At 56.2% G+C, this 454,218-nt stretch carries 447 protein-coding genes, 4 tRNA genes, 3 pseudogenes and 2 riboswitches (2 of these 456 running past the window's edge); of the genes and pseudogenes, 225 read left to right on the top strand and 229 right to left on the bottom strand.

The genetic code is table 11. The features are described from left to right. The 3 genes in view from ACN0TS_RS05035 to ACN0TS_RS05045 are tightly spaced (at most 23 nt apart) and all read left to right on the top strand, a layout consistent with a single transcriptional unit that may run on beyond the window. A protein-coding gene (locus ACN0TS_RS05035) for a LysE family translocator (RefSeq protein ID WP_417258243.1) crosses the window boundary here: on the top strand, positions 1-154 show its 3' end. Its footprint begins 458 nt before the window's first position; only the last 154 of its 612 coding nucleotides appear in the window; the start codon falls outside the window, past its left edge; the stop codon is at positions 152-154. A 23-nt stretch (positions 155-177) separates the two neighbouring features. After that, on the top strand, positions 178-639 hold the full coding sequence (gene rnhA, locus ACN0TS_RS05040) for a ribonuclease HI (RefSeq protein WP_417258244.1): 462 nt from the start codon (positions 178-180) through the stop codon (positions 637-639). Next, the gene (locus tag ACN0TS_RS05045) at positions 636-1,259 is read left to right on the top strand and encodes a trimeric intracellular cation channel family protein (protein WP_417258245.1); all 624 of its coding nucleotides are present in this window, start codon (positions 636-638) and stop codon (positions 1,257-1,259) included. Before rnhA ends, ACN0TS_RS05045 begins: the two co-directional genes overlap by 4 nt. A 5-nt stretch (positions 1,260-1,264) precedes the next feature. Here ACN0TS_RS05045 and ACN0TS_RS05050 read toward each other — a convergent pair whose 3' ends face one another. From ACN0TS_RS05050 to def (ACN0TS_RS05075), 6 genes are read right to left on the bottom strand one after another with little or no spacing between them, the layout of a single operon-like run. After that, positions 1,265-1,408, bottom strand: a complete 144-nt coding sequence (locus tag ACN0TS_RS05050; RefSeq protein ID WP_417258246.1) for a hypothetical protein — start codon at positions 1,406-1,408, stop codon at positions 1,265-1,267. Then, positions 1,409-1,648, bottom strand: a complete 240-nt coding sequence (locus tag ACN0TS_RS05055) for a GlsB/YeaQ/YmgE family stress response membrane protein (RefSeq protein ID WP_417258247.1) — start codon at positions 1,646-1,648, stop codon at positions 1,409-1,411. A 3-nt stretch (positions 1,649-1,651) separates the two neighbouring features. Then, complete coding sequence (locus ACN0TS_RS05060; RefSeq protein ID WP_417258248.1) at positions 1,652-1,891, bottom strand: hypothetical protein; 240 nt, start codon at positions 1,889-1,891, stop codon at positions 1,652-1,654. A 10-nt stretch (positions 1,892-1,901) separates the two neighbouring features. Further along, complete coding sequence (gene fmt, locus ACN0TS_RS05065; RefSeq protein WP_417258249.1) at positions 1,902-2,807, bottom strand: methionyl-tRNA formyltransferase; 906 nt, start codon at positions 2,805-2,807, stop codon at positions 1,902-1,904. Continuing rightward, positions 2,804-3,307, bottom strand: coding sequence for a peptide deformylase (def, locus tag ACN0TS_RS05070; RefSeq protein ID WP_417258250.1), 504 nt, complete (start codon positions 3,305-3,307; stop codon positions 2,804-2,806). Before def (ACN0TS_RS05070) ends, fmt begins: the two co-directional genes overlap by 4 nt. A gap of 58 nt (positions 3,308-3,365) precedes the next feature. Next, positions 3,366-3,887 carry a peptide deformylase gene (gene def / locus ACN0TS_RS05075; protein ID WP_417258251.1) on the bottom strand — a complete coding sequence of 174 codons (522 nt, stop codon included), beginning with the start codon at positions 3,885-3,887 and terminating at the stop codon, positions 3,366-3,368. 137 nt (positions 3,888-4,024) lie between these two features. Here def (ACN0TS_RS05075) and ACN0TS_RS05080 point away from each other — a divergent pair, with 137 nt between their 5' ends. Then, positions 4,025-5,203, top strand: a complete 1,179-nt coding sequence (locus tag ACN0TS_RS05080) for a MalY/PatB family protein (protein WP_417258252.1) — start codon at positions 4,025-4,027, stop codon at positions 5,201-5,203. A 7-nt stretch (positions 5,204-5,210) separates the two neighbouring features. Here the strand turns inward: ACN0TS_RS05080 and ACN0TS_RS05085 are convergent, their stop codons facing one another. The 8 genes from ACN0TS_RS05085 to ACN0TS_RS05120 form a co-directional block, all read right to left on the bottom strand. Then, positions 5,211-5,558 (bottom strand): hypothetical protein, encoded by a 348-nt coding sequence (locus tag ACN0TS_RS05085; RefSeq protein ID WP_417258253.1) that lies wholly within the window; start codon positions 5,556-5,558, stop codon positions 5,211-5,213. Between the two features lie 113 nt (positions 5,559-5,671). Then, positions 5,672-6,439, bottom strand: a complete 768-nt coding sequence (gene cobM, locus ACN0TS_RS05090) for a precorrin-4 C(11)-methyltransferase (RefSeq protein ID WP_417258254.1) — start codon at positions 6,437-6,439, stop codon at positions 5,672-5,674. Beyond that, positions 6,436-8,262: a precorrin-3B C(17)-methyltransferase gene (gene cobJ / locus ACN0TS_RS05095; protein ID WP_417258255.1), complete on the bottom strand. Its 1,827-nt coding sequence runs from the start codon at positions 8,260-8,262 to the stop codon at positions 6,436-6,438. Before cobJ ends, cobM begins: the two co-directional genes overlap by 4 nt. Next, the gene (gene cobI, locus ACN0TS_RS05100) at positions 8,253-8,978 is read right to left on the bottom strand and encodes a precorrin-2 C(20)-methyltransferase (RefSeq protein WP_417258256.1); all 726 of its coding nucleotides are present in this window, start codon (positions 8,976-8,978) and stop codon (positions 8,253-8,255) included. The genes cobJ and cobI overlap by 10 nt, the downstream gene beginning before the upstream one ends. Then, positions 8,975-10,183, bottom strand: a complete 1,209-nt coding sequence (gene cbiE / locus ACN0TS_RS05105; RefSeq protein WP_417258257.1) for a precorrin-6y C5,15-methyltransferase (decarboxylating) subunit CbiE — start codon at positions 10,181-10,183, stop codon at positions 8,975-8,977. The genes cobI and cbiE overlap by 4 nt, the downstream gene beginning before the upstream one ends. Further along, positions 10,180-10,824, bottom strand: a complete 645-nt coding sequence (locus ACN0TS_RS05110) for a precorrin-8X methylmutase (RefSeq protein WP_417258258.1) — start codon at positions 10,822-10,824, stop codon at positions 10,180-10,182. Before ACN0TS_RS05110 ends, cbiE begins: the two co-directional genes overlap by 4 nt. Before the next feature lie 3 nt (positions 10,825-10,827). Further along, entirely contained in the window at positions 10,828-12,081 is a 1,254-nt protein-coding gene (locus tag ACN0TS_RS05115; protein WP_417258259.1) for a sirohydrochlorin chelatase, read from the bottom strand. A gap of 7 nt (positions 12,082-12,088) precedes the next feature. After that, the gene (locus ACN0TS_RS05120) at positions 12,089-12,322 is read right to left on the bottom strand and encodes a DUF6732 family protein (RefSeq protein ID WP_417258260.1); all 234 of its coding nucleotides are present in this window, start codon (positions 12,320-12,322) and stop codon (positions 12,089-12,091) included. A gap of 338 nt (positions 12,323-12,660) precedes the next feature. Here ACN0TS_RS05120 and ACN0TS_RS05125 point away from each other — a divergent pair, with 338 nt between their 5' ends. Genes ACN0TS_RS05125 through ACN0TS_RS05145 form a run of 5 tightly spaced genes read left to right on the top strand, consistent with a single transcriptional unit; the run spans position 12,661 to position 17,145 of the window. Continuing rightward, on the top strand, positions 12,661-13,641 hold the full coding sequence (locus ACN0TS_RS05125; protein WP_417258261.1) for a glutathione S-transferase family protein: 981 nt from the start codon (positions 12,661-12,663) through the stop codon (positions 13,639-13,641). 37 nt (positions 13,642-13,678) lie between these two features. After that, positions 13,679-14,071, top strand: coding sequence for a DUF1636 family protein (locus ACN0TS_RS05130; protein ID WP_417258262.1), 393 nt, complete (start codon positions 13,679-13,681; stop codon positions 14,069-14,071). After that, positions 14,068-15,015, top strand: a complete 948-nt coding sequence (gene cobD, locus ACN0TS_RS05135; RefSeq protein ID WP_417258263.1) for a threonine-phosphate decarboxylase CobD — start codon at positions 14,068-14,070, stop codon at positions 15,013-15,015. Before ACN0TS_RS05130 ends, cobD begins: the two co-directional genes overlap by 4 nt. Continuing rightward, positions 15,012-15,914 carry an adenosylcobinamide-phosphate synthase CbiB gene (gene cbiB, locus ACN0TS_RS05140; protein ID WP_417258264.1) on the top strand — a complete coding sequence of 301 codons (903 nt, stop codon included), beginning with the start codon at positions 15,012-15,014 and terminating at the stop codon, positions 15,912-15,914. The genes cobD and cbiB overlap by 4 nt, the downstream gene beginning before the upstream one ends. Before the next feature lie 52 nt (positions 15,915-15,966). Continuing rightward, positions 15,967-17,145, top strand: a complete 1,179-nt coding sequence (locus ACN0TS_RS05145; protein WP_417258265.1) for a lytic murein transglycosylase — start codon at positions 15,967-15,969, stop codon at positions 17,143-17,145. A 14-nt stretch (positions 17,146-17,159) separates the two neighbouring features. Here the strand turns inward: ACN0TS_RS05145 and smc are convergent, their stop codons facing one another. Beyond that, positions 17,160-20,615, bottom strand: coding sequence for a chromosome segregation protein SMC (gene smc / locus ACN0TS_RS05150; protein WP_417258266.1), 3,456 nt, complete (start codon positions 20,613-20,615; stop codon positions 17,160-17,162). A gap of 190 nt (positions 20,616-20,805) precedes the next feature. Then, positions 20,806-21,029: riboswitch (cobalamin riboswitch) on the top strand. A 32-nt stretch (positions 21,030-21,061) separates the two neighbouring features. Here smc and ACN0TS_RS05155 point away from each other — a divergent pair. The 3 genes from ACN0TS_RS05155 to ACN0TS_RS05165 all read left to right on the top strand — a co-directional run bounded on the left by ACN0TS_RS05155 (position 21,062) and on the right by ACN0TS_RS05165 (position 23,336). Beyond that, positions 21,062-21,733 carry an energy-coupling factor ABC transporter permease gene (locus tag ACN0TS_RS05155; protein WP_417258267.1) on the top strand — a complete coding sequence of 224 codons (672 nt, stop codon included), beginning with the start codon at positions 21,062-21,064 and terminating at the stop codon, positions 21,731-21,733. Between the two features lie 69 nt (positions 21,734-21,802). Next, complete coding sequence (cobW, locus tag ACN0TS_RS05160; RefSeq protein ID WP_417258268.1) at positions 21,803-22,882, top strand: cobalamin biosynthesis protein CobW; 1,080 nt, start codon at positions 21,803-21,805, stop codon at positions 22,880-22,882. A gap of 4 nt (positions 22,883-22,886) precedes the next feature. Next, positions 22,887-23,336, top strand: a complete 450-nt coding sequence (locus ACN0TS_RS05165; RefSeq protein ID WP_417258269.1) for a GNAT family N-acetyltransferase — start codon at positions 22,887-22,889, stop codon at positions 23,334-23,336. On the opposite strand, the gene ACN0TS_RS05170 is transcribed toward ACN0TS_RS05165, so the two are convergent. Beyond that, positions 23,333-23,494 carry a hypothetical protein gene (locus tag ACN0TS_RS05170; RefSeq protein WP_417258270.1) on the bottom strand — a complete coding sequence of 54 codons (162 nt, stop codon included), beginning with the start codon at positions 23,492-23,494 and terminating at the stop codon, positions 23,333-23,335. The two genes, ACN0TS_RS05165 and ACN0TS_RS05170, sit on opposite strands and share 4 nt — an antisense overlap. 64 nt (positions 23,495-23,558) lie before the next feature. Between ACN0TS_RS05170 and cobN the strand changes: the two genes are divergently transcribed. Beyond that, positions 23,559-27,233 (top strand): cobaltochelatase subunit CobN, encoded by a 3,675-nt coding sequence (cobN, locus tag ACN0TS_RS05175; RefSeq protein WP_417258271.1) that lies wholly within the window; start codon positions 23,559-23,561, stop codon positions 27,231-27,233. A gap of 6 nt (positions 27,234-27,239) precedes the next feature. Here the strand turns inward: cobN and ACN0TS_RS05180 are convergent, their stop codons facing one another. Then, complete coding sequence (locus ACN0TS_RS05180) at positions 27,240-27,590, bottom strand: hypothetical protein (RefSeq protein WP_417258272.1); 351 nt, start codon at positions 27,588-27,590, stop codon at positions 27,240-27,242. Positions 27,591-27,655: 65 nt separating this feature from the next. Next, positions 27,656-28,492 carry an MOSC domain-containing protein gene (locus tag ACN0TS_RS05185; protein WP_417258273.1) on the bottom strand — a complete coding sequence of 279 codons (837 nt, stop codon included), beginning with the start codon at positions 28,490-28,492 and terminating at the stop codon, positions 27,656-27,658. A 188-nt stretch (positions 28,493-28,680) separates the two neighbouring features. On the opposite strand from ACN0TS_RS05185, the gene ACN0TS_RS05190 reads away from it, so the two are divergent. The 4 genes from ACN0TS_RS05190 to cobO all read left to right on the top strand — a co-directional run bounded on the left by ACN0TS_RS05190 (position 28,681) and on the right by cobO (position 31,711). Then, complete coding sequence (locus ACN0TS_RS05190) at positions 28,681-29,886, top strand: TsoY family (seleno)protein (RefSeq protein WP_417258274.1); 1,206 nt, start codon at positions 28,681-28,683, stop codon at positions 29,884-29,886. 122 nt (positions 29,887-30,008) lie between these two features. After that, on the top strand, positions 30,009-30,371 hold the full coding sequence (locus ACN0TS_RS05195; protein WP_417258275.1) for a CidA/LrgA family protein: 363 nt from the start codon (positions 30,009-30,011) through the stop codon (positions 30,369-30,371). Continuing rightward, positions 30,368-31,084 (top strand): LrgB family protein, encoded by a 717-nt coding sequence (locus tag ACN0TS_RS05200; RefSeq protein ID WP_417258276.1) that lies wholly within the window; start codon positions 30,368-30,370, stop codon positions 31,082-31,084. Before ACN0TS_RS05195 ends, ACN0TS_RS05200 begins: the two co-directional genes overlap by 4 nt. 12 nt (positions 31,085-31,096) lie before the next feature. Continuing rightward, entirely contained in the window at positions 31,097-31,711 is a 615-nt protein-coding gene (gene cobO / locus ACN0TS_RS05205) for a cob(I)yrinic acid a,c-diamide adenosyltransferase (protein ID WP_417258277.1), read from the top strand. Positions 31,712-31,726: 15 nt separating this feature from the next. Here the strand turns inward: cobO and ACN0TS_RS05210 are convergent, their stop codons facing one another. Continuing rightward, positions 31,727-32,779, bottom strand: coding sequence for an NAD(P)/FAD-dependent oxidoreductase (locus ACN0TS_RS05210; protein ID WP_417258278.1), 1,053 nt, complete (start codon positions 32,777-32,779; stop codon positions 31,727-31,729). Positions 32,780-32,856: 77 nt separating this feature from the next. On the opposite strand from ACN0TS_RS05210, the gene mnmD reads away from it, so the two are divergent. Continuing rightward, the gene (gene mnmD, locus ACN0TS_RS05215; RefSeq protein WP_417258279.1) at positions 32,857-33,522 is read left to right on the top strand and encodes a tRNA (5-methylaminomethyl-2-thiouridine)(34)-methyltransferase MnmD; all 666 of its coding nucleotides are present in this window, start codon (positions 32,857-32,859) and stop codon (positions 33,520-33,522) included. After that, positions 33,519-34,421: a DMT family transporter gene (locus ACN0TS_RS05220; RefSeq protein ID WP_417258280.1), complete on the top strand. Its 903-nt coding sequence runs from the start codon at positions 33,519-33,521 to the stop codon at positions 34,419-34,421. Before mnmD ends, ACN0TS_RS05220 begins: the two co-directional genes overlap by 4 nt. Here the strand turns inward: ACN0TS_RS05220 and ACN0TS_RS05225 are convergent. After that, positions 34,408-36,348: a lytic transglycosylase domain-containing protein gene (locus ACN0TS_RS05225; protein WP_417258281.1), complete on the bottom strand. Its 1,941-nt coding sequence runs from the start codon at positions 36,346-36,348 to the stop codon at positions 34,408-34,410. The two genes, ACN0TS_RS05220 and ACN0TS_RS05225, sit on opposite strands and share 14 nt — an antisense overlap. A gap of 179 nt (positions 36,349-36,527) precedes the next feature. Between ACN0TS_RS05225 and dapA the strand changes: the two genes are divergently transcribed. From dapA to ACN0TS_RS05245, 4 genes are all read left to right on the top strand, one after another. Further along, positions 36,528-37,400 carry a 4-hydroxy-tetrahydrodipicolinate synthase gene (gene dapA / locus ACN0TS_RS05230; RefSeq protein WP_417258282.1) on the top strand — a complete coding sequence of 291 codons (873 nt, stop codon included), beginning with the start codon at positions 36,528-36,530 and terminating at the stop codon, positions 37,398-37,400. A gap of 221 nt (positions 37,401-37,621) precedes the next feature. Next, a complete protein-coding gene (gene smpB, locus ACN0TS_RS05235; RefSeq protein ID WP_417258283.1) occupies positions 37,622-38,101 on the top strand; it encodes an SsrA-binding protein SmpB in 480 nt (159 codons plus the stop codon). An 85-nt stretch (positions 38,102-38,186) separates the two neighbouring features. Beyond that, positions 38,187-39,041, top strand: a complete 855-nt coding sequence (gene sseA / locus ACN0TS_RS05240) for a 3-mercaptopyruvate sulfurtransferase (RefSeq protein WP_417258284.1) — start codon at positions 38,187-38,189, stop codon at positions 39,039-39,041. Then, positions 39,041-40,225: an aromatic amino acid transaminase gene (locus tag ACN0TS_RS05245; RefSeq protein ID WP_417258729.1), complete on the top strand. Its 1,185-nt coding sequence runs from the start codon at positions 39,041-39,043 to the stop codon at positions 40,223-40,225. Before sseA ends, ACN0TS_RS05245 begins: the two co-directional genes overlap by 1 nt. 63 nt (positions 40,226-40,288) lie before the next feature. Here the strand turns inward: ACN0TS_RS05245 and ACN0TS_RS05250 are convergent, their stop codons facing one another. The 3 genes from ACN0TS_RS05250 to ACN0TS_RS05260 form a co-directional block, all read right to left on the bottom strand. Then, on the bottom strand, positions 40,289-41,086 hold the full coding sequence (locus tag ACN0TS_RS05250; protein ID WP_417258285.1) for a hypothetical protein: 798 nt from the start codon (positions 41,084-41,086) through the stop codon (positions 40,289-40,291). Positions 41,087-41,232: 146 nt separating this feature from the next. Next, a complete protein-coding gene (locus ACN0TS_RS05255; protein ID WP_417258286.1) occupies positions 41,233-42,561 on the bottom strand; it encodes an ammonium transporter in 1,329 nt (442 codons plus the stop codon). Positions 42,562-42,598: 37 nt separating this feature from the next. Then, on the bottom strand, positions 42,599-42,937 hold the full coding sequence (locus ACN0TS_RS05260) for a P-II family nitrogen regulator (protein ID WP_417258287.1): 339 nt from the start codon (positions 42,935-42,937) through the stop codon (positions 42,599-42,601). A gap of 278 nt (positions 42,938-43,215) precedes the next feature. Here ACN0TS_RS05260 and ACN0TS_RS05265 point away from each other — a divergent pair, with 278 nt between their 5' ends. Continuing rightward, complete coding sequence (locus ACN0TS_RS05265; RefSeq protein ID WP_417258288.1) at positions 43,216-45,393, top strand: transglycosylase domain-containing protein; 2,178 nt, start codon at positions 43,216-43,218, stop codon at positions 45,391-45,393. Positions 45,394-45,488: 95 nt separating this feature from the next. Here ACN0TS_RS05265 and ACN0TS_RS05270 read toward each other — a convergent pair whose 3' ends face one another. Together ACN0TS_RS05270 and ACN0TS_RS05275 are read right to left on the bottom strand one after the other, a co-directional pair. Then, positions 45,489-46,082 carry an MlaC/ttg2D family ABC transporter substrate-binding protein gene (locus ACN0TS_RS05270; RefSeq protein ID WP_417258289.1) on the bottom strand — a complete coding sequence of 198 codons (594 nt, stop codon included), beginning with the start codon at positions 46,080-46,082 and terminating at the stop codon, positions 45,489-45,491. After that, positions 46,075-46,833 (bottom strand): VacJ family lipoprotein, encoded by a 759-nt coding sequence (locus ACN0TS_RS05275; protein ID WP_417258290.1) that lies wholly within the window; start codon positions 46,831-46,833, stop codon positions 46,075-46,077. Before ACN0TS_RS05275 ends, ACN0TS_RS05270 begins: the two co-directional genes overlap by 8 nt. Before the next feature lie 207 nt (positions 46,834-47,040). Between ACN0TS_RS05275 and ACN0TS_RS05280 the strand changes: the two genes are divergently transcribed. Genes ACN0TS_RS05280 through ACN0TS_RS05310 form a run of 7 tightly spaced genes read left to right on the top strand, consistent with a single transcriptional unit; the run spans position 47,041 to position 53,733 of the window. Continuing rightward, the gene (locus ACN0TS_RS05280; RefSeq protein WP_417258291.1) at positions 47,041-48,783 is read left to right on the top strand and encodes a type I secretion system permease/ATPase; all 1,743 of its coding nucleotides are present in this window, start codon (positions 47,041-47,043) and stop codon (positions 48,781-48,783) included. Continuing rightward, a complete protein-coding gene (locus tag ACN0TS_RS05285; RefSeq protein WP_417258292.1) occupies positions 48,780-50,123 on the top strand; it encodes an HlyD family type I secretion periplasmic adaptor subunit in 1,344 nt (447 codons plus the stop codon). Before ACN0TS_RS05280 ends, ACN0TS_RS05285 begins: the two co-directional genes overlap by 4 nt. Before the next feature lie 12 nt (positions 50,124-50,135). Next, on the top strand, positions 50,136-50,594 hold the full coding sequence (locus ACN0TS_RS05290) for a RidA family protein (protein ID WP_417258293.1): 459 nt from the start codon (positions 50,136-50,138) through the stop codon (positions 50,592-50,594). A gap of 3 nt (positions 50,595-50,597) precedes the next feature. After that, a complete protein-coding gene (locus ACN0TS_RS05295) occupies positions 50,598-51,362 on the top strand; it encodes a glycerophosphodiester phosphodiesterase family protein (protein WP_417258294.1) in 765 nt (254 codons plus the stop codon). Positions 51,363-51,414: 52 nt separating this feature from the next. Further along, on the top strand, positions 51,415-52,596 hold the full coding sequence (locus ACN0TS_RS05300; RefSeq protein ID WP_417258295.1) for a GNAT family N-acetyltransferase: 1,182 nt from the start codon (positions 51,415-51,417) through the stop codon (positions 52,594-52,596). Beyond that, complete coding sequence (locus ACN0TS_RS05305; protein ID WP_417258296.1) at positions 52,589-52,888, top strand: 4a-hydroxytetrahydrobiopterin dehydratase; 300 nt, start codon at positions 52,589-52,591, stop codon at positions 52,886-52,888. Before ACN0TS_RS05300 ends, ACN0TS_RS05305 begins: the two co-directional genes overlap by 8 nt. Continuing rightward, complete coding sequence (locus ACN0TS_RS05310; RefSeq protein ID WP_417258297.1) at positions 52,885-53,733, top strand: mechanosensitive ion channel family protein; 849 nt, start codon at positions 52,885-52,887, stop codon at positions 53,731-53,733. The genes ACN0TS_RS05305 and ACN0TS_RS05310 overlap by 4 nt, the downstream gene beginning before the upstream one ends. A 55-nt stretch (positions 53,734-53,788) precedes the next feature. On the opposite strand, the gene ACN0TS_RS05315 is transcribed toward ACN0TS_RS05310, so the two are convergent. Next, the gene (locus tag ACN0TS_RS05315; protein WP_417258298.1) at positions 53,789-54,277 is read right to left on the bottom strand and encodes a peroxiredoxin; all 489 of its coding nucleotides are present in this window, start codon (positions 54,275-54,277) and stop codon (positions 53,789-53,791) included. Positions 54,278-54,354: 77 nt separating this feature from the next. On the opposite strand from ACN0TS_RS05315, the gene ACN0TS_RS05320 reads away from it, so the two are divergent. The 3 genes from ACN0TS_RS05320 to ACN0TS_RS05330 are packed head-to-tail and all read left to right on the top strand — an operon-like array spanning position 54,355 to position 56,767. Then, positions 54,355-55,560: an NAD(P)/FAD-dependent oxidoreductase gene (locus ACN0TS_RS05320; protein ID WP_417258299.1), complete on the top strand. Its 1,206-nt coding sequence runs from the start codon at positions 54,355-54,357 to the stop codon at positions 55,558-55,560. Next, entirely contained in the window at positions 55,560-56,120 is a 561-nt protein-coding gene (gene rsmD, locus ACN0TS_RS05325; protein WP_417258300.1) for a 16S rRNA (guanine(966)-N(2))-methyltransferase RsmD, read from the top strand. The genes ACN0TS_RS05320 and rsmD overlap by 1 nt, the downstream gene beginning before the upstream one ends. Then, positions 56,117-56,767, top strand: a complete 651-nt coding sequence (locus tag ACN0TS_RS05330) for an HAD family hydrolase (RefSeq protein WP_417258301.1) — start codon at positions 56,117-56,119, stop codon at positions 56,765-56,767. The genes rsmD and ACN0TS_RS05330 overlap by 4 nt, the downstream gene beginning before the upstream one ends. Here ACN0TS_RS05330 and ACN0TS_RS05335 read toward each other — a convergent pair. The 3 genes from ACN0TS_RS05335 to ACN0TS_RS05345 all read right to left on the bottom strand — a co-directional run bounded on the left by ACN0TS_RS05335 (position 56,764) and on the right by ACN0TS_RS05345 (position 59,970). Continuing rightward, positions 56,764-58,002: a bifunctional folylpolyglutamate synthase/dihydrofolate synthase gene (locus ACN0TS_RS05335; RefSeq protein WP_417258730.1), complete on the bottom strand. Its 1,239-nt coding sequence runs from the start codon at positions 58,000-58,002 to the stop codon at positions 56,764-56,766. The genes ACN0TS_RS05330 and ACN0TS_RS05335 overlap by 4 nt on opposite strands. 35 nt (positions 58,003-58,037) lie before the next feature. Continuing rightward, on the bottom strand, positions 58,038-59,009 hold the full coding sequence (gene accD / locus ACN0TS_RS05340; RefSeq protein WP_417258302.1) for an acetyl-CoA carboxylase, carboxyltransferase subunit beta: 972 nt from the start codon (positions 59,007-59,009) through the stop codon (positions 58,038-58,040). A gap of 64 nt (positions 59,010-59,073) precedes the next feature. Then, the gene (locus ACN0TS_RS05345) at positions 59,074-59,970 is read right to left on the bottom strand and encodes a CPBP family intramembrane glutamic endopeptidase (protein ID WP_417258303.1); all 897 of its coding nucleotides are present in this window, start codon (positions 59,968-59,970) and stop codon (positions 59,074-59,076) included. A gap of 153 nt (positions 59,971-60,123) precedes the next feature. Here ACN0TS_RS05345 and ACN0TS_RS05350 point away from each other — a divergent pair, with 153 nt between their 5' ends. From ACN0TS_RS05350 to ACN0TS_RS05370, 5 genes are all read left to right on the top strand, one after another. Further along, on the top strand, positions 60,124-60,780 hold the full coding sequence (locus ACN0TS_RS05350) for a hypothetical protein (RefSeq protein WP_417258304.1): 657 nt from the start codon (positions 60,124-60,126) through the stop codon (positions 60,778-60,780). 93 nt (positions 60,781-60,873) lie between these two features. Beyond that, positions 60,874-61,647: a DUF6478 family protein gene (locus ACN0TS_RS05355; RefSeq protein ID WP_417258305.1), complete on the top strand. Its 774-nt coding sequence runs from the start codon at positions 60,874-60,876 to the stop codon at positions 61,645-61,647. A 10-nt stretch (positions 61,648-61,657) separates the two neighbouring features. Further along, entirely contained in the window at positions 61,658-62,044 is a 387-nt protein-coding gene (locus ACN0TS_RS05360; protein WP_417258306.1) for a hypothetical protein, read from the top strand. Positions 62,045-62,133: 89 nt separating this feature from the next. Beyond that, positions 62,134-64,161, top strand: a complete 2,028-nt coding sequence (locus ACN0TS_RS05365; protein WP_417258307.1) for an FAD-dependent oxidoreductase — start codon at positions 62,134-62,136, stop codon at positions 64,159-64,161. Positions 64,162-64,318: 157 nt separating this feature from the next. Next, on the top strand, positions 64,319-65,224 hold the full coding sequence (locus ACN0TS_RS05370) for a LysR family transcriptional regulator (protein ID WP_417258308.1): 906 nt from the start codon (positions 64,319-64,321) through the stop codon (positions 65,222-65,224). 39 nt (positions 65,225-65,263) lie between these two features. On the opposite strand, the gene ACN0TS_RS05375 is transcribed toward ACN0TS_RS05370, so the two are convergent. The 3 genes from ACN0TS_RS05375 to ACN0TS_RS05385 are packed head-to-tail and all read right to left on the bottom strand — an operon-like array spanning position 65,264 to position 67,651. Then, complete coding sequence (locus tag ACN0TS_RS05375) at positions 65,264-66,199, bottom strand: OmpA family protein (RefSeq protein WP_417258309.1); 936 nt, start codon at positions 66,197-66,199, stop codon at positions 65,264-65,266. Continuing rightward, on the bottom strand, positions 66,189-66,917 hold the full coding sequence (locus ACN0TS_RS05380; RefSeq protein WP_417258310.1) for a GNAT family N-acetyltransferase: 729 nt from the start codon (positions 66,915-66,917) through the stop codon (positions 66,189-66,191). The genes ACN0TS_RS05375 and ACN0TS_RS05380 overlap by 11 nt, the downstream gene beginning before the upstream one ends. Further along, positions 66,914-67,651, bottom strand: a complete 738-nt coding sequence (locus ACN0TS_RS05385; protein WP_417258311.1) for a competence/damage-inducible protein A — start codon at positions 67,649-67,651, stop codon at positions 66,914-66,916. Before ACN0TS_RS05385 ends, ACN0TS_RS05380 begins: the two co-directional genes overlap by 4 nt. A gap of 47 nt (positions 67,652-67,698) precedes the next feature. Between ACN0TS_RS05385 and sfsA the strand changes: the two genes are divergently transcribed. The 3 genes from sfsA (at position 67,699) to ACN0TS_RS05400 (ending at position 70,536) form a co-directional block, all read left to right on the top strand. Further along, the gene (gene sfsA / locus ACN0TS_RS05390; RefSeq protein ID WP_417258312.1) at positions 67,699-68,391 is read left to right on the top strand and encodes a DNA/RNA nuclease SfsA; all 693 of its coding nucleotides are present in this window, start codon (positions 67,699-67,701) and stop codon (positions 68,389-68,391) included. A 66-nt stretch (positions 68,392-68,457) separates the two neighbouring features. Further along, positions 68,458-69,273, top strand: a complete 816-nt coding sequence (map, locus tag ACN0TS_RS05395) for a type I methionyl aminopeptidase (protein ID WP_417258313.1) — start codon at positions 68,458-68,460, stop codon at positions 69,271-69,273. Between the two features lie 177 nt (positions 69,274-69,450). Further along, positions 69,451-70,536: a TRAP transporter substrate-binding protein gene (locus ACN0TS_RS05400; RefSeq protein ID WP_417258314.1), complete on the top strand. Its 1,086-nt coding sequence runs from the start codon at positions 69,451-69,453 to the stop codon at positions 70,534-70,536. An 84-nt stretch (positions 70,537-70,620) separates the two neighbouring features. On the opposite strand, the gene zapE is transcribed toward ACN0TS_RS05400, so the two are convergent. After that, a complete protein-coding gene (gene zapE, locus ACN0TS_RS05405) occupies positions 70,621-71,700 on the bottom strand; it encodes a cell division protein ZapE (protein ID WP_417258315.1) in 1,080 nt (359 codons plus the stop codon). 110 nt (positions 71,701-71,810) lie between these two features. Here zapE and ACN0TS_RS05410 point away from each other — a divergent pair, with 110 nt between their 5' ends. Next, positions 71,811-73,064 (top strand): MFS transporter, encoded by a 1,254-nt coding sequence (locus tag ACN0TS_RS05410; protein ID WP_417258316.1) that lies wholly within the window; start codon positions 71,811-71,813, stop codon positions 73,062-73,064. Here ACN0TS_RS05410 and ACN0TS_RS05415 read toward each other — a convergent pair. The 3 genes from ACN0TS_RS05415 to mbfA are packed head-to-tail and all read right to left on the bottom strand — an operon-like array spanning position 73,061 to position 75,153. Beyond that, positions 73,061-73,684 carry an HAD family hydrolase gene (locus tag ACN0TS_RS05415; protein ID WP_417258317.1) on the bottom strand — a complete coding sequence of 208 codons (624 nt, stop codon included), beginning with the start codon at positions 73,682-73,684 and terminating at the stop codon, positions 73,061-73,063. The two genes, ACN0TS_RS05410 and ACN0TS_RS05415, sit on opposite strands and share 4 nt — an antisense overlap. Next, a complete protein-coding gene (locus tag ACN0TS_RS05420; protein ID WP_417258318.1) occupies positions 73,681-74,139 on the bottom strand; it encodes a YaiI/YqxD family protein in 459 nt (152 codons plus the stop codon). The genes ACN0TS_RS05415 and ACN0TS_RS05420 overlap by 4 nt, the downstream gene beginning before the upstream one ends. 36 nt (positions 74,140-74,175) lie before the next feature. Then, positions 74,176-75,153, bottom strand: a complete 978-nt coding sequence (gene mbfA, locus ACN0TS_RS05425) for an iron exporter MbfA (RefSeq protein ID WP_417258319.1) — start codon at positions 75,151-75,153, stop codon at positions 74,176-74,178. A gap of 278 nt (positions 75,154-75,431) precedes the next feature. Between mbfA and ACN0TS_RS05430 the strand changes: the two genes are divergently transcribed. The 3 genes from ACN0TS_RS05430 to ACN0TS_RS05440 all read left to right on the top strand — a co-directional run bounded on the left by ACN0TS_RS05430 (position 75,432) and on the right by ACN0TS_RS05440 (position 77,005). Further along, complete coding sequence (locus ACN0TS_RS05430) at positions 75,432-76,049, top strand: TetR/AcrR family transcriptional regulator (protein ID WP_417258320.1); 618 nt, start codon at positions 75,432-75,434, stop codon at positions 76,047-76,049. Continuing rightward, positions 76,046-76,339, top strand: a complete 294-nt coding sequence (locus ACN0TS_RS05435) for an I78 family peptidase inhibitor (RefSeq protein ID WP_417258321.1) — start codon at positions 76,046-76,048, stop codon at positions 76,337-76,339. The genes ACN0TS_RS05430 and ACN0TS_RS05435 overlap by 4 nt, the downstream gene beginning before the upstream one ends. A 321-nt stretch (positions 76,340-76,660) precedes the next feature. Continuing rightward, positions 76,661-77,005 (top strand): DUF2794 domain-containing protein, encoded by a 345-nt coding sequence (locus tag ACN0TS_RS05440; RefSeq protein WP_417258322.1) that lies wholly within the window; start codon positions 76,661-76,663, stop codon positions 77,003-77,005. Positions 77,006-77,011: 6 nt separating this feature from the next. Here the strand turns inward: ACN0TS_RS05440 and ACN0TS_RS05445 are convergent, their stop codons facing one another. The 3 genes from ACN0TS_RS05445 to ACN0TS_RS05455 all read right to left on the bottom strand — a co-directional run bounded on the left by ACN0TS_RS05445 (position 77,012) and on the right by ACN0TS_RS05455 (position 79,716). Continuing rightward, entirely contained in the window at positions 77,012-77,824 is an 813-nt protein-coding gene (locus ACN0TS_RS05445) for an NlpC/P60 family protein (RefSeq protein WP_417258323.1), read from the bottom strand. Beyond that, the gene (locus ACN0TS_RS05450) at positions 77,821-79,203 is read right to left on the bottom strand and encodes a leucyl aminopeptidase family protein (RefSeq protein WP_417258324.1); all 1,383 of its coding nucleotides are present in this window, start codon (positions 79,201-79,203) and stop codon (positions 77,821-77,823) included. Before ACN0TS_RS05450 ends, ACN0TS_RS05445 begins: the two co-directional genes overlap by 4 nt. Before the next feature lie 135 nt (positions 79,204-79,338). Then, the gene (locus ACN0TS_RS05455; RefSeq protein ID WP_417258325.1) at positions 79,339-79,716 is read right to left on the bottom strand and encodes a hypothetical protein; all 378 of its coding nucleotides are present in this window, start codon (positions 79,714-79,716) and stop codon (positions 79,339-79,341) included. A gap of 159 nt (positions 79,717-79,875) precedes the next feature. Here ACN0TS_RS05455 and ACN0TS_RS05460 point away from each other — a divergent pair, with 159 nt between their 5' ends. Then, the gene (locus ACN0TS_RS05460; RefSeq protein ID WP_417258326.1) at positions 79,876-80,523 is read left to right on the top strand and encodes a carbonic anhydrase; all 648 of its coding nucleotides are present in this window, start codon (positions 79,876-79,878) and stop codon (positions 80,521-80,523) included. 24 nt (positions 80,524-80,547) lie between these two features. Here ACN0TS_RS05460 and ACN0TS_RS05465 read toward each other — a convergent pair whose 3' ends face one another. From ACN0TS_RS05465 to ACN0TS_RS05490, 6 genes are all read right to left on the bottom strand, one after another. Then, positions 80,548-80,835, bottom strand: a complete 288-nt coding sequence (locus tag ACN0TS_RS05465; RefSeq protein WP_417258327.1) for a hypothetical protein — start codon at positions 80,833-80,835, stop codon at positions 80,548-80,550. 35 nt (positions 80,836-80,870) lie between these two features. Then, positions 80,871-81,086 carry a hypothetical protein gene (locus ACN0TS_RS05470; RefSeq protein ID WP_417258328.1) on the bottom strand — a complete coding sequence of 72 codons (216 nt, stop codon included), beginning with the start codon at positions 81,084-81,086 and terminating at the stop codon, positions 80,871-80,873. A 399-nt stretch (positions 81,087-81,485) separates the two neighbouring features. After that, complete coding sequence (locus ACN0TS_RS05475) at positions 81,486-83,138, bottom strand: DUF4139 domain-containing protein (protein WP_417258329.1); 1,653 nt, start codon at positions 83,136-83,138, stop codon at positions 81,486-81,488. 126 nt (positions 83,139-83,264) lie between these two features. Then, positions 83,265-83,465 carry a hypothetical protein gene (locus ACN0TS_RS05480; protein ID WP_417258330.1) on the bottom strand — a complete coding sequence of 67 codons (201 nt, stop codon included), beginning with the start codon at positions 83,463-83,465 and terminating at the stop codon, positions 83,265-83,267. Positions 83,466-83,778: 313 nt separating this feature from the next. Then, positions 83,779-84,801, bottom strand: coding sequence for an aspartate-semialdehyde dehydrogenase (locus ACN0TS_RS05485; RefSeq protein ID WP_417258331.1), 1,023 nt, complete (start codon positions 84,799-84,801; stop codon positions 83,779-83,781). Positions 84,802-84,955: 154 nt separating this feature from the next. Then, positions 84,956-86,137: an MFS transporter gene (locus ACN0TS_RS05490; RefSeq protein WP_417258332.1), complete on the bottom strand. Its 1,182-nt coding sequence runs from the start codon at positions 86,135-86,137 to the stop codon at positions 84,956-84,958. Between the two features lie 333 nt (positions 86,138-86,470). On the opposite strand from ACN0TS_RS05490, the gene ACN0TS_RS05495 reads away from it, so the two are divergent. Continuing rightward, a complete protein-coding gene (locus ACN0TS_RS05495) occupies positions 86,471-86,659 on the top strand; it encodes a hypothetical protein (protein WP_417258333.1) in 189 nt (62 codons plus the stop codon). Between the two features lie 391 nt (positions 86,660-87,050). After that, a complete protein-coding gene (locus tag ACN0TS_RS05500) occupies positions 87,051-87,842 on the top strand; it encodes a WecB/TagA/CpsF family glycosyltransferase (protein ID WP_417258334.1) in 792 nt (263 codons plus the stop codon). A 21-nt stretch (positions 87,843-87,863) separates the two neighbouring features. Here ACN0TS_RS05500 and xrtD read toward each other — a convergent pair whose 3' ends face one another. The 4 genes from xrtD to ACN0TS_RS05520 all read right to left on the bottom strand — a co-directional run bounded on the left by xrtD (position 87,864) and on the right by ACN0TS_RS05520 (position 94,148). After that, on the bottom strand, positions 87,864-89,480 hold the full coding sequence (xrtD, locus tag ACN0TS_RS05505; protein WP_417258335.1) for a VPLPA-CTERM-specific exosortase XrtD: 1,617 nt from the start codon (positions 89,478-89,480) through the stop codon (positions 87,864-87,866). A 40-nt stretch (positions 89,481-89,520) separates the two neighbouring features. Further along, positions 89,521-90,885: a hypothetical protein gene (locus ACN0TS_RS05510; RefSeq protein ID WP_417258336.1), complete on the bottom strand. Its 1,365-nt coding sequence runs from the start codon at positions 90,883-90,885 to the stop codon at positions 89,521-89,523. Positions 90,886-90,919: 34 nt separating this feature from the next. Further along, on the bottom strand, positions 90,920-91,516 hold the full coding sequence (locus ACN0TS_RS05515; protein ID WP_417258337.1) for a polysaccharide biosynthesis/export family protein: 597 nt from the start codon (positions 91,514-91,516) through the stop codon (positions 90,920-90,922). Between the two features lie 163 nt (positions 91,517-91,679). After that, the gene (locus ACN0TS_RS05520) at positions 91,680-94,148 is read right to left on the bottom strand and encodes a tetratricopeptide repeat protein (protein WP_417258338.1); all 2,469 of its coding nucleotides are present in this window, start codon (positions 94,146-94,148) and stop codon (positions 91,680-91,682) included. 176 nt (positions 94,149-94,324) lie between these two features. Here ACN0TS_RS05520 and ACN0TS_RS05525 point away from each other — a divergent pair, with 176 nt between their 5' ends. From ACN0TS_RS05525 to ACN0TS_RS05535, 3 genes are read left to right on the top strand one after another with little or no spacing between them, the layout of a single operon-like run. Continuing rightward, positions 94,325-95,266: an ExeA family protein gene (locus ACN0TS_RS05525; protein WP_417258339.1), complete on the top strand. Its 942-nt coding sequence runs from the start codon at positions 94,325-94,327 to the stop codon at positions 95,264-95,266. Beyond that, the gene (locus ACN0TS_RS05530; protein ID WP_417258340.1) at positions 95,263-96,810 is read left to right on the top strand and encodes a GumC family protein; all 1,548 of its coding nucleotides are present in this window, start codon (positions 95,263-95,265) and stop codon (positions 96,808-96,810) included. The genes ACN0TS_RS05525 and ACN0TS_RS05530 overlap by 4 nt, the downstream gene beginning before the upstream one ends. A 12-nt stretch (positions 96,811-96,822) precedes the next feature. Next, complete coding sequence (locus ACN0TS_RS05535; protein ID WP_417258341.1) at positions 96,823-97,632, top strand: CpsD/CapB family tyrosine-protein kinase; 810 nt, start codon at positions 96,823-96,825, stop codon at positions 97,630-97,632. Between the two features lie 12 nt (positions 97,633-97,644). Here the strand turns inward: ACN0TS_RS05535 and ACN0TS_RS05540 are convergent, their stop codons facing one another. From ACN0TS_RS05540 to ACN0TS_RS05550, 3 genes are read right to left on the bottom strand one after another with little or no spacing between them, the layout of a single operon-like run. Further along, complete coding sequence (locus tag ACN0TS_RS05540; protein ID WP_417258342.1) at positions 97,645-98,610, bottom strand: glycosyltransferase; 966 nt, start codon at positions 98,608-98,610, stop codon at positions 97,645-97,647. After that, positions 98,607-99,449 (bottom strand): sulfotransferase family protein, encoded by an 843-nt coding sequence (locus ACN0TS_RS05545; RefSeq protein ID WP_417258343.1) that lies wholly within the window; start codon positions 99,447-99,449, stop codon positions 98,607-98,609. Before ACN0TS_RS05545 ends, ACN0TS_RS05540 begins: the two co-directional genes overlap by 4 nt. After that, positions 99,446-100,435, bottom strand: a complete 990-nt coding sequence (locus tag ACN0TS_RS05550; RefSeq protein ID WP_417258344.1) for a glycosyltransferase family 2 protein — start codon at positions 100,433-100,435, stop codon at positions 99,446-99,448. Before ACN0TS_RS05550 ends, ACN0TS_RS05545 begins: the two co-directional genes overlap by 4 nt. 213 nt (positions 100,436-100,648) lie before the next feature. Between ACN0TS_RS05550 and ACN0TS_RS05555 the strand changes: the two genes are divergently transcribed. After that, positions 100,649-102,172, top strand: a complete 1,524-nt coding sequence (locus tag ACN0TS_RS05555) for an O-antigen ligase family protein (RefSeq protein WP_417258345.1) — start codon at positions 100,649-100,651, stop codon at positions 102,170-102,172. A 33-nt stretch (positions 102,173-102,205) separates the two neighbouring features. Here the strand turns inward: ACN0TS_RS05555 and ACN0TS_RS05560 are convergent, their stop codons facing one another. Then, positions 102,206-104,203, bottom strand: a complete 1,998-nt coding sequence (locus ACN0TS_RS05560; RefSeq protein ID WP_417258346.1) for a hypothetical protein — start codon at positions 104,201-104,203, stop codon at positions 102,206-102,208. Between the two features lie 282 nt (positions 104,204-104,485). Between ACN0TS_RS05560 and ACN0TS_RS05565 the strand changes: the two genes are divergently transcribed. After that, on the top strand, positions 104,486-105,829 hold the full coding sequence (locus tag ACN0TS_RS05565) for an oligosaccharide flippase family protein (RefSeq protein WP_417258347.1): 1,344 nt from the start codon (positions 104,486-104,488) through the stop codon (positions 105,827-105,829). On the opposite strand, the gene ACN0TS_RS05570 is transcribed toward ACN0TS_RS05565, so the two are convergent. Further along, positions 105,826-107,070, bottom strand: coding sequence for a glycosyltransferase family 4 protein (locus ACN0TS_RS05570; RefSeq protein ID WP_417258348.1), 1,245 nt, complete (start codon positions 107,068-107,070; stop codon positions 105,826-105,828). The genes ACN0TS_RS05565 and ACN0TS_RS05570 overlap by 4 nt on opposite strands. Positions 107,071-107,095: 25 nt before the next feature. Beyond that, positions 107,096-107,953, bottom strand: a complete 858-nt coding sequence (locus ACN0TS_RS05575; RefSeq protein WP_417258349.1) for a glycosyltransferase — start codon at positions 107,951-107,953, stop codon at positions 107,096-107,098. A 197-nt stretch (positions 107,954-108,150) separates the two neighbouring features. Between ACN0TS_RS05575 and ACN0TS_RS05580 the strand changes: the two genes are divergently transcribed. Both ACN0TS_RS05580 and ACN0TS_RS05585 read left to right on the top strand, forming a co-directional pair. Beyond that, complete coding sequence (locus ACN0TS_RS05580; RefSeq protein WP_417258350.1) at positions 108,151-109,113, top strand: sulfotransferase family protein; 963 nt, start codon at positions 108,151-108,153, stop codon at positions 109,111-109,113. A gap of 81 nt (positions 109,114-109,194) precedes the next feature. Further along, complete coding sequence (locus ACN0TS_RS05585) at positions 109,195-110,223, top strand: glycosyltransferase (RefSeq protein ID WP_417258351.1); 1,029 nt, start codon at positions 109,195-109,197, stop codon at positions 110,221-110,223. Here ACN0TS_RS05585 and ACN0TS_RS05590 read toward each other — a convergent pair. Next, a complete protein-coding gene (locus ACN0TS_RS05590) occupies positions 110,220-110,948 on the bottom strand; it encodes an ABC transporter permease (protein ID WP_417258352.1) in 729 nt (242 codons plus the stop codon). The two genes, ACN0TS_RS05585 and ACN0TS_RS05590, sit on opposite strands and share 4 nt — an antisense overlap. A gap of 211 nt (positions 110,949-111,159) precedes the next feature. Here ACN0TS_RS05590 and ACN0TS_RS05595 point away from each other — a divergent pair, with 211 nt between their 5' ends. From ACN0TS_RS05595 to ACN0TS_RS05610, 4 genes are all read left to right on the top strand, one after another. Then, positions 111,160-112,533, top strand: a complete 1,374-nt coding sequence (locus tag ACN0TS_RS05595) for a sugar transporter (RefSeq protein ID WP_417258353.1) — start codon at positions 111,160-111,162, stop codon at positions 112,531-112,533. A gap of 10 nt (positions 112,534-112,543) precedes the next feature. Then, positions 112,544-113,197, top strand: coding sequence for an ABC transporter ATP-binding protein (locus ACN0TS_RS05600; RefSeq protein WP_417258354.1), 654 nt, complete (start codon positions 112,544-112,546; stop codon positions 113,195-113,197). A 52-nt stretch (positions 113,198-113,249) separates the two neighbouring features. Continuing rightward, positions 113,250-113,495, top strand: a complete 246-nt coding sequence (locus ACN0TS_RS05605; RefSeq protein WP_417258355.1) for a hypothetical protein — start codon at positions 113,250-113,252, stop codon at positions 113,493-113,495. 217 nt (positions 113,496-113,712) lie between these two features. Then, positions 113,713-117,003, top strand: coding sequence for a hypothetical protein (locus tag ACN0TS_RS05610; RefSeq protein WP_417258356.1), 3,291 nt, complete (start codon positions 113,713-113,715; stop codon positions 117,001-117,003). 39 nt (positions 117,004-117,042) lie between these two features. Here the strand turns inward: ACN0TS_RS05610 and ACN0TS_RS05615 are convergent, their stop codons facing one another. Together ACN0TS_RS05615 and ACN0TS_RS05620 are read right to left on the bottom strand one after the other, a co-directional pair. Next, the gene (locus ACN0TS_RS05615; protein ID WP_417258357.1) at positions 117,043-117,951 is read right to left on the bottom strand and encodes a rhodanese-related sulfurtransferase; all 909 of its coding nucleotides are present in this window, start codon (positions 117,949-117,951) and stop codon (positions 117,043-117,045) included. Between the two features lie 32 nt (positions 117,952-117,983). Next, positions 117,984-119,216: an Hsp70 family protein gene (locus ACN0TS_RS05620; RefSeq protein ID WP_417258358.1), complete on the bottom strand. Its 1,233-nt coding sequence runs from the start codon at positions 119,214-119,216 to the stop codon at positions 117,984-117,986. Positions 119,217-119,363: 147 nt separating this feature from the next. Between ACN0TS_RS05620 and pncA the strand changes: the two genes are divergently transcribed. The 3 genes from pncA to ACN0TS_RS05635 all read left to right on the top strand — a co-directional run bounded on the left by pncA (position 119,364) and on the right by ACN0TS_RS05635 (position 123,131). Further along, complete coding sequence (pncA, locus tag ACN0TS_RS05625; protein ID WP_417258359.1) at positions 119,364-119,954, top strand: bifunctional nicotinamidase/pyrazinamidase; 591 nt, start codon at positions 119,364-119,366, stop codon at positions 119,952-119,954. Between the two features lie 138 nt (positions 119,955-120,092). Continuing rightward, positions 120,093-121,385: a nicotinate phosphoribosyltransferase gene (pncB, locus tag ACN0TS_RS05630; RefSeq protein WP_417258360.1), complete on the top strand. Its 1,293-nt coding sequence runs from the start codon at positions 120,093-120,095 to the stop codon at positions 121,383-121,385. Positions 121,386-121,397: 12 nt separating this feature from the next. After that, complete coding sequence (locus ACN0TS_RS05635) at positions 121,398-123,131, top strand: AIPR family protein (protein WP_417258361.1); 1,734 nt, start codon at positions 121,398-121,400, stop codon at positions 123,129-123,131. Here ACN0TS_RS05635 and arfB read toward each other — a convergent pair. From arfB to ACN0TS_RS05665, 6 genes are all read right to left on the bottom strand, one after another. Next, the gene (gene arfB, locus ACN0TS_RS05640; protein WP_417258362.1) at positions 123,076-123,492 is read right to left on the bottom strand and encodes an alternative ribosome rescue aminoacyl-tRNA hydrolase ArfB; all 417 of its coding nucleotides are present in this window, start codon (positions 123,490-123,492) and stop codon (positions 123,076-123,078) included. The two genes, ACN0TS_RS05635 and arfB, sit on opposite strands and share 56 nt — an antisense overlap. Positions 123,493-123,834: 342 nt before the next feature. Continuing rightward, entirely contained in the window at positions 123,835-124,476 is a 642-nt protein-coding gene (locus ACN0TS_RS05645; RefSeq protein ID WP_417258363.1) for a queuosine precursor transporter, read from the bottom strand. Positions 124,477-124,596: 120 nt separating this feature from the next. Beyond that, positions 124,597-125,463 carry an esterase-like activity of phytase family protein gene (locus ACN0TS_RS05650; RefSeq protein WP_417258364.1) on the bottom strand — a complete coding sequence of 289 codons (867 nt, stop codon included), beginning with the start codon at positions 125,461-125,463 and terminating at the stop codon, positions 124,597-124,599. Then, positions 125,436-126,350, bottom strand: a complete 915-nt coding sequence (mepA, locus tag ACN0TS_RS05655) for a penicillin-insensitive murein endopeptidase (RefSeq protein ID WP_417258365.1) — start codon at positions 126,348-126,350, stop codon at positions 125,436-125,438. The genes ACN0TS_RS05650 and mepA overlap by 28 nt, the downstream gene beginning before the upstream one ends. Next, positions 126,350-127,723 (bottom strand): MFS transporter, encoded by a 1,374-nt coding sequence (locus ACN0TS_RS05660; RefSeq protein WP_417258366.1) that lies wholly within the window; start codon positions 127,721-127,723, stop codon positions 126,350-126,352. Before ACN0TS_RS05660 ends, mepA begins: the two co-directional genes overlap by 1 nt. 70 nt (positions 127,724-127,793) lie before the next feature. Further along, positions 127,794-128,330 carry an acyl-CoA thioesterase gene (locus ACN0TS_RS05665; RefSeq protein WP_417258367.1) on the bottom strand — a complete coding sequence of 179 codons (537 nt, stop codon included), beginning with the start codon at positions 128,328-128,330 and terminating at the stop codon, positions 127,794-127,796. A 134-nt stretch (positions 128,331-128,464) separates the two neighbouring features. Between ACN0TS_RS05665 and ACN0TS_RS05670 the strand changes: the two genes are divergently transcribed. Then, positions 128,465-128,752, top strand: coding sequence for a YggT family protein (locus ACN0TS_RS05670; RefSeq protein WP_417258368.1), 288 nt, complete (start codon positions 128,465-128,467; stop codon positions 128,750-128,752). Between the two features lie 94 nt (positions 128,753-128,846). Then, the gene (gene recQ / locus ACN0TS_RS05675) at positions 128,847-130,898 is read left to right on the top strand and encodes a DNA helicase RecQ (RefSeq protein WP_417258369.1); all 2,052 of its coding nucleotides are present in this window, start codon (positions 128,847-128,849) and stop codon (positions 130,896-130,898) included. Between the two features lies 1 nt (position 130,899). On the opposite strand, the gene ACN0TS_RS05680 is transcribed toward recQ, so the two are convergent. After that, entirely contained in the window at positions 130,900-133,149 is a 2,250-nt protein-coding gene (locus tag ACN0TS_RS05680; RefSeq protein ID WP_417258370.1) for an ATP-binding protein, read from the bottom strand. Between the two features lie 126 nt (positions 133,150-133,275). After that, entirely contained in the window at positions 133,276-134,016 is a 741-nt protein-coding gene (locus ACN0TS_RS05685) for a metallophosphoesterase family protein (RefSeq protein WP_417258371.1), read from the bottom strand. Positions 134,017-134,166: 150 nt separating this feature from the next. On the opposite strand from ACN0TS_RS05685, the gene ACN0TS_RS05690 reads away from it, so the two are divergent. Together ACN0TS_RS05690 and ACN0TS_RS05695 are read left to right on the top strand one after the other, a co-directional pair. Beyond that, positions 134,167-134,556, top strand: coding sequence for a hypothetical protein (locus ACN0TS_RS05690; RefSeq protein ID WP_417258372.1), 390 nt, complete (start codon positions 134,167-134,169; stop codon positions 134,554-134,556). Next, positions 134,553-134,969 carry a gamma-glutamylcyclotransferase family protein gene (locus ACN0TS_RS05695; protein WP_417258373.1) on the top strand — a complete coding sequence of 139 codons (417 nt, stop codon included), beginning with the start codon at positions 134,553-134,555 and terminating at the stop codon, positions 134,967-134,969. The genes ACN0TS_RS05690 and ACN0TS_RS05695 overlap by 4 nt, the downstream gene beginning before the upstream one ends. A gap of 71 nt (positions 134,970-135,040) precedes the next feature. Here the strand turns inward: ACN0TS_RS05695 and serA are convergent, their stop codons facing one another. Together serA and ACN0TS_RS05705 are read right to left on the bottom strand one after the other, a co-directional pair. Then, positions 135,041-136,633, bottom strand: a complete 1,593-nt coding sequence (gene serA / locus ACN0TS_RS05700; protein WP_417258374.1) for a phosphoglycerate dehydrogenase — start codon at positions 136,631-136,633, stop codon at positions 135,041-135,043. 127 nt (positions 136,634-136,760) lie between these two features. Further along, complete coding sequence (locus ACN0TS_RS05705; protein WP_417258375.1) at positions 136,761-137,903, bottom strand: phosphoserine transaminase; 1,143 nt, start codon at positions 137,901-137,903, stop codon at positions 136,761-136,763. A gap of 195 nt (positions 137,904-138,098) precedes the next feature. On the opposite strand from ACN0TS_RS05705, the gene serB reads away from it, so the two are divergent. Next, positions 138,099-138,983 (top strand): phosphoserine phosphatase SerB, encoded by an 885-nt coding sequence (serB, locus tag ACN0TS_RS05710; RefSeq protein WP_417258376.1) that lies wholly within the window; start codon positions 138,099-138,101, stop codon positions 138,981-138,983. Next, positions 138,983-139,741 (top strand): TSUP family transporter, encoded by a 759-nt coding sequence (locus tag ACN0TS_RS05715; RefSeq protein ID WP_417258731.1) that lies wholly within the window; start codon positions 138,983-138,985, stop codon positions 139,739-139,741. The genes serB and ACN0TS_RS05715 overlap by 1 nt, the downstream gene beginning before the upstream one ends. A 2-nt stretch (positions 139,742-139,743) precedes the next feature. Here the strand turns inward: ACN0TS_RS05715 and ACN0TS_RS05720 are convergent, their stop codons facing one another. Then, a complete protein-coding gene (locus ACN0TS_RS05720; protein ID WP_417258377.1) occupies positions 139,744-140,745 on the bottom strand; it encodes an asparaginase in 1,002 nt (333 codons plus the stop codon). Positions 140,746-140,925: 180 nt separating this feature from the next. Between ACN0TS_RS05720 and ACN0TS_RS05725 the strand changes: the two genes are divergently transcribed. The 4 genes from ACN0TS_RS05725 (at position 140,926) to ACN0TS_RS05740 (ending at position 143,409) form a co-directional block, all read left to right on the top strand. Beyond that, positions 140,926-141,450 carry an invasion associated locus B family protein gene (locus ACN0TS_RS05725; protein ID WP_417258378.1) on the top strand — a complete coding sequence of 175 codons (525 nt, stop codon included), beginning with the start codon at positions 140,926-140,928 and terminating at the stop codon, positions 141,448-141,450. A gap of 126 nt (positions 141,451-141,576) precedes the next feature. Further along, on the top strand, positions 141,577-142,764 hold the full coding sequence (gene rlmN, locus ACN0TS_RS05730; protein ID WP_417258379.1) for a 23S rRNA (adenine(2503)-C(2))-methyltransferase RlmN: 1,188 nt from the start codon (positions 141,577-141,579) through the stop codon (positions 142,762-142,764). A gap of 35 nt (positions 142,765-142,799) precedes the next feature. Continuing rightward, positions 142,800-143,210, top strand: a complete 411-nt coding sequence (locus ACN0TS_RS05735; protein ID WP_417258380.1) for a hypothetical protein — start codon at positions 142,800-142,802, stop codon at positions 143,208-143,210. A gap of 7 nt (positions 143,211-143,217) precedes the next feature. Beyond that, positions 143,218-143,409, top strand: a complete 192-nt coding sequence (locus ACN0TS_RS05740) for a hypothetical protein (protein ID WP_417258381.1) — start codon at positions 143,218-143,220, stop codon at positions 143,407-143,409. A 25-nt stretch (positions 143,410-143,434) separates the two neighbouring features. Here the strand turns inward: ACN0TS_RS05740 and ACN0TS_RS05745 are convergent, their stop codons facing one another. Then, positions 143,435-144,295 (bottom strand): TIGR00730 family Rossman fold protein, encoded by an 861-nt coding sequence (locus ACN0TS_RS05745; RefSeq protein ID WP_417258382.1) that lies wholly within the window; start codon positions 144,293-144,295, stop codon positions 143,435-143,437. A 123-nt stretch (positions 144,296-144,418) separates the two neighbouring features. On the opposite strand from ACN0TS_RS05745, the gene dapD reads away from it, so the two are divergent. The 7 genes from dapD to ACN0TS_RS05780 all read left to right on the top strand — a co-directional run bounded on the left by dapD (position 144,419) and on the right by ACN0TS_RS05780 (position 151,552). Further along, entirely contained in the window at positions 144,419-145,246 is an 828-nt protein-coding gene (gene dapD / locus ACN0TS_RS05750; protein WP_417258383.1) for a 2,3,4,5-tetrahydropyridine-2,6-dicarboxylate N-succinyltransferase, read from the top strand. Then, positions 145,239-145,583, top strand: coding sequence for a hypothetical protein (locus ACN0TS_RS05755; protein WP_417258384.1), 345 nt, complete (start codon positions 145,239-145,241; stop codon positions 145,581-145,583). Before dapD ends, ACN0TS_RS05755 begins: the two co-directional genes overlap by 8 nt. Positions 145,584-145,701: 118 nt before the next feature. Beyond that, positions 145,702-146,844 (top strand): succinyl-diaminopimelate desuccinylase, encoded by a 1,143-nt coding sequence (gene dapE / locus ACN0TS_RS05760; protein WP_417258385.1) that lies wholly within the window; start codon positions 145,702-145,704, stop codon positions 146,842-146,844. Beyond that, the gene (locus ACN0TS_RS05765; protein ID WP_417258386.1) at positions 146,841-147,266 is read left to right on the top strand and encodes a GNAT family N-acetyltransferase; all 426 of its coding nucleotides are present in this window, start codon (positions 146,841-146,843) and stop codon (positions 147,264-147,266) included. The genes dapE and ACN0TS_RS05765 overlap by 4 nt, the downstream gene beginning before the upstream one ends. A gap of 17 nt (positions 147,267-147,283) precedes the next feature. After that, positions 147,284-147,862, top strand: coding sequence for a TIGR04282 family arsenosugar biosynthesis glycosyltransferase (locus tag ACN0TS_RS05770; protein WP_417258387.1), 579 nt, complete (start codon positions 147,284-147,286; stop codon positions 147,860-147,862). A 47-nt stretch (positions 147,863-147,909) separates the two neighbouring features. Further along, positions 147,910-150,165, top strand: a complete 2,256-nt coding sequence (gene rnr, locus ACN0TS_RS05775) for a ribonuclease R (RefSeq protein WP_417258388.1) — start codon at positions 147,910-147,912, stop codon at positions 150,163-150,165. Between the two features lie 127 nt (positions 150,166-150,292). Further along, complete coding sequence (locus ACN0TS_RS05780) at positions 150,293-151,552, top strand: lytic murein transglycosylase (protein WP_417258389.1); 1,260 nt, start codon at positions 150,293-150,295, stop codon at positions 151,550-151,552. A gap of 21 nt (positions 151,553-151,573) precedes the next feature. On the opposite strand, the gene ACN0TS_RS05785 is transcribed toward ACN0TS_RS05780, so the two are convergent. The 4 genes from ACN0TS_RS05785 to ACN0TS_RS05800 form a co-directional block, all read right to left on the bottom strand. Continuing rightward, the gene (locus tag ACN0TS_RS05785; RefSeq protein WP_417258390.1) at positions 151,574-152,518 is read right to left on the bottom strand and encodes a DMT family transporter; all 945 of its coding nucleotides are present in this window, start codon (positions 152,516-152,518) and stop codon (positions 151,574-151,576) included. 168 nt (positions 152,519-152,686) lie between these two features. Next, a complete protein-coding gene (gene leuB, locus ACN0TS_RS05790; RefSeq protein WP_417258391.1) occupies positions 152,687-153,790 on the bottom strand; it encodes a 3-isopropylmalate dehydrogenase in 1,104 nt (367 codons plus the stop codon). Between the two features lie 58 nt (positions 153,791-153,848). Continuing rightward, complete coding sequence (locus tag ACN0TS_RS05795) at positions 153,849-154,820, bottom strand: endonuclease/exonuclease/phosphatase family protein (RefSeq protein ID WP_417258732.1); 972 nt, start codon at positions 154,818-154,820, stop codon at positions 153,849-153,851. 65 nt (positions 154,821-154,885) lie between these two features. After that, positions 154,886-155,722: a hypothetical protein gene (locus ACN0TS_RS05800; RefSeq protein WP_417258392.1), complete on the bottom strand. Its 837-nt coding sequence runs from the start codon at positions 155,720-155,722 to the stop codon at positions 154,886-154,888. 375 nt (positions 155,723-156,097) lie between these two features. Here ACN0TS_RS05800 and ACN0TS_RS05805 point away from each other — a divergent pair, with 375 nt between their 5' ends. From ACN0TS_RS05805 to ACN0TS_RS05820, 4 genes are all read left to right on the top strand, one after another. Beyond that, the gene (locus ACN0TS_RS05805) at positions 156,098-156,751 is read left to right on the top strand and encodes a CoA transferase subunit A (protein ID WP_417258393.1); all 654 of its coding nucleotides are present in this window, start codon (positions 156,098-156,100) and stop codon (positions 156,749-156,751) included. An 11-nt stretch (positions 156,752-156,762) separates the two neighbouring features. After that, a complete protein-coding gene (locus ACN0TS_RS05810) occupies positions 156,763-157,416 on the top strand; it encodes a 3-oxoacid CoA-transferase subunit B (protein WP_417258394.1) in 654 nt (217 codons plus the stop codon). A 66-nt stretch (positions 157,417-157,482) separates the two neighbouring features. Then, positions 157,483-157,683 carry a hypothetical protein gene (locus ACN0TS_RS05815; protein WP_417258395.1) on the top strand — a complete coding sequence of 67 codons (201 nt, stop codon included), beginning with the start codon at positions 157,483-157,485 and terminating at the stop codon, positions 157,681-157,683. Between the two features lie 113 nt (positions 157,684-157,796). Continuing rightward, entirely contained in the window at positions 157,797-158,036 is a 240-nt protein-coding gene (locus ACN0TS_RS05820; RefSeq protein WP_417258396.1) for an EF-hand domain-containing protein, read from the top strand. A 57-nt stretch (positions 158,037-158,093) separates the two neighbouring features. Here the strand turns inward: ACN0TS_RS05820 and ACN0TS_RS05825 are convergent, their stop codons facing one another. The 3 genes from ACN0TS_RS05825 to leuC form a co-directional block, all read right to left on the bottom strand. Continuing rightward, complete coding sequence (locus tag ACN0TS_RS05825) at positions 158,094-158,612, bottom strand: HdeD family acid-resistance protein (protein WP_417258397.1); 519 nt, start codon at positions 158,610-158,612, stop codon at positions 158,094-158,096. Positions 158,613-158,717: 105 nt separating this feature from the next. Next, positions 158,718-159,323: a 3-isopropylmalate dehydratase small subunit gene (gene leuD / locus ACN0TS_RS05830; RefSeq protein ID WP_417258398.1), complete on the bottom strand. Its 606-nt coding sequence runs from the start codon at positions 159,321-159,323 to the stop codon at positions 158,718-158,720. A gap of 11 nt (positions 159,324-159,334) precedes the next feature. Continuing rightward, entirely contained in the window at positions 159,335-160,744 is a 1,410-nt protein-coding gene (gene leuC / locus ACN0TS_RS05835) for a 3-isopropylmalate dehydratase large subunit (protein WP_417258399.1), read from the bottom strand. A gap of 409 nt (positions 160,745-161,153) precedes the next feature. On the opposite strand from leuC, the gene ACN0TS_RS05840 reads away from it, so the two are divergent. The 7 genes from ACN0TS_RS05840 to ACN0TS_RS05870 all read left to right on the top strand — a co-directional run bounded on the left by ACN0TS_RS05840 (position 161,154) and on the right by ACN0TS_RS05870 (position 168,046). After that, positions 161,154-162,365 (top strand): mechanosensitive ion channel family protein, encoded by a 1,212-nt coding sequence (locus ACN0TS_RS05840; protein ID WP_417258733.1) that lies wholly within the window; start codon positions 161,154-161,156, stop codon positions 162,363-162,365. 166 nt (positions 162,366-162,531) lie between these two features. Further along, the gene (gene rsfS / locus ACN0TS_RS05845) at positions 162,532-162,909 is read left to right on the top strand and encodes a ribosome silencing factor (protein WP_417258400.1); all 378 of its coding nucleotides are present in this window, start codon (positions 162,532-162,534) and stop codon (positions 162,907-162,909) included. After that, complete coding sequence (rlmH, locus tag ACN0TS_RS05850) at positions 162,909-163,379, top strand: 23S rRNA (pseudouridine(1915)-N(3))-methyltransferase RlmH (RefSeq protein ID WP_417258401.1); 471 nt, start codon at positions 162,909-162,911, stop codon at positions 163,377-163,379. The genes rsfS and rlmH overlap by 1 nt, the downstream gene beginning before the upstream one ends. 93 nt (positions 163,380-163,472) lie before the next feature. Continuing rightward, positions 163,473-164,999 (top strand): 2,3-bisphosphoglycerate-independent phosphoglycerate mutase, encoded by a 1,527-nt coding sequence (gpmI, locus tag ACN0TS_RS05855; RefSeq protein ID WP_417258402.1) that lies wholly within the window; start codon positions 163,473-163,475, stop codon positions 164,997-164,999. Then, complete coding sequence (locus ACN0TS_RS05860; RefSeq protein ID WP_417258403.1) at positions 164,996-166,123, top strand: murein hydrolase activator EnvC family protein; 1,128 nt, start codon at positions 164,996-164,998, stop codon at positions 166,121-166,123. Before gpmI ends, ACN0TS_RS05860 begins: the two co-directional genes overlap by 4 nt. Positions 166,124-166,181: 58 nt before the next feature. After that, positions 166,182-167,513 (top strand): S41 family peptidase, encoded by a 1,332-nt coding sequence (locus tag ACN0TS_RS05865; RefSeq protein ID WP_417258404.1) that lies wholly within the window; start codon positions 166,182-166,184, stop codon positions 167,511-167,513. 50 nt (positions 167,514-167,563) lie between these two features. Beyond that, on the top strand, positions 167,564-168,046 hold the full coding sequence (locus ACN0TS_RS05870) for an RNA pyrophosphohydrolase (RefSeq protein ID WP_417258405.1): 483 nt from the start codon (positions 167,564-167,566) through the stop codon (positions 168,044-168,046). A gap of 49 nt (positions 168,047-168,095) precedes the next feature. On the opposite strand, the gene ACN0TS_RS05875 is transcribed toward ACN0TS_RS05870, so the two are convergent. Then, positions 168,096-168,878 (bottom strand): DeoR/GlpR family DNA-binding transcription regulator, encoded by a 783-nt coding sequence (locus ACN0TS_RS05875; protein ID WP_417258406.1) that lies wholly within the window; start codon positions 168,876-168,878, stop codon positions 168,096-168,098. A gap of 131 nt (positions 168,879-169,009) precedes the next feature. Further along, a complete protein-coding gene (locus ACN0TS_RS05880) occupies positions 169,010-170,041 on the bottom strand; it encodes a LacI family DNA-binding transcriptional regulator (protein ID WP_417258407.1) in 1,032 nt (343 codons plus the stop codon). A 143-nt stretch (positions 170,042-170,184) separates the two neighbouring features. On the opposite strand from ACN0TS_RS05880, the gene ltnD reads away from it, so the two are divergent. Genes ltnD through ACN0TS_RS05900 form a run of 4 tightly spaced genes read left to right on the top strand, consistent with a single transcriptional unit; the run spans position 170,185 to position 173,730 of the window. Next, positions 170,185-171,087 (top strand): L-threonate dehydrogenase, encoded by a 903-nt coding sequence (gene ltnD, locus ACN0TS_RS05885; protein WP_417258408.1) that lies wholly within the window; start codon positions 170,185-170,187, stop codon positions 171,085-171,087. After that, positions 171,087-172,325: a 3-oxo-tetronate kinase gene (gene otnK, locus ACN0TS_RS05890; protein ID WP_417258409.1), complete on the top strand. Its 1,239-nt coding sequence runs from the start codon at positions 171,087-171,089 to the stop codon at positions 172,323-172,325. The genes ltnD and otnK overlap by 1 nt, the downstream gene beginning before the upstream one ends. Continuing rightward, the gene (locus tag ACN0TS_RS05895) at positions 172,322-172,969 is read left to right on the top strand and encodes an aldolase (RefSeq protein ID WP_417258410.1); all 648 of its coding nucleotides are present in this window, start codon (positions 172,322-172,324) and stop codon (positions 172,967-172,969) included. Before otnK ends, ACN0TS_RS05895 begins: the two co-directional genes overlap by 4 nt. After that, positions 172,966-173,730, top strand: coding sequence for a hydroxypyruvate isomerase family protein (locus ACN0TS_RS05900; protein WP_417258411.1), 765 nt, complete (start codon positions 172,966-172,968; stop codon positions 173,728-173,730). The genes ACN0TS_RS05895 and ACN0TS_RS05900 overlap by 4 nt, the downstream gene beginning before the upstream one ends. Before the next feature lie 62 nt (positions 173,731-173,792). On the opposite strand, the gene gyrB is transcribed toward ACN0TS_RS05900, so the two are convergent. The 8 genes from gyrB to mutM all read right to left on the bottom strand — a co-directional run bounded on the left by gyrB (position 173,793) and on the right by mutM (position 183,618). Next, entirely contained in the window at positions 173,793-176,228 is a 2,436-nt protein-coding gene (gyrB, locus tag ACN0TS_RS05905) for a DNA topoisomerase (ATP-hydrolyzing) subunit B (protein WP_417258412.1), read from the bottom strand. 90 nt (positions 176,229-176,318) lie between these two features. Next, positions 176,319-176,939 carry a LysE family translocator gene (locus tag ACN0TS_RS05910; protein ID WP_417258413.1) on the bottom strand — a complete coding sequence of 207 codons (621 nt, stop codon included), beginning with the start codon at positions 176,937-176,939 and terminating at the stop codon, positions 176,319-176,321. Further along, complete coding sequence (gene recF, locus ACN0TS_RS05915) at positions 176,936-178,045, bottom strand: DNA replication/repair protein RecF (RefSeq protein WP_417258414.1); 1,110 nt, start codon at positions 178,043-178,045, stop codon at positions 176,936-176,938. Before recF ends, ACN0TS_RS05910 begins: the two co-directional genes overlap by 4 nt. Before the next feature lie 34 nt (positions 178,046-178,079). After that, the gene (dnaN, locus tag ACN0TS_RS05920; protein WP_417258415.1) at positions 178,080-179,198 is read right to left on the bottom strand and encodes a DNA polymerase III subunit beta; all 1,119 of its coding nucleotides are present in this window, start codon (positions 179,196-179,198) and stop codon (positions 178,080-178,082) included. A 173-nt stretch (positions 179,199-179,371) separates the two neighbouring features. Then, on the bottom strand, positions 179,372-180,805 hold the full coding sequence (dnaA, locus tag ACN0TS_RS05925) for a chromosomal replication initiator protein DnaA (RefSeq protein ID WP_417258734.1): 1,434 nt from the start codon (positions 180,803-180,805) through the stop codon (positions 179,372-179,374). A gap of 678 nt (positions 180,806-181,483) precedes the next feature. Then, entirely contained in the window at positions 181,484-181,747 is a 264-nt protein-coding gene (gene rpsT, locus ACN0TS_RS05930) for a 30S ribosomal protein S20 (protein ID WP_417258416.1), read from the bottom strand. Positions 181,748-181,929: 182 nt separating this feature from the next. Then, positions 181,930-182,706, bottom strand: a complete 777-nt coding sequence (locus tag ACN0TS_RS05935) for an enoyl-CoA hydratase (protein ID WP_417258417.1) — start codon at positions 182,704-182,706, stop codon at positions 181,930-181,932. 60 nt (positions 182,707-182,766) lie between these two features. Then, positions 182,767-183,618, bottom strand: a complete 852-nt coding sequence (mutM, locus tag ACN0TS_RS05940; RefSeq protein ID WP_417258418.1) for a bifunctional DNA-formamidopyrimidine glycosylase/DNA-(apurinic or apyrimidinic site) lyase — start codon at positions 183,616-183,618, stop codon at positions 182,767-182,769. Positions 183,619-183,704: 86 nt separating this feature from the next. Between mutM and ubiE the strand changes: the two genes are divergently transcribed. Then, entirely contained in the window at positions 183,705-184,457 is a 753-nt protein-coding gene (gene ubiE, locus ACN0TS_RS05945) for a bifunctional demethylmenaquinone methyltransferase/2-methoxy-6-polyprenyl-1,4-benzoquinol methylase UbiE (RefSeq protein WP_417258419.1), read from the top strand. Continuing rightward, positions 184,457-185,992 (top strand): 2-polyprenylphenol 6-hydroxylase, encoded by a 1,536-nt coding sequence (ubiB, locus tag ACN0TS_RS05950; RefSeq protein ID WP_417258420.1) that lies wholly within the window; start codon positions 184,457-184,459, stop codon positions 185,990-185,992. The genes ubiE and ubiB overlap by 1 nt, the downstream gene beginning before the upstream one ends. Here the strand turns inward: ubiB and ACN0TS_RS05955 are convergent. The 3 genes from ACN0TS_RS05955 to ACN0TS_RS05965 all read right to left on the bottom strand — a co-directional run bounded on the left by ACN0TS_RS05955 (position 185,979) and on the right by ACN0TS_RS05965 (position 189,190). Next, on the bottom strand, positions 185,979-186,830 hold the full coding sequence (locus ACN0TS_RS05955) for a phosphotransferase (RefSeq protein ID WP_417258421.1): 852 nt from the start codon (positions 186,828-186,830) through the stop codon (positions 185,979-185,981). The genes ubiB and ACN0TS_RS05955 overlap by 14 nt on opposite strands. 69 nt (positions 186,831-186,899) lie before the next feature. Next, on the bottom strand, positions 186,900-187,571 hold the full coding sequence (locus ACN0TS_RS05960; protein WP_417258422.1) for a flagellar hook capping FlgD N-terminal domain-containing protein: 672 nt from the start codon (positions 187,569-187,571) through the stop codon (positions 186,900-186,902). Between the two features lie 11 nt (positions 187,572-187,582). Continuing rightward, a complete protein-coding gene (locus tag ACN0TS_RS05965; RefSeq protein WP_417258423.1) occupies positions 187,583-189,190 on the bottom strand; it encodes a flagellar hook-length control protein FliK in 1,608 nt (535 codons plus the stop codon). Between the two features lie 113 nt (positions 189,191-189,303). On the opposite strand from ACN0TS_RS05965, the gene ACN0TS_RS05970 reads away from it, so the two are divergent. From ACN0TS_RS05970 to ACN0TS_RS05995, 6 genes are all read left to right on the top strand, one after another. Continuing rightward, complete coding sequence (locus tag ACN0TS_RS05970; protein ID WP_417258424.1) at positions 189,304-189,585, top strand: rod-binding protein; 282 nt, start codon at positions 189,304-189,306, stop codon at positions 189,583-189,585. After that, complete coding sequence (locus ACN0TS_RS05975) at positions 189,585-189,938, top strand: hypothetical protein (RefSeq protein ID WP_417258425.1); 354 nt, start codon at positions 189,585-189,587, stop codon at positions 189,936-189,938. The genes ACN0TS_RS05970 and ACN0TS_RS05975 overlap by 1 nt, the downstream gene beginning before the upstream one ends. 223 nt (positions 189,939-190,161) lie before the next feature. Next, positions 190,162-191,703 carry a flagellin gene (locus tag ACN0TS_RS05980; protein WP_417258426.1) on the top strand — a complete coding sequence of 514 codons (1,542 nt, stop codon included), beginning with the start codon at positions 190,162-190,164 and terminating at the stop codon, positions 191,701-191,703. 89 nt (positions 191,704-191,792) lie between these two features. After that, positions 191,793-192,170 (top strand): flagellar biosynthesis regulator FlaF, encoded by a 378-nt coding sequence (gene flaF / locus ACN0TS_RS05985; protein ID WP_417258427.1) that lies wholly within the window; start codon positions 191,793-191,795, stop codon positions 192,168-192,170. Further along, complete coding sequence (flbT, locus tag ACN0TS_RS05990) at positions 192,167-192,574, top strand: flagellar biosynthesis repressor FlbT (protein ID WP_417258428.1); 408 nt, start codon at positions 192,167-192,169, stop codon at positions 192,572-192,574. Before flaF ends, flbT begins: the two co-directional genes overlap by 4 nt. Then, the gene (locus tag ACN0TS_RS05995; RefSeq protein ID WP_417258429.1) at positions 192,571-193,365 is read left to right on the top strand and encodes a DUF1217 domain-containing protein; all 795 of its coding nucleotides are present in this window, start codon (positions 192,571-192,573) and stop codon (positions 193,363-193,365) included. Before flbT ends, ACN0TS_RS05995 begins: the two co-directional genes overlap by 4 nt. Here ACN0TS_RS05995 and ACN0TS_RS06000 read toward each other — a convergent pair. Further along, on the bottom strand, positions 193,359-194,705 hold the full coding sequence (locus ACN0TS_RS06000) for a FliI/YscN family ATPase (protein WP_417258430.1): 1,347 nt from the start codon (positions 194,703-194,705) through the stop codon (positions 193,359-193,361). The two genes, ACN0TS_RS05995 and ACN0TS_RS06000, sit on opposite strands and share 7 nt — an antisense overlap. Positions 194,706-194,774: 69 nt before the next feature. Here ACN0TS_RS06000 and ACN0TS_RS06005 point away from each other — a divergent pair, with 69 nt between their 5' ends. Genes ACN0TS_RS06005 through ACN0TS_RS06045 form a run of 9 tightly spaced genes read left to right on the top strand, consistent with a single transcriptional unit; the run spans position 194,775 to position 199,355 of the window. Beyond that, a complete protein-coding gene (locus tag ACN0TS_RS06005) occupies positions 194,775-195,164 on the top strand; it encodes a FlgB family protein (RefSeq protein ID WP_417258431.1) in 390 nt (129 codons plus the stop codon). 10 nt (positions 195,165-195,174) lie between these two features. Further along, positions 195,175-195,567, top strand: coding sequence for a flagellar basal body rod protein FlgC (gene flgC, locus ACN0TS_RS06010; RefSeq protein ID WP_417258432.1), 393 nt, complete (start codon positions 195,175-195,177; stop codon positions 195,565-195,567). Positions 195,568-195,587: 20 nt separating this feature from the next. Then, positions 195,588-195,884 (top strand): flagellar hook-basal body complex protein FliE, encoded by a 297-nt coding sequence (fliE, locus tag ACN0TS_RS06015; RefSeq protein ID WP_417258433.1) that lies wholly within the window; start codon positions 195,588-195,590, stop codon positions 195,882-195,884. Continuing rightward, positions 195,885-196,154, top strand: coding sequence for a flagellar biosynthetic protein FliQ (locus tag ACN0TS_RS06020; protein ID WP_417258735.1), 270 nt, complete (start codon positions 195,885-195,887; stop codon positions 196,152-196,154). Continuing rightward, positions 196,154-196,870 (top strand): flagellar hook-basal body complex protein, encoded by a 717-nt coding sequence (locus ACN0TS_RS06025; RefSeq protein WP_417258434.1) that lies wholly within the window; start codon positions 196,154-196,156, stop codon positions 196,868-196,870. Before ACN0TS_RS06020 ends, ACN0TS_RS06025 begins: the two co-directional genes overlap by 1 nt. A gap of 12 nt (positions 196,871-196,882) precedes the next feature. Then, on the top strand, positions 196,883-197,668 hold the full coding sequence (gene flgG / locus ACN0TS_RS06030; protein ID WP_417258435.1) for a flagellar basal-body rod protein FlgG: 786 nt from the start codon (positions 196,883-196,885) through the stop codon (positions 197,666-197,668). Then, entirely contained in the window at positions 197,665-198,105 is a 441-nt protein-coding gene (gene flgA / locus ACN0TS_RS06035; protein ID WP_417258436.1) for a flagellar basal body P-ring formation chaperone FlgA, read from the top strand. Before flgG ends, flgA begins: the two co-directional genes overlap by 4 nt. 8 nt (positions 198,106-198,113) lie before the next feature. Further along, positions 198,114-198,839 carry a flagellar basal body L-ring protein FlgH gene (flgH, locus tag ACN0TS_RS06040; RefSeq protein WP_417258437.1) on the top strand — a complete coding sequence of 242 codons (726 nt, stop codon included), beginning with the start codon at positions 198,114-198,116 and terminating at the stop codon, positions 198,837-198,839. Positions 198,840-198,851: 12 nt separating this feature from the next. Next, positions 198,852-199,355, top strand: a complete 504-nt coding sequence (locus ACN0TS_RS06045; protein WP_417258438.1) for a flagellar basal body-associated FliL family protein — start codon at positions 198,852-198,854, stop codon at positions 199,353-199,355. 1 nt (position 199,356) lies between these two features. Here ACN0TS_RS06045 and ACN0TS_RS06050 read toward each other — a convergent pair whose 3' ends face one another. From ACN0TS_RS06050 to ACN0TS_RS06090, 9 genes are all read right to left on the bottom strand, one after another. Further along, complete coding sequence (locus ACN0TS_RS06050; RefSeq protein ID WP_417258439.1) at positions 199,357-199,725, bottom strand: hypothetical protein; 369 nt, start codon at positions 199,723-199,725, stop codon at positions 199,357-199,359. After that, a complete protein-coding gene (locus ACN0TS_RS06055) occupies positions 199,722-200,816 on the bottom strand; it encodes an EscU/YscU/HrcU family type III secretion system export apparatus switch protein (protein ID WP_417258440.1) in 1,095 nt (364 codons plus the stop codon). Before ACN0TS_RS06055 ends, ACN0TS_RS06050 begins: the two co-directional genes overlap by 4 nt. Continuing rightward, on the bottom strand, positions 200,816-201,592 hold the full coding sequence (locus ACN0TS_RS06060) for a flagellar biosynthetic protein FliR (RefSeq protein WP_417258441.1): 777 nt from the start codon (positions 201,590-201,592) through the stop codon (positions 200,816-200,818). Before ACN0TS_RS06060 ends, ACN0TS_RS06055 begins: the two co-directional genes overlap by 1 nt. Next, on the bottom strand, positions 201,589-203,673 hold the full coding sequence (flhA, locus tag ACN0TS_RS06065; RefSeq protein ID WP_417258442.1) for a flagellar biosynthesis protein FlhA: 2,085 nt from the start codon (positions 203,671-203,673) through the stop codon (positions 201,589-201,591). The genes ACN0TS_RS06060 and flhA overlap by 4 nt, the downstream gene beginning before the upstream one ends. A 191-nt stretch (positions 203,674-203,864) precedes the next feature. Further along, complete coding sequence (locus tag ACN0TS_RS06070) at positions 203,865-205,523, bottom strand: hypothetical protein (protein WP_417258443.1); 1,659 nt, start codon at positions 205,521-205,523, stop codon at positions 203,865-203,867. A gap of 536 nt (positions 205,524-206,059) precedes the next feature. After that, positions 206,060-206,929, bottom strand: coding sequence for a flagellar motor stator protein MotA (motA, locus tag ACN0TS_RS06075; RefSeq protein WP_417258444.1), 870 nt, complete (start codon positions 206,927-206,929; stop codon positions 206,060-206,062). Positions 206,930-206,999: 70 nt separating this feature from the next. After that, positions 207,000-207,560: a MotE family protein gene (locus ACN0TS_RS06080; RefSeq protein ID WP_417258445.1), complete on the bottom strand. Its 561-nt coding sequence runs from the start codon at positions 207,558-207,560 to the stop codon at positions 207,000-207,002. Further along, positions 207,557-207,982 carry a hypothetical protein gene (locus ACN0TS_RS06085; protein WP_417258446.1) on the bottom strand — a complete coding sequence of 142 codons (426 nt, stop codon included), beginning with the start codon at positions 207,980-207,982 and terminating at the stop codon, positions 207,557-207,559. Before ACN0TS_RS06085 ends, ACN0TS_RS06080 begins: the two co-directional genes overlap by 4 nt. Positions 207,983-207,992: 10 nt before the next feature. Continuing rightward, positions 207,993-208,493, bottom strand: coding sequence for a flagellar basal body-associated FliL family protein (locus tag ACN0TS_RS06090; protein ID WP_417258447.1), 501 nt, complete (start codon positions 208,491-208,493; stop codon positions 207,993-207,995). A 123-nt stretch (positions 208,494-208,616) separates the two neighbouring features. On the opposite strand from ACN0TS_RS06090, the gene fliF reads away from it, so the two are divergent. From fliF to fliP, 4 genes are read left to right on the top strand one after another with little or no spacing between them, the layout of a single operon-like run. After that, positions 208,617-210,248 carry a flagellar basal-body MS-ring/collar protein FliF gene (gene fliF, locus ACN0TS_RS06095; protein WP_417258448.1) on the top strand — a complete coding sequence of 544 codons (1,632 nt, stop codon included), beginning with the start codon at positions 208,617-208,619 and terminating at the stop codon, positions 210,246-210,248. Next, positions 210,248-210,871 (top strand): flagellar biosynthesis protein, encoded by a 624-nt coding sequence (locus tag ACN0TS_RS06100; protein WP_417258449.1) that lies wholly within the window; start codon positions 210,248-210,250, stop codon positions 210,869-210,871. The genes fliF and ACN0TS_RS06100 overlap by 1 nt, the downstream gene beginning before the upstream one ends. Next, complete coding sequence (locus ACN0TS_RS06105) at positions 210,864-211,142, top strand: FliM/FliN family flagellar motor switch protein (RefSeq protein ID WP_417258450.1); 279 nt, start codon at positions 210,864-210,866, stop codon at positions 211,140-211,142. The genes ACN0TS_RS06100 and ACN0TS_RS06105 overlap by 8 nt, the downstream gene beginning before the upstream one ends. A gap of 5 nt (positions 211,143-211,147) precedes the next feature. Next, a complete protein-coding gene (fliP, locus tag ACN0TS_RS06110; RefSeq protein ID WP_417258451.1) occupies positions 211,148-211,891 on the top strand; it encodes a flagellar type III secretion system pore protein FliP in 744 nt (247 codons plus the stop codon). Between the two features lie 22 nt (positions 211,892-211,913). Here the strand turns inward: fliP and ACN0TS_RS06115 are convergent, their stop codons facing one another. The 7 genes from ACN0TS_RS06115 to ubiT all read right to left on the bottom strand — a co-directional run bounded on the left by ACN0TS_RS06115 (position 211,914) and on the right by ubiT (position 217,326). Beyond that, positions 211,914-212,162 (bottom strand): FeoC-like transcriptional regulator, encoded by a 249-nt coding sequence (locus tag ACN0TS_RS06115; protein ID WP_417258452.1) that lies wholly within the window; start codon positions 212,160-212,162, stop codon positions 211,914-211,916. Position 212,163: 1 nt separating this feature from the next. Then, positions 212,164-213,855 (bottom strand): ferrous iron transport protein B, encoded by a 1,692-nt coding sequence (feoB, locus tag ACN0TS_RS06120; RefSeq protein ID WP_417258736.1) that lies wholly within the window; start codon positions 213,853-213,855, stop codon positions 212,164-212,166. Beyond that, the gene (locus ACN0TS_RS06125) at positions 213,761-214,483 is read right to left on the bottom strand and encodes a FeoB small GTPase domain-containing protein (protein WP_417258453.1); all 723 of its coding nucleotides are present in this window, start codon (positions 214,481-214,483) and stop codon (positions 213,761-213,763) included. The genes feoB and ACN0TS_RS06125 overlap by 95 nt, the downstream gene beginning before the upstream one ends. Next, positions 214,480-214,716: a FeoA family protein gene (locus tag ACN0TS_RS06130; protein ID WP_417258454.1), complete on the bottom strand. Its 237-nt coding sequence runs from the start codon at positions 214,714-214,716 to the stop codon at positions 214,480-214,482. Before ACN0TS_RS06130 ends, ACN0TS_RS06125 begins: the two co-directional genes overlap by 4 nt. A 191-nt stretch (positions 214,717-214,907) precedes the next feature. After that, complete coding sequence (gene ubiV, locus ACN0TS_RS06135) at positions 214,908-215,801, bottom strand: ubiquinone anaerobic biosynthesis protein UbiV (protein ID WP_417258455.1); 894 nt, start codon at positions 215,799-215,801, stop codon at positions 214,908-214,910. 5 nt (positions 215,802-215,806) lie between these two features. Continuing rightward, positions 215,807-216,784 (bottom strand): ubiquinone anaerobic biosynthesis protein UbiU, encoded by a 978-nt coding sequence (ubiU, locus tag ACN0TS_RS06140; protein ID WP_417258456.1) that lies wholly within the window; start codon positions 216,782-216,784, stop codon positions 215,807-215,809. Next, on the bottom strand, positions 216,784-217,326 hold the full coding sequence (gene ubiT / locus ACN0TS_RS06145) for a ubiquinone anaerobic biosynthesis accessory factor UbiT (protein ID WP_417258457.1): 543 nt from the start codon (positions 217,324-217,326) through the stop codon (positions 216,784-216,786). Before ubiT ends, ubiU begins: the two co-directional genes overlap by 1 nt. 184 nt (positions 217,327-217,510) lie before the next feature. Here ubiT and ACN0TS_RS06150 point away from each other — a divergent pair, with 184 nt between their 5' ends. The 3 genes from ACN0TS_RS06150 (at position 217,511) to ACN0TS_RS06160 (ending at position 220,716) form a co-directional block, all read left to right on the top strand. Next, entirely contained in the window at positions 217,511-219,007 is a 1,497-nt protein-coding gene (locus tag ACN0TS_RS06150) for a UbiD family decarboxylase (protein ID WP_417258458.1), read from the top strand. After that, a complete protein-coding gene (locus tag ACN0TS_RS06155; RefSeq protein WP_417258459.1) occupies positions 219,004-219,564 on the top strand; it encodes a UbiX family flavin prenyltransferase in 561 nt (186 codons plus the stop codon). The genes ACN0TS_RS06150 and ACN0TS_RS06155 overlap by 4 nt, the downstream gene beginning before the upstream one ends. 156 nt (positions 219,565-219,720) lie before the next feature. Next, the gene (locus ACN0TS_RS06160; RefSeq protein ID WP_417258460.1) at positions 219,721-220,716 is read left to right on the top strand and encodes an NAD-dependent epimerase/dehydratase family protein; all 996 of its coding nucleotides are present in this window, start codon (positions 219,721-219,723) and stop codon (positions 220,714-220,716) included. Between the two features lie 89 nt (positions 220,717-220,805). Here the strand turns inward: ACN0TS_RS06160 and ACN0TS_RS06165 are convergent, their stop codons facing one another. From ACN0TS_RS06165 to ACN0TS_RS06175, 3 genes are all read right to left on the bottom strand, one after another. After that, positions 220,806-221,876 carry an MraY family glycosyltransferase gene (locus ACN0TS_RS06165; RefSeq protein ID WP_417258461.1) on the bottom strand — a complete coding sequence of 357 codons (1,071 nt, stop codon included), beginning with the start codon at positions 221,874-221,876 and terminating at the stop codon, positions 220,806-220,808. 287 nt (positions 221,877-222,163) lie between these two features. After that, on the bottom strand, positions 222,164-223,438 hold the full coding sequence (rhaI, locus tag ACN0TS_RS06170) for an L-rhamnose catabolism isomerase (protein WP_417258462.1): 1,275 nt from the start codon (positions 223,436-223,438) through the stop codon (positions 222,164-222,166). 12 nt (positions 223,439-223,450) lie between these two features. Beyond that, positions 223,451-225,553, bottom strand: a complete 2,103-nt coding sequence (locus tag ACN0TS_RS06175; RefSeq protein WP_417258463.1) for a bifunctional rhamnulose-1-phosphate aldolase/short-chain dehydrogenase — start codon at positions 225,551-225,553, stop codon at positions 223,451-223,453. A gap of 186 nt (positions 225,554-225,739) precedes the next feature. On the opposite strand from ACN0TS_RS06175, the gene ACN0TS_RS06180 reads away from it, so the two are divergent. The 7 genes from ACN0TS_RS06180 to ACN0TS_RS06210 all read left to right on the top strand — a co-directional run bounded on the left by ACN0TS_RS06180 (position 225,740) and on the right by ACN0TS_RS06210 (position 232,886). Next, positions 225,740-226,543, top strand: coding sequence for a DeoR/GlpR family DNA-binding transcription regulator (locus ACN0TS_RS06180; protein ID WP_417258464.1), 804 nt, complete (start codon positions 225,740-225,742; stop codon positions 226,541-226,543). 34 nt (positions 226,544-226,577) lie between these two features. Continuing rightward, on the top strand, positions 226,578-227,573 hold the full coding sequence (gene rhaS / locus ACN0TS_RS06185) for a rhamnose ABC transporter substrate-binding protein (RefSeq protein WP_417258465.1): 996 nt from the start codon (positions 226,578-226,580) through the stop codon (positions 227,571-227,573). Positions 227,574-227,656: 83 nt separating this feature from the next. After that, positions 227,657-229,192 (top strand): sugar ABC transporter ATP-binding protein, encoded by a 1,536-nt coding sequence (locus ACN0TS_RS06190; RefSeq protein ID WP_417258466.1) that lies wholly within the window; start codon positions 227,657-227,659, stop codon positions 229,190-229,192. Position 229,193: 1 nt separating this feature from the next. After that, a complete protein-coding gene (locus tag ACN0TS_RS06195; protein ID WP_417258467.1) occupies positions 229,194-230,186 on the top strand; it encodes an ABC transporter permease in 993 nt (330 codons plus the stop codon). Then, positions 230,183-231,184, top strand: a complete 1,002-nt coding sequence (locus tag ACN0TS_RS06200) for an ABC transporter permease (RefSeq protein WP_417258468.1) — start codon at positions 230,183-230,185, stop codon at positions 231,182-231,184. The genes ACN0TS_RS06195 and ACN0TS_RS06200 overlap by 4 nt, the downstream gene beginning before the upstream one ends. Then, on the top strand, positions 231,181-231,498 hold the full coding sequence (gene rhaM, locus ACN0TS_RS06205) for an L-rhamnose mutarotase (protein ID WP_417258469.1): 318 nt from the start codon (positions 231,181-231,183) through the stop codon (positions 231,496-231,498). The genes ACN0TS_RS06200 and rhaM overlap by 4 nt, the downstream gene beginning before the upstream one ends. Continuing rightward, positions 231,495-232,886 carry an FGGY-family carbohydrate kinase gene (locus tag ACN0TS_RS06210; RefSeq protein ID WP_417258470.1) on the top strand — a complete coding sequence of 464 codons (1,392 nt, stop codon included), beginning with the start codon at positions 231,495-231,497 and terminating at the stop codon, positions 232,884-232,886. The genes rhaM and ACN0TS_RS06210 overlap by 4 nt, the downstream gene beginning before the upstream one ends. 7 nt (positions 232,887-232,893) lie before the next feature. Here ACN0TS_RS06210 and ACN0TS_RS06215 read toward each other — a convergent pair whose 3' ends face one another. The 6 genes and pseudogenes from ACN0TS_RS06215 to ACN0TS_RS06240 all read right to left on the bottom strand — a co-directional run bounded on the left by ACN0TS_RS06215 (position 232,894) and on the right by ACN0TS_RS06240 (position 237,514). Beyond that, a complete protein-coding gene (locus ACN0TS_RS06215) occupies positions 232,894-233,349 on the bottom strand; it encodes an RpiB/LacA/LacB family sugar-phosphate isomerase (protein WP_417258471.1) in 456 nt (151 codons plus the stop codon). A gap of 11 nt (positions 233,350-233,360) precedes the next feature. Further along, a complete protein-coding gene (locus ACN0TS_RS06220) occupies positions 233,361-234,134 on the bottom strand; it encodes a triose-phosphate isomerase (protein ID WP_417258472.1) in 774 nt (257 codons plus the stop codon). Between the two features lie 180 nt (positions 234,135-234,314). Beyond that, positions 234,315-235,068 (bottom strand): annotated as a pseudogene (iolB, locus tag ACN0TS_RS06225) (5-deoxy-glucuronate isomerase). 108 nt (positions 235,069-235,176) lie between these two features. Beyond that, positions 235,177-235,296 carry a Gfo/Idh/MocA family oxidoreductase gene (locus ACN0TS_RS06230; protein ID WP_417258473.1) on the bottom strand — a complete coding sequence of 40 codons (120 nt, stop codon included), beginning with the start codon at positions 235,294-235,296 and terminating at the stop codon, positions 235,177-235,179. Continuing rightward, on the bottom strand, positions 235,293-235,472 hold the full coding sequence (locus ACN0TS_RS06235; RefSeq protein ID WP_417258474.1) for a hypothetical protein: 180 nt from the start codon (positions 235,470-235,472) through the stop codon (positions 235,293-235,295). The genes ACN0TS_RS06230 and ACN0TS_RS06235 overlap by 4 nt, the downstream gene beginning before the upstream one ends. After that, positions 235,466-237,514, bottom strand: coding sequence for a TonB-dependent receptor (locus ACN0TS_RS06240; protein ID WP_417258475.1), 2,049 nt, complete (start codon positions 237,512-237,514; stop codon positions 235,466-235,468). The genes ACN0TS_RS06235 and ACN0TS_RS06240 overlap by 7 nt, the downstream gene beginning before the upstream one ends. A 185-nt stretch (positions 237,515-237,699) precedes the next feature. Here ACN0TS_RS06240 and ACN0TS_RS06245 point away from each other — a divergent pair, with 185 nt between their 5' ends. Further along, complete coding sequence (locus ACN0TS_RS06245; RefSeq protein ID WP_417258476.1) at positions 237,700-238,398, top strand: Crp/Fnr family transcriptional regulator; 699 nt, start codon at positions 237,700-237,702, stop codon at positions 238,396-238,398. Here ACN0TS_RS06245 and ACN0TS_RS06250 read toward each other — a convergent pair. The 7 genes from ACN0TS_RS06250 to ACN0TS_RS06280 form a co-directional block, all read right to left on the bottom strand. Further along, positions 238,395-238,643, bottom strand: coding sequence for a nitric oxide reductase F protein (locus ACN0TS_RS06250; protein WP_417258477.1), 249 nt, complete (start codon positions 238,641-238,643; stop codon positions 238,395-238,397). The genes ACN0TS_RS06245 and ACN0TS_RS06250 overlap by 4 nt on opposite strands. Continuing rightward, the gene (locus ACN0TS_RS06255; protein WP_417258478.1) at positions 238,640-239,197 is read right to left on the bottom strand and encodes a cytochrome c oxidase subunit 3; all 558 of its coding nucleotides are present in this window, start codon (positions 239,195-239,197) and stop codon (positions 238,640-238,642) included. Before ACN0TS_RS06255 ends, ACN0TS_RS06250 begins: the two co-directional genes overlap by 4 nt. After that, positions 239,198-241,156: a nitric oxide reductase activation protein NorD gene (locus ACN0TS_RS06260; RefSeq protein WP_417258479.1), complete on the bottom strand. Its 1,959-nt coding sequence runs from the start codon at positions 241,154-241,156 to the stop codon at positions 239,198-239,200. An 8-nt stretch (positions 241,157-241,164) separates the two neighbouring features. Then, on the bottom strand, positions 241,165-241,974 hold the full coding sequence (locus ACN0TS_RS06265; RefSeq protein WP_417258480.1) for a CbbQ/NirQ/NorQ/GpvN family protein: 810 nt from the start codon (positions 241,972-241,974) through the stop codon (positions 241,165-241,167). Positions 241,975-241,979: 5 nt separating this feature from the next. Continuing rightward, positions 241,980-243,350 carry a cbb3-type cytochrome c oxidase subunit I gene (locus ACN0TS_RS06270; RefSeq protein WP_417258481.1) on the bottom strand — a complete coding sequence of 457 codons (1,371 nt, stop codon included), beginning with the start codon at positions 243,348-243,350 and terminating at the stop codon, positions 241,980-241,982. Between the two features lie 12 nt (positions 243,351-243,362). After that, positions 243,363-243,815 (bottom strand): c-type cytochrome, encoded by a 453-nt coding sequence (locus ACN0TS_RS06275; RefSeq protein ID WP_417258482.1) that lies wholly within the window; start codon positions 243,813-243,815, stop codon positions 243,363-243,365. Between the two features lie 109 nt (positions 243,816-243,924). After that, on the bottom strand, positions 243,925-245,139 hold the full coding sequence (locus ACN0TS_RS06280) for an NnrS family protein (RefSeq protein ID WP_417258483.1): 1,215 nt from the start codon (positions 245,137-245,139) through the stop codon (positions 243,925-243,927). A 137-nt stretch (positions 245,140-245,276) separates the two neighbouring features. Here ACN0TS_RS06280 and ACN0TS_RS06285 point away from each other — a divergent pair, with 137 nt between their 5' ends. Further along, positions 245,277-247,034, top strand: coding sequence for a cytochrome D1 domain-containing protein (locus tag ACN0TS_RS06285; protein WP_417258484.1), 1,758 nt, complete (start codon positions 245,277-245,279; stop codon positions 247,032-247,034). A gap of 411 nt (positions 247,035-247,445) precedes the next feature. Next, positions 247,446-247,688, top strand: coding sequence for a hypothetical protein (locus ACN0TS_RS06290; protein WP_417258485.1), 243 nt, complete (start codon positions 247,446-247,448; stop codon positions 247,686-247,688). A gap of 105 nt (positions 247,689-247,793) precedes the next feature. On the opposite strand, the gene ACN0TS_RS06295 is transcribed toward ACN0TS_RS06290, so the two are convergent. From ACN0TS_RS06295 to ACN0TS_RS06350, 12 genes are all read right to left on the bottom strand, one after another. After that, positions 247,794-248,204: a c-type cytochrome gene (locus tag ACN0TS_RS06295; protein ID WP_417258486.1), complete on the bottom strand. Its 411-nt coding sequence runs from the start codon at positions 248,202-248,204 to the stop codon at positions 247,794-247,796. Between the two features lie 31 nt (positions 248,205-248,235). Further along, positions 248,236-249,144, bottom strand: coding sequence for an FAD:protein FMN transferase (locus tag ACN0TS_RS06300; protein WP_417258487.1), 909 nt, complete (start codon positions 249,142-249,144; stop codon positions 248,236-248,238). 3 nt (positions 249,145-249,147) lie between these two features. Beyond that, positions 249,148-249,708: a nitrous oxide reductase accessory protein NosL gene (locus ACN0TS_RS06305; RefSeq protein WP_417258488.1), complete on the bottom strand. Its 561-nt coding sequence runs from the start codon at positions 249,706-249,708 to the stop codon at positions 249,148-249,150. After that, the gene (locus tag ACN0TS_RS06310; RefSeq protein WP_417258737.1) at positions 249,705-250,532 is read right to left on the bottom strand and encodes an ABC transporter permease; all 828 of its coding nucleotides are present in this window, start codon (positions 250,530-250,532) and stop codon (positions 249,705-249,707) included. The genes ACN0TS_RS06305 and ACN0TS_RS06310 overlap by 4 nt, the downstream gene beginning before the upstream one ends. Next, complete coding sequence (locus tag ACN0TS_RS06315; RefSeq protein WP_417258489.1) at positions 250,532-251,422, bottom strand: ABC transporter ATP-binding protein; 891 nt, start codon at positions 251,420-251,422, stop codon at positions 250,532-250,534. Before ACN0TS_RS06315 ends, ACN0TS_RS06310 begins: the two co-directional genes overlap by 1 nt. Then, positions 251,391-252,719, bottom strand: coding sequence for a nitrous oxide reductase family maturation protein NosD (locus ACN0TS_RS06320; protein WP_417258490.1), 1,329 nt, complete (start codon positions 252,717-252,719; stop codon positions 251,391-251,393). Before ACN0TS_RS06320 ends, ACN0TS_RS06315 begins: the two co-directional genes overlap by 32 nt. Then, positions 252,719-254,671 carry a TAT-dependent nitrous-oxide reductase gene (nosZ, locus tag ACN0TS_RS06325; RefSeq protein ID WP_417258491.1) on the bottom strand — a complete coding sequence of 651 codons (1,953 nt, stop codon included), beginning with the start codon at positions 254,669-254,671 and terminating at the stop codon, positions 252,719-252,721. The genes ACN0TS_RS06320 and nosZ overlap by 1 nt, the downstream gene beginning before the upstream one ends. Positions 254,672-254,685: 14 nt before the next feature. Further along, positions 254,686-256,902 carry a 4Fe-4S binding protein gene (locus ACN0TS_RS06330; protein ID WP_417258492.1) on the bottom strand — a complete coding sequence of 739 codons (2,217 nt, stop codon included), beginning with the start codon at positions 256,900-256,902 and terminating at the stop codon, positions 254,686-254,688. Between the two features lie 493 nt (positions 256,903-257,395). Beyond that, on the bottom strand, positions 257,396-258,310 hold the full coding sequence (locus ACN0TS_RS06335) for a TonB family protein (RefSeq protein ID WP_417258493.1): 915 nt from the start codon (positions 258,308-258,310) through the stop codon (positions 257,396-257,398). Continuing rightward, positions 258,307-258,699, bottom strand: coding sequence for an ExbD/TolR family protein (locus ACN0TS_RS06340; protein WP_417258494.1), 393 nt, complete (start codon positions 258,697-258,699; stop codon positions 258,307-258,309). The genes ACN0TS_RS06335 and ACN0TS_RS06340 overlap by 4 nt, the downstream gene beginning before the upstream one ends. Continuing rightward, positions 258,699-259,061: an ExbD/TolR family protein gene (locus ACN0TS_RS06345; RefSeq protein ID WP_417258495.1), complete on the bottom strand. Its 363-nt coding sequence runs from the start codon at positions 259,059-259,061 to the stop codon at positions 258,699-258,701. Before ACN0TS_RS06345 ends, ACN0TS_RS06340 begins: the two co-directional genes overlap by 1 nt. A 39-nt stretch (positions 259,062-259,100) precedes the next feature. Beyond that, on the bottom strand, positions 259,101-259,670 hold the full coding sequence (locus tag ACN0TS_RS06350) for a MotA/TolQ/ExbB proton channel family protein (protein ID WP_417258496.1): 570 nt from the start codon (positions 259,668-259,670) through the stop codon (positions 259,101-259,103). Between the two features lie 213 nt (positions 259,671-259,883). On the opposite strand from ACN0TS_RS06350, the gene ACN0TS_RS06355 reads away from it, so the two are divergent. From ACN0TS_RS06355 to ACN0TS_RS06375, 5 genes are all read left to right on the top strand, one after another. Then, complete coding sequence (locus tag ACN0TS_RS06355) at positions 259,884-260,699, top strand: flagellar motor protein MotB (RefSeq protein WP_417258497.1); 816 nt, start codon at positions 259,884-259,886, stop codon at positions 260,697-260,699. Positions 260,700-260,791: 92 nt separating this feature from the next. Then, complete coding sequence (locus ACN0TS_RS06360) at positions 260,792-262,084, top strand: flagellar hook protein FlgE (RefSeq protein WP_417258498.1); 1,293 nt, start codon at positions 260,792-260,794, stop codon at positions 262,082-262,084. 34 nt (positions 262,085-262,118) lie between these two features. Next, entirely contained in the window at positions 262,119-263,576 is a 1,458-nt protein-coding gene (flgK, locus tag ACN0TS_RS06365) for a flagellar hook-associated protein FlgK (protein WP_417258499.1), read from the top strand. A gap of 2 nt (positions 263,577-263,578) precedes the next feature. Next, on the top strand, positions 263,579-264,586 hold the full coding sequence (locus ACN0TS_RS06370; protein ID WP_417258500.1) for a flagellin: 1,008 nt from the start codon (positions 263,579-263,581) through the stop codon (positions 264,584-264,586). Further along, positions 264,586-265,692, top strand: coding sequence for a flagellar basal body P-ring protein FlgI (locus ACN0TS_RS06375; protein WP_417258501.1), 1,107 nt, complete (start codon positions 264,586-264,588; stop codon positions 265,690-265,692). Before ACN0TS_RS06370 ends, ACN0TS_RS06375 begins: the two co-directional genes overlap by 1 nt. Before the next feature lie 122 nt (positions 265,693-265,814). Here the strand turns inward: ACN0TS_RS06375 and ACN0TS_RS06380 are convergent. From ACN0TS_RS06380 to ACN0TS_RS06395, 4 genes are all read right to left on the bottom strand, one after another. Continuing rightward, positions 265,815-265,890 (bottom strand) — tRNA-Thr (locus tag ACN0TS_RS06380). A 74-nt stretch (positions 265,891-265,964) separates the two neighbouring features. After that, a complete protein-coding gene (locus ACN0TS_RS06385; protein WP_417258502.1) occupies positions 265,965-267,458 on the bottom strand; it encodes a heme biosynthesis protein HemY in 1,494 nt (497 codons plus the stop codon). A 13-nt stretch (positions 267,459-267,471) separates the two neighbouring features. Further along, positions 267,472-268,656 (bottom strand): COG4223 family protein, encoded by a 1,185-nt coding sequence (locus ACN0TS_RS06390; RefSeq protein ID WP_417258503.1) that lies wholly within the window; start codon positions 268,654-268,656, stop codon positions 267,472-267,474. A gap of 84 nt (positions 268,657-268,740) precedes the next feature. Further along, positions 268,741-269,427 (bottom strand): uroporphyrinogen-III synthase, encoded by a 687-nt coding sequence (locus ACN0TS_RS06395; protein WP_417258504.1) that lies wholly within the window; start codon positions 269,425-269,427, stop codon positions 268,741-268,743. An 87-nt stretch (positions 269,428-269,514) separates the two neighbouring features. Here ACN0TS_RS06395 and ACN0TS_RS06400 point away from each other — a divergent pair, with 87 nt between their 5' ends. The 4 genes from ACN0TS_RS06400 to ACN0TS_RS06415 all read left to right on the top strand — a co-directional run bounded on the left by ACN0TS_RS06400 (position 269,515) and on the right by ACN0TS_RS06415 (position 271,654). Further along, entirely contained in the window at positions 269,515-270,480 is a 966-nt protein-coding gene (locus ACN0TS_RS06400) for an NAD(P)H-dependent glycerol-3-phosphate dehydrogenase (protein ID WP_417258505.1), read from the top strand. A gap of 3 nt (positions 270,481-270,483) precedes the next feature. After that, positions 270,484-270,759 (top strand): YciI family protein, encoded by a 276-nt coding sequence (locus tag ACN0TS_RS06405; protein WP_417258506.1) that lies wholly within the window; start codon positions 270,484-270,486, stop codon positions 270,757-270,759. Then, positions 270,756-271,175, top strand: coding sequence for an EVE domain-containing protein (locus tag ACN0TS_RS06410; RefSeq protein WP_417258507.1), 420 nt, complete (start codon positions 270,756-270,758; stop codon positions 271,173-271,175). The genes ACN0TS_RS06405 and ACN0TS_RS06410 overlap by 4 nt, the downstream gene beginning before the upstream one ends. An 83-nt stretch (positions 271,176-271,258) precedes the next feature. Beyond that, positions 271,259-271,654 carry a DUF1761 domain-containing protein gene (locus ACN0TS_RS06415; protein ID WP_417258508.1) on the top strand — a complete coding sequence of 132 codons (396 nt, stop codon included), beginning with the start codon at positions 271,259-271,261 and terminating at the stop codon, positions 271,652-271,654. Positions 271,655-271,944: 290 nt separating this feature from the next. On the opposite strand, the gene ACN0TS_RS06420 is transcribed toward ACN0TS_RS06415, so the two are convergent. Together ACN0TS_RS06420 and ahcY are read right to left on the bottom strand one after the other, a co-directional pair. Next, positions 271,945-272,286 carry a DUF2853 family protein gene (locus tag ACN0TS_RS06420; RefSeq protein WP_417258509.1) on the bottom strand — a complete coding sequence of 114 codons (342 nt, stop codon included), beginning with the start codon at positions 272,284-272,286 and terminating at the stop codon, positions 271,945-271,947. Positions 272,287-272,452: 166 nt separating this feature from the next. After that, positions 272,453-273,844 (bottom strand): adenosylhomocysteinase, encoded by a 1,392-nt coding sequence (gene ahcY / locus ACN0TS_RS06425; RefSeq protein ID WP_417258510.1) that lies wholly within the window; start codon positions 273,842-273,844, stop codon positions 272,453-272,455. A gap of 148 nt (positions 273,845-273,992) precedes the next feature. On the opposite strand from ahcY, the gene ACN0TS_RS06430 reads away from it, so the two are divergent. Continuing rightward, positions 273,993-274,583 (top strand): HD domain-containing protein, encoded by a 591-nt coding sequence (locus ACN0TS_RS06430; protein ID WP_417258511.1) that lies wholly within the window; start codon positions 273,993-273,995, stop codon positions 274,581-274,583. Positions 274,584-274,699: 116 nt separating this feature from the next. Here the strand turns inward: ACN0TS_RS06430 and ACN0TS_RS06435 are convergent, their stop codons facing one another. Further along, positions 274,700-275,254 carry an ActR/PrrA/RegA family redox response regulator transcription factor gene (locus ACN0TS_RS06435; protein WP_417258512.1) on the bottom strand — a complete coding sequence of 185 codons (555 nt, stop codon included), beginning with the start codon at positions 275,252-275,254 and terminating at the stop codon, positions 274,700-274,702. Between the two features lie 110 nt (positions 275,255-275,364). Further along, positions 275,365-276,000 (bottom strand): SCO family protein, encoded by a 636-nt coding sequence (locus ACN0TS_RS06440; protein ID WP_417258513.1) that lies wholly within the window; start codon positions 275,998-276,000, stop codon positions 275,365-275,367. Between the two features lie 91 nt (positions 276,001-276,091). Here ACN0TS_RS06440 and regB point away from each other — a divergent pair, with 91 nt between their 5' ends. From regB to ACN0TS_RS06490, 10 genes are all read left to right on the top strand, one after another. Beyond that, the gene (regB, locus tag ACN0TS_RS06445; protein WP_417258514.1) at positions 276,092-277,477 is read left to right on the top strand and encodes a sensor histidine kinase RegB; all 1,386 of its coding nucleotides are present in this window, start codon (positions 276,092-276,094) and stop codon (positions 277,475-277,477) included. A 98-nt stretch (positions 277,478-277,575) separates the two neighbouring features. Then, on the top strand, positions 277,576-279,186 hold the full coding sequence (locus ACN0TS_RS06450; protein ID WP_417258515.1) for a PAS-domain containing protein: 1,611 nt from the start codon (positions 277,576-277,578) through the stop codon (positions 279,184-279,186). A gap of 40 nt (positions 279,187-279,226) precedes the next feature. Next, entirely contained in the window at positions 279,227-280,249 is a 1,023-nt protein-coding gene (locus tag ACN0TS_RS06455; protein WP_417258516.1) for an aminoglycoside phosphotransferase family protein, read from the top strand. Beyond that, positions 280,225-280,911 carry a nucleotidyltransferase family protein gene (locus tag ACN0TS_RS06460; protein ID WP_417258517.1) on the top strand — a complete coding sequence of 229 codons (687 nt, stop codon included), beginning with the start codon at positions 280,225-280,227 and terminating at the stop codon, positions 280,909-280,911. Before ACN0TS_RS06455 ends, ACN0TS_RS06460 begins: the two co-directional genes overlap by 25 nt. Beyond that, positions 280,904-283,894, top strand: a complete 2,991-nt coding sequence (addB, locus tag ACN0TS_RS06465) for a double-strand break repair protein AddB (protein WP_417258518.1) — start codon at positions 280,904-280,906, stop codon at positions 283,892-283,894. Before ACN0TS_RS06460 ends, addB begins: the two co-directional genes overlap by 8 nt. Next, on the top strand, positions 283,891-287,280 hold the full coding sequence (gene addA, locus ACN0TS_RS06470; RefSeq protein WP_417258519.1) for a double-strand break repair helicase AddA: 3,390 nt from the start codon (positions 283,891-283,893) through the stop codon (positions 287,278-287,280). Before addB ends, addA begins: the two co-directional genes overlap by 4 nt. Positions 287,281-287,347: 67 nt before the next feature. Then, positions 287,348-287,668, top strand: coding sequence for a thioredoxin (trxA, locus tag ACN0TS_RS06475; protein ID WP_417258520.1), 321 nt, complete (start codon positions 287,348-287,350; stop codon positions 287,666-287,668). A 111-nt stretch (positions 287,669-287,779) separates the two neighbouring features. Beyond that, entirely contained in the window at positions 287,780-288,337 is a 558-nt protein-coding gene (hslV, locus tag ACN0TS_RS06480; RefSeq protein ID WP_417258521.1) for an ATP-dependent protease subunit HslV, read from the top strand. Then, positions 288,334-289,638, top strand: a complete 1,305-nt coding sequence (gene hslU, locus ACN0TS_RS06485; RefSeq protein WP_417258522.1) for an ATP-dependent protease ATPase subunit HslU — start codon at positions 288,334-288,336, stop codon at positions 289,636-289,638. Before hslV ends, hslU begins: the two co-directional genes overlap by 4 nt. Positions 289,639-289,766: 128 nt before the next feature. Then, positions 289,767-290,951 carry an MFS transporter gene (locus tag ACN0TS_RS06490; protein ID WP_417258523.1) on the top strand — a complete coding sequence of 395 codons (1,185 nt, stop codon included), beginning with the start codon at positions 289,767-289,769 and terminating at the stop codon, positions 290,949-290,951. On the opposite strand, the gene ACN0TS_RS06495 is transcribed toward ACN0TS_RS06490, so the two are convergent. From ACN0TS_RS06495 to ACN0TS_RS06505, 3 genes are read right to left on the bottom strand one after another with little or no spacing between them, the layout of a single operon-like run. Further along, positions 290,934-291,536: a Smr/MutS family protein gene (locus tag ACN0TS_RS06495; RefSeq protein ID WP_417258524.1), complete on the bottom strand. Its 603-nt coding sequence runs from the start codon at positions 291,534-291,536 to the stop codon at positions 290,934-290,936. The two genes, ACN0TS_RS06490 and ACN0TS_RS06495, sit on opposite strands and share 18 nt — an antisense overlap. Then, positions 291,533-292,576: a murein transglycosylase A gene (locus tag ACN0TS_RS06500; protein ID WP_417258525.1), complete on the bottom strand. Its 1,044-nt coding sequence runs from the start codon at positions 292,574-292,576 to the stop codon at positions 291,533-291,535. Before ACN0TS_RS06500 ends, ACN0TS_RS06495 begins: the two co-directional genes overlap by 4 nt. Then, positions 292,573-293,238, bottom strand: coding sequence for a Tim44/TimA family putative adaptor protein (locus ACN0TS_RS06505; RefSeq protein ID WP_417258526.1), 666 nt, complete (start codon positions 293,236-293,238; stop codon positions 292,573-292,575). The genes ACN0TS_RS06500 and ACN0TS_RS06505 overlap by 4 nt, the downstream gene beginning before the upstream one ends. Before the next feature lie 108 nt (positions 293,239-293,346). Between ACN0TS_RS06505 and ACN0TS_RS06510 the strand changes: the two genes are divergently transcribed. Both ACN0TS_RS06510 and secB read left to right on the top strand, forming a co-directional pair. Further along, on the top strand, positions 293,347-293,856 hold the full coding sequence (locus tag ACN0TS_RS06510) for an FxsA family protein (protein ID WP_417258527.1): 510 nt from the start codon (positions 293,347-293,349) through the stop codon (positions 293,854-293,856). 57 nt (positions 293,857-293,913) lie between these two features. Further along, positions 293,914-294,417 (top strand): protein-export chaperone SecB, encoded by a 504-nt coding sequence (secB, locus tag ACN0TS_RS06515; protein WP_417258528.1) that lies wholly within the window; start codon positions 293,914-293,916, stop codon positions 294,415-294,417. A 7-nt stretch (positions 294,418-294,424) separates the two neighbouring features. On the opposite strand, the gene dnaQ is transcribed toward secB, so the two are convergent. The 4 genes from dnaQ to ACN0TS_RS06535 are packed head-to-tail and all read right to left on the bottom strand — an operon-like array spanning position 294,425 to position 297,192. Continuing rightward, positions 294,425-295,165 carry a DNA polymerase III subunit epsilon gene (gene dnaQ, locus ACN0TS_RS06520; protein WP_417258529.1) on the bottom strand — a complete coding sequence of 247 codons (741 nt, stop codon included), beginning with the start codon at positions 295,163-295,165 and terminating at the stop codon, positions 294,425-294,427. Further along, positions 295,158-295,760, bottom strand: coding sequence for a dephospho-CoA kinase (gene coaE / locus ACN0TS_RS06525; protein ID WP_417258530.1), 603 nt, complete (start codon positions 295,758-295,760; stop codon positions 295,158-295,160). The genes dnaQ and coaE overlap by 8 nt, the downstream gene beginning before the upstream one ends. Beyond that, complete coding sequence (locus ACN0TS_RS06530) at positions 295,757-296,587, bottom strand: shikimate dehydrogenase (protein WP_417258531.1); 831 nt, start codon at positions 296,585-296,587, stop codon at positions 295,757-295,759. Before ACN0TS_RS06530 ends, coaE begins: the two co-directional genes overlap by 4 nt. Continuing rightward, positions 296,584-297,192: a Maf family protein gene (locus ACN0TS_RS06535; protein ID WP_417258532.1), complete on the bottom strand. Its 609-nt coding sequence runs from the start codon at positions 297,190-297,192 to the stop codon at positions 296,584-296,586. The genes ACN0TS_RS06530 and ACN0TS_RS06535 overlap by 4 nt, the downstream gene beginning before the upstream one ends. A 394-nt stretch (positions 297,193-297,586) precedes the next feature. Here ACN0TS_RS06535 and hemJ point away from each other — a divergent pair, with 394 nt between their 5' ends. The 7 genes from hemJ (at position 297,587) to ACN0TS_RS06570 (ending at position 304,986) form a co-directional block, all read left to right on the top strand. After that, positions 297,587-298,039 carry a protoporphyrinogen oxidase HemJ gene (gene hemJ, locus ACN0TS_RS06540; RefSeq protein ID WP_417258533.1) on the top strand — a complete coding sequence of 151 codons (453 nt, stop codon included), beginning with the start codon at positions 297,587-297,589 and terminating at the stop codon, positions 298,037-298,039. A 139-nt stretch (positions 298,040-298,178) separates the two neighbouring features. After that, positions 298,179-299,450 (top strand): transcription termination factor Rho, encoded by a 1,272-nt coding sequence (rho, locus tag ACN0TS_RS06545; protein ID WP_417258534.1) that lies wholly within the window; start codon positions 298,179-298,181, stop codon positions 299,448-299,450. A 26-nt stretch (positions 299,451-299,476) separates the two neighbouring features. Next, positions 299,477-300,766: a tRNA uridine-5-carboxymethylaminomethyl(34) synthesis GTPase MnmE gene (gene mnmE, locus ACN0TS_RS06550; protein ID WP_417258535.1), complete on the top strand. Its 1,290-nt coding sequence runs from the start codon at positions 299,477-299,479 to the stop codon at positions 300,764-300,766. Between the two features lie 14 nt (positions 300,767-300,780). Continuing rightward, entirely contained in the window at positions 300,781-302,655 is a 1,875-nt protein-coding gene (gene mnmG / locus ACN0TS_RS06555; protein ID WP_417258536.1) for a tRNA uridine-5-carboxymethylaminomethyl(34) synthesis enzyme MnmG, read from the top strand. Beyond that, the gene (gene rsmG, locus ACN0TS_RS06560; RefSeq protein ID WP_417258537.1) at positions 302,656-303,273 is read left to right on the top strand and encodes a 16S rRNA (guanine(527)-N(7))-methyltransferase RsmG; all 618 of its coding nucleotides are present in this window, start codon (positions 302,656-302,658) and stop codon (positions 303,271-303,273) included. Then, entirely contained in the window at positions 303,266-304,063 is a 798-nt protein-coding gene (locus ACN0TS_RS06565; protein WP_417258538.1) for a ParA family protein, read from the top strand. The genes rsmG and ACN0TS_RS06565 overlap by 8 nt, the downstream gene beginning before the upstream one ends. Before the next feature lie 2 nt (positions 304,064-304,065). Continuing rightward, positions 304,066-304,986 (top strand): ParB/RepB/Spo0J family partition protein, encoded by a 921-nt coding sequence (locus tag ACN0TS_RS06570; protein WP_417258539.1) that lies wholly within the window; start codon positions 304,066-304,068, stop codon positions 304,984-304,986. A 3-nt stretch (positions 304,987-304,989) separates the two neighbouring features. Here ACN0TS_RS06570 and hemW read toward each other — a convergent pair whose 3' ends face one another. The 3 genes from hemW to rph are packed head-to-tail and all read right to left on the bottom strand — an operon-like array spanning position 304,990 to position 307,478. Then, on the bottom strand, positions 304,990-306,141 hold the full coding sequence (hemW, locus tag ACN0TS_RS06575; RefSeq protein ID WP_417258540.1) for a radical SAM family heme chaperone HemW: 1,152 nt from the start codon (positions 306,139-306,141) through the stop codon (positions 304,990-304,992). 6 nt (positions 306,142-306,147) lie between these two features. Beyond that, on the bottom strand, positions 306,148-306,765 hold the full coding sequence (gene rdgB / locus ACN0TS_RS06580; protein WP_417258541.1) for an RdgB/HAM1 family non-canonical purine NTP pyrophosphatase: 618 nt from the start codon (positions 306,763-306,765) through the stop codon (positions 306,148-306,150). Next, positions 306,765-307,478 carry a ribonuclease PH gene (rph, locus tag ACN0TS_RS06585; RefSeq protein WP_417258542.1) on the bottom strand — a complete coding sequence of 238 codons (714 nt, stop codon included), beginning with the start codon at positions 307,476-307,478 and terminating at the stop codon, positions 306,765-306,767. The genes rdgB and rph overlap by 1 nt, the downstream gene beginning before the upstream one ends. Positions 307,479-307,595: 117 nt before the next feature. Between rph and hrcA the strand changes: the two genes are divergently transcribed. Both hrcA and ACN0TS_RS06595 read left to right on the top strand, forming a co-directional pair. Next, positions 307,596-308,660, top strand: a complete 1,065-nt coding sequence (hrcA, locus tag ACN0TS_RS06590; RefSeq protein ID WP_417258543.1) for a heat-inducible transcriptional repressor HrcA — start codon at positions 307,596-307,598, stop codon at positions 308,658-308,660. A gap of 83 nt (positions 308,661-308,743) precedes the next feature. Next, complete coding sequence (locus ACN0TS_RS06595; protein ID WP_417258738.1) at positions 308,744-309,238, top strand: nucleotide exchange factor GrpE; 495 nt, start codon at positions 308,744-308,746, stop codon at positions 309,236-309,238. On the opposite strand, the gene mutS is transcribed toward ACN0TS_RS06595, so the two are convergent. Continuing rightward, entirely contained in the window at positions 309,235-311,862 is a 2,628-nt protein-coding gene (gene mutS, locus ACN0TS_RS06600) for a DNA mismatch repair protein MutS (RefSeq protein ID WP_417258739.1), read from the bottom strand. The genes ACN0TS_RS06595 and mutS overlap by 4 nt on opposite strands. A 164-nt stretch (positions 311,863-312,026) precedes the next feature. Here mutS and ACN0TS_RS06605 point away from each other — a divergent pair, with 164 nt between their 5' ends. After that, a complete protein-coding gene (locus tag ACN0TS_RS06605) occupies positions 312,027-314,288 on the top strand; it encodes an NADP-dependent malic enzyme (protein WP_417258544.1) in 2,262 nt (753 codons plus the stop codon). 16 nt (positions 314,289-314,304) lie between these two features. Beyond that, on the top strand, positions 314,305-315,177 hold the full coding sequence (locus ACN0TS_RS06610; protein ID WP_417258545.1) for a ribokinase: 873 nt from the start codon (positions 314,305-314,307) through the stop codon (positions 315,175-315,177). Positions 315,178-315,283: 106 nt separating this feature from the next. Here the strand turns inward: ACN0TS_RS06610 and ACN0TS_RS06615 are convergent, their stop codons facing one another. Beyond that, positions 315,284-316,507, bottom strand: coding sequence for an argininosuccinate synthase (locus ACN0TS_RS06615; protein WP_417258546.1), 1,224 nt, complete (start codon positions 316,505-316,507; stop codon positions 315,284-315,286). A gap of 135 nt (positions 316,508-316,642) precedes the next feature. On the opposite strand from ACN0TS_RS06615, the gene ACN0TS_RS06620 reads away from it, so the two are divergent. Beyond that, positions 316,643-317,392, top strand: coding sequence for a hypothetical protein (locus tag ACN0TS_RS06620; RefSeq protein ID WP_417258547.1), 750 nt, complete (start codon positions 316,643-316,645; stop codon positions 317,390-317,392). After that, positions 317,389-318,642, top strand: a complete 1,254-nt coding sequence (gene ilvA, locus ACN0TS_RS06625) for a threonine ammonia-lyase IlvA (protein ID WP_417258548.1) — start codon at positions 317,389-317,391, stop codon at positions 318,640-318,642. The genes ACN0TS_RS06620 and ilvA overlap by 4 nt, the downstream gene beginning before the upstream one ends. Before the next feature lie 6 nt (positions 318,643-318,648). Here the strand turns inward: ilvA and ACN0TS_RS06630 are convergent, their stop codons facing one another. Continuing rightward, on the bottom strand, positions 318,649-318,984 hold the full coding sequence (locus ACN0TS_RS06630) for an Hpt domain-containing protein (protein ID WP_417258549.1): 336 nt from the start codon (positions 318,982-318,984) through the stop codon (positions 318,649-318,651). 196 nt (positions 318,985-319,180) lie between these two features. Here ACN0TS_RS06630 and ACN0TS_RS06635 point away from each other — a divergent pair, with 196 nt between their 5' ends. Beyond that, positions 319,181-320,395, top strand: a complete 1,215-nt coding sequence (locus ACN0TS_RS06635) for a PP2C family protein-serine/threonine phosphatase (RefSeq protein ID WP_417258550.1) — start codon at positions 319,181-319,183, stop codon at positions 320,393-320,395. Here the strand turns inward: ACN0TS_RS06635 and ACN0TS_RS06640 are convergent. Beyond that, positions 320,388-320,819 (bottom strand): NUDIX hydrolase, encoded by a 432-nt coding sequence (locus tag ACN0TS_RS06640; RefSeq protein ID WP_417258551.1) that lies wholly within the window; start codon positions 320,817-320,819, stop codon positions 320,388-320,390. The two genes, ACN0TS_RS06635 and ACN0TS_RS06640, sit on opposite strands and share 8 nt — an antisense overlap. Before the next feature lie 81 nt (positions 320,820-320,900). On the opposite strand from ACN0TS_RS06640, the gene ACN0TS_RS06645 reads away from it, so the two are divergent. The 5 genes from ACN0TS_RS06645 to ACN0TS_RS06665 are packed head-to-tail and all read left to right on the top strand — an operon-like array spanning position 320,901 to position 325,426. Then, a complete protein-coding gene (locus ACN0TS_RS06645) occupies positions 320,901-321,899 on the top strand; it encodes an Hsp33 family molecular chaperone HslO (protein WP_417258552.1) in 999 nt (332 codons plus the stop codon). Then, the gene (locus ACN0TS_RS06650; protein ID WP_417258553.1) at positions 321,883-322,485 is read left to right on the top strand and encodes a CoA pyrophosphatase; all 603 of its coding nucleotides are present in this window, start codon (positions 321,883-321,885) and stop codon (positions 322,483-322,485) included. Before ACN0TS_RS06645 ends, ACN0TS_RS06650 begins: the two co-directional genes overlap by 17 nt. Further along, positions 322,482-323,639 (top strand): CCA tRNA nucleotidyltransferase, encoded by a 1,158-nt coding sequence (locus ACN0TS_RS06655; RefSeq protein WP_417258554.1) that lies wholly within the window; start codon positions 322,482-322,484, stop codon positions 323,637-323,639. The genes ACN0TS_RS06650 and ACN0TS_RS06655 overlap by 4 nt, the downstream gene beginning before the upstream one ends. 1 nt (position 323,640) lies before the next feature. Then, positions 323,641-324,858, top strand: a complete 1,218-nt coding sequence (locus tag ACN0TS_RS06660; RefSeq protein WP_417258555.1) for a class I SAM-dependent RNA methyltransferase — start codon at positions 323,641-323,643, stop codon at positions 324,856-324,858. Between the two features lie 31 nt (positions 324,859-324,889). After that, positions 324,890-325,426, top strand: a complete 537-nt coding sequence (locus ACN0TS_RS06665; RefSeq protein ID WP_417258556.1) for a L,D-transpeptidase family protein — start codon at positions 324,890-324,892, stop codon at positions 325,424-325,426. Between the two features lie 3 nt (positions 325,427-325,429). On the opposite strand, the gene ACN0TS_RS06670 is transcribed toward ACN0TS_RS06665, so the two are convergent. Continuing rightward, entirely contained in the window at positions 325,430-325,999 is a 570-nt protein-coding gene (locus ACN0TS_RS06670; RefSeq protein ID WP_417258557.1) for a CAP domain-containing protein, read from the bottom strand. A gap of 162 nt (positions 326,000-326,161) precedes the next feature. Here ACN0TS_RS06670 and ACN0TS_RS06675 point away from each other — a divergent pair, with 162 nt between their 5' ends. Beyond that, positions 326,162-326,755 carry a L,D-transpeptidase gene (locus tag ACN0TS_RS06675; protein WP_417258558.1) on the top strand — a complete coding sequence of 198 codons (594 nt, stop codon included), beginning with the start codon at positions 326,162-326,164 and terminating at the stop codon, positions 326,753-326,755. A gap of 78 nt (positions 326,756-326,833) precedes the next feature. Here ACN0TS_RS06675 and hemH read toward each other — a convergent pair whose 3' ends face one another. Beyond that, positions 326,834-327,919, bottom strand: coding sequence for a ferrochelatase (gene hemH / locus ACN0TS_RS06680; protein WP_417258559.1), 1,086 nt, complete (start codon positions 327,917-327,919; stop codon positions 326,834-326,836). A 58-nt stretch (positions 327,920-327,977) separates the two neighbouring features. Next, entirely contained in the window at positions 327,978-328,811 is an 834-nt protein-coding gene (locus ACN0TS_RS06685; protein ID WP_417258560.1) for a methyltransferase domain-containing protein, read from the bottom strand. 47 nt (positions 328,812-328,858) lie between these two features. On the opposite strand from ACN0TS_RS06685, the gene ACN0TS_RS06690 reads away from it, so the two are divergent. Genes ACN0TS_RS06690 through ACN0TS_RS06705 form a run of 4 tightly spaced genes read left to right on the top strand, consistent with a single transcriptional unit; the run spans position 328,859 to position 331,153 of the window. Continuing rightward, positions 328,859-329,572 carry a ComF family protein gene (locus tag ACN0TS_RS06690; protein ID WP_417258561.1) on the top strand — a complete coding sequence of 238 codons (714 nt, stop codon included), beginning with the start codon at positions 328,859-328,861 and terminating at the stop codon, positions 329,570-329,572. Between the two features lie 37 nt (positions 329,573-329,609). Continuing rightward, the gene (gene grxC, locus ACN0TS_RS06695; protein WP_417258562.1) at positions 329,610-329,867 is read left to right on the top strand and encodes a glutaredoxin 3; all 258 of its coding nucleotides are present in this window, start codon (positions 329,610-329,612) and stop codon (positions 329,865-329,867) included. A gap of 3 nt (positions 329,868-329,870) precedes the next feature. After that, on the top strand, positions 329,871-330,707 hold the full coding sequence (locus ACN0TS_RS06700) for a carbon-nitrogen hydrolase family protein (protein ID WP_417258563.1): 837 nt from the start codon (positions 329,871-329,873) through the stop codon (positions 330,705-330,707). A gap of 53 nt (positions 330,708-330,760) precedes the next feature. Next, on the top strand, positions 330,761-331,153 hold the full coding sequence (locus ACN0TS_RS06705) for a MarR family winged helix-turn-helix transcriptional regulator (RefSeq protein WP_417258740.1): 393 nt from the start codon (positions 330,761-330,763) through the stop codon (positions 331,151-331,153). Positions 331,154-331,156: 3 nt separating this feature from the next. On the opposite strand, the gene ubiG is transcribed toward ACN0TS_RS06705, so the two are convergent. Beyond that, on the bottom strand, positions 331,157-331,903 hold the full coding sequence (gene ubiG / locus ACN0TS_RS06710) for a bifunctional 2-polyprenyl-6-hydroxyphenol methylase/3-demethylubiquinol 3-O-methyltransferase UbiG (RefSeq protein ID WP_417258564.1): 747 nt from the start codon (positions 331,901-331,903) through the stop codon (positions 331,157-331,159). A 67-nt stretch (positions 331,904-331,970) separates the two neighbouring features. Between ubiG and pip the strand changes: the two genes are divergently transcribed. The 5 genes from pip (at position 331,971) to infB (ending at position 338,507) form a co-directional block, all read left to right on the top strand. After that, positions 331,971-332,948: a prolyl aminopeptidase gene (gene pip, locus ACN0TS_RS06715; protein ID WP_417258565.1), complete on the top strand. Its 978-nt coding sequence runs from the start codon at positions 331,971-331,973 to the stop codon at positions 332,946-332,948. 167 nt (positions 332,949-333,115) lie between these two features. Then, positions 333,116-333,706, top strand: coding sequence for a ribosome maturation factor RimP (rimP, locus tag ACN0TS_RS06720; protein WP_417258566.1), 591 nt, complete (start codon positions 333,116-333,118; stop codon positions 333,704-333,706). Between the two features lie 6 nt (positions 333,707-333,712). Beyond that, complete coding sequence (nusA, locus tag ACN0TS_RS06725) at positions 333,713-335,329, top strand: transcription termination factor NusA (RefSeq protein ID WP_417258567.1); 1,617 nt, start codon at positions 333,713-333,715, stop codon at positions 335,327-335,329. Between the two features lie 26 nt (positions 335,330-335,355). Next, positions 335,356-335,991 (top strand): RNA-binding protein, encoded by a 636-nt coding sequence (locus tag ACN0TS_RS06730; protein ID WP_417258568.1) that lies wholly within the window; start codon positions 335,356-335,358, stop codon positions 335,989-335,991. Then, positions 335,988-338,507: a translation initiation factor IF-2 gene (gene infB, locus ACN0TS_RS06735; RefSeq protein ID WP_417258569.1), complete on the top strand. Its 2,520-nt coding sequence runs from the start codon at positions 335,988-335,990 to the stop codon at positions 338,505-338,507. The genes ACN0TS_RS06730 and infB overlap by 4 nt, the downstream gene beginning before the upstream one ends. 75 nt (positions 338,508-338,582) lie before the next feature. On the opposite strand, the gene ACN0TS_RS06740 is transcribed toward infB, so the two are convergent. The 4 genes from ACN0TS_RS06740 to ACN0TS_RS06755 form a co-directional block, all read right to left on the bottom strand. Beyond that, positions 338,583-338,723 (bottom strand): hypothetical protein, encoded by a 141-nt coding sequence (locus tag ACN0TS_RS06740; RefSeq protein WP_417258570.1) that lies wholly within the window; start codon positions 338,721-338,723, stop codon positions 338,583-338,585. A 146-nt stretch (positions 338,724-338,869) separates the two neighbouring features. After that, a complete protein-coding gene (gene mutT / locus ACN0TS_RS06745; protein ID WP_417258571.1) occupies positions 338,870-339,268 on the bottom strand; it encodes an 8-oxo-dGTP diphosphatase MutT in 399 nt (132 codons plus the stop codon). Then, complete coding sequence (gene argJ, locus ACN0TS_RS06750; protein ID WP_417258572.1) at positions 339,268-340,515, bottom strand: bifunctional glutamate N-acetyltransferase/amino-acid acetyltransferase ArgJ; 1,248 nt, start codon at positions 340,513-340,515, stop codon at positions 339,268-339,270. Before argJ ends, mutT begins: the two co-directional genes overlap by 1 nt. Positions 340,516-340,542: 27 nt before the next feature. Continuing rightward, positions 340,543-341,385 (bottom strand): foldase protein PrsA, encoded by an 843-nt coding sequence (locus ACN0TS_RS06755; protein WP_417258573.1) that lies wholly within the window; start codon positions 341,383-341,385, stop codon positions 340,543-340,545. 180 nt (positions 341,386-341,565) lie between these two features. On the opposite strand from ACN0TS_RS06755, the gene secA reads away from it, so the two are divergent. The 3 genes from secA to ACN0TS_RS06770 all read left to right on the top strand — a co-directional run bounded on the left by secA (position 341,566) and on the right by ACN0TS_RS06770 (position 346,953). After that, a complete protein-coding gene (secA, locus tag ACN0TS_RS06760; RefSeq protein WP_417258574.1) occupies positions 341,566-344,256 on the top strand; it encodes a preprotein translocase subunit SecA in 2,691 nt (896 codons plus the stop codon). Between the two features lie 128 nt (positions 344,257-344,384). Continuing rightward, positions 344,385-345,362: a hypothetical protein gene (locus ACN0TS_RS06765; RefSeq protein ID WP_417258575.1), complete on the top strand. Its 978-nt coding sequence runs from the start codon at positions 344,385-344,387 to the stop codon at positions 345,360-345,362. 34 nt (positions 345,363-345,396) lie between these two features. After that, on the top strand, positions 345,397-346,953 hold the full coding sequence (locus tag ACN0TS_RS06770) for a phosphate ABC transporter substrate-binding/OmpA family protein (RefSeq protein ID WP_417258576.1): 1,557 nt from the start codon (positions 345,397-345,399) through the stop codon (positions 346,951-346,953). Positions 346,954-346,968: 15 nt separating this feature from the next. On the opposite strand, the gene radC is transcribed toward ACN0TS_RS06770, so the two are convergent. The 3 genes from radC to dnaK all read right to left on the bottom strand — a co-directional run bounded on the left by radC (position 346,969) and on the right by dnaK (position 351,006). Then, complete coding sequence (gene radC / locus ACN0TS_RS06775) at positions 346,969-347,727, bottom strand: RadC family protein (RefSeq protein ID WP_417258741.1); 759 nt, start codon at positions 347,725-347,727, stop codon at positions 346,969-346,971. Positions 347,728-347,861: 134 nt separating this feature from the next. Beyond that, entirely contained in the window at positions 347,862-349,016 is a 1,155-nt protein-coding gene (dnaJ, locus tag ACN0TS_RS06780; protein ID WP_417258577.1) for a molecular chaperone DnaJ, read from the bottom strand. Positions 349,017-349,086: 70 nt separating this feature from the next. Then, on the bottom strand, positions 349,087-351,006 hold the full coding sequence (gene dnaK / locus ACN0TS_RS06785) for a molecular chaperone DnaK (RefSeq protein ID WP_417258578.1): 1,920 nt from the start codon (positions 351,004-351,006) through the stop codon (positions 349,087-349,089). Positions 351,007-351,209: 203 nt separating this feature from the next. Between dnaK and ACN0TS_RS06790 the strand changes: the two genes are divergently transcribed. Next, a complete protein-coding gene (locus ACN0TS_RS06790; protein ID WP_417258579.1) occupies positions 351,210-351,830 on the top strand; it encodes an alpha-ketoglutarate-dependent dioxygenase AlkB family protein in 621 nt (206 codons plus the stop codon). A gap of 1 nt (position 351,831) precedes the next feature. On the opposite strand, the gene ACN0TS_RS06795 is transcribed toward ACN0TS_RS06790, so the two are convergent. Continuing rightward, complete coding sequence (locus ACN0TS_RS06795; RefSeq protein ID WP_417258580.1) at positions 351,832-352,653, bottom strand: ABC transporter permease; 822 nt, start codon at positions 352,651-352,653, stop codon at positions 351,832-351,834. Between the two features lie 145 nt (positions 352,654-352,798). Here ACN0TS_RS06795 and cysQ point away from each other — a divergent pair, with 145 nt between their 5' ends. The 8 genes from cysQ to ACN0TS_RS06835 all read left to right on the top strand — a co-directional run bounded on the left by cysQ (position 352,799) and on the right by ACN0TS_RS06835 (position 361,799). Then, entirely contained in the window at positions 352,799-353,599 is an 801-nt protein-coding gene (cysQ, locus tag ACN0TS_RS06800) for a 3'(2'),5'-bisphosphate nucleotidase CysQ (RefSeq protein WP_417258581.1), read from the top strand. After that, positions 353,596-354,396, top strand: a complete 801-nt coding sequence (kdsB, locus tag ACN0TS_RS06805; protein WP_417258582.1) for a 3-deoxy-manno-octulosonate cytidylyltransferase — start codon at positions 353,596-353,598, stop codon at positions 354,394-354,396. The genes cysQ and kdsB overlap by 4 nt, the downstream gene beginning before the upstream one ends. A 185-nt stretch (positions 354,397-354,581) precedes the next feature. Then, positions 354,582-355,478, top strand: a complete 897-nt coding sequence (locus ACN0TS_RS06810) for a UTP--glucose-1-phosphate uridylyltransferase (RefSeq protein ID WP_417258583.1) — start codon at positions 354,582-354,584, stop codon at positions 355,476-355,478. 9 nt (positions 355,479-355,487) lie between these two features. After that, positions 355,488-356,474 carry a UDP-glucose 4-epimerase GalE gene (galE, locus tag ACN0TS_RS06815; RefSeq protein ID WP_417258584.1) on the top strand — a complete coding sequence of 329 codons (987 nt, stop codon included), beginning with the start codon at positions 355,488-355,490 and terminating at the stop codon, positions 356,472-356,474. Positions 356,475-356,593: 119 nt separating this feature from the next. Then, positions 356,594-357,529 carry a glycosyltransferase family 2 protein gene (locus tag ACN0TS_RS06820; RefSeq protein WP_417258585.1) on the top strand — a complete coding sequence of 312 codons (936 nt, stop codon included), beginning with the start codon at positions 356,594-356,596 and terminating at the stop codon, positions 357,527-357,529. A gap of 154 nt (positions 357,530-357,683) precedes the next feature. After that, positions 357,684-358,670, top strand: a complete 987-nt coding sequence (locus ACN0TS_RS06825) for a glycosyltransferase family 2 protein (protein ID WP_417258586.1) — start codon at positions 357,684-357,686, stop codon at positions 358,668-358,670. Continuing rightward, positions 358,667-360,364: a beta-1,6-N-acetylglucosaminyltransferase gene (locus ACN0TS_RS06830; RefSeq protein WP_417258587.1), complete on the top strand. Its 1,698-nt coding sequence runs from the start codon at positions 358,667-358,669 to the stop codon at positions 360,362-360,364. Before ACN0TS_RS06825 ends, ACN0TS_RS06830 begins: the two co-directional genes overlap by 4 nt. Before the next feature lie 7 nt (positions 360,365-360,371). Continuing rightward, positions 360,372-361,799: a sulfotransferase family 2 domain-containing protein gene (locus tag ACN0TS_RS06835; RefSeq protein ID WP_417258588.1), complete on the top strand. Its 1,428-nt coding sequence runs from the start codon at positions 360,372-360,374 to the stop codon at positions 361,797-361,799. Between the two features lie 6 nt (positions 361,800-361,805). On the opposite strand, the gene ACN0TS_RS06840 is transcribed toward ACN0TS_RS06835, so the two are convergent. From ACN0TS_RS06840 to ACN0TS_RS06875, 8 genes are all read right to left on the bottom strand, one after another. Beyond that, a complete protein-coding gene (locus ACN0TS_RS06840) occupies positions 361,806-362,273 on the bottom strand; it encodes a PTS sugar transporter subunit IIA (RefSeq protein ID WP_417258589.1) in 468 nt (155 codons plus the stop codon). A 46-nt stretch (positions 362,274-362,319) separates the two neighbouring features. After that, positions 362,320-362,895, bottom strand: coding sequence for a ribosome hibernation-promoting factor, HPF/YfiA family (gene hpf, locus ACN0TS_RS06845; RefSeq protein ID WP_417258590.1), 576 nt, complete (start codon positions 362,893-362,895; stop codon positions 362,320-362,322). Between the two features lie 248 nt (positions 362,896-363,143). Further along, positions 363,144-363,875 (bottom strand): LPS export ABC transporter ATP-binding protein, encoded by a 732-nt coding sequence (gene lptB / locus ACN0TS_RS06850; RefSeq protein WP_417258591.1) that lies wholly within the window; start codon positions 363,873-363,875, stop codon positions 363,144-363,146. Then, entirely contained in the window at positions 363,872-364,372 is a 501-nt protein-coding gene (lptA, locus tag ACN0TS_RS06855) for a lipopolysaccharide transport periplasmic protein LptA (protein ID WP_417258592.1), read from the bottom strand. Before lptA ends, lptB begins: the two co-directional genes overlap by 4 nt. Beyond that, positions 364,369-364,989: an LPS export ABC transporter periplasmic protein LptC gene (gene lptC, locus ACN0TS_RS06860; RefSeq protein WP_417258593.1), complete on the bottom strand. Its 621-nt coding sequence runs from the start codon at positions 364,987-364,989 to the stop codon at positions 364,369-364,371. Before lptC ends, lptA begins: the two co-directional genes overlap by 4 nt. Before the next feature lie 9 nt (positions 364,990-364,998). Next, positions 364,999-365,961 carry a KpsF/GutQ family sugar-phosphate isomerase gene (locus ACN0TS_RS06865; RefSeq protein ID WP_417258594.1) on the bottom strand — a complete coding sequence of 321 codons (963 nt, stop codon included), beginning with the start codon at positions 365,959-365,961 and terminating at the stop codon, positions 364,999-365,001. 34 nt (positions 365,962-365,995) lie between these two features. Beyond that, positions 365,996-366,607, bottom strand: a complete 612-nt coding sequence (locus ACN0TS_RS06870; RefSeq protein ID WP_417258595.1) for a ribonuclease D — start codon at positions 366,605-366,607, stop codon at positions 365,996-365,998. Between the two features lie 93 nt (positions 366,608-366,700). Next, positions 366,701-366,787, bottom strand: a tRNA-Leu gene (locus tag ACN0TS_RS06875). Positions 366,788-366,931: 144 nt separating this feature from the next. On the opposite strand from ACN0TS_RS06875, the gene ACN0TS_RS06880 reads away from it, so the two are divergent. After that, positions 366,932-367,921: a complex I NDUFA9 subunit family protein gene (locus ACN0TS_RS06880; protein ID WP_417258596.1), complete on the top strand. Its 990-nt coding sequence runs from the start codon at positions 366,932-366,934 to the stop codon at positions 367,919-367,921. A 58-nt stretch (positions 367,922-367,979) separates the two neighbouring features. Here ACN0TS_RS06880 and ACN0TS_RS06885 read toward each other — a convergent pair whose 3' ends face one another. After that, positions 367,980-368,783, bottom strand: a complete 804-nt coding sequence (locus tag ACN0TS_RS06885; RefSeq protein ID WP_417258597.1) for an undecaprenyl-diphosphate phosphatase — start codon at positions 368,781-368,783, stop codon at positions 367,980-367,982. A 226-nt stretch (positions 368,784-369,009) separates the two neighbouring features. Between ACN0TS_RS06885 and ACN0TS_RS06890 the strand changes: the two genes are divergently transcribed. The 6 genes from ACN0TS_RS06890 (at position 369,010) to ACN0TS_RS06915 (ending at position 378,803) form a co-directional block, all read left to right on the top strand. Next, entirely contained in the window at positions 369,010-370,443 is a 1,434-nt protein-coding gene (locus tag ACN0TS_RS06890) for an NAD(P)-dependent oxidoreductase (protein ID WP_417258598.1), read from the top strand. Between the two features lie 162 nt (positions 370,444-370,605). Then, positions 370,606-375,141, top strand: a complete 4,536-nt coding sequence (gltB, locus tag ACN0TS_RS06895; protein WP_417258599.1) for a glutamate synthase large subunit — start codon at positions 370,606-370,608, stop codon at positions 375,139-375,141. Positions 375,142-375,276: 135 nt separating this feature from the next. Then, positions 375,277-376,035, top strand: a complete 759-nt coding sequence (gene mtgA / locus ACN0TS_RS06900; protein ID WP_417258600.1) for a monofunctional biosynthetic peptidoglycan transglycosylase — start codon at positions 375,277-375,279, stop codon at positions 376,033-376,035. Positions 376,036-376,084: 49 nt separating this feature from the next. Continuing rightward, on the top strand, positions 376,085-376,750 hold the full coding sequence (locus ACN0TS_RS06905) for a glutathione S-transferase family protein (RefSeq protein WP_417258601.1): 666 nt from the start codon (positions 376,085-376,087) through the stop codon (positions 376,748-376,750). 27 nt (positions 376,751-376,777) lie between these two features. Beyond that, a complete protein-coding gene (gene queG / locus ACN0TS_RS06910) occupies positions 376,778-377,818 on the top strand; it encodes a tRNA epoxyqueuosine(34) reductase QueG (protein WP_417258602.1) in 1,041 nt (346 codons plus the stop codon). A gap of 76 nt (positions 377,819-377,894) precedes the next feature. Then, positions 377,895-378,803, top strand: a complete 909-nt coding sequence (locus ACN0TS_RS06915; RefSeq protein ID WP_417258742.1) for a DMT family transporter — start codon at positions 377,895-377,897, stop codon at positions 378,801-378,803. 17 nt (positions 378,804-378,820) lie between these two features. On the opposite strand, the gene ACN0TS_RS06920 is transcribed toward ACN0TS_RS06915, so the two are convergent. After that, positions 378,821-379,315 carry a hypothetical protein gene (locus tag ACN0TS_RS06920; RefSeq protein WP_417258603.1) on the bottom strand — a complete coding sequence of 165 codons (495 nt, stop codon included), beginning with the start codon at positions 379,313-379,315 and terminating at the stop codon, positions 378,821-378,823. 67 nt (positions 379,316-379,382) lie between these two features. Then, on the bottom strand, positions 379,383-380,252 hold the full coding sequence (locus ACN0TS_RS06925) for a branched-chain amino acid aminotransferase (RefSeq protein ID WP_417258604.1): 870 nt from the start codon (positions 380,250-380,252) through the stop codon (positions 379,383-379,385). Between the two features lie 162 nt (positions 380,253-380,414). Here ACN0TS_RS06925 and ACN0TS_RS06930 point away from each other — a divergent pair, with 162 nt between their 5' ends. From ACN0TS_RS06930 to dxs, 5 genes are all read left to right on the top strand, one after another. Beyond that, positions 380,415-380,927, top strand: coding sequence for a MarR family winged helix-turn-helix transcriptional regulator (locus tag ACN0TS_RS06930; protein WP_417258605.1), 513 nt, complete (start codon positions 380,415-380,417; stop codon positions 380,925-380,927). Further along, positions 380,924-381,622 (top strand): response regulator, encoded by a 699-nt coding sequence (locus ACN0TS_RS06935; protein ID WP_417258606.1) that lies wholly within the window; start codon positions 380,924-380,926, stop codon positions 381,620-381,622. Before ACN0TS_RS06930 ends, ACN0TS_RS06935 begins: the two co-directional genes overlap by 4 nt. Positions 381,623-381,718: 96 nt before the next feature. After that, positions 381,719-381,961, top strand: coding sequence for an exodeoxyribonuclease VII small subunit (locus ACN0TS_RS06940; protein ID WP_417258607.1), 243 nt, complete (start codon positions 381,719-381,721; stop codon positions 381,959-381,961). Next, positions 381,961-382,827: a polyprenyl synthetase family protein gene (locus tag ACN0TS_RS06945; RefSeq protein ID WP_417258608.1), complete on the top strand. Its 867-nt coding sequence runs from the start codon at positions 381,961-381,963 to the stop codon at positions 382,825-382,827. The genes ACN0TS_RS06940 and ACN0TS_RS06945 overlap by 1 nt, the downstream gene beginning before the upstream one ends. Before the next feature lie 16 nt (positions 382,828-382,843). Beyond that, the gene (gene dxs / locus ACN0TS_RS06950; RefSeq protein ID WP_417258609.1) at positions 382,844-384,772 is read left to right on the top strand and encodes a 1-deoxy-D-xylulose-5-phosphate synthase; all 1,929 of its coding nucleotides are present in this window, start codon (positions 382,844-382,846) and stop codon (positions 384,770-384,772) included. Here dxs and ACN0TS_RS06955 read toward each other — a convergent pair. Continuing rightward, positions 384,769-385,641 (bottom strand): SDR family oxidoreductase, encoded by an 873-nt coding sequence (locus ACN0TS_RS06955; protein ID WP_417258610.1) that lies wholly within the window; start codon positions 385,639-385,641, stop codon positions 384,769-384,771. The genes dxs and ACN0TS_RS06955 overlap by 4 nt on opposite strands. A gap of 137 nt (positions 385,642-385,778) precedes the next feature. On the opposite strand from ACN0TS_RS06955, the gene ACN0TS_RS06960 reads away from it, so the two are divergent. The 3 genes from ACN0TS_RS06960 to ACN0TS_RS06970 all read left to right on the top strand — a co-directional run bounded on the left by ACN0TS_RS06960 (position 385,779) and on the right by ACN0TS_RS06970 (position 388,644). After that, a complete protein-coding gene (locus tag ACN0TS_RS06960) occupies positions 385,779-387,260 on the top strand; it encodes an AMP nucleosidase (RefSeq protein WP_417258743.1) in 1,482 nt (493 codons plus the stop codon). Positions 387,261-387,392: 132 nt separating this feature from the next. Further along, on the top strand, positions 387,393-387,683 hold the full coding sequence (locus ACN0TS_RS06965; protein WP_417258611.1) for an HU family DNA-binding protein: 291 nt from the start codon (positions 387,393-387,395) through the stop codon (positions 387,681-387,683). A gap of 100 nt (positions 387,684-387,783) precedes the next feature. Continuing rightward, positions 387,784-388,644: a DMT family transporter gene (locus ACN0TS_RS06970; RefSeq protein ID WP_417258612.1), complete on the top strand. Its 861-nt coding sequence runs from the start codon at positions 387,784-387,786 to the stop codon at positions 388,642-388,644. Between the two features lie 10 nt (positions 388,645-388,654). On the opposite strand, the gene aroC is transcribed toward ACN0TS_RS06970, so the two are convergent. Continuing rightward, positions 388,655-389,758, bottom strand: a complete 1,104-nt coding sequence (aroC, locus tag ACN0TS_RS06975) for a chorismate synthase (protein WP_417258613.1) — start codon at positions 389,756-389,758, stop codon at positions 388,655-388,657. 108 nt (positions 389,759-389,866) lie between these two features. Further along, positions 389,867-389,970: riboswitch (TPP riboswitch) on the top strand. 39 nt (positions 389,971-390,009) lie between these two features. On the opposite strand from aroC, the gene thiB reads away from it, so the two are divergent. The 3 genes from thiB to ACN0TS_RS06990 are packed head-to-tail and all read left to right on the top strand — an operon-like array spanning position 390,010 to position 393,195. Continuing rightward, positions 390,010-390,987 carry a thiamine ABC transporter substrate binding subunit gene (gene thiB / locus ACN0TS_RS06980; RefSeq protein ID WP_417258614.1) on the top strand — a complete coding sequence of 326 codons (978 nt, stop codon included), beginning with the start codon at positions 390,010-390,012 and terminating at the stop codon, positions 390,985-390,987. Next, on the top strand, positions 390,963-392,513 hold the full coding sequence (locus ACN0TS_RS06985) for a thiamine/thiamine pyrophosphate ABC transporter permease ThiP (RefSeq protein WP_417258615.1): 1,551 nt from the start codon (positions 390,963-390,965) through the stop codon (positions 392,511-392,513). The genes thiB and ACN0TS_RS06985 overlap by 25 nt, the downstream gene beginning before the upstream one ends. Further along, positions 392,500-393,195 carry an ATP-binding cassette domain-containing protein gene (locus ACN0TS_RS06990; protein WP_417258616.1) on the top strand — a complete coding sequence of 232 codons (696 nt, stop codon included), beginning with the start codon at positions 392,500-392,502 and terminating at the stop codon, positions 393,193-393,195. The genes ACN0TS_RS06985 and ACN0TS_RS06990 overlap by 14 nt, the downstream gene beginning before the upstream one ends. A 79-nt stretch (positions 393,196-393,274) precedes the next feature. Here ACN0TS_RS06990 and ACN0TS_RS06995 read toward each other — a convergent pair whose 3' ends face one another. From ACN0TS_RS06995 to dapF, 6 genes are all read right to left on the bottom strand, one after another. Beyond that, complete coding sequence (locus ACN0TS_RS06995; RefSeq protein ID WP_417258617.1) at positions 393,275-394,093, bottom strand: cytochrome c1; 819 nt, start codon at positions 394,091-394,093, stop codon at positions 393,275-393,277. A 16-nt stretch (positions 394,094-394,109) separates the two neighbouring features. Then, positions 394,110-395,435, bottom strand: a complete 1,326-nt coding sequence (petB, locus tag ACN0TS_RS07000) for a cytochrome b (protein ID WP_417258618.1) — start codon at positions 395,433-395,435, stop codon at positions 394,110-394,112. An 11-nt stretch (positions 395,436-395,446) separates the two neighbouring features. After that, the gene (petA, locus tag ACN0TS_RS07005; RefSeq protein ID WP_417258619.1) at positions 395,447-396,010 is read right to left on the bottom strand and encodes a ubiquinol-cytochrome c reductase iron-sulfur subunit; all 564 of its coding nucleotides are present in this window, start codon (positions 396,008-396,010) and stop codon (positions 395,447-395,449) included. 231 nt (positions 396,011-396,241) lie between these two features. Continuing rightward, on the bottom strand, positions 396,242-396,871 hold the full coding sequence (locus tag ACN0TS_RS07010; RefSeq protein ID WP_417258620.1) for a glutathione S-transferase: 630 nt from the start codon (positions 396,869-396,871) through the stop codon (positions 396,242-396,244). 4 nt (positions 396,872-396,875) lie between these two features. Beyond that, positions 396,876-398,138, bottom strand: coding sequence for a tRNA (N(6)-L-threonylcarbamoyladenosine(37)-C(2))-methylthiotransferase MtaB (gene mtaB, locus ACN0TS_RS07015; protein ID WP_417258621.1), 1,263 nt, complete (start codon positions 398,136-398,138; stop codon positions 396,876-396,878). Further along, positions 398,138-398,971: a diaminopimelate epimerase gene (gene dapF, locus ACN0TS_RS07020; RefSeq protein ID WP_417258622.1), complete on the bottom strand. Its 834-nt coding sequence runs from the start codon at positions 398,969-398,971 to the stop codon at positions 398,138-398,140. The genes mtaB and dapF overlap by 1 nt, the downstream gene beginning before the upstream one ends. Positions 398,972-399,073: 102 nt before the next feature. On the opposite strand from dapF, the gene ACN0TS_RS07025 reads away from it, so the two are divergent. Next, positions 399,074-399,149 (top strand) — tRNA-Lys (locus tag ACN0TS_RS07025). A gap of 139 nt (positions 399,150-399,288) precedes the next feature. Here ACN0TS_RS07025 and ilvD read toward each other — a convergent pair. After that, a complete protein-coding gene (gene ilvD / locus ACN0TS_RS07030) occupies positions 399,289-401,133 on the bottom strand; it encodes a dihydroxy-acid dehydratase (protein ID WP_417258623.1) in 1,845 nt (614 codons plus the stop codon). 127 nt (positions 401,134-401,260) lie between these two features. Next, positions 401,261-402,319 (bottom strand): LacI family DNA-binding transcriptional regulator, encoded by a 1,059-nt coding sequence (locus ACN0TS_RS07035; RefSeq protein WP_417258624.1) that lies wholly within the window; start codon positions 402,317-402,319, stop codon positions 401,261-401,263. 332 nt (positions 402,320-402,651) lie between these two features. Between ACN0TS_RS07035 and ACN0TS_RS07040 the strand changes: the two genes are divergently transcribed. Continuing rightward, positions 402,652-402,728, top strand: a tRNA-Arg gene (locus ACN0TS_RS07040). A gap of 155 nt (positions 402,729-402,883) precedes the next feature. Further along, positions 402,884-403,738: a hypothetical protein gene (locus ACN0TS_RS07045; RefSeq protein WP_417258625.1), complete on the top strand. Its 855-nt coding sequence runs from the start codon at positions 402,884-402,886 to the stop codon at positions 403,736-403,738. 309 nt (positions 403,739-404,047) lie between these two features. On the opposite strand, the gene ACN0TS_RS07050 is transcribed toward ACN0TS_RS07045, so the two are convergent. The 6 genes from ACN0TS_RS07050 to ACN0TS_RS07075 form a co-directional block, all read right to left on the bottom strand. Further along, a complete protein-coding gene (locus ACN0TS_RS07050) occupies positions 404,048-405,238 on the bottom strand; it encodes an enolase C-terminal domain-like protein (RefSeq protein ID WP_417258626.1) in 1,191 nt (396 codons plus the stop codon). 84 nt (positions 405,239-405,322) lie between these two features. Further along, complete coding sequence (locus tag ACN0TS_RS07055; RefSeq protein ID WP_417258627.1) at positions 405,323-406,081, bottom strand: SDR family NAD(P)-dependent oxidoreductase; 759 nt, start codon at positions 406,079-406,081, stop codon at positions 405,323-405,325. Between the two features lie 125 nt (positions 406,082-406,206). Beyond that, on the bottom strand, positions 406,207-407,187 hold the full coding sequence (locus tag ACN0TS_RS07060; RefSeq protein WP_417258628.1) for a mannonate dehydratase: 981 nt from the start codon (positions 407,185-407,187) through the stop codon (positions 406,207-406,209). A 61-nt stretch (positions 407,188-407,248) separates the two neighbouring features. Next, a complete protein-coding gene (locus ACN0TS_RS07065; protein WP_417258629.1) occupies positions 407,249-408,901 on the bottom strand; it encodes an ABC transporter ATP-binding protein in 1,653 nt (550 codons plus the stop codon). A 145-nt stretch (positions 408,902-409,046) separates the two neighbouring features. Beyond that, positions 409,047-409,802, bottom strand: a complete 756-nt coding sequence (locus tag ACN0TS_RS07070; RefSeq protein ID WP_417258630.1) for a ribonuclease activity regulator RraA — start codon at positions 409,800-409,802, stop codon at positions 409,047-409,049. A 270-nt stretch (positions 409,803-410,072) separates the two neighbouring features. Further along, positions 410,073-411,590, bottom strand: coding sequence for an ABC transporter substrate-binding protein (locus tag ACN0TS_RS07075; RefSeq protein WP_417258631.1), 1,518 nt, complete (start codon positions 411,588-411,590; stop codon positions 410,073-410,075). Positions 411,591-411,694: 104 nt separating this feature from the next. Between ACN0TS_RS07075 and ACN0TS_RS07080 the strand changes: the two genes are divergently transcribed. The 3 genes from ACN0TS_RS07080 to ACN0TS_RS07090 are packed head-to-tail and all read left to right on the top strand — an operon-like array spanning position 411,695 to position 414,273. Further along, positions 411,695-412,453 carry a FadR/GntR family transcriptional regulator gene (locus ACN0TS_RS07080; protein ID WP_417258632.1) on the top strand — a complete coding sequence of 253 codons (759 nt, stop codon included), beginning with the start codon at positions 411,695-411,697 and terminating at the stop codon, positions 412,451-412,453. Then, positions 412,453-413,391, top strand: a complete 939-nt coding sequence (locus ACN0TS_RS07085) for an ABC transporter permease (protein WP_417258633.1) — start codon at positions 412,453-412,455, stop codon at positions 413,389-413,391. The genes ACN0TS_RS07080 and ACN0TS_RS07085 overlap by 1 nt, the downstream gene beginning before the upstream one ends. A gap of 9 nt (positions 413,392-413,400) precedes the next feature. Then, the gene (locus tag ACN0TS_RS07090) at positions 413,401-414,273 is read left to right on the top strand and encodes an ABC transporter permease (RefSeq protein ID WP_417258634.1); all 873 of its coding nucleotides are present in this window, start codon (positions 413,401-413,403) and stop codon (positions 414,271-414,273) included. A gap of 180 nt (positions 414,274-414,453) precedes the next feature. Here the strand turns inward: ACN0TS_RS07090 and ACN0TS_RS07095 are convergent. Next, positions 414,454-414,940, bottom strand: a pseudogene (locus ACN0TS_RS07095) (DDE-type integrase/transposase/recombinase); the annotation flags it as partial. Positions 414,941-415,701: 761 nt separating this feature from the next. On the opposite strand from ACN0TS_RS07095, the gene ACN0TS_RS07100 reads away from it, so the two are divergent. The 4 genes from ACN0TS_RS07100 (at position 415,702) to ACN0TS_RS07115 (ending at position 421,255) form a co-directional block, all read left to right on the top strand. Next, on the top strand, positions 415,702-416,580 hold the full coding sequence (locus ACN0TS_RS07100) for an ArdC family protein (protein ID WP_417258635.1): 879 nt from the start codon (positions 415,702-415,704) through the stop codon (positions 416,578-416,580). Between the two features lie 407 nt (positions 416,581-416,987). Then, a complete protein-coding gene (locus ACN0TS_RS07105) occupies positions 416,988-417,578 on the top strand; it encodes a hypothetical protein (RefSeq protein WP_417258636.1) in 591 nt (196 codons plus the stop codon). After that, positions 417,565-419,373 carry a relaxase/mobilization nuclease domain-containing protein gene (locus ACN0TS_RS07110; RefSeq protein WP_417258637.1) on the top strand — a complete coding sequence of 603 codons (1,809 nt, stop codon included), beginning with the start codon at positions 417,565-417,567 and terminating at the stop codon, positions 419,371-419,373. The genes ACN0TS_RS07105 and ACN0TS_RS07110 overlap by 14 nt, the downstream gene beginning before the upstream one ends. Beyond that, the gene (locus tag ACN0TS_RS07115) at positions 419,366-421,255 is read left to right on the top strand and encodes a type IV secretory system conjugative DNA transfer family protein (RefSeq protein WP_417258638.1); all 1,890 of its coding nucleotides are present in this window, start codon (positions 419,366-419,368) and stop codon (positions 421,253-421,255) included. The genes ACN0TS_RS07110 and ACN0TS_RS07115 overlap by 8 nt, the downstream gene beginning before the upstream one ends. Before the next feature lie 97 nt (positions 421,256-421,352). Here the strand turns inward: ACN0TS_RS07115 and ACN0TS_RS07120 are convergent, their stop codons facing one another. The 17 genes from ACN0TS_RS07120 to ACN0TS_RS07200 all read right to left on the bottom strand — a co-directional run bounded on the left by ACN0TS_RS07120 (position 421,353) and on the right by ACN0TS_RS07200 (position 437,499). Next, complete coding sequence (locus tag ACN0TS_RS07120) at positions 421,353-424,616, bottom strand: error-prone DNA polymerase (protein WP_417258639.1); 3,264 nt, start codon at positions 424,614-424,616, stop codon at positions 421,353-421,355. Beyond that, entirely contained in the window at positions 424,613-426,055 is a 1,443-nt protein-coding gene (locus ACN0TS_RS07125) for a Y-family DNA polymerase (protein WP_417258640.1), read from the bottom strand. Before ACN0TS_RS07125 ends, ACN0TS_RS07120 begins: the two co-directional genes overlap by 4 nt. Continuing rightward, a complete protein-coding gene (locus ACN0TS_RS07130; protein WP_417258641.1) occupies positions 426,027-426,590 on the bottom strand; it encodes an ImuA family protein in 564 nt (187 codons plus the stop codon). The genes ACN0TS_RS07125 and ACN0TS_RS07130 overlap by 29 nt, the downstream gene beginning before the upstream one ends. 78 nt (positions 426,591-426,668) lie before the next feature. Then, on the bottom strand, positions 426,669-427,667 hold the full coding sequence (locus tag ACN0TS_RS07135) for a type IV secretion system protein (protein WP_417258642.1): 999 nt from the start codon (positions 427,665-427,667) through the stop codon (positions 426,669-426,671). Between the two features lie 20 nt (positions 427,668-427,687). After that, positions 427,688-427,864, bottom strand: a complete 177-nt coding sequence (locus ACN0TS_RS07140) for a DUF4177 domain-containing protein (RefSeq protein WP_417258643.1) — start codon at positions 427,862-427,864, stop codon at positions 427,688-427,690. Beyond that, positions 427,857-428,867, bottom strand: a complete 1,011-nt coding sequence (locus ACN0TS_RS07145; RefSeq protein ID WP_417258644.1) for an ATPase, T2SS/T4P/T4SS family — start codon at positions 428,865-428,867, stop codon at positions 427,857-427,859. Before ACN0TS_RS07145 ends, ACN0TS_RS07140 begins: the two co-directional genes overlap by 8 nt. Positions 428,868-428,869: 2 nt before the next feature. After that, positions 428,870-430,183 (bottom strand): TrbI/VirB10 family protein, encoded by a 1,314-nt coding sequence (locus ACN0TS_RS07150; RefSeq protein ID WP_417258645.1) that lies wholly within the window; start codon positions 430,181-430,183, stop codon positions 428,870-428,872. Further along, a complete protein-coding gene (locus ACN0TS_RS07155) occupies positions 430,176-430,871 on the bottom strand; it encodes a TrbG/VirB9 family P-type conjugative transfer protein (RefSeq protein WP_417258646.1) in 696 nt (231 codons plus the stop codon). Before ACN0TS_RS07155 ends, ACN0TS_RS07150 begins: the two co-directional genes overlap by 8 nt. Before the next feature lie 3 nt (positions 430,872-430,874). Next, positions 430,875-431,525, bottom strand: coding sequence for a virB8 family protein (locus tag ACN0TS_RS07160; protein ID WP_417258647.1), 651 nt, complete (start codon positions 431,523-431,525; stop codon positions 430,875-430,877). A gap of 4 nt (positions 431,526-431,529) precedes the next feature. Next, positions 431,530-432,309, bottom strand: coding sequence for a type IV secretion system protein (locus tag ACN0TS_RS07165; RefSeq protein WP_417258648.1), 780 nt, complete (start codon positions 432,307-432,309; stop codon positions 431,530-431,532). Next, entirely contained in the window at positions 432,306-433,400 is a 1,095-nt protein-coding gene (locus tag ACN0TS_RS07170) for a lytic transglycosylase domain-containing protein (protein WP_417258744.1), read from the bottom strand. Before ACN0TS_RS07170 ends, ACN0TS_RS07165 begins: the two co-directional genes overlap by 4 nt. Positions 433,401-433,446: 46 nt before the next feature. Continuing rightward, a complete protein-coding gene (locus ACN0TS_RS07175) occupies positions 433,447-433,605 on the bottom strand; it encodes a hypothetical protein (protein ID WP_417258649.1) in 159 nt (52 codons plus the stop codon). Next, positions 433,598-435,964 (bottom strand): type IV secretion system protein B4, encoded by a 2,367-nt coding sequence (locus ACN0TS_RS07180; protein WP_417258650.1) that lies wholly within the window; start codon positions 435,962-435,964, stop codon positions 433,598-433,600. Before ACN0TS_RS07180 ends, ACN0TS_RS07175 begins: the two co-directional genes overlap by 8 nt. After that, the gene (locus ACN0TS_RS07185) at positions 435,954-436,232 is read right to left on the bottom strand and encodes a type IV secretion system protein VirB3 (RefSeq protein WP_417258651.1); all 279 of its coding nucleotides are present in this window, start codon (positions 436,230-436,232) and stop codon (positions 435,954-435,956) included. The genes ACN0TS_RS07180 and ACN0TS_RS07185 overlap by 11 nt, the downstream gene beginning before the upstream one ends. A gap of 7 nt (positions 436,233-436,239) precedes the next feature. After that, a complete protein-coding gene (locus tag ACN0TS_RS07190; RefSeq protein WP_417258652.1) occupies positions 436,240-436,530 on the bottom strand; it encodes a TrbC/VirB2 family protein in 291 nt (96 codons plus the stop codon). Further along, the gene (locus tag ACN0TS_RS07195) at positions 436,530-437,108 is read right to left on the bottom strand and encodes a lytic transglycosylase domain-containing protein (RefSeq protein ID WP_417258653.1); all 579 of its coding nucleotides are present in this window, start codon (positions 437,106-437,108) and stop codon (positions 436,530-436,532) included. The genes ACN0TS_RS07190 and ACN0TS_RS07195 overlap by 1 nt, the downstream gene beginning before the upstream one ends. A 64-nt stretch (positions 437,109-437,172) precedes the next feature. Further along, positions 437,173-437,499 (bottom strand): hypothetical protein, encoded by a 327-nt coding sequence (locus ACN0TS_RS07200; protein WP_417258654.1) that lies wholly within the window; start codon positions 437,497-437,499, stop codon positions 437,173-437,175. 148 nt (positions 437,500-437,647) lie between these two features. Here ACN0TS_RS07200 and ACN0TS_RS07205 point away from each other — a divergent pair, with 148 nt between their 5' ends. Continuing rightward, entirely contained in the window at positions 437,648-437,950 is a 303-nt protein-coding gene (locus ACN0TS_RS07205) for a hypothetical protein (protein WP_417258655.1), read from the top strand. 279 nt (positions 437,951-438,229) lie between these two features. On the opposite strand, the gene ACN0TS_RS07210 is transcribed toward ACN0TS_RS07205, so the two are convergent. The 3 genes from ACN0TS_RS07210 to ACN0TS_RS07220 all read right to left on the bottom strand — a co-directional run bounded on the left by ACN0TS_RS07210 (position 438,230) and on the right by ACN0TS_RS07220 (position 439,394). Beyond that, on the bottom strand, positions 438,230-438,736 hold the full coding sequence (locus tag ACN0TS_RS07210) for a hypothetical protein (protein ID WP_417258656.1): 507 nt from the start codon (positions 438,734-438,736) through the stop codon (positions 438,230-438,232). A gap of 242 nt (positions 438,737-438,978) precedes the next feature. Continuing rightward, positions 438,979-439,179 (bottom strand): hypothetical protein, encoded by a 201-nt coding sequence (locus tag ACN0TS_RS07215; protein WP_417258657.1) that lies wholly within the window; start codon positions 439,177-439,179, stop codon positions 438,979-438,981. Between the two features lie 2 nt (positions 439,180-439,181). Beyond that, positions 439,182-439,394 (bottom strand): helix-turn-helix domain-containing protein, encoded by a 213-nt coding sequence (locus tag ACN0TS_RS07220; protein ID WP_417258658.1) that lies wholly within the window; start codon positions 439,392-439,394, stop codon positions 439,182-439,184. Between the two features lie 395 nt (positions 439,395-439,789). Here ACN0TS_RS07220 and ACN0TS_RS07225 point away from each other — a divergent pair, with 395 nt between their 5' ends. Further along, the gene (locus tag ACN0TS_RS07225; protein WP_417258659.1) at positions 439,790-440,194 is read left to right on the top strand and encodes a hypothetical protein; all 405 of its coding nucleotides are present in this window, start codon (positions 439,790-439,792) and stop codon (positions 440,192-440,194) included. 615 nt (positions 440,195-440,809) lie between these two features. Then, positions 440,810-441,575, top strand: a pseudogene (locus tag ACN0TS_RS07230) (IS5 family transposase); the annotation flags it as partial. A 114-nt stretch (positions 441,576-441,689) separates the two neighbouring features. Here ACN0TS_RS07230 and ACN0TS_RS07235 read toward each other — a convergent pair. The 10 genes from ACN0TS_RS07235 to ACN0TS_RS07280 all read right to left on the bottom strand — a co-directional run bounded on the left by ACN0TS_RS07235 (position 441,690) and on the right by ACN0TS_RS07280 (position 452,122). Then, entirely contained in the window at positions 441,690-442,556 is an 867-nt protein-coding gene (locus tag ACN0TS_RS07235) for a sulfotransferase family protein (RefSeq protein WP_417258660.1), read from the bottom strand. 2 nt (positions 442,557-442,558) lie between these two features. Continuing rightward, positions 442,559-443,692 (bottom strand): glycosyltransferase, encoded by a 1,134-nt coding sequence (locus ACN0TS_RS07240; protein ID WP_417258661.1) that lies wholly within the window; start codon positions 443,690-443,692, stop codon positions 442,559-442,561. 117 nt (positions 443,693-443,809) lie between these two features. Continuing rightward, positions 443,810-444,826: an O-antigen ligase family protein gene (locus ACN0TS_RS07245; protein WP_417258662.1), complete on the bottom strand. Its 1,017-nt coding sequence runs from the start codon at positions 444,824-444,826 to the stop codon at positions 443,810-443,812. Between the two features lie 101 nt (positions 444,827-444,927). After that, entirely contained in the window at positions 444,928-445,746 is an 819-nt protein-coding gene (locus ACN0TS_RS07250; RefSeq protein ID WP_417258663.1) for a glycosyltransferase family 2 protein, read from the bottom strand. Then, positions 445,743-446,609: a sulfotransferase domain-containing protein gene (locus ACN0TS_RS07255; protein ID WP_417258664.1), complete on the bottom strand. Its 867-nt coding sequence runs from the start codon at positions 446,607-446,609 to the stop codon at positions 445,743-445,745. Before ACN0TS_RS07255 ends, ACN0TS_RS07250 begins: the two co-directional genes overlap by 4 nt. Positions 446,610-446,611: 2 nt before the next feature. Further along, the gene (locus ACN0TS_RS07260; RefSeq protein WP_417258665.1) at positions 446,612-447,874 is read right to left on the bottom strand and encodes a hypothetical protein; all 1,263 of its coding nucleotides are present in this window, start codon (positions 447,872-447,874) and stop codon (positions 446,612-446,614) included. Positions 447,875-448,092: 218 nt separating this feature from the next. Further along, positions 448,093-448,707 carry a sugar transferase gene (locus ACN0TS_RS07265; protein WP_417258666.1) on the bottom strand — a complete coding sequence of 205 codons (615 nt, stop codon included), beginning with the start codon at positions 448,705-448,707 and terminating at the stop codon, positions 448,093-448,095. Between the two features lie 3 nt (positions 448,708-448,710). After that, entirely contained in the window at positions 448,711-449,865 is a 1,155-nt protein-coding gene (locus ACN0TS_RS07270; protein WP_417258667.1) for a DegT/DnrJ/EryC1/StrS family aminotransferase, read from the bottom strand. 479 nt (positions 449,866-450,344) lie between these two features. Continuing rightward, entirely contained in the window at positions 450,345-451,649 is a 1,305-nt protein-coding gene (locus ACN0TS_RS07275) for a UDP-glucose dehydrogenase family protein (RefSeq protein WP_417258668.1), read from the bottom strand. Between the two features lie 110 nt (positions 451,650-451,759). Next, a complete protein-coding gene (locus ACN0TS_RS07280; protein ID WP_417258669.1) occupies positions 451,760-452,122 on the bottom strand; it encodes a MarR family EPS-associated transcriptional regulator in 363 nt (120 codons plus the stop codon). Positions 452,123-452,353: 231 nt separating this feature from the next. Here ACN0TS_RS07280 and nusG point away from each other — a divergent pair, with 231 nt between their 5' ends. Further along, positions 452,354-452,872: a transcription termination/antitermination protein NusG gene (gene nusG, locus ACN0TS_RS07285; RefSeq protein ID WP_417258670.1), complete on the top strand. Its 519-nt coding sequence runs from the start codon at positions 452,354-452,356 to the stop codon at positions 452,870-452,872. On the opposite strand, the gene ACN0TS_RS07290 is transcribed toward nusG, so the two are convergent. Beyond that, positions 452,869-453,105: a hypothetical protein gene (locus ACN0TS_RS07290; protein ID WP_417258671.1), complete on the bottom strand. Its 237-nt coding sequence runs from the start codon at positions 453,103-453,105 to the stop codon at positions 452,869-452,871. The two genes, nusG and ACN0TS_RS07290, sit on opposite strands and share 4 nt — an antisense overlap. Positions 453,106-453,187: 82 nt before the next feature. Further along, positions 453,188-453,610, bottom strand: a complete 423-nt coding sequence (locus ACN0TS_RS07295) for a helix-turn-helix domain-containing protein (RefSeq protein ID WP_417258672.1) — start codon at positions 453,608-453,610, stop codon at positions 453,188-453,190. A 367-nt stretch (positions 453,611-453,977) separates the two neighbouring features. On the opposite strand from ACN0TS_RS07295, the gene ACN0TS_RS07300 reads away from it, so the two are divergent. After that, a protein-coding gene (locus ACN0TS_RS07300) for a tyrosine-type recombinase/integrase (RefSeq protein ID WP_417258673.1) crosses the window boundary here: on the top strand, positions 453,978-454,218 show its 5' end (the start). The gene runs 818 nt beyond the window's last position; only the first 241 of its 1,059 coding nucleotides appear in the window; its start codon is at positions 453,978-453,980; its stop codon lies beyond the right edge, outside the window.

Raw genomic sequence — 454,218 nt, forward strand, 5'->3', positions numbered from 1 at the left:
CATGACCTTTGCCGTGTTTGCTTTTTACGCTCTCGCCGCGGGATGGCTTCGCTTGCGCGTTGTCGAAAGCGACCGCGCGATGGCATGGATGCGACGCGTATTTGCGGCGTCGTTCGCGGCACTCGGCGCAAAGCTGGCGCTAGAACGCGCGTAATGCCCACATTGAGAGGTCAATAAATGCCCGAAATTCACGCATGGACCGATGGGGCCTGCTCTGGAAATCCCGGCCCTGGTGGCTGGGGCGTTTTGATGCGGGCCATGAATGGTTCCGAGATCATCAAAGAGCGCGAACTGAGTGGCGGCGAAGCGGACACAACCAACAACCGAATGGAGCTTTTGGCCGCGATCAACGCGCTTGAAACTCTCACCCGTCCAACAGACATCACCATCACCACCGATAGCGCCTATGTCAAAAACGGTGTGACGGGGTGGATTCACGGTTGGAAACGCAACGGGTGGAAAACCTCGAACAAAAAGCCCGTCAAGAACGTCGACCTATGGCAACGCATTGACGCGGCCCAAGAGACCCATAATGTCACGTGGAAATGGATCAAGGGGCACGCAGGACACGCGGAGAACGAGCGGGCCGACGAGCTTGCCCGCGCGGGCATGGCCCCTTTCAAGAAGGCGGCAAAATGACCCTGATTGAATTCCTCGATTATGCCGCCGTGGTGGTGTTCGCGATTACGGGCGCTCTTGCCGCGTCCCGCGCCCAACTCGATATTGTCGGCTTTGCCTTTGTCGCCTCGTTGACGGCGGTTGGGGGAGGCACGATCCGTGACCTTTTGCTCAAACGCGAAGCCGTTTTCTGGGTCGAAAATACCGACTACATCTTCTACGCCGTAGTCGCCGCTTTCGCAGTTTTCTTTGCCGCACACCTGTTTGAAAGCCGCCTCAAAGCGCTGATGTGGCTGGATGCCGTTGCCCTCGCTGTGGCTGTGTCGGCAGGAACGAGCGTGGCGATGGAGATGGATCAACTACCGCAAGTCGTGGTGATCATGGGAATTGCAACGGGATGCTTTGGTGGCCTGATGCGTGACGTGGTGTGTAACGAAGTGCCACTTGTTCTCAAGCAGGGCGAGCTTTACGCCTCCGCCGCTTTTGCTGGTGCCTTGGCCGCTGTCATCGCTTCGTTTGTCACGCCGTCGCCATTGGTGATCAGTTTGGCCTGCGCAGGAACGACCTTCATTTTGCGTGCGGGAAGTCTGAAGTTCGGATGGTCCCTCCCCGTCTATAAATCCCGCCCGCCACGCGCCTGAGGCGTTTAGAAAAAATCTGCGTAATACTCGGTGGCGATTAAGGCGAGGATACAGGCAACCGCCCATCCCCCTGGTCGAAACATCAGCCAGATGCAGGTGCCCACAACAATGCGCATCGCCAATCGTGGGATCGCCAAGATCGCGAACATTTAGCCGCGCTCCGAGATTTTCTTCCAGATCCAGATCAGCGCCATCGCGCCAAGGATGGCCCCGACAAACCCTGCGGCCATTCCGAACAAGGCCCCGATCAGGCGCAGGATGAGCGTTCCAAACAACGCTCCTGCGATGCCGATTGCGATAGTGACGGGCACCGACGAGCGCAAATCTAGCAATCGCGTGGCAATGAAACCTGCGGCCGCGCCGACAATCACGAGAAACAAAATGGGCATGCTCTACCTCCGCCGCCAATGGGTTGGGATAATGATCAACGCCCCGAGTGACGAGACAATCGCGTTCAACCCCGCAGGGCGCAGACCGATCCCGAACATCAGTTTGACGAAATAGGCGAGAAACGCACCGCCGACACAGATGATGATGGATTGAAGGTAGCCATTACGGGTGAAGCCGGTTTTCTCGGAGGCGTAGCCTACGATACCTGCAATCACCACTGTGCCGATCATGACGGGAAACATTTACGATCCTTTACGCGAACTGGGTGCCCTTAGGCATATCCAATCCTTTCAGAATTTCAGTCACAGGCATAGCCCGTTTCCCCTCACGTTGCGCAGTTGTGATCTCAACAGCACCCTCACCGCAGGCGATGGTAAACGCGCCGATGACTTCTCCAGCGGCACCCTGACCGTCTACGACGCGTGACATGTGGAACTTGATCCGCTCGCCATTCAACTCCGCCCATGCGCCCGGAAACGGGGTAAGGCCACGGATTTGACGATCAATGGCCGAGGCAGGACGCGACCAGTCAATCCTGGCCTCTGCTTTGTCGATCTTCTTGGCGTAGGTGACGCCCGCCTCGGATTGGACCTCGGGGATCAAATGCGGGAGGGCATCAAGCGCCGTCACAATGGCCTCTGCACCCATTTCGGACAGGCGGTCATGCAGGGTCGCGGTAGTGTCGTCGTCCGCGATCTCGGTCTCTTGGCGCAACAAAACTGGCCCCGTATCGAGACCTGCTTCCATTTGCATGATGCACACACCCGTTGCCGCATCTCCCTCAATCACCGCGCGGTGGATCGGAGCGGCCCCGCGCCAACGTGGCAGCAAAGACGCGTGAATATTGAGGCAGCCGTTCGTGGGCGCATCAAGCAGGGTTTGCGGCAGGATAAGTCCGTAGGCCACGACCACCGCGACATCCGCCTCAAGCGCTTCAAAGGCGGCGACATCAGCGGGATCTTTGAAATTGAGCGGGTGGCGGACAGGTAGGCCAAGCTCTTCGGCACGAGCCTGAACAGGGGTTGGACGGTCTTTCTTGCCGCGCCCAGCGGGGCGGGGTGGCTGGCAATAGACACAGGCAATCTCGTGACCAGCCTCAACCAGAGCGTCAAGCACAGGCACGGAAAACGCGGGCGATCCCATGAAAACCACTCTCATTTCATCGCTCCCGTTTTCTTCGCCTTTTTAAGAAACATCTGACGCTTCACCGGTTTGAGGTTGTCGAAATACATTTTGCCGTTCAGGTGATCGATCTGGTGCTGCACGGACGTGGCCCAGAGGCCCACAAAATCGCGTTCTTCCTGCTCGCCGCTCTCGTTCAAAAACGCGACAGTCACCGCGCGAGGGCGGGAGATCACAGCCGACATTCCCGGCAAATTCGGTGAGGCTTCCTCATGCTCGCGCAGCTGCACTGAGGAATGAAGGACGCGCGGGTTGGCCATGCGCACCGCCTTGCCGCGCTCATCTGAACAATCGACGACAGCCAGTTGCATCATCACGCCAATCTGAGGCCCTGCGAGCCCATAGCCCGGCATCGCGTCCATCGTTTCCACCATGTCGTCCCAAATGCCGCACACCTCATCGGTGACCGTCTCGACAGGGGGAACCGCCGTTTTCAATCGCTTGTCAGGATAGGGAATAAAAGGTCGGGCAGCCATTGTCGTCACCTTTGAAACTTTGGCGGATACCGCCCGTGAACCTGTGCCACACACGGCACTAGTCGCGCATTTGCTCGCGCTTGAGCTTTTGCATTTTCCGCGTAATCATCTGGCGCTTCATCGGCTTGAGGTAGTCAATGAATAGCTTGCCGTTGAGATGGTCGATCTCATGTTGCACACAGGTTGCCCAAAGCTCGTCGAACTCTTGCTCGTGGTCGCGGCCCTCGACATCCTGCCATGTCACGCGCACCATCTTCGGGCGCTCGACTTCGGCGTACTGACCGGGAATCGACAAACACCCCTCTTCATAGACATTGCGCTCATCGCTTTCCCACACTACTTGCGGGTTCACGAGCGCCATGGGTTCAGGCGTTCCGCCTTCTTCCTTGACGCAATCCATCACCAAAAGGCGGTTCATCACGCCGATTTGCGGCGCGGCCAAACCGATGCCCGGCGCGTCATACATCGTCTCAAGCATATCATCCGCCAAAGCAGCCAGTGCTTTGTCAAATTCGGTGACGGGATCACATGCTTTTTTAAGGCGCGGGTCGGGGTGTATCAGAATGGGCTTCAGGGTCATAAGTCTGCATGTAATCAATGCGCCGCAGCTTCGCAACTGTGCGTCATGGTGTGACGCGACGCCTCAGGTCAAAAAAGTGGTTTTCTATATGGTAACGCGCGCACTATCGTACCTCGAAACCTACAGAAGGAAAGAACATGACCCAATCCCCGTTTGACAAAGTCGTCGACCGCCACGGCACCCACTGTGCGAAGTGGGACAGTATGGAAAGCCTGTATGGTGTTCCTGCCTCGGACGGGATTGCGATGTGGGTTGCCGATATGGATTTTCACCCGCCCGCCTGTGTGCAAAAGGCGGTTGAGGATATGGCCGCGCATGGCGTCTATGGCTATTTCGGCGATGAGAGCGACTATAAGGCCGCGATTGCGTGGTGGATGCAAAACCGCCACGGATGGACCATCGAACCCGATTGGATTTTCACAACGCACGGTTTGGTCAACGGCACGGGGCTGTGCCTTGATACCTTTACCAAAGAGGGCGACGGGGTGGTCCTGACCACTCCCGTTTACCATGCGTTTGCCCGCACCATCAAAGCCGCAGGGCGCACTGTTGTCGAATGCGAACTGGCACTCAATGACGGGTACTATGAAATGGATTTCGAGGCCTGGGATGCGCAGATGACAGGCAAAGAGACCATGTTCATCCTCTGCTCTCCCCATAACCCTGGGGGACGCGTCTGGACCCGCGACGAGCTGCAAGGGGTCGCCGATTTCTGTATCCGTCACGACCTGATTCTGGTGTCCGACGAGATTCACCATGACCTCGTATTTGCGGGACATACACATATCCCAATGGCGCAGTTTCGCGACATTACGGATCGTTTGGTGATGATGACTGCGACCACAAAAACCTTCAACATCGCGGGCACCCATTCAGGCAACGTCATCATTGAAGACCCGAACCTACGCGGAAAATTCGCTACCCGTCTTGCGGCCTTGGGCATCTCGCCCAACTCCTTTGGCCTCAACATGGCGACAGCAGCCTATTCCCCAGAAGGCGCGGCATGGGTTGACGATTTGATCGCCTACCTTGACGGCAACCGCAAACTCTTTGACGACACGATCAATGCCATTCCCGGCCTCAAATCAATGCCGCTTGAGGCCACCTATCTGGCGTGGGTCGACTTCTCGGGGACAGGAATGACACGACAAGAGTTTACCGACCGTGTTCAAAAGGACGCCCACATTGCGCCGAACCACGGACCGACGTTTGGCAAAGGCGGCGAAAGCTATCTGCGCTTCAACCTTGCCACGCCGCGCTCGATTGTCGAGGAAGCCTGCACACGACTGCGCAACACGTTCAGCGACCTTCAGTAAATCGGGGTCAGCGCGTCAGCAAAGCGATCGGCGCGTCATCGGGCCGATCGTAATCCAATGGCGCTTTATCCGTGGCGACAGTTGAGCGTTTGTACTCGAACTGCATCTCATGGCCGTCGTCTTCGCTCGCGACGATCAACGCCTGATACAGGTGCTTTGCCCCATCGTAGAGATCCACAAGCCCGCGCAAATGATCGGCATCGTCACGGTCCAACGCGAATCCACCATCCCACATCCGAAGCACACGGAATGTCTCGTCGCCTGCTTGCACCCGCAAACGCGACTGCTTTTTCAAACTGGCTTTACGCGCCATTTCCAAGCCCTCACGGACTTCTTTGGACAGGTATGCAGACATGTGGTCCTCCTTTGAGTCGGCTCACCAAGCTGACGGCATAAGGATGGCCCATTCATGGTTACAGTCAAGTTAACGTTCCGTGACAAAGAGACATTGTCCCACAGACCGTTACCCTATTGGCGCACTTTCGGGCGCAAAACGTGAGGCATATCAGGATCATAAAGCGCGCTGTCCTTGAAGTCCGCCACTTCACCGAGCGCAGGACCGACCAAAATCAATGCTGTGCGTGTGATCTTCTCACTGCGAACCTTCTCGCGGATATCCGACAATGTGCCCCGAATGAGCATCTGATCAGGCCAGCCCACGCGGTAGGCCACAGCCACAGGACAATCCGCGCCATAATACGGCGCCAATTGGCGCTCTATCTCGCGCAGATTGCGCACCCCGAGGTGAATAGCCAATGTCGCCCCCGTGCGGGCAAAGTTCTCCAGCGTCTCGCCCGCGGGCATGGACGTGGATTTCATCGCCACGCGGGTGAGAACGATGGATTGCGCAATCTCGGGGATGGTCAATTCCTGACCCAAGGCAGCAGCCGCAGCGGCATAGGCGGGCACACCGGGGATGATTTCATAATCGATGCCGTCAGCGCGAAGGCGACGGATTTGCTCGGCAATCGCGCCATAGAGCGATGGATCACCACTGTGGACCCGCGCGACATTCTGCCCCGCCTCATGGGCCGCTTTGATCTCGGCGTGGGTGTCGTCCAAGGTCATCGGCGCTGTGTCCATGACCTTGGCTCCCTCGGGCGCACAGGCCACGACTTCAGCGGGGACAAGCGAGCCCGCGTAGAGGCACACAGGGCATTCACCGATGAGGCGCTCGGCCTTCTTGGTCAGCAGTTCGGGATCGCCGGGACCAGCCCCGATAAAATAGACAGTCATGACGCATCCTTGTCGTCGAGGTGGCGGTTGCCAACGTTTTCAAGATCCCCGTCAATACGGCGCGAATAGCCACGCGGGGTATACATACGCGGCCCTTCGCCAAGTTGGGCGAGGCGCGAATTGGACGAACCGATGAGAACCACGGTGAGCATATCCACCTCGTCCACCTCCAACTGGTCCAAGCGGCGATAGCGGACATTCTCGGTCGGGCGTCCGAGGTTCGAGGCGAGCATCACGGGCGTGTCAGCGGGGCGGTGTTGGAGCAAAATATCACGCGCCTCGGCCAAAAGCGTGCGGCGTTTTTTGGACACGGGATTGTAAAATGCGATCACGAAATCACCCTCGGCTGCGGCCTTGAGACGGCGCACAATATCCGCGCGGGGCGTCAGCAAATCCGACAGCGAAATGGCACAGAAATCATGGCCGAGCGGCGCCCCTGCGCGGGCAGCGGCACCCTGCAGAGCCGAGACGCCTGGCGAACACACAACCTCCGCGCGGCGGGCAGCATCAGACACGCCATGTTCGTCAGGGCCACGGTCCAACAATTCGAACACAAGTGCTGCCATCGCGTAGATCCCTGCATCGCCCGAACAGACAAGCGCGACGTTCTTGCCTTTTCCTGCTTGTTCAAGGGCATAGCGGCAACGATCCTCCTCGCCACCCAGCGGGAAATCGGAGCGGGTTTTGCCCATGGCCAAGGGCCCCAAAAGGTCGATGTAAAGCCCGTAGCCAACAAGCTCCTCGGCCTCGCTGATCAGGCGCGAAACCTCTGGCGTGCGCCATGCCGCCTGACCCGGACCGATGCCCACAACGGACAGACGGCCACGGGCGCGACCTTTGAGATCGGTGATCGGCGTGTCCGCTTTTGTGAGCGCGCAGGTGGTGTTGGCTGTTTTGCGTTTCTCAGCAAAGAGCGCACCGCCTGCGGCAAGGGCTGCGCCCTCGGCCACGCCGTGACAGCCGACTTCAGCGAACACCACGTCTGACGGGTTGGCGAGGCGGTCGGCGTAGGCTTCCAATTCGGTCGCCGTAAAGACCCGCAAAGGCACATCGAGACGCGCGGCAAGCGCGTTCATCGCGGGTTCATCGGCTTTGAGATCAAGGGTGTTCACACAGGCAATCGCACCTGTGGCGATGCCCGCCTCGGCAAGCAACGTAGATACGTTTTGCCATAGCTCCTCAGGGTCGGCATTGCGGGCACATCCGACGCCAAGCGCATAGCGCTGCGGATGATAAACAAGCCGTGATCCGCTGCCCTCAACAGGCGCGTCTGTGACGGTCAATTCAACATCGCCACCCGCGTCCTCGAGGTCGAAAATATTATGTCCTGACAAGGAGATACCGCCGCCTGCGAGCAGGGTCGCCATCGCCTCTTTGGCGTCCTCGGGATTGGCGAGGCGGTAGCCCAAAGGTGGCACATCCAAGGCCACGCCAAGCGCCAGATCACCTGCTGTTGTCAGGGCGGCTTTGGCGTCCAGAACGACGGCAATCTCCTTGGCCAGACGGTTAGCGCCGCGATGCCCGCCGAGCAGTGGGATAACCACCGAGCCATCGTCGGCCACGGACAGCACAGGCGGCTCGGATCGCTTGTCATTGAGCAGGGGGGCCACGGCGCGGATCAGGATGCCGCTGGCGCAGACACCAATCACGGGAATCCCCGCGGCGAAGAGGTCACGGATATGGTCTAAGGCATTGGGAAACGTGACTTTTGCTTGGGTGCGCCCTTCACGGCCATGAAGCTGTGCGCCCAGCGCGTTGGCGATACGGGCCGCGGTTTTTTCGCCCGATGCGTTCAGGGCGATGACAACAGGAGTTAGAGCCACGGGTCGGCCCCTTTCACGATTAGGATCATTGAGAAATACGGTGCTTTTTCGGGGGCCTCGGCGAGCGGCAGGACCACTTCGTCAGGGCAGGAGGCGCGTTCGATATAGACGGCTTTGTCGGTCAGACCCGCGTCGGAAATCATGGTGCGGACCGCGTCGAAATGACGGCCCAATTTCATGATAACGAGCGTGTCGGCCTCCTGTCGGACATGTGTCGGACCTTTGTCGGGCACGAGCCCGCCTTGCGCGATAAGTTGCGGCGCGGGGATGATGGTCACGACCTCGTTGCGCGCGGCCATCGGCAACCCCGCCACAGCGGCGCAGGTGGTCACGGAGGTGACGCCAGAGACGACCTCAACCGCGTAGTCGGATTTGAGGCGGGCATAGAGATACATGAACGAGCCGTAGAAAAACGGATCGCCCTCGCACAGCACAACCACATCGCGCCCTGCATCAAGCTCGGCGCGAATGGCGGCGGCACCTGTGTCATAGGCCGCTTGGGCGGGGCCGCGCTCCACCGTCATCGGCACATCCATGACGATCTCTTTGGTGCCTGCCGTGATGTGATCCGCCGCGATAGCGCGGGCAAAGGAACTGCCCCCCGCAAGGGAGGGATAGGCGATGACATCCGCGCCCGCGATGAGACGCGCCGCTTTGAGCGTCATCAGTTCGGGATCGCCCGGGCCGAGGCCTACGCCGTAAAGGGTGCCGCTCATGTTGGGGTACTCCCTTTGGTGAGGGTCCATTGTGTGACGGTCATAAAGGGTTTCCATCCGCTGAGGCTTCCGACGGGTTTGGCCCGCTCGACCGAGATGCGCGACAAGGCTCCACCAAATGCGCCGTGCAAGGCGAGCAAGGTCGCCTCGCCCTCAAGCGTGACGGTATTGGCGACGAGCCGTCCGTGGGGTTTGAGCGCCGCCCATGCGGTATCGAACACGGTGCGGGTCAGGCCGCCACCGATAAACACCGCGTCAGGCGCAGGCAGATTGGCAAGCGCCTCGGGAGCCGTGCCGTCGATCAATTTGAGCGCGGGTGCGCCAAGGGTGATGGCGTTCTGGGCGGCAAAGGCGCGGCGGTCGGCACGGCATTCGATCCCGATGGCGCGGGCGTCTCTTGCGGCCCGCATCCATTCGATTGCCACGGAACCAGAGCCACAACCGATGTCCCACAGCAACGCCCCACGCGCAGGGGCAAGTTTGGACAGGGTGATCGCGCGAACCTCCTGTTTGGTCATATTACCATCGGAGGCAAAGGCCGTGTCGGGCAGGCCCGTCCGGGGCAAGATCGCTGCGCCCTCGTCCGCGACACAGGCGACCGCGAGGGTGTGAAAGTCGGGCACATCTTGGGACCAATCGGCGGCGGTGCCGTCAAATCGGGCTTCTTCTGCGCCGTTCATATGGGCCAGAACCGTGAGTCGCGATGCGCCATATCCACGGTCACGCAATATCTGTGCGACCTGTGCGGGGCTTGCGGCGTCTTTGGTCAGGATCAGCAGAGACTGTTCGGGCGCGAGGAAGGGAATGATTTGCTCTGCGGGACGCCCGTGGATGGTCAGCGTTTCGCAATCGGCAAGGCTCCAGCCCATGCGGGCGGCGGCAAGTTGAAAGGCGGAGAGTTGCGGGTGAAACAGGATTTCGGCGGGGTCAATTTCTCGCGCGATCCGAGCGCCGACGGAATACCAAAGCGGATCACCCGTGGCGAGGACGACCACGCGGCGTCCTTTGAGCGTTTTGAGATCGGCGATCAGCGCGTCAAAGGGCGAGGGCCAAGCGCGGCGCTCGGCGGTCAGATGCGCGGTGAGGTCGTGATGACGGGTCGCGCCGAAGATCACCTCGGCACTCTCCAGAACGCTCAGGGTCGCGGGCGACAGGCTGTCCGCACCATTGTCGCCGATGCCGATGACGTGGAGCCACGCGCTCATGTGCGCTCTCCGATTTCGGGCAGGCCAACGGCAAGCGCGTTGACGGCGGCTGAAGCGATGGCCGAACCACCGCGACGCCCGCGCAGGGCAACGAACTCGCAGCCGCGCGGGTTTGCGGCCAGTTCGGCTTTGCTTTCTGCCGCGCCGACAAAGCCCACGGGGAAGCCGAGGATCACGGCGGGCTTTGGTGCGCCTTGCTCGATCATCTCAAGCAGGTGAAAGAGCGCGGTGGGGGCATTGCCGATGGCCACGACGGCCCCCTCAAGGTGATCCGCCCAGAACTCGACCGCTGCCGCCGAACGGGTGTTGCCGATGGCTTTGGCGTGGTCGGGTGTGCGCGGATCGTTGAGGGTGACGATCACCTCGTTGTCCGCAGGCAGGTAGCGACGGATGATCCCCGCGCCGACCATTTCGCAATCGCACAGGATCGGTGCCCCGTTTGCCAACGCCGCATGGCCCGCCGCATAGGCATTGGCGGAGAAGGCCAGACGGTCGGCCACCTCGACCATACCGCAGGCATGGATCAGGCGGATAGCGAGCCGTTCCATCCCTGCGTCGAAGCGATCGAGACGGGCCTCTTTGCGCACGATCTCAAAGCTCGCGGCGTAGATCGCGGCGGGGTCTTTCTCGTAAGGGCGCACCGATTAGACCTTTGCCTTGCGCGCACTTTCGGGCCCGTGCGGGTGGTCGGCATGGGGGTAGACGGGATGCACATGATCGTGGTCGTGATGATGGTGGTGATGATCATGGCTATGGCCGTGGTCATGTGCGTGATCGTGAGACTGCCCATGATCGTGGCTATGGTCGTGATGGTGGTGATGCTCATGCGGCATTTCGAGACGGCACATCCCCGTGCAGAAGGTATCGCAGAGCGTGCAATCGGCCACGTTTGATCCGGGAGCGGAGGCACCTTGGCCCTCGACGTGGTGGTGGTGGCTTTCTTGGATCGCGCCGACCTCGGCCTCGAAGCCCAGCACCTGAACGCGGTATTTGCACAGCACACAGGTGGGCGGTGGCGCTGCGGCCAGTGCGGGATGGGCGGCTGCGCGGTCCTCGGCGGTGATCTTTGTCCCGTCCTCGGTGGCGAGGATTTGGGTGCGGAACGGGCAGATGCCACAGTTCGGCACAGGCACGGGGCCAGTTTGCTCGATGATCCGCTCCGCGAAGGTTTCAAGCACCTTGGGGTGATCTTTGAGATAACCCGCTTTGACGAATTGAATGTCGGGATGCTCGGCGGCGACTTGGTCGGTGAAGCCGTAGATGCGGTCGATCAGGATGCCCGTGAACAGGAAATACGGGAAGACGATGACGCGTTTGTAGCCCAGCTTGGAGACGTGTTGCAGCGCAGGTTCGACGAGCGGGAAGGTCACGCCCGAATAGCCGACCTCACACCACCCGAAGCCCATACCTTCCCACAGCATCCGCGCGATTTTGGACACGTTGCCGTTGGCGTCAGGATCAGATGCGCCGCGCCCGATCACGACCAGAGCCGTCTCGTGCAGCGGCAGCTCGCCATGCTCGGCGTTGGCCGCGTCAACGGCGGCCTGAACACGCGCCCCTGCGGCGGCGATCATTTTCGGGTCCACGCCCAATTCCCGCCCGTAGGACAGGTCGATGCCGTGTTTGGCGGCATAGGTGTTGAGAACGGTGGGGATGTCGTTTTTGGAGTGCATCGCGGCGAACAGCATTCCCGGAATGGCAAGAATGCGATCACAGCCCGCCTCGCGCAGACGGTCCAGCCCATCGCGGATCACGGGGTTCGCGAACTCCAGATAGCCGTAATCGACCAACCAGTCGTCGGGCAAAAGGGCGGGCAGTTTTTCGGCCAGAACGGCGAATTCGTCCACGGCAGCTTGGCTGCGTGACCCGTGGCCGCAGATCATAACTCCAGTTTTCATAATGGGCTCACGCTTCCTGAGTCTCGGAGTCGGCCTGACCCTCGGCGTCAGATGCGTCTTCGGCTTTGGCCTTGTTGCCCTTAATGCTTGTGACTGCGCCCCAAATGGCAATGCCTGCGGCGACGCCAAGGGCGATTCCCGCGATCCAATGGTCATGTCCTGCGGCATCAGCGATATGGCCGGGATGCGCAAAAGAAGGGGCAGCGATAAGGGCGAAGAAAAACGCGAGTACGCGGGTCATGTCTAATCCTTGTTGTTTGCCCCACGGATCGGGGCGTTTCACTCAAGGAGGCTAGGCACGGGTTTCACCCCATCCCTTTGACGATGCTGTGCGAGATCCCCGAATTGGGTCAATCTACCGTCAGCCAACCTCTCTGGCCCTCCGAAGTGAGGGCGTCGTCGCCTCATCTATAGGCGGGAGCACAGGGATTCTCAAACGCTTTAGCGGTAACAAATTCACCTCACATCACGGTACGCCACGGCACTTTGTGCAAATTCGCACCAAACCTGCGCCTTGGTCGCTATTTGCGCTCCGATACCCGCGCCCTAGATACGCTTTTACACAATTTGGAGAGCGCAATGGGTTATCTACAAAACGGCGGTTGGAATGTCGGGTGGTACGACACCACCAAAACAGGTGGACGGTTCGAGCGCTCGACAGCGGGCTTTCGCAACTGGATCACAGCCGATGGCAGCGCGGGCCCGACGGGCACCGACGGGTTCAAGGCCGAGGCGGGGCGTTACCACCTCTATGTCTCGCACGCCTGTCCGTGGGCACATCGCACGATGATCTTTCGTGCGCTCAAAGGTCTCGGTGATCTCGTCACCGTCTCCGCCGTGCACCCCGATATGTTGAAAGAGGGATGGACCTTTTCGACCGATTTCGACGGGGCCACGGGCGATGACCTGTTCGGGGTCGACTATCTGCGTGACATCTATACCAAAGCTGATCCGCAGGTCTCTGGCCGTGTGACCGTGCCGATCCTGTGGGACAAACAGCGCGACACCATCGTGTCCAACGAAAGCTCCGAGATCATCCGCATGTTCAACTCGGCCTTTGATGGCCTGACGGGCAACACCGATGATTATTATCCCGAGGCCCTGCGCCCGCGCATCGACGAGATCAACGACCGCATCTACAAGACCGTCAACAACGGCGTCTACCGCGCGGGGTTTGCCACGACGCAAGCTGCCTATGACGAGGCCATTGTGCCATTGTTCGACAGTCTCGACTGGATCGAAGGGCTATTGGGACAAAACCGCTACCTGACGGGCGACCAGATCACCGAAGCCGACTGGCGGCTGTTCACCACGCTTGTCCGTTTTGACAAGGTCTATCACGGGCACTTCAAATGTAACCTGAAACGGATCGTGGATTACCCTAATATGTGGGGCTACCTGCGTGAGCTGTATCAGGTGGAAGGGGTGAAAGAGACGGTGCATTTCGACCATATCGTGCGGCACTACTATTACAGTCACGACGCGATCAATCCGCACCGTATCGTGCCGATCACACCGCGCCCCGACTTTGACGCCCCGCACGGGCGCGACGATATTTAGCTTGCACTTAAACGCAGGCAGGGCAAAACACATCTCCATGACAACATGGATCACAATTTGCGAAACCTGTAAGCGCGACGATTGGTCGGAGCGCGGCATGGATAAAACCGACGGCGAGTTGCTCGCCGCCGAAATCGAAACACGTGCCGAAGCGGCAGGGGTCAAAACCCAGCGCGTCGCCTGCACGATGGGGTGCGAACGCGCCTGTAACATCATCGTGCAGGGCAAGACCGAGGACGGGACAGCCAAGATCAGCTATTCCTTGGGCACCTTTGAGGGCACGTCCGAGGATGCCGAGGCCATCGTTGAATATGCCGCGATGCACGCCGCCTCCCCCACGGGTCAGGTGCCGTTCCGCACATGGCCACAAGGGGTCAAAGGGCATTTCGTCTCGCGCCAACTGCCGCTGCCATCCGAGAGCGACACATGAGCAAACACCGCGATCACGGCGGCGGGTTGGATGCCGCCGTCGCCCGCTACGGCGGGGAGAAAGCTGACTGGATCGACCTGTCGACGGGCATCAACCCCGTGTCCTACCCCCTGTCCGACATCGCAATCGACGCATGGGCCGCGCTGCCCGATGCCGCCGCCCAAGACGGATTGGTTCAGGCCGCACGCGCCTTTTGGAAGGTGCCCCACGAGGCCGCTATTCTGGCCGCTCCGGGGGCATCGAGCCTCATTGCACGCCTGCCTGCGCTTTGGCCCAAAGGGCGCGTGGCGATCCAGACGCCGACCTACAACGAACACGCAGGCGCCTTTGACGCACATGGATGGGACATCGGCGCCTCCCCTGCCGACAAAGGCACCACCGTGCAGGTTGCCGTGCATCCCAACAATCCGGACGGGCGGATGTGGCAGGCGGACGAGTTCACCGCACCCGTCACCGTGATTGACGAAAGCTTTTGCGATATCGCCCCCGAGGCAAGCCACATCGCCCGCACCGCGCAACCCAACACGATTGTGCTCAAAAGTTTCGGGAAGTTCTGGGGCCTTGCGGGGCTGCGCTTGGGCTTTGCCATTGGCGATCCCGACCTCATTCACCGCCTGTCCACCCTGATCGGTCCTTGGGCAGTCTCTGGTCCTGCTCTGGCCATCGGACGCGAGGCGCTCAGGGATGCTGCATGGGCTGACGCCACCCGCACCCGACTGGCCGACGATGCCGCGCGTTTAGACGGAATCGTGACCGCCAAGGGTGCAAGCCTAGTGGGTGGCACGCCGCTGTTTCGGCTCTATGAGGTGGACGACGCCCGCGCATGGCAAAAACGCCTCGCGGAGGGCCGCGTCTGGTCGCGCATCTTCCCCTATTCGGACCGTTGGATTCGTCTCGGTCTGCCCGCCCCCGATGGGTGGGATCAGGTGGAGGCCGCGCTGTGACCACGTCTTTGGCCCTCGTTTTTGCGATGATCCTCGACGCGCTTTTGGGCGAGCCGAAATGGCTCTGGTCGCGCGTACCGCATCCCGCCGTTCTCATGGGGCGCTTGATCGAGGCGGCAGATCGCAGCCTCAACCACGGCACGACGCGGCGGCTCAAAGGCGGGCTGCTTGTCGCTGGTCTGGTCGTGGCAATGTGGGCCTTGGGATGGGTGCTGTCCTTTATCCCTTACGTGGACATCGTGCTTGGCGCGATCCTGTTGGCACAACGCTCGCTTGTGGATCACGTGCGTGATGTGGCCAAGGGGTTGCGCGACAGCCTTGCTGAGGGGCGTGCAGCCGTGGCGCGTATTGTCGGGCGCGACACCGCCGATATGGACGCCCCCGCCATCTCACGCGCCGCGATTGAATCGGGGGCCGAGAATTTCTCAGACGGGGTGATTGCCCCTGTGTTCTGGTTTCTCGTCGCGGGCTTGCCCGGTCTTTTGATCTACAAAGCCGTGAACACCGCCGACAGTATGATCGGCTACCGCACCGAACAATACGAAGACTTTGGCAAGGCGGCAGCGCGTCTAGATGATGTGCTGAACTGGATTCCTGCCCGTCTCTCCGCGCTGCTCATTGCCACCGCGAGCGGGCGCATTGATGTGCAGGGCATTCCGCGCGATGCCAAGCTACACCGCTCGCCCAACGCGGGTTGGCCCGAAGCGGCAATGTCGCGCGCCCTTGGCGTGTCGCTGTCGGGCCCGCGCTCCTATGAGGGAGAAATGACAGACTTTCCGTGGGTTCATGCCGACGGGCGCAAAACCGCAGGGGCCGCCGATATTGACCGCGCATGTCGCATGTTGTGGCGTGCGTGGGGGCTGACCCTCGCGGTTGTGATCCTCTTTGCATTTACCTAACCTTCGCCTGGCCGTTACGCTTCGCCTCACGATTGACCCAAAAGGATTTTCCATGCGCCGTATTGCTCTCGCCTCTGCCCTTGCCCTCACCCTTGCCACGCCCGCCGTTGCCGAGGTTGCCTGTGGCGGAAATTTCTCCTCCTTTGTGAAAGGCATGAAGGCCGAAGCCGTCGCACAAGGCCATGACAAAGCGAGTGTCGACCGCTTCTTTGCCTCCGTCAAACATAGCCCCGCCGTGATCAAGGCCGACCGTGCGCAGGGTGTTTTCAAGAAATCCTTCATCGACTTTTCCCGCGCCGTGATCAGCCAGAACCGCATGGACAATGGTCGCCACTATGCCGCCAAATACAAATCGGTGTTTGACCGCATCGAGCGCGAATATGGCGTCTCGCGCGGCGTTCTCTTGGCCTTCTGGGCACTGGAGACCGACTACGGTCAGGTGCAGGGCAATTTCAACACGCTCAACTCGCTGATGACCCTGAGCCACGATTGCCGCCGCCCCGAGTTGTTCCAACCGCAAGTGTTCGCAGCACTCGAGCTGTTCAAACACGGCGACTTCGATCCCGCCACGACCGTCGGCGCATGGGCGGGGGAAATCGGCATGGTGCAAATGCTGCCCGAAGACATCCTGAGCAACGGGGTGGACGGGGATGGCGACGGTCATGTCCTGCTCAAAACCTCCGTGCCCGATGCGCTGATGTCGGGGGGCAAGATGTTGCAATCCTTGGGATGGCGTGCGGGTGAGCCGTGGCTGCAAGAAATCACGGTGCCTAGCACTCTGGATTGGTCAAAGACGGGTCTTGAGACCAAACTCACGGTCAGCCAATGGGCGCAGATGGGTGTCGCACCGCGCTCGGGATCGCTAGGCGCTGGCTCCCTGCCCGCCTCCGTGATCCTGCCGATGGGGCGTCATGGTCCGGCCTTCCTCGCCTACCCCAACTTTGACGTCTATTTCGAGTGGAACCAGAGCTTTGTCTACGTCACGACAGCCGCCTATTTCGCCACCCGCCTTGAGGGTGCGCCCGTCTATAATGCGGGCAATCCTGATGCGGGGTTGAACGACAGCCAGATGAAGCAGCTACAAACCAAGCTGCAATCGCGCGGCTATGATGTCGGGAAAATCGACGGCATCCTCGGAGCGCGGACACGGGCGGCGGTTCAGGCCGAACAGGCCCGCTTGGGTCTGCCCGCAGATGCGTGGCCCACGTCGGCCCTTTTGTCGAAGCTGTAAGAGGCCCGCGCCACTTAGGCGACCATTTGCTCGGCCTTTTTGAGGTCAACCGAGACCAGTTGGCTCACGCCCTGTTCCTGCATCGTCACCCCAAAGAGGCGGTCCATACGCGCCATCGTGACGGCGTGGTGGGTGATGATCAGGAAGCGGGTGTCGGTCTGACGCGTCATCTCGTCAAGCATGTCGCAGAAGCGCGTCACGTTGGCATCGTCAAGCGGCGCGTCGACCTCGTCCAACACACAGATCGGCGCGGGGTTGGCGAGGAACACGGCAAAGATAAGCGCAAGTGCTGTAAGGGTTTGCTCGCCCCCCGACAGCAGCGACAGGGTGGAAAGTTTCTTGCCTGGTGGTTGGCATAGAATTTCGAGCCCCGCCTCAAGCGGATCATCACTTTCGACCAAGGCGAGCTTGGCCTCGCCACCGCCAAACAGGTGTTTGAACAGGTTGCCGAAGCTCTCGTTGACCTGCTCGAATGCAGTCAAAAGCCGTTCACGGCCTTCCTTGTTGAGCGCGGAAATGCCGCTGCGCAGGGTTTTGATCGCCTCTTCGAGATCCTGTTTTTCGCTCACGAGCGTGTCGTGTTCGACGCGGACTTCCTCGCTGTCCTCTTCGGCTCGCAGGTTCACCGCGCCGAGACTGTCGCGCAGACGTTTGAGACGGTTCACATCGACCTCAATCGCGTCGTGGCTCGGGATGTTCTCAGGGTCGATATCCAACTCGTCCAACAGCGCCTTTGGCGTGGTTTCCAATTCTTCGCGGATACGCTCAACGGCGGCCTCCACGGTTTCACGCGCGGCGTCACGGCGAGCTTGGGCGGCGGCGCGGGCTTCGCGGGCCTCGGAGGCCAAACGTTCGGCCTCGCGCTCGGCGTTCACCCCGTTGCGCAGTGCGGTTTCCCCCTCGGACAAAGCATCGGCAGCGGCCTTGCGGCGCTCTTCGGCCTCGTCGATCTGGCCCATAAGACCCTCGCGGCGCTTGGCAATTTCCTCGGGCTGTGCGCCCGCTTCGCGCAATTCCGCCTCTGAGGTTTCCTTGCGCTCGTTGAGTTCCGCGATGCGTTTTTCAGCGGTTTCAAGGCGGTGTTTCCATCCTGACAGTTCTTTGACGACCTCTTGGCTGCGGCGTGTGCGGGCCTCGCCCTCACGACGGATTTCGTCATGGGCGGAGCGTTTGGTCATCATGGTGATCCGCGCCGCCTCGACGGTCAATTTGACCTCTTCGATCTTGTCACGGGCGAATTGCAAATCGGGCAACGCGTCAAGGGCTTGTTGCGCCTCATCCAGACGGGCCTGCGCGGCGCGGGCCTCTTCCTCATGTCGCGACACGGCGAGGCCGAGGTTCTCGACCTTACCCTCCGCGAGAGACTTTTCGTTCTCGGCACGAGACAAGGCCCGTGCGGCCTCGGACAGGGCGCGGTCGGCTTCGCGGCGGGCTTCGCGGGCGGATTTGTCCTCTTCGGTAAGGCGGGCCAACTCGGCCTTGAGATGCTCGTGGGCTTGGATCGCGCCTTCAGCCTTGGCCTCTTCGGCAACGAGTTCCTGTTTGAGAACTTCGAGACGGTTGAGTTGTTGCAGGCGCAGAGCCGCCGCAGAAGGCGCATCCTCGGCCCCTGCGCGGTAGCCGTCCCACCGCCACATGTCGCCCTCGATCGAGACGAGCCGTTGACCCGGTTCCAGATCCGCCTGAAGGCGCGCGCCATCCTCGGCCTTCACCAGTCCGATCTGACCGATGCGGCGCGACAGAACGGCGGGCGCGTCGACATATTCGTGCAGCGGCTCGACGCCCATTGGCAGGTCTTGCTCGTCGGGGTAATCGGGCAGTGTCACCCAGCCAGAGGCCTGATAGGCCTCAATCGCGGGTTGGCGCAATTCATCCGCAAGTGCTGCACCAAGCGCCTTTTCATAGCCCGACTTCACTTTGACGAGATCAAGCACCTGCGTGCCTGCGATCTGGTCGCGGTCGAGCATTTTGGCAAGCGCTGCCACTTCGGCTTTAAGGGCACTGACTTCACCCTCGGCCTCGGAACGGGCGGCGCGGGCTTGGCTTTCGCGGGTCTGGGCGTCGGTGCGGGCCTCGTCAGCGGCGATCAAAGCGTCTTCGGTTTGCTCGGCGCGACTGGCCGCAATTTCCTGATTGAGAACGGCTTGCGTCAGAGCCGCACTTGCCTGCTCCAAGGTGGCCTTTGCCTCATCGACCGAGGCGCGAGCGCGATCCGCCTCACCCCGTCCGCGATCAAGCGTCTTGCGATTGTCCTCGACAAGGCGGGTGGCCGATTGGTGACGCGCGGCGAGACGGGCGACATCCTCGGTCATTTCGGACAGTTGCGTTTCGCGGTCCTGCAACACCTCGTTGGCCTCGGTGGCGCTATAGGCGGCCTGCTCCAAACGCGGGCCGTGCCCCTCGGAGGCTTTGAGCAACTCGCGCTGCTCCCATTCGAGACGCTCGATGGTTTCGCCTGCGTCCTTGTTCAGCTGTTCCTCGCGGGCCATGTCGGCCACCAGTTGCTCGATCCGCCGCGACAGGGTGTCGATCATGTCCTTGGCGCGGGCTTCTTCCTCGGTCAACTGGTCGCGCTCGACGGTCAGACGTTGCAGCACCGCGGCGGCAATCGCTTCTTCCTCGCGCAGGGGCGGCAAGGCGATCTCAAGGGCTTCGCGCTGCGCCGTGGCCTCGCGGGCAAGGCGTTCGGCCTCGGAGGCCTGTTTGAGGCGAATGCGCAACTGGTCATCGGCCTCGGCGCGGGCCTGATCGGCGTCCCGCCAACGGCGGTAATACAACAGCCCCTCGGCATGGCGCAGCTCGGTGCCGATCTCGCGATACCGCGCGGCTTGGCGGGCCTGACGGGCGAGCGAGGCAAGCTGTGCGGCCAGTTGTTCGATCACATCATCGACGCGGGCAAGGTTGGTTTCCGCGCCTTTGAGTTTCAACTCGGCCTCATGGCGGCGCTGATAAAGACCCGAAATGCCAGCGGCTTCCTCAAGGATGCGACGACGGTTTTTCGGCTTGGCGTTGATCAGTTCGGAAATCTGTCCCTGCCGCACAAGCGCGGGCGAATGCGCCCCCGTGGAGGCATCGGCAAAGAGCATCGAAACATCACGGGCACGCACGTCTTTGGCGTTCACCTTATAGGCGGAACCTGCGTCGCGGGTGATGCGGCGGATGATCTCGACGCTGTCGCTATCGTTGAAGCCCGAGGGCGCAAGGCGCTCGGAGTTGTCGATCATCAGCGCCACTTCGGCAAAGTTGCGCGCAGGACGCGAGGACGCCCCCGCAAAGATCACATCCTCCATGCCGCCGCCGCGCATCGCCTTGGGACGGTTTTCACCCATCACCCAACGCAGGGCTTCGAGCAGGTTGGATTTCCCACAGCCATTTGGACCGACCACGCCTGTGAGCCCGTCCGCGATCACCAGATCGGTCGGGTCGACGAAGCTCTTGAAGCCGTTCAATCGCAGGCGGGTGAAACGCAAGGGGACCCCTTTGCCGCTGATTCCATTGGGGGTTAAGTTTTTGCGTTTGGAGCGAAGCTGTCAATGGCGCCTGCCCGATATCTGGGCAATCGCCCCGAGTTATCCACAAGATATCGTTTCGAGCGCCGATGTAAGGGGCAGTAATCCCGTTCTGCGACATGTTACACCTTGACCCCACCCCCTCTCAGACGCCAAATGGGGGCGCTAAGGTTCCCCGCATATGCCGCCAAGCGGTAGGGGAGAATTGGGAATTCGGTGAGAGCGACCCACATCGGGGCTTAAAACCGAAGCCGCCCCCGCGACTGTAAGTGGAGAGCAGGCTGTCAATTGACCACTGGAGCGACCGCTCTGGGAAGGTGACAGTTCTGCGTTGACCCGCGAGCCAGGAGACCAGCCTTGCCTTATATCAACCCGCCGTCGGGGATGACGGCTATGGAGGACGAAACATGCATATCGAACCCGGAATCGTTAATGGCGCAAAAATTGCGCTGTCTGTTGTGACTGCTGCTGGCGCGGCGGGCTTCACCGCCAAATACGCATGGCAGGCTGTCAAAGAGAGCGGAGCCATGTCGCTCGCCTCGCGATCCGCATTGGCCATGATCGCCACATTCTTCTCGTTCCAAGTTCTGCCCCATGTTCCTGTGGGCGTCTCGGAAGTTCACTTCATTTTTGGCTCGACGCTATTCCTGCTGTTTGGGGCGGCTCCTGCCGCGCTCGGCCTTGCCCTTGGCCTGTTGTTGCAAGGTGTGACTGTCGCGCCGTTTGACCTGCCGCAGTATGGCATGAACGTCACCACCCTGTTGGTGCCCATGTTCGCGATCAAGGCCGTTGCCGACCGTATCATCGCACCGAAAACCGCCTATGCCGACGTGAGCTACAAACAGGCGCTCGCACTGTCCACAACCTACCAAGCGGGTATCGTGGCATGGGTTGGCTTCTGGGCTGTCTACGGTCAGGGCTTTGCCGCAATGGGCGAGATTGCCACATTTGGCGCCGCCTACCTCGCCGTGATCGCCATCGAGCCTTTCGTCGACCTCGCGATCCTCGCAGGTGCCAAGACGCTCAAAGGTCTGGGTCGCACGGGTCTCGTGTCGCCACGCACCTTCGCGGCTGCGTAATCGCCCCACATTAAAACGTATCGCGCCGGGGCCTTACCGCTCCGGCGTTTTCACGTAAAGGACACCACAATGGCTGCAAAAATTTCTGCCACCGTCGTCACGGGCTTTCTGGGCGCGGGCAAAACCACTCTCATCCGTCACATGCTTGCCAATGCAAACGGCAAGCGCATTGCCCTAATCATCAACGAGTTCGGTGATCTCGGCGTCGATGGCGATATTCTCAAGGGCTGCGGCGACGAGACCTGCACCGAAGACGACATCATGGAGCTGTCGAACGGCTGCATCTGTTGCACCGTTGCGGATGATTTCATCCCGACGATGAAAGCCCTGTTGGAGCGCGACAACGCACCAGATCACATCGTTATCGAAACCTCAGGTCTGGCCCTGCCGCAACCGCTTGTGCGGGCGTTCAACTGGCCCGAGATTTCCACCAAAGTCACCGTCGACGGGGTTATCACCGTGATCGATGGCAAGGCCGTGGACGAAGGCGTGTTTGCCCATAACGTCGCGGCGGTCGATGCCCAACGCAAGCTTGACGAGAACCTCGACCACGAAACACCTCTGTCGGAACTGTTCGAGGATCAGATCGCCTGTGCCGACATGATTGTCGTGAACAAGACCGATCTGTTGGGCGAAGCGCAAGCGGACGCCTTGGTCGCCAAACTCAAAGCGGAAGCCCGCAATGGCGTTCAAGTTGTACGCGCGTCCCACGGGGCCTTGCCCGTGGATGTGTTGCTCGGTCAGGGCATTGGGGCCGAGGGTGACATGACGGGGCGCGACGAGCTGCACCACGGCCACCACCATCACGACGACGACCATGACGACGATCACCACGATGACGACCATCATCATCACCACCATGACCACGATGATTTCGAGAGCTTTGTGGTCAGCCGTGACGAGGTCAGCGACCCCAAGGCCTTTGCCGAACAGATCGCGGATGTGATCAAAGCCCACGGCATTTTGCGGCTCAAGGGGTTTGTGGCCGTAACGGGCAAGCCGATGCGTCTGACCGTTCAGGCCGTTGGGCCGCGTGTCGATCACTATTTCGATCAACCCTTTGGAACTGCGCCGCGCGAGACACGTCTGGTCGTGATTGGTCAGGCAGGGCTGGACCGTGCCGCGATTGACGCCGCACTAAAGGCCTAACGCCATGATCATTGTCGAACTTGGAAACCCGCTCGACCCGCAACCTGCCGCCCTTTTGGCACAGGCACAGGCGCTACAGGCGGAAATCTACGACGAGGAACACAACCACGCCCTGCCGACCGATGCGCTTGCGGCAAAGGATGTGCGGTTCTTCACCGCGCGTGAGGGGGATGTTGTTTTGGGTGTTGGAGCCTTCAAGATCAAAGGCGACTACGGCGAGGTGAAGTCCATGTTCACGTCGCCCGACGGGCGCGGCAAAGGGATTGCGGGAGCCTTGATGCGCGCCATTGAGGACGCCGCCCGCGACGAGGGACTTACCGCGTTGAAGCTGGAGACAGGCGACGAATTGGACGCCGCCTGTCGTCTGTATGAACGCCACGGGTTTACCCGCTGCGGAGCCTTTGGCGACTACGAAGACAACGGCGTCTCCGTGTTCTACGAAAAGGCGCTTTAGTCCGTCTTCTTGGCGGCGGCCGCTTTCATACGGGCGAGCAAAGCAGCCTTTGGGGCAGCTTTGCCGTAGGGGTTTTTCGACGACCCTTTGGCGTTGTGTTCCGCGTGTCGCGGGGCGTTTTTGCCGATCTTCGGCGCGCCTGATTTACCATAATCCATGAGAGAACCTTTCGGGGTTTTCTCGCTGATGCCGTAAACCGCGCGGCTTTTCAAGGAGAGACCGATGCATCTGTTGGCCGCCACACCCGGATCAATCGACGACGGCAACGAGGCTTTTGACCTTGGGCAGACCCCTGCGGACCTTGTGGTGATCTCCGCTGCGGACACCGAACTGGCCGCCCTGTCCCATGCGCGCGCAGGCATGGACACGCCGCCATCGCTGCGCCTGTCGCAACTGATGCACCTGCGCCACCCGATGTCTGTTGATCTGCACCTTGACGACTGCGCCACCAAATCGCGGATGGTCATCGCGCGGGTTTTGGGCGGGTCTGGCTATTGGAAATACGGGTTAGAGCAATATGCCGCGCGGCTGCATGAGGCGGGCATCCCGTTTGTGGCGCTCCCCGGAGATGACAAACCAGACGCGGAATTGGCAGGTTTATCAACGGTTTCGTCACAGGACTATCACGCGCTTTGGGCCTACCTCGTGGAGGGCGGACCAGATAACGCAGCGGCATTTTTGTCCTATGCGCAGGCGATGCTTGACGGCGGCGAAAAGCCCACCCCCGCAGCGCCGCTGCTGCGTGCAGGGGTCTATTGGCCCGCGAAAGGCGTGTGCGATCTGGACACGGCACGAGCCAACTGGACGCAAGGCGCGCCCGTTGTGCCGATCACCTTTTACCGCGCCTTGGTTCAGGGTGCAGGGCTTGCGCCGATTGACGCGCTTGTGTCGGCTTTATTGGAAAAAGGGCTCAATCCCCTGCCCGTCTTTGTGGCCTCCCTGAAAGATCCGATTTCTGTCGCCACACTGGACTCGCTGTTTGGCGAGGCCAATCCCGATGTGATTCTCAATTGCACCTCCTTTGCGGTTGGCACGCCTGAGAAGGCGGGCAACAACCCGCTCGCCGCCGAGTTCGCCAATGAAGCGCCTGTGTTCCAAGTAGTCCTCGCAGGATCATCACATGCGTCATGGGACGAAGGGCTCACGGGGCTTTCGGCGCGCGACATCGCGATGAACGTGGCGCTACCCGAAGTGGACGGACGTGTGCTAACCCGCGCCGTGTCGTTCAAGGGCGAGGCCTATTTCGACGCCGACACGGAATGCGCGATTGCGACCTATCAGGCCGACCAGAGCCGTGTGGAGTTTGTCGCCGATCTCGCCGCACATTGGACAGCGCTGCGCCGCACCGCGCCTTCGGAGCGCAAGGTTGCGCTGATCCTCGCCAACTACCCCAACAAAGACGGGCGGCTGGCCAATGGTGTCGGCCTTGATACCCCCGCCGCGACGGTGAACACGCTCACCGCGCTTGCAGATGCGGGCTATGCCGTCACAGATATTCCCAAGGGTAGCGACGCGTTGATGGAGCAGATCCTTGCGGGTCCGACCAACTGGCTGACCGACCGCATGACCCGACAGGGCGGGGAACGTCTCACGCTTGCGGACTACCGCGAGAGCTATAACGCGCTGCCCGAACAGGTCCGCACTCAGATTGAAGCGCGTTGGGGGACGCCCGAGGACGATCCTTTTTTTGATGCCGACGGATTTGCCCTGTCGGTCCTGCGCTATGGCAACGCGGTTGTCGGCATTCAGCCCGCGCGCGGCTATAACATAGACCCGACCGAGACCTATCACGCGCCCGATCTGGTGCCGCCACACAACTACCTCGCCTTCTATTTCTGGCTGCGTCATGCGTTTGGGGCCCATGCCTTGGTCCATATGGGCAAGCACGGCAATCTGGAGTGGCTTCCTGGTAAGGCGCTTGCGCTGTCGGAGACCTGTTTGCCCGAAGCGGTCATGGGCCCGATGCCGCATCTCTATCCGTTTATTGTTAATGATCCGGGCGAAGGGACACAGGCCAAACGCCGTGCGCAGGCGGTGATCATCGACCACCTGACCCCGCCGCTCACCCGCGCCGAAACCTATGGGCCGCTGCGAGATTTGGAGGCCTTGGTTGACGAGTATTTCGAAGCGGCGGGCGTTGATCCGCGCCGTATTGAAGCGTTGCGCAAAGAGATTCTGAGCCTGAGTGCCGTGACGGGTCTCGACCGTGATGTGGGCATGACTGGCGAGGATGAGGATGGCGATCTGACCAAGCTCGACGCCTATCTGTGTGAACTCAAGGAAGCGCAAATCCGTGATGGTTTGCATATCTTTGGTACAGCCCCAACGGGGCGGCTTGCCCGCGATCTGGGCTTGGCCTTGGTCCGTGTGCCGCGCGGTGAGGGAAAGGGCAAGGATGCGTCTTTGGTCCGTGCCTTGGCGCTCGATTTTGCTCTCGGGTTCGATCCGCTGGATTGCGACATGGCGCAAACATGGGACGGACCACGCCCTGATGCTTTGGCCGAAATCGTTGCTGGCGCATGGCGCACCAATGGCGATACGGTCGAGCGGTTGGAAGCCTTTTGCGCGGCGCTTTTGGATGAGGGGCTGCCTGCGGCGGGCCTCGCGTCCCAAGCAGTTCTGGACCACCTGCGCGACCATGTTTTGCCTACGGTTGCGGCCTGTGGCCCTGCCGAGATGGACGGGCTTTTACGCGGCCTAGCGGGTAAATTTGTGGTCCCTGGTCCATCGGGCGCACCGACGCGGGGGCGGTTGGATGTGCTGCCCACGGGGCGCAACTTTTTCTCCGTGGATGCCCGCGCCGTGCCGACGCAAACGGCGTGGAGCTTGGGGTGGAAATCCGCCAACCTGCTGATTGAACGCCACCTACAGGACCACGGCGACTGGCCGCGGGCGATGCTCGTGACCGCGTGGGGGACGGCCAATATGCGCACGGGCGGCGATGACATTGCGCAGGCCTTGGCGCTCATGGGGGTGAAACCGACATGGGATGCAATGAGCCGCCGCGTAACGGGGTTCGAAGTGTTGCCCGCATCCGTTCTGGGGCGTCCGCGGGTCGATGTGACCCTGCGCGTGTCCGGGTTCTTCCGCGATGCCTTTCCGCAGTTGATCGCCTTGGTCGATAGCGCTGCCCGCGCGGTGCAGGAGATGGACGAGAGCGAAGCCGACAACCCCGCCGCCGCCCGTGCGCGACAGGGTGAAAGCACGGCGCGGGTGTTCGGGTCGAAACCCGGGGCCTATGGCGCAGGGCTTCAGGCGATGATCGACGAGCAACTTTGGGGCGACCGCCGCGACCTTGCCGATGCCTATCTCGAATGGGGCGGCTACGCCTATGGCGCGGGACGCGAGGGTGTGAAGGATCGCGAAGGGTTCGAGGCCCGCTTGGGTCAGGTCGAGGCCATCGTGCAGAACCAAGACAACCGCGAACACGATCTGTTGGACAGCGACGATTATTACCAGTTCGAGGGGGGCGCGGCCTCTGCCGTGGCGACCTTGCAAGGACAGGATCGTCCGATTTACCATAACGACCACTCGCGCCCTGAACGTCCCGTTATTCGCACTCTGGACGAGGAAATCGGACGGGTCATTCGCTCGCGGGTGGTGAACCCGAAATGGATCGATGGGGTGAAACGCCACGGCTACAAAGGCGCGTTCGAGATTGCGGCGACCGTGGATTACCTGTTCGCGTTTTCGGCCACGACACATGCGGTCAAGGATCACCATTTCGACCTCGTTCATGCGGCCTTTATCGAGGACGACGAAACGCGGGAGTTTATCGCGGATCACAACGCACCTGCCTTGGCCGAGATTGCGCAACGGTTGTTGGAAGCGATGGATCGCGGGTTGTGGCAACCACGCTCCAACTCGGCACGTGCCGCGCTTGAGGCGCTCGCATAGGTGGCGTCAGTTTGGGCAGTCCAACTCGGCTTTGATTAGGGCTTGATCGCCAATCAGGGACCCCGCTTTGATCGGGCAACCTGTGGCTTGGGTGATCGCAATCGCGGCCTTTGCGACGATTGCAGTGCGCGACGGCGGCGGAACCATCACGTTGATGCGGTGCGCCTCAACGCGGTCGCCGCCGCCCTTTTGACGAAAAATGCGAAAGCTCGCGCCGTCTACAACAATGGGGGTCGGTGCGATCAGCACTTTGCCGATTTGCGGGCTGTCCAAGGCGCAGGCGGTTAAGAAGGGCAAAGCCAGCGCCATGAGAGTGAGGCGCGAGAGGAAGGACGTCGATAGAAGCGCATGTGTCATACGCACAGCGTCGCCAATCTTGGTTAGCAAAGCGTTAACGCGCGGCGGTCAGACGATAAGCGGGGTCACAAGAGGTTTGACGGTCCTGCCTCTAACACCTCGATTGTATCCCCGAGCACAACCGTGCCCTCCTGTTCGACAACGGCGTTTTGCCCAAAGATGATACGCCCGCGTGCGGACCTGTGCAGTTTGCCAAGCGTCGCGAGCGGCTCGTGGCGGTCGGTTTGCACCCCTGTTTTGGGGTCTTGCGTGGTCATCACACAGCGCTCGCACGGTTTGACAATCCGCAACACAGAAGTGCCGACACGAATGCGCCGCCATGTGTCCTCGGCCCAAGGGGCCATATCGCCTTCGATCACGAGGTTCGGACGGAACCTGCGCATTTCAAACTCGTGACCCGCTGCTTGATTAAGCGCACGTAGCGACGCGTTGGTGGTGATCAAAACCGGATAGCCATCGGCAAAACCGGTGAAGTGTGGTGTGAGGCTATATTTGATATTTACAGGACGCAGGGGGCGATCAGGGAAATAGGCAAGACGAACCTCGCGCTCCAAGGCCGAGGACAGGAAGCTCGCGGCATAATTCCCCGCGTCCTCGACGCCTTCAATTCGGTTAGAGAATACGAAGGCCGTGGTTTGGGCCCCGCTTGGGCGAGGCACGTCGAGACGGTCGCCATCGTGACACAGGGAAATCCCCTCTTCCGTTTCAACCACGGAAATCCGTGCCAATTCGGGAAATTCGCGACGTGTCGCCACTGTTCCTGTGGGATACAAAACTGCCCATCGGCGGTCGCCGTCGACGCCCATTGATCCTATGGTGCGGGCGGCATGGTCCGTCGCGGGCAGGCTTTTGACGGGATAGGTTGATATTCGGGAAAGGTTCATGCCACCCCACATTCTCATACTTGGCTCATTCGTGTTGACCCGAAGTAATGCCCAAAATGACGGGAATGCAAGATGGTCTTTTCGGCGGGATGTGCCTCATCGCAGTGCATAAAAGATATATCCCATTTGCCCCTTTGATCCAAATCAAGGTGGGCGCGGCACTCCATATATATTCTTCTTTTTGAATATGAATTAGGAGACGCAACATGAAATCCTCGAAAGCAAGTGAAAGCTATGTGCCGATGTACTTCCTGACATCGGTGGGCGCGGGTGGACTCGCGGTCACGTTCTTTATGTATCTAATGTTCTGGATACCGCATCCCGGTCGCTCGGTGCCGGTGTTTGAAGACATCATGGCCGCATGGGCCACGGGGAGCACATCCCTCAAAGTCGCGATTGCCATAGCCATGGCGGGCATTGCGGTCTTTGTTTATCTCAACCTCAAATCGCTGATCTGGAACCTGTCCCATTTCGCACAATTCAAAAAGACCGAGCGCTACACAAAGCTGCGCAATTCCAACGCAGAAACGACCCTGCTCGCTATGCCACTGGCTCTTGCCATGTCGGTCAACGGGCTGTTCATTACGGGTCTCGTGTTTGTGCCCGGACTGTGGACCGTGGTCGAATATCTGTTTCCGCTGGCGCTGATCGCCTTTGCCGCGATTGCCTATACTGCGCTGAGAACCATTGCTGATTTTCTCGGGCGGGTGCTGTCCAAAGGGGGCGTGTTCGATGTGACCGCGCATAACTCCTTTGCGCAGCTTTTGCCCTCCTTTGCGCTCATCATGTCCGCTGTGGGCTTTGCCGCCCCTGCTGCGATGTCGACCCAACCGTGGATCGTGGCCATCTCTGTCGTTGGATCAACCGTGCTTGGCACTGCCGCTCTGATCTATGCGCTGCTCGCGCTGACCACGGCCTTCAACTCGATGCTGCACTATGGCACCGCTGAAGAAGCAGGTCCGACATTGCTGATCATCATCCCGTTTGTGACCATCTTTTCGATCATGTTCATGCGTCAGGACCACGGGTTGCACGCGACCTTTAACGGGCACTCGACAGCTGTGGACACGTTGATGTTCCTTGCCAAAGGGCTGTCTGTGCAACTGGTGTTCCTTGGTCTGGGCCTTACGGTTTTGCGCCGTCAGGGGTATTTCAAAGACTTCGTGTTCGGTGAAAAGACCTCCGCGGGCTCTTACGCCTTGGTCTGCCCCGGTGTCGCGCTGTCGGTGTTGTTGCAGTTCTTTGTCAACAAGGGCCTCGTGGCTGCGGGTGTGATCGAAAAATTCGGCACGACCTATTGGGTCATCACCGCCATCGCTATCGCGTTCCAGTTTGCAATGATTGCCTTGGTGTTCCGCCTGAACGCGCAGCATTACGGCACACGCACCCCATCCGCCATTCCCGCTGAGTAGTCCCTTCCCGGCGAGACCAAGGGGCGCATCTCATCCGAGGTGCGCCCTTTTTGCGTGACTGCGTTTGCGCTCTTGCTGTCGTCCCGTTGCACTGCGACTATAGCCGCAAAGGGAGGGCGCGAATGATCTTTCATCTGGGACTGTTTTTAGGCTTTCAGCTTTTGGGCGAAATCATCGCGCGCGTGTTCGCACTGCGTCTGCCCGGCCCTGTGATTGGTATGATCCTGCTCACGGTTCTGTTGGTGGTGCGTCCGAATGTTGGCAAACAGATCGAAGGCACCGCGACAAAGGTTCTCTCCTACCTGTCGTTGCTCTTTGTCCCTGCGGGCGTTGGCATCATCCAGTATTTTGACCAGATGTCCGAGATCGGCCTGCCCCTCGCCGCAGCCTTGCTCGGCTCCACCATTCTCGCCATTGGCGCGGGGTCTTTGACGTTCAAATACGTCGGCCGCGCTATGGGGCAGCCCGACGAGACGCCGCAATGACCGATATTCTCGATATCTGGTCCTACCTCGCAGAGGGGCAATTGCTCTGGCTTACCGCCACGATCATTGCCTTTCTCATCGGAGACGGGTTGTTTCGCCTGTCGGGCAACAAGCCCTATGTGAACCCTGTGCTCATCTCGATGGTCCTGCTCTCGACGCTGCTGACCCTGACCGACACAAGCTACCGCACCTATTTTGAAGGGGCGCAGTTTATCCACTTCATGCTTGGACCTGCGACTGTCGCCTTGGCCATTCCGCTTTGGCAGAACTGGCAAAAGGTGAAAGCGTCCGCCGTGCCGCTTTTGGCCGCTCTCTTTGTCGGTTCTTTCGTCGCAATGGCCTCGGCCGTCGCAATCGGGGCCGCGATGGGGTTGCGCGGCGAGGTGCTTATCTCGCTCGTTCCCAAATCCGCCACCTCACCCGTGGCCATTGGCGTTTCTGAGGCCATTGGCGGCCTGCCCACGCTCACCGTCGCGCTCGTCCTGATCACGGGCGTTATTGGTGCGATTGTCACCACGCCCGTCAACAACCTGCTCGGGGTGCGCGACTTTCGCGGGCGCGGCTTTGCCACGGGAGTTGCAGCCCACGGGATCGGCACCGCTCGCGCCTTTGAATGCCACGGAACAGCGGGTGCCTTTGCGGGCATCGGCATGGTGCTGAATGCCATTCTAACGGCGCTCCTTGCGCCCGTCTTTGTCCAGATTTTTCTCTAAGGAGTCTTCCCTATGACCGACACCAATGACCACGCGCGCCACGCCACCAAAATGGCCAAGAAGAAAGCCGCCCGTGATAAAATCATGGCCACAAAGATCGACGAAAAGGGGCTGATCATCGTCCATACGGGCAAGGGCAAGGGTAAGTCCTCCGCCGCCTTCGGCATGATTTTCCGCTGCATTGCCCATGAGATGAAATCTGGCGTTGTGCAGTTCATCAAGGGCGGCATGGATTGCGGCGAACGCGATCTGATCACCGCAAAATTCCCCGATCTGTGCGAGTTCTACACGATGGGTGAAGGCTTCACTTGGGAGACCCAAGACAAGGCCCGCGACATCGAAATGGCGCAGGCCGCATGGGAAAAAGCCAAGGAACTGATCCGCAACCCCGAGAACCGCATGGTTCTGCTCGACGAGATCAACATCGCGCTACGCTATGACTATATCGACATCAACGACGTAGTGACGTTCCTCAAGACCGAAAAGCCACCGCTCACCCATGTCGTGTTGACGGGGCGCAACGCCAAAGAGGAATTGATCGAAATTGCCGATCTCGTCACCGAAATGGAGTTGATCAAGCACCCGTTCCGCGCAGGTGTCAAAGCCCAGAAAGGCGTCGAGTTTTAAGAGCGGCCCACGCCGCTACAAACTCGCCTCGACCTTGAACGCCTCAGGGATGGTATCGCGCCCCTCAAGGATCAGATCAATCAGACCTTGGGCGGCGAGCGGGGCCATCCCGAAGCCGATCTTGAACCCGCCATTGGCGATGAAATGCCCCGCGCGGTCAGGCCATGCGCCCAACATCGGCGCACGGGATTTCGCACGCGGACGCACGCCCGCCCATCGCTTGATCTCGCGGGCATGCGCCAGTTGGGGCAGCGCAATGATCGCGCGGGCCAGTAGATCGTCAGCCAGTTCATCGGTCTGGTCGGGGCTGTCAAACTCACGCTCGGACGTTGACCCAATCGCCGTGGTGCCATCGGCGTGTGGAATGATGTGGAGGCTTTCCGCGTAGATTTGCGGAGCGTCGCGCATATCCAGATCAAGCAAGATCGCCTGCCCCTTCACACCGTTACCAACCTCGCGCTCGAAGGTGGCATTGAGCGATTTAAGCCCTGCCCAACCGCTCGCATGGATCACGTGACCGTCCTCCTCGCCTGCTTCCACAATCTCCCCACCCAACGCGGTAATCGCTGCGGCCAGTGACGCACAGGCCCGCGCAGGATTGAGCCGTGCGGAGAGGTCGTCAAAAATCCAGTAGCCCGTGGGACTATCGGGCACCCACCCCGAAAACCGTGCTGCGACACCATCGGCGTCCAACACCGACCACGAGGCCAATCCGCGCCAAAGCGTAGTGGCCTCTGTCGTGCGCTGATGGGCAAGCTCCAACTGGCGCGGGTTTTGCACCGCTTGCAGCCGGCCTGTGCGGCCATAGCCCGATGACACACCACCCGTTTCCTCAACCGTGGGCCAGTAATCGCGGGCCATGATCAGGCTGTTGAACTGGAACTCTTTCTTGTCATTCCACCGCTCCGGAGTGTGTGGTGCAAGAGCGCCGACCACACCACCAGAGGAGCCCGCACCCACACCAAAGGGGTCGATGACACGCACCTTTGCGCCGCGCTTTGCTGCTTCATACCCGCATGACAGACCGAATGCGCCCGCCCCGTAGATCGTTATATCTGCTTTGCCCATTTGCACTTTTGCCCATTGCACTTCGTGACGCACACCCGCAGGATCGGGGCAACGTTACACATCTCATAAGACATCCCATGCCCGACAACCAGACAGCCCGCATCGAATGGCGGGACGGGGCTATCCCTGTCTCGACGCAATTCGACGATCCGTATTTCTCAATCGCTTCGGGGCTTGAGGAATCGCGGCATGTGTTTTTGGCGGGCAATGATTTGCCTGCGCGCCTCAGAGCGGGTTTTCATGTGGCCGAATTGGGTTTTGGCACGGGCCTGAACATGCTCGCGCTTGCCCTGATGTGGGAGGGGCCGGAGCCGATCCGCTTTACCTCATTTGAGGCCTTTCCGATGACCGCCGCGGACATCGCCACATCACTCGGTGCCTTTCCCGAGGTCCAACCCATCGCCGCGTCATTTCTGGACGCATGGGCAAAGGGCGAACGCAAGTTCACCGTGGGCCATGTCACGGTCGAGGTCATCATCGGAGACGCCCGCGAAACACTTGCGGCGTGGGGCGAGCAGGCAGACGCATGGTTTCTCGACGGGTTTTCACCGCAAAAAAATCCGGAACTTTGGGGCGACGACCTCATGCAGGCAGTCGGCCAACACACCGCCACGGGCGGCACATTCGCCACTTACACGGCGGCAGGACACGTGCGTCGCAAACTCACAGATGCAGGCTTTGCCGTGGAGCGGGTCACGGGCTATGGACGCAAACGACATATGAGCAGGGGCACAAAGACATGACGCCGCAGAACCCACGTTTGGGCATCATCATCATGGTGTTCACGATGCTCCTCTTTGCCCTCCAAGACGGCCTGTCGCGTCATCTCGCAGGGCAATACAACGTCTTTATGGTCATCATGATCCGCTACTGGATTTTCGCGGCCTTTGTCATTGTCTGGTCCGCACGTCACGCGGGCGGGTTACGTCACGCGGCGCGATCCGCACAGCCCAAGTTGCAGTTTTTCCGTGGCGCTCTTTTGGCTCTTGAGGTCATCGTTATGGTGATCGGTTTTGTCAAACTCGGCCTAGTCGAGAGCCACGCGATGTTTGCGATCTATCCACTGATCATCACCGCGCTATCGGGCCCGATCCTTGGCGAGCGGGTCGGGTGGCGGCGATGGATGTCGGTCGCGATCGGCTTTGTCGGCGTGATGATTATCCTCATGCCCGGCAGTGGCGTGTTCTCGCCAGCAGCGATTTTCCCGCTTGGCTCCGCGACGATGTTCGCGCTCTACGGGCTGCTCAACCGCTATGTCTCGCGCAAAGATCCCGCTGCGGTGACGTTCTTTTACACGGGCATCTCGGGGGCTGTCGTCATGACGCTGATCGGCGTGTGGTTCTGGGAGCCGATGAGGCCCACAGATTGGGCATGGATGTTGACGCTCGGCGCCTCCGCGATTCTCGGTCACTACCTGTTGATCCGCGCTTATGAATTGTCGGAAGCCTCGGCCATCCAACCCTTTGCCTATCTACAACTGGTCTTTGCCTCAGGGGTGGGCGTGGTGTTCTTTGGCGACATCATTCGCATGAATGTCGCTATTGGCACAGGGATCGTCGTGGGGGCGGGCCTATTCGCTCTGATCCGTGCCCAGATGGTGGCGCGGCGCGAAAACCGTGCAGGACGATCTAACGCGACTTGAGGTCTTTTGAGAGCGTGATGGTGCGCGTGTCACCTGTCAGGCGGGCATGATACACGGGGACGCTTTCGGCCACACGCATCACATAATTGCGGGTCTCGCGAAACGGGATGTGTTCGATCCAGTCAACAGGGTCGATCTTGCCGCTGCGTGGATCGCCGTAGCGTTCGATCCAGTCGCGGGCACGGGTTGGCCCCGCGTTATAGCCCACCGCCACAAGCGGTAGATTATTGCCGAATTCCTCAATCAGTTGCGCCAGATAAGCTGAGCCAAGGCGGGCGTTCAGAACAGGATCGGTCAAATCGCTCTCGACGAACCCCTCGATTCCGAGCTTGGCGGCCATCGCCTCACCCGTGCGCGGCATCAACTGCATCAACCCGCGCGCGCCAACATAGGAGCGGGCCTGCGCATAGAACTCGCTTTCGCGCCGCGCGATGGACAGCGCCAGTTCGGGTTTGACGGGCAGGTCGGCCTTGGCCAGATCATGCAGTGGGTAATAGGCGCGATTGAGGACTATGCCCTGATCGGCGGCGAATTTCGCGACAAGCACAGCGAGATAGGGGTGGTGGTCCAACGCGAGGTCGGACAGTTGGCCCAATTCCTGCGGTGTCAGGCTTTCACCCAAATGACGCATGAACCGTGCGGCCTGTGGTAAATCCCCTGCCTCTTCAAAAAGTAGCGCGGCTTTGAGCACAGAGGAGGACATGAACGCGGCCTCTTTGTAATCGGCAAACCGTGCCTCCCCTGTCAGAGCGGGGTCAAGCGGCAGGCTCGCCCGTTCGGCAGCGAGCAACCCGTAGAAGGATGTCTGGAACTGCGCGCCAAATGTGTAGGCCGCAAGCGCATCATCTTTGGCTCCCATCGCCTCCAAGGCGCGGCCTTCCCAATAGCCTGCGCGGCCCAAAGAGATCGGGGTCGCCACCGCAACGCGGAAGCGGTTGAAATGATCGAGGGCTGTCAACGGATCATCAAGATACCGCAGCGCGATATAGCCCGCGAGCCATTCAAGATCGGCGTAGTGATCTTCCTCGGGAGAGAGGAAATGGCGGGAGGCGGCAGAATAGGCAATCTGTGCCTTGCCATCGCGCATCATTTGACGGGCCAGAGACCGACGGCGATCTCCCCATGCCTCGGGGTTGCCCAAGCCGTCACGGGAGGTGGAGCGTTGCAGCAAGAGCGTCACCGCATCGTCATAACGCCCCTTACGGGCGCGCCATTCAAACCGCTCGAATGCCAATATCGGCTCATTCGCGAGCGCCGCAGGAACAGCCTCAATCGCGGCATCCACGCCATTCGAATCCCCGTCAAGCCGCGTGACAGCATCAATCAGCTCCGCCCAACCCTCAGGCAGATATGGGACGAGACGGGCGGCATCATCGAATTTGCCCTGCCACATCAACATACGAGCGCGATCGGGGTTATGGGGCACGATCTGTGTCGGGAAATGCGTGAGCAAATGGCTTTCGCTTTCGGCGTCCAACACGAGGGTCTGCCATGCGATCACGGCCTGTGCCTGCGCATCGCCGTCCGCCCCTGTCAGTTGATAGGCACGGGTGAGCGCCACTGTTCCCGCCCCCGTTTGCGGTGGGTAGGCGTCGAAAAAGGCAACCACAACGCGCGGGTTCACCGCATCGGAAATAGACGCCTCGCATTTTTGCGCTAAAAGCGGCAAGCCGGGCCAGTCACTATTGCGCTCCAGAAACGCGGTGCATTCGTCAAAGCTGCCCTTGCCCGCCCGCAGATATTGCCATTCAATAATATCGCGCCCGACACCTGTGGCGGTGGTCCGCGCCCCCTGCCAGTCGCCGGATTGGCGCAATTCCGTCGCTGCAACCAGAGCGTCCGATTCGGGAGACGCAGAGGCGCACAGCCCCATCGCCGACAGGGCGGAAGCGATCCAAACTGTTTTAATGACATTCATTTGGGGCATATGGGTTCTATATCTGCTCTATCAATTGGACTGCGGCTTAGGTGCGCATTTGCCACGAGGGTAGCGCAGGGCGAAGATGGCGCAAGACACATTCTTGGCATTATGCGCGAAGGCGGCTAGTTTCCGCCAGAAAGCAAACGGGCGACTCACGCCCACTCTAAGACGCAAAGGAGCGCATCATGATCAAAGGATCCATTCCTGCACTGGTGACGCCGTTTAAAAACGGCAAACTGGACATTGATACGCTCAAGAAGCTTGTCGAATGGCACATCGAACAGGGCTCGCACGGTCTTGTCCCTGTAGGCACGACAGGCGAAAGCCCCACCTTGACCCATGCCGAACATCAAGAGGTGATCGAGGTCGTTGTCGAGACCGTCGCAGGGCGTATTCCCGTGATTGCGGGGGCAGGCTCCAACAACACCGCCGAGGGCTTGGGTCTGATCCAACATGCTGCGCGTGTCGGGGCTGATGCCGCATTGGTGGTAACGCCCTATTACAACAAGCCAACGCAAAAAGGCCTGATCGCGCATTACACCGCGCTACACGATGCGGCGGATATTCCGATCATCATCTACAACATTCCCGGTCGTTCGGTCATCGACATGAGCCCCGAAACGATGGGCGAGCTTGCCAAACTGCCGCGCATTGTCGGTGTTAAAGATGCCACAGGCGACCTTGCCCGAGTTGGCAAGACGCGCCTGACATGTGGCACCGACTTCATTCAGGTCTCTGGCGAAGATCCCACTGCCGTGGGCTACAACGCGCAAGGGGGTGTCGGCTGCATCTCCGTCACCGCCAACGTTGCGCCAAAGCTCTGCGCTCAGGTGCAAGAGGCCACATTGGCGGGCGATTATGCCTTGGCGCTTGAATTGACCGACAAACTCATGCCGCTGCATATCGCAATCTTCGCGGAGCCCGGTGTGTGTGGCGTGAAATATGCCATGTCGCTGTTGGGTCTGTGTTCCGACGAGGTGCGCTTGCCGCTCACCCCACTGTCAGACAGTACCAAGGCGCAGATCAAAGCCGCGATGGAGGTCGCAGGCCTGCTCTAAACGCCATTGCCACAGAACGACATCAAAGGGGGCCACGGCCCCCTTTTTCATGCCGACCGTTTCAGTCGGCGACCACGGAAAGAGACAACAGGATCACAGCCGCCCCGCAGAAGATTTGGGGAAACATCTACGCTCCGAGCATATTTTCCAGACCATACTGCGGTCTTTGCGACCTGCGCTAGTGGACATGAGCGCACGGACACCTTATCTGCATCTGCACCATGGCAAAGAAACAGACCCCCGAAGACAAGAACTACAAGGTGATCGCTGAAAATCGGCGCGCACGCTACGACTATGCCATCGAGGATGACATAGAATGCGGCATCGTGTTGTCGGGGTCCGAAGTGAAATCCCTTCGCGTGGGTCAATCCAACATCGCGGAGAGCTATGCCTCCATTGATGATGGCGAGTTGTTCCTCACCAACTCCTATATCGCGCCCTACCAACAGGCGATGTTCCCTCACGAAGAACGCGCCAAGCGCAAGCTGTTGGTGTCAAAACGCGAATTGGCACGGCTTGCTCAGGCTACAGGCCGTCAGGGTATGACGCTCGTCCCGTTGGTGATGTATTTCAACCATAAAGGCCGCGTGAAGATCAAACTTGGCATCGCCAAGGGGAAAAAGAACCACGACAAACGCGCCACCGAAGCCAAGCGCGATTGGGGTCGCCAGCAGCAACGGTTGCTGCGCAGGGGCGAATAACGCACTTTTGTAACGCTTTGCTTGCGTATGGCGGGCCCAAACGATATGGCAGGAGACGCGTTTATAGCTATGTATCGTAGGGTCAATGCCACAGTCAGATCCCAAAACTCTCGTGTCCACCAGCTGGTTGGCTGATAACCTCAAGTCTCCCGATCTGCGTTTGATCGATGCGAGTTGGTATCTGCCCCATATGAACCGTGACCCGAAGGCGGAATATACCGCAGCGCACATTCCGGGTGCCCGCTTCGTCGACATCGACGATGTGTGCGACGCCCGTAGTGATCTGCCCCATATGCTGCCTCCCGTCGAAAAATTCATGTCGCGCATGCGCGCCCTTGGAATCGGTGACGGTCATCAGGTGATCGTTTATGACGGCATGGGCATTTTCTCTGCGCCCCGCGTGTGGTGGATGTTCAAATACTTCGGTCAGGACAATGTCGCCGTTCTTGATGGCGGCCTGCCAAAATGGGTGCGCGAAGGCCGCGAAGTCACCGCCGAACCTCCTGTGATCCGCGACCGTCATATGGTGCCGAACGAGCGGCCTGAACTGGTGCGCGACGTCACGCAAGTGGCGGCTTCGTCCAAACTTGGCGATCATGTCATCATCGACGCGCGTCCCGCCGACAGGTTCAAGGGCGAAGCACCCGAACCCCGTGCGGGTCTACGCTCTGGTCACATCCCCAATTCCCGTAACGTACCATTCTCCGCCCTGTTGGACAGCAACGGCACGATGAAAAATCCCGGCGAAATGCGCCTCATTTTCGAGAGCGCAGGAGTCGATCTGACGAAACCGGCGATCACGACCTGCGGGTCGGGGACAACCGCCGCAATCCTGAGTCTCGCGCTTGAGCGCATCGGAGTGAAACACGCACTTTACGATGGCAGCTGGGCGGAATGGGGCATGTATAGCGACCTTCGCGTCGCAACCGGAGAAGCATGATGCTGAACACACTCAAACCACAACCCGCAGACAAAATTCTCGAGCTCATGGCGCTCTACCGCGAGGACCCGCGCGATACAAAGATCGACCTTGGCGTCGGCGTCTACAAAGATGCCTCGGGCAACACCCCCATCATGCGCGCCGTCAAAGCCGCCGAGAAACAACTCTGGGCCAACGAGACAACAAAATCCTACACCGCTCTGTCGGGTGATCCCGCGTTTGGCGCTGCGATGAAATCACTTGTTCTGGCCGGCAGTGTGGATCATGCCCGCGTCGGCGCGATTGCGACACCAGGCGGAACAGGCGCGATCCGTCAGGCATTTGAACTAATGAAGCTCGCCAATCCCGAGGGCACCGTTTGGACGTCGAACCCGACATGGCCGAACCACCTGTCGATTCTCAAGTTCATGGGAATGAACAACAAGGAATACGCCTATTTCGACGCGGCGACCTGTACCGTTGATTTCGATGCTATGATGGACAGCCTCAAGGGTGTTCAAGCGGGCGACATGGTACTGCTGCACGGGTGCTGTCACAACCCGACGGGCGCAAATCTGACCTTGGACCAGTTTGGCGCAGTTGCTGATCTGCTCGTGGAAAAGGGTGCAATCGCCCTTGTCGATATTGCCTACCAAGGTTTCGGTGACGGTCTCGAAGAAGACGCCGCAGCCACGCGCCTGTTGGCCACCAAGCTGCCCGAAATGCTCATCGCTGCGTCGTGTTCCAAGAACTTCGGCATTTACCGCGAACGTGCGGGCTGTCTCATGGCAATGTCGGAAACGGCGGAAAACACAGCTGTGACACAGGGCACGCTGAACTTCCTCAACCGTCAAAACTATTCCTTCCCGCCTGACCACGGCGCGCGTCTGGTGACGATGATCCTCAATGACGAGGTGCTGAAAGCGGATTGGATGGCAGAACTGGAAGAGGTCCGATTGGGGATGCTCGGCCTGCGCACGCAGCTTGCCGAAGAGTTGCGCAAACAGACGAATTCCGACCGGTTCGATTTCGTCGCACAGCACCGCGGCATGTTCTCGCGGATCGGCGCCACCCCGGAGGAAGTCATGCAAATCCGCAAGGATTTCGGCATCTACATGGTAGGCGACAGCCGTCTGAATATTGCAGGCCTCAATGCCGACACCGTGCCGCTCTTGGCCACGGCAGTAGCGAAGACCTGCAAGTAACGATCTACGTTATACGTTCAAACAAGCGGCGCCTTTCGGGGCGCCGTTTTGCATTGATGCGGCCTATTCTTTCTCCGACACGTCGTTTTGTGCGATCTTGTCGGGGAAGACTTGGGCCAGTGCGCGGTCGAACTCCGCCCATGTCACCGTGGCGCGGTTGCCCGCATGACCGTGATAGTAGGACTTGCCACTTGATGTGGGCAGCCCCGCCCAGATCTTTGCGAGGTTGTTCATGAAGGTCTTGCGAGAAATCGCGCCGAGCCGCACGGCCTCCAGGCCCGCCTCCTCCAACAACACATTGGATAGCCGGTCCTGAATGGCGGGGGAAAAGACAACATCAGGACCGAGGTCCAACTCCGTGACCACGCGCGCCAGTGTTTTAGGGATAAACTGATAACGCCCAATGGCGTGCGGTTGACCGGGCGTGTCTTTGATCCACGCAAAAATTTCACCAAGGGTCATAGCCGCGGGCCGCTTGGGTGGTTTGATTTTTGCTCCGTGCTGCACGGCGTCATAGCCATCCGCCCGCGATTCCGCACGTCCGATGATGTGGCGGATGCATTCGATATCTTTGACGGGTTTCATATGCGCCAAACCGACGGAGGGGCGCTTGGGCGCGACGTCCTCACGCGGAGGGAGAGGGGCGAAAAACGTGCCTTTCTCGCGACCCGCAAACAGGCTCGGACTACGGGGTTCGGTTTCGCGAAAAGAGACGGGTAATGGACGGGGGGATGCGGCCATAAGGCTCGCCGCCGCACGCGGCAGCACATTGCCCGAGAGTAAAGACATTGGCTCTGCCTGTGCAGAGGCCGCAAAGGCGACGGCGGCGACGAGAGTGAAAGCGCAATTCTTGCGTGTCATGTGATCCTCGGGAGACGGGACAATTGTCTGCACTTTGGATCAACATGGTTGAGATTTCGTTTCCGCCCGCCACCTCATTGGTAAAGAAACGAAAAACCCGGGCAATTGCTTGCCCGGGTTTGTTTTATGGGAGGATCAGATCGAGATCAGCCGTTGCTGAACTCTGGGTAGGCTTCCATGCCGAGTTCCGCTTTATCGAGACCTGTGATCTCGGATTCTTCGGAGACGCGGATGCCCATTGTTGATTTGAGGATCACCCAGACGATCAGGGAGACAACGAAGACGAACAAGCCGATAACAACGACACCGATGAGCTGTGTCATGAAGGACGTGCCATCATTGGTGAGCGGAACCGCGAGGGTGCCCCAGATACCAGCGACGAGGTGGACAGGGATCGCACCGACAACATCGTCGATTTTCATCTTGTCGAGTGCAGGGACTGCGAAGACCACGATCGCACCGCCGATACCACCGATGATCAAGGACATCAGAAGCGAAGGAGCGAGAGGTTCTGCGGTGATGGACACGAGGCCAGCGAGAGCGCCGTTAAGAACCATCGTCAGGTCGACTTTACCGTAGACGAGTTGGGTCAGGATCAGAGCGACGAGAGCGCCAGAGGCTGCGGCCATGTTGGTGTTTGCAAAGATGCGGCCAACGTCGGTGATGTCGCCAACTGTACCAGCAGCAAGCTGCGAGCCACCGTTAAAGCCGAACCAACCGAGCCACAGGATGAACGTACCGAGAGTAGCAAGCGCAAGGTTGGAACCTGGCATAGGGTGTACTTTGCCATCTTTGAATTTACCGATACGTGGGCCGAGAACAAGGGCACCTGCGAGGGCAGCGAAGCCACCTGCGGCGTGAACAAGGGTCGAGCCTGCGAAGTCAGAGAAACCCATCTCGGACAAGAAGCCGCCGCCCCACTGCCAGGATGCTTCGATCGGGTAGATCACACCAGTCAGGATCGCGGTGAAGATGAGGAACGGCCACAGTTTGATGCGCTCGGCGAGTGTACCGGATACGATGGACGCGGTGGTCGCACAGAACATCAACTGGAAGAAGAAGTCGGAAGCAACAGATGCATAGTCGAGCGATGCATCGGCGGCAGCGAGGCCGACAGGCTCAAGCGAGGTTGTGGAGAACCACGGCCCCATGATCCCTTCGATCATCCACTCGCCCGGATACATCAGGTTGAAGCCGATGAGCCAGTACATGACAGAGGCAATCGCGAAGAGGGCGACGTTTTTAGTGAGCTGTGTTGCGACGTTCTTGGAGCGCACGAGGCCCGCTTCGAGCATTGCAAAACCTGCGGCCATCCACATGACGAGGAAGCCGCCGATGAGGAACAACAGGGTGGTCAGGATATACGGGCCGATTTCGTCGAACGTGGGCGCAGCCACCTCGGCGTCTTGAGCAAAAGCCACAAGGGGAAGCGCAGAGGCGACCACTGAGGCTGGAATGAGTTTGGTGAGTTTCATCTTGGAAAGTCCTTTTCGTCTCTTAAAGGCGCGCGGATTAAACAGCGTCGTCGTTGATCTCGCCGGTACGGACGCGCACAGCGCCTTCCACGTCGAGGACAAAAATCTTGCCGTCGCCGATCTTGTCGGTCTTGGCGGTGGTGGCGATGGTTTCAACAACTTGGTCAGCCATGGCGTCTGCAACCACGATTTCCAGTTTGACCTTTGGTACGAAATTCACGGCGTATTCAGCGCCACGATAGATTTCGGTGTGACCAGATTGCGAGCCGAAGCCCTTGATCTCTGTCACCATCATTCCACGAACACCGATGGTGGTGAGTGCTTCGCGGACCTCTTCAAGCTTGAACGGCTTGATTGCAGCAATAATCAGTTTCACGTTATTCCCCTTCCGATTGAGCGGGCGCCTGCCTCCAGCGGCAGCCATGGCTCACCAAAGGGCGGCGATCGCGTGTTAACAAGAAAACCTGGGGGGGTAAGCGACTCAGAAACAGGCATTTCTGCCCAAAAATTATACAATTTGTGCGCTAAGATTATTTTTTAAGCTAAAAACGAAGGACGTGACCGACTCAAGGGCCTCTACATTCGCGGCTTGTCTTTGTATTGTAACCACAGGTAAACGCGGCTCAGACCGCAAAAAGCAGCCGAGCAGAGCACATGACAGGACAAAAACGCGGACGGGGGAAACTTGTCGCTGAACGTCGCTACAAAGCGACCAACAAGACGAGCCCCAAACCGAAAGCGAAACGCGCCACCACAAAGAAGGCGCGCCGCGCCCCGAAACGCAAAAGCACGCAGCCCTTTGTCGTGCGCGTTGTCGTTGGGTTTGTACGGTGGATATTGCGGGCGCTGTGGATCATCATCTCGCGCACCGCGCTTGTCGTTGCGCTCATCTTGGGCCTGTCTGTCGGCTACATCTACACGACCCTGCCTCCCGTCACCGACTTACTCGACGGGCGCGCGCGTGGGTCGGTCACGCTACTGGATCGCAACGGGTCTATTTTTGCATGGCGCGGCGAACAGTTCGGCGGACAGATCACCGCCGACACCGTGTCGCCCCACCTCAAGAACGCCATTGTGGCCACCGAGGACCGTCGGTTCTACAAGCACTTTGGCGTCTCTCCCCGCGGCATCGCCTCAGCTATCAAAATTAACCTGAGCGAAGGGCGCGGCCCTTTGTCGGGTCACGGCGGTTCGACACTCACGCAACAGACGGCAAAGCTGCTCTGCCTCGGCGTGCCCTACGACCCAACAGAATGGGAAAGCCAAACCGCCTATGAGGCTGACTGCCGACAAGGCACCATCGCGCGCAAGCTCAAGGAAGTCGTCTATGCAATGGCGATGGAGGCTCGTTATTCCAAAGATGAAATTCTCTCGATTTACATGAACCGCGCCTATCTTGGTGCAGGGGCCAACGGGTTTGAAGCCGCAGCCCAACGGTATTTCGGCAAATCCGCCGCCGAGGTGAATATCGCAGAAAGCGCCATGCTTGCGGGTCTTCTGACGGCGCCCTCGCGCTATGCGCCGACGAACAACCTTAAACGCTCCCAAGAGCGTGCGGGCATTGTGTTGCTTTTGATGAACCAACAGGGATTTATCACCGACGCCGAACGCGCCGAGGCCAAGGCCCATCCCGCCGAGCTTTCCGAGACCGCCGAGAAACGCGCGGGCGGATATTTCGCGGATTGGGTAATGGGAGCAGGTCCAGACTTCCTGACCCGCGACACCACCGAGGATGTGGTGATTGACACCACATTGGACCAACGCATCCAAACCGCCGCCGAAGAGGCTCTGACCTATATCTTCGAGAACAAGGTCCGCGCAGGGTCAAAGGCACAGGCTGCAATCGTCGTGATGAGCGCAGACGGAGCGGTGCGCGCTATGGTCGGCGGACGCAAGCTCAAGGTTTCTGGCGCCTTCAACCGCGCCACCCAAGCCCGCCGTCAACCTGGCTCAGCATTCAAACCCTTTGTCTATGCAGCGGCTCTTGATCTGGGATGGTCATATGACAGCGTAATTATGGATGAGCCTTTGACGCTCGACATTCCCGGATCAGGGCCATGGACACCGCAAAACTACGACCGCAAATTCCACGGAGCCGTGACCCTCACTGATGCCTTGCGCAACAGTTTCAACATTCCTGCCGTAAAGCTCGCGGTAGATGTGGGGCTAGAGAACGTGCGCACGGTCGCGGAAATGTTCGGCATCGAAAGCGATCTGGCGCAGGGGCCGGCACTGGCGCTCGGAGCATCGGAATCAACGCTTCTGGAAATGACCGGAGCCTATGCGGGCATTCTGAACGGCGGCTCCTCCGTGACACCTTACGGGTTGAAATCGCTGCGTCTCAAAGGCGACAACACCCCGCTAATGGGCCAAGACGGCGGTCTGGGCGAGCGGGTCATCACGCCCGAAAGCGCCCAAGAGCTCATCTACATGATGTATAACGTCGTCCAGAACGGCACGGGGCGACGCGCACAACTCGACGGGATCGAAGTGGCGGGCAAGACTGGCACCACCCAAGCCGCCCGCGATGCGTGGTTCATGGGCTTTACTGCCGATTATGTGGCAGGTGTCTGGATGGGCTATGACGATAACACCCCGCTGACAGGTGTCACGGGTAGCGGCCTTCCTGCCGAGATCTGGCACGAAACCATGTCGCGTGTCATGGCGGGTGTGGACCCCAAGCCCTTGCCAATGATCCGACCTTCCGCGCCACCAACGGTGGCCGATCAATCTAATGTCGCCCAATCTGGCACGGCAGGCGGGCGCAAAACGGATAAGGCAGACAACGTGCTTCGCGATTTGCTCGGGGCGATTTTCGGGACAGGCAACTAATCCGTTTCAAACGGGGCCATTTAAACGACACAAGGCGCGAGGGTTTCCCGTCGCGCCTTGTTCTTATTGTAAGGTCGCTGCCGTCGACCGTGTGCCTATTGCAACGCGGCCGTCAGCTTGGAGATTGATCCGCCCGCTTTATCCAGCATCGCGCCAATCTCGGCCCGCTCGGATTTGAGCAGGGAAATGCCCTCAATCTGCAAATCAATGAAGCGCCCCGAGGCGTCATGCACGATGAAGCTAATCTCGAAGGGCGGCTCGCCACGCAAGATAGAAATACAGCGCACATCATAGATCGAATTGATCTTTTGCGTCGATTTCACCTCGATACGGCCCCCGATAAACTCACGGAACCGCGACCCGTATTTTCGCGACAGATAGGACTGGAACGCCTTGGTAAAGGCACTGAGTTCCGACGACGATGCCGAACGAGCCGCAGGGCCAAGCGCGGAGCGGGCGATGGAGGGCACATCCGCATATTTGGACAGCACACGCGCAAAGTCACCATACATCGCCCCCTCGGATTTGCCCGAGTTGATGATCTTATTGATGTCCGCGACCGTCTTTTGAATAAGCGTTTCGGCCTGTCCCGCCGAGAACGCAAAGGACGGCAACGGCGCAAGAGCCGTGAGGGCGAAGGCCGAAAGACCCGCTAGGACCGAACGACGTTGGAACATGGGATCACTCATAGAAGTCCTCATAAATATCATATGCAGCAGCGCCGCCAGTGGCACCACCTGTATCGTCTTTTGCGCCTCCGAGCGGGGCAACCAATTCGTAACGGCGTTTGTCGAGATAGGTCAAACGCAGCACCGAATAGCTATCGGCACTTTCATACGCCACGGATTCATAAAGATCGGAATACCGATACCGTGCGTCCGCCAGACCCGCGACCGTTAATGGTAACTTGTACTTCTCAAGACCAGTTTCAAGGAGCGACACGGGATCGAGTGCAATATCGACCAAAAGGCCAAAGGCATCACGTTCTGTGGAGGGACCATAGAGCGGCAAAACGACATAGTTGCCCTCACCCACACCCCAACGGTGCAGGGTTTCGCCAAAATCGGTGTCGCGCTCTTCAAGGCCGAATGCCCCCGCAACGTCCATCAAGCCACCGATCCCGAATGTCGCGTTGACGATAAACCGCACGGTGTTGTGGGCCGCCTCATCCAATCGCAACTGCAAGACATCGTTGACCACCACTCCGGGAAGGGAGAGCGTTTTGGACACATTCGTGATGCCCTGCATCACCGGTTCGGGCACAATCGTTCCATAGGCCGTGGACGCAGGTTTGACCAAGGCACGGTCGACTGCGAGGTTCATGGCATGGGTTTTGCGGTTCGTTTGCTCATAAGGGTCGGAAATACCATCAACAACATCTGGCGCGGCACATGCGGCAAGAGACGCCGCAAGCAAGACTGGCAAGATGATTTTTTTCATATTTGCAAACATATTGGACCACAATCAGACATCATTAGGTGGGCCAGCCGGCCCAGATGGTGAACCTAAGACTCTACACTCATAAGGCCAATATTTACACTCTATGTCGTAAGGTCCTGTGACCAAGAATCTACAACTATTTAAGTGAACATAGCAGCGCACCAAGTATAGCGCGGCGAAATCTGAGTTTGGGCTTTAAATTAGTACATGAAAACAACGTCAAAAGACCAAATCCGCCAAGGCAAAGAAGAGCTTGGCAGAGTGCGAGCACAATCCCGTGGGCTATATTGGGGAACTGCCGTTTTTTCCATCATCATCAATGCGTTGATGATGACAGGGCCGCTGTTCATGCTACAGGTCTATGATCGCGTACTAGGATCGGGGTCAGAGGCGACACTTGTCGCTCTTTTTGCCATTGTTGCATTCTTGTATCTTCTTATGGGCCTTCTGGACAGCGTCCGTGGGCGCGTCCTGTCCCGAATCGGCGCGCGATTCCAATCCGCCCTTGAGGACCGTGTGTTCAACGCGACAATGGATCGGGCCGCAGCCGATCCTCGCGCCAAGCATCGCACCTCCCCGATGGATGACCTAACCGCCATTCGCCGCTTCATATCCTCACCTGTTCAGGCGGCCATGTTCGACCTGCCCTTCACACCGTTGTTTCTTTTCGGGATCGCTCTGTTCCATCCCTATCTGGGTCTACTGGCCGTTGGAGGCGGAACGGTGATCATCCTTGTTGCCCTGTGGCACCGCAATGCGGCCAAAGACCCTCAATCGGCATCGCAGCGCGCAGAGATCAACGCCGTTCAAATGGCCGCGCGCATGTCGTCCTCCTCCGAAGCGCTGAAATCTCTCGGGATGCAACGCGCTGCCTTTCGTCGGTGGCTCGCAGCCCGTCACACCGCCCTGAAAAGCGCAGTAGACAGTTCCGACACAACCCTGAGTTTTTCGGCAGCGTCCAGAGCCATGCGCCTGTTCTTGCAATCCGCAATGCTTGCGCTCGGCGCGTGGCTCGTGTTGGAGCGGGAACTGACCCCCGGTGCGATGATAGCAGGCTCTATTTTGCTTGGTCGCGCCTTACAGCCCATAGATACGTTGATCGGACAATGGGCCGTCCTGCAATCCGCCATCCGCGGGCGTGAGAACCTTGCGGAACTGCTCGGAGAGCACCCCATTCAACCCGACCGCATGGAATTGCCGCGCCCCAAAGCTGTGCTTGACGTCAACAATCTGACAGTCATCCCGCCAGGACAGGCACAGGCCTCTCTGCGGCTTGTCTCATTTGATGTCAGACCCGGCGAAGCGGTGGGCATCATCGGCCCGTCTGGTGCGGGAAAATCTACTCTGGCCCGCGCCATAACAGGGGTTTGGCCAGCAAACGGTGGGACCATCCGTCTCGACGGGGCCAAGCTCGACCACTACTCTGCCGAGAAGCGCGGCGACTACATCGGCTATTTGCCACAATCGGTTGAATTATTTGACGGTACGATTGCGGAAAATATCGCCAAATTGGCCATGAGACCCGATCACGAGGCGGTTGTTACGGCGGCCAAGAAAGCGGCGGCGCATGACATGATTTTGGCGCTCCCCGACGGCTATGACACGCAGGTGTCCTCCTCTGGTGGTCTGCTATCTGGTGGTCAGTTGCAACGGATCGGCCTTGCGCGGGCGTTTTTTGGAAATCCAGTTCTTGTCATTCTCGACGAGCCAAACTCGAACCTCGACAACGAAGGCTCCGTGGCGCTCAACAAAGCAATCCGCGCCCATAAGGCGGAAGGCGGCGCGATTCTCATCATGGCGCACCGCCCCTCCGCCATCGAAGAGTGCGAAAAGCTACTGGTGCTAGCGTCAGGAGCCCGTCGTGCCTTTGGCCCCAAAGACGCGGTTCTCAAAGAGACCGTTCAAAATAGTGCCAACATTCAACGCGGCGGACCGGGAGGTGTGCAATGACGTCTCCAAGCAAAAACCAATCAGATACGCCCACAACGACCGACAAGGACGAATGGGCGGCAGGTCGCCTTTTGAGCATTGGTTTTGTACTCGTCGCCATACTGGTAATCGGATTTGGCGGATGGGCAACCTTTGCCCGCATCGACGGGGCGGTTGTGGCCTCGGGTCAGTTGCAAGTCGACCAGAACCGCCAGGAAGTCGCCCACCGCGATGGCGGCGTTGTCGCGAATGTTCTCGTGCGCGAAGGGGACGAGGTGAAAGCGGGCGATACGCTGTTGACGCTCTCCGCCAATGAATTGGACAATGATCTGCGCATTGCTCAGGGCCAGCTTTACGGCATGATGGCCCGTTCAGCCCGCCTTGAAGCTGAGCGGGACCAAGCGCCCGAAGTGTCCTTCCCGCAAGAGCTTCTGGACCGCGCCAAGGACGACGCAGAAGTGCAGCTCCAAATCGCGGGGCAGTTAGACCTGTTCTCTGCCCGTCACCTCACGCGCACCAAAGAGATCGAGCAACTGGAAAAACGAAAGGCACAGATTGCAGCGCAAATCGACGGCCTCGACGCACAGAGCGATGCGTTGCGAGAACAGCGTGTGCTTGCCGAAGCGGATCTGGTTGATCAAGCCTCCCTACGCGAACGCGGCCTGACACAACAAAGCCGCGTAACGGCGCTACGCAAAGAAGTAATCGGACTGTCCGGGGAGCTTGGCCGAATTGAGGCCACCAAAGCCCAAGCCCACGCCCAGATCACCGAAATCGAACTCGCCATTCTCAAACTCGGATCGGACAGACGCGAAGCTGCCATCAGTGAATTACGTGAAGTTCAAAACAGGATCGCGCAGCTACGCGAGCAAGTGGCCGCCCTCTCCGCCCGCAAAGACCGTTTGGCCATCACAGCGCCGATGGACGGAATCGTCTATGGTCTTTCTGTTTTCGGAACGGGCGCGGTGATCTCCCCCGCGGAGCCGCTGCTCTACATCATTCCGCGCGACCGCCCCTTGGTGATTGCCGCACGCATCAATCCCACGCATGTGGATCAGGTCTATCCGGGACAAACCGTGCGGCTTCGCTTCACAACATTCGATCAACGCCGCACGCCTGAATTGCTCGGCGAGTTGCGGCGCATTTCTGCGGATGCCTTTGTCGACGAATTGACGGGAACCCCGTTTTACATGGCGGAAATATCCCTGTCCGAGGAGCAACGATCGCGCCTGCCCGAAGGGACCGAATTGCTCCCGGGGATGCCCGTCGAAACCTTTATTTCGACAGGGGAGCGAACTGCCCTTGCATATTTGACAAAACCCCTCACAGATTACTTCAACCGCGCATTCCGCGAGAAGTAAAGGAACCACAATATGTCTAACATCGAAGCCCGCATCAGTGCCTTGGGCCACACACTCCCCGACGCCCCTGCCCCCGCAGCAAACTACGTGCCTTTTGTTGTGACGGGTAAACACCTGTTCGTGTCGGGCCAGATTTCCAACGGTCCAGATGGCCTCATTTGCGGCAAGCTCGGCGCGGATCTCACAACTGAAGAGGGAGCCAAAGCCGCCGAGACTTGTGCCTTGGCGTTGCTCGCTCAGGCCAAGGCCGCAACGGGCGATCTGTCCAAAGTGGCGCGCTTGGTGAAACTTGTCGGCTTCGTCAATTCGACGCCTGATTTCACCGATCAACCCAAAGTCATCAACGGTGCATCCGACCTCATGGTTGCGGTTCTAGGTGATGCAGGGCGTCATGCACGCTCTGCTGTCTCTGCTGCGTCTTTGCCCCTTGGTGTCGCGGTCGAGATTGAAGCCATTTTCGAATTGGCCTGATCCATGCGCCCCTGCAAACTGCCACACTCTTTTCTGGCGCGTCCTATCGCCCATCGCGCGCTGCATGACTCAAATGTCGAGCGCGTCGAGAACGGTATGGCCGCGATTGATGCCGCGATTGACGGTGGATTCGGGATTGAGATCGACGTACAACCAAGCCGCGATGGCCATGCTATGGTCTTTCACGACTATGACCTTGGACGCCTGACAACAACCCAAGGCCCCATCGCGCAGCGCACCGCCAAAGAGCTGTCGGAGCTGACATATGTCACGGGCGAAACGGGCATCCCGACATTGCCTGAGGTCTTATCACATGTGGCAGGGCGTGCGCCTCTGCTCATCGAGATCAAGGATCAAGACGGGATGATGGGGCCGAATGTCGGCCCGCTTGAACGCACCGTGGCGCAGGCTCTTGCGGGCTACACAGGCGATGTTGCCGTGATGTCATTCAACCCGAATACCGTAGTGCAGATGGCGGAACTGACCCCCGACGTTCCACGCGGATTGACCACATGCGATTACCGCGCGAAAGATTGGAAACTGCTGACCGAGGCCACACGGGCGCACCTGCGCAGCATTCCCGATTTCGAACGTACAGGCGCGTGTTTCATCTCGCACCGCGCAGGCGCCTTGACCGATCAACCCGTGCAAGCCCTCAAGAAACGCGGTGTCCCTATCCTGTGTTGGACCGTGACCTCCGCCGAGAAAGAAGCCAAGGCCCGCAAGGTCGCGGACAACATCACCTTTGAGCGCTATATTCCCGCTTGACCTCACAGCTCCCCTGACCCAGCTAATAGAGACAAAACAGGAGCAGGTGCGCGTGTCTGACGACATCGAAATATTTCTCAGCCCGTCAATTGACGCGTTTGATGTCGCAGATTGGGATGCCTGTGCGGGTGCGCCAACGACCGGACGCGCCCCAGATCCCTTCACCACGCATCGGTTTCTGAAGGCGTTAGAAGACAGCGGATCGGTGGGCGGGCGCACGGGATGGGTGCCACGTTACATCGGCGCGCGCCAAAACGGCGAACTGATTGCCGTCGCACCAAGCTATCTCAAAGGCCACAGCCAAGGCGAATACGTGTTCGATTTCGCATGGGCCGAAGCCTATGAGAACGCAGGCGGGGACTACTACCCGAAGCTGCAAATCGCGGTGCCCTTTACTCCCGTCACAGGGCGACGATTGTTGGTGCGCGACGGGTTCGAGGAAATTGGCCAAGCTGCCTTGATCGAGGGAGCGGTATCTGTCGCGGCGCAAAACGGTTTGTCGTCGGTGCATGTCACCTTTTGCACCGACACCGAGACACAAGCGGGCGAACAGATGGGGCTGCTGTCGCGTGTCGGCCAACAGTTTCACTGGATCAACCGCGACTACGCATCCTTTGACGCCTTCCTGTCAGACCTGTCCTCACGCAAGCGCAAGAACATCCGCAAGGAACGCGCGACCGCGCAAGGGTTCGGCGGCGAGATCGTCCGCCTCACGGGCGACGCCATTCAACCCGAACACTGGGACGCCTTCTGGGCGTTCTATCAGGACACAGGCAGCAGAAAGTGGGGAACCCCGTACCTCACCCGCGCGTTCTTTGATTATGTCCATGACACGATGCGCAACGATGTTCTTTTGGTGCTTGCCCTGCGCGACGGTAAACCCGTCGCGGGCGCGCTCAATTTCGTCGGGCAAGACACGCTATTCGGCCGCTATTGGGGCTGCACCGAGCATCACCCCTGCCTGCACTTTGAACTGTGCTATTACCAAGCCATCGACCACGCGATTGAAAACGGGCTTGCACGGGTCGAGGCGGGTGCGCAGGGCGAACACAAACTGGCCCGCGGCTATCTACCGACACCAACGCAGTCGCTCCACTGGATTGCCGATGCAGGGTTTCGCCGCGCGGTGGCCGAGTACCTGGACGCAGAACGCGCCGCCGTTGACCATGAGGTCGAGGTGTTGACCGCCTATGGCCCGTTCAAGAAATCACAAAAGGATGACGATCATGACTGACCTTCTATCCGATGACGAAAGAAAGACACTCATCGCTCCGCTACAACAAACGGGATGGGACTACGACCGTGAGGGCCGCGCCATATCAAAGACCTTTGTCTTTGCCGACTTCGTGGCTGCGTTTGACTGGATGACGCGTGTGGCACGGATCGCGGAGGATGCGAACCACCATCCCGAATGGACCAACGTTTACAAAACCGTCACCGTCACCCTGACAACTCACGACGCCAAGAGGCTGACGCACAAAGACATCGCATTGGCGCAAGACATGGATAAGGCCGCACAGGTATGATCGAACAACTTCTGAACTACGATATTTATAACGGCAAGACGGTCGGGGATTACCTGTCCCTCGAATTTATCGTCGGCGTTGCGGGCTCCATAATCGGGGCGCTGCTTATTGTATTCGTCGGGATGTTTCTGGCGGGATGGGCGGGACGCCGCATTCGCAACATCGGTCATCGCCATGAGGCACTCGACGATACGCTGTTCAATTTTTTGGGCAATATCATCCGCTATGTGATCCTCGGCTTCACCCTCCTGATTGTGCTGAACACCTTTGGCATCCAGACGACCTCTATCGTCGCGGTGATCGGTGCGGCGGGTCTGGCGATCGGTCTCGCGCTGCAAGGCACATTGTCGAATGTGGCAGCAGGCGTGATGATTATCCTGTTCCGCCCGTTCAAGATTGGCGATTTCGTAGAGGTCGCGGGCATTTCGGGGACGGTCAAAGACATCTCGCTCAATTTCACCGAGCTTGCCAATGTGTCGAACATTCAGGTGATCGTCCCAAACTCGCAGGTCTGGGGCAATATCATCACCAACTACTCGACCAACCAAACGCGGCGCGCCGAATGGGTTTTTGGTGTCAGCTACGGGGCTGACCTCAAGGCCGCCGAGGAGGCTATTCGCACAACGATCATGGCCGATCCGCGCTCGCTCACCGATCCCGCGCCCTTCATTCAGGTCAACAATCTGGGTGATTTCTCTGTCGATTTCCTTGTACGTGTCTGGGTGCCTTCGTCGGAGTATTTCGCCTATCAGGCCGATATGAAACGCGCCGTCAAAGAGGCATTGGATGCCGCGGGGGTCGATATTCCATTCCCGACCCAAACCCTCATCAATTCAGAAGCCTGAACGCAGAACGCCCGCATCGTATGTATGCGGGCGTTCTGATTTCTTACGTCTGACTTTAAATCTCGGCCAAGAGCGCTTCGCCGCCAGAGATCGCGCATTCTCCTGCATTTTCTTCAACGTGCAGCACTTTGACCACGCCATCCTCAGCATAAAGCGCAAAGCGTTTGGAGCGATTGATCAGGCCCACAGCAGGCGCATTGAAATCGAGGCCCATTGCCTTGATGAAAGAGCCATCGGCATCGCCAAGCATTGTAATGCCGACACCTGCCGCTTCGGTATCTTTGGACCATGCGTCCATCACAAATGGGTCATTGACGGAAATACAGATCACCTCATCAACGCCTTTGCTGTCGAACTGGCCTTTGGTGCGCACAAAGCTTGGCACATGGGCAGTCGAACATACGCCTGTATAAGCGCCGGGCAAGCCGAACAAAACGACCTTACGGCCTTTGAATTTTGCGTCGAGGTCAACGGACTCTGGACCTTCGGCCCCAAGAATAAGTGCCGTACCACTCGGGAGTGTGTCCCCTACAGAAATCGTCATTTAATGCATCCTTCGCGTTGTGTTTCCTTCCCTCGAGGATATAGGTTCAACCTGCCGTGCGACCAGAGGGAAATGCCATGAGTCAATTTATTGTCGTCGGGGCCGGACAAGCCGGACAGTCCATCGTCACAAAACTTCGCGCTGAAGGGTTCGAAGGCGGGATCACCCTGATCGGGGACGAGACCGCGCCGCCCTATCAACGCCCCCCCCTGTCAAAAGCATATCTTTTGGGGGAGATGGATTTGGATCGTCTCTACTTGCGCCCGATGGACTATTACGCTGATGAGAACATCACGCTCATCACGGGACGCGCTGTCACAGCAATTGATCCAGAAGCCAAGACCGTCTCTCTGGGTGACGAGACATTGCCCTATGACGCACTTGCCCTGACAACAGGGTCGCGGCCGCACCGCTTGCCCGCCGCCATCGGTGGCGATTTGGACGGCGTTTACACCATGCGCACGCTTGCCGATGCCGACGCGATTGAGCCGGAGTTCAAACAAGGCGCCTCGGTCCTGATCGTGGGCGGTGGCTACATCGGATTGGAAGCCGCCGCCGTTGCCGCAAAGAAAGGGCTCAAAGTCACGCTCGTCGAAATGGCGGACCGCATTTTGCAACGGGTGGCCTCCACCGAGACCTCTGATTATTTTCGTGCGCTGCACACCGCGCACGGCGTTGATCTTCGCGAAGGCGTCGGGCTAAAGGCGCTGACGGGCGAGGACCGCGTTACGGGGGCAACCCTCTCCGATGGGTCAACGCTCGACGTTGATTTCGTCATTGTCGGCGTAGGCATCGCCCCCGACACCCGTCTGGCCGAGGCCGCAGGGCTCGCCCTTGATAACGGGATCGCCACGGACGCCTACGGACGCACCTCCGATCCCTCAATCTACGCCGCAGGCGATTGTGCCTCTTTCCCCCATGCGGGCAAACAGATGCGCCTTGAAAGCGTCGGAAACGCCATCGACCAAGGCGAAGTTGTCGCGCAAAACATGCTTGGCAAAGACGCGATTTACACACCAAAGCCGTGGTTCTGGTCTGATCAATACGATGTCAAACTTCAGATTGCGGGCCTCTCAACGGGCCATGACCAAGTCTTGGTGCGCGATACGAACGGCGCTCGCTCGCATTGGTACTACCGCCAGGGGCAGCTGATTGCTGTGGACTCAATGAACGATCCGCGCGGCTATATGGTCGCCAAGCGGCTGATCGAGGGCGGCAAAAACGCCGACCCTGCAAAGGTTGCCGATCCTGCGACCGACCTCAAAGAGCTGATGCGGGCCTGATGCGTATTATCGCAGGACAATTTCGCGGACTTGCGCTTGCCTCCGTAGGGAAGGGCGACCCTGCCGCGCACCTGCGCCCCACCACCGACCGTGTGCGTGAAAGCCTGTTCAACGTCTTGATGGGCGGACGGTATGGCGATCCGATCACCGGCGCGCGGGTGTTGGACCTGTTCGCGGGCACGGGAGCGCTCGGGCTAGAAGCCCTGTCGCGCGGCGCACAGCATGTGACCTTTGTGGAGAACGGGCGCAAAGCACAAAGCCTCGTCAGTCAGAACATCAAACTGTGCAAAACCCATGACACGACAACGATAATGCGCACTGACGCCACGCGCCTGCCCGCCAATCCCGCCGCACCCTACGACCTGATCTTTCTCGATCCGCCCTATGCGAAATCCATGGGCGAGACCGCGATTGAAGCCGCCATTGCGGGCGGTTGGATCGCTGAAGACGCCCTAGTCGTTTGGGAGGAAAGTGCTGCGATTGTGCCGCCCGCCACCCTTCGCCTGATCGACAATCGTCGTTACGGCGACACAACCATCTCATTTCTGGAGCCGCTATGACCCCGCCAAAACTTGTGATCTTCGACTGTGACGGTGTTCTTGTGGACAGCGAACCGCCAACATTGACCCTATTGCGCGACGACCTTGCTGCACATGGTCTGGACCTCACGATGGACGATATCGAGCGCGATTATACGGGGCTTCTGATGGCCAATGTTGCCAAGAAAGCGCGTGAGAACGGAGCGAATTTGCCAACCGATTGGGTCGAACAGTTCTACGTCAAAATGTTTGAGCGCCTGCGCAAGGGCGTTGATCTGATCGAGGGCGTTGTCGAGGTGTTCGACGCCTTGGACGCCGCTGGAATTGCCTACCGCGTTGCCTCCAACGGCCCCGATGAGAAAATGGAAATCACGCTCGGGGCGCATCCTGATCTGTATGCCCGCCTCAAAGGGCGTTTGCATTCGGCCCACACTCACGGCACCGCCAAACCCGACCCCGAATTGCTCCTGATCGCGGCTCGTGCAGAGGGCGTAGCGCCCGAAGACTGCGTGATGATTGATGACAGCCCGTCAGGTTGTATCTCGGCGCGGCGCGCGGGGATCCGCTGTTTCGGGTTTGATACGGAGGGCGACGGCGCACGGCTTGTTGCCGAAGGAGCCGAACATCTCGCGTCGATGCGAGACCTTTGCGCACGGATCGGGCTTTAGGCGTTTCCATCACGTAGGACATTGCCAGCCAGATAGAGCGACCCGCAAATCAGAATGCGCGCGTCGGAGTCTTTGGCGGTGATCTGTGTGACCGCCTCCGCAACGCTGGTCATCTCTTGTGCAACAAGTCCCACCGCCCGCGCCTGCGCAGCCGTCTCGGCAGCGGGCAGCGTGTTGGCCTCACCCGCAATCGACACCGCATAGAGCGCCTCGGCATGGGCTGCGAGAGGACGCAAATAGCCCGCAATGTCTTTGGTGTTGAGCATGCCGCAAACCATATAGGTTGGCCGATTTGGCAGACCATCCAGTGCCGCCGCAAGAGCAATCCCTGCGGCGGGATTATGCCCTCCGTCGAGCCAAAGCTCCGCCTCGGGGGCCACCTTCGCCAACGGACCTTTGCGCAGACGTTGCATCCGTGCGGGCCACTCGGCCGCCGTCACCGCCGCCTCATAAGCCGTATCGCCCATCTCCAAATGGCGCAGGGCTGCAAGCGCCGCACCTGCGTTCTGAAGCTGATGCGCACCAATCAGGTTGGGCAGGGGCAAATCGCGCAAGCCCTGTTCGTCCTGAAAGATCAACCGCCCGCGCTCTTCCCAAACGTGCCATTGCTGACCGTAAGCCAAGAGCGGCGCACCGAGACGCATGGCGCGATCCTCGATCACCTCCATCGCCTCATCGGGCTGCGGACCGACCACCACGGGAACGCCGCGCTTGATGATACCCGCCTTTTCGCCCGCAATCGCGGTGAGCGTATCGCCCAAGAATTGCGTGTGGTCGATAGAAATCGGTGTAATGATCGACAGCGCAGGACGCTCGACCACATTGGTCGCATCAAGCCGCCCACCGAGTCCGACCTCAAGCAAGGTGTAATCGGCGGGAGTACGGGAAAACGCCAAGAGCGCAGCCACGGTTGTGATCTCGAAATAGGTGATCGGCGCGCCATCATTGGCGGCCTCGCATTCTTGCAAAACCGCTTGTAGCTCTGCCTCGGAAATCAGGTCGCCTGCGACGCGGATACGTTCGTGAAAACGGGCGAGATGTGGCGAGGTATAGGCGTGAACGGATTTGCCCACGGCTTCTAATCCTGCGCGGATCATCGCCTGTGTCGAGCCTTTGCCGTTGGTCCCCGCGATATGGATCACGGGGGGCAATTTGCGTTCGGGATGGTCAAGAGCGGCCAAAAGCGTCCAGACACGATCCAACACGAGATCTATCACCTTCGGGTGCAGCGACATCAACCGTTCAAGGATGACGTCCGAGCGAGCCTCGCTCACTTCTTCGCCTCGTCTTTGGCTTTTTCTGTGACCTTCTCTTTGGCCTTAGATGCATTGGCTTTCGGCGCAGCAGCCTTATCAGACGCATCTGGTGCAGGCAGGTCCGCCACCACGGCAGGGCTCATATTTCCAAGCATTCGCAAAATTGTCACCAACTCGTCTTTGAGCTTCGTGCGGTGGGTCACGCGGTCAAGCATCCCGTGATCAAGCAGGTATTCTGCGCGTTGGAACCCTTCGGGCAGTTTTTCACGGATCGTTTGTTCAATGACACGAGGGCCGGCAAAGCAGATCAACGCATTGGGCTCGGCAATCTGCACGTCGCCCAACATCGCGTAGGATGCCGTCACGCCGCCCGTAGTCGGGTGGGTCAAAACGACGATATAGGGCAGGCCCGCTTCCTTGAGCATTTGCAACGCAACGGTCGTGCGCGGCATCTGCATCAGGGACAAAATCCCCTCCTGCATCCGTGCGCCACCGGCGGCCGAGAACATCACAAAGGGACGCTTCAACTCGATAGCGCGTTCGACACCTGCGACAAAGGCGTTGCCGACATACATCGACATGGAACCACCGATGAACGAAAAATCCTGCGCTGCGGCGACGATGGGCGTGCGCGAAATCTCGCCTTCAGCCACAAGCATCGCTTCCTTTTCGCCCGTCTTTTTCTGGGCAGCTTTCATGCGGTCAGGATATTTTTTCTGATCGCGGAATTTCAAAGGATCTTCAATCGGGGCCGGCACATCCACCTCGACAAACACGCCACCGTCAAACAGCGCTTTGAAACGGTCACGTGGCGAGATCATCATGTGATGGTCGCAATTGGTGCAAACGTTGAGGTTTTCGGCCAATTCACGGTGGAAAAGCATCGTGCCGCATTCAGGGCACTTGGTCCAAAGGTTATCCGGCGTATCGCGTTTGGAAAAAAGCGAATCGATTTTGGGACGGACGTAGTTGGAAATCCAGTTCATGCCAGTGCCTTTGAGCAAAGTTTTAGTTGCACCCTCAGATAAGACCTAAGGGAACGAATTGCAATCAACGCCTAATCGCCACGCGTGCGGCGAGCCATGTCACCACAAGGAACCCAAATTCGGAAAGGATAATCATCGGATCGGAATAAAGATCTTCGAGATCGGCGGAACTGACCCAAAGTCCAAAGCCCGAAAATACGTCCTCGTGCGGGGCAAACATCATAGCGGCGAAGTTGTTGACCAGATGCAGGGCAACCGCAGGTCCAATGGTGCCTGAACGCGCCGTCAGATCCCCTGCGATCACGCCAAAGCAAATGGCCCAGAGAACGGGAAAATACCCTGCCACGCCCTCAGCCACAGGGCTGACATGGCCAACCCCGAACAGGACCGCCGAGCCCAACAGGCCAAAGGCATAGGATTTCGTCGCGCCAGTTATCTGCGTCTGAAGATAGCCGCGAAAGAACAATTCTTCGGCGAGGACTTGAACCATCAATCCGACAAGTGCGAAGGGCACCCAGAACAGCCATTGCCCAAACGCGTATTGCGCCCTGATTTGTTCGGGATCGCCGCCCCACGGCAATATCAACATCACCACCAATAGCCCCGACATCCATTTGAGCGTCAGCCAAAAGTCACGGCGCATAAGCGCACTCGGCCCCGTAATGTCACGCAGACTTCGTGCCGTGAGACGTTCGGCCAAAATCACAGTTGCCACGATCAAGATCGCAAATCCCGCAAGCACCACGAACAACCCGCCAGGTGTCACGCCGACACGCGGCACCCCGAAGGCATCAACACTGATCGCATGAAGCGCGGGATCGGCAGCCCCAAGGGTGAGAAAGAACAGCGGCGTCGCGAAAAGCCCCACGACCAATCCCATCGCAATAATCACGAATATGCGCCAGAATTCAGGGCGTTTTTGCGCGGAGAAGATCATGCTTTGATAGGCGTCATGTTTCACGTCTGCGTCTCCTGTTCGCTTGCGGGCGTTGTAGCAGGCCCATCGCCCGCATCAAAGGGAGTTCTCCTTGCACGCACACCCGCCGCTCTGTATCCCACATGGTGCGCCATATCGTTGGTGGGTAACGGTATCGGCAACAAGGAGAGCAACACGATGGTCTTGGGTTCACGCATATATTTGACGCTTTGCGTCGCGATGTTGTGTGGCTGCCAGATTGCCTTGCCCTCTTTACCGGATCTCGCGGGCGCGGCGGGCACCTCCTCAGTCACGCTGTCACAATCTGGCATCACGCTACGGCCCCCGAAAGGCTACTGCGTTGACACCAAATCCCTGCGCGACACGTCTGATTCTGGATTTGCGCTCATGGCGAACTGCAAAGCCCTCAAAGGACGCAGGATATCGCCCGATGATCCAGCGATTGCAGTTCTGACGGCGTCGATTTCCGCACCTGTGTCAGGCGATGCGGCTGTCGATCCAAAGATCTTGGCGGAATTCTTTGCCACGGACACGGGGCGAGCGGCACTTGCCCGATCTGGTGATGCCAGCAAGGTCACAGTGCTTGATAGCTTTGCACAAGCAGACGCGTATTACCTTCACGCGCTTGACCGTTCCCCCAACCCGATCGGCAATCTTTCGCCCGAATACTGGCGCACGATTACGATGATAAAGGGCAGGATCGTGACCCTCACCGTCACACCGTTCACCGCCTATCCGCTCACAACGGCACAGATCAAAAAACAGATTACCTCTTTCACCCAAGACATGGCCGAAGCGAACCTTGACCAGCGAGAGGTTATTGTTTCGGAATGAGAAACAAGTTAGCTAGAATGCCTAAGTTTGTAGAATTGAAACCTTTTGCGGCCCTAGTGTCTCAAAAGGAAAGTGAAAGGTAAGTTTGGTTCAATGCCCGGTCGCGTGAGACGTCTTTTGGAACGACGAATCAATCGTATAACGCTCGCCCGATGGGCGCGGCGCGGCAAAGATGCGTCCTCGCTCGATCTCGAAAACTTGCGAGACCTCCGCCACCAGGCCCGAAAATTACGCTCCAAACTCGATGACTTTCTCTTTACAGCGGATGGACGTCTGGCCCTGCCCCTGATCGGGTCCAATGCGATGCAATTGCCGCTCTATACCGACTGGTCCTATCGCCCCGAAATCTGGCGCGGACCAATTCAACCGCGCGGCCAGGCCTCCGTCCAGACCAAGACCCCCATCGGCAGCGAAGCAATGATTTTCCACGATTGCCGCGTCTCTGAGCTCACCTACCGCCAGTTGCGCAACGTCTCACAAACGGATCTCGCGCCTTTTGGCCTCGGGCTTGATGTCTTTCGATTTGACGGCTCGTTTCTCTCGCTATCGATTGACCTGCCAAACGACGTTTGTGACGGACTTGGGAAGCGCCATATCATTCGTCTTGATTGCTCTGTGGACGCTGAAAGCCCTATCGAGATTTTTGCACGCCTGAATGTGAAACACGGCCCCAACAACGATGAGATGGTGCGCGAACTGCCGTTGAGCAGCGATGAGGTCTTTGTCGAATTTGATCTTGCCTATACCAATCTCGATGAAAAACGCGTGGAAAAACTCTGGGTCGACCTCATTTTCGAGGGCCCTCAAATGAACCAGATCGTGCTGCGCGATGTGACCCTGTCACGTCGCCCCCGCGCGCAGATGTGAGGACAGTTCCGTGGCCGAAGCAAAGCTTATCAAAACCAGTCTGAAAGCCGGCATTTGGGAGGGCGTTTTGACCCTTTCCGATCCCGACGCCGAAGCGCCCGAAATTCAGGTGACACACCGCGATCAACCCATCGCGGGTCATACCCTGATCGAGATCCCCGAGCGTGCGGGCCTATACGCGTTCCAATTCTTCATTCCGAGCGACTTGATCAACGACGGGGTCGAGACCTTCTTGTTCACGAACCGCGAGACGGGAGAGCCGCTTGGTTCCTGTGTGGTTCTGGCAGGCGACAGTGTAAGTGATGACGTGCGTGCGGAGATCGACCTCATGCGCGCCGAACTCGATATGCTCAAACGCGCGTTTCGCCGTCACTGCATCGAGACGGATGCCGTCTGACATCACCACCTTGTCCGATCTGACGCCGCGTTCAACGTGACAGGCCATCGCGCAGTGCGCAAAGTGGCCGCGATAGGGAGGCCATCCACGTGACACATTCGACCACTTACCCACATCTACTCGCACCGCTTGATCTCGGATTTACAACCCTGCGCAACCGCACCCTCATGGGGTCAATGCACACAGGTCTCGAAGAGCGCAAAGATTGGGATGCTGTTGCCGCATTCTATAGCGCCCGCGCGAAAGGCGGCGTTGGGCTGATCGTCACGGGCGGCATGGCTCCTAATTCCGAAGGCGGCGTTTTTCCCGGTGCTGCGGGACTTTATACCGACGAAGACATCGCCAACCATCGTCGTGTGACGGACGCCGTTCACGCCGAGGGCGGCAAGATCGCAATGCAGATTCTCAACGCTGGTCGCTACGCTTATAGCCACGAATGCGTTGCCCCCTCCGCCATCAAATCCCCCATCTCGCCCTTTGCACCCAAAGAGCTTGACGAAGCGGGGATCGAAAAGCAGATCGCGGACTACGCCACTGCGGCCGCTCGCGCCAAACAAGCCGGCTATGACGGGGTCGAAATCATGGGGAGCGAAGGCTACCTCATCAACCAGTTCCTCGTCACCCATACCAACAAGCGCGAGGACAAGTGGGGCGGCCCCTACGAGAACCGCATGCGCTTTGCCGTAGAGGTCGTCAAACGCGCCCGCGCCGCCGTTGGTCCTGATTTCATACTTATCTACCGCATCTCGATGATCGACCTGATCCCCAACGGCTCGACATGGGACGAGGTCGTAATGCTCGCCAAAGCGGTCGAGGCCGCTGGTGCCACGATCCTCAACACAGGCATCGGCTGGCATGAGGCCCGCGTGCCAACCATTGCCACCTCTGTGCCCCGCGCCGCCTTTGCCTCTGTGACCAAGGAAATGATGGGCGAAGTGTCCATCCCGATCGTGACCTCCAACCGCATCAATCATCCTGATGTCGCCGAAAGCGTGTTGGCGGATGGCTGCGCGGACATGGTGTCGATGGCACGTCCGTTCCTTGCCGATCCTGATTTTGTCAACAAAGCCGAAGCGGGCAAAGCCGATGAAATCGCGCCCTGCATCGCCTGCAACCAAGCCTGCCTTGACCATACCTTCTCTGGCAAACTCACCTCATGCCTTGTGAACCCACGCGCCTGCCACGAGACGGATCTCGTTTACGCTCCCGTCTCCACCGCTAAATCCGTCGCCGTTGTTGGCGCGGGGCCTGCGGGGCTGATGACGGCCATTGTCGCCGCCGAGCGCGGCCATTCCGTGACGCTCTTTGATCGCGCTGACCGCTTGGGTGGTCAACTCAACATGGCACGTCAGGTTCCTGGAAAGGAAGAATTCCACGGCCTTGTGGACTGGTTCAACAACGCGGTTTCTCACGCGGGCGTAACAGTGTGCCTCGGAACGGAAGTCACTGCCGACACGCTCGACGGGTTCGACGAGGTTGTGATTGCCACAGGCGTCGTGCCGCGTGATCCGCAAATCGCAGGACAAAACGCGCATGGCAACACCGTTTCCTACATCGACGTGCTGCGCGACAAAGTCGCTGTTGGCAAACGCGTCGCCATCATAGGCGCGGGCGGAATTGGCTTTGACGTGGCCGAGTTCCTCACCACAGACGACAGCCCCACGCTCGACATTGCAGAATGGAAACAGGAATGGGGTATCACCGATCCCAGAACTGACCGTGGCGGCCTGTCCCCCGACGGCCCGAACCCAGATGCACCCACGCGTGAGGTGACTTTGCTACAACGCAAAGCAGAGAAACCAGGCAAGCGGCTGGGCAAGACTACGGGCTGGATTCACCGCGCGACCCTGCAGATGAAAGGCGTGCGGATGCTAGGCGGAGCGAACTATGAGGAAATCACACGGGACGGCATTGTGATCACCAAAAATGGCGAGCGCGAATTGATCGAAGCCGACACAATCGTGCTCTGTGCAGGCCAGATTTCCGACAGATCCCTTGCCGACTCCTTAGAGGAAAAGGGACGCAAAGTGCATGTGATCGGCGGTGCGGATGTCGCCGCAGAGCTTGACGCAAAACGCGCCATAGATCAGGGCGCACGTCTCGCCGCGACGCTCTAAATCTTTGAAATTATTAGGTGGAAACGCATTATTTCCGCGTTTCCACCACCGCAACGATCAGTGAATTGATCACGCTATTGTCCCTCGCTCACCCCATTGTTGCCCGAATTGATCGGCATGTTCATCTGCAATCAGAAAGATACTGCAGGTAGAATACATGGATAGATTGACCGAAATGGAAGCCTTTGCCACGGTTGTGGACCAAGGCGGCTTTACGGACGCTGCGAAGAAAATGGGGATTTCAAAGTCTGCCGTATCCAAGCACGTGTCTTCACTGGAGGCCCGCCTAGGCGCGCGCCTTCTCAACAGAACAACGCGGCGCGTCAGTCCGACCGAAATCGGTCTGGCCTATTATGATCGCGCCCGTCGCGTGCTCAATGATGCGGGCGAAGCAGACGCACTTGTCAGCTCAATGCAATCGGACCCTTCGGGTCTGTTGCGTATCTCGGTTGCCACGGATTTCGGTGTAAACCACCTGTCTCCCGTTTTGGGTGATTTCCTGTCGGAATTCCCCGACATCAACGTGAACATGGTGTTGAACAACCGCTACGTGGAATTGATCTCCGAAGGCTTCGATATGGCCATTCGTATCGGCGAATTGGAGGACAGTACCCTGCGGGCACGCAAGCTCACTGAAACCACAAAGATGATGGTGGGCTCACCATCGTATTTCCAGAAATACGGACGACCGCAAAAAATCGACGACCTCAACGACCATAAGTTGTTGCACTACGGAAATCAGGCAAACGCAGCCGTGTGGAAACTCACGGCACCGTCTGGTGAAAAACGTCAGGTGCGGACAGCAGGGTGGCTTACCGTCAATGATGGTCAGTCACTTTTGAACGCGGCAATCTCTGGTCTTGGCATCGCCTATTTGCCTTCCTTCCTCTACGCGGATGCACTGGAGAAAGGCTTGGTCGAAGTGGCCATTCCCGACCTTCCCGCAGAAACTCAAGGCATCTACGCCGTCTACCCACCGGGTCGATTTACCCAACCGAAAGTGCGCGCATTCATCGATTTCCTCGTGCATTCCTTCGCGGAAAAAGGTCCAAACAAGTGGTGATATAACCACGCCGCCAATGACAATTCTACACCTGCAGTCTTACTGGGTCGGAGCGAGAATCGCTTCGACCCTTCTGTTCGTGTTACGCCCCTCTTCGGTGGCATTCGTGGTGCGCGGTGCCAGATAGCCGACACCTTCGGCCCCGAGTTGCGATGCCGCGACGCCATGCGCCTCGATTAGACGTTTTTTCACAGAGGCCGCGCGTTGCTTTGACAACGCGACATTGACCGCCAACCCGCCGACATTATCCGAGTGCCCAACCAAAACGACCCGCGCTTCCGGTGCGTTTTTCAGGTAGGTGGCCAATGTCGACAAAGAGACAAACGGCCCCGCGCCAAGTTGGGACGAACCCGTTTCAAACGCCAGATCGTCAAGGGCAACATGCCCCATCCCCGTCAGTTGCTCAATCAAAGGCAAATCGGATGTCGGATTGACCTGAGCCATTGGGATGGAGGCCCGCGGCGCATCATCGACGACCATGTCTTTTGGTGTGACTGTCGTGATTTGCACAAAGCCCGCCTGTGCCGCGCGGCTCGTAATGACCGAGACATATCGCCCATCAGGATGCGCGGCGAGCAGATATTGGAAATTGCCGAGATCAACAAACATATCGGGCGGCGGCAACAGGTCCAAAGCATAACGGAAATCATACCCGCCACAGACCGTATCGGCACAGGCGAACAGAATTTCGAAATCCTCATCTTGCAACTGCACCTTTAGCGGCTCGATCAGTTGAAAACTGGTCAGGCTTGATCCAGAAATTTTATAAGCTCGTCTTGTGATCTGCCCCTTGGCCGTCGCAAACTTTGCCGTCCCGCCCTGAAAAGCGGTGCTTGGGAAATTAGCTTCTTTGGTCTCGACATTGGACGCCGTCAACAGCGCGGAGGCTGGTAAATCCAGAGCAGCGGCAGAGACGCCGAACCATACCGAACATGCAGCCATAACAATGGGATTGGCACCAAACTTACGTTTCACGAGGGGGACTGCTCCTTTTGCGGTAATGGTACTGACCCACCGCCTTCATTCCAAGCGAAGAATAGAGCGACACAGCGGCCGCATTGGCCTGTGTGACCTGAAGTGCAAGGTGTGTCGCCTCCTGCTCTCGTGCCCAATAGGCCGCCAGAGCAAGCATCGCACGCGCCACGCCATGACGGCGGGCTGAAACATTGACCTCGAGCGCATGAACAACGGCAATCCTATTGCTAACGGCGACAAATCCCGCCCCCGCGGGCGCATCGCCAAGTCGCGCCAATAGGGAGGTTTTGGCACAGGAAACCCGCTCCATAACCGCAACTCGTTCGGCATCGATCCCACCTTCTGCCCAAATCTCACGTTGCACCGCAACGGGAGGCCAACTGGTGTAGACCTTATCGGGCACCTCCATTGGAAACCTATCAATCGGAGCAAGCATCAGAACCGTCGGATCGACGACATCATAACCCCGCTCGTCAAGCAGCCGATCAAATGCGACGCTGTTGTCTCTTACCTGAAACAGGGGATCACGCCCTAAGGAGTTGAACCTCGCTTCAATTCGATCAAGCTGATCCGCGGACACGGGAGCCGAAGCGGAGGCTGCCGACACACGCTGTCCGCCACCCGCGCCCTCGCGCCACACAAACGGACCAAACCGCTCGCAGGATACAGGCGGCCAAGTCGCCTCAAGCGCTGCCCAGAGGGTATCGTCCGAGATCATGCCTTTGGAAAGAGCGCGGCCAGTTCGATCATCGCCGCATCGACCTGTGCGCCATTGGCTCCGCGGATCACTATATTCGTGCCATACGCACCATCGCGCGTGAACGGATACGATCCCATCGAGAGATCAGGATAGCGCGCAGCCAAGTCCCCCAACGGCTCGGCCACCGCGCTCTCAGGGCGGTCGACGCGGTAGGTCTGTGATAGTAGGGGCGATCCGCCAGTCAGGGTTGGAAGGATTGAAGCCACCATTGCTTGGAACACATTTGGGACGCCCGCCATGACGTGGACGTTTTGAACTGTGAACCCTGGAGCAATGGAAACAGGGTTTTCGATAAGTGTCGCCGTATCGGGAATCCGCGCCATGCGCATCCGTGCGTCATTGAACTCCGCCCCGCGTGAGGCGTAATGCGCTTCCAAAAGAGCGCGGGCATCCTCACGCACATCAATTGAGACACCGAACGCCTCGGCCACACAATCGGCGGTGATGTCATCATGGGTCGGGCCGATGCCGCCAGAGGTGAACACATGAATGTAACTGTCTGAGAGGGCACGCACCGCCGTCACGATCGCCTCTTTATCATCGGAGACCACTCGCGCCTCTTTGAGGTCTATGCCGACCTTCGCGAGCTCCCCTGCGAGATAATACATATTGGCATCGCGGGTGCGGCCCGACAGGATTTCATCCCCGATGACAAGAATGGCTGCGGTTGGGTTGGGAGTCGGTGCGGACATATGTCTCTCCTTGAGAAGGGCTTGCCTTTCGGTATAGGCCTGTCGCCATGCGCTTTCAAACCGAACTCGTCCCTGCGACCCTGATCCGTCGCTATAAACGCTTTCTCGCCGATATCCGTTTGCCCGACGGACGCGAGGTCACGGCCCATTGCCCCAACCCCGGCTCGATGATGGGGCTGGCCGATGAAGGCCTGCGCGTCTGGGTCGAGCCTAATGATGATCCCAAAAAGAAACTGAAATACGGTCTGCGCCTTGTCGAAGTGGCGGGTGCGACGGTTGTGGTCGATACAGGCATCGCCAACCGCGTAATCAAGGAAGCCCTTGAGGCTGGAGAGATGGCGGGTCTAGAGGGCGATGTCCGCGCCGAGGTGAAGTATGGTGAAAACTCACGTGCGGATTTTCTGATCACGCAAAACGGTGGCAAGATTTGGGTCGAGGTAAAATCCGTCACCTTAAGCCGTGAGGCAGGTTTGGCCGAATTCCCCGATAGCAAAACCGCGCGCGGGGCCAAACATCTGGGTGAATTGTCCGCGCGTGTCGGCGAGGGAGACCGCGCCGTCATGCTATATCTGGTGAGTCGCACAGATTGTGACAGGTTCCGCCCTGCCGCCGATATCGACCCCATCTATGCTGCCGCCGAACAGGCCGCACGAGCGGCGGGCGTTGAGGTAATGGTCTGCCATATTCAGGCCTCACCACAGGCAATCACACTCGACCCCACGCGGATTTGCATCATGTGACCCTTCGCCACTAGCCCTTTTTCGCACAAAGGATTATATGGGGGCCAAAGCGAATGGAGAGAGTTCTTGGACGACACGCATCACGGCCGCATCACCAAAGATGGCATTCGAATCCACGAGGCAGAAGACTTTGCGGGTATGCATGCCGCAGGTCAGATCACCGCACAGATTCTAGATGAGGTCGCCGATCTCGTCATTCCCGGCACCACGACCGAAGAGGTCGATGCCTTTGTGGAACGGCGCGTGACCGAACTTGGCACCACATCCGCCACCATTGGCTACAAAGGCTACAAGCACGCGACCTGTATCTCCATCAATCACGTTGTGTGTCACGGCATCCCGAGCGCGAAGAAGTTCAAGGACGGCGACATCGTCAACATCGACATCACCGTGATCAAGGACGGTTGGTTCGGGGATAGCTCGCGGATGTATGTCGCAGGCAAGCTGTCGCGCAAAGCCGAGCGCCTGATCCAAGTCACCCACGACGCCCTGTTCAAAGGCATCGACATGGTCAAGCCGGGCAATACCTTTGGCGATATCGGCCATGCAATCCAAACCTATGCCGAAGCACAGCGCATGTCGGTTGTGCGTGATTTTTGCGGTCACGGTCTGGGCCGCGTGTTCCACGCTCCGCCAAATGTTTTGCACTATGGCCGCGCAGGTCAGGGTCCCGTTCTCGAAGAAGGCATGTTCTTTACCATCGAACCTATGATCAACCTTGGCCGCCCCGAGACCAAGGTTCTGGCCGATGACTGGACCGCAGTGACACGTGACAAGTCTCTGTCCGCACAGTTCGAGCATTCAATAGGTGTGACCGCTTACGGGTGTGAAATCTTCACTTTGTCGCCCACTGGTCGCTTCCACCCGACCTATAACGTGTAAGGTTCACACGCGGTAAAGTTTACGAAAGTCGCCTCAAATCAGGTATTTGACCGAAAGGTCAGATAAATTTACCTATTCCTTCTTGCGAATAACTTGCAACTGAGGTAGCCAGTTCCCACATTGGAATTGACCGCGGGTCAACCACCCGCAGCCCCAGCCTGAGAAGGAGGCTTGCCCATGAACATGCTTTTGAAATCCGTGGCCCTTGCGGCCCTGACTGCGACCGCCACAACCGTCGGCGCGTACGCTCAAGAGGTCACGCTCCGCTTTCAGCACTTCGTATCTCCCGCTTCGGGTTCTCCGATGTATTTTATGCAGCCTTGGGCCGACAAGATCGAAAAAGAATCTGGCGGGCGGATCAAAATCGAGATGTATCCTTTGATGCAGCTAGGTGGCAAAGCCCCTGACCAATACGACCTCATCCGCGATGGCGCGATTGATGGCGGTTGGGTCATCCCCGGCTATCAACCAGGGCGTTTCCCCGAAGTCGAAGCGATGGAACTTCCCTTCATGACTGCGAAATCGGGCGAATTGGCCTCCATCGCCGCATGGGAATTTACGCAGAAACATCTCATGGACGACTTCAAGGACGTAAAAGTTCTAGCGGCACACATGCACGGCGAAGGCCTCGTCCACAAAAAGGGCCCTGCCCTTGAAACTGTGGAAGATCTGAAAGGTCTGAAACTACGTGCACCGACCCGCACCTCGACGCTCCTGTTGAGCAAACTTGGCGCAACGCCAGTTGGTATGCCCGTCCCCGCCTTTCCCGAAGCTCTCGCCAAGGGCGTGTTGGACGGTGGTGTGATCACTTTTGAAATGGCACCGTCTTTGAAGCTCGACGAATTGACCGACAGCCACACTGATGTTGCGGGTGACCGGTCCTTCTACAATCTCTATTTTATCTGGGCAATGAACCAAGCGAAGTACGACAGCCTGCCCGATGACCTTAAGGCCGTGATTGACGCCAATTCGGGCCTGATGGCATCGGAATGGTCGGGTGCGGCTTATGATCGTGGCGACGAAGATGGTCTCGTCGAGATCGGAGCAAGCGACAACACCATCGCCGTGCTGAGCGAAGAAGAAACCGCAAAAATTCGTGCGCTTGGCGATGAGGTCACGGCCGAATGGATTGCCGACATGACCGCCAAGGGCTTTGACGGCCAAAAGCTTGTCGATGACGCCAATGCAGCAATGGAAGCGGCTTTGGCATCGCATCCTTGGATCGACACACGCGGAGCCGCGATCACGGTTTCAGGCAAGTAACCCAAACCCCAAACACGACAAAGGCCGCCTTACAGGGCGGCCTTTGTAATGAAGTAACTAACGCAAATCACGGCGTGGAAAACTTTACTCCTGCCCCCAATTGGCATCCTGCATCTCGCGCAATCGCGAGGCTGTGCGCTCAAATTCAAACGCACCCGCCCCCTCGATGTAAAGCCGCTCCGGCTCGTCCACCGCACTCACAATCAAACGCACATGGGCCTCGTAGAGCGCATCCACCAAAGTCACAAACCGCTTGGCCTCATTGAAGTTGGTGCGCGACAGGCGAGGAACTTCTTCCAAAATCAGGAGCTTTACCGCATCGGCAATAGCGAGATAATCGGCGGGGCCATACATCTGTGCGCATAAATCCCAAAACGTCGCACGCGCAATACCGTTGTGAAACCGCGGCAAGACTACATCGCGGCCCTGAACCTGAAGCGTCAGCCCCTCGGTTTGCCCGCCCGTCAGGTCATCCCAGATACTCGAAATCGCAGCCCGAGCCGTGTCATCGACGGGATGGAAATAGACGGGTGTGCCTGTCAAACGCCCTTGGCGGTAATCCACGGGCGAATGCAGGTAATGGACCGTCAGGCGCTCTTTGATGAGCGCAATGAACGGTAGAAACAACTGTCGGTTCAACCCGTCTTTGTATAGATCATCAGGCACGCGGTTGGAGGTGGTGACGACCGTCACACCCCGCTTGAATAACCCTTCGAACACCCTTCCGACGATCATTGCGTCGGCGATATCCGTGATCTGCATTTCGTCGAAACATAACAAGCGAATATCCTTGGCAACCTCTTCGACCACGGGCGCAATGGCGTCCTCTACACCTTTTTGGCGGGCAGCATGGATGCCTGCTTGCACCTCTTGCATAAAGGCGTGGAAATGCACGCGGCGCGAGGGAACGGGGCTATATTCGTGGAAAAGGTCCATCAGCATGGATTTCCCGCGACCGACACCGCCCCACAAATACAATCCTTTGATCTGTGGTGGCGGCTTGCGCCCACCAATCAGGGACAGCAGCCCCTTTTTGCCGCGTGGCGCGGCTCGCAGCGCGTCACGAACCTCATCAAACAAGGGCAATACAGCCTCTTGCGCAGGGTCCGCCGTCAGCGCACCAGATGCGACCTTTGCCGCGTAAATGTCAGTCAAACTTTCCATATCTTCCCTTATCGCGCGGCGCATCATAAGGAAAGGTGATCCACACCATGCCAATGTTTTGATTGACGCAATTCGCTCCGTGACCGACATCTGGCGCAAAGGAGACAAATATGTCCGACGCACGCACGCCATTGTTCACACCCGTCCTGATCGGCGGTTGTCTCATTATGATCATCAGCTTTTCGATCCGTGCGTCCTTTGGCGTGTTCCAAATTCCCATCGCCTCCGAATTCAACTGGCCCCGCGCCGAGTTCTCAATGGCGATTGCGATTCAGAACCTTGCGTGGGGGTTCGGGCAACCGATATTCGGCGCCATTGCGGAACGGATGGGCGACCGCAAGGCCATCATCCTAGGCGCCTTGACCTATGCGGCGGGCTTGGTCCTGTCCTCCTTTGCCGTCACGCCCGAGGGGCATCAATTCTTTGAAATCTTCGTAGGATTCGGCATCGCAGGCACAGGTTTTGGCGTCATTCTCGCCGTTGTGGGCCGTGCCTCTTCAGACCAAAACCGCTCAATGTCGCTCGCCATTGCAACCGCTGCGGGGTCGGCGGGGCAAGTGTTTGGTGCTCCGCTCGCGGAATGGTTCTTGTCCTTCATGCCGTGGCAAGATGTTTTCCTCTTGTTTGCCGCCGCCATTTTGGTGTCGCTTCTGGCGCTGCCGCTCATGCGCGCGCCACAACCCGCCTCGAAAGCCGAGTTGGAAGAAAGCCTTGGTGCGATCCTTGGCAAGGCCTTCCGCGATCCAAGCTATACCCTGATCTTTCTGGGCTTCTTTTCCTGCGGCTATCAGCTTGCCTTTATCACTGCGCACTTTCCCGCTCTCGTCACTGAAATGTGCGGTGCGATTGATCCCTCGGGCACGCTTGCGGCTATTGGTGTCACCTCGACCTCAGCGCTCGGCGCAATCTCGATCTCGCTCATCGGTCTGGCGAATATTGGCGGGACACTGATGGCGGGCTATTTGGGCTACAGGTATTCCAAGCGATACCTTCTTGCCGGGATCTACGTCGCGCGGACCATTGCGGCCGCCACCTTCATTTTCCTGCCGATCACACCCACCTCGGTGCTGATTTTCTCCGTCGTGATGGGAGCACTCTGGCTCGCCACGGTACCACTCACTTCGGGCCTCGTCGCGCATATCTACGGGCTGCGCTACATGGGGACGCTCTACGGGATCGTCTTTTTCTCACACCAATTGGGTGCATTCCTCGGCGTGTGGCTCGGCGGTAGGCTCTATGACATCTATGGCAGCTACACCGCTGTCTGGTGGGTCGGTGTGGGCGTTGGCGCGTTTTCCGCGATCGTGCATCTACCGATCAAAGAGATTCCATTGGGGCAGCGCGTAGCGAAGGCGCTGACTTAAAGCCCTGCCTCATCTACGGTGAGCAGCCCCTCTCGGACCAGTCGTTTAGCCCACCCTTTGGGCCCCTCAAACAGGTGCGTTTGCCAGCCTCGGCTTGCGGCCATATCAATGTTGTCTTGGCGGTCATCGGCAAACAGAAACCTGTCAGGTTGCGCTGTTTCCCCTGCTTCCAACATTTCATAAATGAGGCTGTGTGGTTTGACACAGCCCATACGTCCAGAGACGTAGGTTTTATCGAACTCGATCAAAAACGGGTATTTGGTTTCCGCAAACTCGAAACTCTCGATGCCGAAGTTTGACAGCGCAATAACGCGAACACCCTTGGCCCGCAGCGCCCGTAGCAACGCGACCGAATGCGGAATGGCGGGGGCTGCCATCTTGATCCAGTCAAAGTACCACATGAGAATTTCGTCGCGAAACGCAGGGTTTTCTTCTGCGGCCCGCTCGATGGTCTGGCGAAACGGTGCGCCCGTATCGATCTTGTCATTCATCGCATGAAGATCAATCGCCGCGAACATCTCCTTGCGTCGCTCCTCACCGATAGTGGCATCGTAATGCCGCTCGGGCTGCCACTCGATCAACACGTTTCCGATATCAAATATCACCACATCAATGGTCATGCTATGTCTCTCTTTGCGGCTTGAATGGCGCGGTCTAATCCGTCGAGGAACCGCGAGCGGTCGGCTTTGGAAAACGGCTTTCCGCCCCCTTGGCGAAACGGATCGGCTGCGCGAAGATCGGCCATGAGATCGCGTGTGGCCAAGACGTTGCCGATATTGGCCTGCGTGAGCGGCTCACCGTTGTGTTTGATGACGCGTGCCCCTGCCTCGACCACTTTCGCCGCGAGAGGGATGTCACCCGTCACGACCACATCACCGCGCCCCGCACGGTCAGCGATCCACATGTCGGCCACGTCCGGCCCATCTGGGACAAACACCATTTCGACAAAGGGATTAGGCGATGGCCGCAGCCCGCCATTGCACACGAACAAGCACGGGATTTTGTGACGCGTTGCGACTTTTTCAGCCTCTTCTTTGACGGGGCAGGCATCGGCATCAATGTAGATTTTCGTCACGGGGTCGCTTTCGTAAATTGGAACATTCGGCGCGGGTCATCCCCCACCGATAAGTGCCCCCGCAGCGAATACCAGAGCGCCACCAAGCACAACCTGAAAAGCGGCTCGCATAAAGGGTGTTTCCATGAATTTATTCTGAATCCACGCGATGGCCCAAAGTTCGACGAAGACAACCACCAAAGCGATTATTGTTGCTGTCCAGAAATCAGGGATCAGATAGGGCAAAGCGTGCCCAAGCCCGCCGACCATCGTCATGATACCGGAAGCGAGGCCACGTTTGATCGGAGAACCACGACCCGAGATCACGCCGTCATCGTGGGCAGCTTCCGTGAAGCCCATCGAAATCCCCGCACCAACGGATGCGGCCAAGCCGACGAGAAAGGTCGTATGGGTATCTTGCGTGGCAAAGGCAGTCGCAAAGATCGGCGCGAGCGTGGACACGGACCCATCCATAAGGCCCGCAAGTCCCGGCTGCACCCAAGTCAGCACAAATTTACGGTGCGCATCTTCGTCTTCGCGAGTGCGTGCGTCCGCGCCAAGATGTTCGGCTTCCAATTCTTCTGCCCGTTTGCCATGGCCCGCTTCTGCGGCAGCAAGTTCACCAAGCAGATTGCGCGTGTCCGCGTCCGTGGTCTGGGCAGCAGCCCGACGGTAGAAGGCTTCGGCCCCTTGCTCCATCGCCCGTGCTTCCGCCCTCATCCGTTCGAGGCCGAGATTTTCAATCAACCACACAGGTTTACGCGCATAATAGCCCGACACATGTTCGCGGCGAATCAGCGGAATGACATCCCCGAAGCGCCGCTTATGCAGGGCGATAAGCGCGGCGCGGTGGCCATCTTCTTCGGCAGCCATACCGTCAAAGACCAAGGCGCTATCGGGGAAATCCTTGCGAAGTCGTTCGGCATAGAGACGATAGATTTGCGCGTCATCTTCCTCGGAGGAAATCGCGAGGGCCAAAATTTCTTGCTCCGTCAGATCGGAGAATTTGCGTCTGTTTGCAAAGCCGGGGATCATCTCTATCTCCACTTAGAATTATTCTAAAGTAGTTGCTTCAACGTTATCCCGCAAGACACATAACTACACTGATCAGTTCAGTTTCTTCTTGCCGAACTAAACCAATCAGTTTAGTTTCTGAATTGTGCCGTGAGAGATCTCCTCGCAGCATGACGATCGACATCCCTGTCGAGCACTAGGCAGGCCTTCGGGTCTGCCACTTTTTACGCTTCGGGAAGTCGCTTTGCCACGCGTTATTAAGTCGCTATTGTCCAAAGAAAAGCAGGAGTGACAAACCGGTGCACAGCGCAGAAATCAAAAAAGGCCGCAAGTTCGACCAAGTTGTCGAAGGGGCACGGACCGTCTTTCTGCGGGACGGATTCGAAGGGGCGTCCGTGGACGATATCGCCCGCGAATCTGGTGTCTCCAAAGCAACCCTTTACAGCTACTTCCCCGACAAGCGCGTTTTGTTCATCGAAATCGCAAGCCGCGAAATGAAACGACAAGCCGATGAAGGGGCGGGAGAATTGGACATGGGCGCACCGCCCGAGGTTCTTTTGCCCATCATAGGGCGCAAACTGGTGGACTACATGCTGTCGGATTTCGGACAAGCCATTTTCCGCACCGCTGTCGCGGAGAGCGAACGCTTTCCCGAAATAGGCCGCAAGTTCTATGAGAGCGGGCCAATGCTGGTGCGGGATCGCATCGCCGCCTATTTGCGAAGCTGTACCGCGCGTGGCGAATTGGACATTGACGACATTGAGCTTGCGGCGGAGCAATTTGCCGAACTGTGCAAAGTCCGTTCAGTGGCCTGTTGCACCTTCGATGCCGCTTGCACCTTCGACGTCGACGAACGTAACCGGATCATTGCATCTGCCGTACGCATGTTCCTCGCAGCTTATCGGGTGACCCCATGACTCGTTTCGCACTTTGCCTCACCATCCTAACCGCACTCAGCGCGTGCCAAGAGGAGACCGCAATGCCGACGCCCGCCGAACAAGATCCCACCCCCGTGGCCGAGAGTTGCGCCAAGGACATTGTGACGCCTCTTTTCGGCAAGGATAAAAGCGCGCTTGATACAATTTCATTGCCCGATCCCGTGCGGATACTTCCGCCGAATGCCGTTATGACACGGGACTACCGCCTTGATCGAACCAATATTGATCTCGACGAAGACGGACGCATTGTACGGGCATGGTGTGGGTAGCTCCATCAACCCACCCCGACAGACCAAGTACCCTCAACAAAAATAAAAGCCGGGACGCACGTTGCGATCCCGGCTTAGTTTGTTCGTTTAGAGGAAACCCCCCGGCGCTGCGAACTGGGTGGGGGCTGTTAAACCGCAGCACCGGGGCAAAGCGTTTCGCTCCGTGGCTATAGTTTTCGTCTGTAATGCAGGCCAAAGCGGGGAACGAAAACGATAATCGACGGGTCTTTTTGTGGCGCAACTGAGGCAACTGATCACGTAGCTCGAACAGTTCTCGCATTCTCCCTTGATTCATCGAGGAAATAGCCACAGTCTTTTCATATGACCGTACAAACACCCACTCCTTTCCCCAACAAGCCCACCGATGAAAAGGTCGCCTTTGACCGACGCGAACTTGGTGTGATTCTCGGTATGTACGGGCGCTTCGTCGCCGCGGGAGAATGGCGGGACTACGGGATGTCGTTTTTAAAGGACGTTGCGGTATTCTCGATTTTTCGACGCACCGCAGAACACCCCATTTACCGCGTCGAAAAACGCCCGCGACTGCGCAACCGTCAAGGCATGTACTCCGTTATCTCCATGGATGGTCAAATTCTCAAACGCGGACACGATTTGGCGGTGGTATTGCGCTACTTTGACCGCAAACTTATCCGCGCTGTCGAATGACCCCGCTCAAAGCCGTCGGTGCGCTATGACAGACCCGTCGCCCTGCGCCGCAATCCGTGCAATAGCTTTCGCAATCGGCTCATAGGTCACGGCCATATGATAGGCGTTGGCGTGGATAAGCACCTCACTGTCAACGCACATCGCCACATGCCCGTTCCAAAAAATCAGGTCTCCGCGCTGATAATCACCTTGCGCCTCCGCACCCAACGCCATCTGTAGATCGCTATCTCCGGGGCAAGGGATGCCACAGGCCAAAAGGCCCGCTTGCACCAACCCCGAACAATCAATGCCGAAGGCCGAGTTTCCACCCCAAAGGTACGGCGTCCCGAACAACAGTTGAGCGATGGTAACAGGATCGGTGAAGGGCCGATCAATCGGGCGGATGTGGGGTTTAGGCACGAATAGACCGCCTTCGACCTCCATAAACTTGCGGCGCTCATCCACCACATGAATACGACTGCCAAACGAAAGCGATGCAACAGCTTCGGATTTGAAATCATCAGTCGGGTATAGGTGCGTCGCTCGCACGGAAATCATATGCGTTGCCGTCTGCGCCGCTCCGATATCCGCCTCTGATAGATAGCCCACGTAGCCATCCTTTTGGGACTGACCAAAGGCCCACCCATCATGGCGCTCCAACACATCGAATAGCTCACCATGCAACAATTGCCGGTCACGTGCGCCATCCGGTGCAGCGCGCAGATCAGCCACAGGGACACAAACACATGCCGTAACAGGCTCGACAACCGTTTGCCCCTGTGCGGCAAATCCCGCTAAGGCCACGCGACTGTTGGCGGGAGTGAGGCGACGATCAGTCATAGCGGCAACAGGTCTGAAAGTGCATCAAGCAGAGCGCGCGCGCCCTGACCCACCCCGCCTTTGGGGCGCGCAGGTGCCGCCGCAGGGTTCCAGCCGTAAATGTCGAAATGCATATAGCGCGGTGTTTGCGACACGAAACGACGCAGGAACAGCGCCGCCGTAATTGACCCCGCAAATCCCCCAGAGGGTGCGTTATCGAGATCGGCAATTCCGGGTTCGATCATCTTTTCATACGGCTCCCAAAACGGCATTTGCCACACAGGGTCGGCGGCATTGGCGGCCCCCGCCATCACGGCGGCGACATCCTTTGGCGTCGAGGCGTAGAAGGGCGCGAGATCGGGACCGACCGCAACTCGCGCTGCCCCCGTCAATGTTGCCATCGAGATTATCAAATCGGCATCCCCTTCGTCCGCGAGCGCCAAAGCGTCAGCCAGAACAAGACGGCCTTCGGCATCGGTGTTGTTTATCTCAACTGTCAGCCCCTTGCGCGAGGTCAGGATGTCTTGCGGACGGAAGCTCTCACCCGAGATCGAATTTTCGACGGCGGGGATCAACACGCGCAGCTGAACATCCAAGCCAAGCGCCATGATCATTTGCGCTAGGCCAAGAACCGTAGCCGCGCCTCCCATGTCTTTTTTCATCAAGCCCATAGAGGCCCCTGGCTTGATGTTGAGGCCGCCCGTATCAAAGCAAACCCCCTTCCCCACAAGGGTTAGTTTCGGTCCGCTTTGCCCCCAAGTCATGTCAATCAGGCGCGGCGCGCGCGGAGAGGCGCGACCAACAGCATGGATCATCGGGAAATTCTGGGTGAGTAGTGCCTCTCCTTTAACGACCGATACATTTGCATCGAACCGATCCGCTACACTATGGGCAGCGGCCTCCAATTCATCCGGCCCCATATCGGAAGCAGGCGTATTAATAAGATCGCGGGTCAATGCTTCCCCTGCGGCGATCGTCTCGAGACGCAAAGCATCTATTCCACCAGGCGCGACAAGCCGTGCCTTGGGGGTTTTGGCAGATGTGTATTTATCGAACACGTAGCCAGAAAGAAGCCAGCCGAGTGCTTGCTCATTCAATGCGGTCCCCGTCAGGTCGGTCTCAAGATGAAAGACCCCCTCAGGCAGTTTCGAGCGCACAGCGCCAAGTGCAAATCGCGTCCGTTGGCGAGCAGCCTCAGTACCAAGCCCCGCAATAGCTCCCGCGATCCCGTTCTCGTCGGGAAGAACACAGACCTCTCCCAATTTCCCCGTGAACCCGTGCGCTTCAATCCACTGGGACTGGGTGGCGGTCAGCCGCGCTTTAATCGCGTCGAGCCCGTCAGGCGTGACAAGATAAAGCGGGAGGGAATTTGCGGAGGACGGGGCAAACGTCAAGGACATGATCAGGCTCTTTTTGGGTGCATTTACACCACCCTAATCCTTCCGATGCCACCTGCAAGCAGGAACGAAAACACGAGGCAAGCCATCCACCCCTAGAATAGGACGGCCTGCCCAATGTTTCGACGACATCCCTTTCTAAATGGATGCGCCTTGCAGGTCCCACACTGCTAAAAGAGAATTTTCTCCAATCCGCATAAGCCTCTCCACCGTAGCAGCAAGAGCTGTGCCATCATCGGTAACGGCCAAAGCGCTCACACTCGCGGCGACTTGCGCGAATGTCACCATTCCGATCTGCTCCGAGATTGCAATCATGGACCGCGCCGCACGTTGCAATTCCTCGAGTTGTCCCTTTCGATGACAACTTTCGACCTTGGCCAACCGCACTGCGAGCTCTTCCATAGCGCGGTTCACAATACCCTCGGCACCTGTAGGGCCCAATTGTGCGTAAAGCTGATCGAGTCGTTCTCGATCAAGATGGACGTTACCCTCTAGCCGCAATTTAGCTACCACCATAATTTTCCCCAATATTCCATGCGCCCCCACGCAATAACCTGACTTTGACCCGAAGCATTCAAGAAAAGGTTTAATGCGGGATCATTTCTTCCTTCGAAGTCCGCAAAAATTTCACTACATTCTCGGAAATTTCTTTGAACCTGTGAGGGATGACACACGATGAAGAACGCGAAGCCGCTACCAGCCTATATGGTGCAACGTTATCACGGTTGGAAAGCAACGACCTATTCAGAGAATAGCGCTTGGTATCGCCGTCTCGCGACCGAGGGTCAGCGCCCCCGCGCTATGGTCATTTCGTGTTGTGATAGCCGTGTTCATGTCACATCCATCTTTGGAGCCGACCAAGGCGAGTTTTTCATTCACCGCAACATTGCAAACCTTGTCCCACCGTTCGAGGAACAAGGCGACCACCACGGGACATCGGCCGCAATCGAATATGCTGTGGTCAATTTGAAAGTGGCCCACATTGTCGTTCTCGGCCACTCAAGCTGTGGTGGCGTCGAGGGCTGCCATGAGATGTGTTCGGGCAATGCGCCAGAGCTTGAAGAAAAGTCATCCTTTGTCGGGCGCTGGATGGAAATCCTTCGCCCTGGGTATGAACGCGTCCTGGCAAGGGATGAATCCGATCCTATGCGCGCCTTGGAAAAAGAATCCGTTCTCATTTCGCTTGAGAACATGATGACCTTTCCGTTTGTCCGCGCCGCCGTGGAGAGCGGTGATCTTAGCATTCACGGGTTGTGGACCGACATAGCCGAGGGCGAATTGCATCAGTATGATCCCGAGGTCGATAGCTTCGTTCAGATCTGATTGTTCAAGGTCAGCGCCGCAGTTCTATGCGGCGTTAGTAACAGCCAACTCTTGGGTCAGGACAAAGGGTTCGTTCGGCGCGTTGGCGACCGTTGCATGGTCTGGCGTCGCGATGATCGCGGAACCGGCAAGGCTCTGTGAGCGGACGAACATCGGCTTTGAGACCTGCATCATTGCGCGGCGCGTTTCCAATTCGGACATGTTGCCTTGTGGGTCAATGTCGGTCTCGGGAAAGAACATCATTGTGCCATTGCGATGCAGGCTAAGTGCAACGATCCGGTTTTCGCGTGCTTTTGCAATAAAGTCATTCATGGTCGTTTTCCTTTTCGAAATGTCTGTGCGTGGCCTTAAGCCGCGATTGAAATACGTGCGCCAAGGTCAGGGCGGAAATCCGGCTCCGACATGTAGGTGGTAAGAGGAACGACATTTCCCTCACGCGCCTCTCGCGTCAGATTATGGTTCGCGGGTGTTCCAGATGCATAGTCGGCACGCACGTCCCAGTTGAGAACTGTCGCGCTCCGTGTGTCGACGGTCTGCTGTGCGGTTTTCAACAACTTGATCATGTGTCCATCCTCTCGGTACGGCTGTTTGAACTCTTGGATTTATGGGACCACAGAAGTGAACTCAGGCGTATTTCATGATTTTTCAAATTTGATACAAAGCGCACACAATTCAGATGATGGGGACTTTACACCCATAGATTTCAATGGGTTAGAATCGGCCCACCACAGGGAAATCCAAAAGGTAAAATTTGTCCTACCCTCTTTGGCGTGGTTAAAGTCGGTACACTCCCGTGGCGCCCTGCGGGCAGCTTCACGGCGGCAATCTGGCAGCATTGTGTCATGCTTAAAATTCGCAGGAATTCAAACGAATCACGGTACGTCCAAATACGCGAAAAGCGGGGTCGAATTGACCCCGCTCTCCCTAAAGCTGTGCGTGTATGTCTTCGTCGCGCGATCGCACTAACGAAGCTGTTGCCCCTCGGGCCACGTCAATTTTTCCGTCACTTCGGTGGACCACTCCCCCGAAGGCACCAGATCAAAGGCCCACGTCAATACACCACGTTTGTCGTCGGCACTGACTTCAGTTGGCTCTTGGGTCGAGGTCCATTCAATTTTCAGATCCTCTTGCTCTGCCACGGAAACCCGATCAACCACCTCAATTGGCCATGCACGGTCCGTGAGGTTTTCAACAGTCAGGCGCACCGCGCTTTCCATTTCGTTGGATTTACGGATCATGCCACGGTCGCCCTCGTTACGAGTGAGAACCACACGTGATACCTGAATGCCATCCACCGCGCCAAAAGCCAGTTCCGTATCCTGCCCTGCGGCGATGGTGTCGATGTAGCTTTGCCCAATAAAGGCCCCATCGCGGTACATGCGCATCTCGCCAGGCAAAAGAACCTCGCCGCTTTCGTTTTCAAACTCGGCCACGACATAGCCCGTCGCCTCATAGAGTGGCACGGCACGCACAGTCACATCAGGGGCGACCTCGACCGTACTCAAAGCGAACTCTGTGGTTTCATCAGCGTTGGAATAGAGCGTCTGGGCGCTTGGCAAAGTATAGGTCAGGCTCAGACCATAGGATTGGGGCGCTGCGGACTTCGTCATCATTGGCGGCGGCGCCATTTCTTCCGCCATCACGCCTTGAACATCCATGCTGTCTGCCGCCATCGTACGCGCCACAGGACGAAGCTCTTCAGGATCAAACAAACGTCGAATGAGCGGAGACACTTGTGACGGAGCGGTGCGGCGGTCAGGACGTTCTGTGGAGAACGCCAGATCGACGTCGAACCACGCCTCGCCCGTCGCCTGAACGGCCTTTACGCCGCGCTCAAGCTGCATCTCTCCCGTTACCGTATCTAGACGCGCAGTATAGCTTGGCACCCATCCTGCGTCATTCACGGGATAGATCAGATCAGCGGACACTTCGGCTTCCTGGGGCACCTCGACATGCAACGTAACGGTCACATGGGACAGGTCTGTTGCGGCGATGCGGGCCAAATCGGATTTGGCAGCCTCTACGGCCGCTTTGGCATCCGCTATTTCCTCGACCAAGGCATCAGCGCGCGCCTGTGCCTGTGCCTTCTCCACGCGCGCTGCGGAAGATTGCTCGCGGATCATTGCGGCTGTTTGCGCCAAATCCGCCGCTGTGGCACCACTGGGTGCTTTCAGACGGGTCAGGAAATCGAGGCTGTCTTGCGCAGCTTGGACCTCATCCAATGCAGCGACCTTCTGGGCCTTTAGCTGGGCGAGCGTATCTTTGGCGGCGTTGAGAACCACCTGTGCGGCCTGCGCCTGTGGCGATCCGCTCTCGGATTGCGGCGATGTCGCAGCACGTACACTCACAGGTCCAAGCACCGCGTTCTTCAACTCCGCCCGTAGGCTTTGAGTGAGGGGCTGAACGGTTTGATAGGGAATGTCGGTGAGGCGCAACTCGTGATGGCCTGCAGGCATCTGAAGACGCGCTGTACGGGTAATCTCAGCCCCGTTGGGGTAGAGGGTTGCCGCGGAGACTGTGCTTTGTGCGGTGAACACCTCTGCCTGAGCGATGGCGGGAGACAGGGCAATAAGTGATGTGGCAATGGCGGATATAACGCGGGGGTGCAGGGGCATAATGTCCTCCTCTTTCTGGAGGACAGATTTCAATGACTATATGTCGGGTGCAACCAAATTTTCCGTGTGCTGGGCAGCGGTTGCCCGAAACGGCAAGGGTTCGCCTATACGAAACGACTGCGATGGCTACGATGCCGAACGCCCGTATTTAGGATCATGATCCTGCAACCACGGTTTGTCTTTGAAGGTGCGGCACACTTCCTCGCGTGTGAGGCGGGTTTCTTCGCGCACCCAATCCCCGCGACGATCGGGAACCACCTTCGTCTCGACATCAAACGTCTCATCGGCCCCAAGGCGTTTTTTGAAATTGAACGTTACTCTGAACATTCCTTCACCTTCTCTCTTACTTCGTCATGGCTTGTGTTGAGAAGACCATATTACGGCCGATCTTTTGCCCTTTCTATGAATAGACTTTTAAGAGAATTCGTCGAACCTTTGCGACTCCTCGCTACAATCGCATTAAAATCAGTGCTTTAACGTGACGCTTTTCAGACGCGCACTCGACCCGATTTCATGTGAAACTACGCGCAAGCACGACGGGATTGTGTCCACACTCGCACAACCAGAGAGAATCACTCATGCAAAAGGGCGCGAAAACCGCGCCCTTTCTCAAAAGTCTTAACAGATCGAAACGACCGTCTTAGCCCTTTTTCAGAACCCGACGCCCCAGAAGCTCTGCGATCTGAACCGCATTGAGCGCCGCGCCTTTGCGCAGGTTGTCGGACACGCACCACAGGTTCAGACCATTCTCGATGGTCACGTCCTGACGGATACGCGAAACAAAGGTGGCGAAGTCGCCAACGCATTCCACGGGCGTGACGTAGCCGCCATCTTCGCGCTTATCGACCACGAGGATACCGGGGGACTCGCGCAAGATGTCGCGGGCTTCGTCCTCGTCAAGGAACTCTTCGGTCTCGATATTGATGCTTTCGGAGTGACCAACAAACACAGGCACACGCACACAGGTCGCTGTGACTTTAATCGACGGATCAATGATCTTCTTGGTCTCGACGATCATTTTCCATTCTTCTTTGGTGTCGCCGCTGTCCATAAAGACGTCGATGTGTGGAATCACGTTAAACGCGATCTGTTTGGGATAAACCGATGGATCGACTTCCTGACCCGGGACATACATGCCCTTGGTCTGGTTCCAAAGCTCGTCGATTGCTGCTTTGCCCGATCCCGAAACGGATTGGTAGGTGGAGACAACAACGCGCTTGATCTTGGCACGATCATGCAACGGCTTGAGCGCCACAACCATCTGCGCTGTGGAGCAGTTGGGGTTGGCGATGATGTTTTTCTTCGAATAGCCCATGATGGCGTCTGGGTTCACTTCCGGAACGATCAACGGCACATCCGCATCATAGCGGTAGAGCGAGGAGTTATCGATGACGATACAGCCCGCTTTCGCAGCGATAGGGGCGTACTGTTTCGTCGCCTCGGACCCGACAGCAAAAAGCGCCATATCCCAACCTGCGAAATCGAATGTTGCGAGGTCTTGGGTCTTTAGGGTTTTGTCGCCAAAGCTCACTTCGGTGCCGAGAGACTTGCGCGATGCCAGCGCCGTGATCTCATCTACAGGAAACTCGCGTTCGGCGAGGATGTTCAGCATTTCGCGGCCCACGTTACCCGTGGCGCCAACTACGACGACTTTATAGCCCATCAGGGTCACTCCTTGTTGTCCAGATGACACGCGTGGGGGATAGCGTATCTTTGCCCGATGTAAAGGCAGAATTCATTATGGACCCTATGCCACACGGTGATCGTGGGCATTTTTTGGCATGTTCCACCGCTCCTCTACACACGCAGAAGAGCGACTACCGACGACTAAAGATGTAAACGGAAAGCCCGACCACGAGTGCCACAGCAAAGGTTGCGAAGACAGCCCCGTAAGGAGCGGCCATTACGTCCGTCGAATGGTCAACACGCGCAAACAGGCGCGCCGTAACAATCTGGAAAAGGCCAACGCCTCCAATCGAAAACAGGTTGATCAAAGTGACACCGCGCCCCATGAGGTTTTCAGGCAAAAGTGTGCGCCCTTGGTTCATGATTTGCGGATAGCTCGACGAAAAGAACCCGACAGACATGAACAACAAAACCACGGAGGCGACAGGCCACGTTCCTGCGCTCACCCACAAAAGCGTGAGGCTCGCCGTCGTCAGGATGCCACTGCCCGCGACAATAAGCTTGCGGCTCTTGATCACACGGTCCATCGGGCCAAAGGCCAAACTGCCGACGATCATGGCAAAAGCCATATAGATGGTTGCCGTGCCGATTTGCGCCGCGTCCAACCCGTAGACATCCGACAGATAGCCGCCGATCCAACTGCCGCGCAGCCCGCCGCCTGGGGCATAGGACACCATCGCGATCAAGAGGATCGGATAAAGTGGGGCCAAACGGAGCAATTCTCCCAGCCCTGCCTTTGGCGCGGTATGATCCCGCACCACACGCGGCGGGTCTGCGACAAGACGCAAAATCGAAAGCGCCACCAAAACCGTGACCGCAGCCAGCACCAACATGGAGGCGCGCCACCCAATCGTCACCAAAGCAAAGGACAAGGGTGCGGAGGCCGCCACATTGCCCAAAGACCCCAATCCCAACACCAGACCGGCCAAGGTGCCAAAGCGTTCACGCGGTGCAAGGCGGGCAAAAATGTAAAATGAAGTCATCAGAATAGGGGAGCAGCCAATCCCGATCATAATCATCGCGACATAGATCGACAGTTCGCTTTGAGCCATGCTGAAGACCACCGCACCACCCCCGCCGCCAAGGGCGAGCATTACCGCAGCCGTCATGCGTGGTGATTTATGGTCAAGGAGCCATCCGACGGGAATTTGCATCGCAGCAAACGCCAAGAACCACAGCCCGACGGCCGTAGATATCTGATCCGCGCCCAAGCCGATTTCAACGTCGAGGACTGGCGCAAAGACAGCGAGACAGGCGCGATAGAACTGGCTCAAGCCGTAAGCCAACGTTAACCAAATAAATCCTTTGACCATGCCACCTTATCCCTTTTGTGGCCCTCTGGATGCAGGAGACGGCATACTCTGTCCAGAAGAATCAGTCCCTTGACCCGATGTCGGCATGGCATATCCCGTCAAAACCCTGTTCAAACGCGAAACAATGGGCGTCTCGCTCCACGAAAATAATGTGCCAGAACATGCTGTTTTACAGGAAAACACCCCATTATGTGCTACAATGGCCACAGAGAGCGGGGAGAACGGAGAGGTTGTAGAAAATTAGGGCTTTAATCGAAGCGCTGTTTGTGCAAAATCTGATCCGAGCTTGACCAAAGTGGTCGAGTGTATACCTTCTTTATGGAGATTCTGGTGATGAAAAAAGTCGTACTTGCTTCCGCTCTCGCTCTCGCAGCTGCTTCCGCTTCCGCAGGCAGCTACTCTGAGCCAATTATTGAAGCCCCTGTGATCGTTGAAGAAGCTGCTGGCTCTTCCCTCGGTGGCGGCGCTGCTCTTCTTCTGCTCGGCGCACTCGCTGTTGCAGCAATCGTTGCTGCTGACTAATCAGTAGTTTTCGATTTTAAATTCGAAACGGCGGCCTTTTATAAGGCCGCCGTTTCTATGTGTACTGCCTCCCTTTTGAGGCAAGGCACCCCAAATGCTCAAGCCCACAAGGCTCGTCACGGGCTTGGATTGCCACGTGCGATAAGCGTGCTGCCCCTGAAAAGCCACAGCCCCCCGCTTAATCAGGTCACAGCACCTAGAGCCATATCACCGTGCGAATGGCGCTCTGAACCCGCGCATGCGCGAGGATGGCCCTCTGTCACCACCACCTGAGGCTCGGCAGAAAACACAGCACTTTCTCATCTCAACCATATTTGCGCCGCTTTTATTAACGAAGGTTAACGCCCAGACAAATGCGCGGAGCCCTCCGTGCGCCACAACGGATATGTTAATGATTGAGCATCAAGACTTCACTGCCGCCGACACTGTAGATCCCTCTGAATATATCCAAGGTGATTCGAGAGCGGTTGCGAATGTATCGTTTATGGGACTGGAATTTGCCGTTGCGGAGCAGACCGACTGGCAAGATCTCCTGCACGCGCCACATGAGACGGGATTTTCCTACATCGTGACGCCAAACGTCGATCACATGGTTCAGATCTGGCAACGTCCCGATCTACGCACCGCCTATGAGGCTGCGACCTACCGCGTGTGTGACAGCCGTATCCTTGATAAACTCGCAAGCCTCAAAGGCATCGCCCTAAGCCCCTATCCTGGCTCGGACATGGTGCATGACCTCATCGCATCTGCACGCAAATACGGCCCACGGATTGCTGTTCTTGGTCCTCAGATCGCGGATTTCAATGAGCTGGCGCTGCGCTACCCCAACGCCAAACTCACGCATATTGATGCCCCTCACATGTCCGTTGGCTCCCCCGAATGGACGCAGACCCTGCGCCGCGTCGAAGCTGTGGACTATGATGTGCTGTTGATCTGCATTTCCTTCCCAAAACAGGAACTCTTCGCCCTTGACCTCAAGCGGCGCGGCAACACCACGGGCGTGGGCCTCTGTGTGGGTGCAAGCATCGACTTTCTGACAGGACGCCAGACCCGCGCACCCAAATGGGTCCAAGAGCGCCGTCTTGAATGGGCCTACCGCCTGTTGAGCAACCCCACACGGATGTGGAAACGCTACCTCGTTGATGGCCCTAAAATCTTCTGGCTGTTTTTACGGGCGGCCTAACCCGCCGGACGGATTAAACCATCACTCGACAAAGATCGGAGTGAACGCCTCAGCGACGGGAACAAAGCGAGGCAGAACGCGAACCGATTGCACAAACATATCGCTCAACCGCGCCTCTGCCTCGGCTTCTGTCTCCCCTGCCCCAATGGGCGTTATCAACCGCACGAGTGCGCCATCGGTGCGCCCCATCGTGAGTCCATCCCAAAACAGCATCATCTTTGCCTCGAAATCCCACGCCACATGGCGTCCGTGCTGCTCGAACCAGTAGTAGGCCAGCATCCGCGCTTCGCCCTTTTGGATCAGCGCACGATTAACGTTGAATCGTTGAGAGAACCCAACCTGAGGGGCCAAATCGACCCGCTCGATCCGCGCGATCTCCCAACCCGCACTTGGCAAGCAAATCTCTGGAGAATGGGTGCCGCCCTTGGTCTGATCGGCGTAGAATGCCGCGAAAAATTCCACAGTTGGGGTTAATCCGTCACGGGCATAGTTGATCCGCACATAGTCATCGGCGGCAAGGCTTTGCTCCACAGCAGGGTCATAGCGCCCCATGTCCGCGCCCGACCACCCACCAATTTCTCGCGGGAATAGTGCGAAGGGTTCACGCTCCACGCTCTGCGACACAGGTTCGGGACGTATTTGCCATATGGCCGCCCCTGCGAGCGTCACCAAAGCGGCCAACATCAACGCACGCGACGGTTCCACCAGACCGATCCGCTTGACCTGTTCCCACATCCCGTCCGTCGTCAAATCGAATGCATCGAAGAACGGGACGCGATCACGGCGCAGCCACAACAGCGCCCATGCAAGGAGCATCAACAGCACCACACAGGCCATAAAGATCACCCAGCCCTCAAAGAAGTGCGAGAACCCTTCGAGGTGATCGGCCCCCCAGTGTTTGACCAACAGGCCCGCAATCGCGATGCGCACTGCATTCATCAATACCGTGATCGGCGCAGCGGCAATCAACAGCACGGCACGGTGCCACCACGGGCCGCGATACAGCACCGCAAAGACGTAGGAGAAACTCAGGATGGGGAACAAATAGCGCAGCCCCGAACAGGCCTCAGCTACATGCAGCTTGATCGTATCAAGCTCGATGATATTGCCTTCAAGGAACACAGGGACGCTCAGCCCCTGCAACATCCACACCCCAAGCTCAGAGGAAACGCCTTGTAGGAAGGTGGAAAGCTTGTAGTAGAACACCCCTGGCAAGGGCAGCATATAAACAAGATGCAGCACAGCGGGCCAGAAATGTTTGCCCTGCTTCCAGCCAAAGGAAATCAGCAGCAAGGCCCCAACCCATAGGATTGTCGCATAGGCAACCACATCATCAATCTGGGCAAGTTTCCCGACAGTTGCAAATGCGACAGCGGCTATCAATAGGGCCACTCCCGGAGCTCGGTTGACCGCGCCAGATTGCACAGGAACGTCCTTTAACTCGCGCAGCAGTAACACACCCGACAACAGCGGAATGATCGGTCCGTGGCTGTATTCTGGCGTGGCCCAAGCGGTCAGAAGAGCGCCAACGCCCTCATGGAAAAAAAGCGCCGCACCGATGAGAGCAAGCACGAGCCAAATGACACCAGAGGATACACCTCTTAACCGCTGCGCTGTCAGTGTCTCCCCCTTGGCCATCACGTACTCACACCCTTACTTGGCTCACCTGCACGCCTGATCAGCGCGTGGAAAACTCGCGACTCAGGGTCAAAAAGACACGACCCGATTCAGCCCGATCTTCTCCCGCCTCGTCCAAGACCTGAAACCGGACCCCTGCCTCAAGGGACACGTCCTCCATCACATCGCGGCGATAGGCAACACGCGCGTCATATTGCGCGTCATCGCCGCTAAGTGCCGACAAGGCTGTCGCCGAAAAACGGACATTGATACCCGAAATGTCGTCAAAGGAATGATCCAACATCAGGTTGGCGCGATTGGCCATTTCATCTTCGCCCACATCATTGATGTCGTAGCGGCGCGTCACACCAATGGCGAGATAGTCGCTTTTCAGGTTGCGACGGAAGGTCAGATCCCCGATGGCCTCGACATTGCCTTGAGCGGTGTCTGTGACGCCGAGCGACCATTTGATTTGCCCATCGCGCAGGTCCGAAGAGCGCCCGACCGAGAGGGTCTGCCATGCGCCTACACTGTTGATGTCACGGGTATAGCGCAGCAGATTTTCTCCACCGCGATGCTCGCGCCGCAATGAGAAAGTGGCTGTTACGCCGCTATTTTTGGTATCTTTCACATCCGACGACAACGCCATACGACGATGCCCCAACCCGAACCGCGCAACCGTGATCCGGTCCAATCGCTGCGCCACGGAGAGACGGGCAAGATCACTTGTTCTCTCGGTGTTTATCCCGTCATCTTTGGAAAACTCTTCATGCATCGCGTCGAAGATGAGAGACGTCATAGGCGACAGATGAGCGGTCACGCGTCCTTCGCCGCGCAGCGTCTCATTGTCGAAATGCGTTGTCGAAATGCTGTCGCTAAAATCCGTCTTGCGCCATTGCGCGGTCAGGTCATAGCTCAAAGGCATATCCACCCCACCCTCAAAGCCGAACATGGCCTGAGACTGCGCCACACTGCCAGACCCCGCCGCGATGTCGATCGAGCCATCACTTGCGGTGCTATAGGTCGAGGAAGACACATCCCCCTCGTCATATTTCAGAACCGATGTCACACGGGTTCGCGCCGTTTCATTGACAAAGTTCAAATCAAAATACGGCGCCGATAGCCCATGGCTGTCCGACCCTATTCCGTAATCCGCGCCCGTTTTTAATGTCAGCGCAGTCGATGGTGTTTCCCACCTGTAACTATAGTCGGCAGTAGAGATCAGCCCTGTGCGCGTGGCATCACCGCCCGGAATTTGTTCCGGATTGTAATCCCACTGAAGACCTGTCCCAACGGCAAAGCGGCTGCCTTGCGGCACGTCATCCGCACCGACACCTTGCTCTTGTGCGACAACGGATTGCGCCACGAACAAGGTCAAAAGAACAGCTAGAGCCGCCTTTTTCGAGGAAGTGTTTGTGAAAGTCACAGATGTAGCTCCTGAAGTGCCTGAATTTGTCCGATCACTCAAAAAGCTTTCGCTCGGGAACCGTGATGACGTCCCCTGCACGCAACCTGAACCCGCCCGAAATGCCGCGCTTGTTCTTATAGTCGAAATAGTAAACCTGTTCGGATTGTGTTTCCGTATCAATGCGATGAAGCTCGACACGTTTTGTCGCTGCGAACCGTGTAAAACCACCCGCTTGCGCGATGGCTTGCAGGATCGAGATTTCATCCTCGGATTTTATGAGACCAGGCTGTTTGACCTCGCCCATCACATAAATGTTGTCAGGATCGGGACGCACGTTTGACGGCAGAACATCGCGCACATGCACCACGGACACATAGACCGTAGGCGTCGCAGCAAAAATCTTGCTCAATCCTTTGGAGATGTCTTCCTGAACGTTAATCGCCGTTTTCCCACGCGCGCGCACCGCACCAAGCGACGGAAAATTCACAGTGCCATCGGGCAGAACCAAGACGGTGCGATTCAGTTGCGGGTCTTCCAACACCTCAACCTGAAGCGTGTCGCCAGACTGGATACGATAGCCCGCAGCGTAGCCTGCTGTTGCGATAAGCATCAGCAATGCGGCCATAAGGCCTGAGATAAATCTAGGCATGCCTCACCTTTATTTCTTTGGCCTTTGCGGCCATGACTGCTTCGTTTGCCCGTGGGTTAGTCCCACTTATAGATAGATTTATACGAGGCACCCCGCCGACGGTCTTATGCCGTATTGTGCGGAACTCACCTCATCTATTCGGATCATTATGACATGCGCCGCGCTATTGCGCTAGCGTTTCCAGTGCTTTGGCGAGGTCCGCGCGCAACCTTGGATCAACATCGAGTCCATTGCGCAACAGATCACTGGCCCGTTCGAACTGCGCATGCGCCTCCTCAACACGCCCTAAACGAACGTAAACTTCACCGAGATGATAGACCACCGAAGCCTCATTCGGCAGCGATTTGACCGCAGCCTCCAACGCGGGACGGGCTTCATCCACATTCCCCGCAAGAAAAGCGGCCCATCCAAAGGTATCCTGAAACGCGGGCACCGATGTCCCTTTCAGCCGCAGCGCGATGTCATAAGCACGCTCCACGGTTTGCGCGTCACGACGATATGCCGTCAACAGGCTCGCAAGGTTGTTGGCAACCACCAAGTCATCGCTTCCTTGCGCATAAAGCGCATCATAGGCCGCAATCGCCTCGTCAATCCGCCCCACCTGTTCAAGCCGCCCCGCATAATCAAGCCGCAAATCGCGATCCTGCGCAGACACCTCTAGCGCCGCTTCAACAACCTCAATCGCCGCCTCACCGCTCTCCAACTCCTGCGTCACTTGGGCCAAGGCCCGCCACGCAGGCACAAAGTCAGGAACATCCTGCGTGAGCGTTTTGAACGCGATTTGTGCCGCAGCGGGATCACCCGCATCTTTTTCCACCATCGCCGCAATCAACCGCACGTTAGGGTCGTCAGGCGCGTCCTGTAGCACCAACGCCATACGTTCGCGTGCAGCTTCGACATTACCGTTCAAAAGATAATTACGAATATTGGCGATCTTGGCGCCAAGCGTGCTGTCCGCCGCGTCTACTCGTTCTTGCAGGAACGTCGTCAGCTCGTCGGACTTGTCTTGTTGCGCCAAAAGCTGCGCCTTCAGATCGGCAACAATCTCTTGCGCCTCTTGTGAGGAAAATGTCTGTGAAATGACGTCGATGTCCCGCGCGGCACGTGGCCAGTCTCGCATCTCCAAATGAATACGCGCCAAACTGTTGTGAAGGCGCAGATCACGCGACGCGCGCCGCAGGGCTTGCTCAATCACTTTCTCGGCCAAACGCGGCTCACCCTTTTGGAACAACACCGCAGCAAAGCGCAAGGACTCATCGGGCGCATTATTGGAGGCCTCCACCGCACGCGCCAGCATATCGGACATCAGTTGCCGTTTGCCATCGCGCTCATAGGCCGTCGCGAGCAGGGAGAACAACTCCGGATCATCGGGCGCATCACCAAGCGCCGAGCGCAGCACCAGAATTGCATTGTCGATATCACCGTCCGAAATCAGCCATTGCGCCTTTTCCTGGAGCGCCATCAACTGACCCGCGTCATGGGCAAGAACCTCTTCGATCAAAGCCCGCGCCCGCGCCGCATTTCCCGTTTCGCGGTACATCACCGATAGCTGCATCTTGATCTGGTCCAGCTTTGCGTCAGACTCCTTGCCTTCAATCAGACGCTCCAAATCCGCCATTGCCTGATCGGTGTCTCCGGCGATGTAATCCGCACCCGCCAAGAGCGCCCGAAACAAGTCGAGGTTCTCTGCCACATCATTGGGGAGAGGGTCCATCTCCAACAGGGCACGCAGCTCATCGCGCATGACCGCATTGGAGCGCAGCTGTGACAGGAAACGCAGATAGGTCAGGCGCGGCATTGCATTCGCGCTTTCATCGTCAATGCGACCTTTCAACCATGCCTCAGCCTCGTCGACGCGGTCTTGCGTGAGATACCAATCCATCAAAAGCCGTTGTGTCGCTGTGTCATCTGGATCAAGCGAGATCATGGTCAAGATATGCGCGCGGGTTTCCTCCATGTGACCCAATTCATTAAGCGCCAACAATTTGGTGTTGTGCAACGCACGGTCTTCTGGCGTCAGGGCCAAGCCCGCGTCAATGACACTTAGCGCCTCTTCGGTCTGTCCCGTGCGGATCAGACTCGCAATGACCACCCGTCGCGCCCGCACCGCCTCGGCATTCAAATCCAGAATCGCCTCGGCCTCGCGGGCCGCCTGATCCATAGCCGCGTCATCGCGGGCTTTTGCTGCGTCACGGTAGGCAAGTCCAACTGCGATCTCGCGCACACCAGAATCTTCGGCATCAATCGCCTGCGCCTTGCTCAAAAAGCTCTGCGCCCCGTCGAGGTCATTGCTATCAAATGCAATCCCCGCCATCGCCCGCACTGCGTCCAGATCATTAGGCTGTGCCTCGGACACATATTTGTATTCACGATACGCCCGCGAAATCTCACCCGCCTCAAACAATAGTTGCGCATATAGCTTGCGCGCCGCCACGTTGTGCTCATCCAACCTGATCGCGTTTTTCAAATCAAGAATGGCCCCGCGCACTTCGCCACGAGACGACAGTTCTATGGCCGACTGCACATAAGCCTCGGCTTTTTCCTCCGAAGACTTACAGGCCGTCAAAGCCAGAAAAGATACCAATATAAACCCGATACGCGTCACACCGAACGCTCCTTTCGCGTCGATCATTTTACCCTCGACCACCCTAGAACATGCCACACGAGAGGTGAATCAGATTACCCGCCCAAACGGTGGAACCGGAGTCTCCACCCAAAATCGTGACCAATGAATCACATTTTGTTAACGTTTTATTAATGTATTCTTCGCTTTTCCCCAACTGCGCCGCAACAATGTCTTAATTTTCCATGAAATTGTTCTCAATAACGGACAAATTGGAAACATCGAGTATCGCCACCGCCAAGAGTGGCATCGACAAAACATCGGAAATCGAGATGTCGACTGAAGGACTATATGCGAGCTTTTTCGAGCTGACGGAGCGCCCGTTCACGCTTTTACCCGACCCAAGTCTTTTGTACTGGTCGGCACAGCACAAACGCGCGTTCTCCGTGTTGGAATACGGTCTGTTGTCACGTGCGCCCATTACATTGGTAAGCGGAGAAGTCGGCTCTGGAAAAACAACACTGATCCAAGCCCTGTTGAGCAAACGCACCCCGAACCTTGTGATCGGACTGATCTCCAACGCCCAAGGCGGGCGGGGGGAGTTGCTGCAATGGGTTCTCAACTCTTTCGGGATCGACGCGGCCCCCCTCGGCGACAACTATGTGTCCCTGTTCCAACGCTTTCAGGACTTTCTCTTGGAGCAATATGCAGCAGGCAACCGCGTGGTCTTGATGATCGACGAGGCACAAAACCTCTCCGTCGAAGGCCTCGAAGAAATCCGTATGCTCACCAACGTCAATTCCAACAAAGACGAATTGATCCAACTGATTCTCGTGGGCCAGCCAGAATTGCGGGACATCGTATCCAGCCCGCAAATGCGCCAACTGGCCCAACGCATCGCGGCCAGTTTTCACATCGGCCCTCTCGATCACGATTCAACAGGGCGTTACATCGCGCACCGTCTCAAATCGGTTGGCGGAACAGGCGAAGAATTTACCCCCGAGGCCGCGCATTTTGTATTCATGAAAACAGGAGGCGTCCCGCGTCTTGTCAACCAATTGTGTGACCTGTCCATGGTTTACGCATGGAGCGCCGACACCCGCACCGTGACAGAAGCAACCGTACGCAATGTCATCGAAGATGGCCTGTTCCACTACGGTGAACTTGCCGCAGGAGCCGCCGCATGAATAACGAGATCAAGTTCTACGCCGCTCTTCTCTGGCGCAGGCTCCCTTGGTTTTTGTTGATGCTTACCATCTTTGCGATGGTCGGTATTTTGACAGCGATCACCCTCCCTGCGGTCTACGAGTCCCGCGTGCGCCTCATCGTTGAAAGCTCCCAAATCCCGGGACAGCTTGCACAATCGACCGTAGAACTGCCAAAGCAGGAACAGTTGCAACTGTTCGAAGCCCGTCTTCTGACCCGTGAGAATCTGCTTAATGTCGCGCAAAAGCTCGACGTTTTCGCAGGCCAGGCCCAGATGAACCCCGACCAGATCGTCCAGGCCATGCGCGCCAACACCCACGTGAATAGCTCCACAGGGCGTGACGAGGCGACGATCATGACGCTTGTCTTCACTTCACAAGACCCCAACATCGCCGCAGGTGTGTTGAGCGAATATCTGACCTTTATCCTCGAAGAGGACGCGGAGTACCGCTCGGAACGCGCCACGCAGACACAGGACTTCTTTGCCGAAGAAGTTGACCGTCTGGCCGACGAATTGGACATTCAAAGCACGCGTATTTTGGCCTTCAAAAACGAACACGCCGATGCGCTGCCCGAGAGCCTCGAATACCGCCGCGAATTGCTGCTCAACCTGCAAGAGCGCATTGTGCGTAACGAGGATGAGATCGCCTCTCTCAACGATCAAAAAGAGCGCCTCGTTCAGGTCTACGCTGCATCAGGCGAATTCGACACCCCCGCCGCCGTGCGCAATGAGACCGCCGAAGAGCGCCGCCTGCGCGAGTTGAAAGCCCAGTTCGCTGACCTCTCCTCCGTCTATGCGCCCGACAGCCCGCGCATCACATCCCTGCGTAACCGCATTGATATGCTTCAGGCCGCGATCCTGCCTCCCGAAGAGGCCGATAACGCCGAAGAAGAAGTTAGCACAGCCAAACGGATGCTCGACCTCCAACTGTCGGAAATCGACGCGAAAGTGGCCTCTTTGATCCAGAAGAACGAAGAGGCAGAAATCAGAGTTGTCGAGTTGATGGCGTCCATCGAACGCACGCCCGAAATCGGCGCACGGATCGAAACCCTGCAACGCGATTACGACAATACGCAAGAACAATACAACAAGGCGGCCGACCGCTTGGCAAAGGCCTCCACAGGCGAACGCATTGAAACCCTGTCGCGCGGACAGCGTGTTACCGTCATCGAGCAGCCTTCCGTGCCAACCGAACCCACCCGTCCCAACCGCAAGAAAATCGCAGCGGCAGGCATCGGTGCCGGCTTCCTCTTTGGCGCGGCACTCATCGCTCTGCTTGAAGTGCTAAGCTCCGCGCCCAAACGGTCCAAGGATCTCGTAAATAGCATCGGCATCACGCCAATTGCCACCATCCCCTACACCCGCACGCAAGGCGAACTGGCATGGCGTCGGGCCAAAGTTGCACTCGCGTCCTTCTTCGTTGGTACCTCGATTCCAACCCTGGTCTGGGCTGTGCACACCTACTACATGCCCGTCGATACGATTGTTCGCAAAGTGCTTGAAAAAACCGGGCTGATGCTCTGAGGAGAACGCGTCATGGAAAACCTACAAATCGCCATCGAAAAGGCCCGCGCCATCCGTCAGGAACAGGCAGCACTGGCTCAGATGCCCACCGCCGTGGCCTCCACAGTGGAGCAGAACTGGAATGCTTTGCCCGAGTTGGAGATTGATCCCACCACTCTGATCGCCAAGCGTGTCATGACGCAAAAGAGCAATGTTCATTCCAGTCATTACGACATGTTGCGGACCCGCATCCGCGATCAAGCCAAAAAGAACAACTGGCGTCGGATCGCCATTGTCTCTGCTGGCCCACAGGTCGGGAAAACCACAACCTTGACCAACCTCGCCTTCTCGTTCGGTCGTCTGCCCTATCATAAAACGATGGTGTTTGATTTCGATCTGCGCCGTCCGTCGCTTCAGACGTTGCTCAATCACCATCCGACAACCCAGATCGATGACGTCGTTGAGGGACGCACACCGTTCGAGGCGCATTGCTGCCGCGTGGGCGAGAACCTTGCCTTCAGTTTGAATGCGCAACCGGTTGCTAATTCTGCCGAGCTTTTGCAGTCCGATGGCATGAGTGATTTTCTTTCTGGCGTACAGGATATCTATGAGCCCGAGCTGATGCTCTTTGACACGCCGCCACTTTTGGCTGCCGATGACACGCGCGGTTTCTTGTCGAATATTGATGCCGCCCTGCTGATCGTCGAGGCAGAGCGCACCCCCATCGACCAGATTGACGTGGTGGAACAGCAGTTGTCGGAATTGACCAACGTGCTTGGCGTTGTGCTCAACAAATGCAACTACCCCGACCCGACATCGACAGCGAACTACGAATACTACTGAACGGGCAAAGCCTTACTTGTATTCGATCAGCCCTGAAGGGCGCTTGAACGCCTTGCGCACATGGAACTCCAACGCGCCGCGGGCCTCTGCGAACTTGGAAATGGTCAGCAACCACGCCTCCGCAAAGGCTGCCTTCGTCCCGCCCCGTTTGAGTGCGAGACGCAGGATTTGTGCGGGATAGATCAAGACAAGCCCCAGCGCCCAAATCGTCCCGAACATAGCGATGATCAGGATCATCACGGGCAAGGCATAGCCCCAAACTAAAGCTCGCAATGTCTGCGATACGAAATGCCGCTCTGGCGTTTTCCCATGCATATGGGCCCCTTCGGCATAGGCGTATCCCGCACGGCGCGCCCGTTTCCAGAACTGTGAAAACCGCGTGATGTCTGCATCGTGGCGCGTCATCTCTGCGTCAATCCGAACCACGCGCCACCCTTTGGCCCGCAACCGCAGACACAACTCCGGCTCCTCGCCAGCGATCAAGTGCGGATCATATCCACCAACCTCATCAAGAGCGGCCATGCGCATCAACGCATCACCACCACAGGCAAGCGCCTCGCCCACAGGCGTATCCCACTCACGGTCACATTGGGCATTGTAGATGCTGGCTTCAGGCGCACGTTCGCGGCGCCGCCCGCAGACCACCGCCACTTCTGGGTTGGCACGCAAATACGCCGCCGCGACGTCAAGCCACCCTTCTACAACTTCGCAATCCCCATCCACAAATTGCACGAACTGCGCCCCGCCCATGTCGCGCAAACGGTCAAGGCCCGCGTTGCGCGCCCGTGCTGCGGTAAAGGGGCGTTCCATATCAAGTGCGACAACCTCGGCCCCGCGCATTCGCGCAGCCTCAACCGAGCCGTCGGTGGAGCCGCTATCGACATAGATGACCGTGGTCACCGACACCAACGAGTCAAGACATTCGATCAACCGCGCCCCTTCGTTGCGCCCAATCACGACAGCGGCCAGTTCGATCATGTCGCGTCCTTCATTTCACCAAAAATTAGACCCGAAGCTTGCGGAAAGTGTTCTTCTAGTCTCTGAGCATCAGCCGCAAAAATAGGCTCTAACCTGCGTCGTTCTGCGTCGGACAATGCGGGGCGTGACTGCATTTGCCGCTTCGCCTTCAACCCGTCCCGCACCACCTTGGGCACCAGGGTCCGACGCAGGGTTTGCGCCACGGGATTATCGAAAACAAGGCCATGCAAGGGAAAGCGTTTAATGCGTTCGCTAGAGGCATTCATCCGCCCCAAATCATCGCGCCACACCATTCCAGTCCGCCCGATAAAATCCCCCACGGTGGCAAGCACCTCATGTGGGTCCGTCTTCATCTCTTCCATCGTGAGCAGCAAGATCGCGTCTGCGCCAAAGGCCTCGACCCACGGCGTTACCTGTTTTCCATAGAGACTATACTCGACCAACTCAGGATGTTGGCGCAACGCCTCGTCAAGCGAACAGGTTATGACACCTTGCGTCCATTCATGGATGTAATGCGAGACGAGACGAGCCATCGGATCACGCACCATATAGATCAGTTTGGGGCGCAATCCTGTTGCCTTCAGGCGGGCGATGGTCTGCGGATGGGTCGGCAATTTGGTGTAATGGGTCGAGGCCTCAACCGTAATGTCGCCCACGTGCGCACCCGAAAACAGCGCCTCGTACCACGCAGTGCCCTTGGCATAGATGTCGTCGTCGGAAAAGAAATTCGGCTCTTTGGGCTGCGTCAGAAAGACACCATCCTGCGCACCAAGCTGCGCGGCCAAAGTGCTTGTCCCGCACTTCATCGCGCCGATGATGATCACATCCGGACCGATCATTTGCGCTGACCTCCCATGCGATCCCCTAGTGGCGTGCGGAAATTGATCCAGATGTCGCGGGCCTCTTTGGCCACGGTACGCGGATATGATCCGCCGACAACGACCCGCGCCGCAGCGATAAGACGCCCCAGATGCCACAAAAGGTTCGCTGCAAGCAAACCGCTGCGCCCATAGGCTTTGTAAAACAGCCGTGAGCGCGAAGCGTAGTAATAGGCAGGCAGCCGTTTACGCGCCGCGCCCAATTTCTTGACAGGCGCACTGCCACCACGGAAATGCACAACGCGGGCGTCCTCGACATAGGTAATCGACCATCCTGCGCGGGTGGCAGAAAGACAGTAATCGGTGTCTTCGAAATAGAGGAAAAATCCCTCATCCATCGGGCCAACAGCCTCAATGACCTCGCGCCGAATGGCAATTGCCGCAAAACTCGCCCAACCGATATCCGCGTCAGAGGGTGACATCTCCAAAGGTTGATCGTGAAGCCTAAAGAAACGCGCGACGATCCCCGTCTGCGCCGCACGGATCAACTCCGTCACGGGGGTCGGCATCCGAAAGCAGCTGACCTGAACCTCACCGTCCTCGCCCTCAAGCCGCGGGGCAAAAAGACCAACTTTGGGCTGGATTAGGGTCTGTTTTAACAGTTCATCCAGACACCCGTCGCGGAGCAAGGCATCCGAGTTGAGAACAAAATAGAGCTCAGCGTCAAAGGCCGCGAAGGCTTGGTTATGCCCCCCCGAAAACCCCGAATTGTCAGGGGAGCGGAGAAGCGACACGGGCGTGCCTGCGGGTTGCGCTTCGATCCATGCGGCGATCTGATCGGCGGAGCCATCGCCCGATGCATTGTCAACCACGACGACATGCCCATGAATGTTCGACAGTTGCGCCAGCACCGATTGCACACAGGCGATCGTCATATCACCCGTGCGATAATTGATGATCGACACGACCAGTTGATACCTGTCGTTTTCCGCCACACTGCGCCCCATTTCCCGTCTCCATTGCCCAACTGCTACAGGCTTCGTTTTTGTTTTGTTAACCTTATAGCTGTGACTTCGACGACGCAAAGAGAGAACTCTTGGGGTTTTAAGACAAAACTTATGGCGTGATCATCCTGTCGCGCCTATCGTGTGGGCAACGAGCCGAATGCCGCCACTCTGGCGAGCATTGGCCACCAAGAGAGCAGAGCACCCACAGGACCGATGCCCAATATCATCGCCTATATCATGCTGTTTTTCTGGCCCGTGATTTCATGGGGCTTTTTCCGTGCGTTCGACATTCCCAAAGCGGTCATTCTGACCATCGTTCTGGGCTATCTGTTTTTGCCCGTCGAACCCGCAATCGACCTGCCGCTCCTGCCGCCGTTGGACAAGGCTTTTGTTCCGAGCCTCACCGCCCTTCTGTTCGCATGGTTATTCTCATCCAAGGAAGCAACAACAGATGACATCGCGTCCCGCCGAGCGGCCGCACCTTCGACCACATCCGCCCAGTTGCGCCCGCAAACGCCCGATGGTGAACCCGAGCCCTGGCGTAAGCCACGGCGTAAATCGCGCACCAATCTGATGATCCTCGTGCTCATCGGCATGACCCTTTTCGGTTGTTGGCTCACCTATGCCGCCAATACCACACCCATCAAACTGCCCGAGGAAACCCTCCCCGCGCTACGACCCTATGACGCCGCGTCTATGGCGCTGTCGATTACCGTGCAGCTATTGGCGTTTTGGGTCGCCCGCAACCATCTACGCACCCCTGAGGCACAGATCGCCTTGCTGCGGGTTCTGGTCTTTTCCGCGCTCGCCTATTCACTTCTTGCCCTGATCGAGCTGCGCCTCAGCCCGCAGCTCAACAACTGGATTTACGGGTTCTTCCCGCATGAATGGCGGCAACACATCCGCAACGGCGGCTACCGCCCGATCATCTTTCTGACCCACGGTTTGCGTGTTGGTATGTTCCTCTCCCTTGGCATCATGGCGGCCGCCCTTTTGGCGCGGACCAGTGAAAAACAGGCGCGTTGGAAATGGCTGGCCGCGTGTCTATGGCTGTTTGTCATCCTGTTTTTGTCAAAGAACCTCGGAGCTGTGTTGATCACTGTGATCTTGCTGCCTGTGCTGCTGTTCTTCTCGCCGCGCCTGCAAATTCTCACCGCTGCGGCAATATCCATTCTGGTTCTGTTCTACCCCATCGGACGCGGAACGGACCGCATCCCTGTCGAGCGCATGGTCGCGGTGATGGAGGCCCTTTCCCCCGAACGCGCATCCTCGTTTCAATACCGCCTCGACAATGAGGCCATCTTGCTAGAACGCGCCAACCTCAAACCGTTAACGGGGTGGGGCGGCTACAACCGCTCACGGGTTTACGATGAGTGGGGCAAGGACATTTCCACCGTCGACGGGCAATGGATTTTGGTTATTGGCACCTACGGGTGGATCGGTTTTCTTGGGCAGTTCGGCCTGTTGTGTCTGCCTGCCCTCTTGATGTGGCGAATGCGCAAACGGCTCAAGGTTGATCTGCTGCTCACTGGCTCGGCGGTTTTGCTCGCGGGCAATCTTGTCGATCTCATTCCGAACTCCTCCGCCGTGCCGCCACTATGGCTGATGGCAGGGGCAATGTGGTCGCAGATCGACAATCGTCGCTTGGCCTTTAGTGGCGAATTGCCCCTGCGCCAAGAGACCCGTCGCGCCGTTGTGTCTACCCGTCGCACCAAATTTGTGCCCCGTCGGAAATGAGCCTAAATAGAGCCTAATCCTGCCAAATATAGCCTAGTTTTCAACCTCGCTTTGAGGGAACTGCATCACGCCAGAAGCAAAGCGTAACCGCTCTATACGGCGCAGACTCTTGATCCCGTCCGGACCAGAAATCTGATGCCCCTGCGCGGTGACTGTGATCGCATAAGCATCCCGAACACCGTTCAACACAACCTCGTCCACGCCCTCTCCACCGTCGATATGATCCACACCACCGCCGCTGTGGAACACATCATCTCCGCGCCCTCCGACCAAGATATCTGCGGCATCAGTGCCTGTGAGCGTCACACCGCTATGCGGTCCGATCCGCGTCACACCATTGAGAAAACACGCACAGGGCTGCGCATCCCACCACGGTTGGGATGTAGTGTTTCGGTAATCGAGCAACCGCGCCCGTGGCGTCTCATCCCCGACAAAGGCGCGCGCACCCCAGCTGCCGTACCACGCGGGAAGCGACACCGCGTTATAGTGCATCACTGGCCCATCCGCGACCGCCGCCCACGCCTCCCATACCTGATCATAAAACGCTTCCATATCCTCGCTTCGCATATAATCGATCAGGAAAACATCCACGGGATCGGCATCGCGGCGACCGCCCGTTGCGAAATGGATATGCTGCCCGCCCTCATAGGCCACCAAGCGCAAGCCGTGTTTATGCACCAAGGCCGCCTGATCACGCCAAAGTCGCGCGACATGGGGCAGACCGCTTGTTTGCTCCGGATCAAGAAGCCGCGCCCGCATCCATGCCCGCGCGTCCTTAAGCCCCTGTTTGAGCTTAGCCGCCAATTCATCTCGCGCCGCCTCATCACGCAGAACATGTCCGCCAAAGTAACTTGCAATCGCGACCTCCTCGAAAACCTCGCGCGGATCGACATAGGTATCCGGCTCCATCCGCTTCCAGATTGCGGGCGTCAAAATCCGCTCGACCTGATCCACACTTATCGCCTGTCCCGCGATGACATTGATCAGCCGCGCCTGAGCCTGTGCACCGAACACCTCTTCCCAAATGCGCGCCGTTTCGACCGCTTTCTTGGTGTAGTAGCCATGGACAGCGGGCGTGCCCCACGCGGCCTGCGCAGCGTCCTTTACCGCCTTGTGTTGGGCAAAGGCCCCGTTCCACACCTCGTTTGAATACTCCACCCGCACAGGCAAACGCGGATCGAGATGGTCACGCACATAAGTTGCGAAGGCACGGTTGAAGTCTGGTGTTGCCCCATGCGGCATCGTGAACCACGGCTCCGCGCCGATCTCGTTGGCTAGGCGCACCATCGTCTCCACGGAGACGCTCCACCCCATGCCCCGCGCGGTGTCTCGCGGCATGTCGGACCACGCGGACATGGGCGACCCGTTGGTGCCCATCCAGTCCATAAACCTGATCTGGCGGGCGTCTTTGATATGCGCCAGCCACGCAGGCGAGAAGACAGCGCCCGCCTCGAACAGGGCAACATGTTCAGCCCGCATCAACGTGATATTGCGAATGTAATTGCCCGTGCCCTGCGGATCGGCCGCGGTAATGTCTATGCCAATATATGCGCCACGACGATTGGCGAACCGGATGTATCCCGCACCCCGTGACAAAACCTCTGCATCGCCTTTCACGGCAATCTCACCTGCCCCGTCAAAGCGCAATTCATAGACGCCGCGGCGGGTCGCGGCCACGCCGTCGATGGCCTGTTCGTCCCATGCAAAGATCGTGCCGATGGCGGTCACATCCTCGGGCAACCACATCGGCCACCCATCCGCGTCGAACACGCCTCGCGCCACGAGATCCTCATGTTTGAGCGCTGCCCATGTGCGCCCCGCATGTCCGACCCAAGGACGGGCCACGCGCATCAGATCAATAAAGGGTTGTGCTGATCCCCAATCGCGTGGCGCGGAGAGATTGTAGGCCAAGGTCGGATTGTCCAAGCCCGTCCCGCGCGAGACAGATCCCGCTCCGTCCGCCTGCGCCGTACCTGCCATATGGGCAATACAGAGCGCGAGGCCGATGGCGTATCTCAGGGCTTTCAACATTGTCTCGCTCTCAATTGGAATGTTTGCGCAGTGTAGCAAAGCCGCCCATGGCCGCCAGAGCCCTGTGGCACGGCCAAGCCAAAATCGGCAAACCTGCGTCTTTTGCAACACCTCGCCGCGATTGCACGCCCCGTTGAACCGACCCTATTCCCGCAGGCCCCCGTTTTGATGTAGCGTGAGCAAAACGGCCCACAGAGGCCGCAAGAGCAAGGCCATTCAGGTGACACATTTCACGTTCAAAGTCGCACCCGTCGCGACGCCCGCCCGCGCATGATCGCTCGCGTGACCTCACATATGCGCGGCGAGGGGGTTAAGGCACGCTCGCTGCGCGCGGCTCTCATGGCGGTTGCCAATGTGGTCGGAAACAATGGATTGCGGTTGATCTCCAACCTGATCCTGACCCGCCTTCTGTTCCCCGAAGCCTTTGGCCTCATGGCCCTCGTTCAGGTGTTTATCTACGGGCTGCAAATGTTTTCCGATCTGGGGATCAACGCCTCGATTGTGCAAAGCAAACACGGCGACGATCCACGTTTTTTGCACACGGCATGGACGCTTCAGGTGATGCGTGGCGTGCTGTTGTGGATCGTAGCTCTCGGTCTCGCGATCCCCGCCGCCGCTATCTATGACGAGCCGCAATTGCGTCAGCTTCTCCCCGTGGTCGCCCTGTCGGTGATCATCGGCGGGTTCCAACCCTCGCGGGTGATGCTCGCCTCTCGCCACCTGAAACTCGAACGCCTCACTATTATCGACCTATCCGCGCAACTTCTTGCCATCACTTTGATGCTCATCGCCGCATGGTGGTGGCGCTCGGTCTGGGCGCTGGCCTTTGGCGCGGTGATGACGGCAACCCTGCGCACAACCTTTCAAGCGCTCTTTCTCGACGGCGACAAAGATCGCTTTCGCTTGGACCGCGCCGCAGCCCGCGAAATTTTGGGCTTTGGTGCATTCATTTTCTTTTCCACCATCGCGACATTCGCCGTCACAATGGGCGGACGCGCCATCCTCGGCGCCCATATTGCCACCGACCTTTTGGGCATTTTCTCCATCGGCTTCATGCTCGCCGCCCTTCCCGATCTCGCAACCACGCAAATCGCCCGCCGCGTCCTGTTTCCGCTCTACCGGATCAAGCCGCCAATCGAGAGCGCCGAAAACCAAAAGAGCTTATTTCGTGCCCACCGCATGGTGGCGGGTCTGGCCATCACAATGACCATCATCCTGGCCTTTGTCGGCGTCTGGCTTGTCGATGTGCTTTACGACACACGCTATGCGCTCGCAGGGCCGATTGTTGTGCTGATCTCCTTCGCTTCCGTGCCCGCCTACGCCGTGATCGGGTCGCAAAACGTCTTGTTGGCGAGCGGAGACAGCCGCCGCTATTTCTTCCTGCAGTCGACCATGGCCGTGGCGATTATTGGATTTACCTATATCGGAGTGACGCGTCTGGGCGTTGTTGGCGTTCTCTTGGCTCCCGCCCTCGCGAACCTGTTGATCTATCCCTTCCGCGCCGCCCTCACCGCACGCTACAAAGCGTGGGACCCTCTCGGCGAATTGGGTCTCATGGCGCTCGGATTTACCGCCACAGGATTAGCCGTTTGGCTGCACTGGGAGGCGATCATCGCCCTGCTTTAGGGTCGCAATCGGACGGGCAATTGTCCGTCTAGCACTCCCTCAAAAATCTCACCGATCCACGCGCCTTCACGAGCCAAATCAAACTCGGCCTCGACCGTTTCACGCCCCGCCTCACCCATACGTGCGCAGAGGTCTGGATCGGACAAAAGCGTGTCTAACCTTGCGCAAAGCGTATCCAGATCGCCCGCAGGAATGGTGAAACCCGACACACCATCTTCGATCAATTCGCTGACACCGGCAACGCGACTTGCGACCACAGGGATGCGGCTCGCCATGGCCTCCATCAACACCACAGGCACGCCCTCGGCAAAGGAGGGCAGCACGAGCATATCCGCCTCATTCAACAGCGCCGTGACCTCATTCGATGCGCGATAGCCAAGGAACGTCACGCTATTCCTCAACCCAAGATCACGAGCTTGCACCTCAACCGCCGCCCGTGACGGACCATCACCCACAATGGTCAATGTCGCATCGGGATGGTCCTGCGCAATCCGCGCCATCGCATCGAGCAACAGCGGCACGCCCTTCACAGGATCAAGACGCCCGACAAAGATAATCCGCTTGCCGCGCGTCACCCGCGGGGCGGTGCCATAGGCCTCGGGCGTCACGCCACAGTGGACGATTTTGAGCCTGTCCCAATGTGCAGGGTCAGAAAAATACATCGCCTGCGAGCGACAGAAATGACTGATGCAGGCGACAAAAGACGCCCGTGCGATTTTCTCATCGATCCGCCAGTGCATCGGCTCGAAGAAGATCGCAGGACCATGCATAGTCATGGAAAACGGGATGCCCGACATCTCGGAGGTGAGCATTGCCACGGATGCGCTTGAGTTGGCAAAATGGTTGTGGATGTGGCGCACGCCCTTTTCGTGTAGGTGACGCGCCAGAACGCCAGCCTCCAAGAAATAGAACAGCTGCCAAAGCGCCGCTTTCACCCCCGCAGGGCGGGTTGTCCACGCCAATCGCGCCGCCCGCGCCCATGATTTCGCATCGCGTTTAAGCGCCCAGATATGCGCGCCGATCAATGTCGCAGGGTTCTTTGCAGCCTCAAGGACGCCAAAGGTGTTGCGCGCCTCGTCATGTTGCACAGCGCCCACCACGTCCTTGGCCTCCGCGCGACGAATAGTGCAGGCCTCAACCGTCCACCCATTCCCGCGAAGGGTCTCAATCTCGCGCTGAATAAACGTGTGAGAGACTTTGGGATACTCTCCCGTAAGATAGGCAATCGGCTGTTTTGTCATAGATACATCATCCTCAATTCACGCCCTAGCGCCCTCGTGACCACGTCTCGGAGTTGCGCCCCATCCGTGTCAGAACATGCACGAACATATAGGCCACACAGGCAAGGGGCATCTTTGCCGCCATTGTCAAAAATCGACCCAAACCCAGCCGAACCTTGCCTTCGCTGGCCATCAAGTGAGGATAGCGTTGGGCAATTTCGCGCACGCCCGCGTCCTGACGGCGGCGCACCCGAACGAGAGCGGAAAGCCCCTCAATCATCGGCCAGTCATAAGGGGCCTCAACCTCGATCCGCTCCGCCGGCGCAAAGTGCAATCGCACATAGGTATCGTCGGAAATGATATCGGGAAAACACCCCCATCGCGCCCGCCCCGCACTATTGACCGCGAAAAATCCCGCGCCAACTGCACCACCTTTGACAAACGGCAACTCCTGCCAGAACCCCGCATAGGCCCGAGTAAAGCGGGATCGTGCCTGCATAACCCTGAGTACGCCCGTGGCGTATCGCGGTTTTGACGTGTCGAGCGCCGAGGCGATTTGAGTAATCAGATCAGGCGAACAGATCACATCGGCGTCCAGATAGGCCCGCGGCAATGCACCCGCGCCAACCACATCCAAATGGCTTTCCGCTCGCGTCAGGGCAGCGGTTTTGCCCGCAATAGGACTGTCGATCACCACCAACCTGTCGCCGCGACCCTCAAAAGCACTCGCGTAGCTTTTGGCGATTTCGACCGTATTATCCGCACACATATTGGCCGAGACAACGATGGAAATGCGGGCGCCCGCTGATCGAGACAACAGCGCATCAAGACAGCCGCCAATATAGGCAGCCTCGTTATTTGCGGGAATTATCACCGCCAATTGCGCGTTCTGTGTCTCTGCCACGGTCCCTGCTCCAGACCTGTTGGACCTGCTTGGCCCATTGATGCACGTTTTTCGTGCTTCCCATGTGTTTACCCGTCAAGCAGCAATGCAACAACCCTGCACGCACATCCGCATACAGTTACAACCACTAGGTGAAGGGTTTGCGCTGCACTCCAAACCGCATTAACCATATTGGAAACGGGTGGGATAGGTCGGACATGAGCGGCAAAACTGAAGCACAGATTGTGTACGTCTACGGCGCATTGCGGTCTGGGACGACGGCCTTTCGTCTCATGCTGGATGCACACCCCGAAACGGTCAATCCAGGTGAGTTTGACTTTCTATTCGATCACCTGTCGCGCGATCCGTCACATCCCACGGGATGGCGCGTCGATGTGGAGGCTCTCAATCAAGATCGCATTTTCAGTGACAAGGATCTAACCCTGCCTGAAAGCTCTGCACGATGTGATGGGCTGGACCTGATCGACGCACTTTTGGACCAGATCAAAGCACAAGCTCCCACGGCCAAGGTCGTGTCCCTCAATATCCACCGCAACGCAGCTCGCCTCATCGAGGCTTACCCCGACGCCCGCCTCATCCATATGATCCGCGATCCGCGCGATGTGGCCCGCTCGTCCATCCCGATGGGGTGGGCCGCGCATGTCTATTACGGAGTCGACCATTGGTGTGAGACAGAGCGCGATTGGGATGTGATTTCGACCCGAATCCAGCCTGAAAATCAATTTTTTCTACGGTACGAAGACCTCTTTTCCGACTGGGAATTTGAGTTGAAACGGGTCTGTGATTTTCTCGATATTGCGTGGTCTCCCGCCATGTTGAGCTACCATGAACACACGTCCTACGCCGCGCCAGACCCCAAACTCATCGCGCAATGGCGGCATAAATGCAGCATGGATGACATCGCACTTGTCGAGGGTAAACTCGGCGATCTGCTGACTGAACGTGGCTACGCATTCGCCACATCTCCGCGCACCCCGTCCACGATGGAGCGGCTCAAACTGGCGCTGCAACATAAACTCTATCGGTGGCGTTTTGGCACGCGCACCTATGGGCCTCTGCTCTATTGGGGAGAAAAGCTGTCGCGAAAACTCGGCCTTAACACCCTCAATGCTCGGCTGGCTGCGCAGATATCGGAGCGGCACCGCGCAACGTTGAAATGACGTTGCTCAAACTTCGCAGCACATTGAATTAGTCCCAGGTGGTTAACGCAATATTCATATGCTCAACTCAAAGTTGCGTATATGAAAAGAGTAGTATTTGATAAGACGGTTTTCGAAACAAGCGAACGCGCTCGTCCCGTGTTGGTTGCGGTGGTGGTGACATGCAATCGCTTTTCACAACTTAAAACCACTTTGACGCAACTCCTGAATTCCCCCACCATGACCTTGTCGCATGTTGTTGTTGTCAACAACGGCTCTCATGACGGAACCCGCGAATGGCTCGATACAGTAGATGATCCGCGTCTGGATGCCATACATCTTGAGGACAATATCGGTGGAGCAGGCGGCTTCGCCTTAGGCATGCGCCGCGCGTTCGAGACACATCACGCTGATTGGGCCGTGGTCATGGATGATGATGCCCGCCCCTTTGATGGCACATTGGAGGCGTTTTTGTCGGAGCCTCGCAACGATGCAACCGCCTATGGTGCGGCCGTGTATTTCCCTGACGGACAGATTTGCGAAATGAACCGCCCCTCGATGAATCCGTTCTGGCATCCACGTGTTTTCCTACGCACCCTGATGAAGCAACGCGACGGCTACCATATACCCTATTCCGCCTATGACCATAATGATCGCCGCGCCATCGACATGACGTCCTTTGTCGGCTTTTTCGTCTCCAAGCGCATCGTACAGGCGGTGGGATACCCCGATCCCAACCTGTTCCTTTATGGCGATGACGTACTCTACACGATGGGAGTACGGCGACAGGGTTTCGAGATGCGTTTCGATCCTCACCTGAAATTCGAACATGATTGCTCAACCTTCAGCACAGATGAACGCCGTCGCTTCCGTCCACTTTGGAAGGTCTACTACTCATACCGCAACGGACTAAAGATGTACCACAGTGCGGCAGGGCCGCTATTTTGGCTACTTGTGCCTGTTTTGACCCTTAAATGGTCTTTGGCGACCAAACGATATGGAGCAGAGCACAAACGCTATCGTCGCTTAATGTGGCACGCGATCTCGGATGCGATACGAGCAAAGACAGATCGGTCGCATAATTCGATTGTTGCAATCGCTCAAGACGGTGGCTCTCCGACAAAGACTTAGTCGTTAAGTATGACCAATGCATATCTACGCATCAGGATCAGCCCGATCAACAACACGACGAGGCTGACATAGACCACATACCAAATATTCACGAAGGCGGCCGGATAGGTCGAATAAAAGGCTGTTCTCGCGATAGCCGTGATGTGAATGAGCGGATTGTACCACAACACTTTCTGGGCAATGTCTGGCAGTCCCTCATAGAGGTACAAAACCCCTGATGCGATCATAAGTGGCCGTGTCAGAATATCCCAGACCACCGCCCAAATCGGGAACACCCCCATCAGGGCGCAGTTAAACGTCCCGACCGCAAGGCCAAGCAAAAGCGACAATCCGATTGCGACCGCGACGGGGGCAAAGTCTATCGGCCCCTGGTTTTCGACAGTGAGCAAAATCCATGTGAGCAAAAGGATACCCGTCAAAATACCCATCAGTGCATTGACAAAAAACCGCGCAAACAGGGAGTCGACCCAGGTAACAACCGGGAATTTCAACAGCGCCGATGAAAATTTAATCGACCTGGAGACCGCATTGGATAGCCTGTTAAACAGACTAAAAAACAGGTAGCCCGAGGCATAGAACAACAGAAAGCTGGTCCCCAGCGCAGGTTGACGCAGCATCAATTGGAAGCCGAGCGACAGGAACATAATCATGCCAAGAGGCTGAATGATGGTCCAGATAAACCCGCCAGGTGTGCGCCCATACTGTGTCGAGACTTCCCTCAACATCAGCGCCACTATGACGCGAACACTCGTGAACCTTCGCTTTTGGCTGCTCGCGGGCACAAGGGCCTTCGCATAGGGAGGGGGGACAAACTCGGACATGGATTTCCATTATGGCTAAAATGACAACACGCGATAGCAGAGTAACGTATACGTAACTAACAAACGGTTAGAACAATGGTGAAGGTACAAATAGAAAACTGGTTAAGGTACAAAAATGGCTGAAGACAGCACCCAGAAACAGGGAAAGAACAGGCCTCGTCTCGATCATGACGTTTCTCATTTGGCCCAAGACGACACGGAAAATGAGACCGACGGCATCATCGATGAAGATGGCTCTTCAGCGCCATCCAAAACCGTGCCACGCAAAAAGATGCGCAAAATGCGCAGACGTGCTCTTGCTGCCCAATCCGAACTTAATGCCCTGCGCGAAGAAATGGCGCAGATGCCCGCCTATCCCGTTGCCCGCGTGGCCCATATGCGCAAACGCCATTGGGGCGTGGTAGCGAGCTTTGTGATGTTGGTGGTTGTCCCCGCCGTTCTGCTTGTCTTTTACATGTTTGCAGTTGCAGAGGATCAATATGCCTCGGTGACGGGCTTCACCGTGCGCTCGCAAGAGAGTTCTAGCGCGACGGACCTCTTGGGCGGTCTGGCAAGTTTCGCAGGGAACTCAACCGCGTCGGACAGTGACATCCTCTACGAATTCATTCGCTCCAAAGAGATTGTTGCCGCTGTCGATGCCCGCGTCGACCTGGTGACGCATTATTCCCAACATTGGCCAAAGGACCCTCTTTTCGCGCTTTGGCCAACCGCCTCGCTCGAAGACCTCGAATGGTTCTGGAACCGGATCGTGGACATTTCCTACAGCAGCAATACGGGGCTGATTGACGTGCAAGTTCTGGCCTATGAACCCAAATTTGCAACCGCAATCGCCCAAGCCATCGTCGATGAAAGCCAGATCCGCATCAACGCCCTCAACGAACAGGCCCGCGAAGACGCGATGGGCTATGCCGAAAATGACCTCCAGATCGCCGTTGCCGACTTAAAGCGTGCCCGCGAGGCCATCACCGAATTTCGCACCCGCACCCGGATCGTCGATCCACAAGCAGACATTCAAAGCCGCATGGGCGTCATGTCGAGCCTCCAACAGAAACTTGCCGAGGCCCTGATCGAACTCGACCTGTTGAAAAGCACCACAATCGACTCCGATCCCCGACTGGCCAAAAGCGAGCGGACCATCGAGGTCATCCGCGAACGCATCGAAAGCGAACGCGCCGCCTTTACCTCCGACACCACCGAAACCGGCGCCGTGGGACAGGACTACCCAAGCCTTTTTGCGGAATATGAACGGCTGACCGTCGATCTGGAATTCGCACAGCAACGCTACAGCGCGGCTCTCGCAGCAATGGAAGCCGCACGGGATACCTTGAGCCGGCAATCACGCTACCTTGCCACTTACATCAATCCGACGATTGCCGAGACATCGCATTACCCACGGCGCTACGTCATATCGGCCCTTGGCATTTTGTTTCTCGTCCTCACATGGTCCATCGGCATCCTGCTTTACTATTCGGTCCAAGACAGACGGTAAGCGAACGCCCATGATCCAGTTCCAGAACCTCCGCAAAACATTTGCCCTCCGAGGCGACCGAAAGGTTGTCATTGATAACCTCAACCTGACCTTGCCGAGCGGGAAATCCCTCGGACTTTTAGGCCGCAACGGCGCAGGCAAATCCACGCTGCTCCAAATCATCGCGGGCACCATGCTCCCTGATAGCGGGCGGGTGGTGTCGGATGGCACCATATCGTGGCCCGTGGGTTTGGGCGGGGCCTTCCACAGGGATTTGACAGGAGCCGAAAACGTGCGATTCCTCGCCCGCGTTTATGGCGTCCATACGGATGATCTCGTGGCCTTTGTTGAGGATTTCGCCGAGTTGGGCAAACATTTCTACATGCCCGTGCGCACATATTCATCCGGGATGCGCTCCCGCCTCACATTCGGGGCTTCGATGGGCATCAAATTCGATACCTATCTCGTCGACGAAGTGACCGCCGTAGGCGACAAATCGTTCAAACGCAAAAGCCGCGACCTTTTTGAAGACAGGATGCGCCACTCGGGCGCAATCATGGTCAACCACTCGTCACGGCAATTGCGCAACTACTGTGACGCGGGTCTCGTGCTCGAACGGGGCCGCATCCGCTATTTCGAAGACCTCGACGAAGCCATCGCCCACCACAACGCATTGCAGGCCTGACAGGCGGCTCTTAAGCGAAGTCCACCGTATCGAGGATAAAGCCCAGGTCTGTATGAGCAACGACTGTCAATACATCGCCATTGCCGAAATCAAAAACGGTATCGGAGCCGAAGACCTCGTTTCGTTTGACGACGCCGTAGATCGGATCGCCGGCTTGCCCGCCCACCACGTTCCCGAAATTGAGCTAATCCGTCCCCCCGTTGCTGTCCTCGATTTCACCACGATCCATATCGGCAGCGGCGAAATCAACGTAATCCGCAGTGAAATTATAGACATCATCATTGGTCACAGCCATTAGGGGCCAATGCCCCTTAACATATTATTAACACATGATAATTTCTCACATATTTATAGAAAATTGTCGAGCAATACGAATGAAAGACTGCGTTTTCGCCACATTGTGTGACCGATAAAAACCTCCAATTCCTTCCAAACCTTCTCTTGTTCCAAAACCGGAACGATGCAGTTCGCTAGACGTCCAGGGGTGGGCCCGCGAAAGAACGGAGTGGGTGAAAATGGTTGGATTGATCTCCAGTACACATTTAGGGCAATCAGACCTCGGCTTTGAGGTTCGGTTTGATGACATCGAATTAATCGATACCGACGAGGGGTCTTACCTCGTTCTCGTGTCACGTGAATTGGACACCGTCATATCCTACGACCTCGCGGGCGGATTGACCTCTCCCAGCATGGTCAACAGTTACAACTTTCCAGGCTACACTGGAACGCCAACGGGTATTACGCCCCTTGAAATCGACGGCGACATCTATTTCGGCATTGAGGGATTGAACAGCTCGCGCGGCTATGCCGTCACCTTCAGTTCGACAGGACGCATCAACCGCAAGAGATTTGATGGCGACACTGGTATCGGGCATCAAATGTATGGCGTTGGTGGTGTTGAGACCGCGCAGGCGGGCACCGTGATCGTCGGCGCGCTCGTCGACACGCAGTCCATTGCCTCCTACTCTATGGCCTCTGACGGGACGCTGAACGAAATCTCGAACATCAATCTCGGCAACAACCAGGTCACGACGCTTCACACCCTTGAAATGGGGGAGCAGACGATCGTGCTTTATGGCAGCACGTTTGATCAATCCGTCACGAGTCTTTCGGTCGATGCGCATGGCGTGCTGACTAAAATGGACGATGTTCGCGCCGCACAAGGGCTCGGCGTCAACACCATCACCGACATCAAAACGGTGGATATGGGGGGGATCACCCATGCCATAATCGCCGCCTCCGGCAGTTCGTCGCTTTCGGTTCTGACCCTCAATGCGAATGGGGAATTTACCGTGGTCGATCACGTCATCGACAGCATAGGGACTCGGATCGGTGGTGCCCGTCTGATGGAAACCATCACGATCAACGGTGTCACCTTCATCGCGGTTGCGGGTCGTGAAGACGGGTTAAGCCTGTTCACACTGATGCCCGACGGCACCCTCGTGCACCGCCTCTCCGTCGAGGACACCACCGAATTGGGGCTTTCGACGATTTCGTCGTTCAAGCTCACAACATCGGGGGACGATCTGGTCATGTTGATCACCTCCTCTGCCGAAACAGGGGTTCAATCCCTCACCTTTTCCACCAACACAGATGGGGTCGTGAAAGTCGCAAACGGCGGTCAGACGCTTGGCACGGCCGATGACGACACGCTATTTGGCTCATCGGAAAATGACTCACTCTCTGGCGGATCTGGCAATGATTTTTTCTTCGACGGGGCGGGATCAGACACAATTTCGACAGGAAATGGCGCAGATGTGGTTGTGTTGATCCAAGATCGGGAAACCGACACCATCACCGATTTCAACGCCACCCATGACCGTTTGGACCTGTCCAACCTGCCGATGCTGCGCAGCACGGGTCAGCTGACCTATACCATGACGGGATCAGGGGGCATTTTGACCTATCGCGATGAACGGATTGTCCTCGAATCCTACAATGGCATGTCCATTTCCTGGGCCGCAATCTCGAATGCGATCACCCTCGATCTATCCCACTACCTGCCCGTTTTGACCGAAAACGTCGTCACCGAAAACATCATTACCGCAAGCGGCAATGGCGATACGCTCCACGGGACCGACGGGAGTGACACCTTCGAAGGCAGCACGGGCGACGACGTCTTTTACGGACAGGGCGGCACGGACACATTCAACGGCGGCGAGGGCATTGATACCGTAAACTACTCAACCGAGACCCTCGGCCTTGAGTTGGATATGACCGACCCGAGCAAAAACAAAGGCGGCGCGTCTGGCGATATCTTCACAAGCATCGAGGCCATCGTCGCCACAAATTACAACGACATCCTGTCGGGATCGACCGAAACCGATCAGTTTTTCGGCCTTGACGGTGACGATAAGATCTATGGCCTGGAAGGTGCCGACAACCTTGACGGCGGTGATGGGAATGACACCCTTTTGGGCGGCACAGACCATGACATGCTCTACGGCGGTGATGGCAGCGATGTGCTATTTGGCCAAAACGGTTACGATACTTTGTGGGGTGAGGCAGGCGACGATTTGCTCAAGGGCGGTAATGGCAACGACACGCTCTATGGCGGTGATGGCGACGATACACTTGAGGGACAGGCTGGCGATGACGTTTTATACGGTCAAAGCGGCACAGACACATTCGACGGCGGCACAGGCTTTGATACCGTAAATTATTCAACCGAGACCCTCGGCATCGAGATAAAACTGACCGACCCGAGCAAAAACAAGGGCGGCGCATCTGGGGAGACATTCACGAGCATTGAGGCCATCGTCGCCACAGATTACAACGACATCCTGTCGGGATCGACTGAAGCCGATCAGTTTTTCGGCCTTGACGGTGACGATAAGATCTATGGCCTGGAAGGTGCCGACACTCTCCAGGGCGGAGACGGCAACGACAAGATTTGGGGCGGCACTGACAACGACAAAATTTACGGCGGAGACGGCGACGACAAGCTTGTGGGCCAAGCAGACAATGATACCCTATGGGGTGGCGCAGGCGACGATTTTATCAAGGGTGGACCGGGCAACGATACGTTGTATGGCGGTGAAGGCGACGACATTATCAAAGGCAAAAAGGGCAGAGACACCATCTATGGCGGCGACGGCAATGACATTCTGAATGGATTCAACGGCCGCGATATCATATACGGTGAAGATGGCGACGACACCATTCTAGGCCTCAGCCACTACGACTACATCTATGGCGGAAATGGAAACGACACCATAGACGGAGGCGCATCCGCCGACTTCCTCTACGGCGACGCAGGAAATGACACGATCTACGGCGGCGCGAGCGACGATACGGTCTACGGCGGCGCAGACAATGATACGCTATTTGGGAACAAGGGCGAGGACACCCTCTACGGTGAAGACGGCAACGACACACTCAACGGTGGCAAGCACGAGGACACCCTCTTCGGTGGCAATGGCAATGACACATTATACGGCGAGGACCACGACGACGCTCTGTTTGGCGATGCGGGCGATGACTGGCTCTATGGCGAGAATGGCAACGATCGGCTCTCGGGTGGCGCGGGCGACGACACCCTGTCAGGTGGCGCGGGCAACGATATATTTATCTTCTCGGGTGGCGAAGACACCTTTGCCGATTTCGATCTTTCCACTGATCGTATCGAACTTGATTGCGCAAGCCTTGGCCTGTCGACCGACCTTAACATTTCCTCCCTCGTTCACAGCATAAAGGGATGGAAACAAGCGGATTTCCTGCTTCATTTCTCGGATGAAAACATCATCCGCTTCACCGATTATGACGGTTCCGCCGCTGATCTCATTGGCCTGATCGACCTCGTTTGAACCTGTGCGCCAAGGGAGCGTATGAGCGAAAAACAGGCTCTAATGCTGCTTGAAATGCCGTTCGCCACGGGCCTCGGCCAGTTTGATCTGCTTCTGGCGTTCGCGGAACCGCTCACGGCGGGCATCGTCAAACTTGTCGATACACTGGTGACAGGACACACCGTCCTCATACTCGGGACGCTCTTTGTCCTCGGGCAGGATCGGTTGGCGACAGGCATGGCACAATTCATGCGGCCCCTCGACCAATCCGTGACCGATAGACACGCGCCCGTCGAACACGAAACATTCGCCGTTCCACAGGCTCTTTTCCTCTGGCACCTCTTCGAGATACTTCAGAATACCGCCCTTGAGGTGATAGACCTCTTCGATCCCCTGACCGAGCAGATAGTTCGTCGATTTCTCACAGCGAATACCCCCCGTACAGAACATCGCGATCCGCTTGTTGTGGAAGCGATCCTTGTTCTCTTCCCACCATTTCGGGAACTCACGGAATGACTTGGTCTGTGGGTCGATGGCATTCTCGAACGTCCCGATCCCGACCTCATAATCGTTGCGCGTATCAATCACCGCTACATCTTCGGAGGAGATCAATTCGTTCCACTCCTCAGGCGTGCAATAGTGGCCCACGGCAGCACGCGGATCGACATCGGGCTGTCCCATCGTGACAATCTCGCGCTTGAGACGCACCTTCATACGGCCAAAGGGTTGCTGCTCCGAGGTGGACAGTTTGAATTCGAAATCCGCACATCCCGGCAAGGCACGAATATGGGCGACAACACGGTCAATCGACTCTGGCGTTGGTCCCGCAATCGTGCCGTTGATGCCCTCACGGGCCAAAAGCAACGAGCCTGTGATCCCTTCGGAGAGACACAGATCAAGCAACGGTTGACGAAGCTCCGACGGATCGTCGAAGCGGGTGAAGTGATAGAGAGCGCAAACTGTATACATGGCGATTTCGTTACGCCTCTCACGCGCCACGATCAAGCCCCAACACGCGCCCCTGCGGCAATTGCGAGCCCATCCACCACGGCTGTAAACACTTCCGAGGTTTCCATAGCAGCGTTCGGAAACATCAATCCGATACGTTGCTGAATAACACCCAAAAGGCTCGAACCTCCCACAAAGACAACGCGGTCAATGTCGTCAGGCGTCATATCCGCCGCCTTGAGCGTCGCCTCGGCACACAGCGCGATATCCTGTGCTGCGGGAAACAACTGCGCCATTAGGTCGCCGTTGGGCAAAGACACGCCAAGCCCCTTTTCCACCACGCCCAGATCAATCATTGCCTCGCTCGCGCCATTGGCGGTGATCTTTCCCGCCTCGACGGCATAGGCCACATCATGCCCCAGATGCATCTCCAAGACATCCGCCAGACGCCCGAAGACTTTGGGATCACGGGCTAACCGTTCCCACCGCCGCACTTCGCGCACCGTTTTGTCGCCGTAGACAAAGGTGATCTTCTCCCATGAGGCGAGGTCATTATACAGGCCACGCGGGGCGCTATGGCTGCCCTCGCCAAACTCGTTGCCGATCTGCGCATTTAGACCCAAAAGCGGCATAATGTGGCTCAAACTGATCTGTTTGTCGAAATCCGTCCCGCCCAAACGGATACCTTCCGAGGCAATCACGCGGGTGTCTAATCCGCTCTTCTCACAAATGGTAAAATCCGATGTCCCGCCACCGATATCGACGATCAAAATGCGCCCCTCGCCTTTGACACTGAGCGCTGCGGCTTCAGGCTCGGGCAGGAAGGAAACAGACCCGAAACCTGCCATTTCGTAGGCTTGTGTCAGATCAACAAGAGCCTGCGCATCCCGCGCCGCATCGACTGAGTGGAACCGTACGGGGCGACCTGATATGGCCGCGTCAAAGGTCTGTCCCGTGGCGGCTTCGGCGCGGGCTTTGATTTCCGATAAAAACCGCGCGATGACCTCGATTAGGGTCAATTTCTCGGCCATGAACTGTCTGCGCTCGCGGGCCAGAGGCGTGCCCAGAACCGATTTGAGCGCCCGCATGAACCGCCCGTCTTCACCGTCCATCATCGCCCGTGCAGCAGCCTGCCCGTAGAGCGTGCGTTTTGACCCGAACTCAAGGAAAATCGCGGTCGGAAGGGTCGCATTCTGCCCCTCCAACGGAATGACAACAGGTGCGCCGCGCTGCATCCAACCCGCCGCCGTGTTGGACGTGCCAAAGTCTATCCCAAGTGTCGCCATGTCGCCCTCGCCGCAAACGCAAAGCGTGACGTTTACTGTCCGATGCGCCCCCGCGCAAGTCCCCGTTCACACCCCGCGACAGCAGGGGTGATTGACCTCGCAGGTTGCGGTGTTAGGGTCTGTGCGACCCCAATTTCGGAGAGCCCCATGACCCACGCCCTCATCGTCATCGACATTCAAAACGACTTCTGCCCAGGCGGCGCTCTGGCCGTCGCAGGCGGGGACGAGATCGTGGCAGGCGTCAACGCCCTTATGGACGACTTCGACGCGGTGATCCTAACCCAAGACTGGCACCCGCGCGGGCACTCGTCCTTTGCCACCACCCACGGCGCCGATCCCTTCACCACGACCGAAATGCCCTACGGCACACAAGTGCTTTGGCCCGATCACTGTATCCAAGGCACGGATGGCGCGGCCTTCCACCCTGCCCTGCGCACCGATGCCGATCTGATCATTCGCAAGGGGTTCAACCCCGCAATCGACAGCTATTCCGCCTTTTTCGAGAATGATCAGACCACGCCCACGGGGCTTGAGGGCTATTTGCGCACCCGCGGGATCGACACGCTGACACTGGTGGGGCTTGCCACGGATTTCTGCGTCAACTTCTCCGCCGTGGATGCCGCCAAGCTCGGCTTCTCCGTCACCGTGCGCACGGATCTGTGCCGCGCTATCGACATGGACGGCTCGCTTGCCGCCGCGACCACGGCCATGCGCGAGGCAGGTGTGATCCTGCGTTAGGATTGCCCGACGCGCCGCTGTTGTAGCGGTGCGACCCTCATCAGCAAATCGCGCCAAATCCCCGACAATTCCCGCCCGTTACTTGCCAAACCCCGCACGGCCCTGCTTTAACCTGTGCAACTCAAGAAGGGGCCTCACATGGTCGATATTGCTACTCGTGTCTATAACCACAAATGGAAGATCGACCCGATCGTCCGTTCCCTGATCGATACCGATTTTTACAAACTGCTGATGTGCCAATCCGTGTTTCGCAACAAGCGCGACACGAAGGTGACATTCTCGCTCATCAACCGCACCAAATCCATCCGCATGGCCGATCTGATCGACGAGGGCGAGCTGCGCGAACAACTCGACCACGTCCGCTCCCTCTCGCTCTCGCGCGGCGAAAGCACATGGCTGCGCGGGAACACCTTCTACGGCAAGCGCCAGATGTTCCGCCCCGACTTCATGGAGTGGTTCGAGAACCTCCGCCTGCCGCCCTACCACTTGGAGAAACGCGACGGCCAATACGAACTCACCTTTGAGGGCGCATGGCCCGAAGTCATGCTGTGGGAAATCCCCGCGCTCTCCATCCTGATGGAACTGCGTTCGCGGGCCGTCACGGGCGACATGGGGCGCTTCGAGCTTCAGGTGCTTTACGCCCGCGCCATGACCCGCGTGTGGGAAAAGGTCGAACAACTCAAACCGCTTGAGGGCCTCAAGATCGCCGACTTCGGCACCCGCCGCCGCCATTCCTACCTCTGGCAAGACTGGTGCGTGCAGGCCATGGGCGAAGGGCTCGGCTCGAAATTCTCCGGCACCTCGAACTGCCTCATCGCAATGAAACGCGACCTCGAGGCGGTCGGCACCAATGCCCACGAATTGCCGATGGTCTACTCGGCTCTGGCCGATGGCGACGAAGCCCTTGCCCGTGCGCCCTACGATGTTCTGGCCGATTGGCAGGACGAGCACGAAGGCAACCTGCGTATCATCCTGCCCGACACCTACGGCACGCGCGGTTTTCTCGACAACGCCCCCGACTGGCTCGCGGGCTGGACGGGCATCCGCATCGACAGCGGCGATCCCGCGACGGGGGCCGAAGTGGCGATTGACTGGTGGACATCACGCGGCGAAGACCCGACCAAAAAGCTCGTCATCTTCTCCGATGGTCTCGACGTCGAGAAAATCGTCGACCTGCACCAACGCTTCAAAGGCCGCGTGCGCACGTCATTCGGGTGGGGCACGCTGCTGACCAACGACTTCCGCGGTCTGGTCAACAACGACGCCCTCGCCCCGTTCTCACTGGTGTGCAAAGCGGTTGAAGCGGACGGCCGCCCCACGGTCAAACTGTCAGATAATCCACGCAAAGCGATGGGGCCAAGCGACGAGATCGCACGGTATAAACGGGTGTTTGGGGTTGGGGAGCAATCTGATATGGATGTGGTGGTTTAGTGCGAGGTCAATATGTCAACAAACGATCAAGTTGTTCTTTCCCAAGTCATTCAACAACGAAACGCAAGTAAATTTCCCCATCTAAGCTTCAGTCAATACTTTGAGCTTTTTTGTGCTGAAGAGATACTCAAAGATTATGAGCTTTCTTATGACGAACTTCTTTCAGGCATAGTGGACGGCGAACATGATGGCGGAATAGACTCAGTTTACACATTCGTTAATGGAAGTTTGGTCCGAGAGGATTTTGAAGCCGCTCAACTTAAGAATAATGTGGAAATTGAACTCGCCATATTTCAATCGAAAAGCTCTAAAGGTTTCAGTGAAGACGGTTTAAATGCAATATCGTCAACGTTAAGGAAATTGCTCGACCTAACGGAAAATGACCAAGATTTTCCTGAGTTAAATACCGCGATTAAAGATAAGTTCGCCGACTTTAGAGATGCGTATCTTAAGCTCGCATCGTGTTTCCCCGGACTAACGATAAACGTTTACTATTGTGCGGCTAAAGCCGATGATAACGTGCACGAAAACCTCTACCGAAAAGCCGAAGAGGTTAAGTTACTGATTGAAAATTTGTTTTCTAAAGTTAACGCCTCCGTGCATCTGGTTGGTCCGTCGCGTTTGCTATCTATTGCTCGGAGAATACCCAAAACAAGCTTTTCAATGAAAATTGATCAACATCTTTCAGATGGTGATGGCTACGTTGTGCTCTCTCATTTGGAGGATTTCAACGCTTTTTTACGGGATGAAAATGGAGTGAGACAAGAGCGTATATTTGAATCAAACGTACGCGACAATGCAGGAAACGTGCCAGTTAACTCAGAAATTCGTGAAACTCTCAGAAATGAAGTGACCGTTGATTTTTGGATGCTAAACAACGGTGTCACAATCGTTGCTGATAGGGCATTCATCAGTGGCCAATGCCTTGAACTTGAGAGTCCTCAAATTGTAAATGGATTGCAAACTTCCACTCAAATTTTGGATCATTTTGACGAATTGAGTTTCCGCAAAGAAAACCGCAAAATTATGGTAAAGGTTGTTCCTCTTACCGATGAAGAATCTCGTGACAAAATTATTAAGTCAACGAACAGTCAAACTAGCGTGTCACCAATAACTCTAAGAGCAACGGACAAAATTCATAGAGACATTGAGGAAGCCCTTAAATCACATGACATTTTTTACGACAGAAGAAAAAACCACTATAAAAACAGGGGCGTAGAGCCACAGAAAATTATCGGAATACCTCAACTCGCCCAAGCAATGATGGCAATTGTTCTGCAGCGACCAGACGATGCTCGAGCACGACCATCAACGTTGTTAAACGACAAAAAATCATATGACACAGTTTTTTCAAACAAGATGCCAATAGAGTCATATGTATCCGCTGCAAAACTACTAAAGTCAGTGGAAGAAGTTCTTGGGAACAGGCCTGACATCTCCGCCAAAGATCGAAACAATATTAAATTCTATGTAGTCTATCACGTTGCTGCCCTAGCTACGAAGAAAGATAAAATTACGGCAAATCAGTTGGCATTTCTTCTGCGCGATTTTCCTTCAACAGATGCGATTGAACAAAGTATCAATTCAGTTCTCAAAATTTATCGTATTGAAGGAGACACTGATCAAGTCGCAAAAGGGCCTCGGTTACTAAGCGCAATTTCTAGCGCCCTTCGACAGTCGGGCAAAGTTCTCACTCAACCCGCCCCCGCAGCTTCTTCACATCGCTCCGCACCTTCTTCGCTTTGATCCGACGCTCGACTGATCCGCGAGTCGGTTTCGTTTTCACCCGATACTTGGGCCGTTCCGTTGCCTGTTTGATCAGCGCGACGAGGCGTTCTCGGATGAGTTCGCGATTGCGGGTTTGGGAGCGGGTTTCGTCGCATTGCAGGATGATCGCGCCCTCTTTTGTCCATCGCCGCCCCGCGAGTTTGCGCAGGCGGGTTTTGACGTGGGCGGGCAGGTGTGGGGAGCGTTCGGCCTCGAACCGCAGTTCCACCGCCGAGGAGACCTTGTTGACGTTTTGCCCTCCCGGACCAGAGGCGCGCATGAAGCTTTCCGACAATTCCCAATCGGCGATCTCGATTTGGTCGGTGATGGTCAGCGGCATGGGAAGGGGTCCGTGGGGTTGAGGGGCGCAATACCTGACAAAAACAGATGACATACACAAGTCCGACACATAGCAGACGCGGTGCCGACAGGCAAAAAGGCAGGGATTTCGGGGAGATGCGAAAAGGGCTGCCCAGATCAGACAGCCCTTCGAGATCTGTGGAATTGGGCCAGTTAGGGATGCCCAATCGGAGGTGTTCTGAACAGGGGGCTGCCCCTAATCGTCGGCCCCTCCGACTGTCTTGACCTCTGTTTCCATTAGGACTCTAGACACTAGGACACCTCCTTTTCTTTGTTGCCGATAAGAGGATGGTGCCACATATTTGGTATATGGCAAGTCTTTTTATACAACACGTGCCAATAGACGGCTCACAATAACGCGAAATGGCAACAGAGCGATTAAAGCGAGGGCAAGTTTCACGCCCCAATCCGCAACCGCAAGCGAGACCCAAAGCGGCGCGTCAGGACCGATGGTCAGGAAGGGCACAACGTCCCACGCCCATGAAATCTCGGCGTCGGCATCTGCGCCAAACACGATGACAGATTGCGAAAAGGCGAGGGTGAAAAACAGCGCCGTGTCCAAGGCCGACCCCACCAGTGTAGAGGCCAAAGGTGCCCGCCACCACGCGCCCTCGCGGAGGCGATTAAATATAGCAACATCAACAAGTTGTGCGATCAGAAAACCCGTCGCGGAGGCAACCGCCACCCGCATGGCAACGGCCTGATACGTGTATCCATCGCCCTGCATTGTGATCTGTGTGCCAATGAGCGAGCAGGCGATCCCCGTCACAAATCCCACCAGAATGACTTTGCGTGCGGCGGCCACGCCATAGACGCGGTTCATCACATCCGTGACAAGAAACGCAAAGGGATAGGTGAACGCCCCCCACGTCAGCAATCCGTCAAGGATCAGAAATTGCACAAGAATATTGGAAGCGACCACGATGGTGGCCATAGCAAGGATGCCAGGAAGGATACGTTTCATGATTTGGTCCGTTTTTTATCGAAGGTGACGGCAACTCGGCCCCGATGATCGGAGCTTGGGTGACTGCCCCGCAAAGGGCGATGCGGGGATGTAACGCTCTGTGCGGAGCAGATCAAGAGATTATTCGGTCACGCGGTATTCCACGAATTCGGTGACTTGGAACACTTTGAAATTATCGTCTGAAATCATGGTGATGCGGATGCCAAGCGGGTCCTCCCATATGGCGATCCCTTCGAGATTGTCATGCGAGCCGAGGCTCGTTTCGATCAAGGTCACCTCATTGCTGATGCCACTGTCCGATAGATCGAACCGCCGCACACGGGAAGAAAATCCGATACCACGGAACCACCGTTCCAACAGATAGAGCTTACCATCAGGCCCGACATCCATGCCAACGGGCAGGTATTCGCCAGAGCGCGGAATGCGATACACGATCCCGAAAGTGCCACCGCCATTGCGGTAGACGGGAAAGGGCGCGGACTTGTCGCCAGAGCGTTCGGGCAACGTCAAAAGCCGCCCCTGCGCATCAATGGCAAGTGCCTCCAGTCCGGAGTTGTTCTGAAGCGCATTGAAGTCGGGATGTGACGGAACGGCCTGTGCCCGCGAGGTAGGAGAGGCGTAGGACCAGATGCGGTGTTTCCCCTCGAAACTCACAAAGAGCGTGCCATCCGCTCCCTGAGCCAAACCCTCGGAATCGCTTCCATATTTCGGGAGATCATCGGAGTCGATGCCCTTCAGCGGAACAATGCCATCGGACTGAACCTCCACGATCATGCCGCTCGCATCGCGAATGATCTGCCCCGTATCAAAGGCCCCGCGATCGGACACCGTCACATAGCGCGTCCCGTCCTCAGACAGTTCAAGACTGGAGTACCCACCGTGAAGCGGGTCGCTTGATTGCCACCTGTAGCTGCCCAGATAATCCGCCTCTTGCGCCGAAAGAGGCGCTGTGAGCGCGATTAATGCTGCGAGGCTACGGATGAACATTGTGCGGGTAAGGTCGCCATTGTGATCTGGGGTTTCGGTTTAGATGGCTTTGCGTTGGGATTTGGGGGCGGTGGGTTGAGAATATTGTTCACCCATGACTGCGCATCGGCACAGCCGTCACCCGCAGGAGGCGGAGCCTGATCGACGCAGGTTTTTTCGCCCTTGGGACATTTGAGGCGCACGTGGAAGTGGTAGTGATGCCCCCACCACGGACGAATTTTATTGAGCCACGCGCGGTCGCCCTTCTCGTCGTTGCACATCTGCACCTTCGCACCGGGGAAGACAAAGATACGCGCGACACGAGGGTCTTGAGCGGCGGCTTTGATGACGTTGTGATGCTGTTGGGTCCAGTCGCTATTGACGTAGGCCCCACCTGCACGACGCATGGAAATCGACGACAGGTTCTCACGTTCCGTGCGAGACAGGTCGAGGCGTTTGGGCGGCAGCATCCAGACGTCCACGTCCAGACCGATTTGGTGACTGGCGTGACCTGACAGCATCGGACCGCCACGCGGTTGGCTCATATCGCCCACATATAGACCCGCCCACCCCGGTTGGGCGGCGGCTTTGCGCGAGAGGTCTTTGACGAAATCTACCAAAGTTTCGTGGCCCCAGTTGCGGTTGCGCGACAGGCGCATGGCCTGCCATGTCGGGCCGGTTTCGGGCAATTGGACAGCCCCACCGACACAGCCCTTGGCATAGGAGCCAAGGGCTTCAGAGGCGCCAGAGGATGGACCGGACTGCGCCCCGAACACAGCTTTCGCGGGGCGGTGATCCGACGAGGACACCGTTACAGAGGCCGTGGATTTTGCCGAGGACGACGGACGATCCCCGCCACAGGCTGCCAATCCTGCACAGACAATCAAACCAAACCAAACTGACCGCATTACTCGACCTCCGCACCTTCTGGGTTAACCCAAGCTAACAGGATGAGGCCGATAAGGAAAAGGCCAATTAGCGGCGTAATGCCGAGGCGCTGTGAGTTTGTGACATCCGACACCACCGCAATCAACGCAGGCGCAAGGAAGGACGTGGCCTTGCCCGAGAGCGCGTAGAGGCCAAAGGCTTCGGTCATCCGCTCGGGGTCCGCTTGGCGCACCATCATCGTGCGTGAGGCGGATTGGATTGCCCCGCCACAGGCCCCGATCACACCACCGCAGACATAAAAGGCAATATCGGGCAGAGCGCTATCCGCCGCTACAGGGATGAAAAACACGCCATCACGGGTGATCGTCAGGATCGAGGCACAAACAGCCATCAAGACCATGATACAGACCACAATGACGGTTTTGGGTCCAAAACGCGTATCCGCAGCCCCGCCCAAATAGGCAAACAGGGTGCCCGTCAGCAGACCCAAAATACCGAACACGCCCACATCGACAACGCTCCACCCGAGCGCGCCAAGGGCGTAGATGCCGCCAAAGGTATACACGCCATTGAGCGCGTCACGGTAGAACATGGACGAACCGAGATAGGCGAATAGAGACTTGCGGGCAGGTAGGCTTTTCAGTGTCACGCCTAGATCGCGCAGCCCCTTGGAAAACCCGCCACCGTGTCCGCCCGCACCGCTCTTGGGTTCACGCACCCATAAAAAGAACGGGATCATCGAGACGATAAACCACAGCGCCACGAACGGCCCAACAAACCGCGTGCCTTCACGAGCGGCGGCATCAAATCCGAATAGAGGAGAAATTCCGATTAGCGTCACGCCAGAGGCATTTTCGGCAAAGCACAAAAGCATAACGACAAGCGCAATCAAGCCACCGACATAGCCCCACGCCCATCCGTTGCCCGAGATTTTGCCGATCTCCTCGCGCGTGCCCAAATCGGGCAGCATGGCATTGGTGAAAATGGTGGTGAATTCCAGCCCGATCATCCCCAAGCCAAACAGAACGAGGATCAAAACGGTGGGAAAATCTGTGGGGGTAGCGAGCCAGAGACCAAAGGCCCCGATCACGTAGATCAACGAAAACGTCCTGATCCACGGCATCCTGCGCCCCGTGCTATCGGCCACCGCGCCAAGGACAGGCGCCAGAAGCGCAATCGTCAGACCCGCGATGCTAAGGCCATAGCCCCAGATGGACTGCGCTTCGGCCTTGGCCATCTCGCTATCCATACCGCCTGCGGTGAGGGTGGCGATGACCTGCTCTGCGAAAAAGGGACCAAAAATGAAGGTAATGATCAGCGTATGATAGGGCTGCGTTGCCCAGTCATACATCATCCAACCCCAAATGCGCTTTTTATGCGTTGGCTCAGCCATGCCATCCCCCTCTTCCGCTACTTACGTGGGATAGAACAGGCAAATGGACGTTAAGGCAATCGAATTAAGATCAGTCTTTTTCGGGCGGCCACGGGCGCGTGTTGTCAGCGTCGATCCACGCCTGCACCCATGCGGGGAATGGCGGGCTTTGCAAACCGGGTTGAAGCACATCAACGAACTTTTGCGGCGCGACCATTTTGCGCCCGTCCAACACGGCGGCACGTAGCAGGATATGGTTGCAGCACTCGCCTTTGCTGTTCCACATGGACTGCTCCATATACAAAAACTTGTCGTCATAGCCGACGGTCTTTGTATACATTTTGACCTTCTGGAACATCGTCACACGTTTGCGGTAGCGCACCGATGCGCCCGCCACGGCCAGACCGAACCCGCCCTCTTTCGCCGCCTCGCGTGAGCCGTCGCGCATGAAGCGACCAACGCGCCCCATGTCAAAGAGCGTCAACGTGCGACCGTTGTTCAACTCCATCCACAGATCAATGTCCCACGGCCAGCAGATATGCTCGGACACGTGAGTCTCAAAGGGCGTGAGTTTCGGCATGCGGCGCGCGCGTGCCATGTGATAGAAGGCGCGGATAAATGGATACATGCGCGCACCCTTGCCGCACTGCGGCGCGGCGTCAACCACGACGTTGCGGTAAAGTTGAATTCTCTCCTCTCTTGCGCAAACGCCGCCGAGTCCTTAGGTAAATGCGGAACTTGAAAACGAAGGTGCGCCCCTAAATGATCTCTCTCATCCAAATTCTACTCATGATCCTCGGCATCGTAAAATTTGTCATGATCGTGCATATCATCATGAGTTGGCTCATCAGCTTTCAGGTGCTCAACATGCGCCAACCACTTGTCGCCCAAATCTGGGACGGCTTGTCGCGCCTGTTGGAACCGGTCTACGGCCCGATCCGTCGTCGCCTGCCCCCTATGAACGGTCTCGACCTAGCGCCGCTGATTGCCTTCATCGCGATCTATGCGATTGAAATCATCATTCAGAACAACGCCTACCGCTTCCTGTAATCCACATCTGTTGATTTGCGGCCAAAGGGCGAATGCCCCTTGAGGCCGTGACGCGCCCGTGCGATTCTGCTCTCAATCAAAAAGAGCAGTATTCATGGCATCCGACACCTCACAGGCCCTTTCCCTCCTGTCCTCCGTCTTTGGATTTGACGCCTTCCGCCCTGGTCAGGCGGAAATCGTGGACGCCGTTGTCGATGGCAAAAACGTCCTTGCGATCATGCCGACGGGCGGTGGGAAATCCTTGTGCTTTCAACTGCCCGCGCTGTGCCGTGATGGCCTGACTGTCGTGATCTCGCCGCTGATTGCACTGATGCGGGATCAGGTCCAAGCGCTGCGTGCGGCGGGTGTCGAGGCAGGTGCGCTGACCTCTGGCAATACCGATGAAGAAACCGATGCGGTTTTCGCGGCCCTGAACGAGGGGCGTCTCAAACTGCTCTATATGGCACCTGAGCGCCTTGCCTCCGGTGGCACCCTGCCGATGTTGCGCCGCGCGAACGTCTCTCTCATCGCCGTGGATGAGGCCCATTGTGTGAGCCAATGGGGCCATGATTTCCGCCCTGACTATCTGCGCATCGGTGATCTGCGCCGCGCTCTCAATGTCCCTCTCGCGGCCTTCACCGCCACCGCCGACGAGGAAACCCGCGCCGAGATTGTCACGCGCCTGTTTGAGGGCGAGCCGCCCGAAACCTTCCTGCGCGGCTTTGATCGCCCGAACATTCACCTCGCCTTCGCCGTCAAAGACAGCCCGCGCCGTCAGATCCTCGACTTCGCCGCCGCCCGCAAAGGCCAGTCGGGCATCGTCTATTGCGGCACGCGGGCCAAGACCGAAAGCCTCGCCAAAGCCCTCACCGACGCAGGCCATCTGTCGCTTGCCTATCATGGCGGCATGGAACCCGACCGCCGCCGCGAGGTCGAGCGGCGCTTCCAACAAGAGGACGAATTGATCGTCGTGGCCACGGTCGCCTTTGGCATGGGGATCGACAAACCCGATATCCGTTGGGTCGCCCACGCCGACCTGCCCAAATCCGTCGAGGGCTATTATCAGGAAATCGGACGCGCGGGCCGCGATGGCGCGCCCGCCGAAACGCTCACCCTGTTCGGCCCCGACGACATTCGCTTCCGCCGCAGCCAGATCGACGAAAGCCCCGCGCCCTCGGAGCGCCGCACCGCCGATCATGCTCGCCTCAATGCCTTGCTTGGCATCGCCGAGGCACAAGTGTGCCGCCGCCAGAACCTGCTGGCCTATTTCGGGGAAGAGTCCGAACCCTGCGGGTCATGCGATCTGTGCGACTCTCCGCCCGAGCTTTTCGACGCAACACAGGCCGTGCGCAAAGCACTTTCCGCCGTATTGCGCTGTGACGAGGGCTTCGGCGCGGGTCATTTGATCGACGTTCTCATGGGCAAGATGACCGACAAAACCAAGCAGTGGAACCACGACCAACTCAGCGTGTTCGGCATCGGCAAGGAATACGACAAGCGGCAGTGGAACGCGATCTTTCGGCAAATGATGGGCGTCGACCTGATCCGCCCGAACCCCGACCGTCACGGGGCGCTCTACATGACCGAACCCGCCGTCCCAATTCTCAAGGGCGAGGCCGAGATTACCCTGCGCCGCGACACGATTGCGCGGGCAAAGAAAGGCCCCGTGGTGCGCTCTCTGGTCTCCGAGGAAGATGCGCCGCTTTTGTCCGCGCTCAAGGCCAAACGCCGCGCCTTGGCCGAAGAGGCCCGCGTGCCCGCCTATGTCGTTTTTGCGGATCGCACCTTGATCGAAATGGCCGAAAAGCGCCCCAAGTCGCTCGACGAGATGGCACAGATCGGGGGCGTTGGCGCGAAAAAACTCGAACGCTACGGCGAGACCTTTTTGTCTGTGATCCTCGGAGCCAATGCGCCCGAAACCCATCCCGCACGTCGCAAACTGGCGACCTCTGGCGGGGGGGATTTGTTCGATCAGCTACAAGAGATTCAAACGCAACTGTCGCGTGGCGACTGCGGCACGCTCAAGCCCGTCACATTGACCTCCGCGCAAATCGCTCGCGTGGTCAAACTGCGCCCGCGTGATCTCGACGCCTTGGCGCGATTGATTGGGGAGCGCCCCGCAGAGCGGTTTGGTCCTGCGTTTCTAGATGCAATCTTAGCCGCGTGACCTAACCACCGATCTGCGTCGCCTCGGCCATTGCCTCGCGCACAGCCGTATCCACCGCTGAGGGCGCATCATCATCCATCGGCGCAACGGGTTTGCACTCTGCGGGGTGCTCCATCAAAATGCGGTCAATGATGGCGGCTTTGCGCAGCGGCTTGGTCATGTAATGGTCCAACCCGTGGGAAAGGATTTCCTCCTCATCCCCCGTCATCGCGTGTGCGGTCATCGCCACGACGGGCACGTGACGCCCTGTTTGCGCTTCGATCTCACGGATCCTCCGCGTGGCCTCTTTGCCATCCACTTCGGGCATTGAAATGTCCATGAACACCAAATCAGGGTCAAAGCTCTGGTAGAGGTCAATGGCCTCTTGGCCGTTGTTGGCAAACACCAACTCGACATCCAGTGCTTTGACCATTTTTCCGAAAACGAGTTGATTGGTTTTGTTGTCCTCGGCAGCGAGAATACGCATCCGGCGCAGGCCTGCCTTTTTTGTGGTGTCAGGCATTTGCGGTCCCTCCAACACGAGAGGCGGCAGAGCGGAAATCTCAACAGGTTCGAGAGCGGCCAAGGCACGGCACAGTTCGGCCCGCACCAAAGGACGGTGAACCACATGGACATCAGGGATATCGGGCGCCTTCATTCCCATGCCCGCCGCCATCACCAGAATGCCCGCCTTGACCTCTGCCGCCTTCAGAGCGGCAATGACCTCTTCGATTTCCAAATCTTCCAGGTGCTGACTGATCAGATACGCCTGCACGGCGGGCGGGTTCTCCAGCACCGATTTCGCATCCGCGAAGATCGTCGCCTTGATCCCAAGGGCGGCCAGTTGTTTGGAGAGGATGTCTGCATGAGCCTCGACGCTTTCAACGACAGCAATGTCTTTGATCCATGCAGGGGCGCGATTGTCGGCGCTTTCGCCAACAACATCCATCGACATGCAGAACCCGAAACAGGAGCCTTCGCCCTCGACGCTATCGACCCAAATTTCGCCGCCCATCAACTGAACCAATTCGCGCGTAATGGCCAGACCAAGTCCGGTGCCCTCAAACTTGCGGTTTCGGTCGTCCTCGACCTGATTGAACTCGCCAAAGATGTGGTTTTCAAACCCTTTGGGAATACCGATGCCCGTATCCTCGACAGAGACGTGAACGCGCTGCGACAGCCCGCCTTTTTCAGGCACGCCAACCACCCGCACAATCACATGGCCCTCGTGTGTGAACTTCACCGCATTGCCGATCAGGTTGGTCAACACCTGACGCATCCGGCCCGGATCACCGACAAAGCGCGTAGGCAGGAACATGTCGTAATCGATGATGAGCGACAGACCCTTTTGCGCGGCATTGGGTTGTAGCAACACAATGACATCGTGGATGCACTTTTCCAGATCAAACACCTCTGGGTTCAAGACCAGTTTGGAGGCTTCGATCTTGGAGTAATCAAGCACGTCATTAATCAGATTGAGAAGAGCCGTCCCGCTGCTTTTGATGGTTTCGACAAAGAGCCGTTGCTCCTTGTCGAGACTCGTCTCCGCGAGCAGGTCCGCCATTCCGACCATACCGTTCATCGGCGTGCGGATTTCATGGCTCATATTGGCGAGAAAGGCCGATTTCGCGCGGTTGGCGCTTTCCGCCTTATACCGCGCTTTCTTGAGCCGTTCTTCGTAGCGGATCGTCCCCGTGATGTTCAGCCCCAACGAGACCATATCGCCATCGCGGGAGCGTCGATCGACCAGTTTGACGTATTGATTGTTCCACAGGCGCACAGTTTGCGGCTCACGCGTTGCCGCCCGCCACCGCGTCAGCGCCGCCTCGATATAGGCCTCACGCGACATATCCCCGATATCAATGATACCCTCTTCGACAGCGAGTCTGACAATGTCGCTATAGCTGATCCCGGGCTTCACATCTTCCAGATCGTCGAACACGCGCAAATAGGCGGAATTGGCCGCAATCATCGTATCGGAAGGGTCGAACACGGCAAAGCCGTCCTGAATGGTCTCCAAGGAATCCCACAAACGGCGCTCGGCGATCACGATTGCAGAGTTCGCCTTGTCCAGATCTTCGCGGGTGCGGGAGTTTTCGACCTTAAGGTGTTCGGCCTCCTGCCGCTTCTCGATGATCTCGCCCGAGAGGGACAGCGCATGTTTTGACAGCTTCCGATTGGCCTCATAAAGCTCGGCCTGCTTGAGCTCCAACAGCCGTTCTGCCGCCAATCGCGCGCGCCGCTCCTGTGCAAGCGTATCGAAATCTTCCATCGTCTGACCTCTTTCGTCCCTCGCCCGACATTCTGCGGGCTTTGATTCAAAATCGGAGGTCAGGGTGAAAATTGTCTTAACCGAATAGGGAAAATTTCTCGAAAACCGTTTCGGTCTCCGCCGCCCCTACGCTTTGTCGTGTTCGAGCGGCGCACGCCCCGTCGGTGTTACCACTTCCTCATGGCCGTTCTCGATCACCAAAGTCGTCATCGGGCGGCCATAACCCGCGCCCGTATCAATATCGATCCGGTTGCCAAAATGCGTCGGAGCGTCGATGGCCGTGTGGCCGTGGACAACCATAAACGGCAGCTTTCCGTGATAATCGAGCCACCCTTCGCGAATCCAGATCAGATCATCCTCGTCCTGATCGGCCAAGGCAACCTTCGGATTGACGCCCGCATGAACAAACAAATACCCCTCCCATTCATAGGTCAGTGGCAGCGTTTCGAGAAAGGTGAGGTGGTCATCAGGCACAGCTTTTTTCGCACGCATATGAGCCACCTCGAACGCGCCGTCCTCGGACTCAACACCATAGGACGCCAGCGTGGTCTGCCCTCCCAAACGCGGGTCGAGCCATGATAGCCCCGATTTGATCCGCTCGTCATGGGCAATGCCGAATCGCGCGAAACGGGTGAACATGCGGTCGTGATTGCCACGGATCAAAACCCACGGCTCGCCCCGCTCCACCCCATCCTTGAGATACTGGATCACGCCGCGGCTGTCGGGACCGCGATCGGTATAATCACCAAGGTGAACAATCTGTGCATCCGCATCCCCGACCCGCGCCTTATCCGCCTCGATACGAGCGTGAGCAGCCTTGAGCATGTCGAGTTGTCCGTGAATATCACCGATAGCGTAAATGCGCATAATATGTCCTTTGATCCGTCATGCGGATGATTGCATCCGCCCTCAACACTACTATGGTTTTCCTGACCGAAATGAAAAGGCGAGGCGGCAAAATTGTTGGATCAATTTAGAGAATGGGCCCAAACATGCGTCATCGTAATCGGCGCGATTATGGCGCTTATGACCTACAGACGCGACGCGAAACTGCGACGCTCCGAGTGGCTCTATCGTTTGTATCAACAGTTCTATGAAAATGATCGCTTCGATCCCGTGCGCCGCATACTTGATTACGAACCCGAGGAAGAAATCCGCCAACTTTCGACCGATATAGACAACATGGACGGCACCGATCTCCATGAGGCCTTTGTCGACTACCTGAACTTTTTCGAGTTCATCGCAGTGCAGCTCAAAAACAAGAACATCCGCCGCGACGAGGTTCTCGATATGTTTGACTACTATATCCGTCGATTGGCCGATCATGCCTTTGTCGTCAAATATATGCGAGACTACGGCTACGAAAATCTGGATCATCTCGTCACTTCTTTGGCCGCGAAAAAATGACCGAGCCAACCGTCCAACCCGGAGATTACCTCTTTGTCTATGGCACCCTCATGCAAGCCATTGAGGGCAACGAAATGGCGCAACTTTTGCACGCCAATTCAACCCATATCGGCACAGCCACGATGCAGGGACGCCTCTATAAAGTCAGCTACTATCCCGGCGTAATCGACAGTGATCTGCCAAATGATATTGTTCATGGTGATCTGTTCCGCCTTGGCGACAACGCCGCAAAGATCATGAAACGGCTCGACCTCTATGAGGATATTGGCCCGCCATTTGAGGCGCCCTACGAATATCGCCGCGTGTTGCGACCCGTGCATCATGGCGACAAGGCGATCCAAGCATGGGTCTATATCTACAACTGGCAGCTAAGCGAGGACGCCCGCATTCCCGACGGAAAATTTCGCGCCTGATCTCCGCCCATCGCTGACACGAAAAAGGCCGCCCGATGGGGCGGCCTTCGTTCTTTGTCGGAGCGTGCGTCTTACGCTTTGAAGTGCAATGGGCGTACGTGTTGGAACAGCCCGCTGTCTTTTAGCGCTTTCACAGTGGTGGATTTGATCGGCGTATCGAGGAAGGTCATTGCGATCGCGTCGCCGCCTGCTTCCGTCCGACCAAGGGTGAAGTTGGCGATGTTCTCTTCGTGCTCGGAGAGCAGCGTGCCGAGTTTACCGATGATGCCAGGAACGTCCTTGTTCGTGGTGTAGAGCATATGCTCGCCCACTTCGGCGTCGATAGTGATGCCTTTGATCTGGATGAAACGTGGCTTGCCGTCCGAGAACACCGTACCTGCGATGGTGCGGTATTTTTCGACCGTCTGGATGTCGAGCTTGATATAGCCGTCAAAGGTGCCCGTTGCATCTTGGGTCGTTTTGGACACCTGAATGCCGCGCTCTTTGGCGATGACAGGTGCGGACACCATGTTCACGTCAGGGTTCGCAGCCTGCATGATGCCGGCGATAACGGCAGCTTCGAGGGCTTTGAGGTTCATCTCTGCGGCAACACCGTCAAAGGTGATGTTGATTTCCTTGATCGCTTCATCCGTGACCTGACCGATGAAAGAGCCGAGGTTTTCTGCCAATGTGACCCAAGGGCCCATGATCTTGGCTTCTTCGGCGGTCATGGATGGCATGTTCAACGCGTTCTCAACAGCGCCGTCGAGCAGGTAGTTGGACATCTGTTCAGCCACTTGCAGCGCCACATTTTCCTGAGCTTCCGATGTGGAGGCACCGAGGTGCGGGGTGCAGACCACGTTGGGCAGACCAAAGAGCACATTCTCTTTTGCAGGCTCAACCGCAAACACGTCGAGTGCGGCACCGGCCACGTGGCCCGATTTCAACAGATCAGCAAGCGCTTCTTCGTCAACCAAACCACCGCGAGCACAGTTGATGATGCGCACGCCTTTTTTGGTTTTCTCAAGGTTCTCTTTCGAGAGAATGTTGCGGGTGCTGTCGGTCAGCGGCACGTGCAAGGTGATGAAATCAGCGCGAGCGAGCAGATCGTCAAGCTCGACCTTCTCGACACCCATTTCAACAGCGCGCTCCTCGGAGAGGTAGGGATCGTAGGCGATCACTTTCATCTTCAGGCCACGGGCACGGTCACAAACGATGCCGCCGATGTTGCCTGCGCCGATGACGCCGAGTGTTTTCGCAGTCAGCTCGACACCCATAAATTTGGATTTCTCCCATTTACCCGCATGGGTCGATGCAGAGGCTTCGGGGATTTGACGCGCAACGGCGAACATCATCGCGATGGCATGTTCGGCGGTGGTGATCATGTTACCGAACGGCGTGTTCATCACGATCACACCTTTTTTCGACGCGGCTTCCTTGTCGACGTTGTCGGTGCCGATACCGGCGCGGCCAACGACTTTGAGGTTGTCGGCTTTTTCCAGAAGCGACGGAGTCACTTTGGTCGCGGAACGAATGGCGAGACCGTCATATTTGCCGATGACTTCAGCCAGCTTCTCTTTGTCTTTGCCGAGGGCAGGTTCGAAATCAACTTCGATGCCACGGTCACGGAAGATTTGAACGGCGGTTTCAGAAAGGCTGTCGGATACGAGAACTTTGGGTGCCATGATGGGCGCTCCTCAGGAATATAATGGGATTGGAGATCGGGCGGGGCCGCCCGACGCTTTGGTCCTGTGGGGGCCGACAAAAGTCCGACAAAAGTCCGACAGGTTGCCGACCGCCAAAAATCAGGCGTTATTGATCAGCGATGCACTCTTCGAAGGCCCACTTGAGCCAGAGCGTCAGGGCCTCGATATCGGAGGCTTCAATCGTCGCACCACACCACACGCGCAGACCCGCAGGGGCATCGCGGTAAGCGCCAACATCGTAAGCGGCGTTGTAGTCTTCGAGCTTCTTGGCCACGGCTTTTGCAAAGGCTGCGCCGTCCTTGATGCGGTCGTCTGTGAACTTGAGACACACGGAGGTGTTGGAGCGCGTCGCCTCGTCTTCGGCGAGGTTGGCGATCCAGTCGTGACGGTCGCAGAAGTCCCAAAGCACCTTGGCATTGGTGGTCGAACGCTTGATCAGACCGTCAAGCCCGCCAACCGTTTTCGCCCAGTCCAGCGCCACGAGGTAGTCCTCAACGGCGAGCATGGATGGTGTGTTAATTGTCGCACCGGTGAAAATACCGTCGATCAGCTTCCCGCCTTTGGTCATGCGGAAGATTTTCGGCAGTGGCCATGCGGGCGTGTAGCTTTCCAGACGCTCGACAGCGCGTGGAGACAAGACGATCATCCCGTGCGCCGCTTCGCCGCCCATAACCTTCTGCCAGGAGAAGGTGGTCACATCGAGCTTGTCCCAAGGCAGGTCCATCGCAAAGGCTGCAGAAGTCGCATCACAGATGGTCAGACCTTCACGGTCAGCGGGGATGTTATCGCCGTTGGGGACGCGCACACCAGAGGTGGTGCCGTTCCATGTGAACACAACGTCGGTGTTGAAATCGACATCCGCGAAATCAACGATCTGACCGTAGTCAGCGGTTTTCACGTCTGCGTCGATTTTGAGTTGTTTGACTACGTCTGTAACCCAACCGGCCCCAAAGGATTCCCATGCGCACATGGTCGCTTTGCGTGCGCCCAAGAGGGACCAGAGCGCCATTTCGACAGCACCAGTATCAGAGGCAGGCACGATGCCGATCTTGTAGTCTTCGGGAATTCCGAGGACCTCACGGGTCGTCTCGATCGCGGCTTTCAGCTTGTCCTTGCCAACCTTGGCACGGTGCGAACGGCCCAGTGGGGCGTCAGCCAGCAGATCCAGAGAAAATGTGGGGATTTTGGCACAAGGGCCAGACGAAAAACGCGGGTTCGCAGGACGCGCCTGCGGATGCTTGGTAGCCATATCTGCTATCCTTCCAGATAAAATGCCTCTCGTTGGGGAGAGGTGTCCCATCGCCGCATTTATGCTCTTTGCATCCATCTGGCAATCACTTCTTTAGGGGTGCGGCAAAATAGTTGCCCATCGGGATTCCCCCTATTAACAGAGTGGCAATGCTGTAACCGCTGCGCCCTAAGCCTCATTCGGAGACCTTGCCCCATGTATGCCGTCACCCTCCTGACCGATCCCGCCAATCCGTCCCTGTCACGCGAAGCGGTCGAATCACTGCGCAATGCGTGGGGCGGCGGCGATGCGCAATGGCTTGCCACTGGGGAGGCCGCCGAGTTTCCGATCACCGACATGCCGAGCAATCGTTGGGATGTCTGGGAGGCGCTTCAAACCCAAGGGATCGACATGATCGTCCTGCCCGCCGAGGGACGTCGCAAGAAGATGCTACTGGCCGATATGGACAGCACCATGATCCAACAAGAGTGCATTGACGAACTGGCCGATGTGGCGGGCGTTGGCGATCACGTCAAAGCGATCACGGCCAAGGCCATGAACGGCGAACTGGATTTCGACGGGGCGCTGACCGAACGTGTTGCGCTGCTCAAGGATCTGCCCGAAACCGTGATCCAACAGGTCATCAATGAGCGCATCACCTTTATGCCGGGCGGGCGGGAATTGCTTGCCACGATGAAAGCAAACGGCGCCTACGCCGCGCTTGTCTCTGGCGGGTTTACGGCCTTCACAGGCTATGTTGCCGAGACGCTCGGCTTTGACGAAAACCGCGCCAACACGCTGTTGGTCGAGGACGGCAAACTGGTCGGAAAACCTGGCCTCCCGATCTTGGGGCGCGAGGCAAAAGTCGCCGCACTCAAAGAAATCACCGCCCGCCTTGACCTGTCCCACGATGACGTGATGGCGGTCGGAGACGGGGCCAATGACCTCGGAATGCTCAGTCTCGCAGGCGCAGGTGTGGCCCTTCATGCCAAGCCCTCCGTTGCCGCCGAGTGTGACATCCGTATCAACCACGGCGACCTGACTGCATTGCTCTATATCCAAGGCTACGCGAAAGACGAATTCGTGAGCGCCCTGTCGTGATCTTCGAGATTTCGGGCGACCTTCTGATCATTCTCGTCGTCGCAGCATTCGCCGCAGGGTTCATCGATTCCATCGCGGGCGGCGGTGGCCTAATCACCGTGCCGGCCCTGATGCTCGCGGGCCTTCCTCCCGTCATGGCGCTTGCCACCAACAAGGTTCAGTCCCTGTTCGGGTCGGGCATGGCCGCGATCACCTACGCCCGCGCGGGCCTTGTCGATGTGCGCCGCCAATGGGTCGCGGCACTCATCTCCTTTGCGGGCGCTCTGATCGGTGCGCTCTTTGCCTCATCGCTGCCCACCGATGTGATCCGTTTGGGCTTGCCCGTTTTGCTCATCGGCGTGGCCATCTTCTTTGCGTTCAAAAAGGGCCTTGATGACGTGGATCGAGTCCAACGCATCACACCGCTCCTCTTCACCATCGCCTTTGTGCCCGTCATCGGGTTTTACGATGGCCTCATCGGTCCGGGGACAGGGGCGTTTTTCATGATCGGGTTTGTGAGTCTTGCGGGATACGGCGTGTTGAAAGCCACCGCGCACACAAAGCTGCTCAACTTTGCGTCCAATGTTGGCGGGCTGACGGGGTTCTTATTGGTGGCGAAACCGTTCTGGATGCTCGGTCTGGCAATGGGCGCGGCACAGGTGGCAGGCGCTTACGTCGGCTCGACGCTCGCCTCCCGCGTCGGGGCGAAACTGATCCGCCCCGTCTTGGTCATTGTCTCGACCGCCCTTGCCTTGCGCCTGCTTTGGGACTTCCTCTGACGTTAGTCGGGGAACCCCTCAGCCAGTTTGATCTCGCCCGTCACGATCCCTGCGAAATTCTTGATCTCAGGGTTCAGATATTTGCGCACGACAGGGTCATTGGCGTCTAGCGCGCCCAATTTCACCAACAGCCCTGCAATCACGCACTCGGACGCACGCGTCGCCCCGTCGGTGATTTTCAACGCGACGCCCAAACCTTGCTCGGGGAGAATCGCGGTAAAGACGCCTTCGGCACCCGTCTTGATCGTCACCTTACCCTTGGCCGCCCGCATCAATTCGGTGCAGGCCCGCCCCTCTCCCGCAACCAGTTCGGGATGGGTGCGCATCGCTTGATGTAACCGCAGCGCCGCTTGCGACAGGGCATCACCATCTTCACGTGCCCCCGCGAAATACCCCATTGCACGACCGAGGCCGCGCATGGAGGTGGCAAAGTTCGGCGCGGAGCATCCGTCAATTCCAAATCCGGGTGACACCTCATCCGTCACCGTCTCAAACGCCTCAAGTGCTGCCTTTTGCACGGGGTGATCGGGTTGCACGTAGTCAGGGCCGGCACCGAGGTGTTTGGTCAACGTCAGAAAGCCGCAATGCTTGCCCGAGCAATTGTTGTGAACGCGACACGGGGTTTCATCGGCCTTGATCAAGGCACGGCGGGACTGTTTGCCCATCGGCTCCTGTATCCCGCAAATCAGATCATCGTCGGAAAGCCCCAAGGCCCCGAGCCATGCCCGCGCTTTGTCGGTATGGATTTTATCGCCATTATGAGAGGCACAGGAAAACGCCAATTGATCGACCGTAAGACCCGCCGCATCCGCAGCGCCCGAAGCCACAAGGGGGAGCGCTTGGATCATCTTCACCGCCGAGCGCGGCAACACAACTGTGTCCAGATCGCCCCATCCCTCCACGACCTCACCCGCCGCATTGCACACCACGGCAAGACCCGTATGACGGCTCTCGGCCACGGGTCCACGCCAGATATCCACCATCTCCACAACACGGTCAGTCATCTCAAATCTCTCCAAATCACGTTTCAGCGAATTTCTGCCAACAGGTCTTTCCCAATTTGACCGTTATACGCTACTGTGCCAATTGAGTTTGTAACGGGTCCACCACGCACTAAACCGCAGCTAAAGACAGCGGAGGCGTAATGGCAACGGGCCGAGATAGCTAGAGGCAGCGAAAAATCAATGTTCCATTCCCTTAAGAAAATCGTCCTTGGCGCCGTGTTCGCACTGGCCGCAACGGCCGCATTTGCACAAGAAAGCAGCAACCAAGTCGCGTCAAACACCGATTGGTATGTGTTCCAAGAGGGCACACAATGCTGGACCGTCTCGAAACCCAAAGAGACCGTAAACACTGACAGCTCTGGCCGCATCAAATCCGTGCGCCGCGGCGAAATCCTTTTGTTTGTGTCTTACGCCCCCTCCAACGGAGTTAAAGGGCAGGTCTCGTTTGCGGGCGGTTATCCATTCGCGAGCGGCTCCGAAGTGACGTTGCAAATCGGCGGATCGAATTTCACGCTCTTCACCGAAAACGAAACCGCATGGGCCGTGACACCAGAGGATGACGCGAAAATCATCGCCGCGATGAAACGCGGGGCGGCTGCAACCGTGTCCGGATATTCGGCACGCGGCACCTATACCAAAGATACCTTCTCGCTGTTGGGCTTTACCGCCTCGGTTGAGGACGCGGCAAAACGCTGTAACGGCTAAGCCGAACCACACGACACATTCGAATTGGGCCTCGCTGTAACGGCGGGGCCTTTTTGCTATGGCTTCCTTTGGACGAAAGAATCCTGTAGGGACCGCAGCCAGTTCACCTCGACAAAGAGATATATCATGGAAACCAGCGCACCCATCACGCAGGACGTCTTGACCATCCCGCGCAAAGACGGCGACGACCCGACAGGCAAAATCAACCTTGTCGGCCTGTCGCGCGAACGTTTGCGCGATCTCCTGATCGAGCATGGCACGCCCGAGAAGCAGGCCAAAATGCGCGTCGGGCAGATCTGGCAATGGATCTACCAATGGGGTGTGCGTGACTTTGACGACATGACGAACTTGTCAAAAGCGTTGCGGGCGGAGCTTGCCGAGTCCTTTGAGGTGCGCATCCCCGAAGTTGTTTCCAAACAGGTCTCCGACGACGGCACCCGCAAATACCTCGTGCGTATCAATGGCGGCCATGAGGTTGAGGTTGTCTACATCCCTGAAGACAGCCGCGGCACGCTGTGTATCTCATCTCAGGTCGGCTGCACGCTCACCTGTTCGTTCTGCCACACGGGTACTCAAAAGCTGGTGCGCAACCTCACACCCGCCGAGATTGTCGGTCAGGTGATGATGGCGCGTGACGACCTTGGCGAGTGGCCCGAAAAGGGATCGCACAACGAAGGCGAAGCCCGCCTGCTGTCCAACATTGTTTTGATGGGCATGGGTGAGCCGCTCTACAATTTCGAAAACGTGCGTGACGCGATGAAGATCGTGATGGATGGCGAAGGCATCGCCCTTGGCCGTCGACGCATCACCCTATCGACCTCTGGTGTTGTGCCCGAAATCCATCGTACGGCAAAAGAAATCGGATGTCTGTTGGCTGTGTCGTTCCACGCCACCGAGGACGAGACTCGCAACAAACTGGTGCCCATCAACAAACGCTGGAATATCGAGGCGCTTCTGGATGCGCTGCGCGAATATCCCAAGGCTTCCAATTCCGAACGGATCACCTTTGAGTACGTGATGCTTAACGGGGTGAACGACAGTGACGAAGATGCGCATCGCTTGGTAAAGCTGCTTGAGGGCATCCCGTCCAAGGTAAACCTGATCCCGTTCAACGAATGGCCCGGAGCGCCCTACACGCGCTCGTCCAACAACCGCATCCACGCCTTTGCGCGGATTTTGATGGCGGCGGGGTACGCCTCTCCGATCCGCACCCCGCGCGGCGAGGACATCATGGCGGCCTGTGGTCAGCTCAAATCGGCCACCGAACGTGCCCGTAAATCCCGCGCCCAAATCGAAGCTGAAACCAACGACTAAGACCCTCTCGAGGTCTCGGTAACGGCGCTTTAACCATGCGGGTCCATCCTACCCGCATGGAATCACAACAGATCAGAATCGAAACCGACCATCGCCCGCCGCCTTCGCAGTGGGCATGTGATGAAAGTGTGCGACTGGGGAGTGCGCTGCGGACAACCGTCGCTCCGGTCCCGACCAAACCGCACACGCTCGCCGCATGGCTAATCCATGACTTTGCCCTTGCGCAAACTTGGGCCGCGCTGCGCGAAAGCCTGCACGACAAAGGCTACCTCTTGGCTCTCTGCGGCGATCATCTGATCGTGCGCACTGTCGCGGGGAAAACCCTCTGTGACACAGCCGCCCTCGGACAGCCCTATTCCAAGTTGCGGCACCAGTTCGGGGCGCCGTTTCCCGACCCGTCTCCCCAACGCCCCAAACGCCAGAGCGCACCATCCAAACCCCAGTGAGGTTCCCATGGAACAGATTACACTCTTTCTGCCCAAAACGACGATTGAACTGATGCACCTGATCGCGCGTCAGAATGGCGACACGATCGGCGGGGTACTCCAAGACATGACAATGGAGCGTTACATGAAGGGGCGCGTTGATCTACGACACACCGCCGTTGTGATTGAAGGCACGAAAAACACAATCGAAGCCCTATAACCACAACGCGGTGCGCCGTGGCTTTTTACCGTCCGGGAATATCCGCACGGCGACCTTCGCCGTAATCCCACGCATCAATGACCTCGATGGCTTCCTCAGCCGTCTCGACAAAGCGGAAGAGATCAAGATCATCACGGGAAATCGTTCCCGCGTCGGCCAAAGCATCCCAATTGATAATCTTTTGCCAAAATGCGCCGCCGAACAACACCACAGGAATGCGGTTCATGCGTCCCGTTTGGATCAGTGTCAGCGTCTCGAACATCTCGTCCAACGTTCCGAATCCACCCGGGAAAACCGCCAATGCCTTAGCCCGCATCAAGAAGTGCATTTTGCGAATCGCAAAGTAGTGGAAGTTGAAACACAGGTCTGGCGTCACGTATTCATTGGGCGCTTGCTCATGCGGCAACACAATGTTGAGGCCGATTGAAACGCCCCCTGCATCCACCGCACCGCGGTTGCCCGCCTCCATCACACCCGGACCACCGCCCGTCACGATAACGTCCTCGCGGTGCCCGTTCTTTTTGGCACGCTCCGTCATCAGCCGCGCAAAGGTCCGCGCTTCGTCATAGTATTTTGACAGCTCTGCCAAGGTTTTCGTCTTGGCCGTATCCTTATTGGACGGCTCGGGAATCCGTGCGCCGCCAAACATCACAATGGTGCTCTCAACGCCATATTCCGCCATCATCATTTCCGGCTTGAGCAATTCGAGCTGAAGCCGGACAGGGCGCAATTCATCGCGACACATGAAATCCACGTCCGAAAACGCCAATTTATACGCAGGCGCGCGCGTTTGCGGCGTATCTGGCGTTTGGCGTGCCGACTCCATATCCATGTGACTATCACGTAATGGGTGGCGGCGGTGGGACTGCTCAGGGGCGTCGGACATTAAAGACCTCACTCTCAATTCATATACTCGGGTTTTCGCAAGATGCGCTCACGCGTTGCGAAAGCGCCTCGCACAGACTATAGCCACCTGCAACAGATATTCCATGACACTTGGGAGAGACCTATGTCTAACGCACAGCTTGAAACCGCCATCGAATCCGCATGGGAGGCCCGTGACACCATCACCTCCGCCACAACAGGCGAGACTCGCGACGCCATCGAAGAGACTTTGGCCGCCCTCGACAGCGGGAAGCTGCGCGTCGCCGAGAAGATGGAAAACGGCGACTGGCACGTCAACCAATGGGCCAAAAAGGCTGTTCTCCTCGGCTTCCGTATCAAAGACATGGAAATGCAAAGCGGCGGACCACAAGGCTCTGGCTGGTGGGACAAGGTCGACAGCAAGTTCAAAGGCTGGGGCGAAGACGAGTGGAAAACCGCAGGTTTCCGCGCCGTTCCCAACTGTGTCGTCCGCAAATCCGCCTATGTTGCCCCAGGCGTTGTTCTCATGCCCTCCTTCGTGAACCTCGGCGCTTACATCGACGAAGGCACGATGGTTGACACATGGGCCACCGTTGGCTCCTGCGCCCAGATCGGCAAGGGCGTTCACCTGTCCGGCGGCGTCGGCATCGGTGGCGTTCTGGAGCCCATGCAGGCGGGACCGACCATCATCGAGGACAACTGCTTCATCGGGGCGCGCTCCGAAGTGGTTGAGGGCTGCATCATCCGCGAAGGCTCCGTGCTTGGCATGGGTGTTTTCATCGGCCAGTCCACCAAAATCCTCGACCGTGAAACAGGCGAAGTCATGTATGGCGAAGTGCCGCCCTACTCCGTGGTCGTCGCAGGCTCCATGCCTTCCAAGAATGGTGTGAACCTCTACTGCGCCGTGATCGTGAAACGCGTGGACGAGCGCACCCGCTCGAAAACAGGTATCAACGAGTTGCTCCGTGACTGATACCCCAAAGAAAAAGCCGTCTCGGCAAAAGGTCTACACCCTCCTCGTCCAGATCGGGCGCAAGGAGGGCGATGGCCTGCCCAAGGGTGCCACAGGTGGCGCCTTGATGATCTATGCCTCAGGTGTGGATGAGGCCGAAGCCGTGCGTGAAACGGTTGCGGTCCTCAAAACCGCCGATGTCGCGCCCTTGGATGTGACAGGCTACGGCACACTCGATGAGCGGTTGGCCGAAGGGCACGATATTTCCGACGACGAACGCGCATTGATGCAACGCGCGCTTGACGAAAACTCGGTCATCGTCGCACAGATGACACCGTTTTTCGAAGACAAGGCATAATCGGGTCGGGGGGCATTGCCCCCTCGACACCCGCCTCACCTCGCTCCTTTTTGACCAACTTGCATTTGTCATCCCGCGCCCGCCGCGCTAACCCTGTTGAACCGACTGGGAGCCGCATATGACACTTGATCCAATCCAACTTTCCGCCGACCTCATCCGCTGTGAATCCGTAACGCCCGTTGAAGGCGGTGCGCTGCAACTGCTTGAGCGCATCCTATCCGATGCAGGCTTTCACTGCACCCGCGTGGATCGCAACGGAACCGCCAACCTGTTCGCACGTTGGGGCGACAAGACGGAGCGCACATTGGGGTTCAACGGCCATACGGATGTGGTCCCCATCGGCGACGCCGAAGCGTGGACACACGCACCCTTTGGTGGTGAAATCTCTGACGGTATTTTGTGGGGCCGTGGTGCGACCGACATGAAATCCGGCGTGGCCTGTTTTGTTGCCGCCGCCGTTGATTTTGTGACCCGAACCCCGCCCGAAACAGGGTCCATCGCCATTGCGATCACAGGCGATGAAGAAGGCGACGCAACCGACGGCACCATGGCGCTTCTCGACTGGATGGACGCCAATGACGAACGCATGAGCGATTGTCTGGTCGGCGAGCCGACCTGCCCGAACACGATGGGCGAGATGATGAAAATCGGGCGACGCGGTTCACTGACGGCCTACTTCACCGCGAAAGGCGTTCAGGGCCACGCCGCCTATCCCCACCGCGCCAAAAATCCCGTCCCCGCGATGGCACGTCTCATCGACCAGCTCTCGAACCACAGCTTGGACCAAGGCACTGCGCATTTTGATCCTTCAACCCTCGTGGCCACAACATTCGACACGGGCAACCCCGCGACAAACGTCATCCCGAGCGAATGCAAGGCAACCGTCAACATCCGCTTTAATGACGCCCACACGGGCGAAAGCCTCACCAAATGGCTGGAAGCCAAAGCCGCCAAGATGGCCGAAGAGACGGGAATCGAATTCACAATGCGCGTGACGATTTCGGGCGAGAGCTTTGTCACCGAGCCAGGCGCATTTGTCGATATGGTCGCGGCGGCGGTCGAAGCGGAAACGGGCGTAGCGCCCGAACTGTCAACATCTGGCGGCACCTCTGACGCGCGGTTCATTCAAAAGCACTGCCCCGTCGTCGAATTCGGCCTTGTTGGCAAGACCATGCACCAGGTCGATGAACACGTGCCAACCGAGCAGATCACACAACTCAAAAACGTCTATTCACGCCTGATTAGAGACTATTTCGCATGACCGTTTCCATCTCCAAAACCACCGATATTGACGCCTGCCTTGCCCTACGGTTTGAAGTTTTCGTCCACGAACAAAAGGTTCCCGTCGAAGAAGAAGTCGATGATCTCGACCCTGTTTCTGTGCATTTCCTGGCACAAGACGAAGAGGGAAAGGGCATCGGAACCGCCCGTGTTTACGAAGTGGGGCACATCGGCAAAATCGGGCGGGTTTGCGTGACCAAATCCCATCGCGGCACCGGCCTTGGCAAACGCTTGATCGAAGCGTGTTTGGAGGATTTGCGCGCGCGTCCCCATATCACACAGGCCAAACTGGGCGCGCAAAACCACGCTATCGCCTTTTACGAGGGGTTGGGTTTCACCGTGATCGGCGACGAATACATGGATGGCGGCATTCCCCATCACGACATGGTGCGCGCGCTTTGAGGAAAAAGCTCGTTCTCATGGTGAAAGAGCCGCACCCCGGACGGGTAAAAACGCGGCTCGGGTGGGACATCGGGCATGTGAACGCCGCCCATTGGTATCGGCACCAAACCCTGCGCACCATTCGCCGCCTGCAAAGCCCGAAATGGGATTTGGTCCTTGCCGTGTCGCCGGATGTCGAAGGCCTCACAAGCCGCATATGGCCCGCGCACATCCCTCGTATCGCGCAGGGTCTCGGCAACCTCGGCACACGCATGGTGCGGATTTTTCGCACCCTTCGCCCCCATCCCGTGTGCATCATCGGCTCTGACATTCCGACCATCCGACCGCGCGACATAGAGGCGTCTTTCGCTGGATTAGGGTCTTTTGACGCCACAATCGGCCCGTCTCCAGATGGCGGATACTGGCTTGTTGGATTGCGAAATAGCCGTGCCGTTCCATCGGGATTTATGGACGGAGTTCGGTGGTCCTCCCGCTTTGCCCGCGCAGACACTTTGGCAAGCGCGAAGGGGCTGTCATGGCACAGCGGACGCTCCCAAAATGATATTGATACACTGGATGATCTGATAGAATGGCGGCGCGAAAACGCACCAAACTGACTGTCCTTTGTCATGGTGCGATCAAGTAGGCCGTGGTATCGTGATACATGAGAAAAATTCCGACAAAAGACGAAATTCAGAAGTGGATTTCCGAGAACCCGACCCAGACATCAAAGCGCGACATCGCGAAAGCGTTCGGCATCAAAGGTGCTGCCCGCATTGATCTTAAGCGCATCTTGAAAGAACTGGAAAGCGAAGGGCACCTCACCAAGAGACGCAAAACCTATCGCGATCCCGACAAGCTCCCTCCGGTCTCGGTCTTGGCCGTTATGGCACCCGATGCTGATGGCGATCTGTTTGCACGACCATTGGAGTGGACAGGCGACGGTCCCGAACCGCGCGTCCTCATGGTTCTGCGCGAGGGTGATGCCGCGTTTGGCGAAGGCGATAAAATTCTCGCCAAGCTTCAGGAAGTCAAAGGCGAGGACCACCAGTATAAAGCCCGTTTGATCCGTAAAATCGGCTCTAACCCGCATAAAGTCTTAGGTGTCTTCCGCAAATCTGCCGAAGGAGGTCGCATTCTACCCATCGACAAGGGGTCCAACAAAGACTGGCTTGTCAAAGCAGGCAACGAAGGCGGCGCAAAAGACGGCGAATTGGTCGAGGCCGAACAGGCAGGCCCCGCAGGTCGCATGGGGCTACCGTTGGCACGCGTTATTACGCGACTTGGTGATCCGACCGCGCCCCGCGCTGTCTCCCTCATCGCCATCCACCAGCTTGGCATTCCTGACGATTTCCCCGACGAGGTCATCGCAGAGGCCGATGCCGCCAAACCCGCGGGCCTAAAGGGGCGCGAAGATCTTCGTGACGTGCCTCTCGTCACGATTGACCCTATGGATGCACGCGACCGGGATGACGCGATTTGGGCCGAATTAGACACTAATCCTGCGAACAAGGGCGGTTTTATCCTTTGGGTCGCGATTGCCGATGTCGCCCATTACGTGACGCCTGGTTCCGCGCTTGATCGCGAGGCGTGGAAACGTGGGAACTCCTCCTATTTTCCTGACCGTGTTGTCCCGATGCTGCCTGACCGCCTGTCGGGTGATCTGTGCTCACTGCACGAGGCGGTGCCGCGTGCCTGTATCGCCGTGAAGATGACGATTGATGCGGAGGGGCAAAAGCTCAAACATACCTTTGTGCGCGGCTTGATGCGCTCTGCGGCGTCGTTCAATTACGCCGAAGTCCAGCAAGCCCGCGATGGCGACCCGAATGACAAATGCGCCCCCCTAATGGAGACGGTAATCAATCCGCTCTATGAGGCATATGAAGCGTTGAAAAAGGCTCGAACCAAGCGCCAACCGCTTGAACTGGACCTGCCCGAGCGCAAGATCGTCTTGGGCGACGATGGCAAAGTCAAATCCATCGACCTCGCGCAGCGACTGGATGCGCACAAGCTGATCGAAGAATTCATGGTCTTGGCCAACGTGTCCGCCGCCGAGGAACTGTTCCACCGCAACAGACCCCTTCTCTACCGCGTTCACGAAGAACCCTCGGATGAGAAACTGGATGCTCTGCGCGAGATCGCAGGGGCGTCGGGGTTCACTTTGGCCAAAGGGCAAGTGCTGCACACCTCGCACCTCAACCGATTACTCGCCCAAGCCGAGGGGACAGATCAGGACGACCTGATCAACATCTCCACGCTGCGCTCCATGACACAAGCCTACTACCACCCCGAGAACTTCGGGCACTTTGGTCTGGCGCTGCGGTCCTACGCGCACTTCACCTCACCGATCCGTCGCTATTCCGACCTGATCGTTCACCGCGCTTTAATCTCCGCGCACGGGTGGGGCAAGGATGGCCTGACACCTGAGGAAATCGAACGCCTCGAAGAAACCGCCAAACATATCTCGGAAACCGAACGCCGCTCCATGACCGCCGAACGCGATACGACGGATCGCTATCTCGCGTCCTATTTGAGCGAACGGATTGGCGATGAGATGAGCGGGCACATTTCAGGCATCCAGAAATTCGGCCTGTTCGTAAAACTTGATGACACGGGCGCCGATGGTTTGGTTCCTGTGCGCTCGATCGGGCGCGAGTTCTTTGTCTTCGATGCGGAACGCCAGACGCTCATCGGGTCGGACACCGGCCTCACACTGGCCATCGGCCAAAAAGTTCTGGTCAAGATCGCCGAAGCAAGCCCTGTCACGGGTGGGTTGGAGTTGGAGTTGCTTCAAGTTGAAGGCGCAAACATGCCAAGCGGGCAGCGCCGTGGCCCCTCGAAATACAGATCCCGCAAGTCCAACAAGGGCAAAGCAAAGCAGGACAAAGCCCGAAAAAAGGTCTCGCGGCGCCGACACTAGTCCGACACAAAGCCGACAGGATGCCGACCACTAGCGAAAAGTCGCCAAGCCGAATGAATATCGTTCTGGTTGGCGTCATTTCAGGTTACGGTTTTCACAGTTTTGAGACGCGGGTAAAGGTGAAAAAATGACGTGTAAAATCGCTTTGGCTTTTGGTGTGCTATTCGGGTTTGGTGTTCAGGCCTCATCGGCACAACCTGTCGGTTATACCGCCCCTCATTCCCCTTCGATGGAGACCTCACTTTTGCAACCTGTTTCGACAACAACCAATGCCGAATTTAGCCGTTGGATTGACGCGTTCAAAGCACGCGCAGCCCGCGAAGGCATATCCCAAACCGTCTTGAACCGCGCCTTTTCCGGCGTGAAATACAATGCAGACGTGATCGCCAAAGATCGCAATCAATCCGAGTTCACAAAGCAAATTTGGGACTACCTCGACAGCGCCGCCTCCCCCACACGGGTCAAAAACGGTAAGGCCGCGATACGCAAACATGCTGCCCTCCTGAACGGAATTGAGGCGCGGTTTGGCGTTGATAAATACGTCGTTGCGGCGATCTGGGGTCTGGAAAGCGCCTATGGCGCAACACGCGGCGACATCCCGATCATCGAAGCCCTCGCCACACTGGCCTATGACGGGCGGCGCGGCCGCTTCTTTGAGGCGCAGCTCATTGCCGCCCTTCAAATCCTGCAATCTGGCGACACGACACCACGCAACATGACGGGGAGTTGGGCGGGGGCAATGGGACATACGCAGTTCATCCCGACATCTTTCCTCGCCTTTGCGGTCGATGGCGACGGTGACGGAAAGCGCGACATCTGGTCCAATGACCCAACCGACGCGCTTGCCTCTACGGCCGCCTATCTGGCGCGTCATGGATGGAATAAAGGGCAACCTTGGGGCGTCGAAGTCCGCCTTCCCTCTGGGTTTGATTACAGTTCCGCGCGGCGCGACAACATGCGTAACCCGTCAGATTGGGCCGCCATTGGCGTCGTGGGAGTTGATGGGAAACCCGTCCCCAATTACGGGCGCGCGTCGATCTTGCTGCCCGCTGGAGCGCAGGGCGCGGCTTTTATGATCTTTGACAACTTTGCTGTCATTGAGCGCTACAACAAGGCCGACGCCTATGTCATCGGCGTGGGGCACCTGTCCGACCGTCTCAAAGGCGGCGATCCGATCCAAGCCTCGTGGCCACGGGGCTATGCTCCATTGTCATTCAATGAGAAAAAGAAGATGCAGCGCATTCTCAAACGCAAAGGTTTTCTGGATGATAAAGTGGATGGCATTATCGGACCGAACACCATCAACGCGATCCGCGATTTCCAACGCTCAATCGGCGTGACGCCAGACGGCTATCCCTCGCAAACCCTAATGGGCCATTTGCGATAAGCTTGGCGTCTGGCTCGGATGTCAGCGCTGCTTTGTTCGACGTAAGAACGGCGAAATCCGAAACGATGCGGCCGAACCGCCACGGGAACGAGTCCGTAGAACAGGCGTGTTGGTCGAGGTTCCGCTGCGCGATTCCCGAAAGACGATATACATGCCAGACGCGATGATAATGCCTGCGCCGAGGATCGTTTGAGCATCGAGTTTTTCGTCGAAAAACAGATAGCCGAAAATTGTGGCCCAGATGATTTGCGAATACTGCATCGGTGCGACAATCGCCGCCTCTGATGCTTTGTAAGCCGCAATCAGTAGGAGCCCAGCCGTAAAGCCAAACAGGGAAATCATGGCAATGCCACCGAGATCCGAGAGCGGAAGCGGCTTGTAATCAAATGTCATGAGAGTGCCCATAATCACGAAGTTGGCGACCATGGGATAGAGCAGGAACACAACCGTGCGTTCTTCGCGCCCGACCTTGCGCACCACGATAGACGCAAAAGCGCCAAAAAAGGCACAAGACAGCGCCGCAAGATGGCCAAGAGAGAGTTCCGTACCACCAGGGCGCAGAACAACAATTACCCCGATCAGACCCACAACGACAGCCGCCCAACGGTGAAAGCCTACGCGTTCACCCAAGACGGGGATCGACAAAATGGTAATGATAAGCGGAGAGGCAAAAAGAATGGCGTAAACCTGCGCGAGCGGCAAAACCGAAAACGCATAGAATGCCCCCATCGCGTTGATCGTCGCGGCAGTTGTGCGCGCAAGTGTCCACCACGGATGAACAGGACGCAGGTGACCGCTCGTCTTGTCCCGTATCATCATGAATGTGACGAGCGGAAAGGAGAACAGCGTCGTGAAAAAGATCATTTGGAACGGCGAGAAACTTGCGCCGAGAAATTTGATCACCGCATCATGTGTCGCAAAGATAGCAAACGCGATGAGTGCATAGAAAACGCCAGACAAGTTCATAAGCAAAGTTCCGCTAGATACAATTTGGTTCACAGTAATCACGCGTCACGCTTCGACGCAAACACTCCCTGTCCCGAGATCGCGCACACCCCACATAGTGGATATGCGGCAAGCACATGAAAAAGGGCGCCACAACGGGCGCCCTTCCGAATTCTAAAGTCAGGTGCCTTAAAGCGACGCGTCAAGCGCCGCAATGATGGCATCGCCCATCTCGGATGTAGACACGGGTGTCACACCCTCTTCACCTGCCAAATCAGCCGTGCGCACACCGTCAGCCAAAACCTTCTCGATCGCATTTTCGAGGCGCGTTGCATCGTCGCCTTGATCAAACGAGTAACGCAGCGCCATTGCAAAGGACAGCACACAAGCAATCGGGTTGGCTTTGCCTTGACCTGCGATGTCTGGCGCTGAGCCGTGAACGGGTTCGTACATGGCTTTCGGACGACCATTTTCCATCGGCGCGCCAAGAGATGCGGATGGCAACATGCCGAGGGAACCTGTGAGCATCGCTGCGCAGTCGGACAAGATATCGCCGAACAGGTTGTCAGTGACGATCACGTCAAACTGTTTAGGGGCGCGGACAAGCTGCATTGCGCCGTTATCGGCATACATATGCGACAGTTCGACCTCAGGGTAGTCAGCGGAAACCTCTGTGACGATATCGCGCCACAAGATGCCCGACTCCATCACGTTGGCTTTCTCCATCGAGCACAGTTTTTTGTCGCGCTTCATGGCAAGCTCGAACGCGGCCCGTGCGGCACGTTCAATTTCGCTCTCGGTGTAGCGCTGCGTGTTGATTCCAACACGCTCGTTGTTCTCGGTGATGATGCCGCGCGGCTCGCCAAAGTAGATACCAGACGTCAGTTCGCGCACGATCATAATGTCGAGGCCCGCAACAATGTCTTTCTTAAGCGACGAGAAATCGGCAAGGGCGTCAAAGCACTGTGCAGGACGCAGGTTGGCAAAGAGATCCATTTCCTTGCGCAGGCGCAAAAGGCCGCGCTCAGGCTTTACCGAGAAATCCAACGTGTCGTATTTCGGACCACCAACAGCACCAAGCAAGACGGCATCGACCGACTGGGCTTTCTCCATTGTTTCGTCACTGATCGGTGCGCCATGAGCGTCATAGGCCGCCCCGCCCACGAGATCATGGGTCACGTCGAATTTCAGGCCACGCTTGTCGCCGTACCAATCGATAATTTTGACCACTTCGGCCATAACTTCCGGGCCAATCCCGTCGCCTGGGAGAATGAGGATGGATGGGTTGCTCATGTCGTCGTTTCCTTGTCTTGCAAGCCTTGGTTTCGCGTATCCGAGCTAGGCCCTAAGGTCAAGGAAGTGGCGCGATATCGACCCAGACAAGGCCATGCGAAAATACGGCATTTCCGCTGTTTGATGCCCATGAAATCCCAGCATCCACCACTCTCAGGTCCACCGAAGGCAGCACATAGTCTACGCGCAAATTCCCAGGCTCAGGGTCGCGCCAATCGACCGTATCGAGGCGCGGATTTGATGAGTGCTCTGGATTGGCGATGCGGCCACCGTGCGATGACGCAGGTTTCGGGTCTTGCACAGCCGGATGATTGAGCAAGGCTACAATCTCCCCGTGCAGACCCTCCCCGTCTATTGGATCGAGGTTAGCATTGCCCGCGATAACAAATGGTGCCGTCGGTTTGATCAGTAAAGCCCCGTCGAGATAGTGACGCCAAAGTGCGATCTCGTCGGCGTTGCGCAGCCCATTGCGATCCTCTGGCCCATCGAACACAGGTGTCGCCGCCTTGAACGCGAGCAAATCAATCTGCGCCCCGCTCCAATCGATCGGAACAATCCAGTGACCATGCGAAGAGAGCGGGTGAACAGCAGCCTCGTCGGGGATGAAATAGGACAGCGGCAAGCGAGAGCGCGGAAGGTCGAGCCATCGCATAGCCGTGAGCGTATGGATCGCATCGTATTGAATGGGTCGTTTGGACAGCACAGCCATGCCACCATCCCCACGAAAGTCACCAAAGGCCCATGCGTCTTCGGGCTCCCCTAACCTCCCGTCACGGTCCAGATCAAAGGTGGAGGGTACACCTGAATTGCCAACAGTTGAAAAAGTATACGCATAACCCGCATCGAGAATGTCTGCGAATGCTTTGATTGTTATCCCGTCAAAATCGGTATCAAATCCGTTTAGCAACAAAACATCTGGCGCATTTGAAAGGATGTGATCGCGTGCGGCCAAAACGTCAGGAGCGTCTTGGTCCAAGATATCTTTGAGCAAAAGACCAGGGCCTGCGCGGCTTAGACCGGCATCCCACATTGCCACCCGCAGCACATCTTGGGCGCAAGCAACCGAGCCGTGGATGGTGAAGACTGCAGCCCAGATCAGATAGTCTGTTGGTCGAGGTCTGCTTTGGCGTATGCCTGTCGCCGTTTGTCGGAAATCATATCCGCAACACGTCCCATTGCGATACCACGCATGAACAGCGAAGAGGGCAAAAAGGCCCACGCAGATACGGCCCAGATAAGCGATTGGTAGTTCTCCACTGTGATTGTGCCAAAGAGCGTTGAAACTGACTTTAGCACCGCTGGGATCAGGAACGGCAAGAGAAAACCCAAAATAATATTGATACGCGCATCACGTGTAAGCCGCGCAACCACATCACCACCTGCGGTCGGATCGAACGTTGGCAGGTTGATCCAAACATTAAACGTGCCGTTTTTGGCGGGCCAGTTGCCCATCCGCAGCGCAAGGTAGAACACACATAGAGAAATCAGGGAGATCAGATAGCTCATTCCGGCTGCAACGCGCACCAAAGCAACCTGATCAGATGACATATCCGCTGGCAAAGCGAGAAGTATCAGACGCACGGGCGAAAAAGGAAAGTCCATCACATAGCCAATCAAGCCACCAATTGCCGTCACAAGGACACTCAAGACCGAAGGATCAAAGGTGCCGTGCATAATGACAGTGAGTAAAAGCACAGTCACAAAGAGCGATCCAAACCTGATGCGATTAAACGGCGGCGCATCGCGGAATTCGACGAGACCGGGATAGGCAGATACATATTCGAAGAATGTCAGAGCTGCGCCAAACAGGGCCACGAGTGCTATAACCTGTGCGGAATCGCCTGACACATTCGGCAAAAATACCGATGGCAGAACGATTAACGATACGACCAAAGCCGCACGCACAATTGCACCTAGAATGCGGTTAAGCACTGTCCATTCCCTTTCAAAGTGGTCGATCGCGATACGATGCCGCGCTCTTTTCCCAATTTGATCCCGCCAATTGTGGCGGACTGCCTCATTATTGCCCAATTTCTGCCTTCTTTCGTCTTGCTCAGCAAGGAATGGTTAAGGTTAACGGGCAAATTGGGGCACTTTCGTGGATAAAGAGGTGCTATTTTGCATCATTGTTTAGGGCGAGTAGTGCTTCACACTCAAACAGCCACAAGATGTTGGGCATTCAGAAAAAAGTGTTTTTCGATGGACAGTTTTGCGTATTTTCCAATTTGTTTGACACAGCGCATGGAAGCAGGGTGTCCTGTTACGTTCAAAGGTTGCTGAGAACCAAAACAGAGGCGGAGACTCTCTATGCAATTAGCCATTTCTATCGAAGAGGCTGTCGACATGATCCCGAATGGAGCGTCTGTCATGCTGTCGGGCTTCATGGGGGTAGGCACACCCGATCATCTTGTCAGGGCCCTCGCGGCTTCGGGTAAAAAGAACCTAACGTTGCTGTCCAACGACACCGCACGTCCAGATAGTGGGCCAGGTCCGTTGTTTAAAGCGCATTGCGTGAGCAAGCTGATTTGTAGCCACATGGGGCTAAACCCCGACGTGCAGGATCAGTTTGCCAGTGGCGAGTTGGATGTCGAGCTTGTGCCACAAGGCACGTTTGTAGAACGCATCCGCGCAGCAGGCGTCGGGCTTGGCGGCATTTTGACCCCGACGGGCGTTGGCACAGACATTGCCGAAGGCAAGGAGGTCGTCACTGTGGACGGCAAGGATTACCTGCTCGAAAAAACCCTAAGCGCTGACTTTGCTCTGATTGCGGCGGCACGCTGCGACTATGTCGGAAACCTGTCCTATATGCTCACGGCGACCAATTTTAATCCGATCATGGCATTGGCAGGACGCACAGTCATTTGTGAAGCCGAGGCGATTGTGCCGGTCGGAGTTATCTCCCCCGACGAGGTCAAAACGCCTGGCATCCTTGTCGACTATGTCATCAAGAAATTGGTTTAAGGAGGGCTACCATGAACGCTAGAGAACTTATTGCCCGCCGCGTTGCGCAGGAAATTCAGCCACGCACCCTCGTTAACCTTGGCATTGGCATTCCTACTATGGTCTCCGACTACCTTGATGAATCCCTAGGTGTCTTCTTTCAAGCGGAAAACGGGACCGTCGGCATGGGTCATCGCCCGCCAGAGGGCATGACCGACCGCCACCTTACCGACGCGGGCGGAAGTTTTGTCTCATTCGTGCCCGGAGCCTCGACAATCGACAGCGCCTTTTCATTTGGTCTGATCCGTGGAGGGCACCTTGATCTCACAGTGCTCGGCGCGTTGCAGGTGGACGAGGCAGGACATCTCGCCAACTGGATCATTCCCGGCCACTTCACACCTGGCATGGGTGGAGCAATGGATCTTGTGACTGGCGCGAAAAAGGTGATCATTGCGATGAAGCACACAAACAAGGGCGAACCCAAAATCCTACCCGAGTGCACACTCCCCCTGACCTCGCAGCGGCGCATTGACTTGATCGTCACAGAACTGGCCGTCATCAAGCCCGAGGATGACGGGTTGCACCTCATTGAGCGCGCCCCAGATGTTTCCGTTGACGAGATCGTCGCAGCCACAACGGCGAGGTTGATCTATCGCGGAGATGTGCCCGAAATGAGTTTGTCGTAACTCATTACATCGCGACTCAAGGCGCAAAAGTCACGTTCCTATGCACCCCGTTTTTCAGGAGTTTAGTTGCGCGAAATGTTGCCGTTCATCAACCTGTGGCTGGTTTCTATTGGAACAGGCAACAGGCCGCGCATTTTGCCGGCGGAACCTAGCCGAAGCGCCACTGCAACTGCCATGACCTTGCATCTTTTTGCCGATTTTAAGTGCGCTTTTCCGCGCAGTGTCGGCAAGAGCCTGCCAGCATCGACTTCATATTTATTATTTTAAATCAGATACTTGATAAGCCCCATCCTGTGGTCAATGTCTAACAGCAACGGGACAGACCCGTTCGTTAGAAACCGCACCAACACAGACGTTGGCGCAAATCACTGGAGAACAAAATGAAGACTTTTGCACTTACCCTCACAGCAGCCACGCTCGCTTCTGCACCGCTGTTTGCTCAGGTTATGGTCGAAGATATGGACGCATCGGGTGGCTATTCCCAAGAGGAGCTGATGGCCGCGTACCCCGACGTGACTGAAGATATCTTTATCGCCATGGATACGGATGCGAGTGGCGAAGTCAGCGATGACGAGCTTGCAGCCGCAAAGGACGCCAGTCTCCTCCCAATGGCCGAATAATACGGTCATGAAAAGGGAAACGGCGGCCCCAAAGGGTCGCCGTTTTCACAGACTTTCTCACAGACGAAGGTTGCGTAGGAAAAGCCCGAACCCGATCAAGCCGGCCCCGTCCACCAAAAGCTCGATGCCAAAGAGAATGCCTAGAAGCGACAGGGAAATAGCCGCGAAGTTCGCGAGGATATAGCCCCCCAAAAGCACCGTCACGGCGCCTGAGAACAGCAGCGCCCAAAACAACCGGCTTTCCCGCATCCGCCACGCCATCAGCAGACGGATCAGACCAGATGCGAGCAGAAAGCCCGTGACCAGCATGGTCAGCGACACAGTGCCCTCCAGAGGGTTGGCAATGAAACTCACGCCGATCAACAGACTGATAAGCCCCCAAAGCAGCGTGAAGCCCCGATTAACTTGCAGCACACCGGAAAATCCAGCCCAAAGCTGCGCCACGCCGGCAATGGCGAAAAGTGAACCCAACATGACCGTAATCGCAAGCGAAGTCACAACCGCATTGCCTAACGCTAGCAGGCCAAAGAGAAACATCAGGACACCGATCCCGACCCATGTTTTCCAATTCGTCATGACACTCTCCTATCTGTTTTCACTTTAGATATAAGCAGGTCGACCCAAAAGAAAACGGCGACCAATGGTCGCCGCTTCACATTTCAAATCAAGACTAGCCCGAACTCAAACCCAAGGGCGTTCCTGCGTCATCTTATCTTCATAGGTATCAATGGCAGACACGTTGTTCATGGTCAGACCGATATCGTCGAGGCCTTCGAGCAAGCAATGCTTTTTGAACGCATCCACTTCGAATGGGAACTCTTGGCCATCAGATGTAGTTACAACCTGCGCTTCGAGATCAACGGTCATCCGCGCGTTGGAGCCCTTCTCGGCGTCCTCCATCAACACATCCACAACCTCTTGCGGCATCACAATCGGCAAGATGCCGTTCTTGAAGCAGTTGTTGTAAAAGATGTCGGCGAACGACGTGGAGATCACGCATTTAATGCCAAAGTCGGCAATTGCCCAAGGGGCGTGCTCGCGCGATGAACCACAGCCGAAGTTGTCGCCCGCCACGAGAATTTCCGCGTCGCGATACTGCGGCTTGTTGAGCACGAAATCGGGGATTTCATTGCCCTGACGGTCATAGCGCATTTCGTCAAACAGGTTCACACCGAGACCAGACCGCTTGATCGTTTTAAGGAAGATCTTCGGAATGATCATGTCCGTGTCGATGTTCACCAGCGGCATTGGCGCGGCGATGCCGTGTAGTTTTTCAAACTTTTCCATTTGGATATTCCTTACAGCATTTCACGAACGTCGGTCAGATGACCCGTGATGGCAGCAGCAGCGGCCATTGCGGGGCTGACGAGGTGGGTACGACCTTTGTAGCCTTGGCGACCCTCAAAGTTGCGGTTCGAGGTGGACGCGCAACGCTCCCCTTCGGACAGTTGGTCAGGGTTCATCGCGAGGCACATAGAGCACCCTGCGAGGCGCCACTCAAAGCCCGCGTCCTTGAAAATGTCCGCGAGGCCCTCTTCTTCAGCCTGCGCACGGACAAGTCCCGAACCAGGAACGACCATAGCGCGCATACCCTCTTTGACCTTTTTGCCTTTGAGGATTTCAGCTGCAGCGCGCAGGTCTTCGATACGACCGTTGGTGCAAGAGCCGATAAACACGGTATCGATTTCGATATCTGTCAGCTTTTGACCCGCGGTCAAACCCATGTACTCAATAGCGCGTTTTGCCGCCTCAACCTTGCCGCCCTTAAAGGACTCTGGCGAGGGAACAGTCGCAGTGATCGGCAGAACGTCCTCGGGCGAGGTGCCCCACGTCACAACGGGCTCGATGTCTTCGCCTTTGAGCGTGACAACTTTGTCGAAGTGAGCGCCCTCATCAGTGTAGAGCGTCTTCCACCAGTTCATCGCGGCTTCCCACTGTGCGCCTTTCGGAGCGTGCGGACGGCCTTTGACGTATTCGAAGGTGGTTTCGTCCGGCGCGATGAGACCAGCGCGCGCACCGCCTTCAATCGCCATATTACAGACGGTCATGCGACCTTCCATCGACAGATCGCGGATGGCTTCGCCGCAATATTCGATGACATAACCCGTACCGCCAGCGGTGCCTGTCTCGCCGATCACAGCCAAAGTGATGTCTTTCGCAGTCACGCCCGGGCGCAGTTTACCCGTGATCTCGACCTTCATGTTCTTGGACTTCTTCTGGATCAGCGTTTGCGTCGCCAGAACATGCTCAACCTCGGAGGTGCCGATGCCGTGGGCCAACGCCCCGAATGCGCCGTGGGTGGCGGTGTGGCTGTCGCCGCACACAACAGTCATACCGGGAAGGGTCCAACCCTGTTCAGGGCCGACGATGTGCACGATGCCCTGACGAACGTCAGACACGGGGTAATAGTGGATGCCAAAATCCTTGGCGTTCTTGTCGAGCGCATCAACCTGAATGCGGCTCTCTTCGTTGGCGATCACGCCAGACACGCGGTCCAATGTGGTCGGAACGTTGTGGTCAGGAACAGCGATAGTTTTATCGGGCGCGCGCACAGAGCGACCCGCCAGGCGCAAACCTTCGAAGGCCTGCGGCGAGGTCACTTCGTGGACAAGGTGGCGGTCGATGTAGAGAAGGCAGGTGCCATCTTCTTGTTCATGGGCAACGTGTGCGTCCCAGATTTTATCATAGAGTGTCTTCGGGGCGGTCATTTCGCTCTCCGTGGATGTCATGAGGAAAAGGAAGGTATCGTTCGTTGACGCGCCATTACGGCACGCGGACTCAGGCTTCAGCCTTGAAGTCGGGCAAGAACCGTCATCGTCGCACCGTGGAACCGCCAAGGAAGGCGGGCGCGGTCGTCCATATCAAAAAAGCGTACCATAGCTGATCACATATAGGCTCACGGTGAGTCTCGCAAGGTGCATGACGTGAAGCGGCAAGGCGACAACAGCACCACGCTTGCGTGAGAACGCTCCATTATGCGAGAGTTTGAAAAAGAATGGAGAGAAGCCTGAATTGGACCCAGCACAGATTTCCAACCTCATAAGTGACACTGGTGGCATCCTTGTCTCATTTTTGACGGGCCTCTTGCGGCGTTGGAACCTCTACCAAATCGGCTTTATGATCGCGGCCTTTATCGGTGCGATCGGTGTTGGACACATCTTGCGAACACGGATGCGCGACTGGATGCGCAATCTCTCGGGGCGTCCGAAATGGCAGTTGCGTTACCTCTTGGCGGTAGAGAAGCGTTTAACCCTCATCGTTTGGGCTGTTGCGTTGTGGGCGATTTTCTTTGTCATGCAAGAAATCACATGGCCGTCTCGCTCCTACCTGATCGAAGTCTGCGCACGTATCGTCACCGCATGGATTTTGGTGGAGTTCCTCGCCCAACTCATAAAGAACCGCCCGCTGAGGCGTTTAATACGGTGGGGTATGTGGATTTATGTCACGCTCTATCTCATCGGTGGCCTTGAACATACCACTGCATTTCTAGACGGGCTGGCCGTTGAGTTTGGCGATTTCCGCCTTTCCATGTTGGCGGTCCTAAAAGCTCTGATTGTGACGGCCCTCCTGTTCACCGTCGCCCGAGTCGTTTCGATGCAAACCTCCTCGCAGGTGCGTAAAAACGAAGACATTTCGCCTTCCATGCGCGTCTTGATCGTAAAAGTTGCGCAAGTTTCGCTTTATGGCGCAGCTTTCTTTATCGGATTGAAGGCTGTCGGGTTCGACCTCACGGGGCTTGCTGTATTATCAGGCGCCATTGGTGTTGGCCTTGGCTTTGGCCTCCAAAAAGTCGTCTCCAACCTCGTCTCCGGCATTATCATTCTGCTCGATAAATCAATCAAACCAGGGGACGTTATTTCCCTTGGGGATACCTTCGGCTGGATCAATACACTTGGCGCACGATATGCCTCCGTAGTGACGCGTGATGGCAAGGAATACCTTATCCCGAACGAGGATCTGATCACCAACCAAGTGGTTAACTGGTCGCATACAAACGATTTTGTGCGGCTCGATATCTTTTTCGGAACGGCTTATGGCGATGACCCGCATAAAGTGCGAAAAATTGCTGTCGAGGCCGCCAAGACCGTGGATCGGGTTTTGGTGACGCGCCCTGCTGTGTGTCACATCGTTGGATTTGGCGACAGCTCGGTTGACTATATCTTGCGGTTTTGGATCACAGACCCGACGGGGGGCCTCACCAATGTACGCGGCGCGGTGTATCTCGCTCTTTGGGATGCGTTCAAAGAAAATGGCATTTCTATCCCCTTCCCACAGCGCGAAGTGACAGTTCTGAACGAATACGACACACCTACCGATGTCATAGATTGACGCACCCCTTCATCAAGGTGGCTTCGCTTGATTGAGATTTGCTATCAGCGATGCTATATTGTCATAAACCCAGCGTCGGGGACTGATACGGCGCGTTTTGAAGGAGGACATTGTCCTGTCTTACGCACAGACCGCAGCCGATGGGGCCGCAGTTTCGGGAGAGCCCATGAGTAGTGGCACGTCGGCGAAATTCGGAGGCCAACAGATGTTGGACTTCATCACCCATTCACTTGATCAGGAAAAAGCCGAAGATATCGTGACTATAGATTTGCGCGGCAAGTCTCAGATCGCGGATTTTATGGTGATTTGTTCTGGCCGTTCCACTCGTCAGGTGGGATCACTTGCAGAGAAAGTTTCGGACCTTCTCAAGCAACAGCACGGCATATTGACACGCATCGAAGGCAAAGGTCAGGGCGATTGGGTTCTGATGGACGCCGGTGATGTGGTTGTCCATATCTTCCGTCCTGAAGTGCGCGAATTCTATCAGCTCGAAAAGATGTGGCTGCCCTCAGATGAGGCGGCATCCAAAGCGACCAAAAGCTAATGCGTGTCCATATTTGCGCTGTGGGCCGGCTTCGTTCCGGCCCAGAAGCGACTTTGATCGATGACTACACGACACGGTTTGATCGGACAGGACGCGCATTGGGCCTCGGCCCGCTCACCTTCAACGAAGTCGAAGACAAAAAAGGCGGCGGCATATCCGCGGAAGCCGCTCTACTCGAACGTGCTATTCCCAAAGGTGCCATGATCGTCACGATGGATGAGCGCGGCAAAACACTGACCTCTCCCGATTTTGCAAGCAAGCTCGCCGACTGGCGCGATAACGGGCGTCAGGACGTGGCATTTGTTATCGGTGGCGCGGACGGCATTGATCCCTCGCTGCGTGCGCAATCCGACTTCTCAATCTCGTTTGGGAAAATGGTCTGGCCACATATGTTGGCCCGCGCGATGTTAACGGAACAATTGTACCGCGCAGCCTCTATTCTGGCAGGTTCTCCCTACCATCGGGTCTAAGCCGCGTTTTTTCGGGGCCAAGCCGCGCACAACGGTTCACGCGGACCAGTTCCCGCGTTAGAAGTAGCGCAACGAAAAACACAGGAGTCAATCATGGCCGCACCAAAACCCGTCGTCCTATGTATTCTCGATGGTTGGGGCATTAGCCCAACCCGCGATGTGAGTGCGCCCGACTTGGCAGACACGCCAAACTTTGATCGCCTTATGTCCGATTATCCTCATAGCACCTTGATCACCTATGGACGTGATGTCGGCCTGCCATCCGGGCAAATGGGCAATTCCGAAGTCGGTCACACGAATATTGGTGCAGGCCGCGTTGTGGCCATGGATCTTGGTCAAATTGATCTCGCCATTGAGGACGGATCGTTCTTTGACAATGCGGAAATCGTCTCCTTTTGTGATGCGCTCAAAACAAGCGGAGGCACCGCCCACCTCATGGGCGTGATTTCTGATGGCGGTGTTCATGGTCATATCGACCATACACTCGCAGCAGCAAAGGCCGTAACAGATCGCGGCATTCCCGTTGTCATCCACGCCATCACCGATGGTCGTGACGTTGCGCCAACATCCGCAGACACCTTCATGGCCGACTTCATGGCCCGACTACCACAAGGCGCAACAATCGGCACCGTGATCGGCCGCTACTTTGCCTTGGACCGCGACAACCGATGGGAGCGCGTCAGCCAAGCCTATTTCGCAATGATCAGCGCGAAAGGCATCGAGGCCGCCGCCACCCCACAAGAGGCCATTGCTGCCGGCTATGCGCGTGGCGAAAATGACGAGTTCATCAAGGCAACAGTCATTGGTGACTATGCGGGAGCAAAGGATGGTGACGGTGTTTTCTGCCTCAACTTCCGCGCTGACCGTGCCCGCGAGATTTTGCGTGCAATTGGTGAACCCGATTTCGCGGAGTTCGACACGGGCAAGCGTCCAAACTTCGCGTCCCTGCTCGGCATGGTGCAGTATTCCAAACAGCACAGCGAATACATGGCCGTTGCCTACCCCAAAAGCGACATCGTAAACACGCTCGGCGAATGGGTCGCGAAACATGGTCTTCGTCAGTTCCGCCTCGCCGAAACCGAAAAATATCCGCATGTGACCTTCTTCCTCAATGGCGGCAAAGAAGTGCCCGAAGAGGGCGAAGACAGGTTCATGCCGCAATCTCCCAGAGTGGCGACCTACGACCTACAACCCGAGATGAGTGCGCCCGAAGTCACTGCCAAATTCGTCGAAGCTATCGGTGCGGGCTACGACCTCATCGTGACAAATTACGCAAATCCCGATATGGTCGGACACACAGGCGATTTGAACGCTGCGATGAAAGCCTGCGAGGCCGTTGATCAGGGGCTTGGTCAGGTTATGGATGCGCTTGAAAGCGTTGGCGGGGCGATGGTTGTCATTGCGGATCATGGCAACTGTGAAACGATGGTGGACCCCGTTACGGGAGGGCCGCATACAGCCCATACGACCAATCCCGTTCCCGTCATAGTGTTCAACAGTCCAAGCGATGTGACACTACGGGACGGCGGACGCCTTGCCGATGTCGCACCCACGTTACTTGATTTGATGTCCCTCGATCTGCCCGAGGAAATGACAGGGCGGTCATTGATCCAACGATGAAACTTCTCACGGCGGCCTTTTCTTTTCTGCTCTTGATCGGAGCTGCGGCGACGGCGCAAACAGCCTCGCCCGCAGCGCTCGCCGAGGCTGCCGTGGCGCAATTTTCTGCGGCCCACGAACAGTTAGAGGCCGCAGAGGGCGCGTCTGATCGGGTCAAAGCCTTAAGCGATGTCATCCGCGCCTACGAGGAAGGTCTTGAGGCCATGCGCGCAGGGCTTCGACAGATTGCATTGCGTGAGGCGGAATTGTCCGAAGCCTTTGATGACGAAAGCGGGCAAGTGGCCACATTGCTTGGCGTTTTGATCACGCTAAAACCCGACGCAAGCCCCGAGGCCCTCGTTCACCCCACTGGCCCGCTCGGCCATGCCCGCGCGGGAATGTTGGTGTCATCCATCACCCCTGCAATGCAGGACGCGGCGGACGCGTTACGCGTTCAACTGCAAGAAGCCACAATTTTGCGCGAATTGCAGGACGAAGCGCTCGCGACATTGGCCGTCGGTCTCAAGGACGCACAACAAGCGCGAACCGAATTAAGCCAAGCCATATCTGACCGCGTCGATCTGCCTAAACGCTTTGTTGCCGATAAAGAGCGACTTCAAATCCTGATCGACAGCTCGGAAACGTTGGAATCCTTCGCCTCTGGCTTGGCCGTTATGGATGTTGTGGACGGGCTGGACGCCCTTCCCGATTTGGGAAATGCGAAGGGCACATGGCCCATGCCCGTGCGGGGACGCATCCTTCGGAGGTTCAACGAAGCTGACGCCGCAGGGGTTTCGCGCCCCGGCATTTTGGTGGCCACACGCCAATTGTCTCTTGTGACAAGCCCGTGGCCCGCGACAATTCGCTATCACGGTGCCTTTCTGGACTACGGAAACGTGATCATCCTTGAGCCGAGCAATGATGTATTGTTGGTTCTGGCAGGTTTAGAAGAGGTATACGGAGACATCGGCGAAGTCATTCCCGCAGGCGCCGCCGTAGGTCTGATGGGGGGCGCGGCACCCGATCTGGAGGCATTTATTGAAAATGCCGAAGATGGCACTGGCGCAGGTCTTTCCGAGACGCTTTATATTGAGGTAAGAGAAGGTGGACAGCCGGTAGATCCGGCGGCGTGGTTCACGCAATAGGCCAGTTTGCGGCCAAACGAAGACACGAGGGGCAAAGAGCCCCGAGAGAGGAATACGCATGAAAAAGCACATGATGGCAGGCGTTGCGGGCATTCTCGCAGGGACGTTGATCACCACGCAGTTTGCTGGTCCCCTGATCGCTCAGGAAGCCGAGAAGACAACGAATGTCTACGAGCAGCTCGATCTGTTCGGCGATGTGTTCGAGCGCATTCGCATCCAGTATGTTGAGGAAGTAGATGAGGAAGATCTCATCGAGTCGGCCATTGACGGCATGCTCTCCTCACTTGATCCGCACTCCTCGTACCTCTCTCCCAAAGATGCCGCCGCGATGCAGGTCCAGACCTCGGGATCCTTTGGCGGCCTTGGCATTGAAGTCACCCAAGAGGAAGGCTTCGTCAAAGTGGTCGCCCCGATGGATGGCACCCCTGCCGATATCGCAGGGGTCGAAGCCGGCGACTTCATTACACATGTCGACGGGGAAAGCGTTTTGGGCATGAACCTTGACGAAACTGTCGAACTGATGCGTGGTCCTGTTGGCTCCGAAATCATTATTACCGTTGTGCGCGAAGGTGTGGATGAACCATTCGACATCTCCATCGTCCGTGACACCATCAAACTGACGGCCGTGCGATCACGTGTTGAAGGCAACTCGGTCGTGCTACGTGTGACGACATTTAACGAGCAGACCTATCCGAACCTCGCAGATGGCCTAAAAGAGGGCATCGAAGAATTGGGTGGAATCGACAACCTCGATGGTGTTGTGATTGATCTGCGTAACAACCCTGGTGGCCTTCTTGATCAAGCCATTATGGTGTCCGACGCCTTCCTCAACGAAGGTGAAATCGTCTCGACCCGCGGTCGTATGGATGAGGATAGCCAACGTGTTTCAGCCACGGACGGCGATCTCGCACAGGGCAAGCCCATCGTGATCTTGATTAACGGAGGCTCTGCTTCCGCCTCCGAGATCGTCGCAGGCGCACTGCAAGACCACCACCGTGCGATTGTGGTCGGCACGAAATCCTTCGGCAAAGGCTCTGTGCAAACCGTGATGCAACTACGCACCCATGGTGCGATCCGTCTGACCACGGCGCGGTATTACACCCCATCAGGGCGTTCCATTCAGGCGTTGGGCATCTCACCCGACATCATTGTGGAACAACCGCCACGTGAGCCTGTAACGGAAACCGAAACAGAAGACACGCAACCACGTCTCCGCTCCGAGGCGGATTTGCGCGGGGCGCTTGATAATGACAGCCTCACCGAGGATGAAATCAAAAAGATCGAAGAAGAACGCGCCGCTGCAGAAGAAGCTGCAAAACTTCGCGACGAAGATTTCCAACTGGCCTATGCGCTCGACTTGCTGCGCGGTCTGTCGAAAATCGGCGATTGATCTAAACAAGGGGCGCATTTGAAGCGCCCCTTTTGCTATGAAAGTGCCCCATGGCCAAAGTCGATCCGAACACTCTTCCCTATCGTCCTTGTGTTGGCGTTGTCTTGATAAACAATGCGGGCAAAGTATTTGTTGGGGAGCGCATTGACACCCCAGACGCATGGCAAATGCCACAGGGCGGCATCGACGAAGGGGAAACACCCCGCGAAGCAGCGTTGCGTGAATTGTGGGAAGAAACAGGTCTTGAAGCCTCATCCGTCGAGATTGTATCGGAGACGTCCGATTGGCTAACCTACGACTTACCTGACACGCTTTTGGGCAAGGTATGGAAAGGCAAATACCGTGGCCAAAAACAACTTTGGGTTTTGATGCGCCTCACAGGAACCGACGCGGATATCAATATCGACACCGACCACCCCGAGTTTTCAAAGTGGAAGTGGTCGGATAGCACATCATTGGTAAATGACATCGTTCCCTTCAAACGCCACATCTACGAAAACGTCGTGCGTGAATTTTCACAACACCTGTCCTGAGAAACGTCTCCCGGGACACATCAACAGATCGATAGGTCGGGAACCAATATTAACCCGCGTTCATCTCCTGCTCTGCTGCAATGGTTAGTGGCAACCCTGCGTCTGCTATTACAGCAAGGCTAGTTTCATCTGGTGAACGATTGGTGATAATCGCATCGAAATCAGACAGATCGGCGAGTTTATATAGGGCCGTATGGCCAAAACGGCTTTGATCGACCAGAAGACAAGATTTGGTCGCAGCAAGCATCATCGCGTGTTTGGTCCGCACCACATCCGCATCCATATGGAAAACCTCTGTACCGGATACGGCGGGCGTCGATATAAAGGCAAGATCCGCTCTCAAGTGGGTTAGCGCCGCCTCCGTCACCCGTCCAAAATAGCCGTTGAACTTGGCCGAATAGCCCCCCCCTAAAGCGATCAAAGTTATGCCGCTTTCAAATTTAAGCGCGTCAATCACAGCCGCGTTGTTGGTCAAAACCGTTAATGGACGTTTCTCTGTGAGGCGCGCTCCCAAGACAGCGGCCATTGACCCATCGTTTACAATGACACTCATCCCCGGCTCGATGAGATCCAATGCCGCCTGCGCCATTGCGGCCTTTGCGGCACTGCCTTGTTGCGCTCGAAATCTGAAATCACTCTCGAACTGCGTGCCCGCTTCAATCGTCGCCCCGCCGCGAATTTTTCGCAAAAGTCCCGCAGCCTCTAACTCATCCAGGTCACGGTGGATGGTCATTTTTGAAACCGAGAAATGCGTGGCGAGAGCTTCGAGTTCTACAGCTCCATCGCGCACCAAGAGATCCATTATCGCCTGTCTTCGATCGTCTCGTTTCACTGTGTCGCTCCCTAAGAAATCTCGGTTTTGGCCGTTAAGAATTTATATCAAACAGATTCGTGATGCTGGGAATTTTCGGAGCCACTTGAGACTTGGCCAGTAGGCTCCGCGAAAAGTACTCAAAACGCGACTTACGGCAACCCAAGGTCAATCGTTGGAGGTAGGTCGATTACGAGATTTCCCCCTGAATTTGATCTCTGATCGTTCACGATAATCTCAATAGCACGGCGGCCAATTTCGCGGCGCTCGGTGCGCGACGTTGCAATTTTTACGGGTAAGCTGTCGACAAAGTCCAACCCGTTGAACCCCGCGAGCATGACTTGATCTGGCACCGAAATGTCGTTGGCTATGCAGTGGAACACGCCGCCCATCGCCACGTCATCATTTGAGAAATAGATACAGTCGAGATCAGGATGTTGTGCGAGGAGGATCGCCGTAAGGCGACGTCCCTCAAACACGGTCGACGGCGCGTCGGTTTGCGCCTCAGCGACGAGCGAATGGCCCTGCGCAGCCAACGCCGCCACGAACCCAGAGTGCCGTTTGGCCGCCCGCGTGTCACGGTGCAACCCGCAGCCGACATAGCCGAACCGACGTCGCCCCGACCCGACCAAAGCTTTGGCCATATCCGACCCCGCTCGCCTATGCGACAGCCCTACAACAGCGTCAACAGCAACCCCATCCAAATCCATAATCTGCACGATTGGAATGTCCGCCGCCTCCAAGAGTCTGCGCGTTTTGTCTGATTGGTCTAATCCCGTCACGATCAATCCTGCCGGACGCCAGGAAAGCATGTTCCGAACGGTCAGGTATTCTTTTTCGGGATCGTAATCCGTCACGCCAAACACCGATTGGCGGTCCGTTCCATCAATCGCCTCTGCAATACCCGAGAGAACTTCTGCAAAGACAGTATTGGTCAGGTTCGGAATCACCACGCCGACCAAATTCGCGCTCTGATTGGATAATGACAACGCGAGATTATTGCCCACATATCCGATTTGCTCCGCTGCGGCTTGCACCTTTGCGAGACTGGATTTCGAGACGTCCCGCGCATTGCGCAAGGCACGAGACGCGGTCATTTTGCTTACCCCAGCAAGGCGCGCAACGTCCTCAAGGGTTGCTTTCCTGACGAGTTCAGGCTCAAGCCCGCGGTTCGTTTTTTTCATCTCGGCATCGTCCATGATCCATTCCGCAACACAATACTCATACCCGCAACAAGAGGGAAATTGACACAACGGTTTTACTTCGCTACCAAACTGGTATCGGTACCAGTTTGGAAATCTCGCCTATAGGCATGAAAGGCACCACTATGACAGACAAGACTCGCATCGCCGTAATCGGCCTCGGCTCTATGGGATACGGCATGGCAAAGTGCTGTCTCAAAGCGGGCCTCACGACCTATGGCTACGACATCATGCCCGCCCAGATGGAAAAGTTTCAATCCGAGGGCGGCGCTGTCGGAGCATTGGATGACGTCGCAAGCTCCCTCGATTGCGCCATGATCGTCGTGCTGAATGCCCCACAGACGGAAGCGGTATTGTTTGGTGATAACGGGATCGTTGCAAAACTGAGTAAGGGCGCTGTGGTGGTTGCCTGTGCAACTGTTCCACCCGCATTCGCACGAGACATGGAAGCACGATGCGCCGAACACGGTATTTTGTATCTGGACGCGCCGATTTCTGGTGGTTCTCTAAAGGCCGCAAGCGGCAATCTTTCCGTTATGGCTTCAGGCACTGCGGCCGCCTTTGAACGCGCACGTCCGACCCTTGAGGCCATATCTGAGCAAGTGTTTGAGCTTGGTGATACCGCCGGAGCGGGGTCCGCGATGAAGGCCGTCAATCAATTGCTTGCAGGGGTCAATCTCGCAACGATGACCGAAGCCCTCACCTTTGGCATGACCCAAGGCGTCACCCCCGAAAAGTTCTTTGAAGTGATCCCCAAATGTGCGGGCACTTCGTGGATGTTGGAAAACCGCACACCCCACATTGTGGATGGCGATTACACCCCCCGTAGCCAAATCGACATTTGGCCCAAAGACCTTGGCATTGTGCTCGACATCGCCAAGTCCGCCAAATTTAGCGCGCCCATCACGGCCACGGTAATGCAGCAATACCTTGTCGCATCTGGAATGGGTTACGGTGCCGAAGATGACGCCGCCCTTGCAAAAGTCTACGCCCGCAATGTGGGCCTCACGTTGCCGGGAGATGAATAATGAAACTGGGATGTGTTGGTGACGATTTCACGGGATCGAGCGATTTGGCGAATACCCTCGCAAAGGGGGGGATGAGAACCGTACAATACACGGGCATTCCCTCAGCCCCCGCACACAAAGATGTTGAAGCGGGCGTTATTGCACTCAAGTCTCGATCAATAGATCCCAAAGATGCCATTTCACAGTCTTTGGCGGCGTTGGATTGGTTGTTGGCGCAAGGCTGCACACAGATAATCTTTAAATACTGCTCGACGTTCGACTCGACCCAAGACGGCAATATCGGTCCTGTCGCAGATGCTTTGGCCGATGCGTTAAACGCCCATAAGGTGATTGTCTGTCCCGCCTTTCCTGGGACTGGGCGCTCCCTGTACCAAGGGCATCTTTTCGTCAAAGATCAATTGTTGAGTGAATGTGGGATGCAAAACCATCCCTTGACCCCCATGACAGACCCCGACATTCGCAGATGGTTGTCCCACCAGTCCAAGTATGACGTCGGCCATGTCGCGGCTCAGTCAGTCTTCCAAGGCGCATCGGCAATTTCCGCCGCTTTAGAGACACAACATGGCCTTTCAAAACGACACATTGTGGTCGATGCGATCCGCGATGAAGACCTGTTTGAAATCGGAAAAGCAGCGAAAGATTTGCCCCTGATCACGGGCGGCTCTGGTGTTGCCCTTGGGTTGCCCGCCAATTTCGGCTGCACCGCGTCGCGCGTGCCGTGGGTAGGACAAGCAGGCAAGGCCATTGCGCTTTCTGGTTCCTGTTCAATTGCGACACGAGCGCAGGTGGCTCAGCACGCAACCCACAGCCCCACTCGCGAAATCATCGCAGCGGACGTGATCGAGGGGCGTCTCACGGCGCAGGACATGGCCGATTGGTTGTTGACACAAGACGGGCTTCCCCTTGCGTTCAGCTCTGCCGATCCGGATGCGGTCAAAGCCATTCAAGAGCGTTTTGGTCGTGAGGCCTCAGCCACCGCATTAGAGGCGTTCTTTGCCGAATTGGCCTGTATTTGTGTCGAAAATGGAGTGACGCGCGTGATCACCGCAGGTGGCGAAACATCTGGTGCGGTCGTTGAAGGGCTATCATTGAACACGCTCGAAATTGGACCCGAAATTGATCCCGGAGTTCCTGCGTTGCGGGCTAGGGAAAACCTTGTTGTTGCCTTGAAGTCGGGTAACTTCGGAGCCGAAGATTTCTTTGAAAAGGCCGACCGGGTCTTGGCAGGTGACGCATGACCGAGAACGCATTACGTGAACAGATTTGCCTTCTGGCAAAATCACTGTTTGACCGTGGCTTGACCCACGGCAACACGGGCAATATTTCGGCCCGCACCGATGATGGCGGGCTTTTGGTATCTCCAACAGGGACAAGTTTCGGGCGTCTCGATCCCGCGCGGCTTAGCCGTTTTGACGCGACTGGCCGCCTAATATCAGGAGATCAGCCAACCAAAGAGATGCCACTGCACACCGCTTTTTATGACACACGCAGCACTGCGGGCGCCGTCGTGCATTTGCACTCGTGTCATTCCGTTGCGCTATCCATGACTCCAGATGCAAACGAAGATGACTTTCTTCCACCCTTCACGCCCTATGGAATTATGAAATTGGGCCGCGTTAAATTGCTGCCGTTTTTTCTACCTGGCGATCCCGCGATGGGAGACGCAGTGCGGGGGCTCGCAGGAAAACGCACTGCGGTGATGCTCGCCAATCATGGCCCTGTTGTTGCGGGCAAGGATGTCGAAGCGGCTTGCAACGCCGTGGAGGAATTGGAGGAGACCGCCAAACTGGCTCTGATGATGCGCGGCATAAAGGCGCGAATGCTGACCGCTGAACAAGTCGGCGCAGTCGTTTCAAAGTTTGATGTGGAGTGGGATGGATGACCTTATTTTCCGCCAACCTCGGGTTCCTATGGACTGAGTTGTCTTTGCCAGATGCTATTCGCGCAGCCAAAGTCGCCGGGTTTGATGCCGTTGAATGCCATTGGCCCTTTGACACTCCTGCGCAAGACGTGAAGGCCGCATTGGATGAAACGGGTTTACCGATGCTTGGTCTCAACACACGGCGCGGCAACCTGTCTCAAGGTGAAAACGGTTTAGCCGCTCTGGTCGGGCGCGAAGTGGATGCACGCACGGCAATCGATGAGGCTTTGGCCTATGCCGATGAAATCGGCGCGAAATGTGTGCATGTAATGGCTGGGTTTGCCTCTGGCGAGGAAGCGCGGCAAACCTTTATTGCGAATCTGACCTACGCCTGTAAGGCCGCCTCACAGCTCGGAAAAACCATCTTGATCGAGCCCCTCAACCGGCACGACGCACCTGGCTATTTCCTACAAACCACAGATCAAGCACGTGACGTTATCGAACACGTCGGGGAAGCAAACCTGAAACTCATGTTCGATTGCTATCACATTGGCCGCACTGAGGGCGATGTAGCAACGCGCGCCGAAGAACTGCTGCCGTTCATCGGCCATGTCCAGTTTGCATCCGTTCCTGACCGCGGGCCACCTGATCACGGGGAGCTTGATTACTGGTTCGTGTTTACAGCCTTTGATTCCCTTGGTTGGACCGCACCGCTCGGGGCGGAATACAAACCAAATGGCGATACAGACGCGACACTGGGTTGGATGAAGACGCTTCGTTAACGAAAAAGGGCGGCGCATCATGCACCGCCCCTTCTCAATTTGAACAAACAATCTCTATGCGTTTAGGCGTCGAGGTTTTCAACATTTAGCGCATTGTCCTGAATGAACTCACGGCGCGGCTCAACAACATCACCCATCAATTTAGTAAAGATGTCATCGGCTTCTGCGAAGTCGTCGATTTTGACCTGCAACAAAGTACGCGCCTCAGGGTCGAGCGTTGTCTCCCACAACTGATCCGGGTTCATCTCACCAAGACCTTTGTAGCGCTGAATCGACAGCCCCTTTTCACCCTCTTCAAGGATGGCATTCAACAGATCAACCGGCCCGTGAATAAGCGTTTCACGCTCCTTGCGTACAAGACGCGCAGGGTTGGTGTAGATGCCGCTTGTTGCCTCGACCTCTTTGTTGATACGCCGTGCTTCACCACCGCGCAAAATCGCACCGTCTAGAGTTCGGACCTCTTCAACGCCGCGCAAAGCACGGGTCAATCGAATGCCAACGTCTTGGGTCGGGCGTCCGGTCCAACCGCGCTCATATTCGAGCGCAATCTGATCAAGCCGCTTTGCAACTGCCTCTGCTGTTCCTGACAAATCAGCATCCACACGACCAGGCTCAAACGCGCCCGCGAGGGCCGCTTGCTCGACGATGTGACGCGGATAGTGTGTTGGGAAGGCCTCAAGAATACGCTTAAACGTCCGCGCGCCTTCGACGACACGCGCTAAGTCCGCACCTGCAATCTCTTCTCCAGAAGTCAGCCGCAACACAGCGCCATCGACCCCCTGCTGGATCAAGTATTCTTCCATCGCCGCTTGGTCTTTTAGGTAAACCTCGGACTTCCCACGCGCCACTTTGTAGAGCGGCGGTTGCGCGATAAAGAGGTGTCCCTGTTCGATCAATTGCGGCATCTGACGGAAGAAGAACGTCAGCAAAAGCGTACGGATGTGTGCGCCATCGACATCAGCATCAGTCATGATAACGATTTTATGGTAGCGCAGTTTGTCGAGATTGAATTCGTCTCGCCCGATTCCTGTGCCGAGCGCCATCACCAGGTTGCCGATCTCTTGGCTGCCGAGCATCCGGTCAAAACGGGCACGTTCCACGTTCAGGATTTTACCCTTCAAAGGCAAAATAGCCTGAGTCCGACGGTCGCGCCCCGTTTGAGCGGAGCCACCAGCGGAATCACCCTCCACGAGGAAGACTTCGGTTTGGCTCGGATCTTTCTCGGAGCAATCTTTGAGTTTGCCTGCGAGGAAATTCACATCCAATGCCGATTTGCGGCGGGTCAGTTCGCGGGCCTTACGAGCCGCTTCGCGCGCCATTGCCGCCTCGACGATTTTGGAGACAATCATCTTCGCCTCTGTGGGGTGCTCGTCAAACCACTCTGTTAACTTCTCACCCACAAGGTTTTCAACGGCGGGACGTACTTCAGACGACACGAGCTTGTCTTTGGTCTGAGAAGAGAACTTCGGATCGGGAACCTTTACTGAAAGGACACAGGTCAAACCTTCGCGTGCATCATCGCCAGTGAACGTGACCTTTTCGCGCTTCGCAATCCCGCTCTCTGCCGCATAGCGGGTCAACGTCCGCGTTAGAGCGCCACGGAACCCCGCGAGGTGCGTCCCGCCATCGCGCTGTGGGATGTTGTTGGTAAAAGGCAAGACATTTTCGTGGTAACTATCGTTCCACCACATTGCCACTTCGACACCAATATCGTCCCGCTCGCCTCTTACAAAAATCGGCTCGGGCATCATGGCCTGCTTCGATCTATCGATATATTTGACGAATTCCGCAACGCCGCCTTCGTAGAACAACTCGGTCTTGAGCGGTTCCGCGGGGCGCTGATCCTCAAGGATGATGCGCACGCCGGAATTCAAAAATGCCAGTTCGCGCAAGCGCTTCTCAAGCACATCAAATTTATAGTCGAGATCAGAGAACGTCCCTTCGGGATCATTGGTTTTGGCCGAAGCATAGAACCGCACTTCGGTGCCTGTTTCTTCACCGGCATCACCAATAACTTTCAAAGATTCCGATGTCTCACCCTTTTCAAAGCGGGCAACGTGGATTTTGCCATTGCGCCAGACTTTGAGCTCGAGCCATTCGGACAAGGCGTTCACAACCGACACACCAACGCCGTGCAGACCGCCAGATACCTTGTAGGAGTTGCTGTCGAACTTACCACCCGCATGCAACTGGGTCATGATAACTTCGGCTGCGGACACACCCTCTTCGTGGTGGATATCGACAGGAATTCCGCGCCCGTTATCGCGCACGGAAACGGAGCTATCCTTATGGATAATAACGGTCACGTAGTCGGCGTGACCCGCCAGCACTTCGTCAATCCCGTTATCGACAACCTCATAAACCATATGGTGCAGGCCAGAGCCGTCGTCCGTGTCACCGATATACATACCGGGGCGCTTTCGAACGGCTTCCAAGCCTCTGAGAACCTTGATGGAATCGGCGCCGTACTCAGGGCTTTGGGGTGTGTCGTCAGACATGCGTTTTCCTCGTCTTTTCTTTAACGATTTTATACGCCAATGCTTGAGGAATGTCACGTAAATGACACAAGATTTGGTGGTTTTAACCGATCAGGTAAATGGGATCACAAAGGCCACCAAGACCAACAAAATACCTGCCGTTCTGTTCATGCGGCGTATCCCGTCAGGCGAGTTCAACCAGCCGCGGACTTTACCCACGAAGGCGGCGATAATGAGGTTACCCATCAACGGTACTACCGCCGACACAAAACAGATCGCGACGATGTCTGGCTTGGTGAGGGCAGAGAGATCAAAGAAACCTGGCAAGAGGCCCATATAGAACAATATCGCCTTTGGGTTACTGATAATGACAGCAAGGCCCGCAAGAAATCCCGCGGCCATACCTGGACGGGTCAATCGACTGTCCGACGAAATCTTTTTGTCAGCATGACGGATAAGTAGCGTCCCCATCACGAGGAACATAATCACCGCAATCCACCGCATGACAGTCAAAAACGCCGCAAATTCCGATACGATCCACGTCACCCCTAGAATGGCCAAAAGCGGCCAAAGCACATCACCGACCACAACGCCCAGTGCCAAAGGTGCAGCTGAGGAAAACCCGCCCGACATAGAACGTGCCAACATGGCGACCCAAACCGGACCAGGGGTTAGGAACAGGATCAAAAGGGCAAAGGCATATAGGCCCAGTTCTGAGACACCAAGAGTCATGACAGCTCTTTCAAGTGGGAGGCGCCGGCATCATCCGTGACCTCGAAATGGGAGGCGCGAGGCCCCAATTCGGCAAAGAGTTCCGGTCCGGTTCCGGTCATAAATGCCTGCGCACCAAGAGCGCAAATCTCATCATAAAGCGCAGCCCGACGCCCCGCATCGAGATGCGCCGCAACTTCATCCAACAAGAGAATTGGCGCCGCGCCAAAATCCTCCGCAAGCGCCCGCCCGTTCGCCAATATAAGCGAAATCAGCAGTGCCTTTTGCTCTCCCGTCGAACACTGGTCCGCAGAGACCTCTTTAGCAGTATAGGTGCCGCTCATATCGGCACGATGAGGGCCGATGAGTGTGCGCCCTGCTTGCAGATCCCGCTGGCGATTGTCAGACAGAGCCGCAAGAAGATCGTCTTCGCTTTCAGGGAGCGGCTTGTCATCCGACGCCTGTAGCTCCAACGCCGCTGCGGGAAATGCCGTTTGTGCGCCGACTTGAGCCGCCGCCAGCCGCTCAAGAGTCATCAAACGGTTCGTCATGATCACAGCACCTTGCTTGGCCATTTGAGCCTCAAGTGCCCCATACCAATGAGCATCACGCACCATATCTTTCAGTAGGCGATTGCGTTCACGCATGGCCTTTTCATAGGCCAAGACTGCTTCGGCATGGCGTGGCTCGAACGACATCACCATACGGTCAAGAAACCGCCTACGTCCTTCTGGGCTTTCGATCCAAAGTCGATCCATTGCCGGGATGAGCCAAACCACACGCGCCACACGCCCTAACGCGATTTGCGCCGCTGCTTTTCCGTCAATCTTCACCGATCGCGATTGTCCTGCCTCTGCCCATGTTTCGATCTCATGCGACTGATAGAGGGAGCGCAGTTCCGCACGCACTTTCCACCCGAGACGCTCTGGCTTGCGTGCAATCTCATCGGGCGACGCCCGCCGCAACCCGCGCCCTGGCGAGAGTAGTGAGACCGCTTCGAGAATATTGGTTTTCCCGGCACCATTCGGCCCGTAAATCGCAACAGGCCGCCCGTCCAATTCGAGACGTGCGGCCCTGTGCGAGCGAAAATGCGACAGGCTTAGCTCTTCGAGATAAAGGCCGCCCATCGCGCCTCACTTGTCTTTCTGGCGTTTGAAATACTCAAACACGCATCGGCATCACAACATAGACAGCGGAGGTATCATTTCCTTCGCGCATCAAGGTTGGGTCACCCGACGAATTAAATAGGAACACCGCGTTTTCACGATCTACCTGCGACGCAATTTCGAGCAAGTATTTGGCGTTGAAGCCAATCTCCAAACGCTCGTCATTGTAAGCGACAGAAAGCTCTTCTTCGGCGGCACCGCTGTCTGGCGCATTGACTGACAGGGTCAGCTTATCAACGTCGAGCGACAGCTTCACGGCGCGAGAGCGCTCGGACGACACCGTAGCCACACGGTCGACAGCCTTGGCAAATTCGGCCGCGTCCACTTCGAGTTTGCGGGTATTTCCAACGGGAATAACGCGCGTGTAATCAGGGAACGTTCCGTCGATCACTTTCGACGTCAGCGTGATTGTCGGTGTTGCAAAACGTACTTTGGCCTCAGAGACAGACACGGCAATCGTCATATCGTCATCATCGAGAAGCTTACGCAATTCGCCAACGGTTTTACGCGGCACGATAACACCGGGCATATCCGCAGCCCCTTCGGGAAGGGGTGCATCAACGCGCGCCAACCGGTGCCCGTCGGTCGCAACGCAGCGCAGAACTTTGCCGCCCTCTGCATCCGAGATGTGCATATAGACGCCGTTGAGATAATAGCGGGTCTCTTCGGTCGAGATTGCAAATTTGGATTTGTCGAACAGACGACGCAACACGGGTGCAGGAACCGCAAAATTACTCTCGTAATCCGCGTTCGCCATGACGGGAAAATCTTCTTTTGGCAGCGTAGCCAATGAGAAGTTCGAGCGGCCTGCCTCGACCGTTAAACGGCCCGATGCGCCATCGTCGGTCAGTTGAACCATAGAGCCATCAGGCAGTTTGCGCACGATCTCATGGAGCGTCACGGCGGACACCGTAGTGGAACCCGCACGCTCAACCATCGCGTTACATTTGTCGACAACTTCGATGTCGAGGTCCGTGGCGCGGAACGATACATTGCTTCCTTCCGCCTCAATCAAGACGTTGGCGAGAATTGGAATGGTGTTGCGGCGCTCGACAACGGATTGCGCCTGTCCCACGGCCTTTAGAAGCTCGCCGCGTTCAATGCTGATTTTCATACCACCCTCGTATGTACATTTTGCCGGGGAGTTGAACGTAAACCATTCACCGCGCGGCGCAAGATATTGTTTGTTCGGACTGTGTTGCGTTACAGCACAACCGTCAAGGGCAAGCGCCCCTGAGGAGATAAATTGTCACTCGGAATCAGCGTTATTGCCACATGTCGTACAGATCAGGCTTCGAGAAGGCGACCCAGCAGCTCCAGATCGTCGGCAATCTGGCTATCAGACGCTTTCAACTCTTCGATACGACGCACACCATGCATGACCGTTGTATGATCCCGTCCACCAAACCGACGTCCGATTTCGGGCAGCGACCGTGAAGTCATTTGCTTGGACAGATACATGGCAACCTGACGCGGACGGGCAATGGCGCGAACGCGTTTGGGACCGATCATGTCGCTCAGGCGGATCGAATAGTGCTCGGAAACACGGCGTTGGATTTCTTCAACCGTCACTTTGCGCTCGGATGCCTTGAGAATATCGGCAAGGCATTCCTGCGTCATTTCCAGTGTGATCTCGCGACCAACAAGCGACGCAAAGGCGAACAAGCGCATCAACGCCCCTTCAAGGACACGGACGTTTGTGGTGATGCGATGGGCCAGAAATTCAAGCACGCCATTATTGAACACCAAATCGGGGTACTGCTGGCGATAGTTTTCCGCCTTGGTTTGCAGAACGCCAAGACGCAGTTCGTAATCGGTCGGGTGAAGATCCACGACAAGACCGCATTGCAGGCGTGATTTGATGCGATCTTCAAGGTCTTTGATCTCACCGGGGGCGCGATCAGCAGAAATGATGATCTGTTTGTTTTGATCCACGAGCGCGTTAAAGGTGTGGAAGAACTCTTCTTGCGTGCTTTCCTTACCTGCAATGAACTGCACATCATCAACCATCAAAACATCCACGGAGCGGAACAACTGCTTGAAATCAATCATTTGCTTGTCACGAAGCGCTTGAACAAAGCGGTACATGAATTGTTCTGCGGAGAGGTAAAGAACGCGAAGTTCGGGATTACGGATCTGAATTTCGTGGGCGATTGCGTGCATCAGGTGGGTCTTACCGAGGCCAACACCGCCATAAAGGAACAAAGGATTGAATGTCACAGGACCGCCCTCGGCCACACGGCGCGCGGCAGCGTGAGCCAATTCATTGGGCTTACCGACGACAAAATTTTCAAACGTGAAACGGGCATCGAGAGGCGCACCAGGAAGATCGGACTGCGCAGGAGCAGACTGCGACACTGGTGCGGTATAGCTCGGCTCTTGGATCGCAGCTTGAGTCGCGACGGCCTGCGCCTGTGTGGCGACAACTTGAAACTCTACGCGCGACGTCGGCGCATTGGCCGCTTTTAGGTGCGCTAGGATTTTATCCGCGAAATTGCGCGACACCCAGTTGGCCATAAAGCTGGTTGGTACAGAAAACACCGCTACGCCGTTTTCGATTTTCGTCAGATCAAGCGGTTCAATCCAGTTTGAATAATTGTTTTGCCCAATATCATCGAGCAAGCCTTGCTTTACACGTCCCCACGTATTTTTCATTTTTCTTGTTCGACCCAATTTATCGTTTTCGTTGACCACGGCACTGCGCCCCGGCTGACACTTCATGAGTGTCGTGGATGATGCGCTCACGTCCCTTGGTAAGGAACCATGGCTCATACCGATTGAGCGCCGGCACCTCCCTGCCGATCTTCAAACGGGATTAAGCCCCGACTGTCCCAAATCCAAAATCAGCCAAACCTTAGAGACGGCGGATACATGAGTATCCGCCAAGCCCACACGACTTAGCGCATCTAGATTCGGGTCCTTGGACCGTCGGACGCACTCACGTTTATGCGTGAGATTGGCCGAAAACTTCACATAGGTTCCCTAAACCTATGCAAAACCTAGAAATTACAACACGTTAGACTCGACCCTCAACAATTGGGCCTTTCTTAACTACGTGCGTATTCCTCATGTCCCCCCAAGACGAAATGAATCGCAGGCTGAAATTAGCCCTCTCAGACAAGCCCGCGCAATCTAACTTCGCGCTTGACTCTACCTTTGCTGAAATCGAATCTGAAAAGCCTTTTTTTTACGAAGATGTCGTGGCGTATTTGCCTCAAATCTACTGTGAGCCGTCTCGGGATCAATTTGCCTATTGCCAGACTCAGGGTGCTTTTGGTAGCGGCGCCACCCCACCGAGATTCGCTGCGCCACAGCATCAAATTCACGGAGACCAGAGCCATTCGCGCAATAAAAAACGCGCCCTGAGGCGCGTTTTCTTCTTCCGATATGTCAATCGGTTTAGCCGATCGATTTAACGCGAGCAGCCAAACGGGACATTTTGCGGGATGCGGTATTTTTGTGCAGGATACCTTTAGTCACACCGCGCATAAGCTCGGGCTGAGCTGCACGAAGTGCTTCTTGGGCAGCCACTTTATCACCAGATTCAATGGCTTCTTCAAGTGTGCGAAGGAAAGTGCGGATGCGCGAACGACGTGCTTTGTTGACGTCTGTGCGACGAACGGCCTGACGGGCGCGTTTCTTGGACTGAGCAGAGTTTGCCATGATTTAGTGTCCCTCTTGGGGTTGATTGCAATTTCGGTAGCGCAACGGACCCCAATTACCCGAACGGGCACCCAAAACTGGGTTGGTCAAATCATAGCCTAAGCGGGCTCCACGCGCATGTAGGCGTCCCTTTAGACGAGAATCATGACAAAGGGAAGCTCTTTGTGCCCAAAAGTCCTTGCTCATTTATCGCGGAACTGCGGGGCCCGTTTTTCAAGGAACGCATCCATGCCCTCGCATTGATCATCCGTAGCGAAAAGAGCGTGGAATGAGCGGCGCTCGAACAACAGGCCTTCGGCCATGGTTGTTTCATAGGCGCGATTAACGGCTTCTTTTGCGGCCATAACGGCGATCTGGCTCTTCTCTGCGATCTTGCCTGCTGTCTCCAAAGCATCCTCAATCAGCCGCGCTGCCGGAACGACGCGCGACACAAGACCAGAGCGCTCCGCCTCTTCCGCGTCCATAAAGCGCCCCGTGAGATGCATTTCCATCGCTTTGGATTTCCCCACGAACCGCGTCAGGCGCTGTGTCCCACCAAGGCCCGCCATGATACCCAGATTAATTTCGGGTTGGCCAAACTTTGCAGTATCCGCAGCAATGATAAAGTCACACATCATCGCCAATTCACACCCCCCGCCCAAGGCGTAACCTGCTACGGCCGCAATCACGGGTTTGCGCGTTGCCGTAATTGCATTGGCTTCCGATGCAAAGAAATCCGTAAGCGCCATATCCGCGAAACTCTTTTTGGACATCTCCTTGATATCCGCGCCCGCAGCAAAGGCCTTGTCTGACCCCGTAATGACAATAGCACGCACTTTGGGGTCTTTGTCGGCTGCCGCCAAAGCTGTGGCCAACTCGCCAAGAAGTTCGGAATTCAGTGCATTCAATGCGTCGGGACGGTCAAGCCGGATGAGCGCAATAGAATTTTTTGTTTCGGATTTGATCGTTGAATAGGCCATGTGATCATCCTTGATTAGAGCACGCGCGTGACTTCTATCAGCCTACGCGGCACGTTCAAACTATCTTTGACATGACGGGCAAAAGAAGGTCGAACGCCCCGACTGAACCACGCGTGTTATTGCTGCTCTGCAACCCTCAGATTTGCAAGCCTCTCCCTCACGCCCATAGACACGAAAGCTGTGTTGGAAATATCCCAATTCGCCATCCGCCTGTCGAAAATCTTTTAGGGACGAACCACCTGACGCGATGGCTTCATTGAGAACTTCGCGAACAATCGGGACAAGAGAGGCAATCTGCGCCTCCGAAAGACACCCCGCTTTGCGTGTCGGGTCGATACCCGCGCGAAACAGAACTTCACACACATATATATTGCCCAAACCCGCAACGATATGTTGATCCAAGAGCGCCGCTTTCACAGGTGTATTTTTTCCCTCAAACGCAGCAACCAAATGCGCTTCGTTAAAGGTATTTCCAAGTGGCTCTGGGCCGAGCTTTGCTAGTAGCGGATGCGCCTGTGCCGTTGCCGTATCGATCAGATCCATCGCCCCGAAACGGCGGGGATCGTTAAATGTGATCCGTGCGCCGTTCTCCATATGAAACACAACATGGTCATGCTTTTGCAACGCAGGATGCGTGTGAACAAACTGCCCCAGCGGGTCACCAGACACGGTCATCCGCCCCGACATGCCCAAATGGATCAAAAGCGTCTCGCCGCGATCAAGGTCGGCCAAGATGTATTTAGATCGACGACGTAGCCGTTCGACACGCGCACCGGACAGGCGTTCTGCCATGCAGTCGGGAAAGGGCCAACGAAGATTAGGTCGGTTCACATCCGCTTGCAGGATAATCGACCCCGACATGGATGGCTCCAGACCGCGACGAACCGTCTCGACTTCGGGTAATTCAGGCATTTCGCTCCCCTTATGGTGGCGCTTGCGATTGTATCGTGCGTCGTGAAGCCTATAAGAAGGGTAAGTTTCAGAGAGGTTCAAGGGCGATGGCGCAAACGAGCGACAAGACCACCCATTTCGGCTTCAAAGACGTTGCCGAAGATCAGAAAGCCGGATTGGTCCACGGTGTCTTCACATCCGTGGCGTCAAAATACGACATCATGAACGATGTTATGTCCATGGGCATCCACCGTATCTGGAAAGATGCGATGATGGATTGGTTGGCTCCACGCCCCAACCAACGACTACTTGATGTGGCGGGCGGAACGGGTGACGTATCTTTTCGTTTCCTCAAACGCGCACCAGGGGCCACCTCTGTTGTTCTGGACATGACCGAATCCATGCTTGTCGAGGGCCGCAAACGCGCCGAGGCCGACCAGATGGCAAACAGCTTGTCGTGGGTGACAGGTGACGCAATGGCGCTGCCGTTCGAAGACAACCAGTTTGACGTCTACACGATTTCCTTTGGCATCCGGAATGTGACCCGCATCCAAGACGCGTTGGACGAAGCCTATCGCGTGCTCAAACCTGGTGGTCGCCTGATGGTTCTGGAATTTTCGCAATTGCCAAATCCCGCCATGCAAAAGGCCTACGATCTCTATTCGTTCAACGTCATTCCGCCGATGGGGAAATTGATCACAGGGGACCGTGACAGCTATCAATACCTCGTCGAGAGCATCCGGAAGTTCCCCGATCAGGAGACCTTTGCCTCCATGATCAAAACAGCAGGCTTTGAAAACGTGAAATACCGCAATCTCTCGATGGGTATCGCGGCACTTCACTCAGGGTGGAAAATCTAATGCGCGGCCCCCACAATATTTGGCGGCTCATTCGCACTGGCGCCACGATGGAGCGCACAGGTGCGATGAAAGTCGCAATGGACGCGATGGAGGCCCCACGCGCCTTTCGCATTCTTGCGCGCACTGTTGTCTGGCCGATCCAGTGGCTCGGGATCAAAGGCGATCCAGATCAGCCACCCGTCACCCGCGCCCTAACCGCCCTAGGACCCGCTTACATCAAATTCGGGCAGATTCTATCCACCCGCCCCGATGTTGTCGGCGCGGAACTGGCGCAGCAATTGCGCGTGCTGCAAGACGAAATGCCCCCATTTCCGCGCGACCGCGCGATCAAAACCGTTGAGGCCGAATTGGGCAAATCGATCTCGATGCTGTTCACCGAGTTTTCCGAACCCGTAGCGGCCGCCTCCATTGCGCAGGTTCACAAAGCAAAATTGGCCCGTGACGGTCGCGATGTCGCTGTTAAAGTCTTGCGCCCTGGCGTCGAGCGCGCCTTTCGCAAAGATATTGATGCATTCTATTTCGCGGCATGGCTGATCGAACACCTGTCGCCCGCGTCGCGCCGCTTGCGCCCTCAAGATGTAATTGCCCATTTCGAAGGTGTCGTAAACGGTGAGCTGGACCTGCGCCTCGAAAGCGCGTCGGCGTCGGAATTTCGCGCCAACACCAAAAACGACGAAGGATTTTCTGTCCCTGCGGTTGATTGGGAGATGTCCTCGCGCCGCGTCATGACACTCGAATGGGTCGAAGGTATTGCCGCTTCCGACACGAAAAACATCGACGCCGCACAACATGACCGCGCGGCCCTTGGCCAACGTGTTTTGCAGATGTTCCTCAGCCATGCGTTGCGCGATGGCTTTTTCCATGCGGACATGCACCACGGCAACCTCAAGATCACGCCGAACGGGGATATTGTTGCGCTTGATTTCGGGATTATGGGCGCACTCGATGAATACACACGTCGCGTCTATGCCGAAATTTTGTTCGGGTTTATTCAACAGGATTACCGTCGGGTGGCAGAGGTCCATTTTGAGGCCGGCTACGTTCCCGCAGATCAAGATGTCGATGCATTTGCGCGCGCTCTGCGAGCTGTTGGCGATCCGATTTTCGGCATGGATGCCGACCACATTTCGATGGCTCGGCTGTTGTCCTACCTATTCGAAGTCACAGAGCGCTTCGGGATGGAAACACGCACTGAGCTGATTTTGCTGCAACGCACGATGGTCGTGGTTGAAGGCGTGGCTCGTTCGCTCGACCCCCACATCAACATTTGGGAAGTCGCAAAGCCCATCGTAGAAAACTACATTAAGGACAATGTCGGACCGAAAGCGCTCGCGCGTGATCTCGTGTCAACGGCTCGGGTTTTGTCTCGTTTCGGTCCACGCTTACCCAAACTGGCCGAAGCCCTGTTGACCGCGCAAAACAATCCAACGCCTGCCTCCAAACCACAATCGGCGGCAAAATCCGCGTTTTGGTTTGCTTTGGGTGGAGGCGTGACAGCGACTCTCGGCGCGTTAGTGGCGCTTACGTTCGGCTGAGTTCAATTTCAATACATGCGGCATATTCTGCTTCGCCATGGGCGGCCTTCCACGCACAATAGGCCGCCATCCGCCATGCCAGAAAGGGGCGGCATATCCGAAATCGTTCTACAGTAGCCGCATCAAGGTAAGAGTTAAGTGCGGACTCTTCTTCGGCTTTGGTCAGCGGCCCCGATCCGTAAATGAGATGCATCGCGGGCGACAAAGCCACATAAATGTCCTCCACCGCATCACCAATCGCGGGACATTGCCAATCGAGAAAACAAACGCCTGTTTGCGTTTTGATGACATTCGCAGGCACGGGATCGCCATGCAAAAACACAGGGGCAGTTTTGTCCAACGGGTGCAATATAGGTCGGTTTGCACGCACACGCGTTGCCACAACCATAGGCACAGTTTCAAGAAACTGATCACCCATCTCCAAAAAGCGATCTGTCCCCGAATCCAAAACTCGAAGCCCCGCAGGTGCGCCCTTTATGTGCAGTTCGTATAAGGCCTGCATAACGTCTGGCGTAGTTTGCGCAAAAGTCGTCCCCGCCACAAATTCATACGCTACGACTATATCATCCCCGACGCCGAATCGGTCAATGGGACGAGGGGCAAGGCCTGTTTCTGTCAGCGCTGACAGACAAGCCCATTCGTGGTCGGGATCATTCGGGAAAAGCGGATTGGCGCGATCAGCCCGATAGATTTTATAGACAACGGCGCGAGTTTTTGAGCGCCCGACCCATCCCGTATTTGTTCGCCCCCCCGACAAATAGTCCCACGTAATAGGCGCACCCAATAGGGTGCGCGCATGTTGATCTATGATCGAAGAAGGATGGTGAGAAATCGTCATGCCTGCGTGCGGGCTCCAAATTCGGGGCACCATAAGGCGGAGACAAGACGCTATGCAAGCAGCATGCGATTAGCGGGCTTCGCGCAAAGAGAGGACGTCGTCCGCGCTAATTTCTCCGCCGCCGTTTAGGATAAGGGTGATATCTCCCCCATCGCGTCGCGCCTCTGTCACTTCGGAATAGGTCAACGCGGCAGAACTCGACAGAAATGATCCGTTGGAATGGTTTTCAATCGCAAAGCTGTAGCGACCATTCGAGAAGGGATAGCCATCCTTATCCATCCCGCTCCATGTGATGTCCGTTTCTTTAGGATCAATTTCAACACGCTGCACTTCCGTCCCTTCGGAATTGCGTACGAGGAGGTAGGACGCATCCGCTGAACTATCTGGCGTCACCGACAGAGACACAGGATTACCGTCAAAGTAAGCGGGAGCCTCGCTTTTCACTTCCTTACCGACCCAACTTGCCGTTTGGGACATACCAATCACGCCGAGTTGCTCCGACAGCGCAGAGATCAATGTGTTGGTTTGGACTTGTTGTTCAACACTTGAGAACGTTGCCAGTTGAACCGCATAGTCGGTGGACTCAATCGGGTTCAACGGGTCTTGATTTTTCATTTGTGCGGTCAGCATTTTCAAGAACGTTTCGAAATCCGACGACAATGCACTCGCCGTTGTCGGCGGGGGTGTGGTCTTTGCTGCGGACGCTGTTGTCGCTGCAGTAGTTTGGGAAATCTCCGTCATATCAGCCCTCCTCAGAGTCTCATGTCGACACGGTCATTGCCATTCAATGACACGCGGTGTGGCTGGATGGACGCAGCAGCGGCGTCTTGATCATGTACCGCATGCTGCTCTGCATTTTTGGCGGAACCACTCGAAGACCCGCCCCCGGAATTGTCGGACGGGTCACCACGCCCTTCTTGTTGGAACTCAAAGGTACTGCCCTCGTAGCCCATAGCGGCGAAATCCTGTTGAAGCGTGTGGATATGACGACGCATCAAATCGGCTGTCTCCGCTCGTTCGGCCTGAACAACGACTGTCATCGCGCCAGTCTCCGACACATGGAATGTGAGCTTTACACGGCCCAACTCCTCTGGCGACAAGGTGATTTCAACAGGGCGATCAGGAAGCTGATGCGCAGCTTCGGCAATCTGTCCTGCGATATGTTGGGGCAAATCGGTTTTTTGTACCTGCGTCACAACAGATGCTTGTAGCGCCTCGCGTGCGACGGTGCTTGAAACGCCGTCCAACCGAAAATCCACAGCCTCGGACGCGTCGCGACTCAGGGGAACAGACTCGGCAGAGTCTTGCACCTGCGCGTAGCCCAGCATGGTTTGAGAAGTTGTCTTATCCGATGTGAGAGCGGACGTTTCCTTACGCGACGTAGCGGGTGTGTCTGCGACAAAGGCGGGAGGCGGTACGTCGCGACTGCGCTGATCATCGGGTTCCGCATTGCTTCTCGCCGTGGCGGCAGCCACTTCCTTGGGCGCAGCAACCGCGGCGATCTGTGGCGCGATTGGCGTCGAAGGAGGTGCATCCGTTACATCACCTGTCGCCGCACTTTGAACGAGTGTATCAGAAGTACCATTCTCCGGTTCAGTGGAAAGAGAATTTGGCGTTGAGGCTGACACTCGCATTGCAGCATGATTCGGGGCTGCAAACGAAACCGTCTCGCCACCAATTTGCGCGTTCTTCCCTGTCTCTTGACCCGCACTATCGCTTCCCATCGTAGTGGCTTGCACGATCTCAAGATCGACCTTGCGACCCGCAGAATGCCTTAATTCGCCACGTCCGAGCGCATCCTTTAGGCCTACATGTCCTTCCATATCTGTAGCAAAGGAATCAGCTGCCTCTACGGCAAGAGCGATCTGGCCCGAAGGCATCGAAGACTCTGTCGGAAGCGGCCCCTTCGTCATCAACGAGGGAGTATTTGGGACCTCCACATCCCCCGCTTCAATGTCATAACGAAGGGCGTTCAGCGTTTGTACCGCTTCTCCAATAAAACCACTAGTTGCCCCAACTCCACGCCCGTTTGCTGATAACGCCTCACCGTCTCCCAAGATTGAAACATCTGTGATTGCGCCATTACTCGGGGGCCTCCCCTCAGAGAATCCTTGGCGAAGCGTCACTTCCGCTTTCACCTCAGCCTTATCGTGAGCCTGCGAAGGCAGAAGCACAGATAAAGCGGCTTGATCCGTTAAATCGGATGTGTCGGGACCGTTCGCGCCTTGCGCACTGCCATAGATCACATCGCCAAATGATTTCTCATCCGACGAACCTTGTGACGGGACAGGCGTCTCTTCTTTGCGGCGCTCTTGGGTCGATTCCCCGGCGGGCGCACGCATCATTGTGGGGAACTGCATTTCTTGCATCCGTTTTTGATCACGTTTCCCCAACTATGTCCTAGCTTAGTTACTGCTTCTTTACCGTCATGGCGTATCCCTAAAAAAATTACGTAGAATTGGAGGCACCCGAAATGGATGTATCTGGCCCACTTTCAACACAGCCAAACACGCCCTCAAAAGAACAGGCTCGCATAGAACAGCTACGCGAGGCATCCGAAAAACTAGAGGCGGGATTTCTAGCTGAAATGCTCAAGGCTTCTGGCTTGGGCAAAACACCCGATACCTTTGGCGGTGGCACCGGCGAGGACCAATTCACATCCTTTCTTGTGCAGGCACACGCCGAAAAACTGGTCGAGGCAGGCGGCATTGGCTTGGCTGAACACATATTCCAAGCATTGGTGGAGAGAGAATAATGTCATTTTTCAACCGGTTCCGCGCGGCCAAAGTGATGGAATCCGTTTACGATCGTGAGTACGCGGCCATCCTCGAACAGGACTACGACGCCTTATTGCGCCTCACCCCGCGAAAGGAACAGGCCCTCACCGCGCTGGCTCAAGAAGACGTCACGCCAGATGAATTGGGCAACCTTAAAAAACTCGCGATCCGCAATCAAAGACTCCTCGAGGCAACGTCAAAAGGAATCAAATCCGTAACCGACCGCCTTACCGCATTAAAAGAGAATAAAACGGGTTTTCAAACCTATGGACCGAGAGGGAAAGTCGCCCAGATGGAACGCAAACCGTTAACCATAAAGAGAAATTCCTGAGGCTCTGCCCGATTTTTGCCTCAAATTGAGAACATCTTTTGGGGGCGGCTTAGGACACTCTTAGTCTTTAGCCCTCAAACCTCAGAAGGCACCCGAGGGGGTGGCACGGCAAGACGTAAAACGACTTCCCGTAACTGGTCAGAATGACAGTCATGAAACCACCGGATCGGTGGCAATTGAAACTTACGACGCAAAACGCGTCTACAGATCAAAGGAAAATGCTATGTCTAGCATTCTGACAAACAATGGCGCAATGGTTGCGCTTCAAACTCTCAAATCCATCAATAGCGACCTGTCCACAACACAAAGCCAGATTTCCACTGGTAAGTCCGTCGCTTCCGCGAAAGACAACGCCTCAGTCTGGGCCATTTCTAAAGTTATGGAATCGGATGTGAAAGGATTTCAAGCCATCTCAGACAGCCTTGCGCTCGGCCAATCCTCTGTCGCAGTCGCCGCAAACGCGGCTGAAACCGTGACCGACCTGCTGACCGACATCAAAGGGAAGATCGTTGCGGCTCAGGAATCCAACGTCGACCGCGAAAAGATCCAAACGGACATCGAAGCCCTGACCAGCCAGATCAAATCTGTTGTGGGCGCGGCTCAGTTCAATGGTCTCAACCTGGTCAAGGGCACAGAGGACGTCAACATCCTGTCCTCTCTCGACCGCGCCTCTGACGGATCCGTGACGGCATCCGATATCACTATCGCTCGCCAAGACCTAAGCGTCGACAAGGGGTCGTACAACGCGTCCGGCCAGGACCTGTCCGTAAACGCTGTTGTAGCCGACACTGCAACTGCCGTTGCCTCGGCCGGCAATACCGCGGTTGTGACCCTTACGGGCGACTGGGACGACGGAGACGCATCGACCATCACGATCGGCAATGTCGACGTCACTTACACCGCTGGCGCAGATGATCAGACCGCCACCAACGCAGCCGATTACTTCAAGGCACAAATCAATGCGCTTGGTCTTGACGGCGTGACCGCTGAGAACACCGCCGGCGAGCTCACCATCACTTCGACGAAGTCCTTCGAGGGCCTCGACATTGCTGTTGACCACTCGGGGGTTTCGGGCGGTGCCGGCGCGGGTGATATCACCGCTCTGAACGGAGCGACTGGCCTGACCGACTCATCGGGCACGATCGCGAACCGCGCCGAACAAATCGACTTCTCCACAAGTGCCCAAGTGAACGATGGCGACGGCTACAAGATCACGATTGGCTCCGACTCCTACAACTATGTTGCCGGCAAAAACGAAACCATGGAAGACGTGGCCAAAGGTCTGAAAACTGCGATCGACGCCGCGGGCATCGAAGGCGTGACGACCAAGGTTGTTCAGGACTCCACTTCGAGTCAATGGTCACTGAAAGTCGACAACGATGGCTCGGGCAGCACCTCTCTGAGCTTCGGCGCCGCGGGTAACGCTGGTGGTAGGGCTTCGGGTGGCCTCTTCGGCCTTGATACGCTCGACGTAACCACCAATGCGGGCGCAGATTCGGCGCTCTCCAACATTGAGACGCTGATCAACAACTCGATCGACGCAGCCGCTGAGTTTGGTTCTGCTCAGGGTCGTATCGAATCCCAATCCAACTTTATCTCGAACCTGACCGACTCGCTTAAATCCGGTATCGGCGCAATGGTCGACGCAGACATGGAAGAGGCATCCGCCCGCCTCCAGGCTCTGCAGGTGCAGCAGCAGTTGGGTGTGCAATCACTTTCGATTGCCAACCAGGCTCCGCAGACCATCCTGTCGCTCTTCCGCTAAGGGCAAACTCCCGGGCGTCGGAACTGACGCCCGAGCTCCACCGCGGAAAACCCGCGCTATAGAATTCATTGTCACCGGAAGGATCCGACGTGAACGCTTTGAACATGGCCCGAACGGCCTATACCAACACCGCCGCCCCAATCCGCACGCCACGCGGCACCGAGTACGCCGCCTTCGCGCGCATCTCGGCTCAATTAAAACGGACATCTGAAAACAAAAAGTCGGATTTCCCAAAATTTGTGACCGCATTGAATCACAACCGCCGTTTGTGGACATTGCTCGCATCAGATGTGGCCGATAACAACAATGCACTTCCAAAAGAATTGCGTGCCCAAATTTTCTACCTCGCCGAGTTTGTCATTCACCACACCGCGCAAGTCCTTGCCGGAAAGGCCGATGAAGAAGCTCTTCTCGACGTCAATCGCTCGATCATGCGCGGGCTTCAAGGTGAAGGAGGACAGCTATGAGCGGTCTTGTCTTAAAGCTTGGGCCCAAGGAACGGGTCCTTATCAACGGTGCAGTTATTGAAAATGGCGACCGCCGATCTCGCCTGTCAATTGTCACCCCGAATGCAAATATATTGCGACTGCGCGATGCCATTCATCCCGAAGAGGTAAATACGCCTGTCCGACGCATTTGCTACATCGCCCAACTGGTTTTGTCGGGTGACGCTGACGCGGCCGAGGCCAAGCACCAACTCTTTCGCGGGATAGAACAACTCAGTCAGGTTCTCACCGATGCAGACAGTCACAAGTTGCTAGATCTCGCAACGGAAGCCGTTCAGACAGATCAATTCTATCAGGCTCTCAAATCACTACGGAGCCTTCTTCCAAGAGAGGAACGGCTCTTGTCCGCGCAAAATTTGCAATGAGCTTTCAACCTATTGTCCCATTTGGAGGCTACTCCGGATGGACATTTCTCAACCGAACGAAAGAGGCTCAATTAGAGACTTTTCGAGACTCGTCGGACATCCAGAGAGACGTTGAATATTTCAAAGAAAACATCGGCAACGTCAAAACTGCCGAAGACCTCGTGTCAGACCACACATTGCGCAAGGTGGCTCTGGGCGCCTTTGATCTCGATGATGACATGGATAATATCTACTTCATCCAAAAAGTCCTCTCTGACGGCATTTTGGACGACGACGCGCTCGCCAACAAATTGACGGATACCCGATATTACGACATGGCGAAGGCCTTCGGATTTGACCTCAGTGTACCCAACACTGCTCTTAGTACCTTCGCCGATGACATCGCGACCAAATTCGAAGAACAACAATTTGAAATCGCAATCGGTGATCAGAACGCAAACATGCGTCTTGCAATGTCTTTGGACCGTGAACTGGCGGAACTCTCTGAAAAAACCACAAGCGATGACGGGCGGTGGTATTCTGTCATGGGCAACACCGCCCTGCGTAGCACCCTTGAAACCGCACTCGGCCTTCCAAGCTCATTGGGCAGTTTAGACCTTGATCAACAGCTCAAGGAATTCCGCGACAAAACGGAGCGCTATTTTGGCGACTCGGAAATATCGCAATTCTCTGATCCAGAGGCGCGTCAAGAAATGCTTCGCCTGTTTTTGGTGCGCGCAGAAATACAATCCACAAGCACGCAATATTCTTCTGCAGCCAATGCATTGAGCCTTTTATCTGGAGCCTATTGATCTGAGGATACAGCTTTTTCACTAAGGCAATGCGCCAACTGGGCAAAGCTTTCGGCTGTTCCATCCCGACCTGACGCCGCTAGAAACCTGTCTAATTCGGGCCAAATCGCGACGGCTTTATCGAGAAACTCGTCATTCCCCTTTGTGTATAGCCCGGCTTGGATCATCATTTCCGACCGCTCGTAAGTCCCCAAGTAGTTACGCGCTTCTCTTATCAGGACATTTTCCTCGTCTGATGCGGCTTCTGGCAGGGCACGGGAAACGGACCGCAGCAAATCAATTGCAGGGAACCGTCCCCGCTCCGCTATTTCACGGCTCAGCACCACATGCCCGTCCAAAACACCGCGCAAGATATCTGCGATCGGTTCGTCCATGTCAGAGCCCGCGACCAAAACCGTAAAGACCGCGGTGATGTCTCCCGCCGCTTCGGGCCCCGGCCCTGCGCGCTCACACAAGGAAGTAATCACATGCGAAGTAGAAGGAGGAAATCCACGCAGTGAACCCGCCTCCCCCGTAGCCAACGCAATCTCGCGATGAGCTTCGGCAAAGCGGGTCACGGAATCAGCCAGAAACAAAACCTGTTTCCCTTGGTCACGAAAGTATTCAGCCACGGCCATAGCTGTCCATGCACATCGACGGCGCACCAAAGGAGCCTGATCCGAAGTGGCGGCCACAATAACCGTGCGCTTCATCCCTTCTGGTCCAAGAACCCGCTCGATAAATTCACGCACTTCTCGTCCGCGCTCGCCGATCATAGCCATCACAACCACATCCGCCTGCAAACCCGTTGCCAGTTTCGCGAGAAGGGTCGACTTCCCGACACCCGAGCCTGCAAAAAGACCGATGCGTTGGCCGCGCACAATTGGCAGAAGCGTATTAAATACCGCCAAACCCGTTTCCAAACGCGGCCCTAACCCGCGCCGCTCGGTGGGACTTGGGGCGGAGGCCCGCAATGCGCGCGGGGTTGGGCCGCGCAATATTGGTTTCCCGTCGATCGCCTTACCGAACGGATCAACAACGCGACCAATCCAACTATCATCTGGAGCAATCTCGTTTTTACCCAAGTGCGTAACGGGATCGCCAAACGACAATCCATCCGCTCCGCCGTCAGCGAGAACTGTGATGGTACTCTTAAAAATCTGCAAAACTTCACCCCGACGGACCGTCTCACCATGACCAATCTCAACGAGATCACCAATGGCGGCGACGTCGGACAACCCCGTCACCGTAAGAACGCCACGCGCGGCCTCAACCACACTGCCCATAGAGTGCGTTGTTTTCACTGATGCGATCTCAGCTCTGAGCTGATCCAAACCGATCCCTTTCATCACGTCCTCCATGTTCTGAAACCCTTTCTAAAGGAATCACGGTTAAGCCTTGGTTGACACGAAGTCGTGGGAGAAGCCCCGATGTTTGAAAATCTGGATATTTTTCGCCTCACAAGCGGATTAGCTCGCCATTCCACAGCGCGCCAGGAATTGGTTGCAAAGAATGTGGCGAACGCAGACACGCCTGGGTACCGGGCGCGTGACACTCTGTCATTCTCGGAGGCCTTTCGCGCATCCGAAAATGGCACTCAACTGCGCGCAACACGCGCAGGGCATGTCACGAACACCGGTTCTAATTCTCCCCTTATTGAAACAATCGACTCGCCCGATCCGTCGTCGCCCAACGGCAACACGGTCGCGCTTGAAACGGAAATGATGAAGGCGGCAGAGACACGACATCAACATGAAATGGCACTCAGTGTCTACAAAAGTTCCATGTCGATTCTGCGCGCATCCATCGGAAAACGATGAGGACAGATAGATGGCAGACCTAACTCAAATACTCTCCCTCTCCGCATCGGGCATGAAGGCGCAAGCAAACAGGCTACGCCACGTTTCCGAAAACATCGCAAACGCAGACACGCCTGGCTACCACCGCAAAACCGTCTCTTTCGAGGCGGAGGTCAAAAACGGAACAAAGACTGGCGGCGTCGAAACAGGCCCCGTCGAATTAGATCGCACGACCCTCAGCCGCATTTTCGATCCAGGCCACCCAATGGCCGATGAACAAGGGTTCTATGACGGATCAAACGTCGACCTCATGTACGAAGTCGCCGACGCACGTGAAGCCCAACGCAGTTATGAGGCGAACCTCAAAATGTTCGATCAGGCACGTCAAATGTCGTCCTCCCTGCTCGAACTTCTGCGCCGTTAAACTCAAGGAAGGTAACCAGAATGGATATCCGCTCCACTATCGCCAACCAAGGATACGCTGCCACGAAACCGGCAACGTCCCCGAAAGCCGACCCGAATGCAGGTGCCCAAGGCGGCGCTCTGGTCGATGCAGGCAAATCCTTCGCCCAGACGTTGTCGCAAAGCGAAGAGATCGCAAAAGCCGCCCTCGTCGGTCAAGCCGACACGCAAGCGCTCGTCATGGCTTTGGCTCAATCCGAACTTGCCGTCGAAACCGTTGTGACGGTCCGCGACAAAGTCGTGGAAGCCTACCAAGAAATTCTTCGGATGCCGGTGTAAATCATGGATGAGATCATTTTCTACGACACGCTGCGCCAAGGACTTTGGATGGCTGTGATGATATCCACCCCGATCCTTTTGGTGGCGCTTGTCACGGGTGTGGGTGTTGGCCTCTTTCAGGCCCTCACAAGCATTCAGGAAATGACCCTGACCTTTGTACCCAAACTGGGCGCCATCCTCATCGTGTTCTGGATGTCGATGGGCTTCATGACCGAAAGCCTCATTTCGTTTTTCCAAAACCGCCTCATCCCGATGATAGGAGGCTTCTAATGGATAGCGCAGGTTACACCGTTCTCACCCGCCTTTCGGGCCTCAAAAACGAGCTTCAGGCTATTGCAAACAACGTGGCCAACGCATCGACCACAGGTTTTCGCAAAGAAGGTCTGATTTTCTCGGAATATATTTCTGCCCTCGAACCAGGCGAGCCATCTTTGTCGATGGCCAATGGCAATGTGCGCCTGACAAACGATGCACAGGGACCACTGACGCAAACGGGTGGAACCTTTGACCTCGCCATTGAGGGCGACGGTTTTTTCATGATCGAAACACCTCAGGGCGAGGCCCTAACCCGCGCTGGGGCTTTTACGCCAAACGATCAGGGCGAATTGACCACCCATGACGGCTATCGGTTGTTGGACAATGGCGGCGCGGCCATTTTTATCCCGCCGGACGCGACTTCGGTCGCCATCTCCGCCGATGGGACTGTCTCCGCGAACGGACTGCCACTTGCACAAGTCGGCCTTTATATGCCGACCGACCCAAGCACGCTCACGCGGCAGGATGGAGTGCGGTTTTACACGGAAGGCGGCATCGAGCCGTTCGAAGGCGCGGCAATCCTTCAGGGGTATGTCGAAAATTCCAACGTGAATCCGATCACAGAAATCACCCGCATGATCGAAGTTCAGCACGCCTACACGATGGGACAGAAATTCACCGAGCAAGAAGATGAGCGTATCCGCGGCGTCATCTCGACACTTGGCCGATAGAGGAGATCGACTATGAGAGCTCTAAAAATCGCAGCAACGGGAATGAGTGCGCAACAAATGCGCGTGGAAACCATTTCGCAAAACCTCGCGAACATGAACACCACAGGTTACAACGCTCGACGCGCCGAATTTGCCGATCTTCACTATCAACAATTGGCACGCCCCGGCACGATCAACGCCGCCGATGGCACAGTTTTGCCAACAGGGGTACAACTCGGCCTTGGCGTGCGCCCCTCATCTGTCACAGTGCAACTCGCCCAAGGGTCTTTATCGCAAACAAATGGCGATCTGGACGTTGCCATCGAAGGCAAAGGATACCTCGAACTCACGCTGCCTTCTGGCCAATCCGCCTATACGCGTGACGGGGCACTCAAACGCTCTGCTGATGGTCTTATCGTAACGTCAGAGGGCTACGGTGTCGTTCCAGACATCACTATTCCTGATGATGCACGGTCGATTTCAATTAACGGCGAAGGCGAGGTCTATGCCTACTTCAATGACCGCGTAGAGCCCGAACTTCTCGGACAATTCACCTTAGCTGACTTCACCAACTCCAAAGGTCTGGAAGCCATCGGTTCAAACATGTTCCTCGAAAGCCCCGCATCCGGACCCGCTATTGTCTCCATCCCCGGAACGGACGGGCTAGGCACACTTAGACAAGGCTACCTCGAAGACAGCTCTGTAGACGCCGTGCGCGAAGTGACCGAGTTGATCGAAGCCCAACGCGGATACGAGTTAAACGCCAAAGTCATCACAGCCGCAGACCAAATGCTATCTGCCACGAGTAATATACGATGATCCGTGTATGCCTCATCTCCATAGTCTTTGCGATGACCACACCAACCAATTCGCACGCCGACACCTTGGTCGCGGCACGCACCATCCGTGCTCAATCCATACTGACGGCGGCGGATTTGAAAGTTGTAGAAGGCGATATTGCAGGCACCTTGATTTCGGTCGACGAAGCCATCGGGCTCGAAACCCGAGGAATGCTCTACGCTGGACGGCCAATCCGTATGTCAGATGTCGGCCCTCCCGCTCTCATCGAGCGCAACTCAATCGTGCCTTTGTATTTCAAACAAGGCGCACTCACCATTTCAGCGGACGCACGATCACTTAGCCGAGCTGGCGTGGGCGATGCTGTGCGCGTCATGAACCTATCATCCAAAACTATCGTCACGGGAATCGTCGGGCCTAACGGCGGCGTTTATGTCGGACGTCTCACATCTCAATGAGGGAAACTATGAAACCAATCGCAGCACTTATGGCTCTCACGGCGCTTTGCTCATGCTCACCTTTAGAAGAGGTTGGTCGTTTGCCCGAATTCACGCCTGTTCGAGAATCCGCCGAAGCCTCGGCAATGCATTATCCTGGCCTTCCGAAAAACGTCGAGAAATCCAGCCCGACAGACGGGGCGTCTTTGTGGACGGCGTCGCGGCAATCTTTGCTGGGCGACCGTCGTGCTATCGAACGCGGCGACATTCTCACCGTTGTCATCGAAATTGATGAGAGCGCGGAGATTTCAAACAACACATCCCGTGGCCGATCAGGGTCGGAAAGCATGGGAGTTGATGGTTTGTTTGGCATTCCCGAACGGATCGACAGTGCCCTCCCCGACGGAGCGTCAATGGCCAGTGCTGTAGGCACGTCGAGCACATCTTCCTCCTCTGGGTCTGGGTCCGTGCGCCGCAACGAAAAACTCCAGCTTATGGTTGCTGCTACAATTCTCGACGTGCTGCCTAACGGGGTCTTGCATATTTCGGGCTCTCAGGAAGTCCGCGTTAATTTTGAAATTCGCGAACTTCTTGTCGAAGGCTATGTCCGTCCCGAAGACATCTCCCGCAAAAATGAAATCACCTATGACAAAATCGCATCCGCCCGCATTTCCTACGGTGGACGCGGTCAGATTTCCCAAATGCAGCAACCTCGATACGGCCAACAAATTGCTGATATCCTTTTGCCGTTCTAGCGGAGACCGCCGATGTCTGGAAAAATCATACCGATCTTACTCGCGCTGCTCGGTCTCGGCCTAGGCATCGGCGGAGGCCTCATGTTCCGACCTTCGGCCGATGTAGCCGAACTTGGCTCCCACAGCGAAGATCCAAACGCGTCCCATCAAATCGATACCCACAATGGGGAGTTACCCGAAAGCGCCACGACGTTTGATTACGTCAAACTCAATAATCAATTCGTCATCCCGGACATGGAAGATGGTCGGGTTGCGGCTATGATCGTTTTATCGATCAGTCTCGAAACCATGCCAAATGTGCGTGAAAAAATTTATGCCCAAGAACCAAAGCTGCGAGATGCCTTTTTGCAGGTGCTATTCGATCATGCCAACATTGGCGGGTTCAAAGGGTCCTTTACCGAAACCACCAAAATGCAAAGCCTACGAACCTCACTTTTGGAGGCAGCTACAGCGATTTTAGGTGATGATATTGAAAGCATTTTGGTGACGGACATCGTTCGCCAAGACGTCGGATAGATTACGGCTTCAACGCGCTCTTTTTCGCAATTGATTTGAGCGCCTCTACTTTACCAAAAGCACGGCGCGTGTGTTCGAACTGAACCTCGCGTCGTTCTGCTATCGCGGCCATAGTCGTCAGAATACGGCGGCGCTCCTGCATCATCCACGCATTCCATTTGGCATCCGCGCCGATAGACATCGCAGGATCGAATGCATCTGCGTTTTGGATCTGTACCTCACGGTCTTTAGCTGACGTCTTTAACTCGTCCAGACGATTTTCCTGTTCGGTCTCTTGTGCACGCACCTGCGCCAATTTCCCTAGCTCCAGAGTCAACGTGACTTCCGCAACCTTTTTCAATTGCTCGAGTTTTTTGGCTTTATGTGTCAAAATCCTGCCTTCCGTTTCGCGCGCATTTTTGTACGCATTTCCTCGGCAAAACGGATTGATGCGGCCACAGCAGGATAATGCTCTGGCCAAATCTCTTGGCCAATTTCCACAGTGGCATAAATGGCGCGCGCTGTCGGTGGATCACGATGGATCGGGATGTCATTCTCGGTCGCGATTTCGCGAATGGTCGCGGCAATATCATCGACACCCTTCGCCACGCAGACAGGCGCGCCGCCCCGCAACCGATCCCACTTCAATGCAACCGCATAGTGAGTCGGGTTCACGATGATAACATCCGCCTCTGGCACATCGCCCAGCATCTGGTTCATCGCAATATCGTAGCCTTTCTGGCGACGTTTCTGCTTCATATGCGGATCGCCGTCCTGATCCTTGGCCTCATCACGCAGCTCTTTGTGAGACATGCGGTTTTTGCGCAAATGCTCGTTGAACTGAAACAGATAATCTACGCCACCGATCACAATCGAAATCGCCAGTACAATCGCAAAAAAGCCCAATCCGAGCTGCAACAGTTCGACTGTTATCATGCCTGGGCTCAACGTCATGGTCGCAACCATTTCTGGGATTTTTGTCCAGAGATAAAATCCAACGACGATCGAATAAATCGACAGCTTGAAAAAACTCTTTGCAAATTCAAACAATCCTGAACGGCCAAATTTGTTCTTAGCGTTCGATACCAAAGAAATTTTTGACAGCTTTGGTTGAACCCGATCAGTCGCAAAAACAAATGACCGTGTCGCGAAAAGCGTCGCCACCACCAAGAGCGCGGGGATCAAGAACCACGGAACAAGAGACATAAGAACTTGGGCCATTAGACCCCCACTCCACGGCGATCCGGAACCATCAAACCAATCGACGCTCAACCGATCTGCATTCTCCAACAGGCCATACAAAACGCCGCCAGTAGATTTTAACGCGGCGGCACCAAATGCTGCCGCGGTTAGCACAAAGCCAAAGTAAGCCGCCGCCGTTGTAACATCCGTTGATCGTGGAATTTCACCCCGTTTACGGGCGTCATCCAGCTTTTTCTGGGACGGCTCATGACTCTTATCACTATCGTCATCTCCTGACATCAATACGCTCCGATTGGGTTCTCAAGTGCGCGATGGAAATGACCGATCCAAATTTCGAGCAGCAATGGCGCCGTAAGGAAAAGCAAAATCAATCCGCCCAAAGTGATCGCGGGCGCACCGACAAAGGCGACCATAAGCTGCGGCATAGCGCGGTTAATGACACCAAGGGCTGTGTTGTAAATCACCGACGCGATCAAAAAGGGCGCGGCAAAGGAGAACGATAGCGAGAATGAATGCGCCACATGCCCCACCATCAACAAGGACAACTCACTTGAATCCGGAAAGCGGCCCGCAGGGAGATAATCGTAAGATTCGATAATCATCAGGGCCACACGTTCATGTAATCCGAACGTGACAGCCAATGCCAAGCCCGCCGTGAACAGGATGTGCCCCATCGGGGGTTGCGCATCTACCGCCCCGCCCCCGAAGAGTTGAGACAGAGACGTGGATTGTGAAATGATCGTGCCTGCGACCTGCAATGCAATCACCGTCAAACGCACAATGAGGCCAAGGGTTAAACCAGACACAACCTCGGCAAACATCGCGGGCCATAAAATCAATGGCGCCGTTTGAAGCAGCGAAGATTCAATCGTAACCGCAGGAAACACGATGGCCGAAAATGCCAATGTCAAAACCAAACGGATTTGCACAGAGACTGTTTTCTCACCGAATGCAGGTAAGACCGCCATTACCGCACCGACTCTGACAAAGACGAGAAACGCCATGACCAATGTGGGTTGCGACAGTGCAGCCAAGGTTTCGACAAGATCCATCATGCAGGGACCAACCCCACGAGTGATGGCCGCGCGTCCGTGCCGATTTCGTCGAATGAAAAAACAGGATTCTGAATGCCTTGAGCCGAAAGGACCGTACGAATAAACCGACGGCGCGGTGTTGAGGTTACAACCGCGGGATACACTCCGTTTTCTCCCGCTTTCGCAATACGGTCCGCCATTGCCTTGGCCAGTTTATTAAATTCATCAGGCGGCAATGCGAGATCCCCACGCCCGCGCTCATTCTCAATCTGGTAGGCTGAGAATGTCTGTTCCCACTCTGGTGCCAGTTGAAGGAGTGGTAGCGTGCCATCCTCACGGCGAATTTCGGAGATGATCTGAAATCCGAGCTTCTGACGCACATGTTCGCACACGCTTTCAGGCGTCGCATGTGCCCCCCGTGCCTCTGCAATTGACTCAAGGATAAGAGGCATATTCCGAATGGACACGCGCTCCTCAAGCAAAAGGCGCAGAACCGACAATAGCATGTCCATTGGCACCTTTTCTGGGATGAGGTCGTCGATCAAACGCTGATTGGCCTCTGCTCGAGTGCGATCACTCAAGTTTGTCATTTCATCAAGAATTCGGCGCAACGACTTCATTGTAAGTAGCCGCGGGAAGCTGCGTTTGACGACTTCCAGAAGGTGCGTGGCGAGCACCTCTGTTGGCGTCACCACTGTGCAGCCTTGCATAGCATAATCGTCTTTTGCACTTTGATCGATCCAACGCGCAGGGGCTCCATACACAGGTTCTGCAACGTCTTCGCCAGGCTGAAGACCATCTTCGCCACCGCCCAAAAGTGCGAGCACTTTATCTTGGCGCAGAGTGTCGCTCACCTGTTGAACGCCCTGAACCCGCACCACATACCGACCTGCCGGGAGAGACGGATCATCCGTCAACCGTATTTCAGGCAGGATCAACCCGAACGACGTTGCGACATGATTACGCATATTGGTAATCCGCGCATCAATTCCCGTCTGCGGGTCTAGGACCATCGGGACGAGATCTGCCGCGAATTCGACGTGGATTTCGTCAAGATCAAGAATATCACCAAGGGACTCTTCACGTTCGGGCTCAACGGCATCACGTTGCTTGACCGTATCCTTTTCAAGGTCATCTGCCCGTTTTTTGACGATCCAGCCTGCAACCCCCAAGCCGATAGCCCCCGCGATGAAGGGAGTGAACGGCAAACCCGGAACAAATGCAAACAGCGCCAAAAGAACCGCAACAGTGAAAAGCGCTGGGGGAAATCGTCCGAGTTGACTGAACATTGCCATGTCGACAGGACCATTTGCGCCGCCTTTGGCCAAAAGCAACGCCGCCGCGATGGAAATAATAACCGAGGGGATTTGACTGACGAGTCCATCTCCAACCGTCAGAATTGTGTATGTTTCAAAGGCTTCTCCAATTGGCATGCCCTTTGACACAACACCGATGATGAGGCCCATAACCAAGTTCATCAATGTGATAAGGAGGCCCGCTATCGCATCGCCCTTCACAAACTTTGAGGCCCCATCCAGTGAACCAAAAAATGTTGTCTCTGCGAGTTCGAGTTCACGCCGCTCTTTGGCTTCGGTGTGTGTGATCGCGCCAGCTGACATATCCGCGTCGATCGCCAACTGTTTGCCCGGCATACCATCCAATGCAAACCGAGCGCCGACTTCCGCCATGCGTCCCGCGCCCTTGGTAATGACCATAAAATTTACGATCAAAAGTACGATGAAAACCACGAGGCCCAGAACGACAGAGCCACCCATTACGAAGTTTGCAAAACCTTCGATCACATGACCCGCCGCAGCGGTGCCTGTGTGTCCTTGTCCGATGATGAGTTTTGTAGAGGAGACGTTCAGCGACAGCCGAAGCATCAAACTCGCCAGAAGGACGGTTGGGAAAGCGGAGAAATCCAACGGTCGTTCCGCAAACAACGTCACCGTAAAAATCAAAATAGCCAACGCAAAGCTAGCGGCCAATCCGACATCAAGCATCCATGACGGCATGGGCAAAACCATCATGACAATGACAGTCATCAAAGCAAGCGCTAGGAGTATCGTTGGGCTGAACATAGACTTTAAGGTGAAATTCATGTCCATCCACCCCAAATCGCGTTCATTGGCACACGGGCTATACCGATGCCGATCACGTCACCACTAATCGCATTGCCCGCTGGGCAAATGTGCCTATTTTGCATTATGTATCACCAGAAATTCTTTCTTTGGTAATACTGTTTTAGCGTCCAGAGGGTTTACAAATGGTAAGCGTGGCAGCGCCGCAGTCGCTATTTCGAGAGAAGCTCAAGTACGGATTCACGTTTGGATTTGATATCCGTCAGAAGCATTTCAAGCTGTTTCAGATTTGGAGCCAGAGCATCATCTGTCAGCACATTCGGTTTTGACACAACAGCGTCGGCCAAAGTCGCATAGTTCGGGTTTTCGGACTGACTTAACGTCGACCAGTCCCCAGAAACCAACGCGCGATAATCGGACATCTCACTATCAGTAACCTCTAAAGATTCTGCATCGCCAAGCCGTCGCGCAGCGTCGTCGAAGCCTAGCTCAAAAAGACGCATAGCAACGCCATCCAGCAGATTGTCGTCCTTCATCTGCGCTTCCATGAAATCGATATTTCGGAAGACAGCCTTCAAGAAGGCTTCATCGGATTCAGTATCTATTGAAGCTTCCAATGCATATTTTCGCACATCTGTTGCCACGGCGTCGGTCAAACGATTTGCCGTTTCCGCTCTTTTGAGTTGGGCGAAAGCCTTGTTTAAGTCACCTGACAGAACACGCGCAATAATCGAGGCTTCGACAAGAGCTTCCTCTAACTCGTGGTGGCGGTATTCCACGGCGATGGTTTCAGCGATGTCAGCGATATCTTCCGAAACAGGGTAATTCTGAGCGCGCTTTTCATTGATAAACGCAATCAAGGTTTCGGGCGTTTCATGCGCATGTTTTTCCACAACCTCTAAAACGAGATCATCCGACGTCTCAAAATCCTCTACGCTTTCGGCAATGGAGGCATCTAACAAAAGCACTTCTGTTCCCTCCAAGGGAGCGGTCCGCGTAAAAACACTTTTGATCTGCGTTGCCGTTTGCGTATCACCAATATCAGCAAAACGCCGTGCTAACTCTGGCCCGATCGTGCGCCTAATGTGTATCGGCAAAACCGTAAAGGCCGCAATGATCGCCGACCGATTGTAGTCCTGTCCCTTGGTGAGGGATTTGGTTGCCATAACACTCCAAAGCGCGGCAGCCGTATCGCAGCTTTGTTGGTCAAGCAATGGTCCCGGATTTTCAGCTGATCCATTTTCAAAGATCTCAGCGAGTATCAAAAGCAATGGAACATCCGTGTCATCCTCAGGAAGAAAACTCAGCACAGATTTTGCCTCGGCCCCATAGGTCAGGAACAAATAATAGCGCGCGAGATCGAGAACCCCGTCTTGGCGCGGCACGTCCAACTCATCGACCAAATGCGCGCGAAGCTGTGGAAGCATAAACTCTTCATCCAGCGGCACGCCCCAAGACGCCAAATCCAAACGGCGCGATGGAATACACTCGCCGCCATCTACCGCAAAACTCTGACGCGATCTGGAACTGGACTGTTGAGCGCGATCTATGGCGGATTCGATCTCTATATGAGACCCGCTTTCCTCATACGCCAATGCAACGTCAGGTGCAGCATCCTCCTCCACATCTGTCTGAGTTGTGATGTTTTGTGCATTCTCGATTATATCCTGCGCCTCCTCCACATCGGGAAGAGCGGGAACCAACAAACCATCCGCAGAGGCTCGTCCAATTTGTTCGATCAGGTTCTGTTCTAGCTGCGCAATAAAGGCCTCTCGCTCTACGGTAGCATTGGCTACATTTGAACCATCCTGCTGTCCGTCACCAAGTCTGTCGGAGCGACCCTCCTCATCGGAGTGTTCCAAAGGCGTCACAGGTGGAGCCCGACCGAGTTGGCGCAAACCCTCCACATCCAGCCCCATAAGGCTTGTGGAAAAGCTGTCCCTTTCAGGTTCCGGCATTGCCTGAACCATTTGCGACAGCTCTGGCAAAGGTGGCTCCAATGTGTCCGCAAACGATTTCAGAACGCTCTCAAACCCGGAAGCAGGATCAGGTGGGCCATCTTTTATATCTATAACGACCCGCCCGTCGCGCAGCTCAAAGACATCCGCGTGATACTCATCACCTGTAAACACCTGTAAGCGGCCATTTCCAACGGGTAGGACCCGCGAAATTCGCTGTTTCGTCATCCGCACGAACACCTGAGACACATTGAACGTCAAATCCGCGATGGCCGATCTAAACTCATAGACACCATTCGCTCTCCCAAAGACCCAATTACTGCTTTCAGGCATATCTATAACCAGTCGCGAAAATCCAGCGTGATCAGCAGAACGAAGAGAAACCGTCTCGGCAAAAACCGAGACGGGCAAAATCAATGTGGCCAGGAAAACAGCAAAGATGGTGCGTCTCATGCGACCTCCGTTTTCACGTCTTTCAATGCTTCTTCAAGATCGGAAAAACTGGGGCGATGGTGGCTTGGGGTGTTTTGGCGCCCCACCTCAATACAAATATTGGTCGCGTGATTGTGCAGATTGGCCACCAACACTTCTCTAATCAGTTGATAGAAATGGCCATCTTCCTCGATGACACTTTGCATTTTCGAGGCAAACGGACCCGCGAAACCGTAGGCCAAGAAGACACCCAAGAACGTACCTACCAGTGCACCACCAATCATTTTTCCGAGAATTTCGGGGGGCTGATCAATCGCGGCCATCGTTTTCACGATACCAAGCACAGCAGCAACAATTCCGAGTGCCGGCAACCCATCACCAACCGCAGCCATAGCGTGCGAGGAATGCAAGGCATGATGGAGGTTAGCTTCAATCCGCTTTTCGAGTACCTCTTCAACTTGGTGCGGATCATCATAGTTCATCGATGCAGAGCGCAAGGTGTCGCAAATGAGAGCGATTGCTTCTTTGTCCGAAAGGATTTTCGGATACTTAGTGAAGATATTGGATTCATTGGGCGCCTCAACGTGCTCTTCCAACCCAACGGGATTCTGGCGGGCCAAGCGGATGAGTTCAAAAAGAAGACATAGCAGATCTTTGTAGTCGTCATTCTTCCATTTAGGGCCTTTAAACACCTTTCCCATGTCTCTCATGGTGTGTTTGACACCCGCCATATCATTGGACAGCAGAAAGGCCCCCGCCGCCGCACCACCAATCATCATGAATTCAAAAGGGAGCGCCTTTAGAATAATACCCAGTTTGCCACCGGCCGCGATGTAACCACCGAATACCATGACGAAAATGATAAGAATGCCGACTATGCCAATCATGTATTCCGAGCCTGCCTCTAATTAGGATTCACCTACACTCTGACATGGAAATCTTAATATTCCGCTCCCATCATTCGCTGGGAGCATTCGCATTTCGACCCGCGAGAATGACCGAAACCGTATAGGCAAAATCTGGGTCCATCGCTTGGAACAAAGCCGCTGAATCCTTTGGCTTCATGCTTTCATACACGGATGTCAGGCGAGCAAGGTCATCCTCTGCCGCAGAATTGGAAATCGCCATCGTGGCAGCCAAGCGCTCTTCAGCAACTTCCAGAGCCTTGAAGCTCTCTTCGATCTCTGCGCGCGCCACATCCACGACGGCAAGTTTTTCTTCGATTTCCCGTTCTTTTTCTTCAACGGCTTTCTCACGCTTTCGAAGCGCTGTAATTAAAGAATCGAGCTCCTCATCCGCCATACATGCGATTGGGTCAACAGGTGCCTCGACGTGCATTTCTTCTTTTGTGAGATGCGCTACTTCCTTGGCAATGGCTGCGCCCGTCCCCGAAAAAACCCGCACGACAGCCGACATAAAGAGAACGACGGACAACACAAAAAGGGCCCCTCGACCCGCCTTCAAAGAGCGTTTTTTCTTCTTGGGTGCAGCCTTCTTTTTTTGTTTTTCCGTGCTCATTCTGCGGCCTCCATAGGCGTACGCTGACTCGAGAAAAACGCTGCCGTCACAACATTCTCATCCTCATCACTTGCCCGCTCAGTCGTCTCAGCCATTTGAGAATCCGTCTTCCGGACTGGCGCAGATGTCCCCGTCACGTCAGGCAGGTCATGCATAGATGCAATCAGCAATTCCAATCGCTTCGCCGTTTGCTCCGCGCGTTCATTAAGTTCTTGCAAGCGAACAGCAGATCCCGCAGCGGATTTTTGCGAGTTAGCCAGTGTTTTCGTCATGTCGTCGACTTGAACAGAAAGCACCGCAATGGCGCCCCCCATTCCTTTTTCCAGATCAGTAAAGCTGCGCAAGCGACGCGACAGAACCATGCAATAGAGTGACACAACAACAGTGCCAAAAATCATCAGAATGTCTGCGATAAGTTCCATGTTCACATCCCTAGTTAATTACAAATTCCATGATGAGCACATCGCGTACCCGCTCTTCTCCCGCCGCGATTTTCATCCGCCTGAGCATCTGTGATCGAATACGAATGAGGGCGGTTGGATCCTCTAATTCGTACACATCCACCGCACGAAGATAGCCGTTCAGAATATCGACGAGCCGTGGCAAAATGAGTGTCACATCCGCCTCGTATTTCGCGGGCACTTCAATTTGTGCCTGAAATCTCAAGTGTTTTGACGCCCCGTTCGTCGTGTCCAGATTGATAATCAGTGGCTCAATCGGCACGAAAGCAACGTCGGGGAGCGGGTCTTCGTCAGCCACGGCGTTGTCGGCAATCGCATGGGAGTCATCAGGGGTTTCCTGTGAGAAAAGCATACCGCTATAGACCGCGAAAAATCCTCCGCCGCCCAACACCAGCATCAAAACCAGACCGACAAGCATCGGCAGTTTGGATTTCTTTTTTTGTTCGTCTTCAGTTGGCGCTTCATCGGCCATGGGCGTTTTCCCGAATCTTTCATCTAGGTCGATATAAACCGAATGAAGCTAACTGATTGTTAAGGCTGTTCGATCAATTCTTAGGAACTCAATGCAGAAGCTTGAGAAATAAGGAGTGAAAACTTGCAGCAGATTTTCTCTGTCTGGACCGCACTGGACCCGCGTCGCCGTATCATTGTCATCGGGGCAACCATCTTGATGTTTGCTGCGGTGATTGGATTGTCCCACATCGCAGCACAGCCTAGTTTCACACTCTTATACTCGGGCCTAGAGGCCTCTGCCGCAGGCGAAGTGGTGGCTGCCTTGGAACAACGCGGTATCGACCACGAGATTCGCGGCGGTGCTATTTATGTTCCAAACAACCAACGCGATCAGTTGCGCATGGTCCTCGCATCCGAAGGGCTCCCTGCAAACTCCACTTCGGGATATGAACTGCTCGATTCTCTCTCTGGGTTCGGAACAACCGCCCAAATGTTTGACGCCGCCTATTGGCGCGCAAAAGAAGGCGAACTGGCGCGCACCATCGCCGCTTCGCAGCAGGTCAGTGCTGCACGCGTCCACATCGCCAACCCCTCCTCATCGCCTTTCACACGCGGCACCGCAGCCACGGCATCGGTCACTGTCACAGCAGTGTCTGGTAGCATTTCGCCGCAGCAGGCACAGGGGTTTAAGTATCTCGTTGCCTCAGCTGTATCCGGCCTGTCCCCTGATGATGTGTCCGTCATTGACGGTCGGCGCGGCGTTGTCATTTCGGGCGATGAATCCCTCTCCGGCATGCCTGAAAGCTCCGACAAGGCGGAGACATTGCGCCAGAATGTATTGCGTCTCTTGGAGGCCCGTGTGGGCAAGGGAAAGGCCGTTGTCGAAGTCTCCATCGAGCCTGTCACGGATATCGAATCAATCGTTGAACGCCGTTTTGATCCCGACACGCGCGTCGCCATCAGCACACAAACCGAAGAACGGAGTACCTCATCCACAGATACCCGCAGCGGGTCCGTAACGGTTGCGTCAAACCTGCCCGATGGTGAAGGCGCGAATGGTGGGGATGCGACATCCAACAACACAGAAACACGCGAGAGCATCAATTACGAGGTCTCCGAGACAACCCGCGAATTGCAACGTATGCCGGGAGCCGTAAAGCGCCTCACCGTTGCTGTCCTCGTCGATGGAATCACAACGATAGACCCCCAAACCCAAGAACCCGTGTGGTCCGCACGTAGCGAAGAAGAACTCGCTGCTCTAGAAGCGTTGGTTGCCTCCGCAATCGGTTTGGACGAGGCACGTGGCGACTCTCTGACCATCCGCTCAATGGAATTTGAACCTGTCGTGATTGAGGGTACTGCGGCGAGCCCGTCGGCCTTCTCTGTTGCCAATCTTGATATAATGCGTCTGTTGCAACTTGCCGTTCTAACCATTGTAACGCTGATTTTGGGTCTGTTTGTTATACGTCCGATGTTTGCAAAACCCGTAGCTACAGCAGCCTTACCCAATCTCACGTCAAACAATCCCACCGCCGAGTCCAATCTGCCTGCGCTAGACAGTGGAGCATATGATCCACCGTCCCTCTCAAATGATCTGGATGACGATAACTTCGAGTTACCCAGCCTCGGGGTCGTTTCTGATTTCGACCTTGGCGAAGATTTCGGTGACCCCACCGATCCCGTCAAGCGGCTCAAAAAATTGATCGAGGATCGCGAAGAAGAAACAGTGGAAATCCTACGCAGTTGGATTGAAGACGCTGAAGGAACGGCATGATGTCTTCTCTTTTCCCATTCGAAGATTTCGGCACCGTCCGAAACTCAAGAGAACAGTCTTCGTCGTCTCCTCAAAAGGCTGATGATAGCGCCGTCCTGCGCGCCGTCGAAAATGCTCGCGCGACGGGCTATGAGGCAGGCTACAAGGCAGGTTGGGATGATGCTGTAGCAGCCGAGGAAGCCGTCCGAACTAAAATCGGTGCGGAGCTAGAGCGCAATTTGCAGGATTTGGGATTCACGTTTCATGAGGCGCGCTCCCACATCATCAAATCTCTTGAACCATTGCTTCTCGAGATGACCGAGAAAGTCTTGCCGGACCTTGTGGCCAACACACTCGGCCAGTCCATCATTGACGAAATTTTGCCTTTTGCGGACAGCCTGACGGACGCCCCCGTCGAGATACTGATTTGCCCCGCAAATAAGGAGGCCGTCGCCGCTCTTCTTAAGGAAGGCCTTCCCATGTCTGTCACCTTGGTCGAGGAACCAAGCCTGACTGAGGGTCAGGTATTCTTACGTCTTGGAAGCACAGAAAGACAAATCAATCTCGATGGAGCCATCGGGAAAATACGTGCGGCTATCGATGCTGCTCTCACTCTAAATAAGGACGCCATCGTCAATGGTTGATGAAACAGGAAGTACCCGCCCCAACCCCTTTTCCGATGTCCCAATCGAAATCAAAGTTACGGTTGGAAAAGCGCATCCATTGGTTCGCGATCTTCTCAAGCTCGAGAATGACAGCGTCCTCACGTTGGATCGACGTGTCGAAGATCCCGTGGAGCTTTATGTCGGCGAAAAACTCATTGCTCGCGGTGAGCTACAAGAGATCGACGGCGACCCAACAGGTCAACTTGCCGTGCGTCTCACTGAAGTCGCCGACATAAAGAACGAGCTGTAAACCGTATGCATTATTTCAAACTAGGCACCATTCTTGGCCTCGCGATCGTGATCCTCATGACCGCATTCCCAGCGCAAGCTCAAGAATTATCTCTGTCGATAGATGGCGCGGAGTCACTCACAACCCGTTCCATCCAGCTCATCGTGCTAATCACACTTTTGAGTCTCGTGCCTGGTTTGGCCGTTATGGTGACGTGTTTCCCATTCATCGTGACCGTACTCTCCATTCTGAGACAGGCAATCGGGCTACAACAGTCGCCACCCAATATGATGATTGTGAGCCTCGCCCTGTTCCTGACCTACTTTGTCATGGACCCTGTTTTTACTGAAAGTTGGACGACGGGTGTCGAACCCCTCATGGAAGGCGCAATGACGGTGGAAGAAGCACTCCCCGAAATCATGGACCCTTTTCGGAAATTCATGGTAAGTCGCGTCAGCGAAGAGACCTTCTCAAATTTGGCAGAATTACGCGAAGATCCCGAGAATCCAATTTCCCTCTCAAACGACGTTGATCTGTCATTGCTCGTTCCTTCATTTCTGCTCTCGGAAATTGAACGCGCTTTTCAAATCGGGTTTCTGGTCTTTCTGCCGTTTTTGATTATCGACCTTGTCGTGTCCGCCATCCTGATGTCGATGGGTATGATGATGGTGCCGCCCGCGATTGTGTCTTTGCCGTTCAAATTGGCGTTTTTCGTAGTATCCGACGGATGGTCCTTGCTCGCAAGCGCCTTAGTCCGCAGTTACATGTAACACGCCTTCGATCTTTGTGGTCTCAGTCTGCCAAAACAGGGACGTAGTATTCTGTCTCTGAGGGGACGGAACAGCTGCTGCAGAGAGTGGATACGGTGCAACCACCGCAGGGCAGAGGCTGCACCTGCTTTTCAATCGCGCCCTTACGAATCCAGTGCTGCAACATGCCGCGCACCGCATCGGGGGAGATGCCGAACCGATACGACAGGTCCGTGACGCTCACGCTGCCTTGCGCGTCGATATGGGTTTTCAAATCCAACAAAAGCGGCATCTCAATGGCCTGCCATTTCTAATGGCTCAGGGGGGGATCGCCACCCGATCAGCCACAACACAAACGCCACCGCGCCCAGAGCGGCCAATATCGCGCCGATCCACCACGCTGACGCTGCCGGATGGCGCGTGAAGGTGGCAATTTGGTAAAACCCGACAGCGGAGCCATAGGCCAGACCCATGGTCCAAAGCCCCGAAAAGCTCGCCCATTTCCATCCCGTTTCGCGCCAGATCGCGCCCATAGCGGCGGCACAGGGCATGTAGAGCAGGATCATCAACAGGTAGGCAAACGCGCCGATCTGACCGTCGAACCGCGCCGACATGGTGCTAAAGGTCGAGGAGGTCACGCCCTGCGCATCGGCCGCTCGCTCCACGTCACCGATCTCGCCAATGTCGAGCCCGAGCGGGTCGGTGGCCATGCCAAAGGCGTCGCGCAAATTAGGCCCGATGGTAGACACCGCGTCGGAAAACGAGGCCGATATTGAGAACGGCCCGTCGATCTCATTCGCATCGCCGCTGTAGAGCGTGTTGAGCGTGCCGACCACGGCCTCTTTGGCGAGAATGCCTGTGAAAATGCCGACAGTGGCGGGCCAGTTGTCTTGTTCAATCCCCATCGGGCCAAAGGCGGGGGTGAGGGCGCGGCCAATTTCGGACAGCACCGAGGTGTCGCGGTTGTCATTGCCAAAACTGCCGTCCGTGCCCCATGAATTGAGAAAGGCCAGTGCGGCGACCATGATCACAATCACCTGTCCCGCCTCTTGCAAAAAGTCGCGCAAACGGTGCCATGTGCGTCGTCCCAACCCGTTCAAAGTCGGCAAATGGTAGGGCGGCAATTCCATCACAAACGGCGAGGGCGCGCCACGCAGCACGGTGACTTTCAACAGCAGCCCCGTGCCAACGGCGGCGACCAAGCCGAGAAAATACAACCCGAACACAAGGTTCTGGCCCCCCGTGGGAAAAAACGCCGCGGCAAACAACGCATAGACGGGCAGGCGCGCGCCACACGACATGAACGGCGCCATCATCACGGTCAACACGCGGTCGCGTTGACTATCAAGGGTGCGCGTGGCCATGATCGCAGGCACGTTGCACCCGAAGGCCACGATCAGCGGCACAAAGCTTTTGCCCGGCAGGCCGATCATCCGCATAAACCGGTCGGTGACAAAGGCCGCGCGGGCCATATAGCCGCTGTCCTCCAACACCGAGAGCACGAAAAACAGACAGGCGACAATCGGGATAAACGTCGCCACGGTTTGAATGCCGCCGCAGACACCATTGGCCAAGACCGTCACCACCCACGTCGGTGCATTGAGGGAGGCCAACAGCGTCGCGGTGCCGTCCACAAACAGCGCCCCCGCGAAGATGTCAAAGAAATCAATAAAGGCCCCGCCGACATTGATGGTGAGCATGAACATCACATACATCACCCCCAAAAAGATCGGGATGCCAAGGCCACGGTGCAACACAACACGGTCGATGCGATCCGATAGCGGGCGGCTGATTTGGTCAAGGCGATCAACGGTTTGCGCCACAATGTCCGAGACGCGATCATAGCGCCCGCAGGCAATGAGCGTGTCGGCCTCCATGCCTGTCTCGGCCTCAAGGCGGGCGCGAATGCCCTGCGCCTTGGCGGCCAGTTCGGCGGTGGTCATATCGGCGGCTAAAACGTCGCCCTCGACATGTTTGATGGCAATCCACCGCGCATGGTCCGCGCCTTTTTTGCGCCAAAATGTCTGGTAGAATTTCGGCAACGGCGGCTTCGATCTCATCCCCGAACGGGGTGCCCTCATCAGGACGGCGACCGCCTTTGAGGATCTGATCGCGTAGGCTGTCCAACCCTGAGGTTTCGGCATTGCCCGAGGCCACCATCGCCAAAACGGGACAGCCCAAGAGCTGCGACAGCGCGTCCACGTCGATGCGGATGCGGCGTTGACGGGCGATGTCCATCATATTGAGGGCGACGACAATCGGCGCGCCCATTTCGAGCAATTGCACGGTCAGGTAGAGGTTGCGTTCCAGATTGGCGGCATCAATGACGTTGACCACCACATCGGGGCGCTCGGCCAGAATGAAATCGCGGGCGAGTTTTTCGTCGAGCGAGCCAAGCCCGCCCGTGACCGAGAGCGAATAGACCCCCGGCAGGTCGGTGACCTGGATTTTTTCGCCGTGGTGGCGGAAATGTCCGACTTTCTTTTCGACCGTCACACCAGGCCAGTTGCCGACCTGTTGGTGGGTGCCCGTGAGCGCGTTGAACAGGGTGGTTTTGCCGCAGTTCGGATTGCCGACAATCGCCACTGTGGGCGCGGATTTCGGGGCGCTCATGGTTCGATCCGACAGACGTTCAACGCTTCGGCCTCGGCCTTGCGCAGGCTGAGGGCGTAGCCGCGCACCCTGATCTCGATCGGGTCGCCCAAGGGGGCCATGCGGTTGACTGTAAACTCGGTGCCAAGCGTCAGACCCATCGAGAGCAACATGCGGCGATAGGCGGGGGCACCTGCGGCAAATCCGACAATTTTGGCGCAGTCGCCCAAGGCAAGGTCTTTGAGTTTTTGCATCCGAATTGTCTTTCTCTCACTCGGGGTCAGGCCACGGCGGTCGGATCAGGCAGGGTATTATCCCGACTAATTTGATCGACAATTAAAGACCGGTGACTGGCGCGACATTGATTGAGATCAAATGTGCGCGCATTCGGAGATATTTGGCGGATACGATTTCCGTAGGGCAGGGGGGGGGGCGCAGAAGGGGGCTATGCCCCTGACCACGCCGCCCCGCTTGGCCCTTCCAAAAAGCCATCGCTGAGGCGGATATCGGGGTGCGCATCGGTGAGGGCCGACGCCACTGCGCCACGCGCCACCGTGCCGTCGATACGGTCGCGGTAAAGCGCGCACAGAGCGGCGAAATCCCCCGTTTGGGGGGACAGGCGCACATGGGTGACGCCCGCGTTTTGCAAGGTTTCGATCTGGTGATCGGCGCAGGCGTAGCTGTCCGAGAGGGTCTGGACGCCGTTCATCGCGAGAAAGCTTTGATCATCCAAGGTTGACACGTCCAAACCGTCGGGATTGTCCTCGCAGGCGAACTGACAATTGTCCTTTGTGCGCCCGTGCATCCGTGCGTGATAGCACCGCCCCGAGATCGCGAGCGGCACGCGGCCATGGCCCCAGACCTCAATCGCCACGCCAAGGTCACGCCCCAGTTGCGCCAAAGTGGTCACGGGGCCGAGCGGCAATTCGGGGGGCAGGCAGATGCTTGTGGCCCCGCGCTCCGCGAGCCAGCGCAGCGTGCCTTCGTTGTAGACGTTGACCAAGGGGCCGACCGAGAACGGTGTGCCTTTCGGCAGGTAGGCGAGCATGGCCAGATCGTTGATCTCGACCTCAATCCCCACGTCCACCAGTTGCGCGCTGAGCTTGCGTTCGCGTTTGAGGGTGATGAGAGCGAGCGAGGTCACAGCCACGGTTTTGCCCGCCTCCATCAACATCTCGATCGCGTCGGGAATGCGGTCTTGGTAAAACGGCAAGCGCTTGGAACACACGACCTCGCCAAGCACCACACGCGTCACGGGCGCGGTGGCGAGGCTGTCGTAAAAGGCGGTCCAGCTTTCGGGTTTCCACAAGAACTGGTTCGGTCCGACGGTCAGGTCCATTTGATCTATCTCCACGTTTTCACATAGGCACCGGCGGTCGCGGCTTGGCCTTCGGTGAGGGAGGCCAACATGCCCTCGGGCAGCGGCAGACCCGCCTCATGGGCATCGACGGCGGCGCGAAAATTGCGCACCACTTGGGCGACATAAGAGCGCGAGCGTTGACGCCCCTCGATCTTGAGCGCGGTCACGCCCGCCTTGGCCAGTTGCGGGATGAGTTTCTCGGCGTTGAGGCTGACGGGGTCCTCGAACAGATGGCCCTCGGCCTTGCCCGCATGAAAGCACCCCTTGCACAGGGTCGGGTAGGGGGCGGCATCGTCGGCGCCGACACGGTGAATGGTGTAGCCGCCCAGTTTGGCCGACAACACACCCGCGTCCTCGTGGTATTCGACATGGCTCGCAGGTGAACACACACCGTTCATATTGGGCGATTGACCCGTTGCGTAGGAGGACAGTGAACAGCGCCCCTCGGCCATGACGCACAGGCCGCCAAAGACGAACACTTCGGTCTCGACCTCGGCTTCCGCATTGATCGCCGCGATCTCTTGGACCGACAAGACGCGCGGCAACACCACCCGTTTGACGCCAAACTCACGGGCATAAAAATTGATGGTGTCGGCATTGGCGGCGGCCGCTTGCACCGACAGATGACGGCGCAGAGTCGGGTGATGGGTGGCTGTATGCCCCAACAGACCCAAATCCGCCAAAATCACCGCATCCGCGCCCGCCGTTTGCGCATCGGCAATGGCGGCGTGCCACACCGCTTCGCTCCCTGCGCGGGGGAATGTGTTGATCGCCACGAGGACTTTCGCGCCGTGCTCATGGGCAAAGGCCACGCCGTCGCGCATTTCATCACGGTCGAAATTAAGACCCGGAAAATTGCGCGCATTGGTCTCGTCGGCAAAGCCGCAATAGACGGTATGTGCGCCCGCTTTGACGGCGGCACGCAGGGAGGCGGGGGTGCCCGCCGGACAGACGATTTCCATTACCAGTGCTCCACTTCTTCATGGCGCGACAAAGGCACGCCTGTTCTGGCTTCAGCCGTTTCAATCATCCACCGCACCTGAGGGGCGAGGCGGCCCGACATGGCCTGTGCCTGTGCCGACAGGTCAAGTTCCGCATCATCAATGGCGTTGCGCAGCGCAAGCACCGCCGCCGTATCCCCCTCGACCATAAGATCGCGCGAGAAAAACAGTGCGTCCCCGTCGTAGGTGCCGTGGATCAAGCCCAGCAAACCCGACAGTGGCCCCGAAATACGCGCATCGCCACGCTGTGGCCCGCGCGACAGGTGCACGCGCGGCGCACCGCCGTTTGGCTCCAGTAGCATCGTCACGGGCAGGTCGGTGGGATCGAGCACAAACCGCGCATGACCGTAGATGCCAAGGCGGCGAAACATCCCCGCATGGGTTTTGGCAATGCGCTGTGCAAAGTGCGACAGGGCGACAGAGAGCGGCGCAAGCGGCGTCCACCACAGCGAGGTGGCAGGCAGACGCGGGACACGCGGCAGGTCTAAGGTTGAGGCGGACATCGCGTCGATCTCCAATTTTGGGCGCGGCCAGACCAAGGGTGTGGGCACAACGGTTCGACCCCGCACCAAGGGCAGGGGGGATTGGGAGCATTTTTAGCGGCGGCTTTGAGGGGGCGTCTTGACGATTGTCAAATTTGGCAGCCCCCGTGGATGATAAAGCGGCGCAACTCAAAAGGAATGTTCCATGCGCAGCCTGCCCCCGTTTCCGACCTTGCGTGCCTTTTTGGATTGGAGTGCGACGCAGGGCCAGTTGACCGCCGTGCCCGATCCCGTCTCGGTGCGTCACCAAATGACCGCCGTGCACCGCGCCGTGTTGGAACGCGGCGGGCCGGTGTTGCGGTTTGATCATCCCGTGTTGGACGATGGCACCCGCAGTGACGTGCCTGTTGTCCTCAATATCTTTGGCACGCCCGAACGGGTGGCGGCGGGATTGGGTGTGACGCGCGACGGGCTTGATGATCTTGGTGCGTTTTTGGCCGCGTTGCGCGCCCCCGCCGCGCCCGAGGGGATGCGCGATGCGCTCGCAAAATGGCCGATGCTCAAGGCGGCGATGGCCTCCCGCCCCAAGGTGATGAAAAAGGCTCTGGTGCAGCGCCGCGTCGACACCGATGTCGACCTGTCGCGCTTGCCGATCCAGACCCATTGGCCCGAGGACGCAGGTCCATTGATCACATGGCCGATGGTTCTGACCCGTCCGTTAGACAGCACGCCGCAACAGGCGACCCGCTATAATGCGGGCGTGTACCGCGCACAGGTGATTGGGCGCGACAAGATCATCATGCGGTGGCTCGCGCATCGCGGCGGGGCGGCGCATTTTAGAACGTGGCACGCCCAAGGCGCACCGATGCCCGTGGCGATTGTGTTGGGCGCGGACCCTGCGGCGCTTTTGTCGGCGGCCTTGCCGTTGCCTGAGAGCGTGTCGGAGCTTTGCTTTTCGGGTGTGTTTTCAGGCGCGCGCCCCCGATTGGTGCCCGCCAAGACCGTGCCACTCTTGGTCCCTGCGGACGCCGAAATGGTCATTGAGGGCTGGATTCACCCCAGTGAGACCGCCCCCGAGGGGCCGTTTGGCGATCACACGGGCTATTACAACAACGCCGAGCCGTTCCCCGTGATGACGGTCAGCGCCGTGACCTCGCGCCCCGATCCGATCTACCTGTCCACGTACACGGGTCGCCCGCCCGACGAGCCCGCGATCATTGGCGAGGTGTTCAACCGCTTGGCCTTGCCGCTCATTCAGGCGCAGATTCCCGGGGTGCGCGATCTGTGGTTGCCACCCGCGGCATGTTCCTACCGCATCGCCGTGGTGTCGATCGACAAACGCTATCCCGGACAGGCGCGGCGGGTGATGATGGCGCTGTGGGGGATGTTGCCGCAGTTCAGTTACACCAAGATGATCATCGTTGTGGATGACGATATCGACCCGCGCAATTGGGACGACATTTCATGGGCGCTTGCCACCCGCATGGACCCGTCGCGCGATGTGATGATGTTGGACAACACGCCGATGGATTATCTCGACTTTGCCTCCCCCGCGCCCGGCCTTGCGGGGAAAATCGGCTTTGATGCCACCAACAAGATCGGTGCCGAGACCGCGCGCGATTGGGGCACGGTGATGCGGACCGCGCCTGCGGATGCCACCTTTGCCGCCGATCTTTTATCACGTTTGGAAGGACAGTTATGACCTGTGTGATTTTGGGCGTCTCGGGTGCATCTGGGGCGGCATTGGCGCTGTCCGTCGCGCGTCATCTGGTGGATTTGAGCATCGGGGTCGAGCTTGTCGTGTCGCCCGCAGCCGAGCGCACATTGCATGCCGAATGCGGCGAGACCGCGCTGCGCTCGCTCACCGATCTGGCGGATCACGTCCATGCACCTAGCGACATCGGGGCGCGCATTGCCTCGGGGTCCGCGCCCGTGGCGGGCATGATCGTAGCGCCCTGTTCGATGCGCAGTTTGGCGGCGATTGCCTATGGTCTTGACGACAACCTGTTGACCCGCAGCGCCAGTGTGCAACTCAAAGAGCGCCGTCCCTTGGTCCTCTTGACCCGCGAGGCACCGCTGACTTTGGCCCATCTGAGCAACATGACGGCGGCCACCGAAATGGGAGCGATCATCTTGCCACCCGTGCCCGCGTTCTACCTCAACCCGACATCTTTGGCGGATGTCGTCGATCAGATCGCTGCCCGCGCCGTAGATTTGCTACATATAGCGCCTCCCATTTGCCGTGCATGGACTGGATAGCACCCCATCGCTTAGAGGCGACTATACCCTTACACTCGCATGAGGTTCATGACGGTGAGCGACCTGTTGATGCAAATTACTCCCTAATTGTAATCTAGCTATTTGTTTCGGGAAATTTTCACTAAGATTAAAGCATCCTGTTTTAAGGTAATTTTCATGAACAACTCCCCCAAAATATCGGTCATTGGTGGCTCAGGGTTTATCGGCACGAATTTATGCCAGCGACTCTCGGAACGCCAAATCCCGTTTGAGATTATTGATCTCAAACCAAGCAAACGCTTCGGTGAAAACTGCTCCTTTGGGGACGTGCGCGACATTGATAGTCTACGGCGCGCAATCAGCGGCGATATTGTTGTCAATCTAGCAGCTGTTCACCGCGACGATATTCGAGATGCGTCAGAGTATTTCAGAACAAATGTAGAGGGGGCCGAAAATATTGCCCGCGTTTGCTCCGAGAAGAACATCAAAAAGATCGTCTTCACGAGTTCCGTTGCTGTTTACGGCTTTTCCAAACCTGGAACTGATGAAAATGGCGCAATTAACCCATTCAATGAATATGGAAGAACCAAGTACAACGCCGAAGAGAAACTACGGGAGTGGCAGGCTTCCGCGGACAACAAATTGTTAATCGTGCGACCAACTGTGATCTTTGGTGAGGGTAATAGAGGGAATGTCTACAACCTCTTGAACCAAATTGCCTCAGGCAGGTTCGTAATGATCGGGTCTGGCATGAATGTGAAGTCTATGGCCTACATAGGCAACGTCGTCGCCTTTCTTGAGGCCTGCATTGAAACAGACCTCGAATACGCCGTGTTCAACTACTCAGACACCCCTGATTTCGATATGAACACGCTCGTCAAAACTGTCCACAAAACATTAAAAGGCAAAGAGAACGTAGGGTTTCGCTTACCTTATTGGTTCGGGCTATCTCTTGGATATGCCGCTGATGCCATCACATCCGTCACTGGAAAAAAGCTACCGATAAGCTCTATTCGCGTCAAAAAATTCTGCGCATCGACTGCCTTTTCCAGTGCGCAATCGAAACTGGACGGGTTTAAACCGCCCTATACTCTCCTCGAGGGCATCGATCGCACACTCGAAAGCGAGTTTTTGTTTCCTGATGTAAACCGCGACGTGTTTTTCACCGAATAGGCTGCTCTTATCACAAACAATGGATCTGGTGAGTAGGGAACTCTTCTCAGTGCCGCCAATTTCCCACCGCTTTCACTTTCTGGCTGTTTCTAGAGCTTGTGTGGAACATGATACAACGCACGGTTCGACCCGAAGTACAGGAGCGTACAGGCGGCCATACAGACCGTGATCACAAAAGCATTGTCATAAAATGTTGCCGCAAGCACGGGTGGGAAAACTATGATCGGCGCCATGATCACGGTCGTCAACGGGTTTGACCAACGCTTGGCATTTGTCGATTTGAGACGCAAATCGAGCAGACGCTTAACGATATGATGAAAGTGCATTTTATCCGGAGCGCCAATAGGCATCCGCTTGGCCACCCGCCGTGCAACTGCTGCAATCGTATCCATGACAGGCCAAAACACGGCCAACAGAATAGACCAACTCGCGATTTCAGGATTTCTCTCAATTAAAAAGACACCAATCCAAGCGATAAAGAAACCAACGGAATATGCGCCCGCATCCCCTAGAAAGAGTTTTCCAAACGGGAAGTTCAAAACAAATACTCCTAGAACCGCGGCGGTCACCGCCAATGCCATCAAGAACATTGTTTGATCCCCAACACTCATTGCAATCCATGCCAACGAAACTGCTGACGCAATAGCTACAGTTGATGAAAGTCCATTCATCCCATCAATCAGATTGAACGCGTGACAAACGGCCGATGTAACGAAAATTGTGAACATGGCACTCACAACAATTGACTCTAGAAAAACATCAAACCCGGGAAAGACATCCCTTGCTATCGTATGCCCCGTTAAAACAATGGCAACCAGACTGCTTAACATCGCCGCGAAAAGGCGGTTACGAGGTGAAATGCTGTATCCGAGATCGTCCGCAAAACCCGCGACAAAAACCGGTATCGCTGCACCTAAAACAACGAGAAACTCTTTTGTCATTCCACCAAATGCAGCAGCCACAATAAGAGATAAGTAGAGCCCCACCCCGCCAATTCGCGGTGTGGGAACCACATGGACACTTTGGACTTCTCGACCTGCATGCCCTTTCGCGGTGCGATGTATATGAATGCCTTTCGTAAGAACGGCAAATACCGCAATCAACAGGCTCACAATGAACGTCAGGACAAATATTTCGCTTGGCAGCAAAACAGGAAACATTATGACTGCTCCAACACGATGATACGCAATTAAGCTGTGTTTTCGTACGATTTCGTTCCAGTCTATATCTGAGTCAAATTGGAAAAGACACTTCGGATTTATTTTGGCGGCACCAGTTTTGAGTCCGAGAAACTTGAGCGGTGCCAAATCAATGGAAACGCACAATTTTTTATGCAAATGCTACAATTCAGCGTTTCTAATTCGAAACGCTGGCAACAACGTCGTCAAGGCGAACTTTCCTCCACCTTAACGAAAATGAGCACAGGACCGGATTTCACTCGGTCACATTATACGATGCCGCCCCCTGCACCGCTGACCGCAGGGCGTTCTTCAGATACGGCTTTGCGGTAGCCCGAGGCGCGATAGGTTGTAACAGGATCAATTGCTCCACCGTTTTCAAACCTAGCCATCGCCAAGATCGGCTCAACATCCGTGCGGAACCCATGTTTCAGCGTGGTCGTTGCCATCAACGCGTCATTTGCGTCCTGAAAGCCCACCAAAGCGGCGCGGTCCACAAGCAACGCCTGCGCATAGGCGCGTTGCACTTCGGTGGCCGACACCATCAAACTCTCTATCGGATCGGTCACGTTGTGGCTTTGATCCAGCATATGCATCGGGTTGAAATCGGGATCGGCTTCCGCCTCCACCAATTCGTTGAACACGAGGAACAGACGGTACGGATCAATGCTACCCGTGTCCAAATCATCGTCGCCGTATTTGCTATCATTAAAGTGAAAGCCCCCCAGTTTCCCGAACTGCGTCAGGCGGGCGACGATCATTTCAATGTTCACATTCGGCGCGTGGTGGCCAAGGTCCACAAGACACTTTGCCTTATCGCCCATCTGTTGCGCGATCAACAGGTTGGTGCCCCAATCCTGCACCACGGTGGAATAGAACGCGGGTTCATACATCTTGTGCTCGGTGAGCAAGGTCCAGTCGTCGGGCAATGCGCCGTAGACCTGTTTGGCGGCGTCGAGATAGCGCTCGAACTGGCGGGTGAAATTGGTTTGACCCGGAAAGTTGGAACCGTCCCCGACCCAGATGGTCAGCGCTTTCGAGCCGATATGTGTGCCAAGCTCGATGCAGGCAATGTTGTGTTCGACCGCCTGTTGGCGCGTGGCCGCGTCCGTATGGGCCAGCGAGCCGAATTTGTAGCTATGGGCCTGATCGGGTTGATCCTGAAACGTGTTGGAATTCATCGCGTCAAAGGTCAGCCCGACCTCTTCGGCCTTGCTATTGAGATCGGCGGCGGGTTGCGCGTCCCACGGGATGTGCAACGACACCGAGGGCGTCGCGCGGGTCAACTGATGGATGACGCCGCAATCGCTCAGCTTGTCGAAAATGTCGCGCGGCTCGCCTGTGCCGGGGAAGCGCGCAAACCGCGTGCCGCCCGTGCCCACACCCCAACTTGGGACCGCAACGCCATATGCCGCGACCTTGTTTTTGATCGCGGTAATGTCGATGCCGCGACGGTCAAGATGTTCACCCAAAGCGTCATAATCCGCCTTGAGTTTGGGTGCGGCCTGTTCATTGGTCTGCGCAATAATGTCAGAGGTGATCATTTTGGTCGCTCCTTACCGTGTGAACGCTTGGACGTTGCCCGCGTCGACATTGATGATATTGCCCGTGGATTTGGCCGAGAGATCCGAGGCCAAGAAATAGGCGGCTTCCGCGATATCTTCGGGCAAGACCGACCGCTTCAACATAGAGCGCTCGCGGTACATTTCCTCAAGCCCCTCTTTGTCGGTGCCATAGGTGCCCGCACGTTGGTCGAGCCATTCGCCTTGCCAGATTTTGGAGCCCCTGAGCACCGCATCGGGATTGACGACGTTAACGCGCACGCCAATTGGCGCGCCTTCCAAGGCCAAACAACGGGCCAGATGAATCTCGGAGGCTTTAGCGGTGCAATAGGCCGAGGCATTTGGCGAGGCAGCAAGGCCATTTTTGGAGGCAACGAAGACAACTGCGCCGCCCATGTCTTGGACCTTGAACAGTTTGAAGGCTTCGCGGCTCACAAGGAAATAGCCCGTCGACAGGATCGCCATGTTTTTGTTCCACAGATCAAGTGAGGTGTCCTCAATCGGGGCCGAACTGGCGATGCCCGCATTGGACACCAAGATGTCGACACCGCCAAATTCAGCGGCAACCTCGGTGTAGGCCGCAATCACCGCGTCCTCCTGGGTGACGTTCATATTGACGGTGCGCACGACGTCTGCCGAGTAACGGTTCGACAGGTTTTTAGCCGTGTCGGCCAAGGCCGCATCGTCGATATCGGCGAGCATCACGCAAGCGCCTTCGCGCAGGTACCGCTCCGCCGTTGCCGCACCAATGCCGCCTGCCCCGCCCGTGACAAACGCCACGCGGCCCGCCATAGATTTTGGCGCAGGCATCCGTTGCAGTTTGGCCTCTTCCAAGAGCCAGTATTCGATGTCAAAGGCTTCCTGTTCAGGCAGCCCTTGGTAGTCCGAGACGGCATCCGCACCACGCATCACGTTGATCGCATTGACGTAGAACTCGCCTGAGATGCGCGCGGTTGCCTTATCCTTGGCGAAGGTAAACATGCCAACACCGGGGACCAGATAAACGACCGCATTGGGGTCGCGGATCGCGGGACTGTCGGCGCGTTTGCAGCGGTCGTAATACGCTTTATACCCTTCACGATAGGCAGCGACGGCATCAGCGAGGCCTGCCAGTGTCGCATCAATGTCGGGGTTTGCGGGGTCAAAATCCACCACGAGCGGGCAGATTTTTGTGCGCAGGAAATGGTCGGGGCAGGATGTGCCAAGAGCGGCCAAACGCGGCATGTCGGTCGCGTTTACGAATTCCAGCACGGCGTCGTTGTCGGTGAAATGGCCGACCATATGCTGTTGACCCGAGACCATGCCGCGAATGGCAGGCATAAGACGTGCCGCCACAGCGCGGCGTTGATCTTTGGGCAGGCTTGTGTGACGGGGTCCGCCAAAAGCAGGCTTGCCCGCCGTTTCTTTTTCAAACCAATCCATTGCGGTCTGAATAATCTGCAAGGTTAGCTCATAGCATTCCTGAGCGTCATCAGCCCATGTGAAAAGCCCGTGACTTTCCAACACAACGCCTTTGGCATCCGGATTTTTGGCACAGAAATCAGATAACCACAGACCCAGCTCGTAGCCCGGTTTTTTCCACGGCAACCACCCGATGGTGTCGCCGAAAATCTGTTTGGTCAGTGCCTTGCTATCCTTGGCCGCTGCGATTGCGATGATGGCATCGGGGTGCATATGGTCGACATGTTTCGCAGGGACATAAGCATGCAGCGGCGTATCGATGGAGGCCGCGCGGGGGTTCAAATTAAAGGTACAATGCGGCAGGAAGCCAACCATTTCGTCCTCAAATTCGACGCCACGGTAGATACCGCGCAGGGCGTTGAGCTTGTCCATATAGAGGGTGGAGAAGCCGTCCATTTTGATCGACCCGACGTCACCGCCCGATCCTTTGACCCACAAAACCTCACAAAGCTCGCCTGTGAGAGGATCTTTTTGCATTACTTTAGCGGAAGTATTGCCGCCGCCGTAGTTGGTAATTCTTTTGTCGGACCCCAAAAGATTGGACCGATAGAGCAATTTCTCGGGCTCGCTCATGTTGGCCGCGCGGGAAGTATCCCATTTATTTTCAAGGTTTTTCGTGGTCTGAGAGGGGGTCATCTTTATCTCCGTGGGCACCGATTCATTGCGATCTCGCCCCTATAAGCTGACTTGGAGACAGACCTAAGTCAATCACTTTCGATCATCTTCAGTCATGCTGCAATGCAGAATGACTGAAGATGACAATAAATGATTGACAAAGTGTCGCGACTCGCTCCACCCTGACAAACGAAACGAGGAAGACCCATGCACGAAAAAGACCGCCACCGCGTTATCCTGTCCGCCGTTCAAGACCGCTCTTTGGTCACGGTGGTCGACCTATGCGCCCTCACAGGGGCATCCGAGGCAACAGTGCGCCGTGACATCAATACGCTTGACGAACAAAAGCGTCTGCGCCGAGTGCGCGGAGGGGCCGAAGCCTTAGCCGCCGCGCCGTTCGGTAATCTTGCGGGCCGTCCGTTTTCGGTCAACGAGACGATGAATATTGCAGAAAAACGCGCCATTGCCGCCGCTGCTGTCGAGCTGTGCGAAGACGGCGATCCGATCATCATCAACGGCGGAACCACCACATTTCAGATGGTTCACCCTTTGGCTACCCGTCGGTTGCAAGTGTTCACCAACTCGTTCCCTATTGCCGAGCATCTGCTCAAAAACTCGCGCAACACCGTGTTGCTGTCGGGTGGCATTATTTACCGCGAGCAAAACATCATCTTGTCGCCGTTCGACAATGACGTGACGCGCAATTTCTACGCCAAACGCGTGTTCCTCGGGGCGCAGGGCATCGGGCCTTTGGGCATGATGGAACAAGATCCGCTGCTGATCCAAGCCGAACAAAAACTGATCGGTCAGGCCGATGAGTTGATCATTCTGGCGGACAGTTCGAAGTTTTCCAACCGTTCAAGTCTGGTGCTTTGCCCGCTTGACCGGATCGACACTATCATCACCGACGACAGCATAGATGACCGCAATGCGGCCATGCTTGAGGCGGCGGATGTCAAACTGATCGTGGTGCCGAAAGGTTCCGCGCAGAAAGAGGGGGTGGCGTCCTAGCCAGCCTGATCGAAACCACTCCAGGGAGGAAACCATGAGTGTACTTAAGAAACTAGTCGCGTCCGCCGCAATGGCCAGCGCACTGCTTGCGACCCCTGCTTTCGCACAAGACGACGTGCGCATTGCATTGGTCGTCAAAGCACTTGGCATCGGGTTCTTTGAGGCCGCCGCAAAAGGCGCTGAAGAAGCCGCCGATGAATTGGGCAATGTCGAGATTATCTACACGGGTCCGACCGACACAACTGCCGAAGGCCAGATCGAAGTGATCAACGCCCTCATCGCGCAAAATGTCGACGCGATCGCAATCTCCGCCAATGACACCGACGCCCTCGTGCCTGCGCTTCAACGCGCCATGAAACGTGGGATCACGGTCATCAGCTGGGATTCCGGCGTTGCCCCCGAGGGTCGCCAATTGCACCTGAACCCCTCGTCCAACCCGCTGATCGGCAACATGATCATCAAATTGGCCGCTGATCACCTGCCCGAAGGTGGTGAAGTTGCATTGCTCTCTGCGACAACAACATCCACCAACCAGAATATCTGGATGGAAGAGATGAACAAAGTCATGGGCAACTACCCAGGCATTGATGTTGTTGCGACAGTTTACGGTGACGACCTCGCTGACAAATCCTACCGTGAAGCCACAGGCCTGATGCAGTCCTACCCCGATCTCGATGCGATCATCGCGCCGACGTCCGTGGGCATCGTGGCCGCCGCTCAAGCCGTGGTTGACGCTGGCAAAGTCGGTCAGGTGAACGTGACGGGTCTTGGTCTTCCGTCCGAAATGGCGGGCGCAATTGAAAGCGGAGCATCGCAATCCTTTGCGATCTGGAACCCTATTGATCTGGGCTACTCCGCAACAATGTTGGCCTATGAGTTGAGCCACAATGACGTCGAAGCCGCCCCCGGCGCAGAGATCCCAATGGGGCGTATGGGCACATTGACGCTCGACGACAACAACGAAGGCGCAATGGCTGATCCATTTGTCTACGACGCGAGCAACATCGACGCGTTCAAAGACATCTTCTAATCACGCCTTGGACGGGTCCGGCGCACAGATTGCGTCGGGCGCGTCCCTTGCCCCTTAATTTCCCCGATTGAAAGAGTGCTGACATGACGACGCGCAACGCGCCAGCCAAGTCTCCCGTTGTGTCCATGGACGCAATCACCAAGACGTTTCCGGGCGTAAAAGCCCTCGATCAGGTCAATCTTGATCTCTATGCGGGTCAGGTCACGGCCCTTGTCGGTGAAAACGGCGCGGGCAAATCGACCACCGTGAAAATCCTCACAGGCATCTACAAAACCGACGGCGGCACGATCCGCATTGACGGCGGCCCCGTTTTCTTTGGCTCCCCCAAAGATGCCGCCTATGCGGGCATCACGGCGATCCACCAAGAGACGGTGTTGTTCGACGAATTGTCCGTGGCTGAAAACATCTATATCGGCCACGCGCCGCGCACACGGTTGGGCCTCATTGATACTGCGCAAATGCATCGCAATGCCGAAGTCTTGCTCAAAAGCATCGATGCGCCGTTTAGCTCGCACACCCAATTGCGCGAGCTTGGCATTGCCAACAAACACCTCGTCGCCATTGCGCGCGCCCTTTCGGTTGATGCGCGGGTGGTGATCATGGACGAACCAACGGCGGCGCTTTCACATAAAGAGATTGAAGAACTGTACGAGCTGGTTGAGACGCTCAAAGCGCAGGGCAAGGCGATCCTCTTCATCAGCCACAAATTTGACGAGATTTTCCGTATCGCAGATCGGTTTACCGTTTTCCGCGATGGCGGGTTTGTGGCAGATGGCAAAATCGCCGACATCAACGAAAACGAATTGGTGAATATGATGGTTGGCCGCTCGGTCGATCAGATTTTCCCAAGCCGCGCCATGAATGCGGGCGAAGAAGTGCTCAAAGTGGTTGGCTACTCCCACCCCACAGAATTTGCCGACATCACCTTTACCCTCAACCGTGGTGAAATCCTCGGGTTTTACGGGTTGGTTGGTGCGGGGCGGTCCGAGTTTATGCAATCGCTGTTCGGGGTAACAAAACCGTCCAAGGGCATTTGTCGTATCAATGGCAAACTCAGCGTGATCCGCTCCCCCGCCGAGGCCGTGGAGGCAGGTATCGTTTACGTGCCCGAGGATCGCGGCAAACAAGGTGCGATTATTGGCCTCCCGATTTTTCAAAATATCACACTTCCCTCACTGAGGCGCACATCAAAATCGGGCTTTTTGCGCTTGGCCGAGGAATTCAAATTGGCCCGCGAATATGCTGAACGGTTTGATCTGCGTGCGGCGTCATTGGACCAAGATGTCGGCAACCTGTCGGGCGGAAACCAGCAAAAGGTCGTGATTGCCAAATGGCTCGCCACGCAACCACAGGTGATCATTTTGGATGAACCCACAAAGGGCATCGACATCGGGTCCAAAGCCGCTGTGCATGAATTCATGGCCGAACTCGCCGCTCAAGGGCTCTCGGTCATCATGGTCAGCTCTGAAATCCCCGAGGTGATCGGCATGTCAGACCGCGTGATCGTGATGCGCGACGGCCGGATCGCCGCCGAAGTGGCCTGCGACGACCTCAGCCCCGAAACCTTGGTCCGCCACGCGGCGGGCATTGTTGATACCACCGCTCAAAAGGAGGCCTAGAATGTCGCGCTTTATTCCCGTTCGTGAAACCATCCTCGCCAGTGCCATTTTACTCCTCATGGTCTTGATCGCGTCGCGGTTTTCGGGGTTCGTCGCTCCGTCGAACCTTGCCAATGTGTTCAACGACACCGCGCCGCTTATCATTCTCGCCCTTGGCCAGATGGTGGTGATCCTGACGCGCTGCATTGATCTGTCGGTGGCAGCAAACCTAGCGCTCACGGGCATGACTGTCGCCATGATCAACGTGGTTTTCCCGACTCTGCCCATCCCCGTGATCATCGCCATCGCAGTGCTGCTCGGCGCCGCAATGGGGGCGATCAACGGGCTCTTGGTGTGGAAACTGTCGATCCCGCCGATTGTGGTCACTCTTGGCACAATGACCATTTTCCGCGGCATTATTTTTCTGATTTCGGACGGGAAGTGGGTCAACAGCCACGAGATGAGCGCGAGCTTTACGGGCTTTCCCCGCGCACTGATTTTGGGACTGCCCGTTTTGTCGTGGGTGGCCATCGCCACCGTCGTTATCTTTGCCATTATGATGTCGCGCACACAATTTGGCCGCTCCATCTTTGCCGTTGGCGGCAACCCGCATGCGGCCGTTTACACAGGCATCAATGTCGGCAAAACCCAGTTCTGGGCCTTTGTGGTCTCCGGCGCTTTGGCGGGTCTGACGGGCTATCTTTGGGTCGCGCGCTACGCCGTGGCCTATGTCGATATCGCGGGCGGGTTCGAGCTTGAAGTGGTCGCGGCCTGTGTCATCGGCGGCATCTCCATCGCGGGAGGCATCGGCTCGGTTGGCGGTGCGGTGCTTGGCGCGATCTTCCTTGGCGTGGTGAAAAACGCCCTGCCCGTGGTCAACATTTCGCCGTTCTGGCAGCTTGCCATTTCAGGCAGCGCCATCCTGATCGCCGTTGCGTTCAACGCCCGCGCAGGACGCGCCAAAGGCCGCATCATCCTCAAATCTGACGAGACACCCATGGGGGCCGCCCAATGACCGATACCGCTCAAACCCGCCATATTCCTGACCGTCTCCACAGTCGCGCCGCGCGCATTTTTAAAAGCTGGGAGGCCTTGCTCCTCGCGGTGGCCGTGGCGATTTTCATCGTCAACAGCTTCACCTCGCCCTACTTTTTGAGCGCGTGGAACCTGAGCGATGCGACATTCAACTTCACCGAAAAGGCAATGATCGCCTTTGCCATGGCGCTTTTGATTATCGCGGGCGAGATTGACCTGTCGGTTGCATCGATCATCGCACTGGCCAGCACCGCCATGGGCCTTGCCGTTCAATATGGCGCGGGCACATCGGAACTGGTCGTAATCGGCCTCTCCGTGGGTCTGTTGTGTGGCGCGTTCAACGGCGTGTTTGTGACCATACTCGGCCTGCCGTCCATCGTCGTGACCATCGGCACCATGAGCCTGTTTCGCGGCATCAGCTATATCATCCTCGGCGATGAAGCGTTTCGCGGCTACCCGCCAAGCTTTGCATGGTTCGGCCAAGGCTACATCTATTGGGTGTTCACGATCGAGATGCTGTTGTTCGTCATCATCGCCGTGATCTACGCCGTGTTGCTGCACAAAACCAATTTCGGGCGCGCCGTCTATGCCATCGGCAACAATCCCACGGGCGCCTTGTTTAGCGGCATCCGCGTCGCCCGCGTCAAATTCATCCTGTTCCTTTTGACGGGTCTGATGTCTGGCGTCGCCGCCATCTGCCTGACCTCACGCCTCGGCTCAACACGCCCGAGTATCGCCACAGGAATGGAGCTTGAAGTCGTCACCATGGTGGTCCTCGGCGGGGTGAATATTCTCGGCGGATCGGGCACCATACCGGGGGTCGTCATCGCCGCCTTTGTCATGGGATTGGTCACATTCGGCTTGGGCCTTTTGAACGTCCCAGGCATTGTGATGTCGATCTTTATTGGCCTGCTGCTGATCGGGGTCATCGCCCTGCCCCGCCTGTGGACCCTTCTTGCGCAAAGGACCACACGATGACCCAACGCCACGTCTTTCGCATGCGCCTGAACGCAGGCATGGCCGCCGAATACAAACGTCGCCACGATGCGATCTGGCCCGAGCTTGTCACCTTGCTCCATGATGCAGGGGTGCGCGACTATTCCATCCACCTTGATGAGGCGACGCATCTGTTGATCGGGGTTTTGATCCGCGACGACGATCACCGCATGGACGATCTTGCCGATCATCCTGTGATGCAAAAATGGTGGGCGCATATGGCCGACATCATGGAAACAAGCGCTGATAATGCGCCCGAGACCGTGACCCTTGAGCCATTGTTTTACATGCCATGACCACGCGACCACGTCATATTGCCGTGATTGATATCGGCAAAACCAACGCCAAACTGGCCTTGGTTGATCTCGACACGCACACGGAGATTGCCGTGGTCACGCGGCCCAACACCGTTTTGGCAGGCCCCCCTTGGCCGCATTTCGACACCGAAGGGCATTGGGCGTTTATTCTGACCTCCCTCGCCGCCTTTCACCGTGATCACCGCGTCGATGCCATTTCCATCACCACCCACGGCGCGAGCATCGTTCTCTTGGACAAGGATGGCGCACTGGCCGCACCGATCCTTGATTACGAGCATCCGATCGCGGCGGATATCGCTGCCGATTACGACCGCCTGCGTCCCGCATTTGCGCAAACAGGCTCGCCGCGTCTGGCCAATGGTCTCAACGTGGGCGCGCAACTCCACTATCAATTCGCGCAAGACCCCGCGCTGCGCCAGCGGACCCGACACATCATCGGCTATCCGCAATACTGGGGGCATCGCCTCACCGGCTGTTCCGCCAATGACGTCACCTCAATCGGCTGTCACACCGACTTATGGAACCCTTATGCGGGCACATTTTCCGATCTGCCGCACCGCCTGGACATCACGGATAAAATCGCCCCTGTGCGCAAATCCACCGACATCCTCGGGCCGATTTTGCCGCAGATTGCCCAGCAGACGGGGCTGCCCCCGCAAACGCCCGTGGTCTGTGGCATCCACGATTCAAATGCCTCGCTCTATCCGCATTTGCTCACGCAGGACACGCCGTTTTCGGTGGTCTCCACGGGAACGTGGGTCATCGTGATGACGGTCGGCGGGGCACATCCCGCCCTCGATCCCGACCGAGACACCTTGATCAACGTCAACGCAAAAGGCGACGCGGTGCCCTCGGCACGGTTTATGGGCGGGCGCGAATTCGAACTGATCCAAGACGGCGGGGCCACCGAGGCCACCGCACAAGACGCCCAAGAGGTGTTGGACCGCGACATGATGCTATTACCGTCGGTGGTGTCAGACTCTGGTCCGTTCCAAGGTCGAAAAATGGCGTGGAAAGGCAATGAGCCTGCGCGGGGTTCCGGGCCGCACTATGTGGCCTTGTCCTACTATTTGGCGCTGATGACCCAGACCTGTTTGCAGCTCACGGCCGCAAACGGCCCGACCATTGTCGAAGGGCCATTTGCCCATAATCCCCATTTCCTAGCGATGCTAAGCGCCGCCACGGGCCGCACGGTTCTCAAAAGCCAGTCGCAAACAGGAACCAGCGTCGGCGCGGCCCTATTGTTTGGCGATTCCAAAGGGATCGTCACACCAACAGCATTCACACCCGCCGACAACATTCCTGATCTAGTGGCTTATGCATACGCATGGCAACAGCGCGTGAATGAAGGTGGGGCCTCCAAGTAGGGACGGCTCAGGCTTTGTTGTATTTGGCATCAACTTCATTGATTGCAGCAACATTGCCTGCGGAGCGACCGTTGCTGTCGAAAGCGGCTTCAAGGAAGGCAGCGGCAATGTCTTTGGCCAATTCACTACCGATCACGCGCGCGCCCATTGTGATAATCTGGGCGTTATTGGAGGTCGCGGCTTTGGCGGCGGAATAGGTGTCGTGGCACTGCGCGGCGCGAATTCCAGGCACTTTGTTGGCGGCGATTTGCACGCCGATGCCGGTGCCGCAGACCAAAATGGCGCGATCATATGTGCCCGCCATTACAGCCGTGGCCACGCGGTCGGAGAGATTGGCGTAAAAGGCATCAGGGCCAGCGTCCGTGCGCGAAATTTCGGACACCTCATAGGTCTCTTTCAAATGTTCGGCCAAGATTTTTGCCAGACCTTCGCCCGCGCTATCGCCTGCAATTGCAATTTTCATGTGACGTCCTTTCAGGATGTGAGGGCCGCAGAACACGTGGCCAGAATGTCGAGATAGCCCTCGACGGCCCATGCAGAGCGCCCGATAAAGAGCCCGTCGATATGGGGGCATTGGATGAGTTCGGCGCAGTTGTCGGGGTTGACCGACCCGCCATAAAGGCACGGAATTTTGCGCCCCAAAACCTGCTGTGCGACTGCGATAATCTCGGCTTGGCGCTCATCAGCGTAGTCGGAGGTGGCGGGAATACCGTTCGCGCCGATGGCCCAGACAGGTTCATAGGCCAACAGGATCGGGGCGGATTTTTGCGCGGGCGTCAGATAGTCCAAGGCTCCGCGCACCTGAGCAGCCAGAACGTCCTGTGCCAGCCCTGCCTCGCGCTCGCTCAATGTCTCGCCGATGCAAATCAGCGGGATCAATCCGTGACGCACGGCAGCGGCCGTTTTGCGCCCGACGGTGTCATCGGTTTCGCCAAAATGTGTCCGCCGCTCGGAGTGTCCAAGCTCGACAATATCCGCGCCACAATCGGTGAGCATGAGCGGTGAGATTTCTCCCGTCCACGCGCCTGCATCTTCCCAATGCATATTCTGTGCACCGACTTTCACCGAGCTCTCAGCAAGGCGGGAAGTCACATCGGACAGCGCGGTAAATGGCGGGATGACAAAACGTTGAATGCGCGGGTCGCGGGTGGCATCTGCGGCGGCAAGTGCCTCGGCAAACTGCTGCGCCTCAGCACGTGTTTTGTTCATCTTCCAACTGGTGCCAACCCAGAAATCAGCCTGCGTCATGTGGGGCCCCTTTGGTCTATCCGCCGCGTTTCGTGAGATGTGATAAGACGGGCTAAAATCGGGAAATCCCGAGTCAGGCCGCCTAGGTTCCATCCCTAGTTGCAACATGACACGTCACAAAAATAACTTCAATAGTGTGATTTTGTGATTTTAAATGTTACGAACGGCGCCCCACTGCGTTTACATGAGGTGTTCGACGTTGGGCGCAGGGACAAATCGCCATGCGCGACGCGGGCCCGCCATTACATTGAGGTAATACATCTCGAACCCGTGCGGCGCACCGCAAGGATGATGCCCGCGCGGGACGCAAACGACGTCGTGATTATGCACGGCCATGGTCTCGTTAAGGGTCAAATCGTCGGTGTAAACGCGTTGAATACCAAAGCCGTCCACGGGATTGAGACGGTGGTAATAGGTCTCCTCAAGGTAGGTGATGCGCGGATAATCGTCCTCGTCGTGGCGGTGGCTCGGATAGCTCGACCAGTTGCCCGCGGGGGTAAAGGCTTCGGTGACGAGCAAGCTGTCGCAGTAGTCTTCGTTCTCCATCGCGATGTTGTTGATGTGGCGCGTGTTGCTACCCTCGCCGCGCTGCGTCAGTGTGATCCCGTCGGGTCCGATGCGCCGCGCCGCGTGGCCCGATTTACCGGGTGCTTTACAAATGGCGATGGTGCACTCCGTCGTGGCCGTGGCCTCCCATGCCGCATCGTTTGGCACATAGAGGCAATGGGGGGGGCGTTTTCTCGAACACGTCCATCCGCTCGCCCAATTCGCCCCAATCGGTGCCCGCCGCCATCACAGTGGCCTTTCCCTCAATCATCACCAAAATGATCTCTTGGCCGCCAGTGTGCTCAGATACACATTCACCCGCCCGCAGACGGTAGTCGTCATCAAGCAACCAACGGAATAAACAACGGAATAAATCCACCTCGTGCACAAAGGTGTCGTGGATCACCATCGGCATTTCGTATTGAATAGGAACTGTGGGGCTGCGATGTGCGGCATGCACCATCAATGGCGCGCCCGTTTGGTTTCCACCGCCGATTTAAGCGTCGACGATATTCGACGCACCCTGCACAGTTGTGGCAAGTGGCTTTTCACAAAAGCACGGTTTACCTGCCGCAATCGCCGCGAGAACATAGACCTCATGGGTCGATCCCCTCACACGAGGGTCGCATCCACGTCCTCTGCCGCGATCAATTCCTCGCCTGTGGCATAGACCACGGCATCAAGGGCCAGATCAGCCTGCACCGATTTTGCCGCATCTATCGCGTAATCGGACAGGGCCACAACGCGCGCACCTGCGAGTTTTCCCGACGTCTTGCGGTAATCGCCTACCATGTTTTTGTGGCAAAGACCGCGATATTGCGACCCGCGCCGGGGTTTTGGTCGTAACCCTCATAGGCGCAATCAAAGAGGTTGCCAACTTCCGCCGAGACGCGGAAGCTGTCGGACACTTGCGCACTCACCGCGAGGTTCAAGGTGGCGTATCCACCGCCAAGGCTCGGACCATCCATCACCCCGTCTTGGTCACGCATCCCTGCGCCGCTCGCGCCGCGCATAAACACATCCCAATCGCCCGCCATGTTCCATGCATCCCAATCGCCCTTGACGCCGAGGCGCCCCGACACACGTGGCGTGCCGCTATCGTATGTGGAAAACCCGTTGGCATAGGTGATCTCGCGGCGCATCAAAGCAAGCGATGCATAGGGCGTCACCGCCCCGAGATTGTATTCGCCCTGAAGCTCGAGACCGTAGGCCCGCGCTTCATCGACGTTTTCCCAAACCGCCGTGCGCCCCGTGATGACCTTGGCGATATAGTCGTCGCTCTTGGTGTAAAACAGCGTCGCATCAAGCTGCCCTGCCCCACCGTCATAGCGCGCCCCAAGTTCAAGCGTGGTCGCGGTTTCGGGTTTCAGATCTGGGTTGCCGTAGGTGGTGTTGGAGCCGCCGACCGTGGTCAGGAACAATTGGCTCAGGGTCGGATAGGTGTAGCCTTGGCTCAGGTTTGCCCGCAAGGACAGCGCGTCGCTGCTGCGCCACACCAAACCCGCAGCGCCCAAAATGCCACTGTCGGAATTGGACGACAGCGGGTTGTTCACCCCATCCGTGGACGAGGCATCAAGAGACGCGGACACATTGAACCAACGCGCGCCAACCGTCGCGGTAACGGCGGAGGACAGGTCCATTTCGTGCTGACCATAAAGCGCAAGCGTCTTGATCCCCGCCTCGTCATGGCCAACCCGTTGAGAAGCTGGCGGCGAGGGCACGACCATATTGGTGATCCGCGTCGTCGTTGTTTTGTCCGTGACCACTGCGTCATCAACGTATTCAAACCCGAACACCGTGCGGCTCGTTGGTCCAAACGACAATTCGACCCGTCCGTTGAGACCCGTCGTCTTTTGCGCATCTTCCGAATAGGCATTGATATCAACAAAAACAGGGAACCTTCCCTGCGAAATATCGCTGTCAAACACGCGGTCAACGGTTTGGTAGAACGCGTTCAACGCGACCTTGTCCACCACAGGCGACAGGTTTGTGGCCTCATACGACAGCGCCACTTTGCGCAGATTGCGCTTGGGCAGATCAATAGTGAACCCGTTTTGTTCGGTGAAAACTTCAGCACCCAGATCAAAGGCCATCGCATCAATCGCGAAATAGTGGTTGTCCTTGGTCCAGCCCATGTGAGCGGACAGGCTTTGATCCTCACTCGACGAGGGATCAAGCGTCCCGTTGGGTGTTTCGCGGTCGCCCTGTTTGGACGCACCGAAACTCAAACGGTAGTCTAGTTCCCCTGCCCCTGCGGCGACGGTGCCAGATATGGTGTTGGACGCGCGCCAACCCTTGGTGGCTGAAAAATAACCCGCTGTTGTGGTCATCTCGAACGGCACGGGCGTGCCCTTTTTTAGGATGATGTTGATCACCCCGCCAATCGCCGACGACCCCGTTATGACGGACGACGGCCCGCGCACCACTTCGATCCGCTCGATTGTGCTCGGGTCCACCATAATGGGTTGCCCGTAGTTGGAATGGTCGGTGAGCTTTTGCCCGTTGATCAGTACGGCGACCCGTGCGGCGGTTTCGCCACGGATCGACACGCGCTCAATGCCCTCCTCGGACACCTGTACACCGGGCACTTCGTTGAGGAATGACGCGACAGATTTGGGGGCGATCCGCTTCATCTGGGTCTCGCCCTGCACGGTGAGGCTCGCAGGGTTGTCCATCACTTGCACCGCAAATCCCGTGCCCGTCACGGTGATCGCATCCAGTTCGAACACCTCTTCGGCCCATGCCGCACCGACGCTCAAAACACCCGCCGCACAAAGCGCCGCCGCAGAAGTCAGCCGCCACATAAACACGTCCGTTTTATTCATCATGCTCATTTTCACTGTCCCGTAATCTCTGCCTATTGGGCCTGACGCGACTGTGCGGCAAAGGCTGCGTGAGATATTTGACCAAAATCAACCAAAGAGCGCTTTCCTGCTGCTGCGCCCGTCACACCCGTTTGCATATGGAAACATTCGATTCTAGAGTCCCGAAATACGCGAACAAAAACAGGTTTCTCGATATGCGCCCCGACGTCGAAATGATTGCACGCCGCTCCTTGCTGTTTGCAAACGCACCTGATTTTCTCGTGGATACTTTGCTTGAAAATGCACATGTCACCCAACATGCGCGTGGCAGCACAATCTTTTTACAAGACGATCCTGCTAGTGCCATTTACATCGTCGCCAACGGGTGGGTGAAACTTTACCGTATCGCCGCTAATGGCACCGAAGCAGTAGTCGGCGCCTTCACCAAAGGGCATTCATTTGGCGAAGCTGTTGCCCTGCGATCGGACACTTATCCCGTCTCCGCCGAGGCCGTCACCGATTGCGAGTTGGTACGGATCGACGCCGCTGCTTTGCTGCGCTTGCTCGAAGAAAACCCCAAAATCGCCATAGCAATGCTCACCGCAACCTATGCCCACCTGCACAACCTCGTCGCACAGGTTGAACAGTTGAAATCGCGCACGGGTCCACAGCGCGTGGCCGAGTTCTTGCTCGACCTTGCGCCGTGTGAGATTGGATCATGCGAAGTCACCCTGCCCTACGATAAAGTTCTGATCGCGGGGCGTCTGGGCATGAAACCCGAAAGCCTGTCGCGGGCCTTTGCCAAGCTCAAAGATAAGGGTGTGAAGGTTCGTCAAAACGCCGCCGACATCAAAGACATCGAAGCCCTGCGCGCCTATGCCGAGGATGATCCCGCTGCGGGGTGGACGCGCTAAGGCGCGGCCATAATCAGCACAAGTGCGACCGCCGCCCAAAACACGACCACGGTCGTCATGCCCGCCAACATGCGCGGCGCTTGGTAGAGATCAAGATACTGCGCCAAGATCACCCGCGACTTGATCAACGCCAAGCCCATCAAGGCAGGGGCAATCCAAATCGCCGACCCGTGCATCACGGCCAACAGCGTCGTGAGCACGCTGGCCACCACCACAATCCCCCATGCATAGATCAATCGTTTCATAGCGACCCCAACAGATAAATGACGGGAAAGAGCATGACCCAGACCAGATCAACCATGTGCCAAAACGCAACGGCGGCGGAGACCTCCGTGGCGCGTTTGCGCCATGCGACCAAGAGCAACAAAAAGATCCCCGCCACAACATGCGCGGCGTGAAAGCCCGTCAAAAGGTAGTAGAATGTAAAGAACGGGTGGCTCTCTGTGGACAGGCCCGACGCGATCAAACTGGCCCATTCATGCGATTTCAACCACAGAAATCCGACCCCGCCCAGAGCGGCAAGCACCAAGGGCGCGGAGCGATTTAGACGCATGCCCACAGCGGCAAAAAAGCCGGATGTGACCAAAAGGATCGTGCCCAACCCCGCCGCCACGGGGTACAAATGGCGCGCGGCTTCGGCAAACCCGTCGACATCCGAAATCCGCACCGCCAAAAACGCCCAAAGCCCTGCGCCGAACACCAACATCTCCGAGACGATCAAAACCCAGACCATCAAATCATGTGGAAGCTGTTCGCCCGTCTCGTCTGGGTCAGCCCTATCAACCGTGTGTTCTGTCATTTAACGCTCAACAATTTGCGCGTAGATGCGGGGCAAAGCCTCGCTCAGACGCTCGGGATCAGGGACAAGCGCATAGCCGCCTTGCCCGAAAATACGCGGGAACCACGCTTTGCCGTCGCGGTCCACGGCAATCCCGAACACCGCATGACCGGCGCGACGCGCTTCCATCACGGCCTTGCGACTGTCTTCGATCCCGTGGCGCCCTTCGTAGTGGTCCAAATCGTTGGGCTTGCCATCGGTGATCACCAACAACAGCCGCCGCATGTGGCCTTGCTCGGCCAGTCCCGTGCTCGCGTGACGGATCGCCGCCCCCAGACGGGTGTAAAATCCGGGCTTGAGCGAGGCAATTCGGGCTTCCACGCCCGCGCCCATCGGCTCGTCAAAGGCTTTGGCCTCGGCCACGAACACGCGGTCGCGTTTGATCGAGGAAAACCCGTTGATCGCAAAGGCATCTCCGCAAGCGTCCAAGCCCCACGCCAGTGCTGCAAGCGCCTCGCGTTCAATGTCGATGACGGGGCGTGCATGCCCGCGGTGGCACGTCACGATGGCCTCGGTCGAGCGCGACACGTCGAGCAAAATCGACACGGCGAGATCGCGTTTGAGCGGACGGTTTTGCCGCCACACCCGCCCGTCGCTCTCGCCCGTTGCGGCGAAATCCGCCACGGCCCGCACGGCGCGTTCGCTGTCCAACTCGTCGCCATCCAAATGGCCTGAGGTCGAAATGAGCGACGGGCGCAGCGCTTCAAACTGTCGTTTCACGGCGCGAATACGTTTGCGCGCCTCATGGTCGAACACGGCCTCGGCGGTGGTATCCGCCTCAATCCGGTGCGCCAGAACACGGGTATGATCGGGCAAATAGACGCCGCGCCGCACATCCCATTCGGGATAGGTCACTTTGGCGGAAATCCGTTCAATGTCCGCGTCTTCGGGAGCAAGATCCAAGTGAAGCCGCAACCGTGTCGCGGGGGCTTTCTTGATCTGCCCAAGGCCAATTTCCTCTTGGTCATCGGCGGATTTTTTGGCGTTGTCCTCGTCATCATCCTCAACGCGGCGGTTGAGATTGACGAATTGGGCAAAGCTCAAAATGGCTTCGAACTTGTGCAAGATCAGACTGTCTTTGCGCTCGATCTGATCGGAGCGGTGACGCCGCGCACGGCGTGGTTTGGTGTCTTCGTCCTGGCCTTCATCCTTGGCCAGTTCGGCCTGTTGTGTTTGGACCGCATCGCCCACCGACAGGGTTTGCACCCGCGGCTCCACCCAGATCGGCACAGGCAAAAACGGACGGTATTTGCGCGGCGCACGCCAGATAGAATAGTCGCCGCTTTGCACGCTGTCCCACATCTTTTGCGCCTTGTCCGAGAGCGTCACATCGGCCCCGAGCATCAGGCGGATCACCTCTTCGACGGCACGTTCGGCCTGTGGCAGCGACGGCGTGGTGCGCCCCGCAAGCAAGAGCGTACACAGCTCGGTATAGAGCGCGCGCAAACCCGGTGCATCCAGATGGGTTTGGATCAGCGCGGCGCGCACATGCGACAGCACCATCAGATCACTCACCAGCGGATCGTCGACCTGCGCAATCGGATCTGTGGCCGCGCCAATCGCGGCAAGCCACACATAGGCGGCGGCGTTCATTTGCTCGGTAGGAAACACCGCCAAGGACGACGGCAAGCGCAGGGCGCTCCCGTCAAAACTGGCGCGTGGCAGTTCCTCGGCATAGGTCCCAAGAGCGCGTAGGCGCGACAGACGGTGATGCGATTGCTCGTCCGAAATCGGCTTGATCTCGACCGATGGATCACCGCCCATCCCGCGAAAGAAAACAGCCAACCGCCCATCGATCAGGGACAGATCGGAACGGGCTCCCTCATACGCCTCAGGCGCATCAAAGCGGCTGGCCCATTTGTGCCATATCTTCCCAATCGTTTCTTCGGGTTCCCATGGCTCAAATTCAATCTTGCCCATTACCGGCCTCACCCGAAAACGGCAGTGACAAGATCGAGGAGCCCGCGTTTCGTGTCCGCATCATCGGTGAGCGGTTCAATCATCGCGGTTTCAATCGCCCGCTCAATCGGCATTCCGCCTGCAATGAGCGTGGCGGCGTAGACGACGAGGCGGGTGGATACACCCTCTTCGATGTCTTGCCCTTTCATGTCGCGCAACTTGTTCGCAAGACGCACGAGGGGCTTGACGCGATCCTCGGACAACCCGCTCTCAGCGGCGACTACAGGGATCTCCAACTCAGGGGTCGGGAAGGCGAAATCAAGCGCCAGAAACCGCTGACGTGTCGACGGCTTGAGGGTCTTTAGGATGTTCTGATAGCCAGGGTTATACGAGGCCACGAGCATGAACCCTGGCGCCGCAGCGATCTCTTCGCCCGTGCGGTCAATCGGCAAAATGCGGCGGTCATCGGTGAGCGGGTGCAACACCACGGCCACGTCTTTACGCGCTTCGACCACTTCGTCGAGATAGCAAATCGCCCCTTCGCGCACCGCGCGGGTGAGCGGCCCGTCGACCCAAATCGTTTCCCCACCCTTCAGCAGGTAACGCCCGATCAGGTCGGCCGCCGAAAGGTCATCGTGACAGGCAACAGTATAAAGAGGAAGGCCCAAGCGGGCCGCCATATAGGCGACAAACCGTGTTTTTCCGCAGCCGGTCGGTCCTTTGAGCAGGATCGGCAAATCGTGTTTTGCGGCGGCCTCGAACACGGAAACCTCGTCACCCTGCGGAAGGTAGAAAGGGGCGTCAGCCACCCCTTCCGATGTGTGATTGATATCCTTCATAATCATCATTCCGCGGCTGTATCGACAGGTTTCCCGGCCGCAATGATTTCACGACGTGGCACCATAATCGCGTAGATGAAGAGCAAAGCGCCCAACACCACCGCGACACCAGAGCCAAAGCGCATCACAAAGAAGATCCAAAGCTGATCCTGCACGTCCATGAAATACTCGCCATTGACGCGCTGCAGGTGGGTTTGAACCGTGCCTGCAAATGTCAGCGTAAAGGTCATGAACAACATGCCACCTGACATCAGCCAGAAGGACGCCATGTTGAGCACTTGGTTGTAAGGATCACGTCCACGCAATTGCGGCATCGCGTAAGTGATGATCGCAAGGTTGAGGGCCACGTAGGCTCCAAAGAACGCTAGGTGGCCGTGAGCCGCCGTGATTTGCGTGCCGTGGGTATAGTAGTTGATCCCGTGAAATGTATGCAAGAAGCCCCAGACACCTGCGCCAAAGAAAGCAAGCACAGCGCAGCCAAGCGACCACAAGAGAGCGGCTTTATTCGGATGATCGCGGCGCCCTTTCCAGACCATGACAAAAGCAAAGGCCATCATGCCAAAGAAGGGGACAACTTCGAGCGCCGAGAAGATTGACCCTATCCACTGCCAGTAGCCCGGTGTGCCGATCCAATAGTAGTGGTGGCCTGTGCCGAGGATGCCCGAGAAGAGCGCAGTGGCGACGATGACATAGAGCCATTTCTCCACAACTTCGCGGTCCACACCCGTCAGCTTGAGCATCAAGAATCCGAGGATACCGGCCATAACCAATTCCCACGTGCCTTCGACCCAAAGGTGCACAACGTACCACCAGTATTGTTTATCAAGCGCTAGGTTGGAGGGGTTGTAGAAGGAGAAGAGGAACAGCAGCGACAGCCCCCACAGGCCGAGCAACATGATGTTGGTGATCGCGGTCTTGCGCCCTTTGAGAACCGTCATCGAGATATTGTAGAGGAAGATGAGAGCGGCCACGACGATACCCGCCTTGACCCAACGGGGTTGCTCAAGGAATTCACGCCCCTCTTTTCCCAAAAGGAAATTCCCGTCAAAGAGATTGAACAGGTAGGTAAACACAACACCCGCAGTTCCCAAGATCATTATCGCCAGTTGGAGATAGGCCAATTTGGTCGAGTGGATTTCGCGCTCTGATTCCTCTGGGATGAGGTAGTAAGCGGCACCGAAGAAGCCCAGTAGCAACCACACGATCAATGAGTTGGTGTGGAGCATACGGGCAATGTTAAACGGCAGGAGTTCGGATAGGAAATTTCCATCCACATAGATCCAGCCCATGATGAGGCCAAGAGAGACCTGAACGGCGAATAATGCCATGGCAGTCACGAAATAGGCCATCGCGATTTTTTGGGTTTGGTATTTCATTTTATGTCTCCCTTAGCCCGCATCATTCGGAGGCCAGTCCTGATTGCGGATCGCATCGGTCCACAGCAGGAAATCACTGAGCGCACGGTATTCTTCGTCGGTCAGTTCAAAAAATGGCATTTGGCGACGGTCTTCGATGCCTGTTGGCATGGCCATCATCCACCCCTTCAACCCTTCAAAAGCGGCCTCGGGATCGTCTGTCACATCCCAACGGGTCATCACGTTTCCAAGCTCAGGCGCAAAATACGCACCCTCGCCCAGAATTGTGTGACAGTTCACACAGCCGTGTTTTTCCCACAGATGCTTTCCCTCAATAACCGAGGACGTCAGCGTATCGGCATCGGTTGAGGTGTTTCGGATATAGATATGGCTATGCACTGATAGCCCCAGAAAGATGAGAATAAAGAACAGTGATCCGCCATAAAAAATATTGCGGGCCATGCTCTTGGTCATGATTTCGCGCATGGCGCGGTCTCCTTGACTGAGCAGTTACGGTGCTCTTCGATAACGACGCCGTTCGCGCGCATCCTTAACGAAAGTCAATTGCTGGAGATAATCGGTTAAAAGTTTCTCATCATGATGAAGGTGGTGGACCAACTGGCGCACGGGGTGCGCGCGGCGTAGTGAAAATTGGCACATAGACCGCGAGAAATCCGGTAAAGGCCACAAGCCAAAAACCACCAGACACCCAGATTGACAGGGCATAGATTTCGCCGCCGAACGTTCCGCCTGCCCAACGTACAATCCCCGCAAAAGGCAGCGCCACAAACCCAAACGCAACCGGCCGCGCCACCACCAGCGCAAGACCTGCATGACCAAGGCTTGCACGCGCCATCACAGCGAACGTCATGCCACCGACGCCGCTAATGGCGATAAAATGTAACCCTGCCACCTCGGAGAGAGAGGTAAAGGGCGCAAGCCCTTTGAGCACCAATCCCGCACCTACTGAGGCGTAACTTAGATGTAAGCTCCACAAGATTGGCTGGCTCCACTGAAATCGCGTGTGCCACACTCCCACCCGAACCAATGCAAAAATACCAGCGGCGAGGTAAACCACGCCACTTACCACGGTCCCATCGCTCAACATCGCAACGAGCGGCAACGTAGCTGCCAAACCAATGGCCAAGGGCGTAAACAGTTTGGGATCACTCGGTGTACCGCTTTCAATGCCTGCACGATGCATCGCATTGCGCGTAAACGCAGGCGTCACGCGCCCACCTAGAACGATGATCATGCCCACAAGCGCCATCAATCCGCCACGCAGGCCAATCCCTGCGGTCGCTTTCGTGACATCCATCCACTCCAGATGCACCAGCAAGTTCGCGGTCCAGAAAAATGTGAGGAACAACAAGAACACCATGTTCTGCGGCTTTGGCTTTCTGAGAAGTTGTGAGGCAATTTTGGCTCCGAGAACGGGCGCAAACGACAGGTCAATCACCGCCACAGCGACAGGAGGTAAAACTCCCGACATCCAAACGACCACACGACCCGCAATCCACAAACCCGCAACAAAGGCAATGAACCGATGAGGCGCGGCTTTCGCCCCTGTCCAGTTGGGCACCGCAGTCAGAAAAAAGCCACCCAAAGCCGCCCCGCCGTAGCCAAAGATCATCTCATGCCCATGCCACAGATGCGGAGCCATCGCAGTAGGGAAATCCGGATTGCCTCCCAAATTCAATACCACCTGATAGGCAATCCAAACGAACATGGAGAGAAAACCAAAGACTCCCGCCCCCAAAAAGAAGACGCGGAATCCTTCTCCAACGAGAAGACGGAAGACCTGTTTCATCGTGAAAACCCTCGTTGCAAAAGCGTTGCTTTATGGGGCCCCAAAATGTCGCACCCCACCTTAACATTGGTCAAGGAGACAACCTCACAAAAGCGTGATGCTCCTCGCAGCTTAAACAGCTCATCGGAGTATTTAAAATGTCCACCAGAGCCACCAAACTCAAACGTTCCTTGCTTGGCACAGTTGCCTTAATGCTCGCTGGCGGCCTTACGCCCGCGCTTGCACAAGACAACTCCCACGGCAGTGATCCGGCAGCCGCGTATTCCCCATCCATGACAACACTCGGAGAAATTCACGTAGAAGTCCCAGGGATGCGTCCAGGCGATCCCGTCATGACCAACGCCGAATTCCAAGACGCCACCACAATCTATTTCGAACGTTGTGCTGGCTGCCACGGTGTGCTGCGCAAAGGAGCCACGGGCAAACCACTGACCACAGACATCACGCGCGACCACGGCTTCGACTATCTGGAAAGCATTCTGACCTACGGCTCGCCCGCAGGGATGCCCAACTGGGGCACCTCGGGCGAATTGTCCGAAGAAGAGATCAACCTCATGGCACGCTATCTGATGCTTGAGCCACCTGCGCCCCCCGAGTGGGGCATGCCAGAAATGCTTGATAGCTGGGAGGTTATCGTGGCTCCCGAAGATCGGCCCACCGAAAAACTCAATGACATAGACCTCGAAAACCTCATGTCTGTGACATTGCGTGATGCGGGACAAGTCGCCCTGATCGACGGCAACACCTATGAAATTCGCACCATCATCACCACCGGCTACGCCGTCCACATCTCGCGCGTTTCGGCCTCTGGACGCTACCTGTTCGTCATCGGACGCGACGGCCTTGTCAATATGGTGGACCTGTGGATGGAAGTTCCAGATACGGTTGCCAAGATTAAAATCGGCATGGAGGCACGTTCCGTTGAGACCTCCAAATTCGAGGGCTACGAGGACAAATTTGCTGTCGCAGGTGCCTACTGGCCACCACAGTATGTCATCATGGATGGCGACACGCTTGAGCCGCTAAAAATCGTCTCGACCCGTGGCAACATCTACGACGAACAGACCTACCACCCCGAGCCTCGCGTCGCCTCTATTTTAGGCTCACACTACAAACCCGAGTTCATCATCAACGTGAAAGAAACGGGCAAGATTTTGATGGTCGATTACTCCGACCTGAAAAATCTCAAAACTGTCGAGATCGAAGCCGAACGCTTCTTGCACGATGGTGGCCTTGATAGCACTCACCGCTACTTCATGGTGGCCGCGAACGCGCGCAACAAAATTGCGGTTGTGGACACCAAAGAGGGCAAGTTGACCGCAATGATCGAAACCGAGGGCCAAACACCTCACCCCGGTCGCGGTGCAAACTTCATGCACCCTGCGTTCGGTCCCGTTTGGGCCACATCGCACTTGGGTGATGAGAGCATTGCGTTGATCGGAACCGACCCCGAGGGACATCCTGAGCAAGCATGGACCCTTGTAGACAGCTTCTACGGTCTGGGCGGCGGATCGCTCTTTATCAAAACCCACCCCAACTCGCAGCACCTCTATGTCGATGCCACCCTCAACCCTGATGAGGAAACATCTTCGTCGGTTGCTGTATTCAACATCCCCGACTTCGACGATGATCGCGAGACAGAGGAAGAGTATACTATTCTCCCAATCGGCGAGTGGGCAGGGATTGAAGGTGGCCAACCCCGCGTCGTTCAACCCGAGTTCAACAAACAAGGGACCGAAGTTTGGTTCTCCGTGTGGAACTCCAAAGACAAAGAAAGCGCCATCGTGATTGTCGACGACGCAACCCTTGAGCTTAAACACGTCATCAAGGATCCGCGCCTGATCACACCAACAGGCAAATTCAACGTCTTCAATACACAAAAGGACGTCTACTAAACCGCGGTAGCATCCTCGGAATTATCGGTGCGCTGTTCGCGTAGATGTCACCGATAAGCACTCCGGCCACGTCTCACCACGTGGCCGGTTTGTATTTACGCCTCCATAACCACGTCAGCACATGCCTCACGCAACATCCCCCGATAACCTAAATCACCTGACTTTGGTCAAGGGAATAAATGCAAACCCGATACATGTTTGTGACATGAGACACGTTTTAACCGTCTTATTATCGGCTCTGCCCACCATAGGTTTTGCATCGGCTCTTCCCCCTTCGTGCCGCAGCTCGGACCACCTATGGCGGGCAGAGGTCCAAACGGACACACTCACGACATGCACTGACACCGCAGTGCCATCTACTGCAAGTCGCGCTGCACCCAATATCCCCCAGTCCATTGACGGAACTTTTCAATGACCAACGATCTGTTTTCTGGCCCTCGCTGGTCACGCCGCAAAATCACCGTTGTACTCTATCCCTTTGCTGCCGCAGCCGTCGCCATCAACCTGTTTATGGCCTCTTTAGTGACGCAGGTTGTCGGCCTTCCTGCCTTACCTCCCGTGTGGGCGCTCGGTCTGTCGTTGCCCTTCGGCGTGCCTGCCGCGATGCTGTTTAGCCGTTGGGTTGAAAGGCTATTGGACGAAGCCTCCAAATAGGCTCCATCCGCATCTCTCGCCTCTTGGATCGATCTGGCCCAGACACAAAAACGCCGCCCCTTAGGAGCGGCGTCTTCACCCGATTTGTTCGCGCGGGTATGTGTGTTAGTTACTCAGCGACGCAAAATATGCGGCCATATCTTCGGCGCCTTTTTTGTGCTTGTAGGTCATTTTGGTTTTGGCACCTTTGTCGCCAGTGGCTTCGATCAGCCACGCTTTTGGATCTTGGATGTAAGCAGCAAGGCTCTCTTCGTCCCAAACGGCGCCTGCTTCGCCAGCGGCAACAATGCTGTCACCGTAACGAAAATCTTCAACGGAACCGACTTGACGGCCAATCACGCCACCCAGATCGGGACCGGTTTTACCACCCTTTTGGATCACGGTGCCATCAGCAGCAGTAATAGAGTGGCAAGCTTTGCATTTCTTGAAATCAGAAGCACCTTTATCTGCATCGCCCGCATAGGCAGTCGACGCCAAGAGTGGCAATGCGCAAAACGCGAGAACGAGAGTTTTCATGTGTGTGTCCCTTCGATAAGTCTATGTCGGATCAAGTGATAAAGGATTCAAGGCGTGCATCCTTGACTATACTCAAGAGGTCACTCGCCTCTTGAGCACTGTGGGCCATGCTTAAACCTGTAGATAAGCCATCCGCAAGTGCCGCGCTCCGTGCCGACACGGATATCTGTTTGGCACCACGCGGGCGCAAAGTACCATCACGCGGGTCAAAAATATGTCCCTGAGTGCCTGCACCATCCAGAACTGTTCCCATCAACGCAGAGGTGGCCAAGGCGCGGTCCCGCAATAGGTGTGGTGCGTTTTCTCCCGCAATGGTGACGGGCCATCCCGCACCATCTTCGTACACGCCAAGAGCCGTAATTTCACCTGTATCTATCAAGACATCGGAGATTCCTTCGGTGCGCAAAAGATGCGCCACGCGGTCCGCAATATAGCCTTGTGCGATGCCGTTGAGCGTCAACGCCTGCCCCTCATCCAGTTGGATCGCGGCACTGTCAAAACGCACACGGTCAAAGCCAATAAGATCCTTCGCCACAGCCAGATCCCTTGCCGCGGGAACCTGCCCCTGTACGGCCGATTGCGCGACAATCTGCCACAAGGGTTGCACGGTCGGATCAAACCGACCTTCGGTGATTTCATGGACCCGACGCACCACGGCCAGACAATCGAGCAACTCGAACGCAGGCGCATCCAGACGCCCTCTTGCGTTCAACCGCATCAAATCACTATCGGCACGAAAGAGGCTAAACACTCCTTCAAGGCGGGCGATCTCCGCTTGCGCCCGCGTTGCAATCGCCGCCGCGTCGGGGTGGTCGAGAATGATCTGCGCCCGCGCGCCAAGCGCAATGCCGTTCCAGCGGTAAGGCGTGGCCCGCGCCACCCCCGCGCTCAAACAGGCCGCAGACGCAATGGTAAGAAATCGGCGTCGAGAAAGGGTCATGGATCACTGTCCTTTATAGCTGGTCAGCGCGTTCAACCGCGCCGCAATATCGTCTTCGCCCTGTGCCGCCTGCGCCCCCGCGTCGGGCGCGCCCAGAACATCCTGCGCGGTGATCGCGTCAAAGGCGCGGATCTCGCCGCCGTGACGCGCGGCAAACGCCTCCGCCGCCGCTCGCATGGCGAAGGGCACAAATTCGGGCGCGTCCATGCCTCCCATCATGTCTGATCCGATCACATAGACCGCCTCGGAAACCTCCACCCACGGGCCAGGCTCCTCCCACGTTCCCGTGGACATCTCCTGCACATAGGTGGCAACAACCGCGTGGCTTTGTTCGGGCATATGCAGGTAGGCCACGGCGTCTTTCACCTGTGAGAAAAACAGCGGCGCGGGCATGCCATCAAGGTGGATTTGCCCCTTTGGCCCGTCATGTTCCAACAGCGCCATTTGGCAATAATAACCCGCCGCTTCCGCCGTGACATCAACGGGGTCGGGCAAGGCCGCGCTCTCTTGTTGGCACGCCGACAGCAAAGCCGCACACAGGACGAGGGAAAGACGAGCGATCATGGTTGCACCTTTTGAAATGCGAGACGCGCAAGGCCAAGGGCCAAGAGCGGCCAGAGTAAAAGCGACATAAGCGGCTTCCAGATTGCGATGGCATTTGCGGCCCCCGACAGGCCCGACACCGCGCCCACAGCGTCCGAGGCCGCGAGGTTGAAAATGCGAAACGCATCGGCAGGATTGAGGACAAGCGCCCATGGGAACACCTGTGTCGTAAACGACCCGCCGTCATCGGCGACAATCGCGGCCAAGAGTGCCAGATCGTAAAGCACAATCGCTATGAGCCACAAACCAATGGCCATCGCCGCCGCCCCTGAGGGCCGCCGCGCAAGGCATGACATGAGGTAGCCGAGCGACAAGAACACCGCCCCCAACAACACCGAAGTCCAGATCAAGCGCCACAGCGCAGGCAAGCCGTTTACGGCCATGCTGCCCCCCGACCAAAACGCGGCCAAGGCAGCCACACCGTATCCCGCCACGACCGCCACCGCGACCACGGCCAGTTGTGCGGCGAGTTTGCCAATGAGCAATTCGGTGCGCGACAGCGGGTAAGTCAGATGCAGCGGCAATGTGCCCCGCTCGACCTCGCCCGCGATGGCGTCAAACGAGATCAACAGCGCGATCAGCGGCACCAGATAGACCGACAATGAGGTCAGAGAGGCGACGGTCACGGAGAGCGGATCAACGGCCAAATCGCCCGAGGGCGCGGAGCCTGCCGCCGACAGGACAAGCGAGAACAGCACCATCATGGCCACCGCAACAGAGACCCAGCGGTTGCGCAGGGCAATCGCGAATTCGATGCGGGCAGTGGAGAGGAAACGGTTCAACATCATGCGGCCTTTGAGCTGATATGAGCGTAGATATCGTCAAGCGACGGCGGATGAATATCGAAATCTTCGATCTGGTCGGCGGCGGCGGTGATCCGCCCGAGCACGTCGAGTTTTTGGGCTTGGGCGAAGTCCATCACCCATTGGCCGTTGTGCTCTTTCGCTTCGGGGAAGCGTGCCGCCACATCGGCCCCCTGCCCCGCACGTGGGCGCAAGGAAACGGTGAGTGGCAAGGCCGCCTCGGTGCGCAAATCGCCCAAGGTGCCTTCGGTGACTTTGCGCCCTTTGGACAAGATCACGATACGGTCCGTGCGGGCCTCGACCTCCGAGAGCGCGTGGGACGACAGCAAGATCGCGGTGCCGTGGGCGGCCAATTCGTCAAGCAACGTGTAGAACTCGCGGCGCGATACGGGATCAAGGCCCGAGGTTGGCTCGTCGAGGATCATCAAACGCGGCGCGCCGATCAATGCTTGGGCCAGTCCGACGCGTTGGCGCATGCCCTTGGAATAGGTGCCGATCCGGCGGCGTGCCGCGTCGCCAAGTCCCACCCGTTCCAACAGCTCCTCGGCCTTGGACACAGGTTCGCCGCGCAGGCGCAGGAAGTGGCGGATTTGCTCGCGTCCCGTCAGCGCAGGATGGAAGGCCGCGTTCTCGGGCAGATAGGCCGTCAACGCGCGCGCCACCACCGATCCGGGCGCATGTCCCGCAATCGCCAGCTCACCGCCATCGGCAGTGATGAGGCCAAGCACGAGTTTCATCAAGGTGGATTTACCCGCCCCGTTGTGACCCAAAAGGGCCACACGCTCGCCCGCCGATACCGACAAGGACACATCGTCCAAGGCGGTCTGACTGCCGTAGCGTTTAGTGAGATGCGAGAGGGTCAAAATCGTCATCACGATCTCCGTTTGCCCAAAGCGGTGTGCCCTGCGCCAAAAGTTGAAAGGAGTGCGGCACGTCACGCACTGGCGCGGATGTGAGCGGATGGCTATCCACAACACCGCCTGTTTGCGTGGCGGGAAACTGTTCTTGCGACCACCGCACGAGTTGCACAGCGGGCGCCCCAAGCAACAGTTTCGCGGCCGGTTGCGACCATAGGATATGGTCCATTAAATCATTGGGACGGTAGATGCTGTCAGCCCGCGCATCGCCATCAAGATCAAAGGCGGGGTGATCAGACCAATAGTTGCCCGTCCCCTCGTGCGACCATTCGACATCGCGCGTGCCCACGTATTTGACCTGCGTGCGATTGCCGATAAAGGCGTTCTTGGTGATGGTGTTGCGCTCTGACCCCGCGGTGAAATGCACGCCTATATCGCAGCCCTGAAACGTATTATCCGCCAACAGGTTCTGGTGCGAGTTGTAGACAAAGACGCATTTTTCCGTCCCGCCCGTCACCAGATTGGCAAAGATATCCGACTTGTTGGTAAAGTTGAGCATGACCCCGTGGTCACGGTCATTGATCGAAATATTATCCCGCGCCACGATCCGGTCCGAGTACATCATCGCAAACCCGAGGTGGTTGCCGATGGACACGTTGCCCGCGATCAGGCTGTCGTTGGTATACATATAATGGATGGCGAACCGCAGATCGCGCATCAGATTGCGGCGGTAGGTATTGTCGCGCGACGTGTTCGAAAAAATCCCGTCCCGCCCGTAGCGGATTTCATTGTCCTCAACCACCGATCCCGGAGCGTTCCAGACATAGACACCATTGCCGCGATCATTCATCCGCGCCAGTCGCAGACCCTCGATCCGGTTGCCCTTCACCAGCGCATCGCGCGCCCCATGAATATCCACACCCACAAGATTGCCAACAATGTCATTGTCGATCACCCGCGCACGCGTGGCCTTCTTCGTCAGCTTCACGCCTGCATCAATCGTATCATGCGAGCGACCCGATCCGGTCAGGGTCAGCCCCGTCACCGTCACATCGGCGGCATCAATCGTGATGACGGAGCCCTCCCTTGCTCCGTCAATCACTACGCCCTGCTCGCCCGAAAGGCGCAGCGGGACGTTGATGCTCAGCGGGCCAAAGTACTGGCCCGCCGAGAGAACGATCTCGTCGCCCGCCACGGCTTTTGCCACGGCGGAGACGAGGGCCCCGTCGCCCGGATGCACCACAATCCGCTCCGCGACCACAGGGGACGCGCACAGGGCAGCGGCAACAATGAGTGCAACGAGACGGATCATCAGGCTTTAGGCTCCACGAACATACGGCCGCGCATTTCCATGTGGAGTGCGTGACAGAACCACTGGCAATAGTACCAGTAGACACCGGGTTTGGCGGCGGTGAAGGTCACCGAAGCGGTCGCCTGTGGTCCGACTTCCATTGCGACGCCGTGGTTGCCTAGGGTGAAGCCGTGGGTCAGGTCGTCGATGTCATCAAGGTTGGTGACATAGACCGTCACTTCGTCGCCCTCTTTAACCGTGAAGCTCTCCAGCGAGAACTGCGGCGCTTGGCTCGACATGTAAACGCGCACCTTGTTCCCGTCGCGGATTACCTCTTCCTGCCAATCGTCGAGATCGACACCATCCGCCTCGGCCTGCGCCCGCGCATCAGCCCACATCGGATCGTTGCGGTCCCAGACATCCACGGGATTGACAATATCACGCCGCACCAGAGTCACGTCATGCGGTTCGGCAAAGGTCGGTCCGTCATGCACGACCTTCATGTCGTCGGTCGCAATGTCGATGATCTGCTCGTTCTCGGGCTTGAGCGGGCCAACATTGATAAAGCGGTCCTTGGAGAACTTGTTCAGCGAGATCAGCCACTTGCCATCCGCCTCTTTGGTCTCGCCCATGGTGGTGTGGTTGTGACCGGGCTGATAATGCACATCGACCTTCGAGACGATCGGGTCCACATCCGCGCCGTTATAGGCCTCAACCGCCTTGGCGATGTCCCACTTCACGATCTGGCTGTCGAGGAAGAGGGTCGTATAGGCAAACCCCTTGCCGTCATATGCGGTGTGAAGCGGGCCAAGACCCAGTTCGGGTTCGGCCACCACAGCCGAACGAGGCTCGGCATCGGCGTCGAACAGCGCGTCCAGCTTGGTCACGTCCAGCACGGTACAGGTCGGCGACAGCTTGCCGGCCACCACAACGTGTTTCATGTCGGGGGCTGTGTTAATGCCGTGCGGGCTGTTGGGCACAGGAATGTAGCGGGTGTATTTCTTGTTCTGTCCCTTGCGCCCGTCGATGACCTTCACGCCGTTTAGCTCGATATAGTCACCTGCGGCGATGCCCGCTTCGATCTCTTTGATGTTGAAGACGACGACGTGATCCATCTCCGCTTCCATCATCTCGGCAAGGTTCATCCCCATTTCCGAGTTGTAAGAGGTCGAGAAGGCGTATTTGCCCTGATAGTCGCAATCGGTGTTGTCGAGGTTGCCCGACACCATCACCTGCCACGAGATATCCATCGTATCACCGTCAATCGCGGTGAAGAAGTTTACATATTTTTCTGGCTCGTCGAGCACCGAACCGTCATTGACCATGGGTGTTTCGTCTTCGCCATTGGCAAAGACATACCCCGTGCGCGGGAATTTCTGCGGACGCAGACCGTGGATCGCCTTGGCATTCGGAATGTCGATGATCTTGTCGGTTTTCATCACGTCACAGCGAATACGGGCCACACGGGTGTTGGCCTTGTCGTTCACAAAGATGAAGCGGCCGTCGTAGGTGCCATCGGTGAAGGACATATGCGGGTGGTGCAAATCGCCGTTATCGTGAACCTTCTTGCCCTGCGCCGCCAGAAATTCCTTGGTCTCCGGCAGCATGTTCTCGGTGAGGACTTTGAGCGACTCATTGGTCTGACCCCAACCCGTTGCAGAGCAGCGGTTGAACACAGGCACCCGCATCAATTCGCGCATCGACGGGAAGCCGAGGATACGCAATTCACCCGTCTGGCCCGAAGACCAGAAGCCGTAATACTCGTCCAGTTCGCCAGGAACGGGACTGAGGTGATCGGTGGTCTGCGCCATCGCGTTGCCCGTGCCCGCAGCCGTCGCAACAGCCGCACCACCGGCCAGTAATCCGAGCCTGCCGCCTGTGCCACCTACAATCGCCGCGCCCGTGGCGGTTGCGCCCATGAAACCACGACGGCTCAGACCGCCTTTGATTTCGTTTTTCATTTTGTCAGACATGGGGTTTCCTTTCCCTATTTGCCAATATTCGGATGGTTTGCCAGCGCAGCTGCCTTTGCTCCCGTAAGAACAGGGGCCGTGACCGCAGCGCGACGTTTGAGTTGTTTGATGACCACAGGACACTTGTCCTCGGATTGGTACAGCACCTGACAGTGCATACAGTTCACGCATTCGTTGGGGTTGATTTCGCCCGTGGGATGGATGGCCTGCACAGGGCATTCATGCGCACAGGTCTGACAGGGGCTTCCGCATTCCTTGTAACGCTTGAGCCAATCGAACATGCGCAGCCGCGCGGGGATCGCCAGAGCCGCGCCAAGCGGGCACAGGTAGCGACAATAGAACCGCTCCACGAAAAGCCCCGCGATCAACAGCGCGCCTGCATAGGCCACGAAAGGCCACGCCCGAACGAACTTGAGAATGATCGCGGTCTTGAACGGCTCGACTTCCGCGAGGTGTTCGGCCTGCTCGATGGAGTAAAGCGACACCCCGAACAGCCCGAGGAAGATCATGTATTTCACCGCCCAGAGCCGTTCATGCAGCCCCCAAGGCAGGGTCCATTGCGGAATGCCGATCTTACGCGCGATCTGGTTGGTGATCTCCTGCAAGGCACCAAAGGGACACAGCCAGCCACAATAGGCCCCCCTGCCCCAGAACAGCAGCGCCGTTGCAACCGAGAACCACAGGATGAAGGTCAGCGGATCAAGCAGGAACGCCTGCCAACTGAATTCCGTCGTCAGCGCCCCGAAAAGCGCCATGAGGTTGACCACGGAAAGCTGCGCATTGGCATAGAAGCCCACGAAAACCAGCGTCACGGTCAGAAAGCTCATGCGGAACCAGTAGGTGAACCGCGCCGAGCGGGTCACAAGCATCTGGAAAAAGAAGGCCGCCGTCAGCACCACCAGCATCACAAGCAGGCCGATCACCTCCGCCGTCTTGTCCTCCCAAATCCGCTTCCACAGCGCGTTCTGCGCATCGGTCTCGCTTGTATCCTCGACGGCCAGAGCAGGCGCAGGCGCGGCCAGAGGCGTAAGGAAAGTATCAGGCAGGCGGTAGCCCAGATCATAGGTCAGAAAGACCTTCTCAATCGCCGCCACATCGCGCTGCACCAAGAGCTGGATGCGGAACGGTTTGGTCGGGTCAAAGCCCACATCGGCGGGAATCTTGAACAGGTCTTTTTCGATGAAATCGGGCGCATCCCCCATGGCCAGCGTGCCAATCCGCTGATGCCCGCGATCACGGAAGCGCACCGACACATCGTCTTGTATCAGCACGATACGGTCGAAAATCCCGCCACGGACGTAACCCGACCCTTTGAACGAGTAGAGCCCGCGCCCGAAAATCGCCACCGCGTGTTCGCCCTCCTCCAGCCACTCGGTCAGATTGCGGTTTTCCGCTTCGCCAAGGATCGCCTCGCCAATCGCGGGGACCGAGACAAGTGCGGCCTGCATGTCGATGAAGGTTGTCTCGGGCGGCTCGGTCAGCGCGCGTTTGGCCGTGCGCGGATCGCCCAACTCCTCGAAAGCGCCATTCACCTGCCCCACGTCGAGCGTCAGGCGGCGCACCGTCCCGTCACCCTCCATCTGGGTCCAGCTTTGCGGCTGCGCGGCCTCCGTGTTGATGGCAAACTTCGGCCCCGTGTCGGCCTCCTCGTGCAGACCACCAAGGCCAAGCGCACGCGCCACCTTCAGCCCCGAACGGATCACGCTGTCATCAATGACCATGATCGTCACGGTCGCGCCCGAAATGATGTTGAGGTCATGCGCCGAGCCACCCGCCGCCGCCTCGTCAACAAGGCTCACGCCGATGTAATCGACCATCATCGCCTTGATCTTGCTGTCGGGGATACCGATCAAAACAATCGGCTCGGAGTGTTTCACCAGATCAATGCCGAGAATACGCGCATCCGCATCCACCGCGACCATCGTGTGAATGGGCTTGCCCGAATAGCCCGTGGTGCCCACGAAATCCGAGGTGACGAAGACATAGCCGATCTGCTCGCCACCCTTGAGCAAGGGTGCGACAGGCACATCCTCGCGGATCGGACCATATCCGTCCGCGCCTTCGACAAGATCAGCGGGGGAAACTTTGGAGAGATATTGCGCAAGAACCGGCTGGGCTGTCTGCGCGTGAGTATCGCTGGTCAGAGAAACGACAATTAGAACCGTCGCGAGAAGCAAACAGGCGGTATGCCGAAAACGAATGAGGAGCGAATGAACAAAACGGCTGGGCATTCTTTAGACCTTGCTTTGGGACGGGGGGCCACGAGACGGATACTCGACGCGATCTGCTCGCGCGGGCAGGGATATCAGAGCCAATGAAACAGAAACGTCGCGGGCAGTGGGAACGGACATATCCGAAGGCGCACTAAACGAGGCGAGGGGTACAAGAGAACAATCGGCGCAATGCGCACAATCTCTTGTGGATGCTGGCGCAACTGCGTTGCCGTTGCGATCAATCTGAACCGTTTCGGCTCCATCGGTCGAGCAGATGACAATCTGCGTCACCCCCGCCCGCGCTATCGCGTGTGCGGTACGTTTATACCCACCGAAACCCGAGCCAAGCATAAGGCTTGCTGCGAGAATCAAGGTAAGGATATGTCGAGTCAGTAACATCATAGCCCACCATTCTAATATTTGGCGGCCCGTGGCATTGACTTAAATCAAGCATATTTGGCTTTAATTTTCAAATACTTACGCGAGAACACAATCATCTTTGTGAATGTGGCTAATTAGGTCTGAAATTCAATGAGATAGAAAAGCTGTAGCTCGGGCTTGTTAGGCCTTTGGGGGCCCTTGTAAATCGACGCGCTGATTTCGCTGCCGTCAAGGCAGCCTGATCAAAAACACGATTACCCGAGCTTTGCACAATAGATACCGATTCTAGACTGCCGTTTGTGGCAACCTTGAGTTTGAGCTTCACTTGCCCCGTCGCACCCTTCGCTGCGCGGGGATACCGTTGTGCCCGCAGAATATTGCGCCGAATAGAAGCGCCCCACTTGGAGATGAGAGACTGCATTTGCGACTTTGACATAGTGGTCGATCCAACTCCGCCCTGGCCATGTTTCACGGCAGGGTTCGTTACACTCTTTACAGGCGGACTCGCCGCAGACTTTAAAACCTTGTGGGGTGAGGGCTTTGTAGAAGTTTTGGGTTTTGTTACCGCCTTTTGGACGGTCTTTTCTCGCCGCTCTGGGCGCGGCGTCGGTACAATGGCGGGGGGCGGAATCTGCGCCAAATCCGTAAGGCCTGGTTCAAGGCGCTCCTGTGAGGGAGCCATCTCGTCAAAGGTCGGTAACTCTATCGCGTCAAGAGGTTCAATGAGAGCGGGCGGCACGCGTTTGGCGCTTTCATGCGCTGCGATCACGGCCTCAGGCTCAGGGGCAACAAGGTCAAGCATCTCATCAACCCGAGGCGGGATCTGCTCGGAAACGCTTTGTGCCACATATACCGGGCGCTCCCACGCAGCAATCATCTGTGCGTAATCTGGCGGCGCGACAGTCAGCTCGCCCGTCAACGCGGGCACAGTCTCAACCGCGACCGTATCCATGCGTGCCAGATGAGTGATTACGGCCCCGTGAAGCCCGAACGCCAACAGTCCTGCGATCAAAACATCAAACCGTGACATGATCCAGGCGCTCATTTTTGCACCGTCACGAGGGTGATATCCTCGATCCCAATGGCACCCAATTTACTCAAAATCGAAGTCAATGCGCGGGCTGATGCCCTTTGGTCGGCCATCAGGTTAAGTTGACAGGCAATGCAGTTTTTCGCCCATCCTGTCAGTGCGGTGAGAGCTGCCGCTTCGCCTTCACTGTCGTTGAACACCAACACTCCAGCGCGTGACAGATACAACGTATCTGCCTCGCCACGCGCCATATCCGATTCAGCCTCAGGTACAGATATGTCCAATGGAGGAGGCGACACCAAACGCGCCGTCATCAAAAGGAAAATCAAAAGCAAGAACACAACATTGATCATCGGCACCAATCCGATGTCCAAACGTTCGCGATTTGTGCGGGACAGCTTCATTATTGCCCCTCCACCAGTGCGGCATTGGGTAGACCTGCGGCAGAAAGATGGCCGAGTAAATCCACCAGTTCCTGCACAGAGACACCGTCGGAGACGCGGACCAAATTCGTATCCGTTGGATCGGCCATAAGAAGGGAAAGCTGCTCGGTCAGTTGCGCAAACGGAGTAGTCACACCGTTCAGCAGAAAACCCTGAGGCGTCACATCCACCAATCGTGGTGGGCCGACATAGGGGGCATTCTCCGCACTCCTTGGTGCCGCATGAACAGAAAGAGTTGTTTCGCGCGAATACTGCGCTGCGAGCATAAAAAAGACCAAGAGAAGAAACACCACATCAATCATGGGCGTAAGTGACGGACGCAACCGCACCTTTCTATATGATCGCGCGAGGTGCATACGACCCTACCCTTCTGTCCTGCTTGAGGCGATGAGGATACGGGTGGCGCGAGCTTCAATATCTCGTGTCATCCGCTCGGCAACACTATCAAAGCCCGCCAAGGCCAAGGATGCTGGGATCGCCACAGCCATCCCTGCGGCGGTGGTTAGCAAGGCTTCCCAAATTCCACCGGCAAGAACGCCAGGATCAGCTTGATTCCCTGATGTTTGCAGTGCTTGGAATGCCGCAATCATACCCAAGACAGTCCCAAGAAGCCCCAAAAGAGGCGCGATGGCAGCGATCACCTCAAGAGCGCGCAATCCTCGGCGGACCTGTGCGACACAATCCAAGGCAACCAATTCTGCCTCGGCTTCGGCGTCGCGTCTCGACAGGTGATTGACGGCCTCCTGCGTGGCCGTCTCAACTCGGGTTTGAACGGTATTACGCGCCAAAGCGCTTAACCACACTCCCAATCTGACAAAATGGATCAGTTTCCAAATGATCAACGTAGCAGTGACAAGCGACAAAATCACAATCGCCACCATCGCATAGCCACCCTTGTCGTAAATCATCGTATAAAAGGACATGACATCCATGAGCCTCTCCTCGGTTCAATCACTGCATATGTTTGGCGTTCCGGACCGAAGATCGCCTTGATCAAAGACAAGTATCAGCATTGTCACGGGCAATGGATTGAAATGGGGCTTAATCGCTGTGAGGGCGCAGTATCTCCCTAAACTTTTAAAGGTTAAGACGCCTTTTAGACTTCCTCGCTATTACTCGTGTTGGGTGAAACGTGAGGTGGTGTTATGAGCGCTAAGGGAAATGCGCCAATAATCATCAAAAGGAAGAAAGTCATTCAAGGCGGCGGCCACCATGGCGGCGCTTGGAAGGTGGCCTATGCCGACTTCGTAACAGCTATGATGGCGTTCTTTTTGTTGATGTGGTTGCTTAATGCGACAACAGAAAAACAGAGAAAAGGGATTGCGGACTATTTCAATCCGACGATTCCCGTAAACCGGATCTCTGGCGGCGGCGATGGATCGTTCGGCGGGGATTCCGTGTTTACACAAGAAACCTTGTCCCAAAACGGGACAGGCGCAACGGGCAGTGGCGCAGGAGATCAAAGCGATGCCGCAGAGCATGCCAATGAGGTCAAATCCTTCGATGAGGTTCAATCTCTCCTGTCCGCATTTAGCGGCGAAAGCATGTCTGCCGATGCAGCGCTTCGACACATCGTCACCAAAGTGACAGACGAGGGGCTCATTATCGAAATTCACGATTTGAAGACTGAGCCACTCTTCGAGCCAGGAACGCACACACCGACCGAAGTCACAAAAACCATCGTGTCGATGCTATCGCGCGTCTTCAATATCGTAGAAAATGACATTGCCGTCACCGGATACGTGAGCGCACAGCCTCTTGTCGTCGCTGACAATCCCGTCTGGGACTTGTCCACACGTAGAGCTGACCAAATTCGTCTGCTCCTTGAGGCCGAAGGAACATATGGAACACGCATCCAACGCGTAACGGGCTATGCGGACCGCAAGCCTGTGACACGCAATCCTATCTCCTTTCGCAACAACCGCGTTGAGATCATCCTGCTTCGCGAGTTCCCGTCATAAAATAGATAGGATTGTACCTATTAGGCGGCTGTTAAGGGTAAGCGTGCATGCTGGGGCAAACATAGGTCCAAGCATCAGAAAGGCGCTTCCCGATGACCATATCCTCCTCGCTCAATGCAGGTGTTGCAGGCCTCAATGCCAATGCCACTCGCCTCGCAACGATTTCCGACAATATCGCGAACTCAGGCACGTATGGATACAAACGAGCCAACACTGAATTCGAATCCTTCGTGATCGGCAGCAACGCCGGTGCCGGTGTCTATTCAGCTGGCGGTGTTCGCGCATTCACATCGCGCCTTGTCGAAGAGCAAGGTGCTCTTATCTCTACGTCCAACGCTACCGATATAGCGGTATCGGGACGTGGTATGCTGCCTGTCACGACTGAGGTTTCTCTCGATACGCAGTCGGGAGATCAGCCCATGATGATGACGACAACGGGCTCTTTTCATACGGATGCAAATGGCGTTCTGAAAACGGACTCAGGCCTCGTTTTGCTTGGTTGGCCTGCCGACGCCGATGGTACGATTCCGACATTCCCGCGTGATACCATGGCGGGAATGGAGCCCGTTGTTATCAACGCCAACCAAACGGCAGGCGATCCGACAACAAAAATGAATCTTGGCGTCAACCTCCCCGCAGAAGATGCCTCTGATCCGCTTCCGCTCTCCGTTGAGTATTTTGGAAACCTTGGTACATCTGAGTCGCTCGACATCGTATTTACACCTCAGGCTGCCGCCAACACATGGGTCGTGAACATTGCTGACTCAGCACAGGGCGGAGCCACGATTGGCGAATATACAGTTGTATTTGATAATTCGCGCGGTGCAGGCGGGACGCTCTCCTCTGTAACGCCGACCATCAACAACCCTGCAAGTGCGGTCTATAATAGCTCCAACGGCACACTATCCCTCACTGTCGCAGGAGGCCCCATTGAAGCGACCATAGGGAAAATTGGCGACACCAATGGGTTGACCCAGCTTTCAGATAGTTTTTCACCAATACAGATTACCAAAGACGGTTCACCCGTTGGGAACCTCACATCTGTCGATGTTGATGAGAACGGCTACATGACGGCAACCTACGACACAGGATTTACGCGCCGCATCTATCAAATCCCACTCGTCGATGTGCCAAACCCCAATGGCCTCATCTCGTTAAACAATCAAACCTATCAGGTTTCGCCAGACTCAGGTTCATTCTTCCTTTGGGATGCTGGCGACGGCCCGACGGGCGCTATCGCGGGATATGCACGTGAGGGTTCGACCACAGATGTGGCAGGCGAACTGACCGACCTAATTCAAACCCAACGCGCCTATTCATCTAACGCAAAGGTCATCCAGACCGTTGATGAAATGTTGCAAGAGACAACCAACATCAAGCGCTGATCAATCGCAGAAATTGAATTGAAATGAGACCTTTATGAGTATCACGAGCGCCCTATCAAATGCACTATCGGGACTGAACGCCACAACGCGTGCGGCGGAGGTTGTCTCATCCAACGTTGCAAACTCTATGACCGAAGGCTATGGGCGCCGTGAAATCGAACTCGGAGCGCGGCAAATCGGGAACACAGCATCCGGTGTTGCTGTTGTCGGCATTCAGCGCGCGACAGACCCTGTGATTACAGGCGAACGTCGGCTTTCAGACGGACTTGTCGGTTTGGAAAGTACACGGGTGGATTACTATGACACCATCAGCCGTGCCTTAGGACAGGCAGATGAAGCCGGATCGATAACCGGACTCGTCATTGACCTTGAATCAAGTCTCATCGATGCGTCAAACCACCCAGAATCCGATACACATCTCTACGCCGTCTCCAACTCGGCCTCAGCCCTATCAGATCGCATCAACAGCGCCGCAGATGCCATTTCACAGGCCCGTCAAAATGCGGATCAAGACATCGCAACAACGGTGGATAGACTTCAAAGCGCACTAGATAAGATTGTTAAAATCAACGTCGATATTCAGAAAAATGTCTCCTCAGGCTATGATGCAAGCGGATTGATGGATCAACGTCAGCTGCTCATCGACGAGGTTTCCCAAATCATACCAGTGAAAGAGGTCGAACGCGAACACGGTATGGTTTCCCTCTACACACCAGGCGGCTCCATCCTTCTTGCCTCAAAAGCTGCGACGATTGAATTCTCGCCCGTGAACACCATCACGCCGGATATGGTTGTTGATCCAGGCGTTCTATCGGGCCTGAAAATCAACGGCCACTCCGTATCAACATCCGCCGAGAACGGACCGATCGCGGGAGGAGAACTGGCAGGCCTGTTCGAAATCCGCGACACACTTGCACCCGAAGCTCAGACAAAACTGGATGCCTTTGCGAGAGACCTTGTAGAACGGTTTCAAGATTCTGCAATGGACCCGACAATGTCCGCAGGCATGGCGGGATTGTTCACGGATGGCGGCGCGGCCTTCGACATCGCAAATGAAGAAGGATTGTCAAACCGTTTGAAATTGAACGCGGTAGTCGACCCGAATGAAGGCGGCGACCTATGGCGACTTCGTGATGGTATCGGCGCCGCATCCGAAGGCGACGCGGGGAACGCAACACTTTTGCAATCCATGCTTTCCAAACTTCAAAGCGGCGTCGCAACAACCTCTGGCGGGTTTTCAACCATTGAGCGTACGAGCAGCGGCCTGTCGTCTGATCTCTTCTCCTATTTTGAGACTGCGGGGCTCGCCTCACAAAGTGACCTCAGTTATGCGAGCGCACAACAAATGTCGCTGAAAACCATTGAGCTTGAAAACGGTGTCGACACGGATAACGAGCTGCAAAAACTGCTCCTTATCGAGAGGTCGTATGCTGCCAATGCCAAAGTGATCGAGACAGTTGAAACCCTGTTCGACCAACTGATGAGGATTTGACAATGAACTCGCTAACCTTGGGTGATCTTTCGACGATGTTTCGACGCTCATCGCTCATCACGCAAAACAAAACCGATTTAGATACATATTCCATGGAAGTTGCGAGTGGTCTTAAGGCCGATCTTAGCAAATCTGTCAGCGGTGATTTCACCCCTCTTGCAAGCATGGAGCGATCGTTGCGCACCTTTGAAAGCTACCAAAGAGGCATTAATGACGCCGCCTTTTTCGGGTCTTCAATGCAGAACGTTCTAGGGACTGTCGCGGACCATGTAGACACATCGGCGGGTCCACTTTTGAACGCCGCAAGTTACAACAACGCCGCAACAATCGAGATCACAAGCACACAAGCCCGCGCAACCCTTGATTCCGTTGTGAATGCCTTCAACACACGCGCAGGCGGGCGAGCGATTTTTGGCGGGGCGGCAACGCAAACAACGCCACTTCAAAGCTCTGAAATACTCATGTCAGAGATTCAAACCGCTATCGCAGGCGCAGCCAGTGCCGACGACATTCTGACCGCCGTTGACGCGTGGTTTGAGCCAGGCACCGGCAGCTACGATACGGTCATGTACAATGGGTCCACATCGCCCAAATCCGGATTTGTTCTAAACGATCAGGAAACAGCAACCTTCGATGTCACCGCAACAGCGCAGGGCATTCGCGAAACCCTTAAAGGCTTGGTGCTCGGTGCTTTGGTGTCCGAGGGTGCGCTGGCTGGCAACATCGATGAACAGGCTCAATTGATGCAGACCGCAGGCGAACGCCTATATGGCGCGAGTGCGCAGTTACAGCAATTATCAGCACAGGTCGGCACGCAAGAGGCCAAGGTCGAAGCGGCATCCCAGCGCAACACCACCGAAAAATACGCCACAGAACGCGCCAAATCAGAAATCGTCTCCGCAGACATTTACGATTCAGCAACAAAGTTGCAGCAGGCCGAAGCTCAACTTGAGATGATGTACACAATCACGGCGCGTCTTTCGAACCTCAAACTATCGGATTACATTTGATGTATAGATTTTTTGCTATCCTACTTGCCGTTTTTCTCACCACAGCACTCAGTGCGAGCGCCAGTTCAATTCGCCTCAAAGACGTCGTTGAGTTCGACGGTGTGCGTGGGAATGACCTCGTAGGCTATGGTTTGATTGTTGGACTTGATGGAACTGGCGATGGCATTCGAAATTCGCCATTCACCGAAGAAATTATGTCAAATATCTTGGAGCGCTTGGGCGTCAACGTCACGGGTGAGCAGTTCCGCCCCAAAAACGTCGCGGCTGTTTTTGTGACGGCGACATTACCACCGTTCGCCCGAACAGGGTCCAAGATAGACGTAACCGTATCCGCCATAGGTGACGCGAAAAGTTTGCTTGGTGGCACTCTGATTATGACCCCGCTTACAGCTCCGGACGGGGAAATCTACGCCGTAGCGCAAGGCACTTTAATCGCGGGGGGTGCAACTGCTGAAGGAGACAGTGCATCCGTAACACAGGGTGTTCCAACCGCAGGCGTTATTCCATCAGGTGCGCGGGTTGAACGTGAAATCGATTTTGATTTTGCTTCGCTAAAAACTATTCGACTTGCCCTACGTGAACCGGATTTCACTACCGCACAACGCATTGAGACCGCGATCAATAGTAAATTTCACAAAGGCGTCGCACGCATGCTCGATGCGGGCACGGTTCAGCTTAACATTGCCGCCACGCGCACACCTTCGCCTGCCCACGCTCTGGGCATTGTCGAGAACCTTGTGATTACTCCTGAACGCAAAGCACGGGTCGTTGTAGATCAACGGTCTGGCACGATTGTCATGGGTGAAGATGTGAGAATTTCACGCGTCGCCGTCAGTCAGGGCAATTTGACTCTTCGAATTGAGGAGGAGCCAATCGTCGTTCAACCCAATCCATTTACCGAAGGCGCGTCAGTTGCCGTCCCCCGCACCACAGCTGCGGTCCAAGAGGAACCTGGGATTGGTCTTGCTGAAATCAACGAAGGAACCTCCCTGTCCGAAGTTATCTCTGGCCTCAATGCCTTGGGTGTTTCGCCCCGAGATATGATTGATATTCTCAAAAGCATCAAAGCCGCAGGCGCCCTCCATGCCGAATTCGTGGTGCATTAATTTAACCGCTACATGAGATTACAGCTAGTCCTGTTTCGAACCGCTTTTTGCAAAGTACACTAAGGTACAGGAGACCCAAGGTCCGCAAACCACATTAGTGCCAAGTTCGAGCAAAAGCAAAATGGTGCCGCTGATAGGACTCGAACCTACGACCCCATCATTACGAATGACGTGCTCTACCAGCTGAGCTACAGCGGCACCTTTTTACGTCTTGATGACAAATCACCAAAGACGTGAGGGTCTTTAACAAGTTATTTTGGGGGTGTGTAGCCCTATTTTTTGTCTTCTGTTTTCGAGGCAACATCCTCAACAACTTCGGCGTCAGTCATGACCGGTGAAGCCTCAGTTTCGGTCGCCACATCGACATCTAGGACTTCGACGGTTGGCTCAGCTTCACCCACGATCATCGGCAGCATTTCTGTACCTGCGGGCATAGCCACTTCGGATTGAGCGGGTTGACGCCAACTCATGGTGTCAAAGCCATTACAATTGCTGCAAACGGGGCCCCATTCAGAATGCACCGTATTACAGTTATCACAGACCCATTGAGGGCCGCGCGGTGCAGTCAATGCGCGGGTGAGCCAACCACGAACGACGACATCGCTGCCGCCTTCGCCGCGTTCGACCGCTGCGAGAATGGTCAGACTACGCGAGGTCGGATTGATCTCTGCCAAATTTCCCAAGGCGCGGCGCGCAGCTGGGAAATCTTCGTTAGCGATCTGCAACTCGGCAAGGAGCATTTTGGTTTCCGGATCGTCTGGTTTCAGCTTGGTCAAAGCACCAAAACGTTTGAGACGTTGTGCGGGCGTCTCATTCGGCTCGATCCGCGCAAATGCCGCTGCAAGATCGGGATGAGGTTGAGCCTGCCACGCCTTTTTAAGAATACGCGCGGCTTGCTTGCCATTTCCTGCCTCGACAAGTTTATCCGCGGCCATCACAGCTGCGGGGATAAGATCAGGCGACTTTTTATTGGCCTCGATTGCGGCTTCGCGGGTCTCGATAGAGGCTCCGTCGTCAAGAATATCTTTTGCGGCCGACAGGGCCAAAACCGCATCCCGACGCTTGTGAACATCGCGCGGGATTGCACCGTGTTTGAGTTTTGCAGACAGCGTGCGGCGCGCGGCGGACCATTCACCTTTCTCTGCCTGTAGTTTCAACAAAACGTCCTGCGTTTCGACATGCTTCGGTTTAATCGCAAACGCCTTTTCAGCAAGCTTCAGTGCGGTGTCCGTGTCACCTGCGTCCAAACGTTGTTTGAGAATGCCACGTACGCCGACAAAGCGAGTGCGGTCATCAGACAAGAGACGTTTGTAAGTTTCTTCCGCTTTTTTCTTGTCCCCCGACGCTTCGGCGGCCTGCGCGGTCAAAAGATTTGTGAGTTCCGGTTTGCGCAAATACTTCTCGGCCTTTGCCGCTTTCGACATGGCAAGACGCCCTTCGCCTGAGGCAAGCGCAAGCATACCGTCTGCCAAAGCTTCGAACCCTTTTCGTTCACGGTTACGGTCAAAATAGCGCGATATGGCTGTCTCATCTCCCATCAGGAATTTCACAAATGCGAGAACAAGACCGATCACCTTTAGAGCCAACCAAAGGGTCACCAAAAGAGCGACAAAGGCAATGACCGCTTGAAGAGGGCCCAGCGCAATTTCATAGCCGCCAAAGGCCATTTGAACGCCACCTTCGGTTTCAAGAAGCAGAACACCGCCATAGGCTACGACTGCCACGATAACGAAGAAAACAATGATTTTTACAAGCGACAGCAGCATTATTGCGCCTTCCTTATTGACCAAGCATGGATTGAAGCGCGTCGGTCACGGCGACACGCGCCGATGCCTTTTCGATCCAATCCGCCATGGCGGTACGGCCCGCCTCTGGCAAATTTTCTAGTTCTGACAGGGCGGCTGCAAAATCAGCATCAGCCACATCCGCACCCGCACGCGACAAGATCGCATCTGCGCTGTCGCCCTCTTTGGGATCCAAAGAGCGCAGGCCTAACTGTGTACGCGTGAAGGTTTCAAACCACCCCTGTGTGCCCTCCTCATACGCTGCGCGGGCAGACGCAGTAAGCGCCTCTCGAGCAGCGGGAGAAAAGGCTTCTTGCAGAGTGGAAATCGCGGGAACGCCCGTGTCAGCGGCAACCTCAATCCCTGCAGGGATGTCGATTTCAATACCAGCCAACAAATCACGATAAGGCGCACCAGAATCGATAGCTGCTTTAAGCGACGCTAATGCTGTGGCAGCGGTAGCCGCCTGTTCCTCAGCTTGCGCTGCGGCTTTTGTCTCTCGCAAACGTGCCACTTCGCTATCAAGAAGAGTGCGCATTTCCGACAATTGACGCTCATAGGCGGCGGTTGCCTCAGGCGATACAATGGCGTCCTGAACAGGACGGGCCTCGACCGAATTCAATCGCGCTTCAAGGGACGCAAGATCATCAGCCAGAGGGGCAATGCTTGCGTTTAAATCTATAGCGGCGACTTCATTCTTGATCTGGTTTTCTAAAGAGGTCTGTGTCTGCGTCAATTCATCGGACAGTTTGGTCGCATCTGATTTCAGGGCTGCAACCTCGGCCTGAAGTGCCTCAACCTGTGCGGTGAGTTCACCAGTGTTCGCACCTGGGAAAGGCCACCCATCAGGCTTGATAAACTGTGCACCTGCATAGCCAAGCCCAAGACACACAACACCCCCAAGTAAAGCAGAGAAAAATCCGCTCTTTTTGACAACAACAGTCTCAACTGGCGGTGTAGATTGCGCCTCCTCGACAGTGGCCATGTCATCATTCGGTTGATCAGGGGTCTCTGGTTCGTCCGTTTCGGCGCTCACCTCATCTTGAGGCGTCTCCTCGACATGGTTATCAAGGGCCTCTTCCCCCTCCGCGGGAGCGTCCTCGACCACGCTGGGTTCCAGAGTCTGATCTTCGACTTCAGCGGGCTTCGGATCATTTGTGGACTTCTTTTTGCGTGCCAACAGTTAAACCTTTCGAATCCTGATAAAGCTTTTTGCACTCGCAGAACGAGACTAGTGAGTCTCCGTCCCGTCCTCAAGGCTTGTTCATGTGAACTGCGACGCAATGGCCTCCCGCATCGCGTCACCTTCAGGTCGCTCGGCGATGATTGTTTTTGTTGGCCGCGGGCCGTCCCACGCCTGCGCAGCGGCGTTTGATATAGCGACAAGCGTCATGTTCGCGGCGGACTTTCCCAATCTGGCGCCGACCAATGTGGCGGACCGAGGCGAGTAGACAGGGACAATAAGGGAATGCGCTGCGTCAATTTGCGCTTGGGTGGCGCGGGGCCAAGGGACTTCTTTTTGATCATAGACGGCAAATGACCGCGTAAGCAGGCCCGCATCCGTGAGGCGCGCAGCAACATCGCCTGCGGTATGGGTTCCGTGAAGATGGGCAAGCGGGCTGATGTTTTCGCGCATCAACAACGCAACCAGATCATCGGCGGTCCCGTTGGCCGATACCGTTTTAAGCCCTGCAACTTCGGCAGCAGTCGATGTAGCCCCCCCGACACAATAGGCCGTCAGATCGGCAAAGGTCCGCGCAGCAATGGGCACGGCGTAACGTGACGTCAGAACAACACCAGAGTATCCTGTCGGTTCGATCTCAGGATCGAGGGCCACAATTTCCATCACAGGCGCGATTACATAGGACGCTTCCAAGCCGTGGGAAGTCAGCATCGCTGCCAGTTTTTCCGCATCTTCACGCGGACGTGTGAGAAGGATGGTCGGCTTCAAATGCATGTCCAAGGATTGTAAGGGTGTGGTGACGGTGATACCTCTCATAGGAGTTTGAAACAACCACCCGGGTCGGGGAGTTCTATCATGAGCGAACTTGTAGTCATTGGTGCTGGTGCGTTCGGCTCGGCCCTTGCTGTTGCTTTGTCGCGCGATGGTACGAAAATCACCCTATGGGGCAGAGACACCAAAGCGATGGATGCTATGCGGGTCTCTCGGAGCAATCTCCGCCTGCCTGGTGTCCACCTGTCTGAAGATATCACGATCACATCAGACCTGTCGGCAATCGGCTGTTGTGGTCCGATATTGATCGCTACGCCGATGCAGACCCTACACGATATGTTAGGTCAGATTAGTGATCCGCTCGCCGGGCGCGCCATTGTCGCCTGCTGCAAGGGAATTGATCTAAAGTCCCACAAAGGCCCGTCAACTTTGATCGCAGAAGCAAAACCAGATGCGATCCCTGCCATCCTGACGGGACCGAGTTTTGCCGCCGACATTGCTCGAGGATTGCCCACCGCGCTCACGCTTGCCTGTGCGAATAAGACGGTTGGCCCAGCGCTACAGCATCAACTGTCCAAGAAAATGTTGCGACTGTATTGGAGCGAAGATGTCATCGGAGCCGAGCTTGGTGGCGCGCTGAAAAACGTGATCGCAATCGCAGCGGGCGCATGTATCGGCAAAGGACTTGGCGATAGCGCACGTGCTGCGCTTATGACGCGTGGACTCGCTGAAATGCTGCGCTTCTCGGGTCATTTCGGCGCCCATAATCAAACCATGATGGGACTTTCAGGGTTCGGTGATCTGGCCCTGACTTGCACCTCGGAACAATCGCGGAATTTTCGATTTGGCGCGTCGCTAGGACGTGGCGAGGCATTTGATGCGTCCGTAACCGTGGAAGGCGTAGCAACCGCACAAGCCGTCACGGAAATTGCCCAAGACATCGGCCTCGACATGCCCATATCACAAGCCGTCTGCGCCATTTCGACGGGAAAAACCTCCGTCTTAGAGGCGCTTCAATCGCTTCTCTCCCGCCCTCTCAAAAAGGAATAATCCATGAAATTCGCACTCTTTTGCAAAGACAAGTCTGGCGCACTCGCCATTCGCAAAGCCAACCGCGACGCCCATTTGGCCTATATTGACGACACGGGTGTCGTGGAACAGGCGGGCCCATTTCTTGACGAGCTTGGTGAAATGTGCGGATCGCTTGTCATCCTGAACGTCGACGATATGGCCGCCGCCGAAGCATGGGCCGCAAACGATCCCTATGCCAAGGCGGGTCTTTTTGAGAGCGTCTCAATTCAAGCATGGAAAAAGGTGATCGGTGCATGACCTATTGGCTATTTAAATCCGAAGCAGAGGTTTGGTCGTGGGACCAACAAGTCGCCAAAGGCGACGAGGGCGAACAATGGGACGGTGTGCGCAACTACCAAGCCCGCAACAACATGCGTCAGATGAAAGTCGGCGACCTCGGTTTTTTCTACCATTCACGGGCCGAAAAAGAGATCGTCGGGATTGTCTCTGTTTGCGGCGAAGCGCATCCGGACAGCACCACCGATGACCCCCGTTGGGAATGCGTAGATATCAAGGCCGTTCGTCCGTTCACCACGCCCGTGACACTGGCCATGTGTAAGGCTGATCCACGGCTTGAGAATATGGTTCTGGTGAACAACTCGCGCTTGTCGGTGCAACCCGTAACCGAAGAGGAATGGAAAGTCGTTTGTGAGTTGGGCAATACCGCACCCTGACACCGCGTTAGGATGTTGGGCTTTGTAGATTGGTTGTTTTGCGGCATAGTTTGCGCATAACAACAAATCAGTCGGAGCTCACTATGGAACTTATTTCAGTTTTGGTCGCCGCGCTGGGCGGCTTTGCTATAGGCGCAGTGTGGTACATGACCTTGTCAAAACCGTGGATGGCCGCTGCTGGCATCGAATGTGATGAGAACGGCAAGCCAAAGGGCGGCGGCTCACCTTTGCCGTTTGTTGTCTCGGCGATCTGCATGATCTTGGTTTCGGGGATGATGCGTCACATGTTTGCAATGGCAGGGATTGATGGCGCGGGCCAAGGGCTCGTCGCGGGTCTCGGCGTTGGCCTCTTCTTTATCGCGCCTTGGATTGCAATGAACTACGCTTTTGCTATGCGGCCGCGCAATCTGCCCATCATTGATGGTGGCTATGCAGTTCTGGGTAGCGGGCTAATCGGATTGATCCTCGGCGCGATGTAAAAGACGCCCCGTTAAAGGTCACAAAGGTCCAAAAAATTGGAGGGTCCCGACCCCCCGGAACCCTCCACCACCCCACGTGCTCCCTAAGCACCACACGTGTTTGAATTTAAGGTCCGGTCCATCCTGGTCCGCATAAAGAAACTACGCCAAAAATCTGATTCCGATCAATTCGCAAGTAGATTGGTTTTCATTCAACCGCGCTCTAATTTGGCAACTTCGCCTTAACAGATGGCATGAAAAAGCCGCCATGAGAAACATAGCGGCTTTTATCGCATTGTGATGTCAAAGACTTAGCCGTAAACGGCTTCTTTTCCAAAGTGCTTTGTGAGCATGTAGTAAACAACAGCGCGGTATTTGTTGCGCTCTGATTTGCCGTATGTCTCGATGACGGAGTCGATTGCACCAGACAAATCATCACTTTCGGACAGGCCGAGTTTTTTGATCAGGAAGTTCTGCTTGATCGTTTCAAGTTCGCTTTCCTGAGATCCTGCGACAGTTGAGGCATCGGCATTATAGATCGCCGGACCGCAGCCGATGGTCACTTTTGTCAAAAGGTCCATGTCGGGGGTCATGCCGCATTTGTTTTTCAAGTCGTCCGCATATTTCGCGATTAGATCGTCACGTTTTCCCATGGTCTTCTCCCACCAAGTTTGGATTTACATCCGTTTATTCGAACCGGATTTGAGGCTCCGTGAAAGATTAGACTCTACAGGGCCTGAAACAAAGGGAATTTTTATGATGTGACGTAATGTGGCCGCCCCGAAAGACGGCCACTCATGGTGTCAATGATGATAGGCGTCAGTAGCGGTAGTGCTCGGGCTTGAACGGCCCCTCGACGGTCACACCGATATAATCCGCTTGCTCTTTGGACAGCGTCGACAGTTTCACGCCGATACGATCAAGGTGAAGACGTGCAACTTTTTCATCCAAATGCTTGGGCAGAATATAGACGTCATTGTCATAGGCATCGTTGTTGTTCCACAGCTCCATCTGCGCCAAGACCTGATTGGTAAAGGACGCGGACATCACGAATGACGGGTGACCTGTTGCGTTTCCGAGGTTCAAAAGACGCCCTTCGGACAACAGGATGATCCGCGAGCCAGAGGGCATTTCGATCATGTCCACTTGGTCTTTGATGTTGGTCCATTTGTGGTTGCGCAGCGAGGCCACTTGAATCTCGTTGTCGAAGTGACCGATGTTGCCGACGATCGCCATGTCCTTCATCTCGCGCATATGCTCGATGCGGATCACGTCGCGGTTGCCTGTTGTAGTGATGAAAATATCCGCCGAGTCAGCGACGTCTTCGAGCGTTACAACTTCAAATCCGTCCATAGCCGCCTGAAGGGCGCAGATCGGATCGACTTCAGTGACTTTTACGCGAGCCCCTGCCCCGCGCAAGGACGCTGCAGAGCCTTTGCCCACATCGCCATAGCCACAGACAACCGCCACTTTACCGGCCATCATCGTATCTGTCGCGCGGCGGATACCGTCGACGAGGCTCTCTTTACAGCCGTATTTATTATCGAATTTCGACTTGGTCACGGAGTCGTTCACGTTGATCGCAGGGAAGGGCAATTGACCCTTTTTCACGAGGTCATAAAGACGGTGCACACCCGTCGTGGTTTCCTCAGAAACACCACGGATTTGCTCTTTCATCTTGGTGAACCAGCCCGGCGTCTCGGCCATACGTTTTTTGATCTGTGCGAAGACAGCAACTTCTTCCTCGGAGGTTGGCACGGCGAGAAGTTCGGTTTCGCCTGCCTCAACACGCGCCCCCAAGAGAATGTAGAGCGTCGCGTCGCCGCCATCATCAAGGATGAGGTTCGGACCATCCTCAAACTGGAACGAGCGGTCGAGGTAGTCCCAATGTTCCTCAAGTGACTGACCTTTAATGGCAAACACAGGCACGCCAGACTCGGCAATTGCGGCTGCGGCGTGGTCTTGGGTCGAGAAGATATTGCACGAAGCCCAGCGCACATCGGCACCCAATGCGACCAGTGTTTCAATCAAAACGGCGGTCTGGATTGTCATGTGGAGACTGCCCACAATCCGCGCACCTTTGAGTGGTTTGCTCTCACCATACTCTTCGCGCAGCGCCATGAGACCTGGCATTTCGGTCTCCGCAATGTCGAGTTCTTTGCGCCCGTAGGCCGCAAGGGAGATGTCTTTTACGATGTAATCGTTGGCCATTGATGTGGCTCCTGCGTGTGTCTGATTTGGGGTGCTGATAGCATTCCAATGACGCCCTTACAACGCAGACGCATTTATTTGGGGTTAAGCGGCGGCGGAATGTTGATATGCAAGAAGCCGACGATTCATTGCGATGAGGTAGAACAGCATGGCACAGGCGCGCGCATGGCAACGGATGCTTTCGGGACGGAGGCTTGATCTGCTCGACCCGACCCCGATGGATATCGAGATCGAAGACATCGCACACGGGCTTGCCTTTGTGGCGCGGTGGAATGGTCAGACGCATGGGGATTTCGCCTATTCCGTAGCCGAACATTCCATTCTGGTCGAAGCGCTTTTCCGCCGTCTTTACCCCAATGAACCCGTCAAATGGCAGCTCGCCGCGCTGCTACATGACGCCCCTGAATATGTCATCGGGGACATGATTTCCCCAGTAAAAGCAGCTGTTGGCGATGGCTATGGCGTGTTGGATGACCGTCTAACAGCCGCCATTCACATCCGCTTTGGCTTACCTGCAAAAGTGCCCCAGACCATCAAGAAGAAGATCAAGAAAGCCGACCGTATTTCGGCGTGGTTGGAGGCGGTTCAGATCGCGGGGTTTTCCATTGCGGAAAGCAACAGGATTTTTGGCAAACCAAACCCCGACATTATCGACGGGCTGAACATCATCTTGCGCCCGCCTGTGGAGACACGAGAGGCCTTTACCTCCCGCCACAAAGAACTGCTGGCGCAGCTGTAAACTTTAACGTTTTGCACGGCTTTGAGGCGTGGGATTTAAACTCTTACACAAGAATAAGGCGCAGTGTTTAACAAACGCAGCGACCATAGAGCCTCAAAATTAGCCGTGATTTCGCCCTAGCGCGGGGAGCGTTTTGCCAAAATGCGTTGCAGCGTCCGGCGGTGCATGTTCAGGCGGCGCGCCGTTTCCGAAACGTTGCGATCACACAACTCATAGACGCGCTGAATATGCTCCCAACGCACACGATCCGCCGACATCGGATTTTCGGGGGGCGGTGGCAATTCGTCCCCTGTCGCCAAGAGCGCATTGGTGATGTCGTTGGCATCCGCAGGTTTCGACAAATAGTCCGTCGCGCCGATTTTGACCGCGGCCACGGCGGTGGCAATCGCACCGTATCCCGTCAGAACCACAATACGGCTATCGGGTCGTTTGGCGCGAAGCACTTCCACGACATCAAGGCCGTTACCATCCTCAAGGCGTAGATCAATTACGGCATAGGCAGGGGGACGGGCCGTTGAGATGGCTTTGCCCGCGGCAACGGAACCTGCCATTTCAACTTCAAATCCGCGTTTTTCCATTGCACGGGCAAGACGGCGCAGAAACGGTTCATCGTCATCTACCAAGAGAAGCGATTTGTCCTCACCGATATCAAGTTTGACCTCTGCGCTCATCTGTCGTCCTCCGTTGCGGGCGTAGTGCGTTTCACAAGCACGCGTTCAACCGTCGGCACAACATAAACACCACGGGACCAAGATCAAATGATATATGTCAAATGCACCAATTAGGCGCCTTCGTTCCACGCGTCGATAAAGCACCCGACGCGGTCTGCCATTTCCTCGGCCTCGTCATCGCGTTTGAAAAACTCGACAAAACCGATTTCAGGGAAAACGAGATAGGCAAAGGTGGAGTGATCCACAAGATAGTATTCGGGATCGCCATCCTGTTTCTTGAAATAGGTTTTATAGGCAAGGGAAGCCGCTTTCACCTGTTCCAACGAGCCTGTGAGGCCGATCATGTTCTCATGGAACAAATCGGTAAACTCATTGACAACTTCGACGGTGTCGCGCTCGGGATCAATGGTGATGAAGGCCGCCTGAGCGTCATAGCCGCGCTCGTCGAGAATACGCAGCGCATCAGCATTGCGCATGTTGTCGAGAGGGCAAACATCGGGACAGAAGGTGTAGCCGAAATAGAGCAGCGTCGGTTTGGTAAACACTTCGGCGTCGGTGACGGTCACGCCATCTTCGCGCACCAATTCGAACGGGCCGCCAATTGCGCTTGACCCGCCAGACACCGCAGAGGCGCGACACTGGGCAAACATATCATCCGATTTAGAGGGCATGGCCATATAGAGGCTGACACCGATCAAAGCGGTGATAGAGGCGGCGGCCGTAAGGGCAATGGTGCGGGTCTTCATGTCTCTCTCCTAGAATCAACGCGACTTTGATCGTAAAGTCTGACAGCGACAGCAAGGGCTGTATTGACGCAGTAGGACTAAAGACTGGCCAATGACAACAGATTACAACGAATTCATGATGACGGAACGGCGCTCTAACTGGGTTCGTTTACGCACTTTGGTCGCACTCAGATGGGTCGCTGTCGTCGGTCAGATCCTCACGATTATCATTGCAGCAGCGCTATTTGGCTTCCAATTCGAGTATGGCGGCTTTGCGCTCGCTATTGGTGCATCGATCATCGTCAACCTCGTCACGACCTTTGTGTATCCTGAAACCACACGATTAAGTGAACGCGGCGCTGCGTTGATGTTGCTGTTCGATATCACGCAATTGTCAGTGCTGTTGTATCTGTCTGGCGGGTTGAACAACCCGTTTGCCCTGCTCATTCTTGCGCCCGTGACGATTTCGGCAACGGCATTGCGTCCGACCTCGGCGGTTCTTACGGGTGGGGCGGCGATCCTCATGATCACGTTGATCGGCCTTATCCACCGTCCACTCCTGTTGCAGGACGGGACCGAATTGCTCCTTCCCGATGTATTCGTGTTTGGGCATTGGGCCGCGATCCTGATCGGTGTGCTTTTTTTGGGTCTGTTTTCATGGCGTGTGACCTCGGAAACCCATTCGATGTCCGAGGCGCTCTTGGCCACGCAACTGGCCCTGTCGCGCGAACAGAAACTCACGGACCTTGGCGGTGTGGTTGCCGCCGCAGCCCATGAGCTTGGCACGCCTTTGGCCACGATCAAACTGGTCAGCACCGAGTTGATTGATGATCTCTCTGACAATGAGGCGCTGCGCGAGGATGCGGTTTTGATCCGCGAACAGGCGGTGCGGTGTCGCGATATCCTGCGGTCGATGGGACAGGCGGGAAAAGACGATCTGCACATGCGCAGCGCTCCGCTACAAGCAGTCATTGAGGAAGCCGCCGAGCCACATATGGGGCGCGGAAAATCGGTGATCATCGACATCCAGGACCCCTCTGGCGAGCAGCAGCCCCATTGCTATCGCCGCCCCGAAATCATTCACGGATTGCGCAACCTCATCCAGAACGCCGTGGATTTTGCGGCGACGACCGTTTGGCTGGATGTGACGTGGACGGATCAAACCGTTACCTTACGCATTATAGATGACGGACAGGGATTTCCCGCCTCGGTCATTGGTCGTATCGGCGAGCCGTTCGTCGGGCGACGCAGGCAGGAACGCACATCCGCGCAGCGTCCCGAATATGACGGGATGGGCCTCGGGTTGTTCATTGCCAAGACGCTCTTGGAACGCACGGGGGCGGAATTTTCCTTTGCCAACGGGTCCGACCGCAACGATCAACACCTTCGGTCTGGCCGCAAATCAGGGGCCATTGTCGAGCTAACATGGCCGCGCGATCGCATCTGTTTGAAGGACGGTGACGAAATGGCCGCACTGGGTCAGAACACACGGTTTTAGACGGCGAGTGGCGGCAACATTAACATAGTTTTAACCAATTTTAACCGACTATGGAACAACTCGGGCCATAGGTCCGATCGCAATCTATGGACGGATATATGTATTTTCAGCTCGTTCTACTTTCAGTGGCAAGCCTCTGTATTGCCTTTTTGGTTATCTATCTGTCGGCGTTTTTCACCACAAGAAACGAGCAAAGAAAGCGGTTTCGCCTCGTTCCCGAGGAAGGCGAAACAGCGTTTTTGTTTGACGAGGAATTGCTTGTCGATGCAACTCCGGAAGCCCGCGCCATTTTGGAGTCCACACCAAAAACGGGGTCCGATTGGTCGCGCCTGTTGTCGGCGTTTACGTCACAGTTTCCGGATCTGAAATCCAACATTGCCGCGCTGGCCGATGAAGAAAAACTAACCATCGAGTCGCGCAATGGACAGGCGAAACTCTACTGTGAATGGCAACGCGGACTTGCGCGCATCAGCCTTAAAAGCCGCGTGAGCGACGACCACCTGTCCGAATTCGACCGCCATATCGTGCAAGCGATGGAGCAGGAGTTGGAAACGCTTCGCGCGACCTCGGAGAACGGTCCGTTGTTAATCTGGCGCGAACACCTCGACCAGACCGTGATCTGGGCCAATAGCGCCTATCTGGCCCTGTCGGACAGTTTTGAGCCGGCGGATGAAGAGTCCAGTTGGCCGCCCCGTCGCCTGTTCAATATCGACCCGTCCAAATCCACGGACGCATCGGGCAAGGATGCCGAAACACAGATCATCGACTCGATGCTACCAACGCGGATGGCGCTTAAAACCCCTGACGACAAACAACACTGGTTCGATCTCTATGTCTCCCGCCAAGAGGACGGAACACTTTACACCGCTGTGCCTGTCGACACCGCCGTGCAGACCGAGGGACAGTTGCGCGATCTGACGCAAACACTCACCAACACCTTTTCGCATCTGACTACGGGTTTGGCCGTGTTCTCACGGACGCGTCGATTGACCTTCCACAATCCTGCGCTTGCCGATCTGACAGGACTATCCTCAGAGTATTTTGAACGCAGCCCGTCGCTAATGGAGTTTCTCGACAAGCTACGCGACAATCAAATGATGCCAGAACCCAAGGATTACAAATCATGGCGTCAAAATGTTGCGGCACTTGAAAGTCAGGCGGCCGATGGCACGTTTGAAGAGGTCTGGACCCTCGCATCTCAAACAACCTACCGCGTTAAAGGGCGTCCCTTGCCTGATGGGGCCATTGCCTACTTTTTTGAGGATATTTCGTCGGAAGTCTCCCTGTCCCGCCGCTTTCGCGCGGAAATCGAAACGGGTCAATCCGTGCTCGACAGTCTTGATGAAGCCTTGGCGGTCTTTGCCCATGACGGACGGCTTATCATGTCCAATAGCGCCTATCATAGCCTGTGGGGTATCGAGGAAGATGTTGCCCTAGACGAAACAGGCATCATTGAATCCGCGCGGCTTTGGTATTCGAAATGCGCGCCCTCATCAGTCTGGAATGACATCAAGGACATCGTTGCAGGCACAGCCCAAGTGAAAGACTGGACGGGGACCGCCCGCCTTTGGGACGGACGCCTCCTAAACTGTTCTGTCACCCCACTGCCCAGCGGCCAAACCGTCGCGCGGTTTGCACCAGAGACCATGATCAAAGGGCCATCGCGCTCCGCGCTTGAGCACGTCGATCCCGAGTACGTCAAGATGTGAAGCAGCTTGTATCCGGCGTCGGTCCGGATAGACTCTGCGCATGACCGAACGCACCGAATATTTGAGAACCTTCGTCGCCACTACCGAGTGGAAAGACGCGACATGGGCCCCCTTGGCGGGGGATGCCTCACGGCGCAGCTATACCCGCCTGATAGATCCCAACACCAACCGCAGCGCCATGCTCATGGATGCCCCGCCCGAGTTTGGCGAGGATGTGCGGCCTTTTCTTAAAGTCGGGGCTTATCTCGCGGACCTCGGGCTATCGGCACCCGAGACGTATGCGGCGGATGAGGAGCGTGGGTTCTTGATTATCGAAGACCTCGGAAACGCCCTGTTCGATCAGGTTTGTCTCGCTGATCCGACATCGGAATGGCCGCTGTACAAAGCTGCTGTCGAAGTCTTGGCACATATCACCCAAGCCGCACCCCTTTCGGGTGTGGCCGATTACGCGGACCAAATGACCGATCTCGCTCTGTCGAGTTATCGTTGGTATGTCGGCGGGATCACGGATGCGCCAACCGAAGAAGCCGCAGCGGCCTGTCGCGCCGAAATAGACCCTTTGATCGCGTCTTTGGGTGCAGGACAAAACACCATCCTGCGGGATTTTCATGCGCAAAACCTGATTTGGTTGCCTGAGCGCGATGGGCTAAAGCGGGTTGGGCTTCTCGATTACCAAGATGCCATGTTGGGCCATGCGCCCTATGACCTCGTGTCCCTCGTCAAAGATGCGCGTCGCGATGTGACAAGCGATGTGCGAGAGAAAGCAATGGCGCATTTTGCGGTGGTTTCGGGTCTAAATCGGGCTGATTTGGACCGCGAAGCTGCGATCTGTTCTGCGCAACGCAATATGCGCATCCTCATGATTTTCGCCCGCATGTCGCTGCATTTCAAAAAGCCGCATTATGTCGATTTGATCCCGCGTGTTTGGGCGCATTTGATGTCCGACCTTGCTCACCCTGACCTCGCGGGGCTCCGTGCAATCGTTCGTGAAACCATCCCCGAACCGACGCCAGAAATTTTACAAGTATTGAGAGACAAATGCGGAACCGTCCCGACACTGTAATGCTGTTTTGTGCGGGTCGCGGGACGCGCATGGGCACACTGACCAACGACCGCCCGAAACCGATGGTCGAGGTGGCGGGCAGGCCACTCGTCGATCATGCTTTGGATCAGGTGGCGACAATCCCGACCCAGATTGCGAACACCCACTATCTCCCCGAAACGCTCGACGCCCATCTGTCCCAGCGCGGTGTGAAACCCATTTTCGAACCGGAACTTTTGGAAACGGGCGGCGGGTTGAAAAACGCAGCGCACCATATCAAAGGCGAAGCGGTTTTCACCATGAACACCGATGCCGTTTGGCTCGGCGGTCATGCGGTAGACACCCTTTTGACCACTTGGAATCCCGATGTGATGGACGCGCTTTTGCTCACAGTGCCGCACGGCCGGACACATGGGCATCTGGGGTCTGGTGATTTTTCTATGGCGGCGGACGGGCAGCTCAACCGCGGTGGCGATTTGGTCTATACGGGCCTGCAAATCATCAAACTCGCCCCCGTGGTCGCCATCGAGGACACGGCCTTTTCAATGAATGTCGTTTGGAATGCGATCCATGAAAAGGCGCGTTTGTTCGGCGCTGTTTTTGATGGCGCATGGTGCGATGTGGGCCACCCAGAAGGCATTGCGAGCGCCGAGGCAGCATTGAGGGGAGACACACATGTTTGAACCGAGTGATAAACCGCGCCTGTTCGGGCTTCCCTGCGGTGTGGATTTTCCGCGTGCCGTCAAAGAAGGCCTGTTGGAACGCTTCGGGACGGATCAGCCCGAGTTGCTCGCGCGAACGGAGATTTTCGTCAACACCTCGCGGATGAAGCGTGACCTGCTTGCGGCCTTTGATGACGGACAGACGCGATTGCTGCCCCGCGTGCGATTGGTCACGGAGTTGGGGCGCGATTTGCGGTTTCGCGATCTGCGGATGCCTGTGTCCGGCTTGCGGTTGCGATTGGAATTGGCGCAGCTGATCACGCATTTTCTCGACAACCGTCCCGGATTTGCGGAGCGCTCTGCTGTCTACGGTCTGGCGGATACGCTGGCCTTGCTGCTTGGCGAGATGCACGACGAGGATGTGACCTATGAGACGCTGTGTGATCTGACGTTGGAAAACACCTCCGACCATTGGCGTGAGGCGCTCGAATTTCTCAAGATCGTCAAGGACATCTATGACCGCGACACCGATATGCCGCCCTTGGTCGAGGAGCGGATGCGCACCGTGGTCGAACGATTGGCGACGGAGTGGGCCAGCTGCCCGCCTGATCATCCTGTTCTGGTCGTTGGCTCCACGGGCTCGCGCGGCACCACGGCACGGTTCATGGAGGTGGTCGCCCGCCTTCCGCAAGGAGCTGTTATCCAACCCGGTGTTGATTTTGACATGCCACAACATGTCTGGGACCGGTTGGCCGATCCGTCCATCAGCGGACCAATGCACGACCACCCACAAGAACGGATCGTGCGATTGGCCACAACGCTCGGCCTGTCGCGTCGCGATGTCACGCCCTTTGCCCAGATGGAGCCGCCCAGCGCGGATCGCAACGCCCTGTTGTCACTGGCGCTGCGCCCTGCCCCCGTCACCGATGAATGGATGAAAGAGGGACCAAAACTGCGCGGGATTAAAGACGCCTGCGCCAACCTCACCCTGATCGAAGCACCTGATCCGCGGCGCGAAGCCACCGCTGTGGCGCTCGTGCTGCGCAAGGCGGCGGAGGACAATAAACGCGCCGCCCTCATTACGCCCGACCGCGACCTTGCCCGCCAAGTCTCCGCGATGTTGGACCGTTGGGACATTGACCCCGATGACAGTGCGGGCGAGCCTCTCAACCAAACCCCGCCCGGTCGCCTGTTTCGCCTGATCTCGAACCTGTTCGGGCGCAAGGTGACGTCCGAGGACATGATGGTGCTGCTCAAGCACCCGCTTGTCGCCAAGGGCAGTTTCGATGGCGAAAGCTCCCGTGGGATTCACCTGTTGTGGACGCGACAGCTTGAAGTCTACCTGCGCAAGAACGCCATCGCCTTTCCCGACAAAGACCTGCTTTTGGCATGGGCGGACAAGATGGGCCGTGCGGCAAATGACAAGGACGCCCGCACGGCTTGGGTTGTATGGATTTGCGATCTGTTGGCGCAGGTCGACCCCGTCGGCACGCGCTCCCTCGCCGCGCATCTTGACCACACACTCGCATTGGCCCGTGGTCTGGCAAGCGGCCCTCATGGCGCAGATGACAGCGCACTTTGGGATAATCTGTCAGGGCGCGAAATGCACCGCGTGATGGATGAGCTATGCCGTGAGGCGCAGTGGGGCGGCGACATGACGCCCTATGAATTTGACGAGATGTTCCGCGCCGTAATCGGGCGCGCCATGTCGCGTGATCCGACCCCAAAGCACCCCAATGTTATGATTTGGGGAACGTTGGAGGCCCGTTCGCTTCAGGCCGATCTGGTGATTGTTGGCGGGTTGAATGACGGTATATGGCCGCCTCAACCCAAACCTGATCCGTGGTTTTCACGCGATATGCGCAAGGAAGCGGGTCTATTGTCGCCCGAACAGATGGTCGGCCTGTCCGCCCATGATTTCCAACAAGCCTTTGGCGCGAAAGAGGTCGTGATTTCCCGCGCCCTGCGCAATGCAGAGACAGAAACAGTGCCCTGCCGTTGGGTGATCCGCCTGACCAATCTGTTGAGCGGGCTGCACGATGAGGGCACACAAGCGATCGACGATATGCGCCGCCGTGGTGCGGTGTGGATTGACTGGGCGAACCTATTGGATAAACCCGATCCGTCCCGCGATGTGACGGAATTGGCCAAGCGCCCTTCCCCGCGCCCGCCCGTAGAAGTCCGTCCGCGCGAACTCTCCGTGACCCGCATAGAGACGCTCATTCGCGACCCCTATGCGATTTACGCGAGCAAAATTCTCGGTCTCTACAAATTAGCACCTCTCAATCATGCGCCCGATCCGCGCGATCGTGGCAATGCTTTCCACGATATTATGGAGCGGTTTGTTGCGGGATTCGATCCGAGTGAAAGCAACGAGGACGCCGCATCACGACTTCTGTCCCTCACCGATGATGTGCTGAACGAGACCGTAGTATGGCCGACCGAGCGCCGTATCTGGCGGTCGCGTATGCGTAAGGTCGCGGACAAACTCGCCGCGCGGGAGGTCGAGCGCCTCAAGACGGGCGGAAACGTCGGGATCGAAAAATCAGGCGAGATTTTCCTCGCAGATATCGACTTCAAATTGTCCTGCTTTGCGGATCGAATTGATCGCATGGATGGCGGCGGCTACCACATTTTCGACTACAAGGCCTCTGCACCGCCCAAAGAGAAAGAGGCAAAAGCCTTCCGCATCCAACTCCTGCTCGAAGCCTTGATCCTGCAAGAGGGCACATTCAAAGACATCGCGCAGGGCCATGTGCGCAAGGTGAGCTATCTTGGCCTCGACAAGGATCTGCAAGTGACCGAGCTTGATATCGACAGCGAGGTGATTGCACAGGTTCGCAAGAAACTCACAACGTTGATTAACAACTATGACAAGTCTGAGACGGGCTATACCGCGCGGCGTGCGCCGAAGTTCAACACGTTTCCAAGCGATTATGACCTCCTGTCCCGCTTCAAGGAATGGACAGAGGCAGATGACGCATGTGCTGAGGATGTCCAATGACCGCCCCGAATGAAGCAACCGCCCGACAGTTGGCCGCCGCCCGCCCCGACCGCTCCACATGGCTCGCAGCCAATGCGGGTTCGGGAAAGACCAAGGTACTCACCGACCGCGTCACGCGCCTTTTGTTGGAAGGCACGCCGCCACAGCATATCCTGTGCCTGACCTATACCAAGGCCGCCGCATCGGAGATGCAAAACCGTCTGTTCAAACGTCTTGGGGAATGGGCGATGCTGGATGAGCCAACATTACGCGATGAACTGACAAAGCTCAGTCCCGACTCCGTGTTGGATGACGCAGTGATCCGTCATGCGCGGACCCTCTTTGCCCGCGCGATCGAGACGCCTGGCGGGCTGAAAATCCAGACGATTCACTCTTTTTGTGGCGGCCTTCTGCGGCGCTTCCCGCTTGAGGCTGGCGTGTCGCCGCAATACCGCGAACTGGATGACCGCACGTCGAAAGATATGCTGCGCGATGTGCTTGAGGACATGTCAGACGGGCCTGACCGCTACATCATCGACGCCGTAGCGCTGCATCTTGGCGAAGATATTTATGGGCTTGGATCAGATGTTCTGTCGAACCGAGACAGCTTTGCGACCCCGCAATCCGAAGAACAGATCTGGTCGTGGTTTGATCTGCCTGACGGTTTTGACGAAGCGGCGCTCTTGGGCGAGGTGTTTTTGGGCGGTGAACAGGACATGTTTGCCGAGATGGCCGAGCTGTTTTCGACCTCTGACAAGGCGACGGATCAAAAGTTCGGACTGCTCTTTGGAACCCTGTCCACCACACCGATTAGCACCGATTTTTTGAACCAATGCATTGGCGCGTTATTGTCCAAGAGCGGTGAGAATGCGGGGCTTTCAAACTTCGGTCGGCGAAGCGGTGTTGCGACAAAGGACTTCCGCATAGCCAATCAAGAGGCGCTTGAACCCTTGCGTCTTTTCATGGAGCGTGTGGAGCAGTCCGCTAAACTTCTTTCCCGCCTACAAGATGCAAAACGAACCGCCATTTTGCATCGGTTCGCAGGGGCACTCATCCCGAAGTATCTGGCGAAGAAGTCCTACGCGGGCTTGCTCGACTTTGACGATATGATCCGCAAGGCTCGCGATCTGTTATCAAACTCGGAGACCGCGCAATGGGTGTTGTTCCGTCTGGATGGCGGAATTGACCACATTCTTGTCGATGAGGCACAGGATACATCACCCGACCAATGGATTGTTGTGCGCCGGTTGGCGGAGGAGTTTGCCTCCGGTCAAGGGGCGCGTCCCGATGTGAAGCGCACGATTTTTGTGGTGGGTGATAAGAAACAGTCGATCTACTCGTTCCAAGGCGCCGATCCGTCTGGGTTTGACGATATGTGCGACTTTTTCGACGATCGGCTTGGCAACGCGGGCGACCCTCTGCAAAAGCTCTCGCTCGAACATTCCTTTCGCTCCTCTCCCGCTATTCTGAACGCGACAGATGCGGTTTTTGCCGCCTCGGAGGGATACGGAGTTGGCGGCAAGCCGCAGCACATCGCGTTTTTTGACACCATGCCAGGTCGGGTCGATGTCTGGCCCCTCATTGAGCAGGAAAAAGACGACAACGGGTCGGAGGACTGGGAAGATCCCTTGGACCTCACCTCGCCGATGCACCACAATCACAGGCTCGCCGAGTTGATCGCAAACCAGATCAGCACGTTGTTGGAAAGCGGAGCACTTCCCGATGGGGAAAACGGGTTCCGCGCGATTGAGCCAAAGGACATTTTGATCCTAGTTAGGCGGCGTTCGGGTCTATTTTTGCCTCTTTTGAGCAAGCTCAAGGAAAAATACCTACCAGTTGCAGGTGCCGATCTTTTGACGGTCGGGAACGAGTTGGCAGTGCGCGATCTCTGTGCGCTTCTGTCCTTTTTGGCCTTGGAAGAGGACGACCTCGCTCTGGCCGAAGCGCTAAAATCCCCATTGTTCAACTGGACGGAGCAACAGCTTTATTCCCTCGCGCACGACCGAAAGGCCGCGAATCTGTGGCAAGAACTCCGTGCGCGGCGTAATGAGTTCTCCGAAACCGTGAAAATAATCGACGACCTGCGTCTGAAGCTCGACGTTCTACGGCCCTATGACCTATTAGAGCGGATTTTGATCAAACACGATGGACGGCGCAAATTTCTTGCGCGGCTTGGCCCCGAGGCCGAGGATGGAATCGATGCTCTGCTCGGACAGGCGCGGACCTATGAAACCACGCAAACACCAAGCCTTACGGGTTTCTTGGCGTGGTTCGAGGAAGAGGACATCAAGATCAAGCGGGTTCTGGATGAAAACTCCAACCTGATCCGCGTGATGACCACCCATGGCGCGAAAGGGCTGGAAGCCCCGATTGTGATCCTGCCCGATACCCTGCCCAATTCAAAAGAAAAACAAGTCCGCGGCTCCATTATCAAACTGGACGAAAATCGCGCCGTTCACCTCGCAAGTGCGGCGGCGGCGAGCGACCTAACCAATGAAGCCAGAACCGCGCTGCTCGAAAAGGCGGAGGAGGAGCGGCGACGGCTTTTGTACGTGGCGATGACGCGTGCGGAAAAATGGCTCATTGTTGCCGCCGCAGGCGCTCAACCGAAAAACGGAACCAGTTGGTATGAACTGGTTATGGCAGGCATGGAGGAGTTGGGTGCAGAGCCACTCGACCATCCGTTGCACGGTGGCTTGCGCTATCAAGTGGGCGAGTGGGGTACGCGCCCCGACGTCTCCACAACCCCGAATGACGAACAGACAACCCTACCGCATTGGGCCGAAAATGAGACCCCAACCCCGCCAAAAGCGCGCGATTTTCTGTCGCCCTCCGACCTTGGCGGCGCAAAGGCATTGGGCGGTGAGGATGCATATCTGGATGGCGAACAGGCGAAACGGCGCGGGCGACAAATTCACCTTTTGCTTGATGCCCTGCCCCCCCTACCACCCTCCGACTGGGAACACGCCGCCCGCTATGTCATCCCTGAGGGGGAGGATGTCATTTTGGATGAGGAGATTTCCGACCTTCTGGACGAGGTGCGGCGTGTCATTGAAAATTCCTATGATTGGGATGTATTCGGGTCGAATTCTCTATCCGAAGTTCCCTTTTCAAGTAATTTTCCCACGCTTGGCGGGCAGGGCGTCCACGGGATCATCGACCGTTTGATTGTTGAACCGGATCGGGTCCAGATCGTCGACTTCAAAACCAACGCCATTGTTCCCGAGACCGTGAATCGCGTCCCTGAGGGGTTGCTACGTCAACTCGGCGCTTATGCGGATGCAGTTGAACGCATGTATCCCGACCGCACCATCCAAACCGCCCTCTTATGGACAAGGACAGCAGAATTAATGGAGATACCTCGCGATATCGTGAGGGACGCTCTTCTTCGAACCACTATATCTTGACCTCACCTTGACGTCTTACCGCCGCAGACATAGGTTTTCGGCAACACCACATTTCAGGAGAACCTCCATGGCTACTTTCCCCGCCACCGACGCCACATTCGAAGCAGAAGTCTTGCAATCCGACTTGCCTGTGCTTGTCGATTTCTGGGCAGAATGGTGCGGTCCGTGTAAACAGATCGGCCCATCGCTCGAAGAACTGTCTGCCGAATTTGAAGGCAAAGTCAAAATCGTCAAAGTGAACGTTGACGAAAACCCCGGCGTTCCAGGTCAGTTTGGCGTCCGCGCCATCCCGTCCCTGTTCATGTTCAAAGGGGGCGAAGTCGTTTCCAACAAAACGGGCGCTGCGCCCAAAACAGCACTTAAAAGCTGGATCGAAGAAGTCGTTTAAGACGCGCCTTCGGATTTCATAAAGGGGGCGTCCTTCGGGACGCCCTTTTTCGTTGGGTGGTTGCATGACCCGAGCTGCGCCCTCATATAATCCGCAACGAAAGGACTAATCATGGCAAGCAACGAATTTCCGGGTTGGCACGGCACAACCATCATCGGTGTACGGCGTGGTGGCGAGGTTGTCATTGCCGGCGACGGCCAAGTGAGCCTCGGCCAGACGGTTATCAAAGGCACCGCCCGAAAAGTACGGCGCATCAGCCCCGGTGGTTATGACGTCGTGTGTGGATTTGCGGGTTCGACCGCGGATGCCTTCACACTTTTGGAGCGCCTTGAGGTCAAGCTCGAAGCAACCCCCGGACAGTTGGCGCGCGCCAGTGTTGAATTGGCGAAAGATTGGCGGACGGACAAATATCTTCAAAAACTCGAAGCCATGCTAATTGTGACCGACGGTGAAAACCTATTGGTGATCACGGGCGCGGGCGATGTTTTGGAGCCCGAGCATGACGTGGCCGCCATCGGATCAGGGGGGAACTTTGCCCTCGCTGCGGCACGCGGCCTGATGGAGACCGATAAATCCGCCGAAGAAATTGCGCGCTCTGCAATGGCGATTGCCTCCGATATCTGCGTCTACACCAATGGAAACCTGACAGTGGAAAAGATCTCCAAATGACTGATTTGACCCCCCGCGAAATTGTCTCCGAATTGGACCGATTTATCATCAGTCAAAACGACGCCAAACGTGCGGTGGCCGTGGCCCTGCGCAATCGGTGGCGGCGCAAGAAACTCTCTGACGACCTGCGCGAAGAAGTCTATCCCAAGAACATTCTGATGATCGGGCCAACGGGTGTTGGTAAAACCGAGATTTCACGCCGCTTGGCCAAACTGGCAAAAGCGCCCTTTGTGAAGGTCGAAGCGACAAAGTTCACCGAAGTCGGCTATGTCGGGCGCGATGTTGAACAGATCGTGCGTGATTTGGTGGATTCCGCGATTTCCCAAACCCGTGAATACATGCGCGAAGATGTGAAGGCCAAGGCCTATGAAGCCGCGGAAGAACGCGTGATCGAGATCCTTGCGGGGTCCGATGCCCGCGACCAGACGCGCCAGATGTTCCGCAAGAAACTGCGCGACGGCTTGCTTGACGACACCATCATTGAGTTGGACGTTCAAGACAACGCAACGCCACAGGGCATGTTTGAAATCCCGGGTCAGCCGCAAGTAGGTGGCATGATGAATATTGGCGACCTCTTTGGCAAAGCCTTTGGTGGCCGCACGGTGAAGAAGAAACTCAGCGTTGCCGACAGCTATACCGTGCTGATCGACGAAGAGGCTGACAAGCTGTTGGATGACGAGACCGTCACGCGGGCGGCTTTGGAATCGGTTGAACAAAACGGCATCGTGTTCATCGACGAGATCGACAAGGTCTGTGTGCGTTCGGATACGCGCGGCGGCGATGTGAGCCGCGAAGGTGTGCAACGTGATTTGCTACCCCTGATCGAAGGCACAACCGTTTCGACCAAATACGGTCCGGTAAAAACAGACCATATCCTGTTCATCGCCTCGGGCGCGTTCCATATCGCCAAGCCGTCAGATTTGTTGCCCGAACTTCAGGGCCGTTTACCGATCCGTGTTGAATTACGCGCACTTGATGAGGCGGATTTCGTACGCATTCTGACCGAGACCGACAACGCGCTCACCCTGCAATACAAGGCGCTGCTTGAGACCGAGGAGGTCAGCATCACCTTCACCGATGACGGGATCAAGGCTATCGCAAAACTCGCGGCAGATGTGAATACAAGCGTCGAAAATATCGGGGCACGTCGCCTGTATACGATCATGGAGCGTGTATTTGAGGAACTGTCCTTTGTAGCGCCTGATCAATCGGGCTCTGCGGTCACGGTGGACGCCGAATATGTAGCCAAAAACGTAGGGGACATGGCGAAGGCGACGGATGTGAGCCGCTACATGCTCTAGACCCATCCAACACAGGAATTTTAAGGCAGGGCGAATGCGCACAAGCGGTTTGCCCTTTCTTTTTTCCGTGGAACGCGCGTTATGGTCGCATGACGTATTTGCGATTTTTAATTGAAAATGTCCGGTGGTTGCTGGTTGGGTTCTTGCTCACCCTAACGTCCTCCTATGGGCAAACCTATTTTATCTCCATTTTTGCCGCCGATATCCGCGCAGAATTCGGATTGAGCCACGGATCATGGGGGGCGATCTATTCGATTGGGACAACAGCCTCGGCCGTAGTGATGATCTGGGCGGGGGTTCTCACCGATCATTTCCGCGTGCGCGTTCTTGCGCCCGTGATCCTCGTTGGATTGGCCATAGCCTGTTTAGCGATGTCGGCCGTACCCAGTGTGGCGCTTCTCGTTGTGGTGATTTTCATGCTGCGGTTTACGGGGCAGGGCATGACGAGCCAGATCGCGATGGTCGCAATGGCCCGATGGTTCCAAGCAACGCGCGGTCGCGCCCTTTCCATCGCCTCTTTGGGGTTTGCCTTTGGACAGGCGATGCTGCCACTGATTTTCGTGGCCTTAATGGCTGCAATCGGATGGCGGCAATCGTGGTTGGTCGCTGCTGGCCTAGCGGTGTTTCTAATCCCTGTGATTTTATGGTGTCTGGCCCAAGAGCGCACACCGAAATCCATCGCCGATTCAACCAGTGCTATTGGCATGGACGGGCGGATGTGGACGCGTGGCGAGCTGCTTAAGCACTGGCTGTTCTGGCTTTGCGTGCCGCTGCTACTCGGGCCACCCGCATGGGGCACAGCGTTGTTTTTCCAACAGGTGCATCTGGCGGAGGTAAAGGGATGGTCACTCGTTGAATATGTCTCCCTCTATCCGTGGTTCACAATTACCTCTGTCTCCGCAACATTCCTTGTCGGGATGGGCGTGGACAAATTCGGGGCGGGTCGCATTTTGCCACTTGTACCACTGCCGTTCATGATCGGGTTTATCGTGATTTCATTCTCCACCGTGCCGATCATCGCGGGGATCGGCCTAATGATCGTGGGGCTCGGCATGGGGATGCAGGGCACAGTTGTCGGCGCATTCTGGGCCGAACATTACGGTACGCGTTACATCGGGTCGATCAAATCCGCCGCTGCCGCCGTGATGGTCTTTGGCTCCGCCATTGGCCCGGGCGTTTCAGGGTATCTCATCGATTTCGGAGTGCCATTCACCACACAGATGTTGGCCTATGCTCTCTACTTCGGACTTTCGAGCGCCTTGGCCACGGCTGGTGTCCTTCGCGCGCGCAAGCGTCTAACGACTACGGCGTAGATAGACGTAATAGGCACCACTGCCGCCATGCTTTAGATGCGCTTCGGTCACTTGCATGACGACCGAACGCAAGGGCGGCTGATGGAGCCAATGAGGCACTTGGTTTTTCAAAACGCCTTTGCGGATCGGAATTGGTCCGCCCTCATCGCGGTTTTTTCCCTTACCCGTAATGACAAGAACAAGCCGACGCCCCGCCAACGCAGAGGAGATGATAAATCCCTGAAGGGCAGGGTGCGCATGGGCCAAGGTCATGCCGTGAAGGTCGATACGGGCCTCGGGGCTGAGTTTCCCGCGCTGCATTTTTCCGTATTTCTTGCGATCCATGTGGATAGGCGCATGGGCGAGGCGTTCGGATATAGAAGGGGCAAGGTCGTGCCCCATCGGCGTTTGCGTTGCCCGCGAACCAACCTCGAAATGACTCGGAAAGTGATCTTGGTACTGCGGTGCAGGCTTTTTGGCTGGTCGGCTTTTCGTCGTATCGCGCGGCGTCATCGGCTCGGAACGCATCGGAATCGCCGTTTTTTTCACCGCCTCCCAAACTGTGCGATCGTCCTCGCTCAATTTTCCTTTGCCGCGCCGTTTCATCCCGACGCCTTTTCCAATAGACCATAGGCGGTCTGGATCGGGAGCAATACAATCATGCGTCCGCCATCCTTGATGCGTCCTGCCTCGGAGCCTGCGGCGTCACCTGTGCCGTAGAAAATATCGGCGCGTTGTGCGCCCTTGATCGCAGATCCGGTATCTTGGGCAATCATCAGACGGTGCAAGGGGGACTCGCCCTCTTTTTCGATCCAGACAGGCGCGCCGAGCGGTGTGAATTTTGGATCAACTGCAATGGAGCGCATGGTGGTGATCGAGCGGTTCATAGCGCCAATCGGTCCAAGTTCGGGGTGCAAATCCTTCCTCTCCCGAAAGAACACAAACGACGGGTTGTGATTGAGCAATTCCTCGCCATCGACAGGATTGCGCCGCACCCAGTTTTTGATCACATCGGCGGAGACCTGATGTTCGTTATAGGTGCCGCGACGCACGAGTTCGCGACCGATGGAGCGATAGGTGTGACCGTTCTTTCCCGCATAACCCACGCGGGTCATCGTCCCGTCATCAAGGCGGATACGACCCGACCCCTGAACTTGTAGGAAAAACAGCTCGACCGCGTCATCAACCCACGCAATTTCCAACCCGCGCCCCGACAAGACCCCGTCGGCAATCTCGCGACGTGAATAATAGGGCACACCGGCCTCGAGATCATTGGGCTTGGCGTAGATTGGGAAACGGTAGCGATCCGAACGGTGGCGCGATCCGTGCAATTCAGGCTCAAAGTAGCCCGTAAACAGCGGCGCATTTCCATCCTCTATGAGGACAGGCCGAAAAAAAAGTTCAAAGAAACTTTTCGCGTCCGGTTTTTTTTGGGCAACTTTGCATAGCTGAGGCCATTCAAACCCTTTGATACGATCGCAAGTTTGCGCAAAAACGGAAAGGGCCGCGTCGTGATCGTCGTCGGCCCACCCCTCCAGATCGGAAAATTCCATCAATGTGACCATAGAGGCATCCTCCCCTTGGGCGGGACCGCCCAAGGTCAGCAGGGCCGACAGCAAAGCGCATGCCAACCCCTTCCGCGTCATGCGCCCGTTGCGACCAACTGCCAGTTGGGATCGTCGCTGCCCATTTCACGTGCAAAGGTCCAAATGTCTTTTTGACGTTTGATCTCTGTCGGGTTGCCTTCGATCAGCTTACCTTCCGCATCGTGAACGGAGGAAATCAATTCGGCGACAAAGCGGATTTTGACCTCGCCTTCGCGTGTGGCGGGATCGAATTCGGCATCGATCAGTTGCAACTCACGAAGACCCACAAATTGCGCTTGGACCTGAAGTCCTTGTTCGCGACGAGTCTGCACCACACTATCAAAGGCGTCATACACCTCATCCGCGAGGAAATCGCGCACGCTATCGAGGTCGTCATGCTCAAACGCCATCAGGATCATTTCATAGGCGCTCCCTGCGCCGCTTAGAAACTCCGTGACGTTGAACGTTGGATCGGCCCGCTTCATCGCGGCCAGTTCATCAACCGCACGCGATCCTTCGGCGACGTTGTCCGCAATATCACGGTCCACACCGCCCTCAATCACGTCAAAAGTCTGTGGACCGCGTTTTGTGGACAAACTGTCATCCACATCAACGCGAGGCTTTTCAAATCCTTCACGTGTGCCAAGCACATTGCGCAGGCGCAAAATCAGGAAAATCGCAATTCCGGCAAGCACCAGAAGAGACAGAATGGATTGGTTCATTTGATCCTCACAACTCACGCGGCATAGAAAATGCCACTGTTCCTTACTATGTAGGGTGGGAACAAGGCCAAGTCCACCAGTGGACGGTCAAGAAAGAGAGGCAAACTCATGTTGCTTTTAGCGTTATTCGTCGCCGTGCCGATCATCGAGATCGCATTGTTTATTCAGGTTGGCGGCTTAATCGGGCTATGGCCGACACTTTTGATCGTCATTGTCACAGCCATCTTGGGGACAACATTGGTGCGCCAACAGGGTGCATTGGCGATGTCACAATTACGCGGTTCGTTTTCCGAATTGCGTGATCCGACCGAGCCATTGGCCCATGGAGCGATGATTTTGCTTTCGGGTGCGCTCTTGCTCACGCCTGGGTTTTTCACTGATGCGATGGGGTTTGCCTTGCTTATTCCCGCCATCCGCAGCGTAGTATTCAAAGAAATGCGCAAACGGATCAAGGTTCAGAGCTTTCAAATGGGCGGATCTGTTCACACGTCCGGATTTGAAAAAGGGCCGTTTCACGATGCGACCGCACGTGAGTCCAACACCATTGATGGAGAATTCAAAGAGGTCGAGATTACCGAAAGCGACACCCCTGGTGATTCAGGATGGACTCGCCATTGAGGCACCTGATCCAAGCTGATACAGTGACGCGAAATTTAAATCTCTGAGGACCAGTTGATGGCAGATGAAGTAGAAACCGCAGCAGCCGAACCTGCTGCACAAGCCGAACCCGTAAAAATGCAAATCCTTGGGCAGTTCATCCGCGACATGTCGTTTGAGAACATCCTCGCTCAAAAAGGTCTCAAGACCGAAGGTCGCCCGAACATCTCTGTTCAGGTCGCACTTGACGCGAAAAAGCGCGAAGTTGAGCATCAGTTCGAAGTCGCCACCAAGGTAAAAGTTGAAAGCAAAACCGAAGATGGCGCAAACACGCTGTTCATTCTCGAGCTTGATTACGCTGGCGTCTTCCACATCGAGAACGTTCCGGACGAGCAAATGCACCCGTTCCTTATGATCGAGTGCCCGCGCATGTTGTTCCCGTTCCTGCGTCGCATCGTACACGACATCACACGTGATGGTGGCTTCCCACCACTGAACCTCGACAACATCGATTTTGTTCAGCTGTATCGCCAAGACATGGCGCGTCGTGCAGAAGCACAGGCTCAAGCCAAACCGAACTAAGTTCGATTTAGTCGAATTTTTTCCACAATGCGCCGTCGCCCAATTTGTCTACAAAGGCAGCATGGGCGGCGACTTCTTCGTCTGTGAGGCGTGGCGGTAGTGGTTCAGGGCGGCGCGTTGGACGCCATACGTCACTCACACCGCTATCTGCAGACGGTTTGTCTGTATTCCCTACAGGGGCAAGAACGAGATCGGGCTGACGTCCGCCGATCAGTTCCAGATAGACCTCGGCCAGAATTTCGGAATCGAGCAACGCCCCGTGCAGAGTCCGTGCCGAACTGTCGATATTGAACCGACGGCACAGAGCATCAAGGGTCGCAGGAGAGCCTGGGAATTTGTTGCGCGCCATCGCAAGCGTATCAATCGCCTGTTCCCACGGTAGTTCCCGAAACCCGTGGGTTTTAAGCTCGGCATTGAGAAACTTCATATCAAAGGCAGCGTTGTGGATCACCAGCTTGGCATCGCCAACGAAATCCAGAAACTCCTGCGCTATCGCTTTGAACAGGGGCTTATCCTTAAGCGTCACTTCGCCCTCTTTGGCGGGGCGGGGCGGGACGAGAAGGTCGGGCCCGATCCCATGCACACCAAAAGCGCCATCAGGCATGTCGCGTTCGGGAAAGATGTATTGATGGTAGGTGCGGCCGGTGGGCATGTGGTTCAAAAGCTCAATGGCACCGATTTCAACCAAGCGGTCGCCTTTATGAGGATCAAATCCTGTGGTCTCGGTATCTAGGACGATCTCACGCATGTTTTAGCCTGTTTTTGATGTGGTCGATGATATCCTGCGTCTGACGTCGCGCAGATTCAAGGTTGTCTGTTTCTATGACATAGTCCGCCCGCGCCCGTTTGTCTGCGTCTGGAAGCTGCTTTGACAAAATAGCCTCGAAATGGGCTTCGGTCATGCCATCGCGGGCGAGGGCGCGGGCACGTTGTGTTTTAGCGTCCGTCGAGACCACGACAACGCAATCCACTTGTTCCTGTGCGCCCGTCTCGAACAATAGAGGGATATCCACAACAACAATCGGAGCCTCGGTTTCGGCAATAAACTGCGCCCGATCGGCGGCCACAAGTGGATGGACGATCTCCTCAATACGTTTAAGGGCTGTAGAATCTTTAGAAATTATCGCCTTTAAAGCTGTTTTGGACACTTCTCCGTCCAAAACCGCGCTTGGGAATTCTGCTTGGAGAGGTTCAACGGCTTTTCCGCCCCGCGCATACAACCGTGCCACCGCCGCATCTGCATCCCAAACAGGGATACCCGCCGCGACAAAGAACCCCGCGGTGGTGCTTTTCCCCATCGCGATTGAGCCTGTTAGTCCAATGACAAAGGGACGGGAAATCATACGCCAAGAATGACGCGGCGCGTCTCCTCATCGACTTCGGGACGGTGATCAAACCACCGCTCAAACCCGGGCACTGCTTGATAAAGCAACATGCCAAGGCCATCGACGGTTTGGCATCCGATCTCTTCGGCCTTCGCCAAGAGCGCCGTTTTCAGGGGCGTGTAAACGAGGTCGGTGACAACAGCAGTTTTTTCCAACGCATCAAGCGGCACCTTGAACTCGGGTTTTCCGACCATGCCCAAGGACGTTGTATTTACAACCGTGGCTGCACCTTCAAGCATATTTCCCGCGTGAACCCAATCGACGATCTGAATTTTGTGTCCGAACTCTTCTCTCAATGCCTCTGAGCGGTTCCGCGTCCGGTTCGCGAGGCGGATTTCAGGCACGCCAACGTCAATGAGCGAGGCCACAACGGCACGTGATGCCCCGCCCGCACCAAAGACCGCAGCAGGCCCAGAGGTTGGATTCCATTTGGCATTGGCCCGCAGGTTTTCGACAAAGCCATAACCATCTGTGTTGTCCGCATGGAGTTTGCCGTCAGCACGGAAAATTAGTGTGTTCGCCGCACCGATTAATGCCGCACGATCTGTGACCACATCCGCAAGTGCCAGAACGGATTCCTTGTGTGGAATAGTAACGTTTGCGCCAACAAAGCCCATTTTTGGCAGTGTTTGCAAAACCTCTTTGAGATCGGCCTGAGCAACATCAATTGGGATATAATGGCCACGAATTCCGTACCGCTTGAGCCAATAAGTGTGAAGCTGTGGCGATTTGGAATGGGCGATTGGCGAGCCAATCACGGCAGCCAGTGGAATTCTTTCACTCATGATGCAACCATCTTTCTATCGACGAGGTAGGACAACACCGCCAGAAGCGGCAAACCCAGAACGTTAAAATATTCACCCTCTATGGATGAAAACAACCGAACACCTTCTTCTTCGAGTTTATAGCACCCTACGGCATCGCGCACACGATCCCAATTTCGTTGGATATAATCGTCGAGGTAAACGTCACTTAAAGGCCGCATCATCATACGGACCTCACCGATGTGGCGCCACTTTGGCTCACCACCCTCATAAATCACCGCGGCAGACAGGAGTCTGTGACGTTCGCCCTGCATTTCACCCAAGAGCGCTCGTGCTTCCTCAGCAGTTGCGCACTTTGAAATGAGGCGCCCTTTAAACGACAGAACCTGATCGCAGCCGATCACCATGGCATCAGGGTGTTTGAGAGAAACCTTTCGCGCTTTTCCCTCCGCCAGCGCATCCGCAATGTCACGCGGGTAGGCGCCTTCGGCAACGAGCGCGTCCTTAATCATTTCTTCATCAATGCGCGCCACTTCTATATCAACGGCAACGCCTGCATCCTGCAACAGCTTGCGCCGAATGGTCGAACCTGACGCAAGAATAATGCGATTTGGCGTGTTGATCATCTTGTGGATATTTCCTGTGTTAAGCTGTCGTTAAGTCGAGGGACAGATAGCGGATCATACTCCCTGTGGAAAAGCCCCCTCTTTGTCCCGTAACCGCCCAACTTTTATCCTTGGGGAGTTTTGAGGATTTTTCTTAGGGACAAGGTCGGATTTTAAAAGTTTGCCATTGGTTATCCACAGTTCCTTCGGGACGGTTTAGTTCATTTTCACCCTTAAACTAAGACCTTTAGACAGTTTTCCAAAATTCCTACCCAACAGAGCCCAAGTTTTCTATCTACAAGGATAGATCTGTGGAAAAGCAACTAATCCACATTATCCACAGGCCCTACTTAAACATCATCTTTCTTTTTCTATTCTTTATTTTATTAAGAGAGAGACACGGAAAGGTCGGAATATGGGTGATTTTCTCGCAACAATTTATCCTTGGACGAAATCACTTCATGTGATGTCCGTCATCTCATGGATGGCAGGATTGTTTTATTTGCCTAGATTGTTTGTGCGCCATACGGAAAGTGTTTCGCTTGGCTCCGACACGGATCGCTTGTTCCAAGATATGGAAATGAAGCTCTTTCGCGTGATCATGCGCCCCGCAATGATGTCGTCATGGCTGTTTGGTCTATGCCTTGTCGCCACACCCGGTGTGGTTGACTGGAGTGCTGGTTGGTCGTGGTTGAAAGCGGGCAGTGTTATTGCAATGACTGTTTTTCACTATTGGTGTGACAAGCGTCGTCTGGATTTCGTCGCGGGTGAAAACAAGCTCACGGGACGCCAATACCGGATGATGAACGAGGTTCCGACGCTGTTGATGTTGATCATCGTCACCATGATCATCGCGAAGCCGTTCTAGCGCGTCTTGCGATGATTTATTGACTCCGGCTGACCTAAATTCTATGAAAGCAGAAATCCCGACCGTCCGGTCATCCACGGGATATCCCTTTTACATGTTTGAACACGGTCGCACCTTGAGGCGACCCATAGGAATTTCCATGACAACTGAAACGCTTAATCTTGCTGATCTCAAAGCTAAGAGCCCAAAAGACCTATTGGCGATGGCAGAAGAACTAGAGATCGAAAATGCGTCCACGATGCGCAAGGGCGACATGATGTTCTCGATCCTCAAAGAACGCGCTGAGGATGGATGGGAAATCTCTGGTGATGGCGTTCTTGAAGTTTTGCAGGACGGGTTCGGGTTTTTGCGCTCACCCGAGGCGAACTACCTTCCTGGTCCAGACGACATCTACGTTTCTCCTGAAGTTGCCCGCCAATGGGGGATGCGCACAGGTGATACCGTTGAGGGTGTTATTCAGGCCCCAGGTGAGAATGAACGCTATTTCGCTTTGACCAAGGTGACAAAGATCAACTTTGAAGAGCCTGAAAAAGCGAAGCATAAGATCAACTTCGATAACCTGACACCGCTCTATCCTGATGAGCGTTTGACGATGGAGATCGAAGATCCGACAATTAAAGATCGGTCAGCCCGTATTATCGATCTTGTGGCACCTATCGGTAAAGGTCAGCGATCCTTGATCGTTGCGCCACCGCGGACGGGTAAAACCGTTCTTCTGCAAAATATTGCGACCTCGATCGGTCAAAACCACCCTGAGTGCTATCTCATCGTTCTGTTGATTGATGAACGGCCCGAAGAGGTGACGGACATGCAGCGCTCTGTGAAGGGCGAAGTGATTTCCTCGACCTTTGATGAACCTGCATCGCGTCACGTTGCCGTGTCCGAGATGGTCATTGAGAAGGCCAAACGCCTCGTGGAACATAAACGGGATGTTGTGATCCTGCTCGACTCCATCACACGCCTTGGGCGCGCCTTTAACACCACTGTGCCTAGCTCAGGTAAGGTGTTGACCGGTGGTGTCGATGCGAACGCCCTACAGCGCCCCAAGCGCTTCTTCGGGGCTGCACGTAACATCGAGGAGGGCGGGTCACTGACCATTATTGCCACAGCCCTCATTGATACGGGCTCGCGCATGGACGAAGTGATCTTTGAGGAATTCAAAGGGACAGGTAACTCGGAGATCGTTCTGGATCGCAAAGTGGCTGACAAACGTGTCTTCCCTGCTATGGATATTCTCAAATCAGGAACTCGGAAAGAAGAGCTTCTTGTCGATTCCAAAGACTTGCAGAAAATGTATGTGCTGCGTCGTATCCTGAACCCGATGGGGACCACAGATGCCATTGAGTTCATGATTTCCAAGTTGAAACAAACGAAGTCAAATAGCGAATTCTTTGACTCTATGAACGCTTAATATTTTAATATCAATGAGTTAGCCTCATGGATACCATCTACGCAGAAGCAACTGCCCGCGGTAAAGCGGGTGTGGCAGTGGTCCGGATTTCCGGGCCACTCTCGTTTGCGGCTGTTGAAATTCTGGCGGGAGATATCCCTAAGCCCCGTCGCACGGCGTTACGTGTTTTGAAGGACGCGGAGGGTGCTGTTCTCGATGAGGCGCTTGTTCTGTGTTTCGAGGAAGGGGCCTCATTCACGGGCGAGCAGAGCGCCGAGCTACAGCTTCATGGGTCCATTGCCATTGTCCGCTCCGTGCTGGCCGAGTTGAGCCGCATTGATGGGCTACGGCCTGCGGAGGCGGGTGAATTTACGCGACGCGCTCTTGATAATGAACGTCTTGATCTGACGCAGGTTGAGGGGCTTGCCGATCTTATCGACGCCGAAACAGAAGCGCAGCGAAAACAGGCGATGCGCGTGTTTTCGGGAGCGATAAGCGAGAAGGTCGATGTGTGGCGTCAATTGCTCATTCGTGCTGCGGCTCTGATCGAGGCAACGATTGATTTCGCGGACGAAGAGGTGCCGGTCGATGTGTCTCCCGAAGTATTGGAGTTGCTTGGACGCGTCACAGACGAACTGAATCGAGAAATCGAAGGATCGCATATCTCGGAACGTATTCGCGACGGGTTTGAGGTCGCTATCGTCGGACCACCAAATATCGGGAAATCAACACTTCTCAACGCACTTGCAGGGCGTGATGCGGCGATTACCTCGGAGATTGCAGGCACAACGCGCGATGTGATTGAGGTGCGTATGGAGCTTGATGGTTTGCCCGTCACGGTTCTTGATACTGCAGGGCTTCGCGAGACGTCGGATGTGGTTGAGAACATCGGTATAGAGCGTGCGCGGTCCCGTGCGGAACTGGCGGATATTCGCGTGGTTTTGCTGCCCCATGCCGGTGCTCAACCAGAGATCGCGCCGAGGGAAGGTGATCTGGTTCTGATCGGTAAAGATGACCAAGGGGCTTTTGGAACAGCATCTATTTCAGGCGCAACTGGCCACGGTGTGTCCGATCTGGTGGCGCATGTCTCGTCCATTCTTTCCGAACGGAGTACGGGATCGGCTGTTGCGACGCACGAACGCCACCGTATTGCGATGACAAGTGCAGTTCGGTCTTTGGATGCGGCGCGAAATGAGGTACTGCTCGGACAAGACAGGACCGAAATCGCAGCGGAGTTTCTTCGTACCGCGATTTATGATCTGGATTGCCTTGTAGGGCGCATTGATGTTGAGGCGATCCTTGGAGAAATTTTCTCCAGTTTCTGCATCGGCAAGTAATCTGAATTTGTGGAGTGTTTCACGTGAAACATTTGGACTTCGATGTGGTTGTTGTTGGGGGCGGGCATGCAGGCTGTGACGCCGCTGCCGCCGCTGCGCGTACAGGCGCGAAAACCGCCTTAGTGACGCTGAAACGCCAAAATATTGGTGTTATGTCCTGTAATCCCGCTATTGGTGGGCTTGGGAAGGGACATCTCGTGCGCGAGGTTGACGCTCTGGACGGCGTGATGGGGCGCGTCGCGGATTGTGCGGGTATCCAGTTCCGACTTCTCAATCGTGGAAAGGGGCCAGCCGTGCAGGGGCCTCGGGCGCAGGCTGACAGATTGCTATATCAAGCGGCCATGATGGCGGAATTGGAAAATACCGAAAATCTGTCGATCATCGAAGCCGAAGTTGTGGACCTACTAATGGACGGTGAGTCGGCTTCGGGTGTCCGCTTGGCCGATGGTGCTGAAATACGGTCCGCTGCCGTTGTCCTCACCACCGGGACATTTCTGAATGGTGTGATTCATATTGGGAATGAACGACGCAAAGGTGGCCGTATGGGCGATAAACCCTCGATCGACTTAGCTGACCGTCTTTATGGATTCGGACTTCCAATGGGCCGTCTTAAAACGGGGACGCCACCGCGTCTGAATGGCAAGACGATCAAGTGGGATATTTTGGAAGAGCAGCCAGGTGATGATGATCCTGTTGTCTTTTCCTTTCTGAATACCGTACCCAAAGCCAGACAGGTATCCTGTGGGATGACCCACACCAATGAAAAGACCCATGATATTATTCGCGAAAACTTGAGCTTGTCCGCGATGTATGGCGGTCATATCGAGGGCGTTGGCCCGCGCTATTGCCCGTCCATCGAGGATAAAGTTGTACGTTTTGCAGATAAATCATTGCACCAAATTTTTCTTGAGCCAGAGGGGCTTAGCGTCGATACGGTCTATCCTAACGGGATCTCTACCTCTCTACCGGTCGAAGTTCAGGAAGCCTATGTGCGCTCCATTGTTGGTCTAGAAGAGGTTGAGATCACACAGCCGGGCTATGCGATTGAATATGATTATGTGGACCCAAGGGCGCTTAAATTGACGCTTGAGGTGAAGGACGTTCCAAACCTGTATCTCGCGGGTCAGATCAATGGCACAACCGGATATGAAGAAGCCGCAGCACAAGGACTTCTTGCGGGTTTGAATGCTGCTCGACATGCAAAGTCGCTTGAGGAGCAGGTGTTTTCGAGAACCGATAGCTATATCGGGGTGATGGTTGATGATCTCGTAACGCGAGGCGTGACCGAGCCATATCGCATGTTCACGTCGCGGGCGGAGTTCAGATTGTCCCTGCGTGCAGATAACGCTGACCAACGTCTCACCCAAAAAGGTATTGATCTTGGCGTAGTCGGCGCAGAACGGGCGCGGGCGCATCAGGAAAAGATGGACGCCTTGGAGGCTGCCGAGAAAACATTGAAGTCGCAAACCTATACACCGAACGAGTTGAAACAAGGCGGTATCGGGGCCAGCTCGGACGGATCACGACGCACGGCTTATGACGTCCTGTCGTTCCCGAATGTAACGTTTGAAAATCTGATCGCGTTGAATTCCGATCTGGGCCAAATACCTGATATTATTCAGAAACAATTGGAAAAGGATGCTCTTTACGCAACCTATATCGAACGTCAGAAACGTGATGTTGCTTCTCTTAAACGGGATGAAGCGGAGGCGATTCCTACTGATTTTGATTACAGCGGGTTGAGTGGTCTTTCAAATGAGCTCCGTACAAAACTGGAAACAGCGCGCCCTCAAACCATCGCCCAAGCGCTACGAGTTGAGGGAATGACGCCCGCCGCAGCGACGCTTGTCCTAGCGCGAATTCGTCAATTGCAGAAGAAGGCGTCGTAAATGAGAGATCTTTCTTCCATCGGCCTTAATGTTTCACGTGAAACATTGGAGCGCCTAGAGGTCTACGACGGTCTTCTTAAAAAGTGGAATCCGGCAATCAACCTTGTGTCGAAAAACACATTAGAAAACACATGGGGACGCCACTTTATCGATTCCGCACAGGTGTTCAAAGTTGCCGACGCTACAAAGGGTCACTGGGTGGATTTGGGCTCAGGTGGCGGTTTCCCAGGGGTGGTTTGCGCGATTCTTGCAGCAGAATTGGCGCCAGACTTGAAATTTACACTAGTCGAATCAGATCAGCGCAAGGCAACGTTCCTTAGAACTGTCCTGAGAGAGACGGGTGTGGAGGCGCAGGTTTTGGCAAAACGGGTTGAGGAAGTTGAGCCGTTAAAGGCAACCACTTTGACCGCGCGGGCACTGTCTTCTCTAACGAACCTCTTGGAGTTTGCGGATCGTCACCTTGATCAGGGCGGCGTTGCGTATTTCCCGAAGGGGATGAAATATCAAGAAGAGCTGTCTGAGGCTCAGGCTGTTTGGCGCTTTTCGCACAGCGAATATAAAAGTGTGACAGATGAGAATGCGGTTATTATCAAAGTCGGAGATATAGAACGTGCCTGATCCAACCCGACCCAAGGGCCCTACCATTATTTCTGTTGCAAATCAGAAGGGTGGCGTAGGGAAAACGACAACAACCATCAACCTCGCTGCGGGTTTGGTTGAACTCGGTTTTCGTGTTTTGGTCGTTGATCTTGACCCTCAGGGCAATGCGTCGACGGGATTTGGCGTTGAGCCATCCGATAGAACCTTGACTACCTACGATTTGCTGCTCGGTGATGTTGATATCCATGAGACAATTCAAACAACGGATATTCAGGGCCTCTGGATTGTGCCGGCGAACGTCGATCTTAGCTCTGCCGACCTTGAAATGGTTTCCAATGAAAAGCGCAGTTTCCTGCTGCGGGATGCCTTACGGCAGCGAGCGCTTGATGCCTACGCCATTGATTATGTTCTGATCGACTGCCCGCCATCGCTGAGTCTGCTAACCGTCAACGCGATGGTCGCTTCGGATTCGGTTCTTGTCCCTCTTCAGAGCGAGTTTTTTGCGTTGGAAGGGCTGACACAGTTGATCATCACCGTGCGCGAAGTCCGTCAGACCGCCAATCCTCACCTCCGGATTTCTGGCGTTGTCTTGACCATGTACGACAAGCGCAACAACCTGTCGAAGCAGGTAGAGGCGGACGCCAGAGAAAACCTCGGGGATTTGGTGTTCAAGACGGTGATTCCGCGGAATGTGAGGATTAGCGAGGCTCCATCTTATGCTTTGCCCGTTTTGAACTATGATCCGACATCAAAAGGTAGCGAAGCGTATCGCGCTTTGGCAAAAGAACTCGTGACCAAAAGGGGCTAAATATGACGCAAAACAACGGAAATGGTAAGAAACGTGGTTTGGGTCGCGGGCTTTCTTCGCTCATGGCGGATGTAAATCAGAGTGCCGAAGTCCCCACAGATGGAGATTCGGAAACATCATCTCGAAATGCGGCCCATATGGTTCCGATTGAGCGGGTTTCTCCCAATCCGGATCAGCCGCGTCGACGTTTTGATGAAGAAAAGCTGAAGGAACTCTCTGACTCCATCGCGGAGAAGGGGGTTATTCAACCGCTAATTGTTCGCGCCAACCCTCGTCGTGATGGCGCCTATGAGATTGTCGCGGGTGAGCGCCGTTGGCGGGCCTCGCAAATCGCAAAATTGCATGAAGTACCGGTCATTATTCGCGAATATGATGACACCGAAGTGTTGGAAATCGCGATTATCGAGAACATTCAGCGTGCGGACCTGAACTCCATCGAGGAAGCGATCGGGTACCATCAGCTTATGGACAAATTTGGCCATACGCAGGAGCAACTTGCCAGTGCCTTGGGTAAAAGTCGTAGCCACATCGCGAATATGATGCGGTTGTTGCAACTTCCCCAAGATGTTCAGGCTTTGCTCGAGCAGGGGGAGCTGTCGGCGGGCCATGCGCGGGCGCTGATTACATCCGAAAATCCGTCCGAACTGGCGCGGGACGTTGTAAAACGGGGCTTGTCTGTTCGCGAGACGGAGAAACTTGCGAAGAAGAGCAAGCAGCCGCCATCGACAAAAGCCAAGGTGAATAGAAAATCTACCGAAAAAGATGCGGATACGCGGGCGCTGGAAGGCGATTTGAGTGCTGCAATCGGGATGAAGGTAGAAATCCAACACCAGAACGGCTCTGAAAAGGGCCAATTGATGGTGTCCTATTCCTCGCTTGATGATCTGGATCTTCTTTGTCAAATCCTGTCGCGCGGCAAATAAGGTTTAGGGCAACAGTTCCTTTACTATCGCATTAATGAGAGGTCGGCCGTCTGGTGTAACAACCAGTCGGCCATCTTTCAGGTCGACCACGCCATCGTCTATCAAGTAATTGATTTTATTATTGAATACATCATTCACTAGGCTCGGAATGCGGGACAGAGCCACGCCGTCATCAATGCGCAGCCCCATCATCAGATACTCAATCGCCTGATCCGTTGCTGAGAGCGCTTGGCGGATGTTTTCGCCGTTTCCCGTCTCATTAACTTGGTTCAGCCATTTACTTGGGGCGAGGGGCGTATCAATCGCGAATTTCTGCCCGTTAATCGTCAGGCGCGCATGTGCGCCAGGTCCGATGCCCGCATAATCACCATAGCGCCAGTAAATCTGATTATGACGGCTCTCGAGGCCGCTTTGGGCGTGATTAGAGACTTCATAAGCCGGATATCCGGCGGCGTTGGTCATCTCTTGCGTCAGAAAATACATATCTGCGCCAAGGTCGTCGTTCGGCAGACCTCGCAGTTTCCCCGCGTTATAGCGATCTCCGAAGGCGGTGCCTTGTTCAATGGTGAGTTGATAGAGGGACAGGTGGCCGTTCGCGATGGTTAGGGCTTCGGCCAATTCCGCTTCCCAATCGGCGATGCTTTGATCTTGTCGGGCGTAGATTAGATCGAATGAGGTGCGATCAAACACGGATTGAGCGACGTCGATGGCACGTTTGGCCTCTGCAACGGAATGGAGGCGCCCAAGGCAGCGTAGATCATCGTCGCGTAGAGATTGGACGCCAAGTGATACGCGGTTGACACCCATTGCTCTAAAATCGCGAAACTTGTCGATTTCGACGGATGTGGGATTGGCTTCAAGTGTAATCTCGACATCGTTGGATAGAGACCAACGCAGCCGAACTCGGTCCAAAATTTTTCCCACAAGGGCAGGTTCCATCAATGACGGTGTGCCGCCACCAAAGTAGATGGATTGCACTAGCCGACCAGATGTTTCGGCGGATACGCGGTCAATTTCGGATAGAAATGCCTCGCCCCATGCTTCTTGGTCTACAGAACCAGATACGTGCGAATTGAAATCGCAATAGGGGCATTTTGATTGGCAAAACGGCCAGTGAAAATAGAGACCAAATCCGCCGTTTTCCCAATCTTCCATGCTGTTCTACACGCGCCCCGCAAAGGGCCCTTTTACAAATTTGGCAAAGGCAACTGCCCTATGGCTCATCGCGTGTTTTTTGGCGGGGTCCATTTCGGCAAATGTCTGTGTTTTGCCCGCAGGGACAAAGATCGGATCAAAACCAAACCCCAAATCGCCGCGCATTGGCCATTCGAGGTGGCCCTCGACTTTGCCCTCGAACACTTCGTCATGACCATCGGGCCATGCAAGGCACAGGGTGCAGCAGAACCGCGCGGTTCTTGGGATCGGTGCTTTCTTGGCTTCGAGTAGATCCCAGACCTTTTTCATTGCCATCGGGAAGTCTCGACCATTGGGCGTTTCGGCCCAATCGGCAGTATAGACACCCGGTGCGCCATCCAGAGCATCAACCATGATTCCGCTGTCATCGGACAAAGCGGGAAGGCCGGACTTTTTGGCCGCGTAATGCGCCTTGATCCGTGCGTTTCCTACAAAGGTATCTTCGGTTTCCTCGGGCTCATCGAATCCGAGATCACCTGCCGATACGACCTCGACACCAAACGGTGCGAGCAGCGCACCAATTTCGCGCAACTTGCCTTTATTATGAGAGGCGAGAACCAGTTTGTCGCCGTCAAACATACGCATCAGGAAACCGCCGCATTCTGAGCTGCGACCAGTTCTGCGACGCCTTTGTCCGCGAGATCGAGTAGCTCGTTCAGTTGGTCGCGGGAATAGGTCGCCCCTTCGGCGCTCATCTGGGTTTCGACCATCTGACCATTGGCGAGCATGATGAAGTTGCCATCGACACCTGCCTCGGAATCTTCGGGGTAGTCGAGATCGAGAACGGGCTGACCTGCATAGATGCCGCATGATACAGCGGCGACATTGGAGATCAGAGGATCGGACGTGATGTCACCGGCTTTGATCAATTTGTTGACCGCAAGGCGCAGCGCAACCCAACCACCCGTGATTGACGCGCAGCGCGTGCCGCCGTCTGCTTGGATCACATCACAGTCCACGGTGATCTGACGCTCGCCAAGGGCAACGCGATCAACGCCTGCGCGCAAAGAGCGACCGATCAGGCGTTGGATTTCCACGGTGCGACCACCTTGTTTACCCGCAGTGGCCTCGCGACGCATCCGAGAGGAGGTCGAACGCGGCAACATGCCGTATTCCGCTGTCACCCATCCTTGGCCAGAATTGCGCATAAACGGGGGAACGCGTGGTTCGATTGTGGCGGTGCAAAGCACATGCGTGTCACCACAGCGGATCATGCACGAACCTTCGGCGTGTTTGGTCACATTAGTTTCAATTGAAATCGAACGCATCTCGTCTAGTTTTCGTCCAGAAGGTCGCATGATCTTTCCTTTTTGTTTGTTGACCCCACATAAGATAGGCGGCGCAATCGGTGCAACCCTCATTGACCCCAACCGCCTAACCCTTTTAATGGCTGTGCCCTTGGAAAATCGTGTCAGATGGTAGAACGCACAAATGTAATCGCTGAAATGAACGAGAGGTCCCGCGAGGTTTTTCGACGGGTGGTCGAAGGCTATCTTGATAGCGGCGGGCCCGTTGGATCGCGGACCCTCACGCGCACGATGAGTGAAAAAGTGTCGGCCGCCACGGTCCGCAATGTGATGCAGGATCTTGAGTACCTCGGCCTTTTGGATAGTCCGCATGTCTCGGCGGGGCGTATTCCGACGCATCTCGGTTTGCGGATGTTCGTGGACGGGCTTTTGGAAGTGGGCACCGTATCAGATGATGTGCGCGAGAAAATGCACGAGACATTGCGCGATGATGGCAAAGACGTCAGCGGGATGTTGGATCGTGTCGGATCGACGCTTTCAGGTTTGACGCAGGGCGCGAGCCTTGTCCTGACGCCAAAGCACGAAGCGCCGCTAAAACATGTGGAATTTGTGAGCCTTGCGCCAGATCGTGCTTTGGTTGTTCTGGTGTTTGCGGATGGGCAGGTCGAGAATCGCGTGTTCACGCCACCCGCAGGACAAACACCGTCCTCGTTGCGCGAGGCGGCAAATTTTCTCAATTCCCTGATCGAGGGCAAAACCCTGTCCGAATTGAAAACGACGGTGGAGCGAGAGATCAAGATACGGCGTCAGGAATTGGACAGTTTGGCGGCGGAACTTATCGAAAATGGAGATGCGTTCTGGGAGGGCGAGGGCGATAATTACGAGCGACTGATCGTTCGCGGGCGTTCGCATCTTTTGGGGCAAAGCTCGGAAGCGGAGGAGTTGGACCGCATCCGCACCCTGTTCGATGATCTCGAAAAGAAGCGCGATATCGCCGAATTCCTCGAATTGACCGAAGATGGCGAAGGAGTTCGCATTTTTATCGGCTCAGAGAACAAACTTTTTTCTCTTTCGGGTTCCTCTTTGGTGGTTTCTCCTTATATGAACGCTGATCGAAAGATAATCGGTGCCGTAGGTGTGATCGGACCGACTCGCCTGAACTATGGGCGGATCGTTCCAATCGTTGACTATACGGCCCAACTTGTTGGGCGAATGCTGTCCAGTAAGGCGTGAAAGGTTAAGAGATGACGGACCCGAAAGACCTAAACTTTGACGACAACACCCTCGAAGACGAGGATCAGATCGACATTGAAGAAATGGAAGATGAGTTGGACGACGAAGTGGACGAACTTGAAACACTGCGCGCCGAACGTGACGAGTTTCGCGATCGCTTTATGCGGGCGATGGCGGAGACCGAAAACGTTCGCAAGCGTGCGGATCGTGATCGCCGCGAGGCCGAGAATTACGGCGGCTCCAAGCTCGCCCGTGATATGCTGCCTGTCTTTGACAACCTGAAGCGTGCCGTCGATGTCATCACCGATGAGCAACGTGAAGCACAGGCTGCGTTGATCGAAGGGATCGAGCTGACCATGCGTGAGCTTCTGTCCGTATTCGGTCGCCACGGGATCGAGGTTATCTCCCCTGAAATCGGTGACGAATTCGATCCGAACATGCACGAAGCGATGTTTGAGGCCGCTGTTCCGGAGACAAAAGCGGGTGACATCATTCAGGTGATGAACGTTGGTTTCATGATCCACGACCGCCTGTTGCGTCCTGCTCAGGTCGGCGTGTCCTCAACGCCGGCGTCTTAATCGCTCGCGAGCGATTTAAGATCATACAAGATTTGAAGCGCCTCACGGGGCGTCAACTCGTCGGGAGAAATCCCGGCGAGTTTTTCTTCAACCTCTGACGGGCCTTTTGGCTGGGGTGCTTGTTGCGGTGTGGGCATCGCGGCGAACAGTGGTAGATCATCAATGATCGCTTTCGGATTCTTGGCGTTCTCCGCCTCACCGCTTTCCAATGCCTCAAGCACGACTTTGGCGCGTTCCACGACCGATGGCGGCAGACCCGCAAGGCGTGCAACCTGAACACCATAGGATCGGTCCGCTTTGCCTTTGAGAACTTCGTGAAGGAAAATAACGTCGCCATCCCATTCCTTGACGGACACGGTGGCGTTCTCTGCGCCGTCGAGTTTCTCGGAAAGCGCGGTCATCTCATGGTAGTGCGTCGCAAAGAGTGCGCGGCATTTGTTGACGTCGTGCAGGTGTTCAAGGGTTGCCCATGCGATGGACAAGCCGTCATAGGTCGCTGTTCCACGGCCAATCTCGTCGAGGATCACAAGCGCACGATCATCCGCCTGATTGAGAATGGCCGCCGTTTCAACCATCTCGACCATGAAGGTCGAGCGACCACGGGCCAAATCATCCGATGCGCCAACGCGGGAAAACAGTTGCGAGACAATTCCAATATGGGCAGAGGAAGCGGGCACATATGACCCCATCTGTGCGATCAATGCGATAAGGGCGTTCTGGCGTAGGAATGTCGATTTACCCGACATGTTCGGACCCGTCAGCAGCCAGATTGCAGCACCATCGCGACCATCGGAGAGGTCACAGCTATTGGCGACGAAGGTTTCGCCACCTTGCTTGCGCAATGCACGCTCTACCACAGGGTGGCGACCATTCTGAATGTCCAGTTTTCGACCCGAATCCACCACAGGGCGCACCCAATTCTCGGAGGCGGCCAGATCGGCGAGCGATGTGGCAAGGTCGATTTCCGACAGGGCGCGGGCGGTATCGGTAATCTTGGCCGCATTTTCGAGAATGCGGGCACAGAGGCCTGTGAACAGTTGTTTTTCGATTTCGAGGGCACGGCCACCGGCGTTGTGAATTTTGGTTTCAAGCTCCGACAATTCCAACGTTGTGAAACGCACTTGGTTGGCTGTGGTTTGACGGTGGATGAATGTCTCGTTGAGCGGAGGAGAGAGCATCTTGTCCGCATGGGTGGCGGTGGTCTCGATGAAATAGCCCAACACATTGTTGTGCTTGATCTTGAGACTTTGGACTCCGGAGAGTTCGGAATATTGGGACTGGAGAGAGGCAATAACACTGCGCCCTTCGTCGCGTAGTTTACGGCACTCGTCGAGTTCCTCGTTGTAGCCCGCAGCGATAAAGCCACCGTCCCGCGCCAATAGGGGCGGCTCGGCAATCAGGGCGGCGTCAAGCAGGTCGATAAGATCGCCATGACCCGTCAAAAACGGCAAATCCTGCTGGATTAGGCTCGGAATCTTGTCCGTCGGCAGGGTGTTTGAGATGGTTTCGGCTTCGGTCAAACCATTGCGGATGGCGGCGAGATCACGAGGCCCGCCACGTTCCAGACTGATCCGCGACAGGGCGCGTTCAATATCGGGCACATTGCGCAGGGCCTCACGCAGGTTTTCGGTGAGGCTGCGGTTGTCCATTGCGAAGTTCACAGCGTCGAGGCGTTGATTGATCACATCAACATCGCACGACGGGCTGGACAGGCGACGCTCCAACAGACGCCCGCCCGCAGCGGTCACGGTGCGATCCATGACACTGACCAATGATCCATCCCGCCCACCCGAAAGCGAGCGAGTGATTTCGAGATTGCGACGCGTGGCGCCATCAATCTGCATATTCCCGCGAGCGAGTTCTTTGACGGGTGGGCGGATGAGGGGCAGTTTGCCCTTTTGGGTGATTTCCAGATAGTCGATCACCGCGCCCATCGCGGACACTTCGCTCAGGGAAAACCCGCCAAAGGCATCCAATGACGCGACTTTGAACAGGTCCGTCAGACGTTTCTGGGCGGATGTGCTATCGAACGACGCTCGCGAAAGTGGCGTGACGCAATCGGCGAAATCAGGCACTAATTCGGCCCAATTCCCCTCAAAAGACTCAGACAACAGGATTTCCGACGGGTTGAGGCGGGCCAGTTCCGGCGCAAGCTGCGCAAGGGGGCAGGGCATCACGTGAAACTCGCCCGTGGAAATATCGACCCACGCCACAGCGCCCTCGTCACGGATTTCCGCGAAGGCCGCGAGAAAGTTATGGCGGCGGGCATCAAGCAGGCTTTCCTCGGTTAGCGTCCCCGGCGTGACAAGGCGCACCACGTCGCGTTTGACGACAGATTTCGCCCCGCGCTTTTTCGCCTCGGCGGGGTTTTCAAGCTGCTCGCAGACCCCAACGCGGAAGCCCTTGCGAATAAGGGTGAGCAAGTAACCCTCGGCGGCATGAACAGGAACGCCACACATGGGAATATCGTCGCCCGCGTGTTTGCCGCGTTTGGTCAGCGCAATGTCGAGCGCTGCGGCTGCGGCCACGGCGTCGTCAAAAAACAGCTCGTAAAAGTCGCCCATACGATAAAACAGCAAAGCATCGCGGTGTCTGGATTTGATCTCCAGATATTGCGCCATCATTGGTGTTACTTTGTGTTCTGTGTCGGCCACGACGATCCCCTAAATCTTGTGCTCCACAACTTACCCGCAGGCGCAGCGGCGTAAAGGGGATGCGGTGTTCTTTGTTGAGATGGTGTGCCTCTGTCGATATGAAAGTGGGACTGGCAAAGAGGAGGCCCACCTGAATGCCCAAAGTAAAACAAACCCGCGAGGAAGCTCTCGCATTCCACATGGACCCACGTCCTGGCAAGTTTGACATCTCGCCGAGCGTGCCGATGTCCACCCAACGCGACCTGTCGTTGGCCTATTCGCCCGGCGTTGCGGTTCCCTGCGAAGCTATCGCGGAAAATCCCGAAACCGCCTATGATTACACCAACAAGGGAAACCTTGTGGCGGTGATCTCCAACGGGACAGCTGTGCTCGGTCTCGGCAATCTTGGCGCGCTGGCGTCCAAGCCCGTGATGGAGGGCAAGGCGGTTCTGTTCAAACGCTTTGCCGATGTGAACTCCATCGACATCGAACTGGATACCGAAGACCCCGACCAGATCATTCAAGCGGTGAAACTGATGGGGCCGAGCTTCGGCGGCATCAACCTTGAGGATATCAAGGCCCCTGAATGTTTCATCATCGAGCAAAAGCTCAAGGAAGAGATGGATATCCCTGTCTTCCATGATGACCAACACGGCACGGCGGTGATCTGTGCCGCGGGTCTGATCAACGCACTGCATATATCTGGCAAAAAGATCGAGGACTGCAAAATCGTTCTCAACGGTGCCGGTGCGGCAGGGATCGCCTGTCTCGAACTCATCAAATCGATGGGCGCGAAGCACGACAACTGCATCATGTGCGACACCAAAGGCGTGATCTATCAGGGTCGTACCGAGGGTATGAACCAATGGAAATCTGCCCATGCCGCCACCACCGATGCACGGACATTGGCCGAGGCGATGGATGGCGCGGATGTGTTCCTTGGCGTTTCTGCCAAAGGCTCCGTGACGCAGGACATGGTGGCATCTATGGCCCCTGATGCGGTGATCTTTGCGATGGCCAACCCCGATCCGGAGATCACCCCCGAGGAGGCCCATGCGGTGCGCGAGGATGTGATCGTCGCAACGGGGCGCTCCGACTACCCCAACCAAGTGAACAACGTTCTTGGCTTTCCCTATCTCTTTCGTGGGGCGCTCGACATTCATGCCCGCGCGATCAACGACGAGATGAAAATCGCCTGTGCCGAGGCGCTTGCCGCTCTGGCCCGCAAAGATGTTCCTGATGAGGTTGCTTTGGCCTACGGGCGGTCGCTGACTTTCGGGCGCGATTATATTATTCCGACGCCGTTTGATCCTCGCCTGATCTACACCATCCCGCCCGCAGTTGCGAAGGCGGGTATGGAGACAGGTGTGGCGCGTCGCCCCATTGTGGATATGGAGGGCTATACCCAAAGCCTTAAAGCCCGCATGGACCCGACTGCCCAGATCCTTCAAGGGCTTTATGCCCGTGCGCGTCAGGCACAGGCCACGATGCTCTTTGCCGAAGGGGACGATCCGCGCGTTCTACGTGCCGCAGTTGCGTATCAACGCGGTGGCTATGGCAAGGCACTTGTGGTCGGACGTGACGACGATGTGAAAGCCAAACTTGAAGAAGCGGGCTTGGCCGATGCGGCTGGGGAGTTGGAGATCGTCAATGCTGCGAATACGCCGCATCTCAACGACTACAAAAACTTTCTCTATCAGCGCCTTCAACGGTCTGGTCACGATCAAAAAGACATCCACCGTCTCGCGGCCCGTGACCGTCATGCCTTCTCCGCGTTGATGTTGGCGCATGGCCATGCCGATGGTCTTGTTACGGGCGCGACCCGCAAATCAGCCCATGTGTTGGATCGGATCAATTCGGTCTTTGATGCCAAGGCCGAAGACGGCGCGATTGGTGTGAGTGCGCTCATCCACAACGGTCGGATCGTGTTTATCGCGGATACCTTGGTGCATGAATGGCCTGACGAAAATGACCTTGCCGACATTGCGGAATCCGCGGCCAAGGTTGCTCGCTCTTTGGGGATTGAACCCCGTGTGGCCTTCGCATCGTTTTCGACCTTCGGCTATCCGGTGTCCGAGCGCGCGACAAAGATGCACCTCGCGCCGAAAGTGCTTGATGAGCGTAAGGTGGACTTTGAATACGATGGCGAAATGACAGTTGATGTGGCGTTGAACGAAGAGGCACAGGCGGCCTATCCGTTCTGTCGTTTGACGGGCCCCGCGAATATCCTCGTGGTTCCCGCGCGTCACTCCGCGTCCATCTCTGTGAAACTGATGCAGGAAATGGCAGGTGCCACTGTGATCGGTCCAATCTTGACCGGTGTGGACAAGCCAATTCAGGTTTGCTCAACTGTGTCGACAGTGAACGACATTTTGAACATGGCAATTCTGGCGGCTTGCAAAGTCGGTCAGTCATAAACAACGGGGGACGCGTATGGCGATCTATAATCTCGGGTCGGTGAATATAGATCATTTCTATACGCTTCCCCATTTCCCAAATCCGGGTGAGACACTTCACGCCATCGACCATTCCATCGGTCTTGGCGGCAAAGGCACCAATCAGTCCGTCGCTGCCGCGAAAGCGGGAGTGCAGGTGTTTCACATCGGCGCGATCGGGAAAGCGGACGCGTGGGTGCGTGAGCGCATGACCTCTTTCGGTGTGAACACCACCTATGTGCAGGATTTGTCCGAGGTCTCGGGCCATGCGATCATCAATGTGGACGCGCAGGGCGAGAACACCATCGTGTTGCAGCCTGGTGCGAACGTGAAACAGGATGCTCAATCCATCCTTGATGCCATTGATCATGCGCAAGAGGGCGACACGCTTTTGCTGCAAAACGAAACCAACCTTCAAGATCACGCGGCGCAGGCTGCGCGGGCCAAAAAGATGCGGGTGATCTACTCAGCGGCTCCCTTTGATGTGGACGCTGTGAAACAGGTCATGTCCGATGTGTCGATCTTGGTGATGAATTCCGTGGAGGCCGCGCAATTGACCTCGGCGCTTGGCGTTGAACTCGACAAACTTCCGGTGCCGCAAGTGATTGTGACCCTCGGTAGCAAAGGGGCGATGTGGCGCTCCAACGAAACAGGAGAGGTCATCGAAGTGTCCTCCCCGAAAGTGACGCCCGTCGATACCACCGCCGCAGGTGATACATTTATCGGCTACGTCGCCGCAGGTTTGGATAAAGGCCAGTCAATCAAAGAGGCAATGGAATGGGCCTCACAAGCGGCGGCGTTGAAGGTTACTCGAAAAGGAACGGCTGACGCGATTCCGACAGCGGACGAGGTTGACGCGTTTTCTGTCTGATGTTTTGGGATTGAATAAAAGAAAAAGGGCGCCGTGATGGGCGCCCTTTTGTATTTCGATGATGCCCGACAAAAGTCCGACACATGTCCGACAGTATGCCGACCCCTTATTTCAGGCGGCGATTCCGCGCGGCGAGAAGTTTCAAACGCAGGGCGTTGAGTTGGATAAATCCTGCCGCGTCTTTTTGATCATAAGCACCTGCATCATCCTCAAAGGTGACGTGAGCCTCGGAATAGAGCGTGTGATCTGACCAACGACCCACCGTGACGGCGGAGCCTTTGTAGAGGCGCAAACGCACGGTGCCTGTGACGTGTTCCTGGCTTTTGTCGATCGCCGCTTGCAGCATTTCGCGTTCAGGGCTGAACCAGAAACCGTTGTAGATCAGCTCGGCATAGCGGGGCATCAGGCTGTCTTTGAGATGGCCTGCGCCGCTGTCGAGGGTGATCTGTTCGATGCCACGGTGAGCTTCAAGCAGAACGGTGCCGCCAGGGGTTTCATAGATGCCGCGTGACTTCATGCCGACAAAGCGGTTTTCAACGAGATCGAGAACGCCGATCCCGTGCTTTCCGCCCAGTTCGTTGAGCTTGGTGAGGATGGTCGCAGGCGACATTGCCTCGCCGTTGATCGCAACCGCGTCACCTTTCTCGAAGGTGACTTCGATGTATTCGGGCTCGTTCGGCGCCTGCTCGACGGGCACAGTGCGTTGGAGCACGTAGTCGGGTGCTTGCTGCGCAGGATCTTCGAGAACCTTACCCTCGGACGAGGTGTGCAACAGGTTTGCGTCAACCGAGAAGGGCGCTTCGCCACGCTTGTCTTTAGCGACAGGGATCTGGTTTTTCTCAGCAAACTCAAGCAGTTTGGTGCGCGATGTCAAATCCCACTCACGCCATGGCGCGATCACTTTGATGTCGGGATTGAGCGCGTAGGCAGCCAGTTCAAACCGCACTTGGTCGTTGCCTTTGCCTGTCGCGCCGTGTGCGACGGCATCCGCACCGGTTTCTTCGGCGATCTCTACGAGACGTTTGGAAATCAGCGGGCGGGCGATGGAGGTGCCGAGGAGGTATTGGCCCTCGTACACCGCATTGGCGCGGAACATAGGGAAGACGAAATCACGCACGAATTCTTCGCGTACATCTTCGATAAAGATGTTCTCAGGCTTGATGCCAAGCATCTCGGCTTTCTTGCGAGCGGGTTCGAGCTCTTCGCCTTGACCGAGATCGGCGGTGAAGGTGACAACCTCGCAACCGTATTCGGTCTGGAGCCATTTGAGGATGATGGAAGTATCGAGGCCACCGGAGTAGGCCAGAACAACTTTTTTGGGCGCAGACATGGGGCATTCCTTTTTCGGATATCGCTTGGGCGATTATCGGGTTTTTACCCGAAGAGCAAGGTTTCGCACCTGAATGCTTTCTGTTCTGCATGAAAAGACTTAAGTCTATGCGCAAATGAATGAATGAGGTGCCCGATGACTGGTTTTCAAATACTCAAGACAGCGATTGACGATGTGTTCAAGAACCTGACCGATGCTTTGGCAATTTCGGGTCTTTTGTGGATTGGCGTCATAGCGGCGCAGGTCGTGTTTGTGGGAACATATGGAGGGGTTTCGATAAACGAGATCGAAAACCCGATTGATCTGCCTGCGGGTATCATCAAATGGATGTTCTTTTTGAATCTTGCGACATTGGTCATTTCTCTTTGGGTGGCTGTCGCTTGGCACCGCTTCATTATCTTGGGAGAGCGCCCAACGACTTTTATCCCGCCTATGAATGGTGCGCGGGTCTTTGCGTACTTTGTGATGAGCTTGCTGATCGGCTTAATCGTTGTTGCAATCATTGTGGTCGGCTCCGTTATTCTGTCTCCGCCTGCGATGATGGGCAATATCATTTCGATTATCGTTGGCTTTATCGTGCTGCTTATCCCGATCACTTACATCGTTTATCGTATTTCCCCCGTGTTGCCGGCCATAGCTCTGGGCGAGAAGAAGGGTTTTGTGGCGGCATGGAGGCAAACTGCGCCAATTAAAGTGGCCGTGTTCCAAGTGGGTATACTGGCGACGCTTGCAGGCTTTGTGCTTCGGCAGATTGGCGTATTGTTTTCGTCCAGCGCCCTTTTGTCCATGCTTTACAGTCTTGCCAGTGGTTGGGTGATGCTGATGGTCGGGGTCAGCGTGTTTTCTACGATCTACAAACTCACAAATAGTGAGGCCCGCCGATGAGCGACGAGACATTCACATCCCGCGCGCAGAATGCCGAAACCTTTGTACGGCAATTGTTCGAGCCAACACCCTGTGCCCGCAATGATCATCTTTCGGCAAAATTTGGCGCGGACATCTGGCTCAAGCGCGAAGACTTGACCCCTGTTCGCTCATACAAGATTCGTGGCGCATGGCACGCGATGCACAGGGCCCGCGAAGAGAACCCTGAGGTTTCGCTATTTGTGTGTGCCTCGGCGGGAAATCATGCACAGGGTATGGCCTATGCCTGTCGTGAGCTTGGAGTGCGTGGTGTTGTGTTTATGCCTGTGACAACACCACAGCAGAAGATCGACAAGACCCGCACCTTTGGCGGCGATATGATCGAAATCCGTCTTGTCGGAGACTATTTTGACGACACCCTAGCATCGGCCAAAGAATACTGCGCCGCGCAGGGCGGGCATTTTCTTGCGCCGTTTGATGACCCTCATGTGATCGAGGGTCAGGCAAGCGTGGCCGTTGAGGCGGTGCGTCAGATGCCCGATGCGCCCGATATTGTCATTTTGCCCGTTGGTGGTGGGGGATTGTCATCGGGAGTTTTGAAATACATCCCTGAGTTCTGGCCGCAGGCTGCTGTTTATTTGGTCGAGCCTAAGGGCGGGGCCTCTCTGAAAGCTGCTCTGGTTGCAGGAGAGCCCGTAACGCTGCCTTTCGTTGATAGTTTTGTTGATGGTGCCGCTGTGGCTCGGATCGGGGCATTGCCATTTGAAACCCTGCGCCACGTTGCGCAAGATCATGTGTTGGCCGCCTCAGAAGACCGTATTTGCACCACGATTGTTGAGATGCTCAATGTTGAGGGGATTGTTTTGGAACCCGCTGGGGCGCTAACGGTCGATGCGTTGCGGGATCTGGGAGATGAGATCAAAGGCAAGCGCGTTCTCTGCGTGACCTCTGGTGGCAACTTCGATTTCGAACGCCTACCTGAAGTGCGTGAACGTGCGCAACGGTTCTTGGGGCTCAAGAAATATTTCATCATGCGCCTACCTCAGCGACCTGGCGCGTTGCGCGAGTTTCTTGATATGCTTGGCCCTCAAGATGACATTTCCCGATTTGAATACCTCAAGAAATCGGCGCGTAACTTTGGCTCTGTGTTGATCGGGATTGAAACCAAAGATCCTAAGAATTTCAAAATTCTGTTTTCGAAAATGGAAGAGGCAGGATTGGTGCATCGCGATATCACCAATGACGAGGCACTGGCCGAATTTGTGCTCTAATCTGCCTTAGTCCGTGTTGCCTATGCCGTTGAGGTAGTCGGTCAGACAGTGACGCGATGCGGTATAGACTTTGATAATTTTGGCGGAATCAATGGCGTCGATCTGACCTAACTTGGCGTGGTGTTCTCCGGAAATACAAAGTTCGGAGAATTCCGTTAGGCCCAGATTAAGTGATGCGCCTTTCAGAAAATGCAGGGTATCCCCCATCGCGGGGGCATCTTTAATCTGGGGAAGTTTTTCAAGCGCCTCGTCCATTTCAGACAGGAATAGGGCCGCGACTTCCATGAAATCTTCGGAGCCGATTTCATTCTCGAGTGTTTTCAGGCTGGATATGTTGATCATGCTGTCTCCAATTGGAGGCATTTGGTCACGAAATAGTTTCGATCCAGTAAGCGAATGAGAGAGAAGCAAACAATTTTAAGTTTAAGGGAGCTTTAAGGCTGATCCGCGAAGGTCGATTAAATTCGATAAGGAAAACCGTGTGGCGCTTGTCCAACCCCAAAATAAAGTTTTGCAGGCAGCCCCTGAACGAGGCGTGGTGAATCGCGTTCTCGTTGTTGATGACTCAATGGCGCAGCGAAAAATTCTTTCCTCGCATTTGAGGCGATGGGGCTATGAGGTTGTCGAGGCAGGGTCCGGCGCCGCCGCGATAGAAATTTGTCAGAACGAAGAGATTGATTTGGTCATTTCTGACTGGGTTATGCCCGAGGTCACGGGGCTTGATTTCTTGCGCGTGTTTCGCGAGCTGGATCGTGAACATTACGGGTATTTTATCCTCGTCACATCGAAATCTGATAAAGCGGAGATTGCCGAAGGTCTGGATGTCGGCGCTGATGACTTTCTTTCAAAACCAGTGTCGAGTGATGAGCTATTGGCACGCATTCGCGCGGGGGAGCGTATCCTGAAGATGGAGCGCGAATTGATGGAGAAAAACAGGCTCGTCTCCAAAACGTTTCAGGAAATGTCGGACCTGTATGACTCTCTTGATAAGGATTTAATTGAGGCGCAACGTCTTCAGCAGTCGTTGATCCGTGAGCGGTATCGCGATTTCGGAAATGCGCAGGTTTCGTTGATGTTGAAACCGAGTGGTCATGTCGGTGGCGACCTCGTCGGATTCTATCCAATTACGGAAACGAGTTTCGGTTTGTTCTCGCTCGATGTGTCGGGGCATGGCGTGGCGTCGGCGTTGATGACGGCTCGATTGGCTGCGTATTTTAGCGGCTCTACACCAGAGCAGAACATTGCGATAGACCGCGCTGAGAATGGGTCGGGTGTCGCTATCAGTCCCGCAAAAGTCGCTGCAGCTCTTAACAAGCTGATGTTGGAGGAGATGGAGACGGACCTCTATTTCACGATGACACTAGGGCATTTTGATTTTTTATCGGGCGAGTTGGTCGTTACCCAAGCGGGCCATCCGCATCCGTTACTGCAAAACGAGGACGGTTCAGCCGAATTTTTCGGTGAGGGCGGATTGCCTGTTGGACTTATTCCTGACGCTACCTTTGAAGATGTGAGAATAGTATTGAAACCGAGGCAGCGCGTTATTCTCTATTCCGATGGTGTTACGGAATGTATGAACCCTGATGGCGAGATGCTTGAGGAGCATGGGTTGAAAGCGATTGTGGAGAATCTTCGCGATCAAAGCGGAAATGCGTTTTTCGACACATTTCTATGGGATGTCAGTGCGTTTAGCAGAGATCAGGATTTTGATGATGATGTCTCCGCGCTGATGGTGGAATTCGACCCTAAATAATCGAGGCAACAAAAGCGCGGTCGCCCGCGTTGCCCAAAGCCGTTGCGGCATGTTCTGGCGTAATCCAGTGGGCCGTATGGCTGTTTTCGATAGGATCACATAGTTTGCGGACGGGGCGGGCCGTATAGATCAGGCAGATTTTCTCCGCCCACATGTCGTATTCGGGCAAATAGGCATAGCGACGGAACCGACCAACAAATCGCGGCCGCGCAATGCGCCATCCTGTTTCTTCCCAAACTTCGCGATGCAAAGCAGCAATGGGTGATTCTCCGGGATCAATCCCACCACCAGGCAGTTGAAATTCGTTTTGGCTGCCTCCTTGATAGGTGACGAGCAACTTCCCATTTAACGGGAGCAGCGCATAAGCTCCGGGACGCCGTGTGTATCGCACGCCGGACTTTTGTGGATCGCCATATTTTCTCATGTCTGCCTTGAGCCCCTCGATGAACTTGTGGGATTAGCTTGAAAAAGGTATGCCAACCCTCTCAACTCAGGGAAAGCCTAAATGCTCGGTTCCAAAATCGCATGGGATGATACGATCCTCCCATTTCAACTTGATGCTTCTGATGTCCGCGGACGCGTTGCGCGCCTCGATGGTGTGCTCGAAAAAATTCTTGAGCAACATGACTATCCTGACAAAATCGAAGCTCTTGTGGCCGAAATGGCGCTTTTGACGGCGATGATCGGTCAAACGATCAAGCTGCGTTGGAAGTTGTCACTGCAGATCCGTGGCAACGGGGCCGCGCGTCTTGTCGCTACCGATTTCATTGCACCCAAGTCTGAGGGCGAGCCCGCAACGATGCGCGCTTATGCATCTTTCGATAAAGAGAAATTACAAACAGCGTCAACGTTTGAGGATCTCGTCGGGAAGGGGTATTTTGCCATTCTGATCGACCAAGGGCAGGGATCGACGCCCTACCAAGGGATCACTCCGCTTGCGGGTGAGTCGATTTCCGCCTGTGCAGAGACCTATTTTGCACAATCGGAGCAATTGCCAACTCGCTTCTCGGTTTCCTTTGGGAAGTCCCAGTTGTCCGGAGAAAGTGAGTTGTGGCGTGCGGGCGGTGTGATGTTGCAGAAAATGCCCAAAGCATCGCCGTTGATGAAGCCTGCGGAGGGTGAAGACCCTGTCTTGGTTTCTGCATCGGATTTGCTCGACGGTGATGATGAGGAAAACTGGAACCGTGCGAATATCCTGCTCGATTCTGTGGATGATCTTGAGTTGATCGGGCCAAGCGTTCCACCAACTGATTTGTTGGTGCGCCTGTTCCACGAGGATCAACCACGCGTGTTCGATGCGCAACCCGTCCGGTTCGGGTGTAGTTGCTCGGAGGACCGCGTGCGTCAAAGCCTGTCGATCTATTCTGCAAAAGACCTCACTCATATGACCACAGAAAACGGCGATGTCACTGCTGACTGCCAGTTCTGTGGCGCGCATTATGTCTTGGATCCTGCGACGTTGGGGTTTGAGGCGAAGGACGCAGCAGATGGCAGTGGCGATTGACATCAAACGCCTTATGCGTGGGATTGAGGTTGGGGGCCCACAGACCTCTGACTTCGATCTCAACCCGAATGCGGAGCGGTTTTCTGCATCGCAGTTGCGTACTGCTGGTGTCTTAGTCTCCTTTATCGAGCGGCCTACGGGTCTGAACTTGATCCTGACCAAGCGGGCCTCTCATCTTAAACACCATCCCGGGCAGATTGCCTTTCCCGGTGGACGTATGGACGAAGGCGACCCTGATGTCATCGCGACAGCGCTGCGCGAAGCACACGAAGAGATTGGCCTGACTGCTGATAACGTCGAGGTTCTAGGCCAATTGCCGCCGCATGAAACAGTGAGCCAATATTCGATGGTGCCGATCCTTGGCCGGATTAGAGATGATTTCGACGCTGTTTGTGAGGTGGGTGAAGTCGCTGAGTTGTTTGAAGTCCCAGCTGATGTGGTTTTGGACCCCGATAATTTTCGCATTGAGCAGCGCATGTGGCGTGGAACCATGCGGGCCTATTACACTGTCCCTTATGGCCCTTACTACATTTGGGGCGCGACCGCGCGTGTTCTTCGGGGACTTGCGGAAAGGGCGTCACAGTGAAGACATTGAATGCTCCGTGGCTGTCCGCGCCAAATACGCAACGAATTTTGTCGACTCTAACCGATGCAGGGTTTGAGGCCTATGTGGTCGGCGGAACGGTTCGAAATACCGTGCTTGGGGCGCCTGTATCCGATATTGATATTTCGACCTCTGCGCGACCGGATCAAGTGACCTCTATTTTTGAAGCCGCGGGCATAAAGGTTGTGCCAACGGGAATCGATCACGGCACAGTTACGGCGGTGCTGGATGGTGAACCTTTCGAGATCACCACATTCCGCAAGGATGTCGAGACAGATGGTCGGCGGGCGGTTGTCCAGTTTTCTGACATGATGGCGGAGGATGCCTTTCGGCGCGACTTCACCATGAACGCTTTGTATTGCGATGCCGCAGGGGTGATTTATGACCCTGTCGGGGGCCTGCCTGACCTTGAGCGCCGTTATGTTCGATTCATTGATGACCCAGATACCCGTATTCGCGAAGATTATCTGCGTATCCTGCGGTTTTTCCGTTTTCACGCATGGTATGGCGATGACACAGAAGGATTGGATGCAGAGGGGCTGGCGGCCTGTGCGGCGCATGTGGATGGGTTGGATGGCTTGTCGCGTGAACGGGTCGGAGCCGAGTTTTTGAAATTGTTGAGCGCCCCGCATCCTGAAACGGCGCTGGGAGCTATGGAGCAATCGGGCGTTTTGGCGCGCCTCTTGCCGGGTGGGGGATGTAAAACGGTTTTCGCGCTTTCGGCGCTGGAGGCCGACCCTGATCCTATCATGCGCCTTGCTGCGATGGGGGGGGAGGACGTGTCCGAGCGCCTGCGATTGTCAAAGAAACAGGCGGCGAAATTGGACCTGTTGCGGATCGCGATGGGATCAAGTGAAACAATCGAAAGTCTGGCCTATCGTCACGGCGGTCCGATTGCCAAGGCTGCTGTCTACCTTCGGTCTGCCTTGTTTGAAACAGCTTTGCCTGAGGGGTGGCAGTTGGCGGTTGAGCGTGGATCGACTGCCACATTCCCTGTAAAGGCGCGGGACTTACCTGCATCAATCGAAGGCCCTGCACTTGGTCGGGCTCTGCGAGAGATGGAGCAAAGATGGATTAATGCTCGATTTGATGTTTCGAAATCTGAGCTTCTTTCGGACTATTTAGGGGATAGCTGACGTGGTGCAACTCACAATCGAACGCCTTGGGCACCAAGGGGACGGCATCGCCGAGGGGCCCATATTCGTGCCTCAAACATTGCCGGGTGAGGTGATCGAAGGCACTGTTGTCGATGGTCGCATTGCCAAGCCGCGCATTTTGACGCCATCGGACAATCGGGTGAAGGCACCGTGCCGCCACTATAACGTCTGCGGCGGTTGTTCCTTGCAGCACGCCTCCGACGATTTCGTGGCGCAGTGGAAGCGGGATGTCGTGGCAACGGCGCTCAAGCATCATGATATCTCGGTGGAAATCTCCGCTATTCATACCTCGCCTGCAAGGTCACGCCGTCGCGCTGTTTTTCACGGGAAGCGGACGAAAAACGGAGCCACGTTGGGTCTGTTTGGTCGGGCGAGTGATATCCTTTACGACATTCCAGACTGCAAACTCATGTCGCCAAACATCATGGATAGGTTTGAAACGCTGCGGGCGCTTGTTGTTCTTGGGGCGACACGCCGTGGTCAAATGACCCTGACGGTAACGGATGTGGCGGGCGGTTTGGATGTCTCTGTCGAGAATGGCAAAGAGCTTGATCTTGATTTTAGATCACAATTGGCGAGTTTCGTGCCTAATTCAGGGTTTATTCGTTTGGTGTGGCATGGCGAAGTCATTGCCCAAAATGGGTCGCCTTATCAGCTTTTCGGGTCGGCAAAGGTCGTGCCGCCTGCGGGTGCGTTTTTACAGGCAACGTCTCACGGCGAAGCTGTGTTGGTCGATGCTATGCGTCGTGCGGTCGGGCCTGCAAAATCTGTTGTCGATCTTTTTGCGGGATGCGGGACGTTTACCTTGCCTTTGGCAGAGCATGCGCGCGTGCATGCCGTTGAAGATGTGGACGCGATGATGGAGGCGTTGGACGCGGGGTGGCGCGAGGCGCGAGGCCTCAAGGTTGTGACAACAGAAACGCGCGATCTGTTCCGCCGTCCGCTTCTGAAAGATGAATTGGCCAAGTTTGAAGCGGTTGTCATGGACCCGCCACGGGCAGGGGCTGCTGCCCAAACGGCTGAGTTGGCGCAGAGTGATACGCGTGTGATCGGATTTGTCTCGTGTAACCCTGTGACATTTGCGCGTGATGCGCGGGTTTTGATCGACGCAGGGTTTGTGTTGGATTGGCTTGAGGTGGTGGATCAATTCCGGTGGTCGGCACATGTTGAGATTGCCGCGCGGTTCGCCCGAATGTGATCAACATTGTCTTTGTGGATTTGAGAGATTGGTGTATCAGCTGCCAAAACAAAATAAGGGCACGAGCATGCACCGACGTCATTTTATCTATTGCCTTGCCGGGATCGCGAGTGTTCCGAGTGTTGGCTTTTCGCGCGAGCTAAAGCCCTATACGGGGCCAGAGATCACGCGCGTTGTATTGCACAAAAGCCGCCGCCGTCTTTATCTTTTGAGCGGCGAAAAGGTAGTGAAAGATTATAAAGTCGGGTTGGGATCGGCGCCTGCTGGACCTAAGCGGTTCGAGGGGGACGGCAAAACGCCCGAAGGCAGCTACATCATCGACAAGCGGAACCCCGATTCGTCATTCCACCTGTCGCTTGGAATTTCCTACCCGAATGAACAGGATGTTGCCTATGCGGCTGCCCACGGAAAACGAGCCGGCGGGGATATTTTTATCCACGGCCGTGCTCGTAAAAATTGGGGGAAAGGTCGCGATTGGACGGCGGGCTGTATTGCCGTCAAGGATCGCCACATCGAAGAAATTTATATGATGGTTCCGCTCGGTACCCAGATCGACATTTATCCCTAACCGTCACTCGACGGTGAGGGTGATGTCGTTGGCGAGTTTCACTTCGTTTGAAGCGCCGCCCGAACGGCCACCCATGATGAGTGTCCACCAGAGCTTCCCATTGCTTTCTTGGTACCAAGCAAAGCCCATATCTGTTGCCCGACGATCGAGAATGATATCACGGGTGTCGGGTTGCTCCATCCAGGCAGACAAGGTTTCAAGCTCTGTTTCATAGGTCTCAGAGATGTTTTCGCCAAGCATCATGCCCGGATAGCCTGCGCGTGCGACGCGGGTAATGGGGGATGATCCGTCAGATCCGAAATGCCAAGGGCGGTTTTGAACTTGCATATCGCGGGAGTGTGTTGCGGCAGCAGCATTGAGGTTGGCATTCAGCTCAATCGTGTTGCGGCCCGCAGCTGTGCGCAGCGCATTGATAGAATCGAGCATACGATATTCGATCTTTGCTTCGTCGCGTTTGGCGATTCGGTACACGCGTGGCAAGGGTTTCCCATCAGGCCCAAGTTGCTCAGGTGGGGCGGCACATGCCGTCAGGCCGAGTGCAAAAATCATCAAGATGGCAAAAATCCGCGTCATATTAGACACTCCAAATTCTGTTCAGTGCCCAACTAGCGTGTTTTTCGGGATGGATCAAATGGCGTTCGCGTGATTTCGCCTCTCGCGATTGTTTGAATTGCGACTGAGGCAATCGCGCCATATATAGGAGAGAGTAGGTTTAAATAATTATGGACGGCCAAAATGTCGAAAACGCCTCACAATACCATTGGACGCCGCGCCTTTTTGGCAGCGGGCGCGGCTAGTTTGGCGGCTCCTGCGTTTGCGCAATCTGAAAACACCACCGAAGTCGAACGTGATTTGTCCGAGTCGGTACGCCGCAATATCTCCAGCTTCCGGTCTCTTGATTGGCACCCCTATTTCAACTCTTTGCGTAATGGGGCAATTCTTGTCGATACCACATCGCGGGCGCTTCATTATTGGAATGAAGAAGAAACGATCTACAAACTTTATCCAACCTCCGTTCCAATGTCCGAAGATTTGACGCGCCTTGGCCGAACGGAAGTTATCCGCAAAGTTGAAGGTCCGAGTTGGGCTCCAACGCCTTCCATGCGCAAGCGTAACCCTGAATGGCCTGCTTTTGTCGGTCCTGGCCCAAACAACCCACTTGGGACACACGCTTTGTATTTGAGTTGGCAGTATTACCGCATTCACGGAACTCACGACACGCGCAAAATTGGTCGTCGGTCGTCGAATGGCTGTATCGGCCTATACAATGAGCATATCGCGGAACTGTTTGGCTTGGCCAAAAGAGGGACGCAGGTTCTGTTGATTTAAAATGGGACTTTATTCTGAAATTGAAAAGGCGGCCCTATGCGGGGCCGCCTTTTCTTTTGGAGCTGCTTTGGTGTCTTGTTAGACCCAGCCGGCAAGGTTTTTCTCAATCACATGGACGAGCGCATCAATGTGGGCGGGATCGTCGTTGAGGCATGGAATGTATAGAAAATTCTCACCACCCGCCTCCTCGAAACTTTCTTTGATCTCTTCATTGATCTCTTCGAGTGTTTCGATGCAATCGGCAGAGAATGCAGGCGCGCATACGGCAATACTCTTGTTGCCTGCTTTTGCTTGTCGCGCCACTTCCTCGACCGTGTAGGGCTGTAGCCAGTCTTCGGGGCCGAACTTCGATTGGAAGGTGGTCATGATTTGCGTGTCATCCCACCCTAACCGCTCTTTGAGCAAGCGCGTGGTTTTGTGACACTGGCAATGGTATGGATCACCGCCCTCTTTGAGGTAGCGTTCGGGTAGGCCGTGGTAGGAACAGATCAGAATGTCGGGTTTGCGCGCGGCGTCCGCATAGGCACTCTCGACCGAGGCCGCGAGGGCATCGATATACGCCGGCTCATCAAAATACGGCGGGACGGTGCGCGAGGCGGGTTGCCAGTTTTCTTCCATCAAGGCGCGGAAAAACTGGTCATTGGCGGTGGCAATTGTCGCGCCCGCGTATTGTGGGTAGAGCGGGAAAAACAAAATTTTCGTACAACCTTGGGCGACCATATTTGCGACCTTGGATTTGGTCGAGGGATTGCCGTAGCGCATACAGAAATCCACCATAACGTTATCGCCATACTTTGACTTGAGCTGTTTTGAGATGGCTCTTGTCTGGTCTTTTGTGATCGTCATTAGGGGGCTTTCATTTGCCTCCTCGTTCCAGATCGACCGATATGCCGCGCCAGATTTTGACGGGCGAAAGGTCAAGACGATACCTTGCAAAATGGGCTGCCATTTCCACTTCGGGTAGTCGATGACGCGTGAGTCGGACAGGAATTCGTTGAGGTAACGGCGCATCGACCAATAGTCTGTGGCATCGGGCGTGCCGAGGTTGGCCAGCAGCACGCCGATTTTTTCCTTTGGAATCCGCGGGTGGTCTGCTTGCGCATGCGCGGGGCATGTCGCATCGGGCGCGTTCATATTGATCCGCGTCGGCTTCATCTTTCCCATGGGGTTCCTTCCATATCTTTGTTCTTTAGGCTTAGAGCGTTCCCGCGCGTGGTCAATATCAACGGTGCCCGTTTTCGGGCAGTTTAAGCTCATTTGTGCCAAGAGCGTCGGCAAGTCGCGTCGTTGCACTTCCAGGTCGTAAGGGTTTGGGTTGGCTTTCATCGGGCGCCCAACCCGTGAGGCAGACCAGATCAAACGTTGCGATGAGGCGATTATCCTCAGCAAAGTTGCCGCGGTAAATGCGCTCGGTCAAATCGAACAAGGATTTCGGGGTAAATGTGCGGGTGCCCTGTGTGAGGGCGGCCGTCTCACCCATGTTGCGCAGATCACGCATGAGCTTGTTTAGGGTCTCATAGCTCGCCTTTCTGACAACTTTATCCGCAACAGGAAGAGCAAAAGACGCGCGTTGCAACAGGCCACCCAAGTCACGGATTTCGCCCATTGGAAGAACGCGAGGAGAGAGACCATCCGTGAGAGCGATCTCTGCTTCGGCTAGACTGCTGCGCAGTTCTTTCAAGGTTTCGTCCCCGAGGAAGACGGCGAGCATCAAACCGTCTGGACGTAGGGCGCGGTTGCATTGGATCAATTGTCCAACGGGGTCATTGGCCCAGTGCAGCGCCATTGCATGAATAACGAGATCAAAGCGCCCTTCTGGCAACGCGAGTGTATCCGTGTCCTCAACCACGGTTGCTTCGGGAAACCACGTTTTCCAAAGTTCAGGAAAGCCTGTGACCACTGCAATATCACGAAACGATTTATTAACCATGTCGAGGCGATCTTGGACTTCAAGGCGGGCCTCTTCGTGAAGAAAGAAGTCCCCTTCAGCGCGTTCCGCACGGCGGCGATGCAGGTCTAGCGTCTCGCGATTGATGAGGGGCGGTTGAGGGGCCATGTCGTGTCCTTTGAGGGTTTCGCGCACCTTAAGAAACGGAAGCGGAAATGAAAACACTCGCGACACTTCTCTACCCGCCACAATGTCTGAACTGTGATGTCTACATTGATGCGGAGCACGGGCTTTGCCCGACGTGTTGGGCGCAGACGGATTTTATCATCGACCATCCGTGTGATCTGTGTGGACGACCGTTGATGGGCGAGGCGCGTGAAGGAGATTTGTGTGACGATTGTCTTGTAGTACCACGTGCTTGGTCCAAAGGGCGGGCTGTGATGCAATATGCGGGTGTCGGCCGGTCGTTGGTTTTGAGTCTAAAGCACGGAGATCGCACCGATCTCGCGCCCGTTTTGGGGTCATGGGTGGCGAAGTCTGCGGCGCAACTAATCACCAAAGAGACCCTGATTGCGCCTGTCCCCCTACATTGGTTACGGCTTTTACGGCGCAGGTATAATCAATCGCTATTATTGTCGCATGAGGTATCTAAACGGACAGGAGCGTCGCATGTCTGTAACCTTTTGACGCGGACACGGCGGACCAGAAGTCTGGATGGCTTAAGCGCGCAAGCTCGTCGGGAGGTTGTGGAAAACGCCATTGAGATTACGCCAAAACACAGAGTATCCATAAGGGGTCGACCTGTTGTGTTGATCGACGATGTGTTGACCACAGGTGCGACTTTGGATGCCTGTGCGAGTGCGTGTCTGGATGCCGGCGCATCACGAGTTGATGTAGTGGTGCTTGCACGCGTTGCCAGTGAGCGTTGAATCCTTATAGTCCGCCTAAAAGCACAAGGATTATTCAATGCAACCCGTCACGCTCTACACCACACCCATTTGCCCATTTTGTATCGCAGCCAAGCGACTATTGGACAGCAAAGGCGTCACCTACACGGATATTGACGTGATGCGTGATCCGTCACGTCGTGCGGAAATGATGCAAAAGGCATCTGGGCGCCACACTGTTCCGCAAATTTTTATTGGCGACACTCATGTTGGTGGCTGTGATGAACTTCACGCAATGGAACGTGCGGGCAAGCTCGACGCTCTTTTGGCGGGTTGATCTGTGACACGCGCCGCGCTCATTACCCTAAACTCAAGTGACGATCCCGTTTCCAATCTCGCGGAAACCTTATCGTTCTTGACTGAAGCGGCGGATGGCGGCGCGGATATTATCCTGACGCCTGAGGTAACGAATTGCATCTCGACGGATCGCACACATCAAAGAGCGGTTTTGCAACTGGAGGCCGACGACCGAACACTTGCGGCTATTCGCGAATTTGCCAAATTGCGCAGAGTTTGGGTCTTGATTGGATCATTGGCACTTAGAACCAGTGATCCGGATGGGCGGTTTGCTAATCGGTCTTTTCTGATCTCACCCGAGGGAGAGGTCGTCGCGAAATATGACAAGGCCCATATGTTTGACGTGTCTGTGAGCGCCTCCGAGAGCTATCGCGAGTCGGCAGGATACAGGCCCGGAAATCGGGCGGTTCTGGCCCACACACCTCTGGGCTCAATTGGTTTGAGTATTTGTTACGATGTGCGGTTTGCCTATCTGTATCGCTCTTTGGCCCAAGCGGGTGCCGACATTTTGACCGTTCCTTCGGCGTTTTCGGCTGTTACGGGGGCTGCTCATTGGGAGGTCTTGTTGAGGGCGCGGGCCATCGAAACGGGGTCATTTGTGTTCGCTCCGGCACAAACAGGGGCGCACCGCGAAAAAAATACAACAAAACGGCAAACTTACGGTCATTCTCTTGCTGTTTCGCCTTGGGGTGAGGTACTGTTCGATGGCGGGACAGAGGTTGGGGTTGGATTTGTGGATTTCGATCTCTCAGCCGTCCATGATGCAAGATCTCGCATTCCGTCGTTGACGCATGACCAGACGTTAGAGGTGCCACGTTGAGTGAAAATGTGACCAAAGATTCTCTGGCTGTTGCACTGTTTTCCGAGATTTTTATGGCGGATCAGTTGGCGCGTAATCGTCTGACCAAGGCATTGCCGCGAGGTATGGAGATCAGCCATTTTTCTGTACTCAACCATCTTGCGCGTACTGGAGATGAAAAATCCCCTGCACAGCTTGCGCGCGCTTTTCATCTGACACGCGGGGCCATGACCAATACGCTCAACAAATTGGAATGGGCGGGCCACATTCATGTCCGCCCTGATTGGGATGATGCCCGCCGAAAATTTGTGTCGATTTCACCCTCAGGGCGCGCGGCTCGTGATGCGGCTTTGGCGGCGATTGCACCTATCTTGACCGATGTGGTCGAGGCAATTGGGCACGACAAGGTCAAAAGTGCCTTGCCTGTGTTGCGCGAAATGCGTGTGCGCCTCGAAGATGAAAACTAGGCGTTAGTCGGGTTTGACGGACGCTGTGACGTAATTTACCGACAGGTCGCGATCAGACAGCGACCACTTCCAAAGCGCGGGGTTGAACACAAACCCTTTGCGATCAACTGGGCGCAGGCCCGCTGTTTCGATCAGCGCAAACAGTTCGTCTGGCGTAATGAACTTTTTCCATTCATGCGTGCCCTTGGGCAGCCACCGCATCACAAACTCGGCGCCGACGATGGCAACCATGAAGGATTTTGGATTGCGGTTGATCGTGGAGCAAATCATCAACCCACCCGGTTTGAGCAGGGTTTGGCACGCATTCAGGTAGTTTTGGGGGTCGGCCACGTGTTCGACCACTTCCATATTCAACACGACATCAAATTGCTCACCCGCTGCCGCCAAATCTTCCGCTGTGGTGAGGCGGTAATCAATGTCGAGGCCTGCTTGTTCGGCGTGAACCTGCGCTACTGGAATGTTACGTTCGGCTGCATCCGCGCCCACAACAGTCGCCCCAAGGCGTGCCATTGGTTCGGATAACAAGCCGCCACCGCAGCCAATGTCGAGCAGGCGAAGTCCTTCAAAGGGCTTGTCTTGCGACAGGTCGCGCCCGAATTCGGCAGCGATTTGTGACGTGATATAATCAAGACGTGTGGGGTTGAGCATGTGAAGCGGCTTGAATTTGCCATTGGGATCCCACCATTCGGCGGCCATTGCTTCAAATTTTGCGACCTCTTGGGGGTCGATTGTGGACTGATGCATTTGCATGATCCTTTCCTTCATGGTCAACTTGCGCCACTACGCGCAGCAACGTTTAGCTCTATATAGGACTTCCATGAACAAGGTCTCAGGCCAAAAGAGCGCATATAGCTATCTCTACCCACAAATCGTCCCAAATGACCACATGATGTTGGATGTTGGAGACGGGCATGAGATTTATGTCGAAGAGTGCGGAAATCCGGACGGTATTCCCGTGGTGGTGTTGCATGGCGGCCCTGGAGGGGGATGCAGTCCCTATATGCGTCGGTTTTTTAATCCCGAGCTCTATCGTGTCATTCTATTCGATCAGCGCGGATGCGGGCGGTCGCGTCCATTTGCCTCGGTCGAGGCGAATACGACATGGCATCTGATCGACGATATCGAAACCATCCGACGCCACTTTGGAATTGATCGTTGGATTGTATTTGGCGGCAGTTGGGGGGCAACACTTGCCTTGGCCTATGCGCAAACGCATCCAGATCGCGCTTTGCATTTGGTTTTGCGTGGCGTGTTTTTAGCGACGCAAGAGGAACTTGATTGGTTTTATGGCGGCGGTGCAGGTTTGTTCTGGCCCGAACTCTGGGCGGAATTTGTGGCTTTGGTGCCTGAGGCAGAGCGAGACGATTGTATCGCTGCATATAATAAACGTCTGTTTTCGGGAGATCGTGCAGAAGAAATCACCTTTGCGCGCGCGTGGTCGGTTTGGGAGAATGCCTTGGCCTCGATTGGGTCTAACGGGGTTGCAGGAGAGCCGCCTGCGGAATTCGCGCGAGCCTTTGCGCGGCTTGAGAACCACTATTTTACACATAAGGCCTTTTTCGATGAAGATGGGCAGTTATTGAAAAATGCGGACCGGCTTGCGGATGTGGCAGGTACTATAGTGCAGGGGCGGTTCGACATGATCTGTCCGCCCGTTTCGGCCTACAAGTTGCAAAAGGTCTGGCCGAGAGCGCGTTTGACGATGATTGGGCAATCGGGACATGCGCTGTCAGAGCCAGACATCACACGTGCATTGGTTCAGGTTATGGATGGTTTGGCGCGCCCTGTGCGATAGGGCTTGCAGACTCACGGTTTGACAGCTATATGGCCTGTAACAGCGGCGCGTCGGTGTCTCACCGAAGCTCCACCGGACTTCTTCGACGGGCCGCGCGCCCGTTTTTTTGTGCTTTCATATCAGAGGGCGCGGATCATAACCGAAACACTAGCGAAAGGTTCAAGAGCATGCATTCCGACCTGATTGCGAAAGCTGCGATTGATCGCCGTTTAGCTGAGATTGTCATACCCGTCCTTGAGGGAATGGGGTTCGAACTTGTGCGCGTGCGCTTGATGTCATCGACGAAATCGAAAACACTGCAAATCATGGCGCAGCGCCCTGATGGCGGGATCGAAGTGGATGAATGCGCCCAGATTTCTACAGCAGTGTCTGCGGTTCTCGACGTCGAAGACCCTATTGAAGATGAGTACACACTCGAAGTGTCCTCCCCTGGGATTGACCGTCCTCTGACACGCTTGAAAGACTTCGCAGCATTTGAAGGCTACGAAGTTAAGATCGAAACGACTGAAATGATTGATGGTCGCCGCCGCTTTAAGGGCGTGCTTGCGGGTGTTGAGAATGAGGACGTTCTTCTAACCATTGAAGAGAATGGCGAAGAGGTCACCATTGGACTGAAATTTGATTGGCTGTCGGATGCCAAACTTGTGCTGACCGACGAGTTGATCCGCGAAATGCTACGCCAGCGCAAAGATGCAGGCGCAATTGACGAAACTAATTTTGACGAAATCCAAACCGAAGACGGTTCCAAAGAGGATTAAGTAGATATGGCAATCACCTCCGCAAACCAGCTTGAGCTTTTGCAAACCGCCGAGGCCGTGGCCCGCGAAAAGATGATCGACCCCAACGTCGTTGTGGAAGCGATGGAGGAGAGTCTCGCGCGTGCTGCAAAGTCGCGTTACGGCTCCGAGATGGATATTCATGTGTCTATCGACCGCAAGACGGGCAAAGCGACCTTCACCCGTGTGCGCACGGTTGTTGAGGACGACGAGCTTGAGAACTACCAAGCTGAGCTGACTGTCGAGCAGGCCAAACAATACATGTCCGACCCCTCGGTTGGTGATGTTCTTTCCGAAGAAATCCCGCCTGTGGAGCTTGGCCGTATCGCCGCGCAGTCTGCAAAGCAGGTGATTTTGCAGAAGGTTCGCGAAGCTGAGCGTGACCGCCAGTATGAAGAATTCAAAGATCGTGTCGGCACCATCATCAATGGTGTTGTGAAGCGCGAAGAATACGGCAACGTCATTGTTGATGTAGGTCGTGGCGAAGGTATTTTGCGTCGCAACGAAAAGATCGGTCGCGAGGCATATCGCCCGAATGACCGCATTCGTTGCTTCATCAAGGATGTGCGCCGTGAGACGCGCGGCCCACAGGTTTTCCTGTCGCGGACTGCGCCTGAATTCATGGCCGAATTGTTCAAAATGGAAGTGCCAGAAATCTATGATGGCATCATCGAGATCAAGGCCGTAGCCCGTGATCCAGGGTCGCGCGCAAAAATCGCCGTGATTTCCTATGACGGTTCCATTGACCCTGTCGGTGCATGTGTTGGTATGCGCGGTTCGCGTGTTCAGGCCGTTGTGAACGAGCTTCAGGGTGAAAAGATCGACATCATTCCTTGGAATGACGATCAGCCGACCTTCCTCGTGAACGCATTGCAGCCTGCCGAAGTGACCAAAGTGGTTCTCGATGAGGATGCAGGTAAAATCGAAGTGGTTGTGCCCGATGAGCAGCTTTCGCTCGCCATTGGTCGTCGCGGCCAAAACGTGCGTCTTGCCTCGCAGCTGACCAACCTTGATATCGACATCCTCACGGAAGCCGAAGAATCAGCCCGTCGTCAGGCCGAGTTTGCCGAACGTACGAAGTTGTTCATGGATAATCTCGATCTCGACGAGTTCTTTGCACAGCTGCTTGTGTCCGAAGGGTTCACCAACCTCGAAGAAGTGGCTTATGTCGAAGTGGACGAGCTTCTTGTGATTGATGGTGTTGACGCTGATACCGCAAGCGAATTGCAGGCCCGTGCCCGTGATGTGCTTGAGGCGGCGAACCGTAAAGCGCTTGAAAACGCCCGCGAATTGGGTGTCGAAGACAGCTTGGTTGGATTTGAAGGGCTCACGCCGCAGATGATCGAAGCTCTTGCCAATGACGGTGTGAAGTCGCTTGAAGATTTCGCGACCTGTGCGGACTGGGAGCTTGCAGGCGGTTGGACAACCGTGAATGGCGAACGGGTTAAGGACGAAGGCGTTCTTGAGAAGTTCGACGTGTCTCTTGAAGATGCTCAGACGTTTGTCATGACGGCACGTATTCAATTGGGTTGGGTTGATCCTGCCGATTTGGAAACGGCGACTGATGACGATGCGGCAGAGACAGAAGAAGGTTCGGAGGCTTGAGTGCAGGCCATCGAGAAGGGTAAAGTATGACCAGAGGCGGCCAACCTAAAAATAAAATGGAAGACGATGAGCGGCGCTGTATCGTGTCGCGCGAGGCGCAACCGCGTCAGGGTCTGATCCGTTTTGTGGTTGGCCCCGATGGCACCTTGGTTCCTGATCTGGCGGAGAAACTCCCAGGCCGTGGAATTTGGGCAACCTCTGATCGTGCGATTCTGGAAGAGGCTGTGAATAAACGGCTCTTTGCCAAGGCTGCGCGACAGGATGTGACGATACCTGACGGCTATGTCGATCTGATCGAGAGAGGCCTTGCAGATCGAGTCGTGCATTTGATCTCCCTTGCCCGAAAGGCAGGGCAGGCAGTATGTGGATTCGAAAAGGTAAAGAATTGGCTGACCGACGAGCATGCAAAGGTTCTTTTGCAGGCATCCGACGGTTCAGAACGTGGAAAAGGTAAACTCAAGACCCCTGAAGGGGGGCGATGGTTCGGTCTGTTGACTAGTGCCGAATTGGGTTTGGCTTTCGGCCGCGAAAGTGTGATACATGGCGCGCTCGCAGGCGGCGGACTCAGCAAACGAATTGTTGAAGACGCTGAACGCCTGAAGGGTGTGCGCGAGACAGACGGTGGAGAGCGCTCCGCCGGGAAGGGTAAGACGACAAAATGAGCGATTCAGACGGTAAAAAACCCCTTGGCATTCGTGGCGGTCCTGGTTCGGTGAAGCAAAGCTTCTCCCACGGGCGGACAAAGAGTGTTGTAGTGGAGACCAAGCGTAAGCGTGTCGTGGTGCCCAAACCGGGTGTTCCAAAGCCTGCAAGTGCAGCCCCGGGTAACAAGCCCATGAAAAGCGATCCCGCACGGCGGCCCGCTGGTATTTCCGACACCGAGATGGAGCGTCGGATGAAAGCCCTCTCCTTGGCGAAAGCTAAGGAAGCCGAGGATGCTGCGCGCCGCGCTGCCGAAGAGAAGGCCCGCGAAGAAGAGCGTGGACGCCGCCGCAAAGAGGCCGATGAAAAGGCTCGCGAGGAGGCTGAACGCGAAGCTGCACTCAAGGCTAAAGAAGAGGAAGAGGCTCGCGCCAAGCGCGAAGCGGAGGCAGAGCGTACGCGTGCTGCTGCCAAACCTCAGAAAAAGGCAGAGATCCCCGATGATCCTGCAGCTGCGCAAGCAGCTATCCAAAAGCAGGGCGAGCGCCCTGGTCGCGGAGCTGCGGCAGCGCCGCGTGCGCGTGAACGCGAAGAGCCAAACCGCAATACGCGCGGCAAAGGTGATGCGGACAGCCGTCGTTCTGGCAAGCTGACCGTTAATCAGGCTTTGACCGGCGGCGAAGGTGGTCGTCAGCGCTCAATGGCCGCGATGAAGCGTAAGCAAGATCGTATGCGTCAAAAAGCGATGGGCTCCAACGAGCCACGTGAAAAGGTTGTGCGCGATGTTCAGGTTCCTGAGACGATCATTGTTTCCGAACTTGCCAACCGTATGGCTGAGCGCGTTTCTGACGTTGTGAAGTCGCTCATGAAAATGGGTATGATGGTTACACAGAACCAACCCATTGATGCCGATACAGCCGAGCTGATCATCGAAGAATTTGGCCACAAGATTGTCCGCGTGTCGGACAGTGATGTGGAAGACGTGATTACGAAGATCGTTGACGATGAAAAAGATCTTCTTCCGCGTCCTCCTGTCATTACCATTATGGGTCACGTTGACCACGGTAAGACATCGCTGCTCGATTCCATTCGTAATGCGAGTGTTACATCTGGTGAAGCGGGTGGCATTACACAGCACATCGGTGCCTATCAGGTCGTGACTGATGGTGGTGCGGTTCTGTCATTCCTCGACACACCGGGCCACGCGGCCTTTACCTCCATGCGCTCTCGTGGTGCACAGGTGACAGATATTGTTGTGCTCGTTGTTGCTGCGGATGACTCTGTTATGCCGCAGACGATTGAGGCGATTAACCACGCGAAAGCGGCGGGCGTCCCTATGATCGTTGCGATCAATAAATGCGACAAACCAGATGCAGACCCGAACAAGGTACGCACTGAATTGCTTCAGCACGAAGTTGTGGTTGAGGCGATGTCTGGTGATGTTCAGGATGTCGAAGTCTCCGCGAAAACGGGCAAAGGTCTTGATCAACTTCTTGAAGCCATCGCGCTTCAGGCGGAAATTCTTGAGCTTAAAGCCAATCCAAATCGCGTTGCCGAAGGTGCTGTCATCGAGGCTCAACTTGATGTGGGACGTGGCCCTGTTGCTACGGTTCTTGTTCAGAACGGGACACTCAAACGTGGTGACATTTTTGTTGTTGGCGAGCAGTGGGGTAAGGTCCGTGCGCTTGTGAACGACAAAGGTGATCGCGTCGAAGAAGCAGGGCCATCTGTTCCTGTTGAGGTTCTTGGCCTCAACGGCACACCAGAAGCTGGTGACGTTCTCAACGTGGTTGAAACAGAGGCGCAGGCTCGCGAGATTTCCGAATATCGTGAACAGGCTGCCAAAGACAAACGTGCGGCTGTCGGTGCGGCAACCACTCTTGATCAGCTACTTGCGAAAGCAAAAGCCGACCAAACCGTGGCGGAGCTTCCGATCTTGGTCAAAGCTGACGTTCAAGGGTCGGCTGAGGCAATCGTTCAGGCGATGGAGAAAATCGGCAACGATGAAGTTCGTGTCCGTGTGCTTCACTACGGTGTGGGTGCGATTACGGAGAGTGACATCAGCCTTGCTGAGGCGTCCGGCGCACCTGTGATCGGCTTTAACGTTCGTGCCAATGCGCAAGCACGTAGCACCGCCAACCAGAAGGGTGTGGAAATTCGTTATTATTCCATCATCTACGATCTGGTGGATGATGTGAAAGCTGCGGCGTCTGGTCTGCTCTCTGCCGAAGTTCGCGAGAATTTCATTGGTTATGCGCAGATCAAAGAGGTCTTTAAAGTGTCCAACGTCGGCAGAGTTGCCGGTTGTATCGTCACCGAAGGCGTCGCACGACGCGAGGCTGGTGTGCGCTTGCTCCGCGACGATGTGGTGATCCACGAAGGTACACTCAAGACGCTCAAGCGTTTCAAAGACGAAGTCAAAGAGGTCCAGTCGGGTCAGGAATGTGGTATGGCGTTTGAAGCCTATGACGACATTCGTCCGAACGACGTTATCGAGATATTTGAACGCGAAGAGGTCGAGCGTAATCTCGACTAATTCGATTTTGATGACCATTAGAAAAGGGCCGGTGCAAATGCATCGGCCCTTTTTTCTGTGCGAATGTGAGGTGTATCAGCTCGTCTTGGTAGACGAGATTGGCTTGCCCTCAAAGGTGCGGTCGCCCACGCGAACGACAATATTGCCGTTGGCGGTGTCACGAACAAACAAGCCTTGAACAGAAATATAACTACCAATTGTGATCGATTTTAGCATTTTTCATCCCCCTTGCGTGGGGGCATTTTAGCAACCATTGTTAATAAATCATCAACAAAAAGAGCGAACTCAGGAAATTTTCGCTCAAATATTGTGCACAAATTGTTCGGCACCTTCAAAATGCAGACTTTCTGGGGCAAAGCAGGCTATAGCCAGTCGCGCAAAATTGGGATGAGAGGCACGTCTGCCGCAGGCATCGGGTAGGATCTGAGGTCGTTTGCGCGTACCCATTTTAATGTCTGACCCTCTTTGGGATGAGGAGTGCCATTCCATTTTCGGCAGGCAAACAGCGGCATCAGCAGGTGGAAATCATCATAAGAATGAGATGCAAATGTGAGCGGGGCGAGGCATGAATTCCATGTCTCGATCCCCAACTCTTCGTGCAGTTCTCGGACCAAGGCGGCCTCCGGCGTTTCCCCCGCTTCGACTTTCCCACCCGGAAATTCCCACAGGCCAGCCATAGACTTTCCTTCAGGGCGTTGCGCCAACAGTACGCGCCCGTCGGTATCAATAAGAGCGACAGCGGAGACCAGAACAGTTTTCATCACGACCGATAATCCGCGTTGATGGAGATGTAGCCGTGGGTGAGGTCACAGGACCAGACAGTCGCAGTCCCGTTGTCTAACCCCAAGTCCACACGAATGACGATCTCGTCGTTCTTCATATAAGCGGCGCCGGCCTCCTCCGTATAGGACGGGGCGACCCACCCATTTTCGGCGACCAGAATATCCCCGAACCAGATCGTGAGCCGGTCGCGTTCGGCGCGTTCACCGGATTTGCCCACCGCCATAACGACACGGCCCCAGTTGGGGTCTTCGCCCGCAACTGCGGTTTTCACTAGCGGCGAATTTGCGATGGCCATCGCCACGCGATGCGCAGGACCATCTGCATTGGCACCTGTTACTTGCACTTCGATCAGCTTGGTTGCGCCTTCACCGTCGCGCGCGATTTGGATTGCGAGGTCTTTCATGACGGCGTGAAGCGCATCGCGGAAGGGGCGCACCCGCGGATCGGCGAAATCGGTGATCGGGGTCATATCGGCCTTGCCCGTCGCTGCCACCAACACGGTGTCGGAGGTGGAGGTGTCGCCATCGACAGTCACACAGTTGAAGGTCTTCGCGTTGTCGAGCCAGAGGCACTGCTGCAGCACATCGCGCGAGATCGAGGCGTCAGTGAAGATATAGGACAACATGGTCGCCATATCAGGGGCAATCATGCCGGAACCTTTGGCGAAACCGGCGATTTTGATCGTTGTCCCGTCGAGGTCGACCGTGGTGGTTGAGCCCTTGGGGAAGGTGTCCGTGGTCATGATCGCGTGCGCAGCCATGGCCATGGTGTCGGGCGCGAGTGCGGACTTCAGATCAGCGATTTTGGCGGTGATCCGTTCCCATTTGATGGGCTCACCGATCACTCCAGTAGAAGACGTGAAAACACGGTTCGCGTCGATCCCCAATTCGTCTGCCACGGCCTGAGTGATTTTCGCGACCGCGTCGAAACCGCTTTTGCCCGTAAAGGCGTTGGAGTTCCCCGAGTTCACGAGGATCGCGGCTTTACCGTCGCTGTGTCCGTCGATCTTCTCCTGACAATCAAGAACGGCCGCGGACCGTGTGGATGAACGGGTGAAAACACCTGCGATTGCGGAGCCTTCGCACAATTCCGCGAGCATGACGTCAGTGCGCCCAGAATAGCGCACACCCGCCTCAACTGAGGCAAAGCGCACACCGTCGATCACAGGAAGGTCGGGAAATCCGCCTTTTGGAGCGAGTGGGGAGACCGTTTCGATTTTGGCCATGGCAGTAATCCTTGGGTGTGTTGCGGATCACTCCGCCAGAAGGGTGTCGTCCTTAACGGCGTCTTTTTCCGCGATATCCACGCGTTCAACCGTTGCTTCGGAGACCAAGCGCTCTACGCTCTCGCGCAGGGCTGCATCGGCCAGTTGGGATTTGATTTCTTCGCGTACATCGTCGAGTGAGGGGATGTCCTGAAGACGTGTTTCCACAAGTTTGATGACGTGCCAACCGAATTGCGTCTGAACGGGTTCGGAGATTGTGTCCACGTCCATTTTTTCGACGGCTTCTTCAAACGGGGCGACCATCATGCCTTTGCCAAACCATCCCAAATCACCGCCATTCGGACCAGATGGACCTGTCGATTTCTGGCGCGCAAGATCAGCAAAATCAGCACCTTCATTGAGTTCGTCAATGAGCGCGAGAGCTTCTTCTTCGGTTTTGACCAAAATGTGTGCAGCTCGGTATTCACGCGATGGTTCTGCGTTTGCGTAGGTCTCGTTATAGCGATTTTCAATCGCATCTTCAGTCACGGCATTTTCGGCGATGTTTTCGAGTGCGGCCCCTGCAAAAATTGCGCGCGTTTCGTTCTCCATTTGGATCTGAAGCGCTTTGTCAGGTTCGCCAACGCTTTGGCGCAGAACTTCTTGTTGGATCATTTGCTCAAGAATACCGTTGAACAATTCCTCGCTGCCGAGGGTCTGATATTGTTCGGGAAGGGTGCCGCGCGCAGCAATCAAATTGCCCATGGTGATCTGCGCTCCATTGACTGTTGCGACCACGGTTTCGGACGACATGTCGTCGGCGCGAAGGGGTGTTGAGAACAATGCGGTCTGGGAGACGGCGAGAATAGCGAGAAAATGGCGGTACTTCATCTGATTTGTCCTTCTGGGGCCGTTCATAACGGGGCGCAACGTTGACACTACACTAATGGCCCCTTACATCGCTTAAGGTCTATAAAGAGGAGCCGTTGCGACCGTTTCTATGGGGTGATGAGCAGCGGGGCAATCCCTCCTCTCACACGATCCTGTTAGGACGCATCGAGCGGAGAAAATATGCTAGGCATTGGTACACTCGCGAAAAAGGTATTCGGTACGCCGAATGACCGTAAAATCAAGGCGACCCGACCTATCGTTGAAAAAATCAACGCTCTGGAGCCAGAGTTTGAAAAACTTGACGATGCAGGCCTGATTGCAAAAACAGAAGAATTTAAAAAGCGTGTCGCGGAGGGCGAAAGCCTAGACGCGATATTGCCGGAGGCCTTCGCCAACTGTCGCGAAGCCGCGCGGCGGGCGCTTGGCCTTCGGGCATTTGATACCCAGCTGATGGGCGGTATTTTCCTTCATCAGGGAAATATTGCCGAGATGAAAACGGGTGAGGGCAAAACGCTTGTTGCGACTTTCCCGTCCTATCTCAATGCGCTTACGGGAAAAGGGGTTCACGTTGTCACGGTGAACGATTACCTCGCCACCCGCGATGCGGAATGGATGTCTAAAGTGTTTGAAGCACTGGGCATGACCTGTGCGTCTATTTATGGTCAACAGCCCGAAGATGAAAAGCGGGCGGCCTATGCGTGTGACGTGACTTATGCCACGAACAACGAGCTTGGCTTTGATTATTTGCGCGACAATAGCGCAACGGATTTGTCACGCGTTGTGCAGCGCGGTCACAACTTCGCGATTGTGGATGAGGTGGATTCCATCCTGATCGACGAGGCTCGTACGCCACTGATCATTTCTGGGCCATCCGATGATCGCTCTGATCTTTATCTGGCGATCGACAAGCTGATTCCCGAACTGACGGAAGAGCATTACGAGTTGGACGAAAAGACCCGTCAGGTGTCGTTTACGGAAGAGGGGAATGAATTCCTTGAGCAGCGTTTGGTCACGGCGGGCCTTCTGCCTGAGGGTCAGTCGCTTTATGATCCGGAAAGCACCACTGTCGTTCACCACGTGAACCAAGGTCTGCGGGCTCATAAGTTGTTCCAGAACGGTGTGCATTACATCGTGCGTGATAATCAGGTTGCTTTGATTGACGAATTCACGGGGCGGATGATGGCAGGTCGCCGTTTGTCCGAAGGGCTCCATCAGGCGATTGAAGCTAAGGAAGGCTGCCCCATTCAGCCTGAAAACGTCACGCTCGCATCTGTGACCTTCCAGAACTACTTCCGTCTTTACGACAAATTGTCTGGCATGACGGGCACGGCGCTGACTGAAGCGGACGAGTTTATGGAGATTTACAAATTGGGTGTGGTTGAAGTCCCAACCAACCGCCCGATTCTGCGTAAAGATGATCATGACCGTGTCTATCGCACCGAGGCTGAAAAGCTCGCCGCTGTTGTGGAGTCTGTTCGTGAGGCGAATGCAAAGGGTCAGCCTGTTCTTGTTGGCACTACCTCGATTGAGAAATCCGAAGAGCTCTCCGCGCTTCTGACCAAAGAGGGTGTGCCGCACAACGTGCTCAATGCACGCCATCACGAGAAAGAAGCGGAAATTGTCGGTGATGCCGGTAAATTGGGTGCGGTTACGATTGCAACGAACATGGCCGGTCGTGGGACCGATATCAAACTCGGCGGCAACGTCGAGATGAAGGTCATGGAGGCTATTGAAGCCAATCCGGACGGAAATCCGGATGAAATTCGCGCTCAAATCGAAGCTGAACATGCAGAGGCAGAAAAGGCTGTTATCGAGGCTGGTGGCCTGTATGTCTTGGCCACGGAACGTCATGAGAGCCGTCGTATCGACAACCAGTTGCGCGGCCGTTCTGGCCGTCAGGGCGATCCGGGCCGTTCATTGTTCTTCTTGTCGCTGGACGATGACCTCATGCGTATTTTCGGATCCGAGCGTCTTGACAAAATGTTGTCGTCGCTTGGCATGAAAGAGGGCGAAGCGATCGTCCACCCTTGGGTGAACAAGTCACTCGAAAAAGCACAAGCGAAGGTCGAAGGCCGTAACTTCGACATCCGTAAGCAGCTTTTGAAGTTTGACGACGTGATGAACGATCAGCGTAAAGTGGTCTTCTCACAGCGCCGCGATATCATGGAATCTGAGAACGTCAACGAGATCGTCTCAGATATGCGCCACGAAGTGATCGACGATTTGGTTGAGGCCGCTATTCCGCCGAAATCCTATCCAGACCAGTGGGACATTGAAAAGCTTTACGTTTCCGTTCTTGAAACTCTGAACATGGATGTTCCAGTGAAGGAATGGGCTGAAGAAGAGGGTGTGGATGACGAGGTTATTATCGAACGTCTGTCCGATGCGACTGACAAGATGATGGCCGAAAAGGAAGCGGCCTTTGGCGCCGAGCAATTCCGTCAGATCGAAAAGCAGTTTTTGCTCAATACCATTGATGCGAAATGGCGAGAGCATCTTTTGACGCTCGAACATTTGCGTTCTGTGATCGGGTTCAGAGGCTATGCGCAACGTGATCCTTTGAATGAATACAAGAACGAGAGCTTCCAGCTTTTCGAGACAATGCTTGATAGTCTGCGCGGTGAAGTGACGACAAAACTCGCACGTGTGCGTCCGATGACAGATGAGGAACGCAACGCGATGGTGGCTCAACTTCAGGCGCAACAAGCGGCCGCAGCAGGTCAGGCTGTGGGTGAGGTGGAGCAAACTAACGCGAACGCTCGCCCTGGATTTGATGAGAATGATCCCGAGACTTGGGGAAACCCGGGGCGCAATGACATGTGCCCATGTGGTTCGGGTAAGAAGTTTAAACACTGCCACGGCGCCGTTTGATACACGTCGAAGATTGAATTGAATGAGGGCCGCGTTAATCGCGGCCCTTTTTTCGCCATTTATTACCCGCGAAAATGCCACCTTATAAAATTAGCTTAAATTTTTATGAAGTTCTTGCGGAGGGTAAGATGATTCAAAAAGATAAAGTCGCCACCGTCGTTATTACGTTGTCGATTGCTCTGGCTATAGGTCATTTTATGCAGCGCGGCTCCGCAGCGGCGGCCCGTATTGAGCCTGAGAAGGTAGACGCGCATGAGATCGAGCGGGCTCTGAGTTCCGCACTTCCAATTGCGCCGCAAGTGGTAGCAGATGTGTCGTCATTGGCGCTTGAGAACCAATCCGTGCCACTTGTATATGCGGCGGCAAATTCCACTCTTTTAGATCGTGTTTTGACCCTCTCCGATGCGCCAACTGTGGGTTTTTCGTTGGCATGTGACGTTGCATTTGAAGCGACACCACAAGAGAACGCTATGGTCCGACTGAGTTTTTCTGCGAATTGTTTGGGTGAAGCTCCAGTGACGGTTCACCACAATGGTCTTCACTTTACACAGTTTACAGATGAAGACGGGACGTTTGACATAGCTGTTCCTGCCTTGTCAAAATCCGCAGACTATACGGTTGAATTGCCTGATGGAGATACGCAAACGGCAAGAGCCGATGTGTTCACCGCCGACGGGTTTGCGCGGATCGCAATCGTTTGGAATGGTTCACCTGACCTCTATCTGCACGCCTTTGAAAATGGCGCTGCATTTGATGATCCGGGGCATATTTGGGCGTTGGCTCCATCCTCTCTTGAACGGTTTTCATCGGGCGAGAGTGGATTTCTAGCAAGCTATGGAAGTAGCAATGCACAGGCGACGCATGCACAGGTCTACTCACACGCTGTGGATTGGACCGGACAAGGCGACGATGTGGAGTTCATGGTCGAGGTTGAGGTCAGTGATGCGTCCTGTGGTCAGGCGCTAACGGGTGCTCTCATCCAAAGTGACGGTCTGACTGTTTCCGAACCTGTGGGATTTTCGGTGCAGTTGCCAGATTGTGATGCGGTCGGCGGGTATATCCAGTTGAAAAACGTTGTCGAAGGCCTGACACTCTCACAAAGCTGACCGGCAGGTTGGAGCATTTGTGGGGCGTGGCTCTATGTTCGGTAAATTCTATTCTGCACTTTGTGCGGTTTTCCTGATCCTGTTTTCGGGAGTCCTTTCAGCGAGCGCACAGGATATATCTCTGATCGCGCGAGACGGGGCAGTTGAAATCAACGGGACGTTCTTGGGGTTTGACGGCGAGTTTTACCGCGTCGACACCGAGTTTGGCGTTCTGACTGTTGACGCCTCGGGTGTGAATTGTGATGGCCCCGGATGTCCTGACCTATCATCATACTTCGCGAACATTAGGTTTTCGGGCGATCCATGGGCTGTGGACGGGTTATTGTCCGCATTGGTCCAGTCCTTTGCAGCGCGCAGTAATTACGCAACGAAAATCGAGCCTCTGGATAATGGACAGCGGGTGACGATGCTGGCGGGTGACACGGTTATGGCCGAGTTTGATCTTCTCTATACGTCGGATGGCGAAGGTTTTGCGGATCTTGCTTCAGAGAACACAGACATTGTTGTGGCGTTGCGCGAGGCCACAGATGCGGAAGTCGGCTTTGCCATTGATGCGGGTGTCGGTGATTTGCGCGACCCAATACGGGCACGGGTGTTGGCGCTTGATGCGCTTGCCCCATTGGTGTCGCGCTCCAATCCCTTGGATTCCATTTCTCTATCGGATTTGAGGTCCATTCTGACGGGTAAGGTGGACAACTGGTCCGACATTCACGGAAATGATGCGCCGATAGCCGTGCATGTTCGCGGGAGTGATTTTGAATCGGAACATGGTGGGTTTGAACTGCTTCCGAAACGTTCCGAGTTTTCAAATGATGTTGTGATTCATGAGGATGTTACGAGTGTAGTTGCCGCTGTAGAGGCAGACCCATATGCGATTGGACTGGGGTTCGTTTCGGCTGGCGGGGCGGTGAAAACGCTCGGGCTAACAGGTGCTTGTGGGTTCTTCGCGACTGTCGCGCCTGTGGATATCAAGACCGAGGATTACCCGCTAACCCTGCCTGTCTTTCTGTATACGCCTGCACGTCGGCTGCCTGCGGTGGCGCGGGAGTTCATAGATTTTGCAACTTCACCCGCGGCTCAGGTCATTGTAGCGCGGACACAGTTTGTGGATCAATCCGTTGAAGAGTTATCTTTCCGTGATCAAGGGCGTCGGTTTGCCAACGGGATTGCAAGCGCGGGCGAGGAAGTTTCGCTTGAGGATTTGCAAGCCGTAACAACCCACCTTCAAGGAGCAAATCGTCTGACCCTTGGTTTCCGGTTTGAGGGAGGGTCGACGCGTTTGGATGCGCAATCCCGTTCAAATACGCGGTTGTTGGCGCGGTTATTGGAAGCGGGTGTGTATGACGGGAAAACGCTCATTTTTGCGGGGTTTTCTGATGGGCGCGGAGGCGCCGGGCCGAACGCCAGCCTGTCCAAGAGGCGTGCCGATTCGGTGCGCCGTGCTGTTCTCGAAGGGATGGGGGATGAGTTCGACGACTCCCGTGTAAGCCTTACGACGATTGGTGCGGGCGAGGCCATGCCATTGGCCTGTGATGATCTGGCGTGGGGACGGGGTCTAAACCGTCGTGTCGAGGTTTGGGTCCGCGACTAACGCCGTATTGGGCCTCTAGAGATAGCCCGCAGAGCGGAAACTGAGTTCCGTAGATTTTCCTACGATTAAATGATCGTGCAGTTTGATGTCCATCGTTTCTGCGGCATCGCGGATCTGATTGGTCATAGTGATATCGGCATCGGATGGGGTGGGATCACCTGAGGGATGATTGTGGACCAAAATGAGCGCAGAGGCATTGACTTCGAGCGCTCGCTTGACCACTTCGCGGGGATAGACTGGTACGTGATCGACGGTGCCGCGTGCTAGGGCTTCGTCTGCAAGCAGACGGTTCTTGCGGTCGAGGTAAAGCACGTGGAATTGTTCGATCTCGCTATGGGCCAACATGGTATGACAGTAATCAACAACGGCATCCCAACTTGAAATGACGGGTTGTTCCATGACTCGCGCCCGCGCCAAACGGTGTGCGCTTGCCTCGATGAGTTTTAGGTCTTGGGCAATTTCCATATCCATTCCGTCTACTTTGAGTAGGCGCGCAACAGGTGCGGATATGACGCTGTTGTAATCCCCGAAGGTGAGCAACAACCGTTCGACCAAGGGCGACACATCCGCGCGAGGTAGTGCGCGACTGATAATCAGTTCGAGAAGGTCGGAATCCTGCAACGCAACCGCGCCCGCCAAGGCAAAGCGATCTCGGAGATCCCGTTTGTGATTGCGCAAAAAGCTAGGAAGGCGCGTGGGCATCTGAACCGGACGGGCATCGTCGAGATCAAAAAGCCATTGTGGCATTTCGCGGAATTCGGGTGCGTTTGATATTTTGGACATGGCGCATATTTGGCCATGATTCGCTAAATTTTGAGTTAATTGCGAATTAGAGTGGTAACGGCTTTGAATCTCCGTCCACCCTGTTTGAAGACAAACGGGGCACCAAAGCGCCCCGTTTCAAATGTCTAGTGGGTCATCCCGTCCCAGAAGCTCTTCACTTTCTTGAAGAATGAGGAGCTTTCGGGACTGTTATCTTCGCCGAGTTTGTCGAACTCGCGCAGGAGTTCCTTTTGCTTGGCCGACAGGTTCACAGGCGTCTCTACCCCAAGTTCGATGAACATGTCGCCTTGGCCTGCGCCGCGCAGCATCGGCATCCCTTTGCCGCGCAAACGCATCTGGCGACCAGATTGGCTGCCCGCAGGGATTTTGACACGGCTTCGACCACCGTCAATGGATGGCACTTCGATGTCGCCCCCTAATGCCGCAGTTGCCATTGATACGGGGACAGCGCAGTGAAGGTGCATTCCGTCGCGTTCAAAGATCGGGTGCGGTTGGACTTCGATGAAAATGTAAAGATCACCGGTTGGACCGCCGCGCAGACCTGCTTCGCCCTCTCCAGAGAGACGAATGCGCGTGCCTGTTTCAACACCCGCAGGGATATTGACGGACAGGGAACGCTCTTTTTCAACACGGCCCGAACCGTGACAATCCTTGCAAGGATCTTTGATCGTTTGACCCATGCCGCCACAGGCAGGACAGGTGCGTTCGACGGTAAAGAAGCCTTGCTGTGCCCGCACTTTCCCCATGCCCGAGCACGAGGGACAGGTTTGAGGCTCAGCGCCGTTCGCAGCGCCCGTCCCAGAGCAGGTATTGCAGCTGACGGAGGTCGGGACGCTGATGGTCTTCTGAGTGCCTGTGTAGGCGTCCTCAAGGGACACACGCATGTTGTAGCGCAGGTCGGACCCGCGTTGTGCGCGAGATCGTCCGCCGCCGCGTTGTTGGTCACCCATAAAGTCGCCAAAGAGATCGTCGAACACATCGGAGAAGGCGGATGAAAAGTCGCCTTGTCCGTGGCCGCCGAAACCACCACGTCCGCCGCCACCCATGCCGCCTTGTTCGAAGGCCGCATGACCGAACCGATCATAGGCGGCTTTCTTTTCGGGGTCTTTGAGTATGTCGTAGGCCTCGTTGGCCTCTTTAAACTTTGCTTCAGCCTCGGGATTGTCGGCGTTGCGGTCAGGGTGAAATTCCATTGCCTTTTTGCGATAGGCTCTTTTCACTTCACTTGCATCCGCGCCTTTGCTGACGCCGAGGACTTCATAATAGTCGCGTTTTGCCATGGACTAATCCTCCTGGAACGCGATGGTCGGCCCGCATGGAGCGGACCGACCGATCGGACCCAATCAACGTTTATGAACGCTTGTTGTCGTCCAAGTCTTCGAAGTCAGCGTCAACGATATCGTCGTCAACACCTGCAGGACCATCGTCGCTCATGTCGGCATCAGCGTCACCGCTGGATTCCTGATCGGCTTTGTAGATGGCTTCGCCGAGTTTCATTGCGGCTTCGGTCACGTTCTGAATGCCAGAACGGATTTTACCCGCATCTTCGGTTTCGAGTTGGTCCTTGAGAGCCGAGATAGCAAGCTCGATAGCCTCGATGGTGGTTGGATCAACCTTGTCACCATGCTCTTCCATCGACTTCTCAGTCGAGTGGATCAGGCTTTCCGCTTGGTTCTTGGCTTCGACAAGTTCCTTGCGCTCTTTGTCGGCCTCGGCGTTGGCTTCGGCGTCTTTCACCATTTGCTCGATGTCCGCGTCGGACAGACCGCCAGAGGCTTGGATCGTAATCCGTTGCTCTTTGCCGGTGCCTTTGTCCTTGGCGCCAACTTCGACGATGCCGTCGGCGTTGATGTCAAAGGTCACTTCGATCTGAGGCATGCCGCGTGGTGCTGGTGGGATACCTTCGAGGTTGAACTGGCCGAGCATCTTGTTGTCCGCAGCCATTTCACGCTCACCTTGGAAGACGCGCAGGGTCACGGCCGACTGGTTGTCTTCGGCGGTCGAGAAGACCTGAGACTTTTTCGTCGGGATCGTGGTGTTGCGGTCGATCAAGCGTGTGAAGACGCCGCCGAGGGTTTCGATGCCGAGGGACAATGGTGTCACGTCGAGCAAGAGAACGTCTTTGACGTCGCCCTGAAGAACGCCAGCCTGAATAGCTGCACCCATCGCCACAACTTCGTCAGGGTTCACGCCTTTGTGTGGCTCTTTACCAAAGAACTTTGTCACCTCTTCGATGACTTTTGGCATACGGGTCATACCACCTACAAGGACAACTTCGTCGATGTCGGATGTGGACAGACCTGCGTCTTTCAAAGCAGCCTGACATGGTTTGATCGAGTTCTTGATCAGATCATTGACGAGGCTTTCCAGCTTCGCACGGGTCAATTTGACCACGAGGTGAAGTGGCGTGCCTGTTGCAGGGTCCATCGAGATGAACGGCTGGTTGATTTCGGTTTGCGTCGAGGAAGACAGTTCGATCTTAGCTTTCTCGGCGGCTTCTTTAAGGCGTTGGAGAGCCATCTTGTCTTTCGACAGATCGACGCCATGCTCCTTTTTGAACGCGTCAGCGAGATAGTTGACGATGCGCATGTCGAAGTCTTCACCGCCGAGGAATGTGTCCCCGTTGGTGGCTTGAACTTCAAACACGCCGTCGCCCAGTTCGAGAATGGTGACGTCGAATGTCCCGCCGCCGAGGTCATAGACCGCGATGGTTTTGGTTTCTTCTTTGTCGAGACCATAGGCCAGCGCCGCAGCCGTAGGCTCGTTGATGATACGCAGCACTTCGAGGCCAGCGATCTTGCCGGCATCTTTTGTGGCCTGACGTTGGGCGTCGTTGAAGTAAGCAGGAACCGTGATAACGGCCTGAGTTACTTCTTCGCCAAGATAGGACTCAGCAGTCTCTTTCATTTTGCCGAGAATGAACGCGGAGATTTGGGAGGGCGAATATTTGTCGCCTTTCACTTCAACCCATGCGTCACCATTGCCGCCATCGACGATTGCGTAGGGCACAAGGTTTTTATCTTTTTCCACTTCGGCGTCGCCAATGCGGCGACCAATGAGGCGTTTAACTGCGAAAACAGTGTTCTCGGGGTTGGTGACGGCCTGACGTTTGGCGGCTTGGCCGACCAGACGTTCATTGTCTGTGAAACCCACGATGGACGGCGTTGTGCGCGCGCCCTCTGAATTCTCGATGACACGCGGCTGCGAACCATCCATGATGGCCACGCAGGAGTTGGTGGTCCCGAGGTCGATACCGATGACTTTAGCCATACTTTTAAGTCCTCTTCTTGGCGATGTTATGACGTTGGGCCCATTTCGGCGCCCGCGGTCAATCCCAGTGTTCAATGTTTAAGATCGATAATTGGTCGATCAATGCTTCGGAGCGTATATAGGCATGGGATTTGACCCCTGCAAGTTGCGCGGGGCTACTAAAAACGGGAAAAATGGAGTCATTGCAGAAGGATCGCAGTTAAATGGACGAGATTCAGGTCGGTTCCCCGTTCGATTTGCGGGGAATGCGGGTGTTTAAGGGGCTGCTTTCCCCGACATTTCAGTCGCGGATTGTCGAGGACTTACGCGGTGTCATCCGCGCCGCCCCATTGTTTTCGCCCGTAACGCCACAAGGCAAGCCGATGTCTGTGCGTATGACGTCAGCGGGACAATTGGGTTGGGTGTCTGACCGACAGGGGTATCGCTACAGCCAGACGCATCCGAACGGAGCGTTGTGGCCGAATATGCCTCCACGCGTTTTGGCGATATGGGATGCTGTGGCGGATACGGCGCGACAGCCAGAATGTTGCCTGATCAATTTCTATGACCAAGAAGCCAAAATGGGGATGCACCAAGATCGCGACGAGAATGATTTCTCTCAACCCGTTGTCTCGGTCTCGCTTGGGGATGATGCCTTGTTTCGGGTTGGCAATACCACACGTGGCGGGAAAACCGAGAGCATTTGGCTTCAATCGGGCGATGTGGTGGTGATGGGCGGGTCGGCACGGCTGCTGTATCACGGGGTTGATCGCGTGAAATATGGGTCATGCCGCCTCCTGCCAAAAGCAGGTCGGATCAATTTGACGATGCGGGTTGTGACTTGACCTACCGCCGTGCCGACCAACTGGCAGAGGCGCGTTTGCGGGTAAAGAACTCGGCCAGAAGACCAATGGTCAGAAACACCAACGAGAAAACGATAGGATAGATTGGTGAGCTGTAGTGCGGGTTGTAGTTCACAAATGTGTATCCACGCGCTTGGTCAATGGTGTGGAAAAGCGGGTTCCATTGGAAAAACGACAGCATGAAGCCTGGCATTGTATTGGCCAGAAACATTTTTCCCGAGGTGAACATATTTGCGCGCGTATAGAGCGTTTGAATGACTTTCACCAATTCCGGAGCCCAAGGTTTCGCGGCAAGTAGCACCGTTCCGATTGCTGCGCCTGAAAACCAAGCGAGCATGAACATTCCAAAGGCTCCGGGGAGATATTGAAATTCAACGCCCCCCCAACCGAGTTGGTAGACGGTTAAGACCACAACGACAGATAGAAACTGGATGTAGAGCGCACTGAGGGCTGCCGATGTGATGGAAATCGCAGTATTCATTGGCGCGTGTTGCATCATCGGTGATGTGGCGGTTTCGGCGCCAGAGACTTGGGAAAGTGTTTTGTTATGCGTCAAAAAGAGAAAAATCCCAGACATGATGAACAGGATGAAATCCCCCCGAACGACACTTCGACGCATGCCAAGGATACTCATCATAAAGGAAAAGACAGCGACGAGGATGATGACCTGAGAAATGTTGATGAGTAGACTCATCACGGGGCTACCATGAGATTTCCGCACATGTCTGACGGTGTTGTGGAAAATAAGCCGTAGGATATTCAGCGCCGCCGAAAAGCCGTTTTGCTGTGAAGAGTATTTAAACACGTTGTGCACCCTTGCGCTTGTGGCGGCTCATGGCTGACTTGCCGATTGACCTTTGGTGAAGCATAAGATGCAAAAGTTGTACAATCAATAAAGCGGTATCACGTGATCCCGTAACTTGGGGTGTTTGCCCCACAAGGAGTGACCATTGGACTACGAAAAACTTATCCCGTTGATGCGCAGCCTTGCCCTCGAAGCGGGCGACAAAATTATGGAGATTTATAACTCTGATGATTTTGAGGTAAAATCAAAGTCCGATGATAGCCCTGTGACGATTGCGGATGAGGCGGCAGATGCCATCATTTCTGCGGGCCTTCGCGCCGCTTTTCCCGATGTAACATTGATTACTGAAGAGCAGGCACAATCCCACACGCTTAAAGCCGACACCTTCCTTATTGTTGACCCGCTTGATGGGACCAAAGAGTTTATCAAGCGGCGCGGTGATTTCACGGTCAACATCGCCTACGTTGAAAAGGGCGTGCCGCAACGTGGTGTGGTCTATGCTCCCGCGAAGGATCGTTTGTTTATCACGGATGCAAGCGGTAAATCCTATGAGGAAGTTGGCCCGTTTGCGCGCGACGTTGCAGGCGTTCAGAACAAAATTTCAGTGAAGACGCCCAACAATGATGCGCTTCTCGTAGTGGCGTCAAAGTCGCATCGCGATCAAGCGACCGAAGATTACATCAACAAATACAATGTGGCTGATAGCAAATCCGCAGGATCATCGCTTAAATTCTGTCTTGTTGCCACAGGTGAAGCTGACATCTACCCTCGCGTCGGCCGCACCATGGAATGGGACACTGCGGCAGGCCATGCGGTGTTGCTTGGGGCTGGCGGTGATGTCGTGCGCTTCGATACACATGAGCCGCTCACCTACGGCAAGGAAGATTACGCCAATCCGTTCTTTATTGCCTATGCGCCAGGTGTTGATCTGAAGCCCGCATCATGAAGACGCTTCTCGTCATCCCGGCGCGTTACGCGTCAACGCGTTATCCCGGCAAGCCGCTTGTGGCGCTTGTCGGGCGGGGTGGCGTGAAGAAGTCCCTGATCCAACGTAGTTGGGAGGCTGCGACATCAGTGTGTGGAGTGGATCGCGTGGTCGTGGCCACAGATGACAAACGTATTCGCGAGACTGCCGAGGCCTTTGGCGCTGAGGTGATTATGACGTCATCGACCTGTGTAAATGGAACAGAGCGGTGTGCAGAGGCTCATGCTACGCTTGGGAATGCCTATGATGTTGTAATCAATTTCCAAGGCGACGCGCCTCTTACGCCCTCTTGGTTTGTTGAGGCGCTTATTGATGATATTGCGTCTGACGCAAGCGTTTCCATGACGACACCTGTATTGCAATGTGACGGGCGGGCGCTCAAAGGGCTTTTGGATGATCGAAAAGCGGGCCGGGTTGGTGGTACGACTGTTGTGTTCGACGCTGCGAAATATGCCCTTTATTTTTCAAAAGAAGTCGTGCCGCGGACGACGACAGAGTTTGCGGATAACGATCCGACGCCTGTCCATCATCATGTTGGTGTTTATGCCTACCGCTCCGAGGCGTTGCGGGACTATTTGTCATGGCCCGAGGGACCGTTGGAGCGTCTCGAGGGATTGGAGCAATTGCGGTTTCTCGAAAACGGTCACCGAATTAAATGCGTCAAAGTGCAGTCGCGAGGGCGTCAGTTTTGGGAGTTGAATAATCCGTCCGATATTGAACGGATTGAATCAATCCTGACGGAAAATGGAACAGAATAGCGAAGGTCTGTTTTAAAGCTGCGCCAATAATGGGCGGGTCGCTGTGTTTTCGACCGCAGTTGGTACTTTAACACACCCCAAATATTTTTGCCCCTATTGTTGGACCGATACTGACCTATAAGTGTTTCCGGTGTATTTGTGGTGGCGAACTTTTGTATGCGCCGTGATGTGGCGAAGGAGCAGTAATGAATCGTAAGGTAACAAAGGCCATTTTTCCTGTGGCTGGACTCGGAACCCGTTTTCTTCCCGCAACAAAAGCCGTTCCAAAGGAGATCATGACTCTCGTTGATCGGCCGCTGATTCAATACGCGATTGACGAAGCGCGTGCGGCAGGGATCAAAGAGTTCATTTTTGTAACCTCGCGCGGCAAGGGCGCCTTGGAAGACTACTTTGATCATGCCCCGTTTCTTGAGCAAGAGTTGCGTAAAAAGGGCAAAGACGACTTACTTGCAGCCCTCAAAAACACCAATATGGACAGCGGCGAAATCGCTTATATCCGCCAACATAAGGCCCTTGGACTAGGCCATGCTGTGTGGTGCGCGCGCCGTTTGTTGGGGCCGAAAGAGCCGTTTGCGGTTGTTCTTCCCGATGACGTGATCGCAGCAGAAAAACCATGTCTTCAGCAGATGGTTGAGGCCCATGAGGAACTCGGCGGGTCTATGGTTGCCGCGATGGAAGTCCCTCAAGAGAAAGCGTCATCCTATGGCGTTCTTGACTTTGAGGGAGAGCAGGGTGCGGCTGTTTCCGTGCGGGGCATGGTTGAAAAGCCGCCAGCTGGTGAAGAGCCTTCGAATCTCGCTGTCATTGGGCGGTACATTCTGTCTCCTGATGTTATGAAAAACCTGAATAAAAAGAAGACGGGTGCGGGCGGCGAAATTCAACTGACCGATGCGATTGCCGACGAAATTTCCGAAGGTCGCAACGTCTACGGCTATCGTTTCTCTGGGCAACGTTTTGATTGTGGGTCCAAAGCGGGCTTCTTGCAGGCGACTATTTCGTTTGGCCTTTCACGTCCTGATTTGCGAGAAGAGCTCCAAGATTTTCTTGATGATCTTTCGTTTGCCCGCTCGGCTGCACAGTAAAGAGAGCACATGACCCAAAATGTAATTGTAACGGGTGGTGCGGGCTATATCGGCTCGCATGCCTGTAAGGCGCTTCGCGATGCAGGGTTTACGCCTGTAACGGTTGACAACTTGTCGACAGGTTGGAGGGACGCAGTCAAGTTTGGTCCGTTCGAACATTGCGACCTTTTGGATCGTGCGGCGTTGGACGCTGTTTTTGAAAAGTATGCGCCCATTGCCGTTATGCATTTCGCTGCTTTCTCTCAGGTGGGAGAAAGCATGCAGGACCCTGCCAAGTATTGGCGCAATAACGTCATGGGGTCTTTGACGCTCATTGAGGCCGCGACAGCTGCGAAATGCGAGAACTTCGTGTTTTCGTCGACTTGTGCGACTTATGGCGATCAAGACAATGTGGTGTTGGATGAAAACAGCACTCAGCTTCCGATCAATTCCTATGGCGCGTCCAAGAAAGCGGTTGAGGATATTCTGGCCAACTTTGAACAAGCGTTCGGCCTCAATCACGTTATCTTCCGTTATTTCAATGTCGCGGGCGGTGATCCTGATGGCGAAATCGGGGAGTTCCATCAGCCGGAAACGCATTTGATCCCACTGATGCTCGACGCGATCGCGGGAAAGCGCGATGCGCTGACCATTTTCGGGACGGATTATGATACCCCTGATGGCACTTGTATTCGTGACTATGTTCACGTTTGCGATCTCGTTGATGCGCATGTGTTGGGTTTGAAATGGTTGCTTGATGGCAAAGGGAGCCGCGTGTTTAACCTTGGCACGGGTGACGGGTTTTCTGTGCGTGAGGTGATTGATCATTCGCGTGCCGTCACAAACCAAGAGGTGCCCTATGTCGAGGGCGAGCGCCGCGCAGGTGATTGCACCAAGCTCGTGTCGGGCTCTGAGCGAGCGGTGACAGAATTGGGGTGGAGGCCTAAGCGGTCAAACCTTGCTGAAATGATTGCGGACGCATGGAAATGGCACCAAACTGGCCACTACGAAAAGTGATCCGTTAGCGTCAGGCGGGAGATTGAAGGGCGTGTAAAATGAGGCAATTATTTCAAGCCTATTTATTACGACAATTGCGCCGCCATCTAATTTGGCGTTCATTTCGCTCCCGTCGCCATTTGACGTCTATTACCAATCGTACCGCTGATATTGCGCGTGATGCCATCCTTGGCATCATGGTCGTTCGCAACGAGACTCTGCGCCTTCCCTTTGTTCTCGACTACTATCGTGATCTTGGTGTGAGTCACTTCTTAATTGTCGATAATGATAGCGATGACGGAACCACGGCGTTTCTGGCGCAGCAGCGCGATGTATCGCTTTGGGTGACGCAGGCGAGTTATAAGGCGTCCCGTTTTGGGATGGATTGGGCCACGTGGCTTTTGATGCATTACGGAAAGGACAAATGGTGCCTGACCGTTGATGCCGACGAATTACTCGTCTACCCCGACATTAAGACCCGAAATCTGCGTGATTTGTGTCTGTTTTTGGACCAAAACCAAATTCCCGCGTTGGGCGCATTCATGTTGGATCTTTATCCGCAGGGGCCGATCAACTCCGTCAGCTATGAGGCAGGACAAGATCCGCGTGAGGTTTTGACGCATTTCGATCCCGGTCCTTACCATGCCCAACGTCAGAAACCGCGTGATAACCTGTGGCTTCAAGGGGGCGTGCGCGAGCGGGTCTTTTTTGCGGATAACCCCAATCAAGGTCCGACGTTGAATAAGTTGCCATTGGTAAAGTGGAATTGGCGCTACGCATATATCAATTCAACGCATTCATTACTGCCACCCAAATTGAATGCGTTGTATGATGGCCCCTCTGATCCACGTCTGACTGGCGTGTTGCTACATACAAAATTCCTGCCCTGTGCCATTGAGAAATCCGCAGAAGAAAAGACCCGAAAGCAGCACTTTAGAAACCCGAACGCGTTTCAAGAGTACTACGAGTCCATTGTCGAAGGGCCCGATCTGTTTGGTGATGTCTCGGTGAAATATGAAGGCCCGGCCCAGTTGGAATCTCTTGGCTTGATGTCTCGCGGGGCATGGGCTTCCTGAGTATTGGTCAAGTATTCGAAAACAATCGCTTAAATGTGCCCTAATTGTTTACCAATCCAAGGTAAAAGCGTAGATTGAAGAAAAAGCAGAAGCGGGTTTAAGCCTGTAGCTATTGGGAACATTTGGTCGCTTGAGCAGGTTTAGCAAATATCGCATGCGGTTGAGGCGCAAAAAGGTCTTGTTCAAAGCCTTGCGTGCGCGTCGTGAACTGACGTCTGTGGTCAATCGTACGGCTCAAATTCAGCCCGATGACACCCTTGTGGTCATGACGATCCGCAATGAGTATGTGCGTTTACCCTATTTCTTGCAGTACTATCGCGACCTTGGCATTTCGCATTTTCTAATTGTTGACAACGATAGCGATGACGGGTCGCGCGAGTATCTCGCTGCGCAGGAAGATGTTTCGTTGTGGCATACGGAGGCGAGCTATAAGCGCTCTGATTTTGGTGTGCGTTGGATGAATTGGATTTCTCGCACTTACTGCCATGGTCATTGGACATTGACGGTCGATGTGGATGAGTTTTTTGTCTACCCGTTTTGTGACACGCGCCCGATTCCTGCTTTGACAGACTGGTTGGATAATTCGGGTCTCAAAAGTTTTTCGGCGATGATGATTGATATGTATCCTAAGGGAAACATTGATGCTGTGCCGTATCAGGTGGGGCAAAATCCATTGGAGATTGCCGAGTGGTTCGATAGCGGAAACTATATGATTTCCACCAATCCAGAGTATTATAATCTGTGGATTCAGGGCGGACCGCGGGCGCGGCGTTTCTTTCAGGATGATCCCTATAATGCGCCATCCATGAACAAAATTCCCTTGGTAAAATGGGATAAGAAATACGCGTATATTCAATCCACACATATGCTTTTGCCGCGCGGGTTGAACCTTGTTTACGATACGGATGGTGGCGAAAAGGCGTCTGGTGCGTTGCTGCATGCAAAGTTTATCAGCACGCTTCGTGAAAAAACGGAAGAAGAGATGCAGCGGCAAGAGCATTACGCAAGTAGCCGCGAATATGAGGCCTACCAACGCAACCTCAAAGAGGACCCTGACCTGTGGTGCAATTGGTCAGAGAAATACATTAACTGGCGGCAACTCGAAATTCTCGGCCTGATGTCCAAGGGAAACTGGGCATGACGGTCGGGTTTGTCATGTTGGTTCATACGGCGCTGAATCGTGCCGAACAGGTGGCACGCCATTGGGCGGAGCAAGGCTGTCCTGTGGTGATCCATGTGGACAAACGTGTGGTTGCGTCTGCGTACCAACCGTTTGTGGAAAGTCTGTCTGACCTCGACAATGTTATGTTTTCGAAACGGCATGCTTGCGATTGGGGGACGTGGTCGCTGGTGGCGGCGTCTCAAGATGCTTCGGAGCTTATGCTGGACCGGTTCACGGAAGTGCAGCACGTCTACTTGACCTCGGGGTCATGCTTGCCATTGCGTCCTGTCGCGGATTTGAAGGCCTATCTTGCGGCACGTTCTACGACGAACTTCATAGAGAGCGTAACCACCGAGGATGTGCCTTGGACCGTCGGAGGGTTGGATTCTGAGCGGTTCACGCTTCGGTTCCCGTTTTCGTGGAAAAAGCACCGTCGCCTGTTTGATGGGTATGTACGGCTGCAACGCCGGCTCAAGTTTAAGCGGAAAGTGCCCAAAAACGTGGTTCCACACCTGGGATCGCAATGGTGGTGTCTTTCGCGAGAAACGTTGTCGAGCATTCTCAATGACCCAAATCGCCACATTTACGATACCTACTTCAAGCGTGTGTGGATTCCAGATGAGAGCTACTACCAGTCTCTGGTACGCCTCTATTCGACGGATATCGAAAGCCGCTCTTTGACGCTGTCCAAATTCGATTATCAGGGCAAGCCACATATCTTTTATGACGATCACCTGCAACTTTTGCGGCGCTCGGATTGTTTTGTGGCACGAAAGATTTGGCCAAGAGCTGATCGCATTTACGATACGTTTCTTAACACGACCCACAACCCGATGCAGGGTGCGGAGCCCAACCCAGGAAAGATTGACCGTATCTTTTCCAAGGCGGTTGATCGCCGCGTAAATGGACGTGAGGGTTTGTATATGCAAAGTCGCATGCCGCACGCGGGCAAAGAGCGGGGGAAAACCTGCGCGCCCTATTCGGTGTTCGAGGGATTTTCCGATCTGTTTGAAGGTTTCGACGACTGGCTGTCACGGTCTGTGGGGGCGCGTGTCCACGGCCATCTCTTTGCGCCCGAAGGGGCGCAGTTCGCAGGTGGACAGCATGTCTTTGCGGGCGCCCTTTCGGACAACCCGACATTACGTGATTATAATGCCTGTGGGTTCTTGACGTCACTCATCTGGAATACACGTGGCGAGCGGCAGAGCTTTAGTTTTGGACCTCGCGACAACCAGGAAATCAGTTGGCTCATTGCGATGGACCCCAACGCTCAGATTTCGGTGATTTCGGGGGCTTGGGCTGTGACCCTGTTCCGATCAAACATGGACTTTGCAAGCGTACGTGCCGAGGCGGCAAGACTACAGCGTATTGAAGCCGAGCATTTGGAAATTCTGAGATCCAAACACGTCAAAGCACGGATTCGCATTTGGACGATGGCGGATTTCATTGAGAGTCGTACAGAGTTGCTACAAACGATCATTGATGAGATCGGCCCGCGCAATTTACGCCGCCTCACAGAGACTCCGCGGTTGCGCGACTTGACGGGCTTCACACAATTCCTGCAAGACCTGAAGAATAAAGGCATGAGCCCGTATCTTGTCGGCGACTTCCCGATGACGTCGGAAAGCAACTTGCCGCAGCGCGAAAGCAAACGCCCCTATCTTATAAAGTGAGCCCGATATGGCCGAACGGTTTGACTATTTTGTAATTCTCGCAGAGATGCGCACAGGTTCGAATTTTCTCGAAGCAACTGTTAACTCATACCCTGGACTGAAATGTTGGGGTGAGGCTTATAATCCTGCGTTCGTCGGCAAGGCGAATGCAGACCAGTTGTGTGGCATCACAAAGGCGCAGCGAGAACAGCGTCCCGAAGCGTTGTTGGAGGCCATGATTGCACAGACCGACGGTTTGGCCGGTTTTCGCTTCTTTCATAACCACGATGCTCGGATGCTCGATCGGTTTATGAATGATCCGAGATGCGCAAAAATTGTTCTCACCCGCAACCCGCTTGAAAGCTATGTGTCCAAAAAGATTGCTGACGAGACGGGCCAATGGCGTCTGGGAGATTTGAAAGACGCAAAAACAGCAAAAATCACATTTGAAAAGCCGGAGTTCGAGAGGATGTTGGACGCCATCAAAGCGTTCCAAATCGAAATACAGCGACGGCTTCAGGTGTCCGGACAAACTGCGTTTTACATCAATTACGAAGATATCAAGGACATTGATGTGGTGAATGGTCTTGCGCGGTTCCTTGGAGTTGATGTCGAACGGAATGCCACCTCGCAAAAGACAAAGGTGCAAAACCCGTCACAACTCAAAGACAAGGTTAAAAACTACGATCAGATGGTCGCGGAACTCTCAGGGATTGATCATTTCAATCTCTCGAATACGCCCAACTTTGAGCCGCGTCGTGGGCCAACAGTTCCAAGCTATGTCGCAGCGGCACAGGCCCCCTTGCTCTATCTGCCTGTACGCTCTGGTCCAGAAGCGGCTGTGCGCGACTGGCTTGCGGCACTTGATGGTGTGGACGGGTCCGAATTGACGATTGGCTTTAACCAAAAGACGTTGCGTCAATGGAAGCGTCGCGCCAAAGAGCATCGCAGCTTTACGGTGATTTCCCATCCAGTTGTACGGCTTCATCGAGCGTTTTGCACACGTATCGTGTCCACAGGTGAGCATAGTTATGGTGAAATTCGTGACCTTTTGCGCACCACATATGATTTACCGCTCCCTGTTGGTGCGGTGGATGACGGGTATTCAAAAGAACAGCACAAAACAGCGTTTCTAAAATTTGTCGACTTCGTGAAGGGAAATTTGAACGCACAAACCTCTGTGCGTGTGGACCCTTCGTGGGCGTCCCAGTCGGAGATCATTCGGGGATTCTCGGAATTTTCCCTACCCGATATGATTGTGCGCGAGGAGACGTTGTCGCGTGATCTGGCCTGTTTGGCGGAGGCTGTTGGTATACAGGCTCCCCCATCATGCGGCGCACAGGATGGGGATCATCCGTTTGCGCTTGCTGAGATTTATGACGATGAGATCGAGCAGGCCGTGAAGCAGACCTACCAACGCGATTATATGATTTTCGGATTTCGCCCTTTGGCGTGAGAGTGGTCAGGCGGCTTTTGACGTAGAGGGGCCTGCGGACAGAATGGCATGTAGTGTGGCGGCTTCTGTGTTCGCACGCAGCTTTGCACAGATGTCACGGTCACGCATGGTGCGCGAAACCAATGCCAAGGCTTTCAGGTGGTCAACACCAGAATTTGCGGGAGCGAAAAGCGCAAAGATCAGATCGACAGGTTGACGATCAACAGCGTCAAAATCCATCGGTGTTTCGAGGCGCACAAACGCACCAACGACACTGCTCAGGCCGTGAATGCGTGCATGAGGCAGGGCTACCCCATGCCCCACACCTGTCGGGCCAAGGCTTTCGCGTTCCTGGAGCGCGTCAACAGCATCTCCCAAGGGAATGCCATAGGTGAGCATCGCGAGGTCGCCCAAGTCTTGAAACAGGCGTTTCTTGCTACTCATTTTTCCAACGACTTTGATCGCCTTTGGATTCAACAGTTCGGTGATTTCCATAGAAGTTCTTACCCGCCCCTCCCGTCCGAAGAGGCGGGTAGGGTCCTTATTTCACGTTGCTAGGGTCAATCCAGCCGATGTTTCCATCTTCACGGCGATAAACCACGTTAAGTTCGGTCTTTCCTTCATTTTTGAACACCAAAGCGTTGACGCCCGAAATTTCCATTTGCATGACCGCTTCACCGACCGAGAGTGTTGGAATTTTCGTTTCCATCTCGGCAATGATCATCGGCTGTAGGGAATCAGGCTCCTGCTCATCTGCGTGTTCTGACGCGGCGAGGATATAACTGGAAGCGTCATGGAGTTCAACCGGCTCCGAACGTTGCGCATGGTGGTCTTTCAAGCGGCGCTTATAGCGGCGCAGTTGTTTCTCCATTTTTTCCGCGCAATTGTCGAAAGCTGCGTAGATTTCATGCGCACTTGCGCGCGCTTGTGTCGTCAAACCAGTGGACAGGTGAACAATGGTTTCGCAGTTAAACTCAGAACCGCTTTTGGAAAAGATCACACTCGCATCGGTGGGGCGTTCGGCATATTTGCTCATAACTTCGCCAAGTTCACTTTTAACGTGCACCTGAAGTGCATCGCCGATGTCGATTTGTTTGCCGCTGATCTGGTATCTCATGTGATACTTCCTTTTTGCTATTGGGGGGTCCGAGGTGACACGTGCCAGCGTGCTACTACGTTTTCCCGCTCGGTTATTTTTGCGTAGCGGATGTGATGCATGATTTATTCACGGGCCCTAGCACTATGCGGGGCCGACATTGCGCCATCGGATGTGCCATCATCTGGGCGCGGATCGGGATACGATCTTGTTGCATCACAGTCATTTGGCGGCAGATTCACCCTGTTTGTCAACTGTCCTAGATCAAACTAGACGCGAAAATTTTCTCCAAGGTAAACATCTCTGACAACTTGGTTTGCCACGATTTCATCCTTGGTCCCTGACATGAGAACCTGACCGTCATGCAGAATATAGGCGCGGTCAATAATTCCGAGTGTTTCCTGTACGTTATGATCTGTAATGAGGACGCCGATGCTGCGGCTTTTAAGCTCAAGAACCAGCGATCTGATTTCCCCAACGGCAATTGGATCGACCCCTGCGAAAGGTTCATCCAGCAAAACATAGGCTGGATTTGACGCAAGGCAGCGCGCGATTTCGACGCGACGTCGTTCCCCACCTGATAATGATAATGCCGGAGCGCGGCGGATGTGCGAAATCGAGAATTCGGAAAGCAAGTCCTCAAGGCGTTCACGCCGAACAAGAGGGTCGCTTTCCGTGACTTCCAATATGGCGAGAATGTTATCCTCAACGCATAGGCCGCGGAAAATCGAAGCCTCTTGTGGAAGATAGCCGATTCCCATTCGCGCACGGCGATACATCGGCAATGTGGTGATGTCTGCACCGTCCACGATGATTTGACCCGCTTCGGGCATCACCAGTCCCGCGATGGAGTAGAAGCAGGTGGTTTTGCCGGAGCCATTGGGGCCCAATAACGCGACCACTTCACCACGTTTCAATTCGAGGGAGACATCACGAATAACGGTCCGTTTTCGATACCCTTTGCGAAGGTTTCGAATGATCAACGCATGATCTTCGCTCATTTGTTTGATCCAGGCTGAAGGATGGTTTTGACGCGCCCGTCGATCATTCCCACGCCTGTCTTCAGATCAATCGTCATCTTGTCGCCAGAGATTGCATTTGCGCCCTGCGTCAATAGCACGTTGCCCGTCAGAACCACCGAACTGGAGTCCAGATCATAGCGCGCGCTACTGGCTTCGACGGCTTCGCCCCCGTTGGTTAGGGTGACACCTTGGGTCGCTTCCAGTCGGGAGATGTTGCCGCTGCCTTCGACTCCGTAGATCACGTCAACCTTTCCTGCGGTGAGGCGCATACTGCCTTGGCCAATTAGAACATTGCCCTCAAACACAGCTTTACCAGTGGACTGATCCACTGAAAGCTGGTCCGATGTGATTTCAACAGGCAGGCTAGAGTCATGTTTTAACCCGCCAAAGGCCACCGAAGTGCCTTGTGCAGTGGCGGCATGAGTAGCAAGCCCCAAAGCGCAGGCGAGCGCGTATGCGAATATGCGTCTGGTCACGGGCGGTCCTCTATCTCTTTTGGTCGATATATCAGCTTAACACCTTCCTTGAAAACAAGAAGGTAGTTTCCCGTGTCTTTGTCTTGGGACAAAAGCATATGACCGGCATCTAAACTGCCAAGGGGGCCAATGGCGTGTACGGCATCCGAGCTTTCGATCTGCGCCGTATCCAACATGGCAGCAAGCCGTTCGGTGGTGATTGTATAGCCCGTCGAGGTTTGAATTCTGACTCCGCCAGATATTTCCGCAATTTTGCTTTCCCCATCAATCACGGCGTTGTCCGCAGACAAATCAATTGTGCCGTTGTCGGGCATACGAAGCCCACCCTCAATGGCGGTTGAATTGATAGAGTTCGAACCTGATAGATCAGGGCGAACAGTGGCGGCCGAGAAATAAAGTTCCGAGCCATCATCGGTGACGGTAGAAAAGGCCGGCCCGTCAATGCGCTGTTCCCGCGCGAGCGAATCAATATCGACCTGTGCATAGGGCAGAGAGGGTTCATAGTCGCCGCCTCGCGCAAACAAAAAGAGCGTCGCGAGGAGGGCAAGACTTAACAGTGGCAGGACGATTTTTGCCAGTGCGACAATGCGCGAGTGTTTGTTGTTATATCGGGCCATAGGTGTGATTTACACAACGCCCGCCCGAAGGCAGTCCTGAATCTTTAAAATCCCGCAAGGGCGCGCATTTTCGGCGGTATTCCGCACAAATAGACAGGTAATCGCGTGGTCGTCCATGCGAGACACGGCCTCGCCAGCCAAAGCGTCGATGGAAATGGTCATGGGGTCTGGTGTCATGACGTCGCTGGCCGTTTGGTTTAAAACGGATTCAATATTTCGGCGTAGGTCGCCATCGGTGATTATGCCGATCAATGCGCCAGTGTCATCAACAACACCCGCGACGCCAAATCCCTTGGCCGAGATGGTATCGACTACGTCTCGCATGGGTAAATCTCTCGCAACGAGTGGCATGTCTGTGTGCATCAAATCACCGACTTTGGTGAGCCGGGCTCCGAGCTTCCCTCCAGGGTGCAGCATTCGAAAATGATCAGCTGTGAACTTGCGGTGATCCATGAGCGCAATCGCAAGGGCGTCCCCGAGTGCTAATGCCATCGTCGTCGAGGTGGTCGGAACGATGCCCGTGCCGCAGGCTTCATCCGCGTGTGGTAGCGTGAGCGCGATGTCGCAGGCTTGCATTAGGGCGCTTTCGGGCTTTGATGTGATCCCGATCAACTTGATGTTGAACCTGCGCGTAAATGCGATGAGATCGGCCAGTTCAGGGGTTTCACCAGAATTGGAGAGGATCACAACCACATCATCGCGATCAATCATACCGAGGTCGCCGTGGCTTGCTTCCGCGGGATGGACGAAGTGTGAGGGCGTGCCTGTTGAAGCAAGCGTGGCCGCCATCTTTCGTGCGACGTGGCCGGATTTACCCATTCCCGCGACAATGGTGTGGCCCTTGGTGTTCAGAATGGTTTGGACCGCCTGAACAAAACTGTCACCGAGTGAGGCGGACAGAAGATGGAGCGCATCTGCCTCGCAATCGACCGCGCGACGGGCGGTTGTTAAAAACTGTTCGGCAGTTGTCATCTGCTATGCCTCGCGGGTCATGTGGTCGCCATTGCTAATGCGAAAAAATGTCGGTGTCAGGCCATCCCGCAAGATCGAGTTTTGCTCGGGTAGGAAGGAAGTCGAAACAGCTCTGCGCAAGCTCGGTGCGGCCTTCGCGGGCAAGCATGGCGTCTAGTTTGTCTTTCAACTTATGCAGATAGAGCACATCGGAAGCGGCATAATCCAGTTGTGCGTCTTTGAGGTTCAACGCGCCCCAATCGCTCATCTGTTGGTACTTGGGAATGTCCACTTTCAACAGTTGTTCGAGGAGGTTTTTCAATCCGTGGCGATCCGTGTAAGTGCGCACCAGTTTCGACGCGATTTTGGTGCAGTAGACTGGCGCGGCCAAGGCACCAAAGGCATGGTACATCGCAGCGATATCAAAGCGACCGTAGTGAAAGAGTTTCAAGGTGTTCGGATCTTCGAGCAATTTGCACAGATTGGGAGCATCGGACTGATCTTTTTCAATCTGGACAAGATGGGCATTGCCGTCACCGTCTGACAATTGCACGAGGCACAAGCGATCCCTGTGAGGGTTGAGGCCCATCGTCTCACAATCAATCGCCACAATAGGGCCAAGGGACAGGTCGCTGGGGAGATCTTTCTTATAAAGAAAATTTGTCACATCGAGCCTCATAGAAAATTTGGTCTGTTCGTGCATACGCATTCAGAGCAGAACCGACAAGTTTCATTGAAGTGATATCTGGAACTGACATTGTGGTGCCCAGAAGAGGACTCGAACCTCCACGTCCTTACGGACACTAGCACCTGAAGCTAGCGCGTCTACCAATTCCGCCATCTGGGCATGATGTCGTGGAGTGGCGATGTATAGGGGGGACGGGCGCGTGTCAACGGGTCTCGTGCGGGAATCTGTCGCTGTTGATAGCGTCTTGTTCATTCTCGTCTGAAAAGCTATTGAAAGTGCGACATTCAGGCATTGGAGATGCAGATGGCAAAATTGGTCACCATCTATGGCGGCGCTGGCTTTGTAGGGCGTTATATCGCCCGTCGTATGGCGAAAGAGGGTTGGCGCGTTCGCGTCGCTGTCCGTCGCCCCAACGAGTCGCTTCACGTAAAACCTTATGGTGCAGTCGGTCAGGTCGAACCTGTGTTATGCAATATTCGCGATGACGCCTCTGTGCGTGCTGCGATGCAGGGTGCTGATGCGGTTATTAATTGCGTTGGTGTCCTGACTGAACGCGGTAAAAACTCCTTTGCTGCTGTTCAGGCAGAAGGCGCGGGGCGTATCGCCTCGATCGCAACAGAATTGGGTGTTCCCAATCTTGTGCATATCTCGGCTATCGGCGCGGATAAGGCCGCTCAAAGCGAATACGCCCGCACAAAAGCCGAAGGTGAAGCTGCTGTTTTGGACGCCTTCCCAAGTGCAGTTATTTTGCGCCCATCGGTGATCTTCGGGACTGAGGATGCGTTCTTTAACAAATTCGCGAAAATGGCCGCGAAAATCCCGTTCGTCTTTTACCTTGTTGGCGGCAACACCAAATTTCAACCTGTCTACGTCGATGATGTGGCTCAGGCCGCTGTCGCAGGTGCACTGGGGGCGGCTCCTGCAGGGATCTATGAATTGGGCGGTCCTGACGTGGATACGCTCAAGGGTATGGTCAGCAAGATGCTTGAGATGATTCGTCGCCGCCGTTTGATCATCAACCTTCCGTTCTGGGTGGGGCGGATCATGGCGACAGGGTTTTCAATCGCACAGTTCCTGACCGCCGGTCTTTTTCACAATAGCATCCTGACAAAGGATCAATTGAAAAACCTCGCCGTTGATAATGTTGTGTCAGGCGGGGCGAAAGGGTTTGACGACCTTGGGATCAAGCCAACCTCGATGTCGGTTATCTTGGAGGACTATCTGTGGGTCTACCGTCCACATGGTCAGTTCGAAGCTGTTCGAGAAAGCGCAAAAGGATTGCGCGACGTCTAAGGCAGACAAGATATGACGCATAAAAAACGCGCCCCGTTCAGGGCGCGTTTTTTGTTGCTTAGGTATAAGCGATAGTCAGAAGGATGAGGCCCAGAATCACGCGATAGTAGACATAGGGCGCGTAGCTTATCGACCGTAGTAGCCGCATCATCAGAATGAGTGCGAGAAGGGCGGCGATGAAGGCGAAGATGGCGCCGAGCGCTGCGAGTTTCATCATGTCGATATTTGCTTCGCCCACGACATCAATTCCAAGCAGAAGTCCCGAGGCCATAATGGTTGGAATCGACATGAGCATTGCGATTTTGGCGCTGTCCTCGCGGGTGTAGCCAAGCGCTCTTGCGCCTGTGATGGTGATCCCTGAACGCGAGGTGCCCGGGATGATGGCAATGGCTTGCCAGAGGCCAAGGATGATGGCGTCACGGCGGTTCCAATCAGAGGCTGCTTTGACAGAGGAGCCCTTTTTGTCGAACCAGTAAAGGACCAAGCCAAAGATCAGCATGGTCCATCCGATGACAGTTATGGAACGCATGGCGTCCGAGAGGCCTGTCACTTTGGCAATGAGGCCGACGATGATGACGGGTATGGTGGCGACAAGTAGGAGGAAGGCCAGTTTGGAGCCTTGCGTGTCGATACGGCCCGTCAACATGCGTGGTATGCCTGCCAGACCTGCCTTAACGTCGGACCAGAAAAACAGGATGACGGCCCCGAGTGTGCCGACATGAACGGCCACGTCAATGGTCAGACCTTGGTCCTGCATCCCTGTCAATTGCGGTAAAAGAATCAGGTGGCCTGAGGATGAAACGGGCAAAAACTCCGTGATGCCCTGAATTAGGGCGACAAGAAGGAGATAAAACATGCTCATGGGAGCCTCTATGCTTCGTTGTTTTCCAAACGATAAACGCATTGAATCTCAATAAGAAGCGCAAATTTGTATCAGTATTGCTTACCTAAATATCTCTGAATGGCTTTGAATATCGATCTCTGACGAGGGTTTGAATCTTTAATACGTCAGCACATATGACTTTTCTTTTGAAATGGGCTTGTGTAGATAGGGCTCAAATCTCGTCAACTCATGGAGATAGTGCGTTATGGCAAAAGAGCCGATGCTGAAGTTTGTGTCTGTTGGGCGTGATATGCCTGAGAAACGGACGGCGGAGGTCCGTAAGGAAGATTTCCATGAAATCTATGCGGAATTCGCGAAGGAAAAGGCAGCGGAGCAGGCGTCGCGCTGCTCTCAATGTGGTGTGCCCTATTGCCAAACACATTGCCCGTTGCACAACAACATCCCTGATTGGTTGCGCCTGACGGCCTCCGGTCGCCTGAAGGAAGCCTATGAGCTGTCTCAGGAGACGAACACCTTTCCGGAGATCTGTGGCCGCATCTGTCCGCAGGACCGTCTGTGTGAAGGCAATTGCGTGATCGAGCAATCGGGCCACGGCACTGTGACCATCGGGTCTGTCGAGAAATACATCACCGACACCGCCTTTGACGAGGGGTGGGTCGCGCCGATTGAACCTGCGCATGAGCGCACCGAAAGCGTTGGCATCATCGGGTCCGGTCCTGGTGGTCTGGCTGCGGCGGACCGCCTGCGTCGTCAGGGTCTGCAAGTCACCGTCTATGAACGCTCCGACCGTGCGGGCGGTCTGATGATGTATGGCATCCCGAGCTTCAAGTTGGAAAAAGACATCGTTCTGCGCCGCGTGAAACAGCTCGAAGAGGGCGGTGTTAAAATCGTTCTCAACTGTAATGTGGGCGAAGACATCTCCTTCGACGACCTGCGTGCGAAACACGATGCAGTGTTGATCGCAACGGGTGTATACAAGTCCCGCGACCTGCAAGGGCCCGGTGCAGGGTCCAAAGGGATCGTGCGTGCCATCGACTATCTCACCGCCTCGAACAAGGTCGGATTTGGCGATAGCGTCGCGGAATACGAGAGCGGCGAGTTGAATGCAGAGGGCAAGAAGGTCGTCGTGATCGGCGGTGGCGATACCGCGATGGACTGTGTGCGCACAGCGATCCGTCAGGGCGCTACATCGGTCAAATGCCTCTACCGTCGTGACCGCGCCAACATGCCTGGCTCGCAACGCGAAACCCAGAACGCCGAAGAAGAAGGCGTCGAGTTCGTCTGGCTCTCCGCGCCAAAAGGCTTCGCAGGCGATCCTGTCACAGGCGTTATGGTTCAGAAAATGCGCCTCGGTGCACCTGATGCCTCTGGCCGTCAGTCACCCGAATTGATCGAAGGCTCCGACTATGTCGAAGAGGCCGATCTGGTTGTGAAGGCACTCGGGTTTGAACCTGAAGAACTGCCGAAACTCTGGGGCACTGATGGTCTGGAAGTCACCCGTTGGGGTACTGTTCTGGCGGATTTCAAAACGCATTTGACCTCGCTCGACGGTGTTTATGCCTGTGGCGATATTCAGCGCGGGGCCTCTTTGGTCGTTTGGGCGATCCGCGATGGTCGCGAGGCCGCCGATGCGATCCTCGACCAGATCAACGCCGCCTCAGCCGTGGCCGCAGAGTGAAAATGTAGGACAGGGAAGGCGCAATAAAATCGGGCCAAATTGTCGGTCAGACCCCCGTCGGACTTTTGTCGGACACCTGTCGGACCCACCGAACGTTGCGCCGCCCATCAGTGTTTTAAATAGGACAACTGTCCTGACCCACCAACGAAGGAAGGGTTTACGATGACAAAATATGATGAAAACTGGGCCGCTCGCGAAGAAGCAAAACGCGCCTATATGACCGAGCATTCCCTGTTCCGCGAAGAGGACGAACACTCCTCATGTGGTGTGGGTCTTGTGGTCTCTGTTGACGGATCGAAATCCCGCAAGGTTGTGGAAAACGGCATCGCCGCGTTGAAGGCCATCTGGCACCGTGGTGCTGTTGATGCTGACGGTAAAACGGGTGACGGCGCGGGTATCCACGTCCAGATCCCTGTTCCGTTCTTCTATGATCAAGTTGACCGCACGGGGCACACGCCGCGTAAGGGTGAATTGCTCGCTGTTGGTCAGGTGTTCTTGCCGCGCACCGATTTTGGCGCTCAGGAAACATGCCGCACGATTGTCGAGAGCGAAGTGCTGCGCATGGGTTATTACATCTACGGGTGGCGTCACGTGCCCGTGGACACGTCCTGCTTGGGTGAAAAAGCCAACGCAACGCGTCCCGAGATTGAACAAATCCTGATCTCGAACTCAAAAGGCGTGGACGAGGAAACATTCGAGCGCGAGCTTTATGTGATCCGTCGCCGCATTGAGAAAGCCGCCGCCGCCGCAGGTGTCGGCCAGCTTTATATCTGTAGCCTGTCGTGCCGTTCGATCATTTACAAAGGCATGATGTTGGCCGAGCAGGTTGCGGAATTCTATCCCGACCTGATGGACGAGCGTTTTGAGTCCGCCTTTGCGATCTATCACCAACGCTATTCCACCAACACCTTCCCACAATGGTGGTTGGCGCAGCCGTTCCGCATGTTGGCGCACAACGGTGAGATCAACACGCTCAAGGGCAACCTGAACTGGATGAAGAGCCACGAGATTCGCATGGCCTCATCGACCTTTGGCGACATGGCCGAGGACATCAAACCGATCTGCCCGCAAGGCTCGTCCGACAGTGCCGCGCTTGACGCTGTGTTCGAGGTTCTCGTGCGCGCAGGCCGCACCGCGCCGATGGCGAAAACCATGTTGGTGCCTGAGTCGTGGTCCAAGAACGCAGAAGAACTGCCGCAGTCGTGGCGCGATATGTATTCCTATGTGAACTCCGTGATGGAGCCATGGGATGGTCCCGCCGCACTCGCTATGACCGATGGTCGTTGGGTCTGTGCGGGTCTGGATCGCAACGGTCTGCGCCCCATGCGTTATGTTGTGACGGGTGACGGTCTTGTCATCGCAGGGTCCGAGGTGGGCATGGTGCCGACTGACGAAGCCACTGTGGTGGAAAAAGGCGCGCTTGGTCCGGGTCAGATGCTGGCCGTGGATATGGCCGAAGGCAAACTTTACCACGACAAAGAGATGAAAGACTCGCTGGCCAATGCGCAGCCGTTTGGCGACTGGGTTGGCAAGATCAAGGATCTCGAATCGGAGTTGTCCGGTCTTGATGAAAAGACGCTGTTCAAGGGTGAAGAGCTTAAGAAGCGTCAGATCGCGGCGGGCTATTCGATTGAGGAGTTGGAGCAGATTCTCGCGCCAATGGCCGAGGATGGCAAAGAGACATTGGCCTCGATGGGCGATGACACGCCTTCGGCTGTTCTGTCGAACAAATACCGTCCACTGTCCCACTTCTTCCGTCAGAACTTCTCTCAGGTGACAAACCCGCCGATTGACAGCTTGCGTGAATATCGCGTGATGAGCCTCAAGACGCGGTTCGGCAACCTCAAGAACGTGTTGGACGAGGACAGCAGCCAGACCGAGATTCTCGTGTTGGAAAGCCCCTTTGTGACCAATGCGCAGTTCGATGCGCTGAAATCGCAATTCAATGCGCCGATGACGAAGATCGACTGTACCTTCCCTGTCAACGGCGGGCCAAATGCGTTGCGTAAGGGTCTTGACCGTATTCGCTCCGAGGCGGAAGACGCGGTGCGTTCGGGTGGTGGTCACATCATTCTGACCGATCAGTTGCAGGACGAAGACAAGGTCGCGATGCCGATGATCCTTGCCACCTCTGCGGTGCATTCGTGGTTGACGCAGAAGGGGCTTCGGACCTTCTGTTCGATCGGTGTGCGTTCGGCCGAGTGTATTGATCCGCATTACTTTGCGGTGCTGATTGGCTGTGGCGCGACCATCGTGAACGCCTATCTCGCCGAGGACAGTCTTGCGGATCGCATTGATCGTGGTCTGTTGGATTGCACCCTGACCGAAGCCGTGACGCGCTACCGCTCTGCGGTGGATGCGGGGCTTTTGAAGATCATGGCGAAGATGGGGATCTCGGTGATTTCCTCCTATCGCGGTGGTCTGAACTTCGAGGCTGTTGGCCTGTCGCGCGCCATGTGCGCCGAATTCTTCCCCGGTATGCATTCGCGGATTTCGGGCATCGGTGTTGCGGGTATTCAGCGCAAGGTCGAAGCTGTGCACAAACAGGGCTTCCACGGGGGTAACACGTTGCCTATCGGTGGCTTTTACAAATCGCGCAAATCGGGCGAGACCCACGCATGGGAAGCGCAAGCGATGCACATGTTGCAGTCCGCTTGTGACCGTGCGTCCTACGAGATGTGGAAGCAATACAGCGCGAAGATGCAGGCCAATCCGCCGATCCATTTGCGTGACTTGCTCGACATCAAACCTCTGGGCAAATCTGTTCCGATCGAAGAGGTGGAAAGCATCACCTCGATCCGTAAACGCTTTGTGACGCCGGGCATGTCCTTGGGCGCGTTGTCTCCCGAGGCACACCGCACGCTTTCCATCGCGATGAACCGCATTGGCGCGAAGTCGGACTCTGGTGAAGGCGGCGAGAGCCCCGATGATTTCACGCCAGAACCCAACGGCGACAATGCCTCTGCGAAGATCAAGCAGGTGGCCTCCGGTCGCTTCGGTGTGACATCGGAATACCTGCTGCACTGCGAAGAGTTGGAGATCAAAGTCGCACAGGGTGCAAAACCCGGTGAGGGTGGTCAGCTGCCCGGCATGAAGGTCACGGACCTGATCGCCAAGCTGCGTCACTCGACCAAAGGCGTGACGCTGATTTCACCGCCACCACACCACGATATCTACTCCATCGAAGACCTCGCGCAGCTGATCTACGATCTCAAACAGATCAACCCGCGCTGCAAAGTCACGGTGAAACTCGTGGCCTCCTCTGGTGTCGGCACCATTGCCGCAGGTGTGGCGAAGGCGAAAGCCGATATCATCCTGATCTCGGGTCACAACGGTGGCACGGGTGCATCTCCCGCAACCTCGATCAAATTCGCGGGTCTGCCATGGGAAATGGGTCTGACCGAGGCGCACCAAGTGCTTGCCATGAACAACCTGCGTGACCGCGTCACTCTGCGGACCGATGGCGGTTTGCGCACGGGTCGCGACATCGTCATGGCGGCGATGATGGGGGCCGAGGAATACGGTATCGGCACCGCTGCACTCATCGCGATGGGCTGTATCATGGTGCGTCAGTGCCAGTCGAACACATGCCCCGTCGGCGTCTGCACCCAAGACGACAACCTGCGGGCCAAGTTCACAGGCAACGCGGATAAGGTGGTAAACCTCATTACCTTCTACGCGCAGGAAGTCCGTGAATTGCTCGCCTCCATTGGTGCGCGTTCGCTCGACGAAGTGATTGGCCGCGCCGATCTGCTGACGCAGGTGTCACGCGGTTCTGCGCACCTCGACGATCTCGATCTTAACCCGTTGCTCTTGTCGATGGATGGGGCCGAGAACATCGTTTACGACCGCTCCAAGCCACGCAACTCTGTGCCTGATACGCTCGACGCACAGATCGTGTCGGACGCCGCGCGGTTCCTCAATGATGGCGAGAAAATGCAATTGTCATATGCGGTGCAAAACACATTGCGCACCGTGGGCACTCGTACCTCGTCGCATATCGTCACCAACTTCGGGATGCGTAACGATCTTCAACCTGACCACCTGACCGTGAAACTCTCGGGCTCGGCAGGTCAGTCGCTTGGGGCTTTCGCGGCTCCTGGTCTGAAAATCGAAGTGTCGGGCGATGCCAACGACTACGTGGGTAAAGGCCTGTCTGGCGGGATGATTGTGGTGCATCCGCCCATGCATTCGCCGCTTAAAGCCTCCGAGAACACCATCATTGGCAACACGGTGCTTTACGGTGCGACCGACGGGTATCTGTTCGCCGCAGGGCGCGCAGGTGAGCGGTTCGCCGTTCGTAACTCGGGTGCCAAAGTGGTGATTGAGGGCTGTGGCTCCAACGGTTGTGAATATATGACCGGCGGTATCGCGGTGATCCTCGGCTCTATCGGCGCCAACTTCGGCGCGGGTATGACGGGTGGCATGGCCTATCTCTATGATCCTGAGGGCACGGTTGAAAACCTGATGAACCTTGAGACGCTCATCACCTGTCGTGTGACCGTCGATCACTGGGAGAACGAACTCAAGTCCCTGATCGAGCGTCACGCGGCGGAGACCGGTTCCGTGAAAGCACGTGAAATCCTGTCTAACTGGGAGGTGGAGAAAGCCAACTTCCTTCAGGCTTGTCCGAAGGAAATGCTGGTTCACATTCCTGCACCGCTCTCGCTCGAAGAAAGCGCTATTCCCGCAGAATAAGCAGGATTAGAGACACAATTTGGGAAGCCCTCGCGGATGCGGGGGCTTTTCTTTTGGTCACACCTGCGCAGGGATTGTGCTGTGGGTGTGTGGCGGTCCTTGACCCCTATGGGAGTTCCATGCTCCCTCTAGGCCATGGCAAAAAAGACAGTGAAAAAGACGGCGCCTGCAAAGACGCGACAGACAAAGCGCACACGAAAGAGCGCTGATGCCCCCAAGATCGGGATGTTTGGTCGATTGCGTCGGCGTATCAGGCGTGTCCTATTCGGTGTTGTGGCGCTTTGGGTTCTCTGGATTTTGGCCTATAGCGTCGTCCCCGTTCCTGTGACCCCCTATATGATGGCGGAGCGTTTGCGGACTGGCGATCTGGATTATCAGTGGACGCCGATTGATGATATGGCTCCCGTGTTGGTGCGCTCTGCGGTGGCGGCAGAGGATGCGAATTTCTGTCTGCACTGGGGCTTTGACATGGCCGCGATTCGCGATGCGATCGAGAGTGGCGGTGCGCGTGGTGCCTCGACGATTTCGCAGCAGACGGTCAAGAATGCCTTTTTGTGGCACGGGCGGTCATGGCCGCGAAAGGCGCTTGAGGCATTGACCACACCCGTTGTGGAATTGCTTTGGAGCAAGCGGCGGATTATGGAGGTCTATCTCAACATCGCCGAGTTCGACACGGGCGTGTTCGGGGTGGAGGCGGCCAGTCGCCACTATTTCGGTGTTGGTCCTGATGAGGTGACAGCGACACAAGCGGCACGCCTTGCCGCTGTGCTGCCTAGCCCAAAGACACGAAATGCGGGAAAACCGGGTCAATTTGTGCAACGCCGTGCGCGTCAGATTGCCGATGGGGCCGCGACAATAGCCGTCGATGGACGTGCGCGCTGTTTCGAGGATTGAAACGTCCCGCCATTCGCGGCAAAGAGGGATAAACAAAGAGTAGTAGCCTATGAACCGACTTTATCACGTGCCCCTCTCTCCCTTTTGTCGCAAGGTCCGTCTTGTGCTTGCGGAAAAGAAAATCGAAGCCGAGTTGGTTGAGGAGCGGTATTGGGAACGCGATCCCGATTTCATGCGCCGCAACCCCGCAGGCAAGGTGCCGATCTTGCGCATCGGTGAGATGAACCTGTCTGAAAGCTCCGCGATTTGTGAGTATCTCGAAGAGGTCTATCCCACGCCATCCTTGATGCCTAAAGATCCCGAGGGACGTTATGAGGTGCGGCGGCTGATGAATTGGTTTGATGACAAATTCCATCAGGAAGTGACGTCGAATCTGCTCTATGAGCGGGTGAACCGGAAGTTGATGAAGGCGGGCTATCCCATCTCCGCGAATGTGAAGGCAGGGGCCAAGGGGATTAAGTATCACCTTGATTATATGGCGTGGCTTTTGGACCGTCGCCGTTGGCTTGCGGGCGATACGATGACGCTTGCGGATTTCACCGCGGCGGCACATCTGTCGTGCCTCGACTACATCTCGGATGTGGACTGGAACCGCTCGGCTGTGGTCAAGGATTGGTACGCAAAGATCAAATCGCGTCCTGCGTTCCGTTCGCTTCTGGTTGACCAAGTGCCAGGCTTTCCGCCGCCCGCCCATTACGCCGACCTCGATTTTTGATCCGTCCTGTCCCTGAAAGGGGCACCTTTGACATATCTCGATAAGGACACCGTACGCGCCAAAGCGCTGGAGGAAGGGTTCTCCAAAGTCGGGTTTGCGCGACCCGATTTGCCTGAGGCGATGGCGCGGTTGCGCAGCTTTGTCGAGTCGGGGCACCACGGGCAAATGGGGTGGATGGAAGAGCGCATGGCGTGGCGCGGTGATCCGACTGCGCTGTGGCCCGAAGCCAAATCCGTGATCATGCTCGCGGAGGCCTATACGCCGGACGAAGATCCGATGGAGGCCGTAAATAGACCCCAATCCGGCGCAATATCGGTTTACGCCCGCAATCGCGATTACCATGACATCGTCAAGAAGCGGCTCAAACGCGTTGGCCGTTGGCTCATTGAGCAAGCGGGTGATGACACGCAGATCAAGGTGTTTGTCGATACCGCCCCCGTGATGGAAAAGCCTCTGGCGGCAAAGGCGGGGCTTGGTTGGCAGGGCAAGCACACCAATCTGTTGGGCCGTGATCTGGGCAGTTGGTTTTTCCTTGGCGCGATCTTTACCACTGTCGATTTCGACCCCGATCCTGCTGAAATCGAGCGGTGCGGGTCGTGCCGTGCCTGTCTGGATGCCTGTCCGACGGATGCCTTTCCTGCGCCTTATCAACTCGATGCGCGGCGCTGTATTTCGTATCTCACGATTGAGCATCATGGCCCCGTGGATGAGGAGCTTCGCGCTTTGATGGGCAATCACATCTATGGCTGTGATGACTGTCTCGCCGCCTGCCCGTGGAACAAATTCGCGGTGGAGGCCAAGGAGCTGCGCTACGCAGCTCGCGATGATCTTCGTGCGCCGCCTTTGGCGGAACTGGTGCAACTCGACGATGCGGCGTTTCGCGAAAAGTTTTCCGGCTCGCCCATCAAACGGGTCGGGCGCAATCGGTTCGTGCGCAACGTGCTTTACGCAATCGGTAATTCGGATGATCCGAGTTTCATCCCGCAGGCGGCAAAACTGACCGAAGACCCCGACCCGACAGTTGCCGATGCGGCGCGTTGGGCGATAGGGCGGCTTGCAAAAACGTAAGAGGTTGTGACCTTGCGCAAGGTATTGTGTGCGCTACTCTGAAGGTCCGCCAAAGGAAGTCAAAACCGTGAATGTGATGCGTGGGATCGGATTGAAGCTGGCGTCATTGGCCGTCATGTTGGCAATGGCGTCTTTTGTCAAATCCGCGACCGCCGAAGTGCCGCCGTTTCAGGCGGCATTCTTTCGCTCGCTCTTTGCTATTCCCATTGTCGTCGGGTTTTTGCTTTCCCGTGGGGAATTGCGACAGGGGTTGAAGATGGTCAATCCCAAGGCGCATTTAATCCGCGGCATTCTGGGGGCGGGAAGTATGATGCTCGGCTTCACGGCTTTGTCGCTTTTGCCTCTGCCAGATTCCACCGCCATCGGATATGCGCGGCCCCTGTTTATTGTGATCCTGTCGGCTGTGATCCTGCGCGAGCGTGTGCGGGTGTTCAGGTTCACGGCTGTGGCGATTGGCATGGTAGGTGTTTTGATCATCCTGTCACCGCGCCTGACCATGTTGCACGGTGCGCCTACGCCCGATGAGACGCTCGGAGCCGTTGCCGCCTTGCTCGCGGCGATCGTGGTGGCGTTTATTCAACTGCATTTGCGGGTCATGGTGCGGACGGAAAGCACGACGTCCATCGTGTTCTGGTTCTCCGTCATTGCCACTCTTGTCACGGGGCTGACCTTTCCCTTCGGGTGGGTGATGCCGAGCGGATGGGTCATGGCACAACTGATCCTTGCGGGGCTTCTTGGCGGGTTTGGACAGGTGCTTTTGACATCGTCCTATCGCTATGCGCCGGCCTCGACATTGGCCTCGTTTGAATACACGTCGATGGTTTTTGCCATCCTTGTCGGCTATGTCTTTTTCGATGAAATCCCGACATGGATGACGATCATCGGGGCCGCGATCATTGTGGCATCGGGGCTGTTGGTGATCCACCGCGAGCGGCAATTGGGTCTCTCCGCCGAACGATTGAAAAAAACCACAGCGGTGATGTAGGGCACCTGTGGCGTCGCCTATTCAGACAGGATGCGGGCCCAGAATCCTTGTTCCTGTTCATTGCTTTGTTCTTTTTGCGCGAGGATTGCGCGTTGCTTTGTCACCATGCGCTCGGCCTCGACCGCGGCGCGGATGCCCTCGGCGGCACGTGAAATCGGGAAGGGGCCGATGACGCTGTTGCCAACTTTGTAGCGAATAATGATATCGCGGCCCGACTTTGCATTTCGGAACTCAACACGGGTCTCGGTGTTGAAAATGCCAAAGGATTTGTCGAAGGCCGTGCGATAGTCGTCTAAGGAGAGGTTCGACTCGGCATTGGGGCCGAATGTGACCTCGGTCACGATAAGTGTCTTGTCGGCGATTTGCCCCGCTTCGAGCAGCTTTTCCAGAGTGATCCCGAGTGGTCGGTAAGAGGGGTTATGGGTCGCATAGTGCAGGGCCAGCATGAAGGTTGCGGGTGCCACGACGAGAAAAACGACAAGGACCAGATAGAATGTATCGCGCTTCATCATAAAAAAACTCTCCGCCAATTCGAATTGACGGAGAGTGGCATTTTTGAGTTTAGCTCGGGTTAATGTGTTAGGCGCGCACGAGTTTTTCGTAGCTTTCCGCGATGTCGCGGGTCAGAGCGCCGACCTCGAATGTGTAGTCGCCGATCTGGCCCACGGGGGTCACTTCGGCTGCCGTTCCGGTGAGGAAGCATTGCTCGAACCCTTCGAGTTCTTCGGGAAGGATGCGGCGCACGTGGACTTTGACGCCCTTTTTCTCAAGCATTTCGATCACGGTCTGGCGGGTGATGCCGTTGAGGATCGCATCGGGATCAGGGGTGTGAACCTCGCCGTCCTTGACGAAGAAGATGTTCGCACCTGTCGCCTCGGCCACGTAGCCGCGATAGTCCATGAACAGCGCGTCGGAGCAGCCTTTGGCTTCGGCGGCGTGTTTGGACATGGTGCAGATCATGTAGAGACCTGCGGCTTTCGCGGCGGTCGGGATCGTTTCGGGGGAGGGCCGTTTCCACTTGGCGATGTCGAGTTTGGCGCCGTTCATTTTGGCGTCGCCGTAATAGGCACCCCATTCCCATGCGGCCACGGCCATACGGACGGGGTTTTTGTTGGAGGCCACGCCCATGTCTTCGCCCGCGCCGCGCCATGCCAGAACGCGCACATAGGCGTCGTCCCAACCGTTGGCTTTGAGCACGTCGTATTTGGCTTTTTCGATCTCCTCGACGGTGTAGGGGATCGGCATGTCGAGCAATTTGCCAGAGGCCAGAAGGCGTTTGGAATGTTCGACGGATTTGAAGATCGTGCCGTTGTAGCAGCGTTCACCCTCAAACACCGAGGACGCGTAGTGCATGGCGTGGGTCAGGATGTGGACGTTGGCGTCCCGCCACTCGACCAGTTTTCCGTCCATCCAAATTTTGCCGTCGCGATCATCATATGCACCTGCCATGGGGTGAGTCCTCTGCTTGGGTCGTGGGGCATTGTAGAGATCACGCGCCCGCGAAACCGTTATTTTATTGCACGAAATCGCATTGTCGCTATCAATTGGACCTTGGAATGTCAATAAGGCTGACATAAGCTTGGCCATACCAGTGGCTGATGTGAGGATCGTATGGCGGACGGGAAAAGCGGCGGCAATACGGGAAGTGAAAGTCTTCTCTTTCTCACGGATGAACAATTGCGCAAGGGCATCGAGGCGATGTTCTTTGCCTATCGCGGGTTTACCCAAGACCCTGATCGTATCTTGGAGGAGCATGGATATGGCCGCGCCCATCACCGCGCGGTCCACTTTATCAATCGCACTCCGGGCACGACGGTCAACAATCTGTTGAACATTCTCGGCGTGACGAAACAGTCTCTAAACCGCGTGCTTCGGGCGTTGATCGAGGACGGATTGGTGGAGAGCCGTGTTGGCAAGCGCGACAAGCGCGAGCGGCATTTGTATCTGACCGAGACGGGCAAGAAGCTTGAGGCGGAACTTTCGGAAGCGCAGCGCGGTCGGATGCGGGCTGCCTATCGCGAAGCAGGTCACGAAGCTGTGGCTGGATTTCGTAAAGTTCTTGAGGCCATGATGGACCCTGACCAAAGGGCGTATTTCGACGCCTTTAAGGAGGGGGAAAGTTGAAAAGCGATATTCACCTGCTCATCGTTGATGATGATGAGCGGATCAGGGATCTACTCAAAAAATATTTGATGCGGAACGGGTTTTGCGTCACGGCGGCGCGAGATGCCGCCCATGCGCGACGTTTGCTGGCGGGGTTGGAATTTGACCTGATCGTCCTTGATGTCATGATGCCGGGCGAGGACGGGGTTTCCCTGACGCGCGATTTGCGGTTGCGTATTGCGACGCCGATCATGTTGCTGACGGCCAAGGGCGAAACCGAGGACCGGATCGCGGGGCTTGAGGCGGGGGCGGATGACTACATCGCCAAACCATTCGAGCCCAAAGAGCTCTTGCTCAGAATTAACGCCGTGCTGCGGCGGGTTCCCGATGAGGATGTGACGGAGACGGCACCAAAGCACCTGCTTTTGGGTCAGTTTCGCTATGATATCGAACGCGGCGAGCTATGGGAGGGCGATACGCCCTTGCGGCTGACGGCGACCGAGAACCAGTTGATGCGCATCTTTGCGGCCTCCCCTGGTGAGGCTGTGTCACGCGCCGATCTGGTGGAGCGGTTGGGCCGTGATGGCGGACAGGCGCAAGAACGCGCTGTTGATGTTCAAATCACGCGATTACGCCGAAAACTGGAAACGGACCCGCGTCAGCCGCGTTACCTGCAAACGGTACGTGGTGAGGGCTATATGCTCGTGCCCGAGTGACAGACGGGGCATAGGCGACATTTGTAAAAGCGGGTGGCGCAACGAGGCGTGAGGGACTAGTTTGATCGCGAATTGAACTGCGCCGAGGAGCTTTACATGTCGGATACCGCCGTAGAACAAATGAGTTTCGAAGCCGCGATGGCGGAATTGGACCAAGTTGTTGGTAAACTTGAACGCGGCGATGTCGCGCTTGAGGACAGTATCGCGCTCTATGAACGCGGTGCGAAGCTCAAAGCGCATTGCGAGGCCAAACTCAAAGACGCTGAAGAGAAGGTCGAGAAGATTTCTGTCGGCGGTGACGGAAAAGCGACGGCCGCCACGCCTGTTGAAGGCCTCTAATGCAAGACCGTATGGAACAGTGCCGCAGCGCCGTTCAGGCCTGTCTGGATGAGGCGCTTGCCCCTTTAGGCAGCCGTCCGGTTGAGGTTGCAATGCGCTATGCCTTGGGTGGCGGTAAGCGGCTTCGGGCGTTTCTTGTGATGGAAGGGGCGCAATTGCATGATGTGCCGCCCGCGCAATCCGTTTGGGCCGCTGCTGCGATTGAATCCATCCATGCCTATTCGCTCGTCCATGATGATCTGCCGTGCATGGATGATGACGATCTGCGCCGTGGTCAGCCAACCGTGCATAAGAGGTGGGACGAGGCGACTGCCGTGCTGACGGGAGATGCGCTTCAAACCCTTGCGTTTGATCTTTTGACGCGGCCCGAATTGGGCGTTTCAAGCCAGATTAGGGTCGAATTGATCGCCTCTCTGGCCAAATCATCGGGCATTCACGGAATGGTTTTGGGACAGGCGCAGGATATCGCGGCGGAGACTGCCGCGACCCCGCTTGATCTCGCTGCGATCACCGAATTGCAGGCGAATAAAACCGGCGCGTTGATCGAATGGTCGGCGCGTGCGGGGGCAATCTTGGGCGGGGCCGACCCGACGGCGCTGGGCCATTATGCCAAAGCCGTGGGTTTGGCATTTCAGATCCAAGATGATATTCTCGATGTCGAAGGTGACGCGGAAAAAACGGGCAAGGCCGTTGGCAAGGACGCCGATGCGGGCAAGGCCACGTTTGTCTCTCTTTTGGGGCTTGCGGGTGCGAAAACGCGCGCGCGTGATCTGGTTGATGAGGCTTGTGCGGCATTGAGCCACTACGGAACTCGTGCAGATGCCTTGCGGGATGTGGCCCGTTTCGTTATCTCGCGTGAAACTTAAGGCAGGAGTTGCGACAATGTCCGACCGTCCTCAAACACCGATCCTCGACCGTGTTACGGTTCCCGCCGATATGAAGGCGCTCACGGATGGTGAGTTGAAACGCCTCGCGGGGGAATTGCGGGCCGAGACGATATCGGCCGTGTCCGAGACGGGCGGGCACCTTGGTGCGGGTCTGGGTGTGGTTGAGTTGACGGTGGCGCTTCATGCTGTGTTCGACACGCCAAAGGATCGGTTGATCTGGGATGTGTCGCACCAATGCTATCCGCACAAAATCCTGACGGGGCGTCGTGACCGCATTCGCACCTTGCGCCAAGAGGGCGGTTTATCCGGGTTCACCAAGCGCTCGGAAAGCCCCTACGATCCCTTTGGCGCGGCGCATAGTTCGACGTCGATTTCTGCCGCACTCGGGTTTGCCGTGGCGCGTGATCTGGGTGGAGCGACCGAGCATGGAATTGGCGACGCGATTGCCGTGATCGGTGACGGGTCGATGTCTGCGGGTATGGCGTTCGAGGCGATGAACAACGCGGGCCATTTGGGCAAGCGGATGATCGTGATTCTCAACGATAACGAGATGTCGATTGCCGAACCTGTGGGCGCGTTGTCGTCTTATCTGTCGCGCCTTTATGCGGGCGCGCCGTTCCAAGAGTTGAAAGCCGCCGCCAAGGGCGCGGTGTCTTTGCTGCCCCATCCGTTCCAAGAGGGCGCGAAACGGGCCAAGGAAATGCTCAAGGGCATGACGGTTGGCGGCACGATGTTTGAAGAGCTTGGGTTCTCCTATGTCGGACCGATTGACGGGCACGACATGGATCAACTGCTGTCGGTGCTGCGCACGGTCAAGGCGCGGGCCACGGGTCCGATCCTGATTCATGCCATCACGAAGAAGGGCAAGGGCTATGCGCCCGCCGAGGCCGCCGCCGACAAAGGCCACGCGACCGCAAAATTCGATGTCGTCACAGGCAAGCAGAAAAAGGCGAAATCAAACGCGCCGTCCTATACCTCTGTCTTTGCCAAGGCGCTTTTGGATGAGGCGGCACGGGATGACAAGATCTGTGCGGTAACAGCAGCGATGCCTGATGGCACGGGGTTGAACCTGTTTGCGGAGCGCTATCCGTCGCGGTGTTTTGACGTGGGGATTGCCGAGCAACATGGCGTGACCTTTTCTGCGGGTCTGGCCGCAGGCGGGATGAAGCCGTTTTGCGCGATGTATTCGACGTTCTTGCAACGAGGTTACGACCAAGTGGTGCATGATGTGGCGATCCAACGCCTTCCCGTGCGCTTTGCGATTGACCGCGCGGGTCTGGTCGGGGCCGATGGCGCGACCCATGCGGGCTCGTTCGATGTGGCGTTTTTGTCCAACTTGCCCGGCTTTGTCGTGATGGCTGCGGCTGATGAGGCCGAGCTGGTGCATATGGTGGCCACGGCCGCGGCGCATAATGACGGGCCGATTGCGTTTCGGTATCCGCGCGGCGAGGGCGTTGGTGTCGAGATGCCCGAGCGCGGGGAACCGCTTGAGATTGGTAAGGGCCGGATCGTCAAAGAGGGCACGCGCGTGGCGCTGTTGTCCTTTGGCACGCGCCTTGACGAGACGATGCGGGCGGCGGAAGCCTTGGAGGCGCGGGGCGTGTCCTGCACCGTGGCCGATGCCCGTTTTGCCAAGCCGCTTGATGAGGATCTGATCCGCGATCTGGCCGCACACCACGAAGCGCTCATCACCATCGAAGAGGGCGCTATCGGTGGATTCGGGTCACATGTGGCCGATTTCCTCGCCAATGATGGCGTGTTTGATCGCGGGATTAAGTTCCGCTCTATGGTGTTGCCCGATACCTTCATTGATCAGGCCAGCCCTGAGGCGATGTACGAGGTTGCGGGCCTGAGTGCGGCCAATATCGAAGCCAAAGTCCTGTCCGTCTTGGGCGTGGCGGATCTTTCGGCCAAGCGCGCTTAACCCGCGTTTTCCTCTGCCTTGAGAAGCGCCTCTAGTCCCGTTTTGTAATCGGGATAGAGGAGCCGTACGCCCAAATCACTCTTGATCCGGTCATTGCGGACTTTCTTGCTCTCAGCATAAAAACTGCGCGCCATTGGTGATAGCTCCGCCGTTTCAAAATCCACAGCTTCGGGAAGCGGTAGCCCCAAGAGCTCTGCGGCATAGGCGATCACGTCTTGTGGTGGCGCAGGATCATCGTCGCAGACATTGAATATTCCGCTGCATTGGGGTCGATTTATCGCGGCCTCAAGCACCTGCGCGATATCTTCGACATGGGTGCGTGAGAACACTTGGCCGTCCTTGATGATCCGCCGTGCGGTCCCTGCGCGGACTTTTGCGAAGGGGCCGCGTCCCGGACCATAGATGCCCGCGAGACGGAAAATGGACAGGGGGAGATTGCTGTCCGTGCAAAACGCGGTCCATGCGTTCTCTGCTTCCACCCTCATCTGCCCGCGCCGCGTCGCGGGCGACAGGGCCGTGTCTTCGTCCACCCAATCGCCGCCATGATCACCATAGACCCCCGTGGTCGACAGGTAGCCGACCCATGTAAGGTGCGGCGCTGCTTCGGTCAGGAGGTCTTGATACCGTGCCAACATCGGGTCGCCATTTTCGTCGGGGGCGGCACAGACCAGGAGATGCGTGGCCTCGCGCAGGGCGGGGGCGATATCTTGGTCAGGGACAATCACGGGGGTGACGCCGCTGGCACGGATGGCATCGGCGTTATGCGCCTCACGTGTTGTGCCCGTGATGCGCCACCCTTGCGGCACCAACCGCGCAGCCAAAGCGCTGGAACTATATCCATGTCCGAAAGAAAAAAGATGTCCCGTCACGATTGTCCGTCCTCAATAGGTAAGTTTGCACACACGGCCTTGCGTCGAATGGCGAAGTGGTGACAAATGACTCTAGAGGCTTGGCTCCAAAATCAAGCGCAAAGAAAAGACGAACAGGAATAAAGAGACCTCCCGTGATCCAGAATTCAAATCCATTGACCATTGAGACGCCTGAGGTCCCCGATGCCGAACTCTTTTCCGATCCCGTTGCGGCGGTTGATCGGCTGGAGAAACTGTATCGCACCGCGACCCGTTACCTCACGGAGCGATTTTCGCAGGCGGCAGCGGGGAAAGTCCCCACCGCGCGTCATCGTGCCTATTATCCTGAAATCCGCGTGACCACGACCTCGTTCGCCGCGATGGACACCCGTCTTTCCTTTGGTCACGTGTCCAAACCGGGGAGTTATTCCACCACGATCACGCGCCCTGATTTGTTTCGCAATTACCTGATCCAACAGATCACGCAGATTGTGCACAATCACGGGGTTTCGGTCTCGGTCGGGGCGTCCAATGTGCCGATGCCGGTGCATTTTGCCGTAGCCAATGACGAAAGCATCACCATCCCGCAAGAAGGCGCGATGGATTACCCGCTGCGGGACTATTTCGATGTGCCTGATCTGGCCACGACCCATGACGATATCGTCAACGGGTCCGGCTATCTGAACGAGGACGGCTCTGGTCCGCTAGCGCCCTTTACCGCGCAGCGCGTGGATTATTCTCTGGCCCGTCTGTCGCATTACACCGCGACCGACGCGACACATTTCCAGAACCACGTCCTGTTCACCAATTACCAATTCTATGTCTCCGAGTTTGAGGCCTATGCACGCGCACAGCTCGACGATCCAAAGAGCGGTTACACGTCCTTTGTCTCGACGGGGAATGTGGAGATTTTCGACGGGAAAACCCCGATCGAGCCGACAACGAAAATGCCGCAAATGCCGACCTATCACCTCAAGCGGGAAGATGGATCGGGTGTGACTTTGGTCAATATCGGGGTGGGACCGTCGAACGCTAAAACCGCGACGGACCATATCGCTGTTCTGCGCCCTCATGCGTGGATCATGGTCGGGCATTGCGCGGGTCTGCGTAATTCGCAACGGCTTGGCGATTTTGTTCTCGCGCACGCTTATTTGCGAGAGGATCATGTGCTGGATGCGGATCTTCCTGTTTGGGTTCCGATCCCTGCCTTGGCGGAAATCCAGACCTCGCTTGAGGATGCGGTGGAGGAGATTACCCAACTTGAGGGCTATGACCTGAAACGCATCATGCGGACGGGGACGGTGGCGACCATCGACAACCGCAACTGGGAATTGCGGGACCAATCCGGCCCTGTGCAGCGGTTGAGCCAGTCCCGCGCTGTGGCGCTTGATATGGAAAGCGCAACGATTGCCGCCAACGGTTTCCGCTTCCGTGTGCCATACGGGACACTCTTGTGCGTGTCGGATAAACCGTTACATGGGGAGTTGAAGCTACCCGGTATGGCATCGGAATTCTATACATCGCAGGTTTCGCGGCACCTTTTGATCGGTATTCGCGCGATGGAAAACCTGAGAAAAATGCCAATCGAGCGCATCCATAGTCGGAAATTGCGCTCTTTTGAGGAGACTGCCTTCCTATAATCGTGCTTTTTCGTCCAAATACGGTAAAAGTTCGCCTAAATTCACACTAATCGTTGTGTCCCCACACAATATTGGCTTAAAAATGCGCAATACCCTCTAATTACATGGGGGAGAGTTACGAGGAGTTACAGAATGTCCACTAAACCAATGACAAAGACCCAGCTTGTTGCCGCACTGGCTGAAGACATGGGCACCGACAAAAAATCCGCTGCTGCTGCACTGGAAGCCGTTACTGGCATCATTACCAAAGAAGTGTCTGCCGGCGGTGCTGTGACCCTTCCTGGTGTTGGCAAAATCTATTGCCGCGAACGCCCCGAGCGTATGGTCCGCAATCCGCAGACTGGCGAGCAAATGAAAAAAGCTGCCGACAAAGTTGTAAAAATGACGATCGCTAAAGCGCTCAAAGACAGCGTGAACGGCTAAGATCGACAATTTGATTTTGGGAGGGGGTCGCTATAGGCGGCCCCTTTTCTATTTGATTGCGGCACAGTTTCCGCGCCTGCCATGTAGCCAAGGACGAACTATGGATATCAAAGCCATTTTCATGGGGTTGGCCTTCGTATTTATCTGGTCATCTGCGTTTACGTCTGCGCGTGTCATTGTGGCGGACGCGCCTGCATTGGCCTCGTTGTCGTTGCGGTTTTTTCTCTCTGGCGTGGTCGGTGTCGCGATTGCATATCGCCTTGGTCAAAGCTGGTCGTTCTCGCGGGCGCAGTGGCGCGGGATCATCATTTTCGGGCTGTGCCAGAACGCCGCCTATCTCGGATTGTATTTCCTTGCCATGCGCTCTGTCGAGGCGTCGCTTGCCTCTATTCTGGCGTCGTCGATGCCACTGGTTGTGGCGCTGCTTTCGACCCTATTCCTGCGTGAACATCCCAAACCCATCGCCATTGCGGGCCTCGTGACGGGCTTTGTCGGGGTGCTTGTGATCATGTCGCACCGCCTTTCGGCGGGTAGCGATGTTGTGGGCATTGTGATGTGTGTGATCGGGACGGTTGCGCTCGCCGTTGCGACGCTATCCGTGCGCTCGACTGGGGCGGGCAAGAACGTGCTGATGGTCGTCGGTATCCAGAGTTTGATCGGTTCGGCTGTCTTGTTGGTTCTCTCGCCCTTTGTTGATAGCTACACGGTCAACATGTCGGGCAAACTTGTTTTTGCCTTGCTCTACACGACGTTCCTGCCGGGGCTGTTTGCCACATGGCTATGGTTCAAACTGGTCGAGCGCATCGGCACGGTTAAAGCCGCCGCTTTCCACTTCCTCAATCCGTTTTTCGGCGTCGCCATTGCGGCGGTGTTCTTGGGTGAAGTCGTGACAGGATGGGACATCATCGGCGTGGCCACCATAATGGCGGGCATCCTCGCCGTGCAGTTGTCAAAGGCGTAAGCGGCGGGGCTTAGCCGCCGATCTTACCCTTGGGGCCTTCGCCCACCTGACCGCGATGCAGGAGCAGATGATCAAGCACCACACAGGCCATCATTGCCTCGCCCACGGGCACCGCACGGATGCCGACACAGGGGTCATGGCGGCCCTTGGTGATCAGGTCCGTTTCTGCACCCTCTTTGGTAATCGTCTTGCGTGGCGTAAGGATCGACGAGGTCGGTTTGACGGCGAAGCGCACGACCAGATCCTGACTTGTGGAAATCCCGCCCAAGATGCCGCCTGCGTGGTTCGACCCGAACTCTGGCCCATCTGGCCCCATGCGCATTTCGTCAGCGTTCTCCTCGCCCGTCAGGCAGGCGGCGTTCATGCCCTCGCCAATTTCGACGCCTTTGACGGCGTTGATCGACATCATCGCAGCGGCCAAATCAGTGTCTAACTTGGCATAAATTGGCGCACCTAGCCCCGCAGGGACGCCCGAACAGGTGATCTCGCAAATCGCGCCGACAGATGATCCGCTCTTGCGGATACCGTCCAGATAGGCGGCCCAGTTTTCGGCAGTTTTGGCCGAGGGCACCCAAAACGGGTTGTTGTCGATCTCGGCCATATCGCGCGGCCCGTCGATGCCGTGCGGCCCGATTTGGGTCATGTAGCCTTTGATTTTGATGTCAGGCACCAGTTGATCCAAGACCGCGCGGGCAATGCCGCCTGCGGCGACACGGGCGGCCGTTTCACGCGCGGACGAGCGGCCACCACCGCGATAGTCGCGAATGCCGTATTTTTGGAAATAGGTGATGTCGGCATGACCGGGGCGAAAGGCTTGCGCGATCTCACCGTAATCTTTGGAGCGCTGATCGGTGTTGCGGATCAACAGCTGAATTGGCGTGCCTGTGGTTTTGCCCTCGAACACGCCCGAGAGGATTTCGACCCGATCGGGCTCTCTGCGCTGCGTGGTGTATTTCGATGTTCCGGGTTTGCGCTTGTCGAGCCAGACTTGCAGCATCTCTTCGTTGATCTCGATGCCGGGAGGGCAGCCATCGACAGTCGCGCCAAGGGCAGGTCCGTGGCTTTCGCCCCAAGTGGTGAACCGGAAAAGATGTCCGAAGGTATTCATGCTCATGGTCTGCTCCTCGTGTTGTCTCTGCTTTATCCGAAGTCGATAGGTTGAGCAATCAGGCGTGCCGTATTGCGGGAGGGCTTGCACTTGGCGTCAAAGGCTCATAGCGTCGCCATCACCTCGGGGTGCCACCTTTGTTGTGGCTGAGATGCGAAAGCGGACCCGTTGAACCTGAACCGGCTAACACCGGCGGAGGGAAGGTATCAGCGACATTGCTGCCCTTTTTCTTCGCCCATTTGACTATGGAGCGAGCCATGAAATATGGACTGACTTTTGCAGCAACCTTTGCTGCTTTCGGCGCGAATGCCGAACCTTTGACCATCTACGCCCCCGACTACTTTGCCTCTGAATGGGGGCCCGGTCCCGCGATCAAAGCGGCGTTCGAGGAAAGCTGTGGCGGTTGCGAGATCGAATATGTGACGGGCGATGTCCTGCCGCGCATCTTGCTCGAAGGTGAACGCACCCCTGCGGATGTGGTGATCGGGCTCAATTCCGATGTGACCAAGAAAGCCCGTGAAACGGGGCTTTTTGCGCCTCATGGGCTGGATTTGTCACCTTTGACGCTGCCGCTTGAGTGGAACGATGACACGTTTTTGCCGTTCAACTGGAGCTACACGGCGTTCGTGTATGACAACACGAAAATCACCAACCCGCCGACCTCCTTTGCCGAGCTTGTAAACTCGGACGAGGATTGGACCATCGCGATCCAAGATCCGCGCACCTCGATTTCGGGGTTGGCCTTGGTGCTTTGGGGCAGTGAAGTGTTTGGCGACGAGGCGGAGGCGGCGTGGGCGAAACTGGCGCCCAAAATCACCACGGTGACAAAGGGATGGTCGGAGGCCTACGGGCTGTTCACCGATGGTGAGGTGGACATGGTTCTGTCCTATACGACCTCGCCCGCCTATCACATCATCGCCGAAGAGGACGAAACCAAGTCCGCTGCTTTGTTCGATGAGGGGCATTATTTCCTCGTTGAGCTGGCCGCGAAACTGGTGGGCACCGATCAGCCTGAGTTGGCCGATCAATTCATGGCGTTTATCCTCGATGAGAAGTTCCAGAGCCTGATTCCAACGGCGAACTGGTCCTACCCTGCGGCCCTGCCAAAGAATCAGTGGCCAGAGGCGTTCTCGCAGTTGAACTATCCTGAAAAGGCGATCTTCCTGAACGAAGATGAGGCCGCTGCGGCCCGAGATGAGGCAATCGCCGCATGGCGCACCGGCCTGTCTCAATAGGCACTTGGTCGGGGCTGATTGCGGCGGCACTTGTTGCCGTTCTCAGCCTCGGCACATTGGGGGCTGTGGCCTTTCGGGCGGAGGCCTTCTCTGCCCTCTCAAGCTATGATTGGGCGGCTGTGCGGTTCACCGTTGTGCAGGCAGCACTATCGGCGGCGCTGTCGGTGGGGGTCGCAATCCCTGTGGCGCGGGCGCTTGCGCGGCGAACGTTTTGGGGGCGCGGGGCGCTTGTCACGCTGTTGGGTGCGCCGTTTATCTTGCCCGTGATCGTTGCAATTCTTGGTCTTACGGCGGTGTTCGGGAAAAGTGGAATTGTCTCGAAAGTGCTGATTTGGGTCGGATTAGAGCCTCTTTCGATCTATGGGTTCCACGGTGTGATCCTTGCGCATGTGTTCTTCAACATCCCCCTCGCTACGCGTCTTTTGCTACACGGGTGGGGCGCGATCCCTGCCGAGCGGTTCCGCCTTGCGGCCTCGTTGCGATTCACGTCTCGCGATGTGTTTCGTCATATCGAGATGCCGATGCTGCGCGACATTGTTCCCGGGGCGCTTGCGGTCATCTTTCTGATTTGCACGACGTCGTTCGCGGTGGCGCTGACCTTTGGCGGCGGGCCGAAAGCCACCACGGTTGAGTTGGCGATTTACGAGGCGTTCCGCTACGACTTCGATCTGGGGAAGGCCTCGCTTCTGGCGCTCATTCAATTCGCGATTTGTGCGTTGGCGGCTTTTGCCTCGATGCGGTTTCAGGTGCCGCAGGTTATGGGCGGTAGTTTAGATCGCACGGTGTTGCGGTTTGATACGGCCACCCTGTCCACGCGTCTGGCCGATGCGGTCTGGATCGTGTTGGCTGCGCTGTTTTTGCTCTCGCCCTTGGCCGCATTGCTCGTGGATGGCGCGGGGGGGGTGATGCAGCTGCCCGCCTCTGTGTGGACCTCTGCGCTACGATCCATTGCCACGGCGCTTGGGTCTGCGGGGCTTGCCATTGTGTTGTCTCTCGCGCTCGTTCTGACGGCGCAGCGGTGGGCGTGGCTCGAAGGGGTCGGAATGCTGTCGATTGCGGCCTCGCCCTTGGTGATGGGGACGGGGCTGTTCATTATGGTTTTCCCGTTCATTGATCCCGCGACACTTGCTCTCGCCATTACGGCTTTGGTGAATGCGGTGATGGCGCTGCCGTTCGTGATCCGCGCAATTGGTCCTGCCGTGGCGGGAAGCGAGGCGGCCTTTGGGCGTCTGGCGGACGGGCTCGGCATGTCGGGATGGACGCGCTTGCGGTTGGTGACGCTGCCGCGCATTCGTGCGCCTTTGGGATTTGCGGCGGGTCTGTCGGCGGCGCTGTCGATGGGCGATCTGGGTGTTATCACCTTGTTTGCCCGTCCTGAGCAAGCGACGCTGCCGCTTCAGATTTACCGCCTTATGGGATCTTACCGCATGGACCAAGCGATGGGGGCGGCGCTGTTGCTGCTCGCGTTGAGCCTTGGGCTGTTTTACATCTTTGATCGGGGAGGGCGCGGCCGTGCTGACACTTGATGACCTCATCATAACACAGGGCGACTTTCGCCTGAGTGCCGATTTCGACCTACCCGCAGGATCAGCGACGGCTATTCTCGGACCTAGCGGGGCGGGGAAATCAACCTTGCTGTCGGTGATCGGCGGTTTTTTCGCGCCCACGTCGGGGCGTGTTGTGTGGGAGGGCGTGGATATTACCGCGATGCCCCCCGCGAAACGGCCCGTCTCGCATCTGTTCCAAGACAACAATCTCTTTCCCCATATGTGCGCGGCTCAAAATGTCGGTTTGGGGATCAATCCGACGCTGCGTTTGTCGGCCGACGACAAGATCGCGGTGCAAGAGGCGCTTGAGGCCACGGGCCTCGGGGATATGGGGGATCGGTTGCCCGCACAGCTTTCAGGCGGGCAGCAGTCGCGCGTGGCGCTTGCGCGAGTGTTGGTGCAGCGTCAGCCGCTTGTGCTTCTGGACGAGCCGTTTTCGGCGCTTGGCCCCGCGATGCGCAAGGATATGACAGGACTGGCGCGGGATGTGGGTGCGCGGATCGGCGCAACCCTGTTGATGGTGTCGCATGACCTTGGCGATGCACAGGCCTTTGCGGACCAAGTGATCTGGGTCGAGGGGGGTGAGGCTCATCCACCGCGTACATGGTCCCAGATCGCAGCCCATCCGCCCCACGGCTACCACGACTACATCGGTCACTGAGTCCGTTTTAGAGATTCCCCCATGAAAAAAAGCGCCCCGAAATTCGGAGCGCTTTTCTTTTTGTGTCAGACGACCGGATTTACAGGTCGACTTTTTTGCCTTTGTGCGGTGCCCAAAGCTTTTTGTTCGTCAGATACAAAAGCGAGGTCAGCACAGTGAGGAAGACCACTGCGAGGAACCCAGCGTGCTTGCGGGCTTCCAGTTTTGGCTCAGCCGCCCACATCAGAAAGGCTGCGACGTCTTCGGCTTCGTGGTGCAACTCGCTGGAGTGACCGTCGGCATATTCGACATCTTCACCGTAAAGAGGTGGAGCCATCGCGATCCAACCACCAGGGAAGGCGGTGTTTTCGTAGTAGATGGTGCCTGCTTCTTCTTTCTCTTCACCGGTGTAACCAGTGAGGATTCCGACGATGTACTCGGGGCCACCAATGCCACGCAAGAACTGGTTGATACCAGTGCCGTAAGGACCGTGGAATGCTGCACGACCTTTAGCCATCAAAGACAGGTCAGGCGCGTTTTGCGAGTGGTTGGCGGGGAAGTGGTCATTCTCCGTCAGCGCACGTGCGGCACCTTCGTCATAGTCGTACAGGTGCATGTTTGCGGCTTCATCGTTCACGGGGAACTGGGCCGCATAGGCGCGGACCTGATCCTCGGGAAGCATTGGGCCACCTTCGTCCGCAAGGGTACGGATCGCAACATACTGCATACCGTGACAGGCAGAGCAGACTTCAGTGTAGATCTGAAGACCGCGCTGGAGCTGCATCTGGTCGTAGGTGCCAAACGGGCCTTCAAAGGAGAAGTCCACGTCATGGATGTGTGCCGCATCGCCCGCAGCCATAGCCGCGCCAGCGGATAGACCCAGAGCGGTGAGGGCGGAGAGGGTGAGTTTCTTCATCATTTCCCTAGTTCCTTTCTCACTCGGACGTTTTTTTGGCTGCGGCCGGATAGTGGGCCAAGAAGTCTTCTTCGATCGATTCCGGAAGTGGAAGCGGTTTCTCGATGACACCCAAGAGCGGCATGAGAACGAGGAAGTAGGCAAACCAATAGGTCGCACCGATCAGTGAGATATATGGATAGATACCGTCGGTTGGCATCGCCCCAACCCACATCAGCACGACAAAGTCGATTGCCAGAAGCCAGAACCACCATTTGAACATTGGGCGGTACTTGCCGGAGCGGACTGTCGATGTGTCGAGCCAAGGCACCAGAGCCATGACAATGATAGCGCCGAACATGGCGAGAACGCCAAAGAACTTCGCATCGATGATGCCGCCTGTGATGAACGACGCGGCCTGAACGATCCACACATCAGCGGTGAATGCGCGCAGGATTGCGTAGAACGGCAAGAAGTACCATTCGGGCACAATGTGCGACGGTGTCGAAAGCGGGTTGGCTTCGAGGTAGTTATCGGGGTGGCCGAGGTAGTTCGGCATAAAGCCTACAACAGCAAAGAACACGACCAAGACAACGCCGAGAGCAAAGAGGTCTTTGATCACGAAGTAGGGCCAGAATGGCAGCGTGTCTTTCTTGGCTTCCGCTTTGGAGGTGCGGCGCACTTCAACACCTGTGGGGTTGTTGTTGCCCGTGGTGTGGAAGGCCCAGATGTGAACGATCACAAGAGCGGCAATCACGAAGGGCAGCAGGTAGTGCAGCGAGAAGAAGCGGTTGAGCGTGGCGTTGTCCACAGCGGGCCCGCCAAGCAGCCAAGCCTGAATAGGCTCGCCGATGAGAGGGATCGCACCGAACAGACCGGTGATCACAGTCGCGCCCCAGAAGGACATCTGACCCCAAGGAAGCACGTAGCCCATGAAGCCTGTCGCCATCATCAGGAGGTAGATGATCATGCCGACGATCCATGTGATCTCGCGCGGGGCTTTGTATGAGCCGTAGTAGAGGCCGCGGAAGATGTGCAGATACACAGCAAAGAAGAACAGCGATGCGCCGTTTGCGTGCAGGTAGCGCAGCATATGGCCGCCGTTCACGTCGCGCATGATATGCTCGACAGAGGCAAAGGCCAGATCAACGTGTGGCGTGTAGTGCATCACCAGAACAATACCGGTGACAATTTGGAGGGCGAGACAGAAGGCAAGAACAATGCCCCAAATCCACATCCAGTTGAGGTTTTTCGGCGTCGGGATCATCAGCGTGTCATAGACAAGGCCAATAACCGGAAGGCGGGTGTTCACCCATTTTTCGATACCGGACTTTGGTTCGTAGTGGTCGTGTGGAATACCAGACATCAGTTTCTCCCTCAGCCCAGAATGATTTCAGCGTCGCCGTCAAAGGCAGCCGTCGGAACCGGAAGGTTCTCAGGCGCTGGACCTTTGCGGATACGGCCGGATGTATCGTAGTGCGAACCGTGGCAAGGGCAGAACCAGCCGCCAAAGTCACCTGCACCATCGCCGAGTGGCACACAGCCAAGGTGGGTACAAACGCCCATCATGACCAGCCATTCGCCGTTTTCGTCCATCGCGCGGTTTTCGTCGGATGCGTCAAGTGCCGCGTCCTTGTTGTCGTTGCGCGCAATCGGATCAACCAATTCGTCTACCGAGACAGCGCGGGCTGCGTCGATCTCGTCTTGCGTGCGGCGACGGATAAACACGGGTTTGCCGCGCCACTTCACCGTCAACTGCGTACCGACGGGAACGTCGGCAATATTCACGCGGATGGAGGCCAGAGCCTTAACATCTGCGGATGCGTTCATTTGATTGACCAAAGGCCAGACCGCGGCGCCGGCTGCTACTGCACCTGCGCCACCAGTGGCGTAGTACAGGAAATCGCGGCGGGTGCCTTCGTGTTCGTCTACGTGGGACACGAGCAAATCTCCATTGTCTCAAGCCGGAACCAACCGGCCAATGCATTCGGGACCATAGTTTTCCTATAGCCCTTCGGAGGCGCTTTTAGCGGCGCAATGCGCCCACGTCTAGCATACAATAGGCCGCAGGTGCTGTTGAGAGGGTCATGCGTGACATTCAGGCCCGTGCAAATCGGGATTTGGTCGAAAATGTGAGCGCAAACATCGCCGTAAGATGGTGATCGGATTGCTTTAAGGGAAAAGTACAGGCTCCGAGTCAGGTTGCCATTTGGGATACTTCTCCATGATGGCCTCGAACCGCTCGGATACGAGGAACCGCGTCAGCCATCCGTGGACGCCGATCCAGTCTTGCGCGTCGAACCATGCGCGGTCGGTGTTGGCGAACTGGCGCACAAAGGTGATCGTGGCCATATCGGCCAATGTCGGTGTCTCGCCATAGAGCCAGGGCGTGTCCCGCAATTGTGCATCGACGCGCCACAGCAGCGCTGCCGCCTTGTCGCGTTCCTGTGTTGCATCGGCGTCGGCGTAGCGGGTGTCGTATTTGTAACGATCGAGCGCGGTTTTGAACGGCCCGTCGATGGTAGCGATCCAGTCCTCCCCGTCAGACGGCATGTCGCGCCACGCTTCGGGGTCGGCCTGCGCAAGCGCCCAATCCATAATGTCACGGCTCTCGTCGATCACGGTGTCGCCGTCGATCAGGACGGGCACGGTTGCCTTGGGAGAGGCGTCGATCAACTGCGCGGGCTTGTCGCGTAGCACAACTTCGCGCAATTCCACCTCAAGTCCCGCGGACGCAATCGCGAGCCGCGCCCGCATGGCATAGGGGCAACGACGGAAGGAATAGAGGATAGGGCGGCTCATGGCGTCACGCCGTCAGTTGCGAGCCGATCAGCCCGAGAATTTTTGCGCTCACAATCGCCCCTTCGGTTTGCGGCGCGGCAAAGCTGACTTCGGTGAATTGTTCCGTGCGCCCCATGTGAGGATTTTCCATCAGGATGGAGTGCGAGCGTCCGATTTGCGCGTCTAGGTGTTTGCGCACCTGTGCGTCCCCTGCGGCGCGCAATTGTGCCGCGCGGGCCTTGATCACATTGCCGTCGACCTTGTTGGGGATTCGCGCGGCGGGTGTGCCCTCGCGTTTTGAATAGGGGAAGACGTGCAGCCATGTGAGGTCGCAGTCCGTCACGAGCTTCAGCGAGTTTTCGAAATGGGCGTCTGTTTCTGTTGGGAAGCCCGCGATAATATCCGCGCCGTAAGTCATATCGGGGCGCAGTTTCTTGGCCTCCTCACAAAAGCGAATCGCATCATCGCGCAAATGGCGCCGTGCCATGCGCTTGAGGATGAGGTCATCACCATGCTGCAAGCTGAGGTGAAGGTGTGGCATGAGGCGGTTCTCGGTCGCAATCGCCTCCATCAGCGCGTCATCGGCCTCAATCGAATCAATCGAGGAAATCCGTAGTCGTGGCAGGTCGGGCACCAGTTTGAGAATGCGCATGACTAGATCGCCCAAACGCGGCGCAGCGGGCAGGTCCGCGCCCCATGAGGTCAGATCAACGCCCGTGAGGACCACTTCGTTAAAGCCCTTATCCACGAGCCGTTTGATCTGATCGACCACAACGCCCGCAGGCACGGAGCGGGAATTACCGCGACCGTAGGGGATGATACAGAAGGTGCAGCGGTGATCGCAGCCGTTTTGCACCTGCACATAGGCGCGGCTGCGCGTGCCGAAGCCGTCGATCAGGTGGCCCGCCGTTTCGGTGACGCTCATAATGTCGTCAACTTGGACACGCTCGGTTTGGCCGATGAAATCCGGCCCCATCGCCGACCATGTTTCGGGCTGCATCTTTTCGGTGTTGCCGATCACAAGATCGACCTCACTCATGGCATTAAATGTCTCTGGTTCGGTCTGCGCGGCGCAGCCTGTTACGATGATCTTGGCATCAGGATTGTCGCGGCGCAGTTTGCGAATCTCTTGGCGGCCTTTGCGCACGGCTTCGGCCGTCACGGCACAGGTGTTCACCACCACGGCGTTTTCCACGCCTGCTTTCGCCGCGAGATCTTTCATCGCTTCGGTTTCATAGGCGTTGAGGCGACAGCCGAGGGTCGCAAAGACGGGCGGTTTAGCGGACATCACAGACGCTCCAGAAAGGTCGCGTCGAATTCGCCTTTAAACACAAGTTGCACAGGCCCCGTCATCCACACGCCATCGTCGCGCCAGTCGAGGGTCATCCAGCCGCCATCGACCTCCATGCGCACACAGCGATCCGTCAGGCCGCGCTGGGCGGCGGCGACCACGGTGGCACAGGCTCCTGATCCACAGGCCAGTGTGATGCCCGCCCCGCGCTCCCAGACGCGCATTCTGATCTCGTCGCGGCTGCGCACTTGGGCGAACTCCACGTTGGTGCGCTCGGGGAACAGCGGATCATGCTCGACGCTTGCGCCGCGTGCGGCCACATCCACATTTGCAATGTCATCGACAAAGAACACAGCGTGGGGATTGCCCATACCGACCGCCACGGGGGCGCCCGCGAGGGGCAGGTGGTCGGTGTCCACAGCGTGGCTCAAGGGCACTTCAGCCCAGTCACGTTGCGGGTGGCCCATGTTGACGGATATCTCGTCGCCTGTCCGCACCGCGCTCAAAATGCCGCGCTCTGTGCGAATGCTGACGCTATCCGCGCCGCTCTCGGTCATCATCAGCCAAGCAACGCAACGGGTGGCATTGCCGCACGCGCCCGCACGGCTGCCATCGTTGTTCCAAAAGTCGAGCGTGATGTCGGTGTCATCGCCGTCGCGAATCTCGGCAAGCTGGTCAAAACCCACGCCACGATTGCGATCTCCCACCGCCTTGGCCAAGGCAGGCGTGACGCGCGCGTCCATCCCCCGAGAATCAAAGATCACGAAGTCATTGCCTAGCCCATGCATCTTCACAAAGGGCAGGTTCGAGGGGGAGAATACCTGTTTCATATCGCGGCATATAAACCTTGATGGAACCTTTTCCAAGAAAATCTCTGTTTAGTCCTTGACCCTCACGCGCTGCGCTCTTAATACCCGCAACACGATGAAAGTGGGCCGTTAGCTCAGTTGGTAGAGCAACTGACTTTTAATCAGTAGGTCGATGGTTCGAACCCATCACGGCTCACCACTTCGTCCCTAAGAACCCGCGCTTTCGAGCGCGGGTTTTTTGATTCTCCGATCTGATGCCGAGATTCGCGTGAAACCCCTGATAAAACGCAAAACGCCGCCCCGAAGGGCGGCGCAATATCAGTTCGTTAATGCAGGCCTTATGCGTCGTCGGGCAGGATGCGCACAGCCCCTTTGTCCGCAGACGACGCCATAAGCGCATAGGCTTTGAGCGCGGAGGAGACATGGCGGGGACGCTCTTCCTTTGGTTTCCACGGCAATGGGCCCATTTTTTCACGGCGACGCGCCAATTCATCAGCGTCAACTTTGAGTTCGATGGACCGGTTGGGGATGTCGATCTCGATAATATCGCCCGTTTCGACCAAACCGATCATGCCGCCTTCCGCCGCTTCGGGGGAGACGTGACCGATGGATAGGCCCGATGTGCCGCCCGAGAATCGACCATCCGTGAGCAAGGCGCATTTTTTGCCGAGGCCTTTGGATTTGAGGTAGGAGGTGGGGTAGAGCATTTCTTGCATCCCCGGACCGCCCTGTGGCCCTTCGTAGCGGATGACAACAACTTCGCCCGCCTCAACCTTACGGCTGAGAATCGCGCTCACCGAATCATCCTGACTTTCAAACACGCGTGCTTTGCCTGTGAATTTCAGGATACTGTCATCCACACCCGCTGTTTTCACGATGCAGCCTCGCTCGGCGATGTTGCCAAACAGTACGGCCAAGCCGCCATCCTTGGAGAAGGCATGCTCTGCGGAACGGATCACGCCGTTTTCACGGTCTTTGTCGAGCTCTTTATAGCGGTTCTCGGTGGAGAACGCCTGTGTCGTACGCACGCCACCTGGAGCGGCCTTGAACAGTTTCTCGGCCTCGGGGTTATTGGCAACGGTAATATCCCATTTGGCAATCGCTGCCGCCATGGTTTCCGAGTGAACCGTTCGCGTGTCGCCATGTAGCAACCCTGCGCGAGACAACGATCCGAGAATGGAGAAAATGCCGCCCGCGCGGTGGATATCTTCCATGTGAACATTCGCCACCGAGGGGGCCACTTTACACAGCACGGGAACGCGACGGCTCAAACGGTCGATGTCGTCCATCGTGAAGTCGACCTTGCCCTCATGTGCAATGGCCAAGAGGTGCAGTACGGTGTTTGTCGATCCGCCCATCGCGATGTCGAGCGACATGGCGTTCTCAAAGGCTTCAAACGTTGCGATCTCGCGTGGCAGATAGCCGGGAAGCTCTTCTTCGTAGTGTTTCTTTGTGATCTCGACGATCTTGCGCCCTGCTTCCAAAAACAGGTTTTTACGGTCGGCGTGTGTGGCAAGCGTCGACCCGTTGCCCGGAAGCGCCAGACCCAAAGCCTCGGCGAGACAGTTCATCGAGTTGGCAGTAAACATGCCCGAGCATGACCCGCAGGTGGGGCAGGCGTTCTCTTCGATGTGTTTGACCTGCGCGTCGGTGTACTTGTCGTCCGCAGCGACAACCATCGCGTCGACCAGATCGACCTTGGTCATTTCAAGATCATCCATCGTGACCTTGCCTGCTTCCATCGGCCCACCCGAGACGAACACAACAGGGATATTGAGGCGCATTGCGGCCATCATCATGCCGGGAGTGATTTTATCGCAGTTGGAAATACAGACCATCGCATCGGCGCAGTGGGCGTTGACCATGTATTCAATGCTGTCGGCAATGATTTCGCGCGAGGGCAGGGAATAAAGCATCCCGTCGTGGCCCATCGCAATACCGTCATCCACCGCAATGGTGTTGAACTCTTTGGCAACGCCGCCCGCATCTTCGATCTCGCGTGCCACCAATTGGCCGAGGTCTTTGAGGTGGACGTGACCGGGAACGAATTGGGTAAAGGAGTTGACGACCGCGATGATCGGCTTGCCGAAATCGCCGTCTTTCATGCCTGTGGCACGCCATAGGCCACGCGCACCGGCCATGTTGCGTCCGTGGGTGGAGCGGCGTGATTTATAATGGGGCATATGCTTTTTCCGTTGTCTAGAGTGTGTCTCGGAGACGCGTAATCGCGCGCGTTGGTCGCACGTTTACGCGGTTTTCGCGCGGGTTTCCAGTCAATCAGTCACGAGAAAGCGTGAGGTGTTGCGGGACTCACAGCGCCTTTTTCTTACGCCGCAGGGTCTCGCCGAAATAGAGCTGTGGCTCAAGGATGACTTCTTCATGTGTCGACGCGGTGTTGTCGGCGGCGCGGGCGGCGATGATTTTCGCGGCCGCACGGCCGATTTCGGCGCGACAGGCATCCATCGTTGCGAGCTTTTTGGGCAGGCCTTCGATGAACTCGATTTTGTTAAATCCTGCCAAGCCAATATCGCCTGGCACATCAATACCCTTGTCTAGACAATAGAGCAGACCGCCCGAGGCGATCATGTCGTTGGAGTAGTAGAGGAAATCCAACGGGTGATCGGTGTTGCGATCCAGAATGGTCTGGGTCATCTCGCGGCCTTTGACCAAAGCGGAGCCGCCCGAATAGAATTCCTGATCGGCGATCTCCAAGCCCGCTTTGGCGAGGGTTTCGGTAAAGCCCTCGAAGCGCTTACGGGCGCGGTGGTCGAGTGGCATTTTGGTGCCAAGGAACCCGATCCGTCTATAACCCGCCTCGATAATGGCCTGCGCCATCTTGCGCCCTGCGCGGCGGTGTGAAATGCCGACCTTGGCGTCGATAGCATCGCCGTCCGTGTCCATGATCTCAACCACGGGAATGCCCGCCGCGGCCAACATCGCCTTGGATGCATCCGTATGTTCAAGGCCTGCAATGATGACACCCGAAGGCCGCCATGAAAGCATCTGGTACAGCACTTTCTCTTCGCGCTCTGGTTTGTAATGGGTAACGCCCACAACGGGCTGCAATTCCGTGTCGTCGAGAATGTCGGAAATGCCTGTCATCACTTCGGGGAACACCATGTTGGACAGTGACGGAATAATCACCGCGACAAGGTTCACATGGCTTGAGGCCAAGGCCCCTGCAATCTTGTTGGGCACGTAGCCAAGCTCGCGGGCGGCTTCTAACACTTTATTACGCGTGTTTTCCGAGACGTCCCCACGATTTCTGAGCACGCGGCTGACCGTCATCTCGGACACCCCCGAGGCTTCCGAGACATCGCGAAGTGTAAGCGGACGCTTTGGTGGTGTGAAATCCTGATCCTGCGACATGGCCATTGGCTCCAAGTTTTATATCCCTCACAGAATACATTATAAAATCACCTTGTCCACGTCACGCAACCTGTGTATGTTATCGCTAACAAGCTGCGTGATGCTTATTCTGCGCACACTATATCCGGATCGTCCTGCAAGCTCTCTAACTCACAGAGCGGTTTCGGATTTTAAAGGGGGAGTGGTGGGCCAATTTCACTCCCCCTTTTCCTTACCTTTTCAACATCGCAGTTCCCGACCGAAAGTGTGGCCTCTTGCGCGATGTCGCAAAGAGACGGCGCAACGGCTTTGTGCTTGCCCCCCGACAACCCCTCCCGTTAAAACGCCCCCGTGGTCCCGTGGCTCAACTGGATAGAGCAGCCCCCTCCTAAGGGGCAGGTTACTGGTTCGAATCCAGTCGGGATCACCAAAATCCATTGAAAAATATAGATTATTTTTGCGCGACTGTGCAGTTGTACGCAAAAACGTGCATATCGTTTTCCTCGCTGATAGGACCCAAAAACTGATTTCTCGTACAAAACCTGTACAAAATCAGACGCCCGTGTTGGCTAAAGGGTGTCAAACATGAGTCGCCATAGCTTTGATCCCGATATCGCTGCTCTCGTCGGTTTGAATGCAGCGGTAATTTTCCAGAACATCACCTTTTGGATTGAGAAGAACCAAGCCAACCGCCGCAACTTTCGCGACGGGCGGTATTGGACCTACAATTCGATCTCGGCCTTTGGTGAGTTGTTCCCCTATCTGAGCGAAAAACAGATTCGTACTGCGCTCGAAAAGCTGGTCTGTGCGGGGCTAATCATTAAGGGCAATTTCAGCGATGATCGGTATGACCGAACCTGCTGGTACGCCTTGGGCAACTCCATTTGCCCAAAAGGGCAAATCGATCCGACCAAAAGGGAAAATGATGCATTTGCCTCTGAGGGCAAGCCGTCTGCCCCTGAGGGCAAATCCTATAAGAACAGATATAAACCATATAAAAAACCAAACCCTTCGCACGCGAAGGCGGCGGTGGAAGATGAGATTTCAGAAAGGATTTTGGCGGCCTACCCCGAGGATCGAGTTCGCGGCAAAGCGGTTTGCCTCTCACAGATCCGCCAAGCGTTGGTCGATGGAGTGGATGCGAAAAATCTCGAGGAGGCCGTGCGATCGTACGCGACCGAGACCGACGGCTTTACCCGATCCAAGGTTTGTTTCTCCGATAATTGGTTCAGCTCTGGCCGTTGGCTGAAATACCTTCACGAGGTCGAGCAGGCGCGAGATGCGGGCAAAGTCAAAGAGCTTGAAGTGCTCAAAGGCTTGGCCGATTGGGTCACGGATCGGCACCCGCTGTGCCGTCACATCACGCCCAATCAGGTGAGCGCCTTGCTTGCTGAAAATCTTGTCAGTGTAGAGCAAATTCGAGAGGCCGGTTTGCGGTGAGTGGGTCAACGATTCTGATCAAAATAAATTGGGCTGTTGGGGGCGAAACGGAGACTATGGGGGTATGTCAGACGCAAGATAGCCTGATTTTGGGATTTGCCGAGACAAGCCTATCAAGCCCTTTTTCCGCGCATGAAGGAAGTCGAAGAGAAATTGCTCGCGACATTGACCCGGCTGGAAACCGAAGAACTCGTGCGGGTGATGGCCAAGATCAAGATAGTGGAAGAGACACTTGGCAATCAAGAATGACGGACGCTAAGGCGCCCGCCAGTCTGAGCTGGGTGCTTCGTGCCGATATGATCGCGCAAGCTACATGCCCCCCACTGTCGGGGTCCAGTCCGGTCGCTTTGGGTCCTGGTGGAAACGAGAGTAATAATCGCCCTTTTCCTCGTAGAACTTTTCGTAAAACTTCATCTTGTCTTCATCCAGAGTGACGCCAAGCCCCGCACCAGTGGGCACGGCGATGCGCCCATCTGCATATTGCAGTTTGCCTCCTTCGATAATGTCATCTTTCAGATAATGGTAATGGGCATCCCCTGCAAAAGTCATTTCAGGGATTGTCGCGGCTGTGTGCAGCATGGCTGCAAGCTCGATCCCGAATTCCACACCCGAATGCATGGACACGCCAAGACGGAATGTCCGGCAGACAGCGGTCAGGTCTTTTACTCCTTTCGGCCCTTCCCAATAATGCAGATCCGTCAGGATGATATCGGCGGCCCCCATGCGGATCGCCGGACCAAGATCATCGAAACAGGCCGGATACATGTTGGTCGCGATTGGCATCGAAACAGCCTGACGCACAGCCGCGTTGCCTTCGAGCCCCCAGGCGGGATCTTCAAAATACTCGATGCCCAAATCGCCCAAACGCTGCCCTATGCGAATAGCTGTGGGCACGGTCCACAGACCGTTTGGATCGATCCGCAACCCGAAATCATCGCCCAGCCGGTCACGACAAAGCTCCAACACCCGCGCCTCTTCGGCAGGTGTCATCACGCCCGCCTTGAGCTTCATCGCCCCTACGCCAAGCGTTTCGGCCAGTTCTTCGCAATGGTCTGCCAAATCCTCGGCGCAGCTGTCATCGCCGCCTTGGGGGCGGTCGTAACGCCAGAACAGATAGCCAATAAACGGCACGCTATCGCGTACCTTACCGCCCAAAAGATCGGACATGGGCCGGTTGAGTGCCTTACCCTGAATATCAAGGCAGGCCATTTCGATGGCCGCGTAAATGCGCGCATTCGAGATGTAATAGACCGATCTGAGCACTCGCAGCTTGATCGTCTCCAAGTGAAAAGGATCAAGCCCTATGGCACGCGACTTGATCTTTTCAATCGCACCGCGTTGATCCCCGCCGCCGATCTCGCCGAGACCCGTAATACCTTCATCCGTAATGACTTCGACAATCGTGCGCAGAAAATAGCCGGGATGAACGCCTGTGTTATGACGCAGCATGCAGTTGAGCGGAATGGCGACACAGCGGGTGCGAATATCTACGATCTTCATAAGAGGTCCTCATAGGTAAAATATAAATACGAAAGGGAAGGAGGCGGCGTTTGCTCGGGCCCAGCCGGGGCAAAACCCCGGGCGTCATCCCAGCCTCATGCCGCCATCCACCGGAATATCGGCGCCGGTGATATAATCTCCGGCCTCGCTGCACAGCATGGCGACCACGCCAGCGCATTCCTGTGGCGTTCCAATCCGGCCAAGAGGGATGTTGCCCTCGACCTTTGCCCTGTATGCATCGTCCGAAAGAGCAGCATTGTTGCGATCTGTCGCAATTGCCCCCGGAGCGACATTGTTGATCGTGATCCCGTAAGGTCCCAGTTGCACCGCAAGATTACGGACCAGATTTTCCATCCCGCTCTTCAACGCGGCATAGACCAACATCTGCGGATGTGGTCGCCACTGCTGAACCGAACCTATGGTAACGATGCGTCCAGCTTGTGCGGCTTTCATCTGGGGAAGGACAGTCTGTATCAAACCAAGAGTGCCGTAAAGATTTGCGTCGAACTGATGACGTGCCGTTTGCTGATCAATCTCAAGGAATTCTTGCGGCGTCTGAATTGCTGCATTTATGACAAGTAAATTGATAGGCCCGCCCAAGGATTGTTCTGCGTTTTTGACAATTGACGCCGGCGCTTCGGGATCAGAAATGTCGCCTTTGACGGTGCCGGCGCTGCGCCCAAGGCGGCGCACCTGTGCGGCGGTTTGTTCGGCACTCTCCCGCGATCCGGCAAAGTGAATGCAAACATCCGCGCCTTGTGTCGCCAGCCCGATGGCGATCTCGGCCCCGATGCCGCGGCTTGATCCTGTCACCAGCGCGCGTTTTCCCGTCAGATCGAACACGTCAAAGCACCTCCTTTTCGGTATGGGTTGTTATGTCATCTGGCCCCCGCCGTATTTGGCCGGTAAGCGCAAAGACTTGTTTGGATTGCAGTGCCGGCTGCCATGCCGCCCCGCGAATTAGTGCATCATGCATCCGACCATCCGTTCGCCTGCATCAACCCCTTCATATAGCCCACGGTAAAAATCATTCCGTTGGACTCGTAGCCGACGTTGATACCGTCGACCTGCGCGTCGGCCACGCTATCGCCATCCATTGCCGGTGCATGATCGGGCCGGATGGGACAAGTCAGCCCCAAATCGCGGTAGGCGGCAAACGTAGCGGCCATGTCAATCTGGCCTTCATCCGGAAAAGTTTCGGAAAACGCCTTGGCGGTGCCACGAACATCGCGGATATGTACAAAAGCGATCCGCTCTTTCCCCAAGGTCTTTGCGGCTGTGACAATATCCTCGCCCGCCGTTGAAAGTGTTCCTTGGCAAAAGGTGATCCCGAGCGCGGGGCTGGACGCGATCTCGAGCCCGCGTTCAAGCGACTTCAGATCAGTGAACACTCGGCAAATGCCACGAAGCGCAGGAACCGGTGGATCATCAGGATGCAACCCCATCCGCACCCCTGCCTTTTCGGCGGCCGGGACCACCCGCTGAATGAAATAGGTGTAGTTCTCCCAGATCTTGTCATGGGGAATCGTGCCCAATTCCGTGGGACCCGCGGCCTCGGCAAGAGTCGCATCAAAATCGCTCACCAATGCGCCGCCACGTGTCGGGATGCCGGTTCCGGTGCGAAACCATCCGAAATAGGCCATAAAGTTAAAGCACAGCAAATTGATGCCAAGCCGCCCCATGTTGCTTAGCATGTCACAATAGCGACCGATGTCTTCGTCGCGCCCGTCCAGCCCCAGCTTGATGCGCGACATATCAAACTGATCGCCTTCCAGCCCGATGATTTTGAAGCCGCCTGCGCGATAGCGCTCGACCTCGGATGACAGCGCCTTGTAATCCCACGGCGGCGTCTTGCCCGTCAGTTCCGGCGCAAGCTTGGCAATTGCACAATCAATGCCCATCTGGCGCGCGACACGCCAGCGGCGATCTTCAATCGGGGGGATCATCATGCAAAGCTGCACAGGCGTTTCCTTTCATCGAGGCGGATAGACATTGAGAGGCGATACAAGGTTAAATCGCGACGGGCATTTTCGGCACCGCGTCGATCAGGTTGCGTGTGTATTCATGGGCCGGGCGGTCAAATACCTGTTCGGCACTGCCCAATTCGACCAATTCGCCATGGCGCATGACGCCAATCCGATCGCACAGATTTCGCACCACCGCCAAATCATGCGCGATAAACAGAACCGTCATTCCCAGATCCGTCTTGACCTCGGCCAGAAGCTCCAGAACCTGCGCCTGCACCGTCACATCCAGGGCTGAGACGGATTCATCCGCGATCAGCAGCTTTGGTTGCACGGCAAGCGATCTGGCAATGGACAGGCGCTGCCGTTGCCCGCCGGAAAACTCGTGAGGGAACCGGTCCAACGCAGAGGTTGGCAGCCCAACACGTTCCAAGAGCGTGCCGGCCGCCCGGCGCTGCGCCTTGCGATCACCGTTGAGCCCGTGAATGACCATCGGCTCCATCAATATTCGGTCTATCCGCCAACGCGGGTTCAGCGCGGCAAACGGGTCCTGAAAAATCATCTGGATCGCCCGCCGCATCGCAAGCTTATCCTTGCCAACATATGACAAAGGGGCGCCGTTATGGAAAATTTCGCCACTATCGGCTGTTTCCAGTCCGACAAGAAGTTTGGCAATCGTACTTTTTCCTGAACCGGATTCTCCGACAATGCCAAGGATTTCGTCTTTCGCGACATCCAATGTCACTGACCGCAGGGCATTAACGATTTTGCCATCCGGCAGCGCATAGGATTTGCAAATGTCGCGTATCGTGATTAATGGCGTCGATGCACTTGCAAAGTTAACTTGCGGTCCCAATTCTGAATCAAACTTGGGCACCGCATCAATCAACTTACGGGTATAGGGTTGGGTCGGGCTGGTTAATATCTGGGTGGCAGTGCCGGTTTCCACGACGCGCCCTGCTTCCATCACGATAACCTTGTCGGCAATTTCGGCCACCACACCCAGATCGTGGCTGACAAAGATCATTGCCATCCCCAGATCTTTTTGCAGATCCCGCAACAGGTTTAGTATCTGAGCCTGGATGGTCACATCCAGCGCCGTCGTGGGTTCATCTGCGATGAGCAATTTCGGTCCCCCGACCAAAGCCATTGCGATCATCGCGCGTTGGCGCATGCCGCCGGACAATTCATGCGGATACGCACGCATCCGCGAGGCGGCCTCGCGGATGCCGACTCGTTCAAGCAGCGAAATCGCCTCATCCCTGCGCGCCCGGCCACGCAGTTTAGTGTGCAGGGTCAATGCCTCTTCGATCTGGTTTCCGATGGTGAACAACGGGTTCAGCGAGGTCATCGGTTCTTGAAAAATCATGCCGATTTGTCCGCCGCGTATTTTGCGCATCTGTCGTTCGCTGAACGACAGAAGTTCATCCGTTTGACCGCTTCCCTGATTGATCTTGATGTGGCTGCCCTCTGCCACACCCAGCGCATTGGGCAACAGTCCCATCAGGGCGAGGCTGGTTAACGACTTGCCACTTCCGGACTCGCCCACAATGGCAACTGTCTCGCCAACAGAGATATCGAAGGATACGCCCTCTATCAATGGCATCCCTGTCTTGCTCAATTCGATCTTTAAATCCGAGATCGACAGATAAGGGTCCAGTTCAGGCAATTCGCGGTTCTGTTGATCTGTCTTTGTCATGTAACTTACCTTGTAGCGCCCATGCTGGGCCACGCTGACTCTCACCGGATCACGCCATTATCGCGTCGGGGAATATCGCCCGCTGCAAGATAACTGCAGGCGACCTATGGCTGGTTTTAACAAGCTACGCTTGCATGACTGGCCTCTATTTGGCTTTCGCAGCGAGATCCGGATTTTCGCGCTTCCACTGTTCAAACTCTCCTTCGGCTTCCGGAGCAAGAGGATAATACCGACGCAGATCTCCACCCTTGGCCAGCTGAATGCGGGAAAAATCCTCCCATTCAGCATGCTCGCTACCGTGGCGAATAACCTCTTCCGCAAGATCGATAGGCACAGAAACCGCACCATCATCGTCTGCAATGATGATATCGCCGGGAACCACAAAGGTGCCCCCGCAGGCGATCGGGGTGTTTACGGCATATGGCATCAATCTGGTTTGCGTATGGAAATTCGGGGTTGTTCCCCGCATCCAAAAGCCCAAGTCCGTTTCAAATGCCTTGGTCGCATCGCGGATACATCCGTCGATGACCATGCCGATGCCGCCCTTGCCAGCAAAATACGTTAACATCATCTCGCCAAAGATTCCGCTGCTCATATCGCCGCGTGCATCAACAACCACAATGTCGCCAGGCTGCGCATCGTACAAGACGTGCCGGTGCAACTGTTTTTCGCGGTCAGAATACTCGTCTTCGCCGTACAGGTCTTCGCGCTTGGGCATGAACTGTAGCGTCAGCGCTGGCCCAGCGATGCGGCGGCCTCGCGTAAACGGCGCTGCTCCTTCTATAAAGGGATCGCGAATGCCAAGTTTATACAGCTCACTGCTCGCGGTTGCGCTGCCAATTGCGGCAAGCGCATCGACAATTTGGCGGGGTGGGCGTTGAATGCCGGGTATCTGGTTCATCTTCTGGGGTCTCCCTGAAAAATTATCTAATGGATTGGGCGACTCAGACAGTCGTCTTTGCCGTCGTAGCGGACGCACAAAGCTGTTGGCGCGACCAAGGTTTTCGGGGCAAATGGAATGCCCGTTTCAAGGATATGTCGGCGGCGGCGGATGCCAGAAATCAGGCTGGACAAATCAGCCCTATGGCACATGCGGGTTCGGCGGCCACGTCTTATTTCCTGCGGTCAGAACGGGCGCGCAAAGGATGCGCCCGCCCTGAACGTCGCCATATCAGTTGGTAAAAAACGCTTCTTCCAACCGCCACGTTCCTGAGGATTCACGGAACAGACCTTCGAGGTTTTCCGCAGCAACATCACGGATCGGCCGCAGAAACATGAACCCGTAAACAGCGTGGTCGAGCAGGTGCTTCTGGACATCGATATACAATGATTTGCGCTGATCTCGATCAATCGTGTTTTGCGCCGCATCAACCAGATCAAAAAATTCTTCGTTGGAATAGGCGGCAAAGTTTAACCCAGCGTCGCGCCCCATCAGGGACGTAAAGACAAGGCTGGGATCAATCCGCGGCACATTAATGCGCAGCAGCCCGATCTCATGGTTGGCTGCACGCACCTTGTCGACCCAAGCACCACGTTCAAGAATTTCAACCTCTACATCAAAACCTGCCTGCCCCAGCATCGCCTGTACAATCTGCGCAATCTGGGTGTCAGGGTCGCGCTGAATTACCGAAATGGTAATCGTCTCGTCGAAACCCAGTTCTTCCCGCAAAGATGTCGCTGCTTCGACGTCAAATTCAGTGGCTTTCAGATCGCCGTCAAAGATGAATTCCGACGGGGGGACAAGCGTCGGTGTCAGCGCCCCATAACCTTTCGAGACGACCTGCTCAATTGCGGCGTTGTTCACGGCATGCAGAACCGCACGGCGCAGATCAACATTGTCGAAAGGCGGCTTGCTGGTGTTGAACGCCATGAATTGATGAATGCCCGTTGGCTTTTCGATCAGCTCAATACCGTCGGCCTCTTCGATGGCGGGGAAATCCTGCACCTGAACAGTATCAACCAGTTGCACTTCGCCGGACCGAGCCTCAAGGATTTTTACAGCCGTATTGGGAATGACGCGGATCGACACCTTGTCCAGGTACGGAAGCGCGTTGCCGTCTACGTCCGTGCGCCAGTAATCAGGGTTTCTTTCTCCGACGACACGATCGCCACTGCGCCACTCCACAAACTTGAAAGGTCCGGTGCCGACAGGATTGCGGGCGAAACCTTCTGCTTCAGCTGCCGTTGGCGATACGATCATGCCGGCCTCGTTCGCTAGACCGGGCAGAACCGCACCGTTAAAACCACTGAAATTGATGCGCACTTCGTAATCCGACAGAACATCAACCGAAGTGACAGCGGAAATATCCGTTCCGTGCGGCGCGTTCACTTCTGGATCAATCACACGCTCAATGGAATATTCGACTGCTGCCGCGTCAAAATGGGTTCCGTCATGGAACACGACACCTTCACGTAGTTGCAGGGTCATGGATGAGCCATCTTCAGCAATCGACCACGAGGTCGCAAGCTCGGGCTGCATCTCGCCGTTGGCATCGACATAAAACAGGTTGTCATAAAAGAGATTGTAGTAGTTGCCATCAACGGACGGTGCATTGCCAAAAATTGGATCAAGGCTGACCGGCTCGATATCAGAGGCCGCAACCAGAGCTCCCCCGGCCACAGACTGCGCCCATCCGGGCACGGTGCCCGCGGCGGCAACTGCGATTGCGATTAAAATACTTTTGTACATCATTTCCTCCCAAAATTTATACTGGACAGTTATCTGATATCTTATAAATTTTGACTTGGCAATAGATCAGATATCAGATAACTTGAGTTCTGGAGGATCCACACATGAAACCCCTTAGAGATATCAATAATTGCCTATTCGCGCTTCCCGACGAAGATCGGGCGCAAAGCCGGTCCGAGGCTGTACTCAATCGCTTGACCGATCTCATTTCGGAAGGCCGCTTGGTGGCAGGGGACGCATTGCCCCCCGAAAGCGATCTGGCTGCGCAATTCAAAGTTTCCAAGCCGACAGTTCGCGAAGCGCTTCGCAAACTGGAAATGATGGGCGTGATAGAAATTGTTCATGGGCGGGGCTCGTCCGTCCGGCAGATAACGGCAGAGCCTTTGCAGGTCTTTCTGCGCTTGGCGGCTGGATCGCTGGACGAAGGGATCTCTCAGGTCATCGAATTTCGACGCGCCATAGAAGTAAGTGCTGCAGGTCTTGCTGCTCTTAACGGCACGCTGGAACAGCAGGATGCTCTACGGCAAATCATGGCGGACATGGATATCGCTGCGACCGATCATGACAGTTGGGTCGCCTGGGACATATCGTTCCACAACCATATTGCAGCAATGACCGGCAATACCCTGATCCGGTTCATGGTTGAAGCCATGCAGCCGATCATGCGCCAATCCATCTCGATGATCCATGGCCAGAAACAGCATAGGGATGCCGAAAAAACGCTGGCGCGGCACGTCACCCTTAGCAACAACATCCTAGCAGGAGACATCTTCGCTGCGCAAAAAGCTATGGAAGAGCATTTCGATGCATCTGCCTCTGTCGCGATAACCTATTTGTCCCAAGAGCCAGGCGGAGACCGCTAATGAAGCGCTTAGCGAACAAGGCAACGCAACTGGCAACAGTCTTGGTGATCTCCAGTTTTATGGTTTTTGCAATCGGTGCGCTTCTGCCGGGGGACCCTACCCTGACCGTTCTAGGTGAAAACGCCACGGTGCAGCAGCGTGCACAATTGCGAGAAGAGCTTGGTTTGGATGATCCGATCATCGTGCGCTACGCCCACTGGGCAGTGAATTCGCTGCGGGGTGATCTGGGCACATCGCTGCGCACGCAGGAACCGGTGGGCACGATTATCGCCGAACGGTTGCCAATCACGCTTGAGCTGACGTTTCTATCGGTGGTTCTGGCCGTTGTAGTTGGAATTCCTCTCGGCGTTGCCTCCGCAAAATGGCGGGGCGGCGCACTCGACCTCGGTATCGGGGTGGTGGGGTTGTCGAGTCTGGCCGTTCCCTATTTTTGGCTCGGTATTCTGTTGATCTTGTTTTTTTCCATTCGGTTGGGATGGGTGCCTCCCTCTGGTCATGTACCATTTTTTGAAGATCCTCTCGAAAACCTAAGGTTGATGATCTTGCCTGTCCTGACCGTTGGCACAGCGATGGTCGCGTTGGTGATGCGACAAACTCGGACAGCCATGCTCGAAGCCTTGTCACAGGACTATGTCCGAACCGCCCGAGCAAAGGGCACGTCCGAGGCAAAGGCCGTCCTGTATCACGCGTTGCGCAATGCACTTAACCCCATTGTCACAATCGTCGGGTTGCAATTCGGAGCGCTGATGGGTGGAGCTGTGGTGACAGAAACGATTTTTTCCATGCCCGGCCTGGGCCGATTGGTTGTCGATGGCATTTTCAACCGCGATCTGGCCGTGGTTCAGGGCGCGATCCTGACAATCGTGCTTTGCGTGGTGGTGATCAACCTTTTGACCGACCTTCTTTATTCGCAGCTTGATCCCCGCATAAAGCTTTAGGATTCGATTATGACCAGAATAGATATGTCGCAATCGCAAAAAACCGAACGGTCGCGCACGACCAAAGCGCTCTGGGCTCTTGCATCGCATCCGATGGGATGTCTCGGAGGCCTGATCCTGTTGTTCGTTATTCTGGCGGCGGCCCTGGCCCCTGTCATCACAACAGTCGGTCCCGCCGAGATTGACTATACCGCGATCATGCAGCCACCGACCGCAAACTATATCTTCGGCACGGATGAGATCGGGCGCAGCGTCTATAGCCGGACAGTCTATGGCGCGCGGATTGCTCTAGCCATTGTCACGATATCGGTTGGGTTGGCCCTCTGTCTCGGCACGTTGATGGGCATCATCTCGGGCTTTTTCGGAGGCCGCACAGACACGGTAATTATGCGGATCATGGATGCGGTTCTGGCGTTTCCCACTCTGGTTCTGGCTCTGTCGATTGTCGCCATTATGGGGCCGAGCCTGATCAATGCCCTTATCGCGATTGCTATTGTTACTATTCCCAGCTTTGCACGCCTTGCGCGTGGGACGGTTCTGGTTGTACGGGAACTCGATTATATAAAAGCGGCTCAAGTATTGGGTGCGTCAAAGCTTCGCATCATGTTCCTCCACATCGCCCCCAATATTATGCCCAACGTGATCGTCTTTGCATCGCTGACTGCCTCGGCGGCGCTGATCACGGAATCCGGCCTCTCATTTCTCGGCCTGGGTGTTCAGCCCCCAACCCCTAGCTGGGGGTATATGGTCGCGATCGGCATGAACTACTGGACATCATGGTGGATGAGCTTTTTCCCCGGGCTTGCGATTTTCCTCACTGTGCTCGGGTTCAATCTTTTCGGTGACGCGCTGCGCGATGTCCTTGATCCCAAGCACACATAATACATCACTCCGGAACTGCGCAACAAAGCCCCAGCGCAGGATCGCCCAACGAGCTAAGCACGGGACGTTGCGCTATTTGAATTGAGTCGGCTTGTTGTCTGGCGGATGTGCTCGGCCATGAAGCCTCGAACAATAGGCCGATAAAACGGATCTACGCTTTAACTGTTGATTTCCGCTGAGACGATGATTGACCTCTGCTTTGTAGAGGCCAATCATCGTCTCAGCGAGCGCATTGTCATAGGCACAACCGACGGTTCCGACACTGGGTTCCAACCCAGCATCCGCAAGCCGTTCTGTGTATTTGATTGACAGATATTGGCTGCCCCTGTCGCTATGGTGGATTAGGTTCTCTGAAGGCCGCCGTTCATAAAACGCCTGTTCCAATGCATCTAAAACAAACTGTGTTTGCTGTGATTTTGATGCGCGCCAGCCAACGATCTTGTTGGCAAAAGTATCGATAAGCGTGACCTTGTCCGCCATTGGTCCGAGGACAATGGTTGCGCGGCCACATAGACAAAGCCTTGCCAGGTCGAGACGTAGGTAAAATCCGATACCCAAAGTTGATTGGGCATGGTTGCACGGAACTGCTGTTCACTCGATCCAAAGGACTGGGCAGAGCCTTGTCCGGCCAAGTCGTCTTCACCTTCTTGCCGCAGCTGACTGACTGTCATATTCGGCCTGATGTTCTAACTCCATCCGCAAAGCTCGTTCGCGCACTTCAGGTCAATATCTGTTTCCACATTTGTTCTTTTCCATAACTCAGCATCCTTACTTCTGGGTTTCCGGCAAACAAGGGGCGGTTCAGTCTCGCAACGGCGGACATCCATTGACCGCGCCCAGGACTTGCGCCCGAAGTTCCCCCTGCCCTGGTCGCCCTGTGGCCTGATGCGCTTAATCCGTACCTCCGAGCCAGATTAAAACGCAGCCACATGCTCGCACAGGGCAGTGTGCCTTAGTCCGTCGGATAACAGTCACTTTTGAGGTTTGGGTCAGCTTGTGACGTGAAGGTCAAAGTTGTGTGACGTTCCACACAAAGGGTTTCATTTGCGGCTTGGGGTTCGGGTGAACCGAACGCCACTGCGCTGCATCAGGGTGAAGGCGCGGCCTTCCCCCTCGTGCAATCCTATTAGACAGCACCGTGTCCTCGGCTACGCCTGCGGGCCGCACCATAGCTGTCGAATAGCATTGCCTCGCCCCCATCCGCGTTCGCCACGTGGCAGGTTTTAGAGACGAGGCCCTGAAGGCCATCTCTCAAAACCAGCAACCAAGGGCGCATGTCTGAAGCGTTTCGACAAAAGACATACGTACTCTCCCACTCTGTTCCGCCGAATACATGCGTATTCGGTCAGATCAGGTGGCCGAGGCGCAGCCCATCGGCGGAAGGGGCGAAAAGCCTCACCCGCGTCACTTTGATCGAGGAGGCCACAAATGGCACAGAAGTTTGATGTTTATGCCCATGTCACCGAAACCATTATCGCAGAGATCGAGGCAGGCACGCCGCCGTGGCGCAAGCCGTGGACTGGAAGCGCATCCGGCATTGCCCTGCCGACCCGACACAATGGCGAGGAGTATCGCGGGATTAACATCCTGATGCTCTGGGTCATGGCTGCCAAGCATGGCTATGCGTCCAGCCGCTGGATGACCTACAAACAGGCGCAGGAACTGGGCGGTCAGGTCCGCAAAGGTGAGACGTCGTCGACCGTGGTCAAATACGGGACGTTCACCCGAGAGAACGAGCAGGGCATTGAGGAAGAACTACCCTACGCGCGCGCCTATCGCGTGTTCAATGCCGATCAGATCGAAGGTTTGCCGGAGGAGTACTACATCCGGCCCGAGGCCCCGCGCGATCTTGGGACGCAGGAAGAACCAGAGCTTGAGGCGTTTTTCAGCCGGACAGGGGCGGAGATCCTCACTAGCGACGACCCGCGCGCCTATTATTGCCCCGCCAAGGATCACATCCATATGCCGCCGATTGCCACGTTTCACGATGCGGCAGGCTATTATGGGACGTTGGCCCATGAGGTGATCCATTGGACTGGCAGCGAAAAGCGGCTTGAGCGGATCAAGAAATTTGCGAACCGTGAGGCCTATGCCTTTGAAGAGCTGGTCGCAGAAATCGGCGCGTGTTTCCTTGGGGCTCAGATTGGTGTCGCGCCTGAGATCGGTCAAAGCGCCGCTTATGTTGAAGGTTGGTTGAAAGCGCTCAAGGAGGACAAGAGGGCGATTTTCCGCGCGGCGTCCGAGGCGCAGAAGGCTGCCGATTTTGTCCTGGCAGCCGCAGGTCAATCGAAAGCAGCCGCAGCATGAGTTGCCCCGCAATCTTACCCACGATGACGTGCCGCAAATGCGGCGCGTCAAACCCAGTGATCTTTCTCGCGCCGATTATCGTGAAAGGCAGTTGCACCTGTATTTGCTTGGATTTTGCAGAGGCCCGTTCGTGGCTGGATCCGGACGGAAACTTGAAACCCAGTGTTGAGCTTTAAACGTCTGCGCGCTGCCTCATGTGGCGGGGCGCAGACGTTGGGGGATGAGATGAGAAATTATGGCCCGTGCTGTTGCGCAAGGGCCGCCCAACATCCCTGTAGCAGCCTATGGCTGCTCCAAACGGAATACAGGCAGTTGATACAATATTATAATATTGAATCAATTATGGCGAAATGCCATAACGTGACTGCCTGTATGAAGCTGGCAAGAAATAGGGGTGATTACTTCACATGGGCCGACCGCGCGCACCACGGCACAAGCGACTGACGCAGAACCAGCGTTTTGCCATTGTGCGCAAGCGTGCCGAGGGGGTGCCGATCGAGGATCTGGCCCGTGAATTCGGCGTCACGACCCGCAGTATCTTCTACACATTGAAGGCCGATCAAAGCCGCAAGTTCGATGCGCGCGTGCGCTCTGAACTGGTGAATGTCCGGCTGACGCCAAAGGAGCTTGCGGGCTTCGATGCGGTGTTGACGCGGCATGATATCACCAGCCGCGCCGAAGGCCTGCGGCGGCTGATCCATGCATCAAATGATCTCTTTGTTCCCGATGATGAGCTGGCTGAACAGATGCAGGGACTGTCAGCCTCGCTCAATCGCACCGGCAACAATATCAACCAGATCGCGCAGCGACTGAACGAGGCAAAGCGCCAAGGCAAGACGCCGCCTTATGGCAATTCTGCCCATGGCCAGGTGCGCGCCTTGGCCGGGCTGATCTTTGACATCGCGGATCAGGTTCAAGACATGGCGCAGCGCCGCCGCAGCGCGCTATCTGGCGAGGTCGCCCGCGTTCTGGGGGGCTTTGCCGATGGCCCGAAATAGTGCCGTTGTCGCCGCGCAGGAGGCCTTCTTTGATCGCGACTGGAGCCGTATTCGTGGCGGCGTCCCGCGCGCTCGCGCCAAGCAGATGGCGCGCGCGGCCATGGGGCATTCCCCCGCGATCTTCAAAGCCATTCGTGATGGCGGAACGCACAACAAATCGCAGCTGCGCAATCAGTTGGAATACCTGACCACCAAGTCGAGCTTTATCATCGACAGCCGTGGCACCTATGACGGCCAAAGCGTCCTGTCAGCCAAAGAGATCGAGCAGGTCACGCGCCGGTTTTCAGCGCAATGGAATGAGGGGTTCCATCCCAAGCTGGGACATACCTCGCACCTCTTGATGGCTTTCCCGATTGGCACGCGTGGCGAGGATGTCGCCGAGATCACGCGCGAGATCTGCGAGCGCTTCTTTCAGGGCGAAGGCAGCCACTTCGACTACATCGCCGCCGTACACGAGGATCGGGACCACCCCCACGCGCATATCGTTCTGAACCGGCGCAGCAAGGATGGGGAGTTCTTCTTTCTGAAGGAAGGGCACCATTTCAACTACGACAGGTTTCGCGAGGCGATGGTCGAGGTGTCGGACCGCTATGGGCTGCGGCTTGAGGCGACGCGAAAGCTGGAGCGTGGGGTGACGACAAAGACGCCAAGCGACGTGGATCAACGTCGTGCAGAAGCCACGGGACAGAAGCCGACCGAGCGCGAGCGCGTGGGGCCGGAGCTTGACCGCGCCTTGGCTGAAGTCGCCCTGAACGCGCGGCTCTATCGCGGCTTGGCCGCCGAGGCCTCGCGCGAGAACCAGCATGACATTGCAGCAGCATTGGACAAGGCCGCGACGCTTTTGGCGCAGGGCAAACCGATTGAAGCAGATGGAAAGGTATATGGCATGGCCGAAGAACAGCATTCCTTTGACGAGGTCGTGGATGCCTTTCACGACAAGATCAACCAGGCCGAACGCATTGTGGCAGACGCGCCTGTAGAGCGACGCGCGGCGCTGGAACATGAGCTGAACGACATCTATCGCTCTTTGTCACATCTGAGCCCAATGGGAACGCAGTCCCATACCTTGCTCGAAGACGCGTCCAGGACTGGGATCTATTCGGCCGCGAATATCCAGGCCGAAGCTAAAGAAGCGTTGCAGGATCCAGCACTGGCAGAACGTCTTCAGCAGGCTTTGAAAGGCACCGGAATTGACGCCCAAGAGGTGACACGTCGTGTCGAAATCGGCGCGGAAAACGCGGCACTGGAAAGGCAATGGCTTGGACAGGATTTGAAGGCGATTGCCGAGAAGGAGGGCCTTGACCTGTTACGCGCTGATGAGCTTGAGAAAGCGATCGACCGCCTTGACCATATTCACAGTGATCTGGGTCGTTTGTTGGCAGATGCTCAGGTTCTCAAAGACAGTGGGGCTGTGGAGGCCAACCGGCAGGAAGCCATAGTCGACCGGCTGCCGCCGACCACGGCTGATATTCTAAGCCGTATGAGTGACGACCCAACCGCAGATCCATTCCGCAGCGATCTGGAACGCGAGACCTTCCGTGCTGAGATGGAGGAACTGGTCGGTGAAGAGCAGGCCGCCGACTTGGCGATTGGTGACGAAACCACGCTCGAAGAACACATCGAAGACCGCCTTGATCGGCTCTATGCGGCCAAGGCCTATCTCCAGAGCGATGCCGTACTGGCGAACAGTATGGCGATGGAGCATGTCCTCGACGAGATCGCCAATGAAGAAATTGATGTTCAACGCGAGCGGCATGTCGATGCCGATGGTGAAAAGGGGATGACGCATGGGTAAGGCGCAGATCGTACTCGGGGTCATGTGCTTTGCTCTTCTGGGCGCTGTGCTGGGCTATGTTATGGCGTCGGCCTTTCTGACGTTCCGTTGGTATGGAGTTGGGGTAGATATCGATTTCCTGATGTTGGCGCGCAGCTATGGGGTTCTCCGAATGACCCATCCGGCCGATATGCAGATTATTCACTTGATCATCGGTATCAGCACCGGCGCGGGTGTCTTGCTCAGTGCGGTCTTGATGAACGATGCGCTGACCAAATTTGGGCAAACCCACTGGCAGCAGATGTCCGAGATGAAGCGGAACGGCTTTTTCGGCAAGCCTGGCCACGGCTTTGTCCTCGGCAAAATGGGCAAGCCCCAAAGCCGAAAGCCCTTTGTCATGTCCAAGGTTTTTCCCCATGCCTTGATCGTTGCCCCGACTGGACGCGGTAAGACGACGGGTTTCGTCATCCCGAACCTTCTGACCTATCAGGGCAGTGCCGTGGTGCTGGACGTGAAGGGCGAGAATTTTGAAGCCACCGCGCGCCACAGGGCCGCGCAGGGCGACAAGGTGTTCCGGTTCGCGCCAACAGATTGGAAAGATGGCCGCTCGCACCGCTACAATCCCTTGCTGCGCATATCGGCGCTGGAGAATGTCGACCGCCAGCAGATGGAGTTGCAACTCTTGGCTTCGTTGTTCCTACAAGCTGATAGCGATCGGGTTCAGGGCCTTCTCGATGGCGGTATCGATCTGTTTGTTGCGGCAGGACTTCTTGCCTTCGAGCGAAAGCGACCGACTTTAGGCGAGATCTACCGGATCACTGCCTCTGGCGGTGACAAGCAAAAGGAATATCGCCGCTGCGCTGACGAAGTGGTCAATCCGGCGGCCAAGCTGATCTTCATGCGCATGGCCTCGACGAACAACGACACGCTGACGTCTTACTTGTCGCTCTTGATGACTTCGGGCCTCAAGCAGTGGTCGAACCCTGCAATCGACCGTGCAACAGCAACTTCAGACTTTGATTTTCGTGACATCCGAAAGACGCCGTTTTCCGTCTATCTGGTGGTCGAGCCGCTGATGGTGAAACCCCTCGCGCCATTGATCCGCTTGTTCTTTTCCGATTTATTGGCATCGCTGCAGGACCATGAACCCGACAAGGACGAGCCTTGGCCGGTGATGATCATGCTCGATGAGTTCAACCGTCTGGGCAAAATGCCGATTGTGCTCGACAGCATCGAAACCCTGCGATCCTACCAGGCCAATCTCGCAATCGTCACACAGACCATCCCGGCGCTAGATGAAATCTATGGTGAAAACGCCCGACGCGCCTTGCAGGGCAACGCGGGCATCAAGCTCTATCTGACCCCTTCAGACGAAAAGACTATCGGAGAGCTCAGCAAGGCCGTCGGCAAAACCACCAAGCGCGTTGTGACCCGCTCGCGCTCAGTCGGCCGCAATCCCTTCGCTGGGCGGAGCATGTCCGAACGAACTGAAGAAACCGCGTTGCTGCCCGAGGATGAGGCGCGGCGCATGGATCTTGATGACATCGTTCTCGTGGTCGACGCGCAAATGCCCGTGCGCGCCAAACGGATCAAATTCTATGACGACCGGTTCTTTAAGAAGATCTTCGACCAGCAGACCGGCGATCTGCCTTATCCCTCAGCCGGAGACCAGATGCGCGGGCTGCAAGGGCAGATCAAAGCGCTGGAGGCGAAGATCGGGGCGTTGGAAGTGCCGAGAGCCGTTTCAGGTGGCCCTGAAAGTGGTGGAGAACGGCGAGAAGAGATCGATGATTTGGCCAGGGAAGAGCGGGGTGAGCCGAACGATGATAACCCTAGTTTGGACGAGTATCAGGCCGGAGCTGAACGGGTGGAGAGATTTATGGAGGAGGCAGCTCGGGAATGAAGGGCGGAAACCGGTCATCTGTTTTGTTTTGCACCGAGACTTGCTTCGGGTAATCCACTTTCTACGACGAAGAACATTTTGCGTCGCAGCGACTATCTCAATGAAAATCCCTGCTCGGAAACAACCGCTTCGCCTGATCGCGCGGGTGCATGGCGCGGGGTTGGGGGCGTGAACGCGGGGCGTCGTCGGCTTGTGGCTCGGTCACGCCAACCGCACCGTCCATCGGATGGCCGAGGGTGCTGAGGCGATGCGAGACGTCTTCGATGTGCTGCGCAATGAGATGCACCACGATGCCCTCGCGCTGCACCACGCCTGTGACGCGCAGCAACCGCCCCCCCATGACGGCACGGCGGAACTGTTTGTAGACTGTTTTCCAGACCACCACGTTCGACACACCCGTCTCGTCCTCCAGCGTTAAGAACACCACGCCTGACGCGGTGCCAGGGCGCTGGCGCGTGATCACCAAGCCACAGACAGAAATAGACCGCCCCGCAATCGGGCCAAGAGGCACATCGGGGAGTGCCGCGTGGGGCGTCAGCCCGTCCATATCGGGGCGTAGTAACTCCATCGGGTGGGCTTTGAGCGACAGGCGCATGGCGACGTAGTCTTCGACCACTTCCTCTCCGAGGTGCATCGTGGGCAAGGTCACGGATGGCTCATGTATGCCTTCGCCTTCGATCGGATCGTTAAACAGCGGTAGCGGCTTGGGGCCTGTGATTGCCTTCACCGCCCAGAGCGCATCGCGCCGCCCCATGCCGAGGCCCGCATAGGCGTCCGCTTCGGCCAGCCGTTCCAGCACCGCAGGTGAAATCCCCGCGCGCAGCCACAGCGCCTCGGGGTCAGGATAGCCATTACCACGCGCCGCGACGATCCACGCGGCATCTTCCTCGCGAAAGCCTTTGATCTGACGAAAGCCGAGCCTGAGCGCCAGCGATCCATCAGCACGGCGTTCCAATGTGTTGTCCCAATCGCTGTTGTTCACACAGATGGGGCGCACCTCGATCTGATGTTCACGGGCGTCACGCACGATTTGGGCGGGGGCATAGAACCCCATCGGTTGGGAGTTGAGCAACGCGCATGCAAAGGCGGCAGGGTGGTGACATTTCAGCCATGCGGAGACATAGGCGAGCATGGCAAAAGCGGCGGCATGACTTTCGGGAAACCCGTATTCGCCAAAGCCCTCAATCTGCGAAAAACAGCTCTCTGCAAAGGCCAACTCGTAGCCGCGCTCCAACATGCCGTTGATGAATTTATCGCGTAGCTGGCCGATGGTGCCCATCCGCCGAAACGTCGCCATGGAGCGGCGTAGCTTGTCGGCCTCGGAGGGCGAAAACCCCGCCGCGACCACGGCGATTTGCATGGCTTGCTCTTGGAACAGTGGCACGCCGAGGGTCTTGCCGAGCACTTTTTCGAGCGCGTCGGAGGGGAAGGTGACAGGCTCTTTGCCTTGGCGGCGATTGATATAGGGATGCACCATGCCGCCTTGGATCGGCCCGGGGCGCACGATGGCGACCTCGATCACCAGATCATAAAACTCGCGTGGCTTCATGCGCGGCAGGAAGTTCATCTGTGCGCGGCTTTCCACCTGAAACACGCCAATGGCATCAGCCGCGCAGAGCATGTCAAAGGTCGGCGCATCGGCTTGCGGGATGGTCGCAATGCTATAGCTCGGGCCGTTATGCTGCGCGATCAGATCGAAACTCTTGCGGATGCAGGTGAGCATTCCGAGACTGAGAATGTCGACCTTGAGAATGCCGAGCGCGTCGATGTCGTCCTTGTCCCATTCGATGATCGTGCGATCCTCCATCGTCGCATTTTCAATCGGACAGAGTTCGTCCAGCCGTCCCTTGGTGATGATAAATCCACCGACGTGCTGGCTGAGGTGGCGCGGGAACCCGATGATCTCCCCGATGAGCTTGATGGTCAGCGCAAGGCGCGGGTCGCTCATATCGAGGCCCAACTCCTTGACCCGCTCAGGGTCTGCACCGCCATTACCCGATCCCCAAATCTGCCCTGACAGGTTGGCCGTGACATCCTTGGACAGGCCCATCACCTTGCCCACCTCCGCAATGGCGGCACGTGAGCGGAAATGGATCACCGTGGCACATAGCCCCGCACGATGACGTCCGTATTTGGCGTAGATGTGTTGGATGACTTCCTCGCGGCGCTCGTGCTCGAAATCCACATCAATATCGGGCGGCTCGCCACGATGCTCGGAGACGAAGCGCTCCACCACCATAGTGATGGTCTCGGGACTGACGTCGGTGATGCCGAGTAGATAACACAGGATCGAATTGGCTGCCGAACCGCGCCCTTGGCACAAGATGCCTTGGGAGCGGGCAAATTGCACAATGTCATGGACGGTGAGGAAATAGGCGGGGAAGTCGAGCGTTTTGATCAGTGCCAACTCCTTGTTCATCTGCGCGATGGCCGTATCCGGTGCGCCGTTCGGGTAGCGAGTGCGCAGCCCTTCACGCGCCAGCCGCGCCAAACGCTCTTGGGGTGGCTCGTCCCCCGCGACCTCATCTGGATATTCATAGCTCAACTCGGACAGGCAGAAACTCGACCGTGCCGCGATCTCTACCGTGCGGCGCAGAGCTGCGGGATGACGCGCAAAGAGTCGCGCCATATCGGCCTCACCTTTGAGACGCCGTTCGGAGTTCAACAACGCGCGGGTGCCGATTTGGTCAATCGTGATGCCTTCACGTATGCAGGTTAAAACATCGGCTAACTGCCTACGCGATCCGTGATGCATGAGCACATCACCGACCGCCACCATCGGCGCGGCGGTGCGGTGCGCAAGCCGTGCAACGGCGTCGAAATGTTGCTGGTCGCTGCCGTCATAGCGCGGGGCCGCGCCGATAAACACGTCCTTGGGGAATTGCTTTTTGAGTGTGGCGATTTCGGGGGCACTTGCGCGCAAGGCCGATTGGGGCAGGGCAATGAGGCTCATTCCCGCGCCGCCTTGCGCAATGTCGCGCAGGTCGAGGTAGCACGCACCTTTGGGGGCGCGGCGCTTGCCGAGTGTGAGTAACCGCGTTAGCCGCGCATAGGCGGCACGGTCATGCGGTAGAGCCAGCCAATGCGTGTCGCTGTCGCGCAGGACCAGACGCGCCCCGATGATCAGTTTGGGCAGCGGGGCATCGTCGCCAAACTCGCGGCGCAATTCCTTGAGCGCGGAATAGGCCCGCACCACGCCCGCAAGCGAGTTGCGGTCGGTGATGGCCACGGCGGTCAGGCCGAGGCTTGCTGCGCGGGCGATCAACTCCTCGGGATGCGATGCGCCGCGCAGGAAGGTGAAATTGGATGTGCAGCACAGTTCCGCGTATCCGGGGTCCAGCGATGGATTGCGAGCGTTCATGCGAACTCCCCATGCACAAACCATCCAGGGTTTTGCGGTGTGTAGAACAGCCACAACCGTCGCCCCTCTCGCGTCTCGACATGCCAGTAGTCACGCACGCCCGATCGCCAGGCCTCATCAGGCAGCCACCATTCTGGCGCGATGCGTTCAGGCCCTGTGCTGCGTCCGGTGGTGAGCGCCATGCGCCGCCAGCGGAAACGCGCGGGCGGTCGCGCACCCATGCCTGCTATCGGTTCGGGGGAGAAGAGTTTCAACGGGCGTGGACGATGGCGCGACCATGCGCCCTGCGCTTCGCTGTAGGCCGCAGGGGCGATCTGAAAACTCCGCTCGGGGATATGGCTATCGGCGGGCAAAAAACGCTGGATATTCTCCAGCCCGATGCGGTTTCCTAGCCGCGTGATGAGGTCGTCCAATCCATCGGGACGCGCCGCCGTGTTCGTCGTGATTTGCGCGGGCAAGAGAGGCTCCACCTGCGTGGCCTCAAGGCGCATCTGGTCAATGCCATAGCCTGCATCCACTGCATCAACACCGCGTGCGAACAGCGGCAAAATCCGCGCAGCATCGCGCATGGGGGCGGCAAGACGCAGTTCGACCTGTTGCGCGCCTTGATCGACGCGGCGCAGGGTGAGTTGCAACTGGCGCGCGCCCATGTCCTGCTCTTTGAGCTTTTCGCACAGTCGTGCCAAAAGGCGCTCTGTCCCCATCATCACGTCTGCCGCCAAGCCAATCGGGTCGGGTAATGTGAGGCGCACACCGTAATGTGGCACCTCGCCCAAGGGGGTGATGACCTCATCTTGCGCCCCCATAGCCTGATCCAGACGCAACAGCACATCAGGACCGAAACGACGCGCAATCGTGGCGCGGGGCAGATTGAGAAGGTCGGAAATCTTGCGCAACCCGAGACGTTGCAAGGCCGTGTCCGTCTTGGCATCAAGACGCAGTGCCGCAACGGGCAGTGTGCGAATGTCGTCTTGGGCGGAGCGCCCGTAATGGGTGAGCGCCCAGGCCGCCCCGCGTGTGTTGGCCGCCGCGATATGGCCGCTTAGCCCCGCGCGTGCGAGGCGGTGACGCATGTCGTCTAGCATCGCCGCCTCGCCACCGAACAGATGTGCCGACCCCGTGATGTTGAGCATCAACCCATCCGCGCCATCAAGGCCCACCCAAGGGCAATACCGCTTGCTCCACCGCGCGAGCATTTGCAAAAACCGCGCATCGGCAACCGTGTCGGCGGGCTGGCTTTGCAGGTCGGGACAATAGGCCCGCGCATCCGATAACCCCATGCCACGGTGCAGGCCTTGAGCCTCGGCGGCGCGGTTCAGGCAATAGATACGGTCAGTGTTTTTCTCGTGATGTGTGAGCACAAAGGGACGGTTGTCGTTGGCTGTGACCTGCGCACGTGCGCGTAGAACCCTATCGCTGGGCAGCCTCGGAAACCACATTGATACGACGCGTTTGCGCATCCCACTTCACATTCCACGCTTTTAATGTTCCTGATTTGTTCTTTATAATTTTCCACCGCTGGAGAGTCGAGTCTGTCTGTCCCTGCGGATCGAAAACGGGGGAGCAATGCCACCGAGTTTGTGCGGCATTGCTGCCCATCCCCTCGGGCAGAATGCAAAGGCCCATTGTTTTTCCGCTTTGAGCCGCAAGCTGCAATCGCCGCCCTTCAGTCAGGCCAACGGGCTGGGTCAGCTCCATGACCACCAAGGCGACACTGCCAGAACGCAGACCTTCTTCGGCGCTAGCAAGCACATCCAAGTGGCTCGGAGCCTGTGCCAAAAGCAGGTGTTGCGGATCAAGATAGGGGATCACCCCAGCCGGATTGATTTGCTCGCCACGCCATGCCTTACGGACCCACAGCACCTTGCCGCCCAACCGAGCACCAAGTGCAACAGCAAACGCCATCGCCGACGGTCCGCAAACCTCATGGGTGCGGGATGCCATTGGAGGGAAGTGGGATTCGAAGGTGGTCATGGGGTGAACATATAGGAACGCGTGATGAAAATGAATGTTGGTTGGAGGTGCGCCAAGAATAGAGATATTGGGCCGATTTCACTCCAACCGCTTCGCCCGATCCGCAATCTTCTGAACCAGAGAAACAGTAGCACTGCCCGCCTGCCGTATCCCAACCCCCGCAATTTCCGCATTAGACCTACTCCCAAAACGTGTCCTTGCACGTGAGCCCTTTGTGCCGATCAAGCCTTTGGTGAAACTGCTAGGCCCTGTCATGCTCGGCGGTCCGGCCATCATGAAGTTGCCAGAGATAGAGCGGACGATCAGCGGGGTGGCGATGATCATGCCGCCTGCGAGAAACATCATCATGAAGAAGGGCACCAGTGCGCCGATGTTGTTCGCGCCGGAGGGGTCTCCGAGCTCGGCCATCAACGAACGTGACATGCCGACGACCGTGGAAAACACCCCGGCGATCACGAGGGGGTAGAGAGCATAGGATACCGTGCTGGACAGCCAGCGGTGGAAATAGTCCTTGCTGACATCAAAAAGCGAAAGTGCGATCATGATGGGGGCGATGCCGATCATGAAGGCCAGCATGATCTTTGCGAAGATCAGGACAAGGCCGCAAAGCGCCCCGATGACGCCGAGGAGGAAAGCGCCGATCGCGCCGATCAGGGCTCCGGCCATCCAATGCATGTTGTCACCAGCCGCGTTCAGGTAGTCGCCAAATTCTTCGATGAGGTCGTCGAAAGCCTCGGCGAAATAAGACGCACCCGCACCGCCGCCGCCAAGCCCAGCCACCATGCCGCCCGCGAGCTGGTCGAGCCCGTTGATGAGGGCGCTGGCCACCGCGTTGAATTGGACCCAATTCATTGCAAAGAGGGAGATCAGCATGAGCTTGAGTGCGAACCAGAAGGCGGTCCGCCCGTCCATGGACTTGTACTGAAACACCATGTTGAGGAAGACGCCGATCACGGCGAGCGTCGAGGCCACGGCAATGACGCCGCCGAGTTGCCCAGCGACGTTGCCAAATGTGGTTTGGGCCGCGTCGTCCAGAAAGTTGTCGGTTGTCTCTACCATCCAGGTGACAACGCCCATCAATTCCTCCTCGGTTGGATTTAGGCGCTGTCACCAGTGCGACGTTTCAGGAAGGCCTTCAGGATGTGCTCGCCGTCGAAATCCGGCACGACGGAGACCAACTCCCAGCCATCTTGGCCAAGGGCGGTCAGCTGTGCTTCGATCTTCGGTGGCTTAGTCTTGGCGGTGTTGATCTTTTCAATCTTGTATTCAAACATGGGCGGTTTCCTTTGAATGGGGCTCGATTTGTTGGTCATGGTCAACCGGCAGGTAAAATTCGGTGATGCCGCGCGCGCCTTCATGGCGACCGGCTTGGATGATCACATCGATGGAGCGGGTGATGTAGTCGTTCATATCCTGGTAGGTCATAGGCACATCGGTTTTCAGGGCGGCGATGGCGAGGCGCTGCACGGCCAACTGAGGTGTTTCAGCATGGAGCGTGGTGAGAGAGCCACCATGCCCCGTATTGATGGCCTCGAGGAATGTCATGGCTTCTTTGCCGCGCACTTCGCCTAGGACAATACGGTCCGGCCGCATGCGCAGCGTGGAGGTCAGCAGGACATCAGCGCTGCGCGTGGCTTCATCCCGGTCAGACATTAGCGTGACGACATTGGGCTGCGTCGGACGCAACTCGGCGGCTTCTTCGATGGTAATGATGCGCTCGTCAGCGGGGACGAAGGAAAGGATTTTTCGCGCCGTGACGGTCTTGCCAGTGGAGGTCCCGCCGGCCACGATCATGTTGAGCTTGTAGGTAACGCAAAACTTGATCGCGGCATCAATGTCGCCCGTGGCCACGACATCGCGCAGCTCAGCATTGCGCTTGCGTCTTGCGCCCTCGTTGCTGCGTTCTTTTCTGAAGAGATAGGACAGCTTGATCTGCTCCAGCGGCAGGTCCGCAAAGAACCGCAGCGAAATCGCATAATCGCCATCAACGGCGGGAGGCTGGATGACTTGCGCGCGGATTGGGCGGTCACAGTAGGTGATGCTGACCGATACAATCGGTTTGGTCCGGCTGAGTGTGGTGTTCGCGGCGGAAGCAATCTGATTGCCCAGGTCTTTGATCTCGTTGGGTGAGAGCTGTCGATTGAGGGGTCGCATGAAATGATCCCCCTGAAACTCGGCCCACAACGTGCCGTCAGGATTGATGCAAAGCTCGATCAGCTTTGGATCGCGCGCCTCAGGGATCTTGTCCATCGAGCTTTGCAGATAGCTGGCCACCATGATCAGAAAATCTCCAGATCGCGATCAACCATAACGGTGACGCGGGCTCCTTGGTCGACATAGGTCACGGGCGAGACGGAGAGATATTCGCCAATCACGCTTTGCGCGCTGTCTTGAAGGTCTTCGCCAATGCCTTCCAGAACATCAGAGGCGATCTCATCTTCGGTGTTCTGGGCTGCAACAGCAGGCAAGGCTCCGATCAGCGATATCAGGGCGGCTGACCCGAACCGCGTGCCAAAACGGCTGTCGACAAAGCCGCTTGTGCCGGACCGCCCCAGTTCGTCCCCGCCAAAGGCGCTGATTTCGACGGTCTGGTTGCTTGGCAGAATGATCCGATCCCAAGCAATCGTCACGCGTCGTTGCGCTATGTCGAGGCCAGATTGATACCGCCCGATCAGACGCGCGCCGCGCGGGATAAGGACCCGCGAGCCGTCAAATGCGTGGACATCTTCAGACACCATTGCGCGGACCTGACCAGCGAGTGAGCTGTCGATCGCTGTCTCCAGCACGGCCTGAATCATTGTGCCCTGAACGACGGTGTTTGACGGGTTCACGATCAACTGGGCTTGCGTCACCTCTGCGGGTTCTGCACCATTTCGAACAAAATCTGTGTCGCCATCAAGCCGCCTCTGCTGTGCGGCGGTTTCATTGGTGCCATTACCCGAGCCGCCAAAGGCGATGATTGGGCTGGCGATACGGGCTTGTAGCTCTTCAAGTTCGGCTTGCCGCCGCCGCTCGAGCTCTTGAAGACGCTGCTCCTCGGCCGTGGGGCCGGTTGGTGCGGGGGAGCGCGGGGTTTCAAGGCGCACTAGCTCAAGATCGTTCTGCAGGCGCTGGATTTGCCGCGCGCGTTCTTCCAACTCTTCGCGCAAAGCGGCCTGAGTTGCGGCGGCCTCACTGCGCAGGGCGTCGATCTCTGCTCCCAAGGTGTTCAGCGCTTCTGTGTCGACAGCAGGGGCTTCGGCCGCAGGTGCGTTGCGCAGGGCTTCAAGCTCGGACCGCATGGCATCCATTTGCGCGCGCAACTCTTCTGTTTCGCTGTCTTGTTCCGGCTCCGGCGGCGGTGATGTGTCTATCGGTGCAGGCGTGGGCTCGAGCGCGCCAAACCCCGGTCCCGCCGCTTGGAACTCATCCGGTGAAGCCGTTTCCAGGCTTTCGGGTTCAGAGTCGCCAGAGAACAACAGCAAGAGGCCGCCAAGGGCCGCGATTGCCGCAATGCCCAAGGCAATCGCAACAATAGACGGCCGTGCCTTAGGATCTTGTGGTTTGCCTTCAAGTGCTTTGAGGCGCCTTTTCAGCTCAGCTGTTTCACTCATCCTGATTTGCCTCGCTCATCTCTTGAACGCAGATTTCATCCTCACCGAGCCTGAGAACCCATCGATCGCTGACACCTGACACACGGATCACACCATCAGGTCGGGCCAGAGCATTCACACTGCGCTCATTGCCAGCAGACCAGCGAAAGATTGCGGGCAACGGCGCGTTTGCGGCAAAGCGGAAATAGGTGAAAGTGCCGTCGTCCCAGATTTCGCGTGGGGTGATCTCGGACCGCGCGCTGACGCCATAGGCGTGGTTTGCTGGCGCGTTCGCTGCGACTCGGGATTGTCGTGGTGCCGCCTCGGGATAGGTGAAGCGAATAACGTAGAAGGTCGGCGAGCTCGCCTCGGTCACGTTGAAATAATAGCTGCGCCGGTTGGTGTAGACGGTGATGTTTGTATGCGCGCCGCGCGAGACGGGCTTGATCGCAAAGGCCTGGCCACCAGGCACGCCGTCCAAAAGGAACCCTTCGGTATCGCCAGCAATGATTGAGCGGATGGTCTCGCCTTGGCCGAACTCGATGCTGGTCACATGGGTCAGGCTGGTGCGGATGCGGTAGACCTGTCCATCCTGATAGGTGGCCAGGCGGACGCGTGCATCATAGGGGCCTTGGCGCGGCTGGGTTTCAGCATAGGCGGTGCCAGCAAGCGGAATTAGGAAGGCGAGGATCAGGAACAGGCGACGCATTGGTTACTCCAGACGATCCGAGCGGATCGCATATTCGGTGACGGTGAAGCCGAAAGGGTTCTGCCAGACATCGTCGATCGACCGGCTGTTCTCTGGACGAAACTCAAACATTAGCGTTGCGGTGAAGAGCCCGTTTTGACTGCCACGCGGCGAGTTCAGCCGCTTGCGCAGGCGCACCTGAGCGCGGTTGGCGCTGATATGGGTGATCGACAAAACCTCGACATCCAGACGTGCATCTGTGCCGTAGCTGTCGGGCGGATAGGCCTCATGGCCGCTGGTCCAAAGCGCGCGCAATCCAGCAGCGGCCGCGCCGTCCGACTGGTCCAGGACCCGCCGCACCCGCACATCATTGTCGAGCTGATTGTACGTCTCTCGATCAATGACATAGCGGTAGACCTGTGCCTCGATGATAGCGGGGCGTTCCGTGAGTGAGACCGCCTCAACCACGGCATTGGGGAGGGCCATGCCGGTCTCAGAATCAAAGGGCACGATCATGGGCGGCGGGTCCACATCGAACAGGGCCACGAGGGCAGCGGCGAGGCAACCTGCCATGCCAAACGCCATGCCTGTCAGCCCCAGTTTCTGCCACAAGAGCTCGCGTCGTCGTGCGCCGTAGACGAGCTCTTCTTCGATGATTTCTGCCTCACTGTTCATAGGATCAGTCCGCGCGCAGCTCTGGCAAGGTGAAGTCCATGTAGCGGCGCTCTTCGGCCAGCGTGGCGGCATCCAACACGCCGGACTGGCCCGCGCCGACGGTCTGAATGGCTTCGAGTTCCCACATGCGCGTCATGGCAATCGCCAGTTCGGCTGTAACGCGTGTGTTGTGATCGACAGCCTCCTTGAGCGTTTCCATGTCCGGGATCAATGAGACTAGCTGTTCGACCCGTTCGAGGGATTGCGCGGCCTCGTCATAGCTGTTCTCAGCGGCCGCCGACATCACGGCCCCGGTGCCCGCCTGGCTGGCAATGCGCTCAGCCCCCGGATTGCCGCTGCTGGCCATGTCAGAGAGGGTATCTTGGTCGAACCCCGCATCTTCGAGGGCTTGCGTCATGCGGCCCTCCATCTGAGGGGCGGCATTGCCGATGAGCCCGCTGAAATCGCCGCTCTGGATTTGCCGGATGGTGCCGAGGAGATCGCCGAATTCCTGATCGAGCAGGCCGTCAAGATCACCACCCATGGCCATCTCGATGATATCCGACGCGCCGGTCAGGGCGGCGTAGGTCTCGTTAAGCGAGTCGAGTTGCTGCTGCACCAAGTCAAGCTGTTCGAGAAGCGTGTCGAGCTGATCGGTCTGGATCCCGAAATCCTCCAGCATCTGCTGCAGCTGGCGAATTTCCTGCGCAATGTTACGGGTGTCGACCGTCGGCACGCCTTGGGCAGATGCGGGGGACGCCACCAGCAAGGCGCAGGTGGCGACGGCAGAAAGAAAGCGGATCATCGGAGGGCCTCCAGATCGAATTGCATGAAGTCTTGTTCACGTGCCTGCGCGGCCGCCATGGCCAGCTCTGCGGCGCTAAGTGGACGGGTATGGGCTGCCTTGAGGCGCGTGCGGATTGCGATCAAACGGGCGAGTTCGGCCCGCGCATAGGTGTTGAGCGACATGGCCGCGTGAATGTCGTCGGTTTCGCCAATGCGGGTGATGATGTCCTGCACCCGAAGCGCGGCCGCTTGCACGGAGATCAAGGAGTAATCGCCATAGATCCCTGCACCGAAAGAGGTCAGGCTCATGGTGGAATTTGCGAGAAGGACCGGATCTATGGTGCCAAGCGCATCAACGCCGCCGACACGGGCGAGGTAGAGATTGTAGCGCTCAGGAATGACCTCAACGTAGTGCTGGGTCTCAGCAAAGGGCGGCACGCCGCCGTAGCGCTGCACATTGCCGGGACCGGCATTGTAGGCGGCGAGCCCGTGAATGATGTTGCCGTCAAACATGGCCAGCATCTGCGCCAGATAGCGCGCGCCGCCAGTGACCTGGATGTAAGGGTTTTCATAGTAGGCCGGGTAAATCCCGAGATCCTGAGCCGTGCCGGGCATGATCTGGGTCAGGCCGAATGCGCCGACAGGGGAGCGCGCGCCGATGGTGAAGCGGCTTTCTTGCCAGATCAGCGCCTGCAACAGACAGCGCCATTGCTTGGGCGACAGCCCCGCAGCGCGCACGCCGGACATATTGTGCGTTTCCTGAGCGGCGCGAATGATCAGCTGTTCGATCGAGCCAGAGGCATCACCGAACAAATGGGCAGCTCCAGGGTTTGGGTCGACCGAACCATAGAGCGTGTCTGCGGCGCTTTCAGGTGATGAACCCGCTTCCAAGCTTGCGACCAGCGCGCCTGAATTTCCGCTGGCAAGCGTCGTGGCATCGAGGATGTCTTCCAGCGCTTGGAGTTGTTCTTGTTCGAGCTCTTTTAGCTCTTCTTCTTTGGACTGCCGATCCCGCTGGAGCGCCAGATCTTGTTCACCCTGCTGCAACACGCGCTCGCGCTGCAAGAACATACCCGCATCAAATGTGGGCACGCCTTGGGCAAAGGCCATTGGCGCAGCGAACCACACCAAGCCCGCAAGGATATGCAGGCGGTGCCTACTCACCGAGACCACCAATCGGCCCGAGCAGCTCGAAATTGCAGTTACTGCGGCTGACCTCGGCAAATGAGTTGAAGCATTTTGCTTCCGACGGCCGGTATTCCGCGCAGGCTGTCAGGGTCAAAAGGGTGAGGGTCAGCACGCCAAGTCTACGCATCAATCTGTCTCCAAAAATCAGGGTTCCGGCGATAATCCGCGCCGACCAGCGCTTCGCCTTTTTCCATGCCGCCAAGGATCGTGAGGTATGGGCCAAGGGCGCTGAGATCAGCGTCGATCACCACCGAGCCTTGATCGTCGCGCACCAGCGCCAGACGGGAGTTACTACCCGTTCCTAGGAGCACGCTCAGCTCTTTTTCAGTGAGGCCCAGCATGGTGTAATCGCTGGCCGAGGCGCGGATGTTGGGAAGCAAGAGCTGCGTCGGCACAGCCTCGACAATCGTTTTGCCAGTGCGTGTTTTCTCAAGTTGGCTTGCGTATTGGGTCATCATCACGACAACCGCGTTCTGTTTGCGCGCGGTCACAAGCCAGTTGCTCAGCCGGTCTGCAAAATACGGGTTGTCGAGTGCTTTCCAGGCCTCATCGATGACGATCAACGTGGGCTTCCGATCCTCGATCACGCGCTCCACCCGCCGAAACAGGTAGGAGAGGACCGCCATGCGCTCTTTCTCGCTTTCGCTGTCGAGAATGCCGGTCAGGTCGAACCCAACAACATCACCATCGAGCGAAAAGGTATCCTCCGCGCTTTGACCGAAGATCCAGCCATATCGGCCGTCTGCGGTCCATTCCTGGACCCGTTCGAACAGGTCCCCTTCGTCCGCCCCGGCGACAAAGAGTGAGGCTAGGTCCTGCCAGTTGCGAAGGGCGGCATCGCTCGCCTCGGCGTTCTGGCGCACCACTTCTTGGATGCGGTTGATCTGAACAGGGCTCAGGGGTTTGTCGGCGCGATGAAGCAGCGTGGCTAGCCAATCAGACAGCCAGGCTTGCCCGCGCCCATCGATTTCTGTGCGGAGCGGATTGAGACCAGTTGCTTCGCCCGCCTTGATGGCGCTGTAGCGCCCGCCATTGGCTCGAACCGCCATTTCCATGCCCGTGCGGTAGTCAAAGACAAAGACGCGCGCTTCGCAGCGGCGGGCTTGGGTCATGAGGAAGGCTGACAAAACCGACTTGCCGGAGCCAGGACGACCAAGAATCAACGTATGTCCACCGGTTGGCTCTCTGTCCGGCTGACCCATCTCATGGTAGTTGAACAGGAAGCCCGAGCGTTCGGGCGTCGGGAAGAGAGTGATCGGCTTGCTCCAAGGCACGTTGTGTCCGGATTTCCCCAGTTGACCGCGATGCAGCGCTGCGAGGTCGGCAAAGTTCGTGTTCGTGATGGCGGCCTTACGGCTACGCATCTGCCCGTTGCCCGGATGCTGCGCGAAATAATGGGTTCGGGCGGCGAAACTCTCATTGACCAGATTGACGCCTTCACTGGCGGCGATGTTGCGCACTTCGGCGGCAATTGCTTCCAGCTTTTCCTCGGTCTCGGCGAAAACCGTGACGGTCATGTGATGATCGCCAAAGCTGAGCCGTTTGGATTCGAGATCGTCCAGCGCGTCGACCAGTTCTTCGGCGAGGGAAATTGCGCCATCATCACTGGCTTTCATAAGGCGCTGTTGACGCTTAATCCGGCTGGCCATGATGTTGCTGTTGATCGGCGTGAAAGAATGCGTGACCACCATGTCGACAGGCAGGTTCAGCTCATCGAACATGGTGCAGTTGGTTTTGGCCGGATAGGTCTTGATCGCAAAGCTGGTGCCAAACCGCGTGCCCGCCGTCCCATCGTCGAGCGTGAAGCTTCGCCCCTGAAACGTGACGCGGGTGTTGGCCACATCTTCGGCAATGACGCCAAAGCGGGATATTGCGAAGAGCGGTCGCTCCTGACCGATGTTGAGCGACCCGAGAAATCCCAGAAGTTCGCCGCTTTCAGCACCGAGCAGGCGCGGATGCATCTCAGCAAAAGATGACAGCAGAAAACCGACGACCTCCTCGAGCTTGCGCAGTTGCTTGGCCGTCTGGTCTTTCAGCTGAGCGATCGAGTCTGAGCGCTTCAGGCGCAGCCGCGCGCCGAGGGGAGGACGTTTCAGTACCGTGAGCGTGAGAGTCTTGTCTCGTAGACCGGACCGCGCCATCGCCGTTTGCCAGCGGGTGTCGAGCGCTTGTGCAAACCCCTCATTGGGCACTGGTGGCAAGCCGGTTTCGATCGCCTTTGAGACCTTGTGGACGTAGAAGCTGTACTCTGGCCCAATCTGCGCAATGATCGCAGCGAAGAGCGCGCGGATCTTCTCCAGATGCGCGTCATCGCTGGTCATGCTGTTGACGCCATCGAGACGGATGCACTGGAACAGCGCATTGCCGCGCGTGCGGATCGTCAGGTCATTCACCAGGCTGACATAGGGCAGCATGCTGGCCATCGGGCGCTCTTTGCGCGCCCAGTCCGGCAGCGTTGCAAGATCAACCGACGGATCACGGAGCATAGCTGTCCCCCGAATGGATCTTGCGGTTCGGCGTGGGCGGCGTTTCCTGCAGGGCAGTGACCATCACCTCAAGAAAGGCCGGATCCCAATCCGCCGCTTTCCAAAGGGCGGGATAGGCCAGAGCGGCGATGACGATCACCGGCCAGCTCTGGACCCAAAGAAACAGCAACACAAACCCGAATAGCCAAACCATGGCATACATGATCGGCAAGCCGATGAGCTTTGGCGGCCGGATTAGGCCGAGGAAGAGGCGGGTTTGCGTAGCCATGTCAGATTTACGCGCCCCAGATGGCGGTCACGATGGTTGGCGCGGCCGCGATGCCTGCAATGGCAACCAGCACCCAGAGGGCTTGGCGGAAATCCAGAATGCCAAAGAGCCAGGAGAAGAACACACCGATCAAGGCCAAGGTGCCGATGACAATGCCCAAGGGGCCGGTGATCGTGTCGACAATGCCTTGCAGAAGGTTCTGCACCGGCGAGAGGTCGATGCTCTGAGCAAAGGCCGGTTTGGCAATCATCAAACTGGCCAAAGCCAGCGAAAGGATCGAGCGGAATTGAATGTGCATCAGGAGGCTCCAGTCAGTCGATCACGCACGGCCATGACGCGGCGCACGTGATTTTGGGTTTCTCGATAGGGAGGGATGCCGCCATAGCGCGCGACCGCGTCTGGTCCCGCGTTATAGGCCGCGAGCGCGAGTTCGGGTGTGCCGAACTGCGCCAACATCATCAGAAGGTAGCGGGCAGAGCCATCGAGGTTGGCTTGCCAATCATACGGATCTACGTCGAGCTGCGCGGCCGTCGCGGGCATCAACTGTCCGAGGCCAATCGCGCCTGCAGAGCTGCGCGCGTTTGCGCGATAGGCGCTTTCGATCTCGATATTGGCTTGGAAAAGGGCCTGCCATTCTGTCACCGACAGACCAGCCCGGCGCAGCGCGGGGTGCCCGCCATAGCGATGCGCGGTGCTTTCAAGGGCTGCGAGGATTTCGGGGCGGGGAACAACGCGGGCGGGTGCAGGAGGCGGATCTACAGCCTCAGGCGCTGCGAAAACGATCAGCTCTGGTGGGTTTGCGCCAATCCCGTCGACATAGTTTTGCGCAAAACCTGATTGGGGTGCCTTGGTCTCCAGCTGGCCATCGGCCCGCATGGAAAGCACGAAGCCTTCAGAATAGGCTGGGGCAGCAAGGAATGCCGCGAGGACGGCAAGTGGTTTAGCCCGCGTCGTCCAATTTGTGAGAGGCGACCTTGCCTTCGAACATAGGGATCGAGACGATTGACACACCAAGCCCAGCAAGAAAACTGGACAAGCCATTGATTGTCTTAAATTTTCGGGCTTCCATGTTGTTGCGCGCGGTGACGAGCAGGCGACGCGTCTCGCCATCAGGCGAGACGCAATGCACGGTCCAAACCCCGGACCACTGAGCACCTGTACGTTTGGGCGTAACCCGGCACACAACATCCGCCGAATGACCCTCGGCAAGCAGCGTGCGCAGCCCATCTTCACTAACAACATTGGGGGCGTCTTGCATCAAATTCATAGGATCGAGCCTTGCAGAATTGTGCATTAGCCCGGCAGCCCCTCATGGACTACCGACCCAATACAATATTATAGTTTTGTAATCAATGGGAGTATTTTGTATTATTGCTCCCATCATGCTTTGAAATAAATTTACTGCAACGGAGTGGATGAGCCAAGATAATATGGCACTTTTGAAACAAACATGGGTGATCTTAGTCGCGCTGAGTTGGGGATCAGTCGCAATCGTAGGCAGTTGCCTGCGGCCTGTGTCGCCATGGTTTCCGGCCAATTCCGATGATGTGTGCGCCTATGCAGATTTGTTGAGGCGCGATGCCGAGACGTATTTTGCCGATGTTGAGCAGTATTTCCGTTGCCTAGATCAGCAGAGGCGAGAGGCCTTCGAGCAAGCCCGCGAGGTCAGTGAAGACTATGTGCGTGTTTTGGAGCTTCAGAGCCGCGCAGCGGAATGATACTTACCTTGATTGTAAAGAAAGCTGTCGTTCAAAGCCTGGCAATGAAAGTCTGCAGAGCGGACGAAACGGACTTTTCCCGCAAGTGCCCCAATGACCACTTTTGTGGACCGTTCAAAAAACAGCCGTTTAAGAAAGATACACAACGCTGGTAATTGGCAATTTAGCGGCGTTTGATCAGAGGTGACTTAAGCATGAAACGAGAGCGACAAAAAGGTGCGAAAGCTCCATGATGACTGCCCGCGCACTTCTACTTTTACTAGTGGATTAAAGGTCGCATTATTGCTGTGAGGCTACCAGAAGCCCCAATAGGAAGGCCAGAACGCCCTCAATAAGAAAAACCTGAAAGAAAAGGCATATCCTCTTGGATTGGCCATTCTTATCATAGTTCTTGTGTGTTTTAGGGCGTTCGGGGTGGAAGGATTCAGCTAGAGTAAAACTCGAGAATAGAGTGAAAACTGCCCCTACGGCTAAAAGGATGGCATTCGATTCTTGAGCCAAATTTTCAGTGTAAGTTGTCCACCCCATGAGCATAGCGCCGGCGGCAATCGGAGCGGATTGCCACTGGAATGTGGACAGATCGATTGCCCAATTTTTCTTCAAGGCCCATTGGGCAACTATCAGATAAATAGCCGCCAAACCAATGAAAACCACGATTATCCATGTGATGGCCCAACCGTGCCGTAGTGCCCACCAAGCACCGTATATGGATAATATCAGCCCCAAAGCGATAATCATCGACCATAGATGTTTGTAGAAACCTCTGCACCTAGGTTTGATAGACATTACGCTAACCTTATACTTAACGCTCCTGACAAGTTTCTAGCCAATTGTGCAAGACGTGACCAACCACAAAGTATAGCTCCATGTCAAAAACAGCCGTTTGTAGCACGCTCGAAAATCACCCCAATTGATCCCGCCAAAAAATCGTTCAAAACGAAACCAGTTGTTGAAGGTTTTTGAGCGTCACCTGACAGCGGACTTTAGTTGCATTGCAGTGGTCCTGCAAAGAGGGCTCATTGTCGCCGTTAGCTGCGCGTTGCGCCAATATCCGGTTCAACAGCGCTACTTTGGGAGGTTGGCAATTCGTTTGAGTTGTCTTCGTCCAATGCAGCCTGCATCTCGCCGTTGTCCCATTGATAAAGCAGACCGATTTCTTCGCCAGTTTTGATGCACGTAATGCGGCCGATTGCTTCGGCTGTTTCGCGAACACTCTCAAATTCGGGCATAACTAGCCCCTCTCGTTAAACAATACCTTGGCATCGACGTCGAGAGCATCAGCAATCCGCTCCAGAACATCGATTGATGCTGAATTTTTGGCGAGTTCGATCTCGCTGATGTAGCTGCGATCAACGTCCGCAGCTAAAGCTAATTGTTCTTGGCTCAATCCTCTGGAATTTCTTAGATTCCGAACATTTAGCCCTACTCGGTCCCGTAATTTCATGACCTGTATTCGGCCAGATCACGAGAGCCTCTCTACGGAATATATTCCACAAAGCGCGCGCGAACATCATAAACGCAATGCTCGCATATGGTGAAAAGGTTGAGGTTGGTCGTAGAGTAACAATAATATAATTATGTAGATAATAGGATATAATTGAAATGTGGCGTCGGTTGGTCAGTGATTGGGTTTTGGGAGCTGCAGTGGCTCTTCTTACCAGTGTAGCTCCGCAGGCGGCTAAGGCCTATCAGGTCGACTGCGCCATTCTGCTTTGCCTGGCTGGTGGGTGGCCCGCGTCAGCAGAGTGTGCTCATGCCCGTGCCGTGTTCATCCGTCGGATCACGCCCTGGCCCATTGAACCGCCTTTACAAATCTGGCGTTGCCCTATGGCCGCTTCAATGAGTGGTCCATTGCAAAACACGGCCCCAAGAGTTTGGGAAGCCAGCAACCAATCAAGCCAGACGCTTGGCCAAATCATTTTGGCTCAGGTGGTTGAAGGCGGTGCCGACATCGACATCAGTGGCTTGGAGTTCGATTTCGTGCGCTCAATCCGTGTCTGGGATGTTCGCCATTACCGTCATCGCGAAAGTGGCAGCGACGATGATTGTTCAGAGAACTACAATATTCGGCTAGGGACTTACGGTGCGCAGGGTGAATTCAGGTGGCAACGCACGACACCCGCAGCCGCCCCGCAATGGGTGTTGCCATCACGCCGCTGTTTGCCATCGAGTTGGCGGCGAGGGGTAGGCGTTGAATGGGAAGATCACGAAGGCAACCACGGATATGAGTGGGTGACTTACTAAAGACAGGGTGATTGATCGAGTTATCTAAAAGAAATGCCGACCGAAACGCGGTTTACTTCGCTTAAATCGATAGGCGGTTCAGGCACTGTTATGACAGTCAGAGCTCTGGAGGTAGGGATCGGAGCCGATTTGGTCGGCGTCTTTTAAGTAATTGTATTTACTTTGATCTGTATTTCCCGCAGATGGAATTTTACGTGATTTGTGGAACGGAGGTGGATCTGTTCCCGTAATGTTCACGCGAGTTGTCGTATGATGCGCGGCGGCGATGGACTAGTAAAAAATTTGGGGCGACGTGCTCGGTATGCGTGGTGACCGTCGCAATTTAAATTCACAGCGTCAATATACTGCTGTCAGTTGGGTGATCGTTAATGTTGGCAGGCAAACGCTTTTTACAGCGATTCTGACATTGAGCGAAATGCTAACGCCTTGATCCCAATTCTATTGTACACATGGGAATAGCTAGCCGCTCGGACTACCTAGTAGGTGGTGCCGCTTCATCGTGCCGGCCGCACAGGACCCAAAATACCTGGAACTAGATAGCACACTCACTAATTCTTGTTTGATGGCATAGTCTTGTGATTCACTACCGGACGGACATAGTGCGGGAGGAGATAAATGGCGCGATCAGATATGAGCGATCTTGAATGGGAATTCATCAAGGCGGTCTTGCCCAACACGACAAGGGGCAAAAATCGTGTTGATGACCGCCATGTGATTCACGGCATTTTCTATGTCCTGCGCTCCGGCATTCCTTGGGCTGATCTCCCCGAACAATACGGCCCGCCGATTACGGTATACAACCGCTTCAACCGGTGGAGCTATGCGGGCCACAGGGATCGGATCATGGAGTCCATTTCCAACGCTCAAAACGTTGATATGGTGATGGTCGATGGGACCAGCGTGCGCGCGCATCATTCTGCCACCACGCTCAAAAAAAGACCCGCGCCGCTGTTCAGGTCGTTCACGGGACGGTTTAGGGACGAAAATAGATGTGCTTACCAATCAGGACGGGTTGCCGATCCGATATGAATTGACGCCTGGCCAGGCCCATGATGCACCGCCGTGCAAGACGCTGCCCGACAAGCTGCAGCCCAGTCAACTTGTGCTGGCGGACAAGGCATATGAGGCTGATTGGATCAGAAACATGATCTGAGAGCAAGGCGCTATCGACGTGATACCTTCCAAGAGTAACCACAAACTGCCCACGGAATTTAATGCGAAAATCTACCGAGAACGCAATAAAATCGAGCGGTTCTTTGGACGACTGAAAGCCTCGTTTCGCCGCATCGCAACCCGATACGAAAAGACATCATGAATTTTCATGCAGTTGATCAAACTGGCATCCGTCAGGCTGTGGATCGAATTCTATGAGTCCGATGCCCAAAATTTATTTTTTGCCTCGTTTGAATCGGAATTTCTGAGTCTCGGTTCTAAATTTTTCTGGGACCATAGTTCCACCGCTAGATGGAAAGGGCGCGAAGCAAAGGAAGTAAGCTCAATGATATCCGAATCGTAAGTTTGTTTCCCTGCAAATATCGTGAATTCTTTTCTCGATCGGATCCATTGATCCAACCGACTTATTCGGGCCGGCTCCTCGAATAACGGTCTGATTATAGTAATCGAGGACGGAAGTCTTGTCCTGAATCTCAGCAAAGGCGATGAGATCTTCGATGCTCTTTGGCGCAGTTATCAAGTCTTCATAGCGGAGCTGGAAGAATGTCTCCATCGGTTGCTTCGCAAGGAAAGATTCGATTGTTTCGACTGAATGGCGCCATTGCAGTGCGCAGACCTCGTGGAGGGGGAGAGACAATGTATCGTCGAGAATGCCCGGATAGCGAGGCCCCCAGAGCTTAGGCCCATTTTCGGCCCGCGTTATGCGCCGCGCAATTTCGTTGATGCCATAGCGAAGCACATATCCCAGTTGGCGCGGTGGCACGAAACGCAGTTTACGCTTTAGGTGCGATGTATCTGCGGGGGATATCCAATTCTTCATGGCCGAGCGAGATGTTGCGCGTCCGTCGCGAACAAGGTGAATGAAACGGGCCTCGGGAAAGACACGTTTGACGAATGCGGGGCTCAGCGAGTTCGTAACTGATTTCTCGATCAGGACGCGCGGCGGTATGCCGTTATTTAGGCGTGTGCAATAACGAAGAATGGTCTTGCGGATGTTCGCTATCTGGGCGTTAGTTGGGAGCGCTGGATCGAGCATGTCGTGTCTACTGCGGGGGTGATACATTGACCAGATATAGCCGATGTCGAAATCTATCGCGCCGGCGTCGTCGGCGCGAGCGAGTGTGTCTCGTAAGAATTTCGTGCCCGAGCGCGCAGCTCCGAGAATAATCAGGACGTCTTGCTCTGACATGGTCAATCTATCTCCGCGGCCATTTTTTCGTAAAGGGAAACATGAGTTGCGTCGATGTTGTTCATGTCGAACTCAGTCTCAACACGTCGGCATGCTCGTTCGCCGAGCAGGCCGACTAAGTTGGGATTATCAGCCATTGTGGCGAGAAGAGCTGTCGCCGTCGTGGTGTCGTGGGGGGCGACGACGAAGCCAGTATCGCCGTCTTTCACGAATTCCTCAACGCCGGGGTTCTCATAGACGATGGCAGGGATCCGCATAGCGCCGGCCTCCATCAAAACCCGCGGAATGCCCTCAGCGTAGGAGCTCGGTAGCATCAGAACGTCAATGCGTTCAAGGAGTTCGGGTATGTTGTGGATGAAGCCAAGATCGGTGATTAGTCCATCGGCTGCTGCGGCCTCAATTTCCGCGCGCGGGAAGGCGTCAGGATGGGAGACATGTTCGCCGGCAAGCAGGAAATCGATCGCGAGTCCCTCGGCGCGAGCGCGCTGGGCGATGTCAAGGAAATCGCCGACGCCTTTTGAGCGCAGAAAACGCCCAGCGAAAAGAATCCGCAGGCGTCCGTCGTTGGGTTTGCGCGTGAGCCCTGCGAAACGGTTGAGGTCGACACCAGAGCCTGCCACCTTGAGCGATCTCTCTGGTGCGGCCCACCCCTGTGACATGAAAAAGTCCATATTGGCTTGGTTCTGAAATATGTGTTGGTCGACGCGAGACGCCGAAAAACCGTAAAGTAGACCCGCGACTTTGCCAAGACTACGGCTTGAGGAAAAACTGTAGCCCAGCCCGGTGATCGTCGTAATCAGTATCGGTGGGCGGTGGCGGTGGAGGAGCTTAATCAACATGCCGCCGAGTAACACGGGTTTCGCATTGAATAGGTGAACGATGGATGGCTTACGGCGACGGATCTCGCGCATCAGCACCCGCGCGCCCTCGATCTCATGGCGCAGCACCATGCTTCCGACCGAGAATGGCGCCTGTATCGCGGTAAAGCCGGCGTCATCTATTTCTGCCTCCGGGTCGGCACCTTCGAAATTCGTCACCAGAGTTACCTCGTGACCACGTGAAAGAAGTGCACGTATCAGGTTGAGACGTGACTGTCGGATGCCGAAGTAGCGTTGGGAAGAAATGAGAATGTGCATGGATTATCTGAATTTTAACGGATTTTTGAAACGCTCGGGCCACTTCCCTCTGCCTTGCTACATGACAGATTCAGTGCCAAGGCGCAATTTCGTTATGTCGGCAGGCTCGGTGATCAGTTATCGCCAGTTGTTGTCTCCTGGGACTGGCGTGCGCGTCTTCGCCGCGATCATTGCCGCGAGCAACACCCAGAGCAAGCCTGAGCGGATGCCATTGTGTGTGATACCGTAGAGAAACGGGCCGGAGAAGAAGGCAATATTTACGATGAGTGTGGAGCGGGAGAGGCAGCGGTAAAGAAAAAAGAGGAACAGCGAAAAACCAGTAATTCCGTAGGCGAAGAGCATGTTTCCGAAGGTGGAGTGCATTTCGTTCTGAAGCATGCTTTCGAACCGTCCAACTTTGTAGGCACCTTCGCCTGCGCCGAGGATGAGGTACTCCATGTTCAGCACCAGGCGGTCATAACCTCTCCCCGCGGCTGAGTCATCTCCTCCGATGCTGAGATTGCTGAACCTATCAATGACCAGTTCAGCGTAGCCAGTTTTCTGGACGTAGTAGTAGATGGCGCCAACGACAAGGGCGAAGATGACGATGGTTCTGACACGGGTGATCGAGTGCAGTGCGAACATTGCGAGCATGACGACCAACGAGGCGATTGCCGCCTTGGAGAAAGTCATCGCGACTAAAAACGATGCCGGCACGAGGGAGATGAACACCATCTTGTTGATTGGGCGGTGGCTGTTGAGCGCCACGACGACCGCGACAGCCGTGACAGCGAAATATCCAAGTTGGTTGGGGTTATTAAATGTTCCTATCTCACGGAAACCGTCATTGGGTATGGTCAGGGCGAGCGGCAATTGGAGGCACAACGCTATGATCACGGCCTTTTGCAGGAATTCTGACGCCTTGTCGTCCCGGCGCAATGATAGGACAGCGTAGGTGGCAAAGAAAAGATACGCGTTGAACACGTAGTAGAGGGAATACTTGATGAATCCTCCGTAGGGTGACGTGGCCTCGTAGTAGCCGTTTACCATCAAGGTCCAGAAAATGAAGGCCAAGAGGCTGCCGGCGGCAATCGACTGGCTCCGGATGGAACGGATGATGAGCCCGGATGCGTATACGACGCTTGACAGGATCATAAAATCAGATACCTGCGGCTGCCCACTTTCGAATATATAATAGGGAAAGAGGAACAGGTAGCCTGCAACGGACCAAAGTAGCAAGGTATCGCGACTAATTCTCATATCCGAGACTGGGATATTGTGGCCATCCAGGACAGCAGTACCCGCCTCACATGCCGCAGGAGCGACCAGAGGATAGCAATGACCTGAAGTAGACGCCCGGATATTCCGGGCGGATTATGGCGGGTGAGGTTGCGGAGTTGACCTTTCATCATTGCGCCAAGGTTTCCACTCAACCCACCCCTATGAAACGGCGGATTTACGCAGGCTGTTAGTGGCGCGGCAAGGAACAGGAGTTCCTCGTTTCGGTCGCGAATATAGCGAAGCCAGAAATCTTGATCCTCAGCATAGCGCAGCGCGGGATCGAAGCGAAGAGAGTTCTTGCGCAGGAGCACAGTCGGAGTCGGCACCTTGTTCTTGAAATATTGCGACGAATAGGTAATTTTTCGGATCTCCGGCGAGGGCCGCCTGTCGATGGATCCCGGATCGCGAGTGACCTTGTGGCCGCTGATTGAGGCCTTGGCGTTAGACATGGCCTCGCATTGCAGCGCCAACTTCCATGGCAGCCAAAAATCGTCCGAGTCGAGGAAGGCGACCCAGTCATGCTGAGCAGCGTCGATCCCCATGTTGCGCGCGACCGCCGCCCCTCCGTTCTGGTCCGTAGCCAAGATGCGCACGGGAACGTGCGTCGACCAGCTCGCCAGCTGCGCTTCAACACGCGCGCGCGAATCATCGGGTGAGCAATCGTCGACGATGATTATTTCTGCGGGCAGGGAGGTTTGCGCCAGCACCGATTGCACTGCGCGATTGATTGTGTCGCCACACCTGTAACAGGGAATTACAACGGAAACGTCTGACGGATGGCACCAATCTGTCATTTCATCCAGCCACTCAGGTCGCGGTTAATCAGCTTTTGGAGGCGCTCGATATCTGGCCGGAACAGCGCAGTTAGACGGTCGCGCGTGGACTCGGCCATTTCTTCGGGCTGCACTAGGTTCCGCTGTACGATTATCTCGCGCACGCGGGCTACACGGTGAGGCAGGATACGCTTGGCCACGCGCCGGAATCGGTTATTTCGGGCAAAAACGTAGGAGATTAGGCGGCTGCGATGTTCGCCGCTGCGATTGTGGATTTTCTCGGTCGAAATCTCGATCTCCTTGACACCAAGAAATGCGCAAATATCGTGCATGACGCTGGAGGAATCCTGCTTGAGATCTTCCATGGTGTAGATGCGGACCTGATCTTTGCCGAAAGTTTCGAGCCAGCGCCTAACACTGTCATAGTATAGCCCGCTCTTCAGGTAGTGGAAGCCGAAAGGTGCCTTTTGAGCGATCCGTTCGTCTTCGAGTGCCAGGGCGTCCTCGAATGAGACTTTTTCGTGAAAATCGCGGCGGTGGTGCCAATAGAGCGAATAGGCTCGGTCGCGAGGGTCACGAAGTAGGATCAGGATCTTTGCCTTGGGGTTGTGTCGGAATACCTCCTGCGGTGCGGTCTCGCTATAGAGATAGGCAGTCGATCCCTCTCCCCAAATCTGCCCGTCCTTTGCGTTGCGAAACAGGGACATGTAGCTCTCGAAATCGGGATACAGGCCGTACTTGATTTTCGGGCGCTGATCGCCGAAGAAGTGAGGCTCCTTGTCTCGTGGGAGGAATATCTCCGGGTGCGCTTTGAGGTGGCGGAACACTGATGTGGTACCCGACTTGGCCGCGCCGACGATAAAGAAATCAACTTTTCTATTCATGACTATAATTTTCCGTATTTCTTGATTGTAATGAAACAGGATAGGTTCCAAAATCCAGCGACAAAAACCGCAACGATCCCGATGCCGAGCATCCCCCAGACGGTTCCGAAGATCGCGCAGCCTAGCAGTTGCAGCACGACCGCCACGATCATAATCCGAACAAAGGGTTTCTCGAGATCTAGCTGGACCATAAACTGTCCAAAAGGAATCCCGTTCACGACGGCGGCGAGTGAGAAAACGATCAGCTCGGGGTAGTATTGTGTGAAGACAGAATTGAAGATCCCAAGGAACCACGAACCGAACAGGATGATCAATGCCATGAAGAGCCCACCGACGAGAAGCATCAAGCGCGAGGAAAAGCGGAACAGCGACCAGAGCGCCTCCTTGTCTTCGTTGAAGCGCGACATGCGTGGCGAGACAAGGGAGGACACGGTCGAAGTCAGGACCGTAAGGCCATAGGTGATGCGGATAATGACCGCATGTGCGGCGACGTCCGTTTCGCCTCCGAATACGGCAATTGATTTCACCGCAATAAAGCCGAGGGCGACGACAAGTGTGGTGGCGATTCCGACAGGCACGTAGTCCCAGAGCATCTTTTCGGGCTTGGCATGGATTTCGCCCTTAGCTCGCGCTGTGCGTGAATGGCGGAGAAAAATATATCCGATGATTGCACCGCCGAGGACCGCTATCATGAGCCTCCCGATCACGGGCGAATAGGCTATGAGCCAATGAGACCAGCCTGATGGCAGGACCGTCATGCTTGCGTAGATGAGTGCGAGGATGGCGAGGTTCGGAAGGAAAAACCTGATACAACTATGTATACTCTGGCGTTCCGAGGCGCGGTAGAACTCGATCGCTATAACGAGGAAGGTGAAGGCGACTAGTGAGATCGCGATGAGCGCCACCGTTAACAAATCGGCGCCGGTCATCGGTTCGAACACGGCAAGATAGATCACTAGAACCGGCAGCAGGACGGCAATCGGCAGGCATGCTGCGCGCAGCGAGTCACGAATGACGAGGATTTTGGCAACGGCACTTTCCTGCCGCGCCGCAAGTCGTAGTGAAATCGTGTCTAGCCCGAATTTCGAGGCGATCAGCCAAAATCCAGCCAGCGTTGTGAGCAGGTGGTAGGCCGCTAGCCCGTCGGTCTCCGATCCCTTGGCTAGCAAGAGGACGATCAAGAAAGACACCACGGTGCCAGCGATGCGCATCATGGCGGGGCCGAGCAGTTTTCGCAGCAAGCCGGAATGAGCCTGTCTAGTCATGTCTCAGTCCGATCCGACAACGATGCCTTGGGATTGGGCAAGTCGGAAGCTGAGCCCGATACTGGCACGGTAGTGCAACTCGCAACCCCAGATTATGGCATTGAGTACATACAGCAGGTGCGGCAGCACGGGGATGTGCCAATGCGCTAGTTGGGCCGAAAGCCGGAAGCCTCCGACCGCTATCCTGTTGTAGTGCAGCGGGAAGAGTCTGTTAGCTATCATTGAGAATCCTTATTATTATCCACTCCGATGATGCGGGCCAGCGTCTGTAGGATGATCTTGAGGTCATAGATCGTCGATTTTCTAGGGATGTAATCGCAGTAAATCGCGCCCTTACGCGGCACGATTACATCCCGGTAATAGGTCGCCGGGTCGCTTTGTGCGGCAAGCTCTGTTTCCTCATCGCGGAAAACGATGGAAGCGGTATCGGTAATGCCCGGGCGCACCGAAAGCATAGTTTGGCGCACGGTGTCGGAGTATAGCCCGATGAGCTCGGGCACTTCGGGACGGGGGCCGACGAAGGACATATCGCCGCGAATTACGTTGAAGAGCTGGGGAAGTTCGTCGATCTTAGATTTGCGAAGAATTCTGCCAACCGGCGTGATGCGGCTGTCGCCCGCGGCGGTGACCAGGGAGGCGCCATCGCACGGCTTGGCCGTCATCGAGCGGAATTTCAGGATCTCGAACAATTCCCCGTCACGGCCGACGCGTTCCTGGCGGAACAGGACCGGGCCGGGCGACATGATCGCCACCAGTAATGCGCTCACGATGATGATCGGGAAGAGCGCTACAATGCCGAACAGGGCGAGCAGTATTTCAAGCGGTCGGGGCACGATCTATCCCTTTAAACAGTTCCGTAGCACTTCGACGACGCGGTCTTGTTGGGCGTCGGTCATGCCCGGAAAAAGTGGCAGCGAGAGCGTCGTATCGAAATGTTCGTCTGCGACGGGAAAGCTATCCTGCGGCGAAACGAATTTCTCGGCCCAGTAGGACATCTGGTGCAGAGGGCGATAATGGACCGAGAAGCCAATCTTTGCCTTGGAGAATGCCGCCGCAAGTTCGTTACGGCTAACAGGCGCCTCGCGCTTCACGCGGATTGGGAAGATGTGCCAGGCATGGGCGTCCTCATTCGGTCCGGGGGCGGGCAAGTAGAGCGGCAAGTCGGCGAGCCTTTCGAGATAGCTCACGGCCCGCGCATGGCGCAGGTCGCGAGCAGTGTCGGCTTTCTTTAGCTGTTCGATACCCATCGCCGCAGCGATATCTGTCATGTTATATTTGAATCCCGGGGCGATAACGTCGTATTGCCAGGAGCTTGTGCGGAACCTTTCGGACACGTCTCGGTCGATGCCGTGTGTGCGCATGACGCGCATGCGCTTGGCCAGATCCGGGTCGCGGGTCGCCACAGCTCCACCCTCGCCGGTCGTTATGGTCTTGTTGGCGTAGAAGCTGAAGACTGTCGCCGCCGACTCAAAGGCACCGATGCGCTTATCGCCCTGTGACGCAGATAAAGCATGGGCGGCGTCTTCGATCAGGTGCAGATTGTGGCGCGCCGCGAGATCGCCGAGCTCGTTCATGTTACAAGGCAGGCCGGCGAAGTGAACTGGCATGATTGCGCGGCTCTTGTTTGTGACCTTGGCTTCTGCAGCTGCCAGATCAATGTTGAGGGTCTGCGGGTCGACATCGACGAAGACCGGCACTGCACCGAGGTAGCGTACCACCTCGGCCGTCGCCGTGAATGTCAATGTCGGCAGCAATACCTCGTCGCCCGGGCCGATCCCCACGGCATCGAGCGCGAGGTGCAGGCCTGCTGTCGCCGAGTTCACTGTCACGACCTCCACCCCAGGGCCAACATAGGCCGCGAGAGCTTCTTCGAACTTGCGGCAACGCGGCCCCGACGTGAGCCAGTGCGACTGAATCGTATCGAGAACAGCGTTAGCTTCAGTGCTATCTGTGAACGGGATGAAAAAAGGTACGGGTTCAGTATTTGGCATTCGGGTCCTCCAGCTTCGAAATGGTATCATATTCAAGATACCATTTCGCCAAACGTGGTACATTGGCCATAAATTTCGTTTTCGTTATAAAATGGGTCAGCCGTTGAAGGATGGTCACATCGGTTCAAGCCGCGGGCACATCGCCTGCCCGCATCGGAATGTAATTGCGGATCGCCTCGATGTCGAGCTTGTCCTCGATCGGAGTTGCCGATATTCACTAGGCGGAACGTCGCACCACCATATCCCACCGCGGTTGTAGTTGTTGACGAGGAGGCTCATAGCTAAATTGAATAATGGTATAGTGGCACCTCCTCTCACCACAAGGTCCATAGACGGGAAAGAGTCGGAACATTGTTGTAGGTAGCCGTAGTAGTAGTCCGTCATGTCATCTAAGCCACCAACTCTCAAACCTTCCTACAATATGAGCCTCGTCAGGTGAAAGCCAATGAACCCGCCGGTTCCAGTAATGAAAGCTGTTCTCAACGTCCTACTCCTATGTAGTTCTTGAAGCCGGCCGATCTTGCCGCGCCCTCGTCGTAGATGTTACGTAGATCAGCCATGGCTGGTTCGGTCATGCCGGATGCTAGCCGAGCAAGGTCAAGCGCGCGAAAGGCGTTCCACTCGGTTAAGATTACGATTGCGTCTGCTCCATCGCCGGCCAAGTAGGGGTCTTGAATCCAATCTACTCCCGGCAGCAAGGCTTCGCCCTCCTTGCGACCTTGTGGATCTACGACCCGCACCTTGGCTCCGCTGCCTACGAGAGCCGGCACGATCGTTAAGGCTGGCGCATCGCGCATGTCGTCGGTTTCGGGTTTGAATGTGACGCCAAGCACAGCGATGGTTTTGCCGTTGACCGATCCACCGCAGAGATCGATTACCTTGTCGATCATTCTACGTTTGGTCGTATCGTTGACCGTGATAGCCGACTCAACGATGCGTTGAGGTACGCCGTGCTCTTGTCCCATCCGTGTCAGTGCCGAGGTGTCTTTGGGAAAGCAGGAGCCTCCATAACCAGGGCCTGCATGGAGAAACTTGTTGCCGATGCGCCCATCCAGCCCCATGCCGCGCGCAACGGACTTTACGTCGGCGCCGACTCGCTCGCACAGGGCCGCGATATCGTTAATGAAACTGATTTTGGTCGCGAGAAAGGCATTCGCCGCGTACTTGATCATTTCGGCTGTCTCTAGGTCTGTATAGATGATCGGGAAGTCGCGCAGATAAAGCGGACGATAGATGTCGCCCATCACTGATTGCGCGCGATCACTTTCAACGCCAACGACAACACGATCGGGTTTCATGAAGTCTTCGATCGCCGCTCCTTCGCGCAGGAATTCGGGGTTCGATGCGACATCGAAAATGGCGTTTGGATTGGCCGCGCGTATCGTTTCGGCGACCTTGCGGTTGGTCCCGAGGGGCACGGTCGACTTGGTTACGACGACGGTATAGTCGGTAAGCGCATGTGCGATGTCTTCAGCTGCCGCCATCACATAGCTCAGATCCGCGTGGCCGTCGCCTCGTCGGGTTGGAGTTCCGACCGCAATAAAAACCGCATCCGCGCCTGCAACGGCTGATGCCAAATCAGTTGTGAAAGTTAGACGTCCCGCGGTGACATTGCGCTCAAGAACGGCGTCGAGACCTGGTTCGTAGATTGGTACTTCGCCCCGTTCAAGCATAGTGATCTTTTCGGGCAACTTGTCGACACAGACGATGTCATGCCCGAAATCGGAGAAGCATACGCCTGATACAAGACCTACATAGCCGGTTCCAATCATTGCAATTTTCATTTTGGGGATATCCTGTGTCGTCGCAAACTAGTATTGTTACTTATGTTCGATTGCTTTGTGTGTTTAGCGGGATGATTTTTATGCCGAAGGTAATGCGATTGGCTTTTAGGTTAATCGCGTTCGTGTGCGGGTTCAGACCCGCGTGCAGGTAATTCGTTCCGAAGCGTCTCAATCTCTTCCCTAAGAGCTACATACTCCGCCACCTTCCGCGCCAAGAATGACCTTGTCAGCGCAGCTTTTTGCGCAATCCCCTTTGGTGTCAAAATATACGCATATCGCCGTTTGTCCTTCGCCGCCGTGAAGTTCCCTAATTTCACGAGCCCTTTATCCACGAGCGCATTGAGCACGTAGTTCATTCGCCCCACGCTCACGCCCACTGCTTTTGCTAGGTCGCGCTGCGACATTTCAGGGTTTTCCTGAAGGAGTCGAAGGATGCGAAAATACATATCTTCCTGAAGTTGGGAGCGTGTCATATGGCTGTGGTCTTGGCAGGCTACCGCACTAGAGCTGCCTGAGCGGCGCTCCGTGAGAAATTAGCTGGCGTGACGAGTAGATGTTCCATCGTTCAAATTTGAGCAGTAGCGAATGATTAATAAACAGGCAACCGTAAAAATCGCGGTTTAGGACTAAGGTGCGATGTCGTTGATGTTGCAATTGTTCGAAATTGAACGATACATGGCGTCGTGGTTGTTAAGGGGTGTGGAATGACACGGAATGTCGTTGATAAAGAGATGAGTTGGTTCTTGGCTCAGTTGAAGCCGAACAGCGCGCAGATTGCAAAACGCAATCTCGAACGGCAGGGGTTTGAGACGTTTCTCCCTCTCGAAGAGACCACACAGCAGCGGTCAGGCAGGTTTGTGACCGCGCGGCGCCCCCTTTTCCCTGGCTACATCTTTGTCGCGTTCAATGCCGTGCAGGGGTGTTGGCGAGCGATCAATTCAACGCAAGGCATCACGCGGTTGGTGAGCTTTGGTCGCGCGCCAGCACCAGTGCCGGGCGGGCTGGTGAATGGGTTAAAGGCGCGGTGCGACAGTATGGGCAAACTGGTCGCGGCGTCCGTTCTCGCGACGGGAGACGCCGTGACGTTCACCAAAGGCCCATTCTCCGATTTTGTCGGTGAGGTCGAGAAAATAGACGCGGATCGCCGTGTTTGGGTCTTGATGGATCTCATGGGGGCGCAAACACGTGTCAAAGCCGATGAGGCACAGTTGCGGGCGGTTTAGTGTGCCGTTTCGCTGCCCTGCGCCACCTTTGCCAACCTCATCGACATAAAGCCGAGCGTCATCACCGCGCCAGACAGAATGAGGAGCAGGAGGCCTGACACTGCCGTTCCGAGGATCTGGAGCGCGTCGAGCCATGTGTAGTTTTGGCCTGTTTCGGCAAGTATGTTAAGGCGCACAAATCCCGCGCTATAGAGCAAGACTGTCGCGACGAAGAGTGTGGAAAGTGGCTGCATAGGATCGATTACTTGACGGCGCGCGCGGTCCAGAGTTGCGCGTCTAATCTGCTGCCATTGTTTGCTTGGTTCATTCACACTCTTACTCCCTTACCAATTCAATCCATGTGTGCACGTCGTCGTCGGAGACTTCGCGACCCTCGACGTGCGACTGATACCAACGCGCGACGATTGCGCCGCGTTTTTCGCTTTTGATTTTTATGCCTTCTGATGTGAGGTGCTGATCGAGCTCGGTCTCGATACGCTTTAGGGCGTCGAAGTCATGCGCCGTGCGGATGGCTTTGGTGCCCATAAGCACCCATGCAATGTCGACATCAAAGCTGTCGCCTAAGGCAACAAGCGCTTCGACCGGTAATCCGCGCTGGCCCTTTTCGTAGCTGTGATAAGCGCGGTGCGACACACCGAGAGCATCGGCAAGCGCAGTTTGGGTAAGGCCAATTTCGTTGCGCACGATCGCCAGTCGAGCGCCCATAGCAACAAACACACTTTTAGAATCTCGTGACATGCACGGTTTCCTGTTGACGAGACTGTATTTACGCGCGAGACTGCACAAAATGACAGTATTTTACATTCTAATCCATCTGATCACGTCAGATGGTGCGGGACAAGCGATTCCATGCGGAACGCGAATCTAGGTTTAACGAGGAAAGGCGGTTCACAATGGCTGAAGTCGAAGCACCAGAAGGCTCCCAGATCCTTGCGTTGGGCAAGACTCCGACACAGTGGGTTGAGGTCATGGCGGGCATGGGCATTGATGTTTCCGAGCGCACGTTGCGAGAGCGCGCCAATGCGACAGGGGCATTTTATCGTCTCGGGCGCACCATGCTCATCACGCCTGCGCAGATCGATGCCATTTTCGAAGGAGGTCCGTCATGCCACTCGAAATCTACAAACGTGGGAATTATTTCTGGGCGAAAGGCTGGGTCGAATACAACGGCAGGCCAATCGCCGGTCCATACCGGCGCAGCACTAAGGCATCTACAGAAGCAGGCGCACGGGACTGGATAACGCGCGAGACCGAGTTCCAAATCCGTCGGTATCTCATTGGCGACGAGGTCAATATGACCTTCGCGGACGCGATCATGCTCTACAAGGCATCACCGGTCGCCGCGA

Origin of the sequence: Celeribacter sp. (assembly GCF_048266405.1) — a bacterium.
Lineage (GTDB): Bacteria > Pseudomonadota > Alphaproteobacteria > Rhodobacterales > Rhodobacteraceae > Celeribacter.

Excerpts from the sequence above, each read along its gene's own strand:
- ACN0TS_RS07160 (WP_417258647.1), bottom strand. The coding sequence starts at position 431,525 with ATGAACAGTGAGGCAGAAATCATCGAAGAAGAGCTCGTCTACGGCGCA.
- ACN0TS_RS05895 (WP_417258410.1), top strand. The coding sequence starts at position 172,322 with ATGACCGAGAACGCATTACGTGAACAGATTTGCCTTCTGGCAAAATCA.
- mtaB (WP_417258621.1), bottom strand. The coding sequence starts at position 398,138 with ATGTCCGCTAAACCGCCCGTCTTTGCGACCCTCGGCTGTCGCCTCAAC.
- ACN0TS_RS05795 (WP_417258732.1), bottom strand. The coding sequence starts at position 154,820 with ATGTGGGATGCCGGTCTAAGCCGCGCAGGCCCTGGTCTTTTGCTCAAA.
- ACN0TS_RS07225 (WP_417258659.1), top strand. The coding sequence starts at position 439,790 with ATGAGTGGTCCATTGCAAAACACGGCCCCAAGAGTTTGGGAAGCCAGC.
- ACN0TS_RS05910 (WP_417258413.1), bottom strand. The coding sequence starts at position 176,939 with ATGACTCTTGGTGTCTCAGAACTGGGCCTATATGCCTTTGCCCTTTTG.
- hpf (WP_417258590.1), bottom strand. The coding sequence starts at position 362,895 with ATGAGATACCAGATCAGCGGCAAACAAATCGACATCGGCGATGCACTT.
- ACN0TS_RS06025 (WP_417258434.1), top strand. The coding sequence starts at position 196,154 with ATGGATAGCGCAGGTTACACCGTTCTCACCCGCCTTTCGGGCCTCAAA.
- ACN0TS_RS07050 (WP_417258626.1), bottom strand. The coding sequence starts at position 405,238 with ATGAAGATCGTAGATATTCGCACCCGCTGTGTCGCCATTCCGCTCAAC.
- ACN0TS_RS06505 (WP_417258526.1), bottom strand. The coding sequence starts at position 293,238 with ATGAACCAATCCATTCTGTCTCTTCTGGTGCTTGCCGGAATTGCGATT.
- hemW (WP_417258540.1), bottom strand. The coding sequence starts at position 306,141 with ATGGAAGATTGGGAAAACGGCGGATTTGGTCTCTATTTTCACTGGCCG.
- ACN0TS_RS06275 (WP_417258482.1), bottom strand. The coding sequence starts at position 243,815 with ATGCGCGAAATCATGACCAAGAGCATGGCCCGCAATATTTTTTATGGC.
- ACN0TS_RS05320 (WP_417258299.1), top strand. The coding sequence starts at position 54,355 with ATGAGTCAATTTATTGTCGTCGGGGCCGGACAAGCCGGACAGTCCATC.
- ACN0TS_RS06355 (WP_417258497.1), top strand. The coding sequence starts at position 259,884 with ATGAGCGCTAAGGGAAATGCGCCAATAATCATCAAAAGGAAGAAAGTC.
- ACN0TS_RS07250 (WP_417258663.1), bottom strand. The coding sequence starts at position 445,746 with ATGACAGATTGGTGCCATCCGTCAGACGTTTCCGTTGTAATTCCCTGT.
- def (WP_417258250.1), bottom strand. The coding sequence starts at position 3,307 with ATGGCTGCCCGACCTTTTATTCCCTATCCTGACAAGCGATTGAAAACG.
- ACN0TS_RS07175 (WP_417258649.1), bottom strand. The coding sequence starts at position 433,605 with ATGCGTAGACTTGGCGTGCTGACCCTCACCCTTTTGACCCTGACAGCC.
- cobD (WP_417258263.1), top strand. The coding sequence starts at position 14,068 with ATGAGCAAACACCGCGATCACGGCGGCGGGTTGGATGCCGCCGTCGCC.
- ACN0TS_RS05665 (WP_417258367.1), bottom strand. The coding sequence starts at position 128,330 with ATGTATCCATTTATCCGCGCCTTCTATCACATGGCACGCGCGCGCCGC.
- ACN0TS_RS05935 (WP_417258417.1), bottom strand. The coding sequence starts at position 182,706 with ATGGCCTATTCAACGATCAAATCCGAAACAAAAAATTCTATTGCGCTC.
- ACN0TS_RS06125 (WP_417258453.1), bottom strand. The coding sequence starts at position 214,483 with ATGAGCGCCCCGAAATCCGCGCCCACAGTGGCGATTGTCGGCAATCCG.
- ACN0TS_RS06160 (WP_417258460.1), top strand. The coding sequence starts at position 219,721 with ATGAACAACTCCCCCAAAATATCGGTCATTGGTGGCTCAGGGTTTATC.
- ACN0TS_RS06220 (WP_417258472.1), bottom strand. The coding sequence starts at position 234,134 with ATGACGCAGGCTGATTTCTGGGTTGGCACCAGTTGGAAGATGAACAAA.
- pncA (WP_417258359.1), top strand. The coding sequence starts at position 119,364 with ATGACCCACGCCCTCATCGTCATCGACATTCAAAACGACTTCTGCCCA.
- ACN0TS_RS05975 (WP_417258425.1), top strand. The coding sequence starts at position 189,585 with ATGTCATTTTTCAACCGGTTCCGCGCGGCCAAAGTGATGGAATCCGTT.
- ACN0TS_RS07295 (WP_417258672.1), bottom strand. The coding sequence starts at position 453,610 with ATGTCACGAGATTCTAAAAGTGTGTTTGTTGCTATGGGCGCTCGACTG.
- ACN0TS_RS05520 (WP_417258338.1), bottom strand. The coding sequence starts at position 94,148 with ATGATCGACGCGAAAGGAGCGTTCGGTGTGACGCGTATCGGGTTTATA.
- ACN0TS_RS07100 (WP_417258635.1), top strand. The coding sequence starts at position 415,702 with ATGGCACAGAAGTTTGATGTTTATGCCCATGTCACCGAAACCATTATC.
- mtgA (WP_417258600.1), top strand. The coding sequence starts at position 375,277 with ATGGCAAAAAAGACAGTGAAAAAGACGGCGCCTGCAAAGACGCGACAG.
- motA (WP_417258444.1), bottom strand. The coding sequence starts at position 206,929 with ATGATTGGCATAGTCGGCATTCTTATCATTTTCGTCATGGTATTCGGT.
- hemH (WP_417258559.1), bottom strand. The coding sequence starts at position 327,919 with ATGGGAAAGATGAAGCCGACGCGGATCAATATGAACGCGCCCGATGCG.
- ACN0TS_RS06045 (WP_417258438.1), top strand. The coding sequence starts at position 198,852 with ATGTCTGGAAAAATCATACCGATCTTACTCGCGCTGCTCGGTCTCGGC.
- rpsT (WP_417258416.1), bottom strand. The coding sequence starts at position 181,747 with ATGGCAAACTCTGCTCAGTCCAAGAAACGCGCCCGTCAGGCCGTTCGT.
- hrcA (WP_417258543.1), top strand. The coding sequence starts at position 307,596 with ATGGTAGAACGCACAAATGTAATCGCTGAAATGAACGAGAGGTCCCGC.
- ACN0TS_RS05615 (WP_417258357.1), bottom strand. The coding sequence starts at position 117,951 with ATGTATACAGTTTGCGCTCTCTATCACTTCACCCGCTTCGACGATCCG.
- ACN0TS_RS05540 (WP_417258342.1), bottom strand. The coding sequence starts at position 98,610 with ATGATCGAACTGGCCGCTGTCGTGATTGGGCGCAACGAAGGGGCGCGG.
- ilvA (WP_417258548.1), top strand. The coding sequence starts at position 317,389 with ATGAGCGACGAGACATTCACATCCCGCGCGCAGAATGCCGAAACCTTT.
- ACN0TS_RS06840 (WP_417258589.1), bottom strand. The coding sequence starts at position 362,273 with ATGGAAATCACCGAACTGTTGAATCCAAAGGCGATCAAAGTCGTTGGA.
- ubiG (WP_417258564.1), bottom strand. The coding sequence starts at position 331,903 with ATGCAAATGCATCAGTCCACAATCGACCCCCAAGAGGTCGCAAAATTT.
- leuB (WP_417258391.1), bottom strand. The coding sequence starts at position 153,790 with ATGAGCAACCCATCCATCCTCATTCTCCCAGGCGACGGGATTGGCCCG.
- serA (WP_417258374.1), bottom strand. The coding sequence starts at position 136,633 with ATGGCACCCAAAGTTCTCGTATCCGACAGCCTTTCTGAAACCGCCGTT.
- ACN0TS_RS05585 (WP_417258351.1), top strand. The coding sequence starts at position 109,195 with ATGAAAAGAGTAGTATTTGATAAGACGGTTTTCGAAACAAGCGAACGC.
- ACN0TS_RS07065 (WP_417258629.1), bottom strand. The coding sequence starts at position 408,901 with ATGACAAAGACAGATCAACAGAACCGCGAATTGCCTGAACTGGACCCT.
- rdgB (WP_417258541.1), bottom strand. The coding sequence starts at position 306,765 with ATGCGTATGTTTGACGGCGACAAACTGGTTCTCGCCTCTCATAATAAA.
- dapA (WP_417258282.1), top strand. The coding sequence starts at position 36,528 with ATGATCAAAGGATCCATTCCTGCACTGGTGACGCCGTTTAAAAACGGC.
- ACN0TS_RS06315 (WP_417258489.1), bottom strand. The coding sequence starts at position 251,422 with ATGACGATTTTGACCCTCTCGCATCTCACTAAACGCTACGGCAGTCAG.
- ACN0TS_RS06375 (WP_417258501.1), top strand. The coding sequence starts at position 264,586 with ATGTATAGATTTTTTGCTATCCTACTTGCCGTTTTTCTCACCACAGCA.
- ACN0TS_RS06970 (WP_417258612.1), top strand. The coding sequence starts at position 387,784 with ATGGATATCAAAGCCATTTTCATGGGGTTGGCCTTCGTATTTATCTGG.
- ACN0TS_RS06245 (WP_417258476.1), top strand. The coding sequence starts at position 237,700 with ATGCGCCCCGACGTCGAAATGATTGCACGCCGCTCCTTGCTGTTTGCA.
- ACN0TS_RS06770 (WP_417258576.1), top strand. The coding sequence starts at position 345,397 with ATGTTCGGTAAATTCTATTCTGCACTTTGTGCGGTTTTCCTGATCCTG.
- ACN0TS_RS06690 (WP_417258561.1), top strand. The coding sequence starts at position 328,859 with ATGAAAACACTCGCGACACTTCTCTACCCGCCACAATGTCTGAACTGT.
- fliE (WP_417258433.1), top strand. The coding sequence starts at position 195,588 with ATGGATATCCGCTCCACTATCGCCAACCAAGGATACGCTGCCACGAAA.
- serB (WP_417258376.1), top strand. The coding sequence starts at position 138,099 with ATGTATGCCGTCACCCTCCTGACCGATCCCGCCAATCCGTCCCTGTCA.
- ACN0TS_RS05680 (WP_417258370.1), bottom strand. The coding sequence starts at position 133,149 with ATGGAAGATTTCGATACGCTTGCACAGGAGCGGCGCGCGCGATTGGCG.
- ACN0TS_RS06350 (WP_417258496.1), bottom strand. The coding sequence starts at position 259,670 with ATGGATGTCATGTCCTTTTATACGATGATTTACGACAAGGGTGGCTAT.
- ACN0TS_RS05645 (WP_417258363.1), bottom strand. The coding sequence starts at position 124,476 with ATGAAACGTATCCTTCCTGGCATCCTTGCTATGGCCACCATCGTGGTC.
- ACN0TS_RS06420 (WP_417258509.1), bottom strand. The coding sequence starts at position 272,286 with ATGGGAAAACGTGACGATCTAATCGCGAAATATGCGGACGACTTGAAA.
- ACN0TS_RS05440 (WP_417258322.1), top strand. The coding sequence starts at position 76,661 with ATGACCGTACAAACACCCACTCCTTTCCCCAACAAGCCCACCGATGAA.
- ACN0TS_RS05555 (WP_417258345.1), top strand. The coding sequence starts at position 100,649 with ATGCCCAATATCATCGCCTATATCATGCTGTTTTTCTGGCCCGTGATT.
- ACN0TS_RS07145 (WP_417258644.1), bottom strand. The coding sequence starts at position 428,867 with ATGGTGGCCAGCTATCTGCAAAGCTCGATGGACAAGATCCCTGAGGCG.
- ACN0TS_RS06945 (WP_417258608.1), top strand. The coding sequence starts at position 381,961 with ATGCAAGACCGTATGGAACAGTGCCGCAGCGCCGTTCAGGCCTGTCTG.
- ACN0TS_RS05210 (WP_417258278.1), bottom strand. The coding sequence starts at position 32,779 with ATGGGCAAAGCAGATATAACGATCTACGGGGCGGGCGCATTCGGTCTG.
- ACN0TS_RS06435 (WP_417258512.1), bottom strand. The coding sequence starts at position 275,254 with ATGAGCGCAGAGGTCAAACTTGATATCGGTGAGGACAAATCGCTTCTC.
- ACN0TS_RS05275 (WP_417258290.1), bottom strand. The coding sequence starts at position 46,833 with ATGAAAAAAATCATCTTGCCAGTCTTGCTTGCGGCGTCTCTTGCCGCA.
- ACN0TS_RS05350 (WP_417258304.1), top strand. The coding sequence starts at position 60,124 with ATGGTCTTGGGTTCACGCATATATTTGACGCTTTGCGTCGCGATGTTG.
- ACN0TS_RS06400 (WP_417258505.1), top strand. The coding sequence starts at position 269,515 with ATGAGCGAACTTGTAGTCATTGGTGCTGGTGCGTTCGGCTCGGCCCTT.
- ACN0TS_RS06430 (WP_417258511.1), top strand. The coding sequence starts at position 273,993 with ATGGCACAGGCGCGCGCATGGCAACGGATGCTTTCGGGACGGAGGCTT.
- ACN0TS_RS06105 (WP_417258450.1), top strand. The coding sequence starts at position 210,864 with ATGGTTGATGAAACAGGAAGTACCCGCCCCAACCCCTTTTCCGATGTC.
- pncB (WP_417258360.1), top strand. The coding sequence starts at position 120,093 with ATGGTCGATATTGCTACTCGTGTCTATAACCACAAATGGAAGATCGAC.
- ACN0TS_RS06195 (WP_417258467.1), top strand. The coding sequence starts at position 229,194 with ATGTCGCGCTTTATTCCCGTTCGTGAAACCATCCTCGCCAGTGCCATT.
- addA (WP_417258519.1), top strand. The coding sequence starts at position 283,891 with ATGACCGCCCCGAATGAAGCAACCGCCCGACAGTTGGCCGCCGCCCGC.
- rhaM (WP_417258469.1), top strand. The coding sequence starts at position 231,181 with ATGACCCAACGCCACGTCTTTCGCATGCGCCTGAACGCAGGCATGGCC.
- ACN0TS_RS07205 (WP_417258655.1), top strand. The coding sequence starts at position 437,648 with ATGAGCCAAGATAATATGGCACTTTTGAAACAAACATGGGTGATCTTA.
- ACN0TS_RS05200 (WP_417258276.1), top strand. The coding sequence starts at position 30,368 with ATGACCGATATTCTCGATATCTGGTCCTACCTCGCAGAGGGGCAATTG.
- rlmN (WP_417258379.1), top strand. The coding sequence starts at position 141,577 with ATGGAAACCAGCGCACCCATCACGCAGGACGTCTTGACCATCCCGCGC.
- ACN0TS_RS06615 (WP_417258546.1), bottom strand. The coding sequence starts at position 316,507 with ATGTCTGCGCCCAAAAAAGTTGTTCTGGCCTACTCCGGTGGCCTCGAT.
- ACN0TS_RS05460 (WP_417258326.1), top strand. The coding sequence starts at position 79,876 with ATGAAGAACGCGAAGCCGCTACCAGCCTATATGGTGCAACGTTATCAC.
- ACN0TS_RS05190 (WP_417258274.1), top strand. The coding sequence starts at position 28,681 with ATGAAATCCTCGAAAGCAAGTGAAAGCTATGTGCCGATGTACTTCCTG.
- ACN0TS_RS06605 (WP_417258544.1), top strand. The coding sequence starts at position 312,027 with ATGCCCAAAGTAAAACAAACCCGCGAGGAAGCTCTCGCATTCCACATG.
- ACN0TS_RS05525 (WP_417258339.1), top strand. The coding sequence starts at position 94,325 with ATGAAATTGTTCTCAATAACGGACAAATTGGAAACATCGAGTATCGCC.
- ACN0TS_RS05535 (WP_417258341.1), top strand. The coding sequence starts at position 96,823 with ATGGAAAACCTACAAATCGCCATCGAAAAGGCCCGCGCCATCCGTCAG.
- ACN0TS_RS05825 (WP_417258397.1), bottom strand. The coding sequence starts at position 158,612 with ATGACGAATTGGAAAACATGGGTCGGGATCGGTGTCCTGATGTTTCTC.
- ACN0TS_RS05060 (WP_417258248.1), bottom strand. The coding sequence starts at position 1,891 with ATGTTTCCCGTCATGATCGGCACAGTGGTGATTGCAGGTATCGTAGGC.
- ACN0TS_RS07210 (WP_417258656.1), bottom strand. The coding sequence starts at position 438,736 with ATGTCTATCAAACCTAGGTGCAGAGGTTTCTACAAACATCTATGGTCG.
- ACN0TS_RS05550 (WP_417258344.1), bottom strand. The coding sequence starts at position 100,435 with ATGGGGCGCAGTGTGGCGGAAAACGACAGGTATCAACTGGTCGTGTCG.
- ACN0TS_RS05165 (WP_417258269.1), top strand. The coding sequence starts at position 22,887 with ATGATCATTGTCGAACTTGGAAACCCGCTCGACCCGCAACCTGCCGCC.
- ACN0TS_RS05180 (WP_417258272.1), bottom strand. The coding sequence starts at position 27,590 with ATGACACATGCGCTTCTATCGACGTCCTTCCTCTCGCGCCTCACTCTC.
- ACN0TS_RS05560 (WP_417258346.1), bottom strand. The coding sequence starts at position 104,203 with ATGTTGAAAGCCCTGAGATACGCCATCGGCCTCGCGCTCTGTATTGCC.
- ACN0TS_RS06905 (WP_417258601.1), top strand. The coding sequence starts at position 376,085 with ATGAACCGACTTTATCACGTGCCCCTCTCTCCCTTTTGTCGCAAGGTC.
- ACN0TS_RS06675 (WP_417258558.1), top strand. The coding sequence starts at position 326,162 with ATGTCGAAAACGCCTCACAATACCATTGGACGCCGCGCCTTTTTGGCA.
- thiB (WP_417258614.1), top strand. The coding sequence starts at position 390,010 with ATGAAATATGGACTGACTTTTGCAGCAACCTTTGCTGCTTTCGGCGCG.
- ACN0TS_RS06730 (WP_417258568.1), top strand. The coding sequence starts at position 335,356 with ATGACCAGAGGCGGCCAACCTAAAAATAAAATGGAAGACGATGAGCGG.
- ACN0TS_RS07035 (WP_417258624.1), bottom strand. The coding sequence starts at position 402,319 with ATGTCGCAGGATCAGGATTTCACACCACCAAAGCGTCCGCTTACACTT.
- petB (WP_417258618.1), bottom strand. The coding sequence starts at position 395,435 with ATGTCTGGTATTCCACACGACCACTACGAACCAAAGTCCGGTATCGAA.
- ACN0TS_RS06320 (WP_417258490.1), bottom strand. The coding sequence starts at position 252,719 with ATGATCCGTCTCGTTGCACTCATTGTTGCCGCTGCCCTGTGCGCGTCC.
- ACN0TS_RS05805 (WP_417258393.1), top strand. The coding sequence starts at position 156,098 with ATGCAATTAGCCATTTCTATCGAAGAGGCTGTCGACATGATCCCGAAT.
- ACN0TS_RS05115 (WP_417258259.1), bottom strand. The coding sequence starts at position 12,081 with ATGAAAACTGGAGTTATGATCTGCGGCCACGGGTCACGCAGCCAAGCT.
- ACN0TS_RS07170 (WP_417258744.1), bottom strand. The coding sequence starts at position 433,400 with ATGGCCTTTGCCCAAGGCGTGCCCACATTTGATGCGGGTATGTTCTTG.
- ACN0TS_RS06455 (WP_417258516.1), top strand. The coding sequence starts at position 279,227 with ATGACCGAACGCACCGAATATTTGAGAACCTTCGTCGCCACTACCGAG.
- accD (WP_417258302.1), bottom strand. The coding sequence starts at position 59,009 with ATGAACTGGATTTCCAACTACGTCCGTCCCAAAATCGATTCGCTTTTT.
- ACN0TS_RS06285 (WP_417258484.1), top strand. The coding sequence starts at position 245,277 with ATGTCCACCAGAGCCACCAAACTCAAACGTTCCTTGCTTGGCACAGTT.
- trxA (WP_417258520.1), top strand. The coding sequence starts at position 287,348 with ATGGCTACTTTCCCCGCCACCGACGCCACATTCGAAGCAGAAGTCTTG.
- ACN0TS_RS05270 (WP_417258289.1), bottom strand. The coding sequence starts at position 46,082 with ATGAGTGATCCCATGTTCCAACGTCGTTCGGTCCTAGCGGGTCTTTCG.
- ACN0TS_RS05840 (WP_417258733.1), top strand. The coding sequence starts at position 161,154 with ATGATCGCGGCCTTTATCGGTGCGATCGGTGTTGGACACATCTTGCGA.
- ACN0TS_RS07260 (WP_417258665.1), bottom strand. The coding sequence starts at position 447,874 with ATGACTAGACAGGCTCATTCCGGCTTGCTGCGAAAACTGCTCGGCCCC.
- ACN0TS_RS07070 (WP_417258630.1), bottom strand. The coding sequence starts at position 409,802 with ATGAACCAGATACCCGGCATTCAACGCCCACCCCGCCAAATTGTCGAT.
- ACN0TS_RS05980 (WP_417258426.1), top strand. The coding sequence starts at position 190,162 with ATGTCTAGCATTCTGACAAACAATGGCGCAATGGTTGCGCTTCAAACT.
- ACN0TS_RS05605 (WP_417258355.1), top strand. The coding sequence starts at position 113,250 with ATGAGCAACGACTGTCAATACATCGCCATTGCCGAAATCAAAAACGGT.
- ACN0TS_RS06250 (WP_417258477.1), bottom strand. The coding sequence starts at position 238,643 with ATGAAACGATTGATCTATGCATGGGGGATTGTGGTGGTGGCCAGCGTG.
- sfsA (WP_417258312.1), top strand. The coding sequence starts at position 67,699 with ATGCGCTTTCAAACCGAACTCGTCCCTGCGACCCTGATCCGTCGCTAT.
- grxC (WP_417258562.1), top strand. The coding sequence starts at position 329,610 with ATGCAACCCGTCACGCTCTACACCACACCCATTTGCCCATTTTGTATC.
- ACN0TS_RS05670 (WP_417258368.1), top strand. The coding sequence starts at position 128,465 with ATGATCTCTCTCATCCAAATTCTACTCATGATCCTCGGCATCGTAAAA.
- ACN0TS_RS06165 (WP_417258461.1), bottom strand. The coding sequence starts at position 221,876 with ATGTTTCCTGTTTTGCTGCCAAGCGAAATATTTGTCCTGACGTTCATT.
- ACN0TS_RS05315 (WP_417258298.1), bottom strand. The coding sequence starts at position 54,277 with ATGACGATTTCTGTAGGGGACACACTCCCGAGTGGTACGGCACTTATT.
- ACN0TS_RS07105 (WP_417258636.1), top strand. The coding sequence starts at position 416,988 with ATGGGCCGACCGCGCGCACCACGGCACAAGCGACTGACGCAGAACCAG.
- ACN0TS_RS07270 (WP_417258667.1), bottom strand. The coding sequence starts at position 449,865 with ATGCCAAATACTGAACCCGTACCTTTTTTCATCCCGTTCACAGATAGC.
- dapE (WP_417258385.1), top strand. The coding sequence starts at position 145,702 with ATGACACTTGATCCAATCCAACTTTCCGCCGACCTCATCCGCTGTGAA.
- ACN0TS_RS05225 (WP_417258281.1), bottom strand. The coding sequence starts at position 36,348 with ATGCCCCAAATGAATGTCATTAAAACAGTTTGGATCGCTTCCGCCCTG.
- ACN0TS_RS05145 (WP_417258265.1), top strand. The coding sequence starts at position 15,967 with ATGCGCCGTATTGCTCTCGCCTCTGCCCTTGCCCTCACCCTTGCCACG.
- ACN0TS_RS07090 (WP_417258634.1), top strand. The coding sequence starts at position 413,401 with ATGACCAGAATAGATATGTCGCAATCGCAAAAAACCGAACGGTCGCGC.
- ACN0TS_RS05610 (WP_417258356.1), top strand. The coding sequence starts at position 113,713 with ATGGTTGGATTGATCTCCAGTACACATTTAGGGCAATCAGACCTCGGC.
- ilvD (WP_417258623.1), bottom strand. The coding sequence starts at position 401,133 with ATGCCCCATTATAAATCACGCCGCTCCACCCACGGACGCAACATGGCC.
- ACN0TS_RS07165 (WP_417258648.1), bottom strand. The coding sequence starts at position 432,309 with ATGATCCGCTTTCTTTCTGCCGTCGCCACCTGCGCCTTGCTGGTGGCG.
- ACN0TS_RS05765 (WP_417258386.1), top strand. The coding sequence starts at position 146,841 with ATGACCGTTTCCATCTCCAAAACCACCGATATTGACGCCTGCCTTGCC.
- ACN0TS_RS06260 (WP_417258479.1), bottom strand. The coding sequence starts at position 241,156 with ATGGGCAAGATTGAATTTGAGCCATGGGAACCCGAAGAAACGATTGGG.
- ACN0TS_RS06930 (WP_417258605.1), top strand. The coding sequence starts at position 380,415 with ATGGCGGACGGGAAAAGCGGCGGCAATACGGGAAGTGAAAGTCTTCTC.
- recF (WP_417258414.1), bottom strand. The coding sequence starts at position 178,045 with ATGGGCGGCCTTTATCTCGAAGAGCTAAGCCTGTCGCATTTTCGCTCG.
- ACN0TS_RS06985 (WP_417258615.1), top strand. The coding sequence starts at position 390,963 with ATGGCGCACCGGCCTGTCTCAATAGGCACTTGGTCGGGGCTGATTGCG.
- ACN0TS_RS05690 (WP_417258372.1), top strand. The coding sequence starts at position 134,167 with ATGGCGCTTATGACCTACAGACGCGACGCGAAACTGCGACGCTCCGAG.
- ACN0TS_RS05705 (WP_417258375.1), bottom strand. The coding sequence starts at position 137,903 with ATGGCTACCAAGCATCCGCAGGCGCGTCCTGCGAACCCGCGTTTTTCG.
- ACN0TS_RS07140 (WP_417258643.1), bottom strand. The coding sequence starts at position 427,864 with ATGTTTGAATACAAGATTGAAAAGATCAACACCGCCAAGACTAAGCCA.
- ACN0TS_RS05370 (WP_417258308.1), top strand. The coding sequence starts at position 64,319 with ATGGATAGATTGACCGAAATGGAAGCCTTTGCCACGGTTGTGGACCAA.
- flhA (WP_417258442.1), bottom strand. The coding sequence starts at position 203,673 with ATGAATTTCACCTTAAAGTCTATGTTCAGCCCAACGATACTCCTAGCG.
- mutM (WP_417258418.1), bottom strand. The coding sequence starts at position 183,618 with ATGCCTGAATTACCCGAAGTCGAGACGGTTCGTCGCGGTCTGGAGCCA.
- ACN0TS_RS07115 (WP_417258638.1), top strand. The coding sequence starts at position 419,366 with ATGGGTAAGGCGCAGATCGTACTCGGGGTCATGTGCTTTGCTCTTCTG.
- ACN0TS_RS05120 (WP_417258260.1), bottom strand. The coding sequence starts at position 12,322 with ATGACCCGCGTACTCGCGTTTTTCTTCGCCCTTATCGCTGCCCCTTCT.
- ACN0TS_RS06645 (WP_417258552.1), top strand. The coding sequence starts at position 320,901 with ATGCTCGGTTCCAAAATCGCATGGGATGATACGATCCTCCCATTTCAA.
- ACN0TS_RS05450 (WP_417258324.1), bottom strand. The coding sequence starts at position 79,203 with ATGTCCTTGACGTTTGCCCCGTCCTCCGCAAATTCCCTCCCGCTTTAT.
- ACN0TS_RS07130 (WP_417258641.1), bottom strand. The coding sequence starts at position 426,590 with ATGACCACCTTCGAATCCCACTTCCCTCCAATGGCATCCCGCACCCAT.
- ACN0TS_RS06150 (WP_417258458.1), top strand. The coding sequence starts at position 217,511 with ATGCGCAGCCTGCCCCCGTTTCCGACCTTGCGTGCCTTTTTGGATTGG.
- ACN0TS_RS06370 (WP_417258500.1), top strand. The coding sequence starts at position 263,579 with ATGAACTCGCTAACCTTGGGTGATCTTTCGACGATGTTTCGACGCTCA.
- ACN0TS_RS06235 (WP_417258474.1), bottom strand. The coding sequence starts at position 235,472 with ATGGTAGGCGATTACCGCAAGACGTCGGGAAAACTCGCAGGTGCGCGC.
- ACN0TS_RS05475 (WP_417258329.1), bottom strand. The coding sequence starts at position 83,138 with ATGCCCCTGCACCCCCGCGTTATATCCGCCATTGCCACATCACTTATT.
- ACN0TS_RS07085 (WP_417258633.1), top strand. The coding sequence starts at position 412,453 with ATGAAGCGCTTAGCGAACAAGGCAACGCAACTGGCAACAGTCTTGGTG.
- sseA (WP_417258284.1), top strand. The coding sequence starts at position 38,187 with ATGCCACAGTCAGATCCCAAAACTCTCGTGTCCACCAGCTGGTTGGCT.
- ACN0TS_RS06630 (WP_417258549.1), bottom strand. The coding sequence starts at position 318,984 with ATGATCAACATATCCAGCCTGAAAACACTCGAGAATGAAATCGGCTCC.
- ACN0TS_RS05530 (WP_417258340.1), top strand. The coding sequence starts at position 95,263 with ATGAATAACGAGATCAAGTTCTACGCCGCTCTTCTCTGGCGCAGGCTC.
- ACN0TS_RS07150 (WP_417258645.1), bottom strand. The coding sequence starts at position 430,183 with ATGAGTGAAACAGCTGAGCTGAAAAGGCGCCTCAAAGCACTTGAAGGC.
- gyrB (WP_417258412.1), bottom strand. The coding sequence starts at position 176,228 with ATGTCTGACGACACACCCCAAAGCCCTGAGTACGGCGCCGATTCCATC.
- ACN0TS_RS06835 (WP_417258588.1), top strand. The coding sequence starts at position 360,372 with ATGGCCGAACGGTTTGACTATTTTGTAATTCTCGCAGAGATGCGCACA.
- ACN0TS_RS06240 (WP_417258475.1), bottom strand. The coding sequence starts at position 237,514 with ATGAGCATGATGAATAAAACGGACGTGTTTATGTGGCGGCTGACTTCT.
- ACN0TS_RS05125 (WP_417258261.1), top strand. The coding sequence starts at position 12,661 with ATGGGTTATCTACAAAACGGCGGTTGGAATGTCGGGTGGTACGACACC.
- leuC (WP_417258399.1), bottom strand. The coding sequence starts at position 160,744 with ATGACCGCCCCGAAGACACTCTATGATAAAATCTGGGACGCACACGTT.
- ACN0TS_RS05055 (WP_417258247.1), bottom strand. The coding sequence starts at position 1,648 with ATGCCCATTTTGTTTCTCGTGATTGTCGGCGCGGCCGCAGGTTTCATT.
- ACN0TS_RS06920 (WP_417258603.1), bottom strand. The coding sequence starts at position 379,315 with ATGATGAAGCGCGATACATTCTATCTGGTCCTTGTCGTTTTTCTCGTC.
- dxs (WP_417258609.1), top strand. The coding sequence starts at position 382,844 with ATGTCCGACCGTCCTCAAACACCGATCCTCGACCGTGTTACGGTTCCC.
- ACN0TS_RS05515 (WP_417258337.1), bottom strand. The coding sequence starts at position 91,516 with ATGCCTAGATTTATCTCAGGCCTTATGGCCGCATTGCTGATGCTTATC.
- ACN0TS_RS06740 (WP_417258570.1), bottom strand. The coding sequence starts at position 338,723 with ATGCTAAAATCGATCACAATTGGTAGTTATATTTCTGTTCAAGGCTTG.
- ltnD (WP_417258408.1), top strand. The coding sequence starts at position 170,185 with ATGACAGACAAGACTCGCATCGCCGTAATCGGCCTCGGCTCTATGGGA.
- ACN0TS_RS05745 (WP_417258382.1), bottom strand. The coding sequence starts at position 144,295 with ATGTCCGACGCCCCTGAGCAGTCCCACCGCCGCCACCCATTACGTGAT.
- gpmI (WP_417258402.1), top strand. The coding sequence starts at position 163,473 with ATGGCCGCACCAAAACCCGTCGTCCTATGTATTCTCGATGGTTGGGGC.
- ACN0TS_RS06255 (WP_417258478.1), bottom strand. The coding sequence starts at position 239,197 with ATGACAGAACACACGGTTGATAGGGCTGACCCAGACGAGACGGGCGAA.
- dnaJ (WP_417258577.1), bottom strand. The coding sequence starts at position 349,016 with ATGGCAAAACGCGACTATTATGAAGTCCTCGGCGTCAGCAAAGGCGCG.
- ACN0TS_RS05590 (WP_417258352.1), bottom strand. The coding sequence starts at position 110,948 with ATGTTGAGGGAAGTCTCGACACAGTATGGGCGCACACCTGGCGGGTTT.
- otnK (WP_417258409.1), top strand. The coding sequence starts at position 171,087 with ATGAAACTGGGATGTGTTGGTGACGATTTCACGGGATCGAGCGATTTG.
- ubiB (WP_417258420.1), top strand. The coding sequence starts at position 184,457 with ATGCGCGGCCCCCACAATATTTGGCGGCTCATTCGCACTGGCGCCACG.
- dapD (WP_417258383.1), top strand. The coding sequence starts at position 144,419 with ATGTCTAACGCACAGCTTGAAACCGCCATCGAATCCGCATGGGAGGCC.
- ACN0TS_RS05735 (WP_417258380.1), top strand. The coding sequence starts at position 142,800 with ATGCGGGTCCATCCTACCCGCATGGAATCACAACAGATCAGAATCGAA.
- ACN0TS_RS07185 (WP_417258651.1), bottom strand. The coding sequence starts at position 436,232 with ATGGCTACGCAAACCCGCCTCTTCCTCGGCCTAATCCGGCCGCCAAAG.
- ACN0TS_RS06335 (WP_417258493.1), bottom strand. The coding sequence starts at position 258,310 with ATGAGCGCCTGGATCATGTCACGGTTTGATGTTTTGATCGCAGGACTG.
- ubiV (WP_417258455.1), bottom strand. The coding sequence starts at position 215,801 with ATGGACCTGACCGTCGGACCGAACCAGTTCTTGTGGAAACCCGAAAGC.
- ACN0TS_RS05490 (WP_417258332.1), bottom strand. The coding sequence starts at position 86,137 with ATGGTCAAAGGATTTATTTGGTTAACGTTGGCTTACGGCTTGAGCCAG.
- ACN0TS_RS06995 (WP_417258617.1), bottom strand. The coding sequence starts at position 394,093 with ATGATGAAGAAACTCACCCTCTCCGCCCTCACCGCTCTGGGTCTATCC.
- ACN0TS_RS06405 (WP_417258506.1), top strand. The coding sequence starts at position 270,484 with ATGAAATTCGCACTCTTTTGCAAAGACAAGTCTGGCGCACTCGCCATT.
- ACN0TS_RS05435 (WP_417258321.1), top strand. The coding sequence starts at position 76,046 with ATGACTCGTTTCGCACTTTGCCTCACCATCCTAACCGCACTCAGCGCG.
- dnaK (WP_417258578.1), bottom strand. The coding sequence starts at position 351,006 with ATGGCTAAAGTCATCGGTATCGACCTCGGGACCACCAACTCCTGCGTG.
- mutT (WP_417258571.1), bottom strand. The coding sequence starts at position 339,268 with ATGAAAACTGTTCTGGTCTCCGCTGTCGCTCTTATTGATACCGACGGG.
- ACN0TS_RS06925 (WP_417258604.1), bottom strand. The coding sequence starts at position 380,252 with ATGGCAGGTGCATATGATGATCGCGACGGCAAAATTTGGATGGACGGA.
- ACN0TS_RS07190 (WP_417258652.1), bottom strand. The coding sequence starts at position 436,530 with ATGCACATTCAATTCCGCTCGATCCTTTCGCTGGCTTTGGCCAGTTTG.
- ACN0TS_RS07255 (WP_417258664.1), bottom strand. The coding sequence starts at position 446,609 with ATGAATAGAAAAGTTGATTTCTTTATCGTCGGCGCGGCCAAGTCGGGT.
- hemJ (WP_417258533.1), top strand. The coding sequence starts at position 297,587 with ATGGGTGATTTTCTCGCAACAATTTATCCTTGGACGAAATCACTTCAT.
- ACN0TS_RS05595 (WP_417258353.1), top strand. The coding sequence starts at position 111,160 with ATGGCTGAAGACAGCACCCAGAAACAGGGAAAGAACAGGCCTCGTCTC.
- ACN0TS_RS05740 (WP_417258381.1), top strand. The coding sequence starts at position 143,218 with ATGGAACAGATTACACTCTTTCTGCCCAAAACGACGATTGAACTGATG.
- cobW (WP_417258268.1), top strand. The coding sequence starts at position 21,803 with ATGGCTGCAAAAATTTCTGCCACCGTCGTCACGGGCTTTCTGGGCGCG.
- ACN0TS_RS07120 (WP_417258639.1), bottom strand. The coding sequence starts at position 424,616 with ATGAACGCTCGCAATCCATCGCTGGACCCCGGATACGCGGAACTGTGC.
- ACN0TS_RS06100 (WP_417258449.1), top strand. The coding sequence starts at position 210,248 with ATGTCTTCTCTTTTCCCATTCGAAGATTTCGGCACCGTCCGAAACTCA.
- ACN0TS_RS06080 (WP_417258445.1), bottom strand. The coding sequence starts at position 207,560 with ATGAGCACGGAAAAACAAAAAAAGAAGGCTGCACCCAAGAAGAAAAAA.
- ACN0TS_RS05470 (WP_417258328.1), bottom strand. The coding sequence starts at position 81,086 with ATGATCAAGTTGTTGAAAACCGCACAGCAGACCGTCGACACACGGAGC.
- fliP (WP_417258451.1), top strand. The coding sequence starts at position 211,148 with ATGCATTATTTCAAACTAGGCACCATTCTTGGCCTCGCGATCGTGATC.
- ACN0TS_RS06650 (WP_417258553.1), top strand. The coding sequence starts at position 321,883 with ATGGCAGTGGCGATTGACATCAAACGCCTTATGCGTGGGATTGAGGTT.
- ACN0TS_RS05280 (WP_417258291.1), top strand. The coding sequence starts at position 47,041 with ATGAAAACAACGTCAAAAGACCAAATCCGCCAAGGCAAAGAAGAGCTT.
- rhaI (WP_417258462.1), bottom strand. The coding sequence starts at position 223,438 with ATGATCACCTCTGACATTATTGCGCAGACCAATGAACAGGCCGCACCC.
- flgC (WP_417258432.1), top strand. The coding sequence starts at position 195,175 with ATGGCAGACCTAACTCAAATACTCTCCCTCTCCGCATCGGGCATGAAG.
- ACN0TS_RS07125 (WP_417258640.1), bottom strand. The coding sequence starts at position 426,055 with ATGTGGTTTCCGAGGCTGCCCAGCGATAGGGTTCTACGCGCACGTGCG.
- ACN0TS_RS05570 (WP_417258348.1), bottom strand. The coding sequence starts at position 107,070 with ATGACAAAACAGCCGATTGCCTATCTTACGGGAGAGTATCCCAAAGTC.
- ACN0TS_RS06535 (WP_417258532.1), bottom strand. The coding sequence starts at position 297,192 with ATGATCAACACGCCAAATCGCATTATTCTTGCGTCAGGTTCGACCATT.
- cbiE (WP_417258257.1), bottom strand. The coding sequence starts at position 10,183 with ATGAGCGCGTGGCTCCACGTCATCGGCATCGGCGACAATGGTGCGGAC.
- dapF (WP_417258622.1), bottom strand. The coding sequence starts at position 398,971 with ATGAAACAGGTATTCTCCCCCTCGAACCTGCCCTTTGTGAAGATGCAT.
- regB (WP_417258514.1), top strand. The coding sequence starts at position 276,092 with ATGACAACAGATTACAACGAATTCATGATGACGGAACGGCGCTCTAAC.
- ACN0TS_RS05335 (WP_417258730.1), bottom strand. The coding sequence starts at position 58,002 with ATGTCGCTGCACCCGAAGGTGATAGATCTCGTGTTGGATCGTGTCTGG.
- ACN0TS_RS06175 (WP_417258463.1), bottom strand. The coding sequence starts at position 225,553 with ATGACCCCCTCTCAGACCACGAAAAACCTTGAAAATAAATGGGATACT.
- ACN0TS_RS05485 (WP_417258331.1), bottom strand. The coding sequence starts at position 84,801 with ATGGGCTATAAAGTCGTCGTAGTTGGCGCCACGGGTAACGTGGGCCGC.
- smpB (WP_417258283.1), top strand. The coding sequence starts at position 37,622 with ATGGCAAAGAAACAGACCCCCGAAGACAAGAACTACAAGGTGATCGCT.
- ACN0TS_RS05455 (WP_417258325.1), bottom strand. The coding sequence starts at position 79,716 with ATGGTGGTAGCTAAATTGCGGCTAGAGGGTAACGTCCATCTTGATCGA.
- ACN0TS_RS06510 (WP_417258527.1), top strand. The coding sequence starts at position 293,347 with ATGTTGCTTTTAGCGTTATTCGTCGCCGTGCCGATCATCGAGATCGCA.
- nusG (WP_417258670.1), top strand. The coding sequence starts at position 452,354 with ATGACACGGAATGTCGTTGATAAAGAGATGAGTTGGTTCTTGGCTCAG.
- ACN0TS_RS06270 (WP_417258481.1), bottom strand. The coding sequence starts at position 243,350 with ATGAAATACCAAACCCAAAAAATCGCGATGGCCTATTTCGTGACTGCC.
- ACN0TS_RS07275 (WP_417258668.1), bottom strand. The coding sequence starts at position 451,649 with ATGAAAATTGCAATGATTGGAACCGGCTATGTAGGTCTTGTATCAGGC.
- kdsB (WP_417258582.1), top strand. The coding sequence starts at position 353,596 with ATGAAGACGCTTCTCGTCATCCCGGCGCGTTACGCGTCAACGCGTTAT.
- gltB (WP_417258599.1), top strand. The coding sequence starts at position 370,606 with ATGACAAAATATGATGAAAACTGGGCCGCTCGCGAAGAAGCAAAACGC.
- ACN0TS_RS05810 (WP_417258394.1), top strand. The coding sequence starts at position 156,763 with ATGAACGCTAGAGAACTTATTGCCCGCCGCGTTGCGCAGGAAATTCAG.
- ACN0TS_RS06620 (WP_417258547.1), top strand. The coding sequence starts at position 316,643 with ATGACTGGTTTTCAAATACTCAAGACAGCGATTGACGATGTGTTCAAG.
- cobI (WP_417258256.1), bottom strand. The coding sequence starts at position 8,978 with ATGAGCGGCACCCTTTACGGCGTAGGCCTCGGCCCGGGCGATCCCGAA.
- ACN0TS_RS05960 (WP_417258422.1), bottom strand. The coding sequence starts at position 187,571 with ATGACGGAGATTTCCCAAACTACTGCAGCGACAACAGCGTCCGCAGCA.
- ACN0TS_RS06280 (WP_417258483.1), bottom strand. The coding sequence starts at position 245,139 with ATGAAACAGGTCTTCCGTCTTCTCGTTGGAGAAGGATTCCGCGTCTTC.
- mepA (WP_417258365.1), bottom strand. The coding sequence starts at position 126,350 with ATGCGGTCAGTTTGGTTTGGTTTGATTGTCTGTGCAGGATTGGCAGCC.
- ACN0TS_RS07060 (WP_417258628.1), bottom strand. The coding sequence starts at position 407,187 with ATGATGATCCCCCCGATTGAAGATCGCCGCTGGCGTGTCGCGCGCCAG.
- mutS (WP_417258739.1), bottom strand. The coding sequence starts at position 311,862 with ATGATGGCGCAATATCTGGAGATCAAATCCAGACACCGCGATGCTTTG.
- secB (WP_417258528.1), top strand. The coding sequence starts at position 293,914 with ATGGCAGATGAAGTAGAAACCGCAGCAGCCGAACCTGCTGCACAAGCC.
- ACN0TS_RS05380 (WP_417258310.1), bottom strand. The coding sequence starts at position 66,917 with ATGATCTCGGACGATACCCTCTGGGCAGCGCTTGAGGCGACTTGGCCG.
- ACN0TS_RS06965 (WP_417258611.1), top strand. The coding sequence starts at position 387,393 with ATGTCCACTAAACCAATGACAAAGACCCAGCTTGTTGCCGCACTGGCT.
- ACN0TS_RS05500 (WP_417258334.1), top strand. The coding sequence starts at position 87,051 with ATGATTGAGCATCAAGACTTCACTGCCGCCGACACTGTAGATCCCTCT.
- ACN0TS_RS07240 (WP_417258661.1), bottom strand. The coding sequence starts at position 443,692 with ATGCACATTCTCATTTCTTCCCAACGCTACTTCGGCATCCGACAGTCA.
- ACN0TS_RS05900 (WP_417258411.1), top strand. The coding sequence starts at position 172,966 with ATGACCTTATTTTCCGCCAACCTCGGGTTCCTATGGACTGAGTTGTCT.
- rnhA (WP_417258244.1), top strand. The coding sequence starts at position 178 with ATGCCCGAAATTCACGCATGGACCGATGGGGCCTGCTCTGGAAATCCC.
- ACN0TS_RS07215 (WP_417258657.1), bottom strand. The coding sequence starts at position 439,179 with ATGCCCGAATTTGAGAGTGTTCGCGAAACAGCCGAAGCAATCGGCCGC.
- ACN0TS_RS06055 (WP_417258440.1), bottom strand. The coding sequence starts at position 200,816 with ATGTCAGGAGATGACGATAGTGATAAGAGTCATGAGCCGTCCCAGAAA.
- ACN0TS_RS06410 (WP_417258507.1), top strand. The coding sequence starts at position 270,756 with ATGACCTATTGGCTATTTAAATCCGAAGCAGAGGTTTGGTCGTGGGAC.
- ACN0TS_RS06500 (WP_417258525.1), bottom strand. The coding sequence starts at position 292,576 with ATGACGCGGAAGGGGTTGGCATGCGCTTTGCTGTCGGCCCTGCTGACC.
- ACN0TS_RS06450 (WP_417258515.1), top strand. The coding sequence starts at position 277,576 with ATGTATTTTCAGCTCGTTCTACTTTCAGTGGCAAGCCTCTGTATTGCC.
- ACN0TS_RS05495 (WP_417258333.1), top strand. The coding sequence starts at position 86,471 with ATGAAAAAAGTCGTACTTGCTTCCGCTCTCGCTCTCGCAGCTGCTTCC.
- ACN0TS_RS06085 (WP_417258446.1), bottom strand. The coding sequence starts at position 207,982 with ATGGAACTTATCGCAGACATTCTGATGATTTTTGGCACTGTTGTTGTG.
- ACN0TS_RS06155 (WP_417258459.1), top strand. The coding sequence starts at position 219,004 with ATGACCTGTGTGATTTTGGGCGTCTCGGGTGCATCTGGGGCGGCATTG.
- hslU (WP_417258522.1), top strand. The coding sequence starts at position 288,334 with ATGACTGATTTGACCCCCCGCGAAATTGTCTCCGAATTGGACCGATTT.
- ACN0TS_RS05195 (WP_417258275.1), top strand. The coding sequence starts at position 30,009 with ATGATCTTTCATCTGGGACTGTTTTTAGGCTTTCAGCTTTTGGGCGAA.
- ubiT (WP_417258457.1), bottom strand. The coding sequence starts at position 217,326 with ATGTCCGCCTCAACCTTAGACCTGCCGCGTGTCCCGCGTCTGCCTGCC.
- secA (WP_417258574.1), top strand. The coding sequence starts at position 341,566 with ATGCTAGGCATTGGTACACTCGCGAAAAAGGTATTCGGTACGCCGAAT.
- ACN0TS_RS05770 (WP_417258387.1), top strand. The coding sequence starts at position 147,284 with ATGGTGAAAGAGCCGCACCCCGGACGGGTAAAAACGCGGCTCGGGTGG.
- dnaA (WP_417258734.1), bottom strand. The coding sequence starts at position 180,805 with ATGAAGTGTCAGCCGGGGCGCAGTGCCGTGGTCAACGAAAACGATAAA.
- ACN0TS_RS05415 (WP_417258317.1), bottom strand. The coding sequence starts at position 73,684 with ATGACCATTGATGTGGTGATATTTGATATCGGAAACGTGTTGATCGAG.
- ACN0TS_RS06310 (WP_417258737.1), bottom strand. The coding sequence starts at position 250,532 with ATGTTGAACCGTTTCCTCTCCACTGCCCGCATCGAATTCGCGATTGCC.
- ACN0TS_RS07135 (WP_417258642.1), bottom strand. The coding sequence starts at position 427,667 with ATGGGCGTTGTCACCTGGATGGTAGAGACAACCGACAACTTTCTGGAC.
- argJ (WP_417258572.1), bottom strand. The coding sequence starts at position 340,515 with ATGGCCAAAATCGAAACGGTCTCCCCACTCGCTCCAAAAGGCGGATTT.
- ACN0TS_RS06060 (WP_417258441.1), bottom strand. The coding sequence starts at position 201,592 with ATGATGGATCTTGTCGAAACCTTGGCTGCACTGTCGCAACCCACATTG.
- ACN0TS_RS06810 (WP_417258583.1), top strand. The coding sequence starts at position 354,582 with ATGAATCGTAAGGTAACAAAGGCCATTTTTCCTGTGGCTGGACTCGGA.
- ACN0TS_RS05785 (WP_417258390.1), bottom strand. The coding sequence starts at position 152,518 with ATGAACTTGTCTGGCGTTTTCTATGCACTCATCGCGTTTGCTATCTTT.
- ACN0TS_RS07075 (WP_417258631.1), bottom strand. The coding sequence starts at position 411,590 with ATGTACAAAAGTATTTTAATCGCAATCGCAGTTGCCGCCGCGGGCACC.
- ACN0TS_RS06005 (WP_417258431.1), top strand. The coding sequence starts at position 194,775 with ATGTTTGAAAATCTGGATATTTTTCGCCTCACAAGCGGATTAGCTCGC.
- ACN0TS_RS06265 (WP_417258480.1), bottom strand. The coding sequence starts at position 241,974 with ATGAAGGATATCAATCACACATCGGAAGGGGTGGCTGACGCCCCTTTC.
- ACN0TS_RS05050 (WP_417258246.1), bottom strand. The coding sequence starts at position 1,408 with ATGTTCGCGATCTTGGCGATCCCACGATTGGCGATGCGCATTGTTGTG.
- cobO (WP_417258277.1), top strand. The coding sequence starts at position 31,097 with ATGACCGACACCAATGACCACGCGCGCCACGCCACCAAAATGGCCAAG.
- rlmH (WP_417258401.1), top strand. The coding sequence starts at position 162,909 with ATGCGTGTCCATATTTGCGCTGTGGGCCGGCTTCGTTCCGGCCCAGAA.
- ACN0TS_RS06360 (WP_417258498.1), top strand. The coding sequence starts at position 260,792 with ATGACCATATCCTCCTCGCTCAATGCAGGTGTTGCAGGCCTCAATGCC.
- ubiU (WP_417258456.1), bottom strand. The coding sequence starts at position 216,784 with ATGGAAATCGTCTGTCCGGCGGGCACCCCCGCCTCCCTGCGTGCCGCC.
- ACN0TS_RS06415 (WP_417258508.1), top strand. The coding sequence starts at position 271,259 with ATGGAACTTATTTCAGTTTTGGTCGCCGCGCTGGGCGGCTTTGCTATA.
- ACN0TS_RS05545 (WP_417258343.1), bottom strand. The coding sequence starts at position 99,449 with ATGATCGGTCCGGATGTGATCATCATCGGCGCGATGAAGTGCGGGACA.
- flgA (WP_417258436.1), top strand. The coding sequence starts at position 197,665 with ATGATCCGTGTATGCCTCATCTCCATAGTCTTTGCGATGACCACACCA.
- mnmD (WP_417258279.1), top strand. The coding sequence starts at position 32,857 with ATGCCCGACAACCAGACAGCCCGCATCGAATGGCGGGACGGGGCTATC.
- ACN0TS_RS05310 (WP_417258297.1), top strand. The coding sequence starts at position 52,885 with ATGATCGAACAACTTCTGAACTACGATATTTATAACGGCAAGACGGTC.
- def (WP_417258251.1), bottom strand. The coding sequence starts at position 3,887 with ATGACCCTGAAGCCCATTCTGATACACCCCGACCCGCGCCTTAAAAAA.
- hslV (WP_417258521.1), top strand. The coding sequence starts at position 287,780 with ATGGCAAGCAACGAATTTCCGGGTTGGCACGGCACAACCATCATCGGT.
- ACN0TS_RS05265 (WP_417258288.1), top strand. The coding sequence starts at position 43,216 with ATGACAGGACAAAAACGCGGACGGGGGAAACTTGTCGCTGAACGTCGC.
- ACN0TS_RS05820 (WP_417258396.1), top strand. The coding sequence starts at position 157,797 with ATGAAGACTTTTGCACTTACCCTCACAGCAGCCACGCTCGCTTCTGCA.
- ACN0TS_RS06915 (WP_417258742.1), top strand. The coding sequence starts at position 377,895 with ATGCGTGGGATCGGATTGAAGCTGGCGTCATTGGCCGTCATGTTGGCA.
- ACN0TS_RS06460 (WP_417258517.1), top strand. The coding sequence starts at position 280,225 with ATGCGGAACCGTCCCGACACTGTAATGCTGTTTTGTGCGGGTCGCGGG.
- ACN0TS_RS07110 (WP_417258637.1), top strand. The coding sequence starts at position 417,565 with ATGGCCCGAAATAGTGCCGTTGTCGCCGCGCAGGAGGCCTTCTTTGAT.
- lptB (WP_417258591.1), bottom strand. The coding sequence starts at position 363,875 with ATGAGCGAAGATCATGCGTTGATCATTCGAAACCTTCGCAAAGGGTAT.
- ACN0TS_RS06305 (WP_417258488.1), bottom strand. The coding sequence starts at position 249,708 with ATGATCGCTCGTCTTTCCCTCGTCCTGTGTGCGGCTTTGCTGTCGGCG.
- rph (WP_417258542.1), bottom strand. The coding sequence starts at position 307,478 with ATGCGACCTTCTGGACGAAAACTAGACGAGATGCGTTCGATTTCAATT.
- ACN0TS_RS06330 (WP_417258492.1), bottom strand. The coding sequence starts at position 256,902 with ATGCCCAGCCGTTTTGTTCATTCGCTCCTCATTCGTTTTCGGCATACC.
- ACN0TS_RS05955 (WP_417258421.1), bottom strand. The coding sequence starts at position 186,830 with ATGACGATTTCTCACCATCCTTCTTCGATCATAGATCAACATGCGCGC.
- ACN0TS_RS05995 (WP_417258429.1), top strand. The coding sequence starts at position 192,571 with ATGAGCTTTCAACCTATTGTCCCATTTGGAGGCTACTCCGGATGGACA.
- ACN0TS_RS06440 (WP_417258513.1), bottom strand. The coding sequence starts at position 276,000 with ATGAAGACCCGCACCATTGCCCTTACGGCCGCCGCCTCTATCACCGCT.
- ACN0TS_RS06200 (WP_417258468.1), top strand. The coding sequence starts at position 230,183 with ATGACCGATACCGCTCAAACCCGCCATATTCCTGACCGTCTCCACAGT.
- addB (WP_417258518.1), top strand. The coding sequence starts at position 280,904 with ATGTTTGAACCGAGTGATAAACCGCGCCTGTTCGGGCTTCCCTGCGGT.
- ACN0TS_RS05600 (WP_417258354.1), top strand. The coding sequence starts at position 112,544 with ATGATCCAGTTCCAGAACCTCCGCAAAACATTTGCCCTCCGAGGCGAC.
- ACN0TS_RS05305 (WP_417258296.1), top strand. The coding sequence starts at position 52,589 with ATGACTGACCTTCTATCCGATGACGAAAGAAAGACACTCATCGCTCCG.
- aroC (WP_417258613.1), bottom strand. The coding sequence starts at position 389,758 with ATGAGCATGAATACCTTCGGACATCTTTTCCGGTTCACCACTTGGGGC.
- ACN0TS_RS06000 (WP_417258430.1), bottom strand. The coding sequence starts at position 194,705 with ATGGAGGACGTGATGAAAGGGATCGGTTTGGATCAGCTCAGAGCTGAG.
- flgK (WP_417258499.1), top strand. The coding sequence starts at position 262,119 with ATGAGTATCACGAGCGCCCTATCAAATGCACTATCGGGACTGAACGCC.
- nosZ (WP_417258491.1), bottom strand. The coding sequence starts at position 254,671 with ATGTCTGACAAAATGAAAAACGAAATCAAAGGCGGTCTGAGCCGTCGT.
- ACN0TS_RS05725 (WP_417258378.1), top strand. The coding sequence starts at position 140,926 with ATGTTCCATTCCCTTAAGAAAATCGTCCTTGGCGCCGTGTTCGCACTG.
- leuD (WP_417258398.1), bottom strand. The coding sequence starts at position 159,323 with ATGGAAAAGTTTGAAAAACTACACGGCATCGCCGCGCCAATGCCGCTG.
- ACN0TS_RS07010 (WP_417258620.1), bottom strand. The coding sequence starts at position 396,871 with ATGAGCCGCCCTATCCTCTATTCCTTCCGTCGTTGCCCCTATGCCATG.
- ACN0TS_RS05780 (WP_417258389.1), top strand. The coding sequence starts at position 150,293 with ATGACGTGTAAAATCGCTTTGGCTTTTGGTGTGCTATTCGGGTTTGGT.
- ACN0TS_RS05695 (WP_417258373.1), top strand. The coding sequence starts at position 134,553 with ATGACCGAGCCAACCGTCCAACCCGGAGATTACCTCTTTGTCTATGGC.
- ACN0TS_RS06865 (WP_417258594.1), bottom strand. The coding sequence starts at position 365,961 with ATGACAACTGCCGAACAGTTTTTAACAACCGCCCGTCGCGCGGTCGAT.
- ACN0TS_RS05290 (WP_417258293.1), top strand. The coding sequence starts at position 50,136 with ATGTCTAACATCGAAGCCCGCATCAGTGCCTTGGGCCACACACTCCCC.
- ACN0TS_RS06190 (WP_417258466.1), top strand. The coding sequence starts at position 227,657 with ATGACGACGCGCAACGCGCCAGCCAAGTCTCCCGTTGTGTCCATGGAC.
- ACN0TS_RS05965 (WP_417258423.1), bottom strand. The coding sequence starts at position 189,190 with ATGCAGTTCCCCACAATGATGCGTGCGCCCGCCGGGGAATCGACCCAA.
- rsfS (WP_417258400.1), top strand. The coding sequence starts at position 162,532 with ATGAGTAGTGGCACGTCGGCGAAATTCGGAGGCCAACAGATGTTGGAC.
- ACN0TS_RS06385 (WP_417258502.1), bottom strand. The coding sequence starts at position 267,458 with ATGCTGCTGTCGCTTGTAAAAATCATTGTTTTCTTCGTTATCGTGGCA.
- ACN0TS_RS05155 (WP_417258267.1), top strand. The coding sequence starts at position 21,062 with ATGCATATCGAACCCGGAATCGTTAATGGCGCAAAAATTGCGCTGTCT.
- nusA (WP_417258567.1), top strand. The coding sequence starts at position 333,713 with ATGGCAATCACCTCCGCAAACCAGCTTGAGCTTTTGCAAACCGCCGAG.
- ACN0TS_RS06825 (WP_417258586.1), top strand. The coding sequence starts at position 357,684 with ATGCGGTTGAGGCGCAAAAAGGTCTTGTTCAAAGCCTTGCGTGCGCGT.
- ACN0TS_RS06940 (WP_417258607.1), top strand. The coding sequence starts at position 381,719 with ATGTCGGATACCGCCGTAGAACAAATGAGTTTCGAAGCCGCGATGGCG.
- ACN0TS_RS05085 (WP_417258253.1), bottom strand. The coding sequence starts at position 5,558 with ATGTCTGCATACCTGTCCAAAGAAGTCCGTGAGGGCTTGGAAATGGCG.
- lptC (WP_417258593.1), bottom strand. The coding sequence starts at position 364,989 with ATGGCCCGATATAACAACAAACACTCGCGCATTGTCGCACTGGCAAAA.
- ACN0TS_RS05480 (WP_417258330.1), bottom strand. The coding sequence starts at position 83,465 with ATGTTCAGAGTAACGTTCAATTTCAAAAAACGCCTTGGGGCCGATGAG.
- ACN0TS_RS05410 (WP_417258316.1), top strand. The coding sequence starts at position 71,811 with ATGTCCGACGCACGCACGCCATTGTTCACACCCGTCCTGATCGGCGGT.
- xrtD (WP_417258335.1), bottom strand. The coding sequence starts at position 89,480 with ATGGCCAAGGGGGAGACACTGACAGCGCAGCGGTTAAGAGGTGTATCC.
- ACN0TS_RS05250 (WP_417258285.1), bottom strand. The coding sequence starts at position 41,086 with ATGACACGCAAGAATTGCGCTTTCACTCTCGTCGCCGCCGTCGCCTTT.
- ACN0TS_RS05880 (WP_417258407.1), bottom strand. The coding sequence starts at position 170,041 with ATGAAAAAAACGAACCGCGGGCTTGAGCCTGAACTCGTCAGGAAAGCA.
- ACN0TS_RS06530 (WP_417258531.1), bottom strand. The coding sequence starts at position 296,587 with ATGAGTGAAAGAATTCCACTGGCTGCCGTGATTGGCTCGCCAATCGCC.
- ACN0TS_RS06765 (WP_417258575.1), top strand. The coding sequence starts at position 344,385 with ATGATTCAAAAAGATAAAGTCGCCACCGTCGTTATTACGTTGTCGATT.
- mbfA (WP_417258319.1), bottom strand. The coding sequence starts at position 75,153 with ATGATCCCCGGCTTTGCAAACAGACGCAAATTCTCCGATCTGACGGAG.
- ACN0TS_RS06885 (WP_417258597.1), bottom strand. The coding sequence starts at position 368,783 with ATGAGCATGTTTTATCTCCTTCTTGTCGCCCTAATTCAGGGCATCACG.
- ACN0TS_RS06115 (WP_417258452.1), bottom strand. The coding sequence starts at position 212,162 with ATGCCGCTTTTGTTGGATTTGAAAACCCATATCGACGCGCAAGGCAGC.
- ACN0TS_RS05970 (WP_417258424.1), top strand. The coding sequence starts at position 189,304 with ATGGATGTATCTGGCCCACTTTCAACACAGCCAAACACGCCCTCAAAA.
- infB (WP_417258569.1), top strand. The coding sequence starts at position 335,988 with ATGAGCGATTCAGACGGTAAAAAACCCCTTGGCATTCGTGGCGGTCCT.
- ACN0TS_RS06300 (WP_417258487.1), bottom strand. The coding sequence starts at position 249,144 with ATGACCCTTTCTCGACGCCGATTTCTTACCATTGCGTCTGCGGCCTGT.
- ACN0TS_RS05400 (WP_417258314.1), top strand. The coding sequence starts at position 69,451 with ATGAACATGCTTTTGAAATCCGTGGCCCTTGCGGCCCTGACTGCGACC.
- ACN0TS_RS05285 (WP_417258292.1), top strand. The coding sequence starts at position 48,780 with ATGACGTCTCCAAGCAAAAACCAATCAGATACGCCCACAACGACCGAC.
- ACN0TS_RS07290 (WP_417258671.1), bottom strand. The coding sequence starts at position 453,105 with ATGCAGCCACTTTCCACACTCTTCGTCGCGACAGTCTTGCTCTATAGC.
- rhaS (WP_417258465.1), top strand. The coding sequence starts at position 226,578 with ATGAGTGTACTTAAGAAACTAGTCGCGTCCGCCGCAATGGCCAGCGCA.
- cobN (WP_417258271.1), top strand. The coding sequence starts at position 23,559 with ATGCATCTGTTGGCCGCCACACCCGGATCAATCGACGACGGCAACGAG.
- arfB (WP_417258362.1), bottom strand. The coding sequence starts at position 123,492 with ATGCCGCTGACCATCACCGACCAAATCGAGATCGCCGATTGGGAATTG.
- ahcY (WP_417258510.1), bottom strand. The coding sequence starts at position 273,844 with ATGGCCAACGATTACATCGTAAAAGACATCTCCCTTGCGGCCTACGGG.
- dnaN (WP_417258415.1), bottom strand. The coding sequence starts at position 179,198 with ATGAAAATCAGCATTGAACGCGGCGAGCTTCTAAAGGCCGTGGGACAG.
- ACN0TS_RS05295 (WP_417258294.1), top strand. The coding sequence starts at position 50,598 with ATGCGCCCCTGCAAACTGCCACACTCTTTTCTGGCGCGTCCTATCGCC.
- cobM (WP_417258254.1), bottom strand. The coding sequence starts at position 6,439 with ATGACTGTCTATTTTATCGGGGCTGGTCCCGGCGATCCCGAACTGCTG.
- ACN0TS_RS05255 (WP_417258286.1), bottom strand. The coding sequence starts at position 42,561 with ATGAAACTCACCAAACTCATTCCAGCCTCAGTGGTCGCCTCTGCGCTT.
- ACN0TS_RS05685 (WP_417258371.1), bottom strand. The coding sequence starts at position 134,016 with ATGCGCATTTACGCTATCGGTGATATTCACGGACAACTCGACATGCTC.
- recQ (WP_417258369.1), top strand. The coding sequence starts at position 128,847 with ATGGCATCCGACACCTCACAGGCCCTTTCCCTCCTGTCCTCCGTCTTT.
- ACN0TS_RS05860 (WP_417258403.1), top strand. The coding sequence starts at position 164,996 with ATGAAACTTCTCACGGCGGCCTTTTCTTTTCTGCTCTTGATCGGAGCT.
- ACN0TS_RS06215 (WP_417258471.1), bottom strand. The coding sequence starts at position 233,349 with ATGAAAATTGCAATTGCAGGCGATAGCGCGGGCGAAGGTCTGGCAAAA.
- ubiE (WP_417258419.1), top strand. The coding sequence starts at position 183,705 with ATGGCGCAAACGAGCGACAAGACCACCCATTTCGGCTTCAAAGACGTT.
- flgH (WP_417258437.1), top strand. The coding sequence starts at position 198,114 with ATGAAACCAATCGCAGCACTTATGGCTCTCACGGCGCTTTGCTCATGC.
- ACN0TS_RS07080 (WP_417258632.1), top strand. The coding sequence starts at position 411,695 with ATGAAACCCCTTAGAGATATCAATAATTGCCTATTCGCGCTTCCCGAC.
- ACN0TS_RS07200 (WP_417258654.1), bottom strand. The coding sequence starts at position 437,499 with ATGAATTTGATGCAAGACGCCCCCAATGTTGTTAGTGAAGATGGGCTG.
- ACN0TS_RS07220 (WP_417258658.1), bottom strand. The coding sequence starts at position 439,394 with ATGAAATTACGGGACCGAGTAGGGCTAAATGTTCGGAATCTAAGAAAT.
- ACN0TS_RS06595 (WP_417258738.1), top strand. The coding sequence starts at position 308,744 with ATGGAAGATGAGTTGGACGACGAAGTGGACGAACTTGAAACACTGCGC.
- ACN0TS_RS05170 (WP_417258270.1), bottom strand. The coding sequence starts at position 23,494 with ATGGATTATGGTAAATCAGGCGCGCCGAAGATCGGCAAAAACGCCCCG.
- fmt (WP_417258249.1), bottom strand. The coding sequence starts at position 2,807 with ATGAGAGTGGTTTTCATGGGATCGCCCGCGTTTTCCGTGCCTGTGCTT.
- ACN0TS_RS05330 (WP_417258301.1), top strand. The coding sequence starts at position 56,117 with ATGACCCCGCCAAAACTTGTGATCTTCGACTGTGACGGTGTTCTTGTG.
- ACN0TS_RS05620 (WP_417258358.1), bottom strand. The coding sequence starts at position 119,216 with ATGGCGACACTTGGGATAGACTTTGGCACGTCCAACACGGCGGCGGGT.
- flbT (WP_417258428.1), top strand. The coding sequence starts at position 192,167 with ATGAGCGGTCTTGTCTTAAAGCTTGGGCCCAAGGAACGGGTCCTTATC.
- ACN0TS_RS05660 (WP_417258366.1), bottom strand. The coding sequence starts at position 127,723 with ATGGCTGAGCCAACGCATAAAAAGCGCATTTGGGGTTGGATGATGTAT.
- ACN0TS_RS06890 (WP_417258598.1), top strand. The coding sequence starts at position 369,010 with ATGGCAAAAGAGCCGATGCTGAAGTTTGTGTCTGTTGGGCGTGATATG.
- ACN0TS_RS05465 (WP_417258327.1), bottom strand. The coding sequence starts at position 80,835 with ATGAATGACTTTATTGCAAAAGCACGCGAAAACCGGATCGTTGCACTT.
- ACN0TS_RS06685 (WP_417258560.1), bottom strand. The coding sequence starts at position 328,811 with ATGGCCCCTCAACCGCCCCTCATCAATCGCGAGACGCTAGACCTGCAT.
- ACN0TS_RS05865 (WP_417258404.1), top strand. The coding sequence starts at position 166,182 with ATGAAAAAGCACATGATGGCAGGCGTTGCGGGCATTCTCGCAGGGACG.
- ACN0TS_RS06570 (WP_417258539.1), top strand. The coding sequence starts at position 304,066 with ATGACGCAAAACAACGGAAATGGTAAGAAACGTGGTTTGGGTCGCGGG.
- ACN0TS_RS06790 (WP_417258579.1), top strand. The coding sequence starts at position 351,210 with ATGGACGAGATTCAGGTCGGTTCCCCGTTCGATTTGCGGGGAATGCGG.
- ACN0TS_RS05220 (WP_417258280.1), top strand. The coding sequence starts at position 33,519 with ATGACGCCGCAGAACCCACGTTTGGGCATCATCATCATGGTGTTCACG.
- ACN0TS_RS06180 (WP_417258464.1), top strand. The coding sequence starts at position 225,740 with ATGCACGAAAAAGACCGCCACCGCGTTATCCTGTCCGCCGTTCAAGAC.
- ACN0TS_RS05445 (WP_417258323.1), bottom strand. The coding sequence starts at position 77,824 with ATGACTGATCGTCGCCTCACTCCCGCCAACAGTCGCGTGGCCTTAGCG.
- dnaQ (WP_417258529.1), bottom strand. The coding sequence starts at position 295,165 with ATGCGTGAGATCGTCCTAGATACCGAGACCACAGGATTTGATCCTCAT.
- rsmG (WP_417258537.1), top strand. The coding sequence starts at position 302,656 with ATGAGAGATCTTTCTTCCATCGGCCTTAATGTTTCACGTGAAACATTG.
- ACN0TS_RS06495 (WP_417258524.1), bottom strand. The coding sequence starts at position 291,536 with ATGAAACGGCGCGGCAAAGGAAAATTGAGCGAGGACGATCGCACAGTT.
- ACN0TS_RS05185 (WP_417258273.1), bottom strand. The coding sequence starts at position 28,492 with ATGAGAATGTGGGGTGGCATGAACCTTTCCCGAATATCAACCTATCCC.
- ACN0TS_RS06705 (WP_417258740.1), top strand. The coding sequence starts at position 330,761 with ATGGCGGATCAGTTGGCGCGTAATCGTCTGACCAAGGCATTGCCGCGA.
- zapE (WP_417258315.1), bottom strand. The coding sequence starts at position 71,700 with ATGGAAAGTTTGACTGACATTTACGCGGCAAAGGTCGCATCTGGTGCG.
- ACN0TS_RS07245 (WP_417258662.1), bottom strand. The coding sequence starts at position 444,826 with ATGATCCTGTCAAGCGTCGTATACGCATCCGGGCTCATCATCCGTTCC.
- ACN0TS_RS06340 (WP_417258494.1), bottom strand. The coding sequence starts at position 258,699 with ATGAAGCTGTCCCGCACAAATCGCGAACGTTTGGACATCGGATTGGTG.
- ACN0TS_RS05080 (WP_417258252.1), top strand. The coding sequence starts at position 4,025 with ATGACCCAATCCCCGTTTGACAAAGTCGTCGACCGCCACGGCACCCAC.
- ACN0TS_RS06755 (WP_417258573.1), bottom strand. The coding sequence starts at position 341,385 with ATGAAGTACCGCCATTTTCTCGCTATTCTCGCCGTCTCCCAGACCGCA.
- ACN0TS_RS07045 (WP_417258625.1), top strand. The coding sequence starts at position 402,884 with ATGAGTCGCCATAGCTTTGATCCCGATATCGCTGCTCTCGTCGGTTTG.
- rimP (WP_417258566.1), top strand. The coding sequence starts at position 333,116 with ATGCATTCCGACCTGATTGCGAAAGCTGCGATTGATCGCCGTTTAGCT.
- ACN0TS_RS05635 (WP_417258361.1), top strand. The coding sequence starts at position 121,398 with ATGTCAACAAACGATCAAGTTGTTCTTTCCCAAGTCATTCAACAACGA.
- ACN0TS_RS06090 (WP_417258447.1), bottom strand. The coding sequence starts at position 208,493 with ATGGCCGATGAAGCGCCAACTGAAGACGAACAAAAAAAGAAATCCAAA.
- ACN0TS_RS07180 (WP_417258650.1), bottom strand. The coding sequence starts at position 435,964 with ATGCTCCGTGATCCGTCGGTTGATCTTGCAACGCTGCCGGACTGGGCG.
- galE (WP_417258584.1), top strand. The coding sequence starts at position 355,488 with ATGACCCAAAATGTAATTGTAACGGGTGGTGCGGGCTATATCGGCTCG.
- mnmE (WP_417258535.1), top strand. The coding sequence starts at position 299,477 with ATGGATACCATCTACGCAGAAGCAACTGCCCGCGGTAAAGCGGGTGTG.
- ACN0TS_RS05245 (WP_417258729.1), top strand. The coding sequence starts at position 39,041 with ATGCTGAACACACTCAAACCACAACCCGCAGACAAAATTCTCGAGCTC.
- ACN0TS_RS06290 (WP_417258485.1), top strand. The coding sequence starts at position 247,446 with ATGACCAACGATCTGTTTTCTGGCCCTCGCTGGTCACGCCGCAAAATC.
- rho (WP_417258534.1), top strand. The coding sequence starts at position 298,179 with ATGACAACTGAAACGCTTAATCTTGCTGATCTCAAAGCTAAGAGCCCA.
- ACN0TS_RS06210 (WP_417258470.1), top strand. The coding sequence starts at position 231,495 with ATGACCACGCGACCACGTCATATTGCCGTGATTGATATCGGCAAAACC.
- ACN0TS_RS06670 (WP_417258557.1), bottom strand. The coding sequence starts at position 325,999 with ATGACGCGGATTTTTGCCATCTTGATGATTTTTGCACTCGGCCTGACG.
- ACN0TS_RS07155 (WP_417258646.1), bottom strand. The coding sequence starts at position 430,871 with ATGCGTCGCCTGTTCCTGATCCTCGCCTTCCTAATTCCGCTTGCTGGC.
- ACN0TS_RS06610 (WP_417258545.1), top strand. The coding sequence starts at position 314,305 with ATGGCGATCTATAATCTCGGGTCGGTGAATATAGATCATTTCTATACG.
- ACN0TS_RS06830 (WP_417258587.1), top strand. The coding sequence starts at position 358,667 with ATGACGGTCGGGTTTGTCATGTTGGTTCATACGGCGCTGAATCGTGCC.
- ACN0TS_RS06640 (WP_417258551.1), bottom strand. The coding sequence starts at position 320,819 with ATGAGAAAATATGGCGATCCACAAAAGTCCGGCGTGCGATACACACGG.
- ACN0TS_RS06130 (WP_417258454.1), bottom strand. The coding sequence starts at position 214,716 with ATGCAAAAACTCAAAGACCTTGCCTTGGGCGACTGCGCCAAAATTGTC.
- ACN0TS_RS05650 (WP_417258364.1), bottom strand. The coding sequence starts at position 125,463 with ATGTTCATCCGTAGCCTCGCAGCATTAATCGCGCTCACAGCGCCTCTT.
- ACN0TS_RS07235 (WP_417258660.1), bottom strand. The coding sequence starts at position 442,556 with ATGTCAGAGCAAGACGTCCTGATTATTCTCGGAGCTGCGCGCTCGGGC.
- rnr (WP_417258388.1), top strand. The coding sequence starts at position 147,910 with ATGAGAAAAATTCCGACAAAAGACGAAATTCAGAAGTGGATTTCCGAG.
- rsmD (WP_417258300.1), top strand. The coding sequence starts at position 55,560 with ATGCGTATTATCGCAGGACAATTTCGCGGACTTGCGCTTGCCTCCGTA.
- ACN0TS_RS07280 (WP_417258669.1), bottom strand. The coding sequence starts at position 452,122 with ATGACACGCTCCCAACTTCAGGAAGATATGTATTTTCGCATCCTTCGA.
- ACN0TS_RS05720 (WP_417258377.1), bottom strand. The coding sequence starts at position 140,745 with ATGACTGACCGTGTTGTGGAGATGGTGGATATCTGGCGTGGACCCGTG.
- ACN0TS_RS05580 (WP_417258350.1), top strand. The coding sequence starts at position 108,151 with ATGAGCGGCAAAACTGAAGCACAGATTGTGTACGTCTACGGCGCATTG.
- ACN0TS_RS06880 (WP_417258596.1), top strand. The coding sequence starts at position 366,932 with ATGGCAAAATTGGTCACCATCTATGGCGGCGCTGGCTTTGTAGGGCGT.
- flgG (WP_417258435.1), top strand. The coding sequence starts at position 196,883 with ATGAGAGCTCTAAAAATCGCAGCAACGGGAATGAGTGCGCAACAAATG.
- ACN0TS_RS05355 (WP_417258305.1), top strand. The coding sequence starts at position 60,874 with ATGCCCGGTCGCGTGAGACGTCTTTTGGAACGACGAATCAATCGTATA.
- ACN0TS_RS05130 (WP_417258262.1), top strand. The coding sequence starts at position 13,679 with ATGACAACATGGATCACAATTTGCGAAACCTGTAAGCGCGACGATTGG.
- pip (WP_417258565.1), top strand. The coding sequence starts at position 331,971 with ATGAACAAGGTCTCAGGCCAAAAGAGCGCATATAGCTATCTCTACCCA.
- ACN0TS_RS05870 (WP_417258405.1), top strand. The coding sequence starts at position 167,564 with ATGGCCAAAGTCGATCCGAACACTCTTCCCTATCGTCCTTGTGTTGGC.
- ACN0TS_RS06295 (WP_417258486.1), bottom strand. The coding sequence starts at position 248,204 with ATGAAAACTCTCGTTCTCGCGTTTTGCGCATTGCCACTCTTGGCGTCG.
- coaE (WP_417258530.1), bottom strand. The coding sequence starts at position 295,760 with ATGATTTCCCGTCCCTTTGTCATTGGACTAACAGGCTCAATCGCGATG.
- ACN0TS_RS05045 (WP_417258245.1), top strand. The coding sequence starts at position 636 with ATGACCCTGATTGAATTCCTCGATTATGCCGCCGTGGTGGTGTTCGCG.
- ACN0TS_RS07195 (WP_417258653.1), bottom strand. The coding sequence starts at position 437,108 with ATGCGGGCCGATGGCCAGCTGGAGACCAAGGCACCCCAATCAGGTTTT.
- ACN0TS_RS05385 (WP_417258311.1), bottom strand. The coding sequence starts at position 67,651 with ATGTCCGCACCGACTCCCAACCCAACCGCAGCCATTCTTGTCATCGGG.